Consider the following 461,373-nt stretch of genomic DNA (forward strand, 5'->3'; position numbering starts at 1 on the left):
TTCCCATATAATCAGCGGTAGTCCTGTCCATGCCCTCTCCAGTTCTTCCTCGCCAGAAGTTTCCCCCACCAACAACGATTGCTACTTGAACCCCCATGTCAGTAATTTCGCTGATTTGGTGAGCGATATCATTAATTGTGTCTGTATCTAATCCAAAGCCTTTTTCTCCTGCTAAAGCTTCTCCACTTAATTTAAGTAATACACGTTTATACAGAGGTTTTGCCACAGTAAATTCCTCCATTCTATTATTTCTACAGTATCCAGTAAAATCCTTTATAATTATATAAATAAACTCCCCTAAAATTCAGTATAAATAAAGACTCTTTCTGAATTAAGTCTAGTTGTATTCATGACTATATTATTGTAAAGGAGAACACGATGTGTTCTCCTTACAGTTTAATTACTTATTTTGCCATTTGCTTTGCTACTTCTTCAGCAAAGTTTTCTTCTTTTTTCTCAATACCTTCTCCAACTTCGAACCTTACAAATCTTCTAATAGAAAGATTTTCACCAATTTTTGCAATCTTCTCAGTCAATAAGTCACCTATGGTTACATCAGGATTTTTCACAAAGGGCTGATCTAATAGACAGATTTCCTTTAAAAATTTATCAATTCTTCCTTCAACCATTTTTTCAACGATTTTTTCTGGTTTACCTTCATTTAATGCTTGCTTTGTTAAAAATTCTTTTTCTTTTTCAATTATCAATGGATCAACCTCATCACGCTTTACATACTGAGGATTTGTGGCTGCAATATGCATTGCAACATCCTTAACAAAATCTTTAAATTCTTGGTTTTTCGCGACAAAATCAGTTTCAGAATTCACTTCAACTAATACACCAATTCTCCCACCATGTATGTACGATTCCACAATTCCTTCTGATGCAATTCTTCCAGCCTTTTTAGCAACAGCTGCAAGTCCTTTCTCTCTCAAAATTTCCGTAGCCTTTTCCATGTTTCCGCTGGCCTCAGTTAGGGCTTTTTTACAGTCCATCATTCCGGCACCAGTTTTTTCTCTTATTTCTTTTACCATTGCGGCAGTAATACTCATTAATAACGCCTCCTCAATAATATTAATGGCAAGGGAACAAGGGAGTCCCCTTTTACCCTTACCATTTATAAGTCTACTCTTCAGTTTGTTCTACTTGCTTACCTTCTATTATCGCATTCGCCATAGTAGCTGTAAGTAGCTTCACTGCACGAATTGCATCGTCATTACCTGGAATCATATAATCTATTTCATCTGGATCACAGTTTGTATCAACAATTGATATAACTGGAATACCCAAAGTTTGCGCTTCTTTGATAGCAATTCTTTCTTTTCTTGGGTCAACTATGAAAAGTGCATCTGGCATTTGTGTCATTCCTTTAATACCACCTAAAAACTTTTCAAGCTTTTCCATTTCATGTCGAAGCTTAATTACTTCTTTTTTAGGAAGAACTTCAAACGTACCATCTTCTGCCATTTTTTCGAGCTTGTGTAAACGATCGATCCGTAGTTTGATTGTTTTAAAGTTGGTCAACATACCACCTAACCATCTTTGGTTAACATAGTACATACCGCATCTTTTTGCCTCTTCTTCAATTGCCTCTTGCGCTTGTTTTTTGGTTCCAACAAAAAGAATTGTACTTCCTTCTGAAGCAATTTCCTTCATGACATTGTAGCATTGTTCTACCATCTTCACAGTCTTTTGAAGATCTATGATATAGATCCCATTTCTTTCTGTAAAGATATACTCTGCCATTTTCGGATTCCATCTTCTTGTCTGGTGTCCAAAGTGTACACCTGCTTCTAGTAATTGTTTCATTGAAATTACTGCCATTTACTTTGCCTCCTCTAGTTTTTACTTCCACCTTGTTCATCATTGCTCAGGACCCTTTAGGCACTTCTAAGCAAATCCCAAGATGTGTTTTTTCTCGCCTCTAGTATTCTATCACATACATTGCGGTGAATCAATAGTATTCTTAGAATTTCCCTAGTCTTTCTACAAATCCTTTAATATCATCAGTACTTCTTCTAAAGAGCTTTCAAAAGGAATTTCTGTTTTGCCATATTTTAAGCTCCTGGTAAGTTGTAGTTCGCTTACCTTTTTTATGAACTCATCACTATTGAGTATAACCTCGTTTTCATATAAATATTCAGCAATTTCTCTGGTAGACATACCTGGTTGAATCGTTACCCAAAATGCATTCTTCTCTTTTTCACCGTTTTGTATATTTTCTTGTGTGTGTTTCTCCTGAGTCGTATCTAATCTGTCCTTCATTTCTTCAATTTGTTTTTCCACATTGTTTTCAATTTCTTCCACTATCTCTTTAGGCTGAAGTACATCACCAATAATAGTGCCCTCATGATTTACTAACAAATTAAAGGAGGCCGTCAAGACCATGCCAATCCCCACACCCAATAACATACTACGTAATGAATGACTTCCCAACGATCTCACCTCATTTAATTAACTTCATAATCATTTCGACTTCTCTAACACTCTTGTTTTGCTTCTTTGCAATTGCTTGTGGGTGCTCTCCCAACTTCAATAAGTTAATAATGTCACCATTCTTTTCAGCGAAAATTTTATAATTCAACAGTTGGCTAAAGGATTCTTCTTGGTCTTTAGCTTCGCTATCCCTATCAGTAGTAGGCTTTACCGATTGAGTTAATGAATAAACAAGTTGAATATCTTCTCTTATTAAATGGACTTCTTCTTTAATTTCATTGATTTGATTCTGCAGATCATTTTCTGTCGTCATGGTGATGCGCCTAAGTTGTTCCTGTAAATAGTCACTTTCTTCAATTTCATTTGTATAATCCAATTGTTGATTCTTTATCAGTATAAAAACTGAGATCACAATGATTAAACAGCCTATGGCAAAAATAAGTAAATTAGGATCCATCATACACCTCTTTATTATCTGTGTATTGACTCTTCTTTCTTGTGTTGGAGAGAGAACAGTCAATACACCCTCGGAATCTCCTGGGTTACAATTCATAGGGAATTCAAACTCCCTCTGATCTAAATTAAAATTTATATTCGCAAATCAATTTTTTTACCTCTATGATCGAATTTATCAACTTGATCATGATTCTTGCTCTGTTTCTTATGTCTTTTTTTATTAAATTGTTGATTGCTATGATTTTTATCATTTTCGCCAAACTGTTTACTTTTTGTTTCTTCGTTATTTTGCACTTGTGTTTGTTTATTCTTAATTTCAGTTTGTTGTTTATTTTCAGTGAACTGATGGGAAATTTTACTTCGATTCATATCATTTTGTTTGTCTTTAGATTCATGGAGACTATTTGTAAAGGAAATTTGTGAATCAATTGGCTTAATAGACATAAGATCACCTCTTATTTTTCATATGGGCCTATTATAATACTTCCTTCTTTAATAGAAAGGGTGGTGTTTGAAATTTCATCATATATTTGTCTTATACCACTACCAATTGTCATTTTAACACCTGGATGAATTTTATTAAGTGCAGATATTTTCCCTTTATTTTGATTCTGTATGTTGTATTCAAGAAGTTTCAAATCCTTCGTCAGAGAAGTATGTGTCTCTTTTAATTGTTCATAAGTACTTACTGATTTTATTAAGACCTGTTGTTTATTTTTTGGAAGTTGCGAAGCCTTCGCCATTTTCCCCAATAATCTTATAGATTGATCTAACTTTTTAACATTTTTTTCAACATCTTCGACTTCTAATTTTAACTTTTCATAATTTTCTTTTTCATCGGGATCTACACCTACTTCAATTATTGTTGATGTTCCCATGGGAGATCCAATAGAGTGCGCTCTGATATCCACTCCTGCTCTGATATCCCCACCAGCAATCAAACCTTTACGGCCGGTTAGTTTCACCTTGTTTTTAGTTGAGACATTACTGTGAAGGATACAGTCGGCTTCCACATCCCCTGCAGCTTTAATTGTTGTATTTTCAATGTATTTGGCAATAAGGCTACCACCGGCTTCAAGATATGCTTGGTTATTTCCCTGGACTCCACGATGCAAAATAATATGACCTTTTGCTATAAGTGTTGCACCTTCCACTACCCCTAAAACCTCTATATCAGATTCAGCCTCTACTGTAAAACCAGATTTCACATTACCTTTCACAAAGACTTTTCCATTAAACTTTATGTTTCCAGTTGTTGTGTCTACATCACCTGGAACCTCATACACCGTACTGACAGATAGTTTATTGTCAATAATAGAGACCTGTCCATCCATATCAGCAAAGAGGCTAAGTCCGTCCTGGCTTTCCATTGTATTTTTACCTTTAATTAATTTTGCTTCTTTACCTTTTTTCGCATCAATTTCTCTTCCTAGAACGTCTACTCCTTTTTCACCCTCTGTAGGTCGTGTAATTTCAGCTAATAGTTGTCCTTTTTTTACATTCTTCACTTGATCTAGTTCTTTGAAGTCTACGGTCCCATCATCCATTATCTTGGGTAAGAATTCTTTGCTTGATGAAAATTTCAAGGTAAATGTGCCATCAATCCCATGAACGGGTTTTTTCCCATTGGAAATAATAAACTCATCATCAAACTTCTTTTTTGCAATCACATCAACAATCACTTTTTCATCCACAAAGTTGATAATACCTTTCTTTCTCAATGCCTCTTTGATAGCTTCCATACTTGGGGTTTTCCCACCATATGGCTTTGTAATCATCAGTTTTCCTGTAAGTCGATCATCCGAAACCTTAACCTTGATTTCACTATCAATCATTTTTTCAGATTGTTCTGATGCAATTTTAACTGCATTGCCAGGTTTATCATTAACAATTCCCTCAATAAGATTGAAATCAACCTTTTGTATTTTTTTCTTTTCGATGTATTCAAATATCTTCTTGACCTGCTCCGCCTTTGTTTGTGCAATGGATTCACTCATAGTAAGATATACACCATCTGGACGAAAATCGATTGCAAAGGATACTTCGTTTAATCGCATCTGCTTTAAATCAACTACCGTTTTCCCCTTAGATTCATCTTGAACATCTTTAAAATTTACTTTGATTTTAACATGTGATTTCCGAAATAGGCTAGATTTTTTTTCTCCAATTATCTTAATTAGCATCTCTTTTTCTTCAACTTTTAGTTTTGAGATTGCCTTATCTACAGCTTCTTGATATGTAGTCCCCTCAAATATCATCTTATCATCCATGATATTCCCCCCTAGTATGATTATCCTCGATGTTTCGCTAAGATTCTCTCTTAATTAAATCTCATTTTATCCAAGTTTCAATACCCCTTTTAGTCTTACAATTGCCTTAGAATGAAGTTGGGATACTCTTGATTCGGAAACATCCAACACCTGTCCAATCTCTTTATAGGTAAATCCTTCATAATAATATAAAGTGACCACTGTTTTTTCTCTTTCTGACAAAGACTCAATACTACTTCTTAATAACAAACGTTCTTCTTTATTACAAATTATTTGCTCGGGCAGATCATTTTCATCGCCTATAGGTATTTGATTATGATGTGTATCTGATAGTCTTTCTTCTAACGAAACAATATTGAAACTGTTTATTTGCTGAAGTGTACGGTGAAAATCACCAATTGACATTTCAAGTTCTTGGGCAACTTCAAAGTCTAATACACTTCTACCTAAGCGATTTTCTGCCTTAGCATATGCGTCCTCAATTTTTTTTGATTTTTGACGAATAGACCTAGGGACCCAATCTAAGTTTCTTAACTGATCAATAATTGCTCCTCTGATCCTAATTTGAGCATAGGTTTCAAACTTAACATTCTTGTTAATATCAAATTTCTCAATTGCATCAATGAGCCCAAATATCCCGTAACTAACTAAGTCATCATAGTCTACATTGCTGCCATAAGAAGTATACAGCCTTCCAGCAATAATTTTCACTAGGGCAATATACTTTTCAATTAATTCATTTTTAGTTTGTAAATCATGATTTTGCTTATAATGCTGCCATAGGCTTTGATGTTCCATTACTAAACCTCCTGGTTTAGATTTCGTGAACTCCGTGTCCGATTGTCTTAATGCGCAATCTCCCGTCCTCTGAATAAAATTCAATTGTTCGTCCATAATTACCACCTGTATTCTGGGCTATTATCGGAATTTTGAGACGCTCAAGCATATCCTTTGTGGCGATTATATTTCTTTCACCAATCTTCATCATATCGTTATTGTTCCCGAAGGAAAACATCTGGGACCCACCAGCTATTTTAGCAATGAGTTTACTTCTACCCGCTCCCCTTGAAATCATTTCCTGTATCAGAAGTTCAATAGCGGTATCTGCAAACTTTGCTTTATTGCTATTATTCCGAATTTGTTCACTACTAGGCAACATAATATGTGCTAACCCTGCTACCTTCTTTTGCTTATCATAGAGGCAAATTCCCACACAAGATCCTAAGCCAAGTGTCGTTAACATTCCTGGATTCTCCACTACCTTTAAGTCGGCCATTCCAACTTTGATTATTATTTTATCCATTTACTCATAGACTCCTAAACTTTTTAGTAATATTGGAAATGATTCCTCATCGGGTATTAGGAAAAAATGCCCTTTGACTAGATCGCTTCCCTCTTTTAATTGTGTTTCTATCATGAGTACCTTATCTCCAATATGACCGAATTGAATGGCAGGAACACTTAGAATGGCACCCGCCATATCAATTGATAATGAGGGGATTGATATTTTTAAATCTAACCTAGTCAGTGAAGAAAGTGCTGATATATAAGCACCCGATAAAATATTTCCTATTTCCTGTAAAGCAGAACGGTCCATTTCATCTAGTCCATTGTCTCTATTATCTTTTTGAATTAATAAATTTATTAGTATTTTACAAGAGTCTAAATCCAGTAAAAACATAATATTCCCAGAAAGATCTCCTTCAACTCGAAAATATACTCCTGCCACAGTTGTCTCTTCGCCTCCAAGAATTTGAGTTACATCGTCAAAGGCCAATATTTTCACAACAGGCAAGTTCATGTCAATTCGCTTGTCCAGAATACCCGCTAATGCAGTCGCAGCATTTCCCGCTCCAATGTTACCAATTTCCCTTAATACATCTAGGTGTAGTTGGTTTAAACTTTCAATATTTAAAGACATAACATGTCACGCTCCACTTCTTATGCTTCTATGGCGATGCCAAGAATTTTAGGAATGTCAAGTACGATGATCATTCTCTCACCAACTTTACCAATTCCGTTTACATAGTCATCCTCAAAGGTGTTGACGAGATGCGTTGCATTGTCAATTGCTTCTCTTTCAATCTTTAAGACCTCAGAAGAACTACCAACTAGTATACCTACAGTCATTTCATCTATGGTCAAAACTATAATTCTAGATTCATTTGTTGGATTACTTTGGTTTAGATGAAACCTTTGATAAAGATCAACAACCGGTATCACTTCCCCTCTTAGGTTGATTACACCCTTGATAAAAACAGGAGTATTTGGAATTCTTGTCATTTCAGGTACCCGTTCGATTGTTTCAACATACTGAATTGGAATCCCATAGGACTCCTTATTTAGTGTGAAGATGACATACTGATTATTTGCTGATATATCATTCACTTCGCTCACTCCTTAAAAGTATGAATTGGTATCAATAATTAATGCCACTGTACCATTCCCTAAAATTGTTGCGCCTGCAACACCTTGTACATTTCCTAAAAACTTTCCAAGTGATTTGATAACAATTTCTTGTTGTCCAATCAACTCATTGACAACCAAGCCTACTGTTTTATCGCCCTTTTTAACAATTACAACAGTTGCTTCATCCTCTTCTATATCAGCATTGCTCGCACCTAACAAATTAGATAGCCGTAGAATTGGTAGTGTCTCATTTCTGTACAATATAATTTCATTATTTTGCACCTTCCTAATATGACTCTGGCTAATGGTTGTAATTTCTTTGATACTACTTAGTGGAATGGCATATTTTTCGTTTCCTACAATGACAAGCAATGCTTGAATAATCGCTAAGGTTAAAGGTAGTCTAATAATAAATTTGCTACCTTTCCCTTTTTGAGAATCAACCTCAATAGCGCCTCCAAGGGATTCAATCTTTGTTTTAACCACGTCTAATCCCACGCCACGTCCAGAAACATCCGATACTTTATCTGCTGTACTAAATCCAGCAGTAAATAGTAATTCGACTGCCTCTTTGTCGTCCATTAAGTCAGCCTGTTCGGCATTAACCAATCCTCTTTCAACGGCTTTTTCTTTGACTTTGAGAATATTAACCCCCTGTCCATCATCAGTAATTTCAATAACCACGCTGTTCCCATCGGGATATGCAATTAGTTTTACTGTACCACTTTTACTTTTCCCAATATCCATACGATACTCAGGATCCTCTATTCCATGATCAATTGAGTTTCGAATTAAATGAATAAGTGGGTCTCCTATCTCATCAATAACAGTTCGGTCTACCTCTGTTTCTTCCCCTGACAGCACTAGAGAGATTTCTTTTCCTAAATCCTTCGATAAATCTCTTACCATTCTAGGAAATCGATTAAAGACCCTCTCTATAGGAACCATTCTTACTTTCATAACAGCATCGTGGAGGCTAGTGGTAATTCGCTCTAAGTGTTCAGTTGCTTCATTCATGTTTTGACGTTTTCCATCATCACCTATGTCTTCTAGTCTTGTTTTAATGATGATCAGCTCACTGACTAGATTCATTAAATTATCAAGTCTGTCAATATCCACTCTCACGGTTTTGCCAGTTTTGCTTCTTTTTTCTTTTACTTCATTTTTTTCAGTTCCAGCTTCAGTAACCGTAACAGCCTGTTGTGCTTTCATTTCCTCAATTGTTTCCTTATTTTTGCCATCTTCATAATTTACGATTTGATCCTCATGTAAATTATCTTCGAGTTGATTCTTCAAATCAATGACAGAAAAAAACTCAATGTCTGAGATTTCATTTAATTCTCTCTCAATTTCCTCAACAGGGACTTTGGAAAGTACAACTAGTTCAAAGGACAAATCAAACTTTTCATCTTCAATATCCTCAATAGATGGTTCCGATTGAATGATTTCAGAAACACCGTCTAAAGCATTAATAATAATATAAGCCCTAGCTGACTTGAGCATACAGTTCTCATCTAGTATTACTTTAATAGAATATGGCGTTATTCCTTCTTTCATCGCAAGATGCACTGCTTTACGTGTATGATCTTTCAATTTAATGGTTCCATTTAAAGTATCCGAACCCATAGGCTCCTCTGATTGTTGCACTTGAATCGTAACTTCTGGACCCCCAACTGTTAATAGATGAAATTTATCAATTAATATCTTAGGAGAGTCCGTTCCTTCGGAACCTGATAACTCTACTTCATTAATATATTTTTCCAATCGATCAAAGCACTCAAATAATAGATCAACCACTTTAGCAGTCATACTCATCTCATTGCTTCTTATAGAGTGTAGTACATTTTCCATTTCATGTGTTAATTGGGCAATGTGTTTATATCCCATTGTAGCAGACATACCTTTAAGTGTATGTGCAATTCTAAATATTTCATTCAATAGATTCATATCCTCTAAGGAATTTTCCAAGGAAAGTAGATTTGTATTCATGTTTTGCAAGTTTTCCTTAGACTCTTCTATAAATATTTCTAAATATTGGTTCATATCCATCTTCTACACCTCCACTCGAGTAATAATTTCATTCGCTATTTTGTGTAATGGTACAATTGTATCTACCTTACCGGTTTTAACAGCACTTTTAGGCATGCCGTATACAATACTTGTTTCTTCATCTTGGGCAATGATATAACTATTGACTTGGTTTTTTATTTCTCCCACCCCTTCAGTCCCATCAGAGCCCATACCAGTCATGATGACACCTATTAAATTCTTATTGTTTAAATTCGATACAGATTTAAAAAGTACATCAACCGAAGGTCTATGTCCCGAAACAGGTTCATCCTGGTTTAAATGGATTTGCAACTGTTTATTCGATCCTTCTACAACTGCCATGTGATATCCTCCAGGAGCAATATACGCATGACCTGGTAACACCGCTTCTAAGTGGGTGGCTTCTTTTACATTGATGTGTGAGAGGGTATTTAATCGATTTGCCAGAGACTTAGTAAATCCAGCCGGCATATGCTGAACAACGAGAAAACTCGCTTGGATATTAGCTGGTAGATATGGAATCACACTCTGTAGTGCTTTAGGGCCCCCCGTTGACACACCAATGGCAACCAGTGTAGTTTTTTGCCGATTAATTTTATGCGTATTTGGCTGAGAAAATAAAAACGATGTTTTTTCAGCCCTGACTTCCTTTAAATTGGATTGCGTAATTTTTGCCTTTACCGCTTCCTTGACTTTACTAATCATTTCATCTTTTAGTGTATCTCCGTTAATTTTGAACAGACTTGTGGGTTTTTGAATAAAGTCTATAGCTCCTAACTCCAAAGCGGAAATTGTTGCTTCCCCACCTTCACTTGTTAAGCTACTAAGCATAATGACGGGTAAAGGACACTTTTCCATGATAAGCCTCAAAGCTTCAATTCCATCGCAAATCGGCATTTCTATATCCAATGTCACAACATCAGGTTTAAGCTCCAGAATTTTTTTAACCACTTCACTTCCGTTTCGTGCAGATCCAACTACAGTTATTTTGGGATCTGCATTTAGAATGTCAGTGATCATCTTTCTCATGAATGCAGAATCATCAACAACCAATACATTAATTTTTTTATCTATCATTTATATCAATCCTCTTTTTCGCAATAGTCTCTGCTGTTCAAATATAAATGCGATAATTTCTTTCCTCACCACAGCATCAATCTCTGTAAATTCGATCCCAATTTTATATTCTTTAAGAATGGGATCAAATTCTTTTCTAATTACTTTTCCTATTGCTTCTAAATTTTGATGTTCCTCTATAAACACCGTGCATTTTACAGCCTCATTCATCTCAACTTTATTTCTGGTTATGATTTTAACTCCACCACCACTGAGGTCCTTTGTAACGCCTGAAATCACTTGTCCATCTTTATCTAATGATTCAATCTTAAATTTTTTGATAACAGGAAATCGATAATGGTCTCGACGCTGAATCTTTGAGATAGAGCTTATGGGTTTAATCTCATATAGTTGTAGTTCACTTCCTTGAACTTGGTTCTTCTCTACTATTTCTCCAAGGAAGCTATATATTCCTTTTCCTTCTCTATAAAAAATAAACTTCAACTTTTCATTATCATGCAGTCTATAGGCATGTCCATCACTTAATGGTGAATTAATATATATTTTACCTTGTTTTAGTTCAGCAACTTGACTTAATAGTGGTGATTTTTTTTCCTGTGTATCAGTTAGTTCAATTTCAATCTTATCTCCTACTTGAAGCTCATTATAAATATCCATCTCCCTTCCTTCCTCCCTATCTAAATAACTTAATTAATCTATCCATAAATTTTTCTTTTGTAGCTTCTAAAGAAGGTGTTGGTCTTTGATTAATTAATCCCTTCGCAATTCGTTCAATATTTTTACTAGCTATTGTATTGGGAAATTGAAGTATAAAAGGTTTTTGCAACTTTACCGCTCTAGAAACAGAGCTATCATCAAACAGGTAACCTGCCTTTTCAACCTTCATATTCAAAAATTTTTCACTAGCCTTTTGGAGTTTTGAAAAGGTTATATCACCTTCAAGTGTACTCTCCACGCGATTGACAACAATTTTCATTTTTTTGTTTTTATCTCTTTTGGCAATCGCTTTAATCATTGCATAGGCATCGGTTAAAGCTGTGGGTTCTGGTGTTGTAATAATGATTGCTTCATCAACAGCTAATACAAATGATAAAACGGAATTTGACAAGCCGGCGCCAGTATCAATTAGAATATAATCGGCATATCCATAAATATCGTTAAATTTTTCAATTAGTTCAGTTAATTGGTCATGGGGCATATCAACTAATTCTATTATCCCAGATCCACCAGAAATAAATTTGATACCATTGGGCCCTTCAGTCATGACTTCTTTAATATTTTTGTTTTGATGAATCACATCAAATAATGTATATTTTGGAATCACACCAAGTATAATATCAATGTTTGCTAATCCAAGATCTGCATCAATGATCACTACTTTTTTATTTTCATTACTTAAACTGATAGCTAAATTAATCGTAAAGTTTGTTTTACCAACGCCACCTTTTCCACTTGTAATACCAATTACTTTAGTATCTATTGTTTGGTTTGTGTGGCTAGATATGTCTAAGTCTGGTGTTACATAGGACATGGTATTTTTTTTTATTATTTTACTATTGGTTCTTTGATGAATCATCTCTCTCAACTTAGTGGCTTGATCTTGCATTAAGAAACCTCCTTTACAATGAGGTCTACAATTTTATCTAGGTCCAAAATTTCAATGTCATCAGGAACACTTTGCCCTGTGGTAATATAAGAAAGTGGTTTTTGTATGAACATAGCTGTATTAATAATCGTCCCAAAGGTTGATGCTTCATCTAGTTTTGTAAAAATCAACTTATAATCCTTTAAAAAATCATATGCTTTAATCATTTCCTTTATATCGACGGTTCTTGTTGTACAACTAATCACAAAGTATACTTCCTTACACTCTATTTGTTGCAATAATGTTTCCAATTCTAAAATTTGTTCTTTATTTTTATGACTCCGACCTGCTGTATCTATAAATATCAGATCTTTGTGCTTGAGATTATCAATAGCTTTATTTATTTCCGAGGACTTGTAGACAACCTCTAGAGGAATATTCAAAATGTCGCTATATGTTCGAAGCTGCTCTACAGCAGCAATTCTATATGTATCTGCACTGATTAATCCAACACTCTGGCCCTCATTCAGAGCATGATGTGCCGCTAGCTTTGCAATTGTAGTTGTTTTCCCAACCCCTGTTGGTCCAACAAAAAATATAATTTGTGGTGATTCTTTGTTGATCGTACTCACTTTAAAAATGTATTGTTCTAACACCTCAACCAATTTTTCTTTCAAGGTTGCTTCTTTATTGAGGACAGTTTTATTGGTTATGTCTATTTCTTCATAGGTCTCTAATAGTTTATCGATTAACAGAGGATCGACTTCATGCTTATTGAATGTCTGATAGAGCTGATTTAGTTCTTCATCATCGGCGTACCTGTCTTGTTCTCCACTATGCTCTTGCTTCATATTCTTCATGAAAACATGAAGCATTCCTTTAATTTCATCAATTTCCCTTGATAGTGTCGCCGATTTTTCATCCTTTGTTTCGATTTGACTAACTCTTTCTTTTAAAATATCCTCTGGTCTCTTGGCTAACGACTTATGCTCTATTACATTGTTTGCTTTGTTCAAACCTGTATTACCTTCATCAATAGCTGCTACCACTTCAATCACTGATTTTTTAAATATACTAAATATTCCAGTGGGCTTAACCTTCTTTTGATGTAGAATAACAGCATTATTGCCTAACTCACTTTTGACCTTACTCATTACTTCATGGTTATTGCTTCCAGTAAACTTCTTTACTTTCATTTTAGATACTCACCGTCCCTACTGATTCCATTTCTACTGAAGGGTCCACTTCATTATAAGATAAAACAACTAAATCAGATGTAAGTTGTTCAGATAATCTTTTGAAATATAATCGAACGATTGGTGCCGTAATCACAATAGGTTGTTCGCCTAGGGACATCATATTTTGAACTTGCTTTGAAAGATTTCTTAATATCACTTGAACAATTTCTGGATCAATTGATATAAATGTACCTCTTTCCGTTTGTTGCAATGAATCCATTATTTTTTGTTCTAAACTTTGTTCCAATGTAATCACCTTTGCAGGTTGGGTTGTGATGAATTGTTTTGTAATGGCACGTCCTAATCCTTGTCTCACATATTCTGTCAACATATCTACATCACGGGTCATAGATGCATGATCTGCTAAGGTTTCGAGTATCGTCACCATGTTTCTTATTGAGACACCTTCCTTTAGCAAATTAGCCAACACTTTCTGTACTTCACCAAGACTCAATTGACTTGGGATTAATTCTTCAACTAAAACAGAGTTTGTTTCTTTTACATTATCAACCAATTTCTTCACTTCTTGTCTACCTAGTAACTCATGAGAGTGCTTTTTAATAACTTCAGTTAAATGGGTCGCAATAATTGAAGGTGGATCTACAACGGTATAGCCATACATCTCTGCATTTTCTCGTTCTTCCTCATTGATCCATTTAGCTGGAAGGCCAAATGCTGGCTCCACAGTGTCGATACCTTCTAATTCTCCCTCAGCCAATCCAGGATTCATTGCTAGATAGTGATCAAATACAATTTCCCCAGATGTGATCTCAACACCCTTTATCTTAATCACATATTGATTGGGTTCTAGTTGAATGTTATCACGAAGTCTAATCATTGGGACAATCACCCCAAGTTCCATGGCACACTGTCTACGAATCATCACCAATCGGTCAAACAGGTCTCCCCCTTGGTTGCTATCAGCCAAAGGAATAATGCCGTAGCCAAATTCTAGTTCGATTGGATCTACATTCAATAATGGCATAACATTTTCTGGCTTTCTTTTTTCATCTGCTGCCTCTTGAATTTCATCTGGCTGTGTTTCAATTTCTGATTCCCGGAATTTTTTCCTTAAATTCATTCCTATATAAAGAAATAAAGTGCCTAAGGCAAAGAAAGGAAAAACAGGCATCGGTGTTGCAAATGCAAAAGTCATGAGAAATCCAGAAATAATAAACATGATTTTAGGCTGTTTAAAGAGCTGACTAATTACATCGCTACCTAGATTGTCTTCTGAAGCTGCTCTTGTCACCACAATACCAGTTGCGGTTGATATTAATAGGGCAGGTATTTGACTCACAAGTCCATCACCCACAGTCAACAGCGTATATGTTCTCATGGCTTCGCCCATGCTTAAGCCACCCATAGATCCAATTGCAAAGCCTGCCACGATGTTAATCATGGTAATGATTATTCCTGCGATGGCGTCTCCCTTTACAAACTTACTGGCTCCATCCATGGCACCGTAAAAATCAGCTTCTCTTTGTATCTTTTTTCTTCGATCACGGGCTTGATGATCATCTATCAGGCCCGCATTTAAATCTGCATCAATGGCCATTTGTTTACCTGGCATGGCATCTAATGTAAACCTTGCTGCTACTTCAGCTACCCTTTCAGATCCTTTTGTAATGACTAGAAACTGGACAATCACAATAATTAAAAAGACAATAAATCCAACGATTGCATCTCCACCAATTACAAAGTTACCAAATGTGTCAATCAAAGTCCCAGCATTACCAGTTGATAAAATATATCTTGTTGTTGTGATATTCAACGACAGCCGTAGCAAGGTTGTTAAAAGAAGTATCGATGGAAAAATAGAAAATTCTAAAGCTTCCTTTGTATACATTGCAATTAACAAAATCAGGAGCGCCAATGATATATTAAAGCTTAATAGCACATCTACTGCTGCTAATGGAATAGGAATAATAATTATGATTACAATGGCAATAACGGCTATTGCTACGATAATATCACCAAACTTCATTTTGTGCCTCCTTAAACCTTGTTATTAATTCTATATACATATGCTAAGATTTCAGCAACAGCTTGATATAACTCTGTTGGTATAAAAGCTCCTATTTCTACTGTGTCATATAAGCTCCTTGCTAATGGTTTATTTTCAACAATAGGCACATCATTTTCTAAACCAACTTTTTTTATACTTTGTGCCAAGATATCCTGTCCCTTTGCAATGACTCTTGGTGCTTGAAAATCATCAGGATTATATTGAATCGCAATGGCAAAGTGAGTAGGATTTGTGATAATCACATCTGCCTTCGGTACCTCTTGCATCATCCGTTTCGTGGACATTTGTCTTTGTTTTTCTTTAATCTTGGATTTAATTTGAGGATTTCCTTCACTTTGCTTATATTCCTCTTTGGTTTCTTGTTTTGTCATCTTAAGGTTTTTATCATATTCATATTTTTGGTACAAGTAATCAAATCCCGCTAAAACAAGTAAGACAACTCCTGCCCTTATTCCTATGTTCACTAAGATATATATTAAAACTTGAATAATACCATCCATATCCATTGCCATAGTGTTGAAGATTGTTTCTAATTGTCCCTGGGCATACTGAAACACGATATAACCTACTAACCCTATTTTAATAAAAGACTTAGCTAGCTCAACAATGGCCTTTAACGAAAAGATCTTTTTAAATCCTTCAATTGGATTAAGCTTACTCAGCTTAAAGGCTAGTGTTTTCGTAGTAAATAAATATCCTACTTGTAAATAACTCACAGCGAGACCAATGAGTAGTGAAGCAATAGAAATAGGTGCAATAATCTTCAAAAGATTATACAAACTATATACCAACAAACGATATAAATTTTGTATAGAAAACAAGTAATCTGTATTCAAGTATTCAACATAAATAGATCTTGTGAATGATTTCATTGTCATGCCTATATAGCTTGAAAAAAGACCTAGTATGACAAAAGCCCCTATTAGTAGAAAAGCAGAATTCAATTCTTTGCTTTGTAGTACCTGTCCCTTTTCTCGGGAATCTTTTCTTTTTTTAGGGGTAGGTCTTTCTGTTTTTTCTTCTGTGAAAAGTTGTAAATTAATTTTGAATTGCATTTTATCATCCCTCAAACAGGAGTTCTATTATGTGATCTATACTGGTAAACATTTTTTCAAATAGTGCGTTACCGAAGGGTACTAAGAACGGTAATGCAATCATAATCGTTACTAATCCCACTATGATTTTCAAAGGCATTCCTACAATAAACACATTCATCTGTGGCATTGTTCTCGCTAATATTCCCAATAACACATTTGCAAGAAAAATTGTTGCCAGTATGGGTGCGCTAAGCTTAAAAGCCATCATAAATATTTCCATGAAAATGATTGTCAGATGCATAATTAATGCTTCACTCACTTGGAATTGGAATCCGATAGGTAACACATCATAACTATCAAACATTGCCTTTATCAGTAAGTGATGGCCATTTACAGCCAGAAATACTAATGAAATTAATAGATTGTACACATTCCCCATAATCGGAAGCTGGGTGTTCATTTGAGGATCAAATACATTTACCATCCCAAAGCCAATCTGTGTGTCAACGATCATCCCTGCTAAGTAGAAGGTTGAAAAATAGATAGATCCAATAAATCCGATTGTTATCCCTAATGCAAACTCTTGAATTGCATACACCATTAAAGCAAAAAATGTATTCGCTGCAAAATCCTCAGAAATAGTAACCAATGGAAGTATAATCAATGCTAAAAAGACTGAAAAAATAATTTTTGACATCATTGGTATATTGTTTCTACTAAATATAGGTGCAATGATGAATATTCCTGATATCCTCACAATCAAAAGAATAAAGATATCAATATTTGATAATATTTGTGTAATTGTATCATCCATTTTTATTCACACCTACTGTATAAAACTATTCATGTTAGTAAATAATCGTAAAGTAAAATTTATGATAATCGATAATAACCATGGACCAAATATAACAACAGAACCTAAAACTGCAATGATCTTAGGTATAAATGCTAATGTCGCTTCTTGAATTTGTGTGGTTGCCTGAAAAATACTAACCGCTAACCCAACAAGTAAGCCAAATCCTAGCATAGGAGCTGACATCGTTAATATTGTGAACATGGTTTGTTGCCCTAATTCAATTACCATTGCCTCTGACATTCCCTCACCTCAAATCAATTGAAACTCATTATTAAAGCACGAACTAAAATATTCCAACCATCTACCATAATAAATAATAGTAGTTTAAATGGTAGTGAAATCATAGCTGGTGGTAGCATCATCATTCCCATGGCCATCAGTGTACTGGCAACGACCATATCGATAACGATAAAAGGAATGAAAAGAATAAAACCCATTTGAAAAGCAGTTTTTAGTTCACTAATAATAAAAGCAGGGATTAGTGTTGATGTTGCAATGTCTGCAACTTCAGTTGGCATCTCGCTATTTGAGACTTCAATAAATAAAGCAAGATCCTTTTCCCTGGTTTGTCTAAACATGAATTCTCTAATTGGCTCCATAGCCCTTTCCAGTGCTTCTTCCTGACCGAGCTCTTCAGCGAGGTATGGTTGTAACGCATTGGTATTAATATCCGTCGCAATAGGAGCCATTGTGAAAAAAGTTAAAAACAAAGCCAGTCCAATGATTATTTGCGTTGGTGGGGTTTGCTGTGTTGCAATTGCATTCCTCAAAAACGATAATACGATGACAATTCTAGTAAAGCTTGTCATCATAATCAGTATTGCTGGTGCAATAGAAAGAATGGTTAATAAAAATAAAATTTGCAAGGATGCAGCTACTTCTTGGGGATTGTCAGCTTCTTCAACATTTATTCCTATAGATGGTATGGGAAAGGTATTTGGCTGAGCCTGTGTAGAAGACGTCATCATAACAATTATAAATAGACTAATCATTAGTACCATAGTCCAACGAAAACGATTCATTTGATTTACTAGGATCTTATTTTTCATCTTCATCATTGCCATCCTTTTTATGCAGGTTGCTTGTGGGTATAATCTTTTTTAGGTGCTTTGTTAGTAGATGATTGAACCTCATTAAAGGTACTTGGTTTTGTTCTTCTATCCCTTGACCTGGTTGTACTTGCTGGTAGGCATCCCAATCTTCTTCTTTAATCACATCAATGGTTTCCACACGTTTATTCTGAAATAACAGTATATATATTTTTCCCCTAACCTGAATAATTGTAATATTAGACTGAAAGCCAATCGGTGCACGTTCTAGCACTTTAACTTCTTTATTGACAAAAAATTGATTTGATTTCTTGCCAATTAAAGTAGTCATATAATGGGCAATGACTACAGTAATGATTGTAAAAACAAGTACTATTAATACAGTTTTAAATTCCACAGTTTATGAACTCCTTTTTACCCGATTGCTTTTTTAACCGCTTGAATCACACGATCTGCTTGAAAAGGTTTCACAATAAAGTCCTTTGCCCCTGCTTGAATTGCTTCAATAACCATTGATTGCTGTCCCATAGCCGAACACATTATCACCTTCGCATTAGGATCTATTTTCTTTATTTCTTTAACCGCTTGTATCCCATCCATTTCAGGCATCGTAATATCCATTATGGTAAGGGTGGGGTCTAATTCTTTAAACTTCTCCACTGCCTTCAAGCCGTTTTCCGCTTCACCCACTACTTCATACCCATTTTTCGTTAATACATCCTTAACCATCATTCTCATAAATGCTGCATCATCAACAATTAAAACTCTATTCGACATTTCTTTTCCTCCTTATGATTGCAATCACAAATTATTTATAGATAAGATACTGTGCTTTTCAGATTATTTACAAGTATCAATAATTCATTTTAGTATATTATATCATTTTTTGTCGTTAATGGAGTAGTTGTTTATTAAATTTTCGATAATCGCTTAGCTGGTGCTACGATGTCTGTAATTCGAATGCCATAATTTTCATCGATGACAACAACTTCTCCCTTAGCTACATACTGACCATTCACTAAGATGTCTAAGGGCTCTCCAACCACTTTTTCCAACTCAATAATGGTACCTGGACCAAACTCAAGTACTTCACTTATTTTTTTTACCGTTCTACCTAATTCTACAGTCACACTCAGTGGGACATCTTGAATCAGTGCAATATTCTCAGGCAACCCTCTGTTAGATTGTTGGTCAAAGGACTGAAATTGAACAGGTTGTACGTTTATTTTACTGTTTTCTAAAGATGGTTGTTGTCGTTGTTGAACCGGTGCATCATGATCACTAAGATGAGGTTGTTGATTACTCTTTTCTTGTGTGATACGGTTTTCTTCACTATTTGCATGAGCTATCGGTTCGGTATGCATTCTTTCGTTAGGTATTTCTTCAGAAGGCATTTCTTCAGTGTATTGTGCTCCTCTTAGTAATGTGCTAGTGATCTCCTTTGCAAAGTCTAATGGGATTAATTGCATAATCTCACTATCAATTAATTCGCCTATAACCATTCTAAAGGCAATTCTGACAAAATTTTTGTCTGGACTTTGAAAATGTTCTATAAATTCTGGGGCATTCACATCGCTAGTGAGATCAAGAGTAAAGGCATGGGGCGGACTTATATCAATCTTTTTACCAAACATTTCAGATAAAGAAGTGGAGGAAGAACCTACCATTTGATTCATGGCTTCACCTATGGCACTTAAATGAAGTTCTGACAAAGGTTCCTCTGAAGCCACACCTTCTCCACCCATCATTAAATCAGTGATAATTTTCACATCTTTTTCTCTAAGAATGAGTAAATTAACACCCTCTAACCCTTCTTTATATTTCACATCTACCGCCACAAAAGGCAACGGATATTCTTGTGCAATTTCTTCGAAGGTCAACACACTTACTCGAGGCGTTGTAATTTTTACTTTTTGTCCAAGTAATGTGGATAATGTTGTGGCAGCAGTTCCCATACTAATATTGCCCACTTCACCAATAACATCCTTTTCATCATCAGTAAATCCTTCATCTATCCCATCATTATCTGAGGGTGTATTAGCGTTGCCACTAAGCAACGCATCAATTTCTTCTTGTGAAAGCATATCACTCATATATCTCATCTCCCTTCTCGTCAATTCCTGTCACCTTTACAGCCAATTTGTTTTTTGAGGTTCCAGGAAGGCCCCTGTATCTGATTTTGTCTCCCACTAATATCTGTAGCTCTTTGTTAACTGGGTTATCTAACATGATGACGTCGCCAATCTGTAATTCTAAAAAATCTTTGACAGTTACGCATGTACCACCTAACTGAGCAGTAATGTTCACCGTGCTTTTTTCCACTCTTTTTTGTAATGCTTTTTTATCACTTTCCGTTACTGGTTTACTAATATTTGAAAACCAAAGTTTCGTACTTAATTTATCTAAAATGGGTTCAATCACAATATGTGGAATACAGATATTCATCATTCCCTCCACATCCCCAATCTTTAGATTAAGTGTTACTAAAGCAACAGTGTCATTAGGAGACACAATTTGAGCAAACTGGGAGTTTGTTTCAATTTTATCTAGTTTAGGCTGTAGTTCAATGACATTTTCCCATGGATCAACCATCAAGTTGATTACTTGCCTCATTAACTTTTTAATTAAAGTTGTTTCTATTTCTGTAAAAGGACGTACTTCTTCTGTCCCTTTTCCCACTCCCCCAAGAATTCTTTCTATTAAAGTAAAGGAAATACTAGGAGAGATATCAACTATAATTTGTCCCTCTAAAGGTGTAAAGTTTATAATGGATAACACTGCTGGATTCACAACAGAGTTACTAAATTCATAATAGGAAAGCTCCTCCACTGTTAATACATCTGCTTGAACGTAGGTTCTTAAATAACCTGCCAGAAACGTATTTAGCATTCTGGAAAAATTATCATGAATGATTTGTAATGTTCTTAATTGGTCTTTAGCAAGTTTTTTGGGACTTTTAAAATCATAGCTCTTAATTTTTTTCTCTATCTTTTCATCCTTCATTTCTTCAATTTCAACTTCACCTGAATTCAGGGCTTGTAATAAATCATCAATTTCATTTTGCGATAATACATCAGACAACAACTTCACCTCCTACTGGATTATGTAATCTACAAAGTATAAGTTTGTTATCTCATCAGACTTTGTTACATTTGAAATCACACGAATTAATTCTTCTCTCAACTGTTGTTGTCCTTCTGGATCTAAAATATCCACAGATTCTTTTCCAATAAAGACTTTGATGATTTGATCTCGTAACTCAGCGTTCTTTTCTACAAAAACGCCTAGTAATGCTTTTTCAGTTGTTTCAATCACAATTTCACCCTTAAAATAACTTCTAACAGTACTTAAATTTGTGGTAAATCCCCCTAGATTATATTCATATACTTTTATCTCTTCTGGGGTTTCACTGGGGGTTCTAAACATTGTAAAGTATAAAACGCCTCCAAAAACAACAGCTGATATGACCAATGCAATTAGTGCATAAATGATTACCTTCTTTGTATCCATGCCTTTCCCTCATTTCCTTCTGTTTAGGGTCTAAAGTCCAAAAGCTCTGAACGCAGAATCACAACATCGACTCTTCTGTTTATAGCCTTATTTTCTATGGTATCATTGGCTGCCAATGGTCGATATTCACCATATCCAGCCGCAGAAAATCTCTCTGGGGTGACACCTGCGTCCTCTATTAAAAACCGGACAACATTAGAAGCTCTTGCAACAGAAAGTTCCCAATTGGTTTCATACTTAGATGTAACACGCAAGGGATCCGTGTCTGTATGCCCCTCCACACGAATGTGTTTATTTTGAAATTCCTCTCCGTCTAAAAAACCAGCCAAATCTTTCAAAATCTCCATAGGACGACTCTTAAGTTCAGCTCTACCAGAATCAAAAAGAATGTTATCGTGGAAGCGTAAAATGAGTCCTCTACTCTCCAACAAAACTAAAATATCTGAAGCCAATCCATTTTCATCAAGATAGTTTTCTACGATCTCTTGAAGTTTTCTAAAGTCTTCCCACTCCACTTGTTCATTAGTGGTCAATTCCTCAAGCATTGCTTCAGTGATATAGTCGCTATCTTCTATTGTTTTGCCAGAGTCCAGTACTCCTAACGAGCCTTGAAATGATTGCATAACGGCTTGAAATTTTTTGGCATCAATTTCAGAAAAAGTAAACAATAGGATGAAAAAACAGAGTAATAAGGTAACCATATCTGCATAAGTAGCCATCCAGGCAGGTGATCCAGTAGATCCTTCTTTCCTCATTTTTTTTTCGAGCCATTATGCTTCCTCACTTTCCCGACTTTCTTCTTCTTCACTTTGTCTTAGCTTAGGCGGTAAGAATGCTTTTAGTTTTTCTTCAATAATTCTAGGGTTTTCCCCAGCTTGTATTGAAAGTAAACCTTCTACCATAATTTCTTTTCTTAAAATTTCTTCTCTACTTCTTAGCTTCAGCTTATTTGCTAAGGGAATAAAAATCAAGTTTGCCATCAATGCCCCATAAAAGGTTGTCAACAGTGCGACAGACATGTTGGGTCCTATGGAAGCAGGGTCATCTAAATCTCTTAACAAATTAATAAGTCCAATTAATGTACCCACCATACCAAAGGCGGGAGCCAGCGCTCCCATCATTTCTAATAGTCCTTGTCCTCCCTGATGTCTTTCTTCAATAAAAGCCAACTCTGTTTCCAATAGATTTCTAACAAGCTCTGGATCTGTTCCATCTACAATAAGCATCACGCCTTTTTGCAGAAAATCTTCATTTATTCCTTCTGCAGCTTCCTCCAAGGCCAAAAGTCCCTCCTTACGAGCAACATTTGCTAATTCAATAATGCTTTTAATGATGGAGCCAGGATCTACTTTATTATTAGAAAAGGCCTTTGAAACGATTTTAATAGTATCTAATACCTGTTGTAGGGGGTATGCTACTAAAGTAGCGGAAAACGTTCCTCCAAAGACAATTAACATAGATGATAATTGTAAGAATCCCGCAATATCTCCATCAGCAGTAATTCCCATAACCACAAATCCTAACCCCACAATAATCCCTATAATTGTTGCTATATCCAAATCTACACCTCATTCCATGAAAGGTTATTACTTTTCAAAACTTCCGCTATGTATTCTATGTTTATAGTGCATCACTTTTCCAACCACTTCATCTACACTTTCAGATACCATCATCTTGTGGCCATTTACCAATGTAATGAGTGTGTCTGGGGTTTCCTCAATCAGTTCAATCAACTCTGCATTTAGCACAAATTCTTTCTGATTTAGACGACTTACTCTAATCATATAATCCTTCCTTTTTTATCTCCTGAACTCCATTACTGGAGTTCAGGAAAATTTAATTTTTTATCGCTTCATATTCACCACTTCCTGAAGCATTTCATCACTTGTAGTAATAATCCTAGAGTTAGCCTGGAATCCTCTTTGGGTTGTAATCATATTGGTAAATTCTCTTGAAAGATCAACATTTGACATTTCAAGAGTTCCTGGATTAAGCGTTCCTCTTCCCCCACTTCCTGGTGTTCCTACCAAGGGTTCCCCAGAGTTTGGTGAATTTCGATACATGTTCTCGCCAATTTTCTCTAAGCCCGCAGGATTTCGGAAATTTGCAATGGCCACTTGTCCTATGGGTCTTTTGTATCCATTGTTGAAAACTCCAGTGATGACACCGCTAGAATCAATGGTAAAATCCTCTAAATTTCCTTGCTTGTATCCAACCCTCACATCAGCAGATACATCAGATTCATTAGAAACTTGGGTAACAGCTCCAAAGTCTACTGTGAATGTAAAGTCGCTTGCTCCATTTCCTAAACCTGTAAGTTCAAGGACTAAGTCAGTTCCATCAGATAACTTGCCCTGTTCGAATTCCAATTCATGGTCAATCCTATCTGTTATCACTCCATTTTCAACTACATATACACCATATTTATTTTCCTCTGTCTTAACAAAGGCTAGTCTAATGTCATGGGTTCCTCCTAGCTCGTCGTAGACTGTAAAGGTAGTGTCTCTAGCCACAGAGCTTTTGCCCTCTGCATCCACTAAATCTTCAAGAAATTCATCCAATACAGGTAATGTTGCATTGGGTTGCACATCAGAATTTAAATTACCACCAAAGAAAACACTCTTCGGTATTGTTGCATCCTGCGGATCAGTAAGTGGCACTCCCGTTGACATAGGCGGAGAAGTCATGGATTTTGAAATTTGTAATCCTTGTAATCCAGTACCCATTCTTCCAGACTCCACATCATACATATTCCCCATTACCCGTTGACCGCCGGGTGTAATTAGATTTCCTGCTTCATCTAATTCAAAATTTCCTGCTCTTGTATATGTATGATTTTGATCGTTAGCATCAGATGACACAATGAAAAAGCCGTCTCCGTTAATCATTAAATCAGTATTATATCCTGTGCTTTCTGCAGAACCTCTAACGTGAAATGTGCTCATGGAGGCTACGTTTACACCTAGTCCTACTTGTTGCGGGTTAGTCCCCCCTCTGCCGCCTTGTGGAGCCCCTGCACCTCTTATTGTTTGGCTAAATACCTCTTGGAAGGTCACTCTTGTTCCCTTATATCCTACCGTATTGACATTGGCGATATTATTACCAATGGCATCCATTCGTAATTGGTGAGCTTGGAGCCCTGATACCGCTGAAAACATAGATCTCATCATCGTCTATTTCCTCCTTTTGTATTTAGTGCGTCTCCCCGTCAATCGTTTAGGAGAGATAGGCTTCCAGTTAAGGTCCAGCCTAGATAATCACCGCACCATCTATATTTGTAAAGACATTTCCCTTTAATTGATCTCCATCAGCCGCCGTAATAATGGTTTTGTTTTGTACACTGGCAATAAATGCGCGATTATCCATTAAAATCAGTGTCTCTTTTAATCCTTTATTAGCTGCAGAGTTGATGGCCTTATCTATTTTATCTATTTCCTGTAAAGTTAGCTTGATGTTTCTCTGTTCCAATCGATCAAGGGCATGTTTTGAGAATTTTACTTTTTGTTGTTCACCAATCTTATTCTGCAATATTTGTTGAAATGCAAATTTATCTTGAACTGACTTGATCGTAGTTGCTTTTTCCTTAGTATCATAGAGTTTTTGGATCATATGATGATTTGTTTTGATAGAATTGATCATAGCCACCTCCTATTTTATGCATGACCATCTAGTTATTTTTTATTACATCTGTCTTCTTTTTCTTATTCTGTCGTTGTGCCTCCTGCTTCATTGTCCTCATTCTCTGGAGCTTCTGGGCTGATATGGTTCAACACCTTATTAATTTGTATATTCATTAAATCTAGCTGATCTGCAATTGTGGTTTGACTCTTAACTAAGTTATTGTTCATTTGTGTGATATGATCGGCTAATAATTCTTTTGTATCCTTCAAACCATCATTAAGGTTTTGCATTTGCTCTAAAGAGCTAAATTGAGCCATTTGAGAAATGAATTCACGATCTTCCATTGGGTTCAAAGGATCTTGGTTGCTCATCTGCGTTACTAAAAGTTTTAGAAAAGCATCCTTATCTAAGTCACTTGTATTTTTTTTCTTTTCATTGGGTTCATGATATCTATATTGATTTTGTATTTCTGAGATATTCGACATATAATCATCTCCTTAGGCTAAGTGATCAAATTGTGAAGCAGTTAAATAAGGATTCCTGGGTAGCACCTTTGCGAGATCAATGTTGCCACCATAGTTCACATTTTGCCCTTTATTTTTCTTCGTGGCTTTTCCTAGACCCCATTGTTCAAACTGTTGGAAAGCTTCTCTGGAATCTTGTCCCACGGAAACATCCAGTTGCCCTATGGCTAAGCCTTGTTCCGTCAATGCATCCCGAAGTTGATTTAGATTTGCTTCAATAATTTCTTTAACTTGTATCGACTGCGCATAGACCTTTGCTATGACCTCACCACTATCAAATGACACCTTCACTGACACTTTTCCCAGATTCTCTGGTTGAAGTTGAAACTGCATTTCGCTTCTGTCTAGATTGACATTAAACTTTATTTTATCAACTAACTTTTCAATCAATTCCTGTGGATCTATTAAGCTCTTTGCAGTTGTTTCTTGAATTCTTTCTGGATCAAAGCTTTCCATTCTTCCTTGGGTGATGTGCTCTAATACAATATTCTGTACGTCATTCTCTAAATCAGTTTCGGTAAAAATATCATTTTGAAGAGATTCAGACTGTCCCTGTAACTGCACTTTTTGATAGGTAGAAACCTCAGGTGATTCCTTTACATCTACTTCTTCCTCTACTTTAATATGTTCCTTTAAATTCATTTGAGGATTTACTTTAGTTGATTCATCCATTTTTTGATGAGCATCCATGTCAGCCACTTCTTGTGCAGTTTCAAGTTTTTTTGACTGATCCATCAATGTCTTGTCAGGGGTTGCCACTACTTGATTATCAAAGTAGACATTAAGGGCTTTCATCTCAAGGCTATTCAATTCACTAATTAATGCTTCTAATTGCCCCTTCAGTTGATCCATTCCCTCCACTTGGCTCAGCAACTCTATTTCTGAAATGGCAGTGTATAAGATTTCAACTACTGCCTTAACATCCAGTCCCTCCTTGGCCAACTCTAATTCTTTTAAGCTTAGCAATGTTTGAAACTCCTCTAAATCCTTCTCAGCTAGTTCTTCAATTATTTCGAAGTTGATAAACTGATTGACTAGAGCTGCCAAAGTTACATCGTCTTCGTGTTTCAATTCCTCGTGGGGATCACTCTTTTGTTTATCATCTCTTTGATCCTCATTAGATACGCGCTCATCATTAGACTTTTGTAACTTTTGATCTGTACTTGATTCTTGATTAATATTTTTTTCCCTTGTACTGGTATCCGTTCGACCCATTGCCTTGTCGTCACGCTTTGAATCCTGCGTATTCATTTTATTATCCAAATGATCTCTAAACCCCTTGTTCTGTTCGCTTTTATCCAAGGAATTAGCATGATTCTTTTGAAATACTGTTATTCTACTATTTGCTGCAATCATATTCATTATATTCATCTGTTTTTTCACCTCCTTTCAGTTATGAAATTAATGCCTGGGAGATTTCCGTCACCCGTTGTGGTTCCATGAGTTCCATTAATTCTGCCACGACATTGGTCCTTAGTTTGTTTAAAACATCAACGACTAACATTCTTTCGTTGAATACAATCGTATCTGTTGTTGTTAATTCGATCTGATTGAACACTTGGTTTCTTGTCCACATTCTCTCCATCAAATCAGCTAACTCAGATCGATTCATTCTTTGATATATATCAGTCAACTCGGTGGTTTTTATATCGTAATCTTTGTAGGCTTGTGTTCCTTTAGCTAGGAGTTCAGCGGTATTAGGCGTGTACCCCATAAGTTTTTCTAACTGATTTATGCTTTCATATAGACTTAATTTAAACTCACGATCTTCAATTGTTGATAGCAGTTGAGCCCCTTTTTCTAAAGACATCACCCGATAGATAGCAGCTAAGTCTTCCATACTGAACTGTTGATCGTCTCCGATATCACCTAGGGCATCTTCATTTAATTGGTTCTCGTAATATGTGGATAGTTCAATAAGATATAACTGATGCTGACGAATTTCATTAATTCTGTCGTTGACATTTCTTCGAAGATTAATAGGCAATTGATACATCACTTGCTCCTTAATACTCTCATCTAAGTAGGCTAAGATTATTGCTGCATCTTCAATATTCATGACTGCAAAAGCCTTGCTTAACTCATCTATCAATAGTTGTCCATCACGATGATTTCTTTCAATAGTTCGAATGGCTTGAATCGGATCTAAAGCCGTAAACTGTCCTGCAATATTTGCAATTTCTTGGTTTTCTTCATGCTGCATTTCATCAAACAGCCCTACTAGTAGGTCGTCTCTAATATCATTTCTTCTAATGATTTCCTGTACAGTGGTCATTTTTCTACTATTGAGTCTATTTAAGTGTATCACCAAATCATTATATAGTTGTTGGTCCTCATTACGAATTAACAGCAACTTATCAGCAATTCTTTCTTGCTCCATTGCTATATAACTCTTGGCAATTTCCCTTTTTAGCTCCTCTTCCTCTTCCGCTGTAGGCATCGCTTGAAAGTATTCCCCAGCAGAACCAGGAAGTCCTTCTAAGACACCATGAGTCGTACTTTTAAAGGCTTGATTGCTGTAATAAAGAATCAGTAACATTAGTAATGGTACCATAAGAATAACAGTCAAAATAGTAATGATTGCCTTAAATGATATTGTTTTTTTTTCTTTCCGAAGGCTAACTGACATTGTGACCTCCCCTATCGAGTTGCTGCTTTGTATGAGACGAGTTGATCAACTAAGCTCTCCTCATCCTTTGCCTGCTCATATTTAAAAACCTCATAATCTTTTTCTTTCAAAATTTCAAAGGTTTTTTTAGCCTTTGAGGCCTGGATTAATTCTTTTCTAGTATGGTTAACAGCTTCTTCTTTTTCTCGAAGTACCTTTCTTTGTTGAACAATTAAATCATCAATCATTTTAATTTGGGAATTAAGCTCTTTCATTTCTTTAATCTTAAATACTTTCTTAGCTTTCACTTCTTTTTTCTTAATGATTTCGTTTCTTTTTGTAAGAAGGTGGATCAATTTAGTTTCTTCACTTTGTTGTTTTTGAATTGCAAAACCAAATTCACTTTTTCTATTATCTTCCATGGTTTTTTTAGCTTTTAAAACTGTATTAAATCGAAAAGAGAAATGATTAATCACTAGGTATCCCCTTCCTTTTCTATAGAATTTTTTTCATTATGTCAACTGATTCTTGAAAGGTTATCTTTTCATCTGTTGTCTGGATTAAAAATTCATTAACAGCGTCAATCTTTTCTATTGCGCGATCAATTTTAGGGTTAGAGCCTTTCACATAAGCCCCTATATTAATTAAATCTTCCGCATCGTTATATGTAGATAGTATTTCCTTTAATTCATTTGCCAATTTTATATGCTCTTTTCCTACAATGCTATCCATGACTCTGCTGACACTTGCCAGTACGTCGATTGCAGGGTAATGATTGCGATTAGCGATCTTTCTAGAGAGAACGATATGTCCATCTAATATTCCTCTTACTGCGTCTGCAATGGGTTCATTCATGTCATCACCATCTACTAAGACTGTATAAAGACCTGTAATAGCACCTTTATCAGAGGTTCCAGAGCGTTCTAGCAGTTTAGGTAAAATCGCAAATACAGAGGGTGTATATCCTTTGGTTACGGGTGGTTCCCCAATAGCAAGTCCAACTTCCCTTTGGGCCATAGAAAATCTTGTCAGGGAATCCATTAATAACATTACATTTTTGTTATGGTCTCTAAAATATTCAGCAACAGAGGTGGCCAACAAGGCTCCCTTCATTCTAATCAACGCTGGTTGGTCAGATGTTGCTACGATTACTACCGACCTCTTCAAGCCTTCTTCCTTCAAGTCCTTTTCAATGAATTCCTTAACTTCTCGACCTCTTTCTCCAATCAATGCAATCACATTAATGTCTGCTCTTGTATTTCGTGCAATCATACCTAATAATGTGCTCTTTCCAACTCCACTTCCTGCAAAGATACCAATCCGTTGTCCATTTCCACAGCTTAGGAGTCCATCAATTGCCTTAACCCCTAGGGATAATGGTTCTTTTATTGTCTTTCTCAATAATGGGTTTACGGGACTTCCCATGGCAGGGTAAGCCGTGTGTGCTTCTATGGGACCCTTTCCATCAATGGGATTTCCTAAACCGTCTAAGATGCGGCCTAGAAGCGCTTCACCTACATTGATTGAGAGTGTGCTGCCTGTGGCTTCCACTTTACTTCCTGGTCCAATACCTTCCATTTCCCCTAAGGGCATGAGCAATACCTTTTTTTCTCTAAAACCTACTGCCTCAGCCAGTATGGGGTTAGCTCCTTTTAGTGGGAATATTTTACACACTTCGCCAATTTTCACTGCTGGTCCAATGGCTTCTATAGTTAGTCCAATCACTTGTGACACTCGGCCAGTATACTTCACTAAATCTAGTTCATTTAAGGCTACTTGATATTTTTTCAATAGGTTACCTGTCATTGATTTCCCCACTTTGTATAAGCTCTATAAACTTATTCTCAATTTGCCTTATTTGTGTTTCAACACTAGAATCGATTGTACCTGATGAAGTTTCAATAATAATACTGCCAGCCTTAAGGGCAGGGTCATTTTTCACTTCAATTTCATCTACGCCTTCAGTCATCATATAAATTCTATTTTTAGCGCTTTGAAGCAGGGCAAAGTCTGCAGGATTTGTTCGAATAATTAACCTCTCGGTGTAAGCACATTTATCTAATCCTTTTTTCACAATGTTTATAATCAATCCATCGTCTTCTTCCATTTGTATATCAATTATCTTTTTTACAGCATCAATCACAAGATGGATTACTTCACTTTCTATGTCTTTAACCATTTTCGTTTTCTCTTGTTGTACTTCTTGTTTGATCAACTTTGCCTCTTCAATAATTATTTTGGTTTCTTCATATCCCGATTCTTTCCCTAGTTGGAGTCCCCTCTGGAACCCTTCTGATTCAGCTGCCTCAAAGATAGACTTTTTCTCTTCTTCAGCTTCAGTCATTAAACGCTTTACTTCTATGTTTGTTTCATCGATCATCTGTTTATGTTTTTCCTCGGTTTCTTTAATGATCTGTACCTGCTCCATTTTTAAGTTATTAATCTCATTTTCCAAGTTTTGAGAAGCTTGATGGTCGGAATTTTGTTGTTCGGAAGATTTCTTTTTTGCATTGTTTTGTTTATCTTTCACAAAATCTACCGATCGTCTTTCTCCTATCATTACATCAGTGGCCTTATAAATCTTAAACAATTATTTCATCTCCTCCACCTCTAGCAATAATAATTTCACCAGCTTCTTCTAGTTTTCTAATGATATTTACAATCTTCTGCTGTGCTTCTTCTACATCACGCAATCGTACAGGTCCCATGAATTCCATATCTTCTTTGATCATTTCTGCCATGCGTTTAGACATGTTTCCATAGATTACATCGGACACTTCTTCGGTAGCTCCCTTTAGTGCAATGGCCAGTTCTTTATTATCAATTTCTCTAATAAACCTTTGAATTGATGTGCTATCTAAGCTAATAATATCTTCAAATACAAACATACGTTTCCTAATTTCTTCAGCCAATTCAGCATCTTGCATTTCCAATGTATCCATTATATTTTTCTCTGTTCCTCTGTCTACTGAATTTAGTATGTCGACAATGGCTTGAATGCCTCCAGTAGATGTATAGTCTTGATTAACTAGTGAAGATAGTTTTCTTTCAAGAACCATTTCTACTTCTTTTATAATATCCGGCGACGTACGATCCATGGTTGCAATCCGTCTTGCTACTTCAGATTGCTTTGCCTGGGGTAGTGCCGATAGTATTTGTGCTGATTGTGTTGAGGATAGATATGCTAATATCAATGCAATTGTTTGTGGATGCTCATTTTGTATAAAGCTTAACAACTGATTTGGATCGGCTTTTCTAGCAAAGTCAAAGGGTTTTACTTGTAATGAAGCTGTTAGCTTATTAATAATATCCATTGCTTTCTGAGAGCCTAAGGCCTTTTCCAATACATCCTTGGCGTAATTGATACCTCCCTCAGATATGTATTCCTGGGCAATACAAACTTCGTGAAATTCTGCCAGTACTTTTTCTTTTTCTAGGGGAGAAACCCTACGCATATTGGCGATTTCTAATGTTAATTCTTCAATCTCCTCATCAGTCAAATGTTTGAATATTTGTGCGGAATATTCTGGTCCTAGACTAATCAATAAAATCGCAGCTTTTTCCCGACCTGTTAATTCTCCTTTACCTGCTCTCTTAGACATCTCCTCACCTCTATTCTTCATTGATCCAATTTTTCAACATCTGGGCAACTGCATCTGGTTTCTTATTGACTAACTTTTCGATTTGCTGTTTTACTTGAGAGCCTGATAAGTCTAAGTTGATTTCCTCTAGTTCATCTGGAATCATCACATCTTGAACTAGAATCTCTTCTTCTTGGCTTCGGTTTTTTCTAACTTTGTTAATGACAATGTATGCTGCTCCTAATATCAATGTTGCTAGCAAACCAATTAACCACCATGGCTGGCCGCCTTCACCTGCTGCCAAATTTCCATCCATAGCCAGCTGCCATTGATCCGCCAGAGAATCATTGAATTCTTGAACACCGACTTGGACAACTCTTGTATCCAAGCCTGCAGCTGCCGATACAATATTAATCAGTTCTCTTCTTTCTTGATCTGATAAGTCCCCATCAGCCAATGTGCTCTTATTTACATATACTGCTACGGAAATGTCATGTACCTGTCCATGTGCTCTTACGATTTTTTGGCGCAGTTCATTGATTTCATAATTAATTGTTTGACTGGCTTCGTCATATCTAGAAAGATATTCATCATCTTCAACATTTTGAGGGATGTCTCCCACATTTGGATCTACTCCGGGAATTCCACCTCCTGGACCATCAATGGCAGTATGGGTTAATTCATGCATACTTCGAATGATTCCAGTTTCTTGACCTTCAATAGGTGGTGCAAACTCCACTAGTTCTGTCACATTGCTATCAAAGCCCAGTCTCACCCCTGCCATGACAACAACATTACCATGTCCATAAACGCTTGATAGGAAGTCAGTAATACTTTTTTCTAGATCTTTTTGCACTGCTTGTTGTAAGTTCATTTGATCGCTTGCCCCTAGCAAGCTACTATCGCTTCCTGCTTCTTGGTTTAACACCCGACCATCAGGTCCGTGAATCGTTACATTCTCTGGCTCAAGCCCTTGGACTGCATTGGACACAAGGATGGCAATCCCTTTAATACTACCGCTTTCCAGGTTCGCATTACTTGATATATCAAGCCAAACTGAAGCCTTGGCATTTGCGTTATTGTCAGCCATCATAAACCCTGTTCTTTCTGGTATTGTCAGGTTTACCACAGCCTTACTGACCCCTGGGATTTCTTCCATAGTACTGGCTAAATAATTTTGCTGGGCAATTAGAATTCGTTGTGCTCGTTCCTCACTTGTCATCATCCACGAATTTCCCGAAAAAGCATCTTCATAGGAGAAACGTGCCGTAGGCAACCCCTGTGTAGCAACAACGACTTGAGCTCTTTTTTCATCTTGTTTTCTAACAAGAATTGTTCCACTTGTATCGCCAAAGTCTGCGCGAATATTGCTACCCTGTAGTGTTTCCATCACTGACCCAGATTCTTCTGGGTTCAAATTATTATATAACACCACATAATCTGGTCTTGAAAAAAAATATATAATTCCTGTAAGTGAGATTAAAATGAAAAGGGCCGAAAGGCCAATCTTAATCTTTTTGTTCTTATCTAAACCTTGAACATATTCATTCAGCTGATTACGTATTTGTTCCACCGCTTCCGACATCAATCCACCTCATTTCTAGCAATATTAAATCTGCATCCTCATGATTTCTCTGTAGGCATCTAATACTTTGTTTCTTACCTGCATGATGAATTGCAATGAAACATCAGCTTTTTGAGCGGTAATCATAGCCTCATGAATATTATCTAATTCTCCAGTAGCAAGCTTTACAGAATCATTCTGTGCCATTTGATCTAGTATATTAGCTTCATTGATTGCATTTTTGAATAAATCATTAAATGTTGTCTGACTATTATTGCTTTCTTTTTGAAATAAACCTAAATTTTCTATGGAATTTTGATTTTGTATTTTTAATAAACTGTTAACCTGCATTTACATTTCCCCCACTATCTTCCAATTTCCAGTGCTTTCATTGCCATGGATTTTGTCGCATTAAGTGCTGTTGTATTCGCTTCATATGCTCTTGTGGCTGAAATCATATTAGCCATTTCTACGACAATATCCACATTTGGCATCAGAACATAGCCTTCTTCATTGGCATCAGGATGACCTGGGTCATATACTTGTCGATAGGGTGAAGAATCATTTTTTACGCCTACCACTTCAACACCGCCTGGCTTTTCATTATTATTCATAATGCGCTCAAGCTGACTAGAAAAGCCCTTTGCATCCTCTTTGCTTTGAAAAAGCACAACTTGTCGCTTGTAGGGAGAACCATTAGGCGTGCGCGTTGTGTTTGCATTGGCGATATTCTTTGAGATGGTATCCATTCTAAATCTCTCTGCTGTCAAGCCACTTGCGCTTGTGTTAATGGCGTTAAAATAAGACATATCTACCCTCTCCCTTCATTAATTGCTGTTTTTATTCGTCTAAATTCATTATTAATTTGAGTTGATAAAGTATTGAAAATCACTTGATTTTTTGCCAATTCAGCCATTTCCACATCAATATCCACATTATTTCCATCTCTACGTGTCCGGTAGCCTTCGTGACTCCTCACTTTATACTTTACTTCTTCTACCCTTTCAGCACCTATTGCAATATGCTTTACATGGGTTCTTTCACCAGAAACGCTATTCCCTTGAAGTGCATTCTTTAAATGTGTTTCAAATTCCACAGTAGATTTTTTGAAATTTGGTGTATTTGCATTTGCAATATTATTTGAAATGGCCTCATTCCGTACCCACGAAGCACTCATTGCACTATTTAATAAGTTTATATTACTATATAACCCATTTGTCATTGTATCCCTCCTTAATCAACGAGCTTATTGTGTAGTTATGTACTTATTGCCCTAATTAATCTCTTGTATCAGTATTGTTTGTAGGTCTTACCCATAGAAGTGAGATTAGATTCCATTTTTCAAAGCATTATACTATATTTGTCATATCCTTGTTTATCCCTGCTTTTTTTTGTATTATTATGTAGAATCAGGTCTTCAGTACTAGAACCATTTACTATTCTGGTATTTTTTAGCACAAACTATATTATTTGTTATATTTTCAGATATCTCTGCTTTTTTGTGTAGCTTTAAAGATTTAGGACCCTTACACTAGAATTATATGGATATTTTTCAGATTGTTAATACAACATATATATATTCGCCATGTTTTAGCTTATCCCTGCTTTTTTTCGGTTTTTTTGTCGAAATAGGACTATATCCCCAGAATTCGTAATCCTGTTATGTCAAACAATCTTTTCCTTCAAATATAAAAACAATCCAACAGCCACCATAGGTAGCCTTGCTTCTTTTTATCTTCTTATTTTCTTATTTTCTTTAGATCAAGGATTCCGATGATTGAGTTAAAGGTAATTTTATAGTAAATTTAGCACCTTGCCATTGGCTATCCTCTGCTATTATTTCTCCATTGTATTTATTAGTAATAATATCATAAGCTACGGCTAGTCCAAGTCCCGTTCCTACTCCTATTTCTTTTGTGGTAAAAAAAGGCTCAAATACCTTGCATTTTGCCTCATCACAAAGTCCTCTTCCATTATCTTCTATTTCACAAATTAAGTAGCCCTCGTCTTGATACGTTGCTATTTGCAAACTATTATAAACAGCTTTTTTCTGTTCAGAAAAAAGTGCTGTCTTTTTATTGATTTCATAAATGGCATTTTTAAGTATGTTCATAATAACTTGACTAATTTCTATCCTATTACATAAGATAGAAGGCAGGTCTTTTGAAAAATTCAATTCCACCTTATCGAAAATTTTCATATCACAATTCAAAGTATTAAATACATATTCTATGGTTTCATTAATGTCTATTTTATTTACTCCTATAGCTTGTGAAAAAGGGTTACTTTGACTGTATTGTCTCATTTCTTCTTGTTGAATACTTCGTAATTCAAACGAATCTAAGTTCTTCTCTCTACTACTAAGCTCTTTATTCATATATTGAAGTTGTTTTTCTTGTTTCAGTTTCTCAAAAATTTCTGAAAAAATTTCTGAAATTAATTTTAATAAAAACTGAGATTCAATACTCCATTTTTTATTTTGAAAAGTATTGTCAATACCAATATAGCCTATTAAATGGTCTTTGTGAAAAATAGGTAATGTAATAAGAGATTTTATTCCTTGCTCTAAGAGGATTTCTTTTTCTACTTCTGCTTCTTCTGGCATTTCTTCCACATCTTCAATCACAATCATTTCATTGGCCTTTAATTTTTCCATCCACCAAAGACATAGCTCCGTTCTTAAATTTTGAAGGTTGTGTTTTTCAGCACTAACACCTTTCTCGCACCATTCATAAGCGTTATCCATATATTCTAAATCATTTCTAAACAAGAAAACATACACTCGAGAAGCATCAGTCCTCCTTCCGATTTCTCCTAGACATTCTTCTATAAGATATTCCTTCTCTACAGTAATACCATTTAGTTTTGTTGTAAATTTTGAAAGCACTTCAAAAAACGCCTTTGAACCTTCACTACACTCTTTCTTAATTCGCTTTTGAAGCTGGATATTTTTTTTCATAGTTATGTCCTCCTTCATAATATGTAATTTTGAGTTACTTATAATTAGAATTTTTTTACATAAAGCATCTTTCTTATATTTTAAATCGGGAAATAAATTGCTGTAGTTTTTCCGCTATTTTTGCCAGCTCTTCACTCCCATTGGCGATTTCATCTATTGATACTGTTTGTTCTTCCATAGAAGCAGAAGTTTCCTCTGTTCCTGCTGCATTTTCCTCTGCTACTGCTGATAAGTTTCCCATTAAATCCAATAATTTATCTTTGGTTATATTGATTTTATCTGCCGATGAATTCAGTTGTGCTATGCTATTTTTTGTGCTTCCAATGGAGAATGCAATCACTTCAAATTTTTGTTCTGTATCTTTTACGCTTTTAGTTTGAGCAGCTATAATTCCTCTTACTTCATTCATTCCACTTACTGCACCTTGAGATTTAGATTTCAACTCTTCAATCACCTGTTTTATTTCCTTTGTAAAATCATGGGATTGTTCTGCGAGCCTTCTAATTTCCTCTGCTACAACCGCAAAACCCCTTCCAGCCTCTCCTGCTCTCGCTGCTTCTATTGCTGCATTTAATGCCAATAAATTTGTTTGATCGGATATGCTTTGAATCATGGTACTTGCCTGATCTATTTTTTCTGCATTTTTATCATTACTTAATATAATGTCATATATTGTTTTAGAAGATATATTGCTTTGGTTTGTTTTTTCTACTAATTCCTTTAATAAGATAAATCCTTCGTCTTTTTGATTGTCTATTTCTTCTAGAGATGAATTTAGTTCTTTTATATGCTTTTTATTTTCCTCGATTACTCTCCCCATATCCTCCGTATGTCCAGCAGCGGCTTCCGTATCACCAGCTTGCTCTGCGATTCCTTTAGCAATTTCTTCTATTGTTTTAGCTACTTCTTCAGAAGCTGTTGCTGTATATTGGGAGGTAGCAGTAAATTCTTCTGATAAGGCAGCTACTTGATTTGTGCTTTCTGCTGTCTTTCCTATAAAACTTCTAACATTATCTGCCATAATATTTAAGGCATTTGCAATCCTACCGATTTCATCTTTTCTATCCCTATATTTTAATATAGCAGTACCTTGTTGGACACTAAAATCTAGATTAGCTTGTTTATCTATAGCGGATGTTAAGGCTATAATGGGTTTTACGATACTGCCACTGATAAAATAAGTTATCATCATACCGATTACAATTGCAGCTAACGAAAGGATAATTAGAAGGTTTCTTAAATTATGTGCTTTCTTTAAAACTTCCTTTGCTTCCATCCCTAATACCCCAACCCAAGGACTCCCTTCAATAGGTGCAAAGGCTACGATCATTTCCATTCCTTCATAGGTGTAGCTCCCACTACCTATTTCTCCTTTCAGCATTTGATTTTCTATAGGCGTTTGCCAAACGCCGCAACCCGCACTATTGCGGGACTTTTTTAAGCATAAAAAAATATAACTCCTCACCAGATTGTGGTAAAATTGAATTGACAGAAACAAATTCACCCAACCTGAAAGGAGTTATATATGGCTATTTTACCACACAAACAGCTTTCTTTGGCTGAAATTTATTCCGATTGTGCCAATTATTTTGAAAATGATAAGCATCACTTTCTTTCTCTTTTAAAAGAAAACCTTAATCTTGATGAGTTAATCCCTCTTTCTTTTCATCGTAATTACTATGCATCTACTGGCAGACCTAGAAAACATCATCTTACATCAATGGTTTGGGCTTTGCTTCTGCAGCGGATTTTCTCCATTCCAAACGATACATTGTTGCTGACTTTTCTTCAGTTTTCTAAGGAACTTAGAAATTTTTGTGGTTTCACCAATGTTCCTGATGCTTCTAGATTTACTAGATTCAAACAAGATTTTCTGCCAGACTTACAATCATTTTTTGAATATCTTGTGGATGTCACTGAACCTATTTGCCAGGCTATTGATCCTCATAAGGCTTCTATGACTATCTTTGATACTTCTGGCATTGAAGCTTTTGTTACTGAAAACAATCCTAAATACGCTAATAAAATTATTAAACAACTTAAAGCTTTTAAAAAGACTCATAACCTTGATGATTCCTATGATCCATATAAAGCAGCCTATGGTTCCATGCCTTCTCATGCAGCTGCTAATCCAGAGATCAAGCAACTTTACATCAATGGTCATTTTTGTTATGTCTATAAATTTGGGATGATCACCAATGGTCTTGGTATTATTCGTGATATTACTTTTTATGACCAAGATTTTATGAATGCTCATCCTAACATCGTTGTTGACAAAAAGTCGGATTCTCCTGATGAGGATAAGTCCCTTGGTGATGCAAAAGCTCTTTTACCAGTGTTATCTGACTTTTTTAATAAACATCCACTCATTCAACCTAATATCTTTATCGGAGATGCTGCTTTTGATACCATTTCTATCTACAAAGGAATTTTTTCGGATTTAAAGTTCAATAAAGCTTATATTCCCTTAAATCCTCGTTCTTCCCTTAGCAGCTCTGAATACACTCTTACTGAAGATGGGATTCCCTGTTGTCCTCATGATCCAAAACTACCTATGAAGCCTGAAGGCAATACTTCTCATCTTCGCTGTGGTATTCCTACTTTCAAGTTTGTCTGTCCGAAAATGTCTTGGACTAAATGTGAAGACGGCAAGTACCGACGCCGGCATAATTGCGATAATCCCTGTACTTCATCACCTTGTGGTAGAATGATTTATGTGTATCCTGAAAAAGACTTACGGGCATATCCAGGCGCCATTCGTGGTACCGATGATTGGGATAAAACCTATAAAGCCCGAGGTGTCGTTGAGCAAACCATTAACCATTTCAAAGATAGCTTTTGTATTGCTAACCGAAGAACACAGAATGCTAAAACATTGCATGCCGACCTGATTATTGCTGGTATAACGCAGCTTGTTACAGTTATCCTTGCTGACAAAATACATCAACACAAATATATCAGAAGTTTAAAACCACTTATTGCATAGTTAACCGGTACGCCTTGTCTCTTTAGAAAATTTAATCAGCACTCAATTTTCTGCCCTTCTAATTACTTTTCAAATTTAGTTTCGCAATTACCTATTTGATTTTCTATTAAACTGGCTAGTTCTTTGAAACTTTCATCTTCTTTTGCGTTTTCTAGCATATTGTCCTGCTTTAAAACAAGTTCTAAATCTTTATCTGCTACGATTGTTCCCTCGTTGTTAATGACATAAGCATAGCCAGTTTCTCCATAGTTTATATCATTGACAATATCACTTAAGAAAGTACCTTCCCTTCTACCGTAAAACACCCCTATTATCTCACCCTGCACGATAACCGGTGCTGCATAAATTATTACCATTTCTCCTGTAGCTCTACTGATCAGTATATCGGATGCAGCAGGTTGTCCATTAAACGCAGCTGTAAAATAAGCTCTATCTCCAATATTGGTAGTTTCTTTTGCACTATTAAAAACACTGCTATTTCCTCTTTTATCTGCAAATGCAAAGGCAGCATAGCCTGTTCTTTTGGCTTCTTTTTCAAAAAAAGCTATTTTTTCCTGAAAGGAGATTTCTTCCTCTGTTATCATTGGATGTTGTGCTAAAGCATCTATATAATTTAACTCTTGATCTCTTCTTGAAGCAATGTATCGACTTTCTACTTCTATTAAGTTTTTTAAATTTTCATGTGCATCCTCTATTGAGTTATTACTAACCAAATTGATAGATACCCACGATAGTCCATTGACTAAAATGAAAATTAATAGGGTAAACACAATGATCAATCTACTTTTCAATGATTTCAAATAATTTCGCCTCCTGATTTTGTATTTGTCTCTACTTTGCTCAAAATCATACTATCTATCACCTCAACTAATTTTTTTATTTCCGGTTTACTTATTTGCGCATTTGCACCTAGTTTTTTACCTTTTTCCATTATTTGCTCACTGATCAACGAAGAAAATATCACTACAGGCAAGTCTTTGAGTATGGCATCTTCTTTTATGCATTTTATTAAATGATGTCCATCCATTTGTGGCATCTCAATATCCGTAATAACACAAGAAAATATTTCATAAGGCTTTTTATCTTGCCTATTTTCTACCTCCTGTAATATATCCCAAGCTTCTTTGCCATTAGAAGTTATGGTTAAATCATCATACCCTGCTTCTTTAAGACATTCTTCTAGTATTTTTGCCAGCATTTGAGAATCTTCTGCTATTAAGATAGGTTTATTTCGACGTTCTCTAGGTTCTATTGTTTTTATATCTAAAACTTGAATTCCAGTTCTGGGACTAATATCAAATATTATTTTTTCAAAATCTAAAATCGCAATTACATTCTCGCTGTTTTTGATAATGCCACTAATATTACTTTCTAGTTCTCCACAAAGATTTGCATCAGGCTTCTCTACATCTTTCCAAGATAGCCTATTGATTCCTATAACGGAACTGACTTGAAAGGCAATGGTAATCTGATTAAAATAAGTGATAATAAAAAAGCTATTTTCTTCTAAATGATCAATTGACAAGTTTAAATATTTGGGCAAGTTGACTACTGTTATTATCTTATTCCTATGTTTTATTACCCCACTTACACAGGGGTGGGTATTGGGGATTTCTGTAATGTCTGTTTTTCTCACGACTTCCTTTATTTTTGCGACATTAATTCCAAAATAATTTTTACCAATATTGAACTCTACTATTTCCAATTCATTGGTTCCACTTTTCAAAAGTATTTTGCTTATTTCCTTCATATATGCACCTCATTTTCTAATTAATTTACATGGTTTAGTTATTAAACAAAAAAAACCATAATAAGAGATGATCTACATCTCTTATTATGGTTTTTCAAATTGCAAATTTTTCATTTGATTTGAATAATTATTCCATAATAGAACCATTTTAAATTTTTAAAAAATCCAAGAATAAATTTAGCTTATGCCAGAAGGATATCTAAATTTATCATAATTACTTTCAATCTCACTATACCCCACCTTTATTCGTTAGAGTAGGTGGAATCCTTCTTGAATTATATAATAAAAAAAAACACATGTCAATTTTTTTATTTAATTTGTAATATAACTCGTTCAAATTTTTCCTTAGGATATATCTCTATTTTTTTAATCTCTATCTTTCTATCTATTAAACAGCTTATTTCACTTGCAAATTCATGTAGGGTATTTTCATAAATACTTTTTCTAATAATTTCAATCAGTTTATAATGTTGTCCTGTAGCCAATAAGTTTTCTTCTAAAGTAGTGAGGGTTTGCTTTAAAAGAATTTCAACTTCTCTTCCATTGATAAACACACTGATTAGTTTTGCGCCTTTGCCTATCACTTTTTTTAAATATTTTGAATATAGATTTCTAATTTCTAATTCCAGTTCGTTTTTTTTATCTCCCACTAATATAAAATCCTTGTTTACTATCAATAAATCTTCTGTTTTTTCTAAAAGCTCTATTGCTATTTGTGTTAAATTTTCAATTAAAATACCTACATCTATAGGTTTTATTAAGTACTTTTCTATTTTCAACTCTACTGTTTCTAAAATGGTTTGTGAATCAGATATAGCTGATGTGATAATGAAGGGACATCGAATGCCTTCAGCCCTTAATTTTTCCATCATTTCAATACCACTTATATCCCCCATAATTAAATCAGTTATAATTATATCTGGTTGATATTCAAAAAATTTTTCTATACCCTCTTTTCCATTTTCTGCCGTAATCAGCTTGCCAACACTTTTTTTTAAAATTTTGCTGACTTGGTTACGTGTAATTGGCTCGTCCTCAACATAAAGAACTTTGATATTTCTTAGCAGATTTTCCGTCCCCATACAATTACCTCCTATTTATTTAAAGGAAATCTTACTGTTAGAGCCTGTTCAAAATCCAAAATTTTGAAAGAAAATAAAAATCCACCTGAGCAAAATGGTGAAACGGAAGTGACTAAACCACCAAAAATACCATAAGCCAGGTGCATTTTCATGGATTTACAACTTGAGCTATTACCCTACTACTATAACACACTCGGCTTTGCTGCGGAACTAATAGATTATATCGATCATGTAGACGATACGATGGTTCTTGAGAAAGTGTCTGTACTCTACAAAATGGTGACCGACCTCCCATCGACCCAAGGGTTTGTTTCTGGATGCATTACTATACTATACTCGTCCAGAGATCTCCTCTTTTCGAGAACTAGGAAGGCAATCAAAAGAACCGAAAAATCAAGCATGCTGTAATTTTACAAGAGTCCCCCAACATTGATGAAGTGCCGGTTCACAGTAGTCTGAGTCATTTTAAAATCAAAGTTACTACAGCAATATTTCATAAGATTTTATTTGACCTCATCGCACAAGGCTAAAACCAAAGGACTTTCTGATGCCTATGCTAATCACATCGATTCTAAGCCGATTTGGGCTAACGTAAACGATTATAAGCATAAACGCGCTGCCAATGCCCAGATCAAAGTAAGTGTGCCTGTGAGACAGGCTCTATTAGTATATTTCATTCTGTTCACTAGGTGTATAGTAATACTTACAGTCGAAAAAATCCAAGCTATCGAGAGGCTAATTTTAGTATATACAAGTTCATAAAGGAGGCTGAATATTTATAATTCGATTTCCAATTCGATATACAACTTTATGAAAGGTAAAAAAGTCTAAATGGCTATATTAAGCAATTTAGACTTCTATATATTATCTTTTTAACTATCTTTTTAATCGTCTTAATTCTTCTAGCAAATGATCGTTTAGAATTCGGATATGCGTTCCCTTCATTCCCAAGGATCTTGATTCAATAACACCAGCACTTTCAAACTTCCTTAATGCATTGACTATGACAGAGCGTGTAATTCCTACCCGATCAGCAATTTTACTGGCAACAAGCAATCCTTCCATACCATCAAGTTCATTAAAGATGTGCTCTACTGCTTCTAATTCCGAGTAAGATAAAGTTCCAACAGCCATCTGTACAACAGCTTTTTTTCTTGCTTCTTCTTCTATTAGTTCAGTTTTAGCTCTCAAAATTTCTAAACCAACTACGGTTGAACTGTACTCTACCATTACTAAATCTTCATCAGTAAATTCCTTTTCAAACCTCGCTAAAACAATTGTCCCTAATCGATTACCACTCCCGCTTATCGGTACGATTGTTACCAATTTATCATAACTTTCTATATCGTATTTAAAAAATTTCAGAAGTTCATCCTGGGTAATATTAAACTCAGTCTCGGTAACCTTTAACAATTGTTCATTATATTCCTCTGGAAATCTCTTTTCACCAGTACGCTCATCTACTACAATGGGACAGTCAGTAGCATCAGTCAAACTGACTCCTAACACCTTTCCCCTAGCACTTGCTACATATACATTAGCATCTAATACTTCACTTAAAATTCTACATAATTCATTGAATGAAACAGCATGATCCCCCGACTGTTGTAAAATTCGATTAATCCTTCTGGTTTTTTCCAGTAATTCACTTGCCATTTTGTTTCCTCCTTTATTCTTTTGTAATATCTAGGATCCCATAATTTATTCATTGGTAAAAAACATTTTTGTAATTATGTTCATAGCTTTTTCAAAATGTTCTGTAGGTATGCGTTGCTTGTATTTATATGTTAGCTTTTCATTACAAATCTGTCCCCATTACATCTTTATGATTAGAGAATCCTTAGGATCTTAGTAAATGTAGGGCACTATAATGAAAGTAACCCTTGCATCTATATTCCATTGTTTACTAATAAACACAAAATCAATCTTACCACATATAAATTTACCATTCAATCTATTTTTAGTTAAAAAATTAATTTATTACTTTTCATTTTCATCCTCTATGAGTCTTTCGTATTTACATTCGCTGTTGGTACACGTAATTTTTTCACTTTTTTTTGTTTTTTTATGAGCCAATATTTCATTACATTGTGGGCATTTTTCATTAATTGGTTTAGCCCAAGATACAAATCGACAGCTTGGAAAACCACTACATCCATAAAAAAGTCTTCCTTTTTTAGATTTTCTTTCTACAATCTCTCCATCTTCACACTTTGGACATTTCACATCTATTTTATGAACAATTGGTTTTGTGAAAGTACAGTCTGGATAACTAGAACAGGCTAGGAACTTACCATAGCGGCCATGCTTGATTACCATCGGGGCGTCACATTGGTCACATATTTCATCACTTTCCTCAACTAAGTGAATTTCTTCAATATGTTCTTCTGCAACCTTTAACATCTCTTCAAATGATGGATAAAAATCTTCAATTAATGATTTCCAACCTTTTTTTCCCTCTTCTATTTCATCAAGCTGATTCTCAAGTTCTGCACTGAAATGTACATCTATAATTTGTGAAAAGAAGTCCTCTAAAATCCCCGTCACCAAAATGCCTAGCTCAGTAGGTAGTAAGTTCCTTCCCTCTCGTTCTACATATCCCCTTGATAAGATTGTGGCAATTGTAGGAGAATATGTACTAGGCCTACCAATTCCCTGTTCTTCCATTGCTCTTACTAGAGATGCTTCCGTATATCTCGGTGGTGGCTGGGTAAAGTGCTGTTTAGGATCGATTTCAACGATTGAAGTCAGCTCATCCTTGTTTAATACAGGCAAATCAGTATCCTCAGAACGACTGGCAAGAGAATAAACCTTCAGAAACCCTTCAAATCTTAATCTTGACCCATTTGCTTTAAAGGTGACTCCTTCTACATCTAATGTAATTGATAATGTATCAAAGAGCGCCGGTTCCATTCGACTGGCAACGAATCGTTCCCATATTAACTTATAGAGCTTATATTGGTCTTTCTTAAGATAAGGTTTCATCACATCAGGAGATCGAGTTACATCAGTAGGTCTAATGGCCTCATGTGCATCCTGAACTGACTTCTTTCCTTTCTTAACGATTGTACTTTTTTGAAGATAGTGCTCACCAATTTTTTCTGTTATGTATTGAGCTACATGCTGAGATGCTTCTTCAGAAATCCGAGTGGAATCAGTACGAATGTAAGTCACTAAACCAACTGAGCCCTCTTTCCCTAGCTCAATTCCTTCATATAATTGTTGTGCCAGTGACATGGTCTTTTTAGTAGAATATCCTAATTTATTCGATGCCTCTTGCTGTAATGTACTTGTTGTGAAAGGGAGACTGGGATTTCTTTTCTTTTCTCCTTGCTTCACTTCTGTAATCATTAATTGCTTGTCTTTAATTTTATTAATTATTATGTTTATTTCATCTTCTGACTTAATGTCCTTATTCCCTAAATGATCACTTTGAAACTTTACTTCAAACTTTTCTTTTTGCATGTTTTGGACCTGTAAAATTAAAGACCAATATTCTTCAGGTTGAAATGCATTAATCTCTACTTCTCTGTCTTTAATCATTTTAGTCGCTACGGATTGAACACGTCCTGCACTGAGTCCTCTTCTAATTTTTTGCCAAAGAAGAGGACTGATTTTGTACCCTACCAAACGATCTAATACCCTTCGAGCCTGTTGTGCATCTACTAAATCATGATTGATCTTTCTTGGCGTTTTAATTGCACTTTTAATGGCATTTTTTGTAATTTCATTAAATTCGATTCTACATGCTTCATTTTTGTCTATATTCAATGCATTGGCCAAGTGCCAAGAAATCGCCTCACCTTCTCTGTCAGGGTCAGTCGCGAGATAAATTCTTTTTGCTTTTTTTGCTTCCGTTCTAATTTCTTTTAATACAGGTCCCTTACCTCTTATGGTAATATATTGAGGTTCATAGTCTTTATCTATGTCAACACCTAGCTTACTTTTAGGCAAATCAATTACATGACCAACTGATGCCTTCACAATATAATTTCTTTTCCCTAAAAATTTTTCAATGGTTTTTGCTTTAGCTGGTGACTCAACAATTACTAAGGATTTTGCCATTTCGATCACCTCCACTGTCCTACAACACTAACTCAGTTTGCTAGACAAAATCAATTCTTAAAGTATATCAATTTATTTGCTAACTGTAAATGTATTTCCAGATAATTGAGTAATGAATCCCTTTATTTCTAGAATTGTTAGTAACGCACTTAGTTCTGATATATGTATACCCGTACGATTGATCACTGCATCAATAGATACTGGATTTTCCTCAATCACCTTATATACAAGTATCTCCTTCTCACTAAGATCACGTTCAAGCTGCTCTGCGGTTTGAGGACTTTCCAACCGATATATCTTTTCTAAATCTTCAATAATATTAGATATCTCTAATAATGGTTTAGCTCCTTGCTGTATCAGGTTATTTGGCCCGTAGCTTTGCCCACTATTAATATTTCCAGGTACAGCGTAAATCTCTTTACCTTGGTCTATGCCGCACTCTACAGTAATCATAGCGCCACTTCTTTTCCCTGCTTCTATAATCACAACTCCGTCGGACAAAGCACTTATAATTCTATTTCTCATAGGGAAATGATGCTTCAGTGGTGGCGTGCCTGGTGCATATTCAGAAAGGATGCATCCATCACTTTCAATAATTTTATTGAAAAGCATTTGATTTGAGGCGGGATAGCATTGTTCTAATCCACATCCTAAAACTGCTATGGTGTACCCTTCCTTTTGCAAAGCACCTTGATGACTTGCTGTATCAACCCCTAAAGCCAGTCCACTGATGACACCAATATGATAAGCGGCTAACTCTTGAGCAAACTTTTGGGCTACCCACTTGCCATAGGGTGTTGCCTTTCGTGCGCCTACGATTGCAATACCTGGCTTTGCCATATTAAGTTTTCCTCTTTGATACAATACGAACGGTGGTCGATAAATATGTCTTAGCTTTTCAGGATAATTTGTATCTAGTTCAGTGATGACATGAATATGACTTCTTTCAATTTCCCGAATGGCTTTTTCATAGAACTCTATATTCCTATTTTTCATCATTCGCGAAGCAATTATGCTATGATTATGTAGACAATGAAAGATATGCTTAGATTCTGCAGTCCAGATTTCTTCAATTGATCCAAAATAATTTTTCATGAAAGACAAAACTTGATGGTCTACTCCGCCGATGTGACTTAACCAAATCAATATATCTTTTTTAGAAAGATTCATATTCTTACCTCCGGGAAAAGTGGTTTAAGTTTCGATATTGTAGGGCTTCAGCCAAATGATTTTTAGAAATAATTTCACTTTTGTCTAAGTCAGCAATGGTACGAGAAACTTTAATCACTCTGTTATGACTCCTAACACTAAGTTTCATTTTATCAAAAGCCATCTTCAATAATTCTTCGGCTTCCTTTTCTAGTACACAATACTTGTTTATCCCTATTGTATTCAATTGTGCATTAAATAAAACCTTTTCTTGTTTATATCGGTGCTGCTGTAGTTCCCTTGCTATTTGAACTCTTTTGCCAACGCACTTTGAGCTTTCCTCACTCTTATCATTATCTTTTAAATCCCCATAGGACACTGCTCTCACTTCAATCATTAAATCTATACGATCAAGTAAAGGACCTGAAATTTTATTTAGATACCGATTAATCTGATGAGCTCCACAAGTACAACTCTGCTGTCCTTCAGAACCATAATATCCACACGGGCATGGGTTCATGGCAACAACTAGCATGAAATCAGCCGGATAAGTGCAACTACTATGGGCTCTAGAAATCGAGATTACACGATCCTCTAAGGGTTGACGTAGCACCTCTAAAGCTCCTTTACTAAATTCGGGTAATTCGTCCAAAAACAGTACGCCATAATGACATAGAGAGACCTCCCCAGGTTTAGGTATTCGTCCTCCACCGGTCAGCGCAGTTACTGAGATCGTATGATGAGGACTTCTAAAAGGTCTACGGTTAACCAAACCTTTTTCAGAATCAAGGATCCCTGCGACACTATGTATTTTTGTGACTTCAAGCGCCTCTTCAAATGTCATTTGGGGCATAATTGAAGATAAACTTCTGGCAGCCATTGTTTTTCCAGCACCCGGTGGTCCCACCATCAGTAAATTATGCCCCCCTGCTGCGGCTATTTCTAAGGCACGTTTTAAATTATCCTGTCCCTTTAAGTATCTTATATCATGGTCGTATTGAGTGAATTTTTCATTTTCAAAGTGATGGCCAGTGACCGGTACGACTGTTTCTTCATTATTCAACCACTGAATCACTTCTTGTAAATGTGACACACCATATATCTCCATTTCTTCTACTAGTCGCGCTTCTTTGACATTTTCCTTTGGAAGGATTATCTTTCTATATCCCTTGTTAAACATCCCCAATAGCATGGGTAACACACCATTAACTTTATTCACTTTACCATCAAGGGAAAGCTCTCCAAGTACACAAAAATCAAAGATCATATCCATTTTTATTTGTTCTGAGGCCGCTAGTATACCTAAGGCGATCGGTAGATCAAAATGAGTTCCTTCCTTTTTAGTATCTGCAGGAGCAAGATTAATCGTTATTCGCTTCATTGGAAATGATGCGCCACTGTTTTTAATGGCAGCTCTCACCCTTTCCTTAGACTCTCGAATAGCCATATCTCCTAATCCCACGATGTTGATTGCCGGCAATCCATTGCTAATATCCACCTCTGCCTCAATTTCAGAGACATGTAACCCATAAACACCGCATGTTTTTATCTTTGCTAACATGTGTTCACTTCCCATCTATCACCATTAAGAATTCAAATACTCTATTCGATACAGAACATATTTTCCCTTTATTTTTTTGTAATTTTTTGTTTATTTAGAATTTTTAACGACTTAATAAATGAACCCTCTAGTAACTTATTTCTATTATATTTAGTGCCGTGAACAGCTCAATGAAGCTCAGATTTTGAAAAAATTATTTTTATCTATTCATAATTAAGGCTTGTTTGACATAAATATGAAATTATGATAAAATCTTATATTAATAACCGTAAAACCTCCCAGAATTTCAATACTTTCCTTTCTACCCACATCTTTTTATACCTATTATAATATATCTGTGATTGTTTATCTTTTTATATCATACGTTTGGGAAAAGTTTTTATAATTTAGGAGATCTCGCCTAAGTGTGCTTTGCCGATACAAAAAATCTAGTAAAATTTTCTGTATTAATTTAATGTGACTTTGCAATTTTTTTTGTAAATACTAGTACTACTAACTAAGTTTATAAACAGGACAATCACTTCCTCGATTATCCAAACTTTTTTTTATAGTATTATTGCTTTTAACTAAATAACAAGGAGGAGATCATGTGAATCATACCGATACAACAAACAGTCGTCAAATTTCAATCGATCGAGCTAAGCATCTAAAATTAACCATACAGGATTACTTAGAGATAAAAGACCTCATTCCCAAAGGATTATCTCGTCAAGTGGAAATCGAAGCGAAAAAGCAAAAAATCCTATCCCATTTTGGTGCTACTGAAGATAATTGGAATGATTGGCAATGGCAATTAAGCAATCGAATATCTGATGTTGATACCTTAACAAAAATAATTAAGTTAGATGATAAAGAAATTGAAGATATAAAAAAAGTAGGACAAGAATTTAGATGGTCAGTATCACCTTATTACACCACTCTAATTGATGACAATAATAAGTATTGTCCAATTAAACTTATGGCTATACCCCATGGCTACGAAATTGCCAATACCAAAGGAGATACAGATCCAATGGCAGAAGAGTTCACGAATCCTGCTGGATCAATTACACGCCGCTATCCCGATCGATTAATTATTAATGTAACCAATGAATGTGCAATGTACTGTAGACATTGTCAACGAAGAAGAAACATAGGAACTAATGATCTCCATACATCCCGAGAGGTTTTACAAGAATCGATTGATTATATTCGTGATAATCCTGAAATCCGGGATGTATTAATTACTGGTGGCGACGCATTGACCCTTTCTAATAGTATGCTTGATTGGTTATTGGGAGAATTACATGCAATTCCATCCGTAGACTATATTAGATTGGGCTCTCGTACATTGGTCACTATGCCCCAAAGAATCACAGATAAGTTGATCAATATTCTTAAAAAGTACCCACCTATTTTTATTAATACCCACTTTAATCACCCCATGGAGATTACAGAAGAGTCCAAGGCAGCATGTGATAGATTATCCAATGCGGGCATTCCATTAGGTAACCAAGCAGTTCTCCTTAATGGCATTAATAATAATAAGTTTGTCATGAGATTACTTAATCACGAACTATTAAAATGTCGTGTTCGTCCTTACTATATATTCCATGCGAAACATGTTATTGGCACTAGTCATTTTAACACGTCTGTTGATGATGGCATCGAAATCATGGAGTACTTAAGAGGCTACACATCTGGTATGGCAATTCCAACCTATATCATTAATGCCCCTGGCGGAAAAGGAAAAACTCCTATACTTCCACAATATCTAATTTCTAGAGGCTCTCATTCTATTAAAATTAGAACTTGGGATGGTGAAGTGATTGATTATCCAAATCACCCTACAATTCCAATTGAAGAAACACTAAAGTAAAATGTAACTTAGTTCAGAGGGTTCTTAACCACTGAATCATAACTGAGTCTATCTGGAGAATGTCGTGTACAGACTCTCCTTTAATAAATAGTGTGGATTTTCATGACAACTAAAATAAACCTCACAAAAAAACTAGGCTTAGCCTAGTTTTTTTGCTCTTTAAATTAAAATTTATTAGTGAAAACCTTCAACTTATCTATCTCATCATTTAACTTAGAAAATGACATACTTGTATTATATTGCTTTATTTATTTTACTCTGATCAAAACAATTATGCAATTTCCTTAGTTAAAAGGCATTATTGATATAATGTATTTTCTTTTCTTTTCCTATGATCACTTCCGCTACATCAAATCTAAAGTCATAATTTATAAGACCCTTTCTTGCAATATAATGAGAGGCGACGCGATGTAATCGCTGCTGTTTTTGCCAATTAACCGCTTCACATGGCATCCCATAGGATTGGGACCTACGTGTTTTAACCTCCACAAAGGCAATGATAGTACCTTTATATGCTATGATATCGATCTCACCGAGCTTTGTTCGATAATTTGTCTCTATGAGACGATATCCTTTTTTTTCTAAATATTGCCCAATAATACGTTCACCCAGTTCCCCTAAAGATTTACTCATTTTACCTCTACCCCTTTATCTCTCATTCCATAAATAGTCGCTTACTTTAGAATCTTCTTTAAGAAGCTCCTACGGTGTAGTTCACTAGGTCCATATTTCAACAGTGCTTCCCTATGTAGTTTTGTTCCATAGCCTTTATGCTGCGCGATTCCATAATTCGGGTATTCTTCATCCCATCTTATACATAATCGATCTCTAATTACCTTAGCTACAATAGATGCTGCAGCGATCCCTTGACTTCGATCATCACCCTTTATGATAGCGCTCTGGGGAATAGCAATATCAATATTCTCTGCATCAACTAAAATATAATCAGGAATCTTACTTTCACCATCAATGGTTGTAAGAGATAGTACAGATTTTTTCATGGCCAGTCTTGAAGCTTGCCTAATATTAATTTGATCAATCACTTCTGCTGATATGATTCCAACACCCATGGCAATGGCATTTTTTTTAATTACTTCGTAGAGCTCTTCTCGTCTTTTGGGAGACAGCTTTTTAGAATCCTTAACCCCTTCTATCAACAACCCCTTAGGTAGAATAACAGTTGCTGCCAGTACCGATCCAAACAGACACCCTCTTCCCACTTCATCACAACCCGCAATACTCTCATATCCTTCTTCCCATAATTGATTTTCAATTTCTAATCTATTCATTTGAAGCCTCCTCGTCGAACTAATCCTATTTCATCTTCTTCATTTTCTCACTGTTTTGGAGGGACTTCCATTGAAATTCGGCCTATTATTCCTGCCCTAAATTCATCTAATATGATATTTGAAACCCTCAGATAGTCTATTTCTCTTCCAGGTAGAATTGCACCCCTTTTAATACCAATGGCATCCATCATCTCCAAGGCGCCCGCTGGTTCACTATCTAGTTTATACCGATTCATTAAATTTGTCATGTTTTCTAGCATTAGTTTTTCCACAAGTCTAAATGCTAAATCCTCTACGTCCATAATTTCATCTTTAATGGCCCCTGTAAAGGCTAACTTCAAAGCAACATTTTGATCTTCAAACTTAGGCCATAGTATACCAGGAGTATCTAAAAGCTCCATATTTCCCTTTAACCGAATCCATTGCTTTGCCTTTGTTACGCCTGGTTTATCACCAGTTCTAGCACTTTTTCTTCCTGCCAATTGATTAATAATTGATGACTTGCCTACATTAGGAATTCCAACCATCATAATACGAATTGGTCTTTCTTTTCTTCCTTTTTTTATCATCAAATCTTTCTTTTCTTGAAACATTTTTTGTCCTTCTTCAATTGCTTCCTTCAAACCTTTTGAATTTAAGCAGTTCACAGGAATCGCTTCGATCCCTTGAGCTTTAAAGTATTTAACCCAACGATTTGTTACTTCTTGATCAGCTAAGTCAAATTTATTCAAAATAATGACCCTGGGCTTATTTCCAATAATCTCATTAATACTGGGATTCCTACTGCTTATAGGGATTCGTGCATCCAATAATTCATACACAACATCCACAAGCTTCAGTTGGTCCTTAAGTAGTTCCTTAGTCTTTTTCATATGTCCAGGATACCAATTGATTTTTAAATCCATTTACACCACTCCTTGTGTATTAAATGCCTATCTATATGGTTAACTTTATTATTTAGAAATATTTAATCAGTTTGACACGAAAGCCCACTTTAATTTTTAACAAGGGTCATTAAAAATTTAAACTGCTTAAATAATAATAAAGGGGCTGAATTCAGCCCCTTTTGTTTGTCTCTACTTGAAGTTTTTTCTTTCCTTAATTTTGAATGCTGCTTTACCAATTCGATCTCGTAAGTAGAATATTCTAGCTCTTCTCACTTTACCATGTTTAACGATTTCGATTTTTTCAATTTTCGGAGAATGTACTGGGAATGTTCTCTCAACCCCAACCCCATAAGAAATTCTTCTTACAGTAAATGTTTCAGCAATTCCGCCACCCTGTCTTTTAATAACGATTCCTTCAAAGACTTGGATTCTCTCTCTTGTACCCTCTTTAATTCTAACATGTACTTTAATTGTATCACCAGTATTAAAGTCAATTATATCTTTCTTTAATTGTGCTGCATCAATTCCTTTAATGATATCCATTGTTGTCCCTCCTTCCTTCCTAGACGTTCTTATACTCCTGTATAGAGGACCGCCCGTAATACCTTTGTAATTATATCATAGTCTGTACCTTGCCGCAATATGTATTTATTCTTTTTTCTTACTTAATTCCGCTACCCATTGTGCTTCATTTTTTTTCAGTTGTAATCCTTTTAATAAATCTGGTCTTCTTTCAAATGTCAGTTCAATGGATTGCTTCCTTCTCCACATATCAATATCTTTATGATTTCCTGATAAAAGTACAGAAGGGACCTCTAAACCATTAAACGCTCTTGGCCTTGTATAGTGTGGATATTCAAGTAGCCCACAATGAAATGATTCATCCTCATAGGATGCTTCAGTAGAAAGCACACCGGGTATCAAACGCGTAATGGCATCAACGATAACCATAGCGGGTAGTTCCCCTCCCGTCAACACATAATCTCCTATAGAGATTTCATCAGTAACAAGTTCATCAATAATCCTTTGGTCAATACCCTCATAATGGCCACAAAGAAAAATCAATTGTTCTTCCTTGGCCAACTCCATGGCTTTCTCTTGTGTGAACGTAGATCCCTTAGGTGATAAATAAATCGTTTTACATGGTTCATTTAGATTTAACATCTGTGTTACATGATGATGACAATCAAAAATGGGTTGAGGCGTCATCACCATTCCCGCGCCACCGCCAAAGGGATAATCATCTACTTTTTTATGCTTATTGAGAGCAAAGTCCCTAATATTAAAGCACTGTATATCAATCAGCTCTTTTTCCTGAGCTTTTTTTAAAATACTTGTTCCAAAAGGACCATTAAACATCTCCGGGAACAGAGTCAAAATTCTGACTTTCATTCAATCATTCCTTCAATAGGATCCACAGTAATTCGTTTCTTTTCTAGGGAAATTTCTGGAATAAACTCCTTAACTGCTGGAATTAGGATATCCTTATTTGTTTCTTTGTCTCTAAAGACATATACCTCATTAGAACCTGCTTGAATTATATCCACAAGTTTACCCAAATATACTTCTTCTACTGTATACCCATCCAATCCAATCAGATCGGCTTTATAAAATGTATCTTCAGGCAACTCCCTACGTTGGCTTTCATCAATGAGTACGTATTTCCCTTTGAATTGTTCAACTATATTAATATTATCATAACCTTCAAAGGATAATATTACTGTTGTAGGCCTGTATTTGATATTCCCAATATAGTACTTTTCATCGTAACCCTGAATATATACCCATTCCAGTTCTTCAAAACGTTCTAAATAATCGCTCAAAGAAGTAACCTTAAGCTCTCCCTTGATTCCATGTGTATTGACAATTTGTCCTACTTTCAGCATTTTCTTCATTCACACCACACCTACTTTATTAATTGTTGATGAATATAGCTTTTTTAAAGCACAGTCCAGTTCATTGCCCTCACTTTGTTCAAATACTTAGTTTGTTAGGTAATTAGTTTTAGGTAAGCTGAAAGGATTAGGTTTCCCTAATCCTTATTGAATAATTTCCACAACAACTCTCTTATTTTCCTTAATTGCTGCAGCTTTTACTACTGTTCGAATTGCCTTAGCAATTCTACCTTGCTTACCAATCACTTTTCCCATATCGTCTGGGGCAACTTTTAATTCAACAATAATGGATTGATTACCTTCGATTTCATTAACACTTACCTGTTCTGGATAATCAACTAACGCCTTAGCTATAATCTGCACTAAATGACCCATTGGTATACCCCCTAATAGAAAGAGTTCTATTTAATAATACCATTCTTTTTGAATAAATATTTAACAGTGTCAGTTGGTTGTGCACCATTACCTAACCATTTTTCTGCTTTTTCACCATCTATTTTAATCTCTTTAGGTTCAGAAACAGGGTTATAATATCCAATTTCTTCAATAAATCTACCATCTCTTGGTGCTCTTGCATCCGCAACTACTATTCTGTAGAAAGGTCTCTTTTTCGCACCCATTCTTTTTAATCTGATTTTTACAGCCATTCTTTTCACCTCCTTTAACATATCCTAAAACACAATTAATTTAATTTCATAGTGATATTATTTTAAAAATGGCATTTTGAACTTGCCACCTTTTTTCATTGTTTTTTCCATATCAGTAAATTGCTTCATCATTTTTTTAGTTTGGTCAAATTGCTTAATGAGTCTATTCACTTGTGCAACTGATGTACCACTGCCTTTTGCAATTCGCTTTCTTCTGCTTCCATTTATAATAGTCGGTGTTTTTCTTTCTCCAGTTGTCATGGATTGAATGATGGCTTGGATATGAACAAGTTCTTTTTCATCAACTTCTAAGTTTTTCATTTGTTTGCCACCAGCACCAGGAATCATTTCTAGTAATTGACTAATCGGTCCCATGCTCTGTACCTGCTGCAGTTGTTCTAAAAAGTCTTCAAAAGTAAATTGCTGTGTTTTAATCTTATTTTCTAACTCTTTAGCTTTCTTTTCATCAAATGAAACCTGGGCTTTTTCAATTAAACTGAGTACATCCCCCATGCCCAGAATCCTTGATGCCATTCGGTCTGGATGAAAAGGTTCTAGATCATTTAGTTTTTCTCCTAAACCTACAAATTTAATTGGCTTACGAGTAACTGCTCTTACGGATAGTGCTGCTCCACCTCTGGTATCACCATCAAGCTTAGTTAAAATAATACCATCTACCCCTAATTTAGTGTCAAAATGTTCTGCAACATTGACAGCATCTTGTCCAGTCATAGAATCAACTACAAGTAGAATTTCCTGTGGTTTGACCGTGGTTTTAATGTCCTTCAACTCATCCATTAAAGTATCATCTATGTGAAGTCTTCCGGCAGTATCGATTAATACAACATCATTTCCATGTTTTATACCATGTTCTACGCCGGCCTTAGCAATGTCTACAGGGCTAATTTGATCTCCTAAAGTGAAAACTGGCACATCCACCTGACTTCCTACCACCTCAAGCTGTTTAATGGCTGCTGGTCGATAAATATCTCCTGCCACAAGTAGGGGCCTCTTTCCTTGCTTCTTTAAGTAACCAGCAAGTTTTCCAGATGTGGTTGTCTTACCTGCCCCCTGTAATCCCACCAGCATAATAACTGTGGGTGGTTTAGAGGAGAATGTAATTTTACTTTGGGTCGTTCCCATTAGTTCAGTTAACTCTTCATTAACGATTTTGATCACTTGTTGTCCAGGCGTCAAGCTTTCGAACACTTCAGATCCTGTGGCTCGTTCTTTCACTATTTTTACAAAGTCTTTTACAACTTTAAAGTTAACATCAGCTTCCAAAAGAGCTAATTTAACCTCTCTCATTGCTTCAGCCACATCATTTTCAGTTAATTTCCCTTTACCCTTTAACTTCTGCAAAGTGTTTTGTAGCTTGTCGGCTAAGCCTTCGAAAATCATTTTATCCCTCCTCGGGAGTCTAATTGCTTAAAAGCTTGTTCAATAGGTCTTTAATATTTTCAATTTGAGCTCTCTGGTTTTCTAGTGGTTGATTTTTTCCCATTAAACCCTCTAGTATAACGATATGTTTATATATTTTTTCAATTCCATGTGTTTTATTTGTAAACAAATCTAATAGCTTCAATTTTTCTTCATAGTCATATAAAATCTTTTCAGTTCTTTTAATTGTATCATATACAGCTTGTCTAGAAATCTCAAACTCTTCAGCAATTTCACTAAGAGATAAGTCTTGATTATGGTAAAGGTCGACCATCTCCCGTTGTTTCTGAGTCAATAGTTGATTGTAAAAGTCATACAGCATTGATATTTGAATTGTTTTTTCAATCATCTAGACACTTCCTATCTCTACTGTAAAGTATAACTCCTTTACAATAGACATTTTATAATATATTTCAGTAGGTGTCAAGTATTTTTTATTGACTATTTAAACAAAACATTTTCACTCTTTTTTCAAAACGCTGCTACGCTTCTTCACCAAACAATGCTTTCACAAAATCCGTGGCGTTGAACTGCTGTAAATCCTCCATTTTTTCTCCTACTCCGATTAGCTTTACGGGTATGGTTAATTCCTGACTTATTCCGATGACAACGCCGCCTTTAGCAGTTCCATCTAGCTTGGTTAAGATCAATCCCGTAATATTTGCTACTTCCTTAAATGTTTTTGCTTGTTGAATGGCGTTTTGTCCCGTTGTTGCATCTAAAACCAACAAGACTTCCTTAGTGGCCTCACCGTATTCTCTATCCACCACTTTAAATACTTTGCCTAATTCATTCATCAAATTCTTTTTATTGTGTAGCCTTCCAGCTGTATCACAAATTAATACATCAACCTTTCTTGCCTTAGCTGCTTGAATTGCATCAAATATCACAGCTGCAGGATCAGATCCCTCTTGATGCTTAACTACCTCTACCCCAACTCGTTGGGCCCAAATTTCTAATTGCTCACTTGCGGCTGCACGAAAAGTATCTCCAGCAGCTAATAATACTTTTTTACCATCCTGCTTAAATCGATGAGCCATCTTTCCTATGGATGTGGTTTTCCCAACGCCATTAACGCCAACCACTAATACAATTGCGGGACCAGGCTCTATATTTACTTGGGCATCAGGTAATCGTTGTAAAATTTCAATTAAAGCTTCCTTCAGCAATTCCTTTACTTGTTCAGGCTCCGACACCTTTTTTTCTTTAATTTTATCCCGTAATCCATCAATAATCTCCATTGTTGTTTTAACACCAATGTCTGATGTGATCAGTATTTCCTCTAATTCTTCAAAAAGCGCTTCATCTATTTTCTTATAGGACTTTAACAACTCATCTACCTTACCTGTAATTCCTTGTTTCGTCTTAGATAGACCTTCCTTTAGTCTTTTAAATAAACTGAGAGGGCCTTCACCTTCTTTATTTTGCACTTGAATTGCTTCTTCCATTTCTGCTTCGGCAGTTTCATCAAGATGCTCTGGGTTTTCTAACAAAGTTAAAGAAACATCCTCCATTTGTTTATTAGATTCATCTAGTTGTTTTTTAATTTGGTCTTCTGCTTCATTTTTAACGTCTATACATTCTGATTCCTTATCTACTTTTAATTCCTCTTCTATTTCTACTTCCTCTGTTTCTATTATGTCTTCTACTTCTTCTTGATCTCTTTCTAAATCCTCTGACTCTACATCTTTATCTACAGCACTATCCTCGGTCTTTTCTTGCTTTATCAGCCTATTGAAAAACTTTTTAAACATGTACATCCTCCTAGCTTGCAATTGTATTATTCTTATCTTCAGTTAGTTTAACAGATACTAATTGTGATACGCCTTCACTCTCCATTGTAACACCGTATAACTCATCAGCATTTTCCATTGTTCCCTTTCTGTGTGTCACAACAATGAACTGTGTATCAACAGAAAGATCCTTTAAAAAATGCGCAAAACGATGTACATTTGCATCGTCTAAGGCTGCTTCAATCTCATCAAGTATACAAAAGGGACTTGGTTTCACTAGTAAAATAGCAAACAGTAGTGATATGGCAGTCAATGCTCTTTCTCCTCCAGATAGTAATGATAAGTTTTGGAGCTTCTTGCCTGGTGGCTGTGCCACTATTTCGATTCCACATGATAATGGATTATCAGGATCCTCTAATATTAAGTCAGCCCTACCTCCACCAAACAGTCTTATAAAAACCTCATTAAAGTTCTTCTTTATGTGTTTGAATTGAGTCACAAACAACTGCTTCATTGTTTGCTCCATATCACTAATGATTTTCATCAGGGATTGCTGTGCCTGATCTAAGTCCATTTGTTGTTGGTTAAGAAAATCATGTCTTTCCTTCACCTTAATGTACTCTTCAGTAGCATCGGCATTGATGGTTCCTAAAGCTTTAATTTTCTCTTTTAAATCTTTAATTTCCTTAACTGAACCTGTTAAATCACCTGTTTCTTCTTTAATTTCAATGGCTTTATTATAAGTTAACTCATAATCATCCCATAATTTATTATAGACACTCTGTTGTTGCATCTCGAGTCTAGTTCGTTTAACGTCCAGCTTGTGAATACTATCTAAAAGCTCAGAAATGACCCTTTCAATGTTTTCCAGGGCCTCTTGTTGTTGTGATGCATGCTGCAGTAAATCGATTTTTTCTTTTCTTGTGATCGAAAGTCGATTTTCAGTCTCTTTTAATTCTTTATTGAGCTCCTGTAGTGACAATTTACCCTGCTTTAATTCTTTTTCGAAGTCAGCAAACTTTTCCCTGGAGCCTTTAACTTCTTTGTCCTTTTCAACTAACCCTTCTTCACTGACACGAATCACATCTTGTACTGTTTCTATTTCCTGTAAGACCGATTTCTTTTGTTCCTCGATGGAAGCATATTTTACTTTTCTCTCTGTGATTTCACTGCTAATCGCTTCAACTTTTTGCTTTTCCCCATGCATCAATTCCTGCATTTGATTTAGCTTTTCTTGTATATTTTCGATCTTCATCTCTAGACATTGAATTTCGGATTGTATCATATTTGATTTAACATCCGTCTCATTAGCTGTTTCAATTAACTGCTTTAATTCTCTAGAAACCTGACTAATTAAATTTTTGATCTGCTGTTCTTCCTTTATACTTTGGTCTAATTGGTTACTTAAAGTGGCTTCTTCTATTTTATATTGTTGTTGTTCTTCCTTCACATTACTAATCTCTTCCTGAATAGCTTGAATGTGTCCTTCTAATGAATTTAATTGACTTTCCTTTTGTTTGTATACTTCAGTCTCTTTTTTAATCAATTCATTTAAATCGTCTAACTCCCGTTTTCGACTTAAAATACTAGTTCCTTTATTACTATTACTTCCTCCAGTCAATGACCCTCCGATGTTCAAAACGTCTCCCTCTATTGTGACAACCCTAAGACGATGATTTAAATTTTGTGCAACCTTGATCCCTTTATCCATATTTTCTACAATTAAAACCCGAGACAAAAGGTTTGAAAAAATTGTTTTGAATTCATTTGCACAGTCAACTAAATCATAGGCTACTTTAACATCCTCATGTTGTTGGATGATTCGATTTTCCTCTAGTGTGATGTTTCGTTGCTTTATGGCTGTTAACGGGAGTATGGTAACCCTTCCCAGGTTATACTTTTTCATGTATTCAATTAATTTCTTAGCATCATACTCGTTTCTACTAACAATGTTTTGAATGGCAGATCCTAAGGCTACTTCTATGGCAATTTCATACCCCTTAGGGACTTGAAGTAAATCTGCCACAACGCCATATATGCCCTGATCCAGTTCACTATGTTTTTTGCAAATTCCAAGGGCATTCTTGACACTTTTGTGAAAACCCTCATGCTCTCGTTCCATTTCCATCAATATATTTTTTCGAGACGTTTTATAGTTAATCGAATTCTTAGCGGCTTCAACTTCAATGGATAGCTGTTTGCTTTTCCTTAGTGTGTTTTCTAGTAATTCATGTTTTTCAATTATATTTTTGTTGATAAACCTGATTTTTTCACTAACGCTAGTTTTCTTTTCTTTTAATGTCACAATCATGTTTTGATTTTCTATTGCATTTTCCTGATGCGCTTGACCCGTTTGCTGAACTTGCACTTTTCGATCATCAATAGTCTTCTTTAAAGTCTTCAAGCTATTTAATTCACTTTTTTTCTCTGAAATCTGATTTAGCATATCAATAATCATTGACTTAGAATCTTCAATATTTTTCTCTTCTAACTCACTTTGATTCATTAATCCTTTTAATAAATCAGATTTTTTTTCTAAATCATTCTTGACTTCATCTATTTGGATACAAATCTCATCAAACTTTTTTAATCTCTCTTCTAGCTGAATGGACAACTGTATCTTATCTTCGTTAATTTTAGCCATCTCAAAGTCTAAACGTTTTATATTTTCATTATTATTGAGTATTTTTTCATGTATAAGATTTACATGTCCACCTTTTTTTTCTATCTGATTTTCTATGTGATGGTGCTGGTTTTGACATACTTGGATTTCCTGTTCTTGTTCTTCTATATGATTTTTCATATTTTGAAGTTGCCTTTGAAACTGCTCCTTCTCCTTCTTTTGCTCTATATGAGAATGATTCAATACCTCAATTTGTTCCTGAATATGTTTTAGCTCACCATCAATCTTATCAATCTCTCTAATGAATAAGTTTACTTCTAATCGTAGAAGGACTTCTTTAAATCGTTTGTAGGATTCAGCTCTTTCACTTTGTTTTTTCAATGGATTCAATTGCTTTTCTAATTCCGATAAGATATCTTTTACCCTATCTAAGTTTTCCGTGGTATTCTGGAGTTTTTTCTCAGACTCTTCTTTTCGTGTTTTGTATTTTACAATTCCAACTGCTTCTTCAAAGACCTGTCTTTTATCTTCAGATTTGCTACTTAAAATTTCATCAATTCTTCCCTGTCCAATAATAGAGTATCCATCTTTACCAATCCCTGTATCCATTAACATTTCCCTAATATCTTTCAATCGACAAGAAGATTTATTGAGAAAGTATTCACTTTCTCCCGAACGATAAACCCTACGTGTAATTGTGATCTCATTATAATCTAATGGAAACATTTTTGTACTATTATCTAGGGTCAAGGAGACCTCTGCCATTCCTAAAGCCTTTCTTTTCGCCGTACCGGCAAAAATAATATCTTCCATCTTGCTACCTCTTAGACTTTTAGCGCTTTGTTCTCCCAGTACCCATCTAATAGAATCAGAAATATTACTTTTCCCACTTCCATTAGGGCCAACAACCGCTGTAAACCCTTGTTCAAAATTCATTTCAATTTTATTGGCGAAGGATTTAAATCCTTGTATCTCTAATCTCTTTAAATACAAATTGATCACCTCAATTTTACGCTCATTTGCTACTGAATTATTTTATCATAAAGCAGGCGTAATCTCTATTAAAACTATTTAAGTACTTTTGTGATTTGAATCTCAACTTCTTTTTCATCTATATTTTCCTGGGTTTTAACAATAAACTTTGCCAATTGATATTTTTCTAAGAAGTAACTCTTATTACATTTCTTATGTCCTGCGACTTTTGATGCACTTCTTGGATGACAATACACAGTCAGTATACATCCCTTGATCTCGTCGGATTCTTTAGTATGTAACAATGCTTCAATTCGAGAGGAAAACATCTTTGATTCCACCAATTCTCTTAGGGCAGGATGATAAGGACCTGCGATGATACTTTTGCCATAGGCAATCTCCTCTGTGCTCTGTAATCCTAGTCGAATCACCTTAATGTGATTGCCTTCAAAGGCAACTAGTAAGGATTCACAGATATCTACACACTCTTCTAAGCCCAAGGGTTCAAATATTCCCTCATAATAATAACGCTCTAGTGCAGTATCACGAATGACTAAAGTTGGATATATCCTAACAAAATCAGGCCTCAATGAAATTAAGTCCTTGGCAGTTTGTTCAATTCGCTGCTCAGTATCGCCAAATAAACCAATCATCATTTGTAGTCCTAGCTGAAATTCATATTTTCTAATGCTTTTCACTGCTTTGAATACATCATCTTTGCTATGCCCTCGTTTGTTCATCTTAAGTACTTCTTCGTTTGTGGATTGGACTCCTAGCTCAATGATTGTCACACCATAAAATTTTAGTTGTTGTAAAATTTCTTCGTTAATATAGTCTGGTCTCGTTGATAACCGAATGCCATCAATAAGTCCTTTTTTCTTATAATTAAATGCCACTGTTAAGTATTGTTTTTGTACTTCCATTGGTAAGCCTGTAAAACTACCACCATAAAAAGCAATTTCTCGTTGTTTTTGCTGATTCGTATACAGCTTTAGATAGGATTGGATTATCGTTTCTATTTTTTCAACGTTCACCTGACTAGAAGTACCGGCTATTGTCTTTTGGTTACAAAAACTACAATCATTTGGGCATCCCTCATGGGGAATAAAAATCGGAATGATGTATCGATTTTTAGACATACTGATCCTTTATCTTTTCCACAGCTTCCTTGGCTGCCCTCTGTTCTGCTTCTTTTTTACTTTTCCCCATTCCATGACCTAAGAGTTGCTCTCCTAAAAGGACTTCTACATCAAATATTTTACTATGATCTGGACCAGACTCTTTTATAACTTGATATGTGATACGTTCCGAATGTTTACTCTGTAACAATTCCTGAAGATATGTCTTGTAATCTCTGAATAAGCTTCCCTTTGTTGCCTGTTCAACACTGTCTATCAAATGATTCAATACAAATGTCTGAGCGATAACCATGCCTCCATCAAGATATAAAGCGCCAATCAAAGCTTCGAAAGCGTCAGCCAAAATCGACTCACGCTGCCTTCCTCCTGAAACCTCTTCCCCACGTCCAAGTCTTAAAAAGCCTCCTAGGTTAATCTTTGTGGCACAACTACCCAAAGCAGGTTCACAAACAACATTAGCCCTGACTTTGGTTAGATCCCCTTCGGGTAAATGGGTATATTTTTTGAAAATGTAATCACTAATAATGATACCGAGTACAGAGTCTCCAAGAAACTCTAAGCGTTCATTGTGTTTGATTTTTTTTACCTTTGACTCGTTAGCATAAGAGCTATGGGTTAAGGCTTCCTTTAATAATTGCTTGTCCTTAAATTGATACTGTATCATTTCCTCAAAGTCTACACTTGGTAGGCCTTTATTTCCTAGGTATTTCATCGCCTTACCTCCAACCTATTTATTCTTTTACTTTCTGCCTATATTTATCAGGTTATGGTCTCCAGGGTATAAGACACCCCCCTAAAGATTGGCCGAGTAAAACCCTATAATTACGTTATATAGACTCCTATCGAACTTCCCAATTTTCAACTTCGGGAAAAATTACGCCATCTGAATTTCACTTTTATTGTACTACGTTCCTTTTGTAAATGCAAAAATAATTATAGGCAGGCATCAATACCTTCCTATAATTATTTTTACTTTACGATGTTCAACCTTTTATTGTCCACGGTATTTCTTGAAGAGCACAGTTGCATTATGTCCCCCAAATCCTAATGAATTCGATAAAGCATAGTTCACTTCTCTATTTCTTGCTATATTAGGAACATAATCCAAGTCACATTCAGGATCAGGTGTTGTATAATTAATTGTCGGTGGAATCACACCTTCTTGTATTGCTAAAACGCAGGCCATTGCTTCAATTCCTCCTGCTGCACCTAATAGATGTCCCGTCATAGACTTTGTAGAGCTAATACACAATTTACTTGCATGTTCTTTAAAGACAGTTTTAATAGCCATGGTTTCAAATTGGTCATTATATGGAGTGCTTGTCCCATGAGCATTAATATAATCAATCTCTTCTGGATTTGCCTTTGCATCATTTAATGCATTTTGCATAGCTCGGGCAGCACCCTCTCCACCTGGAGCTGGTGAAGTAATATGATATGCGTCAGCGCTCATACCGTAACCAACCACTTCTCCATAGATTTTAGCCCCTCTTTTTAGAGCATGGTCAAGGTCTTCTAACAACAACATCCCACTACCTTCACCCATAACAAATCCATCTCGGTCTTTATCAAAGGGACGACTGGCCTTCTCAGGCTCTTCATTCCGCGTTGACATTGCCTTCATAGAGCAGAATCCTGCCATAGCTAAGGGCGTAATAGAAGCTTCAGCTCCGCCAGTCATCATCATGTCAGCGTCTCCACGCTGGATGATTTTGAATGCCTCCCCTATTGCATTTGTTGCAGAAGCACAGGCCGTTACAACAGTTGTATTGGGTCCTTTAGCACCAAGAATCATAGAAATATAACCTGAGCCCATATTAGAAATCATCATTGGAATAAAGAATGGGCTCACTCTCTTAGCACCCTTTTCCAACATTTTTTCTTTTTGGGCTTCAAGTGTTTCAATACCACCTATACCAGAACCTAGTACAACACCAAATCGTTCTTGAACGATTTCTTCTAGATTACATCCACTATCCTCAATGGCTAGTTGCGAGGCGGCCACAGCAAATTGGGTAAATCGATCCATTTTTCTCAGTTCTTTTTTGTCAATATAATCCTCGCCATCAAAGTCTTTCACAACAGCAGCAATTTTCGTTGGTAATTCTGAGGCATCAAATCGTGTGATTTCACTTACTCCAGATACCCCATTAATTAAAGAGCTCCAAAACTGCTCTTTTCCTACTCCCACAGGAGTAATGCATCCTAATCCAGTTACCACAACTCTTCTATTCATGACTTCCCTCCTTTATTTACAAAGTCCCGATAATCATCGGGACCTTTTTATTTATTGATTGGCTTCTACGTATTTTACGATGTCTCCGATATTTTTAAATTTTTCAGCTTCTTCGTCTGGTACTTCAATGCCAAATGCATCTTCAATTTCCATGATAATTTCAACAGCATCTAAAGAATCAGCCTCTAAGTCACCCATTAATGATGTTTCTCCCTTAACCTCACTTACGTCGCTAAGTCCTAATTGCTCTCCAATAATTTTTACAACTTTTTCAAATATCATTTTATATTCCTCCTCAGATTTTTAATGATTTTAATTTCTAGTTTACTTGTATATTAATTAATGCTGTTAAACCTCATCATTGATACAGTTCCAACTTATATGTTCATGCCACCATCAACATGAATGACTTGACCCGTTATATAGTGTGCCTCTTCACTACTTAAAAAGGCAACTAGATTGGCAATATCCTCGGGCCGACCATATCTTTTCAAAGGAATTCCTTCTATTAATCCTTCTTTCACACTTTCTCCTAAGACTGCAGTCATATCAGTTTCAATGAACCCAGGGGCAACTGCATTGACGTTAATCCCTTTGCTTGCTAGTTCCTTAGCCATGGATTTTGTAAATCCAATCACTCCAGCCTTTGAGGCACTGTAGTTGCTTTGCCCAGCATTACCTGATACACCTACTACTGATGAAATATTGATTATTTTTCCTTTTTTTTGTTTTATCATCTTTCTAGCAAAAGCTTTAGTACATAAAAATACACCCTTTAAATTCACTTCCATGACAGAATCCCAGTCACTTTCTTTCATTCGAATAAGCAAATTATCCCTTGTAATTCCAGCATTATTCACCAGAATATCAATGCTTTCGAACTGTTGTTCAAAACTTTCTAGCATAAATTTAACATCCTCTGCACTAGCAACATTACCCTTCAATGCCAAGGCTCTTACCCCTAATGCCTCAATTTCTTTGACTACAGCTTGAGCAGCCTCTTCATTGCTGGTAAAGTTAATTACGACATTTGACCCGCAACGAGCTAATTTCAATGCAATGGCCTTTCCAATTCCTCTGGACCCACCTGTTACAAAAGCTACTTTCCCTTGTAATTTCAACAAAATCCCTCCTATTGATATTGACTTCTCACCTTATTAAAACCTTCTACATCTTCAATTTGATGAGTCGTCACGTTTTTTCCTAATTGCTTAGCAATTCTCTTTATGAACCCAGTTAAAGCTTTTCCTGGTCCAATTTCAACAAAAGTCTCAACACCTTCATTAAGCATTAATACAATTGAATCCTCCCATAAAACTGATTGACTCACTTGTTGTACCAATGAGGAGACAACTTCTTCTTTATTCTTAAGTATTTTGGCTTTTACATTGGTCACAACAGGTATCTCTGGATCTGAAAAATGATATCCTTCAAGATCCATCCTTAACTTTTCACCTGCAGGTATAAGTAGACTTGAGTGAAATGGCGCACTGACAGGCAATATAACTGCCTTTTTCGCACCAAAGTTCATGGCTTCTTTCACAGCTCTTTCAACTGCTTTCACTTCACCTGAAATCACAATTTGCCCAGGACTATTATAATTTGCGGTTTCTACAATTCCATACTCTTGACAATTTACCAAGCATTTTTGTAGTGTGTCACGATCTAATCCTAAAATAGCAGCCATTGTTCCCACTCCAACTGGAACAGCCTCCTGCATATATTTACCTCTTTTTTTCACAAGTTGCACTGCATCTCTGAAACTGAGAACTTCTGCCTTCACCAAGGATGTATATTCACCCAAACTCAATCCAGCCGTCATATGACAGGGAATGCCTACTTCTTCGATGACCTTAAGCATTGCAAAGCTTGTAGTTAAAATAGCAGGTTGTGTGTTTTCTGTTTTAATCAACTCTTCCTTTGGTCCATCAGAGCAAAGACGATACATATCCATTTTCAGATAATCTGATGCCTCTTCATATATACGTTTAGCAACAGGAAATACATCCACAAAATCCTTACCCATCCCAACATATTGTGCACCCTGTCCCGGAAATACAAAGGCTGTTTTCCCCATATTCTTATTCCTCCTTGCTCAATCTATTAACAATCTCAAGTTGCATTTTAGCATCCATCATAATTTCTTCAATGATTGCCTTGCAAGGCATTATTTCTTTTACTAATGATGCAATTTGACCTGCCATAATAGAACCTTCTTCCATATCTCCTTCAACTACCGCAAGTCTTAACTTCCCTAGTCCTAATTCTTCTAACTCATTTGGTAAAGCCCCTTCCTTTTCCAGACGGGCAAATTCTCTAGATAATTTATTTCTTAGTACCCTGACAGGGTGACCTGTGGTTCTAGCACTAATAATGGCATCTCGATCCCCTGCTTTTATAATTTTCTCTTTATAATTTTCATGTACAGTGCCTTCTTCTGCACAAATAAATCTAGTTCCAATTTGTACCCCCTCAGCCCCAAGGGAAATAGCCCCTAAGAACCCTCGTCCATCAGCAATTCCTCCCGCAGCAATCACGGGAATAGAAACTTCATTGGCTACTTGGGGAACCAGAACCATTGTTGTTAATTCTCCAATATGTCCTCCTGCTTCTGTTCCCTCTACGATAACCGCATCAGCCCCTAACTTTTCCATTCTTTTGGCTAGGGCTACCGATGGCACTACAGGAATGATTTTTGTGCCAATTGCCCTAAGCTTAGGCATATACTTACCAGGGTTTCCAGCCCCAGTTGTGATGACAGCTATTTTCTCTTCATAAACAACTTGCATGACCTCTTCAATGAAGGGTGAAAGTAACATCACATTAACACCAAAGGGCTTCTTAGTCATTTTTTTAGCTTTTTGAATTTCATTTTTAACAATATCTGCTGGTGCGTTACCTGCTGCAATAATTCCTAAGCCACCGGCCTCTGAAACTGCTGCAGCCAGCTCAGCAGTCGCTACCCAGGCCATTCCGCCTTGAATAATTGGGTATTTAATATCTAAAATATCGCATAGTCTAGTATGAAACATATTATCCCTCCTGTAGCACTTTTTTAGTCCATTTTAATACAGATGAGGCCCAAGTTAATCCGCCCCCGAATCCGACTAACACAACAATATCTTCCTCTTTTATGCATCCTTCTCTATAAGCTTCGTCTAAAGCTACAGGGATAGATGCTGCAGACATATTACCGTATTGATCCAAATTCACATGAACCTTATCCATTGGGAGGTTTAATCGTTTTGCTGCCGCCTCAATAATCCGAATATTTGCTTGATGAGGTACCAAGTAATCAACTTCATCTAAGCTAATATTACTTTTTTCCAATACTGCTAATGCAGCCTTACCCATGACCCTAACTGCAAATTTGAATACTTCACTTCCATCCATTGTGATACAGTGTAAGTTTTGATCAATGTTATCTTTATTGATGGGCATTCTTGTTCCACCACCTGGTATTGTTAGCACATCGCCTTTTGTACCATCGGCACCCATGTATGAAGATAAGATACCTTTGCCCTCATCCACTGGCTGTAGAAAAACAGCCCCAGCCCCATCACCAAATAAGACACAGGTATTTCGATCTTCCCAATTCAAGACTTTTGTAAGGGTTTCTGCACCAACAACAAGTGCATTACGGTAAAATCCAGTTTTAATAAACTGTTCTGCAACTGTCATGGCATACAAAAATCCTGTACAAACAGCCACTACGTCAAAAGCGCTGGCCTTATTGGCCCCTATATTCTTCTGTACAATACATGCTGTGGATGGAAAAGGCATATCTGGCGTGCAGGTCGCAACAATAATTAAGTCTACATCTTCTGCCTTGATATTTGCATCTGCCAATGCTTTCTCCGCTGCTTTTGTTGCTAAGTCAGAAGTTGCTGTCTGGTCGTCAGCGACCCGGCGACTTCCAATACCTGTTCGTGTTCTAATCCATTCATCAGAAGTATCTACTGTTTTTTCCAATTCAATATTAGATACAACTCTTTCAGGTAGATAACTTCCGATTCCTGTTATCCCTACTGATAAAAGCTTATTCAATAAAATCAGCCTCCAAACTTTCAATTTCACTCACAATATCGCCAACCACATCGTTGTTCACAAAGCTTATACCTTGTCGAATGGCATTTTTAATGGCCTTGGCATCAGAGCTCCCATGGGCTTTAATCAGAACTCCATTAACTCCCAAAAAAGGGGCTCCCCCATATTCACTATAATCAAATCGTGCTTTAAAAATCTTCAAACTTGGTTTTAATAATAAAGCACCAATTTTTGTTATATTATTTTTCAAAAAAGCCTTTTTCAATTCACTAAAGATTGTGGTAGCTAACCCTTCGGTGAGTTTCAATATAATGTTTCCAGTGAATCCGTCACATAAAATCACATCAGCATAACCTAACGGGATGTCTCGAGCTTCTACATTTCCTTTAAACTGGAAGGGTCCCCTTTGACATACTTTATATGCTTCCTTGGTTATGTCATTGCCTTTTCCTTCTTCAATTCCAATGTTTACTGTACAAACCTGTGGCTCTTCAATTCCCAGCACCTTGTTTGCATAAATATTTCCCATAATTCCAAATTCCAGAAAATTTCTAGGCTTACAGTCTGCATTAGCGCCTCCATCAATCAGTACCGAAACACCCTTGCTGGTAGGATACACTGGCGCCAAGGCAGGACGATCAATTCCTTTAATTCTACCTAAAATCAGAAGTCCTCCAGCTAGCAATGCACCTGTATTCCCCGCTGAAACGATGGCATCCGCTTTCTTTTCCTTCACTAAATTTAACGCAACCACCATTGAAGAATCTTTCTTTCTTCTGATAGCGGCTACTGGTTTGTCTTCATTTTTAATTTGCTCACTACAATGAATGATTTCTATTTTATCCTTAGAATATTCATATTGACTTAATTCACTTTTTAAAATCTTTTCATCACCTGTTAAGATCACATTCACATCGTATTCTTTAACCGCCTCAACAGCTCCTAACACAATTATTCTAGCGCCATGGTCCCCTCCCATAGCATCTATTGCAATTTTCATAAAACTTCTCTCCTTTTACTTGATTGCGACTAAAATAAATTTCCCTCTGAAGACTGGTATTTGGTTTACGTGAATTTTAACATGAACAAAGTGATTGTTTCCCCTCACTCTTACCACCTCAGCCTTAGCCACTAATTTATCTCCTGCACTGACAGGATTCAGGTATTTAATATTTGATACGCCGGTTAAGGCAACTTCTGCATCAATGACTGCCATAGCTAAAGATTCAGCCTGTGAAAAAATGTGATGCCCTCGAACAATTTTTGTTTTGCTAAAGGCCATCTCTTCTGTGGTTTCTAATAGAGATATTCCACTTTCCCCAAGAGTTAAATCAACTAATTCTCCAACAATCTCAGTTCCACCGATACTTCTTACTTTATCATAGTTTTTCTTTGCTACATTTTTTACCCGTTGCCTCAGTTCAGGGATTCCTAATTCCAAACGGTCTAACCTGATGGTTTGGATGCTAACAGAGAACCTTGTGGATAACGCTTCATCAGTTACAAAAGGATCTATTTTCAATAATTCTAATAATTGTGCTTGTCTTGTTGATTTATTTGATTTATTTGATTTATTTGATTTTTTAACTTCATTCATAAAAAGCACCTCTTTAGCACTAATTTTTAGTACCTGGTTCTAGAGTTAGTATATATTACTATACCTTAAAAATCAAGGGTAATTTCACATTTATAAAGATTAATTATCACATTATTTTCTATGAAAAACAATCATTTCATATCAGTAAGTACAAGATGTTTCGCATTTTTGACAATAAAAAAATAGTAATGAACACTCATTACTATTTTCTAGCCTTACAATCATACTTTATTCAGCTGCTATAACCTCTTTACCATTGTAATGACCACAATCTGGACACACACGGTGAGGTAATTTCGTCTCATGACATTGTGGACACTTTACATATCCAGGAGCAACGAATTTAGAATTTGAAGCTCTCCTCATATCTCTTTTAGACTTGCTTGTCTTCCGCTTTGGTACTGCCATGTTTACACACCTCCTTAATCCTGTTGTAATAGTTTCTTTAACTTAGTCAACCGAGGATCTACATCATGATCTTCAGCTAATGTGCACTGACATATCTCTTTGTTGAGACTCTTACCACACTGACTGCAAAGACCCTTGCAATCATTATCACAAATTAACTTCATGGGTAAGCTTATGATTAATTGATCTACAACCACCTTTTCAAGGTCAATTGTATTATCCTCATAAAACAGAACATCATCTTCTTCTTCTTCATCAGTAGACTGGTCATTAAGCATTAATTCAGCATTAATCCTCGAATAGAATGCATGAATAAAAGGTTCTAGGCACCTACCACAATTGACTTCTAATTTTCCTTCATAAGTACAAGTCAAATATAGTTGTTCGTTGACAGCATAAATATTGCCCATTACCTGTATTGGCGACATCATTTTTAATTCTTCGCCATGATACATAATAGTATCAAGATTTAAAAGAAAGTTCAAGTCAACTTTATCGCTTTCTTTTTTAATTAGATTTTTCAAATCTAATTTCAAATCAATCACCTCTAAACTCTCACAAAATTGATTATACAAACGAATAAAAGCTTTGTCAAGTATTTTATCTTGATAGCCCTATAAATCGAGATAAATTCAGAATCAATTTGCTTCCTAGTGAATTTCATCCCCACTACCTTTAATAAATGACTAGATCAAAGATTTTGTTTCTCTTGCAATGGCTAATTCCTCATTAGTTGGAATTAACAGTACCTTTGTGGGGGTATCGTCAGTTGATACCACAGTCTCTTTTCCCCGCACATTATTCTTGGTGTTATCAATTTTAATTCCTAAAAATTCTAGCCCTTCACATATAGACTTTCGTGTTTCAGGTGAATTTTCTCCTAACCCAGCAGTAAATACAACTGCATCTACCCCACCCATTTCAGCAGCATAGGCTCCAATATATTTTTTAACCCTCTTATAATATACATCTAAGGCTAGCTGAGCTCTTTTGTTTCCTTCTTTAACTGCAACTTCAATATCTCTAAAATCACTACTTACGCCGGATAGACCGTAGACACCAGACTGTTTATTCATAATTGCATTTACTTGATTATGATCTATTTTTTCTTTTTCCATTAAGAAAGTGACAATAGCAGGATCCATGTCCCCACATCTTGTTCCCATTACCAATCCTTCAAGTGGTGTGAACCCCATGCTAGTATCAACAGAAATGCCACCGTCAACAGCTGTGATGCTGGCGCCATTGCCTAAATGACATGCGATTATTTTAAGATCTTCTATTGGTCTTTCTAGAATTTCAGCCGCTTTCATAGCCACATATTTATGTGATGTTCCATGGAAGCCATATCTTCTAATTTTGTGTTTTTCATATAACTCATATGGCAGTGCATACATATAAGAAGATTCTGGCATTGTTTGATGGAAAGCAGTATCAAAAACCCCTACCATTGGTACATTGGGCAGTATTTCTTGACATGCCTCAATTCCCATTAAGTTTGGTGGATTATGTAGTGGCGCTAGATCAGAACACTCTTCCAGGGCATTCTTTACATCATCAGTGACAACAACCGAACTAGAAAAACGCTCTCCCCCATGGACAACTCGATGCCCTACAGCTGCAATCTCATCCATTGATTTAATGGCACCATAATTTTCATCAATTAATGCTTCTAATACAATTTTAATCGCTGTTTTATGATTTTCCATTGGCTGTTCAATTGTGACTTTTTCCTTACCAGATGCTTCATGCTTAACACGGGCTCCAGCAATTCCAATACGTTCTGCTAAACCGATTGCTAGCACCTCTTCATTCTCCATATTAATGAGTTGGTACTTCAACGAAGAACTACCACAATTCATCACTAAAATTTTCATTTTGTTTCCTCCTTTTTTAACTTATATGTATTTGATAAAAAAATGTCGCACCAATATTATTAACACTACAATAATATAAGATTTTGTATACAATTGCAAGTTTTTTAAAGTTATTTGTCCTTAAGATTCAATAATCATTGATACTTTTTGTTTTTCTAAATATAATAATAGTTAACGTGTTTATATAAATAATTAGCTCAATAGCACAGGTGTTTTCTATCAAGCTAAAAACTCATTATTTATATAAGAGTATTGCTAATTTCTACTCTAATTATTCTAATACGATATAGGAGGTACTATGCGAATTTTAGGTTTAATTACTGAATACAATCCTTTCCATAATGGCCATCTCCATCATTTACAAGAATCAAAAAAAATATCAAAGTCAACTCACACCGTTGCAGTTATGAGTGGTCACTTTTTACAACGAGGAGAACCGGCTCTCATCCATAAATGGGCTCGTGCCCAAATGGCTGTTGATGCAGGTGTTGACTTAGTTCTTGAGCTCCCTACTTTATATGCCTGCGCTTCAGCTGAATTTTTTTCACATGGAGCTGTTTCGATTTTAAACCAAATGGGCGTGGTTGATGCACTGTGTTTTGGAAGCGAGCTAGGCCATATTGAGGCTTTAAAACAAGTAGCTACTGTATTGATCAATTCCCCAGAATCCTTTGAAATTTCGTTAAAAAAATATCTACAAGAGGGTATTGCTTTTCCTAAAGCTAGAAGCAAGGCTCTAATAGATCATTTTTCATTAGAGGATCTCTCATCCTATGGTATGACTACAGAGAAGATGATTGCCCTTCTTAAAAACCCAAATAACATCTTAGGCATCGAATATTTAAAGGCCTTAGCATTAACTAAAAGCAAAATTCAACCCTACACAATTACACGCAAAGCCGCTGCCTATCACTCCACTGAATTAACCTTAAACATTACCAGCGCCACTGCCATCCGTAATCATTTATTTAACACCGGGAATTTAAATGAAATGATTCACGCCATCCCCCCTTCAACATATGAAATATTGTCCACATGTTTTAATAAAGATGGGGGCCCTATTTTTGCTAATGATCTTGGATTGACTATTTTATCAATGATTCGGCGTATGACGCCACAGGAAATCGCTAAAATTCTTGATGTAGGGGAGGGACTTGAAAATCGGATTTTTCAATGCGCTAACCAAAGTAATCGTCTGGATGAGTTTTGTCAGTGTGTTAAGAGTAAACGTTATACCCTTACACGCATCCAGCGAATTTGCATGCGTATTCTATTAGATATTCAATTCCCTTTAATGAATCAGGCTACCCATGCTTCTACTGGTCTTTATGGGCGGATTTTAGCTTTTAATGACCGAGGTCGAGAAATCATTAAACTTGCCCAAAAAAAATCCTCTTTCCCTTTCATCACCAAAATCAATCAGTATACCCCTCCTAATTCATTTACTAAGAATTTACTAGATTTAGATATACGTGCTACCAATCTTTACGCATTAGCAGTTAAGAACAACGCTTTTTCAAAGGGAGAACAAGATCACCTCACCAGCCCTTATTATCGTAAAGAATTAACATAGTTTGCTAAGGCAAAGCATTTTATATGAATCTTTTGTTAAAAATCAAACTGATGATCTATAAAAATGATTCCTCCCTTAATCCTAGGCGCATAGTTTCATATGTATGTAAATATATATGAAATATATGTACCATACTTATTAGCACGATTTTAGCTGGGAGGATTAGCATGAGAAAAAGGATGACTGATTTTTTCAATACTTATTTTATCATTTTCATTGTTTTAGGCTTTGTAGGTGCAATTGTTATTTATCCTGAGGAATCTGTGGCAGCTGCTTACAATGGTCTCATGACATGGTTTACCATAGTCCTTCCCTCATTGCTTCCATTCTTCATCGGATCTCATTTGCTAATTGGTTTAGGGGTTGTCAAGTTTATGGGAGTTGTGTTAGAACCAATTATGCGCCCAATCTTTAATGTTCCCGGCGTCGGATCTTTTGCCTTCGCCATGAGCATTACTTCAGGTTATCCTGTGGGAGCCAAGGTTGTGACCAACCTTCGCCAAGACAAGCTTTTGACCCAAGTTGAAGCGCAACGTCTGGCTTCTTTTTGTAGCACTTCAGGTCCTCTTTTTATGATTGGCGCTGTTTCAGTAGGTATGTTTCACTCTTCAGAGGTAGGTGTACTACTGAGTATTGCTCACTATCTAGCAGCTATCTCTGTAGGTGTTCTTTTTCGCTTTTACAAGCGCACATTTACCCCTGCCCCCCTCAGAACCCAAGATCCTAATCTGTTTAAAAGAGCAGTGCAACAGCTTGAAGAAAGTCGCAAAAATAACCCATCCTTTGGTCTCCTTATGGGCAATGCCGTGAAGGAATCATTTAATACAATGCTCGTAGTAGGCGGCTTCATTATTTTATTCTCTGTTGTCATAAATATTGTAGAAATCATCGGCCTCGTTCAACTTTTAGCCCAAGGACTTTTCTATCTTTTAAAACCGTTACAGATGAATATGCAAGCTATCAAAGGACTCATTACTGGACTTTTTGAAATTACCATCGGTTCTAAGCTAATAGCCGAAAGCCAGAGCGTTCCTTTGGTTACTAAAATTGCTGCAACAAGTTTCGTCATCGCTTGGAGTGGATTCTCTATTCATGCTCAGGTCATAAGTATTATCTCTAGCACCGATATTCGTCCTACTATTTACATGGCTTCCAAGTTACTTCATGGATTGTTTTCTTTCGTATTCATCTACTTGCTTTATCCAATTTTCACTCTGTTTTTTACTTTCACCACTACGGCTACAAATTTCCATCAAACTTCAACTATCAGAGAGCACCTCTTTAGAAATTTTATCACTTCCATACAATTTTTTATCATGTTGTTGATTATTTTATTGCTTTTTATGGTTTTTACTTCTATGATTTTAACCATATTGTCCTCAAAAAAGAAGAAAGGACGAAGGTATTAACCCTTCATCCCTTTTAGCTCATTTCGATTTTCTTGAATTGTCTTAGCTGTTTGAACTAAGGATTCTTCTACATTAGATAATAGTTCATCAGCGTATTCTCTTGCACCTAGCCTCATTTCCTTAGCACTCATTTGGGCCTGAGCAATCACTTCTTCACTTTGGGCTCGTGCTACTTTAGTAATTTCATCTTGTTCAACCATTGTACTAATATGATTATTTGCTTCTTCTAACATCGTATCCGCTTCTTGTTGCGCTTCTACTAAAATCCGTTGACGTTCCTCTTTAATCCATTTTGCTTGTTTTACTTCATCAGGTAACACAATGCGCACCTCTTTTATTAATTCTAGGACCTCATTTTTATCAATTAAAACCTTATGTGCGAAGGGAATGGATGACCCACTTTCAATAATGTCCTCTAACTCTTCTAGTAAAGATAATACTTTCATGATTTGATCCCCCTTGTTTTATTGTTGTCTAATGACTATTATGATTTTTTTGACATAGCTTGTAGTACAATTTCTGGTACAAATTCACTTACATCGCCTTTGAATTTGGCCACCTCTTTAACTAAGCTTGAACTTAAATAAGAGTATTGGCTATTTGTCATAAGAAAGACAGTTTCCACTTCAGGGCATAGCTTTCGATTCATCAAAGCCATTTGAAGCTCATATTCAAAATCAGACACTGCCCTTAATCCTTTAATGATTACCTTGGCCCCCTTTTCTCTAGCATAATCAATTAACAACCCTGAAAAGCAATCTACTTCAATGTTGCTGTAGGGCTGGATAATTTGCTCAATTAATGCCACCCTTTCACCTAATGTAAACATAGGATTCTTATTGGGATTTTGCATGACGGAAACAATTACGCGATCGTAAATTTCTGAAGCCCTTTTGATAATATCTATATGCCCATTAGTGATAGGGTCGAAACTTCCTGGATAAATTCCTACTTTCATTTTCCTTCCTCCCTTGTGGTATAAAAGGAGATCGTTGTTTTACCGTAATTCTTTTGTCTGAATAGGGTTAGGTGTCCGATCTCTGCTGGTACTTCATCTAGATTTTCGTGTTCTACGATGATCATTCCTTGGTCTTGAAGTAAGCTATTCTGAACAATTCCTGCTATCGTTGGAACAATAAGATCTTTACCATATGGCGGATCCATAAAAATAATATCTGCATGATATCTTCGCTCTTTTAGTTGAGTCATTCCCCGCTGTACATCAGAATGTATAATCTCAGCGAGGTCTATCAGCTTTGTCCTAACTAAATTTTCTTTAATCGCCTGCACACTATTTTTACTTTGATCAATAAAATACGCCTGGTTCGCCCCACGTGAAAGCGCTTCAATACCTAGACTCCCAGCCCCAGAAAACAAGTCAATCACTGTACTATGTAAAATATCATTTTGGATGATATTAAAAAGAGATTCCTTGATTCGGTCAGCTGTAGGTCTGGTTTGTAACCCTATTGGTGACTGCAGCCTATATCCTTTAGCTTTACCTGCAATAACTCTCATATATTTCCTCCTGTCCAACCTATATTTATTTTAGCATATTCGTCAATTATTAACAAAATTTTTGTTTTTGAATTTGGATTTAATCAAATCAAAAGGGAACAATGTCTCCATTGCTCCCTTTTGATTTGATTTGACTTAATTATTGTCTTCCACTCATATTTCTTTGTGCTTGTTCTACTAGTCTCTTAGTCATGTATCCTCCTACATAACCATTTTGTCTAGCAGTTAGATTCCCTTTATCAGTTTGTTCATAATTAGATAATCCTAATTCGTTAGCTATTTCCGTTTTCATAGAGTTAAGTGCTTGTCGAGCTTCAGGAACAACCAGACGATTTCTTCCTCCACTATTATTATTATTCGTCATTTTCTTCACCTCCTATATCATTGTTAACATTAATTTTTACAGAGGAGAAGATTTTTACACTAGTAATTTTTGTCACAACTTCTAACTATAGGGTATTTCATCGTCTATTTTTCTTAATTGGTTGATTAACTTTTTTTCTAAAGCAGGATGTTCCTTTAAGAACCCTTCAAAGTCCACTTCGATGAGTTCTTTTATTTGTTGCTGCACAATTTTCAGTATTTTTATATGTTTAAATAAGTTAGCAATTTTTAATTCTGGTAGACCATGCTGCCTAATCCCAAAAAACTCACCTGGTCCCCTCAATTCTAAATCTTTTTCCGATATCAGAAAACCATCTGTTGTTTTCTCCATAATTTTCATTCGCTCCTTAGCAATGTCACTCTTACTATTATGGATTAAAATACAATAGGACTGAGAGTCGCCTCTTCCAACACGGCCCCTTAATTGGTGTAATTGTGCCAGCCCAAATCGTTCTGCGTTTTCAATAATCATCACAGTTGCATTAGGCACATTGACACCAACCTCAATCACTGTTGTAGAAACAAGAATGTCAATTTCTTTTCTTTTAAATGCATTCATCACAGTCTCTTTTTCTTTTGAAGGCATTTTCCCATGTAATAAACCGACTCGGTAGGACTTGAATATCGTGTGGGAAAATAACGTTGCAATTTCAGTGGCGGATTCCGCTTCAATACTCTCTGATTCTTCTACTAATGGACAAACGACATAGGCCTGTCTTCCATTATCTAACTCCTTTTTAATAAAAGTATACACATCTTCTCTTTTTTTCTTGGAAGCACTAAAGGTTTTAATTGATTTTCTTCCCGGAGGCAGTTCATCTATTGTTGAAATATCTAAGTCTCCATATACAATCAATGCCAGGGTTCTTGGAATGGGTGTGGCAGTCATTACAAGTATATGAGGGTTAGCTCCTTTGTTCATTAATGAAGCTCTTTGTCTCACCCCAAATCGATGTTGCTCATCAGTTACTGCCAAAGCCAGGTTATGAAATACAACCCCCTCTTGAATCAATGCATGGGTACCTGTCACAATTTGCACCTCACCCTTTGCAATTCTCTCTAGCAAGCGTTCCTTATTCTTTTTAGTCATACTCCCTACCAGCAGTCCTACTTCAATGTTTAAAGGGCTTAAGAGCTCCTTGAGGGCCTCATAATGCTGTTCCGCTAGTATTTCTGTCGGCGCCATCATAGCCCCTTGATAACCATTTAATACGCAGTTCAGTAGCGCACAAACTGCTACAATTGTTTTTCCTGAACCTACATCTCCTTGTACCAGCCGATTCATAGGCGTTGTCCTTTGTATATCATCAAAAATTTCATCTAAAGTCTTTCTTTGTGCACTTGTTAATCGAAAGGGAAGTCCTTGGATAAATTCATAAACATCATCTTTTATATGTAGTGCAATACTGGATTTTTGTTTTTTGAACTGCTTCTTAATAGACAAAAGACTTAAGTTAAGCAAAAAAAACTCATCAAACACCAGACGGTATTTCGCTACCTTGAGATCTTGTGTTGTTTTAGGAAAATGAATACCACAAAGGGCAAATCTGAGATCACACAAACGATTTTTTTTGATAATCTCTTCAGGCAAAAACTCTGGAAACTCTTTAATTGTGCTTAAGAGCTGTTTTTGCATTCGGTAAATTTCTTTTTGTGTTAATCCCTCTGTAGTTGAGTAAATCGGTATAACTTGTGCTTCTGAATTCGCCGACTCCACGCGCTCATAGACAGGGTTCGTTATTTCAAGACCCTTATATCCGACTTTCACCTTACCATTGACCATCACTTCGGTACCCATTGTCAAATTTTTTTTAAGAAAGGGCTGATTGAAAAAAATAACCGAGACACTTCCTGTATCATCTCTCATTTTTACTTTCGTCAGGCTGAGCCCCTTCCGTATTTTAGAAATTTGCGGTTCTTCTATAATACGTCCATATATAGTTACCTTTTCTCCTGCTACTAGATGACTTACCTTTTTTGTATTTCTACGATCATCATAATCCCTTGGAAAATGGTATAGCATTTCCTGGACGGTTTCAATATTTAAACGTTTTAGTCTAGCCGCTTTTTTGGGACCAACACCCTTAATAAATTGTATGTTTTCCTCAAAACTATCCTTCATTTCATCACCTCTACTCATAAATTTATCCTGGGGTAGCTGTAGTTGTCCCTCAATTAGAAAAAGAAACAGTCAAGACTGTTTCTTTATTCCACTGAAAAAATATAATAATAAAGTGGCTGTCCACCGTAGTAAATCTCGATGTCTAAATCTCCATAGATTGCTTCTAATCTTTGTACTATCTGATTTGCTTCTTTTTCCGTCACATCCTGACCATAAAAAACAGTAATCATTTCCGTATCATCTTCTACTATCTTATCTAGTAGTTCTAAGGAAACCGTCATCATGTCTTGTCCAACAGACTTTATTTCTTTTTCACCTATGCCAATGATGTCACCCTCATTGATTGTCATTTCATTAAAGCTAGTATCCCTTACAGCGTAGGTAATTTGTCCTGTTCGCACATGAGTAATCGCTTCCAGCATCTCTTCATAGTTTTCCTCTGGCGTGCTCTCATTATTAAATGCCAATAATGCCGAAATTCCTTGCGGAATGGTTTTAGTCGGAATCACAAGGATATTTTTAGCCGAAAGATCCTTAGCTTGATTTGCCGCCATGATAATATTACTATTATTGGGCATGATAAAGACAGTTTCTGCATTAATATTTTCGATAGCTTCAACAAAATCCTGTGTACTGGGGTTCATCGTCTGTCCACCTTCAATCACATGGTCCACCTGAAAATCCTTAAATATTTTGCTCAATCCTTCACCCATTGCCACAGTAATAAACCCATAGGGTTTCAAGCGACTTTTTGCATCTACTTTGTTTGTATCAGTATCTTGTTCCATTAATTGATGTCGATGCTGTAATCTCATATTATCAATTTTAATATCACTTAATTGACCTAATTTCAATGCATGTTCCATTACTTCACCAGGATGATTGGTGTGGATATGTACCTTTACAATGTTTTCATTCCCTACCGCAAGCATAGAATCTCCATATCCTTTAATTGTAGATTTAAATGCTTCAATGTCTACTTCTTTTGATTTAATAATGAATTCTGTACAATAGCCAAATTCAAGTTGGCCTTGCGCTTCATCCTCATGAATATAAGTTTGTTGTGCAATGTCTTCATCTTCCACTATGATGGTTTTTCCAGTTAGAGCTGCTAATGCACCTTTATAAATATAAAGCAATCCTTTGCCTCCTGAGTCCACGACCCCCGCTTCCTTCAATACCTGTAACATATCTGGGGTTCTCTCTAAGGTGTTTCCTGCTTCTTCAATGACCTTTTCAATAAACACAACCATATCTTTTTCTGTAGCTGCAATTTCAATGGCTTTTTCAGCACTCTCTCTGGCCACTGTCAAAATTGTACCTTCTACTGGCTTCATGACAGCCTTATAAGCCGTATCTGAGCCAGACTTTAATGCCTCTGCTAAATCCACTGTATTTAAATGATTTTTCCCTTGTACACTTTTAGCAAAACCTCTAAATAATTGTGATAAAATCACCCCTGAATTGCCCCGTGCCCCCATCAAAGAACCATTGGCCGCTGCATTAGCGAGATCGTCTAAAGAATTCCCCTCGGTGGATTTGACTTCTTTCACAGCTGACTTCATTGTCAGTGCCATATTGGTCCCTGTATCTCCGTCGGGAACTGGGAATACATTCAACGAATTCACAATTTCTTTATGGGCTTCTAGAGACTGTGCTCCTGCTATAATCATTTTTTTTAATAATTGTTGATCTATGTATTCAATTTTCAACCCTAGTCCCTCCTTAAGCTACTTTTCAACACGAACACCTTGTACATGAATATTAACCTTCTTCACTTTCATGCCTGACAAGTGCTCAATGTTATATTTTACTTTTTCAATAATATTGTTTGCCACAACTGAAATCCTGGTACCAAACTCCACAATGACAAACAGGTCTATTGTAATTTCATGATTGTCAGTCTGTACTTTTACACCCTTACTCGATTGCTCTCTTTTTAACAGCTCCACTAATCCACCTGCAGTAGATTTAGCAGCCATTCCTACTAATCCGTAACATTCCATTGCAGCAGAACCTGCAATAGAAGCTAAAACATGATCATCTATTACAACACTACCAATATCATTATTTAATTTACCTGGCATAGCTTAACCTCCTTTTATTCTACACGAGTCCATTTGTTTATTGACTAATTTTGTTATCTCCATCAAATCATTATATTGTTTAGTGTTCTCTAATTACCTGTTGATTATTTTTCATTAAATATATATAATATTGTATATGAATTAGAAGAATAGTTCAACAAAAACCAAAAGTTCCATAAGATTTCTTTCATTACATCTCGGCCCATTGATGCATTATAGGATTTGTTTTATAATTTCGTTGCAAAATTATTCTAATTGTGATAAAATTATAATGTTTTTAAGGTATATGAACATAGCTAAAGGAGGTGTTAGGAATGGCAAGAGTTTGTGACGTATGTCAAAAAGGAAAAGTTAGCGGTAATCAAGTAAGTCACTCCAACCGTCATAACAGAAGAACTTGGACTCCTAACTTAAGAAAAGTTAGAGCTATCGTTAAGGGAACCCCTAAACGATTAAAAGTGTGTACAAGATGTTTACGTTCTGGTAAAGTTGAAAGAGCTTTATAATCTTTAAATACATTTAAAGTTTATATGTTAAAGAGGCAGTATAAACAAGCCCTCCATTTGTGGTAGGCTTTTTATATTACCTCTTTTTGCTCTACCCTCACCTTGGCTCCATAAACCAATTTTTTTCTGCCCTTAGTGTGCTTTTCACCTCTGCCCCCCGAATTAGCTTACATCTCAATTAATTATCTTAATTATAGTAATCTTTGCTATTTTCTCACTTTCTTCATCCAATTCTGAAAACAAACCACCCTACGATCATACAACTGCAGGCAAATAAGAATATCCATAATTGAAATGGGAGTATATATATGAGGGTTATCACCCCCATTAAAAAAATGACTAATCCCATCACTTTTCCAATAGACATTCCTCGTCTTCTTCTCCTTCTTCTTCTTCTTTTAAACAATTCACCACCCACTTAAAATGAGACATGATTCAGAGAGCACCTTTATTTTCTCAATTTTTAGCCCTATTACGGCTGATAACGCTTCATATTACTATTCTATTCAAAAAAAAATTAAATGTCACTAAAAGATGTCAATCCCATCCTTTAGTAACATTTTATGATTATTCTTTAGATTTTATCACTAACAACAGGCCCTCCTTAATAGAGATGCCAGCACTTCCTTCTTTGAATTGATTACTGATCCCTAAGGAGCTTCCCATAGGAATATCCGTATCATTTAAAGGATAGGTCACGCCTGTTAACGTGACACCTCTAACCATCCCTCCAATAGGAATCACAGATATATTCTCCCCTGGATTTCCGTTTACCCTGATATTATCCTTAACAATTGTCACCTCATTATTCCTGACTTCGGAACATCATTCATAATAAAAAGTGCTGAAGCCATCTGTTTACAGAGGTTTCAGTACTTTTTATTTTTGTTTTGCACTCACTACATCTTTTTAATTATATTGGAGATTTCATTACTCAGTAGAACATTCTTTTCAATTTTAAATATGTCTTGGTTTATTTTGCTCTTAAATAATTTGTCTGAGATCATATATAATTTGTCTACTTTGTAATCAATCTCATCTATAACAAACCCTTCTAGACCATTGATTATTTCATGGGTAGATATTTCAACGTTTTTCTCTTCTAATTTATACTCTAATACTCTCTGGATGACTAAGGCCAAATAACAAATTAAAAAATGTGACCGGATTCTTCGTTCTTTAAAGTGATACACAGGTCTTGCTTTTAAATTTGTTTTTAATATTCTGAAGGACTCTTCAATTTTATACAGGGATTTATAAGCCACCATTATATCTGCTGGATTCATCTCTACTTTATTGGTAACGATGTAAAAATATCCGAAATTCTCTTGTTCTTGTTTAATTTTTTCTTCATCGATCTCAATGTTTATTTTCTCTTTAGGATTATCAACAGCTTTGTAATACTTGCTTTTAGATTTAGTTGTTGAATTAATTGTAAAATCTTTTATATTTTTTTTCGCTCTTTCAAGCATTTTATCTTGTTTAAACATCTCCCGTTCTTTGTAGACATCTGAATATTTTTTTATGATTAATTCATCATAGGTTTCATCATTGTGACTCACTTTTCTTTTACTGGTGATATAGCCGCTTTTATATTTAGCCTCGGCTTTAGAAGTGATGTTCCAAGATGAATTGAATTTCTTCTCTTTTAGATCTTTAGGCACTGCACTGCCCTTAGAACCTACAATGTAGTTAAGCCCTTTGCCACGGATCATTTCTAAGTTAGCCCTTGAATTTAAGCCTCTGTCAGCAACGATAATAATTTCTTTTATGGTGTAATTATTTAATATATCGTCAATGACCTCTTCCATGGTATGTAATTCATGTTTGTTGCCTTTGAAAAGCCTATAGGAAATAGGGATGCCATTTGTGTCTATTAATAAACCCATAACCACTTGTGTTTCATTTCTTTTATTATCCTTACTCATGCCTCTTTCTCTAAAACCGTCTTCATCAAAAGACTCAAAGTAATAGGTTGTGCAGTCATAAAAGGCTAAAGATATATTTCTTTCTGGAACAATCTTTTCCATATGTTTATTGAGATGTTTGAAAAGTTTGTTTTCATTCATTTCAAAATTACTATCATAAGACGTTATTAGTTCTTCTAATTCGTGAGAGGTATTGTTTATGTTAGTTTCTAATATTTTTTTAGCCTCTGAATCAACGGTATCTAAGAGAATCTCCATATCGTTTATGACTTGAATGCCATCTTGTAACGCTTTAGATTTATGTTTATTAAATCCAGAAAAAACATCCAAAGAGGAATAAATATTATCGTTATTTACAAAATTAAAATCATACAGGAAATCATCCTTTCTAGTAGCTACTTCAAGCTTACTAGAAGGATTGAATAATCTACCAAGTACTTGATAGAACATCATATCGCTAAAAGAATAATCAAGTTTAGAGTCTTTGACCATCTTAGAAAAGAAACTTTGTAATTCCAATTGGTTAAAGATTTCTAAGTATGGTAGATAGCCAATATTTTTATGCTTAAGAGAAAGCTTATCTTTTGACATGGATACAATAAAATCTTCAAAGTTTTCAAATCCTCGAGAAGCTTCATCTAGTCTAATCATTTCTTTTAGCTCAGCTTCAGCTTGCACAAGAGCTTTCTTACCTGATTTAGAATCCAAATCATGAGTACCAAAACCTTTAATCTGAATTTTTTTTGATTTCTTAGTTTCAGGATCTCTAATCCCCTTAGCAATTGATATGAAATACTTACCATTTGGTCTTTTAGATTTACTAATATACATGCACAATCCCTCCATAAAATCCCTCTAACTACATTATACATCATATTATTCACCACGACAAGTCGTGGGCGTAAATAAACAAAAAAATAATGAGAAATGTTCAAATTTAAACATTTACTCATCATTTGTTCTGAATTTATGTTCTGAAGTCAGGTATTACTATTCTATTCAAAAAAAAATTAAATGTCACTAAAAGATGTCAATCCCATCCTTTAGTAACATTTTATGATTATTCTTTAGATTTTATCACTAACAACAGGCCCTCCTTAATAGAGATGCCAGCACTTCCTTCTTTGAATTGATTACTGATCCCTAAGGAGCTTCCCATAGGAATATCCGTATCATTTAAAGGATAGGTCACGCCTGTTAACGTGACACCTCTAACCATCCCTCCAATAGGAATCACAGATATATTCTCCCCTGGATTTCCGTTTACCCTGATATTATCCTTAACAATTGTCACCTCATTATTCTCATCAAGAATTTTACCCAGAATTCTTTGCTCAATTACTTTAACCAGTAGGAACATATTGGCTAAACTATGATCCATCCTCGAACCCATTGCCCCTAAAATGGTAATTTCAGAAGGATTCTTATGAAAGGCAAATTCAACAGCTAATTCCGTATCCGTTTGATCTTTCTTTCTAGGGAACTGCTTGATTGCCACCTCATTCTTTTGAACCCAGTTCAGAACACCTTCTTCAATGGAATCCAAATCACCAACAAGTTGATCAGGAAGGATCTCTAAATCCATCAAATACTTTGCAGCTCCATCAGCACATATGATATAGTCTGCTTTGAGTAGTTCCGCCTTCACAAAATCTAAATCATTGATTTGTCCATTGGTTATGATTACAACCTTCATCGTCTCACCAGCCTATAGGTTACTTGAGGCATTTTCCTTTAACCTCTTCACGGTTTCAGGAATATCAGTGCTATTAAATATAGCAGATCCAGCTACAATAATATTGGCGCCTGCTTCTGCAATCTGTTTAATATTTTCAAGATTCACACCACCATCAACCTGAATGTCTATCTTTAATCCCCTTTCATCAATCATTCTTTTCAACCTAGCAATCTTTTCTAGCATGTTTGGAATCAGTTTTTGTCCTCCAAATCCTGGATTCACTGTCATCAGCAGTACCATATCTAGCTCTTCAAGTACATTCTCAATCATAACAAGGGGTGTAGATGGATTCAATGCGACAGCTGCCTTAATTCCACACCCTTTAATCAGTTGAATTGTACGATGTAAATGGATGCAGGTCTCACTGTGTACTGTAATAATATCTGCTCCAGCCTCAACAAACTGCGCGATGTATTGGTCTGGATTTTCAATCATTAAGTGTACATCGAATGGTAATTTCGTTTTGTTCTTCAAGCTTTTAATAATAGGAGGACCCAATGTAATGTTTGGCACAAAGTGACCATCCATCACATCGATATGTAACATATCGCAGCCGGCTTCTTCTACTTTTTTAATCTCTTGTTCTAGGTTTGCAAAATCTGCTGATAAAATAGATGGCGCTAATTGAATCATCACTAATACCTCCTGTTTTTTTTAATTTCTCCTATCATTTGCAAGTAGCTATTATAGCGACTCTGAACAAGCTGTCCTGCTTTCAATGCTGTTTTAACCCCACAGATGGGCTCATTCAAATGAACGCAGGATAGGAACCTACAGTCCTTTGCAAAGGGTTCAAAATCAATAAAATAGTCTGCTAGCTCTTCTTCTTTCAAAAAATCAATATTGAGTGAACTAAAGCCAGGGGTGTCGACTACCCACCCCTCTGTTTCTAAGGAAATTAGCTCTACATGCCGTGTGGTATGCTTTCCCCTGGCAATTTTACTACTTAGTTCTCCGGTTTGCAAAGTGACATGGGGGAGGATTCGATTGAGGAGTGTTGATTTCCCAACTCCCGATGGTCCGGCAAAGACCGTGGTTTTCCCCCTCAAGACTTTCTCAAGCTGTTCTAATCCAATAGAATCATTTTGACTGGTTAAAATCACTGGATATCCCACCTTTTCATAAATCCCGACTAACTCTGCTACATCTTCTCTTTGTACCAGATCAAGTTTGTTTAAGCATATGACCACATCAATATTCTGGGTCTCTGCCAAAATTAAGAAATGATCTAGTAGCGATAAATGTGGATCTGGTTGTGTAACTGAAAATACAACAATCACTTGATCTACATTAGCCACAGTGGGACGAATCAACTCTGTTTTTCGTGGGAAAATATCGTCTATCATACCTTTCTTATTATCCTCATCAGTCACTGTGATTTCTACATAATCACCAACCAGTGGTGTTAGCTTTTTCTTTCTTAAAATCCCTCGACCTTTACATTCATATACTTCTTTATTAACTTCCACATAGTAAAATCCAGCGATTCCTTTAATTAATTTCCCTTTACTCATTAGATTCCTCCCTAAAAGTCGATCTCAATGATAGCGCCCTGCTTTTCATCATCAATGTATACTTGGAATCGGTGTGTCCCAGACTCTCTTATGGGAACATACAGTTGACTTCCTTCTTCAGCGATATTATGTTCTTTGAAATAAATCGACTCTTCTCCTCCATTTATCAATTGTCTGATTTCGACTGTCACCATATTTGTGTAGTTTCTTAGATTGATTTCGATGGTCTTAGTTGATGCTGTCTCTTCCGGTTCCACATCTACCGGATCTTCCTCCTCAGGTTCAATGACTTCTGCCCCTTTACTGACAACTAGGTTAACGATTGTATTTTCTTCTACTTCTGTTTCTGCAGGTACACTTTGCCTGATAACGATTCCTTTTTCATACTGCTCACTAAAGTCCTCATCTTCTGTGCCTACCTGTAGCCCTGTTTGCCGAATGATTCCTTTTGCTACCTCCAAAGGCTCCCCTACTACCTTTGGCATAGTGTAAGTCATTTTCTCAGGTCCTTTACTGAGTGTATAATTCACAGCAGAGCCTTGTTTAACTCGAGCTCCTGGCAGTGGACTCTGGATCATAATCGTACCGATAGGAAGATCACTAAAATCATACAAAACATCTCCACTAACTAAGTTTTGCTCCTCCAAAATCAGAAGGGCATCAACAACGTCTTCATGAAATAGATCAGGAACTTCCACCTCTTCAGCCCCGGAGCTTACGGTTACTTTGACTGTATATCCTTTTCTAACCGTCATTCCTTTCGATGGATTTTGCTGAATCACATGGCCTACCGCAACTTCTGTACTTCTTCTCATATCCTCAGTTAATTCTAATCCTAGTTCTTTAACCTCATCTCTGACTAATCCAATTTCTTTACCTTCAAAATCCGGTACTTTCACGTCTTCATTTCTAAAAATATCCCCAGCATAAAATAAGCCTACAGTAACAACAATAGCCATAATAAATGCTGCCAGGACTGCTGCTGCCACAACCAACTTTTTAGGTCCCTTTGATTTTTTAACCCTACCACCAGTTTGATTTTTTATATTGTTCCTAGAGGATTCTTCTGTTTTAATCATAGGAATCACTTGAGTAGGACAATCTTGTTCCTCATCTTCATCACGGTAGATTATTGTTTCAGGATCTCTACTTAACTTATCTAGATCATTTATTAATAATTCTGCACTTCCATACCTTAATGATTGTTCCTTCTCAATAAGCTTAAGTATAATATTTTCTAATCCTTTGGGAATATCTGGATTAACAGTTGAAGGGGCAGCGGGTTTTTCTTGAATTTGTTTTAGTGCCACTGTAATTGGACTGTCTCCCTCAAAGGGAACAACACCAGTAATCATCTCATACATAACGATTCCTAATGCATAAAAATCTGATTTTTCATCAGTATATCCACCCCTTGCTTGTTCAGGTGAAAAGTAATGTACCGAACCGATGACACTTCCAGCATTAGTGATAGTAGATGTGGTAGCAGCTAATGCAATCCCAAAATCCGTTACTTTAGCACGGTTATCCTTTGTCATTAAGATGTTATGCGGTTTAATATCCCGATGAATAATATGATTTTGATGTGCGTGCTGCAATGCATTTGCAATTTGCTTAGTATAATTAATAATTTCTCTTAAATTCAAAATACCTTTTTCATTAATGAGTTGCTTTAAGGTCATTCCATCTACATATTCCATTACAATATAATAAATTTCATCTTCTTGTCCAACATCATATATATTTACAATATTAGGATGAGATAAACTTGCTGCTGCTTGCGACTCCTGTTTAAACTTTTCAATAAAATCCTTATCATTTGTAAATTCTGATCGTAGCACTTTGACGGCTACATGTCGGTTAAGCAATGTACATTTTGCCTTGTAAACCAAGGCCATTCCACCGCCTCCAACCTTTTCTATAATTTCATATCGATTTCCTAAGGTTTTACCAATCATTTTTTCACCTACCTTCTGCCTCTATCAAACTAATTTTTGCAAAAACAACAGTAATGTTATCATATCCACCACGTTTATTAGCTAATTTCACCAAAGTCTCACAACTTTCTTGTGGGTCCTGAGATCCTAGAATGACTTCTTCTATTTCGTGTAAATCTACAAAATTAGTTAATCCATCTGTGCATAGGATTAATCCCGAAGCACCGTTAAAATCCAATGAAAAAATGTCAACTTTCATATTTAAGTCAGTTCCTAATGCCCTTGTAATGACATTTTTTTGTGGGTGCCTCATGGCTTCACTTTCACTAATACTGCCATTTCTTACTAGCTCCGCTACCAAAGAGTGATCCTGTGTGATTTGTCGCACTCCGCCATTTTCAATTAGATACGCACGACTATCCCCAATATGTCCAACATACAATGTATTGCCAATAACCAATCCAAGTGTTACGGTTGTTCCCATCCCGTCACAACTAATGTCATCCACTGCTCGTTTCAGAATTTCCTGATTGGCTCTGTTAAAAGCCTCATAGAGTATACCTACAGTTGAAGCTTCTTCTGATTCATGGTCAATATATGTGGTCACATGTTCTTTAATTGTATTAATCGCAATTAAGCTAGCTACTTCACCCCCATTATGTCCCCCCATACCATCAGCAACCATATATAATTGAATATGATTATCATAGACACAGTAATTATCTTCATTCATATCTCTTACTTTACCAGGATCACTCATTGCCCCTACATTCATGATCATCCCTCCATTCCTCGTTATATTTCGCTAAACTTCACTAATTTCCTTTTTCTCCTGATCATCGACATATTTTCGCCTTAATTGTCCACAGGCTCCCTGTATATCCGTTCCCATTTCTCTTCTAATTGTGGCTTCGATACCATTACTTTTTAATATCTGCTGAAACTTTTTTACTTGACTATCTTTGGATTTCTGATAGGTTCTTTCCTCAATTGGGTTAATGGGTATTAAATTCACATGACATAAAAGCCCTTTTAAAAGCTTACTCAACTCATGTGCTTCCTTTTCACCATCATTAACATCCTCAATCAATGCATATTCAAATGTAATTCTTCGATTGTTGTTCTCTAAGTAATCATAGCAACTTTGAATTAATTGGTCAATTGTATATTTCTGAGCAATAGGCATTGTCTGTTTCCTTAATTGATCATTCGGAGCATGCAACGAGATCGCAAGGTTGATTGGAATTTGTAATGCCCCTAATTTTTTGATCTCAGGCACTAAACCACATGTTGATAAAGTAATATGGCGATTTCCTATATTTAATCCCTCAGGATCATTTACAATTTTTAAAAACCTAATGGTTTCATCATAGTTATGTAATGGCTCTCCGCTACCCATGAGTACAATATTGGAAATGCGCTCCCCCTGATCCTGTTGCATCAATAAGATTTGATCAATCATCTCACCTGCCCGCAAATTCCGAATTAATCCACCCGTGGTAGAGGCACAAAATTGACACCCCATGGCACAGCCTACTTGGGTAGAGATGCAGGCAGTAAATCCATGCTTGTATTTCATTAACACACCCTCAATGATATGACCATCATCCAAAAGAAATAGGTATTTAACTGTTCCATCGATTTTAGAGACAAACTTTTCTTCAATACGATTATGGGTAATTCTTGTTTCTTCAGATAATTGCTTGATCAACTTCTTTGAAAGATTAGTCATCTCTTCGTATTGTTTGATACCTTTATTCACCCATTGAAAAGCTTGTTTAGCTCTGAATTTTTTTTCTCCTATTTCTAAAAATAGGGATTCCATTTCTTCCATTGTTAAACTCAATAAATCTACCTTATCCAATGGACTTCCCTCCCTCTATTTTCCTACTTTTTTATCAGCTTTGCAATAAAAAATCCATCTGTGTGATGTACATGAGGATATAGCTGTACCATTTGCTCACTATGTTGGCCTGGCAGTAATGCCTTGTATTTTTCATTAATGTCTTCAAGCTCAAATTCATTGTTTTCCTTTAAAAATTGCTTGATTACATGATGGTTTTCCCGAGGATCAATTGTACATGTACTGTACACCAATGTCCCCCCAGGTTTAACGTATTCTGCCCCATGATTGAGTATCTCTATTTGTAATTGTTGTAATTCTTTGATGTCTTCTTGTTTCTTGCGATATTTTATCTCAGGTTTCCTTCTGATAATCCCTAGCCCAGAACAGGGTGCATCTATTAATACGCCATCAGCCCTTTGAAGCATGGTTGGGTCTAATTCCTTTGCATCAAAAACCTCAGTTTTAATGATTTTAACCCCAAGTCTTTTCACATTCTCTTTGATTAGCTTTAATTTGTGTTCATGAACATCCCTGGCTACCACTTCCCCCTGATTACCCATTAACTGAGCTAAGTGTGTTGCTTTGCCCCCTGGTGCACTACATACATCCATAATTAAAGCTCCAGGATGTGGATCCATGATTCTTGCCACTAGCATAGAACTAAAGTCCTGTATGTAAATCTGTCCCTTCAGATATAGGTCTAACTTTTCAATGGTATGGATTCCCTTTACCTTGAGGGCTTCTTCGATATAAGGGCTTTGTTCTACAGTAATTCCTTTTTCCCTCAAGGCTGTTATGCAGTCTTCTATGGAAATTTTCAATGTATTGACACGCACATATAAATCCGGTCTTTCATTATTAGCCTTTAACAGTGATTCTGTGAACTCATCATCAAATTGGGCCATAAATTGCTGAACTAACCATTTAGGATGGGAATATTTCACCGATAAATATTGTAAAAGGTCTCTGCTCTTATCGGGAAGACGTATAATCTCTTTTTTTCTTAATATATTTCTCAAAACCCCATTGATAAAAGCGGTTGTATGTTTGCAATATTTTTTTGATAAATCCACACTTTCATTTACCGCTGCAAAAACCGGTACCCGATCTAAAAAGAAAATTTGGTAAATGGCTAGCCGTAGTAAACTTAAAGTCCAGGGGTTCATCTTTATGGTTTTAGTTGTCGAAAATTGGTCAATCACATAGTCAATCCATATTAAATTCTCCACTACACCATAGACCAACTCAGTGACAAAGGCTTTATCCACTGGTGTGTGTGTCTCAGCCCTGAACTGTTGGTTTAATGCAATATTGGAATAGGCCTCTTGTTCTGTAATGGCATATAGTACCTTTAGGGCACTTTCTCTTGCTTTCAAAGTCATTCCTCCCAATTCTCTTTTTTCTTGAGTGTTTCCTTTTTATTAAAAGATTATTAGCATAAATCCCACTCAGATAAACCAAAATAAAAGGCGTAAATACGCCTTCTATCTTCTATCTTCTTCGATTTCTAATTAAAATCAGTCGAAGCATCTGGGCAATGGCACTGGCCATAGCCGCTACATAAGTAAGGGCTGCGGCACGAAGCACCTTTTGAACCCCTTTTCTTTCTTCATCAACAATAAACCCGTGAGCATCCAATAAAGTTAGTGCACGACTACTGGCATTAAACTCTACTGGCAATGTAACGACCTGAAACGCAACGGCTGCGCCAAACAACAATATTCCGATATCCATTAGCCCTGCCATACTAGGAATCAGCAATCCACCAATAATAAAAAACCAAGCGGCAGAAGATCCAAAACTAGCCACAGGGAAGATCACATTTCTTAAGGATAAAGGTACATATCCATTTGCATGCTGTATTGCATGACCTACTTCATGGGCTGCTACACTGACAGATGCAATAGAGTTACCTTGGTACACTTCTCCTGATAACCTTAATACACGTTTTCTTGGATCATAATGATCGGTTAAACTTCCTGGAGAAGTTTCAATAGGCACATCCTGCAGCCCATTCTTATCTAATATTGCTCTTGCCACCTGAACTCCTGTAAAACCTCTTCTTGCAGGCACTCTTAAATATTTTGCAAATGTTGATTTTACCTTTCCTTGGGCATACATGGTGAAGATAATTGCCGGTATTAAGACAATCATGGTGGGATCAAATAAACCATATGGATAAAACATCAAATCACTCCTTTATAAAATGTTGTATTGCTTTTTCAACTTCCTTCAAATCCACTAAGGTGTTCACACAGGGACCTTCAGGTCTTTGGTTAATGACTGCAACCACAGGAATTTGTTTCACATCCATTAACCCACTGACCAAATCTCGCTCACAGGCGATGGCTATAATTGCTTTGGGCCTCATGTCACTAATTCTCTTGCGGGCTAAAGTCCCACCTGTCACAATGCTAAATTGCACACCGTATTTCTCCTTCAGTTCTAAAATCCCCTCTACATTACATTTCCCACAACGTTTGCAATTATTAATATCATTGGTAATTTTATGAGGACAAAAGGATTTTTGAATACAATGGGGCGTTAGAATTAATATCTCTTCTCCTCTTATTTTGTATTCCATGCTTAAAATCAATTTATTATTTAAATCTGTATAGACTCTTCTAACAGTGTCTTTATTGAATTTTAAGCACTTTCCGATATAAATCATAAAAGGATATAGAACACCCATAGCCAATTGTAAAAGCTTCCTTAAAAAAGATGGAATTTCCTTGTCCTGCCACAGCTGTACAACTGCAAAAATTGTTGTGATGAGTAACCCACTAATTAAAAGTAATGTGAGAATAGCAATCCCTAATACCATTTGATAGATAAACACCTGACTACCAGCTGGCAATAGCCAAATTCCTAAGATTGAAAGTATAATAAAAGACAACATAATTGATAAGATCAATAGAAACTTTTTATAGATACCATTTTTACTTATTGTCTTTTTAATTTCCATCTTCTTCTCCTAACAGGACACCCTTTTCAATTGTATTACCTGCTAGATATTCTCTCACGTCTAATGGCTTTTTACCACTAAACTGTATTCTTTCAATCACTAAGGTTCCCTGTCCTGTCTTGACAAATATACCGGATTTTTCTACCTTAAGAATTTCACCTGGTTTCCCAGAAACTTCAGATTCTTCAATTCGACTCTTCCATATTTTTACTCGGTTACCCAAATATGTGGTATAAGCCATAGGCCACGGAATCGTTCCTCGAATCAGATTTCTGATTGCTTCTGCTGATTGGTTCCAGTTGATTTGTCCTAAACCCTTATCCAGCATTGCAGCATAGCTAGACTCCAGATCATTTTGTTTTTCTCCTACTAGGGTTCCTCGCTGTACTTGGTTTAATGTTTTGATTAATGTATCGGCTCCCAATGCCATTAGACGATCACGGAGTTCACCTGCGGTTTCATCCGCTCCAATTAAAACCTCTTTTTTTAACAACATATCACCTGTATCTAATCCAACATCCATATACATTGTAGTCACACCAGTTTTCTTTTCCCCATCTATGATCGCTCGATGAATTGGCGCAGCACCTCGATACTTAGGCAGTAGTGAAGCATGTACATTAATACATCCATAGGTAGGAATCTCTAAAATTTCTTTAGATAAAATCTGTCCATAAGCCACAACAACGATCACATCCGGCTCCAGTGATTTTATTATTTCCACAACGGATGATTCTCTCAGCTTGATTGGTTGGTAAAGCATTAAACCATGGGCCAATGCCAGCTCTTTTACAGGTGTCGATTGCAGCTTTTTCCCTCTTCCCTTTGGTCGATCTGGCTGGGTGAAGACTGCTACAACATCATATTGGTTTCCAATTAATGAATGTAAGGGTGCTACAGCAAATTCAGGGGTACCCATATAAATAACTCTCATTGGTTCACCTCTATTCTTTTATTATCTTATCTGTGAATAATATTCCATTCAAATGATCAATTTCGTGACACAATGCCCTTGCTAGTAGTTCAGTTCCTTGAATTTCAACCATTTTACCCTGCCGATTGAGTCCTCTTACCTTGACTATTGCAGGTCTTTCTACTTCTCCTGAATGCCCTGGTAGACTTAGGCATCCTTCCACATCACATTGGCTCCCTGTTTCCTTTATTATTTCAGGGTTAATCAGTTCAATGACGCCCTCTCCCACATCAATCACAATCACTTGTTTTAGAATTCCCACCTGAGGTGCTGCTAAACCCACCCCATCTGCTTCGTACATGGTTTCTATCATATCATCTAATAATGTATGAATGCGACTATCTATCTTGTCAACAACCCTGGATTTTTTCCTCAATACCGGGTCATCATCTGTTCTAATCAATCTAATTGCCATAAACCTTCCTCCTTGTTATGTCTTTAATTAAAGCATTGAATACGGATTAATATCAATACTTGAATGGATCGTGTCAGGAATAAATCGTTGACGCTGATCAATTAAAAGATATTTTACCACTTTTTTTAATAATATAAAAGGAACTCCTTGATCCTTTAATATGACCTGATATCTATATTTTCGATTTATCTTACCGATCACAGAGGGGTTAGGTCCTAATATGACCTCATCTAAATCTATAAAACCCTTTTTATTTAAGATATATTTGATCCCATCTACAATTTTTTTCGTTACAGTAATTACTTGCATTTCACTGACCCCACTAAAATTAAGATTGATTAGCTTATTAAAAGGAGGATAACCAAAGGCCTTTCTAATCATCAATTCATCCTCATAGAATGTCCGATAGTCATGCTTAGAAGCGGCTAAAATACTATAGTGATCTGGATCATATGTTTGTAAAATAACAACTCCAGGATCTAATCCTCGCCCCGCTCTTCCAGCAACCTGGGTAATCAATTGAAATGTCTTTTCCGAGGCACGAAAATCCGGAAAATTTAACATCATATCCGCAGAGACAATCCCCACTAATGTGACATTTGGAAAGTCTAATCCCTTGGCAATCATTTGAGTTCCAATTAAAATATCAATTTCGCCCTTTTTAAATCGTTCTAATATTCTGCCATGGGAACCCTTCCGACTGGTTGTGTCCAAATCCATCCGCTCTACATTGGCCTTGGAAAATTGCTGTTGTACGATCTTCTCCATCTTCTGAGTTCCTGTTCCAAAATATTTAATATAGGAACTGCTACACTCCGGACAAATTCGTGGGGGTTCCAGAGATTCTCCACAGTAGTGACATTGTAAATTCCCACTAGCCATATGATAGGTCATTGAGATATCACAATGCTTACACTTAACAACATACCCACACTGTCGACAAGAAATAAAGGTTGAGTATCCTCTTCGGTTTAAAAATAATATCGTCTGTTTTCTCTTTTCTAAATTTTCCTCTATTGCTGTATGCAGCCTCTTACTTAGTATACTTTTATTACCTTCATCTAATTCCTCTCTCATATCAACAATTTCAACAGGCGGTAATTCACCTTGTGTGGCACGCTTGTTTAAAGTCATCAGCTTAATGGTTTCTTCATTTTCTGTTAAAGAATAATCTTCTACAGAGGGCGTAGCTGATCCTAAAATGACAATGGCATTTTCTATCACACCTCTTTGTTTAGCAACCTCCACTGCATGATATTTAGGATTTTGTTCAGACTTGTATGTATGCTCATGCTCCTCATCAATGATAATCAGGCCTAAATTCTGTAAAGGAGCAAAAATAGCTGATCTCGCTCCAATGACAGTATTTACTTCTCCACTTTGAATTCTTCTCCATTCATCAAATCGTTCTCCATCTGATAAATGACTATGAAGAACAGCAATGCCATCTCCAAATCTCCCTTTAAAACGTTCTATGGTTTGGGGTGTCAACACAATTTCAGGAACAAGGACAATACCTTGTTTGCCCATACGGTTAACTTCTTCGATTAATTGAAGATAGATCTCCGTTTTCCCACTACCTGTAATACCATGCAGTAAATAGTTCTGTCTCCGCTCCTGTTTTATTAATTGTGTAATTTCATCAATTACCCCTTTTTGCTCTTCATTAGGAAGAAATTTAGGGAAGGCAGCATAGTCCTGCTGGGCAAGGGGATCTCGTCTTACTTCTTTCTCATAAATAGAAGCCATACCCTTTTCAATAAGGGTGTTAATGGTTGCTCTACTGGCTTCCCCCGCAATCATTAAGTCTTTGATCCGCCATACTGGCTGTTCCTTAAGCAACAACAGTATCGTTTTTTGTTTTTTTGCATTCTTTAACCCTTCTAAGCATCGCTCTAACTCATGATGATCTATTTTTAACTCCATATAAGTTTCTGTTTTAATTTTTACTTTAGTTTTCATCTCATAGGTCAGATCCAACAAACCTTTTTCAGATAAATTATTAAGAATTTGACTCATATCCTTAAGCTCTAGGGCCTTATTTAGTTTGTCATAGGGTGTTTTACCTCCCATTGCTTCTAAAGCTTCTAAAACCTTCAATTGCTTTGTAGCCTGTGTACTTATTTCCTGGCGCCAATGGTCATTAATAAGCGTTACCATTTTCTCTTCCCGATGGATCATTCCCCTAGGAACAATACAATGAATTGCCTCAATATACTTACATAGATATTCTTGTTTTATCCATTGAATGAGTTTCATTTGCTCTTCTCTTAAAATCGGTTTTTGATCTATTAGTTCGATTACTTTCTTCAATCTTTGTTTGGCACCGGAATGTTCCATTATTTTTAAGACATAGGCTTCTAATTTTTTATTTCCATTTCCAAAAGGCACCAATACACGCATCCCTCTTTGAATTTTTCCCAGTAGATGGTCCGGGATTCCATAGTCAAATGCTTTATCGATATGATGATTTTTATGGTCTACAATGACCTGAGCTATTACTAACTTTGACTCCATCCCACCACCTCCTACCAACATTATATCAAATTTTGTTCTAAATAAAAATCAATATCAATCTAAAAATAATCAATTTTACGTTTTAATAAATTACGCAGGTCACAATTTTGCCCGTGAATAACGACAAAATAGAAAGGACATCATGCCCTTTCTATTTTTACAAATAAGTCTTTGCCTCATTTAAAATTTGATGAGCTATTTCCAGCTTGCTTGATTTTTCTATTTTGATGGTTTTACCGGACCGATTAATTAAATATACGATATTTGTGTCTCCACCGAATCCAGCACCATTCTCTGTCACATTATTGGCAACAATGAGATCTAAGTTTTTCTTTTCCAGTTTCCCCTTAGCATAGGATAACATGTTCATTGTCTCTGCAGCAAATCCAACTAAAACCTGTTGCTTTTTACGCTTCCCTAATTCCAATAAAATGTCTGGGTTTTTGACCATCTGAATCACTAGTTCATCATCGCTTTTTTTAATTTTTTGATCAGCCTTTAATGCAGGACGATAATCCCCCACTGCTGCAGCCTTGATTACCATATCTTGATTCTCGTATTGCCTGAGCACAGCTTCATACATTTCCAGAGCACTCTTTATTTGTATCACTTCTACATTTAAAGGTGGCTCAATATGAGTTGGTCCTGAAACCAATACGACTGTAGCGCCTCGTTTCTGTGCTGCTTCAGCAATGGAATACCCCATTTTTCCTGAAGAATGATTTGTGATGTAACGAATAGGGTCAATGGATTCACAAGTTGGTCCCGCTGTAACCAATACCCGTTTTCCCGCTAAATCTTGATCTTGGTTTTTCTTTTCAATATCTACTATATATTTAACAACCGCCTCGACATCAGCTAATTTCCCTGCCCCATGATCACCGCAAGCAAGTCGCCCTGATCCTGGAGGGATAAATTCATATCCTAACCCTTTTAATTTATTTATATTTTCCTGTAGGATTGGATTTTCGTACATTTTTGTATTCATTGCCGGAGCAAAAATCACCTTAGCTGTGGATGCCATAATTGTTGTAGAAAGCATATCGTCTGCAATCCCATTGGCTACTTTCCCTATGATATTTGCTGTGGCAGGGGCAATCAATAAAACATCGGCTTTCTGAGCTAAGGAAATATGTTCAATTTCCCAATAGCGTGGACTCTCAAACATTTCAGTGATAACAGGATTTTGACTTAAAGCTTGAAATGTATGGGGTTTAATAAATTCCATTGCTGCCACGGTCATAATAACATTGACATTGGCGTCGAGCTTTCTTAATTTACTCACAATATCACATGCCTTGTAGGCTGCGATTCCTCCAGATACACCTAATACAATATTTGTACCTTTTAACAAACGATCACCCTCTTATCTTTCGTCTTCATCAGTTTTTATATATGTTACTTTACCTTCATAAATTTCCTTTGCTGCAGTAGACACAGGCTTATTTGAATCAGAGTCCACCTTTATCTTGGCTCCATCTATGATTTGTCGCGCTCTTTTTGCGGTGGCAACAACAAGTGAATATCGACTATCTACAACGGTTAACAGTTCATTAATTGATGGTTTTAACATCTAATCACTCCTTCTAAAATCTACTTTTCAATTGTTCATATACACGATTAACTTGACATCTTTCAGCCCTTATAATAGCCTCAACATCTTCTATTGCACGCTCTATATTATCATTAATTACAGCATAATCATATTTAATGACTTGCTGAATTTCTGACAAAGCACATCCAAAGCGCTTTTCAATATCCTCTTTGCTTTCTGTTCCCCTTGAAATAATTCGACTTTTTAATTCCTCCAAGGAGGGAGGGAGTATAAATACAAAAACACCCTGAGAAAATTCTTCTTTGATTTGCAATGCCCCTGCGATATCGATCTCTAATAAGACATCATACCCTTTTTCAAGATTTTCAAAAACATATTCCTTAGGTGTACCGTAGTAGTTATCATATACTTGAGCGTATTCAAGAAATTCCTCTTTTTCAAGCATCTCCTGAAACTTCCTTTTGTCCAAGAATTGATAGTTCACCCCATCTGCTTCACCTTTTCTTGGAAGTCTTGTGGTTGCAGAAACGGAAATCTTAATCTCTGGATTTTTTTCTAGTAATCGCTTACAGATCGTTCCTTTACCAGCTCCTGATGGTCCTGAAACCACTATTAATAATCCTTGTTTTTGCATATTTCCTCCTCTTTTAGCCAATCTACTCTATTTCAGCTGACGCTTCCACTTCTTTATTGGCATCCTTTGAGTTTAAACGGTGTGCAACAGTCTCCGGCTGTACAGCAGACAAGATGATATGATCACTGTCAGTGACAATAACGGCTCGCGTTCTCCTACCATATGTTGCATCGATAAGCATTCCCCGTTCTCTAGCTTCTTGAATAATTCTCTTGATGGGCGCTGATTCTGGACTTACAATAGCCACAATGCGACTAGCTGAAACAATATTGCCAAATCCAATATTGATTAATTTGATATTCATCATATTTCCTCCCCAATTCACGCTACTCTATATTTTGTACTTGTTCTCTCATTTTTTCTAGTTCACTTTTTAAATTAACCACAATATTTGTGATGATCAAATCATTTGCCTTAGAGCCAATTGTATTGATTTCGCGATTCATCTCTTGTATAATAAAGTCCAGCTTTCTACCAATGGACTCTTCTTCTTCCAAAGCTTGTCGGAATTGGTGAATATGACTATTTAAACGAACAACTTCCTCAGTGATATTGCTTTTATCTGCAAACAACGCCACTTCCGTTGCAATTCGTTGATCATCTAGCGTAAATTCTTCTTCAAGCAATTCTTTGATTCTTTCCGTCAGTCTTTGCTTATATTCTTGAACTACCTGAGGACTGCGTTCTTCAACGGCTTGGTTGAAGGATTCCACTAGTTTTAATCTCTTCACAAGGTCTTCATTTAGCTTGCGGCCTTCTTCCACTCTCATGATCGTCAGTTGTTTCATGGCGAGAATTATGCTCTCCTTCAAACATTGCCAAATTTCCGCTTCATCCTCTTCCACTTTATCTAATGAAATTACATCAGAAAAGCTAGCTACATTCGATACGGTGATGTCATTTTCAATTCCCAACATTTTCTCTAGGCTTTGTAGGGCAGTGACATATTCATTGGCTAAATGCTGGTCAACGACAACCTTGACATCGCTCTCTCCGATATTTTCATAGCTAATGTAAGCATCAATTCTACCCCGCTTTACTTTTTCCTTAAGGAGTTGCCTTATTTTCTCTTCTAAATATGTAAACCTCTTTGGCATTTTAATACTAACATCTAAGTATCTATGGTTCACAGTCTTAATTTCAATATTAAAACATCTATGCTGTTTTTGTACTTCTCCTCTTCCAAAACCCGTCATGCTTTTCAGCATCTTATTCATCCTTCCATCTATTTGATTAATGAGTTTAGGTAAACCCCCTTACAAATATCCTTTGCTGGTCCCTCCATATAGATGTCACCCTCTGGAGCGATTTCTATATCAAGTTTCCCACCCTCTATCTCAACCACTACATTAGGACCTACCAGTGACAAGTGATTAGCAATGCCACAAACACTGCTAACACCTGTTCCACAAGCTAATGTATAACCTGCTCCTCTTTCCCAGGTTCTGACTCGAATTGTATTTTGATTTATAATTTGTGCAAAGTTTACATTTGTATTTTCAGGAAACAATTGATGGTTTTCAATGATTTTCCCTACCCTTTTCACTCGATCTAAATCCAAAGTTTCCATGAAAATAATCGTATGTGGTACTCCTAGTAGTACGGTTGATATGGTGTATTTCTCACCATCTATCATTAATTGTTCATTAATAAATTGAAGTCCTTCACTATTAACAGGAATTTGTTTGGGATCCAAAACCATCTTCCCCATGTTTACTCTGACTGAGCTTACCTTTTCTTCTACGGTTGCTACTTGTAATTCTTTTACCCCTGATAATGTTTCAACTGTAAAGATTTCTTTCTTCACTAAGCCTTCATCATAAACAAATTTTGCAAAACAACGAATCCCATTCCCACACATTCCAGCCTCTGAACCATCGCTGTTAAAGTACTTCATCTGGACGTCAGCAACACTGGACTCTTTAACAATCATCAACCCATCTGCGCCAATCCCAAAATGTCTATGACAAACTTCCTTTGCCAGTTGATTGAAATGTTGTTCAAAGGGATAATCCTCATAGTAAATCATAATAAAATCATTTCCAGTTCCATGCATTTTTTTAAATTTAATTTCCATTAATACACCTCCTCTTAATCCCCTTCTAATTCATATTTCCTTTAATTTTCAAAGGAAAGAGCAGTATAATTGCATTGTGCACTAATCCTTTATATATTATAACAAAACTTTCGCCAGAAAACTACTTGAAACGTCGATCTACACTTTCAAAGTAAACCTAATCCCATTATATCATGTATAGACTTTACCTACTTCACTCATTTCTTTTTTATTTTATCCTTTTTAATATTGCATTTTCGTAATCATTTACTATTTATCTGTTCACAGGTATTTGCTTTCATTTTACAGCAATCACCCTTTTATGCTATGATGATTACAATATGAACAGGAGGAATCAAGATGCCCTTAGATGGATTTTCAATCGCAGCATTAACCCAAGAATTCCAACAAATTTTACCCATAAATAAAATAGAGAAGGTATACCAGCCCGAAAAAGATGAAATCACCCTATTGATCAGAAGCCAGGGAACAAACTATAGGTTATTACTAACTGCAAGTAGCAATTTTCCAAGAGCTCAATTCACAAGTACCCCTAAAGAAAACCCTTCGGTGGCACCAAACTTTTGCATGCTACTACGAAAGCATATTCAAGGAGGTAGAATTGTACAAATAAAACAGCCTGACTTCGAAAGAGTCATTAGATTTACAATTGAGACCTACGATGAATTAAAAGTGGCATGTTCTAGAACCTTAATTATTGAAATGATGGGGCGTCATAGTAATATCATTTTAATCAATAATGAAAACAATAAAGTTATTGATAGTATCAAGCGTGTGTCCTTAGACATCAGCCGTTTTCGTCAGGTTTTGCCTGGTTTACCCTATCAATTGCCACCATCACAGGATAAGAAGAACCCCGTAACCATCAATACCTTTGAAGAGTTCAAGGAAGCTTTAGATTCACAACCTGAGCATTCAATACAGAAGTCTTTATTTATTAACTTTACAGGGATTTCTCCTGTCATTGCTAGGGAAATTTGTTATGTATCCCATGTAGAAGAAGGCACACCTTATATTACTTTGAAAACAGAGATTCTTAGACGCATTTATGTGTCCTTTGATACATTAGTAAATCAAGTTAACATGAAAAACTTTTCACCACAGCTCTATTGGAATCAAGAAACGGAAGAATACATCGATTTTACAGCTCTGCCCTTTTCACACTTAAACCATTATGCCTCTAAACCCTTTGAATCAATCAGTCACCTTTTAGAAGGATATTATGCAAACCGAGATCAACGGGAACGCATGAAACAGCGTTCTCAAGGATTACGAAAAAGTGTGAGTATCAAACTCGATAGATTATATAATAAAATCCAAAATTTGAAAAAGGACTATAACAAAGCCCAAAAATCACAAAATGATAAAATAATAGGAGATCTCATCACAGCAAACTTACATCAGTTGAAGAAGGGTCAAAAATCTGTTGAAGTGGTTAACTTCTATGATGAAAATCAAGCTATGATTACAATCCCCTTAGATCTTAGGCTTTCCCCCGCTCAAAATGCCCAAAGACACTATAAAAAATATAATAAGGGCAAAACTGCATTATTAGAGGTAGCCCTCCAACTGGAGAAAACCCACGGAGAGATTAATTATTTAGAACAAATCATGGTCTCCATTGATCAATCAATGAGTTTATCAGATGTGGAAGAAATTCGACAAGAATTAATTCAAACAGGCTATATTAAACCCAAAGCCAAGGTCAAGGTTAAGGTTAATAAACAACAAAAAGTTTCCGGTTATCTACGTTATCAATCTTCTGAAGGAGTTGAAATTCTAGTGGGTAAGAACAATACACAAAATGATGAGATTACTTTTAAACTCTCTTCAAAGGAAGATTTGTGGTTCCATGTAAAGGATCTAGCAGGTTCTCATGTAATTTTAAAGACCGCTGGGATTTCCTATTCCGACCAATCAATTCTAGAAGCTGCTCAATTAGCGGCCTATTATAGTAAAGGAAGAAATGCCACCAAGGTCACGGTCTCTTACCTTCCTCGTAAGCACGTTAAAAAACCCAATGGGGCTAAACCTGGTATGGTCACCTTTGATCGTTATTCAACTATGCTGGTTGATGCCACAGAAAAAGTAATCAATCAGATTCAACAGCTCAAATAGCTAAATCAATCAAATTTTTCATTCTTTTAACCTGAAAACGTAGTATAGATGCTTCTCCTATACTACGTTTTTTGATCCTTCTAACATGACAGAGTCCTTTTTATCAATTTCCATAAGGCTCACTCTTACAATCTCTTCCTTTGATGTTGGTACATTTTTCCCTACATAATCAGCTCTAATGGGTAGCTCCCGATGCCCCCGATCGATTAGTACTGCCAATTGAACCATTTTAGGCCTCCCTAGATCAACCAATGCATCCAAGGCGGCTCGTGCAGTTCGCCCTGTGTACAATACATCATCTACTAAAATAACAATCTTATCGTTAATTTCTGAATCGATGGATGATCCATGGACAATCGGATCGTTTTCATCCTTTGTTAAATCATCTCGATAAAGAGTAATGTCTAGCATTCCAACAGGGACTATTTCCCCCTCTATTTGATCAATCCGTTGGGCCAATCGTTTTGCCAAGGGAACTCCCCTTGTTCTGATACCCACTAATATGATATCCTTAGCCCCTTTATTTTTTTCAATAATTTCATGAGCAATCCTCGTTAAGGCTCTTTTGATCCCCTGATCGTCTAATAAAAACACTTCTTTTCCCACCTTTATCACGGCTCCCCTCTCTTGATTAATTTTTACCTTTAAATCTGTTTTCCTCTAAAACACGCAATAACTTTTCAAAGTAAGTAGGTAATGCTGCATTAAATTCCATATATGTCTTTTTCGTAGGATGTATAAATCCCAAAGTTTTTGCATGTAATACCTGTCCCTTTAAATTAAACTTACTTTTTTTATGACCATATACGAAATCTCCTAGCAATGGATGTCCGATGTACCCAAGATGCACTCGAATTTGATGGGTTCTCCCGGTTTCTAATTGTGCCTCCATATATGTATGATCACCAAATCGATTGAGTACTTGGATATGGGTAACGGCATTTCTACCCCCTGCCAACACAGCCATTTTCAGACGATCTGTTTGGTGTCTAGCAATGGGTGCATTAATTGTGGCTCGTTCCTCTTTTATGGTCCCTACAGAAATCCCATGATATTTTCTCGTGGTGCTATGATCTTTCAACTGTTCCGATAAGAATTGATGAGCATGATTGTTTTTTGCCACCATCAATAAACCAGAGGTATCCTTATCGATTCGATGGACAATTCCAGGACGAATAATACCGTTAATTGATGAGAGTTTTCCTTTACAGTGATAAAGCAGTGCATTCACCATGGTATTCTCATAATTTCCTGGAGCAGGATGAACAACCATATCCTGAGGCTTGTTTACCACAAGTAAATCATCGTCTTCATAGACAATATCCAAAGGAATGTTCTGGGCAGTCACCTCTAGTTCCTTTGCCTCTGGTAATGAAACCACAATCACCTGGCCCACTTTGACAATGTATCTATTTTTTTCAGGACGTCCATCCACAGTGACACCATTATCCTTAATGACCTTCTGAATATAACTTCTACTCAAATCATCATATTGCTCAGCAATATAAATGTCTAACCTTACACCTTCATCTTCTTCTAAAACACAAAAATGTTGTATTTCCAAGGGCTACATCTCCTTTAATCAAAATAATCACTCTTTAAAATAACATAAGATACCAAAATTGCACCAAATACAACTGACATATCAGCAATATTAAAAACAGGGAAAATTCGAAAATCGAAAAAATCCACTACATAACCAAGACGTAAGCGATCTGTTAGATTTCCAATTGCACCTGCAATGATCAAGCTAAATCCTAGCTTCATTGGTTTTGGTAAGTCTTTATTTTTATACAGATAAAATAACATGCCTACTACAATACTTAAAGTCATGATAACAAAAAAAACTTTTTGGTTTTGCAAGATACCAAAGGCTGCTCCGCGGTTTTCAACATAAGTTAGATGAAAAAAATTAGAAATAATAGGTAAACTTCCAATTTCCATTAAGCGCCTGATTGCCATAAGTTTTGTCATTTGGTCTAGCACCAAAATGATCATCCCTATCCATAAATAACCCATCATCCATCCCCCTTCTGACTATTCAAGGAAGTTTTATTTCATATGATTCTTAATGTCATCATAAAATACTTCCTCTTTTATACTCTGTTTTGTTATCTAACGTAAATAATTATACCACAAAACCATGAATTCCAATAGGCTACAAAGGATAATTCCTTTTGAATATTCTTGAATTTCAACAGTTCCCTTCTTAATAAAAAGAAAAAAAGATACAAAAGTATCTTTTTTCCTATCTATCCTTTTCATCCTTTGTCTTTTCTTTAACTAGATCTACATCTGATAGTTGGTTTAGATACTCCTCTTCAGTTATTTGATCCAATTCACCTACAATTCCTTCTGGCTCCTCATCAAAGACCCCCAGATGATCTCCTGTGCTAAAGGATGGATCATTCTTCACCTCATTAAATTTTGCCACTGCTTGATATGCATCTTCTTCATCAAATCCTGTAAATTCGTTGTAATCACGATGACTGGTCCTAAAGGAGGGAGACATGAGTTTCTCTTCTACAGGACGATTATGCTGGATGATCTCTATGGGTATTTTATCCATGGCACAGACCATACAAATATTAGCCTCTGGCATCACTTCCAATCGTTCATCTGGAATACCCTGTCCACAAAGCTGGCATTCACCATATGTACCCTCTTGTATTTTTTCCAGTGCGCGATCGATTTCTGTCACTCGATAGCGTTCATGATTTTCTAAATTTGCTTGCATACTCATCATAAACATCTCTGATCCTAAATCCGCGGGATGATTATCATAGGCAGATAGTTCTCCTGTATTTTCTCTCATGGATTCATCATCACCCTGATTCGCTTCCATTCTTGTTAATGTCTCTAAAGCATTATTCTTCTCTTCATGTAATCTTCTCTTAAAGTATCCCTGTTTTTTCGGGTCCATTATTTCAATCCTCCTTGGCACTATAATCGATAATTTTCAATAATGTCGATTAGCTCAGTTACCCTCATATTATCCATTTTTCTACCTGAGCTATCTATTTTCTTTTCTAATAATTTATCTTTTTTACTTTACTCATTTTCTAATTCCTCTAGATTATTGTAACCTCATTCATCATTTTTATTTCATCAGATTCTTTTATCTAAAAAACAAATGGACTTGACCGCAGTCAAATCCATTTGCTTTGCAATATATTTTAATTTCATAATTCATTCCTTCTTATAAATGTTTTAGCATACCCTTTACAATCTCTTTTGAATGATCCGCAGCAATTTGAACAAATTCGTTAAAGTTATTATGGGCTGAACCATCAGCTTTGTCTGACATTGCACGGATAACAACAAATGGGATATCATTGACATAGCATGTGTGCCCAATGGCAGCGCCTTCCATTTCAGTACAATAGGCCTTAAAAACATCCTTCAACTTTGCTTTTAGCTCACTGCTACCAACAAAGATATCCCCAGAAACTATTTTTCCCTTCAATACTTTTTGCTTACTCAAAACTTGCTGGGCTGATTCGAAGGCTTTGTCCACCAATACTTTATCTGCAAGAAAAATTGAGCGTTCCATTCGAGGAATTTCTCCTATTGCATATCCAAATCCAGTCACATCAAAATCATGTTGTTGTACCTCAGTTGAAATGACCACATCTAAAACATCTAATGTTTCATGGATTCCTCCAGCAACTCCTGTATTAATGAGGATTTTAGCACCAAGTTGTCCAATTAAAATTTGTGCACAAATGGCGGCATTTACCTTTCCAATTCCACACCTAACTAATACAACTTCTTTGTTAACCAAAGTGCCAATATAGAATTTCATATCTCCAATTGTTTCAGTTCTTTTAATTTCCATCTCATTCTTCAAAGCATCTACTTCTTCATCCATTGCTCCTATAATTCCAATTCTCACTATTAAGCCTCCTTCTTATTGTACCCGTTTTTTCTACTCATAAAAAATTCGTCTAATGCGGCCACATCGACTTATCGCCCTAACAAAACATTTCGATTTGCATGTTTACTGTTTTAGTTCTTAAAAAAAGTCTCGTCCATTTTTAGAGGAACGAGACGTTTATTTATTCCTTATCTTCTAGTTCTTCACATAAATCTACAACAATGTCAAGCTGGGATTGAAGTAACGCTTTATATCGGTTTTTAAATATTTGCACTTGCCTTTTCATATCTTCATATTCTTTGCTTACTACATCAACCTGTTTATTGGCTTGATAAAGCAGTTCTTTTCCTTTATTCTCAGCCTCTTGTATCATTATTTGAGCACTTTTTTGTCCACTTTGTCTAACTTGCTCTGCTGTACTTTGTGCCACCACTAAAGTGTTTTTTAATGTTTCTTCTATATTTTTGTACTGCTCTAGTTGTGTGTGAGCCTTTTCGGTCTCATCCTTCAATTCACTATTTTCTTTATATAGCTTTTCATAATCTACCATAAGTTCATCTAAAAATTCATCAACTTGATCTTCTTTGTAACCACGCATTCCTTTTTTAAACTCTTTATTTTGTATGTCTAAAGGTGTTAACATACTTGCCCTCCTCATTAAATCAATTTATGTAGCTTGATAGAAGTTCTTCCAGATCTTGTTGTGCCCTCGATGTTTTCCACGATCATTCTACCTTTACCCCTTATGGAAATGAGATCACCACAACTTACCTCATTCGATGGTTTGTCTATGACTTCCCAGTTCACGCTACAACGTTGTTTTTGGATCAAAACATGAGCCTCTGATCTAGAGAGTTTAAACCCCGCGCTTACAATGGCATCTAATCTAAGAGAAGCTACATTCAAACGTATTTCTTTATATACTTTATCAGGTGCTTTGATTTCCTCTAGTTCTATCTCTCTTACTTTAACTGACATGTTTCCTACTTTTACTAAATTTAAAAGGACATAATCTCTTAGCTCTGTAGTGATCACGACTTGGCAAATGTCATCTTGTAGTAAAATATCACCTATTTTTTCTCTTTTAATCCCTAAACCAAGGATGGCTCCTAAAAAATCCCTATGCATTAATTGATTAAATCGTGTGCTCGACTGGATTTCAATAGCCGCGATAGGACTCTCTATATCTGAAGGATCCAAGTACGCTTGAAAAATAACTAATGTTTTTCTTTCCGCATCTTCATGTCCACCGATTGCAAAAAAACAAATTTCCTCAAAAGTATTCAATATTGCCAACATATGCTTAATTTCATAGGGCGTCAAAAAGTTCGTATACTTCACTTCATGTTTTCGCATGACCATTTCTACCTTGTCCAATAGCTTCACTGCAACAAGCTTCAGTTTCTCATCCTGTATATGTTCTATATATTGATCTCTATTTAACAAATCACACACACCTTTTATAGATAAAGTAATCTAACCCATTATAAAAACTAATCTAACTAATGCTGAATTGATAATATTAATTAAAAATATTGCTAAAATCGGAGAAAAGTCTAACATGCCACTGTATCCAAAAACATTGTAAATCAGATGTCTTACGGGTACTAAAATAGGCTCTGTAACGCTATTTACTAATCTCACAAAAGTACTATGAGGATTTGGATTAATCCATGTGAAAAGGACACGTATTAGAATTAATATGTTCATAATCCTAGCTAAATAATCTAATGCCTCAACAATTACTGCATTTGCAAACAAAATCTATCGCCTCCTTTATTTTTGCCAGGGAAATACACCCTTATTTTTTAGTTCTTCTTTAATATTGCCAGATATATCTACATTATTAGGTGCCAATATAAAAATTCCAGAAGCAACCTTTTGAATGTTCCCATCCAGTGCATAGATTGCACCATTTAAAAAGTCAAAAAACTTCTTTGCTAAATCAGGTTCAATGTTTTCTAAATTAATAATAACTGGTTTTCTATTTTTAAGGTTATCCACAATACCAGGAGCTTCTTCAAAGGAGCTAGGCTCAAAAATCACGACCTTCATTTGTGTTGTGGTATGAATGTTTAATATTTTATTCTTTTTACTAGTACTTGATATTGGAATCATTTCATCATCCATGCCATCTGCTTCTTCAAGCATATCCTCATTATCATCTTCAAATGCATCTAACCCAATAAAATATTTTACTTTATCTATAAATTTAGCTGACATGATACCCCTCCTATTTCCCGTAATTTCTTTCTCCCAGAATAGCTGTCCCTACTCGAACAAGATTTGACCCTTCTTCAATGGCAATTTGAAAATCATTAGTCATACCCATGGATAAATACTTCATCGTTGCAGTAGGCCCATATTTTTTTTCTAAAGTACTGGATAAAATCTTTAAATCTCTAAAATACATTCTCGTCTCCTCTGGATTGTCAACATAAGGTGCCATTGTCATCAATCCCACGATTTGAACATGAGATAAATCTTTTATCTTTTCTAGTAACCCTTCAGTTGCTTTAGGTGTGAGTCCATATTTTGATTCTTCTCCAGAAATATTAACTTGGATTAAACATTCAATAACCCGATTAATTTTCCCCGCCTGCTTTTCAATTTCTAAGGCTAAAGCGTAAGAATCCAAAGAATGAATGAAATCTACTTTATCAATAATATATTTTACTTTATTTCGTTGCAAATGTCCAATCATATGCCACTTCACTTTGTTTCCTAAAGCTTCATATTTCCGAGTGAGCTCCTGTACTTTATTCTCTCCCATATCACGGACACCCAGATCTATCAGTTGCTGCATGACATCAATATCCACAGTTTTTGTCACTGCAATCAATCTTACTTCTTCATGTTTTTGTTCTCCACGTACAGCAGCTTCTTTGATACGATCCAATGTTGTATTTAATCTAGCTTCTATGGACAAACCACTTCCTCCTCAATTATCTTATTCGGTCTCCATCGGAGACCCTTCTAGCATTTTCAATAATCTCATCATATAAATTAACGGTACGAACCGTAACAGGCTCCTCATTATCCTCCGTAACTCTAAAACTCCCATCATGTATCAGCGCATACTCACTATTTTGGGTTCGCATTTCAATAGGTATAAACCGCGCAAATCCATTGACATCCACTCTATATACGCCTATTTTCCCCTCCTGTTCCACGACAGCTTCGTGAGGTACAACTGCGCCCTCATAACTATTTTTTATAATGTCAAAATCTAATCGTCGATGATGATAAAAACCAGGCATATGTTCTGTCAAATCCAAAATAAGAATTGTACTTTCTTCCTCTTCAATCACACTTCGAACCTGGGCTCTATATTCCCTCTCCTGCCCTTGAGGTTTAACTCTTACAGTTCTACCTTCATCGAAGCCTAGCTGTTCATCCTTCCTCAAAATTGTTACTATGCTCCACTGATGGTCCGTAATTAATCGGATACCTCTCTCCTCAACCTCATGATTTGTTTCAAATAATTCAACGTTATCAACTGATATTTCATTTATGGATTTTAAGGTTAGGACAGATTCTAAACCATCACTTCCCATTCCAATAACCCCTGGCTCATCACTAATAATCACTTGAACAGCTCTATTAATTTCACTCAAAAGATTTTGTCTCTGTTCTGTCAGTTCCGTTAAATCCTGGCCTTCAAAGTGTCCTTGTCCCATAATCGAATCCTTTTTATTAATATAACCCTGCAATTGTTCTCTATATTCTTCTAGCTGATTATATCTTTTTAATTGAATATCACCTTGAATTTTATTCATCACAGCTTCAATTTGATCATCTAATTTTTCAATATCTCGTTGAAATATCCCCGCTTCATGTTCAATATTCTCCATGCTTTCAATTTTCAAATCAACAGATTCAAGACTTTGATGTGCTTTCTCATCTAAGTCTTGTAACCTTACTTCAGCAATCCTCTGTCCAGCAGCCACCCGTTCACCGTCATTGACATAATACTTGATTTCACCTTCACTCAAAGTACCAAGGTGCTTCTCAGCCCTTACAATCAACCCATTAGTCGAGACAATTTCTTGGATTTTCCCATGCTGAATCGTATAGGTTTCACTACTTGAAATGAATGAAAATGATCCCATGCGAGATATAAAATATAAAAAGATGATGAACAGTACGATTATTTTACCTAAGTAGTTTCTCCATGTTTTTCTTTTTTTTCTCTTTTTATGCTGCAAAAACATCACCTTCTATTATTATTCACTATATAATAATTCTCCATTCTCTTGGAAAGTCCTTCATAATCATACTAACTATTTTTAATTATTTTGGCCCAGGAACCTCATTTTAACAAGTTGAGAGACGCAAAAAACTCTATCTTCCAATCGTATAATTGAGATAGAGCTCTGAGTCTATGATTTTATCCAAATTTAGGTTTTAGGTGGTCTAACACTAAAACGTATTAAAAAATTTTCCATAACGACTAATTACTTTCAGCTTCTTAATCAACTTGATGTTTAGAAACTCTACTTCTTCTCCACTGAGCAACAGTATAATGGTATTTTCCTTTTTATTTGCACCAAGTACAGTACCAGAGAGTTTATTAGAATTATCTAAGCTTACTTTAATTTCGTCACCAGCCATAATTTCTATTGCACCAAGCATAAAATGTCGAATGTCTACTTTGTCCAAAATTTTAGGCTCTATATTTTTATTTTCAATATAGACAACGTTGTTTTTTAAATAATACTTTTCTTTTAGTACTGTAAATACGTAGCCTACAAAACAAATAACAAACAGAGACACAAGCACAGGAACCACATTATTTAGCGTCATGACGAATCACATCCTTTATAAAATAAGACTTATTTAGACGGAGTCATTAGTAATGCACCGAAGATAAAGTTAAGTAATGCTCAAAATTCAACTAATAGCATTATTAAGCCATACAAGCATCCTATAATAAATGAAAACTCAATAATATACTTAAAAATATCATATAATGCCTGTTGTTTCAAGTACTCTTCCTCATATTTAATTTCTAATACACTGGTTTTGTAAGGTTGCTCCTCTTGATTTTCCATCAAACTCCCCCATCCATGCTCTCGATATTTATATTTTACTTTTTTGATCTCATGACATCATTCTCATTTATATAAATCATTATATTAAATAATTCTTAGAATATACCTTACAAAGAATTTCCAATTGTACCATAGAAATATAATAAGTTTATATTTCTCTATTTGCAATAGGTTAAGCGATGTAGTCCATCCATTTTTTCACAGTTTCATTTGCGGTTTTTTAGAGTTCATGTTATGATTTTTATTAAATGATTCCTTTGAATAACCGTATGTTGTTTTTCCATGTTGTTTTATCCCCCTCAATTAACCCAGAATTTACGTATAATCTACCATGTCATCTATTAATAATCAAATAATTGTATCAATTCTTTCTTCCCCATATGACAGTACTTAGAGTTGTGAAGTTATTAAAAATTTCAAAAGTGAAAAGAGGTCTGAGAAAATGGCAAAAATTCAAGTCGAGAATCTAATCAAGATTTTCGGTAATCGCCCCGAAAAGGCACTTCAACTATTAAATGAAGGTGTTTCAAAGGACGAAATTCTAAAGAAAACCAAGCATGCTGTCGGGATAGCTGGCGTAAGTTTTCATGTCAACGAAGGAGAAGTCTTTGTAGTCATGGGCTTATCTGGTAGTGGTAAGTCGACATTAATTCGTTGTCTTAACAGGTTAATTGAGACTACCTCTGGCCAGGTCTATTTGGACGGCGAAGACATTGTCAAGATGAATAATGATGAACTGCGAGAAGTGCGTCGTAGTAAGCTTGGCATGGTATTTCAAAAATTTGCATTGTTTCCCCATAAAACAGTACTTGAAAACGTAGAGTATGGCTTAGAGATTCAAGGTGTTAATGAGAAGGACCGAAAATCTAAAGCTGTGGATGCATTAAAGTTAGTGGGTCTAGATGGCTGGGGTGACAATTTACCAACTCAGCTTAGTGGCGGAATGCAACAACGTGTTGGACTAGCCAGAGCCTTAGCAATTGACCCCGATATTTTACTGATGGATGAGGCTTTTAGCGCATTAGATCCTTTAATCCGTAAGGAAATGCAAGACGAACTACTGGAGCTTCAGAGTAAGATGAACAAAACAATCATCTTTATTACACACGATTTAGATGAAGCATTAAAAATTGGTGACCGCATTGCGCTGATGAAGGATGGTTTAATTGTTCAAATTGGTACCCCTGAAGATATTCTGAAGAACCCAGCCAACGATTACGTTGCTCGTTTCGTCGAAGATGTTGATATGACTAAAGTCCTATCGGCTAAGGATGTCATGATTAAAGCAGTTACGCTAGATGACACTAAGGATGGTCCAAGGGTAGCCCTGCGTAAAATGAAAACAGAAAAGATCTCTGGTCTTTTTTTAACAGATAAAAAACGCACATTGAAGGGGTATCTTTCAGCTGATGACGTATCCAGTGCAGTCAAAAAAGATCAGACAAACTTTGAAGGATTAATTCAAACTGATATTATAACAGTATCGCCGGATACCATGCTAGTGGAACTATTCCCTCTTATTGCCGATGCAAAAATACCCGTAGCAGTGGTGGATGAAGAAAATAAACTCAAGGGTATTATCATTAGAGGAACTGTGTTAGCAGCACTGGCCAGAGGGGAGGATGAATTCAATGATCAGTAATAATCTACTTACTATGTGGCAACAGAAGCTGCCAATTGGCGATGTAATTGAGTCTTTCATTGATTTTCTTACTACTAATTTTAGATTTGTTTTTCGACAAATTTCCGAACGATTAGATTGGGCATTAACCTTTTTTGAGGAAGATATACTGCTTCGTGTTCCTCCACTTCTTTTAATCCTACTAATCGCATTATTAGCTTGGCGGGTAGCCAGCAAAGGTGTCGGTATTTTTTCATTCCTAGGATTGCTTTTAGTCTATAACCTCGGCCTTTGGGTTCCGACTATGTCTACACTGTCAATGGTGTTAACTTCTACAGTAATCTCTATTATGCTAGGCATTCCAATCGGTATTTTAATTGCTAAAAACCAGATTATGAATCGCATTATCATGCCCATCATGGATCTGATGCAGACAATGCCAGCCTTTGTTTATTTAATTCCAGCAGTCTCCTTTTTTAGAATGGGAAAAGTTCCTGGTATATTTGCCACTGTTATTTTTTCCATCGCACCTTGTATCAGACTCACCAATCTTGGAATTCGTCAAGTTCCCGAGGAATTAATCGAGGCTGCTGATGCCTTTGGCTCAACAGGTGCACAAAAATTAATGAAAGTTCAATTCCCCTTAGCCTTATCTACCATTATGGCTGGGGTTAATCAAACCATTATGCTTTCCCTATCTATGGTTGTTATTTCGGCAATGATTGGCGCGGGAGGACTTGGCCGAGAAGTATGGCATGGCATCCAACGTCTTCAGGTTGGGTCAGCCTTCGAAGCTGGAATTGCCGTTGTTATTTTAGCCATGATATTGGATAGAATTACCCAAAGTATTGCAATAAAAAATAAAAAAAATTAGGAGTGAGCAATGATGAAAATGAAAACTTTATTAACTTTATTATTAGTTGGAGTCTTAGTATTAGCAGTAGGATGCCAACCTGCAGATGAGACCCCTGGTGAGGCAGCTGAAGAAATGGGAAGCGTTACACTAGGTTATGTTTCATGGGACTCTGAAATCGCCAGTACAAACGTATTAAAAGTTGTTTTAGAAGATTTAGGATATGATGTTGACATGATGGATGTAAGTGCAGCGTTATTATACCAGGGAGTTGCAGAAGGCGATTTTGATCTAACCACTGCAGCTTGGTTACCCACAACTCATGGAGATTATATTAATCAATATGGTGCGGGTTTAGATGATCTTGGTCCAAACTTAAACGGCACAAGAATCGGATTAGTTGTCCCTAGCTTTATGGATATTGATAGCATTGAAGATTTAGCTACCGGAGAATATGCAGGTACACAAATCACAGGAATTGATCCTGGTGCAGGAATTATGCAAGCAACAGAAGCTGCTATAGATGAATATGGGCTAGATTATGAGTTACTAGAGGGTAGCGATGCTGCTATGGCAGCTGCATTAAATGATGCGATTTCTTATGATGAAGAAGTCATCGTTACTGGTTGGACACCTCACTGGAAATTTGCTAGCTATGACTTAAAATACCTAGAAGATCCACTAGGCATTTATGGTTCAGATGAAGACATTCACACATTAGCCCGTGTTGGACTAGAAGATGATATGCCTGAAGTTTATGCAGTGGCAAGCAACTTCCACTGGACTCCTGATGACATGGCTGGCGTAATGGTGGCTATTTCAGAAGGAATGGGCGCTGAAGAAGCGGCACGTCAATGGGTATCAGAAAATCAAGATACTGTTAATGGATGGCTTCAATAATACCAATCATACTAATTTTAATAGCCCTTCCTTATCATAAGGAAGGGCTATTATCTTATTTATATTTCTTCATTATTCATGTTGTTTCTTATTAAATTTCTTAAATGTACCCACTACTACCTAAAGCTATGGTATTCATTCACTGGATGGATCCTTGCAATATAGACACGATCAATCATAATGTTTCCATATGGTTTACCACTAGTATCTAACACATTAAAGTATTCTTCATTATAGCTAATGCCATTAGTCGATCCTTGACTAGACCAATACTTCAACCCAATAATTTGCTCATCTGCCTTAATCCAATTGAGAAAAACTGCTGTATGTCCCGTGTTATTTTCTCGGCTAAAATCAATAAAATCTCCAGGTCGTACCTCATTGAAATTTGAAATTCCCTTGCCAATGCCATATTTTTCAACAGCTATTGCGATATTATGAGTCTGTTTAGACCCTGAAGCCACATACCAGGTTAATACAAAATCGTATAGTTCATCATAATTCATACCGTTGAAGTCATCAGGATCAATAGCTAGTTCGTTATTGCGATTTTGCATAGCCTTAAAGAAGACCTCAAAAGTAATACCCGAACAGTGACTGACTCGATTTCCACTAGGATGTGCCTTTAGCAATACCCTATCTTGATAATGAATTGTCGTTGTGACACCGTTATAACTTTCATAATCCTGATTTAATAAATAAGGATAGCTTCCTCCGCCTCCATGATAGGTTTTGATGACATCTAATACATGTTGATTTAAATTTTCATGTCTTTTTTCTTTTATCTCTTCATTTTGTTCTCTTTTGGAAGCCTGATTTTCATGCTGAACATCATTGCGTTCTTCGGTCATCTCTTTAGCGACCTCAGATTCATTCTCTTGATTAATCAATTCACTATTTGGAAAAACCACTTCCCGATCTATGACATTAAAAGTTTCTATTGGTTCTAAAACCGAAACATGCTGTAGCCCCTCAGTCTTAACTTCCCAAAGCCCTAGGTCACTCAATCCCTCTTTTTTTTCAAAATCAATTATTATGTATGTAGCATATAAAATTATCATTGATAAAATCATTATGATAATGGATTTGTTCTTGTCGAATATTGTGTGGTTTTTTTCCATTACTGAGTTCCTCTCTCACTTCATCTTTTTTATCCTGTGTATAGGTTTCATTATACTAAAGGTGGTTTTTTAATTATACAAGAAAAATTTTCTAATTCGAAAATAACTAAAGCCCCCTGGAGTGAGAGACTCAAGAGGGCAAGGTAGAAGTAATCATTTACTTATACTCTATGCATTCTTCTTTCGAGAAGCAATATCAACCCAAACAGCTAATAATAGGACTAATCCCCTAACGATATACCGCTGTGTTGTTCCAACATCAAGTAATAACATTCCATTGTTAAGGGTTGACATGACCAAAGCACCAATAATGGCACCTACGATAGTTCCCTCTCCACCTAATGTACTTGTTCCACCAATGATTGCCGCAGCGATGACATCTAACTCCATAGACTGTCCAGCTGATGCAGCAGCTGATCCTACCCTTGCAGTAAAAATAATACCTCCTAATGCACCTAGTATACCGGAGGAGATAAAAATCCACAGAGTTCGCTGTCTGATATTAATTCCCGAGAGCTTTGCAGCTTCTTTGTTACCCCCTATGGCATATACGTGTCGACCAAAAGCTGTATTATTCGTTAAAAATGTATACAAACCACCTACTATCATGAGAAGTAGAATTGAGTATGGAAGCCCTAAATAGAAGGCCATCACGAGAAATACAGTTGAAATCAGTGCGATCACTAAACAAACCTTAGTAATAAATAAGGATTTAGGCAATACAGCAAAACCATACTTAACTCTTTCCTTTCTTCTACTAAGCTCAATCCATAGATAACCTGCAATCACAAGTATCATAATGATCATTGTTGTGTCATGGGGAATCATATCCCTTGCAGTACTTTCGAAAAATAGTGTTGGTAAATATCCTTGTCCCATACGATTAAATTCTATAGGAGTTGCAATCGTTGCTCCCTTTGTTACCCCTAACAGTAAGCCATTAAAAATCATCATACCTGCTAATGTGACAATGAAAGCCGGCACATCTCGATAGGCTACCCAGTAGCCCTGCCATAATCCAATTAAAGCACCCACTCCTAGTGTTAGTAAAATAGCTGAAAATACTCCCAATCCATAGTTGGCTTGTAAGATAGCACAAATGGCTCCCGTTAACCCTACGACCGCTCCAATTGATAAATCAATGTGACCCGCAACAATCACTAACACAACACCACAGGCTAATACTGCGATGTGAGCTGTTTGTAAAAATAGAGTTGATAAATTCCTTGGTGTTAAAAACACATCACTTAATAATGAAAATATCAGCATAATACTAATTAAGGCAATAAACATTGTATATTGCTTAATATTATTTCTAATAGATAATTTCACAATATCCATGACACTTATCTGTTTTTCCTCTTTACTAACCATCAGTCCGTCCTCCTTTAGTCCACTCTCTCTTGGGTCTCTTCTATACTACCACCGGTTGCATAATGCATAATATCCTCCTGCTGTAAATCTTTCCATCCTAGTTCAGCAGTAAAATGACCATTATGCATGACTAGTATGCGATCGCTCATACCCAGTACCTCTGGTAGCTCAGAGGAAACCATAATAATACTGACACCCTGCTCTACTAGTTCGTTCATAATATTATATATTTCATACTTAGCCCCTACATCGATTCCACGGGTAGGCTCATCAAGTATCAGTATTTTAGGAGCCGCCATAAGCCATTTAGAAATAACCACCTTTTGTTGATTTCCCCCACTTAGATTTCTTGTTTTTTGCTCAATGGACGGTGTTTTTATGTTGAGCGCCTTTACATAATGCTCAGACACTTTGATTTCTTCGTTTGCGCTGATCCCTGCCATATTAGAGATCTTACTTAAACTGGCCAGGGTAATGTTTTCTTTAATATCCATTCCAAGAACAAGGCCACTTTTCTTTCGATCTTCTGATAGATAACATAAACCCTTTGCAATCGCATCTCTCGGCCCTTTGATTTTCACTTCTTTTCCATCAATGTGAAGCTTCCCAGATTGCTTCACGCCATAGGCACCAAATAAACTCATCATTAATTCAGTTCTACCTGCGCCCATTAGCCCTGCAACACCTAGTATTTCCCCTTTTCTAGCTTGGAAACTTACATTATTGATCATCTTTTTATCTGGTACCTCAGGATTATATACAGTCCAATCCTTTACTTCTAGCACCACATCTCCAGGGACATGTTCCTTTCTTGGAAAAAGCTGTGTAAGCTCCCTTCCCACCATTCCTGTAACAATCCGGTTTTGGCTAATTGTTTCATCATTTCCCAAGGTTTCAATGGTTTTTCCATCTCTTAATATGGTAATGGTATCAGCAATGTCTTTGACTTCCTTAAGCTTATGGGAAATGTAAATACAGCTGATCCCTTCTTCTTTTAATTTCCGTAAGATGTTTAATAAATTCTCACTATCATCCTCATTTAATGCAGCCGTTGGCTCATCTAAAATTAAAATATTAACATTCTTCGATATAGCCTTTGCAATTTCAACCAGCTGTTGCTTTCCAATTCCAAGGTGAATAATCTTTGTATCTGGCCCATCTGTTAACCCCACTTCTTTTAATAAACGATTGGTTTCTCTCATTGCTTGATTCCAATTAATGATACCTACCTTCTTGTATTCATTACCTAGGAATATATTTTCACAGATATTCATTTGCTTAACTAGTGTTAGTTCTTGGTAAATAATACCAATTCCAGCAGCTTCACTTTCCTTAATGTGATTATACTTCTGCTCTACCCCATTTACAATAATTTCACCACTGTAGCTTCCATGAGGATAGACGCCACTCAATACCTTCATCAGTGTTGATTTCCCTGCACCATTTTCACCTACTAAGGCATGAATTTCTCCTCTTTTAACTTTGAAATTCACATGATCTAATGCCTTCACACCTGGAAATTCTTTCGTTATGTTGCGCATCTCCAAGATATATTCACTCATTTTGCTGCCCACCTTTCTAAAAGAGAGGAATTAGCCAAAGCCATTCCCCTCGATCTGATTCATTATGCTCCTACATTAATTTAAGTCTGCCTCTGTTATATATCCACCACCTACTAATAATTCTCTAATGTTATCTGCTGTCACAACCTGTGGCTCAAGTAATACTGATGGTACATTAAATCTTCCGTTGTCAACTTCACCATTGGTACTAATGCTTTCTCCATTAGCTAATTTGATGGCAATATTGATGGCTTCTTCTCCGAGTAATCTTGTATCTTTAAATATTGTCATAGATTGTGTTCCATCTACAATTCTCTTTGCAGCTGATACCTCTGCATCCTGCCCTGTAATCGGTACTTGCCCCGCTAGCCCTTGAGCTGTAAGTGCTTGAATCGCCGCTCCTGCTGTTCCATCATTAGGTGCAAGAATAGCATCTACTTGATTATCGTTAGCAGATAATGCCGCTTCAACGATTCTCAATGCATTTTCTGGTACCCAATTATCTACCGCTTGTTCTGCAATAACCTCAATTTTACCTGCATCAATCAACGGTTGAATATAGCTCATTGCGCCTTGCTTAAATAATGTTGCATTATTATCAGTTGGTGCTCCTGACATAATAATGTATCTTCCTTCAGGAACCTGCTCTGTGATATATTTGCCTTGAAGCTCTCCTACTTTTACATTGTCAAATGATAAGTAAATATCAAGTTTATCAGTATTTGTGATTAATCTATCGTAGGAAATGACTGGTACACCTTCTCGATTAGCTTGTTCTACTAGTGAAGCTGCTGCTGATGCATCATGGGGTGCTAATATTAAAACATCAATTCCCTGGTTTAAGAGCGCTTCAACCTGTGTAATTTGTTCTTGTATATTTGCATCGGAAACTCTTACAATCAGTTCAATTCCTACTTCAGCAGCATATGCTTCCATTCTTTCTTTATCTCGTACCCATCTTTCCTCACGCTGGGTTGGTAATGATAGTCCTACTCTAATTTTCGCTTCTGGTTCTTCGACTACAGTTTCCTCTCCAGCAGTTTCTTCTGCAGTTTCCTGTTGTCCACCGCATCCTGCTAGCAGTGTAACTACCATTACCATCATTAACAAGAAAGATAATATTTTTTTGCTCTTCATACATTTGTCCCCCTTAAGATTTTTTATTATTTTCATTTAACTACCTTTCCTAAACTTAGATCATAAGTCCCTTAGCTACTAGTTATCTCATTGCAAAATGTATTGATTTGAGATTTCCATAACTTCGGCTTTCTTGACCTATTGGTATTTAGAAAACGTAGTAAAATCAATAATCAGTCATTGTGGTAAACGTTTTCCTTTGTTGCCTATACTTTCCTACTTGTTCTAATTATACTACTTGATTCTTTTTTTCATGTGAAATTGCCTCTATAATCTTTTACGATATCCTACACTTTTTTAACCAATGAAGACCTCATCCGATATATGCTAGTAAGATTTTGTGATAAAAAAATCCAGCTACTCATTTGTATCTGAGTAGCTGGATAATCCTTAATTTAAACTTCGATAAACTTCATCTGCTCGATGGAATCCATCCTTAATAATTGTATCATCTATATTGGTTTTATCTACAGCAATAGGGTCTAAAACATAGTAAGGTATTTGATAGTTTCCGTCGGAAATTCGATTTTCTATTTCTAGACTCTCTCCCCTACCCAGCTTCATCGCCATTTGAGCTGTCACCTCTGCTAGTTTTTCAATGGGCTTATACACTGTCATGAGCTGAGAGCCTTCCACGATCCTTTGACAAGCTACTAAATCTGCATCCTGTCCCACCACAACTACCTCTCCTGCCAACCTGTGTTCCGATAGGGCAGCGATCATCCCATCCGCTAGTCCATCGTTTCCTGCTATGATTCCATCGATCTGGACTTGATCCTGTAGTAGCATATCGGTCATATTAAAGGCATACTCTTTCATCCAATTTGGAGCCCATTCCTCAGCTATAATTTTAATCTCACCTTTTTCTATCTTATCACTTAATATTCTATCATAGCCTTCTTTGATCAGCTTCGTATTATGATCTGTGGGAGGTCCATTAATAATCAAAATATTTCCACGTGGTACTTGATTTAAGATGTAATTTGCCATTTTCTCACCTACACTGACATTATCAAAGGATATATAGAGATCTACATTTGAATTGAGGACTAATCTGTCATATGAAATGACCTTAACACCCTGTCTTTTTGCTTGCTCTACAGCTAAAGAAGCTTTTTCTAAATCATTAGGTACGATAATCAGGACATCAATGTCTTGATCTAACAAATACTTCACCTGTTTTAATTGGTCCTGGTCATCATTATTGGCATTTTGGACAATAATTTCCCCTCCATATTCTTTGATCTTAGCCATGACAATATCACGATCTTTAATCCAACGCTCTTCTTTTAGAGTACCCAAAGCAAAGCCAATTCTAACATGCTGACGCTCTCTTTCCTCGGGTCCTTCCACTGCGCCTCCAGTTATATACCCTTCATTGAAAATTTTAACAGTTCGTGTTATCATACCGACTAAAACAATCAATAGAATAACCACTGTTAATAATTTTAAAATTTCCTTACTTTTCATCTTACTCCATTCCCTTCTATAAAGATATACAAGCACGGTATGCCGTAGGCGTTACACCGGTTATCTTTTTGAAAGCTTTGCTAAAGTAATTTGGATCACTATAACCAATTTCATAACATATTTCTTTGATGCTGATACTCTGGTTCTTCAAAAGCTCCTTAGACCTTTCAATTTTTAATTCCGTTAGATAATCAACAAAATTTTTGCCTGTGGACTCTTTGAAAAATTTACTGAAATAGTGATAGCTCATATTAATCTCTTGAGCCACATCATTCAAACAAATGTTTTCATTATAATGTTTCTGTATAAAGGCTAATGCCTTTGTAATAAGTCCATTCAATTCATTTTTTCGAATCTCTTCAATACTGAAAATAATACTTCTTATATAATTTAGGTAGCTATTTTTTAACTCTTTAATATTATCAATTTTCAGTAGCTGAATTAAATATTTTTCATCGTCAAGTTTTCCCTTCATTTCATAGGGAATATTTCGCTTCATTAAAATCAACAGTTCAATAAGTCTAGATTTAATTTTGTCTACATCCTCTTCATAGTGATCCATAAGCCATAGAAATATTTCATCGAAAACCTTTAAAAATCCTTCTATATCGTCAATTAGTAGCTTATGAATCAGTAACCTTTCCTTGTTCTCTGGATAGGCACTATTCGAATTATAAGTAGGATTCATGTCTTGAAAATGTGTCACCGCTTCATCAGATGACAGACTGGCAGCAATATATGCCTCATGACATGATTTAGAAAAGTGATCGATTTCATAGTTACCGCCTAAACCAATGGTAAAAGGTAGTTTACTTTGTTTACGCATTCGCTTCACCAAGTTCTTCGCAATATCGATGCCTTGATTTCTAATCTCATAATCACTTATATTTTTATCTACAGGAATATACGCTAGTAATCGGTCTAGGAGTGGTGGGCCAATTAAACTATCAGTTAAGTTTTTTAACTCCATCTTAAATATGTCATAAAACCGTTGTTTTTCTAAACTGTAATTTAAATCCGCCTCCATGCCCTTTGTTTCCTGTACTTCAATCCTCACTGTCATTACATATCCCTTTCTTAAACTCATATTAAAGATATCCTCATAAAAAGCGACGTCCTTAATACTGCCTCCACTAAAAAGATTTGTGTGAACAAACTGTCCTTCCATAAGTGGAATGATTTTGTTGATCTTTTCCTTTAAAATAATATGTCTGTGCATCACCTCGCGCTTATTAGAAATCATTTTGATCATATCAGTCATTAAGTTGATTACCTTATTTTTATTTAAGGGTTTCAGCAAATATTCATACACCCCTAAATTGACAGCCTCCTTTGCATATTGAAAGTATTCATAGGCTGTAATGATTACAAACATTGCATCAACATTGTTTTCTTTAATTTGCTTAATGGCTTCGATTCCATTGATTCCAGGCATGTGAATATCCATCAAAATAATGTCTGGGCTGGTGATTAATGCCTTTTCAATCGCTTCTCTTCCTGATTTTGCGCTACCAACTATTTCTACATTCTCAATGTATTTTTCAATAATAAATTGAAGAGATTCAATTACAATATGTTCATCGTCAGCTATTAATATTTTAACCATTATTTATTCCACCTCCATCATATGGTATCTTCAATGTTACCGTTGTTCCAACCCCTTTTTCACTCTCAATATCAATCACATTCTCTATGTCTGAAATATTATAGTAAAGTCTTAATCGATCAATTACATTATGAATGCCGATCCCTGTTGTATGGCCCTTGACAATGGGCCCCGTAGGTTCTAAGGACAAAAGATTTTCAATTTGCTTTTCTGTCATTCCTGTGCCATCATCAATGACTTTTATTTGAATTTCTCCTTCAACATGTTTTACAACTAAAGAAATTTTCCCTTCTTCCTCTTGATTTTCTAATCCATGAATAAAGGCATTTTCTACAATAGGTTGAATGATCATACAAGGCATTTTTATCTCTAAAACGCTTTCATCAATCTCTGTACAAAATGCTATCCTACTACCAAATCGTGTCTTTAGGATATGCATATAATTCCTAACATAGTTAATCTCCTCCGATATATTTACAGGTTCCTCGAGCTTCCTTAAATTGTATCTAAAAAGTTTAGCAATACTCTCAATAAATTCTGATGCGTTATCTGCCCCTTCCATCATAGATAATTGAGAAGCTGCATTAAGAGTATTAAATAAAAAATGAGGATTAATTTGAGATTGTAGAGATTTTAATTCAGCGTCCTTTAATAAACTCTTTACTTTCAAATTTTCCATCTCTTGCTCCTTGAGCTTTGTCTCAACGGCAGCCTGTCTTTTGATCTCCAATATATATTGCCTAATATTGACCACCATTTTCTCGAATGCCTTAGCCAGTACTTTAACTTCGTCATCTGTTTCAATTTTCACTGGCTCAACATCAAAGTTACCAGCAGAAATCTGTTCAGCATTATGGGCCAATTCTACGATAGGTCTTGTCAATCGATATGAAAATAAAATGGCAAGAAAAATATTTAATATAAATGAGCCAATGATAATAATTAAACTAGCATAGCTAATAAAGGTCATATTACTAGTAATCCGCTGATATTCATTTGCTCCCTGTTCTAACTTGTTATCTACCAAGCTACTAATATAATATTTGATATGGTCATTGATTTCATTTGCCCGGGTAAAATGTTGGATGTATTCACTACTTATTCTTCCTCGTTTTGCCCTAACTGCATCATCTGTCTCCAATAAAAGATTATCAATCATATTGCCTATATTTTTCAGCATAAGTTCATCTAATTCAAAATTCGCTTCTTTAGAAATCTCCCTTGACTTACGCTGTAAATCATTGTAAATTGTATAATAGTTTAATAAGGCTTCAGATGACTTTGTAGTCAAATACTTCTCAATTTCCATCATAAGTATGTTAACATCATTATTCAATTCACTTAGATAAGCATAATCCTCTAGGATCATTTCCACTTGCGACGAGACGATCCTAGCGTTATAATTCGCAAACAGGCTGGTCACACCTAATAAAATTGTAATAATGAGATAGTAAACAATTATTTTCTTTCGAATTCCTACAAATCGGAATATCTGTTTGTTCATATTTTCACCAACTATTCTAAAAATTCTAGTCTTTCTTCATACTCATGGAGATTTTCTCTTTTAATTACTTTCACCCCAGTATCAATGAAGCTGGACACATTATTTTTCTCTTTTATATCAATGAGTGCCTGCACACTTTCATATCCCATTCTGTAAGGATCACTCATCACTGTGCCATAAATAATTCCCTTTTCTATATACCGTAGGGTACTTTCTGCGTCTCCAAATCCAATCATTGTGATTTCTCCAACTTTGTTTTGATCTATGATGAGTTGCACGCTCCCAAGGGTGTCCACAGATGTCATTGTAAAAATTGCATCAATGTCTTTCCCCCCATTTAAAATGGATTGGGTAATTTCCTCGGCACTTAATATACCCATCCGAGAAGTATAGGTTTGCACAACCTCCATGTCAGGGTACTCTTTGAGTTCACTTAAAAAACCATTAATTCTAATATTTTGACTAGCTGCATCTGGTTCAAAATTATTACTAACAATGATTGCAATATTCGCTTTTCCCCCAGTAGCCTCAACCATCAGTTTTCCTGCTTCTGTCCCTAGCAAGAATCCATTTGTTCCTACAAAAGCGGCCCGATTACTTATCTTATCGTCATTTTCAACAGTCACTACTGGGATTCCACCATAATATGCTTTGTTAATCATCGTTGTAAAGTCCTCTCCACTAGAAACATGTGTGATAATGCCATCTACTTCAGATAAAATTGCAATATCTAGATACTTTAACTCCTCTTCAGGACTATAAAACCTTGGGGCATTAAATTCCACAACAACATTATGATCCCTTGCAGCTTGTTCTGCACCTTGTCTAATTTCCTTCCAGTAAGGATCTACTGCATTTTGGCCCACAAAGTAAAAGTGATATCTAGGATTTTCAGTAAAAATGGTTACCTTACTACTCCTCAACCATAGTAGTAAAATGCCCGTCACACAAATCAAGAATACTAATATAAAAATAAGATATTTAGTTACAACTCCAATTTTTTTGTTATTATTTATTAAATTCATAATCCCTCCGTCTATTTTCTGAGATTCATTTTATGCATAATACTTATATGCTACTCTTTTTATTCTACAACTAAGCTCTATATCCCTTGTTTTTCCAGAGAAAAGCCCTAAGCAATCAAACTTTGTAATTTTTCCTAATAAAACTAAGAGATAAGCTAATTTCTATTTAGCTTATCTCTTAGTTTTATTGCCTTGGAAATATTCAAATTTCAACATCAATTGTCTATTCCTCACTATTTTTGTCTTTTTACGGCCTAATCAAACAAATTTAGTTTATCAGAAATCTTAGTAATACACCTAAGATAAAAGCTACATCATCATCTTTCAAACATCATTTGATATGCTTCAAGGTCTCGAAGTAAGTCCAATTCATGGTCTTTTTTCATATATTGGATTAAACTTGGACTCAGCTCTGTGGCTCGAATCAAATCCCTTAAGGCTTTTTCTTTATTGTGGCAATAAACATGCAAACAGGCACGATTATAAAATAGTACAGCTACATTTTTATTATATATAATTCCCTGACTAATTACATCAAGGGCCATTGTATATTCTTTTTGTTCTTTATATAGTACTGCTAGATTCAAAAAACCATAGGGGTAATCTTGATTATATTGAATCGATTTCATATAGTAGTGTATCGATTCTTCAACCCGTTCTAGCTTCTTTAGTATAACCCCCATATTAAATAATGCCTTATAGTTAGTCGGGTCTATTTCTAAAGCCTTCTCCATCATGATAAGTGCTTGTCCATTTTTATCTAATTCTTCATAGATAGACCCTAGGTTTACATAAGCCCAAAAATCTTCAGTATTTAAACTAATGGATTTTTGATAATATTCAATTGCTTTCTCCTTTTCCTCTAGTTCGTCGTACACGTTAGCCAAGAAAAAATAGGCCTTTTCATAATATGGGTCCATTTCAATTGCCTTTTTGTAATAGTAAATCGCAGTGTCATAGTCCTTTTGCTGATCATATAAAATAGCTAGGCTATAATATCCCCTGGCTTCCTTGGGGTTGATTTGAAGTACTTCTTCGTACTTTTTTTTTGCCAAAGGGTAGTCTTCTAATTCATCGTAGAGCAAGCCCATACTCAATAATAGCTCAATATCTTCAGCTCCTCCATGAGTTTGATAGGCCTTTTCATAAAATTTTAAGGTTTGAAAAATATTACCTTCTTCTTGAAATTTTTGAGCAATCATTTTATAATTATTCAACATATACTGATTATCCTTCAAATTATTCCTCCTTCCAAATTCATATGAATTCCATCCAATATTGTATATTTTATCAAATAAGTAGTATAATCTTTAGAAACAGCGAAATATATTTAAAGAGGGGGCAAAACATGTTTAATAAAGATAAAACTACTTTAAACATTGGTCATCGAGGTGCACAGGCTCTTTTTCCAGAAAACACCATCATTTCCTTTGATGGTTCCCTTGAGCTTGGAGCTGATATATTAGAAATGGATATCCGTATGACAAAAGATCAAGTGCTCGTTTGCCATCATGATGAATCCATAGATCGAATGAGTAATGGCACAGGTCCTATTGCAGACTTCACTTATAGAGAACTATTAGCTTACAATTTTGCCTATGGATTTCAAAGTCCATCAGGCCATTATCCCTATGGCAACCGTAACGTAAACATTCCTCAGTTAAAGGATGTCTTACGTAATGACTACGTTTCTCCCCTTATATTTGACCTTAAAGACAGTGGAAAACGAGGCTATGCAGTTGCAGATCAAATATTCGACCTCATCAAAAAACATCATCTATGGGATCGTGTGTTAATAGCCAGTTTTCATGATTCTGTCATTAATTATTTCCGAAAAATCAGCCAGAATAGTGTGAAAACAGCCATGGGCAATTATGAAGTTGCGGTTTTTGTAGTTCTTGCCTTTCTACGACTTGATTCTCTTTTTAAAAACAAGGCTACAGCGATTCTTCTCCCTAGGCAATTTTATTTTTTAAGACTTGATTGCAGTGCAATTATAAAAGCAGCCCACCGTCATAAATTGGCAATTTATTATTGGACAATTAATGACAAGCAGGAAATGCGTAGATTGATTAATTTAGGAGTCGACGGCATTATTACAGATCGACCTGATAGATTAAAAGAATTATTAAAAAGACAAGTCAAATAGAATGGGTACTCTTAGAATGCTACTTCTTAACGATGATTTATAATTGTAGCACCTGTTATAAGTTTAGCACCTGTTATAAGTTTATTATTAAACATTATCTTGTCTTTACATTATACCCTCCTTTCAACTAGAAACTTATTATTTCTATGATTTTTTATCTTCCCTTATAATTTTTCATAGATAAGCCTATATTAATAGATAAGTTCAAATTTTCACTTAAGAGGAGAGTGGATAATGGATATCAAATCTTTTGAAAAAATACAACTCTATGGCTTTAACAATTTAACTAAAACCTTAAGCTTTAATATTTATGATATTTGTTATGCTAAAGCCCCAGAGCAAAGTAAGGCCTACATTGCTTATATCGACGAGCAATATAATGCAGAGCGTTTAACGAAAATTTTATCGAATGTAGCTGATATTACAGGCGCTAACATTCTAAGTATATCTAAACAGGATTACGATCCCCAAGGAGCCAGTGTCACCATGTTGGTTGCTGAGGAAATGACAGTTCCTACCCTAACCCCAGAATCCCTCACAGGTGAGAGTCCCGGTCCACTCCCAGGTAACAAACCTTCTCCTGGATCTATTGTTACTCATTTAGATAAAAGTCATGTGACCGTTCACACCTATCCAGAGACCCACCCCCTTGATGGTATCAGCACATTTAGAGCAGATATAGATGTGTCCACCTGTGGACATATTTCCCCTATTAAAGCCCTGAATTATTTGATTCATAGCTTTGAATCTGATATTGTTACAATTGATTATCGAGTAAGAGGTTTTACCCGGGATATCAATGGACAGAAATATTTTATTGATCATGATATTAATTCAATTCAGAATTATATTGCTAAGGATATTTTAAACCTCTATCATGCCATCGATGTTAATGTATATCAGGAAAACATTTTTCATACAAAAATGACCTTAAAAGATTTCAAGTTGAATAATTATCTTTTTGGTGTCTCCGAAGAGGAACTATCAGATCATGAAAGTGCCTCCATCAAGGATCAGCTTCGAGATGAAATGCAAGAAATATTTTATGGCAGAAATGTGACTAAGGTGTAAATATCTAGCATATATGCACGCTACCACTCCTCTGATATTATTTTGTGGACTTACAGATCTAATGAATAAAAAACACAAGACAGTAAGATCACTTACAGCCTTGTGTTTTTATATTGGTTTCAATTACGTATCTCAATTTTTATCATGATTTTCATTTTAGGTTCTCTGAGGTTTCAACTTAGTAATTAAGCTCACTTGACTAGTACAACTTGGTCTTCCTTCAACTGAATTTTCACATGATCCCCTTCAACAATCTCATTTTTTAGATAAGCCTCTGCCATTTCATCTTCAATACTTCGTTGTATGGTTCTCCTTAGAGGTCTAGCACCATACTTTTCATCATACCCCTTTTCGATGAGGAATGTTTTAACCTCATCTGAGACCTCCATTGTCATGTCTTTTTGCCGTAGGTCTTCAGCAACTTCCTTTAGCATTAAATCCACAATCTGCTTGAGTTCTTCTTTTGAAAGCTGGGTGAATACAATTATCTCATCAATTCGATTTAGAAATTCTGGTTTAAAACTTTCCTTCAGTGATTCATGTACTTTTGCCTCTAATGCTTGGTATCCATGTTTTCCAAACCCGATACCATTGGACTTTAAACTTGTTCCTGCATTAGATGTCATCACTAAGACTGTGTTTTCAAAATAAACTGTCCGACCTTGACTGTCAGTTAATCTTCCGTCTTCTAATATTTGTAATAGCATATTGAATACATCTGGATGGGCTTTTTCAATTTCATCCATTAAGATAACGGAGTATGGCTTTCGTTTTACCTTTTCAGTGAGTTGCCCTCCTTGATCGTATCCAACATATCCAGGAGGTGCTCCAATTAACTTAGAAACCGTATGCTTTTCCATATACTCCGACATATCCATACGAATCAATGCCTCTTCGTTACCAAATAACTCTATGGCTAGGGTTTTCACAAGCTCAGTTTTACCTACTCCAGTGGGTCCTACAAAAATAAAGGAAGCAGGTCTCTTCTTCTTTCTAAAGCCAGCACGATTCCGCCTAATGGTTCGGGCTAAACTTGTAATGGCTTCATGTTGACCAATGACTCGCCTATGAAGACTCTCTTCCAATTGCAATAGTTTTTCTGCTTCTTCTTCAGTAATTTTACGTACTGGTATTTTTGTCCACGCCTCAATGACAAATGCAATATCTTCTGTGGTGATGTGAACTTCTTTTGATTCTTTTTCAATGATTTCGATCCGCTTTACTAACCTACACTCTTCCATTTTGAATTGAGCAGCCTTTTCATAGTCATCATGAAGGGCAGCCTCGGCCATGTCCTCTTCTACTTTAACCAATTCCTCTTTAAGTGCTTCTAGCTCCACAAGTCCTTTATTTTTTAAATTTGCTCGAGATCCAGCTTCATCAATCACATCAATGGCCTTATCTGGTAAATATCGATCAGTAATATATCGTTCAGATAATTTCACAGCTGACTCAATAACCTCATCACTGATGAGCACTTTATGATAGTCTTCATAATAGTCTTTAATCCCCTTTAAGATTTCAATTGACTCATCTATGCTGGGCTCTTCTATCAAAACAGACTGAAACCTTCTTTCTAAGGCTGCATCTTTTTCAATATGTTTTCGATACTCTTCAATTGTGGTGGCACCTATGACTTGGACTTCTCCCCGGGCTAGAGCCGGCTTTAAAATATTTGCTGCATTCATTACGCCACCATGGACTTCCCCTGCACCCATAATGTTATGAATTTCATCGATAACCAGTATCACATTACCACTTTCTTGAGCTTCTTCAATTATCGCTTTCATTCTACCTTCAAATTGTCCTCTAAATTGAGTACCTGCTACAATTGCAGTTAAGTCTAAAAGGTAAATTTCAGCATCTAGTAATTTTGCAGGAACCTGCTTCTCAACGATCCTCACAGCTAAGCCTTCTGCAATAGCGGTTTTACCAACCCCCGGTTCTCCAATTAATATGGGATTGTTTTTTGCTCTTCTGTTTAATATTTGGACAACACGATCAATTTCTCGATGTCGGCCAATTATTCGATCCACCCCATTATTAAAAGCTTTTTCTGTTAGGTTCGTTCCATATAAGTCCAAGTTTTTTCTCTTTTTCTTCTTTTTTCTTAGTTTTGATTTTCCAACTTTTTCTTCCTTAATCTCTTCGTTATCCTCAATCTCCTTTTCAGGGTTCTCTACAATGTCTTCCTCTATATTAGGATGGTCGTCCTTGTTATATAGATTGCTTAATTGGGAAAAGGACTGACTAAATAAATTCATCAGTTTATTTGGATCTCCTAAATCCTCAGCATCCAGCTCTCCAAAGGTATCACTCATCTGTTCCATTAAGCCTTCTACTTCTTCTTCTGACATCCCTGTTTGCTCCATCAACTGTTCCATCACAGGAAGCCCCATTTTTTTTGCACATTGAATGCATATACCCTTCATCTCAGATTTCCCATTTTCGAATTTGGTAGCATAAATCATTGCGGTGTTTTTATGACATACTGAACACTTTTTCATATTACCATCTCCATATTTCTATATAGTTTTTTAATCTCATCATTTTTCCAATTATAGGTCACTTTTACATTGATCATTATTTGTTATACTCTCCCATTATAACATAGATACCCACTTTAACAGATGCTTAAAGGTCTTTTTCATATATTCTTGTAGCTAATCCCGAATACTAACTATTATATGCTAAATCAAAGCATTTCATCGCATTCTCCCTAGAAAAAAAGATGCATTGTGATGGGCATCACTTGTGCATCTTTCTTAATAATTGATTTCATTTCTAAATTTTTTAGCCCAGTAGCTTGTTATCAATCAAAAAAACCATCACTACTACCACTGGTAGCATGAAATTTGGCTCCAATGATTTCTTATCAATGGGGCTAAAAAGAACTTAAACTGAGTTTACCACTTGCGTGAAGCCCCACCACCACCTGATGAGCCTCCCCCAAATCCACCTCTACCTATGGAAGACCCTCCACTAGAGGAACCTCCTCCAAAGGGACCTCTAGGTCCTCTAGGATAACGGCCTCTTCTAGACCGTCCAACGAAGTTGCCACCCATCTGATGGGGTCCACCTCCTGTAGGTCCAGCATATTTTCCCGAAGCCAGATCTCCTAAAAATAGAAGTGCTAACACAAAGAGATTCTTACCAAGCACCTTAGAAAATATTAGCATTCCTAGTAAAGTCATTAATAGCAGTGAGCCAATCATTTTCAAAAGACTTACAATTGAAGTAGGTTGTTCCAAAACTGTAGGGGTTATAGCCTCAGCCCCTACAAAAATTTCGTTAATGTCGATGTTGTACTCTACTGCTATTTCCTGAAGTAGAAGACTATAAGCAGTTGAGATTCCTTGGCTATAGTTTTCATTTTGGAAATAGGATATCATTTGATCCATAATGGCTCCAGCCTTACCATCATTAATAGCTCCCTCTAGACCATACCCTACTTCAATTCGCGCCTCTCCTTCCGCTTGAGCAACTAAGAGCAGTACGCCATTATTTTGATCTGTTGATCCAATCCCCCATTGGCGAAATAGGTTAAGTATATACTCCTCAATTGGTATCCCCTCTATTGAAGGTACCGTCACAATAACAAGCTCTGCAGATGTCTTCTCTTGTAAGGCTTGACTCATTCGAAGCATATCTTCCTTCACATCACTCGAAATCATAGATGCATAGTCTTGGACATATATGTCCACTGTAGGTGTCTGTGGTATAGAAAAAGCATATACACTGGTCAAGGAAGAGCTGATTAATACAATTATGAACAGCATTAACATTAATGTTCTTTTTTGATTCTTCAAAGCATTTCCTCCTTAGGATTAAGTGACATCAGTTAAACTATGTTGTTCATAGAGCTAAATACAAATTTGCTTTTTTCAATTAAAATTTACCTGTGGTGCCTCCCCTGCCTCAGAACTCATTTCAAAGTATGGTTGTGAGTCAAACCCAAAGTTATTAGCTAACAGGCTTGTTGGAAATCTTCTTATGGTATCATTATAATCTCTCACAGAATTGTTATAATCTTGACGCGCTACCGCTAGTCGATTCTCTGTTCCAGCCAATTCATCTTGTAATCGTACAAACTGCTCACTGGCCTGAAGCTGTGGGTAGTTTTCTGTTAAGACAAGCAATCGGCTTAAAGCTCCAGTTAGTTCTTGGTTAGCATCAATCATATCTTCCCTATTGCTCCCTTGGCCAATACGAGCTCTAGCGTTGGCGATTTCAGTAAACACCTGTTCCTCGTGGGATGCATAGCCCTTTGTTACCTCCACTAGATTAGGGATCAAATCATATCTTCGTTGCATTAAATTCTCGACTTGTTGCCAATTGGCATTGACGGATTCATCCATTCCTACTAGTTTATTATAGCTACCCGTTATAGATATTGCAGGTATTGCGATGACTAATGCCACGATGACTAAAACAATAATCCATGTCTTTTTCATTTTTCTTTCCCCCTTATCACAGTTACATTTCCTTTATGTCATATACGCTTTCTACCTCTACTATCATACATTATTTTATGCAACTCTTCCACTCTTTAGCTTAGTTAATTTTTTTCCATAAAAACTAAACTTCACAAAAAGAGCTTGAGCTATCTTGTAATGCATAGCTCAAGCTCTTATCAGTATTGACTTGATCATTAAATCATACGTGGTATGCAGATGATTTCTCCAACCCTGAGTTGATTGGGATCTGTAAGCTGTGGATTCGCTATCGTTAACTGCGCCACTGTCATCCCATAACGTCTGGCAATTAGATAAAGTGTATCACCAGACTGTACCGTATAAAGAATACCTCCTGGACAAGGAATGGGACCCGGTACCCCTACTGGTAAACATATTCTTTGCCCTATTTGTAGCCGTTCTGGATCCACATTAGGATTTACAGCTCTTAGCTGTTCTACAGTAACTCCGTAGCGTATGGCGATACTATAAAAGGTGTCTCCAGCCCGAATGGTATATGTTACTCCTGGGCAAGGTGCTGGTGGCCTTACAGCAGGTACGCATACTTCCTGCCCTATTTGCAGGGCATCTGGATTTACATCGGGGTTTGCTGCAATGAGTGCTTCCACTGCAATATTATATCGTCGTGCAATATTAAAAAATGTGTCTCCAGATTGAATCACATAGACAAATCCCCCTGGACATATGGTATCTTCTAGGGCTACCGGTATACAAATTGTTTGGCCAATCTGAAGATTTTGTGGATCCACACCGGGATTAGCCTGTCGTATCGCTTCTATCGTTGTATTGAATCGTTGTGATAAACCATAATATGAATCTCCAGGTCGGATCGCATATAGTGTCCCCTCTGGACATACTGGCACTTGATTGTTCATATATTTCACCCTTTCAATTTATCTATATTTCTTATTTGATACATTATATACAAGATGTCTCACTATGGTTACACAATAAAAAATTTGATTGTTATTTTCTACGATTTCTTTTAGTATCTTAAAGCCAGACTGTTAAAAACTTATAAGAATTAAAGTACAAAAAAACCAGTGACCGCAACGTATATGAATACGAAGCGTACTGGTTTTTTTAAACAACAAAAAAATAATGGTTTTTTAGCAGTAGGAATTGATGCCAATGAGCCCATTCTACTACTTTTATTATGATTCAATTATTGATGAATTAATATTAAATGAAGTAATATACTCCATCTGTTCTAATTGCATTCCTGCCTTTGTTCCACCATCATTGATCCATTCACCCGTTAACCCGTGGTTATTGATTGTCATTTCAAAGTGACACATGGCAATACCGATGTCAATTCGTTGGATGTCAAACCCCAGGGTTTTATTGTAACCCTTATTTCGTTGTAAATAAAAGTGAAACTGATCCTTTTCTTTAACAACGCGCCACGGTTGTTTATTAGACGCTGATGGTGCCATTCTGACCATTTCTAAGGCAATGGCATATTGTTGTGAAATTTCCTCTTTTAGTAATGGCGTGTCTAATGTCTCTTTATAAAACAGTTGTTCCCATTTCAATCTCTTATTTGACCCTGCAGCGAATCGAACAATGTTATCTATCAGAGATTTTTTATTTTGAGGATAACCGATAGGTGTAATGACCGGCATGTACTCTTGATCCTTCAGTTCAAGGAGTCTTTCAAAACCTTCACGCTTAAAAGTTCCTCCCAGCCAACAGGTTCCCAGTCCTAAGGATGTAGCAAAAAGGATTACTTTTTCCAGTATATATCCAACCTGTTCTAAGTCACCATCACCACGCTCCACGGCTACCAGTATGTAGGTTTTTGCTCCTCTAATTACACCATAGGTACCAATTTTCTTCCCAGTATTTTCAGCAACGCTTAAATCATCAATCAGCTCGAAACGCACCTTAGGTGTAAATGGTCCTGTGGTATCATCAATAAATTCCATTATTTTTCTTTTGTTTTCCACCGATAAGGGCTGTGGTTCATATGTTCTGACCGAAATTCTTCTTTTAATAACTTCTGTTATTGGGTAGTTAAAATACTGCTTTTCATCCACCAATTTACTTCCTCTCTTCACCATTTCCACTATGTTATTTCTTTTCATCATTTATTATGGCGATGTGCTTGGTCAGCACATCAGTTAATCGTTCAATGTCTTCTGAAGCCAATACATCTAATCCGATTTTATTCACTTTGTCATCTTTCATAGATAGAAGTAATTTTTTCCCCTTGAGGTGTCCTTCTTTCATTTGATTAAACTCATATAGCCTTGGTTTTCTTATGAGGCCCATGTATTGAGAGATCCCCACTTCCACAACAGTAATATAACTGATGGACGTCATCCGAAGATATTGTCTTCCTAAACTAGTGCTGATTAACGTTATGAGTAGCAACTGTACTCCTATTGTTGTTCTAAATACATTGTTAATTCCCAATTGGTATAACATAATGAAGGCTCCAAAGCCCAAAATAAACCACACAGCACCTGCAATTTTCCATAATATATTTTTCTTATACTTTAATTCCATTGTTTTAGCTCCTTATTCATATTATTATTAATTCAGTCTCACTAAGTAACACACAATTACTTATCTATATCTTCACTACAAAATTCCATTGAAAACAGATCTTACTTTTATATGGTTTCCAAATTCATACAATGTAAATCTTCTATCACACCATCTTATCATAGAGTGACATTATTTTACATAGTTAACTTAGAAACCCCTCTATATTTCAACTCAATATAGAGGGGTTATTATATACTGATGTTTCTTTACTATCTTATGATTTCACTGCCAGAGTCTCTTTAACAGGAGGTTTCACAAGCATAATTAAGACTGCAGAAATCAGACAAAGAGTTGCTAAATAATAAAAGACCATTTTATAATTGCCATTGGTAATCCCCAATAAGTATCCACTAAGGGTTGGCCCTATGAGTCCCGCTATAAATCCATAGGCCGTAAAGACTAAACCAAGTATTGCGCCAAAGTGCTTAAGTCCAAAACAGTCAGCGATCATTGGTGACGAACATGCAAATAACGTTCCATATCCAAATCCAACCAAACCTGCAAGTATTGAAATCATTACAAGACCTGAGACATGGGGTAATAAAATGTAGCCAATAGCTGCTCCCACAAAGGTAATACTAAGGGTTAAATTTCTACCCACTATATCAGAGATGGCTCCGGTGACAATTCTACTGATACCATTTGCTAAGTTATATACCGCTAAAATCGTTGCTGCTGCAGCTAAATCAAAACCTTTAGCCATTCCAAAACTTACAGATTGTGTCACCATCGTTACTCCTGCAGCTCCCATCAATGCCCAAACGGCCCATAGTAGCCAAAAACTTTTTGTTTTAGTGGCTTCTTTTGAAGTAAATGAGAATTGCTCAGACATTGCAGAATTCTCCTGTTTCACCTCGGTAGGCTCAAAGCCTTTAACTTTTTCAGGTATTTCTGTAAATTGAGAAGCGATTAAGCCCACAACTAAAGTTGCACCGGCAACAATGATACAAAGGGTTTGGTACCCTACAGTCTCAAGCATAAATCTAAAAATAGGCACCATAATTGCTGCTGATATTCCAAAGGTGAGGTTAACAATACCAGACATCAAGCCTCTTTTTTGTGGATACCACCGCTGTACACTATTGATCCCCGGTGAATAGATGAAGCATGAGGCGCCACCTACTAAGAAAGCCCATAGATAGATCATCCATATATTTGAAACAAAAGCAACCATAAGTGCGGCTATACTAGCCATGACAGTCCCAATTCTCATTAGGTTTTTTGCACCAATGGTAATCGTCCATTTTCCTACAAAAAACATAAAAACACCTAAAGATGCAAGTAAGAAAAACATAACATATCCCAATGCACCAGACTCAATTCCTAACATTTGTTGCCAAACAGGACTCATTAGACCAGGAAATCCAAACACCAAGGCACCAGGAAAAAATATAGCTACAGCGCTACCGATTACGGCTAAGGTAGCTTTCTTACTCCTCTCGCTAGCATAAGTAGCGTTAATAATACTTTGACTCATTAAATATCCTCCTTTTTTGTGATGTCACTTACAGTTATGACTAAACAGCTTCAAATACACTGTTTGCAGTCGGGTTATTTCGTCATTTTTCTACAGATTCCACCCACATTAGTATATCATCGAGAACCATTATTTACAACTAATTACCTTCTTATGTCTCCAAACCCTTACTTCAGTCAATAGTATACTTCATTTACGAAAAATACGAAACAAAACCAGCTTATTCAGCACATTTTTTTATAGGAAACCTTGAGTAATACAATTGGTTGTATCCATAAAATTTAGAAAAAGAGGGAAATTATTTAAATAATTTCCCTCTTTAACACCAAAACCGATTCTATTCTTCACAATGCAGCAGTGTTGCACAAGCTTCCTTACCCGCTTCCTTTTTCCATTGATTGAGATATCTTCTTAATTCTTTTACTGTTCCGACGAATACCATTGACTTCATATTATTTCCAACTCCCTTTTCCGAATGTATGTTCTGATTTCATTATATTAGAACAAACGTTCTTTGTAAAGTAAAACTTTTGACTTTAGGCAATTTTTCATATCATTTTTAAAATGACCTTAATAAATAAAACAAGGATCTGGTTATAGCCATAACCAGATCCTTGTTTTATTAATCTTCCATGATCATTTGTAGTTTCACTATCACTTCTGTTAATTCATTTCGTTCCTCATCATTTAAGTCTCCAGTATCATGAGCATGTTCAATACTCCTTATTGATTGTAGTAAGCTTACTTTCCAATCTTCCATGGCAATTCCTCCTCAACGAATTTTGATGTACTGACTACTCCGTCTTATCTTTTTCATTTCAGAAGATTTTATGACTATATTGCTTTAAAAACACAAGTTTTTCTCAAAATCCAATGAATAATTCATCCGATGCTACCCAGCGACTTATAGCGCACTTCTATTTTTAACAAGCTTTATCAAAATTTCAAGTGCTAAGATGAAAAAAGACGCTAGTCCTTAGCGTCTTTTTTCATCTTACTATTTTTTTTTGGTCGGAGCGACAGGATTCGAACCTGCGACCTCATGGCCCCCAGCCATGCGCGCTACCTGACACCCCTCAAACCATTGTAATTTCAACATTTCCTTATAACTTTTCTCAATCAGTCCTCATGGCTCGTACTATCTTTAATCACAATTTTAAGGTATTTCAATGCCTTTGTCAATCCTAATTTTTACAATTCTACAACTATATCTATTCCTTCATCATCATCTATATCCTCTTTTAATACATTGCCTTCTACCATTGTATATCCATCTTTCTCTACTATATAATTATATCTATCTATAGTTATTTCTTCTAATTCCTCTAAATCCGTCACAAGGATTTCAACTTTTCCATCTGCATCTGTAGAATATTCTACTTCTTCATATTTAATGCCCGTTCCCCAAATTGGGCGTCCCATGGGATCGTAACCTTCAAGAACTTGTTCTGTTCCCACTTCTATTTTAATAGTTACCTTTGCATCTTCTATACCTACACCATCATCTACAACTGTAAATCTTATACTTCGTTCTAGTGGCTCTACATCACCATCTGGAATATCACCACAAGCCGACCATACTTTTTCTTCTCCACCCCATGCAGTTTTACCACAATATAATGTAATAAGTCCTATTTTAGAATAATCTATCCCTTCAACTTTCCACTTCTGATTAGCCACAAATAAATTATCATCTTCTACTATTGCCCTTGTATCCTCATTTTGTGGTATTGTAATATCTACATTTCCAGTGGCAAGGTTTATTGCTTGCCCATAATCTATACTTTGCATACGTGCATCCATTACACATGGTATGGCTTTATTCTGCCATTTTAAACAAAACTTAATTTCTCTTACAAGGGATTTTTCATAGGCATTATTTATATTGACTACATGACTTACACTAATCCACCTTTGCCCACGTGCTACAACTACACTACCTTGCTTTACAAGTCCAATATCAGCGAATATATATTTGTGATCGTGGCTATTCTTTTTATCATCATACTCACCAAAAAATGCCCTTATTGGCTCACCATCAATCAAAACAGTTTGACCATACTCTTTTATATGCCGATTAAATGAATCCCTCAATGCTTTGAAATTGCTCATGTTACCCCCTCCTAGTAAACATTAATGTAAATGGACTAACATCTGCATCATCTGATAAATCCTGTATTTTAATTTTCAAGTCCTGTATTCTATTTCTAAAATATTGTACTGCCTGGCCTGTGGTTTGAAATTCCGTTTGTACCCTTCTGTATAAGTCTACATCATTTAATAGAGATTCTAGTATATCTACTATTGTATAAAGAAGAGAACGTTGATTTCCTTCCTTTATATATGTATCCTCTGGCGATAGATTATTTTCCTCTAGGAATACAGTGTATTCTGTGTCGGTGAAGTATTCCTTGTTGTTTAATTCTAGTTTAAGACGTTGTAAATTTGTCATATTATCAATTCCTTTCTTATTTTGGGTATGAAAAAAGAGCCACGTTAATGGCTCTAAGTTATTCTACTTCATTAAATTGAATTGTAGATTTGCAAACTTGTATCTTTTTATCTAGTTCATGTATCTTTTTTCTATATTCTTTTTTATAAGAGTCAAAGTCATCTAGCGACTCATAATATTTGTCTTGTATTTCTTTATCAACTCTTAGATTTACTTCTTCCTCAATAGCCATTTCAACTTTTCTTCTTATTAAGTTTTTCTCTTTATTAAGTTTGTCTTCTTCTAATTTCTTTTTATCATCTTCATATTTACTGTGAAATTCTTTATAAACTTCATATTCTATCTGACTTATTTTTCCCACCAATCTCACCCCCTTTTACTACCTACTTCAACAAATAGGAGTAGAATCCTACATTTAATTATCGCAAGTTTCGACAATTGTATATAATTACTCACACCACCTTTAAAAAGGCACGAAAAAAGGAGTGTTTATGTTATCACTCCTTTTTAGTATTCGCTTTAAGTAATTTTGTAATTTCGTTTATTCCTTCATTGCTACTTTTTAAATATTTAGTTTCGCCTGTTTCTTTAAATTTATTATAGTCTTTGGTTGATTTTACTAATATATCATAATATGCTTGTTGTATATTTGTTAGTTTTGCATTTTTGTATTTTACGAAAAATTCACTATCCATACTAATTTTATAATCTTTTATTTCCACATTCGCAACCGATTCCCGCATAAGCAATGTTCCTTCAGTGAAAATATCGTCATCTGCGACTTCCATTTCTTCTAACTCTTTAGCACATCCCATACTAAAGCCTAATATAAAGATGAAAATAAAACAAAATATTACTTTCCTTTTCATTATTCCATCATCCCCTTCTGTTAGATTTTGGCTAATAGTTCTTTTTTCTTTTCTTGATATTCTTCTTCTGTAAGAATACCATCATCAAGTAATGATTTTAATGCTCTAATTTTTTCTGTAGCCGATTTATTTTTATCCATTTCTTTTTTCAAAATATTTTGATTTTGTATTGCATCAACAACTGTATATTCTTTTTCTGGTAATAACTCTTTAAGTGTTTCAAAGTCACTATACTCAAAATACACTGAACGCCTGCTATTTGTATTGTCAATATAACTCATAAGCATTTCCCTATTGTCATGTTCAATCATTTCAGACTTTATCGCTTCATTTTTCTTTCGACTACCTATTATCGCACCTGCTCCACCTGCTAATAAAGCACCTGCTACTGCACCTTTTATGGAATAACCTCCACCTCCACCTCCAGAAATTTTATTTTCACGTACTATTTCACCTTTAGTTTTATAATATTCTATTTTATCAATAGGAATTTTAAATTGTTTGATTTTTTGTACTTGTTTTCTTAAATATTCTCTGTCATTTGATATTGGCTCTGGTGGTTTAGCAGGGAAAAAACATAAATTATCTTCTTCGACCCATATGCAAGTAATATTATTTCTAGGTAAATTATCTAGTGTCCCTTTTAAATATTGGACTTTATTAGCATTATTGGGAATATTGATCTTTGTCTTAATATCAATATACTTTCTCCAAAGTTCTTCATAGGCTTCTTCTTTTTCCTCATTTTCTTTATTAACCTCTTCTCTTTTAATATACATTACTAATCCCTCCAATATTTTATAGTTAAATTATACCATATTTACCTAATTAAAACTGGAGTTTGTCCTATTTGAAAATTCTTTTGGCAGAAAAAAAGTAGGTTTGCTAGGAGCATCATTGCAACAAAGGGGTAACTCTTGGTATTTGAATAGAATAAATGGTATTTTAACTATTCCTTTAATTATGCCTTAAACGTACATTTAGGGAATAGTATAAAATCACACTCTGAATCCATTGGTATCACTTGCTTATACATTGAGTGTATAAATCAACTGCCCTAAATTGAGTAAAATACATCAAATTAGCATACTTATACTATAAAATAAACGCTTTATGCAAACTATCAATGTAATATAATCCAATTGTATTACATTAGGAACTGTGTATTTGCAACATTCCTAGATCATAATGTCTGTTTATAGTCATATTCGGACATTATCATGGTCGAAAAATCGGCTATGAGTGCCAAATATGACCATTAGGTACACTATATATAGTGTATCCACTTCTGGATATACCACTATATATAGTAACAGCCGAACATTTGTACCCCAATTATTACAATCAAATTACAGATATGTTACAGTTATATTACACACTTATACTTTTTGTTTAACACTTGCAATTTTTGTGTAAATTTCCTTGATTTCTCCCTATTCTTCCTTCTTCTTTTCTCTGTTCTCTTCCTCTTTTTTCTTAATATCTCCCGTTTCCTCTCTCAATCTTCCTATTTCTTGCTCAACGTTGTTTGTCAGTGGTGACTTCTCGATTACTGTCTTACCACTAATAGCACCCATGCCATGTTGTTTACCTAGATTATCCAATAAGTCAGATACATTAATTGGTCTAGCATAATCAAACTCTACATCTACATAATCATCTGTACCAAACGTCATACCACCTCTACCAATCATATCCCTAATTACCTCAAAACGCTTATTCATACCTTCTCTAACATACCGTTCATTCAACATAGCCTTTACATCAGCCATCTGGTATAGCATCTTTAAGGAAGTTTCACTCACATTAGCAATATTCCCTTGACCCATCGCAATACTAGGCATACCTGCCACTTCAAGTAATGATTGTTTTAAGGTATCATAGAGCAATTTAATACTATTATAGTCTAACATTGTACTAGTGACCTTATAATCTGCCCCATCTTCTAAATTCAACACATAACCCATTGCATCGGCTGGAATTGTACTATCTATCCTTTGTCCACTTACAACTGGCATAGGATTAAGGCTATTAGTATATATACTATCGGAAAACTTACTTAATATATCTTCCATTTCATCTAGGATACCCTTTATATCTTCCAATTCACTTTTCCCAAACATTTCATCATCATCATTAAGATTGTGGTAATGTATCGGCAATCCACTAACATTAGCATATTCCTCTACTTTGTTAAATTCTCCATGTTCATTGTTCCACTTCAACACCTTGTCCTCTGTAAACACAGTATAATAACTGATACTATCAATTACATAATGTTCTATAAATGCTATGTACTCATTGCCATCACTATAGACTGGATAGGCATCTTCTGAATTAATCAATTTGCTTTTAATCTTGCCACCATCCATATACACGTATTCAAATACATCACCATATTTATTAATTTTATCTACAATCTTAAAATCTGTACTGTTAAAATTCCCTTGCCTATATATCCTATTAAATTCCTTAACCATACCTTCACTACTGCCAACCAAACTAACTGGCTTACCCAATAAATATGTACTGTGGAAATTCATTATGGTCTTGGCAGTTTGCAATACTATCTTCCTTGTAACGTATTTCTCGCCCTTATATTCCATATCTTCACGATTTAGCACCTTGTGAATACCCTTTATATAATTCTTATTCTCTAGTACCTTTGACACCCTCATTAAATGATGTGCCTTCTTAACCTCATCTGCAAACCAAAATAAATCATTGTCAAAATTTACTTGTATATATCTACCTAAACTCATTTTATTACCTCCTGTAGTTATAAATTAACCGACCCAAAATTGGGTTGGTTAGTGGATTTACACGTACCACATTCCAACCTTTAATCCATGCAATGCTAGTGCTATACCCATTACACAATCATCATGGCGACCTACCATTGCACCCATCTTGCCACCATCAGCCACAAATACCTTCATCTCTTCTAATACATGCTTACTATTAATTAGCAATCCACCAGTTTCAATTGCTTCAACTAAATCATTGATAATCATTGTTTTCGTCTGTGAAGTAGTGTTAAATCCTATTTTTTTCTTTTTCCTACCCCTAGCATCGTATTCCTTGTGCTTGTGCATATTAAGATACTTATAATCGTGACGTAAACGATCTAATACACTATGTCCACTAGATGCCTTCTCCACAACTAAATAAGCTTTGTTATAATATCTGCCTATTGCATCCACTACCTCTGCAAATTTGTAAGGTTTAATGGTATTACTCCGATACTCTGCAACTTGATTACCTTCTGAATCTACCACCTCTACAACACTATAATCTTGTCCTAGCCCTTCACTTGCATCTACACCACAATAATATTTCATGCCCACACGTGGTCTTTCCCACATTAAAAAAGACTTACCATATCCAATTTTTAAACTGGAAGGTAAATCCTTTGGCTTTGCTATATGCTTATTTATATATCTCAATCTTTCGGCAATGTAATTTACATCAAATATTCCATTCCCAGTAGTCAAAAATGCCTCTGTAGAGTTAGATGGAAACTCTTGTTTAAATTGTTCCAAACTACTATTACTTATCTTTAACCTTCTCCAAACTAACTGTTCAATTGTAGCACCTTGTTCGTATAAGTCTAATTCCTCGCCTTCTAATTCATCTACACTAGGCAATGTACCATGCCGATCCTTCCACACCTCTACAAACTGTTCTATTTCCTCTACAAACATAACTCTATCCTCAATCCAACTAAAGAAGAATGGTTTATACATATTGACTTGATTTTCTGCCTTCTCCCAAAACTGATTAAAGAAATTAAGTCCATTTGCAGTGGATTCTACTATTATAATTCCATCTGTAGACACTGCCTGTTCAATTGCCAATAGTTGCTTTTCTATCGTTTCTTTCATAAATGCCATCTCACTAATATGTACTATTCCATTTAGCGTTAATCCCCTAGCCACATCTTTATTACCACAAGTGCTAATAACGATTTTAGACCCGTTTTCAAATTTTAATTCCTTCTTATTATTATTGTGTAATGCAGGTTTCAATACATCTGGCATATCATAATAAATCTGTTTTAACTTATCGAATATACCATTAGCACTATCTATTGAATAACTAAGCAATAAACTTGTTGTATTGGGTTTAGTACATGCAGTATAAACAGAAAGCCCACATGCAAGGGTGCTGAACCCTAATTGTCGGCTTTTTAGTATTACATTATATTTACTTTTTTCCTCTACAAATTTAAGTTGTTGAGGATTTAATTTAAATGGTATTACTTTACCATTTTTATTTGCTATCTTTAAAAAGTTTTCCATATATAAAACTGGACTATCTAGTATTATCTTTAATTTACTCCGTTTATCTCCACTTTTAACCCCTTTGCTATTGTTCATCTATATCTACCCCATTTAGCAAGGCAGCCAAATCACTTTCTTTATCCTCGGCAAAGAATGTTTTACTAAAATCTGCAAACGCTTTAAAGGCATTAGTATCATCCTTAGCACGTTCAAAATATATATTATACAATTCCACCATCTTCTGTGTATGGAGAATTTTATGCAAATGTTTAATTGCCTTTTGAACATCTTCTTCCAATAAATATTGTTCTGCATATTCTTCATTCATACCACCTAAAAACTTTTTACTAAATTCTTCAAAACTTTTATTTTCCCGATAAAGCACACCATACTTCCACAATATCCAATATGACTTTTTTTCTGTTGTATATTCCATTAATTTTAGTCTAATTCCTTTTTCACGTTTTGGACTACCCATTTATACCACCTCTTTCTGTCCAATTTGAAGTTTCTGAATTAATTTTTCTGATTCAATTCTTATTTTTTTCTGGTTTATACTGATGTCATCCATCTTTACATCGAAATCTATACTCTCCATATACTAGCCCTCCTTCTATCAATTCTCTTACCACTACTGTTAGTAAACTAATGTAAACTAGCGTTTCCTTGCTTATTTGCTACGCAAAATAAAGCGAATTATCTATATTATAAAAAAGTAGGTAAATATTATTACACCCTTCAACAATAGTAATTTCAATGGACACATAGAAGTGTACCCCCCATTCCTTAAAGAATATAAAGAATAACATATAACTATTAAGAAGTGGGGGGGTCGTTTCCTGTACACATTTAATTTTCAACGTTTATAGAGGGTGAAATTTTTATGCTACTTTATAACTAATAATATTAAATATACACAAACACGTGCAACGTGTATGTAAATTATCCGATAGGATATACTTTGGTTTTCTCACAAACAGAAGTGGTTATCCTACCATCACATTTTGTCCTTTGATAAGGATATTGTTTTTATTGCAATAGTCAAGTACATCTGCATTATTACCTATTCTTCGTCTAAATTTATTAATATCTAATCCTACCTTTTCACAAATAACTAATTTCTTAATCTTACGACCATCTATTAATTCCTTATGATTGCCTTGTTTAATTTCCTGCATCAAATCAATAAATTTAGTGGAATAACTATTATCTTTTTGATTCTGATTATGTTCTTGTAGATGTTCTTTTTGTTTCGATTTCTCAAACTCAACCACGTTATCATGTTCAGTGATAGCCGATTCCTTTACACCCTTAAACATCTTTAATACCTTATTTACCACTTCCATATCGTTATTAAAAATGAATATCTTACTCTCATATTCCATTGACCTATTCACACGTTTAATGGCTTGATATATCTCATTGGCATTTCTACCTTGTCTATAGTCCTCAAACCTTTTGTCCTTAAATCTATATACCATTTCATCACCTTTACCACTTTTAATACCTGTCCATGTTGTCCTGTTGTCTAATTTAATATTGCTATAGTATAGATATTCCAACACATACGTTCTGAATGGTACGTTGGGATTGTGGGCAATAATACAGTCCTTTAAATCTCTGTATTGGTTACTTCCTGTTAGATTACCAAACCAATTAATATTATCCGATTGAAAATGTGAAGAATCATCCTTATTCCCCACAACTAATGGATTGTCTAGTTTACCTGCAACTCTATTAACCACTTCATAGAAATCTAAAGCTCTACCCTTAGCACTCTTTGTACTATTAGTTTTAGAAATAAGAAAAGACCACTTCTCATGGCGAAAAACTGCACCTTGACGGCTAATTTCAAATAGTGGGCTTAAATTATATGCCTTGTTCAGTGTAGCACTAGCATCTAACATTACATTATTATCCAGTAGCCAATACCGATATTTTCTATTAGTGCAATAGATGATCTTACCTTCGACCACACAAGTTTGATTATAGAATTGTTTTAGATTGTCTATGGTTTCCACAATCTCATTCTTACTATGTCCTTGTTCCTGCAATTCTTTTACATCTAAATTCTCTTTTGCTAATTGTTTAAGTTTGTTTATTTTCTTATCTACATTAATTTTGGCATTAAAAAAAGATTGTGGCTTCTTAATAGTTATAAGATAGTCCTCAATCTCATCTACACATTCTGCAAATAGGTTTCTCAATGATCTGTGTTGTAGAAGTGTTTCAAATTCATCTATCCATTTTTTAGATATAGATAGAATATTACCGTTTGTAATGTTGAGAAATTCGTCTATTACAAGTATTTCTCTACCTTGTATAAAAGTTTGCCTATCCTTGCTACGGATAGCCAATGACTTGTATTTTTCGTGGGTAATAATTACCACTGCATAGTGCTTTATTTGCTTTTGCAATGTTTCCCACTGTTTCGCATTTACTGTTTCCGAATTAATAGCAATGGCAATATCCATACCTGCTATATTATTAATCCTGTCCTGGCTCTCTATACAATCCTTTATACGTTCCCTTACCAATATTGATTTTCTATTAGCGTTAGCAATGGATATTTCTGCCTGTAGCGTTTTGCCTGTCCCTGCTTCCAAATCTAATACCTTGAATTTATCTTTATTATTCCCATTTATAATTACATCGTTGAGATGTTGTTTTTGTTTTTCTAATTTGATTAAATCTATCATTAGATTACCCCCTATTTCCTATACTCATTCATTGCGTTACTAAGCATTTCGGACTGTTTAAAGTAAAACACTTTTCGACCACTTCCATCATCGCTTTCTCTAATGTCTAGTAGCACAAATCCTCTTTGCATTAAATAACCTGCCATTTTCATAGAAAAAATTGTTTTAAATTCCATCATTCATTCTCCTTTCAGTTTTGAGTAGTCCCATTTAACCACACTATCTAACCTACCATTTCACCTTTAATTTTTCTTAACGCTTTTATAAACTCTTGCAATTCCCAATCACCTTTATAGTCCTGTATGTGTTGTTGTAATTCTCTATTATTTTTAAACCAATACGCTTTCTTGCCTGTTTCTGTTGTTGTAACCTTTTCTTGATAAATTCCTATACTTCTTAAATATGCTATTAAATGAATACTAAATATGTAGAATAGTACATTGTCATTTTTCCCCATCATTTCACCTCTTTTATTAGTTTGCTATATTTAACTTCATTTTTTCTAGTCAATGCTAAACTAAATATTCCACTTGGTTTTTTAGACAGATTAGATTTTGTATATGTTTTTAACTCTCTAAGGACTTCAAATTTCTGTGGTGGCAGATTAATGGGCATAGAAAAAACCCTACTTAATTCGGTAAGATTTATATTAGTGGACAAATAACCACCATCTATATTTATTTTTCCTTTTAAATTATACTTTTTGTTAAGTGCTTCAAAATCGGCTTTAGAATACTTCTTAGTTAATTCTGTTAGTTCTGGATACTCTAACACCTCATTCATCCATTTAGTGCCTATGGGCTTAAAATAATCGCTATAAAATGGCAAATATGATGAATCTATACACATCAATATCATTTGTGCTTCATCTGTTGTAACTGGCAAGTGTTTTTGGAGAAATTTTGGCAAATAGTTTTCCATAGTAATTTCCAAATCTCTCCATACACTACTGCTTGTAATTTATCTTATAATCACTGAACTTTATTAAACGAATATTAGTTTTTATCTCTTATGACTTTTCTGATTTGCTCATAAATATCTTGCTCCGTATACTCGAAAATATGACCTTCATCATCTTCTACAGGAGATCCATACTCATTTAATAATTCCTGCTTTAAGCCATCAGAGATAGTTATCCTTCTGCTAAACAAATACTTTTTTAAATCTTTCTCTCTTAACAACATAATCACAATCGCCTCCTTCATCTATTAAAACAATGATTCTCGATGTTCTAATCTATAGCTCTTACCTGTCATATTAAATAGCTCACATCTGTAAGTGATTCTATCTAACACTGCCGTGGTTAAAGCGGGGTCCCCTAATAACTCGGTCCAATCTTCAAGCCCTTTGTTGGAGGTAATAATTAACGATGTTTGTTCATGAAGGGCTGATATTAATTGGAAAAACAAGTTCGCTTCTTCTCTTGATATGGGGAGGTAACCTAGCTCATCGATGATCAGAAGACTAGAAGATAAAACATTGTTGATTTTCCCTTTGCTTTTTCTTGATATCTCCTGTGTTTTTAAACAGTGCATCAGATTGTCCATGGTGGTGAAGCTAACCTTGTAGCCCATCTCTACAGCCTTGTACCCTAATGCAATACACAAGTGGCTTTTACCTACCCCTGGAGGGCCTAAAAGTATTAGATTATACATTCTATCTATCCAGTCCATCTCAATAAGACTATTGATTTGTCTTTGGGTAATCGATCTTTGAAAGGTTAGATCGAACTCTTCTATTGTCTTAAGTACCGGAAAGCCTGCAGCCTTAACTCTGCGTTCCTGGGCCTTTTTCTCTCTGAGATCGACTTCGTTTTCTAATATTGACAGTAAAAGATTCTGATATGAAATGTTGTTTATGTCAGCATTTTCAACGATGGAATCTGCATTGGTATTTAAGTAGTTCAATTTGAGTTTTTTAGCGTGATCCTTTATTGATTCTAATTTTTCCATTTTCTTTTATCCTCCTTCAGGGCACTCATGTATTCTCTAATATCTCGTACTTGAGGCTTTAAATCCTGATATTTTGAAGGAGTAGTTATGTCAGCTTTAAAGTACTTCTTATTTAGTTGTCTGTTTTCTTCAAGTTTTAAGTACTGTATGGCATCCTTCAAGAGCCCTGCGCTAAACAATTTCCTTTCAATACAGTAGCTTAATGCCCTTTGAACAATTGATTTGTCTTGGTTTTTTACTGTATTCATTATTAGGGCAAATTGATCTTTAAAGTGTCTTGGCTTCTCTATTTTTAATACATCAACAAATTCATTAGCCTTTTCAGTATGGTCTAAGCTTTTTAACACTTTGTTGTAGATTTCATGACTTGTACAGTGTTTACTCTCATTCCTATCATAGTGCTCTATTTTCACTAATTTTCCTTTATCCTGACTGATTTTATGTTCAATAATTAACTGTTCTGTATCTTGGTTCTTAATTTCCATGGTATCTTTCTTAATAATTAATTTAACCTCTTTCCCTGGAGAATAGGTTCCCGTAGGGACTTGGTATCTATTTTGCTTGTAAAAAACTGTATTGTTTTTTCTAACGAGATAGGTTAAACTATTTGTATTAGTTGTGTTTACAAATAGAGTGGGTATTGGCTTTAAGTGTTCCTTTTCCAGGGCAAACACTTCTGCCGGTACCTTCTTTGTTGTTTCATGGACTTTTTTATTACCTCTTCTTTCTAACCATTTCAGCGAATCATCATTAAATGAGTCAATATCTACAAATGTTCTATTCTTTGCAAAATTATACTTGGCATATTTCACTACGGCTTCAATTTTCCCTTTACTCTGTGGGTCATAACCCCTGCAAAGGTACACTTTAAACTTAAGGGAATTAATATAGTTTTGAAATCCTTCTGTGTATATGATATCTCCATGATTTTCTGATACCACTAGGACTCTGTCCTGGTCATAAACAACCTCCTTAGGCATTCCTCCAAAATATTCAAAGGCTTTATTATGGGCCTCAATGAATGTCTGGGTAGTAAAGGGCTTGTCTATCCAATAGATGTATTTATGTCTGGAATGGGATAAAACCATACCAAAGCAATATACTTTGATTCTTGTTTTGTCAGGTTTATCTAGCCATATTTGGCCCAGGTCAACCTGTGCTTGATATCCCATAGGAAGCTCATCCACCTCCTCAAATTGCCTTGCTGAAACTACTTTAGGGAGCTTATGTTCTTCCCTTAAGTGATTGACATATAGTCGTAAAGTTCTATCCTTAAAGTCCAGCACATGATATTTTTCCTCTAGCCAATCATATATTTGAGCACTTGATAAATCCCTATGTTCTCTAATCCATGCTAAGACTTCGTCCTTATATTTGTCCACCTTCCTTTCTCTAGATTCAGTTCTTTGTCTTAAGCTTGCAAATTCATCTGGTGTCATATCCCAATATTTATGTACTGTTTTATAGTCGATCTCCAGCCTCCTTGCTACCTGTGATTTATTCAGTCCTTTGGACTTGTATCCTTGGATTTCAGCAAACATATTCCACTCCTTCAATTTCATTCCTCCTCTGGTGTCACTAGCTAACTAATTCTACCAGAAGGGATATTATTATTGTAGTAAATTGGAAATTATTCTCCGTTTTTGTTTGCCAAAATCTCTCCCTTTTATTTTACCAGTTACATCTGTCCAACTTGATATATCAACATTGTAATAAGATAATATTTGCAATAGTGTACTTCCACAAAATTTATCTGTATAGTTGTTTTTATTAATCATATTTGTAATGTTTAAATTGGCACACTGGCTATCACAGTTATCTGTAGGAGATAACATAGTAACGTGGTTACCCCAACATTTACCATTAGCAAAGTCCACATCTACACCAATTACATCTTTTGTAGCGTGTCCATGCTCTACACTTCTACTAATTGATTTAAATGTATAGAAATGGCTTATATCGTATCCTTTTACTTGCTTTAAAAATATAGATGATAGCAAACTATCTAAATCGTCACTTAAACATAAAGTATGATTTGTTGAAGTGTCCTCTGTCCATTCTGGAAACAATCTTTTTTGCTGTTCATTCATTTAAAGTGTTATATGTTTTTTACTTCCTCTACATATTTCACTCTCTCTCTCACATAATGTGAGGTATAGCGTACTAAACTATAACTTACACCTACCTCTCTATTTTTTGTTTGTTTTACTAGGTTTTTTAATCTCTTTTTCAATTTCTTCAATCTCTGCAACTTCTGCATCTACATTGTTCAATGCCTTAATCCACTTATCATACTTTTCATCTGTAATGGGTCTTTTTCTGCCTTCCATCATGGTAATGTACTGTGTAGAACATCCTAAAGCATCTGCAATTTGTTGTTGTGTTGTGTTTTCTTTTTTATTAATCTAATTAATTTTAATTTTTCTGGACTTAACATGTGATCTCTCCTTTGTCTTGTTTTGTAACTTTAAAAAAGAGAAGGGAAAAATCCCCTCTCCTATTGGATACTATTTACTTAATACAACTACACCTGCATCATTAAGTAATTTGACGGCATAAATATAATCTCCAAAAATATCAGACGCTTTTATCTTTGCAACTCTATCTAATTCGATATTAATTCCACGCTTTTGCATATAACCCAATGCACCCTTTTTAATAATAAAAGTATTACATTTGTTAGATATATTGTCGTATGTACCCACTGCACCTTTGCTATGATCGGCAATAAATACTTGGATTCCTCGAAAGTATCCTAGTAAACCGTTTCTTTGAATACCTGAACCATCAGCAGTAAATGTCTTTTGGGCATCTACAAATCCATCCATAGATAGAAAACTAGGTACTAATAGAGAATGTGCAACAATTCCTTCAATTTCTTCCACGTCAGCCTCGTCCCCAAAAAGTTGCAATCCCTGATTAATCTCATCAGAAGTAATTGCAGTCGCATCTGCTACCGTAGATTGTAACGGAGAAGTTAATGCTTCCTCTATTAAATCTAAATCTAATTTTCTAGCAAATACTTTACCTTGTTGTGTAGCCCCTTCATCAATTGCATTTCCTAGTGCAGTAATATTTTCAATATCGTAAACTCTTACACCCTTACCAATTTGCTTAATAGTAGCTTGACTAGAAGTTTGTTGTAATTCTTCTGTATCAATAGAATCACCTTTTTGCATTTCGGTCGGATCACCTATTAGTTTCCATTTTGGAAATGTTACGGTTTCCCCTACAGTGGTATTAGCAAGGATTCCTAAATTAGTTGCTAGATTACCTATTTTCATCTTTCCCTCAAATTTCTCTCTTACTAATCCTGCATAAATATCTGGTTTTATTAACATTAAAATTCCTCCTATTAATTAATTTTTTGTATTAAAAAGGGACTGTCCCCAAATTGAAGGGCAATCCCATCTATGTAAAAAGACACCTACACCTCTTTGTATAGATGCCTTGATTACTCGCTTAATTTTTTATAAAGCTCTGGACTATTACTATGTAAACTTTCACGTTCAGAATAATTTAACTTTCTAAATTGTTCCTTTGTCATGCCATCATTTTTTTTTCTGTCCTTTGGCTTATAACTATTATTCATTAGATGGTTATTCAGAATAGACCCTAATTCACTTGCAATAGTTTCCATTTCATCATCCCCAACATTTAGATATTTAGCCAAATCTTTAGGCAGTTCATTTTGCGCAAGTGTATCTTGCACTTTGTATTGTCTTTCCTTTGCTTCAATTTCTTTTTGTTTAGTTTCTAAGTCTGCCATTTTCTGTTCTAGTGCTAATTCTGCATCGGTTTTATCCTTTGGTTTATACTTCTCTAAATCTTTAATTTGCTTAGTATAACTCGTTCTCACTTTATCCGTTTCCGATTAAATATGTGTTTCTAATCCTTTTATTTCTTCTTCACTTAATTTTGCTTTTAATTGTTCTAACATTTATAATTCCTCCTTATAGTTGCCCTGTATAAGCCCCACATTTGCCCATATAGACGTTGTAATGTGTTTCCTATGCAATAGCCCCTAATTAATTTTTAATACTTCTTTAATCTTGTTAATATGATCTTGTTTCAAATCTCTTTCACCACGTAACCAGTGGCTAAAGTGTGACTTGCTTATGCCTAACTGTTCGTGCAGCCATTTATGTTTTATACCATTTTGTTTTAAAACTTCCCTTACATTCTCTCTCACCTCACTCAATCTCCTTTCAATAGTTGCAGGTCTTAAAGTTGCTAAAAAATATATAAAAGGGTGTCAAATTTGACCCTCCCTTAATTTAAAAAGAAAGTTGCCTAAATATATAGACAACATTACATGGCATTAATTCCCCATGTTCAGCCGACTTAGCAATTTTGGAGGTGTCCAGTTTGGCTACTGGAAAGAAGTCGGCAACTTAAATGACATATTAAGAATTTAATTTATTAGCGTAAAAAGGTACTAAAAAAGCACCTTTTACAATACACCAAATTTGATGTAATCTAAAAAATGCTTCTTATTATTTTTAAATTTATCTTGCATATTATTATAATTATAGGTTATAATAAAGATAACTATGCGAAAATATTTTAAAAAAGGAACACAAAATAAAGTTTGACATACCTGCAATTGTCTGATATACTAAGGTTAAGGAAAAGTATGTTCTGAACTAATCAAAAGCAGAAGAAAATGCGACTACTCAACATATAGTTTTTCGTCCGAGACAAGTTATTAATAACTTGGTTGCAACTTCTCACCACATTCCCTTCCATATAAGAACCATAACTTTATAGTATTTCCAAAGGGTACAACAGTGTTTTTGTCCACCAAAACACCAAAACTACCCTTTTTTTCCAGTTGTCCTAAATGCTTCTAAGAATGTTTCTTTATCTGCATTATATAAAGCGTTTAGGATTTCCATTTTGTATATGTAATCTCCACCAATCACTTCCTCCACAATTGCACATACAGTTTCTTTCTTTATTTTATATCTTTCCACTTTTTGCATATGTTCATTTATTACATTGTCTATTGCATTATACTTTTCTTTTTCATTATCGTCATCCAACATTGTTGTTTTAATATATTTTATTTTGCTTGTCATTTCCATTATCGCTTTTATGATTCCTTCAACTTGCCTATTTTTTACCTTCCTCGTATCTACATCAATAACCATTTTTTCAAGTTGTAATGTATCTCTTTCTTTAGCCTTTAGAAGATTGTCCATAATTTCCTGCAAATAGTCCATCGTGGTTTCGTATTTTTTATGCACACTCTTTTTCTTTTTCTTATATTTATTCTTGCTTATATTTTTAAAGAATAGAGGTTTTTCTTTATCCAGCAATCCACATTTTTCTAAGTGCGTAATTTGTTCTTCTACATCTATATCATACATTCTCTTCACTTGGTCTATTGCTATTTCTCCTAATACCGTTGCTATATCTATCTTCTCAAGCAATTCCTGCAAATCCCCTTCACTACCACCCTTGTTGTACGTGTCCCAATATTGGCTAATGTATCTCGCACCCATATTTACTACTTTCCCAATCTGTCGTTGACTTTTCGAAAGTGTATTATCTATTTTTGCCATATCTCTATTTAATATCGTGTACAGGTTTTTGCTTGTTTCGATTGCATTTACACAAACTCTATACTTGCTACTTCCTATATAGCATTCTTTTGCCACTTCTAACATCTTGTCATTTTCATTAAACAAAACTAAGGAATCTGAATCCAGATCCTGTCCACTCAAAATTCTTTGTAGCGGAAAATCAATTGCATTTGTGTAGATTATATTATCGTTAAGATTGAAATATTTCTCTATGAAGTTGTTATTTTTATTTTCTACTACCAGTACATTCGATGGAGATGTATGGGGATTTCTAAAACCAACGTATTCAGCACCAAAGGGATGTAATGTTGTATATACTTCATTTCCCTTTAGAACCATTCTATCTTTCCACGAATCGTATTGTAGGATTCCATTTAATACAGGTAGCTCGCCTATAGCATGATATAGTAGTTCTAACCCATTCCCCACAATCGTTGTATAATCCCCACTTAATCGTATCTTCCCTTTTTTCACGTGTGTTACACGATTATTTATATCCTTCTTTCTTTTTTCCTTAAATAATTTCGTATTGGCAATGTTGCTATTCCTTTTAAATAAATCAAACAACATTTCATTACAATTCATTTTATTTGCATTTTCTTTTAAATACTCTACATATGTACCATCATCATTTTTTAATTTGTCTATATGCTCTAATTCAAATTTTGCTAATTCTCCCACATCATCTTTATTGAAAGGCATGGAATTCAACATTTGATAGGATGTTTGTTGCATAATTTTTCCATATTCATCTTCGCCATGTTTGCTTTTTTCTTCTGATTTGCAAATTCCAAATATGTTTTTATCTGCTTCGACTTTCTCTTTCCAACAATTCCACATTTTTTTCTCACTACCCTTTACATTTGCAAATTTTAATGCCTTTAACGAGTTGGGAGTAGTAATTAAATGTATATCTTTTGCAAAAATCTTTTGATTGAACATATTTTCTATTTCCCACGTTTCAAAATCTATTCCATTTTCATCTGCATAGTCTTTTAAGAAGCTTTGGACGTTAGTATTAAATACACAGCATTTAAACATATGTTGTCTTAATAGCATCATGGATTTTCCATTTGTGAAATAACTACTATCCAACAATCCTTCACCATCAAATATGTCATTTTCCATATCGTAATCATTATGTTGCTTACTTACTAGTTTTCCATTCTCATCCTTGCCTACTACATTACAATTAATCTTAAATATACTTTTAACATCAGATAAAATCAAAATGTTTTGTGGATTAATCTTTATGGTATCTTTTATGCTACTACTTACCAAACTTTCGTACGCTAGAAGTCCTGCAAAATCAACATCTTCTCTGCCATCCAAGTTCATTCCCAATCTTTTCCACTTTGTCATTTTTCCCTTTAATTGTTTTTTGATAAATAATACTTTGCCTATCCTGCTTTTTGCGGATGTTCTAGAATAAACAACATATTCTATTTTCTTGTTATTTATTTCTAGAGTAAACCCATTTGTATACAATAGTGTTCTTAATCCATCTTCATCATCCGCATCATACGTTTTAACTTCTTTCCATATGTGGCTATTTTTATTGACTACTAATTTCTCAATATTTTTTTCTCTTTCTTCCTTTTTCTTCTCATCTTTTTCATCTTTATTTTTCTGTTTCAATATTTTTATGATTTCATCAGCACTCTTAACCTTTTGTTTAAAATTAACATTTATAATATCATCGGTAACCGTCTTGTTATATTTCTTACTATCTTGCCACTTTAATCCTGCTTCAATTAATTTTGTGAGTTCTAGCGACTTTGGTACCATTCCTCCATAGTTTGTAAATAATTCTTTCTCTCTATTAATATGCTCCCAAATTCTTGCACCTTCAATGCTCATAATATATATGTTTTCACTCTTCATATTAATTCTCCTCTCAATTTTTAAAGTTTCTCTTGACACTACTATCTAATCTAGTATATAATGAATTTAACCTCAGAAACCAGAGGTCTAGTTTTTTATACCCAAAAATTGGTTCTGTTTTAAATATAACATTGATTGTATTTTTCGTCAAGCCTTTTTTGTATTTGGGGTTATTATTGAATTTTTAACATTTTTATTAATAAAAAAGTATTACTAACTTTAATCCTCCCCACTGCCAATTACCTAATTTTACAAACGTTGAAATTTCAACACTCCTCAAAATCACGTAATCATTGCAAATACTACATTCTTAAAATAGTTGCCTAAAAACACCCCATTTTTTCCCCTGTACCGATCCTAAAGGTAAGATAGTATGACTTTACTTTTTTTTTGCTTAAAACGGATTCTGTGTCCCTCTCGTAACGAAAAAAAGAACTGCCTAAGCAGTCCCCTTTACAGTTTTAATTTCATCTCATACTTCCCATTTTAGAAGGTTTGACCATTGTATGTTTACTAACTTCTGTCATTTGTTCTAATGCATTAAATTTATCGTAATCCTTCTGCAAATCTTCACCAAACATATTTACATATTCTCTTACTATATCTAAAGTTGAGTGACCAAGAATTTTTTGTAATCTAAAAATATCACCTCCATTCAAAATCCACTTTTTAGCGAATGTATGACGGAATAAATGAACGGATGTTTTCAGTACCCCTCTACGTTGATTATACTTCTTAATACTATGCCCAAGGCTATTTCCATTTAATTTAGCACCATACACAGAAACAAACAAATAATCTTCCTTCTCTCCATCTCTGTATTGTAGATATTCTGTTAATACTTTTGCCAATACATTAGACAGGGGAATTAATTGTTGTCGTTTATTTTTGGTTTTGTCCAATTTAATATAGCCACTTTCAAAATCAATATCCTTTATTCTAACATTTACAATTGTATCTACTCTATTACCTGTACCAAGTAAATAATTTACAATTGTCCAATCCCTATATTCTGCAAAACCACATTGTTTCAAGTTTGGCTTCTTTAATAATAATTTTAATTCTGCATCGGTATAGGTTTCTTTAATTTTCTTTTGTGCCATCATTAATTTAATTTTAAAGTTGTCCATGTATTCCAGTTCCATAAAATAATATAGAATGGTACGCAGTCCTTTAATTTTGGTATTAATAGAAATATCATTCATATTACTATTATTTTTGAGAAATAAAACGTAATCATCCGTTATTGTTTTGTTAATAGTGGAAATTTGATTGGACAATGGATAAAAGTTTTGAAAGGTATCAAGGGTTTCTTGATAATAAGTTAAGGTTGGCTCTGATAGGTTTTTCACTCTACAGAAACGATAAAATTCTTTAAACCCTTCTTGAATAGTTTTAGTAGAATTATTTTTTTGAAGTGTCATTCTTTTCATTTTGTATCACTCCTAAAATTATTTAAGATAGATACAAGCCATTTTAGATAAGAAAAAAGTCCACATGACTACTAGATTTTTATCTAATAGCCATGAGGACTAATTTGCAATTGGGAAAAGTTAAAACCTCTGTAAATGTTGAAATTTCAAGTTTGGTCGGAGCGACAGGATTCGAACCTGCGACCTCATGGCCCCCAGCCATGCGCGCTACCAAGCTGCGCCACGCTCCGAATTAAGAAAACACATTAGTGCATTTTGTTGTTATTGAATCCACCACATGTATCATTTTATGTCCCTTATGTAAAAATGTCAAGGCCTTTTATTTGCTTCAACTCAATAAAGTACTTTTTTTCAAAGTAACCAGGGTATAGAGATCCTATACCCTGGTCCAAGTTATAATATAATCGCGATCAAGCCACCATTACCATCGTTGATGATCTTCTGTAGGGTTCTTTGTAACTTAATGCGGGTATCCTCCGGCATCATATATAATTTATTTTGCAGCTGTTCTTTTACCAAGTCATGTAATGATTTCCCAAACATATGTGACTGCCAAATTTTATCTGTATCATTCTCAAATTCCTCTAGCAAGTACTTTACCAATTCCTCACTCTGCTTTTCTGTACCAACGATTGGCGATACTTCTGTGGAAATGTCAGCACGAATAAAGTGCAATGATGGTGCATTAGCCCTGAGCTTTACGCCAAACTGGTTTCCATGTCTGAATATTTCTGGCTCTTCTAAGGCAAGCTCATCAAATGCTGGCGGTACAAGACCATATCCAATATTTTTTACATCATCTAGTGCTTTTTCTACTCTATCGTAGGCCTTCTTTGCCTTAGCTAGTTCTGTAATCATTCCCAACAATTGATGATCTCCTTCAATGCCATAGCCTGTTTTTTCTTCAATGATTTTATAGAAAAGTCCATCATCGGTTGCTAAATCGATTAAAGCAGCTCCTTCACCCATCTGAATGCTCTCAAGATTTGCTCTCTTAATATTTTCAATTCCCTTAAGACTATCTACCATTCCTCCAACATCTCTTAATTTTCTCATATCTTTAACACTTTCTTTGATGGCTGTTAAAATTGAACCCTTTAACCAATGATTGGTTTCAATACTTTCCAACCACCCTGGTAAGTTAATGTTGATTTCTGTAATGGGAAATTCAAAAAGTACATGCTCTAATATTTCATGAATATCATCCATTTCCATGGTTGCGCAGTTTTTAATGACCACTGGTACCTCATACTTCTCCTCTAGTTGATTCTTCAATTCCTCTGTTTCTGGTTGATTTGGCCTTTTACTATTTAATACAATAACAAATGGCTTATTAATTTCTTTTAATTCATTAATCACTCTTTCTTCGGCATCAATATAATTCTCACGTTCGATCTCTGTAATAGAGGCATCTGTTGTAATCACAAGCCCAATAGTTGAATGTTCCTGTATTACCTTTCTGGTTCCAATTTCAGCGGCCTCCTCAAATGGAATTTGCTTTTCAAACCAGGGGGTATTCACCATTCTTGGATTGCCCTCTTCTTCATGTCCAAGGGCCCCCTCAACTAAATAACCCACGCAATCAATCATTCGTAGCTTAAAGGATGCATTTTCCTTTAGGGTCAATTCTACTGCCTCATTTGGGACAAATTTAGGTTCCGTGGTTGTAATTGTTTTCCCTGTTCCACTTTGAGGTAGTTCATCTTTTGCTCGCTCTTTTTTGTAGGAATTTTCAATGTTAGGTAATACCAGTAAATCCATAACCCGCTTAATAAAAGTAGACTTCCCTGTTCTAACAGGCCCAACTACTCCTATATAAATGTCACCCTGGGTACGTTGTGCTATATCTCTATAAATGTCGTACCTTTCCATACTGTTCCCTCCTTTTGATCAAAATTATAAAGTAATCCATTATCCTTCCATAACATTATAAATATATGATAAAGGACAAAGAATATGACAACTAGACCCCCTTAATCCTGTTTATTACTTTATATTTTTAATCTCAGGTTTTTATGCTATTTTTTTATATTTCAAATTAAATAATTCTCTAACCACTCTGCTAATACCATCAAGTACTAGCACTTTGATTAGGACTCCTCTGTTTTATGTATTAAAAAACACCTATAAAAGTGACTCTTTTATAGGCGTTGCTTATTTACCAATTTATTTTTTCTGCGTCCACAATGTCTTCTATTTCATGGGTTCGGTCCCGACTCATTAAATTACTGACAGCCACACGGGGAGGAATGTCTTTGTATAAAATACTATATATCTCTTCAGTGATAGGCATCTCAATCTGATATTGTTTTGCCAGCTCAAAGGCAGCCTTAGTGGTTTTAATTCCTTCTACCACCATTCCAATCTCAGATAAGGTTTCCTCCAGGCTTTTTCCTTGTCCTGTTAATATTCCAGCTCTTCGATTTCGACTATGCATACTGGTACAGGTCACAATCAGGTCTCCAATTCCCGTAAGGCCCGCAAAGGTCTCTAGCTTTCCACCCATGGCGCTACCCAATCTAGCAATTTCTCGGATTCCTCTTGTCATCAAAGCTGCTTTAGCATTGTCTCCGTAGCCAAGTCCATCAGAAATTCCTGCTCCAAATGCAATAACATTCTTCAAGGCTCCTCCTAACTCAACCCCTATCACGTCAGGATTTGTATATACCCTAAAATAAGAAGACATGAACAAGTCCTGAATACATTCCGCAACGCTTCTTTCGTAGGCTGCTACAACTACAGTGGTCGGTATATCCTTTGATACCTCTTCCGCATGGGAAGGTCCTGAGAGGACTGCAAAGGGGTGTGAACCTAATTCTTCCTCTACCACTTGAGAAATTCGAAGCAGTGTATTAGCTTCAAGTCCCTTAGCAGCATTAACAATAATTTGCTCCCTGGTAATGATTGATCTAATGTTCTTTAGCACACCCCGTACTGCCTGGGATGAAATCGTTAATAATACGACATCCGTCCCCTTAACAGCTTTTTCAATATCTACATACAGTTTGATGTTTTCATGTAGTTGAGTGCCTGGTAAGTATTTTGTATTTTCTCTTTGACGGTTCATTTCTTCATACTGTTCTTGATTTCGCATCCAAAGTTTAACTTCATGACCTTTTTTTGCTAAAATTAAACTTAGGGCTGTTCCCCAGCTTCCAGCACCTAAGACTGTTATAGATGAATGTGTCATATTAACCCCACCTTTTATTAAACACTGGTTTTTCTACCAATTTTTTTCTCTGTTCCTGTCCTTAATCTTTTGATGTTCTCCCTGTGTCTATAAATTGCCATCACTGATAGTACTAATCCAAAAATAAAATACTCCAGCCCATAAGAAAATAAAAAGAATGGCAGTATAGTCATGGCTGTTATGGAGGACAATGAAACGTATTTATAACGATATAAAATGACAACACCTAAAGAAATGGATGCAATCGCTGCCAAGGGACTGGCTATCAGAGCAACCCCGATGGTAGTCGCAATTCCCTTTCCTCCCTTAAAACCCAGTAAAACTGGCCAATTATGTCCTATGACAACTGCAATACCCGCCATCAATGCGGCTTGCTCTCCTACAAACCGCTGTGCTAAATAAAAAGAGAGCATCCCCTTGAGTGTATCTCCCAAGAAGGTCAATGCAGCTGCCTTTACCCCTAAAGTTCTGAGTACATTGGTTGAGCCTGCGTTGCCACTTCCATGCTGCCGAATATCGATGTTTGAGGTCAGCTTACCTACGATAAAGGAAGTTGAGAAATTGCCAATAAAATATGCACTTATGATGACCAGTAGGTTTATCATACTTTAGTCCCTCCCTGATTTTTCCCTGTAAATAAAACGAATAGGCGTTCCCTCGAATCCAAAGTTTTCTCGAATTCGATTTTCAATATAACGCTCATAGGAAAAGTGCATTAGCTTTTTGTCATTGATAAAGAGAACAAATGTAGGAGGCTTAATTGAACCCTGAGTGCCATAGAATATTTTTAATCGCTTGCCTTTATCAGAAGGTGGTTGATTTAGTAAAGTTGCTTCTCCTATGACTTCATTTAACCCGCCAGTTGGTACACGCATTGCACGCTGATTAGAAATAAACTTCACCGTTTCTAATACCTTAGGCATTCTTTGTCTCGTTAACGCTGAAATAAATAGAATTGGCGCATAGCTTAAATAGGCTAATTCAGTCCTAATTTCTTTGATAAATTTGTTCATAGTATTATTATCTTTTTCGATTAAGTCCCATTTATTCACAACAATGATCGTTCCTTTGCCATTTTCATGACTAAATCCAGCTACTTTTGTATCCTGCTCCGTTACCCCTTCGGTTGCATCAATTACCAATAGGCAAACATCTGCTCGTTCAACAGCTGCAATAGAACGGATCACACTATATTTTTCTATGTTTTCTTTTATCTTACTTTTTCTTCTTAGCCCTGCCGTATCAATTAAAACATATTGATCTTCCCCATCATTAAATGGGGTGTCGATAGCATCCCTTGTGGTTCCGGCGATATCACTGACAATGACTCGGTTTTCTCCTAAAATACTATTAACAATAGAGGACTTCCCTACATTTGGTTTTCCAATAATAGCTACCTTAATCACGTCATCATCATAAATAACGCCTTTATTTTCAGGGAAATGTTTTACAATCTCATCTAGTAAATCACCGATGCCCAATCCTTGGGCTGAGGATATTTCAATAGGATCACCTATTCCTAATTCATAAAACTCATAAAAGGAATCCAAACGGTTACTGGTATCTACTTTGTTCATTGCTAATAATACTGGTTTATGAGATTTTCTTAGCATCTCAGCCACTTCACGATCAGAAGTTGTGAGTCCTGCACGTCCATCCACCATGAAAACAGTCACATCTGCTGTCTCAATAGCTAGTTGTGCTTGCTCCCTCATTTGAGCTGGAATGATTTCTTCTGTATCTGCATCAATTCCTCCAGTGTCAATTAAAGTAAAATAGTGATCCAACCATTCTACTTCTGCATAAATACGATCACGGGTCACACCTGGTTGATCTTCTACTATGGAAATTCTATGTCCTATAATTTTATTAAAAAGTGTAGACTTTCCTACATTTGGTCTTCCTACGATTGCAACAATTGGTTTTGCCATATACTTCACCTCTTACCTTTGTCTTTTATTGGAAATGTCAGCAATCCTTTAACAAATTGCTTGCCATTCACTTCACACACTTGAATTGGAACTTCTAATGCTTCTTCTATTTCTGATACAGTCACATCATCTAAAAAGACCAATTCCCCACTTTTTAACATGGATTCTGGGATCATGACTCCATCTCCTAATGGTTGCCCTTTTAAAGTACTGAGAATATCACTTCCTGTAATTAAACCTGTTACCGACACATGTCCCCCGAAAAAGCGATTTTTAATGCACACCACATTCACTTGTAGCCCATGTACCGTCTCCGTTAGTTGATGTCCTAACTCTTTGATGATTTCACAGGAGGATTGTCCTGTTAGTATTGTGATGCTCTTAGGTTGATTCAATTTAACTGATAGCTTGCTTATGTAATTATGAAATTCCTTTTTGAGCTTCACCACCATTCCAACACCATTTTCTAACTGTGGAAAGCCTTCATAACTATCATAATCAGGCAATGCTTTTTCTGCTAATATATAAAACTCATCAGATGTATAAACAAAGTTACGTCCCATGTACTTTTGGAATTGTCGTTGCCAGCCCTCAATTTGTTCTACTGTTTTACTGGCTGTGGAACGGTTAAATGGTTGAACCTCCTGTAAGTGCTGACGATACGCAGTTAATCCAACTGGCACAACTGCAACACTTTTTATGCTTTCACTTAAATTCCCTAGATGTCGCAATGTATCATCTAGTTCTTTTCCATCATTGACATTAGGGCATAGAACAATTTGACAGTTCATTTCAATGTGATGATCGTGCAGCTTTTTCAGAATGTCTAAAATATTTCCAGCAAAACGATTATTAAGCATTTGCTTTCTCAATTCACCATTGGTTGTATGTACAGATATATTAATGGGACTAATTCGATATTTTATAATTTTTTCAATATCTTTATCCTTCATATTCGTTAAGGTAATATAATTCCCATGTAAAAAGGACAGCCTCGAATCATCATCTTTAAAATACAAACTTTCACGCATATTTGGTGGTAGTTGATCCACAAAGCAAAAAAGGCAATTGTTTTTACAGCTCTTTGCCTGATCAATGATGGGATTTTCAAACTCCATCCCCAAGTCTTCGTCATAATCCTTTTCCACTTCATAAACCCAGCTCTCACCATTGGGTTTTTCAATTTCAATCTCCAAGTATTCATCCGACAAATAAAATTTATATTCAATAATATCTTCTATGAGGTTTCCATTGATATTAATCAAAATATCATCTACTTCAATGCCTACTTCTTCAGCAATACTTCCTTCATACACCTTACTAATCACATTCTTAATCTTAACTTCCTTCAAAAAAACACCTACTTTTATTTACTTTTAGTACTTGGTACTAATATTATATCATATTTTCCAGGAATCCACATCAACTAATATTATCACTTGACTTTATTAGCGTCAAGCACTTACTTCTAATACTTCTGCTTATTGAAGGCTTTTCTTTACATTTGCCACCAATTGTATCAGTGATGGATAGCACCTTTTGATTCCGTAGTTCACTAATGGCCTTCCTAGTGAAATAAGATGTATTTTTCTGGATAAAAAACCTCCGATATGAACGGTGAAATGGGCAAATCTTAAGGTATCTATTACTAGTAATTCCTGTTTTTGATAAGTGGTTAATTCATTGGATAGTTGATGCAATATTCCTGTATAAAAAACACGCTGGGATCCCAATCCCACAGCATAAACATCGTTATGATACTCATCTTTTCCCATATATGTAAGATACCCTATATCCCCAGTCTCCATTCGATCATAGGCTGAAATCTCATTCAATTCCACACTATGAGGAATCCGATCCATTGGTAGGCGGCCCACATGAATAGATGCTGTTACGATTGATGTGTGGGTCCCGCCATAGCAATTATAAATGATCTTCATTTTATCTCTTCCCTTGACTGCAAGATCAGCGATATCATTTTTTCTACTGATATAAAATGATATCGCCATCCTTCATATTGGCTCAAGTCGATGACTTTAATCTTTTCTTCATAAATTTCAGCCATACTTTTTACTAGATGATTAAAAATTCTTAGTCGCTGTCCTCTAAGACAAATATAAACTTCATTATAATTTTCATCCATTCCTACATAGCGAAGCCCCCATTCCCCTTGGACATGAATTGTAGATGCTTCTATTTTCATATGTAAATGAAGAGATGCAGCTATGTAAGCTGCATAGGGGGTTTTTCTATAAGTATAAATCACTTTCATTTACCTTACCTACCTAATGTTTCACAATGATATAGGTCCCGTCCTCTAGGTCGTGTACCATACCAGTGGTTGTTTTTGAAATGAGTAAAGCTAATCTTTCTTTATGCTCCTCATCCCTTGCATAGAAAACTGGCACCATAGCGCTACTTACCATCTCTTTATTTGTTGTGATGACTGCAATGATAAACTCTTTTAATCCAAATTCCATAAGGGTCTCCTTCTACCTTCTTAGGCTTCTTCCCACTTTTGAATCTAATGGTTTTCGCTTGGAGGATTCTAATACTGGTGTTGTTTTAACTACTTCTATTAAACAATCAACGCTGGGATTCATCGTAACGATAGCCATGACGATATTTCCATTATTCGGATTTCTCCGTGCAATCGGTGTAAAGTCAGGTTCATCAACATCCTTACGAATACCAAGCTGGGTCGCTGCATTATGTTGGATAGCTTGCCGTTGCCCAATATTTGATAATGCTGCAACACCATTGGCATCATTTGGTATAATTTCAACTGCAACGCCGCTTTTTAGAAAAATGTCTCTCGAGTCCTTTAATCCTATATTCATAACGATCACACCATTAATCGTCAGGAGGGGTCCTTCAAAGGATATTTTCGCTTCCTCTACCTTTGCAATGTCTTGAATCACTCTTCCCTTTAAGTTGTTTTTTAAAAACACTGCTACCGCAGCACCTACTACGACACCGGCTATAATTTGAATAATCCAGCCTTGATCTAGTTTAGCAGTTATAAATATTGCTGCCCCAGTTCCAAGAGCCGTTAAAATAGCCAAATAATTTCTTGCTTCAAAGGCTTTTGCAATATCCTCAATGTATGCGGTTCCCCGAGGAACTAATTCTGTCGGTTCAATATTATCTAAGCTCTGTCTTTCCATATTTCTCACATCTCTAAACTGTTGTGCTGCTAAGGCTAAAAATGTGATGGCTGCATACTCCTCCTCAGCAATGGCAGGAATGGCAACCGCACCTAAACCTGCTGCAATCATCCCCAGGGTAAAGTGCGATAGATACCCTTGTGGATAAGTAGGATATTGTCGATAATCAGATGTCATCATACTGAGTCTTGCCAAAGTTCCCATCATAAGCGCCGTTAATATAAGGATATAATATTCTTCCAATTGATCATCACCTATTTTTTATTCTTACTTCGACCTAGAAAATTTCGAAATTCATCTTTAAAGTTTCCAAGCTTTGATTTCCATTCCTTGCCACCACTACTTAAAAATAAAAAGGCTAGTCCTCCGCCACCAACAACTGCAATTAAACCCATGATACCAGCTCCTGAGCCACCATCACTTTCTGCCTCTGGGGCAACGTCTTCAGTATCTCCATCCTCATCCTCTACGACGCCTCCAAACATAGCTGTTGTCACAGCTTCTGCAAAATATCCTGCAGATGTTTCCGGTCGTTGTCTTTCTTGTTCAAATGTTCCCATCTCCAGTAACATGGCCCTAGGCGTTAAATCTTGATTGTAATCTCCTTTTGCATAAAAAATGTCTTTAATTAATCCTGGATGCATCTCATCAGCAACTGCCTTAACATGCATGGCTAATTCCTCATTGGCTTTGAAATTTTGATTACGTCGTCCGATAACCATTCTTACCTTTGATGCTGGTTTACCATTTATTTCAGTATTATATTGCTCTACTGGAACAGCATCTCGATGTACATCTATTAATGAGGCGACCCCTTGTTCTGTCATCAATTCCATGGCTGTTCTTCTTGATCTTTTGTATGCTCCTGCGTCATGGGGCACATGATTTGTTTCATCATGGGTAGCTTCAACACCTTGATTCTGGAAACCTTCGCTTAATTTTGATGCTACTTGTATAATTCCCCCACCTTCTTCAATACTTTCTTCGCCATCTGTAGGAACGTAGGATTCAGCGCTATGGGTCGTATAAATTCCTACCCTTCTCTCTAAATTTTCCCATCCTCCAGGACGTTCTCCTTCACCTTCACCCTCCTCTCCCTCTTCTTCTTGAGCTAAAAATAGTGCTGCTAATCCTTCAGGACCGTCCAGTGCCAGTTTTACTCTTTCAAGAGCTTCAAGATTAATCTTAGGTAACTGGACGTCATTTATAAAGTCCGCGTAGGCAATCCTACTGCTTGTGTTCACTCTTGTCACTTCGTACATTTTATTGTCACCACTTAGATATTGATCACCTCGTGTGACCTCAATACCTGTCATGAATAACACTTTATCGCTATTAGAGTTATAAACAGTGAAATATTCTCCAGGCTTTCGATATGCATCAACAAAGCTAAAATTCGCTGACACTAAGACCCCAATTAATATGAAACATAGTAAAATTCGTCCTTTATTTCTCATCTTGATCACCCCTGTCATCTATGTCTCTTTTAAAATTCTTGTTTTTGTTCTTATTCTCGTTCTTTTTTTTATCCTCCTTGTTAGCCTTTCCTAGGGTACTAACAAAATGTCCTTTTTCGTAGTGCATATTTTTTTTTGATGTTCCTCCTTGAAGCCTTTCCCGAGTTTCTCCAATTATCTCTGCAATCAAAACTGCAATAATTCCTGCCATTACAGTGGTGTCCACACCACCAGCTCCTCCAAAACGTGTTGGTGCCGGGATGTTATTAATATTATTAAGGACCAGTTGAATCACATCAGCTAGAACAACACCTAAAATTCCCGCTATAAATGCGGCTCTTCTGGAGCGTCCAAACAAGTAAGCAATAATCCCACCAATCAACGGATACACATAGTTTGGGTCGATCTGCATCGCTTCTGGTTCAGCAGGCAAAACATATCTTTGTGTTAGGTAGATTGCAGCTCCAGCAATGACTGCTGCAACAATAGCTCTAAAACGTTCTTTTCCTGTTTCAACTTTAATAAATAAGTAAATCACTAACCCCATTGGAATTAAAAATCCGCCTACATTAAAGGATACATTCTCAGTTATAGCAATATTGGGGATAAATATTGTGGAAAGTACAATTGCTATAATAATGGCGATTGCAGCTTTATCACTTAATCTCAATCTATCTAATACACGCTCTGCTAATCCCATGAAAATTAGTATAGCAACGATGACTAGTAAAATCATTCCTATTGACATCCATATTCCTCCTTAAAGTTAGATACTTTTAGTCTCATTTTATATTTCCCGCACAAAGGTAAAACTATACGAAAAAGCAAATTTCATCAAAAAAAAGGAAGTCATTCAAATTACTGAACAACTTCCCTTAATTCCATTTTCGACAATGCACTTTAGGTTTCATCAATAGGTACGATAAGAATAAATTCAGTTCCTTTACCCACTTCGCTATTGACTTTAATTCTTCCATTTAAAGAAAGTACAATATGCTTTACGATGGCCAAACCTAATCCAGTACCACCAACCTTACGTGTTCTCGCTTTATCAACACGATAAAAGCGTTCAAAAAGACGTGGGATATCCTTTTTGGGGATCCCAACCCCACAATCTTTAACTGAGAACACTACATGATTATACTTCTTATAGGCTGAAATCTGAACTCGCCCACCTTCTGATGTGTATTTCAAGGCATTATCAATTAAATTGATGAACATTTGTTTAAACCAGTCTTGATTTCCTATTAGTATGGGCAGATTTAACTCGACTTGCGATCCCAAACGAATACTTTTATTTTGGGCAATGGGTGTCATCATTTCAATTACATCCTTAAGGGCTTCATTAGTTTTAATTCCTTGGCCGGCTAAATGGCTATGATTGTTTTCTATTTCAGAGAGGGTTAAAATATCGTTAATTAAGCGTGCTAGTCTTTCAGTTTCAATGTCAATAATATCTAAAAAACGCATTTTTGTTTCTTCATCCTCAATGGCTCCAGATTTTAGAGTCTCAATAAAGCCACTGATAGACGTTAAGGGTGTTTTTAATTCATGAGAGACATTAGCTACAAACTCAGAACGCATTTTTTCTAGCTTTCTAATCTCACTTACATCCTCCATTAACGCAACGAGACCAATAATCCTTGTTGGATCATGCTCTAGCTGAATTGGATTAGTATACACCTTCAGAATTCTTTCCTTCGGTTCCTTAAGTGTCACTTCAATTTGTTTTGCCTCATTTTTTTCAAATATTTCTTTAATTTGTTCATCCAATAAATTATTTCTAATGACTTCAAGTATATGCTTTCCCATAGCCTCTTCCATCGTAGTGTTAAACAATTTTTCTGCAGCAGGGTTTAATAAAATGACCTGACTTTTGTTATCCACTGCTACGATCGGATTAATAATACTTGTTAAAAGGGCTTTGAACTTTGTATTACTCTGTGATAGTTGACTAATGGTATGCTTTAAGTGATCTGCCATATCGTTAAAATGATCTCCTAGTTGCCCCATTTCATCGTTAGAAACAACACGAACCCGCTTGTCAAAGCGTCCTTTTGCAATTTCATTAGACATTTCTGTCATTTCCTTAATTGGCTCCATGATCTTTCGAATAAAACGATATCCTAGTATTGATGCCGCAATTAGGCCAATAATTATAGAGATTCCAATATAATAATAAAGCCTTTCATTGATTCGTTGAATTTCTAATAAATTGATGGCTAGCCTGACAATTCCAATGTTTTCTTCACTAAATTGTACAGGGATGGCAATGTACATCATATCTATATTAACTGTTTCACTATGACGTATTGCTCTCCCAAGTCCGTCCTCATAAGCCATTTGAACTTCTGGTCGATTTCTGTGGTTCTCAATAACCCCTTCAGCAGCTAATGAATCCGCCAGTACTTCTCCACTTTGGTCTATAATTGTCACCCGCACCTCAGCTTTGCTACCGTACTCTTCTGCAATTCGTTGTAATTCAGCTGGTTTTAAATCCACTTCCTTCTCCATAATAAAGGATTCAATGAGCTTGGCATTGGAAATCAGGCGTCTCTCTAACTCGTTCATATGACTAGTTCGAATCAGACTTAATGAAAGAAATCCCGTTAAGAGAATCCCTATGAGCAAGAGAATCACAAAGGTCCCAAATATCTTTTTTTGCATTTCTTCACCTACTTCATCTTATATCCGACGCCCCTAATGGTTTCAATATATTCACCACTTTGGTCGTCACCTATTTTCTTCCTAAGGTGGCGAATATGTACATCTACAGTACGGGTTTCCCCAAAGTAATCATATCCCCATACTTCATCTAATAACAGGTTTCTTGATAGTACCTTACCTCTGTTTTCTGCTAAAATTCTAACCAGCTCAAATTCTTTTAATGTGAGCTCAATTGGTTGATCCTTTATTCGAACCTCATGCTTTTCAGTGTCAATCATCAAATCCTTGACTACCAGTTTAATTGCTCTCACTGTTTGTTTTTCTTCACTTCTTCTTAAAACTGCCTTGATGCGAGCAACCAATTCTCGTATGCTAAAGGGCTTCGTCATATAATCATCAGCGCCTAGCTCTAACCCTAAAATGCGGTCAGTTTCTTCACCCATAGCCGTTAGCATGATAATTGGTGTTTTGTCATAATCGTCCATTCTTCTAATTCGCTTGCAAACCTCTATCCCATCTATTCCTGGTAACATTAAGTCTAACACAATTAAGTCCACATCATTGTTTTTCACCAACTCAATACTTTCTTCTCCATTATCACTTGTCAATACTGAAAAACCATTTTTCTCCAAGTTAAACTTAATTAATTCAATAATATGCTCCTCATCATCTACAACCAATATATTCTTCCCGTTCATTTAGAAGCCTCCTTTTTACTTTAATTGGATAAGAGCCGCCATTCGCCCCGTTACACCTTTTTCCTTTCGATGAGAGTAAAATAGATCTGTTCGACAAGCAGTACAAAGACCACTTGTTATTATATTTCTATCTTGTACACCAATTTCCTTCAAGGCAACAATGTGTGCCCGCCACAGATCCAACATATATTTGCCTTCTCCCATTGGTTTTACAAAGGTAGCTGTCTGTGTAAAGTTTGTGTTAAATTCATCAATGACCTCTTTGTTCACTTCATAACAGCAAGGACCAATTGATGGTCCAATGGCAACAATAACATTTTGAGGATTTGTTCCAAAGTGTGTCATCATTTTTTTCACGGTTTTTTGAGCAATTTTCATCTGTGTTCCTCTCCAGCCACCATGCGTCGTTGCTACCACTCTATGGTCTGGATCCACGAAAAACAAGGGTACACAATCAGCATAATAAGTCATCAGTGGGACACCTCTTTGATTGGTGATCATGCCATCAAAACCATCTGTTCCGTCACCTGTTTTACAGGATTCTCCTACAATCTTGATTTGATCTCCATGAACTTGATTTGATCTCTGTACCTGACTTGGGTTGATACCCACTGCTTCACAAAAGTGCTTGGTATTTTCAATAACAGTCTCATAATCGTCCTTGGTTTTACGCCCTAGATTCAAACTATCATAGGGGCCTTCACTCTTCCCTCCAATTCTCGTGCTAAAACCATGTTTTAGCCATTCAAATTGTTGAAACGCTTCAATCTCAAAATAAGTAACACCTTCTTTGATAATTTGTACAAATGACATATTGTCCCCTCCTATACCCGAAGATAAAATCTCTTTTGATAAAATAAAGAGCAAGAGATTTAACTCCTGCCCTCACGCTGTCCCTGCTTAACTATATATTAAGCTTCTTCTGGTTTTTCTTTTAGAAGCTTTTTTAACTCATCCATAAATGTATTGATATCTTTAAATTCCCTATAGACTGAAGCAAATCTCACATAGGCCACTTCATCTAACTGCTTTATCTGATCTATCACTAATGTGCCAATAAATTCCGTTGTAATTTCCTTTTCCATAGAGTTGTATAACTGCTTTTCGATATGATCTACAATGGCTTCAATTTTATTTAATGGCACAGGCCGTTTTTCACAGGCCCGAATCATACCATTTAAAACTTTGTTTCGGTTAAATGATTCACGGTTTCCGCTTTTTTTGACAACAATTAAGGGGATTTCTTCGATTTTTTCATAAGTCGTAAATCGCTTATGACATGATACACACTCTCTTCTTCGTCTAATTGCTTGTCCTTCATCAGTTGGTCTTGAATCAACTACCTTAGATTCAAAATGTGAACAAAAGGGACAGTTCATCAACTCACCTCCCATTTTTTTATGACACTGTCATAACCTATATGTTTTCATTATAATATAGACCTTATGGGAAGTCTATTCCTTTTTATTTAATCGCTTTGATCGGATAAAACCCTTCATCGTCGTTCTCCACTCTTGGTTCTACTGGCCCTTTTATCTCAACCAATATCACATCAACACCAATATGTTTAATTTCACCCCAAGTCACCTCTTGCTCTTCTTCTTTTCCAAATAACCCCATCATTCTTCCTTCAATAGGTACAATAATGGCAGTGACCCTTCCTCTTTCCATATCCACTTCTAAGTCTGAAATATAGCCGAGCTTTTTGCCATCTGTGATACTCACTACTTCTTTCTCCGTTAAATCTGATGCTCTTATCATCGTTTGTCCCCCTTTGCATTAAACAATTACTTGACTTTGTTATTTACAAACTCTTAGTAGGTAGATCATTAACTCCCTCTAGATTAAGTCTCATTATATATTTATGGACTTCCTGTCTTCTTTATGACACTGTTATGGTAAATTTCTTTTAGACTACTAAAGAGAACTCCCTTATATGTTTTTACGCATATGCTTTAAAGCAGTTTTTTCAAGTCTAGAAACTTGTGCTTGTGAAATTCCAATTTCGTCTGCCACTTCCATTTGTGTTCGTCCTTCAAAAAAGCGTAAATTCAAAATATGCTTTTCTCGATTATTTAACCTCCTCATGGCTTCTCTTAATGCAATACCATCGATCCAGGTTTCATCTTCACTTTTTTCGTCACGGATCTGATCCATTACAAAAATTGCATCTCCACTATCATGGTAAATTGGTTCAAACAATGATACTGGATCTTGTATTGCATCTAAAGCAAACACCACATCTTCTCTAGGTATATTTAGATTCGCTGCAATCTCAGCTACAGAAGGTTCCTTAGATTTCTGATTTGTCAACTGATCTCTAACTTGTAATGCCTTATAAGCAGTGTCTCTTAGAGAACGACTCACCCGTATGGAGTTATTATCTCTTAGGTACCTTCTGATTTCTCCAATGATCATTGGTACTGCATATGTAGAAAATCTAACATTATGCCTCAAGTCAAAATTATCAATGGCTTTGATCAAGCCAATACATCCCACTTGAAACAAATCATCTACATGTTCCCCTCTATTATTAAATCTTTGTATCACACTTAGAACTAATCGCAGATTACCCTGGATAAACTCCTCTCTAGCACTGTTATCCCCTTGTTTAATAAGACCAAAGAGATGTCTCATATAATCATTTTTCAATACTGGTAATTCTGATGTGTTTACTCCGCAAATTTCCACTTTGTTAATATGCATTGTTCTTCTCCAGTCCCTTCGCTATGAATTACCCCTTTTCTTATTTAAATTATTGACGAATTATCTAAAAAAAATAATCATCCGAGGACGATTATTTTAAATCAAACGATTAATTTCTTTTTTTAGCCTGATTATGATTCGTTTTTCCAGTCTTGAAATATAAGATTGAGATATTCCCAGGAGATCAGCCACTTCTTTTTGTGTTCTCTCCTTTCCTGTTTGTAGTCCAAATCTCAGTTCCATTATTTTCCTTTCCCTTTTGGACAGTTTTTTAAGTGCGAACTTCAATAATTCCTTATCTACCTCTTCTTCTAAGAATTTATAAATAATATCATTATCAGTTCCTAAAATATCCGAAAGTAGTAATTCATTCCCATCCCAATCAATGTTCAATGGCTCATCAAATGAGACTTCCATTTTGACTTTGCTATTTCTTCTGAGATACATCAAAATTTCATTTTCGATACATCGAGAAGCATAGGTTGCTAGCTTGATATTCTTGTCCGGATTAAAGGTATTAACAGCTTTAATGAGGCCAATGGTTCCTATGGAAATTAGATCCTCTACACCAATTCCTGTATTTTCAAATTTTCTTGCAATATACACGACTAACCTCAAATTTCTTTCTATTAATATGGTTCGAACGGTACTTTCATCATTCTTCAGCTTATTGATCAGAAACCGCTCTTCATCATGGGATAATGGAGGCGGCAGCGCCTCACTGCCTCCAATATAATAGACAGTATCTTCTCTAAATATATTTAGTTTTTTTAGTATCTTCATGACATAAAACTGATACATCATTTTAATTTTACTTATCCATAATTTCACCTTGTCTACCTCCAATGCTTTAATTAGTCAATTTACACTAAATCGGGGTGCAGTAATGCCCGATAATCCTCGTTCTTAGAGAGTTTTTTATGGTAAATTGCAATGATCGTGTCCTGAGTCTCCTTCATTATTGAATTGTTTTCAATCGAAACACGATCCGGCTTGAAACCAACTAACATGCCATTTTCCGTTCCCAATGCCTGAAAAGGAATCATTCTAATTCTTGTCATCCATGATTGATTATCTAATAATAGGGCAACTTGTTTATAATCAATTGTAGTTGACTGGTTGAATATTCTTTTAACCTCTTCCGGCAGTAAGTTAGTAATGGCTTCATATTCAACAATGATGACAGGGTAGTTAGTCAGTGGATCTGTTAAGGAGTTTCCTGTATCTACTAATCCTTGAACTTCTACTGAGATTCCATTGATTTCTATCAATATCTTAGTAAAAACTTTTTCTCTACTAATCTGTTTTTGTATATATCCCCAACAAAAATGAATTAATATATACCCAATCCCACAGGAAACTAAGATGTTTTTAAGCGAGACATTAGTGATGTAAAAAATGCCATTGCTGACTATTCCATTAAAATTAGTAAAATAAAACAGAGCAAATCCAGCCCCTCCAAATATTAGAGTAATTAAATAAAAAATCCCTAATAGTCTAAAAAAATCCTTGAATCGATAAGGCGAAAACGCTACCACAATAATCAACATAGAGCACGCTACCTTCATCATCATGGAGAACATGAAGTGAAGAGAAGGAAAAAAAATAATAAATGCATATAAAGCGCCTAATGACGATGCCAATACCAATAAAAGCTTTTTACTCTGATATTTGGCAAATCGAGCTGTTAATGAAAGAATAATAAAGTTCATTACAAAATTCTCTAAAAATACATACTCAGCATAAAGAATCACATCATTCCCTCCTCTTTAAGGGACACAATCCTATTATTATACAATTATTCAATTTTGAAATGCTTTATGTCTATTATATTGGATCTCGTACTTTTTTTTTGTCACTTTATGAAGTCGAAATGGTACTTTGTCCCTCGTATTTCTGAATTTTTTGTTGAACGATAATTTTTGTTTACATAATATGTTTACAGGAAACAGGACAACAAAAGACCTGTATTTAATACAGATCTTTGTAGTTTACTATCTTATTGAGTTTTTGTGGATAATGTAAATTTTGTTAACTATATATCTATTTCTTTCTTCTTAAAAAAATTGGAATATCTAGATCATCATTGCGCTCACTTTTTAACTTGTCTTCCTTTGTAGCTGCCACCTCTTCATCTTGAGAGAGTGGGTTTTTCTTTTCGTCTCTAGGATCCTTAGATAATAAGCTTTTTTCAAAGCCTGTTGCAATAACTGTAATGCGAATTTCATCCTTTAACTCTTCGTCGATCACAGCACCAAAGATAATATTTGCGTCTTCGTCGGCTGCCTCAGTAACCAACTCAGCAGCTTCATTTACTTCAAATAATCCCATATTTGCACCACCAGTAATATTTAAGAGGACTCCCTTTGCCCCCGTAATGGAAGTTTCTAGCAGCGGACTTTGAATCGCTTGTTTTGCTGCTTCCGCAGCACGATTTTCTCCACTAGCTCGTCCGATTCCCATATGTGCTAAACCTTGCTCAAGCATTATGGTTTTGACATCTGCAAAGTCTAGGTTAACAAGTCCAGGTACTGCAATCAAATCCGAAATACCTTGAACTCCTTGCTTTAAGACGTCATCTGCCATTCTAAAGGCTTCTAGCATTGTTGTTTTCTTTTCAATCACTTGTAGCAATCGATCATTAGGAATGGTCACTAGGGTGTCCACACGTTCCTTTAGTTGCGCTGTTCCTTGCTCCGCATGTAACATTCTTCTTTTTCCTTCAAATGTAAAGGGCTTCGTGACAACTCCTACAGTCAAAATTCCCAATTCTTTGGCTATTTCAGCAACAACAGGAGCAGCTCCTGTTCCTGTTCCACCACCCATTCCAGCAGTCACAAATACCATATCTGCGCCTTGCAGTATTTGAGAAATATCCTCTCTGCTTTCTTCAGCAGCCTTTTGTCCAACATCTGGATTTGCACCTGCCCCTAATCCTCTTGTCAGTTTTTCTCCAATTTGGATTTTATGCTCTGCCTTAGAAGTAAATAAAGCTTGTTTATCTGTGTTAATCGCAATAAATTCTACACCTTTTAAGCCGGATTCAATCATTCGGTTAACAGCATTATTTCCTGCACCACCAACACCTATGACTTTAATTTGTGCAAATTGTTCCATGGCAACATCAAATTCTAACACAGTCTATTACCCCCTCATTATGTAAATAAATTTTTCGCGTTTATTATCGTTTCTTCATCTATCAATATCCTTTTTACTGTATCATAGGTTAAGATTATAATCTATGGGTCAAAGGGCTATTAAAAGTACTATAGACTTATTCAACAAAAAGACTCTATTTCCTTTTTTTCAATCATATTAAAGTGGAAAAATAAAAAAACTATTCCGTTGAATTAGATCCAGAACGTAATCGTTCCAATAAGTATCGCCGTATCATGGCAAAATTATGGAATAATCTACCTCCAAATGCAAATATAGCTGCATAATACAATGGTACCCCTAGCTTATCTCCTATATAGGCAAGAAAACCTGCTAATATCGCATTACCAAAAAAACCAGAAACAAATATTTCTGTATTAAATTTATCCTCCATATTGGCTCTAATTGCGCCAAATACAGAATCCATACATGCTAGAATTGCAACAGAAATGTACAGAGAGTATGCCACAGGGTATTGAATCGGCAAGTAGAGTCCAAGTAAAATCCCCCCCAGTAAACCAACCAGTGCTAAAATCATTTTCTATTCACCTTCCTTTGGTATCGCATAGTTAAATTGAGTGCTACCTTGAAATTTTGCAATTCTGACTCGCTCACTAACCTGTGTTTCAATACCTAATCCCCAAATGTCCCTTAAGTTAATTGCAGTTGTACCCGGAGCCCTTACAGCCGCAGCTAGTGTTTGTGTATCTCCAATGGCTCTAATAACAAATGGCTGTCCATAGGTATATCCATTAATTGTAATGGTTGGGCCTGTGCAAATAATTTCTGATTTACTAGTGAGTATTTGACCATTTATTGAGATAGCTTCAGCTCCAGCGATCTTTAAATCATTGACAATACCCAGTACATCGGCTTCATGAATCACCACATCGTTAGGCTCTTCTCCTTCGTACAAGTCCCTCTCGCTATCAGTCATACGGACTGTCACGCCGGGTCCTTCTAAGTCTATCATACCTGATGTCAACATCATATTATCAATTTCAGCCTCTAAAATATCTTGAATCCCTTTTCCATCAGCGATAGCTTGTTCATATTCATTTAAACGGTTTTCACTTTGTACGACTAATGCTCTTAGGTTATTAGTCCGTTCCAGTTCCGTTTTAACAGCATTTTGCAAATCAGAAATTGTCCTAATATCTACATGTTCATATTCAGCATCTGCATTTTTCCACTGAAAAGTTAAACCAAATCCAAATAGGAAAAAGGTAAAAATGATAATCCAACTTTTGTTTGCCATTTTCATAGTAGACCCCCATTATCTATTCATACTACAGATTTTCTATGGGCTTAGCAAATTGATAATCGATAACTCTGCTGTATCTGGGAATTGTCAACTCACTTTCCTTCCGAACTTCTATATTCAATCTTTCATAGTGCTGTCGAATTTCCCATATGATTCCATATCTCATATTTAAGGATGATTCCAAATCTTCTGGACTCCCAATTGCAGTAATCATAAAAGGTGGTGACGTTGGTACATCGTTGATCATCACGCTATTTGATGTCAAATAAACTTCAGTAGTTGCAATATATCGTTGATTATTAATTGAAATTGCTTCTGCTCCAGCAGCATTAAGTACATTAATTAGGGATAATAAAATTTCATAGTTATACATAATCAAGCTGACTTCTCCAGTGCCAGCATATTCAGCATCTGCTGGGGGGTCTGCAATCGTAATGCTCACTCCTGGACCCTGTAGTGCTTTGCTTCCTGACATGATTTGAAAACGATCTAAATCATTCCTCAAGTTTCTAATAATCAAATTTTCATCCGCCTCAGAAATCTCATATTCACGAAGTCTTTTTTCCAGCTCTGTTAACTCTTCATTAAGACGGGTTCTCTCACCACGCAATTCACTTAATTGCATAGCCAGTTCTTGAGCTTTGTGTGTAGATAAAAACCCTTCCCCTTCTCTATCCCTAACAGTTTTAAGCTGCATTGAAATGGTTAATCCTAAAATAGCACATAGGATTCCCACCGCAAGCTTCCCTTTAAATGCCTTCATCACTCTTCATCTCCTTGTTCCCTTTGGTCCTTTACTGAAATATGACCCTCATAACGCATATCTACTGTTGCGCTGCGAATTCCACGTGTATACAATTCAACTAATACTTCATCTAAGGCCACCATGCTATACCCTGGATCTCTAACATTACCTAATAGTACGGTTATCCCATCAAATGTAATTAAATTAACCTCATTAGGTTCACTAATATTCACTTCAGAAATCATATCATAAATTGTCGTTTCCCTAGCAGCCCTTAAAAGTCCTAATGCAATTTCAAGCTGTTCATCATTATGGGTTTCGATTATTTCTCCTACTTTGAAGTTCTTCAACTCTATCCCTGTAATAATGGTTAGATCGTCTGCCAGATAGCTGTCAATAGCCTTTAAAATTACCGTGTTCTCGTCTATATAGATATACGATCCCATATAGGTTATTATAGCATATTCCTCACGCTCCTTCACATGAATTTTCATGGTGTTAGGAAAGCTCCGTTTCACTTGTGTTTCACTTATATAAGGATGGGCGGTGATGTTCTTTTCAATTGTTTCCAAGTTATATTTCAGTAAGTTTCGATTATAAACTAATTGAGATGCCTCGATGATTTCTTCAAAATTAATTTCATTCTGACCTTGTACTTCAACATGTTTTAAGTTCATTAAGTCTGACTGTAAAATATAGTATATTCCTGATAAAATAATAATAATTGCAAATAAGATAGATGTTAGTGTTCTTTTTAGCTTCCTACGAACTACTCGTTTTTTACGATAACCCTCATTAATCGGCATTTGAACTCCCTTCCTTCACCTTCGGTGTCTAGCTTGTCCCTCATCCGAACAATGAAAGTGCAGCCCATACTTAGCTGCTTGCTTTCATTTTTCTTTTATACCTTTGTAATTTGTGCACCCACTTGTTGCAATACTTCATGAATATCATCATACCCTCTATCCACATGTTTTGCATTTTCAATAATTGTTGTTCCTTCTGCAGCTAAGCCAGCAATAATGAGTGCTGCCCCACCTCTTAAGTCCTTTGCCGACACAGTGGCTCCAGTTAATTTAGGAACCCCTCTTATAATGGCTACACGGCCATCCACCTTAATATTTGCTCCCATTCGAATTAATTCCTCTGCATGCTTATAACGGTTTTCAAAAATATTTTCAGCAAAAACACTGATGCCATCTCCCATAGTCATTAAGGCCATCATCTGTGATTGCATATCCGTAGGAAATCCAGGATAAGGTAGGGTTCTTATGGAGTCAATGGCTTTTAGTTTAGTAGGACTCACTAATTGAACTGATTGATTGGAACACGTGATGTTACATCCAGCTTCCCTTAATTTGTATATGACTGATTGTATATGCTCTGGTATCACATTAGATAATGTAACTTTTCCTTTAGTAGCCGCTGCGGCTGCCAGATAGGTACCTGCCACAATACGATCGGGAATAATCCTGTGTTCTACACTATGGAGTTTCTTAACTCCTTCAATGTAAACTGTGGCACTTCCTGCCCCTGAAACCTTTCCACCCATTGCATTTAAAAAGTTTTCTAAATCCAAAATTTCTGGCTCTCTGGCAGCATTTCTAATAATTGTCGTACCTTCTGCAAACACCGCTGCCAATATACTGTTTTCCGTGGCTCCGACACTTGGAAAGTCCAATTGAATCTCGCAGCCCTTTAATTGTTTTGCTTCACAGATTAGATACCCATGTTTTTCTTCAATTTTTGTTCCCATTTCTCGCAAGGATTTTAAGTGTAAGTCAATGGGCCTAGGGCCAATTTCACATCCTCCAGGATAGCTAATCTTAATCTTACCACAACGAGATAATATAGCACCTAAGATAATAATGGAAGATCTCATTTCTCTAACTAGGTGTTCAGGAATTTCATGATTATCTAACTCACTTGAGTCGACAATCATGGTATTCCCTTCTCTTTTCACATGACAACCCACGGATTCTAAAATACCTGTCATGACTTTTACATCGGATAAGTTTGGTATATCATGAATCACATTGAGAGAACCATTTAATACAGTTGCTGCTAATATGGGTAAAACCGAGTTTTTTGCCCCACTTACGCGCATCTCCCCCTCTAGCTTCTTCCCACCTTCAATGATAAAGCGACTCATCATTTAGCACCTCCAGCATGAAATCTATCTATATTCATCCAAATGATGGTTGATCATCATATGTCTGAAAAAACAAATATATAACCATACTATGCTAAATTTCTGGAGGTGTGTCACTTTTCTATTTTCAACTTTTGATCATTGAAATGACTTCGGCATAGATCATTTCTAAAGCTTGAGTCTTGGCTGAAAGAGCGCTAGCCTTTGCCATTTGCTCTAGCCGCTTTTTATCACTTAACAGACCCGTTATTTCCAAGTAAAGCCGATCGGCGTTTAATACTTCTTCCTTAATCATAATCGCTGCACCTTTCTCTTCCAGCGCCTTGGCATTAAATTCTTGATGATTTCCTGCGGTATAGGATTTAGGGATGATAATCGCTGGTTTTCCTACGGCGGTAACTTCAGCAATGGTGATGGCACCTGCACTACAGATCAACAAGTCACATGCTTTAAGGGCATGCGGCATATTTGTTAAATAAGGAAGCACATCATTATAGCGTAAAGTATCTTGTTTTTTTCCTAGCTGCAGTTTGATTGTTTCGAAGTGTCTTTGTCCCGTCACCAATAGGATCTTGAAATCGTTATTTGGATGCTTCTTAAGTAGATTTACCACAGTCTCATTGATTCTCGCAGCACCTCCACTTCCTCCCACCACGAGAATCAGGTGTTTTTTACTTCCTGAGTTATATTTTTGTGTGGCTTCTTCTTGACTGATTTCTAAGAATTCTCTTCGAATTGGATTGCCTGTTATAATAAGCTTTTCCTTGCTCTTGAAGTACCGCTCTGCTTCTTCAAAGCTTAGGGCAATTCGATCTACATAGTTTCCTAGTACCCTATTTGTGAGCCCTGGAAACACATTTTGCTCATGGATTAATGTCTTATAGCCTAATTTGGTGGCCATATAAAGTACTGGCCCACAAACAAATCCTCCAGTCCCGATAACCACATCTGGATTAAAATCCTTAATTAATCTTCTTGCCTCCACTAATCCCTTAATCAACTTCGCAATACTCTTTACATTATGAAAAGAAATTTTCCTTCTCAAATAACTCACTGTAATATGTTTGATTTCGTAGCCCGCCTTTGGTATCAGTTCACTTTCTAGTCCTTTGGCTGTTCCGACAAATTGTATTTTTGCCTGGGGATGTTTTTCTGTAATTTGATTGGCAATAGCAATGGCAGGGTAAATGTGTCCGCCCGTTCCTCCCCCACTGATCATGATGCGCATGGTTTTCAGCTCCTATCTAAAATTGTGTATCTAGAAATATTTAATAAAACCCCAATGGCCGCCATAAAAATAACCAAGGAACTTCCTCCAAAGCTGATAAAGGGTAGGGGCATTCCTGTGACAGGCATCGACGAGGTCGCTACAGCAATATTAATAATCACCTGAACTGTGATCATTGAAATAATACCCGTAGCCATTAAACAACTCAATAAATCCGGGGCGTTGATGGCAATTCGAATTCCCCTCCAAATCAGTAGCATAAAAAGTAAAATAATCGTTGCACCACCAATGAATCCTAGCTCTTCACCAATAATTGCAAAAATAAAGTCATTCTGAGGCTCTGGTAAGTAGAAATGTTTTTGCACGCTTCTACCTAGTCCTCTACCAAATAATCCCCCTGAGCCTAGGGCTAGTAAGGACTGTACCGCCTGAAACCCTGTATCTCTTGGATCAGCCCAAGGATCTAAAAATGAGGTGACGCGTCTTGCCTTATAGCTTTCTCCTTTTATAACAAGATATGTGATCATTCCTCCTATCCCCGCTAACCCTGTTCCAGCTAATCCAACAAAATGAGACATTTTCATCCCACCGACAAATACCATGGCCATAATCACCACAGCTACCACAAAGGCTGTAGAGAAGTCCGGCTGCGCAAAAATTAATCCAAAGTAAATACCAATTATCATTAAAAAGGGTAGTACTCCATAAACAAAGCTTTTAATTTTCTCTTTTTTTCTTGTAATACTTGTGGATACAAAAATGATGGCTGCAAACTTAGCTACCTCCGAAGGCATAATCGTAATGGGTCCTGCCCCTAGCCATCTTTGTGCACCATTTCGATTGATACCGATAGGGGTCAACACCACTACTAATAAGACTAAACTAACGAAAAAGAGTAAATTGGCATACTTTGCCCAATACCAATATTTGAATCGAGCACAAAAAACCATGGCACCCGTCCCTATGGTGGCCCATATAAGCACTCTTTTCAGGAAATAATATCCATCATTCATTCGAACAAGGGAATAGGAAAAACTTGAACTGAAAACCATAATAATCCCAATGATCACTAGCATTGATACCGAGATGATGACAGTGAAATCATAGGGGTTTTTTTTTGGCATTTCAAGACCTCCTTAAACTCGATACTAATTTTTTGAAATGCTGACCTCTGGCTTCAAAGTTTGGGTACATATCCCAGCTGGCGCAGGCTGGAGACAATAGAATTGTATCTCCTGCTTGGGCAATTCCCTTGGCCCTTATCACAGCTTCCTCTAAATCCCGCACTTGACTAACCACCTTAAAGTTGTTGTGCAGGGCTGTTTCGTATATGTTGTCGCTAGTTTCTCCATAAACCAGTAAGTGCTTTACCTTTCCATCAAAAGCCTTCACAAAATCCGTAAAATCTCCGCCTTTATCCTGTCCTCCTGCAAGCAAAATAATAGGCGCTTGTGCCGCTTCTATCGCTTTAATAGATGCATCCGTATTAGTCCCTTTAGAATCATTGATATACTTGACCCCTTCAATCTCTTCAACAAACTCTAATCGATGAGCAACTCCAGGAAAATTTCTTAATCCCTTTGCAATATCTTCTGCCGATACCCCTAGAATGAAGGTCATAGCCGTGGCAGCTAAGGCATTTTCTAAATTATGTTGTCCTAAAATCTTGATTTCATCTATATGTATCACATCATATCGTTTCTCTTTTGTCTGAATGGTAATTAGCTGATTATCAACAAAAACCCCTTCTTCTAGAATTTGTTTTCTACTAAAATAAATTTTTTGTGCAGCCAAGGTCTTCCCAGCCTCTCGGGAAGTGATATCATCATAGTTTAAAACAGCATAGTCCTGTAGGGATTGATTCATAAAAAGATTTAATTTAGCCTCTCTATAATTCTCTATTGTTTTGTGCCTATTCAAGTGATCAGGGGTTAAGTTTAACAATGTACCTACCTTCGGGTGAAACTCCTTGATACTTTCTAATTGAAAACTACTGACTTCAATTACGATGACATCTTCTTCTGTGGTGTCTAGAGCCTTTTCAATGAAAGGAACACCTATGTTTCCAACCACATAAGTATTTTTACCAGCTCCTTTAAAAATTTCTCCAGTTAAAGCCGTGGTGGTGGTTTTACCATTTGTCCCTGTAATGGCTACAATCTTTCCCCTGGATAATCGAAAAGCAAGTTCTACTTCACCAATGATCTCTATTCCCTGGGCTTTGATCTGTTGAATAAAGGGAATGTCTAAGGGGACGCCTGGTGAAAGCACCACAAGGTCTAATTCCCCCAAGGTTGTCAGCTCTTCAGGATGTCTTCCTAATATATATTCAATTTGTTCATGTCCTATGGCATCAATTGTTTCTGCTAAGTCAACTTCACTTTTCATATCATTGACAATTATTTGCGCCCCTTGCTGTTTCAACACCCTTACCAAAGGAACACCTGTTACTGCTAAACCAATGACTAATACTTTTTTATTTTTCAGTTCCATTTTCACACCCGCTTTCCTAGCTTAAGGCTAACATGCCCACAAGACATAATATCACTGTTACAACCCAAAAAACGATGACCACCTTTGTTTCTGCCCAGCCACTTAGTTCATAGTGATGATGTAGGGGACTCATTTTGAATATACGTTTTCCAGTTAACTTAAATGAAATTACTTGCAGTATAACAGATACTGCTTCTGCAAAATAAATGCCTCCGACGATGGGAATGATCAATACCACATTCATGAGAACAGCGATGGTGGCAATGGCTCCCCCAAGAGCTAAGGAACCTGTATCCCCCATGAAAACCTGGGCAGGATGGGAGTTGAATTTCAAAAACCCAAGACAAGCCCCGGTAATGGCAGCTGCAAATATTGCCAAACTCACATAACCCCAGCTCATGGCCACTAATGCAAAGAAGGCTGCAATAATTAAAGTCACCCCTGCTGCTAATCCATCTAACCCATCAGTTAAATTGACGCTGTTTACTGTGGCCACCACCACAAATACAATAAAAGGTATATATAAAATTCCTAAGTCTATGGTTTGGGTTATTGTAAATCCTGCTATGGTGATTCCTTCCCCTACAAATGGTACAATCACTTCCGTTCCCATGATAGAAGTCCTCGATTGATAAATCGCTAATATCACCGCAATCGTTCCTTGTAAAATGAGTTTCTGGTAAGCCCGCAACCCCAAATTACGTTTTAGTATCACTTTTATAAAGTCGTCAATGAATCCTATGATCCCAAAGGCAACAGTGGCTGCCAGGGCAATCCACAACTCTTCATTAATTAACCCCGAAGTTAAGGAGGTAATTATAATAGACATAATAAGAATAATACCACCAATTGTGGGTGTACCACTCTTGGCCATATGGGTTTTAGGCCCTTCTTCCCGAATGGTTTGCCCTACCTTTAATCGCCTTAAAAAGGGAATCGTTAAGGGTCCTAGAATTAGTGTGATTATAAATCCAATAATAATCGTATAAATAATTTGGTTATGGTTCATCATGTGCCCATTTAGCTCCTCTCTTGTATAAAGTTAACAATTTCCTCCATTTTCATTCCCCTGGATCCCTTTACCAGTACCACATCTCGAGGCGAAAGTAAGGTTTTTAATACTTTAATTGCTAAATCATTAGAGGGTGTCTGGTAAATATGGGCTTGGCTAAAGCCTTGTTCTACTGCCTCTCTAGCAATCCACTGTGCACTTTTTCCTACTGTAATTAAGTAATCTACAGGACTGGTTGCTATAAAACTACCTATCCTTCGATGGCCCTCTTCGGCAAATGAACCCATCTCTAATATATCTCCTAAAATCGCAATCTTGCGTATTCCTGTACTTTGGTTTAAAACTGTTATAGCCGCTTTCATAGAATCAGGACTGGCATTATAGGCATCATTAATTACCTTGACATCCCCATAAGTAACAATTTCCAGTCTCATTTTAGAGAGTTCTAGCCTATCAAATCCTTTTTGTATTGCTAAGGGTGTCATTTGATAATGTAGTCCAACCCAAAGGGCCACTAACCCATTATATACATTATGAATTCCCGGTTGTCTTACTTGAAATGTATGCTTTTTCTTTTGAATCATGACATCAAATCGATAGCCAACCTCTCCTAAGCACACTAAATTCTCTGCATAAATGTCATTAGATGGATCTATTCCAAAGGTGATTATTCGATACGTCTTGCTTTCCTCCTTGACAGTCTTTAGAAAAGGATCGTCTCCATTAATAAGTAAGTAGTCTTTTTCTCGTAGTCTAGTTGTAATCTCCATTTTTGCAGTTAATATATTTTCTTGACTGCCCAAATGCTCTATATGTGAAAACCCCACATTAGTAATCACTGCGATATGCGGTTGTACCGTTTTAGCTAAACTTAAAATTTCTCCTAAGGAATTCATCCCCATTTCTAAGACACCGATTTCATGGCACGGCTCTAAATTAAATAAGGTTAAAGGGAGTCCTATTTGATTATTTAAGTTACCTTCATTCTTCAGTACGTTGAAATTAGTCTCTAATATACCAGCAATCATATCTTTAGTTGTTGTTTTTCCTGTACTTCCTGTGACGCCTATAAATGGAATGTTAGAATTCTGACGATAATGTCGTCCAATTTCCTTTAGTGCCTGCAATGTATCTTCTACTTCAATAACATAAAAATCATTCAACTTGCCTAATGGAAATTCCTGACCTTTTTGTACCAAAGCACCTATTGCCCCTCGTTCCATGGCCTGTAGAATAAATTGATGCCCATCAAAGAACGCTCCTATTAATGGCACAAAAAGTGATTCTTCCTTCATTTTTCGTGTGTCAGTAGAGATTTCATTAACCTGGTCCTTTGTTCCCTCAAGAATCATTTTACCTTTACATACAGTGATGATTTTATGAATGGATATCGGAATCATCCAATCCTTCCTCCTTTGCAATCTCTCTGGCTACCCCGCAATCATCAAAGATAATCACATTGCTTCCTATCTGTTGGGTCGCTTCATGACCTTTTCCTGCAATTAAGACAATATCCCCCTTTTTTGCCTCTTTCATGGCGTAGCGAATGGCTTCACGTCTATCCTCTATAATCGTATATAATCCTTTTGTTTTCTTTATTCCTGCTTCAATCATCATTAAAATTTTATAAGGATCCTCTGTCCGAGGGTTGTCAGACGTAATCACAGACAAGTCACTTAGTGACCCGGATATTTCACCCATGACAGACCTTTTGGTTCGATCTCGATCCCCACCACATCCAAAAACAGTAATCACTCGATGTTCCGTTACATTTTTTGCTGCCTGAATCACATTTTCGATTGCATCAGGTGTATGCGCATAATCCACTATAACAGAAAAGTCCTTAATTCCTAGTACAGACTCAAACCGTCCCGGAACACCAGGAATAGATTGTATTCCTTGGACAATGACGTCAAATGGAACACCTATTGCAATGCTCGTTGCAATAGACGCCAGTGCATTATATGCAGAAAAAATCCCTGGAATTTTGACCGTCACCCGCGCTTCTCCTACGGGTGTGACTAAATCAAATGTCACATCCTTTAATGTGGTTGCTATGTTTTTCGCCATCACTGTTGCCTGTTTCTTTATGCCAAATGTAATTAAGCTAGGTTTTAGCTTCTTCACCTCTTCTGCAATCATGGCCCCATGAGGATCATCTATATTAATGACGTTGGCAACAGTGGTCAAATAAAAAAGCTTCTTCTTAGCCTCTCGATAGTTGTCAATATTTTCATGAAAATCCAAATGCTCTGGGGTTAAATTTGTAAAGACTCCTACCTTGAACTCACTTTCAGCTACCCGTTCTAACGCTAGTGCATGGGAGGATACTTCCATGACACACTCTGTGACTTTTTCATCCGCCATCTCTTTAAAGATTTGCTGTAAGTCTATGGATTCCGGCGTTGTCCGTTGGGCTTCAACTTCTGTGTTACCAATCCAGTTGGCAATGGTCCCGATGAGCCCCACCTTTCTTTCATGATTCTCTAGAATTTTCTTAATCATATATGTGGTGCTGGTTTTACCATTGGTACCCGTTACCCCAATTAATTCAAGATGTTGACTGGGTCTTCCATAAAATGTAGACCCTAGCTGAGCCATAACCTGTCTGGTATCCTTTACTTGAACCCAGGTGACACCATCTAAACCTGTCATATCTTTTTGTGCCACAATGGCAATTGCACCTTTTTTGATTGCTTGATCAATAAAATGGTGTCCGTCGGTTTGAAATCCCTCTATGCATATAAACAAGCTATTTGGCGTTACTTTTCTTGAATCATAGTAAATATTCTCTATATTAATACGTTCTTCACCTTTAATCTCTATTGTATCAATTTCCTCTAATAGGTCCATTAATTTCATCTGAACCCCTCCAATCCTATTTGCTATTATTAACCTTTGTTTTCCTTTTTAAAAGGCAACATAAAATTAAAGGTGATTGCCTCTAACTTTAGTTGCCCTATTCATTATAATGCGTAATCTATGATTTGTCAGTATTGAATTTTAACCGGGCTTAAAGACTACGTTCACAATCGTTCCGGGATCCACTTCAGTTCCAGGCTCTGGAGATTGATTGTCTGCTTTACCACTTCCAGTTACCTTTAAATTCAATCCAACTGTTCTGAGTATTGTATTGGCTTCTCGAATGGTTTTACCCCTTAAATCTGGAACCAACACAGTAGAAGGAATATGTTCATTTGGTTGGGTATATAGCAAGACAATGGATTTATCCGTTACCCGTGCCCCTGGCTTTGGAAACATATCAATCACCATGGCCTGATCATCCTGTATATATTCTGGCTCTGTATTATACTGTAGTTTATTGTCAATTAAAATCTGTGCAGCATCCTTCACTGTCATGTCTCGTACCTCTGGAACGATCACTTCAGTTTGGGCATACATTTCAGCTTCGCTTTCTGTGTATTTCGGTTTAATATCCAAGTAGCGAAGAGATTCTTCGAAAATTTCCTTTGCCACTGGTCCTGCTGTGGTACTGCCAAAGTGACTGAATCCATTTGGTTCATCAACAATAACCAAAATAGCTAGTTGTGGATCATCAATAGGGACGACACCAACAAATGAGGAAACGTATAGGCCTTGAGCATATCTTCCGTCTACAGCTTTCTGAGCTGTTCCTGTTTTTCCACCAACCCTGTGACCAGGGATATATGCTGGGCCTCCCCCACCTGCTGCCACAACTGACTCCATGATTTCCAACATCTCTTTTGAAGTTTTTTCTGAGATTACCTGCCGAACCATAGTCTCTTCAAATTGATGTACTATGTTGCCCTCTAGATCTACAAGCTCTTTCACTATTCTTGGTTTCATTAACTTTCCGTCATTGGCAATGGCCGCAGTGGCTGTTAACAGTTGAATAGGTGTCACTGAAATACTTTGCCCAAAAGAAATGGTCGCTAGCTCTACTGGCCCCACATTCCCAAGACTATACATAATCGATTTACGTTCTCCCGGTAAATCAACCCCTGTGACATCTGCGAAACCAAAACCATTTATATATCGATAAAAAGTCTCTGGTCCCATCCGTTGCCCTAATTCAACAAAGACTGGGTTGTCGGAGTTTTGAACAGCTTCGGCTAATGTTTGGTGTCCAAAGGGATTATACCAACGCCAGCTCCTGATTATTGTACCTGCTACATTGATCGTCCCGCTTGAATAGAAAGTACTATCCAAGGTGGCGACTCCCTCTTCTAAAGCTGCTGAAGTTGTAATCACTTTGAAGGTAGAGCCTGGTTCATAAGTGTCATTAATTACAGGGTTACGCCACATAGCATACCAAGCGTCTAGTTGTTCTTCGTTACTCATATTCTCTAACTCTGCCTTTAAAATATGATCTAAAGGAATTCTTGGCTCATTAGGATCATAATCTGGTTTAATGGCCATGGCTAAAATTTCTCCTGTTTTAATATCCATCACTGTTGCTGATACCCTTTTTGCTTTGTTAATCTCAAGAGCGTTTTCCACAGCCTTTTCTGCAAAATGCTGTATTACCTCATCAATTGTCAAGACAACATTCAACCCGTTTTCCGGTGGATAATATCTCTCAACTCCAAAAGATAACTGCCTTCCTGCACCATCTGTGCTCTTAATCCATCTACCTGGCAAACCAGTCAGATACTTATCATACTCTAGTTCAATCCCCGCCATTCCATTATTATCGTTGGTGGTGTGTCCTAGTATATAAGATGCAAAATTTCCATAGGGATAATAACGTTTATTATCTTCAGCAATCCATACGCCGCTCAATCGTTGTCCTCGAACTGCATCCGCAATTTCATCATCCACCCATCTAGAAACCCGCACTAGTCCATAGGTTTTATCCAACAATTGTTCTAGCAATTTTTCTTCTTCTAAGTCTAGCATTTCTGCTAATATTTTGGCCGCTTCTTCAGGCTTTTGAACTTCTCTTGGGCTGGCCCAAATGGTATTGGTACTGGCACTAATGGCAAGTTCCTTTCCATTTCGATCATAAATCGTTCCTCGTGTTGCTGGTATTGGTGTGTCCCTCGTTTGTTGTGAGTTTGCTAATTCTTTATATTTTTCGCCATTTACGATCTGAATCCACCCTAATCTGATAATCAATCCGAATATCACAAAGGATACAACAGCAAAAATACCGACGAGTCTTCTTTTGCTAGAAATACTTGGTTGAGACACCAAAGTTCCCCCCCTTATGTTCTAATTAAACTAAAAATTTTTCCAAATAACCGCTTAATCCCACGGTGCTGTAACTGGTCCTGTTTATGTTGACTAAGGCGATGGGTTGAAATAACTTGATTAACCAATGCCACCTGAGTCACATCAATCTGAATGTAGTTCATCTGTTGAGAAGTTGGATATTGTAGATTCAATCGCTCCTTTGCCTCCTGCTCTATCCACTTAGACTTGGATGCACGTTCTACTTCTACCCTGAGGTGTTCCTTTTGAACCTCTAATTGCTCTAACTCATTACCTAGATTATGGACACGATGTCTTGCCTCGGTAATACCTACATATCGTAGCAACAGTAATAGGCTCAGTGCTAAAATCACACCTAAGCAGGAAGCAATCATTATTTTTTCAAATTTTCGGCTCTTGGGTTTCGGCTTTTTTTGTGTTTTAGGTGCTTGCTGTTGATATTGCTTTTCCTCTTGGCCCAAATGTTTGTATTCTTCCTGTGCTACTACCAAATTTATTCACCCTTTCTTCTCTTTAGAACTGCTACACTCTTTCGGCAACCCGCAACTTTGCACTTCTTGATCTCGGATTTACCTCTAATTCTGCTTCACTTGGTAAAATTGGTTTCCTGGTCACAATCTTTACCATCTGCTCTTTTTCACATTTACAAACTGGAAACTGAGGTGGACAAACACATGGATTCTGTAATCTTCTAAATACATTTTTCACAATTCGGTCTTCAAGTGAATGAAAACTAATAATCGCAATTCGGCCTCCAGGCTTCATATGTTTGGCTGCTGCTTCTATGGTTGCTTCTATAATTTCTAGTTCTTGATTGACTTCGATTCGAATGGCTTGAAATGTACGTTTTGCCGGATGCGGTCCATCTTTTCTGGCACCCTTTGGTACAGCCTTCTTAATCACTTCCACCATTTGGTGAGTGGTCTCAATTGGGGCCAGTTCTCTCTCTTGAACAATAAACTGGGCAATTCGTCTAGCCCATCTGTCTTCCCCATACTCCTTGATAATTCGCTCCAATTCTTTTTCGCTATAGTCATTCACAATATCCCTAGCAGAAAAACCACTTCTTCTATCCATCCGCATATCCAATGGTGCATCCTGCATATATGAGAACCCGCGCTCCCGCTCATCTAATTGGTGGGAGGAAACCCCTAAATCCAGCAAAACACCATCAATAGTTGTAATTTCAAGGTTTTCTAATATTTTATCTAGATTATGGAAATTATCATGTACTAGTTTCACCTTTGTTCCATGTTCTTCTAGTCTCTCTCCAGCAGCACTAAGGGCATTTTCATCCTGGTCAATTCCGATTAGCAACCCTTCTTTACCTAATACCTTAAGGATTTCTTGCGAATGTCCTGCACCACCCAAAGTACCATCTACATAGATACCATTTTCCTTAATGTCTAGTGCCTCTATACATTCTTTTAATAAAACCGATGTATGTTCAAAATTCATTTTATCACCTTCAACTTTCAATTATCTTTATATTCCTAGCTCTTCCATTCTATTGGCAATTTCGTCATAGCTTAAATTGGAATCATCATTATACTGACCCCACTGGTCTGAGCTCCAAATCTCAATTCGTGTTGCAACGCCAATGACGATAACTTCTTTTTCTAGATAGGCATGGGATCTTAGATTATTGGGAATTCTTATTCTCCCCTGATTATCTAATTCACATTCCGTGGCACCGGAAAAGAAAAACCTGACAAATGCACGAGCATCTCGATTGGTTAAGGGAAGCTTTTTCAATTTGTCTTCTAATACCTTCCACTCATCCATAGAATAGACAAACAAACAGTTATCAAGGCCCTTGGTTAAAATAAACCGGTCTCCTAGTTCTTCTCGGAACCTTGAAGGAACACTTAATCTGCCTTTACTATCTATCGAATGATTATATTCCCCAATAAACATGACTCATCCCACCTTAGGGTTTTTATCCCACATCATACCACTTCATACCACTTTACCTATATTTTCTATTAATTTTGATTAAATCCTGCTTGTTTTCTTAATTTAATAATTTATTTTTTTGCTTTAGGCCTCTAGGACTATAAAAAGACATAAAAAAAACTGCCTAATATAGGCAGTCTTCTTATCATTTTATTTATCCATTAAAATTAATGGTATCTTCTTGGTTGTAGTAATCTACAATCAAGCAATCTAATTTCGTACTAAGGTCATAAATTTTACCATAATCCTCTTGATTTCCAATTAACTGATTTAGCACATTTCTCATTGACTCAATTTCATTTTTTATCATCTGCTCACCCCAATTGTCTTTTGTTTTGTGATTCTTATTCTAGACAATTTGGACTTATTTGTCAAAGATTAGAAGTACATTTTTTTTACATTTTTTCAATATTTTCTTGCTATTTCTCCTAAATACTACCTTTTTTAACCTTAGTTAGCATTTTTTTTCATGCCTTCTAGTATTTTCATTACTATAATAGCCCCAATAACGATCCCAATACTAATGACTTGGGCAATTCGAAGGGGTCCAATCATTAAGCTATCAATTCGAAGTCCTTCAATAAAGAATCTCCCGATGGAATAAAGTATTAAATATAATAGAAATATTTGACCTTTGTATTTTCGTTTTTTTGTATAATAAAGCAGACCAAAAAAGACAATAAAGTTCCAGAGAGACTCGTAAAGAAAAGTTGGGTGTACCATCACACCATCAATTTGAATGGCCCAAGGTAGATCAGTTGGAGTTCCATAGGCCTCTTGATTGATATAGTTTCCCCACCTACCAATGGCTTGACCTAAAATAAGACTTGGGGCAGTAATATCTGCTAACTGCCAAAAATGAATCCTCTTATATCGACAAAATAGGTATCCTATTAAGACCCCCCCTATAATGCCTCCGTGTATGGCTAGACCCCCATCTCGAAAACGGAGAATACTTCCTGGATTAGCCATGTAGTAATCTAGACTAAATAAAACATAGTAGAGCCTTGCCATGAGAACTGCAACCGGTACAGCCACTAAGGCTAAATCTATAATCACATCATCATATAACCCTTCTCTTTTGGCTCGAATTGTGGCCACCACAATTCCTAAAAATATACCCAAGGATATAATGATACCATACCAAGCCACCGGTATACCAAATACTGTAAATGCTATGGGATCCACATTGATTCCTCCTTCAATTAACAATTCAATTCTTTATAGGTTGCCGTTTCTCCATCAAGATATAGTTAATTATAAAGAATCTTTTAGTTAAAGTCAAACTAGGAAGTTACAATGGACATCACTTGATGATTTTCATCAAAATGTTTTACAAAGCGCATTTCTACCGTTTCAAAAGTCATATTTTGAAGCTCTTCCACATAATTTAACAAATTGACTCCTTTAAAATGATAGGACACAAAGGAGCTCCCAATGAATTCAATGGAATTGAAAAGACTTAAATGCTCCCCAATTTGTTTGCGATGAATCCGGTCAAAATCTTTTGGATTTAATCCATTCTTTTTTAGGTCTAACACATATCTATTGACTGTTTGTAAAACCTCTTGGGGCGACTCAGACTCTCCACCAATGATACTATGGCCGTAGTCAACATCACCTATATAATCCGCCCCAAATGTATCGCTGTTAATTAACCCCTTATCATATAGCTCCTCATACAATGATGAGCCCTTTCCAAATACTATGTCCAAAGCGATTCTTGTGGCAATTTCTTTTTTAATTAGCGCAATCCCTTCTAACCCTAAATCAATGTCTTTATAGCCAATATTAAATATTGGTGTGGAGATGGAAAGCTTGGTTTCCATAAGTGCCTCTTTAATTGTTGTTATCTCTTGAGGATATAATTTTTCAATTGTAATGCTTTCTTTTTCAGGCTGGTCTCTGAATACGGCTTCAGCTTTTTCAAAAACTTGTTCTCGATCTAAATCTCCTATGACAAACAGCACCATGTTACTAGGATGATAGAATGTCTCATAGCAATCATATAGGTTTTCCTTAGTTGTTTGATGTATGCTTTCAACGGTTCCTGCAATATCATTTTTTACTGGATGCTCATGATACATTCCCTTTAATAAGTTAAAAAACACCCGCCATTGAGGGTTATCCTCATACATTCTTATTTCTTGTTCAATGATGCCCTTTTCTTTCTTCACACTCTCCTCTGTAAAGTAAGGGGATTGAACAAATTGAATTAAATTTTTTAGATTTTCATAAAAAGACTCTGTTGTAGTGAAATAATAGGTGGTTAGATTGAAATTAGTATAGGCATTGGCACTTGCTCCTAGATCTGCAAATCGATCAAACACATTCCCCTCAGGCTCTTCAAACATTTTATGCTCTAAGAAATGTGCAATTCCTTCAGGAACAATAATGACTTCGTCGTTCTTGCTACCTTTAAATTTGATGTCATTGGACCCGAAATGAGTTGCGAAAATCGCATATTTTTTTGAATATCCTGATTTGGGCATATAAAATACTTCTAGTCCATTATTCAGTTTTTTATTATAGATTACTTCACCAATTAGTTCTCCTTTTATCTCTCGGTATTTCAATTTAATCCCTCCCTCTTCCTATGCTTTTTTTAAAAAGTAGATGGTGTCTAATTCAATTTTTTCGGCTACTTCCACCACATCCGCCTTAGCTACTCCACGTATTTTTTCAATCATTGTATTGATGGTTTCATTGGTTTGACTCAAACTTTGACTCAGTATAAAATTGGCTAACCCATTACTGCTATCCCTCAATGACTCTAGATTTGTAATGACTGCTTTTTTCCCATGCTCCATTTGCATGTCACTAATATTTCCTGATTCCATCTCCTTTAATTGATTCTCAACAGCTTTAATCGTTTCTCCATATTGTGCTTCCTCAATCCCACTACTAATCAGCATCAATGATTTGAATTTTTCTAACTGAGAAAAAATATAGTAACACAAGCTCTTTTCTTCTCTGACCTTCAAAAACAGTTTAGAATGAGCTCCTCCCCCCAATATACTAGAATAAACCATTAACGCAGCATATCCTGCCTCCTCATATGGAATGTTTGTCCGATAACCTAATGTTAATTTCCCTTGATTAATTTCCATGTTTTCTTCTACTTCATTCACTTTATTTACTTCAAAGTTTACTTTCTCCCGTTCATTTTCCAACACTGTTTTTCTATTAAACTTAAAAGTATCCTTAATCATCTTAACAATTTTTTCGTGTTGAATATCCCCTACCACAACAATATCAATAGGGCTGGTTTCCATTACCTTTTTATAGTGTTTATATAGCTTTGTTTCATCAATTCCCTCTAAATCCTCAATTTCACCCTGGGGAAAAATATGAAAGGGCTCCTCCTTGCACATTTCTTCTGCACAACGCTCTAAAGAGTAACTCATTTTGTCATTGATACGACCAGAGATTCGATCCTGAAGATTTTTCTTTTCTTGATTTACATATTCTTTTTTGAAAGCTCCATTTTCTAAGAAAGGCCCATGAATGATTTCATTTAAAAGCACCAATCCCTTTTCAAATACCGACTCCTCAACAAATTGATCATTGGCCAACATGAGTGAAAATTGAATAATCTGCCGTTCTCCTTTTTTATCTACATTTGTATTAAAGCTCGCTCCATATAAATAATCTAGGGAATCCGAGATGGCCTTAGATGTTGGATGACTTTGTGTTCCCCTTTCTAAGATCATTGGTAGCAAAGCATTGTATGTGACTTCCTCCTTAGTAAGTGGTCTTTGGATGTTGAAATTAATTATATTGGTTTTAAAGTGACCCACCCTTAAAGTATGTAGGTACACACCTTCATTTATCTTCGTTCTCTTCGGTAATTCCATGATACACCCTCCTCTTTTGATCATAACAATCATTGTTCCATATTATTGCCAAATCCCTTATATTTAACACACATCTTTTATGCTAAATCACCAATATAAATGATTTAATAAAAATTTAAGTCACCAGCTTTGTAGGGTAACCAGATGAATTCGCTGTTGTAATTCCCTGACTAGAAATTCATTACCCTCAAATCCAATAATATGTCTTATATTCACCGTATAGGGCACCTGTGCTTTTTTAGATGCTTTTTCAACCACTAATCTAGAAGTTCCTTCATCGTCTAAATGAGCAGTCTGTAAAATCACCATTTCCCTCACTCCATATGTCATCAATTTTTCCATTTCCCGCTCAATATGTTTTCCGTCTAACCCCGAGAATCGAATTCTCCCTAGTTGAAATCCCTCATTAATCATCAAATCCTTGACTTTTTGTCTAAATAATAAATCCTGTTTGACATACTGAAGTCCTTCTCGCCCCTGCCCCAGCTCTTCTCCTAACAAAATAACACCAATATTATCTTGTCTTTGGCTTTGCGTTTGATTAAGAACTTGCTGTAAAAATGATTGTGCCATCAAATCACTATCCCATAATGGGTAGGTGGTTTTAATTTGTATCCCCTCTTGCATGAGATTTAAATTTCTAACAAAATCTGTTGTTTGCAGAAACCCTTCATTTTCTGACAGGATAACAGGTACAATGAGTAATTTGGAATGCCCTAGTTTAATGGCTTCAAATACGACTTCCTCAAAAAAGGGTGGATGATTTTGATAGGACACATAAAGATTATGTTCCGAGCTGATTTGTTCTTTTAATTTTCCCTGAATCTTTTGACTTTGAATCACATGAGACCCTCTTTCGACTTTCTCATATCTAATCTTTTCCCGAAATAAATGTAGTGGCAAAAAAGCCTGGCTTAGCAAGCCTTCTTCTTCTCTTATTTTCCTTAATACAACTGGTAATTCATATGTAGCGGACTCTCCTTCAAATAGTAAAATAACACCAACATTTTCAGAGGGTACATGGTGTACCATGGGATGTCTTACTTCTACAGAGTGCTGTACTTCTATTGAATATTGCCAAATGCCCAATAAAATCATCATGACAATATAACCCATTACAATTCCACCCAAAAGAATCTGCATCTGTTTTATGCTTTGTTTTTTTAAGTGTTTCAACTGATTCCATATATATATGCCTGATGAAACCCATAATAACCTTTCCCAAATGCCTATTGAAATAAAAGCCAACATAATCATGATGCTGGCAATAAATGCTTTCATACCACTTACCATTACTTTACCCCCTTGTGCAAAACTCATTTTATAGTTCTCTGTGATGGTTCATCATTCATATACTTTCTTTATTGTAAAAGCATATGTCCATTTTTTCTCTAAAATAACCAAATTGGCTTAGTCAATACACATTATTGATAAACCCACAAGTTTTCACTTGTGGGTTTATCAATAATGTGAGATGGAGTATGACTCCATCTTTATTATGCACCTGGTGTAATTCTTCTAATTAGCTCTTCAATTTCTCGTCCAAAGCCACTTAATGGTCTTCCTCTTCCTGCTTCTCGTGCTATATTCTCAATTCGCTCGAAAATATCAGGATCAGCAGTAACCGAAACCCGCTCAATTCTTTGATCTGCTGTTTTAACAGTTTCTTCAACTTTCCTTTTTATTTCAGTATTCATATCTCCTTTAGTTGGCGATGTAAGGTTAACGCCTACTATGGCCATGTTATCTGTGATGACAACTGTCGCACTTTGAACTTCATCTAATTTAACCACTTCATTGACGATATTATCTGCTCTTAGAGTTAATTCTCTATCCATCATTCCTTGCTCATCCGCCGTTTGTCCTGTGTCTTGTCGATTTGGATTTCTCATTGGATTATTTGGATCTGTATTTCTCATCTCTGGTTGTTGTAAAGGTGCATTAGGATCACCCATCACGCCATCTGGCGGCACACTTTCTTCAACAGGTCTTTGATCCGGTACAGGTCTCTCAGCTGGACGACAGCCTGTAATCATAATTACAGCCACTAAGAATATAACTAAAATCAGTATGATTTTTGTCTTCTTCAAAAAGTCACCTCCCCATTCTATTGTCTCTCATAATCATTCTTTATATGAGTTCCTACTAATTTTTATTGACCTCCTCCTGGAGCTACATTTTGTGGTCCAACTGGATTCTCCGGTCTAACGTTCGGGTCTTGTGCTGGTGCTCCTGGAGTTCCAGGTGCAGCAGGGTCCTCAAATCCTGGACTCATTGGGTCTCTTACTGGTTCCTGTATTCTTTGGTCTGGCGGAACAGGTTGTTCTATTCCTGGTCCCTCTGGTACAGGTCTTTCGGCTGGCCTACAGCCAGTTACAACTACAGCTATTAGTAAAACCGCTAACAAAACAATTAATATTTTTTTATATTGCACAATATCACCTCCTAATTATATTCTTTCACCAGACTTCCTTTTTATTTGAGCTATATTTTTCTTGATTTCTCATTGTTTGACAAGAAATTTTTTATTCCCTTTGAAGCATAATAAAAGGAATACGAAAACCGTATTGCAGTCCTCTTCATAATAAGGTATAATTTTACCAGTGCGTATTTAGATAGAGAAAGGAAGTTTTTCATGAAGTTAGGCATTGTTGGATTACCCAATGTTGGCAAAAGCACCTTATTTAATGCAATTACCCAGGCAGGAGCTGAATCTGCTAACTATCCTTTTTGTACCATAGAACCAAATATCGGTGTTGTCGCTGTACCAGATTATCGTCTTTCAAATTTAAAAGAAATGTACAACTCTCAAAAGGTTATCCCTGCGGCAATTGAATTCTATGATATTGCTGGATTAGTAAAAGGTGCCAGTAAGGGAGAAGGTCTTGGAAATAAATTCTTATCTCATATCCGTGAGGTTGAATCAATTGTTCATGTAGTCAGATGCTTCGAAGATTCTAATGTTACCCATGTAGATGGCAACGTTGATCCCCTAAGAGATATCGAAACAATTAATCTTGAGTTGATATTATCAGACCTAGAATCGGTTGAAAAACGTATTCCAAAATTAGAAAAGCAAGTAAAGCTTGATAAAAGTCTATTACCAGAACTTGAACTGCTACATCAATTACAAGGGGTCTTAGAACAAGGGCTTTCTGCTAGGTCTCAAGATCTTAATGAAGACCAACAAAAAATGCTAAAGGAATTTACATTGCTTTCAGCTAAGCCAATCATCTATGTTGCTAATGTATCTGAGGATGAAGTTGGTGATGGTGGATCTGACAATCCTCATGTAACCACACTTAGAGAATTTGCAATGGAGGAAGGTTCCGAAGTTGTTGTGATTTGTGCTAAGATCGAAGCAGAAATTTCTGAGTTAGAGGAAGAAGAAAAGCAGGGTTTCTTAGAAGATTTAGGGTTGACACAATCAGGCTTAGATCGTCTTGTACAAGCCTCATATTCATTGTTAGGGCTGATCAGCTACCTAACAGCAGGACCTAAGGAAGTTCGGGCTTGGACAATTACACGTGGCATGAAGGCTCCACAAGCTGCTGGAAAAATCCACACGGACTTTGAGCGAGGCTTCATTCGCGCTGAGGTGGTTGCCTTTGACAAATTAATGGAAGCAGGTAGTCATACTGCTGCCAAGGAGAAGGGCCATGTTGGTATAGAAGGAAAAGACTATATTGTTAAAGATGGAGATGTTATTCTTTTTAGATTTAATGTATAGGTTTAAACGAAGAAGATGAAAAATTTTCAACAAATAAAAACAACCTACTTAGTGGTCATTAAGTAGGTTGTTTTTATTTGTTGAATTGACGTCCTATTTCCTAGCTCACTCATTAATATCCTACGCTTTGGTTATCTGTGCCCTCTACAATGCTTACGGAGGTACTAGCACCTATTCTCGTGGCCCCAGCATCAATCATAGCCATAGCAGTTTTTGTATCTCTAACCCCTCCAGAGGCCTTGACCCCCAAAGTAGGCCCCACAGTTTCACGCATCAAGCGTATGTCTTCTACGGTTGCCCCCCCACTACTGAATCCTGTTGATGTTTTAACAAAATGGGCCCCGGCTTGCTTAGAAAGCTCACATGCCAAAACCTTCTCGCCCTCTGTTAACAGGCAAGTTTCAATAATTACCTTAACAATGGCGCGACCTTGAGCAGCCTCCACAACAGACTGAATATCTTCTAAAACATAGATATTATTTTTATCTTTTAAAGCACCTATATTAATGACCATATCTATTTCATGGGCGCCCTTAGTAATGGCGTCCTTTGTTTCAAAAGCCTTGGTTTCCTTAGAAGCTGATCCAAGAGGAAACCCCACAACTGCAGTTACCTTTACGTCTGTTTCTTTTAATTGGTCCACTACATAACTCACATTAGACCCATTAACGCAAACCGAATAAAAATCGTGTTTCCTTGCTTCATCGCACACCTGTTTAATTTGCGCCTTGGTTGTTTCGGGCTTTAAAATTGTATGGTCAATATATTTGCTCAACTGCTGTCTCATATAGCTTGCCTCCATATTATTCAGTAATTAATTCTACCATTTCACCATTTTTCAGCCCAGCAGCATTTCCTTCATCTACGTCAATGTGCATTTCGAGTGCATATGTTTCATGGGCTCTAACCAATACATTTTCAAATGTAATGGCTCTTTCCCCACCAGTTCTAATTTTTACTCTTTGCTTATCAACTACACCAAATGCTTCTGCATCACTGGTATGCATATGTATATGTCTTGCCGCAGCAATTATGCCTTCTTCCATTTCCACTTCGCCCTTTGGTCCTACTATTTTAAATTCTGGACTACCTGCTATATCTCCAGAATCTCTTACTGGAGGTTTAAGTCCTAAAATAAAACCATCCGCTATTGATATTTCAACTTGTGTTTTTGGCCTAGCCGGTCCCAATACCCTAACACCCTTAATTATATTTTTAGGTCCAACTAAATCTACTTTTTCTTCGCATGCATACTGTCCTGGCTGTGATAAATCTTTAACCTTTGTTAGCTCATGACCTACTCCAAATAATTTTTCAATGTCCTCTTGACATAAGTGAATATGTCTGTTTGATAGTGCAACTGGCAATACTTTTTTACTCATTATTATTCCCCCTCGTATTGTATACTATGGTCAATCCATGGATGTGAGAGTATACTTTTTTTGTCAAAAAAGATACCCAATGATATTATACTTTTTTTAACATCAAAAATCAAACCCCATACTCAATCTCTGTTCGCTCATTATTTTTAATAATCATGAGTATCCAGTCATCTAAAAGTTGCTTTTTCCCAGTATGTAAGTTTAATGCCTCTTGTACACTTTCATTAATTTGATCTGCATCTTCTTGGTAATGCGCAATCAGTATATGCTTAAGGGCTTCAATACCAAAACCCTCTCCCAATCCATTCATTGCCTCTATTACCCCATCAGTGAAGAGACACAAAAGATCATATTTCCCAACATCATAATGCTGATTCGTATAGCGTGTATCCTCCAATACACCTAGAGGCATCCCGCTGTCGAATAGGATCTCCTCAGCCACTACCCGTCCATTTTCCTTTTTAATCCCAATTGGCAAGTGATGCCCTGCATTAGAGGCATTGATTTGATTTCGATCTTGATCATAAAAAATCAATGTTCCTGTTGTAAAAGCATCCATAGAATTAAAATCTTCAAACAATGTTTTATTCAGTTTAGTTAAGACCTCTCCTGCACTGACATTTTCTTTGACACTGGATTTAACAGCTCCCTTTAGCATAGCTACAAAGTAGTTTGATAATATTCCATGTCCCATGACATCTGCAATAAAAATGCAAGCTCGTTTCTTATTAATAAAAAAAATATCACAAAAGTCCCCACCAATATTACGTGCAGGATGATAATAGTATGAAATCTGAGTTGAATCAGATAACTTCAAATGATTTTTAGGCATCATGATTCTTTGTTGTTTTTCTACTAGCTCTAATTCTTTTTCGATTACTTTATGTGCAATTAATTTAGAGGCATTCTCATACCTCTCGATTGCAAATATAATTTGCATGGCAAATATATTAAGAATTTTAAGATCATCTGCTCTATATGAGGGCGCATTGCTGACCACAATAAAGCCGATTTCCTCGCCATCCTTAATGAGCCTATGATATAAAAGGGTATTTATCTCATGGAGATCTATGTAATCAGGCATCTCCCGCTTATTATAATATTGTCCATTAAGAATCTTAGCACTGGATTTTTGAAACTGTTTATGTATCTTCAACGCAGCTTCTTTGAGCTTGATGTGCTCCCCAAAGCCACTTTCATATAAGTTTTCACCTTCACCAAACTTCATCATAATAAAAGCACTCTTACTAAGGGTCACATTACATACCTGCTTGTTTATCAGCTTGAGAAACTTATTGAGCCCCAATCCTTTATATAGTTCATCTGATGCCTTATTAATAAAGTTCAAAGACCCACGAACTTTTTTCATCATTAAATCAGCATCTCTTTTCTTTGTAGTGATATCAATAGAAAATCCAATCATGGTAGCAACAGATGAAATAAAGTCAATGTCTTCATCATTGTAATAACTGCTTTCTTCTATAAAGAAGGAGGTCATAAAGCCAATTACTTGATTATTGGAAATAAGCGGGAACACGGCTCTTGATCTATATCCTTCATGAATTGCTAGGGGAATTTCGTTTATAGCTCTTTCATCGTTATAAATATCTTTAACCCAAATAACTTCTTTCTTTTCAATCGCTTCATGAATATAAGGCGGGTAGCTTGCCAGGGGAATATGATATTCACCTTTTTCGTTCTTTTTATAAGCCTTGGGGATGTATTCTAAAGTGCTGGAACACACTAAATGAACATTTTCAAAGTCATTAATAAACAAATTAACACATGCCTTAGCTGGATAAATCACCTCTAACATTTTCTCAACTACTGCATCTTTAATGTTAAAGAAATTATCTGTAGCTGTAACCATCTTTGATATTTCAACAATGCCCTTCATTCTTGAGTCCATTCGTCCCATTATTTCCCCCCTCACTGCTATTACTTATCTCGCAATAGTTCACTTAGCCCTTGGGCCCCTTCTTCCCTTAGATTTTTTTTGTTTAGAATATTAACAACGATTGCGATGCAGCCTAATCCAATTACCATTCCTGCCACTGCCATATAGTACACCTTGTAGGGCGTATAAAAAGCACCGATAATTAAATATATTCCTAATAAAATGTATCCTTTAATTTTTTTCTGAGAAAGCGCAGTACTTTTGTATTTTTCCCACTTACGCTCCCGCTGACTAATTTTATTACTGATCATTTCGTCAATTTCCTTTTCATCAGGAAACATATCATTACTTTCAATCAATTTTAATAGCTTTTCTTTATTAAAAATAAGCATTTTATACCGATCATTTAATTGTTCCATGAGCTCATAGCAATCACTAGTAAAGTCTGAGGTAGTAATCATGATCCCAGTTTTAACCTTATGATCAATTAAAAAGCGAACAAACTCCTTCATCTCTTTTAGTTCAACATAATATTCCCCTTTATATACATTCAATGATATCATAACTTCTTCTTTATTGTATACACTCTTTAATAAGATTAGCCTATGGTCACTGTTGATCATCTCCAAATCTGTAAATCCTGATTTCTCTAATATTTTTATAATATATGATTTTATCTCCACACCTGTTTTATTCATCATTTCTTGATAAACCCGTTGACTTGCGATGAAGCGCCTTTTTTCTTTTGTTAACTGCTGTAGCTTTTTATTTCGAATACGTGTTGAACCAGCATGAAGTAAAGAGAGTGTCACAGCAGCAATAATGACAGCTATTAATAAATTGGTATGTATTTGAAATGCAATGAAAAATGCAATAAAGAAAAAGGCAAAGCGCCATAAAACATAATCAATTACCTTAGCCATATTGGTTCTAGAATCAGCTTTTGTCTCCATGTAATAGGCCTTAAATTTCCTCTGTTTTTTATTTTCTTTGCCATAACCTCTGATCTGTGTGGCTATAAATTGAAACAATGCATGTATATTTTCCATTACGATACCTCCTTCTTTGTCTATACTTCTACTGTTGCCAATATATTCTAATTTATACTTGCGCTAAATTAACATGCAAAAAGCGCCCACAGGACGCTTTTTGCTTTTATTGCTTCTACTTTATTGTATCTCTTCAATGACACTAATCAAGCCCTCACGACCCACTTCTTCAACATTAATCATTTTAACAAACTTGTTATAGCTTTCAATCCCCAGCTTCCCTGTAGTATTGTGGGCTAAATAATTTGTATTCTTATTAGAGTACACAATCACATCAATTGGCTCCGTTGCATTATCCACTGTTGTGACCTCATATCCATTGACTCTTAGTAATTTTGCTTCTTCATGTAGTCCTTCCTGAACTGCAATTCTTTTTGTTCCCATCAAACAACCTCCTCTTGAGATTATTCTTTCCTATTGCTAAAGAATTATCACTGAGAAGAGGCTGTTTCAATACGCTCACAAAATGATTATCCCATTGCTCTTTCAAGTTTATCTAAATGTTGAATTGGAAAGTGTTTCAAGAGCTCTTTAAATTGATCTACACCTAGGCCTGATGTTGTTGTATAAATATCAATTTTACCTTCTATATCTGCTTGAATGAAACGTTGTTTAATTTCTTCAAAATTCACAGCCACCTTATCGCCTCCTTGAATAGTAATCCTTACAAATAGTATGTTATACTTGCTAGAAAAGTATTCAAGAATCCCAAAACTTTAACGATAAACTTCTGATTTCAAAGTAGCAATATAGGGCAGGTTTCTATATTTTTCAGCATAATCGATTCCATATCCAACAATAAACTCATCTGGAATGTCAAATCCGATATAATCAATTGGCAAATCACATTTTCTTCTGGCAGGTTTATCCAATAATGTGCAAACCTTAATGCTTTTTGTATTTCTAGACTTTAAGTTTTCTGTTAAGTATTTCAGCGTCAATCCTGTATCAACAATATCCTCTACAATCAATATGTGCTTGTCTTCGATCTCTAAATCTAAATCCTTTAGAATTCTCACAACACCAGAACTCTCCGTTGACAATCCATAGCTTGATACTGCCATAAAATCAATTGATAGTGGACGATCAATCTTTCTAACTAAGTCTCCCAAAAAAATACTCGCTCCTTTTAAAACACCAATGACGACTAAGCCCTCTTCATGATTATAGTCTGCAGTTATCTGCTTACCTAATTCTTCTACACGTTGTGCTATCTCCTCTTGGCTAAAAAGAGTTTCCTTTATATCATTAACCATCATCTCACCTCTTCCATATTATTACCAGTTTATTATAACATATATACGGTTTATGCTGAACTATATATTGATAAATTTTTATATCATTCGATTTTTCACTTACTTTTTAAATTCAACATATTTTAAATCACTCTCTAGGTATCTAGCCATTGCATAGATCGCATCTGATAGTCGATTCACATATTTGACTAAGTTTACACTTACATAGACTTCTTTTTGTAGTGTTAATATTCTTCTTTCAGCCCGTCTACATATGGTTCTGGCAACATGTAAACTTGCAGAAGCCCGATTGGTTCCAGGAATGATAAATCGATCCATCAGTTCCATCTTAGATAAGAAATAATCGATCATTTCTTCTAAGCATTTAGTATGAGATTGTTCTATTTTTTCTGGAAATTTTTCTTTATCTTCTGTGGCCAATTCACCAGCCACATCAAAAAGCTCTCTTTGGATTTGAAAAATATAGTTAGAGATTTCATCATCTTCTACAAATGTTCTAGCAAAACCTAATGCGGAGTTCAGTTCATCAATGGTTCCATAACTTTCTACCCTAATGTCATCCTTGTCTACACGCTTACCATCATATAAGCTGGTTTGACCCTTATCTCCTGTCTTCGTATATATTTTCATTTTTTATCCTCTCCTTCATTGATCTTATGAACTTATTCATAATATACACTTCTTTACCAATGTATAATCTAAATCATGGAAGACTTTTTAATTTGTATTTTTGCTACAGCAATCATTTTTATATTTTCATTTTATTACGTTTATGATATAATTCTATTACAAATATTTTATATATTTAATTAATCCTGTGGATAATTAAATCTTTGTTCAAAAAAAAGAAAAAAATAAGGGCTTTCACCCTTATTTACTCTTTCCTTGGTTTCAAGTCACCGGCAAAGTGACAAGCAACAAACCGTAGGTCACCCATATCTCTTAGTTCAGGGGTATTTGATTTACATATTTCCTGTCTATATCTACATCTACCATAGAATCGACAGCCATCGGGAGGGTTAATTGGACTTGGAACGTCTCCCTCTAGAATGATTCTTTCTTTCTTTACATCAATTGAAGGTACTGGAATAGCTGATAATAACGCTTGTGTGTATGGGTGTATTGGGCTTTTAAACATTGTGTTATACTCAGATAGCTCTACCACTTGACCCAAATACATCACCGCAATACGATCACTTACATGTTTCACAACACCTAGATCATGAGAAATAAACATATAAGTGAGTCCAAATTCTTTTTGAAGATCTCCCATCAGGTTTAAAATCTGTGCTTGGATGGATACGTCAAGTGCTGAGACCGGCTCATCCTGTACAATAAATTTTGGATTTAGGGCTAATGCTCTTGCAATTCCGATACGTTGTCTTCTTCCACCATCAAGCTCATGGGGATATACATTGACAAGTCTTTCTGCCAATCCAACAGTTCCCATTAGCTCATTTACTTTTTTGTTAAGATCAACTTTAGATTTGTAAATTTTATTGACCACTAGTGGTTCTCCAATAATTTCAGAAACGCTCATCCTAGGATTTAACGAAGCAAATGGATCCTGAAAGACAATTTGCATTTCCTTTCGAATGTCACGCATTTGGTTCTTATCAAATTGGACGATATCTTTCCCTTCAAAGATTACCTCACCAGCTGTTGGCTCTAATAGCCTTAGAAGTACTCTACCTGTTGTTGACTTACCACAACCTGACTCCCCAACAAGCCCTAGGGTTTCACCTTTATTAATAAAGAAGTTCACATCATCTACAGCATGTAATAGTCCCTTTTTTGTATTAAAGTACTTCTTCAAATTACGTACTTCAATTAGTCTCTCTGACATAATTGTCACCTCCTACATTCTATTATTCGACTCCTCCGTCAGAAAATAATAAGCATTTCACAAAGTGACCCGGTGCCACCTCAATAGATTTTGGCATAACCTCCGCACATTTTTTTGTTGCGTGTGGACATCTTGGATGGAATGGACAGCCCGTTGGTAGATCAGTAGGATCTGGCATCAATCCTTTAATTGGCTTTAGCCTTGTTTCATCCTCTTCCGGGTTCGGAATCGAGTTGAAAAGTCCAATGGTATAAGGATGCTTTGGCACTGTATATAAGTTTTCCTTACTAGTGTATTCCACCACATTCCCAGCATACATAATCGCAACCTTGTCACAAACCTCTGCCACAACCCCTAAATCATGGGTAATCATAATCATTGAAGTCTCAAACTCTTCTTTTAGCTTTTTCATCAAATCAAGCACTTGGGCTTGAATCGTTACATCTAGGGCTGTTGTTGGCTCATCAGCTATCAGTAGTGTTGGGTTACAGGCTAATGCAATGGCAATGACAACACGTTGTCTCATCCCACCACTAAATTGATGTGGATAATCCTTATGTCTCCCAGCTGGGATCCCTACCGTATCAAGCATCTCTTGGGCCCGTTTAATTGCTTCCTTGGCATTCACCTTTTGGTGAAGCTTAACAACCTCTGCGATTTGCTCTCCAACAGTCATCACTGGGTTTAAAGAAGTCATTGGATCTTGAAAGATCATTGAAATCTTATTCCCACGAATCTTTCTTAATTGAGTTGCTGTTTTCTTTAACAGGTCTTCACCTTCGAATATAATTTCGCCCTTTATAATCTTGCCTGGAGGATTCGGAACCAATTGCATAATACCTAATGCAGTTGTTGTTTTCCCTGCTCCAGTTTCGCCTACTAAACCCAATGTCTCGCCCTTACCTATTTCAAGATTCATATCATCTACTGCACGAACAGTCCCATCTTCGGTTATATATTGAATGGATAAATCTTTAATTTCCAATAATTTTTTCTTTTCACTCATCTTTTTCACACTCCTATACTGGTGAAATTAGTTCTTTAATCTAGGATCAAGTGCATCTCTTAATCCATCTCCTAGTAGGTTAAGACCGAAAATCGTAAACATAATGGCTAGTCCTGGGAATGTTGCAATATGCCAGTAATCCCTCATATATTGTCTTCCCGATGATAGCATGGCACCCCATTCAGGAGTTGGCAATTGAATTCCTAATCCAATAAAGCTTAGTCCTGCAGCTGATAAAATTGCCCCAGCTACCCCTAGTGTTGCCTGCACGATAATGGGTGCCATAGAGTTTGGAAGAATGTGTTTCATAATAATTCTAAAGTCATTGGCTCCGATGGCTCTGGCTGCTTCTACAAATTCCTGGTCTCGAATTGTCAATACCGAAGCACGTACAATTCTGGCATATCCTGGAATTGAACCAATCCCAACGGCAATCATTACATTGGTAAGTCCTGGTCCTAAGGATGCAACAATTGAAATCGCCAGCAAAATTCCTGGGATTGCCAATAGCACGTCCATTAATCTCATGACAACATTATCTAATTTCCCACCATAGTACCCTGCAATCGCCCCTAGTGATCCACCAACGATGGCAGCAATTCCTACGGCAACAAAGCCTACCTGTAATGAAATTCTAGATCCATGAACAATACGATCAAATATATCACGGCCAAAGTTATCTGTTCCGAATAGATGTTCTCTGCTTGGTGATTGAAATCGATTCGTCAAATTTTGACTATCATAGCCATCTGGTGCAATCACATCGGCAAATAGTGCTGTTAAAATTAAAATAGTAAGAATGGTCAAACCAACCATGGCTGCTTTATTTTTTCTTAATCGTCCCCAAACTGCTACCCATTGGCTACGCTTCTTCTTTTTTGGAGCAGTCTGTTGACTTCCCTGTGCTTGTGAATCCTTTACAGCTGAATTTGAACTTGACATACGGTTACCTCCTTTTCATGCTTATCAACTCTATTTATACTGAGATTTAATTCTTGGATCAACATAGGCATATAAAATATCCACAACTAGATTAACCATACTAAAGGTAACTGCGATAAATAGTACGCCTCCTTGTACAACTGGAAAATCTCTTGTAAGAATAGAATCAACCATTAATTTTCCTACCCCAGGGATAGAGAAAATAGATTCAGTTAAAACTGCTCCTCCAAGTAAGTATCCAAATTGCAATCCAATAACAGTTATAATGGGAATAAGTGCATTTTTAAGCGCATGCTGATTGATAACAACCGACTCAGCCTGTCCCTTGGCTCTGGCAGTTCTGATGTAATCTTGTCTAACAACCTCTAGCATACTAGAGCGGGTCATTCTTGTAATAATTGCTGCTGAACTTGTTCCAATTGTTGTTGCCGGTAAAATGAGATGCCTGAATGTGGAGAATCCCGAGGACGGAAACCATCCAAGATAAACAGAGAAAATTAAAATCCCCATCATCCCTTGCCAGAAGTTTGGCATCGAGACCCCCATCAAGGCAAAAATCATGGCAACGTTATCAAAGAGTGAATATTGTTTTGTTGCCGATATGATCCCTATTGGAATTCCGATGACAACCGCCACAAAGACACCTGCTGCTGCTAGTTTTAGTGTAGCAGGGAATCTCGTCAAGACTTCTTCCGCCACGGGTCTACCTGTACGATATGATCTTCCAATATCTTGATGCACCACCGCATTTTTAACATATCTGCCAAACTGCACAACATAAGGATCATCCAATCCTAATGACTCCCGCATTCTTGCAACCTCTTCATCTGGTGCTGACTCTCCTAGCATGATTCTCGCTGGATCACCAGGTGTAAAGTACATCATTGTGAAAACAATTAAAGAAACCCCTAAAATAACCGGTATCAAGTACAGCAACCTTCTTAGTATATACTTATGCATCAATGGTCCTCCTTCCTATATTTAACACCTTCCATTGCATTAATATAGGGTCATATGAAACATATGACCCTATAGTTTTATGCAATCTACTATTTCACTTTGTTTTCAAGCGATTTACTAAATCACTTTTATTCGAAGTAAACACCGTGTAATTTATGATGTCCTGCTGGATGTGGTACAAATCCTCTTACATCGCTTTGTGTACCATTTAGGTCTTCACCACTCCATGTAAAGATCCATGGTGCTTCATCTCTAATGATTACTTGTGCTTCCATATAATATGCTTCTCTTTCTACTGGATCAGCTGATCTTCTTCCAAGGTCTAACAGCTCATCTACTCTGTCATTTCCATAGAAGGATCTGTTTCCTGCTGTTCCGGTTGATTTTGAATGGAATAATGAATATAAACCATAGTCAGGGTCACCGGTTACTGTTGTCCAACCCATGATAAGCATGTCATGCTTTCCAGCCGCTGTGTCCTCTAGATAAGTTCCCCATTCAACTACTGATATTTCAGCTTCAATACCAATTTGTCCCAATTGGTTCGCAACGATTGTTGCAATGTCTTCTCTTTGTTGATTTTGATTTGTCCAAAGTGTTGTTTTGAATCCTTCTGGGTATCCTGCCTCTGCCAATAGTTCCTTTGCTTTTTCTTGATCAAATCCGTATTCCTCAAGGCTTTGATTTGAGGCCCATACGTTTGGTCCTAGAGGCCCTTTAGCTGGTGCACCAACGCCTTGGTATACTGCCTCAACAATGGCTTCCATATCCACAGCATAGTTAATGGCTTGACGTACTCTTACGTCATTGTATGGTTCTTTAGCAACGTTAAATCCTACATAGGCTGTTGAGAAGTTAGGTTGTCTTAATAAAATTAAGTCATCATGTGCTTCTACTCGGTTTACATCATTTGGTGAAATATCATAAGCAATATCAATTTGTCCTGTTTCAAGCTCAATTGTTCTGTTTGCATTTTCTGTAATACTTCTCATAATTACTTTTTCAATCTTTGGTGCTTCACCATGGTAGTTATCATTTCTTAATAATTCAATGCTATCACCAGTGTTCCACTTATCAAATACAAATGGTCCTGTCCCGATTGGGTGCTGACCATAGTCCTCACCAGCTTCAGTTACTGCTGTTTCATTTAACATAGCAGTTGCTGTATGTGCTAAATGTGCTAATAATGGCGCAAATGGCTCTGTTGTAGATATTCTAATGGTGTGATCATCGATAATTTCAATACCCTCTGGGTCAATTTGACCTACAATATGCCCAATATGAGTAGACTCTAATGCTCTTAACAATGTAAACTTAACATCATTAGCAGTGAACGCTTCTCCATTATGGAAGACTACGCCTTGCTTTAGTGTAAACTCAAAAGTTAGCTCATCAATTTCTTCCCAGCTTGTTGCTAAGCCTGGTTGAAGTGCCATGTTTTGATCTTGCTCAACAAGTGTGTCATAAATTTGCTTTGAAACTCTTGAAGATGGTTGGTCATTTGTTGCATGTGGATCTAAAGAAACTGCATCTGCACCTTGTCCTACAACTAATACAGTTTTGCTTTCAGTCACTTCTCCTTCAACTACTTCTTCCCCACCCGCTGGTGCTTCTGGACTACTACAACCAACAGCAACTAGAGCGAATACTAGTATTAGGCTTAAAAGCAATAATACTTTTTTACTCTTGAACATTTTGTTTCCCCCTTATATTATATTTAATTTTTGCCTGTGAGGCAAAAGTGAAAACCAATCAGATGAATTAATAAAATTTTGTAAAACATGATATTCATTCAATAAATTATGCAATCGATGTATTAATTTGTTTTTTATGAATTGTCATTCAATTGATTTAACTATAGGAGCATTATATCTCCTTTATTCTCTAATTTGCAAGGTAAAAGCCTAAACCTTAAATTATCTTAATATTTGATAGAATAGAACTTTTATCGCATTCGCACTTTCTTCTTGAAATTACAACACAAGTGTTTAATTTACATATTTATATATTTTTTTCTCCTCAATCAATTATAACTTTTTTGTAATAAACATATTTCTATTTTAACTTCAAAACCTATAATTGATTCACACACACATCTCCTATAATTTATGTACGTACAAATAAAGCAGAACAACAATTTCCACACAATCCTATATACCATTACCATTTTCAATCTTGAATAACCCACTCCCTATGGATATGGAAACAATGGACACTTCCCCCAAGCGCAAAAGAAACTAGCATTTCTGCTAGTTTCTTCCCAATAACAATGAAAATAGTAACATTATAACTGCATAGCTTCCAGCTAGTGCCAGGGCATAGGGGAATATCACTTGGAATGTTGCTATAGTAAACGCTAAAGTATCACTCCAATCAAACTGGATTTCATCTTTGCTTACATCGGACTCTAGTTCACTTTTATACTGTTTCTCAATGTGATCATAATGCCCATGCTGCTTTTTAAGCATTTTCTCCCCCCTCAAATTTTAAGAAAGTTGATATTTATCTATATGAAATGTTTTAGACTTTTTTATACTAAATGACATGCAACAAAATGTTTTTCTTTTGCTTCTTTAAACTCCGGAACCTCTATCTTACATTCATTCATCGCATAAGGGCATCTCGTATGAAATCGACAACCTCTAGGTGGGTTTGACGGACTGGGAATATCACCCTTCAGTAAAATTCGATTTATCTTTTTTCTAGGGTCAGCTAATGGTATTGCCGATAGTAAGGCTTGGGTATAGGGATGCAATGGTTGTTCATATAAATCATCCTTATCTGCTAATTCCACTAGATTACCTAAGTACATCACACCAATTCGGTCGCTGATGTGTTTTACCACACTTAGATCGTGGGAGATAAATAGATATGTTAATTGACGCTCCTGTTGAAGATCCATCAATAGATTTAATATCTGCGACTGAATGGAAACATCTAGTGCCGATACCGGCTCATCACATACAATGAAATCAGGATTTAATGCCAAAGCCCTTGCAATACCTATTCGTTGTCTTTGTCCACCACTAAATTCGTGAGGATACCTTCTAATATGATAAGGGGCCAGACCACAGGTTTCCACCAGTTCTTTAACTCGTTCAATTTTCTGCTTTCCTTTCGCTATCCCATGTTGTTCTAGGGCTTCTCCAACAATATCTGAAACCGGCATTCTTGGATTCAAGGAACTATAAGGATCTTGAAAGATAATTTGCATTTCTCTTCGTAATTGTATCATCTCGTGCTTAGACAAATCATAAATATCTTGACCTTTATAGTAAACCTCCCCTTCAGTCTTTTCTAGTAACCGTAAAATCGTTCTTCCGGTAGTCGACTTACCGCAACCCGATTCTCCCACCAGTCCTAGTGTTTCCCCCTTTCTAATTGTAAAATTAATATTTTCTACTGCCTGAACATGACTGACTATTTTCTTTAATAGTCCCGCTCTGATAGGAAAGTATTTTTTCAAGTTTTTAACTACGATCAAATCATCCGTCTCTTGAAAACGATCATTTTTTTTTATCATTTCCATCTATTCACTCTCCTCCCCATGACTGTTATGAAATAACCAGCACCGCACTTTTCGCTCTTCGGTATAATGCACTAAGTCTGGAACTTTTTCTGTGCATATATCCATTACTTGGGAACATCTGGGGTGAAAGGCACATCCCACCGGCATAGCTAAAGGATTTGGCACGCTACCTTGTATTACTTCTAATCGTTGGGATTTTTTATCTATACTTGGTTTGGAGTTTAAAAGTCCTATTGTGTATGGATGCTTAGGATCTTCGAAAATATCCATTACATTTGCTTCTTCAACAACTCTACCTGCATACATAACAATCACATGATCTGCGGTTTCTGCCACCACACCAAGGTCATGGGTGATGAGCATAGTCGCAGTATTGAGTTTTTCTTTTAGCCCCTTCATTAATTCTAAAATTTGTGCTTGAATGGTTACATCTAAGGCAGTCGTCGGTTCGTCGGCAATTAGTAATTTGGGATTACAGGATAATGCCATCGCAATCATCACACGTTGCCTCATACCACCACTAAATTGATGGGGATAATCATTTACAACCTCAGCCGCTCGGGGTATCCCCACTAACTCTAGCATTTCAATGCATTTTTCTTGGGCTTTATTCTTGTTTAGCTTCTGATGTAGCATCACGGCTTCCATAATTTGACTACCAATTGTATAGACTGGATTCAATGAAGTCATAGGTTCTTGAAATATCATCGCAATATCATTTCCTCGAATTCGTCTCATCTCTAGCTCTGAAATAGCTAATAAATCCTTGTTATCAAATATAATCTCACCATCTATAATTTTACCAGGTGGCGTTGGGATCAAACGCATGATAGACATGGAAGTAATACTTTTGCCACAACCTGATTCACCTACAATTCCCAATGTTTGTCCTGGCTTCAAAGTAAAATCCACACCATTTACTGCAGGTACAACACCATCCTCAGTATAAAAATAGGTTTTTAAATTTTTCACTTCTAACAAATTGTCCAATAGTTTCACCTCTATTCTATTGTTTTAACCTTGGATCCAAGGCATCTCTCAATCCGTCACCTAATAAGTTCAAACTCATGACAACTAAAAAGATTAGTAAACCTGGTGGAATCCATTGCCACCATCTATTTTGCAGTACATATTGATTTTGAGCCTCAGTTAACATATTTCCCCAGGTCGGTTGAGGTGGTGAAACGCCTAAGCCTAAAAAGCTCAAAGATGATTCCGTTAAAATTGCTGCTGCAATCCCTAGGGTTGCTGACACAATAATCGATGCCATTGTATTGGGTATTAAATGTCTCGTGATTTTTCTAAAGTCACTAATTCCTAGCGCCGTCGCAGCTTCCATAAATTCTCTTTCTCTCAGAGAAAGGATTTCAGCCCTCACAATTCTCGCAATCCCGGGCCATCCAATTAATCCAATCACCAGCATTATATTGTAAATACTAGGTCCTAATAATGCCACAAAGGTAATGGCGATCGGTAGAAAAGGAAAACAGGCAAATACATCAGCCACCCGCATAATAAAACCATCAACGGCTTTTCCATAATATCCAGCAATACCACCAAGTACCACACCAATAACCATACGAATCCCTGTAGCTACAAACCCCACTGTCAAGGAGACCCTGGCTCCATAAATGAGCCGTGCGAAAATATCTCTTCCCAGGGAGTCTGTCCCAAGCCAATTTTCAGCATTTGGTGCCATATTACTGTTTGCTAAATTTATTGCATCTCTTTCATGTGGTGTAATCCACGGTGCAAAGATTGCTAACAAGGATAGTGTCACAATAATTGTCAATCCAACCAGTGCTAATTTGTTTCTTTTCAAGCGTTTCCACATGAGTTTCCATTGACTCGATACTTCTGAGCTTTTAGCTTGTTTATTAATCTCAGGAAGATTTTTCTCTCCTTCTTTACTAATCATTGTTTTTCCCCCTTTAATCGTACCGAATTCTTGGATCAATAAACGCGTAGGAAATATCCGCAACCAAATTACCCATCAATGTTAACACGCCTAAAAAAAGATTAATTCCCATCATCAATGGATAATCTCTATGTAGTACTGAATTATATTGCAACCTCCCCATACCTGGCCAAACGAATACGATTTCAATTAGTAAAGCACCAGAGAAAAGAATAGGTAAACTAGCTCCTAATAGTGTTACAACAGGAATCAATGCATTTCTTAATGCATGCTTATAAATAACGACTTTTTCATTTAATCCCTTTGCTCTAGCTGTTCGAATATAATCCTGACGAATCACTTCTAGCATACTGGACCTAGTATAACGCATAAATCTCCCTGCTTGGGTTAGACCAAGTACAGTCAATGGCAAAACACTATGCTTTAAAAGATCAAACATATTGTGAGGAAAAGAGAAGTCAGCCGCCGGGGTCCGCATACCTGATATTGGAAACCAGCGCAGGTCTATCCCAAACTGCTTAATTAATAATAAGGCAAAGAAAAAGATAGGTATCGAAACTCCCATAAGAGCAAAAATAGTCCCTGCATAATCGAAAATAGAGTATTGCTTTGTGGCCGAAATAACACCTATGGGAATTGCAATCATCAGACTAATAAATAAAGACACAAAAGAAATATAAAACGTTGTCCACATCCGTTCTCCAATCAATGTAGAAACAGGCTGCCTCAGTTGAAATGACGTTCCTAAATTGCCCACTACTACCCCTCTCATATAATCAACATATTGTAGGTGAACGGGTCGATTAAGCCCATAGGCCTCTTCCAATTGTTCCATTTGTTCACTGGTCATGCTTGGATCCATATAAAAAGAAGCTAAAGGACTGCCAGGCGCCAATTGAAAGATAGCAAAAAGTAAAATACTTACACCAATTAGAATTGGAATTTGTTGAAATAATCTTCGTAGGATATACTTCCCCATATTTTCCCTCCTCACAATTTTTTTGAAAAATTAGCATATGGCCTTGCATCCAAAACCATATGCTAACTCATAACCCTTAAAACAGCTTAATTTTCTATTATCTCAATCTCGTGGGCATTTGCATACCACTCAACAAATTCACTTGGTTGGAAATTCTTCACTCGTTTGTTTATCAGCCATGGATTCATTCTAGTGTATACATAGATATAAGGTAAATCTTCGTTGAATTTGTGAGCTAATTCTTGATAAATTTCTTTACGCTTTTCTTGTTCTAGCTCTAGTACACCTTCTTCCATCAACGCTTCAATCTCTTCATTAGCATAATATCCTCTATTATTTCCTGGAGGTGTATGTTCTTTAGCATAGGTGGATTGCATATTAGGATCAGCCGTTAAACTCCAAGCCATATTAAACATATCCCATTTATCGTGATTATTGAGATCTCCAACAAGGGTAGACAAAGAGTTGAAATCCATTAATTCAATTTCACAGTCTACGCCGATGTGTTTCCAATTTTCCTTGGCTAGGGCAGTAAATTGAACCGACCATTCTGCATCATTATAAGAAGTCCAAGTAAAGGCCAGTTTTTCACCATCTTTATATCTAAATCCATCATCTTTCATTTTCCAACCCGCTTCATCTAATAACTCATTGGCTTTTTCAGTGCTGTATTCATATGGGTTTAATTCCGCTTCTGGATAAGCCCAAGAAACAGGTGAAATGGGACTATGGGCCACTGCTCCACCTAAATCTCCAAAAAATGATTGAACAAATCCAGCTCTATCTACACCGTATACCAATGCTTGTCGTACTCTTTGATCCTGAAAAATAGGGTTCTTAAAGTTAAAGCTCACATAGGTGTATCCATTGTTCCAGTTATTTAACAATTCTCCATGTTTAAAAGTTGGACCTTCGATTGTTTCATAGTTCTCAATGGCATTTTCAAAATTAACTGCATCTACAGAGCCCACTTGAAATTCAGATAGTTCATTGACATTTGCAACAACTTTGTAAATAATCCCATCTAATTTAGGAGTACCTTGCCAATAATCTACATTGGGTTCGAATTCTACATACTGTTCTACCACATAATTTTTAATTTTAAAAGGTCCATTTCCAATAGGCTCACGGTCAAGTTCCGCCATGGCATCTGCTGACCCCACGTCATAATAATGCTTTGGAATAGGGAACATTCTCTCCCCTGCCAAATTTCTAAGAGTAGTGGCCTTCGCCACCGTCGTTACAATTTCAATTGTTCTTTCATCTATAACGTTAATTCCTTCAGCTGATTCTGCAACGCCTTTCTTCACTTCATTTGCTCCAACAATATCTTGTACATTATTAAAAAGTCTCCCCTTATAATCAGGTTGCATAATCGTCTCATAGGTGAAGGCAATATCTTCAGCAGTAATAGGCTGACCATCATGCCAAACTAATCCTTCCTTCAGGGTAAATGTATAAATTAAACCATCTTCAGATATTTCGTAGTTCTCCAATAGCCCTCCTTCAGTCACCAGTGTCCCATCTGTTTCCATTCCTAATAATGTATCAAAAACCAATCCAATGATATATGAATCATAAACCGTTGAATACGTAATGGGATTAAATATCCCATTTACATCAGTTCCACCCACAGTCAGCACATTTCCCCTACGGGTAGCAGGATTGTCAAAATCGCTACCCTCCCCTAGAGCACTTCCTTCTTGGCTAGAGGTCTGTGTGTCTGTGCCTCCACAGCCTACTAAAAATGTGGAAATCAATAGAATCATTGTCAATAAAAATACCATACTTTTTTTCGAAATTTTTTCCCCCTTTAAATATATAATTTTGTTTTGTATAGAATTTGCTTCTTCTCCCCCCCTTTTTTTCTATCATTTTTCACTTTTGACATTTTTGATTTTTTTGATTTTTTCGTAATCAGTGAAAATTGTTTATATTCCAAATATTCTCTTCTTATCCAATAATTCCTGCTACTATTTAAGTTTATTTTATTTTATTTTTATATATAACTTTAATTCCACCTAAATTCTAAGGGAAAATTGAACCGATTTAAAAACTATAAAATTTAGAGAAATACTTTCCGCTTCATTGATTGAGTTCGATATAGCATTTTGAAGTAATTCAGTAGTCTTTCTAGAGATTTTACGAATGATTTCTTTGATAAAGGTCTTCCACTTCAAATATTTTCCTAATCTCAAATAAAATAATCAATAAGAAGTACAATCATAATTATATAAAATATAATCTTCTCTTTTTTGAATACAGAGCAAATGAATGGTATAATAACTATATTGACTTATTTACGATTAATTTCATTAGTTAAAAAGGTTAGGAGTTTATATATGAAAAAGTATGCTGGCATTATTGAGGCCTTTCAAAAAAGAAACCTGGCTTATGAACAACATTCTTCGGTTTTGGTTCCTCTTATAGAGCGGGACGGTGAACTTCATGTCCTCTTCGAGGTTAGATCTTTACAGATGAATCATCAACCTGGAGAAATCTGCTTTCCAGGTGGAAAAATCGAAAAAAATGAAGCACCCAAGGAAGGTGCTCTTCGAGAAACCACAGAAGAACTAAATATTAAAAAGGATCATATCCATATTATTGGGGAAATTCAACCTATTATTACCCCCTTTCATATGACCATCTATTCCTATTGTGGTATTTTAAAGGACATTGCCTTTGAAGACATTGCGTTTAACCCCTCTGAGGTTCACTCTCTTTTTACTGTCCCTCTTCGATTTCTTTTAGAAGTGACACCACTCATTCATCATGTTGAAAACAAAATGTATCCAAAAGATGATTTCCCTTATCATCTGATTCAAAGCGGACGAAATTACCACTGGAAAACCGGTGATTATGAGGTTTATTTTTATGAATATGGTGATTATATGATCTGGGGTATTACTGCGAAAATTTTAAATCACTTTTTAAAAATCTTAAAAGATTATTAGAACACTATATCAATTTAAGGACCCATTACTCACCGGTAATGGGTCCTGTTGCTCCGCTATTTTTAAATGTTTGCTTTATTTGTGCAGCTTCTTTAGGTGTCACTAAGAAGTAGTATCCTTCAATATACAATATATTTTCCTTTAGTAGGGCAAAAATGTCCTCATGGGTATCGAAGTAAAAATTAATCGGTCCAATCACGCTTCCCTCATCGAATTCCACATCAAACTCTTTTCTGATGGTAATTTCAAAGATTCTCTCTATAAAATCCGTCACTTCTTCCATCTCTTGTAACATTCCCACTGTTTCATTGTCAATCGTTCTCATTTCGATGGCTCGCGCTTCCAACAATTGCTGTTGAAGCCCCTCTGGTGTAGAAAGATCATAGGGTACAACAACTTGGTCCTCTAGTCCTTCCTGTATTGAAAGGTCCTCTTCTACTCCTAGAAACTCCTCTTGCTCTACTTGTTCTGGGGCACATCCAACAATTAATAAGGGCACCAGTATCAAAAAGATCAGCAATTTTAAGTTTATGTTTATCTTCATGTCTACTCACCTTCCTATTCAGATTTATTATAGCATATTTATCCATAGAATCCCATAGGCATGGTAACCGGATAAGATTGTGTTAACGCCTATATAAGTGAATAATATCGACACAAAACCTAAAATAGCAAACCATGCTGCTCGCTTATCCTTCCATCCACGCCCTAATCTTACATGTAAGTACATGGCATAAATGACCCACGTAATAAATGACCAGGTTTCCTTAGGATCCCATTGCCAATATCTTCCCCAGGCTTGATCTGCCCAAATGGCACCACTTATGATCACGATTGTTAGCATCATGAATCCTAGAGCAATGGCTCGATAACTTATCATATCTAATGTACGAGAACTAGGCATATGCTTTTTTATAAATTGATCTTCCTTCATCCGGTCTCCTATGACGAACATTAGTGATGCCGCGCAGGCGATGGCAAAGCCGCCATAGCTTAAAATAGCGGTGCTCACATGAGCGATCAGCCAATTACTTTGTAATGCAGGCATTAACGGTCTAATCTCCTTGGATTGTACCGCTGCATAAAAAGTGATCATAAGGATTAATGGCGTCACAAATGTACCTAATAATCTGTACTTGTATTTCTGGTCAAAGGCAAGAAAACAAGCTGAAATTCCCCATGCAAAGCTTGTCGCAAATTCATACTGATTGCTTAATGGTAAACGACTTGCTTCCACTGTTCGGGTTCCCAAAGAAAGGGTGTGAAAAAGCAGTCCAATTACAACCAGTATTTTGCCATATTTAGCTAGACTCTCTTTTCTTAAAAGAAAAAACATAAAGTAGCTGAACATTGCACTTGTATATAAAAGTACTGTCATTGTAAAGCTATTATTCTCCAAATTCATACGACCCCTCCTAAATATCTAATGATTTTCCTTCCCCTATTTTTGATTGATTCCTAATGAAACTTGCATACTTCTCATCATGACTGCTAAACACTTGGAGTTTATCCTTCGCCTCTACAATCACTAATGCCTTAGTTTTCATATAGAAAGTCATCATTAAACCCATCATTATGCTAATGGCACCCATGCCAGCGCCAAGCTTACCACCCATTTTATTAACCTGAAGGTAAGTATACCTCCTAGGTTCATTAAATTCAAACTCGAACTCATTCCACTGTATTGACTCCCCAATATCCGCTATATTCATCGCCACACGATTGCCACGGTAAAAAATACTATACAGGACCTTTGGGTGATTTAACTCATGGGATCGAGACATGGGTCCCCTATCCGTATTAATAAAATCTGGATAGAATCCTGTAAACTGTATGGCTAGGGCTTCCTCTTCTGATACCAATGTGGTGCTTTCATAAAACACTTCATTCTCTATCAATTCATCAGACTTTTTTAGGGAAAAATCTGTGGCCCAACCGGTACTTGTTTGATAGAACTTGTATCCATTATGATTTAAGGGGTGATTAACCGATACCTCACTTTGGGTTATTGGGTCTCCCTCTGAATTCAATAGCTCTAATTCAGTTATATACTGTTCTACGCTCCCATCCTCCCGATAATTGATTGTGAAATCATTAATCCTGGCTGTGTACCCTGTGTCCCCAACCCCTTGTTCTGTGCCTGGTACACCATAGACTGCTGTAGAAACATAAGTATATTGTCCATAGGCATAAAATATAATGATTAACAAGAAGCCTACATGAGTTAACCATGAGCCTATGTACCGGATGTTATTTCCTGTACTGTAATGAACTTTTTCATTTCTTTTTTCCCTTGTATTAAATTCTTCAAAACCATATTTTTGGAACTCATCTTGAATCCACTTTATGAGTCCTTCCCTTGGTTTTTTCATTGTTTGTATATGAAAGAGTTTTGCTTGATCGGGCATTTGCTTTATTTTCTTTTTTAAATGATCTAGACGCGCCACACTACACAAAAACAGATTCACACTTAATGCGGCAAAAAGAAAGATAAAATAAAAAGAGTGATAGATGTCATTTAATCCAAATAATAAAATGAGCTCAGCGGTCTTCTGGGAAAAGTTGCGATGATAAAATATCGCTTCCTGTCCCTGGGGAACCATGGAACCAAATACTGATATAACACTTAACACACCCAAGAGTATAAGTCCCACCTTCATAGATCTTAAAAATTGTAAAAATTCATTTTCTTTCATATGATACCTTCCTTTACTCCTTAGTCTAATTTCATTTTTTATGTTGATTAAAAAAACTTTCACTATCGACAAGTGTTGCCGATAGTGAAAGTTACTATACTTTATACATTTTTAATTTTTAAGGAGTCTGTGAATATTGTTGCACACGGCCCTAACCATAGCCTGTGTATGTTTTTAACTGTACATAAGTTACTTATATCATCACTGATTATTCAACCCTTCCAATAGTTCCAGTGCTTGCTGTGCATATTCCTTACCATCTTCTAGGGTTCTTCTTGCCTTAGATGCATTATGGAAACCTGTGCTGTTTTCTACAAATACGAAATCCCAACGATATTGGGCCTTTCGATGAAGTGACCAGAGTTCATGAAGTGTCTCTTCATCTAGATCCCGTTCTTCAACAAGAACAGCAAAGTCTTCGATCAGCTTCACAATCATACTACTGAGTTCAGCTAACTCTCCTTTGATTTCCTTTTGAATTGCCTGAGTATCCGCGATGATTGCGTCTCCGTCTGGTCCATGACATTGTCCGCAGGATTCATTCACGGTTTTCAGTGGGCTTTTTGCCCAGTGGGATGTATATGTTTCTCCATCTTCTTCTACTGTAGGCATATGGCAGTCTATACAGGTGATACCCAATCGTGCATGGAGGCTATCGGTATACATCTCAAACTCAGGATGCTGTACCTTAATGAGAGGTGTCCCTGTCCTAGGATGCTTCCAATCATGAAAGTCTCTTTCATCAAAATATGCCTCTATTTCGTCTACCCCAATGCCATTATCCCAAGGAAGTACAATAGTCCCTGTTTCAGGTTCAAAATAATACTCAACATGACATTGGGCACAGGCCATGTTTCCTGGTGGTATTTCTAAATCTAATCTTTCAACTGCATCAGCAAAATGTGGTGACGTCACTTGTACCCGTTCACCTGGTTCATTTCGATGACAATTGTAACAGCTGATTCCATTTTCAATCTCCTGTACTGTTTCATGAAAATCCATTCTAAATAAATCGTCCCCATTTTCTACATAGAGCCTTTCATATTCAGAGGTTTTACAGGCAAGACATGAGGCCCCAGGTTTTGGTCTTACAGTATTGATCACATCCGTCAGTGCGTAATAATGACCTCTAGCCGCATAGTATTCTTTAGCGAATCCAATCCCATCATATAATATTTCAATCTCCGGGTACTCCTGTATATAATCCAGTGGCATGAGTCCACCTAACTCAGGGTCCTCTATTACGCCATCTTTATATCTTGATGTACGAATAAATGACTCATAAATCATTGGGTATTCTTCCTGCCATGCTTCAGATGATAAGATCATTTCACCAACATTTGGAACTTCTACCCTCTCATCTTCTATCTCAGGAGTTAGAGGTTCTCCTGGCTCTTCTTCCCTGGCACAGCCCAAACTCGATATCAATAATCCCAATATAACCATTATACTGACTACAAATTTTAATTCTCTTTTCATGAAACCGTAACACTCCCTTCAAACTTCACTTCATTACCTTTATTATTCCATTTGTATTGAAATCTATAAGAACTTTTTTCAAAATACATAAATGCTTTGATTTTAATGATCAGGTATGTATCCAGGGCACATAATTAGAATTTTTTCATATGATGGTAGTGTTCATCTATAAATCCATAATGGACGACCTTAAATTATTTTAAAAGGAGGTCATGATATGTTATTAACACAGCCGGACAATCCAACACCCAATGAGCGATATCAACTATTATTAAGCGCATTAACTGAACTTGGACGTCCCGAAGACTTTCAGAACATTATTGAACTCTTCAGTCCCCCCCAAGACATTACTAAGATCAATCCAGCAGGCTCCTGTAAGCATATTAAAGTTGGGATTTTAGGTGGAGGCCTAGCAGGATTATCTGCGGCCTTTGAATTAAGAAAACTTGGTTTTGATATTACGATTTTCGAAGCAGAGGAGGAGCGTATTGGTGGTCGGGTTTACACCCACTTTTTTGATGAATTTAAAAGCCTATACGGTGAGTTAGGTCCCATGCGCATTCCCGTTAGTCATGAGACTGTATGGCATTATATGGATCTGCTCCGATTGAAAACCAGGCCCTTTGTACAATTCCAACCCAATGCTTTCATATTTGTTCGAGATGTACGTCTTCGCCAAGACGATGGCGGTGAAAGTGTACAACAAAAGATTTACCCATTTTTCGATATGACACCAGAGGAGCGAGCGACCCTATGGCCTGAATTTTTCGAACTGATTTTTGACGAAACCCTCCAGGAAATGCCACCTGAAATTCGCCGAGAGCTATTAGAGGTCTTGCCTATCTATAGCCCCGAAATCCTTGCTTTGGATACACTTAATTTCCGAGAGTTAATGCAGGCAAAGGGACTTAGCGAAGGGGCCATAGAAATGCTTAGTAATATCCAACCATTTGTGGAAGCATTTTTGTATTTAAATTTTCTTGATGAGCTTGGACCCGAGTATGCGGCTTCTTATTTTTACATGTATGAAATCCTAGATGGGATGGTTCAGCTTCCCTTGGCACTTCACCAAGCTATTTTAAGTCCTCTTCCTCCCTATGGTTATGATGACATCCCAGCACACCTTCTTGGAAATGTTCACTGGAAGAGCGGACATTATATCACTGGACTAAGCCAATCAATACCAGGAGGCTCCGTTCAAGTAGATTATCTAAATAAAAAGAAAAAATGCAAGGGAGAAGATACTTTTGATTTTGTCATTTGCACCCTGCCTTTTTCTAGTCTACAAAGAGTAGAGTTAAATCCAATTTTTAAAAGCAGAAAAATGCAGGCAATTTCTGAAGTGAATTATGCCTCAGCTCAAAAAACCATCATGCTCTGTCGCCATCGTTTTTGGGAAACTGGGGACATGAGTGAACGAATTTTAGGAGGAGGCTCTGTAACAGATTTACCTATTGCAACAATTTGGTACCCTTCAGACCACGCTTATCCAATTAATCTAGAGGAAAACCTATGGGGATTCAGACCCGGAACCAGTCCCTATGAGCCCGGTGTGCTTCTTGCTTCTTATAACTGGACCCAGGAGGCCATCCGAGTGGGAAATACCCCTGGTCCCACTCGCTTTGAGGACATTAAACGTCAAGTAGAGAAGGTTCATGGACTTCCTGAAGGTTACTTAGACTCCATTGTTTTAGACTATAAAACTGTACACTGGAATCGCGAACCACTATTCCTTGGTGCCTTTGCCTTCTATGAGCCCCAACAGAAAAGTCTTTTTAACTTTGTGTCAGCTGAACCAGATTATCATGGGAGAGTTCACTTTGCAGGAGAGCATGTTTCCGCTATACGCCAATGGATGCAAGGGTCTTTGAAGACTGGAATGGAAGCTGCCAATGCAGTGGCTAAGATATGTAGTCATTATGTTTCTTAGATTCAGTCCTTGTCCTATGCGCTAATTTCTTGTAGACATAAAAATACTCCCCTTGTAACAGATTTTAGTTATTTAATCTGCTTACTTAAGGGGAGTACATCATTATAAAGGGTGATGGCTTTTAATCGTTCCAAATACCTGTCTCAGGTACTTTTTACATTTTTAATTAGAATATTTTCTTTAGGACGGCTTTAGACATGGAAAAACGCACTGTTAGTAAGGGATCTACCACCTGGCAAACCTCTACATTTCCCGCTGCACTCAGTAGCATACCAGCTTCATTAAATGAAAGCTTTAATTGTTCCATCACGTGTTTTTGCATCTCTGATGTGGCAAGTTTGACAGCCACTAATAATTCTTCGTGGGAAGCAATTGTATAAAAATAGCCTTCATCCTCTAAAAGTGGATGTGCAATCTGCTTATTTTTAATTACTTCCACCTTGACAGTGACCCTCCCAGGTACCTCCACTCCTGAAACCATAATTTCTCCGTCCCCCATTGCCGCATGCAGGTCTCCTATTGCAAGAAGGCCTCCCTCTACAAAAACAGGTAGGTACAGGGTCGTTGCTTTTTTTATTTTCTTGTTATCCATATTCCCCCCATGGGCACCAGGTGTCCCACATGGAATGGGGTCCCCTTTTGGGGCCACACCTATCACCCCAATCATTGGGTTTAGGGGCAAACTAATCTCTTCATTAAACCATACCATTTCTCCTTCTATAGATACCCTCTTTATCTCAGGAGTCAAAACTTGATCCCCCAGTAGGCCTGCTCCTGGAATAGCAGCCATAATTCCATAGTTGGATACTTCAATATCAATAATCCTTACCTTTAAGGTATCTCCTTCACGGGCCCCTTCAACATAAAGTGGTCCAGTAGCAGGATTAATGCGATTCCAATTGAGGCTATCAATGGACTGATCTTCACTTTGAATCTGATTTTCAAAGCAATCATAGGTTTCAAAAATCACATTGCTTCCAGATTTAATCCTTAGACAGGGTTCATTGTTCTTATCCATAAAATAAACACCATTTTCCTTTTTAATTTCCAACATAAATTCTTTCCCCCTTGATAATATGATTTTCCGTAACTAGCTCATTATTGAAATAAAAACATAAAACTCCATTCCTTCAACACTACCTTCATCAATGGATCTATTTTCAAAACCGTTGATTTGTTTGAATACCAGTTGAATTTTAATTACTTCATTCTGATCTACAAAGGTCATCTGTTCTTTTGTAGGATTACGAGTCCCTGTATTTTGACGATGAACCTCCAGGGCTAATTCTTCAATATTCTTAAAATAAATGGTTTCCTCTAGATGCTGAATTTCTAGTACTTTTTCTCCCCTGTCATAAACAATGGCATACCCATCCTTCAATTCTTGGAGGTTTTGATCCCCATATGTGGTATACTCTATAAAATAATCAAAGCCCCCGATATCAATGGAATGACCCATTACATTAAAATAATAACTAAAATGGTCTCTGTTTTGATAGCCTCCCCAGCCTTGATCATATAACTCAAATCCAAATAGTTCCTCCATTTGGTTGACTTGAAAATCATTTGGAAGGTATTTTATATCTCCTAAGCTGTGATATCGCTCAAAGTAAGAAATGATGGCACTGACTTCTCTCTTGTCTTCTTCCACAAACGCTCTGTCTGGCCCTTTGATATTTGAGGTCTGATCAATCATGTCATAGCGCTTTAAAATTTCTTGAAATCGATTATTTTGACTGATTTGGGAGATAGAATATGCACTCCAGGGTCCTGTAACCGTTGCCAAAGCCACTATTGCCAGGGTCATGGCAAGTACAATATTCTTCACATCCCTCTTAAGGGCATAATAAATCATCATACAAGTTACCCACAGTCCTATCAATAAGACAAAATACCTGCCTTCTGTGATCCCATAGGCATTAATTCGAATCCATAGGGCCACAAACATCATGCCTAATAAAGGAATAATAAGCTTTGGAAGACAAGTGATAAAGTATTTCATCCATTGACTGTTTTTTCTTAAGGGGTAAATGAAAAATAAAACAACGGTACTTACGATGGAATACCACAAAACCAAATTACCGATCAGCCCTTGGGGTAATTCCCTGGTTAAAAGTATTTGTCCAAAATAAATGTATAGAATCAATGTATAGATACTTAATAAGGGTAAGATAATAAATTGTAATAACACACTTAATACCTTGGGATAGCTTTCAGGTGAAATTTCTTCATTTCTAACAGGTACATCAGCAAGAAAAAATCCAGGAGCAAAAATCCCTACCACAATTAGGAAAACATCAAAAAAGAATTTTCCAGGGATTCCTGCATCAAAAAGCAAATTAATGGTACCTAAAATTGCAGCAATACCTAAATAGAGAATGACAGAATACAGATATGTCACAATAAATCGAGTCAATAACTTGACAACATAGCGTTCATAATTCTCCTTTTTCTCTAAATATGGGATAAATGTGAATGTCAAATAAAGAAAAATGCTATGCCCAATATACCTCGTTACAGTTACCATTTCCATGTCCTTTAAAAAGAAAAAATAGTAGAGTATGAGTAGTAGTCCACTTCCAACATGGGCTAGGATTCGATGATGCTTTTCAGACTTCGTTCTACCTTCAAAGAGTACATATATACATAAACTCAAGGGAATTCCAAGGCTCAAAGCCATCACAATATGATTGTATATTTCCCTTGTCTTTCCAAAGGGAATGGAACTGTGGTTAATAAAAATAGAGACCGCCACTGCCAATGCACCAAAGAGCATTGTAATTGGAAACCGCTTTAAACTCATATCTAGTTTATTGGTTACCCTTTTCATTCGTTCAGCAATATTCATTTTGATCATCCTCTATTATATTATTCTTATCTAATTCAATCATACCATTTTATAACGGTCAAATGTAAATCAGATTAGGTCTAGGAGTGTTCATTTTATACATATGATTCTAAAGGGAATCGCCCCTTACATATCAAGAAAACAACTTGTATCTCTAAAAATATTAAGGATTTTCCCAAATAATTCTTTTCTAATGGCAAAAACTATTATACAATCGAATTGTATCCACCTTTTTTCGACATTTTTTTTAAATAGGAGGCGCCTTATGGAAATCAATGATATAAAGGGAATGTATACCTTAAAAATAGATTTAATTAGAAACGTGGTGTATGAAACCCCCAGAAATTATTGGAAGCACGAAGATTACCTCAGGCTACATAATGAATATGTGACCAAAGTTGTTCCCCTTTTTAATGGAAAGCCATGGCGAAAGTGTTGTGATTTAAGAACATATCACATCTCCATGATCACCGAAGACATACAAGATCATGTTAAGTGGGGATCGAAGAATGGATTCATTGGGGGAGTCATTATTATTGATTCTTCAAATCCTGCAACGTCAGCCATTGCGCTTCAAATGAAGCTAGGTACAAAGCATATTGATTTTGACACGATGGTATGTGAAAGTCTTGAAGAAGCCAACCTTTGGTTGGAGAGTCGATTACCTTAGTATATTTTAACTCCTGAAAGTGGTTATCTATAAGACATAAATAATATAATTAAAAGATAAAACAGAGTCAGTTTTTAACTTTTGAACTCACTTTATTTTATCTTTTTTTATGAGATTTTAAAATGCTAATCCATGAAGATTTCAATGTCTACTTTAATTTTTCTTGTATCTCATGGATTGGTATGGGTCTACTCATTAAGTAGCCTTGTCCACTTTCACAAGAATGCTCCTTCAAGAATGCTAACTGTTCTTCTGTTTCAATCCCTTCTGCCACTACTTTATAATTTAAATCTTTAGCTAAATATAAAATAGATTTAATGATAAAGGATTCCTTACTGTTCTCCTTGATGCTCTTCACAAAACTTCTATCCAATTTAACAATATCAATGGGTAAAACATTTAAATAAACTAATGATGAATAGCCTGTTCCAAAGTCATCTAAAGCAATTTTCAAACCTAATTTCTTGAGTTGCTCTAATCTTTCAATTGCAAACTTAACATTTGATATAATAGCAGTTTCTGTAATTTCAATTGTTATTTTAGAATGGTCTATATCAAAGGAACTGATGATCGCTTCCACTTCTTGAAAGTTCACGTTGCTCATCAATGTTTTGCTAGAGAGGTTAATGGCGATCTCTAAATTTATCAATCCTTGTTTTTCAAACTTTTCTTTTTGAGTTAAGGCTGTTTTGATAACCCACTTTTCTATCTCATATATTTGACCAGTTTCTTCAGCTAGAGGAATAAATTTTGCTGGAGAAATAAACCCTTTTTTAGTATGAATCCATCTTATTAATACCTCTAATCCACTTATTTCTCCCGTATTTAGATTATACTGTGGCTGATAGTAAAGCACCAGTTCCTCTTTTTCAATGGCATGCTGAAGATGATTGGTCATCTCTATATGCTCTGCATTACTTTCTAGTATTTCATCCACATAAAACAACAGTCTTCCCTTACCTTCTCTTTTAGCTTTACTCATTGCTAAGTCAGCATTTCTAAATAAGATGGTATGATCAAGACCATCTTGGGGATACAATGAAACCCCCATACTGAAGGACACAAAAAATTTATGATGATTACTTGTCCATGTTTTCCCTAGGCTATGTATTATCTCTCCTAGTAAGTGCTCCACATGCTCCTTTGAGGTTGGTTCCTTCAGTAATATTGCAAATTCGTCACTAATGAGTCGTCCAACTATATGTGGTTTTTCAACCGCGTTGTGTAGCTTATCTGCTATATATTTTAGAAATTCATCTCCAATAGAATAACCTAAAGTATTATTAATGTATTTAAAATTATTAAAATCTAAGTGAATTAAGGCAAAGGATACATCTTCTTCTATTAGTCTGGTTACTTCCACTTCTAAGAATGTCCTTTTATACAATCCAGTCAGTGAATCATAGAATGCTGCATTTTTCAATTCCTCTTCCAATGCCTTTCGATTGGTAATATCCACCCCGATGGAAAGAATTTCAGTGGGTTCACAATGTTCTTGATGCTGTAATACACTACTATTCCAAAGGAGATCCACTCTCTTTTGATCACTGGCAATGAACTCAAGCTCATGATTCTTAAATTGTTTGCTATTTTTCACTTTTTTAAAAATATTCTCCATTAAATTTTCATCCGCTTCAGTGTTCAAAAGATCCCACCATTTCTTGTCATAGAGCTCATCCTGACTATATCCAAATATGGATTCTCCAAAGGGATTCAGACTTTTAATTTTCCCTTCTTCATCCCAAATTCCAATAACCACTGGTGCTTCTCTAATAATACTTTCAGTCAAATCCTTTTGATACAATAGTTCTTGTTCCGTCGCCACCAGTTCCTCGTAAGTTGCCTGTAATTCTTCAAAGGCTTCTTTTATTTTCATGATCGATTTTCCAAATAATACCGAACGCTTTTCCACTAATACATAAATTAGTATCATGGTCACCAAGACATATAGCCAACCTTTATATGTCTGAATTTGTCTATAAATCGTGATATTTTGTACCATTATATAAAGTATCTTATCGGATAAGGCGATCCACAGTAATCCAAAGATTCCATAGATACCTGTAATGAACATGGCTTCTTTATGGGGATTGATTTGATGGTTTTTATCAAGATATTGATTAATATTTTCTTCATTTTTATGTAGTTGGTTTGTTTTGCTTTTAAAAAGCATCGCATCATCCCCTTTTTTTGTTTCTCCATGCAATACAGCTTTATAAAGATCTTATCTTCGGGGCATAAGATTCTCCACCGCATTCTCCAATATCTCAGTTCGGTAAAACCAGTAAATTGAGTTTCCTGTATTTTGAGAAAGTCGTCTCTTCCTTACCACTATTTACGATAAATGAATTGTAAAGCTATTACTATAGATTCGTCAATTATCAGCAACTTTCCTTCTTTTTCCGTATTTTTTTTCCTGAAATCACATATTATTTTCTCCATTTTGGGTTTTCGCCCCCTTAATCAATACAAACTTCCCTTTCATCAATGATACCCTAAATATATGGTGAATCACTTCAAATAAGAAAGGATTTAATTGAATATGAATGCTGCTTTCCTACACTTAAATCATTAAAAGTTATTTACTCTTTTAAATTCGGGTATACATGACTTATAATACTGAAAATCGATGTTTAATAATCAATCCATCTATTTCATTAAATCCTCTAAAAAATCTAGTTAAAAAAGGAGTTGTTTATGTGAAAATCAATCAAAAAAATTATTAATGAGTTTAGTTTTAGTTTTTTTAATTTCATTGCTTGTGGCATGCAGCGTTTTTCACTCACTTATTGCGTTATCGCAAAAAAGTATTGCCAAGGTCCCCACATGAATAAGCAGGAGCCTTAGCAATACATTGTAGATAAATCTTACGCGTTTTCGTATAAAAAATAAGCTTATCAGGATAAGTGTAATCTAAAAGAACGATGTACATTCCAATCAAAATTAATTTTTTAAAAACCAGTAGAATCCTCACCTCCATGCTTTTTATTCATCATACTCTTCAAATAAAAGCTTATGTAAAAAGTTATCGTTATATATTTTTTCCACCTCTTTTACCTCCAATGGCCTGCTAAATAGATAACCTTGGATGTAGTTGCTCCTTGCTGCTTTCAGTTGTATATATTGAGCTTCCTCTTCTATGCCTTCTGCCACTACATCTAGATTTAGACTATGGGCAAGGGCAATGATTCCACCTATCATCTTGAAATTTTTTGTTTCCAGATATTTATCACTTAAGGATTTATCCAACTTTATTTTATCTACTGGTAAAAATGTTAAATAACTAAGAGAAGAGTACCCAGTACCAAAATCATCTAGGGCCATTTTCACCCCTAGTGCTTTAATTTGATTTACAAATTCAATTGTCTTCTCAATTTTTTCTAAAAAGAGACCCTCTGTAATTTCTATCTCAAGATAGTTAGCCTCCACATGATTTTCCTTGAGCTTAGCTTGTAAAAAATCAATATAACTTAAATCATTCAGTTGCTTTGCTGAAAAATTAATTGCTATTGGCTTTAGGGATAATTCCTTCTTTTTCCATAGGGCTACTTGCTTGATGACTGCTTCCGTTACCCATCTACCAATTTCTATAATCATTCCCGTTTCTTCAGCTACTGGAATAAACTGTGCTGGAGATAGATTGCTTTTTTTAAGTCTTAAAAGAGCCTCAAATCCCACAATTTCTCCTGTATAGGTATCAATTTGTGGTTGGTATAATAATTTAAACCCATCATCTTTTAATGCTATCCTTAATTTATTTTCCACTTCAATCTTTTCATTTAAATTGGTTAGCATTTCCTCATTAAAAAACATATAATTGTTTTTCCCAAAACCCTTAACACCATACATCGCCATGTCAGCATTCATGATTAGCTGACTTACACTATTGCTATTTGACGGGTATAGAGCAATTCCAATACTGCAGGTTAGATAAACTTCATCATCCTCCACCAACAACTTGTTACTAAATAAATCAATCACTTTTCTTGCGTAATTCTCAATTTTAAGAATATCCTCTTCTTCTTTTATAAGAATAAGAAACTCGTCTCCACCAAGTCTTGATACAACAAGATTTTCACCTTTTATATGCAATAGGGCTTCAGTCACTTTTTTTAACACCTTATCTCCATATACATGACCTAATGTGTCATTGATTTCCTTGAAATTATCAAGGTCTAATAGCATAATCGCCCCGGAACGATTATGAGTAAATTCCAGCTCTAGCTTTTCTACAAGCATTCTTCTATTAGGTAAATTTGTTAGGTCATCATGATAAGCAATATGCTCAATATATGCTTCCTGCTTTTTTAGCTGATAAAAATAGTGATTGATCTCATCAAGCATGGCATTAATAGAAGAAAACAACCCTAAAAAGGTGTCTCTCTCCGGTGATGGAAGCCGATAGCCTGCATTCTTTTCTACATCAATTTGACGAATACTTTGATCTAATTGATCTACTGGCTTAATTACATTTCTATGTTGTGCCCACAAAAACAACAAAACCATAATCATCGTTATCATGCTAAAGCTTAGAAATATAAAGTAAATAGAACCATACACATTTTTCATGGACAGACCGATTCCAAGTATTCCTATGATTTCACCATCATCAAAGAGCGGAACTGTTATTTCCAATACGTTAGCATTTAGGTCTTCAGAATACCACTCAGTTGCTATTGTTTCTCCCTTTAAAGTGCTTAGGTATTCCAGATCATCGGTATATACGATGCCAATGTCTCTAATATCTGAATCAGCTATGGCCTTTAACTCCTTGTCTACAATAAGGGCATAGGCAATATTATCTTCTTTAGCTAAGCTTTCAACAATTTCCTGGTAGTTAAATTCTTGTTTTAGGATTTCATTGTTAATGACTGGATTTCTTGCTTGTTTAAGCCCATCTTCTAGTAAATCATTAATTATCTTCATAGAGCTAATCTCATTATTAATTTTTCTAGTGGTTAAATTAGCCAAATTGATTCCGCCTTGTTTCATTTCATCTAACAGTAAATTTTTACTGATATAATAGCTCGTCACACTGACAGTTAAAATAGCCAACACCCCAATGAATAATGGCAGGTATACTAATTTGTACTTATTAACAATGTGGTTTTTCACTTTATGCTTTGACTTTGGCATGGGGTGCCTCCCCTCAATTCAATAGATTTTATTCAAAAAAATAAGTGCCTTAAAGGGCACCTATTTTGACAAAATATAACTTTAATAGGCAACCCGACTATCCTATCGTCAAACGACTTAGATTCGTGGCTTTGCGTCACCATCTTTCGATGGTTTTGCCTTTACTTATTTTTAAAAATGAATTTTTAAGAAATATTGCTAATTTTCAGATACAAAGTCCTATTGGAAGTAGGACTTTGTTCTTATTTCTACAATCATACTATCACAATTTACATAATATTTCAATATATGCCATCTCATATTTCCTTACAAAATGAGGAAAATAATCTTCCTAATAAGAAGATTTTAAATTTACTTAGTCTTTTTATTTTTTTTGCATATATTTGAAACTTTTACATCAATTTCGTGTATATAATAAGTGAAGGTCAAAAATGGGGGGGATACCTTTGGAGGTCTCTGATGAAAAGCTAATTAAGCTTTGCCAAGATCAAAACATGGAGGGGTTTGATCTATTATATACGAAATACCAAAGCTATATCTATCGACTATGCTACAATTATACCCACTCTAAAGAAGATTCCTTAGATTTATTACAGGAGGTATACATAAAAATCTATCAATCCATCCCTCGCTTTGAAAAAGGCCATCCGCTATCTCCTTGGATTAAGAAGATTACAATTAATACCTGTCATAATTTCGCTAGGGCTAAAAAACCAACCCCATTGCCTTTAGATCCCACATTAAGCATTCCATCTGCTGACAACGTTGAATTAGCATTATCCTATAAAAGCACTGAAAAACTACTGAAGACCAGTATCAGTCAATTGCCCCATGAAATAAAGTCGGTGATTCTTCTTAGGCATGTAGAAGCCATGAGCTATCAGGAGATTAGCCAATGTTTGTCCATACCCATAGGAACTGTCAAGACCCATTTATTTCGAGGAAGAAAACACTTAAAAGATCAGTTAAAAAAAGAAGGGGTTTGGGAGGTGTAGAATTGAACTGTTCATTTGATAAAAGCTTACTTCAAGAGTCTCTAGAAAATACAATTGAACCATTGGAGTCCATTATACTAGAGGAGCATCTGAAGGTATGTCATGGCTGCCGAAGGGATTTAATGGAACTGAAACTCCTTCTTTGGGAACTTGAGGAGATGTCTTCCGTTGACTTACCTCCCGAGGCACTTGATGTGAAAGCCCGTGTATTACATGATTTTAAAAATCGCCAACCATCTTCCGAAGATACTCATCCCTTCGGTATAAAGGATTTTGTTGACATTCAAAGTAACATACTCAGTAGTGCTACCCTCTTTCTAAGGTTTATTCCAGGAGCTAAGGTAGCTTCTAAGACGTCTAAGTCCACGATAAAAAAGGCATCTTCTTTGCTGGAAAACTTCATTACAGGATCCTTTAAGATAAGGTCCAAGAGTTCCTTGCTAAGGAATGGCCTATGATTTTATTAGCGATACTTCGTTATCTACTCCTATTTTTATTGGCAATACTACTATTAATCCTAATTATCCCAGTGGATTATCATTTAATGGCTTCAAAGGACCTAGTTGTCACGTTTAAAGGTCATATCGGCTGGTTTTGGCACTTAGTAAAGGTGGATTTCACCATCATCAACAACAGTCCTAAAGCGATAAGAATTAAACTTCTTGGTCTTCCTATTTCCATCCACACCAGTGGAGAAGAAAGGAAGACATACAAGAAAAAACAAGAATCAAAAAAACCGAAGAAGAAAAAGACAACAAAGAAAAAAGTAAAATATAAGAATAAGTTCCCATTAGCATGGGAACATGTTACCAGAGAGTTATTAGATGTTATTTTCTTGGCTATCAAAAGGGTGCTACATCATTTGAAACCCAAAAAGTTCAGACTTGAGGGAGTCTATGGATTTGATGATCCTTACTATACCGGTATCATACTGGCCATTACAAGTTCCCTACAGCCCTTATTTAATGACTCTCCCCTAGAGATAACCCCCTCTTTTGGGGAAACAAAGCTTGAAGGAGAGTTAGAAGTCCATGGTAGAATCATTGTTATTTTGTTTCTATGGATTGTGTTGCAACTTACTTTATCTAAGCCCATTAGAAAGATTCTAAAAATATTATTTATTAAAGAGAAGGAGGAAAAAAAACATGTCAACTAACTTTTCAGAAAATGCAGGTCAATTATTCGAAAAGCTTGAAAAATTCTTTACATCTAAAACCGTTGTAGGAGAGCCTATTACCGTAGGAAGTGTTACCCTCATACCCATGGTAGATATCTCATTTGGTCTCGGTACAGGATCAGGGGATGGAACCGATGAAAAAGGAAATAAAGGAGTTGGAGGTGGTGGTGGCGTTGGTGCCAAGGCTACACCAACAGCCATAATCGTCATCAAAAATGAAGAAGTTCAAGTCCTCCCAATCAGTCAAAGAGCTGGTATGGAAAAGCTTTTAGAAATGGTACCAGACATCGTTGCTAAGGTAAATTTAAATAAGGAAACAACACAAGAGGCTCCCAAAGAAGAGTAAGATTACACCAGTTTAGTGCTTTATATAATACCTTGAAATAACTACTCACAAAAAATACCTAGATATCATACTCTAGGTATTTTTTCTTTTTAGCACCCTTCAGTTTTTCACTCCTGCGTAAATATGAATTGCGTCTCTCATAAATGCTGCTGTTCCAGGTTGTTTTTTATCATAATATGCTCTAAACCTTTCGTCATCCACATACATCTGGGCAACTCCAGCATGGGCTTCTTTTGTATAGCTGTCCCAGTAAAAGCTTATCCATTGGCGATGTAAGTCTGCTGCTCTTTGGGCTAATTCACCTGCAGGGTCCCCGGTTTGAAGTGCTGTGTGAAATGTTTCAATCACCGCATCTGCAAGGGTGGTAATTTCATCATATTCTCCTTGTGTCATGTTTTTCAGTTTCTTATTGGATTGATCAATGCTCTTATCACCATACTTCTCACGGATCTCCTTACCATATTTCTTTTCATTTTCCTCGGTTAACTTTTTCTTAAAGCCTTCAAATTTTTCATGGTCACTCATTATTATTCCCCTCTCCTTTGCTGCAATTGTTTTATCTACATTTGCAATTAACCTGTCTAGTTCAGCTCTTTTTTCAAGAAGCTTCTCCTGATGCTGACCCAATGCCTTTAATTCATCAAAGTTAGGTGCAGTGATTATTTGTTTAATCTTTTCCAAATTCACACCCAGCTCCCTGTAAAAGCGTATTTGCTGTAGCCTATCTACTTCTTTTTCCCCATAAATACGATATCCGGATGAATTAACTCTTGCAGGCTTTAAAATCCCAATTTCATCGTAGTATCTCAATGTTCTCGTACTCACACCTGCCATTTGGGCCAGCCTTTGCACCGTGTACTCCATCCTCTCACCTCCTGTTAATCTTATGATACACCTTTACGCTACGTCAATGTCAACGGGTATTTTAAGATTTCTCTATATCGATTTTTTATATGAAGCTAATTTAAATAAAAAATACTGCCGGATAAGGTGCATTTCGCACCTTGCTCGGCAGTTTTTTATTTACCTACATATCCGGTTTGTTCAACCAAGCTTTGTCCCTCATCCGATAACACCCATTCAACAAACCGCTTTACATTTTCATCTTCATTAGATTTTAATGTCACTGCATAAACAGGAACTGTAAAGGGATAGGTCTTATTCCGTATATTTTCTGAAGACGGTCCAATACCATTGACCGAGATATGCTTAATTTGATTATTGTTAATCATCTCTGATGAGTAGTACATAAAGGAATATCCGATGCAATTCCTGGCATTTTTGTAGCCTGCAACTTGAGTAATTATGTCGCCCATCCCACCTGCATAAGTTGTTTCAGTAGGGGGGAGCATTTGGATCTCCTGCATGACCTGATTTTCCATTACGGTTTGACTACCAGAGTTTTCAGGTCTTTGGTAAGGCAATATGCTCCTATTTTCTCCGCCAACTTCCCGCCAATTTGTTATTTTGCCAGCATATATCTCCTGTATCTCTTTTATCGTTAGATTATCAACAGGATTTCGAGCATTTGTAAAGAAGACAAATGCCTCGTATCCAATGGGGACTAAGTTGAATTCTTCTCCCTTTACTTTAGCTAACTCAATATGTCCCTGAGAAGGTTCTGCCACAAATATGATGTCGGTTTCCCCATTGATTAACCGTTCGTATGCAGTGCCTGTTTTTGTACATTTGATGATGTCAAATGGTTCCTCTTCACTGGATACAAAGGCAGTATAAACGTCCTTTTCATGACTATTTTTATGTTTTTCATAATGTTCTCCTAGGCCTTGATACACTTCTTGTACAAAGGCTGCATAAACAGGATAGGCTGCGGTGGCCCCATCAAGCCGAGGCATCGTATCAAAGTCATTAAATTGCAAAGAAGCAGGTTTGTCTAGCCTTGCAAGTCCATTCCCCTCTTTAAATGGCGCAATTTGATAAAGGTCATATTCATTTAAATCCTTACTTATTGTGGATTCTCCGTAACGAAGTTCAATGATCCCATTACTAATCTTCTCCCTAGAAATCAGTCCGGAAAAAAACAAAGGAATAATCAGTGCAAGAACGTATGCCTTCCTTGTTTTAAATAAACTCTCATGATGTAATTCTGCCTTTGATAAAAACTCATGCAAATGGATCCCCAGGGCAAAACCTGTGTACCCCATGAGCTCTGCTACAATTGCCAAGTACTGAAAATTACCAAAAAAGAGTATTAAATGAAAAATAGAAAAGGCAGGATTTTTAAAAAAGTAAATTCCCCACCAAGTAGAATTATAATCATGAGGCCCCATGACAATTGCAAGGGTAGCAAAAATCAAAGTATAAAGAATAGGTACCATGGATGCAATATAGATGCCCTTCATTGAGGTTATCTTATTTTTTATACTCTTCTTAAACATAAATCCAATGCCCCCACCAATTAAAAGTGGTATCGTAAAGGCCATGAGCAAATAAATCAATCTACGAGTCTCTCTTCCCATGCTATCGGGTAAAAGTTGTCCTGAAGCCAGCTGCAAGCTTAGGGTTAGTGCTAAGGTCAGTATCAGCGGAATTAATAACATTGGTAACGCTAGGCATGATTTAATGTAATTTTTAGTTGGTGTCAACTGGTATCCCCCTTTAGAGTCAATATTTGTATCGGGTATTCTTATCCGAACTTACGAACGCTACTCCATTGTACCTTTGGTTAAAGCTACATCTCCTCCATAAGCCTCTTTATCAACGGTATATCCGCTGGTGAAAAATCAAATTGATCAAGTTCTTTCATACTTACCCACTTTACTTGATCGTGTACAGATAACTGAATTTCACCAGTCACCTTTTTAGAGAAATATGCTAATAATTTTATTTCTCCAGTGGCATAGCGATAAGTACTTTCACCAAAAAAATCACCTACCTCAATCTCTATATTTAATTCCTCTTGAATTTCTCTTTTTAAACAACCTTGAGGTGTCTCTCCCTTTTCCATCTTTCCTCCTGGTAACTCCCACATTCCTTGTAATTTTTCATTTTTTCCCCGTTGTGCTATTAGAACCAGATCATTTTTCATTATAATTGCTGCTGTTACTCTTTTCATCATAACCACCCTTAGCAAAAGAAACAATATGTAATCCATCCAAAATAACATCCATATTATACCACATTATTGCTTATTAATATATAAACCCTCTTCACTTTAAATTTGCATGATGAAAGCCCTCTCTTTATCATAGCCTAAAGACAGGACTTATCATCATTATTAGTCGATATCACTTAAATTGCATGGTTTATTTAATTACTTTTATATTTTCGAATGTGTCCGACGGATACTCTCTCCAGATTAGCCTCTTCTTTTTTTCCTCTTACCGTCACCTGTGTAATAGGAATATTCATTTCCCTTGCGATGATTTCCTTTACCCTGGATCTACAGAAACTACCCTGACACAATCCCATACCCGCTCGGGTCCGTCTTTTGATTGCGTCTGTTGATTTCTTTTAAATGATTCTATACTAGTATTTAAATTTGCCAATGCTTCCTTGCATTTCCTCGGATAAGCGTGCTAATGCTTCACTGGCATCGGATATTTCAATCATCGATGCAGTTTGTTCTTCCACTGATGCTGAGGCTTCCTCTGCACCCGCTGCATTTTCTTCAGCAATTGCTGCTAAGCTTTGCATAATACCCGCAAGTTCGTTTTTCCTCGCATTCATCGACTCAACGGATTCTACGGATTTATTTACGATTCCCTTCACTGACTCCACCTGTCCAGCAATGCCATCAAACTTGCTTTCTGTTATCTCTACACTTTCTACCTGCTCTTTAATAACAGATGAAACATCCTTCATAGTCTTCACAGCATTTTGAGAATTATTCTGTAGTTTCTTTAACATATCATCTATTTCTTGTACAGAACGAGCTGATTGTTCAGCTAATTTACGAATCTCCTCAGCTACTACTGAAAATCCTTTTCCCGCTTCTCCGGCTCGAGCTGCTTCTATCGCTGCATTTAGTGCTAATAAATTGGTCTGTTCTGCAATACCTTCAATTAGCTTACTGACTTCACCGATCTTTTCAGCACTTTCATTTGTCTCTACAGTACTTTCATAGATCGTTTGTATTGCTTTTTCATTATTCTTTGTTTTAACTGTTAATCCTTTTACAGTCTCTACACCTTCATCCTTTAAAAGCGTTAATTGCTTCATAGCTTCACTGATTAGCTCCATATCTTTTAAATCAGCTTCTATAATTTTACTTAATTCATCTGTTTTTAAAACGCCACCCTCAGTATCCTTTGCTTGTTCATTAGCACTTTCAGCTATTTGCTCAATTGTTTTGGCTACCTCATCTGCAGCAGTAGCTGATTGCTGACTAGTTGCGGTAAGTTCTTCAGAGGATGCAGCTACCTGTTCAGCCGTTTCTGCTATGTGTTTTATAAATGCCCTCAAATTATCTGTAATTGTTTGAAATGCAATTGCTAAGGAACCTACCTCATCTTTTCTTCTCATAAATGTTTCTGGTACATCTTCAGTAATGTCCAAACTAGCTATTTTTTTGGAGTGTTCTATTGTAGCAATAATTGGCTTTACAATGGAATTACCGATTAAATAACAAAGAATAATACTGATGATCAAAATAATGAATGTTGTCAAAGCAATACTTCTTTGTAACCCTGGAATCGCAGCCAAGACTTCCTCTTCATTAGCAGTAATCACGATGATCCAATCAGTTCCTTCTATATTGTAGAATCCTGAGTAAAGATTGTCTCCTTCAAATCGATAATCTGTTACCCCTGCTTTCTCTGCCATTACTATTTTAAGATATTCTGCTACAGGCTTTAATTCTTCATCACCATTAGCTTCTTCTATGGGATTCCATTGATTCATTACTCTTTCTCTATCTGGATGAGCTATGATTGTTCCTTCACCATTGATCATATAAGCATAACCTTGTTCTCCAAAGCCCATGTCATCAGTGATAGCGCTTAAAGCGTTTCCATCTCTTCTTCCGATCAAAACACCTACGACACTTCCATTATTTTTAATAGGGACAGCATACATCAAAACTGCTGAATTAGTCACCCTACTAGTAATGATGTCTGAAACATTAGATTCTCCATTAAATGCTTTTATGACATAACCTCTGTCACCAAGCTCTGCTGTTGCTCCATCTTGGTAGTATGTAGTGCCATCGGGATGTACGATCCCCAGGGCAAGAAATCCAGTTCCTTCTATTTGTTTCTGTAATGCAATCTGCTGTTGCTCAAAATCCATACTTTCCACATCTCTATTTCTAGCAATTGTTTCTAATGATTGCATACTGGTTTCAATTCGACTTTCTGTTAATTTTGCTCCTTCTTGGGCTAATCCTGTTAATGCACTCTCTGCTTCGTTGATAACAGCATCACTGGCTGTTGTCAACGAGATAAAGGCAAAGCTACCAGACACCAATAAGATTAGAATGCAGAAATAGACAATTAACTTTGTTTTTATACTTTTCATTTTCTTCCCCCCCCATATTCTATTTAGAAATTTAATTTCAGACTTTGTGTATACACCCCACACTTATCCTTCATGTGTTCCTCTTAATTGATTTTTATTATCACATAAATTAATCCATCAGGTTAACTTTTTAGTCGAAATTCGACATATCTTTACATTAATACCCATTTATCTGCTATTGTATCATTAATTTTACAGAAAAGAGCAATACTTCTATCATTTTTTATTTCCAATAATTATCATATAGATAACTGCTCACTCTATTTATGAATATATCAACATTCTCCCGAACTAGACATAAACACGAAGGTCATGTAGACTTAAGATTCAATATGAACGGAATAAGTAAATAGATTTTTTATGGGTAAAAATAAAATATCACTACCATGTGAAAAGACAGAGGGGAATGAGCCAATTATGACGGACGAAGAAAAGGACGATGAAACGCCTTCGGAGATAATCATGCAAGACATAGAGCAGGATCAATTAGGTGATGAAGAAATACCCCAGCAGTCTTCAAAGAAAGTATACCGACTCTTAAGTCTCTTAATCATTATATCTATGCTATTTGTATTTGTCCTACCGCCCTTAATCAATTCCATCGTTTTTTTGCAAACCTTTAGAGGAAATGATTTAGAGCCTGGGGAGGCACAGGAGTTACTTGGATATTTCGAAGAAAACTATCTATACCAGGAATTATTTGAAGAAGAGACCTACCATCAGAAAAAACAAAAGCTACTCAGCAGAAATTCCATCTCCAGAATGAGACTTCATTTGTTTATTAAGAATATGACCAATCATGTGGGAGATCAATATACTTATTTTTCAGGCAACACACAAAAACCCAATACTAAAAGTCCTTCAATTGAAAGTGAAATCATCGATGAAAATACTTATTATATTAGACTGCACGAATTCAATGAAGGTATTGCTGAAAAAACCAAAAGAACTCTTGTAAAGAGCACCCATCCAAATCTAATAATTGATTTAAGAGGAAATCCTGGCGGTAACCTTAGAGAGTTATTGGGAATTGCAGAGTTGTTTTTGCCTGAAAATATAGAAGCCTTTCGACTAGAAGGAAGTAATCAATTACAGTCATTTATAACCAGAGAAGAGATGTTGGAGCCCTATAAAAGAGTCTTTATCCTTTTAGATAAAAAAAGTGCCTCTGCCTCTGAAATTCTCGCCCTCACTATGAAGCTCAATATGGAGAATGTGGTGGTGATTGGCAAAGAAACTGTGGGCAAGTCCGTAGCACAAACTGAGCAGAAAGACAGCAACGATACCTATTCCTTTTCTATTGTTTCCTATAGGTGGTTTGTACAAAATGAATCAGTTGATCATTTACAGAACTATCTTTTGGAATACAAAGATGTCAGGTTAAACAACCTTGATGATTATATTAAAGTTGTCAATAGAATAATCAAAAAATTTAACTAAAAAAAGAATCTATAGATGTATTACTTTAGCAAAATGTTGGCATAATACAGTTAATGAGAATATCGTGTACAGGTATTTTAGTCCCCCTTTAATCCTGGTATATCACGATATTCTCATTTTTTTGTCAAATAAAATTATGCCACTGGCTAGAAGGGTTCTCTTTCCAATAATTAAAGCCCCTTAATAGGGGCTTTAAAAAACAAATTTTAACTCATATCCGATCCTTTTATTCATTTTCAAGTCAAGTTTACGTATTTTAACAGAGATTATATGGAAACCTTAATCATGCCTTCTTTCTCTGCCACGGTTGATTAATTCCCCTATCAGGTAACTCTGATGGACAAAGTGTCAGGTTTATTGTCCCTGCCGACTTTATTTCTATTTCATTTGTATTGTGATTGATATTTGACGAACTCATTCCTTTTAAATTTCCCATATAAATGAACTTGCTTCTTATATTTAATAAATCTTGAGGTCTAACCGTATTTCTCGCTATTTGAAGATCTGCAATGCCACTTTCCTTTAAAATGTAATATACAAACTCTGAGCAAAAGAATCTATTATCGCAGGGTTCTTTTCCGCTGAATAGAATAGGAAATAATCCCTTATAATTATATTTATAAAGATTACTATTGGATATGAAATGGTCTATTAGACTATTAGCCTTCTTGTACTCTTCTTTTGACACCTCCACCTCCATTATTACACCAGGTAAGGTTTTATGAAATTTATAGATGCCTTCATTGATATTCTCCTGCTTGAATCTTCCAAGGCAAGGATTATAGGTATATTTTCTTCCGAAACTGTACATACGGTCAAGATCTTTATCTAATGCAATGGCCGCATGGGTATATTCATCATTTTTTACAAGCTTTATGATCTTTGATACAGCAGTGCTTGGACTTGTTAGAACTATATATAAATAATATTTTTTCAATATTAATTCCCCCATTTATTTACTCAATCTATTCATTATACCCTATAATATTTAAAAATGAATTAAGAATATATTAAATATAAATTAATTTTATAAACATATACTTTATGAAGCAGTAGATTTACCACATAAATCATATTAAGCTTGTTGTTTACGAAGTGGGAGGAAACTTCAAGTATCCCAAAGCCTTCTTCATATGAGACGTGGTATACAATTTACTTCAGTCATTTCTTCTACCTTAAATACCAGTTGAATATTTGAGGTAAGATTAAATAAATTGCCAAAAGTCTCGTTGTCTGGAATAAACTAACAAGAAAAACATCAGATTCTATCTCTTCTGCCACAATAATCATTTGCGAGAGTCCTGCTGGAGCTGAACATAATAAACAAGTGCTAAGATCCCACTTAGTTATGTTCTTAATAATGATTGCTAATAAAACCCCACTTAACACCATAAAAAGAGGTAAAATAATCATTGGTCCTATTAATCGAGAAAATTGTTGAAAGGTTTCTTGGGTGAAACGCAACCCGATACTGATCCCGATTCCGATTTGAGCTATTAGTTGTACAGATTTAGGTAAATACGCAGATTTATTTAATATAATACTACTGCCCCCTACACCGATTATTGCACCAATTAGTCCCCCTGCAGGAAAATTTAAGTACATCAGTAGAACCCCTACAATAAGACCAGTGCCTATAATCTCTACAGAAACTTTTCTTTTAACAACTTCTTCTATTACATCTTTTTTGTCTTTTATTTTCTCTGTGTACCCACCATTCTTTTTCTTAATACTTAATGACAAAAACGGTATAAAAGAAACAATAAAGGTTAATCTAAGCAATTGTAATAATGCAACCGTTGGAACATCAGCTCCATAGGCAAATGCCACCACACTCATCTCCGTCAGGCCTCCAGGCGTTCCTGCAAGAAGGGCTGTAGCCACATCCAAATCAGTCAGAGTCAGCAGAACATTTGCCGCAACAAGTGAAGACCCAACAGTCCAAATAAGTATCAGTATAAAAGAATAAAGTACTGTTCTTCTTTTTAATAGCTGGAATTGTCCCCTTGTTATTCTCATTCCCACAAAAATTCCGATAATTAATTGAAATATGGATACTGATACTTGGGGCAAATGAGGAAAATTAAATCCTCCGATACTGGCAATACCTACAAATATCATTGGGCCTAATAAAGCAGGAGCTGGGGCCTTAATTTTTCGCATCACTAACCAGCCAAATAGACCGATTGATACTATTAATAGATAAATCATGGAATTCCACCCTCCTTTTAAACACTAAAATAAAATAATCCATTCTCCTTTTTCATCATGATTCTCTTTTCATAGACAAGATATTCTAGATGGCTCATGGCTTCTCCTGCAGCAAAGGATTTTTGAGCTGGCGGAAAAGCATTCCAATCCTTAGCACGAATTTTCCAACTCATCTCTTTGGCCACATCCTCCACAGTCATTTTTCTTCCTTTTTCAGTCAAGATACTTACAATTTCTTGTAGTCTATGCTCATGATGCAATAAGAGCTCATCGATTCTTTTTCTATGGTCCCTTATGATTTTTCTATGGGAGGGCAGCATGAGTTGAATCCTATAATCATAGATTTTTTTTAAGCTCTCAAAATATTGATTTAGTATGATAGGATATTCAAATCCCCAAAACCCAATATTGGGTGTAATGGGATCTAAAACATGATCAGCGGAAAAATAAATCTCATGTTTCCGTTCATACAAATTAATCATATTTGGCGTATGGCCTGGCACCGATACTATATCAAAACGATAATCATCCACAGCTAGTTGATCTCCTTCTTTGAGAATGGTAAATTCGAAATCCCCCGATGGAGCGTAAATCTTTCCTGGATGCGTATCTAAAAAGTCTTCTTCCACCTCAAGGCCAAAGGATTTCAATTGTAGGCTCATTTCCATCCAATTTTTCTCATCTACTAGTTCTTTTGTAGCAAAGCCATCACCTTTACTCATCAAAATCTTAGCACCACGTTGATACAATTCAGAAGCCAGACCCGAATGGTCCGCATGAAGATGAGTAATCACCACTTCTGTATTTTTGATATCTACATCTAGTTTGTTTAGGCTTTCAAAAAAAGCCGCTTTACACTCTTCACGATTAAATCCAGTGTCCACAATAATATTTTTTTCTTTTCCTTTTATGATATAGCTATTTAAAGCCTTAAGTGGATTTTCAGGCAGTGGAATTTCAGTACGATAAATATTTCCATATACTTGTTCTATCATTTTATCCAACCTTTCCTCATCAGTCTTTTCTTTTGTGCTAAATTAAATTGCTTATTTATCATGACAAAATAAATTTATATATATATCTTTATTTCACCTAACAACTCTTGTATTCCTGCATATCAAAATATATTACTTTAAATTTCCACCGCAGTATTTGATATAAGGCATTTTTTCTTCATAGGGTTCTTTTAATATCTCATTTATTCTTTAGAAATCATTATGAAATAATCTTACTTCTTACTGAAGCGTATATAAAGTCCTTGTTTGCCATAGGAAATATTACAATTGTATGACTTATACACTATAAATTGGAAATGTAGTCATTAAAATGGTATAATATCGAAGTAGTACATTGAATTCTTCATTATTTTATCTTGAATGATGAGTGTACTTTATTTTCATTCAATAAAAAATCAATTCATTAAAAAAGGAGTGTAAAAAAATGAAAAAAGGTTTAATTATTACCCTGTTAATCACATCCATGCTGTTTATGGTTGGTTTTGCACCAACAGCAGGACAGTCATATTGGGAAGAAATGAAAAAGGTGTATGAGTGGGATGCTATGGAAGGTGACACAGATTTAGAAGTCATCATATCAGTTCCTGGTCAATTAGAAGCAACATACAATATTACCATGTACTCACAGACAGATTTAGAGGCATTTGTTTCTTACATCGAAATGGAAGTGGAAATAGAAGAAGCAGATGAAACAACACATCAAATTCCTACAGTAAAAATGTATACCAAGGGATCAAATATATACATCAATACTGATCTTGTTGTTCACTTGTTATCTTTGGCTGAATCAGAACTACCCTTCGAAACAGAGGCAGAATATATCATGTTACAAAGTGGCGAAAATAACATGAACATGGACTTAACAAGTCTAACAGATATAATCGGATTTTTAGAAAACATGGATTTGGGAATCGATTTAGGTATGACACAAGAAGGTGACACCTATTCCTTACGAATAGAGTCTGATAAAATGATAGACCTTTTAGATGTTTATATCAAATATGTTATCACTAATATGGACCAATTAACAAATCTATTTATGCAAGGTGATGTGCCAGAAGAAATGGTACTAACAGAGGAACAACAAGCAGAAATGCTAGAAATGTATGAGATGTATATTACACCTCAAAAGGATATGGCAAAGGGATTTATACTTGGTAGCTATTATGACCAAGTGACAACATTCCATGAAAATAGCTACACAGAAGATGCTGAACTGTTTTTTACTACTCCAATGGGAAAAATGCATATAGATATGATCTCAAGCGGACAAAAACTTGATACTACTACCATTGAGTTACCAACATCCGTCATGGTTATCACTGAAGATGAACTGACAAATCTGATGATTAGTGGATTTGGTGCTACACAGGATATGCCCGAGGGATCGCAATTACAAGCCATCGTAGATCTTCAGGGTGACTACATGAAAATTACAGAAGGTGAAGTCCTAGAAGGAAATATTAATTTGAAAGTAGAAGAAGGCAGATCATATATAGTGGTAGAAGACATCCAGGAGTTACTGGATATAGAGTTTGAAGGCCTAGAAGGCTTCATGATGATCCAAGACCTAGAGCAATACGGTTATCAGATTCAATGGAATCCTGATAGTCGTACAATAGAAATTTATAACTAAAAGTAAAAAAGATAGAAAACAAAGTGGTAGGGAAGTCTCTGCCACTTTGTTTTTTTTATCACGTTTTTATTATAAATACTTAAAACCGCTGACCTAGGGGATCAACGGTTTTAAGTACACTTGTTTTATTCCATTATACGATAGATAATATCTCTTCTGGGCTATTCACAATATAATCTGGTTCTTTCTGCTTAATGGTTTCCAGCAAATCAAATCCCCAAGAAACTGAAATAATTTTCACACCAACTTTTTTACAAGCAAGAATATCCCTTTCCTCATCACCTACATAAATGATTTCGGAATTACTTAGTTTCTCTTTCTTCATAAAAGCGTTCAGTACCTTATCTTTCCCAAAGATATGCTTGGAGGCAAACACTTCTTTAATGCTATAAATCTGATTTTTTTCCAAAAACTCTCTGATATTGTCCTCAGAATTTGATGAGATAATTGCCAGCTCATATCCTCTGTTCCTCAGTTCATCCAGCACCTCTTTTATCCCCTCAAACAGAGCAATATCCTGTATAGAGCTTTTATATTCATTGTAAAAGTGCGCTGCCCAAAAGGGCAACTTATACATTGGCACACTTAAATGTTTGCATCTTTCTGGAATAGATAATTTCCTTAGGAAATCAAATTCCTCTTTCTTTACTTTTTTGAATCCAAATTTATCCGATAGCTTATTAACTGCATTGATAGCAATATCTAAAGAATCAACTAAGGTTCCATCGAAATCAAAAATAATGTATTTTATCATAATTACCTCCTAAGTTACAGGGATGCTTTATTTGACATTGTTATCTTTAGCTAGTCTTTATTCCCTATTATATCATAATATTTGACTTCTATCTAAAAAAACAAAGAACGCAACCCTACTATTTTATAACAGAAGATTAACTCACAGATTACCGAATTGACTTTATGAAAAAATAGTTCTCAAATCAATAAAACACCCCACAAGTATTTTTGCCTGTGAGGTGCTCTACATTTTAACCATACTTGTCAATGTTGTTTCAATGGTATGATCCTTTAGTTATTCAAAAAGTCTAACGCATATTGGACATATAAAGCAGTCCCAATTTCTAATGCATCCTCATCCATGTTAAACCTTTCATGATGATGGGCATAACAGGCATCCTTTTCTTCATTCCGCATCCCTACAAAAGCCATGACGCCAGGGGCCTTATTTAAGAATAATGCAAAATCCTCACCACCTGTGGTCTTTTCCATTTCTACTACACCATTCTCTCCTAGAATCTTTTCAACTGACCCAGCAGCTATTTTGGCACATGTGGGATCGTTGATTGTAGGAGGTGTCCCCGGGGTATATTTTAATGTGGCTTCTGCTCGATAGCTTGCGGCTGTATTTTTTACGATTCTCTCCATGACACTTGGTAACATATCTCGAATCTTATTTTTAAAACATCTTGTGGTACCAGATAATATGGCTTTATTAGCAATAATATTAAATCTTGTTCCAGCATGAAAGGAACCAATTGATAATACAACTGAATCTAATGGACTAAATTCCCGACTGACAACTGATTGTAAATCCATAACAACAGCAGAGGCAGCTACAACAGCATCTATTGCCTGATGAGGCATTGACCCATGACCAGACTTTCCATTGATTATAATCTCAAAAATATCTGCTGATGCCATTCTAGGTCCCGCTTCGATGGAGATCTTTCCTACCTCTATTCCTGACCAAAGATGTATGGCAAAGCTTCCATCTACATCATCCATAAAATTAGATTCATCAAGCATCTTCCTAGCCCCAGCAGCTACCTCTTCAGCCGGTTGAAATATAAGTTTTACGGTGCCATTAATTTCATGTTTCATCTCATTGAATACTTTGGCCGCCCCAAGCAACATGGCAGTATGTCCGTCATGGCCACAGGCATGCATTTTACCGGGAAACTTCGATTTATAGGGGACGTCATTGGTTTCTTCAATCTCTAAAGCGTCCATGTCAGCCCTAAGAGCTACGATCTTGCCCGCCCCGATCCCTTTAATTGTCGCAACAACCCCTGTACCTGCTACTGAGATATAAGGGATCGAAAGCTTATCTAACTCAGCTTTAACAATTCCTGATGTACGAAATTCCTCCCAGCTTGACTCCGGATTCATATGAAAATCTCTTCTCATTTGGATTACATAGTCATTATACTTTTTTACAACGTCTTTAATCTCCACTAAATCACCTCTGCTAAGTTTAATATCGTTTCATAAACGACTTCGATTCCTCTTCAATATCTTTTCTAATTCTTTCCTCCTTAGTAAACCTCCTCTAATCTCCTTTAATTTTTTATATAAATTTTATAAATATACCAGCAATAATAACTGATGCCACCGTTACAGTTGTAAAGCCACCAACCAACATCCGTGGTAGCATTTGATCCATGAGGAAGTCTCTTTCTTCCTTTGTATTGGCTAAAGCCTTTGTGGCTTCATCAGTCAAAATATAGTTTGGGGGGAATCCATAAAGTCCCGTTAAGGCAATGGCAAAGGCCATTTCCTTCGATACCCCGAGTACCCTTCCCACTATGATAGAAATAATGCCCATACCGATCACCCCTATTATGATGATACCAAATAGTGGGACGGCCATCTTTGCAACCATTTCCGGTGTGGCTCTTGCAAGTCCTGCAAATACGAAGGCCATCAAGGATGTCATTAACCATCCAAAGGATCCAGACAAATTAAGTGGCTTCCTATCTACTATACCCAGTTCAGCTGCAATCACGCCAAATAATAGACAGATCACAAACTTAGAGATAATTTCATTTGTTGCAGTTGCAAACGCTACGGCTGCCCAGGCGACTAATCCCAATCTCATCAAGATTACGTAAGTTGTATTATACTTTTCTGGCACAGGAGGAATGATTCTAAATTTGCTTTTTTGCTCTGGTACCTCCACTGTTTCTACTTTTGGCTCCCATACCATTTCACCACTTCTATATTTGCGGATCAGCGCCGTTCCTTCTTTTTTAAGACATAGAGCTGTAATTGGATATCCAATAAACCCTTGGGCTACATAAACTAATATGGCAAGTACTGATAGGTCGTCTAATCCTTTGGCCGCTGCAGCTTCAGACATCATAATGGAAGCTACAATCCCACCTGTCAATGGCGGTGTCGCTATGACTGCTGCATCCCAGCCAAAAAACAGCCTACCAATCGTCATTACACCAAGTACAACACCAATAATTCCAGCAACCCCTATGGTGATGGTTTTCCATTGGCGGACAAGCTCTTTAACACTCATCATAGTACCCATGTGAGTTATCAATAGGTACATTGCCAGTAACGCACCGGGCATTCCAAGACTAGATATATCTACTATGGTTTGTGGGAAAAATGTCCAAAAACCGATGATAAATAGTACAGCTGTCACAAATACAGATGGTACAAATGCCTTTGTTTTTGTCGATACGATGTCACCAATTGCTAAAGAAATTAAAATAATTGTAAATGCCATGATAATATTCATTTCCAAAGCTAACGACCTCCCCCTTATAATTACACTGCTTATAATAATTTCCATCTCCTTCTTAGTATTCAGTATATTTACATGGGCAGCTCTTTTATGTCATATATCTATTATAGATGTTGACTTTATCTATCATTTATCATCCTAAGCATATTTAAATGGAATCCATGGATCTTAGACTGAAAATAAAGACATGAGAAAGGCACCTATTCTATATCTAGGTACCTTTTCCTTCAACAGATAATGCTTTATTTTTTTATACTAAAAACCATTCAGTACTGTTTCATCAAAGCAATTATATTTTTCACAAATTCCATTTGTTATTTCAAAAGAGGTATTTCCATTAACTGGCAAGTTCAATTCTAAAAGTGCATTTCCGTTTAATACTTAAATTTAGCAATGTTATTTTGCATTTCTTCAGACAATCGCGCTAATGAATCACTGGCATTAGATATTTCTTCCATAGATGCCGTCTGCTCCTCTACGGATGCTGAAGCTTCCTCAGTTCCAGCAGCATTCTCTTGAGATATGGCCGATAGGTTTTCAATAATTCCTATAATTCCATCTTTTTTACCTTCCATTACTCGTCCCGATTCATTGATTGACATTATGATTTCCGTCATTTTTTGAATTGCACTATCAATTCCTTTAAATTTAGTATTTGTCAATTCTACACTTTCTGCCTGAGAATTCACAATTTTTGCGACCGCTTCCATTGTATTAACAGCATTCCCTGTCTTATCTGTTAATTCCTTGATGATAGCGTTGATTTCCTCTGTAAATGAATTAGATTGTTCTGCTAGCTTTCGTATTTCATCTGCTACCACTGCGAATCCCTTACCGGCTTCTCCTGCTCTAGCAGCTTCTATTGCCGCATTTAGTGCCAATAGATTAGTCTGTTCAGCAATACTTTTGATCATTTGACTTGCATTGTCAATCTTTTCTGCACTTTCATTGGTATTTACAATGATTTCATATACTTCTTTGGATGACTTGTTATTCATCTTTGTCTTTTCTATTAGCTCTATTAAGATTTCTAAGCCTTCATCCTTTAGTTTTGTTACTTCATTGGTGGATAGATTTAGGTCCTTAATATATAGTTGATCCTTTTCTATTAATTTCCCTAATTCATTAATGTTTTCTGCTCCTCTTTCTGTATCCTCAGCTTGGCTATTTGCTCCCTTTGCGATCTCTTCTATGGTTCTAGCAACCTCTTCTGCTGCTATTGCTGATTCTGTACTCGTTGATGTTAATTTTTTTGAAGATGTCGATATATATTGTGCATTTTCAGCAATGGTTTGTATAAAAGACCTAAGGTTATGGGTAATATTGCTAAAGGATGTAGATAAAGCACCCAGTTCATCTTTTCTAAGCAACAATTCTTGTGGTAAATCCTTAGTAAAGTCTAACCTTGATATGTTCTCACTATATTCTGTAATGGCTGATATGGGTTTCGTTATAATATTTGATATCATAAATGCTGCTATCCCCATTATAAGTAAAACTAACATTATTAACATCGTAAACATTCTATTGAGATTGGCGATACTACTTAACAATATACTTCTGGGTATTTCCACAACAAGTTTCCAATTTAATGTATTGTCTATTGTTGCAAAGAATAAGTAAACCTCTTCTCCATTTACTATACCCTCGATAATACCCTCTTCATCACTTAACATCTTTTCTTTATCATTTGTTAACTCTCTATATACACCCTCTTCAGCCTCAATAACATTTTCTATCATGGCAACACTTTCATCTCTATGGGCAATAATTAATCCATTTTCATTTATGATCCATCCAAAACCCTTTTCTTCAATATTGATATCTTCGGATATTTCAGCAATTTTGCTCAATGGCAGAGCTGCAGATAGTAATCCCACTTTATTCCCATCATGATCAGTTATCACTTGAGCAATAGAAATAATAATATTGCCTGAAGATAAGGCTAGAAAAGGATCTGAAACAAAGCTATCTGCTCCATTTTGAAATATTTCCTTCATATAAGGACTTTGAGATAAATCTAAAGTAGCATCAGTTGAAGCCCATGCATTTCCATCCGGTTCAACCAGCGCTACAGATTCGTATTCACTGTCATTGGCTATTCTCTTTAGATACTCCTTAGATTCCTCTATGTTCATTTCTTTAAGATAATCGTATTCTGCTATATGCTCTAACTCACTAATTCTAGCATCGATGTATTCCGAAATTGCATCTGAATTGGACTTTACAATTTCATTACTAAGCATTTCAGAAATTTCTACTATAGATTCCTTAGATAAATAAGATACTGCTAATCCTGTAGCTGAAAATAAGATAACACTTATTAAAATAAATACAATGGTTATTTTAAATTTAAGTTTTTTCAATACAAACCCGCCCTTTTTATTTATTAGCATAATAAATAAGCAATCGGTCAAATTTCATAGTAAAAGCAAATAGGATAACAAAATTATTTAAAGTAATATATCCTCTTAATCCTTTGCTATACTTTTACTAATAAAACTGGTAAATCGTTTGAATTATTCAAATATTTAGTACGCTTATAAAATAATACCATTTTAATGTCGGATTTACAATGTTTTTGTCTTTAAAACTCGTTTTATAGAAAGTGTTTATTTGTATGTCATGTTGTTATGGTAGCTGTTAATTAGATTTTAACGACTAGGATTCACTTCCTTATTGAAATAAAGATTAGGCTGACAAGGAAAATAGGATGATTTAAGTGCGGGTCTCACTAATGTCTCAACTATAGAAAGCCAAATCACCAAGAAAAAGTTTAGCATTACGCTATATGAGAGGGAGCTTATTCTTGTAAATGGAAATAAAACAAAAATAATCATTCCCAAAGAGGCTATGGACACCGTTATCCACTTGAGAAATCTATTTTGGTTCATTTTGATCATTTTACCACTCACCAGCTTTCATATACAAAGGATTAATTTATGTTTGGATTCTGATCATGATATAGACCACAAACACATAGATCTATCTACTATCAGTCAAATCATTCTGCATAAACCTACTAAATCCTTTTGGAAAACAGTAGGTTTGACAAAATAAACGATCCGATTCTATGAGGATTGTGGTGGCCTTCGTACCTATTCATGGTGAAAATATAGACATGGCAAAGGCACCTATTTTTAGATAGGTGCCTTTGTCATCAATATATTTTGTTACTTTGTTATTTTGTTAATCCTAGAACCAATCTCTTTAGCTAACTAGCTATAACCATAACTCTTAACAATACCAAAATAAACCTATCTCTTTATATAAAACACCTTTCCCTCCAGGGGCTCTAGCCTGACCCTGGCTTTTCCTTCTATCACTTCGAGGATGTCGTCAGAAATTAATAGGTTTTTAAAAACCCCGTTTCCTAATTGTTCTAGGTTATTCAAATGCAAATCATAGGCCTCTGCGTTGCTTCTATTGAAAAGAACAAAGGCTCGTTCCCCATCCTTTTGTCTCACAAAGGTATACACATCCCGATCTCCATAGGGAGAATACCAATCCCCTTCTACAAAAACCTCATGGTCCCGTCTGATCCTAGTTATTTTTTTATACCACGCCAGAATTTCTTCGTTTTCACTGCCCCATGGATAGGTCCGTCGATTATCGGGATCATTCCCGCCCTCTGCACCGGCTTCATCACCATAATAAATGCAAGGAATCCCCGGGAATGTCATTTGAAACAGGCTTAATAGTTTCAGTCGCTTCACAGCCACTTCCTTTTCATCCGTTATTGAGGAATGATCCCCATAAGCTAATGCTGTCAATGCCCTAGGGACATCGTGACTTCCAATGATATTCATCAAACTATAAAAATAGGGCTTTGGATAATTTTCATAAAGCTTCATTAACCGTGCCTGAAGTGTCACCCCATCACCACGGGTTAAAAAGAAATCTAATAAGGCTTCTCTAAGGGGATAATTCATCACAGAATCTAATTCCTCACCAAACAGAAACTCTCTTTTTTCTCCATGACTTATTTTATTGGTGGCATCCTCCCAAACCTCTCCAATCAATACTGCTTGGGGATCTGTCTCCTTAAGGACTTTCTTCAATACTTTAATAAAGGCTGATGGCAGCTCGTCTGCCACATCTAATCTCCAGCCCTTTACCCCCAGCTTCATCCAATGCTTGATCACACTATCCTCATCTCTTATGATGTAGTCTAGATAGGAAGGATCCATTTCCTCCACATCAGGCATGGTATCAATTCCCCACCAGCTCTTATACTGGTCAGGGAAATGATCAAACTGATACCATGAAGCATAGGGAGAATCCTTTGATTGATAGGCTCCTAATGATTGATAGTTTCCCTCTTTGTTAAAGTACAGACTGTCACTGCCGGTGTGACTAAAGACGCCATCTAAGATAATGTGTATTCCACGTTTCTCTGCTTCCTTGCAAAATCTTTCAAATATGTTGCTATCCCCTAATAAAGGATCTATTTTTTTATAATTTCCGATATCATATCGGTGATTGCTGGGGGATTCAAAAACGGGGTTCAGATAGATAGAGGTAATCCCCAATTCCTCCAAATAATTTAGTTTTTCGATGATCCCTTGTAGATCACCACCAAAAAATTCCCACCTTTGAATTCGATTGGTCTCAGCCTCTCGAATATACATTGGCTTATCTTCCCAGGAGCCATAAAAGAAGCTATTCTTTTTTACATGCTGATTTTTTGTACCGGTCTCACCTTCATAAAAACGATCGGGAAAAATTTGATACATAACAGCTCTTCTAAACCATGAAGGCACTTCTACTCCAGCTTTATACACTGTGATTTGAAAGGAATGCCCTTCATGCCACTTCAGCATTCCCTGACCTCCAAGCTTTTCATCATTATTGCAATAATAAATGACTTCTCCCTGGATGATCAGCTTGAACTGATACCACAATAATCCAGGGATTTCTGGACAGTTAATTTCAGTTTCAAAAACGTGGCTTTCATTATCGGTCTCTATTTGGTACATGGAGATCTCTCTTTTTCCTCCATTGTGATCAACGATGCTTAAAAATACCTGTTCTATATTTTTCATTGTATCTATCTTTACACGCAGCTTAATTTTTTCGCCACATTCTGCCGCTCCAAAGGGATTACGAAAGTAAGATTTTTGAGAATCGTGTAGCACATTTAACTCATTCATTATTTTCACCTAATTCCCCACATGATTTTTCTGCTTTCACTTACATTTTCTGTTCAAAATTATGTTTTGGTAAATGCCAAATTTTTTCACTATATTCCTCAATGGTTCGATCACTTGAAAAATAACCGCCATTAGCTATGTTAATAATGGACTTTTCCCACCAAGCGCTTTTATTTCCATAGGTTTTATCAATCAAACCATGGGCATCACAATAGGGTTGAAAATCCTTCAATAAATAGTAGGTGTCTCCCCTACTGCCATCCCCATAAAGTAAATCCTGATAGATTTCATTGAAAAGGTGGGATTCCTCTTGATTGAAAAATCCTTCTAGTAATTGATCTAAAATTTGCTTTAAGTTGGGGTTGCCTTCGTATAGCTTATAGGGATGATAATTCCCCTGTCGCCAGTACTCATCTACTTGATCGATGGTAAGTCCAAAAATGAATATATTATCGTCTCCTACTAACTCACTCATTTCAACATTTGCGCCATCTAATGTTCCGATTGTCAGGGCTCCATTTAGCATGAACTTCATGTTTCCAGTTCCTGAAGCCTCTTTACCAGCAGTGGAAATTTGCTCACTGACATCAGTGGCAGGAATGATCTTCTCCGCTAAAGAAACACAGTAGTTCTCAAGAAAGACCACCTTCAACTTGTCTTGGATGCTGGTATCGTGATTGACTTTTTCGGCAACAGAGTGGATAAGCTTAATAATGAGCTTGGCGCGATGATAGCCAGGGGCTGCCTTTCCAGAAAAAATAAAAGTTCTGGGGTGCATTTCTAAATCAGGGTTTTCTTTCAAGCGATTATAGAGATGCATAATGTGTAACACATTTAATAGTTGCCTTTTATATTCATGCAGTCTTTTAACGTGAACGTCAAAAATACTACTGGTATCAACCTTAATGCCTAATTGACTCATGATATCATGGGCTAATGCCTCTTTATTAATGAGTCTGGTTTTCGCTAAGGCTTCCTGGAAGCCCTTGTCCTTAGCGAAACTTTCTAGTTCTTTTAATCTAGAAGCATCCTTAATCCATTCATCTCCTATGGAGGAGGTAATGAGCTTGGATAAGCCAGGATTGGCTTTTAATAAAAATCTTCTATGGGTAACACCATTGGTAATACTTTTAAACTTCTCTGGATAAATATCATAAAAGTCATTGAAAACAGTTTCTTTTAATATTTCCGAGTGAAGCTTGGCAACACCATTTAAAGAGAATGATCCAACAATACAAAGTTTGGCCATATGAATTTCGTGATATGAAATGATGGCCATTTCTGTGATTTTATCCCATTGTTCTGGATACCGCTCCCATAAAACCTTGCAAAAACGCTCATTAATTTCATGAATGATTTCATAGACCCTTGGCAGTAACTCCTTAAACATGTCCACCTTCCATTTTTCCAATGCTTCAGGTAAAATGGTATGATTGGTATAGGCAAAGATTTTGCTGGTGATACTCCACGCTTCTGTCCATCCTAATCCTTCATCGTCCATTAGTATTCTCATTAGCTCTGGTATGGCTAAACCAGGATGTGTATCATTGATGTGTATCACGACTTTATCCGGTAATTCTCGTACATCATTCCCATTTTTCTTGTATTTTCTAATGATACTTTGTATGCTTGCGGAAACAAAAAAGTACTGCTGCTTTAATCTTAAGGATTTACCCTCTACATGATTGTCATCTGGATAGAGTATCTTTGAGATCACCTCTGCCAGTTCCTTTTCCTCAATGGCGTCCATATATTGACCTCTTCCAAAGAGACCCATATTCAAATGCTTTGTGGATCGTGCTCCCCATAATCTCAGGGTATTGGTGACTCCGGAGTTATAGCCTACCACAGGCATATCATAGGGAATCGCCTTAATCCGATAACAATTTTTTTGTTCAACAATTAACCGTCCATCTACCATTTTCTTTTCTAGCTCTCCACCAAAGTTTACAATTTCTGGCTCTTCAGGCTTGGCCACCTCCCATATGTTTCCATGCTCTAGCCATGAATCTGGTAACTCAATTTGATAGCCATCTGCAATTTTTTGTTTAAACAGACCATACTCAAAACGAATTCCATTACCGTGTCCAACATAGCCTAGGGTTGCTAGGGAATCTAAAAAGCAGGCTGCTAATCTTCCCAATCCACCATTGCCTAATCCAGGATCAGGCTCTATATCTTGTAACTCCTTCAGCTCTATCCCTAATTCACTACAGGCGGTGGTAACGTCCTCTTGAAGCATCAAATTCATAATAAAATTGTCAAAAAATCTTCCCATCAAAAACTCCATGGATAAATAATAAAGCTCTTTTCCATCGGTTTTATTGACCTTTTCCTTTGAATATGCCCATTGCTGCATGATTCGGTCCCTTAAAACAGAAGCCGTTGCTCTGTACATCTGCTCCTTAGAGGCATCCTCTAAATTTCGTCCAAAAATCGTCCCTAGTTTTAAAGCAATTTCTAGTTTCATTGCTTCAACTTTTTCTCTGTTTGTGCTTTCTGAATCATTATTTTTATCCTTCAAGTAAAAAGCCTCCTTTTTCCCATAAAACCTTTACCCTAAAGATCGGTAAAGCTTTAAATAGGTCTTCGCTGATTCTTCCCAGCCAACTTTAGTATTCATGGCATTTCTCACAACTTTATTGAATTTCCTTTTATCTGGATACAAGCGTATTGCTTCTTTAATGGTATTGAACATGTCATGAGCATTGTAATTTGTAAAAGTAAAGCCATTTCCTTCTTTAGAGACCTCATCATAGTATTGAATTGTATCCTTTAATCCTCCAGTTTCCCGCACAATGGGGACGGTTCCATATCGTAGGGCAATCAATTGTCCTAATCCACATGGTTCAAACAGTGAAGGCATTAAGAAAAAATCACTGCCTCCATAAATTTGTTGAGCCAAAACTTCATCAAAAAACAGATTAGTAGAAATCCTTTCAGGATACTTGATTGCAGCCTGTCGAAATATTTCTTCATATTGATGGTCTCCTGTACCCAGTACCACCAGTTGTATCTCTTCCTCCATTAGCTTCTCTAACTGATTGGCGACTAAATCTAATCCTTTTTGTTCCACCAATCGGGTCACCATTCCGATCATGGGTATTTTTGCATCAACAGCTAAATTCAACCTTTCTTGTAGCCCCAATTTATTGTCTTTCTTATTTCTCAGATTTTCAGAGCTAAAATTTTTGAAAAGGTGTATATCTGTTTGGGGATTATAAACACTATCATCAATTCCATTTGTAACTCCTTGCAATTGCTTCTTTTTACGGGATAATACTCCCTCTAGACCCTCACCGAAAAATGGATCCTGTATCTCCTGTGCATAGGTAGGACTCACGGTTGTAATATAATCAGAAAAGTTTAGTCCACCCTTCATATAATTTACATTTCCATGATACTCCACGCCACCCTCATTAAAATGTTGCTGAGAGCCATTAAATAGATCTCCAAGCACTTCCTGTGGAAAGACTCCTTGGTATTTTAAGTTGTGTATGGTAAAAACCGTTTTAATGTTTTTATAAAAACCATGATGTTGATACTGTGTTTTTAGCAAATAACTAATCATGGCGGTTTGCCAATCATGACAATGAATAATATCGGGCTTGCAGTCTATATGAGGTAAAATCTCTAGGACACTTCTGCTAAAAAAGGCAAATCGCTCTCCATCATCATTGTGTCCATAAAAACCCTCTCGATTAAAGTAGTATTGATTATCAACAAAATAGAAGTGAATGTCTTTATAGGATAATATTTCGATTCCACAAAATTGATTACGCCATCCAACAGGTACTGTCATACTCTTGATCCACTTCATTTTCATTTTTAAATCTTGTGGAATTTCTTGATATTTGGGCAAAATTACACTTACATCGACCCCTAGCTTCTTTAAATAAAAGGGCAAAGAACCGATGACATCACCCAGCCCCCCCGATTTAGAAAAGGGCGTTGCTTCTGATGCAGCAAACATTACTCTCATTTGTTTTCCTCCTTATAGAACCGTTTTCTTACTCACCACAAAAGGATATCCTTCATCACCCTTCAAGACTTTACCCTCTGTAACAACTACATCCTTATCTAAAATAACATGCTCTAGCTGGCATCCCTCATGAATGACGTTTTTCTGCATTAAAATACTATTTTTTACAGTGACATTTTTCCCGACTTTGACACCTCTAAAAAGAATACTATTGATGACTTCTCCTTCAATAATACAGCCATTGGCCACTAATGAATTGCTTACTTTGGCGGTTTTGTTGTATTTTGAAGGTGCTTCATCCTTGACCTTTGTATTGATTAGCCCCTCTTTAAAAAATAATTGTTTCCATATCTCAGGCTTTAATAGGTTCATATTGTGCTTATAGTAATTGTTAATAGAATCAATATTGGCTACATATCCATCATAGGGCATTCCATACATATTGTATTTTTTTGTATTTTTAATTAATCCATCTTTTACGAAATCATTTAAACCCTTTGAATGACATTCCCTTATGATTTCCATAAAAAGCTCTTTTTTCATGAAGGCAACGCCCATATCCTTAAAGGAATTGTTACCAATCAACTTATTGACAGACATATCTACAATTTTACTCTTCTCATCCATAATCATAGATACATATTTAATAGAGCTATCCCACTCTTTTTTTCTTTGGTATAGGATAACGATATCTGCTCCACTTTTTTCATAAGCCTCTTTAATTTTTGAGTAATCCATATTATAAATGCTATTACTATTACTAATTAGCACATACTGTTGCGTACTTCTCTCTAAATAATCCATATGATTATAAAAGTGGTCAATATCTCCTAAGCGATTGCCAAAACGCTCATAGCTAAATGTAGGTGGTAAAATAAACAACCCACCTCTTTTATTAAATAAATCCCATGCCTTACCTGAATCCACATGATCTAGTAAGGAGCGATTGTTGCTTTGTGTAAAGATTCCGACGTTTTTGATTCCTCCGTTGGCCATGTTAGATAAAACAAAATCAACTACACGATACCGGCCTCCAAAGGGAACAGCTGCTGTGGAACGATGTGAAACAAGATCTCTTAAATCACGCTTTATCTTAATATCATTGACAATTCCCATGACATCCTTCATATTTTTCAGCTCCTTTTATACATCCTATTTCCACAGTCTAAGTGGCTACAACAGTGATATCGTTCTTTTTGTTATCTCCAATTATTTCTTTCTTTTGAATAATAGCCTTTTCTGCTATGATGGACTTCTCAATTTTAGCGTGATCCCCAATGATGGCATTTGCCATAATCACTGAATCTTTTACCACTGCACCTTTTCCTATGTATACACCTGGAAAAATAACAGAATGGCTAACCTCACCAAATATTTGACAGCCTTCATTTAATAGAGACTCCGTCACCTTTGCTGACGGTCCTATATATTGCGGTGGTTGACTAGGATTAACCGAATAAATAATCCAATTTCTTTCGTGTAAATCTAAGCTGGCATCATCTTCTATTAAATCCATATTGGCTTCCCAATAGCTTTCAACTGTTCCAACGTCCTTCCAGTATCCTTGAAATCCATAAGCAAATAGTTTTTCCCCTTCATTTAGCATTTTTGGGATAATATTTTTACCGAAGTCAAGACTAGAATCCGGGTTCTGATCTTCCTCTATCAGATGTTTTTTTAGTTTCTTCCAATTAAATATATAGACACCCATAGAAGCTAAATCACTTTTCGCATTCTCTGGCTTCTCTTGAAATTCAATAATCCGTTCTTCTTCATCGGTATTCATAATACCAAATCGATAGGTTTCTTCTGAAGGAACCCGGATAACGGCAATGGTGGCATCGGCTTGTTTTTCTTTATGATGCTTGAGCATGGCAGAATAATCCATTTTGTAAATATGGTCCCCAGACAACACCAGTAAATACTCAGGCTCATAGTGTTCAACAAAGTCAAGGTTTTGGTAAACGGCATCAGCTGTTCCCCTATACCAGTTGCCCCCATTCTCTTTCACATAGGGTGGAAGCACCATTACCCCTCCACTTTTTTTGTCTAAATCCCAGTGGCTACCAATGCCGATGTAGGAGTTTAATACTAAGGGTTCATACTGGGTCAATACCCCTACTGTGTCAATCCCTGAATTAGAACAATTACTAAGGGTAAAATCAATAATTCTATATTTCCCTCCAAAGGGTAACGCTGGTTTGGCTATATTTTTGGTGAGCATTCCTAATCTCGTTCCTTGTCCCCCTGCTAGAATCATGGCAATACATTCTTTTTTCAAAATATCCCTCCTACTCTTCGTCTTTTTCTTGTCTTATATAAAGCACCCCTAGAGGGGGTATAGATGTTTCAATAGAATATGACTGGTTATGCCATTTTACTTTTTCAGCTTTCATTACCCTAGGGTTTTTTACTCCCGATCCACCATATTCAGTGGAATCACTATTAAACACTTCTTTATAATTACCTTTGAAGGGGACGCCAACTCGATATTGCTCCCGTGGTATCGTAGTGAAATTACAAATAATAATTGTAAAATCATCTGCCCTTCTTCGCATAAATGTAATCATACTCTGCTGATAATCATTGGGATCAATCCACTGAAATCCTTCCACTTGATAGTCATTTTGCCATAGGGACGCTTCTTCCTTGTAAAAGTGGATAAGGTCCTTCATGTACTGATGCAACTTTCTGTGCATTTCATGGTCCAATAACATCCAATCTAGGGCTTTGTTATGATTCCATTCAATAAACTGTCCAAATTCGCCCCCCATGAAAAGTAATTTCTTCCCTGGATGTGCCATGAGATAACCATAATAACATCGTAGATTAGCGAACTTTTCCCAATAGTTACCGGACATTTTCTCCAGTAGTGATTTTTTTTCATGGACCACTTCATCATGGGATAAGGGTAAAATGAAATTTTCTGTATAGGTGTACATTAGGGAAAATGTTAACAGGTTATGGGACCATTTCCTATGGATGGGATCTAACTCCATATACTTTAACGTGTCGTTCATCCATCCCATATTCCATTTATAATTAAACCCTAATCCACCTACATGGATAGGTGCGGTTACCATTGGCCACTGAGTAGATTCCTCTGCTATCATAAAGTGATTGGGAAAGTACTGAAAAACTGCCTTATTTAACTGTTTCAAAAAGTCTACTGCCTCTAGGTTTTCATTACCGCCATATTGATTAGCCGTCCAATCCCCATGTTCTCTTCCGTAATCTAGATAGAGCATGTTGGCAACTGCATCCACCCGCAACCCATCAATATGATACATCTCCATCCAGAAGCAGGCGTTGGATATGAGAAAGCTCTTGACCTCAGGTTTTCCTAAGTCAAAGTTGACAGTTCCCCACTCTTTGTTAATGGCTCGATTGGCATCCTGGTATTCATAAACATTTCCCCCATCAAATTGGCGGAGGCCATGGGCATCGGCACAGAAATGGCCTGGCACCCAATCTAAAATGACCCCAATTCCCTTTTGGTGAAGATAATCAACAAAATACATAAAGTCCTTGGGGTTTCCATATCTACTTGTGACAGCATAATAGCCTGTAATTTGATATCCCCATGAATCATCTAGGGGATGTTCCATAATCGGCATCACTTCCACATGGGTATACCCCATTTCCACTGCATAATCCCCTAGTTCATGGGCTATTTCCCTGTAGTTACAAAAACTATCATCTGCCTTTCTTCTCCATGAGCCTAAATGAACCTCATAAATCATAACAGGCCTATGTAAAGAGTTTTCTACTACTTTGTTTTGCTGCCATTTCTGATCCTGCCATGGATAGTCTTCTAGTTCACATACAATAGAAGCTGTGTTGGGTCGAGGCTCCGATAAAAACCCATAGGGATCAATTTTCAAATAGAACGCTCCATTGTCACCTAAAATCTCATATTTATAGAGTGTACCTTCTTGTATCCCTCCTATGAAAACAGACCAAAGTTTAGAATCCGGAATTTTTTCCATGGGATGCTGCTGTCCCTGCCAATGGTTAAAATCTCCTGCTACTCTGACTTCCTTGGCATTCGGTACCCATGCGGTAAACCGTGTTCCTTTTTGTCCGCCTTCCACTGTCACATGTGCTCCTAAACTCTTGTAACCATAATAATTAGTTCCTTCATGGAATAAATATACATCCTGCTGAGAAATCATTTTTTTCCCCATTCATCATCATCCCTTTATCCTTAGAAACGTTTATTCTATCTTCATTAACATTAGAATTGATTTCATCGTTCTACAAAAATAACGTGCTGATCTGATTATTTCTTTTTTCCTCAACATCATAGTCTATTAAAGCTATGCCTATAATAGTACACTTTATTAAAGACATTTTTTGCAATTACTTTCAGCTCGTGCGTTATTATGTCCTACCTTTTATAATCATAATCTTACTAACATTGATACCCCAAAATCTTGCCCTATAAACGTTAACAGCCCTGATCCCAATAAATAATCCATCCTTGTTAATAATTAAATATTCTATATATCATTACTGATTTCCTGCCATATCAATCATTTTCTCTAAATTTATAATCAATCTCCACCAATAGTCTTCCTTCATTATCAATATTTGATTGAATTATTGCTCAATTTGTTTGTATTAACCATAAAATGAGCAGGCACTTGATAAAAAAGAAAAGCTCCTCTCCAATATACTGATTGAGGGGAGACACAATATGTGGCGGGATTTTTCCATAAGTTTGTAAGCAATACACTACATATCCTGAATCATTTGTTTATATTCTAGTATAGTGAATCCTTTTCGTAAATACAATTCTTCTGCCGACTTATTGTTTTTTGTTAATTCAAGTCTAAATCGTTTTGCTCTGGGTGAAAATTCTTTTTTTATGAAGTCTAAAACTTCACCTCCCAGCCCCAATCCTCTAAACTTCTCTCTGATGTATATTTCTTCAATAAAAACAACCAAGCCACTTGCCTCGTTAGAATACGTCAAACTAATGAGTACATATCCAGCCGTTTCTTCTCGTTCTTCTACTAAGTAACATTTAATATAGGGTGAACATTCATTTATCTCATTAATAGTATTCATTATATTTTCAGTAGAAATCTTTTTAAGCACTGCCTCAGAGTTGTAAAAATCCTTAACCATTGAAACAAATATATCTTTGTCTTCTCTTCTAAATTCTCTAATCATTTTTATTTCCTCCATAACATTTTTTATCTAATATGCCTTCACTTTATATCTCAGAATAGTTTTGAATTTTGATGGTTCTTCATTACCACTCTCCTTTACTTCATATTATATAACTAATTTTTGATTCACATAACCCGTCCTTACATTATTATACTAATTTTAACCTTAAAAAATCTCTAAACCCTCAAAAGAGAATTTAGAGATTTTGTTCTATCCGCGTACATTTTCTCAGAGATAAGCCTGGGTCTTTGACAGTTGAATAGATGAAAAAAATTTTAAAGATACGAAAAAGTAAAAATATTACTCACTTTTTTGACAATCATTAAAGCTTGAAAACCCTTTATTCCCAAAGTTTTACAGGCTTTTTATATTCATCAAGTGTCAAAGACAGGATTATAATACACGATTTCAAATTTTACAAATACTTTCTTTCATAAATTTGTAAATACAAGTATATTATTCTATTTTTCTTATATACGATTACGTTCTTTAGTCTTACTTTGTCTGACCCTACCTCATCTTCCCTTTCCCAGTTAAATTTATTCTATTACGATAACAGCACCATTAACGCTATCCATCCAGTTATAGAGGAATTCTGCATGACTGGTAAAATTCCGTACACACATATTGGAGCGAGGAAATGTACCAATTGTGTGAAGTGATTCGATTAGTCCAGGATCAACCTGTTCACCGTCCTGTTCTTCATATGCCACTGGAACGCCGTGAATATAAGCCCCACCGGTAAATCTTATGGCAAAGGGCGCATAACCTGCAATATCTTGTGTGCCACTTTCCAGATACTCAAAGCGCTCTCTTTTCTGAATGCTTTTATAACTACCAAGTGTCGTTACAAAGGAGAAATCTCCTGCAATCCCCGTAGTGGCCAGGGTATATGAAACAAGGTTAAGCTCATTTTCATTAAGCTCAAAAGAAGCTTGGTTCTGCTGATCTCTGTCTACTACAATCACATGATTCAGTTGGCTCAGTGTAACCTCTGGATCAATGTACTGCTTAGGCACGTAAAAGTCTCCGTTAAAAGTCGGGACATTTACATGATACAACTCATCAGTCTCATCTAGTATTCGCACCAATATCCCATCTGGTATATACCGAAATTCACTATCTGTATCAGCCTGTTCATATGCAGGCGCACTATGATAAACCCGATACCCATACTCATCAACTGCAGCGTCTCCCTCTTGAGGTGGTACACCGTTTTCATATTTGTAGTTACTGATGAAATGTAACGCTCCCTGGGCTACCTGCTCCCTTAGTTCATTGATCGCATCTTGCATTCTGTCAAATCGGAAGTTCCTAGGAGTCCCTTCTGTGGAGTGAAGATAGCCCTCTTTTATTTCGTTTCCATTTTCGAATGCCACTCGATACCATATAGTTGAATCTTCAAACACTTCACCTTCAAGCCGTTGAAGCAGAGACACCTTATCCAGATTTTCTACCCGAGCAACTACTGTGGCATCAGGAACAGGATTTTCCAGAATTTCAGCGCCACCTTCGTTTGTAATCAGAAAATAATCATAATCCATATCATACTCAAAATACTGGATTGAATCATTGAGCCCTTCAGGTAGACTAGCTTCATATTGCTCCAGTACAGTATTCATCTCCTTGGATCCGATATTTTTTAATAATGCTATTTTCTGTTGCTGACTAAGACAGGATATTCTATTTTTTTCCTCCCGATCTGTGGCTTCAGTAATCCTCAGATCATCTTCAATTTCGAATCCGTTAATATTCTCCTCCACAGCTTCCTGCTCAGACTTTGCTAGCTTATCTTCCCTAGGCTGTTCAACGGAAGGTGTTGGCTGTTGCCTTGAATCGGGCTCCTCTTCCGGAGGCACATCTCTACGATATGCACAGCTTGAGACTGTAACCATTATAATCCCTATCATTACTAGAGTGATCTTCCTATACATATGCATCCCCAACCTTATCTTGTATTATTTGCATATGTATATCTTTCTCTAATCATTTGGCTATTATTCACTCTGTCATTATTGAAACATTACCTTTACAGAGGCTAGACACTAACGTAAATTTAGTCAAAAAAATTGCCACCCCGTTATAAAAATGGGTGGCAAAATGAGTTCAGTGTAAATCTGCAAGATGTATCCTGTTTCATTATCAATTGTCTTTTCTTTTGTTTTTTGTATAATAACGAGATTTACTATTTTTAGCCGCACTTTTTTTTGCAAAACTGGCTTCTTTATTTCTCCTATTATTGGCTGGAGTGGTTTTGGGAGCCGAAGACTTTCGAGTGAATACTTCTTTTGATTCGTTAAGAGTTTCTACTAATGGGAAGGGATGATCCTCCACCACAGGTACTGATTTCGAGATTAGTTTTTGAATTTCCTTTAGTAAGTTCTTTTCTTCTTGAGCACAAAAGGAAATTGCGATTCCCCCAAGACCAGCTCGGCCAGTACGTCCGATTCTATGAACATAGGTTTCAGGAACTTCTGGTAGATCAAAATTAATTACATGGGACAATTCTTCTACATCAATGCCTCGAGCTGCAATGTCTGTTGCAACCAATATCCTTGTTTTTCGTTCTTTAAAGTTATTTAAAGCCAACTGTCTTGCATTTTGAGATTTATTTCCATGAATCGCTTGGGCTTGAAGTCCAGCCTTTTCTAGAGATTTCACTATTTTATCGGCTCCATGTTTTGTTCTTGAAAACACTAATGCAGAAACGATGGCTTTACTTTTTAATAAATGAATCAACAATTGTACCTTATTACTTTTATTCACATAATACACTGCTTGTTCTATGATATCAACCGTAGAAGATACAGGCGTTATTTCTACTTTTACTGGTTCTTTTAATATCTGATCTGCCAGTTTTGCAATTTCTGCAGGCATGGTAGCGGAAAAAAACATAGTTTGTCTCACAGCAGGAATATATTTAATAATTCTTCTTACATCGTGAATCATTCCCATATCAAGCATCATATCTGCTTCATCAAGCACAAAATATTTTATACTATTTAAGCGAACAAATTTCTGATTGATTAAGTCAAGTAGTCTACCTGGAGTTGCCACCAGAATGTCAATTCCTCTATTCAGGGATTTTGTTTGTGGATGCTGGGATACACCACCATAGATCACCAGTGTTCTCAGACCTAAATGTTTCCCATAAGTTTCAAAGCTATCCGCAATTTGAATCGCAAGCTCTCTTGTTGGGGCTAGTATCAATGCTTGTATTTGTCTGCTTCCTTTTAAGTTTCTTTGTTCAGATGAAAGACCTTGTAAAATTGGTATGGCAAATGCTGCTGTCTTTCCAGTACCTGTTTGTGCACATCCTAATAAATCCATTCCTTTAAGTAGAGAGGGAATAGCTTTCTCTTGTATAGGCGTAGCTTCTGTGTATCCTTCAGTTGTTAAAGCCCTCTGAATGGGCTTAATGATATTTAAATTTTCAAATAACAATAGTATTTCTCCTTTTAGTCTTTATTTTAATTAAATATTGTGATTGACAAACTATCTAGTGTTTATTTAGAGATAGAAACAAATAGCTCAAATAAAGAACGCATCAATACATCTTTTTTCTATAAAATTATTATATCCATTTATTTATTTAAGAATCCGATACGTTTTTTTGTTTTTAAAAGCGCTTCGTTATATTGTCTTGTTTAATTAAGTTTTTTATCAGTGGTATCTTATTGTGCATTCACTTTTTTCTTCAATTACTTTTTTCATTGGGTCAGTATCATTCTTTAACTAAAATTCTCCTCCTTAATTTCCCCTAGAGAACCATTCAGGGCAGTTTCTGGTGGTTCAAAATATCTAGGGCACTGCAGTTGTCACTCATTCCGTCACATGGTATGAAACACCTTTGTTTGATAAGGTGTTATTTTGTGACGCTACCATGTACTCGTATCTCACCAATGTAAGGCTACTTGATACAGTATATACTATTAAGTAAGATTTGAAAACAAAGTATGAAAAACTAGGACCATGGAATGCATTTATGACAACAAATTCGCCCTTTTGTCCTGTAGTAAATTTTCTAATCTTACCTCTATGGATTAACGACATTAACAGGATTGTCCTCCATGAACTTTTCTAAGTTACTGATTGCAACATCCATCAAGCGAATTCTCGACTCCCTTGGCGCCCATGATATATGGGGTGTGATAATAATGTTTTTAGCTTGTAACAGCGGGTTATTAGCCTTAATAGGTTCTGATGACACCACATCTACAGCAGCTCCAGCTATCCTACCACTATTTAATGCCTCGGCTAAGTCTTCTTCAACAACTAAAGGTCCCCTAGAGGTATTGATTATCCTTACTTTCTTCTTCATTTTTGCAATGGTATCTTTATTAATGATCCCCTGTGTACTTTCAAACAATGGACAATGTAAGCTAATCACATCTGACTCAGCTAGTAATTCATCTAATCCTACATATTTAAAGGTATCACTTTCCAATGCTTTATTTTGACTTCTGCTATAGGCTACGACATTCATACCAAATGCTTGTGCAATTTTTCCTACCGCTTGACCAATTCTTCCATAACCAATAATGCCCATTGTTTTATCTGCCAGTTCAACCAAGGGGTAGTTCCAGAAGGACCAATCAGGGTTATTGGTCCAACTTCCTTTTTTAACCTCATCACTATGATCCCCGGCATGATGGCACAGCTCTAATAATAGTGCAAATGTCATTTGTGAAACTGCTGTTGTCCCATAGGTTGGTACATTTGTTACTATGACACCCTTTTCCTTGGCTGCCTCTACATCCACAACATTGTACCCCGTGGCCAGGAGTCCTATAAATTTTAAATTAGGCATTTCATTAAGTGCTTCCTTTGTTATGGGAGTCTTATTGGTAAATACAACTTCTGCATCTCCCACTCTTTCAATAATTTTATCCTGTCCACTTAAGTCATAGGATGTACGGTCATATACCGTTAAATCACCCATTTTCTCTAATCCTTCCCAGCTTAAATCGCCTGGATTTAGTGTGTATCCATCAAGTACAACAATTTTCATTATTTTTGCCTCCAATTTTTACTTTTGATTATATATGCTATTATCATAGTATATTTCATGAATTTTGTAAATATTGGCACCATTTCTTATTTATACCCTTTATCCTATGGAGATTCAGTTGAAACACACAATCTATATTTTTATATAAAAGTGACCCCCATTCAAAGGGAGTCCAGTCATTTTCATCTACTAAGATAGTGGGATTTCAACTAAAAGTTGATAATTTTGGCCTTGAATTTAGCCACGCTGTCGATTTGTCGTTCAACAGCTACTTCCAGTATTTCCATGATCAGTTCCTTATAGGACAATCCTGCCACCACCGCCATTTTAGGCAGATCACTATGCAAGTGTTTTAGCCCTGGCAAACTGTTAATTTCAAGAATATATGGGCGCTCATTTTTAACAAGAACATCTACCCTAGCAATATCCTTACACCCTAGTACATCAAATGCCTTTGAAACATTCTCCATGATTGATTTTTCCAATGCCATACTGATGGATGCCGGACAATGATATTTTGTCTGATCACCAAAGTTGTTTTTCACTTCAAATGTATAAAATTTACCATGTTCTTCTGGTATATCTTCAAAATCAATCTCCATAATGGGTAAAATCCTTTTACTTTCTCCATTACCGATTACACCCACAGTGAATTCTCTGCCTTCGATAAACTCTTCCACCAAAACTGGAGGTTCATATTGCCGCAACAATTCCGATACCTTTTTCATTAAACCCTGCTCATCGTACACCACACTATCTACATGAATACCAAATCCCGACCCCTCGCAGGCAGGTTTGGCGATCAATGGAAACTTTAAATTGGAGTCTAACTTTTCTTCTCCGGTTTGGAAAACTTGAAAAGCCGGTGTGGGAACACCATGGTATTGAAAAATTTTCTTTGCCATGGCTTTATTTAATGCCAGACTATGGGCCAAAATACCGGAGCCCACATAGGGGATGCCAAGCATTTCTAAGAGAGCAGGTATTTGTGATTGTCGGCTTTCACCTCTCACCCCTGTACTTAGATTAAAAACAATATCAACATCACTTTTGACTAAATTTTCAGATATTTTTTCATCAACCTGAATCTTCACTGTATTATGTTTTTTGCTTAGAATTCTAAAAATTTGCTCCATGGTATCTTTCTTTTGTTGGTCAGCATATATAGCCTCTATATTGTTGGTTTCCGTGTTTGGACCGTCGAATATTAACCCTACTTTGTTATACATCAAAATCTCTCCTCATTTTTTAAACATTACACAATTCTCCCTTGGGAGTTACTTCGTTTCTAAAACTAGTATTTATGCTCAGCCAACATTTTCTGCTTGACTATATATTCTACTTCTTTTACATTTTTGCTTGCATAATCAACCACTTTATCCGCTTTTACTGGATTATTAGCTTCGTCTACAATTTTAACGCCACCCTTTATAGGCTTTGTCTTCCAAGCTCTCACATGTTTAAACTCTTCAACCTCTCCCCATAAATAAGGGGCTGGCAGAAATCCAGCAGCAAAGATTTTATAAAAGCCCTCTGGCGAATATGGATTTTTGATGTGTTTTTCAATACCGGATATCATTGTTTTTGCAGAATCTAAAAGTTCTAATACTCGTCCTTGAATATCTATATTTTTACTCATGTCTTCTACTTTCCCTTGTCTTCTTAATTCCCGGTATTTCTGTAGTGAATATTGGGTAATCTTAATACTTTCATTAATAATGTCTGGTGTTGCTAAATGGGATGCTTCTGAGTAACTTACCACATGAATCATAGGCGGGCTTGTTTCATTATGAGGATCGATATCATCCATCAAGGCTGCTACGGCTGCTAATTGCATTTTAGCTTCATTTAGATCAGGCTTGAAATAGTCTAACCCAGCCCTAGGTTGCAATACAACTCTAAAGTTCTGGTCTTCTAGTCCCTTAACTAAGGCAAGCATGGCCCTGGATTTAGCTAGATCTTGAATTCCCCATGTGAATCTAGGTGTGTTTAGCATATTTTGCAGGATAAGTGTTTTTACCCCCATTTTTTTTGCAAGCTTTGCAGATAGATATGCTGAAACGATATAAGTGACATCATCTGCTCCCCTAAAAGCAAAATGATGTGGTACATTTGGTTCAAATGGTTTACCTGTTTTTGCAATGTATTTAAGTGTCTCGATATGTTGATTTAAATTTGTATATAAATCATAGGGACCTCTCTCATCTACCTTATTAAACCACCACAAGGACAAAGCGTGCCAACATATATTCAGATTTTTTTCATGCATCTCAGCCAATTGGGGTATGTTTTTTGTTCCTGCATAGGTTCTTACCAAAAGAGGTTTAGCTGCTTCTACAATCATTCTATATTCTTCTGGTGAGTTTACGGGAACCCCACCTCCATTTGCCTTGTCTTCCCAGTCTTCACCAAAATTTGATTGGGTTAATTGTGAGCTTCCGATTGATAAAATGTCCAAGTATTTTGTATCAGCCAAATATTTCGCCCAAGATATAAATTCTTTCACAGAATCAAGTCTATCAACAGATGAGGAATAAGGTCCTACATGTGCTCTCATAAGAGGGGTGGACGCCGTTTTCATATTGTTGTCAATTCTTTTCATCACCGAGTCATTCTTTGTCCCATAGTCCACATAACCGGATTTATCCACGGGCATAAAACCATCATAGGCCTGGGCGTTGATAACATCTTTACCAAACTCCATGCGCAGATCATCATATAAACTGCCTTCCATAATGTCCTTTGGAATTCGTTCTTCTGGAACATCCATTTTTGCTAGTGATTGACGAACTGATTCTCCACCTTTAAAGGTTTTGACAAATCCTTTTTGTTCTTTATCAATGATTTCCGATGCTTTAGGAAGACCCCCAAAAAATACAGCTTTAATTGGGCCCCCTTGATAGGATAAAAAGTTACTGCTTTGAAGCTCATTCATAAAATGTCCTACCATATTAACCGCTTCATCTTGATCTAATCTATAGCTCAGGCCTATTCGACTAATTTTATTGCATTTAATCCAATCTAACACAATTTTTTGATTCACTTCATATTTAAAATCATTCATGGCTTTTGCAATGACTTCATCCCCAATAATGACTTCATAACCACAGTCACGCAAAAGCTCAGCGGCTGAATTGATACCTAGTGTATGGGCATCGAGAGACGGTTTTACAAAAGCAAATATATCTGTATCTAGTGCAAACATTATTCATTCCTCCTCTGAAACAAGTCCCTAAAATCATTATTCTGACTAACATCCAAACGGGAACTGAGATTCCTACCCGTCTTCCTAAAATTAACATCGGTTAGACTAGATGCTAAGTCAATAATAAGGCTTGTATTTTTCATTTCTAGCCCTAATTTCTTCCCCGTCGCCTCTAATGGCACAAGGCCACAAGGGACATCTTCAAAAATATATCTGTGATTTATTGAGCCAGGGGCAAGAATTGACTTATATATCTCATTGTTTTGAATGCACTCATATAGACTTTGTCCTTGTACGTGGTACGTTCTTTTCATCCATTCCTGGGTGGTTTCAACTTCTAATCCTAACTCTTTTGAAACCAATACCCTTTCTTGATCTATCTTTTCAATTAGTCTTCCCACAGATGGTGTGATGCCATCATAATAGTATTTATATATATTGCTTTCATTTTCTGTCCAACCAGTATTTAATAGTAATGGGGCACAGTGTAGGATCATACCTACATTTCCAATAGAGGTTTCAATCATAGATCTTGCTGGAATAAAGTATTTTTGAAGACACTCTGGTAGTCTTAAAATAATTTTTTCGTTCTCCTTTGCATCAAAAGTCGAAATCAATACATCTGACTTCAGTGCAATGATGTTCACTGCGTCTTCCTTTGTTTTTCTACAAGTATAGATAATGGTTTGTGTCTCAGCGATGGTTTGCTTAAAGGTCTGGTTATACTTCTCATAGTTTTCTTGAAACTCTAATGCGCCAAATGTTCTTCCAGGATTTAATACAATCAAAGTTTCTTTTTTGATGTGCATAGCAATTTGTTCAGCCATTTCCTTATGTGAATTAGCTGGGGTCGTGATTAAAATGACATCTGGATTTTCAACAGCCTTTCCAATGTCATCGGTCACTAAATGGATTTTAACTTCACCATCTATGACACCTTTACAGTAAATCACATGTGTCTCCAGTAATTTTCCGATGGTTTCTTTTGAACGATTCCATAGTGTCACATGATTGCCTTCTTTGCTTAGGTGTGTAGCCATTGCAAGACCCGAATTACCTGCACCCATAACCGTAACATTCATCCCTATTCCTCCCTCTATCAAAATTTGGAACTTTATATATTTAAGTAAAATCCAATAGACATTTCCTTTTGACTCCTTACGGATCTATTTATGAGAAACTATTATCCGCATTTTTATTGGATCCGATGACAAAGGTCCACCCGATTATTTTTCTTCCCTCTCGATTTGCGTGTTTTATATTGACCACTATGTCTGTCAACTCTCCTATCTCTTCCAGGGATTTGTCAACAACCTTTTCCTTTAAATCGTTTGTTCTTTTGTAAGAATCAGGGGCAATTGTTAGATGACTTTTTATTTCGTCAACTGTTAGGGTTCTCTCGCCATCTGGTAAACATTGTTTGAATAACTCATAGAGTCTGATTGTATGGGTTGATCTAAGAGCCATAATATTCCCAAGTGTGTACTCTGTATATTTTTCCTGTAGCGTGATCAACTCTGGCTTTATCTTTGGATCAAAAGATACTTTTACAGTTCCACCACCCATTTTTGTTTCCACAGATGACATCAATGCAACACGGATCCGTCTGTCACCTCTTTGAATTGTGACGATTTTTTGCATGAGTCTTTCTCCTGCCTGCTGTATCTGATCGTAGACGTTTTTACTTGTGGTTCCAGGCATTTTCATAAACTGTGAAATCGATATCTCATACTCTTTTAAATCATCATCCTTGCGTATCATCGATAAAACACATGTAAATAATTTTAACTCCATAACTGTGAAGGGATTTTTCAACAGTATTTTTGTCGCCATCCATTCACTTAGATCGTTTGATTTTTTAAACTCATCTTCTTCTGTTGCTGTCACGTCCACGCCTCCCCATATAGCCTGATTATAATTTTAAGTATAAACAATATTACCGAATTTGTAAAGGGTGTACTTTCGTCATTTAATTTCATTTCTCTCACTTTACGCGGTATAGCACATTCTAAAATTCAAACCACAGACCTATTCAAAGGATTTTGAAGATTGTAATAAAAAAAACCAACACAAAGTGTTGATTTCAGTAAGGCGATGTAGTGGGCTTCATCAAAGTAAGGAAAATCCACCTTCCCAGAGTATGCCTCTGGAGGAAATCCTAAGAAGTCTCTCAATTCAATTCTTTATCAATCAATGCCTTGTCTCACTTGTTTTTATTATATCAATGATTTTTTCAGCCTGGGGGGATCTCAAAAATGTCAAGGTCGTTTCAGGTACCAATTTTTCTATTTGCCCCCAGTCATCATTCTTAATAAGAGCCCTTACCGCGGAAGCACTTATGGCCCGTTCATCAATATCAAAACGCTTAAGTATTTTTAACGCCACTCCAAAATTAGGTAATACCTCTAGTAAAGCTTTGTTGTATCCATCTGTAGTCGCACAAAATGGCTCTGTCCCCACATATCTACTCTTAATGTTAAAAGCAGGGGCTATATATTTACCAAAAATACCTGCATCTAATTCTTTAAAAGCTTTGTCTTTCTTTTCATCTTCCTTGATAAAATATGATGGAAATGTGTTTGCAGATATAATATAGTTTCCTCCTGGTAATACGTGGACATTTCTAAGATGTTTTGTTCCCTCTTTAACTAGATTATATCTCACATTAAAAGGAAATAAAGAGCGATCTTCTTCTACAATAAAGACAACAACAGATTTATTTTCCTTAGAAGCTATTTCTATCAAATTTTGATGACCTAGGGTAAATGGGTTGCAATTCATGACGATAGCAGCTTTCTCTTCATTTCCTAATTGAGATTTATTAAACATATTTTTGATATATTTCTCTATATTAACTAAACCAGACTCAAGTAAAATAACATCATTGGTAGCATATATTTCATGATAACCGAAGCCTTCAAACAAGTGTCTATTGGAAGGTTTTGTAAAAATGAATGTTTGGTATATTCCTCTATCAAACATTTCATTTGTAATATGAGTGATTAATTTTGATGCAATTCCTTCTCCTTGTAGTGCTTCTTTTAATGCAAATGATTTAATTACATTTCCTGCAAAAGAACATGTTCCAACAATCCTATCTTGAATCCTGGCAACAAGTGTATATTCTACATCTTTATCTAATGTGAGATCAAAGTGTGCTAAAAATGCTTCAACCTCTACTTTTTCCGCTGTTTGTAAGTTTATTTTTTGAAATTTTGCTTCATACATAAAATTACCCCTTTATTTTTTTGATTACATCGATAAATGTCCCGTCCTATTGTCAACAACTGCAATGATTTGTTCTTCCTGTTTTAGCATCAAATGTCTGCCTATCATATTTTGTGCATCTGCTACTGCATAACTCTTAAAACCCTAGGGGGATTTTATCTCTTCCATTAATCTTACCATAGATCTCCCAGATTGATCTAGCAATAAATGTGATATTATTCTTTACCCTCTAACTTCAACACCTGCTATTTTCTCATAGTACTTAATAATTCCAGTATGGTCCTCTTTGGATTTGCCTTCTTCCTTCAGTGTTTGCATTATCTCGAATATTTGATTTGTTAAAGGCAAGGGTACATCAATTTCATCACCTGTATCCAAGGCATTTAGAAGATCTTTGATATGCAATTCTAATCTAAAACCCGGCTTAAAATCACCGGCTTTAATCCGTGGAAACTTTTTATCTAACACAGAACTGCCTGCTGATCCGCCTCCGATGGCCTGAAAGACATTTTCAGGATCAACACCTGCTTTTGTTGCAAGCACCATCGCTTCTGACATGGCAGCGATATTCAATGCCACAATGATTTGATTAGCAAGTTTCGTAACGTTTCCACTGCCGATCTCCCCGACCCTCACAACAGAGGAGCCCATCACAGCTAAAATATCCTTTACTCTTTCAAAAACTGCCTCAGGTCCACCCAGCATGATTGCAAGGGTTCCATCAATGGCTTTCGCTTCTCCTCCACTGACAGGGGCATCAAGCATTTCTACTCCCTTTTCTTTAAGCTTTTTAGCAATTTCTTGGGATGCCAAGGGGGCAATGGAACTCATATCAATAATAATCATTCCTTCTCTAGCACCTTCTAGGACCCCATCTTTTCCAAGTATGACTTGCTTTACATCAGGGGAGTTAGGTAGCATTGTGATGATTACCTCTGTTTTTTGCGCTACATCCTTTGCTGAACTCCCTACCTCAGCCCCTGCCTCTGCTAATTCTTGCTGAACCTCCTTCCGGTTGGCAAATATGGTTACCCGATATCCCGCCTTTAGTAAATTCTTTGCCATGGGTTTTCCCATCACTCCTAATCCAATAAACCCTATCTTCATCATAAAATCCCTCCCTTATTATTTAATACATTACCCTTACGTATATCATACCAAACTTGAAGTTTTCATGATAGATAAGCAACTCAATGTTGCTTATATGCTAAATCGATTGATTGTTATTTGTAGACCTTGCGCCAATTGAGTTAATGTTTGAATGGAAGAAGCAATTTCCTCCATAGAAGCAGTCTGCTCTTCCGTTGCCGCTGATACACTATGAATCTCCTCTGATACATCTTTACTTTTCTGCTCAATTTTACTTGTGGATAACGATACATCATGGCTTCCTTCAGCTACTTCATTAATCGCTTCTGTAATCGTTGAAACTTGAAGATTTACAGTAGTAATGAAATCAACGATATCATTTAATGAATTGCCAGCATTATTAACATTTTTTGAACCTTCTCCAACAATAACGTTGTTTTCCTTTATAACATAATTGATTTCAGCAAGTTTGCTTTGTATTTCCTCAATCAAATTCTTAATTTCCATTGTTGATTCTTTAGAGTTTTCAGCTAGTTTTCTTATCTCATCAGCTACAACAGCAAAACCTTTACCTGCTTCCCCTGCTCTGGCTGCCTCAATTGCTGCATTTAAGGCCAACAAATTTGTTTGGTCAGCGATATTTTGTATTGTTTTAACAATCTCATCCATTTTAGCCGAACTCATATTAATTTGATTTAAAGAAACATTCATTTTATTACTACTTTTTTCTAACTTATCCATACTCATCATTGCATTTTGGGTTTCTCTTTTACCCAATAAAGCACTTTCATTTGATTTTTTACCTAAAAGTTTAATTTCTTCTGCATTTTTAAGAATTTCTTCTATACTAGCCGCAATTTGTTGTTGAGCTGCTGTCACACTTAACACTTCATTTAACTGTTCCTCAGCACTTTTAACTACTTCAGTAGAGGAACTAGCCACACTTTCAGATGCTTCTGCCGATTGTTGTGTAACTGCTGACAATTCTTCCGAAGAATCCGATACTTGATCTGCAGAGTTTTGAACTTCATGAATTAATCCCTTTAGATTTTCCATAGTACCTAATAAGGCATTGCCTAACTTTTCCTCTGGTGTACTCACTACTTGCATATCGATAGTCGCACCAAAAATACCCTTAAACTCTCCTTTATGAAAATAGGGTATGGCGACTACAAGTGATAACTTGTCTGTTATCTTTGAAATCACAATATCAGAAATTTGAGATTTACCAGTTTTTTTTGCTTCTTGAAAATACTTGCGTTCACCATTATTAGCTAAATTTTTTCCTAAGGAATTATAAATTTGTTGACCCGTTACATCAGTAATAAAGAACAAAGCGATTTCTTTGTACTTTAACAACATTGTACTTTGATTTTTATTAATCATTTTCATGTCGTAGTTACTGTTACAATAACTATTACTCAGTTGTGTTAAATACCCTTCAATTCTATTTAAGTTTCTTTTGGTACCAGCCCCAATAGAAAGTTTAGAAGATAAGTTCCCCTTTGCCATTTCTTCAATTATTTGTATTATTTTTACTGTCTTTTTCTCTTTATTTTTACTTGAATAGAAGTCAAATATAAAGAGCAAAAATATGTACGTTAAAAAAAAAGCGTATATCATATTTGAATCCATGGATTGGAACAGATTAATTACAAAAAAGATAATAAATGGTATGAAATAGATACAGTATCTAACATAAGCTAATAATCTAGTCATCATTATCGCCCCTTCCTTTTCATTTATATTTTCCTAAAAGTCAGCATAAAATTAAATCATGTACAACTTCATCTAAAAATACGACATTAGTGAATCATTCTGAGAGTAAAAACTTTCTCTGAATTAAATCTCATTTATAAAATGATGGTCAACAATACTGATATGGTGCCAACACTTAATAATGTCGTAATTAATGTAATTGTTGAAACCAATTGAGGCTTTGCGTTGAATTGTATGGCAAACAAAGTTGTTGATACAGCCGAGGGTGTGGCTGCTAAAACTAACAGCACCTTTCCAGTGACACTCTGAAGATCAAAGAATAACGGTATCAATATGAATGCCATCAATGGGTATATAAATAGCCGTAAAATAACAGAGGTCGTAATGAACTTCCAATCAAATACTATTTTTGCCTTACTCAGCTGTATCCCTAAAATAATTAATAGGGTTGGTATCGCCGCTTGACCCAGCAACTCAATAGGCTTCATCATAAAATCAGGAGGCAATAGATTAAAGTTTTTCATTAAAATGGCAACAATCAAGGCAATAAATCCTGGCATTTTCAGCATATTCTTTAAAGAATCCTTTATGTTGTTTTCACTGTTAGAGGCAAAATATACACCGGCAGAATTTATTAAAAAGGATTGAAAAACCGTAAAAACCACAGCTCGTTCAAATCCAATATTTCCAAAGGCAAATAGGACGATAGGCAATCCATAATTTCCAGTGTTGGGGAAAACCGTACTTAATAGCAAAGGGCTTCTCATGTTCTGTGGATATTTTAATAAGAAATGATTCACCATGTAAACAATTGCGGTACAACTGATAAATAAAAGTGCAGCATAAATAATCACCTTAATAAATTCATCGTTTTCTACCCTTGCGGTAATCATAGAATTGAAATAAAGCGCCGGATTAAATATATATATAGCTAATCTTGAGGGGGCTTTCATATCAATCTCACTGTTTCTCCCAAATACATATCCTAGGCCTATAATCATAAATACTGGAAATACAATACTAAAAAACACCAAATAGATCACCTCAATCCTTTTTTTTTCACACATGAATCAGAATATGGTCTTTCCTGATGAACCTGGTTTTACCCTAGAAAAATAGAACTCCCCGTAGGGGAGACTCTACTTTTCTTCATGCTTATGAATATAATATTGTTTAATCCCACCGTAGGAAATCATTTCTAAAACAAAGGGAGGTAGCTCATCTCCTTGTATTTCTGTAGTAACCGTATTATTTTTTATGGTGCCTGTACTTAATGTAACCTCTAATTCTTCTCCTTCTTTGACAAATTCAGTTATATTGGCGCAAGTAATCAGAGGCAAACCAAGATTAATGGCATTTCTATAAAATATTCTTGCAAAGGAAGGGGCGATCACTGCGGCTACACCAGCTGTTTTCAGTGTAATCACCGCATGTTCTCTACTGGAACCACATCCAAAGTTTTTATCTGCCACAATGATATCTCCTGGGTTAAATCTTTTATAAAAGTTAGGATCCACACCCTCCATGGCATGCTTTGCAATGTCATTGGGGTCCACAAGTTCTAAATATCGTCCTGGGTAGATTTGATCTGTGTCAATGTTTTTTCCTACTACAATGGCTTTGCCTTTAATCAAATCCTTCATTATGCCTCTCCCCCTTTTCCGCTCATTTCAATATAACCTCTAGGATCCGTTATTTTTCCAGTGATGGCGATGGCAGCGGCTGTAGCCGGTGAAACAAGATAAATATCCGCCTCTGTACTTCCCATTCTACCGGGGAAATTACGGCTAGATGTCGTGGCACAGACTTCTCCTGGTGCCAATAGGCCTTGATGCGTCCCTAAGCATGGCCCACAACCAGGGCTTGTAAATGTGGCTCCTGCCTTAATGAGGGTGGTCATATACCCTTTTTCAATGGCTTTTTCTAACACTTCCTTTGAAGCAGGTATTACAAGCAATCTTGTATCCCTATGAATTTTATTGTTTTTGATGATCCTAGCGGCTACTTCAATATCCTCTAATCTTCCACCAGTACAGGTTCCGATAAAAACCTGATCTACTTTTACTTCTTTTATTTTATCTATATCTACACCATTATCAACACTATGGGGTAGGGCAACCTGGGGCTTCAAATCTTCTACATTAAAGGTGTATGACGCTGCATATTCATAATCATCATCGGTTTTGAGGATTTCAAATGTCTTACCTGTTCTTTCCTTCACATAGGCTATGATCTTTTCATCGGGTTGGATGTAGCTGGTTTTAGCTCCCATCTCAACAGCCATATTGCATATTACCATTCTCTCGGCTATACTCATTTCCGCTACAGTCTCTCCAGTATATTCTATGGCTTTGTAAACAGCTGCATCAGTTCCCAGCTTGCTTAATATATGCAGGATAACATCCTTTGCCATTACCCCAGATTTTAATTTTCCATTAATCTCGATTTTAATGACTTCCGGAACCTTAAACCATAGCTCTCCTGTGAGCATAATCGTTGCTAGATCCGTAGCCCCTACCCCGGTTCCTAAAGCACCAAAGGCGCCATGGGTTGTGGTATGGGAGTCCGTGGCCACTAATATCATGCCGGGCCAAACCAATCCTTCCTCAACCATCACTTGATGACAAACCCCTTCATTCACATCAAATAAATGCTTTATCCCCTGTTCCTTACAAAACTCCCGCATCTCTTTTTGATTTGATGCAGCTTGGATGCTAGGAGCAGGTGCATAATGGTCTAATATAAATGTGATTTTATCAGGGTCCCACACCTTGGTCCCCTTCATTTCATAAAAAGATTTAATCGTTTGTAGATATAAATCATTTACTTCAGCCAAATCAATCTTTGCCTGTATAATTTCTCCTGGCTTCACTTCCCTTTTTCCAGAAGCCCTAGCCAATACTTTTTCAATTGCATGCATTTCAATTCCTCCTTTTTTAGATATTAACATATAGATAAAAGTAGTCATATATGACTACTTTTATCTACTACTTTGTTTTTATTAAAGCTATAAATTTGTTAGATTACTGTCCTCTACAGGATTTTCTATCATAGGAATAAATTAATCAATATACCCGCCAGGATTAGCATAAATGCCCCACCAATCCGAGATGAAATCTGAGCAAATGGCATAAGTTCCATTCTATCTGATGCTGAAAGTACTGCAACGTCTCCAGTACCACCCATGTTAGCCATACATAATCCTGCAGTTATGGCTGCTTCTATAGGGTAAAATCCAACTAATCTGCCCACAAATCCTGAGCCGATTATGGCACCAAATACTGCTACTGCAACTAATACAAGATACTGTATGGTAAATGCTGCAATAATCTGTCCTAGGTTTGTATAAGAAACACCAATTCCTACTAAAAGTGCTCCTGTGGTATAGGTCATAATAAACTGGAACCATTGACTTGCACCTATTTCATATTTTCTAGGCATCAATCCGAAAGCTTTTACGATTGCAACAGATATAATCATCAATGCATAAGGATGAACCGCTGGTATAAATTTACCTAGTATGTTCCCCCAAGTAAAAAATACAGTGGCCATCAATAGGCCCATTCCCATTAGCTTGTAGTTTATAGGTGTTTCTACTTCTTTTATATCCTCTTCATCTTTCTGTTTATCAATTAGTAGTTCTCCATTTCCTGTTAGCTCCGGTCTTATTTTACCAAGCTTGTTTAGCAGGCCAGCTGCCACAATAGCTAAGGCATTTCCCATTGCTAATGCGGGAACCATAATAGAGAGAACATTTTCTGGCTCCAAATTCATAGGTCCAGCGAATATTTGAGACAGTGGAACCGCACCGGCACCCATTCCCCCACCCATGATAGGTAAGGCAATAAATAACATGGCATCTTTAGCTCCAAAGCCGATTAGAGCTCCAGCTACTCCAGTTAAGGCCATGGCTACAACAACGCCACCTATGATTGCTGGTAAATATCTTGCTGCTGCTTTAATCAGAAGCTTTCTATTCATTCCTAAAATACTTCCTGTGATCAGAGCTGCGATATAAAAGTTTAACCATCCGCCACCCCTCATAAATGTATCCATAATGGTTACAGTATTTTCAGGAAGTATATTATAGTATACCAATGCTGAACTACCAAATATAATGACGATGGCGCCTCCACCTAAATAACTCTTTACAATTGGTGTATTGTTTCCGATTTCATTGAAGATGGCCCCTAAAATAATCATAGAAGCAAAGCCACCGATCATCCCTCCTGGTAATGCATCTGTTAGCATCGCTAGCAACATGACTCCTGCCATTAATAAGAACAGTGGTAATTTAAATCCGATGATCTCGTAGTCAAGTATTCCATTGGATGTTTGAAGCTTTTCTTGATTTTTACCGGTCATTTCTTTTCCCCCTTAATTTACTTTTTTGCAACGCCACTTTCTATAGCTGCTTTTGCTACTGCAGCCGCAACCTTTTCTACAACTCTTTGGTCAAATGCATCTGGAATCACGTATTCAGCCGTAAGGTCTTTTTCCTCGATAATACTGGCAATCCCATAGGCAGCTGCCAGCTTCATCTCTTCGTTTATATCTGTTGCTCTGACATCCAATGCCCCTCTAAATATTCCTGGAAAAGCAAGTACATTATTTACTTGATTTGGAAAGTCTGAGCGTCCTGAACCAACAACCTTGGCACCTGCTTTTGTGGCTACATCAGGCATAATCTCTGGTATCGGGTTTGCCATGGCAAAAATAATCGCGTCTTTGTTCATACTTTTAACCATTTCTTCCGTAACGACATTGCCAGCTGATACTCCTATAAACACATCAGCATTTGTCATTGCGGTTTTCAAATCACCCTTTCGAACACTCTTATTTGTTATTTTAGCCATTTCTTCCTTACTACTATTGTTCTCAGGTGCGCCTGGATATAAAATCCCTGCTCTATCACAGAGTAGTATGTCCTTTGGGTTCATATTGAGCAGCATATTTGTGATGGCTACACCGGCAGATCCCGCACCATTCACAACAATGGTGGCATCTTCCATCTTTTTGTTTGCTACCTTAAGTGCATTAATTAATCCAGCCACAACTACGATGGCAGTTCCATGCTGGTCATCATGAAATACAGGAATGTCCAGCTCTTCTTTAAGTCTTTTTTCGATTTCAAAGCATCTAGGGGCTGCGATATCCTCTAGGTTAATGCCTCCAAATGTGGGTGCCATTAGCTTTACTGTCCTTACGATTTCTTCTACATCCTTAGTGTCTAGACAAATAGGAAAAGCATCCACGTTTGCAAACTCTTTAAACAAAATCGCCTTTCCCTCCATGACTGGCATTGCTGCTTCAGGTCCAATATCTCCCAGACCCAGTACAGCGGTCCCATCTGTCACAACCGCCACTAAATTCCCCTTAGAGGTATACTTGTAAACGTTATCCTTATGCTCATTAATTCTTTTACAGGGCTCCGCAACTCCTGGGGTATAAGCTACACTTAAGTCATGACGGTTTTTTACCGAAACCTTTGATGTGACTTCGATTTTACCTACCTTTTCTTCATGAAGCTTTAAACTCTCTTCTTGTAAATTCATGTAAACATCATCCTTATCCTTATATTTTGAATCTTTTGTATTTGTAATAAGAATACAGGGAAACGGCAAAAAAATAAACATTTAGAAAGTATTCTAAATGTTTAGTAAATTAAAAATTATTTGACACTTTTTTAACAGCGTTCATTTCTGATTATATATTTATATAAATGTCGTGGTCTCCCTATGGAACCATATTCAATCTCTAGTTGCAATTCATCAATTTCCACTAGATATTCCAGGTATTTTCTTACGGTTACCCTTGAAACCTTCATCTTTTCAGCTACCTCTTCGCTTGTAAAATAGGCCTCTTTATTTAGCTCCATAAAGCATCTGATTCTTTCAAGTGTGCGCTTATGAAGCCCTTTTTGGAGTCTATTTTCTGGGCTTTTATTATTTTGCTTTGTGATCCTATCTAGATCCTCCTGTTGGATTACATTTTTACCCTTTAACAGCTCATATCGTCCACGATAATTTTCTAAGGAACTCTTGAGTCTTTCATATTCAAAGGGCTTAATGAGATAATCTACTGCCCCAAGCTTGAACACATCGTCAATGCTTTCCGCTTCCTTAGAGGCTGTCACTAAAATAACATCTGCTTTAAAGAATCGTTTTCTCATCTCCTTTAAAAAACCAATCCCATCTAGTTTAGGCATATAGACATCCAAGATGATTAACTCTATTGGATTGGTTTTCAGAAGCTCTAGTGCTTTTTCCCCATCTGTGGCTGTGGCCACCACTTTAAAACCATTAATACTTTCAACATATCTTTTATTTAACTGTAATACCATTGGATCATCTTCAACAATTAATACATTTATCATAGTTCCTCCCCCTTTGGAAGAATAATACTAAACTTTGTTCCTTTTTCCACATGATCTATAACTGTAATGTTTCCCCCTAGATTTTCAACCATTTCCTTTATAAGGGCTAAGCCTATTCCACGACTTCCTTCCTTTGTTGAAAAGCCTCGATCAAAAATATAGGGTCTATCTTTTTCTTCTATTCCCACACCTACATCCTTAACCTCAATCCTTATGTTTTCCAGGGACTCTCTTATACTGATATCGATTGTTTTGTCCTCTTCCCGACTATTACTTACAGCGTCCATTGCGTTTTCAATTAAATTTCCTATGATTGTAATCAAGGTGTTACTATTAATGATGTCTTTTCTTTTTTCTAGACAACTATCCTCAGAAATATTCATGGTGATGCCTAATTCCTTAGCGCGACTAACCTTTCCTAGCAAGAGGCCGATAATAGCAGGATCCTTTATTTTTTCTGTCACTAGGCTAATAATCTGTTGCTGATTTTCTCTTACATTCACTATAAATCTTTTGGCCTCTTGTAATTCCCCTATTTCCATTAGTCCCAATATCACATGAAGCTTATTCATAAATTCATGGGTATTGGCCCGTAAAGCGTCAACAACTAATCTAACACCAGTAACCTCCTCGGCTAACCGGGTAATCAGGGTCTTATCTCTAAATGTAGATATCGCCCCTACAATTTTTTCTCCGTCTGTGATGGGCACGCGATTTGTGATGATAAATGTATTATTAATCACCTGTTCCCGATTATATTCAGCAATACCAGTACGCAGGACTTCAGGTAACCTACTGGTGGGAAAAACATCCAATACATTCTTACCAATCACATCTGTATTTTGTGTTCCTAGAAGCTTTGTAGCTGAATCATTTATCAATGTAATCTGTAGATTTTCATCAATTGCAATGATACCCTCATGGATCGCATCTAACATCCCCTGCTTTTCCAGATATAGCTTTGATATTTCCTCTGGTTCCAGTCCCAGTAGAATTTTTTTAATATTCCTTGCCAATAAAACGGCTCCAATAATGCCTAAAAATAGTCCGATAGAAGAAACAAGCATAATGGTAATCACTCTTTGCCTTCTGATGCCACGAATTGTTTGGGTGAGGTTTGCCGTCATTACAAATCCCAATTGTTCATGGGTATCAAGATCATAAACAGGTACAAATGCTCTTATTTGCCTCCCTAATGTTCCTGTGGCTTCCGAAAGATAAGAGTCACCATGCTCAAGTACCCGCAACTCATCTCCTCCCACAAATCTTTGTCCTAACCTTTCACGGAGATTGTGACCATATCTTAGCCCTTCCATATCGGCTACCACAATCACTTCCACTTGTTCAGTTGTTGCCAATATTTTTTCAACAAAGGGTTGTATGGCACTTTCCTCGTAATCTCCAGTTCGTATCCCCTCAATCACAATGGCGCTATTGGCTAACACCTGGGCTACGTTCATTATATTGGTATCCATTTCTCTTTGAATATTGGAAACCATCTGCCTTGTGGCAAAATACATCGTTGTATAGATAGAAATCGTCACAATGACAATCACTAACACAGTAATTTTTGTTTGTAGTTTTATGGGAACTCTTTTCATAAAAAACACCTTCTTCTTAGAAAAACTATGATTCTATTATATCGAATTATTACCCTTTTGAAACATAGAATGTCTTATTTTTATCCATCACGGCAATATGAGCCATTGGTCCACCAAATCCTAATCATACCATAGTTTGTTTTATAATATAGTTCTCTTTATTCCCTGCTTATCCTTTTTAAATGTAAATATGGACACACAATAATAATTAATTTCCCATTACTCCCAGGCTGCCAACACAGCTGTATCTATCACATTAAAAAAATGGTATTATAATATGTGCCATAAACATAGATGGTTCTTGGCATTTACATACGAGGAGTGATATTATGAGACCTGTTATTGGCATAACCTGTGCCTGGAGTGAAGAAACATGGGCTAAATCCGAGGAAAGTGGTTACTATTATGCAGGAAAACCATACATTAAAGCCATTTACGAGAATGGAGGTATTCCTTTATTAATCCCCCCAGAACTGGCAGAAAATAATATAGATCAAGATGTAGAAGGAATACTAAGAAAATTAGATGGAATTGTTTTTTCAGGAGGAGGCGATGTGAAAAAGTTTCTACCTCATGATCATCCTACTCTACAGTCCCAACAACCCAAAAGATATTATTTTGAAAAAAAACTTATGTTTGGAGCATGGGAAAGAGATATCCCAGTGTTAGGAATTTGCAGAGGACATCAAATGATCGCTGAGGTATTCGGAGGCACATTATTCGAAGATAACATAAAAGGACATAAACAAGATATTCCAGGAAATCAAATATGGCATGAGACCATGGTAGAAAAGGATAGTTACATCTATAAAATAATAGGAAAGGAAAATTGGAGTACCAACAGTTATCACATACAAGCTGTAGATATTGTTCCTTATGGATTCAAAGCATCTATACACTCCAAAGATGGTATCATAGAAGGAATAGAAGCACTTAATAAGAATTTCTTTATAGGACTTCAATTTCATCCAGAAGATTTATTACCAGATGATGAAAATTCTCGATTGATTTTCCAAAAACTGATACGAGAAGCTCAGAAAAAATCATCTTGTGAATCAATGTTTATATAGGGATGATAAACACTTGAGTAACATGCTTTTTCCTAATAACAGTCATAACACTATATGTTGAGTTCAGAGAAAATATAAACAAGGGAAGGTTTGTGAAAACCTTCCTTGTTGTTGAAATACAAATGGTTATTATTTTAAATGATGGACCTAGATCATCCATCAATAATCTAATCGTAAGACCCATTTCAATGCTTCTATATACATGCTCATAAACTTTTTCTGGGTTATGTTAGGAAAGACTCTTTTTATATCTGTAATACTCCAATTTAACATCTCACAATTAAGTACTATATGCAAGGATTGTCTAATTTCGTTGTTTCCTCCCAATAAAGCCTCCTTAACATCAATGGATAAGGGTAGTTCTTCTACTATTTCATTCATACTGCGATTAAGAAGAACATCGATAGATGAAAACATTCCTGTCAAAAAATATTCTATAGGTTTATTCTTCGTACCTTTCTCAGATGATAATAACTCCATTAATTTTCCTCTTATTAGACAATTTCTGATTAACTCTTTATTTTCTACAACCTGAATATCCTTTAACATCATTAGATAAACCCATTTTTTGACTTCAACTAGACCTAGTCTGATTAATGTATGTTTGATAAAATATGTTTGTTTTTTTGATTCAAAAAAGATAGAATTAGCTCCCTTTAACATTTTATATGAAAGACCTAGATCTGTCTCAATAATTTCTGTGATTTTTTGATATTCTGGTTCCTGCTGATTTAATTCACTTAATACCCTCATTAGAGTTGTATTTAGACCATCTATTTCTCTACCTTTCATAACCATAGGTTTACCAAAAAAATATCCTTGGAAATAATCATAGCCCATATTTAAAGCTAATTCGTATTCTTCTCTAGTTTCTACTTTTTCTGCTAAAAATTTAACGCTATTCTTGTACTGCTTTATTAATTGATGTTGCCTTGAATAATCTACATTATTAAATTCTACTTTAATAATATGAGCAATTTCTATAAGGGGCAGGTCGATTTCATTAAAAACAAAATCATCTAGAGCAATTATATAGCCTTTTTCCCTTAGCTTTTTACATGCATTGATTAACTTGTCACTAGTTTCCGCCCTCTCTAATATCTCTACAACAATCTTTTCTTTAGGTAATAATAAAGGGATCTCCCCTAAGATCATCTCTTTAGAAAAATTTATAAATGCCCTTGTTCCACTAGTCAATTCATAAAGCTCCATAGCAAAAAATGCATTATTGATTAGTGCTGCAGTCGATTGACTATCGTCAGTCCCTTCATAAAAATTGTTGATACTTCTACGATATAATAGTTCATATCCTAATACATTCATCTTTCTATCAAATATAGGTTGACGTCCTACATAAACCTCCATTAATTTATCCCCCTGGATTACTTTTTCTCGTGGCAATCAATGCTTGATCAATCTCCTTTTGAATTTTCAAGATATTTTCCTCTGAGTACTAGAACTATAGTCCTATAAAACTATAGTCCTATAACATAAATTATATATGTTTTTACCACAAAATTCTACAATCTATACAATTGTTTTCCATTATTTCAAAAAATGGTTATCTGCCAGTAACTTTATTAGAAAATACTTTGGATAGGATCTGCATTGGAATCTGTATAAGATATATGTTTCTCCGTAGAAACAGTTACAGCTCTTTTCATCAATTACACCTTCCTTCTGACCACATAGTTACCGAAGGAACAAAATAATATTTCATTGAAGTCACTAGCTGACTAACTTAAATAAATCTAAAATCAATAAAGTTCAGCACAGTTCATTACCAGTAGCATATAATGAGTTAAAAACTAAATTGGTTTGGAGGAATATTTATGTTGCATAGTCCGTATGTTAACTTCAGTCAAAAGAATGCTATGATCGTCTCTTCAGCATGGGGAGATGTAAACGGTGACGGGATACCAGATCATGTCTATCTTACAGGTGTGAAGACCATAGATAGTCCATTTATACAAAAAATCACTCTAGTGATTCAGGATGGAAGAACAGGAATGATGAGTTATGTTCCTCTTAAATCTAATGCTGGATATAACCCCACCCTGTTTTTAGGAGACTTTACTGGAGATGGAATCAAAGATATATTGATTAGTATTGCATCAGGAGGAAGTGGCGGAATTATGTTTTACTACATCTATTCTTATGTATGTAATACACCTAAATTACTATTTGATTACAATGTGTTTAACGAAGCTTATAAATATCAGGTTATCTACAAGGATTATTACAAGGTAGAAGTAATCAATGTCACCGAGGGTATTCGATATGTAATTGATATTTCCACTAGAGATCAGGATTACCTAAATGAAATATACGATGCCGAGGGTAAGCTTAAATCCCCAATAGAAGGATTTGTAAATCCACTAAGTGGCCTCTATCCCGTGGTTTTTGACTCTGATGGTGTATATGAACTACTGGCATATCAAAGAATTTCTGGCAGATTTGCTGCCGATGCTCTGGGATATGTTTTAACAACCTTAAAATGGAATGGCAGAAAATTTGCTTTGGTTAATCAATCTGTGGCCATTGGGGGATCACCAGTTTAATTTATCATCACTCCTCAATATAAAGATTTCTTTATTAATATCATAAAAAAACAGTGAACTCCCTATATATACTACATGTAGGGAATTTATCTATGGTTATCTACGGGAAAATCTCATTTCCATCCAATCTAGCCCAATCCAATCATCTGGTAAGCCAGTAGAGGTATTTGTGATGACTATTCTGTTTATTAGTCTAATATCTGGTATATCAAATATCAATGCACCCCAATTTACAAAGGGTCTACCATGCTCCAATGGAACTGGACCACGTTGAACAACTCTACCATTGATACTGATGGTAGCAGAATATTGTCTCACTGGGGAAGCTGCTCGGTCATCTAATTTCCAAGTTTCAAAAATGATTTTATTGATTTGAAAAACACCTGAATAGTCCAGCGATTACCATATATTCTAACGATTTCTTCATTAGATATAGATAAGTCAATACAAAGAATTGCTAGCCATTCATTCTGTTTATTGCCATTTTTAACGTAAACAAGCTTGACTGGCGAACCGTTCTTTGTTGTAACAATAATAGATCCTAAAATGTTAGATGGGCTCCTTTTGGATAAAAGCTTTCTTACTTCTTTCAAGGAATATTCCTTATTTTCAAAGGTGTATTTTTGCTTTACATCTTTAACCATTCCAATAACATACAGGCCTTCTTCCTTGATTTTCCTTAATACTTTGGATGCGGTTACTCTCTTTAGCTCAAGAAAGCATAGAGAAATCAACCAGAACAAAACTGTAGCCATCAGATCAATAGAAAACACACTTTATCCATGTCAAGTCTAATTTATACATAATAAAAATATCCTATCATTTTATCCCCAAAATATTTTATTATATGAATCTGCATACTCAAACACAGTGTATTTTCCATATCATAAGCAAATATCTCTACATCTTCAGGGTAAAGTGCTTTTAAAAAAGAGGTTATAGTTACAAAAGCATATCATTATCTTTTTCCCTAGAAGTTTAGCCAATTTAATACCCCCTTGTAATTTTCAAAAGGCACTATTCAGTCAGTATCGACTAAAAGTGCCTTTATTGTACTACTCTTTAATTTCTTCAAGTATGAGCCCATAAAGTTTTCCACCCATTTTAAATTGAAAAAGTTTTTTCTTATACAACTCTTGTTCTTCAAAGGTTTTCTTATACTCAGCGATTTTATCTTCCATATCTTTATATATCCTCTGAGCTTCTTCTATCGTAACTTTTTTAAAGGTTATCTTATCCCCCGGTTTTGCCTGACCCATTTTAGGAAGATCAGCACTTATGACATTGGCTATTTTAGTATACCCTCCTGTGGTCTGGCGATCTGCCATCATTATAATAGGCATACCATGACCCGGCACTTGAATGGCACCCATAGCGATACCATCAGAAATAATGTCGCCACCTTCTTTATGCTTTATCACATCCCCAGACAGTCTGTATCCCATACGGTCACATTCATTGGTTACCGCATATTCAAAGCTATAGAAGGTTTCGATCCCCTCTGGCGAAAAGGCTTCCTCTTGAGGTCCTGCTACGACTCTTAACTCTATCTTATTTGTGTAGGTATACAAATCCTGTTGAATGGTTCTACCTTCTAATGAGGATAATGGCTTCAAAGGTTCACCTAGATTTAAAATATCTCCCGCCTTCAATGCACGACCTTCATACCCCCCTATGCTTCCTCGATTATAAGTGGATTTACTTCCCATAATCTCAGGCACATTAATGCCGCCTGCAAAAGCAATATAGCAACGACAGCCTGTTTTGATACCTTTGAAATCTAATTTTTCTCCAGCTTTAACAGTAATACTCTGCCCCAGGGGAACCGCTGCACCATTGATATTAGGTGCTAAGTCTCCCCCTGTTATTGCAATGACTGTTTCATCTAGAAACTCAATACCAGGCCCTAGTAAAGTGGCCTCTAATACGCTTTCCGTCTCATGATTTCCCACTAGAATATTGGCAACTCTATGAGAAAAGCTATCCATAACACCGGAGACAGGCACTCCATACTGTTGATATCCCTGTCTTCCGCTATCCTGTACCAGAGTGAGCATACCTGGTTTAAAAATTTTAATATTACCCACGACTTTGCCCCCCTTCTCCTTTAGGATAGGATGGACATTCATAGGTTCCACTTTGGATTTTTCCTTCAATGGCTTTATACGCTGCTTCATCTATTTGCTTGAATTTAATGTAATTTCCTGCCTTAAACAAAATCGGTTTTTCTGCCTCTGCATCATAGAGCTTAACAGGTGTCCAACCAATCAACTGCCATCCACCGGGACTATCAATAGAATAAATCCCTGTTTGACTGCCTGCAATGCCCACAGAGCCGCCCTTTATTTTAGTTCTAGGCGTGGCAAGCCTTGGTGTTGCAATTTTTGTATCCATTCCCCCTAGATAAGGGAACCCTGGGGTAAAACCCAGCATATAAATTAAATATTCTCCTGAGGTATGAATTTTAATCACTTCCTCAACTGTCAAGCCATTGTGTTCAGCCACTGTTTCAATATCAGGACCATAATCACCACCATAAATAGTAGGTATTTCCATAACTATCGGTGCTGGCAATTGGATGCTTTCAAGCTCTCCCTCTAAAGTTTGAAGCCCCTTCATTAGTGTATTGTAATCAACCTGTACGGGATTATAATGAATCATCAGAGAACGATAAGTAGGGACAACTTCAGAAATACCCTCTACCTTTTTCGTTTCAATGGCTATGGTCATGGCTCTAATCTTGCTATTAATTTCTTCCGAGATACTGTTGCCAAATTCCATAACAATGGCCCGATCCCCTGCAATTAAATACTTTGTTTTATCATACATATAGGATTCCTCCTGCTTTCAATCTCCTTTGAGTTGCTCATTGAGCACTTCTTTTTATATCCCCTGTCTATTTCTAAAGTCTAGCTATTTCTTCATCTGTTATACTAGTTATAAACATATAGCCTGGTGAATGAGTGATGACCAGCTCAGGTCGAGCATTTTTTAATGCCATTTGAGGCGTCACACCACAAGCCCAAAATACTGGTATTTCTCCTTCTTTAATATTTGGTGGCTCCCCAAAGTCTACCTTATTGATATCTTTAATCCCTAATTCAGCTGGATCTCCAATATGGACAGGTGCACCATGGGCTTTTCTAAAAGGCGCTGTAATTTCTACTGCCTTGTCTACTAAATGGGCTGGTATTGGTCGCATACTTACCACCAAAGGACCAGAGAATATACCTGCCGATTGACATTGTCTATTGGTTACATACATCGGTACATTCTTTCCCTCTTCCATATGTCTTACTGGGACGCCCTTTTCCAATAGCTCTTTTTCAAAGGTAAAGCTACATCCAATCAAAAATGTTACCATATCCTCTGTAAAATAAGATTTTATATCATCGACTTCCTTGTCTAATTCTCCGTGACGATAAATTCGATATTTAGGTACATGAACTCGAATATCTGCATCAGGACCTGCCACAGGTGGTGCGACTTGTCCCGGTTCGCAAATATCCACAATTGGACAGGGTTTTTCATTTCGATAACAAAACAATAAAAAATCAAAAGCATCTTTCTTAGGTAAAATCACCACATTGGCTTGAGTATACCCAGGTGCTAGACCAGATGTGGGTTTTCTCCATTCTCCAAATTCAATGGCCTTCCAAATATCCTTCACAGATTTAGTATTCATACAAATCCCCCTTTTTACTTTATTTTACTTTACTTTACCTACGAACTCAATGATCTTTCAAAAGATATATTCACAGCATCTTTAAATGCGCAAGCTCTCTTAAAATAGGTTTTTAATATTCTGTAAGGAAGTCAAGCCTGCATAGGAGGATAAAATAACCGTAATGATACCAGCCACAATCAACCATGTAGGATGCTTGTAATCCCCAATAATGTCTTTTCGTCTCGAAGCTAAAAGAACAATTCCTAAAGTAATAGGTAAAATCAAACCATTGAGTGACCCTGCTAGAACTAATAGTCGAGCTGGTCTTCCTATAAAACTCATGATGATCGTAGATACAGTAATAAACCCAATAATAAAGTATTTTTCATGCTTAACAATGGTGGTGTTTAATGTTTTTAAAAAGGATACAGAGGTGTACGCTGCACCAATAACAGAAGTAAGTCCTGCCGCAAGCAATACAAATCCAAAGAATTTATAACCTACTTGTCCTGCCCCATGAAGAAATGCTGAAGCTGCTGGGTTAGATGGATCAAGCTCCACACCTTTAGCAACAACACCTAAAATAGCTAAGAAAAATAAAATACGCATAATTGAAGCAATCCCAATGCCCATCATAGAACTTTTCGTAATCTGACCTAAATTTTCTTCTCCCGTAACACCTGCATCAACTAAACGATGGGCTCCTGCAAAGGTAATGTATCCACCAACTGTACCACCTAAAAGGGTTATAATAGGAAATATAAGAACTTTAATGTTATCTGGTGCAACACTTTTAACCATCGCCTCTGCTACAGGTGGATTTGTTGTCATTGCAACATAAGCAACCATAGCAATCATAATACCACCCAATACCTTGGTAACTCTATCAATCACTGGACCTGCATTCCTAGAAACAAATATAAGAACTCCAAAAGTACCTGCAATAAGCGCACCATACTTAATGTCTAATCCCGTGAGAACATTTAATCCCAATGCAGCACCGCCAATATTACCAATATTAAATGCCAAACCACCTAGAGCAACCAATGCCGCTAAAAAATATCCCATTCCAGGCAAGATTTTGTTTGCGATATCTTGACCACGCATACCAGATACACATATAATACGCCATACATTTATCTGCACAACAAGATTTAATAGGATAGATACAAGAACAACAAATCCAAAGCTTGCCATATAATCCTGAGTAAATGTTGCGCTTTGTGTTAAGAAACCAGGTCCAATAGCTGATGTAGCCATAATAAAGGCAGCACCTAGTAATACACCCCAGTTTTTTTCTTTCACTTTCTCAACGGTCATTTTATTGCCTCCTTTTAATTATGGTATGCTACTTTAATAAGGCATCCATAGAAATCACTTGAATCTCTTCTTTCCCTAAGGTCTCCCTAATTTTATTTACGAACTCCAGTGCATGCTCATTATCTCCATGAACGCAGATAGAATGTGCCTTAATGCTTACATCCTCTCCATTAATGGCCTCTACCTTGCCTTTCTTAATCATTCGTACAACCCTTGCAACAGCTAAATCAGAATCATGAATGACTGCACCCTTTGTATTTCTGGAAACTAAGGTTCCGTCCGAATTGTATGCCCGATCTGCAAAAACTTCATGGGCAACCTTAAGACCTAATTTTTCTCCTACCTCTGTCATTTTGCTATTTGCAAGGCCTACAAGAATAATATTCGGATCAATTTCATAGACAGCTTCAGCAATGGCCTTGGCTAATCCCTCATCCTTCGCTGCCATATTGTATAAAGCGCCATGAGGCTTCACATGCTGTATTGCAACGCCTGCAGCTTTAGTAAATGCCCACAATGCGCCTATTTGGTACTTTACATAGGCCTTGGCTTCTTCCTGAGTCACTACCATATTTCGCCTACCAAAACCCATTAAATCTGGAAACCCTGGATGTGCACCAATAGCTACCTTATTTCTGATTGCCGCCTGAACTGTTTTTTCCATGACCATTGGGTCGCCTGCATGCCAACCACAAGCAATATTTGCCGAAGTAATATACTTTACCACTTCACCATCCATTCCAAGTTCGTAGGCTCCAAAGCTCTCACCAATATCACTGTTTAAATCCACTTGATACATTGTCTCCACCTCCTCATTTTATTTGAAATTTGATAATACTCCCCTATGTTATCCAATAATAGATTGAAGTAGCAAATATATAGTTTCTCTTATATACGCAAGAATGATGCCAAAATATTTTTTTGGAATTATCAGTATTTTCGCAGAATTCCATCTCAATTAAATTAGATTATGAGCAATTTCGCACAAGCAAAAGAGCGATATCGCTCTTTTGTTGCGATATCACTCTTTTAGGATTTAGTGTATTTTTCTTGCTTTCTTTTTAAAGCAAATCGACTAATCCCTAGTATGTAAGCTGCCTTTGAATGGTTTCCCTTGCAAAGTCTCAAAGCAGTTTGAATGTAGCTTTTTTCAATTTCCTGCAAGTAATTTTCTAAGGAAAAATCTTTTGGGATGTCTTCTCCTATCTTAATCATAGGCTGTATGTTAGTTGCTACTGTCTTTTCTTCACTCCCTACAATTTCAATAGGAAGATGCTCTAATCGAATATAAGAATCATCGTTCAAAATAATCGTCCTTTCAAGGACGTTTTTTAATTCTCGTATATTGCCTTTCCAGTGATACTTCAACAGCTTTTCTTTTGCTTCCTCAGTAAAATCCATGATTTTTTTATTGAATTTTTGATTATACTGAGCCAGATAATGTTGTGCTAAAAGTAGAATGTCCTCTCCTCGTTGTCGCAGAGGCGGTAAATCCATAGGAACAACATTGAGTCGGTAATATAAGTCTTCTCTAAATTCCTTTTTTTCGATGGCTTCCTCTAAATCTTTATTTGTAGCCGCAATGACTCTGATATTTACCTCAATGTCCTCAAGGCCACCCACCCTTTTAAATTTTCTTTCCTCTAAAAACCGAAGGAGCTTTGTTTGCATGTCCATAGATAATTCTCCAATCTCGTCTAAGAACACCGTACCACCATCTGCAATTTCCAAAAGGCCTTTTTTCCTAGCTGTAGCACCTGTAAATGCACTTTTTTCATAACCAAATAACTCACTTTCCATGAGTTGCGTTGGAATCGCCCCACAATTTATTTTCAACATAGAGGCTTCTTTACGTGGACTATTGTGATGAATTGCTGAAGCTACAACTTCTTTTCCCGTTCCCGTTTCACCTCGGATCAAAACGGTGACATCTTCATTTTCTGATAAAATGGCTACTTTACTAAAGACATCCTTCATACTTGAATGACTTCCTATAATTGTTTCATCGTTTGATAACTTTTCCTTTTCTAGGAGATATATTTTTTTCTGTAGCTTCAACTTATCAAATATACGGGTCAGAATAATTTGAACCTCATCTAGCTCAAAGGGCTTATTAATGTAGTCAAAGGCCCCATTTTTTATAGCAGTAACTGCCGTCTTAATATCACCATAAGCCGTCATGAGGACCACTTCTAAATCTTTATCCATTTCTTTAATTCTTTGAATGAGCTGAAGTCCATTACCATCAGGCAGACGCATATCTAAAAACACAGCCTGGGGCTTAAATAATGCGATTCTCTTCAGTCCTTCCCAGCTATCTCCAGCAGTCTCTGCTTCATACCCCAAATCCATTAAAGCTTCTTTAAGAGAGAGACGAATGGTTTCTTCATCATCAATAATGACTATTTTCTTTCTCATATTAAGTTTCCTCCTCTAGTGCACTGGTTATTCCAGTTAGTTGTTATTATTCATGGAACAACACTTCTTCATATTATTTTTCACTAAAATATACTTCCTGTAAGTGCAGGGGAAATGTTAATTTGAATTTAGTTCCCAGGTCAACACGACTACTCACTTCAATACTGCCTCGATTTTCCTTCACCAGCTCATAAACCACAGACAATCCCAAGCCCGTTCCCTGAGAATCTGTTGTAAAAAAAGGGTCAAATATCTTTTCAATATTTTGGGCAGCAATGCCACAGCCATCATCTTGGAATTCTATTATTGAAAATTCTTTGCCATAATCCCACTGGGTAGACAGATTAATTTTAAGAGCTCCTTGATTTCTCATTGCCTTTAAGGCATTTTTAATAATATTAATAAAAATCTGCTCTATCTGATCCTTGTCTGCAAAGATTAGTAGGTTTTCATTGTGTTTTAAAAAATTGATTTCAACAGTTACTTCGGTTTTGCCTTTACTGGTCAAATCCAAGGCACGCTGCAATACTCCCATGATACTTATTATTTCATAACGGGGTGTCTTAGGTCTAGCAAAGTTAAGTAAATCCGTAATGAGTTGATTGATTCTATCTATTTCATAGAGTACCCCATTAAATAATTTGTGATTTGACGAATCATCCTCAGGACTCAGTCGTTTTTTGAGTACCTGTATACTGGTTTTCATACCTGCAAGGGGATTGCGAATTTCATGGGCCATACCTGCTGCTAATTGGCCCATTGAAGTCAAGCGATCTAGGGTTTCCATACTGTTTTCTACCAGCTTCCGCTCCGTAATATCTCTAAAGCTGCAAATGGCACCACTGATTTCCCCAGTCTCACTCCTAAGTAATGAAGTTATCACATCGATATACAGCTTAGCTTCACCCGTTTCTTTATGAAAAACTTGAATCTCATTAATACTTTTCCCTGCATCTAAGGTGGCTAGAATCTGTTGATGCAACACTTCCTTAAGTTTCTTTTGCTCTAAAATCTCATGGTCACTAAGGTTAAGGAGCTCTGTAGCAGCTGTATTCATAGAAACCATGTGACCTTTCTGATCTGTGGTCATAATCCCCGTTGAAATATTCCTTAAAATATCCTCATTGAGGCGGGTCATCTCTAAAAGCTTCGTTTTATTGATTTGGAGCTTGACAACCATGTCATTGAAGGCAGTGGCCAGCATCCCTATTTCATCCTTTCGACGAATATTGATTTTTTCTTTTAAATTCCCTTGTCCAATTTTATCGCACAGTTCAGCCAACAGTTTAATGGGTTTAGAAATATTATAAGCAATAAAAATAGAAGCCTGCATAGAAAAAATCAAAGAGACAATAGCCAGTAAGATAACATACTTCTGAGCTTCTAAGACCTCCTGTGAAAACATCCGTTTACTTAAACCGTACCCTAATACCCAACCCCATGGTTCGTAGGATTGATATACAAATACGTCCTTTTCCAATTGAAAAGTGCCTTTCTTGTTTTCTCTAGCTATAGGATAAAATGAGTCTAGCCATTCTGCTTCATCCTTAAAATGATTTACAAGAAGTCCATCCTCATTTTTTATAAACACACCATCCCTACCAACTTCATCATAATACTGAATTAAAGAAAGCTGAGCCGCTTGAAGCTCCATTTCATTTAAATCTGCTTGTGCCTGTATATCATCTATATGGAGTGCCATCTCTTTCAAATGTTTACTAATGTTTTGAATTTCATTGTTCAGCAGCAATTGGTAGCCATTCCAATAAGATACAAAACCCAGTGTTGCTATAGATAGGATGAGTAAAGCCATAAAGGGAATTAGAATTTTGTTTTCTATATCTAGTCTCATAAGAAGTCACCTCTCATTTCTCTAACATCACTGGGTCTTCTACGTTTTTTAGTGTCTTGTAAGAATAGTGACTCACAAAGTAAAAAATGATAACTGCCCCTATAAACCCTGGAAATGCAGGGTGAACCATTTCGTCTGCTTTAGATATAATGATTCGATTCTTAAGAATAAAGCCTATGAGTATAATCAAGCCACCAATAAAAGAGGCGATAGCACCCTCCTTCGTCGCTTTATTCCAGAAGATACCCCCATAAAGAGGTAGCAAAAAGCTCACAGAAAAAGCACCCCATATATGTCCGCCATAAATCAACAAGCTGTCTGGCGGATTTAATGATAATATCAGTGAGATGGTACCTGCAACAAATATAAAGATCCGATTCATCGTAAGCAATTGATCATCATCGATTTCAGGATTAATCAAATTTCTGTAAATATCATAGCTAAAGCCACTGGCAGCAACTAAGAGTTGAGAATTTGCCGTAGAAATAGCTGCGGCCATGATACTAATTAAAATCAAACCACTAAAAGGCGAGTAAATCACATTATTAATTAAATAAGGAAAGACCTCATCTACTGAAGCAATGGAATGTATGGTTGGCACTAAAACCCTGCCCCCAATTCCAATGATGAAAAGCCCTAAATACAAGAAAGCCAGAATTAAAACAGAAAAACAAACCATTTTAACGGCTGTTTTGGTGTTTTTAGCAGAACTAATGCGTATGGCATACTGAGGGTTTGCTGCAAGCCCTAGCCCCCAGCCAAAAAATGAAGTGAAAGTCAAAAGCGGCGTATACGCACCCTTTGAAAAAGTATCTAGCAATGCGCCTTTTTCCGTCACATGTGGAAAGGCTGGAAATGGTCGCGTATTAATCAGTGCTGCCCCCTCATGCATCAAAGTAACACTTCCAACATTTCGTAGGATTAACACTACTGCCAGCAAGGTACCTACAATGATTAGGATAAAATTCAATCCATCTGTTCGCACAACAGAAAACAAACCCCCAAAGGTTGTATAAATGACAAAAAGATACACAAGAACAATGGCAAAGGTATAATTAATATCCAGCAGTTCTGAAATAACAATACCAAAACCACGAATTTGAATAATAATGTATAGTATATAGGTAATAACAATAACAAGTCCGCCCATAGCCTGAAGTCCTTTGCTGTTATAGCGCATATAAAAGTACTCCGGCACAGTAATGATATCATATTTTTTAAGTCGCGTAGCTAAAAGAACAAGACAAGTCGCCCCTAGAAACCATGGAACTACAGCATATAAAACGATATTGTAGCCATAGGCGTACATAGACCCTGTAAGCCCTTGCATGGAAGCCGCACTAAACCAAGTGGCACTAAATGTAAAAATACTGGCGGCCAAACCTAAGCTATTCACCGCAACAAAAAAATCTCTAGCGTTCTTTGTTCTCTTAAATCCACCTTTTCCAAATAAGAGCAAGATAATTGTATATATGGTGAAATAAAGTAAGTACATGATTGATTTATTCATCCCTCCACACCTGCTTGTACCTTAATAAAACAGCTAGAATAGATGGCGCTAGTGCAGACAAAATAAATAACCCACCTACGATCAAAGCCGTCTTCAAAGGTAACCCTATGATGGTAATTGCTGAATTCATTCTAACACCCCTCTAGCCTCTTTCCCAAGATATTGTTTTGACAAAATTGACACTTTCATTCCTACTCGTTAAATTATATCACACAATTATTTTCTTAAATATGCACTTACTAATTGATTGTGCCAAAATAGACCAAAAGATAAGGGAAGCACCTCCTTTTATTTGGATAGTGCCGTTAGTACCAACAGCTTTCAGACAGGCTCTTGTCTGTTACGTACACGTGCTTGCTAGCAATCTTAACACCGTTTATTGCCTTTAGATTTTTTTAGTATGTGTTCTTTTTTAAATAAGTAAATGTATGGAATCAGGACCCCATTTACTAACCACCTAAATTATCTGGTAAAGCAATGCTTTTCTGGAATGCATTGTTTTTATTATTATTTAAAATGAAATACCAATACATCCATCCGTATCCATAGGAAACCGAGCCTTCTCTATGACCCGTTTCAATATTAAATTCATTTAGGATATCATTATCAATGCCTAGTGCTAAACCGTAAACCAAAGCAATATCTTTTGGATAGTTACCTAAGTCATCTACTAGATTACGTTTTTTTAAGTTTTTCATATGTCTTTTAAATGCTATCCATCTTTTATATTCTACATAACCATAATCAGATTTCCTAAGCAACAATCCAATTCCTTGGATTAGGATTAAAAATGACGTTGCCACTAACATTAATCCTAGAAGGTTTTCATATACCAAGGCAACGATAGCTAAGATTAAGGTTATGGGAAATAAGATTAACAATGGCAAACCATATTTTTTACTACCTTCATCAAAGTAGCCCTTATTGATAGCATCTTCTTCTAGCAACTTACCCCATTTAGTATACTGCTTTACAAACATAGATTGATTATTTTTGCTATAGCTTTCTATATCCTTAGTTGTTACAGTGGCCCCATCCCCCATATCCTCGATTAACCAAGCAATAAAGTGCTTTTCATGACTTAGAAGACCCTCATCTTCTTCTTTTACCCTTGTTATAGTAAAGTGCTTTAACACTTCTTTTTTCTCCTCATACTCCTCTCCATCATCTACCCTTACATATCCTCTCCTGTAAAGATCAAGTATCGTCGCCATAATCGTATTGGTAGAAATAGCTGTACTTGTAATATAGGTGGTGATAGCTGGAGTACAGTCTTCTGGTACTTCCAAATACTTTCTTTCTTCATGGATATCCTTTAATCTACGATACTTCATCATTAGAAAAGTAAATAGAATGATTTCAATAATGGCCAATATAACTGCGATATTCCCAAATAGCACGCCTCTTGCTTCTCTTTTAAGTAGGTCTTCTTCTATTTTTTGCTCTAGCCTCGCTTCTTCCTCCATAATATTTGAGTAAGCATCTTCATCTACACTGTTTTGAGAAGTGGGTATAAAGGACCGAGGAAAAAGGATCCTAGCTTCTACAAAGGTGTCCTTAGGCACATCTTCTACTTTTAAATAAATGGTGTGATCCGATAGCTTATGTATTTCTCCATTTAAGGGCCCATGAGCAAAGATTTTCACCTTATTGTCTATATCTTCCTCTGGTAGGGTTATATTGACAGCAAAAAAATCTATAGGGGTATCATTTTCGCTTCCTAAAAATGTATAGTAAAGCTCACCTATATCACTATATTTTTTAGCAACATTTTTCATGGTATAGATTAAGCCAAAGGTTTTTTCTTCATTAACTTGTATTATGTCATTTACCAAAACCTATATGCAATAAAGTTCTTGAGCTATTCAGCTAGTAATGCCAAGGGGAGTTTACCTTCTCATTTTAGTATTGCTGCTATCCAACCAAGTGGAAGCTGTATTATTATCAAATGTAAATCCTTTATTTTTAAAGTATTCACCTATTGCTTTAAACTCTATAATAGCCTGTTTAACTTCTTCACGTATTTGAAGAATCTCTTGTTTGTAATTTTCATCATCAATCTTTATAATTTACTAACTCCACTTTCTAAAAGCACTTCATATGTATCGTCTAACACTGATGTATCTGGAACAAAAACAATAAAACCATCTCTGCCTCTTGTTAATAACACCCTATAGCTATTCAATCGTAGTTGATTAGGATCTTTGGCTTTAGCCCCTCCTTGCTCAAACTTCTTCCAGCTTGTTCCTTGCCAGAGCATGTCTTCTCCCCAACAAACAATTGGCATGTCCAACTCTAGCCCTTGACAGGCAAACTCTGTAGCAACCTTATTCATTTTACAACATGATAGCTCATTATCTAACCCGTAATTATACCAGGGTCCTACTTCTAGTTGTTTTGTTGTGTCATATGAATTATCAACCTGATACTCGGGCAATATTTTTGCCTTTGAAGATGCTAATAATCCATACCGCTTCTCTTTATTTCCCTCATATCTTTTTTGACAGTACCTCTTGGCCTTATCCAAATCCCTTGTCACATACATGTTAAATCCTTCTAAATTGATTTTTAATGACAGTTCCTTTGCCTCTAAAATACTTCCTCTTAAAAGCTTATTAGCCCAAGTTGTCACATCCTCTGAAAGATGAGATCTTAATGTCGTATTTAAATCTAATTTATCTATGGCTACTACCTCTACCACATCCTCGAAGATATGAGCTATCTTACTTGGACAAATCACCTTCCACTTCATTTTACTTTTTTTAACGGCTTCTTTCCACTGTTTGATCCCAGCTTCTTCTCCATTATGTATTTCTTGACCTTCACCTATTAATCCTAGTAGTGCAGCCCAGCTTGGAATCCTATCTGTAATCCTAATCATTAAGTCTGGCTCAGATAAATCAATATTATGCTTTTTCCTCACGTGTTCAAGATCCCATGCCCGTTGTGCCTCATCAAAAACTATAATATGTTCTTTAGGAACCTCTCTTTTTTGTATACCATAGTGTTTTACGTAGTGCCTCAAGGGTTGAACAAAAACCTTACTATCTAAAGCATGCTGCAAGACATCAACTAGCGGTCCATTGCCTGATAAAAATATTGATTGTTTTTTACTATCATCTTTAAAACATTCATAAACAAATTTGAGTCCTAACAACGTTTTACCTGCTCCTGGAACACCTGTTGCTAATATCAAAACCCGCTCTTCCTTTTCCCTTGCTGTTTTAGATATATTCTTAAGTTCCTCAACTGCTTCTGGTATTCCTGCGCTATTTGCTCTTCTAATATAGGGGAGAGGCTCTTTCTTAAATATTGTTTTGGCTGCTTGTACTAATGTTGGCAATGGTTCATATGGAGAATTCAGCCATTCTTTGGGCTCATAGCTAATTTCTTCTGCATCTAAGGAGTCAATTACTTCTCCCAGCTTATCCGGTGAACACGCATATACTTGATCAAATTCTTTTAACTTTTCTACTGATTTTGTAGGAATCAATACCGCCGTTACATGCTTGTTATAAGAAAATTGATGATAGTTTTTTATATCCCTTGAATAGGCAGAAACTTGATCTAAATCTGCTCTTGAAATACCCTCTTTTTCTTTAAATTCTACTACCCTAACGCTGTTTTGCGTTAATAAGATTAAATCAGGCCTTCTTCCTCCTTCATGTGGCAATTCATATTCAAAGATTAAATAGTATTTTTTATCTTTATACTTCATCAAACTCTCAACTAACTTACTATGGCAATCGATCCATGCATTTATTTGGCTTTCACTTGGGTCTTCACCACAAAGCAACTTATAATTCGTTATCATTTCATCTAACCATTGGTTTTTATGTAGGGCTAAAAATTCATTGATAAATCCTTTATAGCAACAGTTCATTTATATTTAACTCCTTTACTGAGCTTCATTTTCTCTATGCCATTTTATGTAGGGTATTTGCTCTTTCTTAAAATTAAGTCTTATTTCTTTACTGATATTTAGTACTCTATTTTCCCTTTCTTTTATTCTATTGGAAATTATTATCCTACCATCATCATGAAAGGAAATCAATCCTTTATCAAATAGTGCATCATGGGTAGGGCATAGTAGTATTCCATTATATACATCCAGTCGCTCCATATCATTACAATGTTTCCACGGTTTACAATGGCTAGCGATTAATATATCTTTCATTTCAAGGCCACAAATAGCGCATTCACTTGTATTAGTCAATAGAGTTCCTCCTTTAACCGTTTTATCAATGATATATCCGCAGGGGCAAAATCAAATCCACCCAATTCATTGACAGTTACCCACTTTACATCTCCATGAACAGAAAGTTTTACTATACCGCTAACCATTCTACAAAAATAGGCTAATAGCTTGATTTCACCTGCAGTATATTTATAAATACTTTCAGCAAAGAAATCTTCCACTTCCCTTGAAGCTTTTCTCCTTGTCCTCTTTGTTCTTGCTATTTTTATAAGGCCAGACTTCTACATAACTTTAAGCGAACTACATTTAACAACAAGATGACTAACGACACTCTCATTATCTGTATTATTTATTTGTATTTAACAGTCACTCATTGTAAAAGACATATACCATCATTCAGATCGCGGCAGCCAGTATTGCAGCAAGGAATATCAAACAAAGCTTAAATCATACCATATAGCCTGCAGCATGAGCCGCAAGGGAAACTGCTGGGATAATGCCTGTGCAGAAACCTTTTTTAGTGCTCTGAAATCTGAAAGAATCCAACATCGAGTTTACAAAAACTTAGCTGAAGTGAGATCAGATCTATTCTGGTATATTGAATATTTTTATAATAGAACACGTCAGTACACACATTAAATCCACATCCCCGTCTACTATCTTTCAAACCTTTCTACATAAATTTACCAATTCCTTCTATAAAACAGTAAATCTAACAAAACCATCAAATAAAAAAAGTTCTAAGTCCTCGGAGATATGTTTTCTTTCCATAGTACCTTGAACAACTACTCCATTTCCAATCTACTGACTTACTTACAAGTCCAGCTTTTACAGGATTTTGATGTATATATCTGATTACTGTTATAAGATATTCTTCACTTTATATATTTCTAATATTTCAAGAAATCTTAAGCAGTCATGCTCATCATGAAATACCTCCTGTATCTATTATTAATCTGAGTAAATCACTTAATAATCAAATATTAGTATCGGGAAATTTAGTAGATAAAATGAGTACTCGGTTTATGGATCATCTTGCAAAAACGCAAAAAAACCAACACAAAGTGTTGATTTTAGTTAAGCGAGTAAGTCTATAAGCCGAGTTCTGTATTTGACGATCATCTGTCTAGGCTAACTGTTACCAGTTAGCTCAAGCGACCTACCACGGGACGCGACGGGCAGCCGCGTTTTCTAGTCCCTACTTGGTCTTGCTCCGGATGGGGTTTACATAGCCAGTTAGTCGCCTAACTGCTGGTGCGCTCTTACCGCACCTTTCCAGCCTTACCAGACAGCCCTAAGGCTGTCTCACCACATACCCAGTATTGCTACTGAGTAGGGGTTCTGGCGGTATATCTCTGTTGCACTATCCTTAGAGTCACCTCCACTGGGAATTACCCAGCACCCTTGCCCTACGGAGCTCGGACTTTCCTCGTCCACAGAACAAGTCTGTGGCCGCGATCATCTGACTTACTCGCAATATTCTTTTGTTAAGCTAGATACATATCCTATCATTAAAACAGCCATTTGTCAAAATGTAATAATTGGTAGTTATTTTGGATAATTATTTACGATCCATGGCAATGTTGGCTAATTCATCAGCCCGTTTGTTCTGCTCTCTTCTCACATGCTCAATGGCAAAGCTTTCAAACTTCTTGACCAAGGGCATCACCATATTATACATTGGGATCATTCGTTCATTCTTTACTTTATATTGTCCTTTAACCTGCTTTACGACCAGCTCACTATCTAAATAGCAGGTCACGCGTTTAATCCCCATATCCAGGGCGATTTCCAAGGCACGACTGAGGGCTTTATATTCTGATACATTATTGGTTTGGTCTCCTATGTATTGACTGATTGCTCTCACTTCATTGCCCTCTTGATCTTGAATGGTAATCCCAATCCCTGCTTCTCCTGGGTTTCCCCTTGAACCACCGTCGGTATATATGATTGCTTCTTCTATACTCATTTCATCACCTGTTTTCTTATATTTTTAATCCATTTTTTATAATATCTGAAAGGGATTGATATCAATGGTGGATGTCAACACCTCTACTTCACTGCCTGCTTCAGCCAGTCTTTCTTCTAAATAAGTGGCCACCAGGCTTCCAAAATGCTTTTCACTTTCAAAGTGACCTAGGTCAATGACGCTAAAGCCTTGCTCTAGGGCATCCTGGGCGTCATGGTATTTGACATCCCCTGTTATCATGCAGTCACATCCTGCTCTAATGGCATGGTCTATGAAATCTGCGCCGCTACCGTTGAGCACGCACACCCTTTCGATTGAATCCCTAAGGTTTCCCACTACTCTGATGCTTGAGATCTCAAATAAACCTTTTAGCTTTTGGATAAACTCAGATAGTGTTATTGGTTTTTCAAGTCTTCCCATGCGTCCAAGACCCACTGCCTCCCCCTTGTTTTCTAGAGGATAAAGATCATAAGCCACTTCCTCATATGGGTGTGCCACCATCATATTTTTCAAAACTGTTTTGAGCTGACTTCCCCTAAGGATGGTCTCTAAACGTACCTCTTCTACCCTTTCAAGGACGTCCTGTTGTCCTATATACGGATTGGTACCCTCTAGTGGCATAAATGCACCCATTCCCTCTGTTCGAAAGCTACAGTGGCTATAATTACCGATATGTCCTGCTCCAGCAATTCCTATGGCTTGGGCCAACTGTTCTTCATGGGTCTTGGGTACAAAGACCACTAGTTTAAGGAGCTTTTCATAATAGGTTTCTTGAAGTATTGTAATTTCCTGTAATCCGATCCTCTTGGCTATGCTATCATTAAGCCCATCCCTTGCCACATCAATATTAGTATGTACTGAGTAAATACTAATGCCATTTTGGATAGCTTTAAACACCATACTTCCTTTTATATCTGTCTTTATTACTTTTTTTAGGGGTGTAAACAGAAAAGGGTGATGGGTGATGATGAGCTGGACCTCTTTTTCAATGGCTTCTTTTAATACCGCCTGTGTTAGGTCTAAACAAACCAGTACCTTATTCACCACTGCCTCAGGATCCCCTACCTGAAGGCCAACATGATCCCATTTCATGGCATAATGCTGAGGGGCCAGTCCTTCTACTAATCCTACTATCTCTTTTACTTTTTGAGACATGCATGCACCTCCCTTAATTTAATTAGTTTCTCTTGAGAAGCCTGGACCTTTTCCACATGTTCCTCCAGGGTGCTCTTTTCAAGGCTTTCTATGATTCTTTCTACCTGCTTACTCTTTTTCTCAATAAAGGCCATAGCAACCTCTGGGGGATTCGATTCAATGAAAAATCCAATTTCATATTGAATGTCATCTGCTACAACTTGATGCCCCTTTTCTGTTAGGATAATTTCATAAATTCGGTGATCCTCCTGAACCAGAATATCCTGCTTAATTTGAAATCCATGCTTCACTAAATATCTTCGTAGGACCTCTGGCGTCTGCATTGGCTGTAAAATAAATGTATGAATACTACTGGCCACCTCAGGGTCATTTTGTAAAATATCAGATATTAACAATCCTCCCATGCCAGCAATAATCACAGTGTCTACTTCACCAGGCTTCAAGACCTCCAGGCCACTACCCAATCTGGTTTCCGCCACTGCTTCATAGCCATACTGTTTAATATTTTCCTTCGCACTTTCTAAGGGTTTCTCGTTAACATCCCCTGCGATGACAAAGGGAGTCATTTCATTTTGCAATAAATAAATGGGAATATAGCCATGATCTGTACCGATATCCGCTAGTCGACTTCCCTTCGGTACAAGCTGGGCAATTTTTTTTAATCTAGATGGTAATTTGATGGTCATAGGTTAACCCCTTTTATCTTATTATTGATGTGTACAGGTGACACTCTTTAACCTTATGAAGCTGATTACTTATTTAAAATGTAATTTTTTCACTAATTCTCCATCAATTACTTTTATAAATATCCCTCAGGATCTACACACTATACATAAGGGAGGGATTTCAAATGTCCAAAGATAAAAAACGCCCCGAGGTTGTTCCTGTAGCAGAATTATCTAACATCTATACAGGAAGGCGAACAATAGAATGGGAACGTGCTTCTGCTGAATATATGAACCTTCTCCAAAATCAATCTGAGCTTCAGGAAAGTGATGAAGAAAAAAAGAAAAAAATCGAATATGCAACCCGAAGACAGTATTGGACATTCTAATCACGTTTCACAAATGATTGTTGTCCTGGTTTTAAGAAAACGATAGACTCGCTGTTTGCGAATCTATCGTTTTTATCTTACTCTAAATAATCTTTTAGCTTTTTACTTCGACTAGGATGTCTTAGCTTTCGCAATGCCTTTGCTTCTATTTGACGAATTCGCTCACGGGTGACATCGAACTTCTTGCCCACTTCTTCAAGTGTTCTTGCTCTCCCATCATCTAAACCAAAGCGAAGACGTAGTACTTTTTGCTCTCTAGGGGTTAATGTATCTAATACCTCAATAAGCTGTTCCTTTAGCAGGGAAAAGGCCGCCGCTTCAGCGGGTGCTGGTGCATCGTCATCAGGGATAAAGTCACCTAAATGACTGTCTTCTTCTTCTCCAATAGGTGTTTCTAATGATACAGGCTCTTGGGCAATTTTTAAAATTTCCCTTACTTTTTCCTCTGGAAGGTCCATCTCCTTAGCAATTTCCTCTGGTTTAGGTTCTCGACCAAACTCCTGAAGTAGTTGTCTAGAGACACGGATTAACTTGTTAATGGTCTCAACCATGTGTACTGGAATTCTAATGGTCCGTGCTTGATCTGCAATTGCCCGTGTAATGGCTTGTCGAATCCACCAAGTCGCATAGGTACTAAATTTATATCCTTTACGATAATCAAATTTTTCTACAGCCTTAATTAAACCAAGATTTCCCTCTTGAATTAAATCTAAGAAAAGCATCCCTCTTCCAACGTATCTTTTAGCAATGCTGACAACCAGTCTTAGATTGGCTTCCACTAATTTCTTCTTGGCAAGTTCATCCCCTGCCTCCATGCGTGTGGCTAAATCAATTTCCTCTGGTCCTGTTAGCAATGGTACTTTTCCGATTTCCTTTAGATACATCCGAACCGGATCATCGATGATAACACCTTTTAGCATGTTGATGTCAGCCTCTATATTTTCTGCTACAGTGACTTCTTCCTCATCCTCTAACTCAGCCTCATCCACATCATCGACATCATCTGCTTCTTTATCTCCTACAATGTCAATGCCTAGGGTTGCAAAGTGCTCATAGATTTCCTCGATTTGCTCCTTGTCTAACTCTATATCTTCTAGGGCATGTACAATCTCGGCATAAGTAATGATTCCTCTTTTTTTGCCTTTTTCGATCAGCTTCTTGATTGATTCTTTTTTCATATTATTTGTCTTACTCAAGTGGTTTCCCTCCCTTCTTTAAGCCTGTATCCTTTGTAACTCCAGTTTTTTCTTCATAATTTCTATACCTATTTCCAACAATTCCTTTTCAACCTCTTCCTTATTTAGATTTGAGTTGTTTAAAATGTCCTTTTCCCTCTGCTGTAGCTGCCTGATCTCGTATAACAGCTTATATCTTTTTAAGTTTCTCAGATATTGATCAATGGCCTTATTCATATCAATATGCTGAATTTCTATGTGAAGTAAATCAGTCATTGTTTCTTTTAGATCGGGATAGTGCTCTACGAGCTGCTGGGTCCCTTGTAAGTTTTGATGATTTTCATAGATGTATTCCACAATAAGCTGATGCTTTCCTATGGTAAAATCTTCTGCCTCTACCTTCTCCATCAAATGGGGTATGGCATTTATATTTAAAAGCATGAATTTAATCAACTGCTTTTCAATAATCGTATGTCCTTTTTGTTCTACAGGTGGTAATGCTTCTATGTATTTATATTTACTGTTATTATTTCTATTGTAGTTTGAACTATACTTTTTCGTCTCAGAATTCGGTTTTTGTTTTTTCTGATGTCCATACACTTCTAATGCAATGGCATCTTGATTGATCCCCGTTTCCTGGGAGACTTTCTGAATGTACGCTTCTTTTTCTATTGGACTTTTAATTTGCTTAATAATTTTGGCAATGTCTCTGGCTAGGTTAACGCGTCCTTCCACTTTATCCTGTGGGTACTTTTCCTTCGCCAACATAATTTGATAATCAACTACATTGAGAGCAGCATTAATTGCCCTTTGAAATCCTTCTTTTCCCTTAGATTGAATATAGGTGTCTGGATCAACACCCTTTGGCATCATCATGACTTTAATGTTAAAATCACCATTTTTAAGGATTTCTATACTCCTTAGGGTAGCTTTTATACCCGCCTCATCACCGTCAAAACAGAGTATTACATCGTCGCAGTATCGTTTGAGTACTTGTGCATGCTCCTTTGTAAGAGATGTGCCTAGGGCCGCCACGACATTTTTAAATCCTTGCTGATATAAGGGAATCACATCCATATATCCCTCAACTAAAATCAATTGTCTGGTTGTCATATACTTTCTAGCAATGTTTAAGCCATATAAAATTCTACTTTTATTAAAGAGCTTCGTCTCTGGAGAGTTCAAATACTTAGGTAACGAGTCATCTAGTACCCTACCTCCAAAGCCAACAACATTACCTCTTATATCAAAAATTGGAAAGATGATCCGATTTCTAAAGCGGTCATAATAACCACTTTGCTCTTTTTTGGGAATAATCAATCCACACTTTTCAATATCTTTTAAATCATAGCCTTCTTGAGTAAGATGTTGTATTAATCCCTGCCATTCATTGGGAGCAAATCCTAACCCAAAGGTATTGATTGTCTTACTAATCAATCCTCTTTCGGATAAGTATCCCAAGGCAATACTTTTTTCCTTGGTCAGACAGTGATAATAATACTTGGCAGCTTTTTTATTGATCTCCCAGAAAAGGTTGCGAAGCTTCATTTCCTCAGCTACTTCCAAAGACTGATCTTTTTCTGGAATTTCAATATTTGCCCTTTGGGCCAGCATTTTAATTGCCTCCATAAAGTCTAGATTCTCCATTTTCATAATAAACTGAATGACATCGCCTCCTTCACCACAGCCGAAACACTTATAGAACTGTTTTTCGGTACTAACATTAAAGGAGGGCGTTTTTTCATTATGAAATGGACATAATGCTTTATTGGAGCTACCTATTCTTTTTAAGGATATATATTGAGAAATCACATCTGTAATTTCATTTTGAGCCTTGATTTCATCGATCAATTCCTCTGGAAAACCCTTTTCCATATATGCTCACCTGACATCAAATTAGATTGTATTACTTTCTCTACTACACATTATTCTGTTTTTATCTTTAAACTCCTTCTTGTTTGGAGGAATTGCGTAAATGTTTTTCTAAAAATGATTCTAAAGCCTGTTGAAAGCGATGATCATCTTCTTTATTTCGCTTTTTAGGACCCTTAACACGTCCTCCTTGAAGCATCATTTTTCGATTAAGGTATCTCCGATCTAGCAAACTGCCAATATTGTCATTGGTATAAAAATGACCCCAGGGACTGAGAACAAATGCCCTTTTTCCTAGCACAAGGGCTGCTAGTCCTGTATCCGCTGTTATTACCAAGTCACCTGCCTTTGTTCGATTCATGATCATAATATCTGCTGCCTCAGCTTCATTGTCTACGATGATGGTCTCGATTTTTTGTTCTCCCTTTGACATATGGGCAATGCTGTGAACTAAAATCAGCTCCAGATCATGGTGCTCACATATGTTAAATAAAATGTTTTTTACGGGACATGCATCCCCGTCAATGATTACTTTCATAAGGGTTTCAATTCCTTTATTTTAGGTCTAGAGATGTTTATTCGACATGAATCTCTCCGATTCCTCCTTATTTTTTAAAAAACTTATCTTGATTTAGGTAAGAAAATCTTTTCAAATAACTGGATTGCGTAGAAGTCAGTGCACCCAGCGATATAATCTGCTACGGCTCTCATTAATCCTTCTTTTTTAATTAGATTGCGATATTCCTCTGGGAGTTTTTCAGGATTTTCTGAGAAGTGTTGGTATAAAAGTTCTACAATAAGTTTTGCCTTCTTTTTTTCGATTAAAGAAATTTCTCCTCGGTAGATTCTTTCGAACATAAATGTTCTCAACTCTATCATGGCTTGTTTCACCAGGTCGCTTTGATATACCCTAACTTCCCCACCCTCCTGGAGTTTTTTTTGTGTTTCGTTGATCATATCAACTACAAATGTGTTGATTCGATCACTATGTCTTGTTCCCAATATCCTGCAGGTATCCTTAGGAAGTTCGTCTATTGATAAGATGCCTGCATCTATACTATCTTGAATGTCATGACATAAATAAGTTAAGCGGTCCACTATTTTTACCAGCTTTCCTTCTAATGTGATGGGCGCATTGGGTCCTGTATGATTTAAAATCCCATCCCTTACCTCCAGGGTTAGATTCAGCCCTTTCCCATTTCGCTCTAACTGATCTACCACTCTAAGACTCTGCTCATTATGCTTAAAATGTCCCGTGAGCTGATGAAGTACTTCTTCTCCGCAATGCCCGAAGCATGTATGTCCTAAATCATGGCCCATGGCTATGGCCTCAATTAAATCCTCATTGATCCTAAGGGCGCGACCGATGGTCCTTGCAATTTGACTGACTTCTAATGTATGGGTCAAGCGTGTTCTCATGAGATCATTTTTCACAATAAATACCTGGGTTTTTCCCTTTAGTTTTCTAAAGGATTTAGAGTGAATAATCCGATCTCGATCTCTTTGATAGATTGTCCGTATATCACATTCCGTTTCTGGTATTCTTCTTCCCTTTGACTCCTTACTCTTTTGAGCTACTGGAGCAAGATAACTCACCTCAAGTGCTTCTGTTACCTCTTTAGGACTCCTCACTAGAAAAACCAACCTTTCTTCATGATCTGATCAATCACTACCCTGTATTAAATAAATATGCTTCTTTAGCTTGTTTATGAAATTTTCTTCTACTATTATATGCTTTATCATTATATACGCTATAAAACGCCAAAATCCTGCAAGTTAAAGGTTTTTTCTATTAGATACTCTTAACATTTATATTTTGTTTTATACACTTAAGCCCCTTGTATTAATGAAACAACTGAAAAATGGAGGGATTTCCCTCCATTTTAAGTATTTCTAGGCTTTCAGTATTCTTTTAGTTGGTTCTACGTATGTTTCTGATTTCTTTTAATGATACTTTGTGCTGTAGCTAACAAAATAGACCAACCATTATTTTTTACTTTTATGGAACACTTCTTGTAATTATTCACAGTAAAATATCTTCACCTTCTTCAATAAAATTTAGATCATATTAGAACACTATACGAATTAAAATCATATAACAGGCTGTCCCGAGAAAGATACTGAGAAAAGTATTCTTTTTTGTGACTTGAGCAACTATCACAATGCCAATTGAAAGTAATTCCACCATACCAAAGGGGAAAGCGGCCAAGTCAATGTTTCTTAGACAGTATATCACTAGAATAATCATGATAGATCCAGGCAATACAGTACCAAGGTAGTGAACAATTCTGGGAAGTTCTTTCTTTCCACCAAACAAAAGATACGGTACAGCACGAGTGAGCCCTGTTATTGAGGCAACTACAATAAGGACTGCAGCAGAAGAGCCAAAATCAATTGTCATACTTCACTCCTCCCGTCTGCATGTCTATACGTTCCTTCATAATGGTCAGTGTAATTAAACTCACCGATAATGCAGGAAGTAAAAAGTAGTCTGCTCCTAATAGAATATAGAATCCAATGGCACTGGCAAAACCTGTGATAGCCGGGATGTGGGATTCAAATTGATGCCATTGATTGACACAAACTACAACAAAAAATGCGGTAGCAGAAAACTCAATTCCCGTCATATCAAAGGGTAGGATTTCACCAATTAAAGCTCCCATTGTACAACTTAAAACCCACAGCATATGGCATATTAGAGCAATATAGAAATCTGCTTTTTGCTCATCTATATTCTCTGGATATTCGATAGAACAAAAAACTGAATAGGTTTCATCGGTTAGTGTTAAAACCATATAAGGGTACTTCCAGCCCATCTTGCGGAATTTAGCCACAAATCCTATACCGTAGAAAATGTGTCTTGCATTGATGAAGAATGTCATCATTGCAATCATAAGCAGCGGTACGTCAGAGATTATGAGGGAAACCATAACAATCTGCATAGCGCCTGCATAAATGAAAACGCCTGATAAAAAAGCCCAAAGAACTGAATAGCCTGCCTCATGTATTAGAATTCCAAATGCAATACCGACAAAAGTATATGAAAATAACAAAGGTATTATTTGCTTAATAGCAAAACGAAATGTTTTCATTATCTGCACCGACCTCCTTTGCATACAAAGATTTATCTTATAATCTATGCTAGCACATGTAAATACGCCATACAATTATATAATTGTATGGCGTACACTTTTCTTCTTATTTAAGGGAACGCAATAGTTGTTTTAAGATTTCTAAACCTTTTTCTAACTCTTCTATGGTTTCAGGTGCACAAATAGATAGACGAACTGCTTTTTCAGGATCACTGTTTCCAACCACAAATCGTTCTGCTGCATATACTTGAACACCGTGCTCTAAGGCCAAGGTTTCAAAATGAGCTCCTGATGTTTGGTTTGATAATTTTAGCCAACGAAAAATACAGGTATCTTCACCACGGCAATCAAATTCAGACAAATAATCATTAACCAATTGATTTCTTTCAATTGTGTTCTTTCGGTGATTATCAATAATGGTATCAATTTCATTTGACACAATCATACGAGCAGCTAATTCTGCCATCAGTGGAGAAACAGATATATTCATATTATAAAGTGCATTGGACAGAGGTTCTTTATACTGCTTTGGCACTGATACATAAGCCAAGCGTAGACCAGGAGCAATGGCTTTCGACATACTGGCTATATAGATTGTGTGTTCTGGTGCAAATGATGCCACAGCCTGTACTGGCTTTTCATGCATCAGACTGTAAGTAGCATCCTCTATGATAAAAACATTGTACTCTTTCGCAATTTTAGCTAATGCTCTTCTGCCTTCAATGGACATGGTGTGGCTGGTTGGATTTTGGTAGTCTGGTATCAGATAAATACCCTTTAGATTTTCATTTTTACAGGCATAAATTAGTGCATCCTCGTCCATTTCTAGCCCTTTATTTTTAATAGGTACTAATTGAACACCAAGCATACTGGCGGCTGTTTTTAGACCAGAATAGGTATGGGGGTCAGTGCCAATCCTATCTCCCTGCTGGCATAAACCAATAAGTGTAGCTGTGATGGCATTTTGACCACCGCTGGCAAACAATATAGTTTCAATATCTGTAGTATAACCACCCTTGCTTATCAGTTTTACCGCCGCGTCTTTCTGCCAAAGCACATCTCCGGGTCTACTATAGCCGAAGCATTTGATAAGGTCAGATTCACTCACTATGTTTTTTAATTGTAGCATCAGGGGTTCATAAGAGGCTGGCTCTGGAATAGTAGCTCCCATTTCGATCATATTTTTTGGTCTGCCATCAGTAAGTAGATATGTATTGGATAAGGCATCAAAGGAAACAAATGTACCACTTCCCACTGTTGTGCTTAATATCCCTTTTAAGATACACACCTTAAAAGCCTTTGAAACAGTACTTACATTTATGTCTAAGAAATCAGCCAATTCTCTATAGGGTGGCAATTTAGTTCCTGGAAGTATCCTTCCATTTATAATATCCTGTTCCAGTTGATTTGCTAATGCTAAATATAATGGCTTAACAGTTTTATCTAAGACTGGTTTCCAAGCCATGGGATAGTTTTCAAATGAATTTACAGGCATACGAGCACATCCTTTCCTATCATACAATTATACGATTGTATGACAGATGTGACAAGGTTACACATTGTTATAGCACTTTACAAGTAATGTGGTGCTTCCAAAACAATTCCATAAAACAAGAAAATCAGACGCCTTAATCAAACTTGTAGACTGGTGTTGAAATAATATAACCGCCCCTTAAACTAAGGGACGGTTCGCACAGCATTTTTTATGATTCTTCAGTTAATCAACGATAAGAAAAATTCAATTTTTATTTTCCCGCTCCTGCATTTATTCCTGCAATGCGTCCGAAAACAAATATGTCAGTAATTGCATTCCCACCAAGTCTGTTACCACCGTGAATTCCACCTGTAACTTCTCCCGCTGCCCATAAACCAGGAATAATTTTTCCATCTCCATTTAAAACATGACCTTCGACATCAATAACAGTACCACCCATTGTATGATGCAATGATGATTTTCTTGGACTTATGGCAATTCCAACATCGTCATTAGATTCTATATACTCAAGATCAATGGCTCCTGCAATATTTTCCTTATGAAAGTCATCATCTTTTTGATTTGCTACATAGCTGTTATATTTTTCTATTGTCTTACGTAATTGTTCTTCAGTAAATCCAGGTGCAACACCTGCTGCAGAAGTTTTAGTAGCTTCTGCTAATTCAGCGATATTTTTACCATACCATACATGACCACCTTCAACCATGGCTGCTACACGTGCATTATATTCAGTTCCTTTTAATTGCTCATCAGGGTTTCCAATATCTCCTCTGCCTGAATAGATAATATAGAAAATACCATCTTCAAGAGCTAGTGAAGCTTTAGCAAGAACATCACGTTCAGCATATTCATTTACAAATCGATTGCCCTCTCCGTCAATCCAGATCTGCTCTGCTGCATCAGCCCAAATACCGTCGGTCATAGTACCTTTAACAGGCGATGAAGAAGGCATCATTTGAGCAACTTCCATGCCAGTTACACCGGCACCGATTTCTAGAGCCATTACAATTCCATCGCCCTGGTTAGTGCCCATATTAGTTGATAGTGTTCTACTTGAAAGGTCATCTCCCCAATAACTATCATAGTCCTTAACCATAGTCGCGTCTGCGCTATATCCACCTGTTGCAAGAACAACTCCATTAGTTGTATTAATTGTGATTTGTGTGCCATCTACCTGGACAGCTTTTGCACCTACTACCTTGCCTGATGCATCCACTAAAAGTTCAGTGCCTGTAGTATCAGTATATATTATAACGCCTTTATCCTTTGCAACTTTTTCAAGTTGAGGGATACGTAGAGTACCTGTCATGAAAGTATGAGTTCTTGGCCACATAGCACCAAGTACTGTACCAGTTCCAGGAGCATCCCCATACTTAGCATCAGCACCGTAAGATGCTTCAAGACCAACTTCTCCCATCCATTGAAAAGCATCTAAAGAATTAATAGCTAACTGTCTCGCAAGGTGAACTTCTGGGGCAATCCAACTACCATTTAATAACTCACGAAGTCCTCCTGTATACATATGCCACATGTGTAATGCACTAGAGTCAAAACCAGGCATGTCCGCTCCGGCGGTTTTTCCAATATTATTTGAATAGAATGCATTTATATCAGCCTTGAGCTCTGTCAATACTTCTTCCCATTCAGGAAAAGTGTCGAATTTCAGCTTTGGATCAAGTGGACTAAGGGCAAGATAACTATCTAATGTATCTTTTTGAGCTCTACTTAATATCATGTTATTCTGTGCCTCAAGATCAACTGCATTGTATGCTGCACCTGCCAACAGTGTATTTCCACCTAATACAGACGCCTTCTCAATAAGGGTAACGCTAGCTCCTTGCTCTGCTGCACTAATTGCTGCAGTAAGACCAGCGCCTCCCCCACCCATTACAAGGACATCTGTATCCCATGTTTCAGGATCCTTTGGTGTAACAACTACCTTATTTTCCTTTAGAGCATCAACATCTAGGCCAGCTTCTCTAGCAGCATTAGTAACTGCATTAATAATAGCAAAACTAGTCAAAGTTGCGCCTGTTACAATATCTACAGATAAACTTTGGTTTTCAATTATCTGATTTGGTATACGTTCAAGGGCTACTCTTACAACACTTTCAGTTTCAGAGTTCTCTGTAAACTCAATATCTGTGATTTTACTGTCTTCAACAGTAATCCTTACAGTCATTGGTCCTTGCATACCAGCAGCAGTACCTTCAAAGCTGTCGTTAATCAGTACAACTGGCTCCTCCGTGGTACACCCCACAAATATAAAAGTAATCATGCAAATACAAACAAGTAATGAAATAAGTTTTTTCATTTTTTCTCCTCCGATCTTAAATTAGTAATCTCTTGAAAACTTCGAGGGCTTTATTTATTCTTGTCGTTTATGATTAACCAAGATATTTTTTTTCACAAACTAGGCCATAAACTAAACCTCGATTTCATACAATGTTACTTTTTACACACGAGATATGCGTCAATAAAAACCTCATTAATCCCAGATTGATTGAAGATTTCACATCGAAGCACTTCCTTTCCTTTTTTTCTTGACTTCGATTAAATTTTAACATACTTAAAGCAACTTATTGATTAAATAGTTATTAAGATTTTATAGTGATTTTTGACTTCAAAAAGAAAATATTACCATTAATAAGCAACTATACCGTCTAATGCATAAAAAAATCCCTTATCATGCGCAATCAGCATTTTTAGGGATTAAGAAATCTTAACATTTATTCTGTTTAAATTAATATCTTTTTAATTTGTAGTTTCCTCATAATAGGGAAGTTAAATTTTCTCTCCCCCTGAATATGTATGATATTTTATTTCATATTTAACTCAATTAGCTTTTCCCTTAGGGTCAAAGTAATATCCTTGTCCCCACTCCATTTTTAAAAATCTAGGATTGTTCACATCTTCTTCAATTTTATTTCTAATATTATGTATATGAACGATCACAGTTCGTGGATCCCCATAGCTTTTTGCTCCCCAGATTTTATAATATAATTCTTTAGGGGTATAATATTGCCCTGGATTCTGCATTAAAAATGACAATATCTTAAATTCAGTAGAAGAGAGTTTTAATTCACCTTCGTTCTTTACAACAATATGACGATTTGCATCTAATTTAAAACCGGTACAAGCTAAAATATTATTAGCTTTATTGGGTGATTTATTCGCTCTTCGCAGATTTGCTTTTATTCGTGCCTCCAAAATTTTATTATCAAAAGGCTTTACTATAAAATCGTCGCCTCCCCTCTCTAAAGCTTGAACAATTGTATCACTGCAGTCAAGACATGAAATAAAAATAATAGGACAATCATGCCACTCTGTCAACCTAGAACAAAGGTCAAGACCATTAACATCTGGCAGCAAAATATCAAGGAGTATCACATCAAATTTATCTCTTGCATTTGCATAGGCTTCGCTACCTGTTTTGGCCCAAATAACTTCATATGTCTCAGCTTGTTCAAGGTAGTAGAGGATTATCTTTGCTACTAACGTATCATCTTCAACTAAAAGAACCTTTATCATATAATTTCACCCCTTAAATCAATATTACCTCAATTTTTACTATTTCCACAAGGATATTCAGTGTTTTGCAACTGGAAAATGCATAGGTACTCTTTAAGTTCAGATATGCTTAAATCTTTACATTAAATATTTGATATACTTTTGTTGAGGCACTTTCAACATTCCTTTCATCCCCCTGGCTATTTCTTCGTAAATTCGACGATAAGGGTAGCAATTCTCCGCATTTTTAATTATACCATAATCAGATATTCAGACTATCTTGACAGACGTAATAGATATATAATTATGACTAAGGAAATAAAAAGGGGAATGTATATGAAAAGAGATTATTTTAAAGCAATACTTGTATTTCTAATAATATCCAGTTTAACTTTCTTTATAGGCGTAACAATAAATAATAGTTTTGGTGCTTTAAAAAACGGTGACACATTATCTGATAAGAGAGAAAACAGCATATATTCACTTGCAAATTATCACTGGGATTCAAAAACGAATACCTATTACTTTGACCTAGTTAGAAAAAATGAAAATCAACAATTGGAACTTATCTATGGAAAATTGCCATCGGACGTTTTAATCAATGGTACTGTTTTAAAGGAATCTTCATTCTTTTCAAGACTATTACTTAACTCCGATTGGTTTATAGATAACAAAATCAGAGTTGTCTTTAACACAAGTATAAATCCTTATAATACTCCTATATATGTAACTACTACATCTAGTGCTGAAACTGCACTTTCAACCTTCAATATGGTATTTGCTTTCAGCCTTGGAACAACCTTTTTAATGTCTATATATGGACTCTCCCTTTATCTCCACAAAAAAACAGAAAAATACCTATTATGGTTTGCTATATATACCGGTGCATTGACTTTATGGAGTGCTCTTCCACTATTTGTTGGTGCAGGTATAAATTTCTTACGATACTATGCTTTTGCTTGGTGCGTAATTCTGGATATTGTTATATGCTTTAAAATGTTTGATATTAAGCTTCCTGGACGTTTTAACATTCTTCTAAGTATAAGGGGAGTTATTGCTATTTTGGTGTTATGGTCCATTATGGAAAGTATTTTTCCTAAATTGCACAGTGAAATTTATGTTTATAGCTTGTTCTTATTTTCCATTGGAGTTCTCATTTATGCCTGCGCTGACAGACGAAAAGGAGCATGGCTATTGATTGCAAGCCATGCCTTAAGCCTAGGATTACGTATGGTTATACCCTTATCTTCTCTGTCATCTTTAAGTATAAGCTATCCTTTGCGTGCCTTGCAATTCTCAAAGCTTTTTAATATTCCCTTTGCCTTTTGCTGTATGTTATTAATAAATCAAATTTTCGCTGAAAAATTTGCTGAAGCTGAAATCCTTGCTAAGGAATTAGAGCAAATGAACCATAATCTGGATGAAAAGGTTTTGGAAGGTAACCAGGCTTTGCAAGAACAGATGACACGGCGACATAGTCTTATGATGAATATCTTTCATGATTTACGTACTCCATTATTTGTTATGCAAGGCTGTACTCAAAAAATTACTAAACAACCAGAACTACTCGATACGGAATTACCAATAATAAGGGAAAGATTAGATTTTACCAAATATCTAGTTGAAGATTTATTTTTAATGGCCAAACTTGAGGATAAGCAAGTGATCCTCGATACAGATCGGGTCCCTATCACAGACCTAATTAAAAATGTTATTAGTGCGTGTAGTATAGAGGGAGAAAATAAATACATTTATATAGAAACAGAGTTGAAATGTGATTGCATTACTTGGGGAGATGAGTATCGTCTTAAACAGGCATTTCAAAATCTTCTCCTAAATGCAATATACTATACAAAACCAAATGGCAAAGTATCTGTATCTTTAAAAAAGGAAGAAAATACTGCCATTATATCCTTTACAGATACAGGTATTGGAATATCTCCACAGGATATAGATAAGATATTTGACAGATATTATCGTATAAGTAATAAAGAAAAGCACCAATCGACCGGCTTAGGACTTTCCATTGCACAAGAAATTATACAACAGCATCAGGGAAGTATTGGCGTTAATAGTGAGTTAGGATTTGGCACAACCTTCACAGTTCACCTACCCATAATCTAACACAAAATAAGATAACATTTTTCCGCCAACATATAGCAGCTACAGGTGATAATAAAATTGCAGCATATGTCATGTCACTATTTTCTCATATTATGAAACAATTTGAATAATTATTATTCATCATTATCTTTTAACGTTTACATATTTAATGGCTTCATTGCCAGCTATATGCTCGACGTCAATTGCAATAATATTTATTAGTTTGCGTACTTCTGGTTATTTCCTTATGTTTAGCTTCTTCGTAATAGCATCGATTTTATATACAGCTTTTGCTGAATGAAAATATAATTTATGATAAACCCAATAAAGAAAAACCCTCATCTGTATGATCTTGTCTTTTAAACTCGATCATATCAAATCAGGGTTTTTTATATTTTAATTCTAGATATCTAAGCTCTAGTATTACTTATTCAATGGGTCTTAGTTTTGCTGTGAAGTGTCTCAGTACAGGTGGTTGCCACAATATCTCATAACCCTTGATTTCACTTGCTTTTTTCTTAATGTTAATTAGAGCCTCAATGACTACATCAAAGTGAGCTTGAGTATACACTCTTCTTGGAATAGCCAGTCTTGTAAACTCCATTTCTGCTTCCTGCTGCTCTCCGGTCTCTGGGTCTAGATCTAGAAGATAAGATCCGATATCGCAGGATCTAATACCTGCTTCAAGGTATAGCTCGCAAGCCAAAGCATGACCTGGGAACTGGAAGTATGGAATATGTGGCAATAAACCTTTAGCATCTAGGAATACCGCATGACCACCTACAGGGTATTGGAAGGGGATTCCTGCTTCCTTAAGCTTTGCACCAATGTATTCAACCTGACCAATTCTGTATCGTAGAAAGTTCTTGTCTAAGCCTTCATACAGGCCTATACAAAGAGCTTCTATATCTCTTCCTGCCAGACCACCATAGGTTACAAAGCCTTCATATGGAATTGTCAGACCCTTTACCTTCGTAAATAAATCTTCAGAGTCTCTAATACCGATAAGACCACCCATGTTAACGATAGCATCCTTTTTAGCACTCATTGTAAAAGCATCAGCATAGCTGAACATTTCTCGAACAATATCTATAATTTCAACATCTGCATAACCTTCTTCTCTTTGCTTAATGAAATACGCATTTTCTGCATATCTGGCAGCATCGATTATCATAGTAATGCCGTATTTATCTGCAATTTCTTTTGTCGCTCTAATGTTTGCCATAGAAACAGGTTGACCACCTGCAGAGTTGTTGGTGATCGTCATAATGATAAGTCCAACCTCTTCTGCGCCAACCTCGTTGATATAAGCCTCTAATCTTTCAACATCCATGTTGCCTTTAAATGCCACATATGTTTGAGTATCCCTTGCTTCAGGCACCACAATGTCAACTGCCCTTGCGCCAAGAAGGCCTACATGTCCTCTGGTCGTATCGAAGTGCATATTTGATATGCATTTTTGACCCTTTTTAAGTAGGCTTGGAAGTAAAACCTGCTCCGCTGCTCTACCCTGGTGTACAGGTTGGCAGTACTTATACTTGAATATATCTTTGACTGTATTTTGAAGCCTCTTATAGCCTCTTGCCCCAGCATAAGACTCATCACCAGTCATCATACCTCCCCACTGGGCATCACTCATTGCACCAGTACCGCTATCCGTTAATAAATCAATGTACACGTCATCAGATTCAATGCCGAAAAGGTTGTAATTAGCTTCCTTTAGCTTCTCTTCCCTTTCTGACCTTGTTGTAATTCTCAGTGGCTCAACCATTTTAATTTTAAAAGGTTCTGCAACATATTTAATCACTTTAATTCCCCCTTGAGATTTATTGATTAAAGCTTAACACATATATACAAAGCTTTATAGTGTCTTTAATTTGACTTTAATTATTGTATATCTTAAAATGACTATAGGGTGATCAATCTCCCTCCAAAGCATTACTGTTTAAAATACTCAGAAAGGAAAAGTTATAATGAGGACCTATACCTCATTATACAGGGTGATAGCATGAAAAGAATTGGCATAGTAGGCCATACTGACAACATCGATCGAATTCAGCAGGTGATTGATAAGAGTTTTCCCAATATTGATGGCTATCCTATTAAGGCCCATGAGATGATCCATATTCAAACAACCGTCAATTATCTAAAAGAGCATATTAATGATTTTGACGGTATTATCTTTACTGGAAAAATTCTTTTTGACATTATGAATCACAGCATGCATTCACAAAAGCCTTGGGTCTATATCGAAAACGATGAGAGTCAATTACAGCGCATTTTGCTGGAAGCTAACCTTAAGCATAATATGGACATCACTCAAATTAGCATTGACTCTTATTCTGAAGATACTGTAAGAGCCATATATGAAGACTCAGGCCTAAGCTCCGGACAATATTCTGCCTATGTATCAAAGCTTGATGTTTTTAACGAAACCCTTATAGATGATTTATTTACGTTTCACAAAAACAACTATTTAGCACAGCCCCGCCTAATAAGCATTACAGGGATTTCCTCTGTTTATATGCTACTTCAAGACCATCAGGTGCCAAGTCTTCTCTTAACTCCAAATCAAAATGCAATAAAGAACAAGCTATATGATCTGTTGGAAAAGATTAGACTTGAAAGTATGAGCGTTAGCCAGATTGTCGTTATATCCATAGAAATTGATTTGAATAATGAGTATGACCTAATATCTGAAAATGAGTACAGCATTATGCTTCAAAAATCAAGAGTAACAGAAGAGGTGTATAAATTTACACAACGTATTCAAGCAGCAGTCATTGAAACTGAAAAAAACTACTTGCTTTTCACAACGAAGCAAATAGTTGAATTCGAGACTAAAAATCTGAGGGAGCTTTCTATTCTAAACGCTATAAAAAATAAAACCGACAACACTGTTAGTGTTGGAATTGGTTTTGGGATCACGGCAAGGGAAGCTAAGGCCAATGCAGTCATTGGAAAGAACAAGGCCCTAAAGATGGGTGGAAATCAATGCTTTGTCGTATACGATAGAAATAGTATGGAAAGGATTACGCCCTTCGATAAAGTCAACAACAACATTTCACCACTGGATCTCCCCTTCAAGGATATCTCAGAAAAAAGTGGTGTCAGTATAAACAATATCTATCAGTTAAAATGTATTATGGATATATATAAAAAGTCTACCTTCACTAGCTTAGAACTGTCTGAGGAATTTGGAAATTCCCTTAGAAGTATGAACAGAATCATTGAGAGGCTTGAACGAGCTGGATATATTGAGGTAGTTGGAAAAAAAATAGTTGGTAAATCTGGAAGACCGAGCAGAATCTTAAAGTTACTCATATAATGAGATTCATAATAGGATGATTATGGATACTATATCAAGGTTACCTCTGAGCAGAATATTAATTAAATAAAATCGAAATTTAAATAAAATAGGGTATTGCACTTAAAATCACTGATGAAATTAAGTTCAATAGAACTTGGGTCCCCACCATGCTCTCCACAGATTCCAATTTTCAGTTCTGGCTTTACCTTTCGTCCAAGCTCCACTGCGATTTCCATTAATCGCCCCACACCCCGACGATCAATTCTCTGGAATGGATCATGGTCTAAAACAGAAGAACGGGGAAGCGCGGGGAAGCACGGGGACGGGGTTATTGCTTTGGTTCTGTGTAACATATTATAATTTCCAAATAGTATTCGCCGATACCCTAGTAACTCTTGCTAAATGCCTTGTTGATACTCATTCTATCTCTAAGGCTTTCCTTAACATCATTTTCTTCTTTTCTTTTGATTCTTTTTGTAACGTCCATGCTTCTACCTTAAATTGATTTTTTTATTATCTGCCTTAATTCATCATCCCCAAATATGCTCTGCCGGTTTATTCCCCTCAATATTATATGATATGTTCTAGTTTGACTCTTCTTTCTAGTTGTTCTTGGCATAATTTTCACCCCTGCTTATCTTACTATAATTCACTTCGCAAAGCAGCAACCCCGTCCCCGCGCTTCCTTCTGGTCTATATGCTGGAACAGAATCTGCAGAGTATGTAAAAACAAAATAAGGAATTAGAAAGTAAGACCCCTTATCATTCATTGATAAAGGGTCTTTTCTAATTTGTTTTATTTCCGACTAGTATATTAAATTGCTCCTGGATCATTTTAGACCAATCTAATATTTTATCCATAGCATCATCTTGCGTACACCATTTCATAAGCATTCCGGTAAATGTAGCGATACAAAGCATATAAGTTTCATCTTCATTTAAATTAGTAGAAAAAGAATTCTTTTCAAAACTCTGTTGAACCAATGAAGTAAGAGTATCTACATAGGTACGGCCTGGAATACGGACCTCCACCTTAGAACGAATTTGACCTTCGTAGGATGCTCTCGTCATTTCCTTACCGATATGTTTAAAATACTTAAATACACACATATTTAGATCAATTAATTGTTCAGCTACAGATTTACTGCTATCCCGTGCAAAATATTGGTCAATATATTTATCCAAACCAGCATTTACAGAAAGCACGACGATATGATCCTTTGTAGGAAAATTGTGATAGAATGCTCCTTTACTTAATCCACAATCGCTACAAATATCATCAATTGTTACCTTTTTTACGCCATATTTGAACAATAGATCCATTGCGGATTCTATGAGAGCTTGTCTTGTATGATGTGATTTGATTTCTCTTGTGGTAGGTTTAATAGACATACACATAATCCTTTCATAATAGCTTTAATGTATATTGCAAATTATATATACATTGTATAAGTTGTAAAATGTTAAATCAAGAAGTTTATTTTATTGATACAAATAAAAAAGAAACAATCTAGCAAAATATTGTTTGATACTTGACAAACAATATGGCGTGAGAGTATAATTTATATACCAGAATACATACTGCAGTATGTATTCTGGTATATAAATTAACAAGGGGTGGAGGTATAATATCATGAACAAGAGAAAAATGAAATATCTGGTAAGCGTTATTTTATGTTTAAGTATGATTTTATCTGTTCTTACTGGATGTACACAGCCAGCGGAAACAGTGGTGGCTAGTTATACAGCAGGCACCTATATTGGAGAAGGACAGGGATATAACGGAATAATTAAAGTTGAAGTAAGCTTCAGTGATGATGCCATTGAAAGTGTTTCGGTGTTAGAGCATGGAGAGACAGATGGGATATCTGATCCTGCTATTGAAAGAATACCCACAAATGTTGTGGAAGGACAGACATTAAAGGTAGATGCTGTTACAGGAGCGACAAAAACCTCCGAGGGAATCTTAGAGGCAGTGTCAGCAGCTGTAGAGCTTGCTGACGGAGATGTAGAGGCATTAAAGGTTGTAGAGGTCATAAAAGAAGACAAAGCTACAGGATACATAATAGATAGAGAAGCTGATTTGTTAATTATTGGTGGGGGTGCTGCAGGTTTAACAGCAGCAAATGCAGCAATAGAGAATGGTGTTGAAAATGTAATAGTAATAGAAAAATTAGCTTCTTTTGCAGGAGCATCAGCTGTTGCAGGTGGTCTTGCAGGAGGGGATTCTGAATTCCAAAGGTCCTTAGGATTGACAGATGATACACCTGAGAAGATATTTATGGATCTTATGAAGGGTGGAGGTTTTACAAATGATGCAAGGCTAACATGGATTTGGTCAGAGGAAATGGGTCCAACTCTTGATTGGTTAATTACAGAAATGGATGTACCGATTAAGAATCAGTTCTCTAATTTTCCGGAACACTCTGTTCAACGTTCTTACAGTGTAGAAGGTGGAAGCGGGGTAATGCTAAGAGTTTTAGCTGATAAATTTGTAGATGCTGGTGGAGAAATTTTAATGGAAACAGAAGGCATCAGCTTTACAATGGATGGAGATACTGTAGTAGGTGCAGTTGCGAAAGATGTTGATGGCAACACTATCAATATTAAGGCACCAAAAACAATTCTTGCAACAGGAGGCTTTGGAAATAATCCGAATATGCTTTCAGATTCTTTATCAGAGGTTTTATTCTATGGGGCCTCACCTTCTACTGGTGAAGGAATCAACATGGCTAAGGATATGGGTGCACAACTACAGTTCATGGATTATGTTAAGATGTATCCCCAAGGAATTGAAGTAGCGTCTGGATTCGGACGTGTTTCAACAGTTCATAGCATGCTTACAACACAGCAAACAGGTGCAATTTATGTGAATAAAGAAGGAAAACGTATTATTGATGAGAATGCAGACTTCGTTTCTATAAAAGATGCGACAAAGGAACAAACAGATGATATCATTTATCTTGTTATGGATCAAGAAGCTTGGGATAAATGGAGTGTTCTTGCTCACGGAGATGAAAACTCCAGTCCTGCAGGACGTTTTACATTAGACGAACAAGAAGAATGGTTTAATACACCTGAAGGAACACCTGTTTTCCGTCGAGGAGATAATATAGAAGAGGTGGCAGTTTCTGCAGAGATTGATGGCGACTCTTTAAAGGAAACGATTGGTCGTTGGAATGAGATGGTTGCATCAGGCGAGGACAAAGATTTTGGGCGTAAAGAGCTGTCCCCACTTGCAACTGATGGAACATATTACATTATTGAGCAAAAACTTCGTTTTGCTACTACACTTGGTGGCGTTCGTATAACAGAAAATTTTGAAGTTGAAAATACAGAAGGTGGCATTATTCCAGGATTATATGCAGCTGGTGAATGTGTCGGTGGTGTTCATGGACAAGAATCTATGCCAACCGCTATGCTTTCTTGGGCAGTTACATCCGGTAAACTTGCTGGTGAAGTTATTGCTGGAAAAATGAAATAAATATAAAGTAATATAATAAACAAAATAAATCCCTTAAGAAACAGCAGTATGCAGTTATCTTAAGGGATTTATTTTGTTTCCTACTCCTTTATATTCTGTTAAACAGAATATAAAACAACTCCTAAAATGCCCGGCAACATGATGAGAAGTAGAATTCATAAATGGTTTATCTTTTGAACTGACCCTACCCCTATAGTACTTTCCCTAAAAGAAGTTGATTTGTGTACAATTATTTATTCTGCAAAATTTATTCCCCCCTTTAACAGAAAAAAACCCTAAACACTAGTCTAAGGGAACATAAATCATTTTTCAATTTTCACTTAAAACCTTCTAAAGCACTGATTTGAAACTATTTCTTCTCTATCAACACCACGCTCAGCAGTCGTTTTCTGCCAATCGCACAAAGCAACAACCCCGTCCCTACGCTTCTGCCTACGCTTCTGAAATGTCCGTGTGCTTTTGGTGTGACGGGCATTGGTTAAAAACTACAGATCGTTTAGAGACATGGTGCGAACAGTCAAGCCATCCACCGCTTCGAGCTCTGCCTTAAGAGCTTTGGCAGCCTCTTCTTCACCACTGAGCTGCAACAGGATGAGGCCTTCTTCAGCACATAAGTTGCCGGTTTCGTGGATACCAGTCTAAATTTGATAAGACATCCGTGCTTGGTGAGAATCTCCTGGAATAGAACTGCCTTCTTATTTCGATGGTTCACTTTAATCGCCATAATCCAATTACATGTCATTTATAAAAACCTCCCTCACTAGTTTTATGTCTATTTACCCACGGAGCACCTCCATCAAACAATTTTTGGAAATATATGTTGAAGCCCGGCACGATAACCCGGCTTTTAAAAAAGCCACCATCAGCTCTTGTCTCCTACAAGAGTTGTGGTTCAATAAAGGATAACCTAAATTCCACCGGAGATATTGAATAGTGCAATTTTAGATACTTCTATCTCTATTTTTTTCTTATATCTATTTGCGTTCAATAGCAAAAAACGGCCAAGGCAAACTTTCACCCTTACCGGCTCATAACATTTATTGTACACTCAATTTCTGTCCCATCAAGCAAAGACACTATAATTTTACCTCTATCAAATAGCATAATATTCTTAAACATTTTAAAATATAAATCTATATCATAGGCGTTAACTTAACCCATGTTATTCCAAGGTAAAAATTACATTTGAAAAAAAGCATGAAAAATGGGAATCTCAAAGTGACCATCACATCACAAAGGAGAGATTCCCATGAAGATATCTTCATCACTTATTATACAATTTATTCGGTTGTTTGATAACAATAAAATTATGGAAATTGCCATAGGCACAGGTTTATTGAAGCGTCAAAAGGGCATGTTGCCTGATACAATTCTTAAGGTTTTCACATTCGGGTTGCTAAATATAGCAAACCCCTCATTAAACCAAATTGCATCTAAATGCCAAGCATTTCAACCAGGCTTAACAATCTCCAAAGAAGCAGTGTATAAAAGACTGAAAAAATCTTCTTTATTTTTACAGGAAACATTTAAACATATGATGCAAAAATCTATGAATAGTGTAATCCCTGTAAAAACTGCCGCTATTCTTGAGCAGTTTAAGGATGTAAAGATATGTGATAGTACCAAAATTACTTTGCCGGATAAGCTGGTGGCTCTGTACCCCGGATTAGGTGGACGCAATGCTAAATCTTCTTTAAAAGTCCAAGGCATTTATAGTTTGATTCCTGCTAGATTTTCAAGCCTTGAAATAACAAAGGCTCCTGGCGCTGATACTACCTATAACGATAAGTTACTTGCCATGGTTAATCCAGGTGAATTGCTAATAACAGACCTAGGATATTTTAGCAAAGCATTTTTTGAAAAACTATCAACAAAAGGTAGTTACTATCTCACTAGAATCAAGAAAAACTCTATTGTTTACGTAGAAAAGTCAGGACAACTAACTAAGGTGGATTTGACTGATTTACTAAAGGGTACTGTGGTTGATACAGAAGTTTTTCTGGGAATAGCCCATAAAAAACAACTTAAATGTCGTTTTGTAGCCATTCGCCTGCCAGAAAAAGTGGTGAATCAACGTAGACGCAAGGCTAACCAACAGGCTAAAGCCCAAGGCAAACAACTTAGTGCGAAAGAAACTGAATTGCTGGCATGGAATATTATTGTTACAAATGTTACAAAAGATAAGTTATCTCCTGAAGCTGCTTGTGATTTATATAGAGCAAGATGGCAAATTGAACTCGTATTTAAATCATTAAAAAGCTATTTAAATATTGATAAAATAGGCTCTTGTGGTAAATACCAGCTAGAGTGTTTGATATATGGGCGCTTAATAGCAGTAGTTGCCATGTTTTCTTTATACAATGTTCTATATATACCAGCAAATCAACATTTCACAAGAAGTTTAAGTATGTTGCGATTTGTAAGTATTTTTGCAATTCATGCTAATGAGATAGCCCTAAAGCTTCAATTAACAATACCAAATATTCATTTTCTTGAAAGACTTTTCAAGAAAATGAGTAAAAAAAGTTTGCATGATAAGCGTCAGAGAAAAACAACGTTTGAAATACTACAGGAATACTTTTTTCTCGAAATTAATTTCCAAAATATTGCTTAGGTTAACGCCTATGAAATCTATATCGAATTTTTTTATCTCCTTTTATTTTTTTGATTGGTCTTTGTTTTTAATGATGCTTTGTGCAGCGGCTAATCGTGCGATGGGCACCCGATAAGGGGAACAAGACACATAATCCAGCCCCAGTTCCTGACAAAGATCAATAGAATTAGGATCCCCACCATGCTCTCCACAGATCCCAATTTTCAGTTCTGGCTTTACCTTTCGTCCAAGCTCCACTGCGATTTCATCGGCAGTGATTGCTGCCCTTGGTACTTCAATCATGGTACCTATTAAATATTTCAAATCAGCATTTTTCTCTTCAATTACCCCATCAATCACTTTAATAATAACATCTTTAATATATTGTAGCTCCTTGATCTCTCCGATCAAATGGATTTTTACAGAAGGCTCTCAGCCTTGATATGGACGTCATTACACGTATGCCTGATATATTTTAGAGTGTAAATATGCCATTGCAAAATCACTTGATCAACTAGAAGAATTAGCTGTTTACGAGATACCTTCTTCAACCACTCCTATTCTCTCCCAAAACTTTCAACAATGATATGCTTCAAGTAATAATAAAAAATAGCACATTAGTGCTACAATTCTATAATTTCAATATATCAAAACCATACGGGTATATTCCTATTCAAAATCTTGATTAAGTTTTTATTTATTAATGGTTCATCACATGCATGCTCACATATAAATTTAAAATCTTCCATAGACATTCTAATTTCTTCTTCAATGACTTCTCCAAATCCCCCTTCGAAAATGTAATTATATATCTCTAAAGGTTCCCGAAACATTCTTATGAACAATTTCCTCTCAGGTTCTTTATTCCACTCACTATTAAAATATTGGCAAAAATTTTTAATTTTCTCATTCTTTACTTCTCTTTGATTTTCCCAAATACTATTTAAGAAATAATATGACCTTTCCATTCTTGTTGCATCTATATATGCTCTATCATCTAATTCATTAATATCATTAAACACTTCATGTTTTAAAACATCAAAGGGTGATAAGGGTATAAATAAACCTTCACTTTTTCTATCTATCCAAGTATAGAAAGATGTCGGTATAAAGACATGCTGTAAAAAACCAAGTGCTGTATCTACATCGTCATGACAGCTCCATCCTGATCTTAAAATATCTTTTTCAATATCTAGTATTCCAATGTATATAATTACAGATTCCGAAGTAATAATTCTCTTATCATTACCTCCAAACAAAATATTATCTGTATTTCTAACTAGATTCTCCCAGAAATAAAAATTATCTTTATTATATACTCTATTCATAAATACTCCCCTTTAGTTTTTGATTCTCAGTGTAATGTCAAGTATATTGTTTATTTAGAAAGAAGAATTATTTCAGACTATCTATAAACATCATAAATAGTCTGAAATAGCTATTACATTCATGCATGAATCACTTTGGAATTTTAATATCCAATAATAATTAAAAAATCTATATAGTTTTTGAGTAGAACTCAACAACTAAGTGATCATTTACCTCTATTGGGGCTTCATGGCGCTCTGGCATTCTTATCAGTTGACCCGAAAAACCAGCTTCATTTTTTGCTATATAGGGATACGAAAAATCTACATTGCGAAGAAAATTATCTATAAATATTTTGTTTTTACGAGACTTCTCTCTAAGTGAGATATCGTCGCCTACTGAGACAGCAAATGAAGGTCTATCTACTTTCTTTCCATTAACTAAAATATGTCCATGAACTACCATTTGCCTCGCTTGTCTAATTGAACTTCCAAATCCAGTCCTATATACTAGATTATCTAATCTACATTCAAGTTTTTTGATTAAAGAATTCCCTGTAGTTTCACTATCTTTTATGGCGGCCTTTACATAAATTTTAAACTGCTTCTCCATTACTTCATAATATGCCCTTAATCTTTGTTTCTCTAATAGTTGAATTCCATAGGAAGATAGCTTTCTTTTATCTCTTACTTGCCCGTTATCTGCCCTCTTCATTGCTTTAGGGTGACCACAAACATTTATTCCTAATCTTCTACACGTTTTAAATCTTGGTTGTCTCATTCTTGCCAAATAAATCATCTCCATAACATAAATTTTGCCGCGATAATTTATGCCATTTATATGTAATTTAATAAAATCTAGTTTCGATATTTCCGATAAAATTGGTATTATTCTTTTAGTTATTTGTAATTACACTTTAGACTAATTCCTTAGCGAATGCTTCTATTTTAGAGACATTGTCATCAACATCCCCATCAACCTTCAAGCCTTCTCCAATCACATTAGCACCGCATTCTGATGCTTTTTCTATTATTAAATCCACCGCTCTACAGTACACGTCTGAAAAACCTACACTATCACCACAACCAAATACAGCAACATCCTTAGCACTTAATAGTTCACTTTTCATTGAATTATAATATTCTAAGAAATCATCTTGTATTTCACCATAACCCCAAGTAGATGCTCCAAATAGTACAGTGTCAGCTGATTTGATCATTTCATCCTTTGCATTACATACATCAGTTACGGTAACTTCACACTCAGCCATATTATCTTTAATTATTTCCGCTACTCTCTCCGTGTTTCCTGTTGTACTACCAAATATAATTGATATTTTTTTCATAGTCTCTTTTCCTCCTCAAAATATTTATAGTTGATATTGATTATTATTATCATGTTCATTCTAGCAAATTATATTTTCATTGTCAATAATATAAAGTAAGAAAATAAAAAAACACCAGATTATTTCTTAAGTTGGTGCTCCATAAGCGTTTCAATAATAGCTTTTTTTGCTTATATTTACAGCTTTATAAACATATTCTATATCAAAAAAACAGAGTATTATCTCTTAAATACTAAGAAATAATACTCTTATCTTATTATAGACTATGCAATAAAACTTTTTTCTCAAGCCTTCTTCATACTATTTAAAGCTCTACTTCGATTGGTCTTTGTTTTTTGCTCCTATTGCCTTCATAATTCCTATCTGATTTCAGCCAGCTTGTCATCGTCTTGTTCTCTCCTTTTTCATTTTTTAATGGCTTAGTTATATTAATTTATCCCCAAATAGCTCTTTATCAATTAAGTATGTTTTTCTATTTTTCAAAAACAAATAAATATAATCTACCTACTTAATAAACTTGTCTATAGCTTCATCTAATTCTTCTAAAGCTTTATCATCTTCATTCTCAATAGCTTCAACAATACAGTGATTGATATGATCTTTTAAGATTAACTTCCCCATGTTATTCAAAGCAGATTTAACAGCTGCAATCTGTATTAATATTTCACTGCACTCTTTTTCTTCCTCTAACATTCTTTTTATCGCTTGTGAGTGACCAATTATTCTAGACATTCTATTAATTATTTGTTTTTGATTAGGGTGCTTATGTTTTTTCATATTATAAATCCTCCTTTGTGAGAGCTATGATATCCTTACCTCTTTCCATTTCCCCTTTAAGTATCTTATCATTAGAATGACTCCTCTAACAGTTATATCTATTGCATAGGCAATCCATACACCTACTAAGCCAAATCCTAATCGCATGCATAATATATATACTCCTAATACCCGAATTCCCAAAATACCTATTAGTGATGAATACATGGGAAATCTCGTATCTCCTGCTCCCTGAAGCGCTGATGTTATAACTAGTGTAATACATAAAAAAGGTTGAAACAAAGCAATTATCCTTAATACTTGAACTACCTGATTAATAATATTTTCATCTTTTGTAAATAATCCTGCAAGAACTGGTGCAAAGATATAAAAAATAATGCCCACAATAACCATAAATCCTGTAGATAATAGATATGCAATTAAACCTAAGCTCTGAGCTTCGTCTTCTTTCTTTTTACCTAGGTGCTGACCTACTAAGGTAGCCGCTGCCACACCAAAGCCCATGCCTGGTAAATAAGAAAATGTTTCTATTGTTCCAGCTATATTATGGGCTGCATAGGCTTCTGTTCCAATTTTTATAATCATACCTCCATAGATAAGCTGACCTGATCTCATGATTAACCTTTCCACTGCAGCAGGTATACTAATCTTTGTGATAGTACTTAACATTATAAAGTCAATTTTCCATTGTCCAAATATAAAAATATTAATTTTAGTATCTTTGCTATTAATTTTTTTCAGTAATAGAATGACACTTATTAGTCTAGAAAATGTTGTTGCCAATCCTGCTCCTAAAATTCCAAGACCACTAAAACTAAATATTCCAAAAATTAATATATAGTCAAGGATTGCATTGATAATATTTGATATAATTGCAACTTGCATTGGTGTTTTTGTATCCCCAGTACCTCTTAGAGCACTAGCCAAAACCATATTTACACATAGAAAAACCGAGGGAACAGCAACCGATAGAAAGTATGGCAAAGCATATTCAATTACCCCCTCCCCAGCTCCCAATAGTAGCAAAATTTTCTTTGAGAATATTAGATTAATAATACCAAACATTAATCCAATAACTAAAGCCATTATTATTGACTGCTTAACTGCATGGTCGGCTTTTTCATTTTCTTCTGCCCCAATATACCTAGATACAACAGCTGTGGTTCCTATCCCCAGTGCCGAAAAGAATGCAATATATACATTCATAGTTAAATTTGTAATTCCAACACCTGCAATAGCTTCTGTTCCAATTCTACCAACAAAATATGTATCTACTACTCCTATAAATACTTGTAGTATGTTTTCAATCATTGCAGGAATGGCTAGTAGCATTATTGTTTTAATACTAGCATATTCCTTGAGCTGTTTCTTTTTTAACTTTATCTGTACTATTACAATCGCCTCCCCATATCCCCCATGGGGGGATAATATGATTATATTCTATTATGCTAGTAATCACAACATAGTACTAATTAAAAATTTTACATTAGCCATAGGAACCGTTTAAATCAATAGAGACTCTTTAATCCGTATAATTCCATACAAATACACAATAAAAAAGGACTAGATTTCTCTAGCCCTCTGATTACAACCTATTCCTTCTCTATCAACACAACACACTCGACGTGTGTTGTGATAGAATGACGATATTACTTCGCTAAATAAAACAGAGGCTTCCTAAAGTCTATTATACACTAGGAAGCCCTTATTCCATTGGCAACTATTTTAAGTCATTAATAAAATTCTTTTTACCTTTGGCTAACCTACGAATATTGATTGAATTTGAATACCTTGTGATTAAGTATACTAGCCCCGATGCTACAATAATGATTCCACCTTTTACTTCTGTGGTATATTGCTTGTCATTCAATAAGAAAATGATGAAAGTTAGTACAACAAATAACAACGTTGAGATTAATGATTGTAAATTTTTTTTGAGTCCCTTTTCAGTACTAAATAGTGGCGCTATAATCCCCTCTGTTATAAATGTTATTAACACCGCTCCAAGAAAGAAAAGATATATAATTGGATTTGCCTCCCATGACAGGCTCCCATAGGCTCCAATAGCAAATACTGTAAACCAAGCAAAAAAGTATCCCGATAGCTTAAGAAAAAAGTTAAGTACAATCTCCCTCTTGCATGGGCCTCCGCTATTCTTAATGATTTCATGAGTAAACCCTTTCACATCATCCCCTATGGCCTCTTGTAAGCTGGAATCCCTCAATTTCAGTTCGTGTGCCATTCCTATCAAATCCCTTTGAATCACTTGTGCATCATATGAATTAACCTTAAACATACTCATACTTTTCATGATACCCTTAATAACTCGCTGGTCATCTTCTCTCAGGTTTTTTGATTGTGTTTCATTTTCTGTTTTTAGTAGAGTTACTTCATTTTCAAACATATCCTCATTCTCCCTTCATTATTCTATCTACGGTATTCTTTACATCATTCCATGTAGTTTCAAACTCTCTTAAAAATTCCTTTCCCATGTCAGTCAAAAAATAATATTTCCTCTTTGGTCCAAGGGGGGACTCTTTGTAAGTAGAAGATATTATTTTCTTTTTCTCAAGTCGTACTAGAATAGGATAAGTTGAACCTTCTCCTACGTCTTCAAATCCATAATCTCTAAGCCAGGATACTATTTCATAACCATATGTTTCTTCTTCACTTATGATCTTAACTATACACCCTTCTAACGTCCCACGCATTAATTGAGAACGATCTACCATACCTTTCACCTACCTTCCAACTACCTTGCACCGCATAATAGTCTAACTATATTGTACTGCATAGTAGTCTATTTGTCAATATAAGGTAAAAGTTTTTCCACAATAAGATATTAAGTTAGTAAAAATACTGCTCCATAGTATTCCTTTAGTTTTGCGTGGAAGTTCCCCCCCAAAGCAAAGTTCCCCCAAACCTTAGTCTGAGGGAACGTATACTACACTTCTATATTCACTTAAAAACCTTACAACCCTTCGAATCCAACCTACTTCTTCTCTATCAAACCAACTGTCTCAACATGAGCAGTATGGGCAAACATTTAAGCAGAAAAGCGCCATCATCTTTCGAAGGTTCACCGTTATTAAGTCTAGATATATCTTGTTATATATATCATAATTTACTATAACAAGGACACTTGTGATCATATATTAATTAAATGGCGTCAATATCTGAATTATTGAGTTGTCTTGTACTACTTGCTCTATTCTTTTGATTGGTCTTTGTTTTTAATCACACTTTGTGCAGCAGCTAATCGTGCAATGGGCACCCGATAAGGGGAACAAGAAACATAATCCAGCCCCAGTTCCTGACAAAGATCAATAGAATCAGGATCCCCACCATGCTCTCCACAGATTCCAATTTTCAGTTCTGGTTTTACCTTTCGTCCAAGCTCCACTGCGATTTCCATTAATCGTCCCACACCCCGACGATCGATTCTCTGGAATGGATCATGGTCTAGAATATTCTTTTCTCTATATTCACTAATAAATCGCCCTGCATCATCTCTTGAAAAACCATAGGTCATCTGGGTTAAATCATTGGTTCCAAAGGAGAAGAATTCTGCTTCCTCTGCGATTTCATCTGCAGTGATTGCTGCCCTTGGTACTTCAATCATAGTACCGATTAAATATTTCAAATCAGCATTTTTCTCTTCAATTACCCCATCAATCACTTTGATAATAACGTTTTTAATGTATTGTAGCTCCTTGATCTCTCCGATCAAAGGAATCATAATCTCTGGTACAATGTTGTAGCCATGCTGCTCCTTAACCTCTATTGCGGCCTCAATAATTGCCTTGACCTGCATTTCATAAATTTCAGGATAGGTGACAGCTAAACGGCAACCACGATGTCCTAGCATAGGATTGAATTCCTTCAAATCCGATACAACTTCCTTTAGACTTTGATATGTCATTTCTAATGCCTGGGCCAGCTCCTTGATGTCCTCATCTCCATGGGGTAGGAACTCATGCAGTGGTGGATCTAACAAACGAACAGTAACCGGGCGATCTCCCATTTCCTTAAATATTTCAATGAAATCCGCTTTTTGCATAGGCAATAATTGGTCTAATGCCCTTTGACGGTCTTTTATATTGTTGGCAACAATCATTTTTCTCACTGTATTGATTCTTGTTCCTTCAAAAAACATGTGCTCCGTACGGCATAGTCCTATTCCTTCTGCTCCAAACTTAATGGCCTGTCGTGTGTCTCGTGGGGTATCTGCATTGGCTCGAATCTTTAACTGTCTGAACTGGTCAGCCCACTCCATCAGTACACCAAAATTTCCAATAAGCTTTGGTTCCTTTGTTGGAACCTTCCCTTCATAAACATTTCCTATGTTTCCATCTAAAGAAATCCATTGGCCTTCTTCATAGCGTTGATTTCCCACTTTAAAATATTTTTGTCCCTCATCTATACGAACCTCTCCAGCTCCGGCAATACAGCACTTACCCATTCCTCTTGCCACAACTGCAGCGTGGGATGTCATCCCTCCCCTTGCAGTTAAAATACCCTGTGATGCCACCATTCCTTCAATGTCCTCAGGAGAGGTCTCTTGACGAACTAGAATCGCTTTTCCACCAGCACTATTTATCCTGACAACATCTTCTCCATTAAAATAAACCTGTCCCGTGGCAGCTCCTGAAGAAGCAGGAAGACCCTTTGTAATCAACGTTGCTACATTTAATGCCTTTTCATCAAATGTAGGGTGGAGTAATTGATCTAATTGACTTGGTTTCACTCTCATGATTGCTTCTTTCTTTGTCAAAACACCCTCACCCACCATCTCTACAGCAATGTTAATAGCGGCAGCGGCAGTTCGTTTACCGTTTCTTGTCTGTAATAGGTAAAGCTTACTGTTTTCAATTGTAAACTCAATGTCCTGCATGTCCTTATAGTGGGCTTCTAGTAAATCTGCCACGTCTACAAATTCTTGATAGACTTCTGGCATTTTGTCCCCTAGCTCTTGAATGACCCTTGGGGTTCGAATTCCTGCCACCACATCTTCTCCTTGGGCGTTCATTAAGAATTCCCCATATAAAAGCTTCTCTCCTGTAGATGGGTTCCGTGTAAAGGCCACACCGGTTCCAGAGGTTTCGCCCATATTACCAAATACCATTGATTGAATGTTAACTGCTGTCCCAAGACTCTTAGGAATGTCATTTAATTTACGATAGACATTAGCCCTTGGGTTATTCCATGATTTAAATACCGCTTCTACAGACATCAGGAGTTGGACCCTCACATCTTGAGGAAAGCTCATTTTTGATTCCCTCAGAACAATTTTTTGAAAGGCTTCTACTAAATACTGTAGATCTTCAGTTGTCAGGTCTGTATCTTGCTCAATCCCTTTATCTAATTTGCGCTTTTCTAATAGCGTATCAAACTTATATTTTTCAATTCCTAATACCACATCACCAAACATTTGTATAAATCTCCTATAGCTATCATAGGCAAATCTTTCATTTTTTGTTGCCGCTGCCATACCAATCACGGAAGCATCGTTAAGCCCAAGGTTTAGAATCGTATCCATCATTCCAGGCATGGATACCACCGCTCCTGAACGTACGGATACAAGTAGTGGTCGATGATGATCTCCAAATTTTTTCCCTGTGACTTCTTCTATGTAGGCCAACTGTTGAAAAATTTCGGTTTCTAGCTCTGGCCAAAGCTTTTCACCTTTTGTGTAGTATTCATTACAGGTCTCTGTTGTGACAGTAAATCCTGGAGGAACTGGTAATCCAATGCGAGTCATTTCAGCGAGATTTGCTCCCTTTCCACCTAACAGTCCCTTCATGGACTGGTCTCCTTCATTGAAGCTATATACATATTTCATCATTAATGCACCTCCATGATTTTTTTAACGCCCATTGGGCATATTATATCCTCTGTCTCTAAAAATTTCTAAAATGATTCCTGCACTTTCCTCCACTGCCTTAGTGGATACATCAATCACAGGACAACCGATTCGCTTCATGATTCCTTCAGCATATTCAAGCTCCTCTAGAATTCGCTCCATGCTAGCATAACTGGCTTCATTTTTTAATCCTAAAGCCTTTAGTCTTTCTTGTCTGATTTCAATGAGCTTTATGGGATTTGTGGTTAACCCAATGATTTTCTGACTAGGAACTTCATAAAGCTCCTTAGGTGGTGTCACTTCAGGCACAAGAGGCACATTGGCCACCTTCATATTTCTGTGGGCTAAATACATACTCAATGGTGTTTTAGAGGTTCTAGAAATTCCTACTAACACAATATCTGCCTTAGCCAGTCCTCTAGAGTCTTTACCATCGTCGTACTTTACTGCAAATTCAATGGCTTCAACCTTCCTAAAATACTTTTCATCTAATCTTCGGATCAGACCCGGCTCACGCTTCGGTGTCGTGGTTAAGGCCCCTCCCATGGCATGTAATACAGGGCTCATGATGTCTATACTTCGGATTTGCATTTTTTCTGCTTCCTCCATAATGTAATTGCGAAGCTCCTCAACTACCATGGTAAAGACAATAACAGAATTCTCTTTTTTGGCCTCTTGAAGCATTTCATCAATGTGATGCTTCTCAGTGATAAATGGAAACCGTCTGATCTCATAATCTTCCGTATCAAATTGACTTATTGCAGCCTTTGCTACCTGTTCTGCTGTTTCACCGATCGAATCTGACAGGATATAAATGACTAAATTTTCATTATTCATATTTTCCCTCCTAAGCTTTGCATAGCTCTACGAATAGCTTCGTGACATTACTTTTGGATATGCGACCTATTATTTTCAATTGTTCCTTGCCTTCCACTATCTCTCTTTCCACGACGGGTAGGCTGTCTACCTCATGATCTAAAATCTTGATGGCAGCATCTAAGACGCTATCCTTAAGCCCAATGGTGAGAATATTGGGTCTTCGTGTCATGACCATGCCAACAGGAACCTTATTCATATCTGTTCCACCAATGGCACTCTTTAAAAAGTCCTTTCTTGAAATCACCCCACTTAAGTATCCCTTAGAAGCCACAAAAATAGTCCCCACATCTTCTAAAAACAATGTGACAATTGCATCGTATACAGAGGTCTCCTCTGTGACCACTATGGGAAGTGACATCATTGTTTCAACCTTGATCCGTTTTACCTCTTCTGAGAAAAGATTAAATTGTGACTTTCCTGAATAGAAATAACCTACCTTTGGCCGGGCATCTAAAATCCCTGACATGGTTAGGATTGCTAAATCAGGCCTCAGTGTTGCCCGGGTCACCTCTAGCATTGATGCAATTTTCTCACTGGTTATGGGCTCACTTTGCTGAACAATTTCCATGATTTTCTTCTGCCTTTTTGAGAATTCTATGGTGCTCACCTCTTTTGTGTTATACTATTTACCATTATGATATATTATATAATGAATTCAAGGATATTCCTAGTACTTTTTTGTATAAATCTAGAATTCACACATTATTTTTTCCTAAAATCTCCATGGCTGGACGTAAAAAAACAGTTGAGACTAATATCCCCCAACTGTTTTTATTATACCCAACTAAAATTTAATTTTCTCTTCTAAAAAAACTTCTAATTCATCAATTGCAACTCGTTGTTGTTCCATTGTATCTCTATCTCTGACAGTTACACAATTGTCCTCTAGTGTATCAAAATCATAGGTAATGCAGTAAGGAGTTCCGATTTCGTCATGTCTACGATATCTTTTACCAATACTACCTGCATCATCGTAGTCTATCATAAATTTGTCACTTAGTTTTTCAAATAGTTCTAACGACTGTTCTTTCAACTTCTTGGTCAATGGCAATACCGCAGCTTTAAAAGGTGCTAGGGCTGGGTGTAGCTTTAGTACAATACGACTATCCTTTTCGTCGATTTGCTCTTCTTCGTAGGCATCCACTAGGAAGGCTAGGGTCACACGGTCTGCCCCTAATGAAGGTTCAATACAATATGGTACATACTTCTCGTTAGTGACAGGATCCTGATAGATTAATTGGACTCCAGAGTGCTCCGTATGTTGTTTTAAGTCAAAATCAGTTCTGTCAGCAATACCCCATAGTTCTCCCCAACCAAAGGGAAATTTGAACTCAATATCCGTTGTGGCGTTACTATAATGAGAAAGCTCCTCTTCTGTATGGGCCCTTAATCGAATACTTGTTTCTTTCATACTTAAATCTAGTAGCCATTTCTTACAGAAGTTTGACCAGTAATCAAACCATTCCAAGTCGTCTCCAGGCTTACAGAAGAATTCTAACTCCATTTGCTCAAATTCTCTTGTTCTAAATGTATAGTTTCCAGGTGTAATTTCATTTCTAAAGGATTTACCTATTTGTCCAATCCCAAAGGGTATTTTCTTTCTAGCTGTTCTTTGTACATTTTTGAAGTTCACAAAAATACCCTGGGCTGTTTCTGGTCTTAGGAATATTTCTGTACTGGTATCCTCATTCACCCCTTGATGGGTTTTAAACATAAGATTGAATTGTCTGATGTCAGTGAACTCCTTAGCATCACACTCAGGACAAACAATGGCCTTTTCATCAATAAAGCTAGCCATTTGCTCATTACTCCACCCATCAACAATGGTATCTTCCCCGTCTTTAGCAAAATGATCCTCTATGAGCTTATCTGCTCTAAATCTTGCCCTACATTTTTTGCAATCCATCAGGGGATCACTGAAGCCCCCTATGTGCCCTGAAGCCTCCCAGGTCGTTGGGTTCATCAGTATAGCTGAATCCAATCCCACATTGTATGGACTTTGCTGGATAAATTTTTTCCACCAAGCTTTTTTCACATTATTCTTTAGTTCCACACCCAGTGGGCCATAATCCCAGGTATTTGCCAAGCCTCCATATATTTCTGAGCCTGGAAAAATAAACCCCCTAGACTTAGCTAGGGCAACAATCTTCTCCATTGACTTTGCTGTTGTCATTTGCACGCCTCCCATTCAATTTTTCAAGTGAATCTTACTTCATTATTTAGTTAAGTACACTCCCCAATGTATAGGAAATTAAAGACCATCATTTCCTATACATCAAAAAAAGCCCCTCATCCCGGTTAGGGACGAAAGACTTTCTTCCGCGGTTCCACCCTAGTTGGTACAGCTTGCCATACCCACTTTCAGTTCTTCGCTCAGAAGTTCCCTTCATTAATGGATTAGATCAGGCTTTCACCATCCCTGACTCGCTTCACCCATAATCTCATTAATTACTCTTCTTCCTCATTGCGATGACATATTATTTTAATTCTAAATTTACCAAAGTTTTACGTTTTTGTCAACCGTTTAATTACCGGATCACTTCACTTATTTTTACGGCAAAATAATTTATGTTCCTTTGGACAGTTAGTAATCGGCACCATCATTTAAATCATCCAGTGTTTCATCTATGTCATCTATGATGTCGTCCACCATATCATCGACCTCAGATCCTGAAAATCGATTTTTAAATTCCGTCATGGTATCATCTGCAATCTCATTGATGTCTACCACTTCACCATTATCTTTAACAATTTCAATAGTTGTCTTTGTCAAGAGAGCTGCTGAAGCCCCAACAACAGCAAGTAGTGGCGCCAGCATCACACCAACGGCTCCTGCAGTCACAGGGACATTAAGTAATACATCTCCATCTCTCTTGACAATAATCTTTGTTACATTACCTTTTTTGATCATGTATTTAATCTTTTCCATCATCTCATTGCCTGTATTACCTACTGATTTTGATAAGTTATCGGTCCATGACTTTGCATTTTTCTCTTCTAATTGAATTAACGCTTCAACAATATCTCCATCAGCGCTTACGAGAGCTTCCTTAGCCTCTTTATAGGATACCCCCGTTCTTTCCCTTATGATATCAATTTTTTCTAGATTAATATCCATTTTCTAGACACCATCCTCGCTTAAATTTTCTTAGCTATTTCTAAACTGTTAAAATTGACTCTATCTAAATGCACCATAATATATTGCTTTAAAACCTTATTTAAGGATTCATGCAAGTAAGGATTTACCTTCAACTTCTGTATTTCTTCCATATCCTTAGCCAGTAAGTAATTAGCTAGTTTCACAGTTAACACGTTTATTTTGATTGAAAAGGAGTCAATACCGTGACATTGATGACAAATTAATCCACCTTCCTTAGAGCTAAATCGCCAAGAATTAGATGAAGTTTGGCCACAGCTGACACAGCTAGTTAAGTGAGGCTTTAAACCACTGTACTCCATTAACTTCAGTTCGAAGGCCCTCAGTATGGTCTCTAGCTCAATCTCTTCCTTCTTCATTAAGTGGAGAGTTCTTCCTAATAGGTTGAATAAACGATTGTTTGTCTGTCCTTCTTCCGTAACACTTTCCACTAGTTCTAGTAAATAAGCTGCGTAGGATAATCTTTTGACATCCTCCCTTAGGTTATAAAAAATCTCCTTGGGCTCTGTTTGGTTAACTGTATATAAGCTTCTTCCTTTGAAAAGTACAAAGTCACTATAAGAAAAAGGCTGTACCCCTGCCAGAAGAGCACTTTTTGTCCGTCTGGCTCCCTTTGCAATGGCATTGATTTTACCAACCTTCTTCGTAAATATCACTAACATACTGTCAGTTTCTCCATATTTTCTGTTTCTTAAAACAAAGCCTTCCGTTTTGATTAACATTTAATCAATTCTCCTGTTCAGGCAAATACATAGCATTTAGCCTATGGATGACGGAGCTATAGTACCTTGGATTCATTTTGTGATTGGAAGGATTCCACCTCGCTCATCTCATGGTCACCTTCATTTTCTCTTTGTAAATCCTGGCTAAATCTCCAATATAGGTATGCTTCAATATTTCCTGTTTTATTAAAAATTTTATAAAACATTTCATGCATATAAATCAAGTCCCCTTTCCCTTTTAGTTATGATTAAGTCATGATTAGTTTTTGCTTTAGGGGGACTTGTATGCATTGAAATTTTTTACATTGTATTACAATTACGTTCTATTTTACTCATATCCTAAGCTTTTCAGTATACGACTTTGGTTTCGCCAATCCTCATTGACTTTTACCCATAGCTCTAGGAATACCTTTGAGCCTAATAATTTTTCAATATCTTGGCGAGCGCTTTTTCCAACACCCTTAAGTTTTCGTCCTCCTTTACCAATGATAATACCCTTATGTGACTTTTTCTCACAGTAAATTGTTGCTTGGATATCAACGATATCTTGGTTCGGCCGTTGTTTCATCATAGATGTTTCAACGGCAATCCCATGGGGAATCTCCTGATCTAGATAATGTAAAAGTTTCTCACGAACAATTTCTGCTACAAGCAAACGTTCTGGCTGATCTGTAATCATATCCGATGGGAAGTATTGAGGTCCCTCTGGTAGAAAGCTGACGATTTGCTTAATTAATGTATCAATGTTAGCACCTTCAAGGGCAGAAATAGGGATAATTCTTTGAAATAGCCCTGTCTCTTCAAATAGACCACATACTTCATTGAGTATTTCTTGATTCATTTTATCAATTTTGTTGATAATCAAAAACATAGGTGTCTTAATGTCCTTTAATTGTTCCATAATAAATCGATCCCCAGGACCAATTTTTTGCCCTTCATCCACTAGGAATAAAACCACATCTACTTCCTTAAGGGTATCTCTTGCTACCTTCACCATATACTCACCTAATTTATGTTTAGGTTTATGGATTCCCGGTGTATCTAAAAAGACAATTTGAAAATCCTCCTGGCTATAAACACTTTGAATTTTGTTTCGTGTTGTCTGAGGCTTATCAGACATAATCGCAATTTTTTCTCCAATAATTTGATTCATTAAAGTAGATTTCCCTACATTGGGTCTACCGATAATTGTTACAAATCCTGATTTATAAGACAATTGTATTCCTCCTAGTTGTTCTTTTCTAAGTCATCGGGTGTAAAAGAATGGGGTAATAAATTCTCAATGGTATATACCTTATATTCTTCCTCAGATTTTCCGATTATCAGCTTGATATTTTTTCCATATTCTACGATCACCTGCCGGCAAATGCCACATGGGTAGGTATATGCATTTTCATCACCAACTACCGCAATCATATCAATGTCCAGATCCCCCTCTGAGACCGATTTGAAAATGGCTGTTCTCTCAGCACAGTTGGTGGCTCCATAAGATGCACATTCAATATTGCATCCGGTATGAACCTTACCGGACTTTGTTAGTAGCGCTGCCCCCACTGGAAATTTTGAATAAGGGACATAGGCTTTTTCTCTTGCTTCAATTGCTTTTTTCATTAATTCCTTCTCAGTCATCACTCTTCCTCCTGACTTGATTCACTTGGCCTTATTCTTTAATGGATACGATATCTAATCTATGCACAACCTGTACCCAGGTTTGCCCAGGATTAAGTAAAAGTCTATTTCCTTCTGAGTCATAGTATTGAGTTATCCCACTATAACTTTTCTTTTCCCATGTAATCTCCATTACTTGACCCATTGAAAGGTATAGTCCAGATCCACTACCGATGGTTTGCATTTCCAGCCTTAGGTCCGAGTCAACGACCTTAGCAGGTACATGCTGTACGATAATGTTAACAGCCTTTAGCTGTTCTCCAGTAGTCTCATCCACATGGGGTGCTTCATTGTAAAAACGGTGATATCTCTCTTCGTCATAATCATATTTAAAAGAAGGCTCATAGGCTCGGTTATAATTAATGTGAAGCTCACTGGCTTTTTCTCCAGCAGGTGCTTTTGCTTCTTCATTGAATTGAAAGCCTTCTAGGGTTGATTCAGTTCTAAATCCACTACTTTTTGTGGCATTGAGTAGTGCCTCATAGCTACTATACATGTTGTGGGGTGCCTTTTTATGACTTTTACGCCAAAATACATTACTTCCTCGACTGGTGGCATCAATGTCTGCTACTTTCTGGACCACAATATCATGAAAGGCTTGGGGACTTCCCCCTACATGAACAAAATACCCATCAAATTCCAGTACCTTTTGTATAAAATAGGGTCGTGCACTGCGAATGGGGCCAATTACCTCCGGTTCCTCCGATAGAAAAATGCCTAGATAACGAGTGGCATTACCTTCAGCCAAAAACTCATAGGCGATTTCCGCTTGTATTAACCCCGCCTGGGGTCTTGCGCCACTGTGATTATCAAATACAATGGCCATAGGTCTACGATCAATTGTTTCCTCTGGCACATAAAGACCACTTAATGGTGAAGGAACACCTTCCATGACCACTACCACTTCTTCTTCAGGTTCTTCTACAATGATTGGTTCTTCTACCTCTTCCTCTTCAGCCTGTCTACTACATCCAACGCTAAATATCATTAGGATGGCTAGGGTGACTAACAACACCCGTTTCTTCAAAGTCCTCACATTCATTCATCCTCTCTCTTATGCACTTCATCCACCTTCGTTGGTTTCATGATGCCCCCAGACACCACCAATTTAATGGCTTCTTCAACAGTAATATCCAATAGAATCAATTCTTTTTTGGGAATCATTACAAGCATTCCCGAGGTGGGGTTAGGTGTTGTTGGTATAAACAAGCTGACTAAGTTTTCCTCCGAAACCGCAAAGGTCTTTTCCATTCCCTCTGCGGTGATGAAGCCAATGGTCAAAATTCCTGGTGAAGGATATTGCACCAATGCCGCCTGTCTAAAGGCCGTATGCTTACTGCCATAAACCGTTTCTGTTAGCTGTTTCAATGAAAAATACAGGGCTCCCACCAGTGGAATTTTCTTCAATTCCCCCTCCGTGAAGCTGATGAGCTTGATTCCTAAATAATTGGTAGCAACGGCCCCAGTGGCAACGATTAAGGCCAGGGTTAAAAAGAATCCCAGACCGTATATGGTAAACCCCAACAGATCTTCGATGGGTCTTCTGAAAATAAGGTCAATTCGATTGAAAATCCAAACCAATAAAGTCATGGTTGCTGCTAAGGGGAAGAGTATCAGTAGCCCCGTGAAAAACAACCGTCGTAAATACTTCCACATATTCATCACACCTTCATCATATTGTGTTGTTCCACGGATCCTTTTTATAGGATATCCCTTCATCTTAACAACATTTTATCAGTCTAGTAAAGGGAGATTCCTCTCCCTTTAGCCAAATACTTGAAAAATGATGACTGTTATCAGTATTCCCAGAATTGCCCCCATGATTACTTCAAAAAATGTATGAATTTTTCCCTCTATTCTACTTTGACACACAAGGAGTGCCATCAGGATCGATAGTGTCCCAATAAACATATTCTCTGAAATGAATGTAATGGAGGTGGCCAAAGCAAAACTAATGGCACCATGCCCACTAGGCATTCCTCCTTGTAGCGGAGTTCCCCTTCCAAAGTATGCCTTCAGCGCAATGGTTACGAAGATCACGATAATCAAAGTGATAAAGGTCACATGTAAAGGAGACTGTCTAACCTGCTCCAGTACGATAGATGTATAGGGATTCAGTCGGTGAAAAAAAAGCAAGTATGCTACAATAATCGAGTTAATGGCAGCGATCAAAACCGCTCCTGCCGCCACATTTTTAGCGATTTTAGCAAAAATATGGTATTGATCTGTGATCAGATCGATGGTGGATTCGATTGATGTATTAATCATTTCAGCAATTATTACCAGGGAAATGGTCATCAATAATATAAGAATCTCTATTCTGGTCAATTCAAAGAATAAACTCATGATCAAAATCACAATACTGACAACAAAGTGAATCTTCATATTTCGCTGTGTCTTCAAGGCGTAAATGATTCCCTCAAAGGCATAGTTAAAGCTTTCCAATAGCTTTCTCATTTTCATGATTAACAACCTCTTTTACTCTCTCACCAAACCCATCTCAGTGAGTACGATTTCTTCTCTTTTTCTCATCTCTTGGGCCTCTGTTTCTTCTAAGTGATCGTAGCCCATCAAGTGAAATAAGCTGTGGACCATTAAAAAGCCCATCTCTCTTTCAAATGAGTGCTGGTATTCTTTAGCTTGCTCTACTGCCTTTTCAACTGAAATCACAACATCTCCCAATAGTTTTTCTTCTCCCATAGGGAATCCATCAGTATCATCCACCAATGGAAAGGACAGCACATCGGTGGCATAGTCCTTTCCACGATAGGTACGATTTAAATTTTGTATTTCTTTATTACTTACAAAAGAAAGACTCACTTCATAATCTGGGTCCCATCCTTCATATGCTAGGGAAGTGATGACTGCTTTCTCTAATAACATAATTAGTTTTTGTTCAATCTCAACTTGCTTTTGTCGGTTATCAATGACTAGGCTCACTGGCATCTTTTCCTTTCCTTTGATTCGGATCTAACTCAGGATATTCAATTCTTTCATGGAATATTCCTAGAATTATCTTTGTAAAAGTTTCTTTAACGATTTCTATTTCCTTTAACGTAATGTTGCACTCTTCTAACTGTCTATCACCTATTTTATCATTAATGATTTTTTCTACTAAAGTGGACACCTTCTCACGGGTTGGGGATGACAGACTTCTAACTGCTGCCTCCACAGAGTCTGCCAGCATTAAAATCGCTGTCTCTTTACTTTGGGGCTTAGGTCCTGGATAGCGATAATCCATTTCATCTACCTTGTCATTTCCTTCTCGTTCCTTTGCTTTATGATAAAAGTATGCCACCAGCGTGTCTCCATGATGTTGCTCGATAAAGTCTCGAATCTCTTGGGGTAGGTTATATTTCTTAGCCAGTTCCATCCCATCCTTCACATGATCTGTAATAATCATACTACTCACAGCAGGGTTTAATTTGTCATGGGGATTTTGTAATGTCAATTGATTTTCCTTGAAAAAGTATGGGCGTTTCAATTTTCCAATATCATGGTAAAAAGTGCCTACCCTTGCCAGTAGCGCATTGCCTCCAATAGCATCTGCAGCTGATTCACTTAGGTTACCTACAATAATACTATGATGGTAGGTTCCAGGGGTTTCTAATAATAGTCTTTTTAGTAAAGGATGATTTGGATTTGATAGTTCTAATAGCTTCAGTGGTGTTAAAATACCAAATAAGGATTCCCATAATGGTAATGAACCAATGGCAAGAACAGCCACTCCGATTCCATTGAGTCCTCCATAAAAACTAGAATTCATTACTTTAATCAATTCATTACTATTAATAAATCCAATTCCCATGATGGTCACCATATTGGCAATACTGACAATGATTCCAGCTAGAAAAACATTTGCCCTTTGTTGACTATTGATCACACTAAAGGCCCCTACGGTTCCGCCAACTAAGGCCATGGCCATAAAGGGAATGTCATTTCCTGTTATCATACTGATCAGGATGGTTAGACATACATTAACCAAGAGGGCCAATCGTGAGTCAATTAAAATGGACAACAGCATTGCACTGGCAGCTACAGGGATTAGATAAATTGAAATCACATGAATCGCTTTAGCCAGTATGAGGGTTAATACCACAATGATTCCAATCATCATTAACCTTCCTGTTTTTCCCAGAAGTTCTTTATTGAAAACATATATATAGGCAATAATGATCAGTTCTAGCACAAGGGTCACCAAAGCAATCCCACTATATAAAATGAAATCCACTCGACTTTCTTCTTTTAACAGTCCCAATTCTCTTAATATTTCCAGTTGATCCCCATTAAGTATATCACCCTCACGAACAATGTGATCACCTTTACGGATCATGACTTTCTCAACCTCAGCCACTGCCTCATCAATTTTCTGTCGCGTCACCTCTTCATCTGCAAACTGATTGGGACGTAGGGCTCCCTGGGCTAAGAGGATACCTAGCTCTTTTAATCCATCATCAAAGCGACTTAACCCTAAAATATAATTAGCCATGTTGGTCTTTTCTCTTTGAAGGTCCTCAGGTTTAATGCCAACGTTCATATTCTGAGCAATCATCTCAGAAATATAGCCTTCTAGATCCCGCAGTTCTACTAAAGGGGCATTGAGGGCTACCTCTAGTAACGCTCTTTCTATTCCCAGCTCAGTATTTGCTTTCAAATAATCAATTTTTTCTGCATGGGTCCATACTTCTTCTTGGTTTAGCTCAATGCCTTCACTATTTTCGTTACTTTCTTCGGTCTCTTCTACTTCTACTTCTACTTCTACTTCTACTTCTTCCACTTCTTTAAAGGCTTTCGCTTCCCTAACCATTAAGAAAAAATTTTCAATTTCTTTCTTTGATTCCACATGAACCATAGGGTCCATCCGATATCGGGGCTCCACCAGCTCTTCAGCCCGAGCCTCTAAGCGCTCGGTTGCTTGGCGGTCTTCAACATCCTTAGGAGATCTAATATCCGTAGGGACACGCTGACCTTCAGATAGATCATATTTCTCTGGACTCAAGCTTGTTGCTAGGATTGCAAAAATCACTAAGAAGAAAAAGACTGCCAGCAATGTATGCTGTACTCTTTTTCCTCCAATAAAGCTTCCACTAACACGATTTAAGAACTTGTCTTTAAAGTCTTTATACCTACCCATACGCTTTCCTCCCAATGTTTCCTAGGGTCCATGTGCACTAGTTGTCTTTTTTAATTTTTTGTTTATACTCTTTATTTTCATAGTCTGTGCTTTCCTTTAGATCTGCTACCTCATAAGCCTCGATGATTCGTTGTACAAGTCTATGTCTGACAACATCTTTTCCAGTTAAAAAGGAAAAACCGATTTCATCGATTTCCTTCAGTACCTCTGTGACATGTTTGAGTCCAGACAATTTCCCCTTAGGTAAATCAACCTGGGTCACATCTCCAGTCACCACTGCCTTTGAACCCAGTCCAACTCGGGTTAAGAACATTTTCATTTGTTCCTTTGTTGTGTTCTGAGCCTCGTCTAAAATAATGAAGGAATGATCTAAGGTTCTTCCTCTCATATAGGCTAGTGGCGCCACTTCAATCAATCCACGTTCCATATATTTTTCAAATTTTTCAACTCCTAAAATATCAAACAGTGCATCGTATAGGGGGCGTAGATAAGGGTCTACCTTGTCCTTTAAATCTCCAGGCAGAAAGCCGAGACTTTCGCCAGCTTCCACAGCAGGTCTTGTCAAGATAATGCGATTGACCTCCTCATTTCTGAAGGCCTTGACAGCCATGGCCACAGCCAGATATGTTTTTCCAGTTCCTGCCGGTCCAATCCCAAATGTCAAATCTTTTTTGCTGATCATATCTAGGTATTTTTTTTGTCCTAATGTTTTGGGCTTAATGGGCTTTCCTCTATCAGTAACAAAAACAACATCCCCAGCATATTCCTTGGTTTGGTCTCTTTCTCCTCCTGAGATTGCATTGATTGTATAGAGTACATTTTGGCTACCTAAATCTTGATCACTTTGGTAAAGCTCATACAATTCTACAAGCAGTTGTTCGCCTAATTGAATTTCTTCCTTTGTTCCTAATATTACCAACTCTCCAGCCCGAGAAACCAAATCAATATTCAACAATTTTTTAATTAGCTTGACATTTTCATCAAATTTTCCAAATAACTGTTTGACGAACTCTCCGTCCTCAACTGGTATGCTTTTCTGTCGTTGACTTTCCAATGATTAATCCTCCTCAGTATCTAGTCTTTCCTCGTTATTTAGCCTTGCTTCAATTTCAATTATACTTTGAGCGCTTATTTCCTCTAAGGCCTCTATGGTGATTTTTCCATAAAGTGTGTTCTCACTTGTTTTGAAGTCTACCATGGTATTGAGCACTTCAGCCTCTAAGGGGATCTCCTCAAGTAATTCGGCTATTGCGGCTTCATGAAGCTTTTTCTTCGCCGTCTCTAATTCCACCATTTCATCAACTTCAATAGCCTCATAATAGGTATCTACAATCATTTCGACAGGAAAGCTTTGATTCCTCCATTTAAGAAGCTTTTTTGTTGTCTTTTCTATAATATAGACTTCATAGGGAATTTCTCCATGATCTAATGATAATTGTAGATCCCCTATTTTAAACATCCTTCGCGTAAATGTTTCCCCTGTCTTTTCCTTGTTTATTTTAATGAGTTCCATTGCTTTTGTTGTCTCATAGTAGGTTTTTCCGTAGACTTCTCCATATGCATGGACAATCATTGGATTTTCCATCTGCTCTCTCTCTATTACCCCTGTAATTAAAAGATCTCCCTCAGAGACAATATCACCCTGTTTCACTACAGCATCACCATTTTTAGCCACAATTCGTTCAATAACTGCATTTTTTCTTGCAACTACATGACTGGGAGTATCTCTTTCGACTCTTACTGGGGGTGTTGTCTTCTCTACTATTTCTACCCTAGCTTGGATACCTCTAATCTCGATCCCCACCCATGCCAAATCACTGAATCTGATCATCAATTCCTCTTCTATTTCATTTCGGTCTATCAAATAGCGATTGCTGCCTATTTTCAATCCTGATTCATTTAAAGCTTCAAGAATTTCTTCTTCTTGAATTTTATCGTTTCCGATTAATTCGATGGTAAAAATGAAAGAAGCAGTAAAAATAAGTAATAGTAAAGAAAAAAATGCTCCCAATAAAAGCATTTTCCTCTTTTTAAGTTGATGAGCAACAAATGGGTAGCCACTTTTTTCTATAATAGAAACACGACATCCTGTCCTTCTTACAATTTTTCTTAATTCTTTAAAGGCTTTTATGCCTACTTTCATCTCTACTGTTGTATAGTTAGTGCGTTTAATGTCCCATAAATAAATCTCCCGGACAATACACAAATTGATAAACTTTTCCAATGATAATCCTTCTACTTTTATAATAACATAACCCCTAAAATAATTCCATAGATTAAGTATTAACACCCATCTCACTCCTTAATCAATGAATTCCACCGCTTGGATTTCACCGACAATCACGATTTCTTCTACCACAATATTCTTAATTGATAAGTTCTTACCGATTATCCTTAATGTACCACTTTTTGTATTAATTCTAATTCGACTGGTAGTATACTCGATAATTCCCTTATGATTTTCAATATAAATTTGCAGGTTGCCAACCAATGTGATTTTAGGTAGGTCTAACATAATGTCTTGTGGTAATTCTAGAATTTCCGATAAACTCTTCTTAATTTCCTGACTCTTGTTCACTTGGTTCACCCCCTGTCTATACAATTTTTATGCTAAAAGCCCTTTAACTAGACCTTTTTACGCAAAAAAAAGGTAGAAGCCCTGGGCTTCTACCTCTTTTCCATCATTGTTCTATCGTTGTTTTGCCTTTGGTTTTCCTAATACCTCAGACATAATCACACCTTGTAAAATTGATTTTTGGTCAATGGAAATAAGGTCCTGTGCACTAATTTCACCTGCTTGGATCACATCTTTCCTTGTATCACTCTTTTTTGTTTTAACGGTTCTTTCGGTTTTGAGGATTTTACTCTTTTCAACAATTTCTGGTTGTTTTTCTGGAGATTCTTCCTCCATTTGACTGTACTGCTGTGATTTCCTAGCAGTCCCACCAGTCCTTGTGGCTTCTCCGAAAACTTCATTCAAGTCCTTTTGAAAATCTCTAAACAAATCTCCCAAACCACCTGTAGGCCCTGTGGATGGTCGCCTCTGCCCTTGTCTCGTAGCTGGCTGAGGTTTTGATTGTGCTGGTCTTGTGTTAGGTCTGCTTTGCCCTTGAGAAGGGCCTGTTCTTCTCGTCTTCGCTTCCTTTGATTTATTAAAGAAGGAGCTAATGACAGCTATTGCAATAAAACCTAATATGGCTTCAAAACTCATTTTATCACTTCCTTATATGCTAGGAGTGGCCTTTACAGTTTAACTTTTATCCTTGTAATCGTTTTTGTTACTCTTCTTCATACTTCTTTTCGTTTGGTGCTACCTTTGAAATAGAATCACGCATATCAGTGTCAGCCATGATGTTCTTCATGTTATAGTAATCCATAACACCCATTTTTCCTTCTCTTAGGGCAGTAGCTAAGGCCTTTGGTACTTCTGCTTCAGCTTCTACTACCTTGGCTCTCATTTCTTGAACAGCAGCCTTCATTTCCTGCTCCTTAGCAACAGCCATTGCTCTTCTTTCTTCGGCCTTAGCCTGAGCGATACGCTTGTCAGCATCAGCTTGGTCTGTTTGTAGCTGGGCACCGATATTTCTACCGATATCAATGTCAGCAATATCAATGGATAAAATTTCATAGGCTGTTCCTGCATCTAACCCTTTGCTTAATACTGTTTTTGATATCATATCCGGGTTTTCAAGCACATGCTTATGGGTCGTAGCAGAACCTACTGTGGTTACAATTCCTTCACCAACTCTTGCAATGATGGTTTCTTCACCAGCTCCACCAACAAGTCGTTCAATGTTTGCTCTTACTGTTACCCTTGCTCTTGCCATAACTTCAATCCCATCCTTGGCAACAGCTGCAATCTTAGGCGTTTCAATTACCTTTGGGTTAACACTGACTTGGACCGCCTCTAGCACTTGACGACCTGCTAAGTCAATGGCAGCGGCTCGTTCAAATGGTAGATTGATCTCTGCTCTTTGTGCTGCAATCAATGCATCCACCAAGGTGTTAACATCTCCGCCTGCTAAATAATGGGCCTCTAGTTTATCAATGTTTATATCGATACCCGCCTTAGTGGCTTTAATCAATGGATTAATAATTCTGATTGGCTGAACTCTTCTAAAACGCATTCCAACCAAGGTGAAAATGCCAACCTTTACTCCGGAGAACTGTGCAGTAATCCATAATCCTACCGGAACAAAGCTCAATATAATCGACAAAATAACAAACGCGACACCAATCAAAATGATAAATGGAATAAATTCTGTCATAAAATCCCTCCTCTATTCAACTTTTCTTACAACAATTCTTCTGCCCTCTACCTGAACGACTCTAATCATAGATCCTGACTCGATAAAGCCACCTTCAGATACAACATCCAATCGCTCTCCTTCAACTTCAACAGTTCCCGAGGGTCTCAGATAAGAGATTGCCACGCCTTCTTTTCCTACTAAAGCGTCACTTCCCTGCTTAAATGAGGTATATCCCGCTTCTTTTGTCAAGGCCGTCCTGAGAACAATGCGATCGAAATGCTTGCTTCGAGGTGCATATTTCAGTATAAAAACAATGGCAACAATGGTTAAGACAAAGGCTATGGTTAGGGAGACTGCTGCGCTGGTCACACTATTGGCCGCTAGGACAATACTTGTAATCACAGCTATAAGTCCTCCTATCCCCGGAAATCCGAAGCCCGGTGCAAATGCTTCAATGCTTAACAGGGCAATTCCAGTCATAAAAATAATAATGACACCTAATCCGGCATTTCCTGCTAAAATACTTCCACCAAAGTAAGTTGCAAAGGCAATAAAACTGACAGTTCCACCTAGGCCAAACCCAGGGGTAAGTACCTCCGTTGCTAATCCCACAAATCCTAATGTTAATAAAATAGGTGTGACGACAGAGCTAGTCGCTAGCTGTGCAGTCCTAACTCTAGCTGACATAGGTGTATTGATTATTTGTGTGTACTCTACATTTAAGCCTTCTAATACTGCTAGGGTATCTGCTGCCACTAAATCAGCAAGCCCAAGCTTCAATGCTTCTTGATTTGTTAGATTCAGTAACCTTCCTGATTCGATGACGTTTTCAATCGCAATGCTTTCATCTGCCATGGCCGCCACCAGTTGATCATCTCTTCCTTTTTGCTGGGCAACTGTTCTTAGCTCGCTGACCCAGTAGGACAGACTCTTTTCCGTATTGGGAATTGGCTCAGCAGATCCAATTGTACTTCCCTGTGCCATGGCCACTTGATCAGCTGATATTGTCAATAGGACACCTGCTGATTCCGCCTTTGTATTGACAAAAGAAATTGTTGGTACAGAGCTGTTACGGATATAATAGCTCATTCTTTCAGCAGAATCAACTCTCCCCCCGTATGTGTCGATTTCAAAAACAACCGCCACCGTATTGGGATCTTGCTCTGCAACTTTTAGGTTATCCAGCATATATTGATACACAGCAGGACCGATCTCTCCATGGATAGGGATCACATAGACTATTTTTTCCTGGGGAGCTGCTGTTGTATGCATGATCAGTCCCGCAAAAATAAGCAGTATCGCAATTAAGAACCTTTCTCTTTTCCTCATATTACCACCCCCTTTCAAATATTATAACATATTCCCCATGGTAGAGATATGCTCTATACTTAATATATTCCCCCTTTTTAAAATTTAAACCCCATTAAATGAAATGAAGTTAAATTCAACGGAAGTTTTGGCCCTCACTGAATCCTAGCACAGGGAATTTCAAGGATGTATCACATCAAAAACCCAAGTACTCCAGCATTACAAAGATGCCTAAGTCATTGGGTTACATATTTTTTAGAATTTAAGTGTTTTTCAACAGTATACAAAATGATATTGTACCTTCAAGGTAGTACCACCTTCGTGGTAACTGGATAGTGATCTGATGCTCTACTTTTAATAACCCGATAGGTTAGTATTTCCATTTGTTGGTCAACAAAGATATAGTCAATTCTTCCCGACAAAACCGGTAGGTCAAATGTAGGTGTATCATTATACCCCATTCTTTTTCCAACGTCCAGCAAGCCCCTAGAAAGCTTTTGGATCTCTTGGCTATGGGGTCTTGCATTAAAATCCCCTACTAAAATAACTGGATTTTGAGCCATGTCTATTTGTTGCTCAATGACTTTCACTTGACCCATTCGTTCCTTTTGATTCAATCCCAGATGTGTAACGAAAAAATCTACTAATTGCCCCTCGACATCAATTGTTGTCTTTAGTAATCCCCTTGACTCCCTGCCGCTGGGGATCATTACATTTTCATAGTCTTCAATTGGATGTACACTTAAAACTGCATTGCCATACTTAGCGCCGACAATATTTAAATTGGGTCCATAGGCATAATTCATCCCCAGCTCTTCACTTAGGTACTTAATTTGATCCTGAAATTTTGTACGAATAAAATGTTGGTCCACTTCCTGTAGTCCAATAACCTCTGCTCTGCTTTCCTTAATCACTTCTGCAATTTGATCTAAGCTGTATCTCCCAAATAGATCTCTTCCTATGTGAATATTATAGGACATGATTCTCAATCGCTTTTCCCTCTCATCATCTAGTGAATTCATTGAAATGGCTTCCCTACTTTCTGCCTCTTTGCCTTCCATTTTTACTATTTCCGTAAATGGAATTTCCGATACCTTCATATCAATTTGTTGTTCTCTTCTAGGTTGAATACGAAGGGTATGGAATTGCTTAAGTGGTGCCATTGATTTTGTTATATAAAAAAAATGACCTTCAGTGCCATCTTTTTTCGCTTTTTTAACTGGATGATCTAGTAAAAGATATTGAATTAATTGTTCCCCTTCATCAAATGCCTCAATGATGATCTTTGAAGTGTTTTTAGAAGCGACGACTTCTAGATACTCTGTGCTCCCGTCCTTTATATAATGAGTTAATTGTATGTTTTCCTGTGATAGTACTTGAATCGTAAAAAGGAATGTAATCATAAATACGATAATTATTGCTATTTTTTTGATTTTGCCCATGATGTCACACTCCTTTGATTCACTGGTATAATTTTCTGATAATTACATTATATCATAGGAGTCTCTGTCAATTATATTGGTATTTTTATGTATATATTTCCTCTGACGCTATTGTATGGACTCATGAAAATGACCCCTGACTTCGGAACATCATTCATAATAAAAAGTGCTGAAGCCATCTGTTTACAGAGGTTTCAGTACTTTTTATTTTTGTTTTGCACTCACTACATCTTTTTAATTATATTGGAGATTTCATTACTCAGTAGAACATTCTTTTCAATTTTAAATATGTCTTGGTTTATTTTGCTCTTAAATAATTTGTCTGAGATCATATATAATTTGTCTACTTTGTAATCAATCTCATCTATAACAAACCCTTCTAGACCATTGATTATTTCATGGGTAGATATTTCAACGTTTTTCTCTTCTAATTTATACTCTAATACTCTCTGGATGACTAAGGCCAAATAACAAATTAAAAAATGTGACCGGATTCTTCGTTCTTTAAAGTGATACACAGGTCTTGCTTTTAAATTTGTTTTTAATATTCTGAAGGACTCTTCAATTTTATACAGGGATTTATAAGCCACCATTATATCTGCTGGATTCATCTCTACTTTATTGGTAACGATGTAAAAATATCCGAAATTCTCTTGTTCTTGTTTAATTTTTTCTTCATCGATCTCAATGTTTATTTTCTCTTTAGGATTATCAACAGCTTTGTAATACTTGCTTTTAGATTTAGTTGTTGAATTAATTGTAAAATCTTTTATATTTTTTTTCGCTCTTTCAAGCATTTTATCTTGTTTAAACATCTCCCGTTCTTTGTAGACATCTGAATATTTTTTTATGATTAATTCATCATAGGTTTCATCATTGTGACTCACTTTTCTTTTACTGGTGATATAGCCGCTTTTATATTTAGCCTCGGCTTTAGAAGTGATGTTCCAAGATGAATTGAATTTCTTCTCTTTTAGATCTTTAGGCACTGCACTGCCCTTAGAACCTACAATGTAGTTAAGCCCTTTGCCACGGATCATTTCTAAGTTAGCCCTTGAATTTAAGCCTCTGTCAGCAACGATAATAATTTCTTTTATGGTGTAATTATTTAATATATCGTCAATGACCTCTTCCATGGTATGTAATTCATGTTTGTTGCCTTTGAAAAGCCTATAGGAAATAGGGATGCCATTTGTGTCTATTAATAAACCCATAACCACTTGTGTTTCATTTCTTTTATTATCCTTACTCATGCCTCTTTCTCTAAAACCGTCTTCATCAAAAGACTCAAAGTAATAGGTTGTGCAGTCATAAAAGGCTAAAGATATATTTCTTTCTGGAACAATCTTTTCCATATGTTTATTGAGATGTTTGAAAAGTTTGTTTTCATTCATTTCAAAATTACTATCATAAGACGTTATTAGTTCTTCTAATTCGTGAGAGGTATTGTTTATGTTAGTTTCTAATATTTTTTTAGCCTCTGAATCAACGGTATCTAAGAGAATCTCCATATCGTTTATGACTTGAATGCCATCTTGTAACGCTTTAGATTTATGTTTATTAAATCCAGAAAAAACATCCAAAGAGGAATAAATATTATCGTTATTTACAAAATTAAAATCATACAGGAAATCATCCTTTCTAGTAGCTACTTCAAGCTTACTAGAAGGATTGAATAATCTACCAAGTACTTGATAGAACATCATATCGCTAAAAGAATAATCAAGTTTAGAGTCTTTGACCATCTTAGAAAAGAAACTTTGTAATTTCAATTGGTTAAAGATTTCTAAGTATGGTAGATAGCCAATATTTTTATGCTTAAGAGAAAGCTTATCTTTTGACATGGATACAATAAAATCTTCAAAGTTTTCAAATCCTCGAGAAGCTTCATCTAGTCTAATCATTTCTTTTAGCTCAGCTTCAGCTTGCACAAGAGCTTTCTTACCTGATTTAGAATCCAAATCATGAGTACCAAAACCTTTAATCTGAATTTTTTTTGATTTCTTAGTTTCAGGATCTCTAATCCCCTTAGCAATTGATATGAAATACTTACCATTTGGTCTTTTAGATTTACTAATATACATGCACAATCCCTCCATAAAATCCCTCTAACTACATTATACATCATATTATTCACCACGACAAGTCGTGGGCGTAAATAAACAAAAAAATAATGAGAAATGTTCAAATTTAAACATTTACTCATCATTTGTTCTGAATTTATGTTCTGAAGTCAGGTTATATCATAGGAGTCTCTGTCAATTATATTGGTATTTTTATGTATATATTTCCTCTGACGCTATTGTATGGACTCATGAAAATGACCCAGGAGATATATCTCCTGGGTCATTTTCTTTATGATTGTAATCGTTCTCTAACGATTTGATTAACTATTTTTCCATCAGCCTTGCCTTTTAGCTTTGGCATGACGGCTGCCATTATTTTACCCATTTCTTTTATGGATGCTGCTCCTACTTCAGAAATTGTTTCATCTACAACCTGAGCCACTTCTTCTGGCGTTAGTTGTTCTGGTAAGTAGCTCATAATGACTTCTAATTCTTGTTGAACTTCTTCAACTAAGTCTTGTCGATTGCCTTTACGGAATTCTACCGCAGCATCACGACGTTGCTTAGCTTGTTTTGATAAAATCTCAATGATGTCTTCGTCGTTCAACTCAATTCTTTGATCCACTTCTACTTGTTTAATATCAGAACGAATCATCGTAATGACACTTTTTCGAAGTGTATCTTTATTTTTCATAGCTTCTTTTAAGTCGTTAGCTAACTGTGCTTTGAGGGACATATTTTTCACCTCGTCTTCATTTCTTAATTAATCACTTGAAAATCACTTAGAATTTTTTCTTACGAGCAGCCTCAGCTTTCTTCTTACGCTTTACACTTGGCTTCTCATAATGCTCTCTTTTTCTCACTTCAGCCATTACTCCTGACTTGGCGCATTGCTTCTTGAATCTACGAAGCGCATTATCTAGAGATTCATTATCTTTAATTTTGATTTCTGACATTTTACTTCTCCCTCCCTCCGCTAGCACCCCCCGCTGTGCTTAAACTATAGCAACAGACGGCTATATTGCAAGTGGGATTATTCCAATACTTTGTTATTATACATTAAAAACAAAAGATGTGCAATGAAAATTTTAGCCTGGAGGCCATACCATCCTTCTTCCACCCATTAGATGAAAATGAATATGTCCAACAGTTTGTCCTCCATTTGTGCCACAATTGTTTACAACACGGAAGCCTTCTTCCTCTAGTTCAAACTCCCTTGCCAAGTGTTGAATGGCCACAAATATTTTAGGCATCAGCACTTCATTGTCCTCTTGGGTTAAGTGCGCAAAAGAAGGGATGTGTTTTTTAGGAATCACAAGCAAATGAACCGGCGCTTCAGGATTAATATCCTTAAATGCCATGACATCTTCATTCTCATAAATGATTGTTGCGGGAATTTCTTGGTCGACAATTTTACAAAATAGACACTCCAACTCTATCCACCTCCTTACCCAATACTATTCTTCTTTTATTCAACAAAAACCAGGGAATTCCTTTTTTTAATGCAATAATCTTTCCATAGAGAGCATCTATCCATTATTAGAGAAGATGGCCTAATAAACCGGAATCCATAATCTTGTCTATTTGGACATCTTGGAGCATTCCCTCTTTTCCCTGTTTTGATGCAAGTAAAACCTTCAGGTGATTGGTTGTGAAACCTTCTAATAGATTTTGATCCTGGCCAGATTGCCCTTCTAATAGGACTTCCATCCTTTGGTCAATGAATTGTAGTTGATATTCCTTTTTCAGTCTATCACCTAGTTCAATGAGCTTTTCACTACGTTCATGTTTTGTAATGCCATCGATTTGGTCATCAAATTGAGCCGCTGGTGTTCCCTCCCGTGGGGAATATTTAAAGACATGAATTTCACTAAAGGCCATCTCTTCTACAAAATCATAGCTGGTTTGAAAGTCCACATCGGTTTCCCCAGGAAAGCCCACAATAATATCAGTGGTCAGTGCAACTAATGGATAATAATGTCGAATCCGTTTCACTGTCTCGCGATACATTTGGCTTGTATATTTTCGATTCATTTTTTTTAGTGTTTTGTCGCTACCACTTTGCAATGAAAGGTGGAAGTGATCACAAATTTTTTCAAGCTTTGAAAGGGCACTTAAAAACGCATCAGAAAACAAAGTTGGCTCTAGAGAGCTTAACCGTATTCTTTCAAGTCCCTCAATGGCATTGACTCGCTTTAATACGTCTAAGAGGCCCTCATGGTCTCCTAAATCCTTTCCATAGGAAGCCACATGAATCCCTGTCAACACCACTTCTTTAAAGCCATTATTCACTAAGGTTTGGACTTCCTGTATGATCTCTATTTTTCCCCTGCTACGGATGGGTCCTCTGGCATAGGGAATGATACAATAGGCACAATATTGATTGCAACCCTCTTGGATCTTCAAAAATGCCCGTGTCTTTCCATGCATTTCTTGAACAGTCATTTCCTCGAACTTTTTAATTTTCATAATATCATCCACGACATTCACCTTACTATCAGCTGAACAACCTTCAACAATTTCAACAATCTTGTTTCTCTCATTAGTACCAATGACAATGTTAACACCTTCAATATCCAAAACTTTCTCAGGAGCTGTCTGGGCATAGCAACCCACAACCACAATGATCCCATCAGGATTGTTTCGTTTTGCCCGTCGAATAAATTGTCTGGATTTCTTATCACCTACATTGGTAACGGTACAGGTGTTGATCACATATACATCTGCAATCTCTGTATCTTTCACCAAGTGATATCCTGATCCCTCAAATAGCTCAGTCATCGCTTGGGTTTCATATTGATTGACTTTACAGCCTAGTGTATGGAATGCAACTCTTTTCAACTATGCCCCTCCTAAATCTCCCAACTCATACATTAACATGCTGAGCACAGCAAAACCTGCTGTTTCTGTTCTTAATATTCTCGGTCCTAATGTAATTGATCGGACATCATGTGAGAGTGCTTTTTCAATTTCTTTTCCAGTAAAGCCGCCCTCTGGTCCGATCCAAATCCCAATGGATTTGACCTCCGTGATTTCAACAAGAGATGCGATCAATGCCTTCAGCCCCATGGTCTTCTCTTTTTCATAGGCCAAAACATTCAAGTCATTTTCGTTACAAGCTTCCAATGCTTTGGTATATGTCATGGGGATATGTATCCGTGGAATTTTTCCTCTTTTGGATTGCTTTGAAGCTTCATCAGCAATTTTTTGCCATCTTTCAACTTTTTTTTCTCTATCTTTTTCATTGTTAAATTGTACAATAGTTCGGTCAGTCATCACAGGAATGATATCACTGATCCCCATTTCAGTAGTCTTCTGTATAATAAGCTCCATCTTCGTTGCTTTTGGAATTCCTTGATACAGTCGAACTTGAATTGGTGGTTCAGTAAAAATATTTTCTTGCTTTTCAATTGACAAGGTGACTTGCTCCTTACTGATTTCATCAATCCGTCCAATGTACTCTAAGGCTTGCCCATCACATACTTCAACGAGATCTCCCACCACCAGGCGCAATACTTTTCCAATATGTTTCACATCATCACCTACAATGCTGATGGTCCTAGCCTGTTGATTGACTTGTGAGGGCACAACAAAAAACCTATTCATCTACCCCACCCTTTAATTTAGAGATAATGACTGCCCATTCTCCCATTGTTTCTACCTTAACTATTTCTAAGTTATTAGCAATAAGTTGTGCCTTAACGACTTCAACTTTATCTAAAATAATTCCAGATGCAATAAAAATTCCTTCTTTTTTCAGGAAGTTTTTTACATCCTTGCTTAGTAGGATAATGATGTCTGCAATAATATTGGCTACAATCACATCAGCCCGACTGGTAACCACATCCATTAAATTACCATGTCTCACTTCAACAATATCAGACACATCATTTGCATCCACATTTTCCTGGGTTACCCTGATAGCTGTCCCATCTAAATCAACAGCAATGACTTTTTCAGCCCCTAGCTTTGCTGCCACAATGGATAAGATGCCGCTTCCACAACCAATATCGAAAACCGTATACTTAGCTCCTACGATTTTTTCTAGCTCTTGGGCACACATCATTGTGGTTTCATGAGTTCCAGTTCCAAAGGCCATACCAGGGTCCATCTCAATGATCATTTCCCCTTCTTTTCTTTCATATTCCTCCCAGGTGGGCTTCACAACAATATTCTTGCCAATATGGGTTGGTTTATAGTACTTTTTCCAAGAGTGACTCCAGTCCTCTTCATTCACTTCAAGGGTTGTCACCTCTCCTAACCCAATGTTCAATCCATATTTAGGCAGTAATGCAACTGATTGACGAATCAACTCCAACTTATAGGCCAAATCTGCTGCCTCTGGTAAGTATCCCTTGACCAATGCACCTTCAAGCTCTCTGTCCAATAGGGCTTCGTCTACATAGTCCCAGGCTTCGTTACTTTGTTCCAGTAAGCTAAAATCGTTCTCATCCTCAATGGACACCCCTGCTACACCACCATCGTAGAGAATATTGGCAACGGCTTCAACTGCTTCTGAAGTTGTTTTGATTGATACTTCAATCCATTTCACTCTATCACACTCCTAAATAATATCCGAAGAATACATCTTCGGTTTATTGATACGACGCCCTCTTCATTGAATCTTATTTTATCCTATTATACCCTATCCATAATAAATATACCAATACCACAAGCTCAAGAATATAGAAATTCCATTAAGATTTTCATTATGCTAACCCACATCACATAAAGAAAATCACTCTAGCTAGTAGAGTGATTTTAGCTACTAAAAGCATCCTTTACTTTTTCAAAAAAGGACCTTCTTTGCTCGTGGATATCTTCACCACTTGCTGCTGCAAACTGCTTGAGCATTTCTTTTTGTTTGTCTGATAGTTTCTTCGGTACCTCAATAATTACCTTTACATACTGATCGCCCTTACCATATCCCTTAGGATGAACAATCCCTTTGTTTTTCAATCTAAACACAGTACCACTTTGAGTACCTTCTGCAATCTTGTACTTTACTTTACCTTCTAAGGTTGGTACTTCAAGTTCATCACCTAGGGTTGCTTGCACAAATGTAATCGGCATTTCACAGATCACATCATACCCATCTCTAACAAACAGTCTATGAGGCAATACTCTGAGAACAACATAAAGGTCTCCATAAGGACCTCCCTTGGTTCCTGGTTCGCCTTCTCCCCTTAATGGAATGGCAGAACCAGTGTCAACGCCGGCAGGGACTTTCACCTTTATCTTTTTATGCTTTTTAACTTTCCCTTTCCCACTACATGCTGTACATGGTTCTTCTACTATTTTACCTTCCCCATGACAGTGTTCGCAAGGTCGAACATTAACAATTTGACCTAGGGGTGTTCTTTGGGCATAACGCACTTCTCCTGTTCCATTACAATGACTACATGACTTGGCATCTGTTCCAGGCTTTGCACCAGATCCATGACAGGTACCACAATTATCTTGCTTATAAAACTCAACGGTCTTCTCTGCTCCAAATGCCGCTTCTTCAAAGGTAATAGACATTTCATATTGAATGTCTGAACCTCTTTGGGGACCACTTCTTCTTCTACCGGATGAGAATCCACCTCCGCCACCAAACATATCAAAAATATCTCCGAAAATATCTTCAAAGCCACCTCCGCCGCCAAAGCCTTGAGGTCCGCCACCATTTCCATTGACACCAGCGTGGCCATATTGATCATATCGGGCCTTTTTCTCCGGTGAACTCAATATTTCATAGGCTTCGTTTGCTTCTTTAAATTTACTTTCTGCCTCTGGGTCATCGGGGTTTCGATCGGGATGATATTTCATTGCTTGCTTACGATAAGCACGCTTAAGCTCTTGTTCATCTACATCCTTACTAACTCCCAATATTTCGTAATAATCTCTTTTACTCACCTGCTCACCACCTTTTTCCTCATATATTGCTAATGACTAAATTCGAGGACACCCTTGGGCGTCCTCTATTATTCATTATTTTTCGTCTTCACCTTGGGTTTCTTCATCTTTAACTTCTTCATATTCAGCATCCACAATATTGTCGTCTCCAGCTTGTTCTTGTCCTTCAGCTTCTTGTGCTTGGGCTGCTTGCTCATATAACTTTTGTGAAATTGCATGGAATACAGTATTCACATCTTCAATTGCTTTTTTCATATCCTCTACAATATCAGATTCCACGGCTTTTTTCAACTTTTCTAATTCAGCAGTCACTTTTCCTTCTTCTTCCTTATCGATTTTACCCTCTGATTCCTTTAAGGTTTTTTCGATTTGGTAAACTAAGGAGTCTGCCTGGTTACGCACTTCAATCTTTTCTTTTTGCATCTTATCTTCTTCAGCATGCTCTTCAGCTTCCTTGATTTTCTTCTCTATTTCTTCATCGGAAAGCTTTGTAGAAGCTGTTATTGTAATTTTTTGCTCTTTACCAGTTCCTAAATCCTTGGCCGAAACATTGACAATCCCATTGGCATCAATATCAAAGGTTACCTCAATTTGCGGTATACCTCTATGTGCTGGTGGTATTCCAGATAATTCGAATCTTCCTAGGCTTACGTTGCCTGCTGCCATTTCACGCTCACCTTGTAGCACATGAATGTCTACTGCCGGTTGATTGTCTGCAGCGGTTGAGAATGTTTGGCTTTTCTTTGATGGAATCGTTGTATTTCTTTCAATTAATCTTGTAAATACGCCACCTAGGGTTTCAATTCCTAAGGATAGTGGTGTCACATCTAGTAGTAATACATCCTTCACTTCACCTGTTAAGACTCCTGCTTGGATTGCTGCTCCTACCGCCACACACTCATCTGGATTCACACCCTTATGGGGATCTTGGTTTGTGATCTTCTTAACTGCCTGTTGTACTGCAGGAATACGAGTTGATCCTCCAACTAAGATAATTTTGTTAATATCTGAAGCTGATAATCCAGCATCCTTTAATGCACTTCTCATAGGTCCCATGGTTTTTTCAACTAAGTGAGAAGTAATTTCATCAAACTTAGATCTTGTTATATCCATATTTAAATGCTTAGGTCCTTCATTGGTTGCTGTAATGAAAGGCAGGTTAATGCTTGATGTCATTGTACTAGACAATTCTTGCTTGGCTTTTTCAGATGCTTCTTTTAATCTTTGTAGAGACATTTTATCTTTTCTTAAATCAATACCCTCTTGCTTCTTAAATGCTTCAGCAATGTAATCCATTAGGGCTTGGTCAAAGTCATCTCCACCAAGATTGTTGTTTCCATTTGTGGCTAGTACCTCGAAAACACCATCTCCTAGTTCAAGGATTGATACGTCAAACGTACCACCACCAAGGTCATAGACAAGAATTTTTTGGTGCTCATCAGTTTTGTCTAGTCCATAGGCTAATGAAGCTGCTGTTGGCTCGTTGATAATTCTTCTTACATTTAATCCAGCAATTTTACCTGCATCCTTTGTTGCTTGTCTTTGGCTATCTGTAAAATAAGCCGGAACCGTGATAACAGCATCTGTCACCGCTTCTCCTAAATAGGCCTCTGCATCGGCTTTGATTTTTTGTAAAATCATTGCAGAAATATCCTCTGGCGTATAATTTTTATCGTCAATGGCTACTTTATGATCTGACCCCATATGTGTTTTAATTGAGATAATTGTTTTTTCTGGGTTCACAACTGCTTGTCTTTTTGCAGGCTCCCCTACAATTCTTTCTCCATCCTTACCAAATGCAACAACTGATGGTGTGGTTCGGTTCCCTTCAGAATTTGGAATAACCACTGGTTCTCCGCCTTCTAAAACTGCCACACATGAGTTGGTGGTTCCTAAATCGATTCCTATAACTTTACCCATGTTTACTTCCTCCTTTAAAATCTATCATATTTTTATATTTATTTTATTATTCACTGAGCTACTTTCACCATGGCAGGCCTTAAGACCTTGCTATGGATCATATATCCCTTTTGGAAAACCTCAATGATTTCATCGGTCGGAGCATCTGACTCTTCCTTCATAATTGCATGATGTAAATTCATATCAAATGGCTTACCCAGGGCTTCAATTTCAACAACACCATGTTTCTCAAGGGAATCTTTAAGCTGCTTAAGTACCAGCTCCATCCCATCACATAAGCCCTTGTTTTGCTCCCCATCTACATCGCACGCCAAGGCCTTTTCAAGGTTGTTCACACTATCTAATAGACTTAATGCAAGTTTTTCATTGGCGTATAAATAAATATCATTCTTTTCCTTTTCAACACGCTTTTTATGGTTTGCAAAATCTGCTTGTAACCTTTGTAAGCGATTTAAATAATCTTCACTTTCTTTTTGCTTTGCCTCTAGCTTTGTCTTTAATCCTGCAACACTTTCCACTGATTCCTCTTGTGCATTTTCTGTTTCTTCCTTCATTTCATCAAGGACAGCCTCTAAATCACTTTCGGCAGTTTCCCTCACTTCGGTTTCAGCGGAGGCGGTTGTATCCTGATCCTTCATTTCTTTCTCTTCATGATTCAAAAAATCCACCTACCTTTTGTCATTTCTATTTTTATTTTAGGGTGCTCCTATGTATAAACCGAGACTTAATTATTATGAAGTCTTAGCTTACCTCGAAGATAAAACAAAGAGACAGTGCAAAATGCTTGCGCACTTCGCACCCCTCATTACTTGTATTTACCTTTTAGCACTTCATTAATATATTTATTGACCTGGCCCATGGTACTCATCACATTGGAATAATCCATTCTTGTTGGGCCAATAATACTAACAAATCCAATGACGTCTTCATCAATCTTATAGGTTGCTGTCACTAAGCTGTATTCTTTAGCTTCTTTATAAATATTTTCACTTCCAATGGTGGCATTCATTCCCTTATGACTAGAGGATAGAATCAGTTGACTAATTAGCTCTTTTTCCTCAAGCATTGATAAAAATGATTTGGCCTTAAAAATATCATTAAATTCAGGAAAGTTAAATATATTTGTGGTACCATGCAAGAAAAGTTCAATTTTATCTAGCTCTTCTAATGTTTGGAACATCTTAGGAATCACTGAATCAAAACCATGGCTTAATTGTTCTAATTCATGTGTAAATTCCTCAGTGAATTCTCCTGGAATCCCTTTAATGGCAACTCCCTGAAGCCTTCCGTTGATGACCTCTGAAATCTTACTAATTGCCTCAGCATCTAACCCTTCCGGCACTTGTAATACCGTCTTTTTAATGAGTCCTGTATCGGTTATGATAATTCCCAGAAGATGATGCTCATCCATTGGTATCAATTGAATATGCTTCAACCTAACTTCCTTGATTTGAGGCGCCAAAGCAATGGTTGTATAATTAGTCAGTTGAGATAAAATCTTGGAGCTATATTGTAATAGCTGCTCGATTTCCCCAAAACGATTAAGAAGATCACTTCTAATCTGATCTCGTTGAATCACCATGTTTTTTTCTAGCTGGAGCAAATGATCCACATACAAACGATAGCCTTTATCGGATGGAATCCTACCAGCAGATGTATACGGCTGGATCAGGTACCCCATATCCTCTAAATCAGCCATTTCATTCCGTATGGTCGCTGGGCTGACTTGAAGATCATACTTTTTCGATAGGCTTCTAGAGCCCACAGGCTCTGCTGTATAAATATAGTCTTGTATGATCGCCTGTAATATTTTTAGTTTTCTTTCATTTAGTTGCATCATACCACCCCAGATTATTAGCACTCTATCAAGTCGAGTGCTAACTATTCTGACTATAAAGTATCATTTCATTTGTCATTTGTCAATAGCTTTGTTGAGATTTTACCACAATTTTATCTTTGAGCATAGGATCCACATTTATAATGGATATCATCGCTAATATTGCCTCTTATTCTAGCAGCATTTCTGCAAAAACGATATTAGATAAATCCACGCCTCTTTGGCTCAACCGAATGCGATCACCCTTTATCGTTAAAAGTCCCTGGGAAATTAACTTATTGATCACGTCTCCATAGACATCAAAAACAGAGGATTGAAAGCGCTCGGTAAAGTCATTGATGGAAACACCCTCTAGGAGCCTCAGTCCCAAAAACATCGTTTCGCTGATTTCATCATTTCGAGTGATTAGCTCCTGGGTGTCCAAGGGTTTTTCCCCTATATTAATCTTATTAATATAGATACCAATATGAGATGTATTGGAAAAACGCATTTTTTCAAAATATGAATGTGCCCCCACTCCCAGGCCTAAATAAGGACGATTACGCCAATAAATTTGATTATGCCGACATTCATATTCTGGTTTAGAAAAATTCGAAATTTCATAATGAGTATAGCCCTTTGATTTTAATATCCTGATTGTTTCATGGAACATAGCTAGTTCTAGTTCCTCATCTAGGGTTTTGATCTTTTTATCCTCCACCCATTGATTGAAAGACGTCCCCTCTTCAATAATCAGACCATAGGTCGAAAGATGTGGTACCCCTAAATCAATTATTTCCGTTAAAGAAGCTTTCCATTCATTCATGCTTTGATTAGGCAAGGCAAACATCATATCTACATTGATATTAGAAAATCCCACCCCACGGGCATCTGCTAGATTTTGAATGAAGTCCCCATAGGTGTGGATTCTGCCTAGGGATTTTAGCAGGTGATCCTGACAGGCTTGCAGTCCGATACTTAAGCGATTAATCCCACTATCATAATACCTATGTAATTTGTCCTTAGATAAAAGTCCAGGGTTGGCTTCCATGGAAATCTCTGCCTTAGTATCAATCTCAACATGTCGCCTAATCCATTCCATCAATTCTGCCATGGCTTCTCCAGATAGTATTGAAGGCGTTCCACCACCAAAGAAAATGGTTTTGATTTCATATCCTGTTAAGGCTTCTTTATATAACAACACTTCCTGCTTTAATGCTTCTACATAGGGCCCAATCAAATGTTTTTCCCCACTAAAGGAAGTGAAATCACAGTAATAACACTTCTTTTCACAAAAGGGAATATGGATGTAAAGTCCTATTTCTTTCATAGTTTCACCTTCTTTTATATTCATTTTCATTAAATTCGGACGGGACAACCCCGCCCCTACCGTAAACAAAACTAGTAACATAGCCAAAGCCATCGGTTACTAGTTTGTGTGATTTAAAGTAAATAATCTAGGTGTCTAGCTTCAACACCGACATAAAGGCTTTTTGAGGCACTTCGACACTGCCGACCTGTCTCATTCGTTTTTTACCCTTTTTTTGCTTTTCTAGTAGTTTTTTCTTACGACTAATGTCTCCACCGTAACATTTGGCTAAAACGTCTTTTCTTAGGGCTCTGATGGTTTCTCTAGCAATTATTTTCGTTCCAATTGAGGCTTGTAGTGGCACAGGGAATTGATGTCTTGGTATTTCATCCTTGAGCTTTTCACACATTCCCTTACCACGGGCATAGGCTTTAGACTCATGCACAATAAAGGATAATGCATCCACCTGTTCACTATTAATTAAAATATCCAATTTAACAAGGGTTGAGGGTTTGTACCCCTTCATTTCATAATCTAAGGATCCATATCCCTTAGTCTTGGACTTCAATGCATCAAAGAAATCATAAATCACTTCATTTAAAGGGAGCTCATAGTGAAGATTTACCCTTGTCTCTTCAATATAATCCATTCCCTTCATCTCGCCACGACGGTCCTGACAAAGCTCAATCACGATTCCTGCATATTCACTAGGCACCATAATGGTTGCCTTTACAATGGGTTCTTCTATCACTGAAATTTCTTGTGTCACTGGTAGATTAGCAGGATTTTGAATCATCACAACCTCTCCATTGGTCTTTGTCACACGATAAATTACACTGGGGGCGGTTGTCACAAGATCTAGATTAAACTCTCGCTCTAATCGTTCCTGAATAATTTCCATATGAAGCAGTCCTAAAAAGCCACAACGGAAACCAAATCCTAGGGCTGCAGATGTTTCTGCTTCAAAGACTAAGGCTGCATCATTCACCTGAAGTCTATCTAATGCATCACGTACGTCTTCATATTTTTCTCCCTCTGCAGGGTAAACACCACAGTATACCATGGGTGTCACCTTCCGATAGCCCGGCAGTGAATGTTCCGTTGGATTCAGGGCATCTGTAATGGTATCTCCCACACGACAATAGCGTACATCCTTAATGCTGGCAGCGATATATCCAACATCTCCTGCACTTAACTGGTCTAGTTGAATAGGGCCCGGTGAGTACACACCCACCTCGGTGACTTCAAACTCTTTCTTAGTGGCCATCATTCTGATTTTCATACCCTTTTTGACAGTGCCTTCTACTACCCGAGTATAGGCAACCACACCCTTATAGTTATCATAATAAGAATCAAATACTAGGGCCTTCAGTGGAGCCTCTTCATCTTCCGTTGGTGGCGGTATGTTTTTGACAATAGCCTCTAGGACGTCATCAATATTGAGACCATCCTTTGCAGAAATCAATGGAGCTTCGCTGGCATCAAGACCAATAATATCTTCTATTTCTCGCTTAATTTCGTCGGGTCTAGCGCTAGGCAGATCTATTTTATTAATGACGGGTATGATTTCTAAATTTTGCTCTAGGGCTAAATAAACATTTGCCATGGTTTGTGCTTCGATTCCTTGGGCTGCATCTACAACTAAAATGGCACCTTCGCAGGCTGCTAAGCTCCTTGATACCTCATATGTAAAGTCTACGTGTCCCGGGGTGTCTATCAAGTTTAAATAGTAGTCTTGTCCATCTTTTGCTTTGTAAATCAGACGAATCGACTGTAGCTTAATAGTAATGCCACGTTCTCTCTCTAACTCCATATTGTCTAATACTTGTGCCTGCATTTCCCTTTGTGAAATGAGACCAGTACGTTCAATCAAACGGTCAGCCAAGGTAGATTTCCCATGATCAATATGTGCAATAATGGAGAAATTCCGTATTTTCCGTTGTCTATCACTTGGCATATATATTCCTCCTTCAATTTACCATAATCTCATCAATTATATCATAATATCTTTATAGTGGGTAGAGATTGATTTTTATATTCAAAAAAAATGTCGGAAACCCACCCGACATTTTTTTAAACCCTTCAATCTCCATTGTTATTCATCCTTTGCCTCATATATTGAATTCCCTCATCTATAAAGCTTTGTACATATTCCACTTTTTCACCAACGTATTCTTTCTCAATGCTGACTTCACTACCAAATAATGCAATCACATAATGGGCTGACCTTTGCTCATACCCAATCAGTCTTCCCTCTGCAAATCCAGTCATATCTCTTAGGGCATAGTCAGTAAATATAAGCCCTAGCACAAGCAATATGATTTGCAAAAAAATGTATCCCTTGAGCTGGTGTCTTCTTTTCTTGTCATTTTTCTTTTTCTCCATCCTGCTCATCTACATCACCATTTGGAGTGTTGACAATTTACACTCCCTTTAAACCCTCTGCTTATTCCTTCAATAAGTCCAAAGTGTCTGCCATTACCTCTGCTAAGTAAACAGCTGTACGTTTTGCTTCATCAATATGATTGGCATTGCTTCCCACCTCAAGTAGGGCATAGTGATCTACTAAAAATTGATTAAACTGTCCATAGGGTTTAACTAAAACCGGTTTCGCAAGTCCTGGGTATTTTTGATCACTGACCGCATTGACAAAGTGAGCAAATCGTTCAACTCGCTGGCGATTTTCAGCGGCTGGTCCAATGACAAACTGAAACTTTGTAGTGGTTTCATTATTAATAGTTGTCTGATTATTTGCAATGAGTTGTTGGCGATTTGGATTGGTTTCAATGTGATCATAGCCATCACGATGGATATCTAAGACCACTTGAATCGAGGGGTTCTCCTTTAAAATTCCCCGTGCAGTGGCGAGGCCCCGTGTATAAGAGCCACTATAGGAGGGGTAGTCGTGATATGTTGTATCATGAATCACATGATAGCCTCTCTTTTCCAACTCTTCAGTCATGATTTCAGCAACCTTGATGACAGTGTATTCCCTCTGCAATGAATGATAGTTCCCCTCAGATATTGGTTTGTAGGACTCCGTCCCATGGACGTGATAAATCAATATATCGGGCTTACCTGCTTGAAATTTAATTTTCTCTGGTCTTGTGAGTCCTGCTAAGGCACCTTCTAAATCTCCCGCTAGACTATCTATAATGTTGTGCTGATCAATTAAGTACACACCCTCTTGTCTCTCCCCCTTATCGTCCTCATCCATTTCAGGCTGAGCCGATGTTTCTTGGAGATGATCCTCTTGTATTACATCGTCTTCTTCATAGTAATCTGCAAAATATAAATCCCCACCTAGGGAACCCTCTTCAGGTTTAGTCTCAACCTCTTTAGGATCTATTTTTTCAACAGGAATAGATCCAGCCATAACTGTTTCCCGATGCAAGGCCACAACTGGAATTTGAGCTTGTACAAAAGTCAATGGATCTTTAAAATCCACTTGAAACAAGCCATTAAAAAAAGATGAATAAAATCTTTCCACTTGTCTTTTTACACTGATTTCCAATTCCTCTATCGGCGCAGGAAAAACCTGTTGAATTGATCTAAGAAAGAATTGATTTTTTTCATATACACCCTGGGAGTCCGCTAAGACCTCTCTGTTTAAAATAAGATTCCCCGTTGTAAGCAAAATGGCCACCAGTAAGACAAGAACAATTAGATTATAGTACTGGTTTACTATGTTTTTTTTCATTAAATGCCCCACCTTTGTTTATGTCCTTGGCAGAGGAGATTAAATCCCTCATATAGCCATACATATGAAAGGCAGGGCCCTTTTATAACATTAATTTTAAGTTATCTAATTTTATCTTCAGGGTTTAATGAATGTATCGATTGACATCTTTTAGGTCTATTCCCGGATGTAGGGCAATATTGATCCCATTGGCAATAATCTGAGAAAGGTCTAAAATGATATCATCAATTTCCTTTGGCGTCACCATGACATTGGCATTATAAGGCTCCAACACTTCACGAATCAATCCATATTTCTCTTCTTCCTTGAGCTTCTCCAGCATGCTATAAAATTCAGAGCCCGCCTGAGCTTGCTTTGAAAAAGCCTTAATCACCAGTTGAATGGTGTCATTGGTTAGGGTAGCTGCATCAACTACGGTGGGTACTCCTACTGCGATTACAGGAACCCCAAGACTTTCTTCATCTAATGCCATGCGTTTATTTCCCACACCTGATCCAGGACTAATTCCAGTTGTTGAAATTTGGATCGTTGCATTTACACGTTCCATTTTCCTCGAGGCAAGGGCATCAACCACCACCACAACATCAGGTCTGCTATGCTCCACGATTCCCTTAATAATTTCTCCAGTTTCAAGCCCCGTTGTCCCCATCACCCCAGGGGAAATGGCACTCACCTCTATCATATGATCATCGCTTTCCTTTTGATACATTTTAAATAGATGTCTTGTCACATGAATCTTAGCAACCGCCTTAGGACCTAGCGCATCTGGCGTGACATTCCAATTGCCCAGTCCTACCACTAAGGCTTTGAGATTTTTTCGTTCAGGCAACAGTGCCTTTAGCTCCTTAGCCAGTACTTGACTGATATGATCTTTTAAATCTGCATCAGCTTTTCTCAGACCAGGACTTTCTAAGGTGATATACATCCCTTGTTTCTTCCCCATAATTTCAGCACCCTGTTGATCCATTACATCAACACGAGTCACCAATACATCAGTATCTTCTTCCTGGTCTACCTTAACACCTGGAATCTCTTGTTGCTTTTCCTCTTGGTATAATTCTCTTACCTCTAAAGCTAAATCTGTACGAACTTGAAACATGCCAATCACCTCTTTACTCTATTTTCATCTATTATTTGTTGATTTCGCCATAATTATAGATATATTTCTAAAATGATTAATGGATTAAAATTTCTGAATAGTTTTACTGTTTGATGTCAATAAATGAAATATAACTTTTTTATTGCATTTTATATTTATTTCTGATAGAATTACACTGTTAATGACCACGCAAGGGGGTGAAATGCATTGGCAAATATTAAATCTGCACAAAAGAGAATTAAAGTAATCGCTAAGAAAACTGCAAGAAACAGAATGATCAAATCTCAATTAAAGACTGCTATTAAACGATTTGAAGAAGCTGTAGAGGCTGGTAACTTAGAAGAAGCAAAGGTAAAGTTAACTTTCGTAGAAAAGAAGCTTAGTCAAGCTGCTGCTAAGGGAACTGTTCATAAGTCAAGCGCGTCTAGAAAAATCTCTAGATTAGCAATCAGATTAAACAAAGCAATTTAATTTTATCACTGCGACCGTGTCTCATGTTTTAGTGATTACACATAAAAGAAGCGTACAAATTGTACGCTTTTGTGCTTTTTTGATATTTGATATTAACCTACTCAGTCTTGCACATTTCTACAACCAGTAATTCAATCCCGATCCGCTCATCTATTCTACCTGTTTTAATCATCTTATCTATTTCCAAGGACATTTGCATAATTCGAATCAAGGCTTCAATTCTAAAGCCTCTACTTTGCTGTTCACATTTTGAAGCCACATAGGGATGAACGCTAATTTTATCTGCTGCCATCTTTGATGAGTAGCCGTCCTCAACTAATAATTTAATAGATAAAATATTTTTGATCTGATTACTCATGGTAAAGAGTACCCTCATAATAGGTTCTCCCTCTGTCACCATTTGGTGTAACCTACGTAGGGCTTCACGACCATTCCGATTGCCAATTGCATCCAACAGCTTGAAAATATCATTTTGAAGGTTGTTGGTCATGATTGCTTCAATATGGGTATGGATGACTCGCTCTTCTTTTCCCATAAAAGCCACCAGCTTATTGATTTCATTATCAACATCATACAAACTTTGGTTTGTATTTCTTCCTAGATAATCTAAATTTGCAGTTAACAAAGAAAGCTCTCGTCTCTCAATTGTTTTTGTAGCCTGTTTTAACTTTTTCGAAATCCATTTTTCAAGTTCCAACTCCTTAAGTTTTTGAAACTCATAGTGCTTCCCATGCTTCTTGACCGCCTTAACAATCTTTTTTCGGCTATCTACACTGGTTGTCCCATAAAAGACAAGGCAGGTTGTCCTTGGTAACTTAGCTATGTAATGAATTAATTCTTCTTCCTCTACCTCAGAAATAGACTTTCGCTTTCCTTGAAAGGCATCGAAGTTTTTAATCAGTACCAATTTTTCTTCTGCCATAAAAGGAAGTGTCTCACAGGCATCAATGAGTTTCTCCACCGTAATGTCTTTCCCTTCAAAATAACTGAAGTTCAATTCTTCAAATCCTGAGGAGACTACCTTCTTTTTAAGCTTCTGGGCAATGTTCTCCATTAAATAGGATTCTTCTCCGTAGAGTAGATAGAGGTTTTCTATTTGATTTTTATTAATACTAGCGACGATTTCTTTATAACTCATGATATTTCCTTCCTTCTCAGGTTTAATCTAATTGCTGTCAAGATTAGATAATAGCAAAGGATGACGAAGATGTCAATTGCTCCAGTAGATAAACTACTGAAGGGGATTTGATTTGCCCCCTCCATTATCCAAAAAATATAGCTTAGTAGCCCATTTACCGAGTAGGCAATCAGTTGAGATAAACCAAATGAAATAAAACTAATTGCAAAGCCACAGAGTGCCACAATTAGAAGTGGTGCTAATATAGGTACAATGGCTATGTTTGTTAATAACGAGACCACAGATACTTGTTGAAAGTGGTATGCGATAATGGGGATTGTTCCGATTTGTGCCGCCAAGGTAATGGCCATTAATTGTTTCACTTTTTTAGGCAGACTCCCTAGTCTATCACATATTGGTTTGTAAAGTAGTAAAATACTTAAGGTTGCCACAAATGATAGCTGAAAAGAAATAGAAAATAGCTGTAGTGGGTTGATGATTAGTAGGATCACTGCCACAAGACAGAGCATATTGATACTATCATATCTCCGTCGTAAAAAATAAGCTAAAAGATAAAGATAATACATAGATGAAGCTCTAATAATGGATACTGGAAAATTCACCAGATATCCATAAAACAAAATGATTATTGCGGTAATTAAAAGTGTTTGATTTCTACCCATACCCAAAATCCTTAGGGTCTCTTGGATGAGAAGCACAAATAGTCCCACATGTAGTCCTGATACAGCAATGATATGGGCTGTACCAGCCTTAGAAAACAAGTCTAGTTCCTCTCTAGATAAGTAGCCTTGGTTTCCAAAAATAATACTTTTTATTAACCGACTATTTTTTTCAGCTAATAAATCGTCAAAATAATATTCCACCGATTTTTTCATTTTATCACTTGTTTGTCTTAAGTTCCAGTCCTGACTTTGTAATTTCATCGTTTGATTGCCATTGGTTTCAATTATACTTTGATATCCCCTACCCTTTAAATAAAAGTCGTAGCCCTGGAGGCTTTCACCATCAAGGGTATTTTTAACCTTTATATGACTTAGTTTAATCCAATCTCCAGGTTGGTAATAAGAAGCTTGTCCCATGGGCTGAGTCAACCGCAGAAGGGCTTTTTCATTAATTGCAACCTGCCCTTCTCCACCCATCACATATTCAAGATTGAATTCATATTCTACAAATCCCCTTTGGCTTCGAAGTTGTTGGGTAATGCTACCGATTACCTCTGGGACCACTTCAGCGTTCTTAAAAATTGTAGTTGAAAGCATCACATTTCCGTATACAAAGCTTCCCAGGAGCACAAATAGAACCCCTACAACCATGGTCTCATTCCGATCAAATAATACATTATACAAAAACAAAAGAATAAAAAGGAGGCCTACGCCTTTTAAACTAAGATGATATCCAGTTACGTATCCGACCACAATTCCTATCACAACACATATCAGTATATAAGAGAAGCGTCTTTTCATCACTCTCTCCTCCGTTAATTATATATCCTGATATCAGTTTCTACAAAAGATCATGATCTCCTCTTAATTTCCGATAAAAAAGAAAGCCCACATGAGGCTTCCTTATTTACTTAATGTTCTCTTTTAGACTCATAATACCTAAGATGATTGGGAATCCCCACTTGAGCAGTGTGATCATTTCCTAAATAATTTAAGTGGGTATGAATATTCACCGTATGGTTGTTACGATCATGTTTAATCTTTATTTCTTCGACTCTGCCGTCATCCTGATGATATGCTAAAAATTGCTGCAAAATTTCCGATGCTGCTTTTTCATTGACGTCCTCGTAAACATTTAAGTATTCTTTCTCCGGTATTTCTAAATGTAGTTTATAACCTTCTTCCATTTTAACTCTTCGCTCAAATATTGCAGATAACAATGGACATCCACCTTTCTACTATTTCATTATTGTGGTTTTATCTATCCTTATTATTTCCCTTTGAGTAAACAGTTCATACAACAATGATTTTTTAAATAAAGTAAGCCTTTCCTTCTTCTGCAAGCTCTAAGATATTGGGAAATACCTCCCTGGCTTCAGCATATAGGTTGTAGGGTCTCGTCTCAGGCCAAAAATGTGTTAATACCACTCTTTTTAAATTCGCATTTAATGCAATTTCTGCTGCCTGCTTTGCTGATAAATGGGGGGTGTTTTCAGTTATGTCTTTTTCTAAGATTCCCCCCTCACATAAGAATAAATCACAATTTTTGGCAAATACTTCTAATTCCGGAAAATATTTTGTGTCTCCAGAGTAAACCAATCGTTTGCCATTCTTTTCAAAGGACATCCCGTAGCATTCAACGGGATGATTGGTTTTCTTGAAATTAATCTTTATTCCTTTAATGTTAACCTCTGTGTCCTCTGCAATCATATGTCGTACAAAGGCATCGTTATATTGAATCCGATCATAATCCTCCTTAGGACTAGATGGTAAATAGATTGGAATGGATTGTTTTACCTTACCTTGCATTTGACCGATGCCAATGGCATATTTCATCACCATTAAATCACTCATATGATCCGGATGAAGATGACTGATGAATATAGCGTCTAATTCATTTATGTCGTGGCAGTGTTGAAAAAACCTAGATAAGACACCATTCCCACAATCGACTAGTATTTTAATCTCTTTATCCTCTAGTAAGTACCCTGAACAGGCACCACCGGCCTTAGGATAAGGACCATAGCAGCCTAATACCGTTAGTTTCATTATCAATCACTCCTTTTTTAAAATTTTCTCTGTTTAGTTAGGAGGAAGATTTGCTTTGGAGCCTATTTAATCTATCTATCATTTCATGAACAGGTTTATAATGTGGAAGCATTCTTCGCGCTTTGTATAAGTGCCATCTGGCCTTTTCTAAGCTTTCAGTTTCTAAATAAATCATTCCCAACTGAAATTGTCCATAGCCATTTTCAGGCGCCTTGCCCACCATCTGATTTGTATAGTACAGGGCCTTTTTGTAATCCGCTTCTTCAAATAAATAGATTTGTGATAATGTGAAAAGTGCATATCCATCCTCTTGGTAGGTTAACACTTTTTTAAAGTATTTAATCGCTTCCTTATATTCTTTCTGCTCATAAAAACAAGCAGCGATTCCATTGTAAACTTCCATTTCAAATTCCTCAATCAGCTTTTCTTTTCCCTTTAATGCTCTTTTATAGCTTTCGATGGCTCCCTTATAATTCTCAAGTTCATACAATACATCCCCCATAAGCTTCCATATAAAAGTATTGTCCGATTGCTTCTCAAGCTTCTTTCTCAAGAAATCAATGGCATATTCGTAGCTTTCTACATTACTCAGAGCAATGACCAGATTACTAATCAAATACTCATTATCTGGATGTTTATCCAAGCCCTTTTGACAACTCTCAATTGCTTCTTCTTCCATGCCATTTATAATGTAAAAACTACTCATATTCAAATAAGGCTCCACATCATGGGGCCGCAAAATGTTTTGCATTTTCAGACATTTAATGGCCTTGCCCATATTTCCCTGTTCTTCAAATGAATATGCCAGCCCTTCCAATAAGCCATGTCTATTGTATTTTTTCAAGAAAAAAGGATTATATTTTAGCAAAATAATCAATCCACTATAAGCAACTTCATACCGCTCATATTTGATATGGGCCTTGATTTCTTGATAAAACAATCTCCATTGGTCTTCTATGGCACCTTTTTTCATAAACTGATACTTTTCCAACCATCCTTTTTCTAGTAACTGTATCCTTAGGGGTTCCTTGGGATAGAACACACGATTGTTTCGTTGTTTTTCATCTACCTGACTGTTCAGTTGGGTATAGAGCATATGGCCATTTGATGTGTCCTGAAATTCAAACTCAATCCAATAACCTGGAATGGTCTTGTAGCTGCTTTTGAACTTCATGTTTTTTATGCCAGAGACAGTTGGCGACACAATGGTTTGTTTGGCAATTGTCACTTTATCTACTTCAAATTGTTTTTTAATAAAGTTAACTCTTTCAGTTTTAGTTGGAAAGAATAAATTTAATTTCATGTTCACGCCTCCTTCAGAAGCACACTTTCTTAATTAAGGTATTTTATGTCTTTTTTATTATACCTTATTTTATGATACGATACTTGATTTGTTAGTGAACTTCTTTTAGTAATCTGAAACATAGGCCAATCATGTGTAGCTTGTCCGTCTATATTAAGCTTTTCTTTTTGGAAAATTTTCTATATGATAGAACTATAGGAAAATCATAGAAACGTAGGGAGTTTACCAAGGGGTGACTGAATTGGAAAAACAATGTAAACGTATTGCAATACTGACCTTAGTTTTATTATTTCTTTACATGCTCATCACATGGGTCATTCCGAAACCAAATGACCTCTTAACAATTCATGTCATCGATGTTGGCCAGGGTGACAGTATCCTGATCACCACTCCTAGTCAGCAATCCATCCTCATTGATGGTGGCGACCCTACTCAAGGCCAGCGGGTTGTTTCCTATTTAAAACGAAAAAAGGTAAAAAAAATAGATGTATTAATTGCCACCCATCCCCATGCGGATCATATTGGAGGATTATCAGCTGTCATGGACTCTTTTGAAATTAATAAGTTGTATCTTCCTCCTGTAACACATACAAGTCAAACCTATGAAAATTTTCTTTTGAAAGCTCAGCAACACCAGCTTCCTATCCAGCCAGTGAAGGATGCTTTTTCCATAACCTTAGAGGACAGTATTACCCTACATTTTATTGGACCCCTTAAGGATTATGGTGATAATCTAAATTTGTGGAGTATCGTCATGAAACTAGACTATGGTAAGATGAGTTTTCTTTTTACTGGGGATATTGAGAAAGAAGCGGAATCCGACCTCATTCGAGAATATAAAAAAAGCTTTCTGGCCTCTCAGTTTTTGAAGGCACCTCATCATGGCAGCAATACATCTAGTACCTCTGGTTTCCTGGATATAGTCAACCCCGATATCGTAGCCATATCGGCGGGACGAAACAATTTGTATGGGCACCCCCACACTGAGGTGCTCCAGCGATTGCAGGAAAGGGCCATTTCTTATTACCGTACTGACCAACAGGGGACCATTGTGATCCAGAGCGATGGTCAGCAGATTTGGTCTCATCAGGAACCCTATTTTTCAAATAAATAATTTTCAAAGACGTCTCGGGTCCACTTTTGACCTAAATACCTTTTTGTCGATGTAAAACCATAGTCCTCACGGTAGAATGTCTCTTTAAACCCTGCTATCCACTGTTGGTACCCTTCTACTTCAGATGCAGGTACTTCCTCTTGCTTGAGCAAGCCCTCATACCATAGAGCAAATAATGCTGTAATTTGTTCATAGGTATGGTCAATTTCTGACATTCGAACGATCCCATTGAAATGATTTTCCATCACATCACCAATTAAAAATTTTTGGGGCTTGAAGGCTCCCAAGAGCTCTTCTGCATACTCCTGATCACGCTTAAATAACGGTTCTAATGCTTCTTTATCCAGGACTTCCTCATCCTTAGGGAAAGCATAATATACCAAGGCAACAGCCCTCCTAGGGGCCATGATCACTTGATAAAAGAAGAGGGGGTAACGCTTTGACTTCTCTGGATATACGATTCCAAAGTCATAATGATAAAGAGACCATCCCCTGACTTCTAGATTGACAAAGCTTTTTATGCTTGGTGCTGTGTATGCTGTCAGTGTGCCTTTTGAAAATAGCTTTGTTTTTCGAGCTACTTCCTCAGGAATCTCAACTTTCTCTAAATAGGCTAGGTTTTCTAAGTAATGGGTTATGGGATAAGATGCAACTGAAATCATGCTTTTTTCCTCCTTCGATCCATCCAGTTTATAATCAACTGTTTTTCAACTATGCTACATCCATATAATTCAAAGATAAGATCATCAAGGGCTGCCTCAATATCCCCAGTATCATTTCCTTGATCTTTTTGAAGATAGATTGATTTTGTCATTCTTTCAATGGCACGAACATCTTCCTTGCTACCATAGTAAATGGGTAGACTCTTTAAGGGGGTTGCGTACAGCTCTAGCATCTCTCCCTTTCTTTTGCCACGATAAAACAACCAATAGAACATCAAGCTGGAGTTTAATATTCCCAATAAATAAAATAAAGAACAGCTTTCATCCTTAGATGTAATGTAATAAATGTCTGCACTGGCATGATAAGGCCCATCCACATAGGCAAAGGTATTCATGGTGGCTCTCTGGGGTGCGATGATTTTTTCCCCTTGAAATATTTGTGGACTTCTTGGCCATTGTAATGCATACCACCTTCTTAATCCCTTCTCCACTTCTCGTCGTCTTTGGAGGAGGGGACGATACCCCATTAAATGCTGGCAAAGCTTTGGATACTTTTCTATTTCAGCTAAATTATCATCCGTTATGTAAAGAATAGAGAGGAATTGATGGAACAAAGGTCTGTATGGTTTCACATGACTATTTTTATAAAAGGGTTGAATGTATTTACTTTTCACTTCTTCTTCAAGCCGAAGGGCTTCAATTTCCTCCTGTGTTAAAACAAAAATCCCCCCGCCAGCCTGTTCCTCGATACCTAGTTTATGGGCCCATGGCTTTGTCAATCGATCGGCCCCACTGACGATCCCTTGGTTGACATGACAAAGATCCCCAAGGGAATAATTGGCCTTGTTTTCAATTTCCTTTAGGATATGAAGGGCTTCTCCTGTACTCTGAATTAAAATCTGTCCTCTTTGATCATATATTTCCTCTTGGTCAGCTAAACTCAGCTGAGATACACCTTCTATTTTCTTTTTATATAAAAGAGCATCCCTCATAGATGCTTCCTCTATTTTCCGTTGGTTAAAGCTGATTAATACCATAGATTCATGGGTTTTTGATTCCTTCTTCACTAAAAAATTCATATTATGCTGTCCTTTAGCTGAATGAAACAGTGAAAGTTCATTATAGTTGACGATATATTTGAAGGTAAAGTGCCCCCTTAGAAATTCCCTCAGCTTCATTGCCCCATCTGCTGTGACAAAGTAATTGGTTGTAATAAAGCTTAAGAACCCACCGGGCTTTAAGAGCTCATAGCCCTTATAAATGAAAAAGTAAAAATAATCCATATTCCGTTCATAATATTTTTTACCAAAATCAAACAGCTTCATTTCGTGAAAAAGTGCTTTGTTTCCCCTTTCTCCTAAATAAGGTGGATTGCCAATGACAATATCAAAACTCGCCTCTGGCAGGTCTAAACGAAGTGCATCCCCTTCGGTGATTTGCAAGGTAGTCAGCTTTTGTGATGAACCACAATGAGACTTACCCAATTCCATAAGCAGTAATAATCGGCAGAGGGTCACCGTATCCTGTTGAATTTCCACACCATAAATTTGTTTTTGTAAAATTTGCTTCTTTAAAGTATAGGCATCTCTTTTCTCTTGTCGTCTCTTATATAATATGCTTTTTAATTGATAGAGAGTCTCTAGGGCTTGTCTCAAAAAAACACCACCGCCACAGGCAATGTCAATGACTTTGATTTGGTCTAAGCTGTCTAATAAAACTTGCGCTTCTTCATCAGCCAAAGGACAACTTTCATTAATGATCATTTCCCTTAGGATCTGGTCCAGCTTCAGCTGGGGGTGCTCCTTTTTTAAGTAAGCACAGATCGCTTCTAAGACCATATGCTGGACAATGACTTCAGGTGTATAATAGGTTCCCGTATCTTCTCTGATGGGCTCCTTCACAGACTCCTCATATATAATTTCTAGCGCTTTCAAGGACAGCCCTTTCTTTTCATTATTTCCATCCATTTTTTCATGGATATAGTTCTCTAAAATACTGGATTGTAGCTTGTCATACAACAACTGTGGAATTGCCTCATAAACAGCCTCATAGCAGGAAAACTCTGATATCCCTCCTAGGGCCTCTAGAAACATAGACCTACTCTCATCTCTTTGAGTGATTGAAGCATCGTCATAAAGGTATATATTAAAGTATATCCAAAGAATAATCTGATTTGCATCTAAGGGGTGAATCAATTGTATTTCATCAATCATCTGGTTACAGACCTTTATAAAGTTTTTCATTTGGATCCTTCCCTTCCACTTCTGGTCTCATTATAACAAATACCCAGGAAAAAACACAATTTCCCTTCAAAAAGACTAAAAAAACAGATGAAGTCGTTAGACTCCATCTGCCTCTATCATAATAGGGCATTACTATGATAGATTAATCAAGATGTGTGTTGGTATCTTACTATTCTATTTTCGACAAATGTCGATGTATTCCTTCTATCATTTTTAAAAAAATTCATTTTTTTTTTACTTTTAGCCGATATGATGAGTAAGACAACTAAGTTAAGCAAGGAGGTAGTAAAATGTCAAAATCCCGGGTTTCTTCTGTTAATAAAGATAGAATTCATAACATGTATGTAGATCGTCTAACAACCACCAGCCGGGCATCTACCATTGATCGCATCACCCCCATTAAGCCGGCACATAACGAAACTTCCACTACCAGTGATAATTTTTTACTTTACACAGGTGTGTTTTATGAGCGTTTTAAAGACCTAGCCAATCAATATAGAAAGTTCTACGACCAGCAGCAAGCCCTTGAAGATATTTTAAAACGTTTCTCAGAGGCTGAAGCCCATGAAGAACTGCCTGAATTTGATGAATTAACTCAGCTCGTTCATGATTTAGTGGAAAAATATAATGGTGCTTATGAAAGCTTGTTAGCCTTTGAACCTAAGCTTGGCATCTCTTATAGCCCGTTGATTGTTGGCGTATTAACAGATCACCAACTGGCCCTCTCACGTATTGGGGTCACAATTTTATCCGATCATATGCTTTCCTTTAATCCATCTATTCTCCAGAACAACCTGAGCTTTAATAGTGACTATATTTTATTTTTGTTTGATCATAAGAACGGTCTGATCAAAACACTTTTTACTATTTTCAAAAATATTAAAGTTCAAAGTATTCCTCATGCGACTTCCTATAATAGCACTTCAGATCCCAGTGTCCCTGCTGGCATGCTACTAGACCAACGAACTTAGGTTAATTAAGCTCTTTTAACCTGTGATTACAACAAATCATCTATAGACAGTATTTCGTCTTTAACATGTTGAAGATGGGGCTTAGCCAAGTCTTCTAATAGACTTTTAATATGATTTCTAGCCTCTTCACTATTACATTCGACTTCCATGTGATTTCCCTTTACAATGATCTCTGCCAGTGCCTCTCCTTCTCCTACAATTGAAAAGATTTGCTCAGCACTATCGTCATCTTCCAATTGAACAAAGGAGCTTTCTCTAAACAGTTTTTGAACCAGCTTGACATCCAATATGATGTAGATACTTTGATACAGGTCGAGGCCTTCCTTGGTTTCTCCATAGTTAGCCATTTTATCTACCTTTCCAATCACTTCAGGAAGATAGCTTTTTAGGAATAAATCATAGGTTAGGTACGGCTTAGACTTCTTGGCTAATTCAAATACCTCTAAAATTTCTCCTACTAATATATTTTTATATTGATAAGGTAATGCAAAAACACGGTTATTCAAAAACTGTGGTTTTCCTTCTCCGTGCACTACTCTAGCAACAACCAAGGCGTATAACGCTACATTTTCTTGGAACCATTTCTTATCCATATTAAAGTCTTCATAAGTGAAGATATTTTTTAGAGTCACTTCATCATCATTCATTTGGGTCACTTCATAAAGCCCTAAAAACGAGGTCAATCCATTTTGGATATATTTTTGTTCTTCTTCGGTTAGTTTTTCTCTATGAGAGGTCAAATAACCACGGGCATAGGCCCCCCCAGCTCCCCACTGATAATCATAAACCAACCAATCAACAAACTGATCCCGGTTCTCTACTACCGTTCCTAAAAATCGATTCTCAACTATTTTTATTTTGGATTCCTCTATTTCTTCATACATATCTACAACTATCTGATCTGTCAGATATTCATATTCTATCATTTTATTTCCTCCTTCTCCTATTACTTCTTTAGCTATCATATTATAGGGCAAATATCCTGTCAACGCCAAGGCTATCTGAAATTTTTATTTTTTATTGTATTATAATCTTGTAAAAAGGCCAAATAACATGTATGATAATACATGTTGAAATTGTTTATATTCGATGTATTGCTGAAATCCCTATTTTCTTAAACAGGAGCATAATCACTATATTTTCGAAATAAATCCCACTAAAGTTCAGTGAATGTCACAATTTCATCTGAATTAGGTCTCATTTTATAAGGAGGGGTACTTTGTCAAAAGTCATCTCATTAGACGAATATGTTAAGCAGAAAAAGAAAAAAAAGCAATTCTCCCAGGATGCTGCCCGTCCCCTTTGGTTTACTGAAATCAATGATGGTATAAAGGGTCTTGCATTAAAAGATAAAGATGTTATTTTAGAAAATGTACGATACACTTATCATGATGAATACATTTATTTTGTGAATGTGAGTCGTCTCACACTAGAGGAATACACTTTTCTTACCTATATCAAGGAACACATTGACTTAGAAGAACCTTTTGAAGTAACCCACGGTGTTGAATTCTCCAAAGGCTATGATCTAAACGGTTTAACTAGAAATGATTGGGAAAATATTGCCGATATCATTGTTCGTACAAGCTTATCAGCTACTGTAGATCCCTTTGGCCTAACACTGGAGCCAAATGACATCGCAGATCAATATGAATGGGATACTGTATTGGTTGACTCAACCTATTAACCAAGGAAGCTCATTAAAAATTTGGAAACCCTAAGTTTACCTTAGGGTTTTTTTACTGCCCTTTACTGCATATACATGATATGAGGTGATTCTATGGGAAAAATATTTATTGCGATTTTGATTCTGAGTATCATTGTTGTTGCTTCTTGGACTTTTGGGTTCTTCATTACGCCCCCTGCTTCTATCCCTACCTTCCATTCCAATACAATTACCCCAAATGATATTTCACAGGAATGGTTAGATCTATATTATGGCGATGACCCTGAGGTGAAACGTTTAAATCAAATCAAAATTATTGAGCAAGTGCTCATAGACCTACAGTATGATAAGTGGATAGAATTTAAGGATTATATCCAAATAGACATCTATACTGCAGCCGTACTCCCCCAAGAAATAGAGCAAGTGATTATTGCCCTTACTCTATCCAAGGATAGGGGCATCGTTGCCATCTATAGTGCTTCTAATAATGGCTACACCCTCCACAGCGCCATCACTAACCTAGCACCAGTTACGGATATTCAGTTTATAGAGAATCCTAGTGATGGCCTTCATATGATGGTGGTGGAACAGCTCTTAGAGGAGCAATTCGGATCATTTTTTCAAGAAAAATTCATCCATGTTTACCTTCATGACTCCCATGAGTTTAAAAATGTCTGGCAAAAAACATTATATTATGATGAAATTTATAAGCAGGAGTGGCTTGATCCCGCTGCCCCTGATGATTTATGGTATCGAGCCATTGAAGAAACCATTATCGATTATGTCACAATTGATACCTTACGGATCAATATTTCCACTACATTAAAAAAGTATACAACACATTCTCAGGATTTTCCCCCAAAGGATCAATTTCAGTTAGAGGACAGTGATTCCTTTACACGTTCTTACTATTGGAGTGCTGATTATAACACCTTTATCCTAGGTGAATTTACCCAAGAAGTCTTCCTCTCCGATATCGCCTTCCTGGAGGATATGGAGAACAGTCGAGAGCAGCTACTGGGTATCAGTAATGCTTATTTTAAAGTCATGAGTCACAAGGGAGAGATTCTCTATCTTCCTAAAAGTAAGTTCAGCAAGATGTTCCTTCCATCACTAGAGTAGGGAGGGGTTTCCCCCTCCCCTATGGCACCTCATCTTCTTTTATCGGGATTTTAGAATCAATCTATTTTAATTCCTAAGCCTTTTTTAAATATATAAACTGCAGTTAAGAAAAATCCAATGAGAAACATGCCGGCGGTCACCGCTTGCAGAAATAGGTTTCCCTCATGAGCGCCGATGTAGGTGTATCTAGTAATATTCACAAGTGGATATATAGGGTTTATGAATCTAATGTTTGATAAAACCCCAGGTAATTTTGTTATTTCAAAGAATACACCACCTACGTAGGTCAGTGGTGTAATAATCAACGCCAACACGAAATTCATTTTCTCAAAACTATCTAACAAAAGACCTGATATTAATCCAATGGACGCAAAAATAAATGATGTTATGGCAAGAGATATAAAGAAGAACACAGGTTGCTGTATTGTAAATCCAACAAAAAAAGCTGTGGCTACATAAGTCAATGTGCCTACCAACAAACCTCTAAATGTACCTCCAAGGATAAACGCCAAGGATTTTTCTGTATCGGAAATGGGATAACTATTCAAGTCCTGTATGGTGCTCTGAAACTTTTGTACAATAATAGAAAATGCCGGATTTTGGAAGGAAGCCAGAATGGCTCCCATGGTGACTAAACCAGGTACAAGGAAATGAAGATAATTTACCCCATCAATTCCAACCTCTCTCGTTTGCAGCATTCCCCCAAATATTCCTAAATATAGTACATTTGAGAGTAAAGGAGCAAAAATGGTCTGCACAAAAACCTTCATGAATCTATGGATTTCTCTTTGTAGTAAAGTCATGAACCCAGTTTTATTGTAGAATATCAAACTTTTTTTCATAGGATTCTCCTAACGCCTGATTAAATGTAAATATACATCTTCCAGCTTCTGTTTTTTTATATTTAAATCTATAAAATTCATTTCTTTTGCCATTATCATTTCTAATACCTTTGTTAAATCATTTTTAAAAATCTTCAGTACAACATTACTTTCCTCTTTAATTTTGGGACTGTATTCCCTTAAAAAATCAAAATCAGTTATATTTAATTTTGAATCGAATAAAATTTCAACTTCTATTTCATTGGAAAAGTCTTTTAATAGCTTATCTTTTGGTTCATCGGCAATTATAGCCCCATCCTTTATGACAATCACTCTTTTGCATAATTTTTCTGCCTCCTCAATATAATGAGTGGTCAGTACGATTGTCATTCCGTTTTTGTGTAAGCTCTGTAAAAATTCATACATGGTCTGTCTTAATTCTATATCGACACCGGCGGTTGGCTCATCTAAAATAAGAATTTGTGGTTTATGAACAAGGGCTTTTACGATCAACAATCTTCTTTTCATTCCTCCAGAAAGTTCTCTTCCATAAGCCTTTTTCTTATCCTTTAACCCCAAGGACTCCAGTAGAGAATCAATATATTCATTGTTATTTTTTAATCCGAAGTAGCCTGACTGTTTTTTTAAAATTTCATCTACTGTAAAGGCAAAATCATAGGAGATTTCCTGGGGGACAATACCAATCATTTTTTTTGTTTCTAATTCATTTCGTTCTAAATCATAACCTCCTATTTCCACTTCACCATGGGTTTTTTTTACATTTCCCCCAAGAATATTAATTAAACTGGTTTTCCCCGCTCCATTTTGACCTAATAGTGCTGTGAATTCTCCCTTTGTTATGTGTAAATTAATATCTTTTAAAGCTTCATGTTTTGTTTTTACATAGGTTTTTGACAAATTGCTTATTTTTAACATTTATGTCCTCCTTCTTACGTCCTTCATGCCTCTATATTTTAGGGCATTACTACCTATACCCATATATTCGACAATTAATTTAAGCTGATTAGAAATTCTCCCTATTCATCTTCAAAAAAACCGTCGCTACTTCTGACGAGTTTCTTCATGACTGTATACACATTCTCCACCTATATAGGTTGCCTCAACAGTTACACCCTTTATTTCCTGAGGAGGAATAGTTTGAATATCTCGATCTAATACGATAAAGTCTGCTAGATACCCCTCTTGAATTTTTCCTTTACTATTTTCCTCAAATGTTGCATAACTGCTTCCTAGGGTATAGATTCCAATGGCTTCTTCCACTGTTAGTCTTTGCTCCGGATACCATCCAGCTTTAGGCTCCCCGTCAAAGTTTCGTCGGGTAACCGCACTATAAATACCTAAAAACGGATTAAATGGCTCCACGGGAGAATCAGAGCTTCCCGCAACGGGAACCCCGCCCTCTAGCATGGTCTTCCAATTATAGCTTTCCTTGACTCGGTCTCTACCTACACGTCTTTCGACTATTTTCATATCCGTGGGCATAAACCCAGGTTGAATATCTGCAATTACATGAAGCTTAGCCATTTTATCAATGATTGCATGATCCGTGATTTGACAATGAATGATTCTAGAACGGTGATTGATTTCATCCTTTTGAAAAATCCCTTCAACAATGCCTAAAATTTGATTCATGGTACGATCTCCTATTCCATGGATTGCCAGTTGCATCCCTTGGCTTTTTCCATAGCGAAGGATTTCCTCCAGCTGTGCATCTCCATAGACCAGTACCCCTTGGGTCTCCTCATCATCAGAATAAGGCCTCTCTAATGCAGCGGTTCTTGAACCTAGGGATCCGTCGGCTAAAATCTTAATTGGTCCATACTTAAGCCTTTCACTTCCCATTTGACTGTGTATCCCAGTTGTCTTAATAAAACGCTGTAATTTATCCAGGGTCGGTAGTAGCATTTGTAGATTCATTCTAACCTTAAGTGCACCACTTTTTTCTAAATTCCCATAGGCTTCCAACACTGTATTTGGACTTTTAACAGCGCCAAAGTCATCACTTTGAATTGATGTCAGTCCCACTTTTACCGCATCCTGGCAGGCATCAAGAATCAAATCCTGTATTTGCATCACATCTTCCGGTCCAGGAATAAAGTCATGGGCATGATATAGGGCACTTTCTCTTACGATTCCCATTGGTTTTTCACTGTTGGGAAGCCTATCGATGTGGCCCCCTTCTGGATTTTCAGTCTCCTGGCTGAATCCCACCATTTCCAAAGCCTTATGATTCATCACACCAATATGGTAGCATGCCCGGGATAAAAGAATCGGGCGCTCTTGGCTAATTTCATCCAAAAATACCGCTGTGGGCAATTGAGGCACTTGGAAATTTTCATGATTCCATCCATGTCCTATAATCCACTCTCCAAAATATTGGTCATCTTCATTTTCAATATATCGATTAATTGCCTGGGCTATTTCCTCTAAGGAACGACAATGGGTTAAGTCTACTTTCTTGTTTGATAAAGCATATCCCAGTAGATGCATGTGACTATCATTTAATCCAGGAATCACACGTTTTCCCCTCAAGTCAACAATCTTTATCTTATCTTTTTGAAAAGCAAGGATTTCCTCATTGCTTCCTGTTTTAATAATGTGCTCACCCTCTACTATAAAGGCTTCACATTCTTTTTGCTCCTGATTCATGGTCATCACTTTACCATTCATAAATATCTGCTTTTTCATTTATGACACCACCTTTGTGCTTTTCTTTTTTTCACTTGTCTCAATTTTACCACATACCTCATTGGATTTGTGCAATATTGTTTATGGATTTTAATTGCTTACACACAGGATTTTTGGGGTATATTATGGATATCATTGCTTTGGAAGGAGTGTATTACATGAAAAAAATTGTCATTGATTTACTTAATGAACGGGGTGTTACCTTAAGGGATATTGGAGAGTTGGTTTATGACCTCCAAATAAAGTATGTTTCCCTTACTTTAGAAGATGCCATCAATAATGTAGAAAAGGTACTAGAGAAGCGCGAGGTTCAAAATGCAATTTTGACAGGAATCGCAGTGGATAAACTGGCTGAACAAAATCTCATTGAAGAGCCTCTTTTGTCTATGATTAAAAATGATGATTCACTATATGGCATTGATGAAATTATGTCCCTCAGTATTACCAATATTTACGGGTCCATTGGTTTTACTAACTTTGGGTACTTAGATAAAGTGAAGCCTGGAATTATCGGTAGGGTTGATGCCCATGCAAAAGGACAAGTCAATACCTTTTTAGACGATTTAATTGCAGGCATCGCTGCTGCTGCCTGCGCTCGTATCGCCCATTCTAAAGCCCACGAAAAGGTCACTGAGGAAGATTTAGACCAGTAGTACTATTGCTTACACCAATTCATACTGGTGAAATTCATTATTTTTCTTCATTAAAAAAACCCCTAAGGCAGGTAGCGTTACTTTTCTATCCTTCCCTGCAGGGGTTTTGTTTTATTTATCTTTTATCATTGGCTCTTTCCATATTAATCTTCTTACCTTTAATACGGTTTTTGTCCATTGCATCAAGTACTTGTTCTTCAAACTGCCCAGGTACTTCCACAAATGTAAACTTATCATACATGTCGATGATTCCTACAACATCACCACTGATGCCTGCTTCTCCAGCTACAGCACCTAATATGTCCTTAGGCTTCACACCATGACTTTTACCAATATTAATAAATAAGCGAACCATATCGGCTTTGTACTCTTTTTCTGTGTCAGAAATGTTCTCAGCCACTTTAAATAATTCTGTGTCACTTTTTTCCGTCAGCATCTTAAAGAGTGCTGCTGCAATATCCATTGAGTTGTGGTCGTCTGAAAGTTTCTCTACAAAGTTTGTATACTCAGTCAATCCACCTTTTTCAATAACAGCATGAATTTGGTCAGCAATAGAATCTTTTTGCTTTTCTACCACATCATTGACAGTTGGAATCTTTCGTCGAACAATTTTCCCTTTGATATAAGATTCTAGGGCTTTCAGTGTTCTCATTTGCTTTCCAGTTGCCAGGGTATAAGCCACACCTTCTTTTCCTGCTCTACCGGTTCTTCCGATTCGATGTACATAGTACTCAAAATCCTCTGGAATATCGTAGTTCATAACCATCTCTACATCGTTAACATCAATTCCCCTGGCCGCAACATCAGTGGCAACAAGTAAATCGATTGTTCGATTTCTAAACTTTTTCATAACACGATCTCTTTGTGTTTGCTTTAAGTCTCCATGGATGGCAGCCGCAGAGTACCCTCTGTTTTGAAGCTTTTCTGTCAATTCATCAACGCTTCTTTTGGTTCTACAGAAGATAATTCCTAAATCGGTTTTATCCATATCTAAAATACGACATAAAGCCTCTACCTTTTCATGTGGTTTTACTTCAAAGTAGTATTGGCTAATTTGTGGTACTGTTAATGCTTTTTGGGCCACCATAATTTTCTCAGGCTGCTTCATATATTTTTGAGCAATTCTTTCGATTTCTCTTGAAATCGTTGCAGAAAACATTGCAGTCTGTCTTTCAGTTGGTGTTTCCTTTAAGATGGCTTCCATATCTTCTTGGAATCCCATGTCCAACATTTGATCTGCTTCATCTAATACAACACCAATGACTTCTCCAAGCTTTAGTGTTTTTCGATTAATATGATCTAATATTCTTCCAGGTGTTCCAACAATAATTTGAACGCCTCTTTTTAACGCCTTAATCTGTGTGCTGATAGGTTGTCCACCATAAATAGCCAGTGTTTTTACGCCTATCACATGATTAGAAAACTTTTGGATCTCATCAGCCACTTGAACTGATAGTTCTCGAGTTGGTGCCATGATCAGTATTTGTACTGCTTTATTTTTAGGGTTTACCCGTTCAATCATTGGTATACCAAAGGCTGCTGTTTTTCCTGTTCCAGTTTGCGCTTGACCAATAATATCTTTTCCCATCTTTAGATGTGGAATCGCCTGTACTTGGATCGGAGTTGGTACTTCAAACCCTAGTTCTTTAAGTGCTTTTAAAATGTCTTTCTTAATATCTAGATCTTCAAAATGCATTGATTTCATTTTATCTCTCCCAGCGTTTATTATTCTTGCATCACAATATTATATCTCTTTTGGTACATAATGTATATAGATTATGTAAATTATTTTTATTATTTCCACTTTTAACTAAGAATCTACATGAAATGATGCATTATTTCCGTTTTTATTGATTGCTTATCTTTTTACCCGCTATTTCTATATCTATCCACATTTTTTTTGCAATCCTCCACTTTATTATTCATTACCTACCTAAAATCGTAGGTATTCATACTGCCTTCATTGTGTTGATTCACTTCGACTTCTAACTCGGTAATTGTAATGACGTTTTTCACATCCGCTCTAGGATATCTTCTATCGAAGGATTCTTGAATCCTAAAAATGTCCACGCCCATTTCTTGATATCGATCAAACAATTCATGAGTTTCCTTCTTCATTTTTTCAGCTGTATTCTTTTTAATTTCATCAATGATTTTCTCATCTAAGATTAGACTTTGCTCAGCTCCTGTAATTGTTGTTCTTATGTTCATTTGCTTTTTAAGATAAACTTTTTCTCCATCATAGGTTAACTCCGTCACTGTTTTACTCTTCAAAATGCCAAGGGTTAAGAGTTTATCCTCGTACTGGGGATGAGGAATATTCAATCTCCCTGCCCTGGCCTCATCCACTAGAAATGAATAGGACTGCATTTCTGTAAGGCCAATTTTAGAGACCATTTTATCGTCACGGAACACCGCAGCACCATATTTCGAAACTTTATCGTCCTCTAGATGCTTTTCCAATTGAAGGGCTGTCATGACCATCACGTTTCCCCCCATTCTCCTTTGATTTAAGACTTCATAGAGCTTTTTATGATCTACTGTGAGTCTTCTTAAGGGCCTATCAAATAAATCAAATAAGAATAATCCTAGATATTCATTTTGTTTAAGCTCTAGATTCAGTAATGCCACTGGATCACCAAAGTACACAGCCACATAGGGTCTCAAAAGTGCATCCTGATGCCTATGCATATAATCCAGAAAATCTCCTATGCCATAATGGGCCGCTCGCTCCGTAAAAATCCATGCTTTGTTTTGTGTATAGCTATATTGATGGGCTGCCACTTCCTCGAGCTTTTGAGCAACATCAGTAATGGTGGCACCCTCTTGACGTAACAGTATTCTTTGCCCTGATTCTGTATTGTCTTGGTTACTTCTAAAGGCATGAAACACTTCAAGATATAAAATTGGGTTTCCTTCCTCATCTACATCAACAATGATTGCAGTTGGAAACAGCATTCGATTTATATCGTTATAGCTATAGCAACCTCCCATTAGCAGGGTACTCATTAATACTATGATGATCATCAGTTTTTTCATCCTTGCTCATCCTCCTTCAGAATATTTCCAGATATATCATGGAGGTCATCACGAATAAAATGATCTTTAAAGCTGAACCTACTCAGGGTCCCAAGGGGATAAAGATACGGATAACCACAGCTTTCTAAGCTGGCAATATGAGAGCAGCATACAATAAATCCGGTGAAAAAACCTGGCAGTCCTAGAAATGCTGAAAATAGGAGCATTATATTAGACCATATTGTAATGGCTCCATATAGCTTGGGAATTAGAAACAAGGATATTGACGATAGGGCCACCACTAATACTGTAATTTCCGAGGCTAATCCAGATCTAATCGCTGCATCTCCTAGGATCAGTGCCCCCACAATACTAATGGCAGGACCAATTGCTTGGGGCAGCCTGATACCTGCTTCTCTTAATACTTGAAAAAAGAACATCATAACTAAGATTTCCACAACCGTGGGAAAAGGTACCCCTGCCCTCATTACACCCAATCGAAATACAAAAACCGAGGGAATTAAAGCAAAGTGATAGGTTGTTAAGGCTAAATAAAGTGACGGCAGTAATAGGGCGATGAGTAACGCTGCCCATCTAATGAGCCTAAAATAGTTTTGAGGATATTTGTTTAAGTAATAGTCATCGGCCATATTCAACTCTTCTATGAAAAAATGAGGCGCCGTAGCGACAAAAGGGCTACTATCTGCCAATATTGCCACCCTTCCCTCCATCACCTTATTCACTGCCACATCAGGCTTTTCCGTATATCCAATTGTGTCAAATGCAGTATTTTTCGCTTTCAGCTTCTCTTCTATGTAATTGGGATCTAATACGGCTTCTACATCAATACTTTCAAGCTGACTTCTCACAAACTCGATCAGTTGTTTTGGTGTTTTATTTTCAATATAAACTAAAATAACTGTGGTATTGCTTTGTTCTCCCAATAGTAATTTTTCAAACTTCAAATCCACATTCCTTATTTTCTTACGCATTAATGAGACGTTTTGGCTAATATTTTCTGTGAATCCTTCCCGAGGCCCCTTAATGACGACTTCTGTTGGGGGCTCTTCAATGGCCCTGGCATCATATGTACTGGCATCACAGCAAACAATGGTATCATTAAAGCTAAATAATAAAATGACATATCCCGATAATATACGGATAAGCATGATTTCCAGCGAATCAATGCGCTCCACCATGCAAGCGGATAAAATTTCACTTTCGATCTTCTCAACATCACAAGTCATCTTTTTAACTTGAATCAAGGGAGTAATGATGTATTCACTAATATAGCTAATATCACATAAATTACTCACATAGACAGCAGTAATACATCCTTCGCTTGTTTGGATTTGTCGATATACCAAGTCATAGTTATGACTTAATTTTTCCTCAATATATGCTATATTTTTTTCATATTTTGTCTTAGCTATATGTTTCTTGCTGATGGTCCCTCACCTCGAATTCATTTTTTCATCATGGTTAAGTATAGTATCTACCAACTTGGCAAAAATAACCTAATAATTAATCGTAAGTCTACAAACAGGAGGGCATCTTAAATGGATCAATTAAATTCTAAACATGTGGCTTTTTTTATTCTAGCCACCTCGGTTGTTTCTTTAAAAACCTACCCTACTATTTATACCATCAATGGAATGCGAGAGAGCTGGATCGCCATGATCATTGCTTCTCTTCTTATTTTCTTATATTTAGTCTTTGTTATACAAATATGTAATAAAAAAAATAACTATCATTTACCTAATATCTATACCTCAGCCCTAGGCAATCCCCTGGGGAAGTTCTTTATGCTTTTATTCATCGGGACACTGTTTTTAACATTAGTGGAAGGAGCCGCTGTGGAGGCCAACTCCATGCACAATCATATGTTAATTGATACCCCAGTATGGTACTTCATCATCTTTTTCATCGTCCCCACCCTTTATACCGTAAAGAAGGGACTTGCATCCATTATCATCGTCGTTGTCATCGGCATTGTTCTTGTGATGATTTCAGGCATTAATTTAGCCATTCTCACAGTGAAGTACAAAACATTTAGCTATTTGTTCCCTGTTTTCGAGCGTGGCATCAGCCTAGGATTTGTTCTATCAATCTTGCAAATTTTAGGGCTTTATGGTCATATTGCCATTGTATTTCCCTATTTATCTGAAGTCAAAAAGAAGAATAAGCTCTTAAAGCACGCTGTCATTGGACTTCTCATTGTCATTCAAATGCAAATTGTTTCATTGACAGGTCTCATTCAGACCTTTGATATTCACGTGGTGAATCAGATGAGCTATCCAAACCTACTACAAACCCAGCTAGTGACCCATTTTCGTTTTCTGGAATTTGGAGAGCTTTTCGTTATGCTTCAAATTATAGGGGGTTGGTATTTAAAATATGTCCTTGCCTTTTATGCGCTATTAAAGCTTTTAAAGGAGATGAAGCTTGAAAGTAAGTATCTGCCCTATATCATTACTGTTTTAGTGGGTGTGGCAGCTTTTTTTGCAGCCAATGACCTGTTTTCCCTCCGACATCTATTAAATTATTTTTCTTATATCTCTTTAATCAATTTTGTGGTGATTCCCTTTATCTGCTTTACAATCTATGCCTTTAAAGGACAAACTGCAAAGAGTAGTAGTTAACCCCCCCAATACAAATTCATGCACAAAAATACGACTCCTCAATTTCATAGGAGTCGTAATGTATTTTTTTAAGTTAAAGTTCCTAGGAGTAACAATCCTTGAAATTTAAATCCCATTTTAAATGGTTTCTTTGAAAACCCGCATCAGGTTTTCATAGGCTATCTTCCGTAGCATGGCCTCAGTGTATCCTCTCTCTTTGAGCACCTTGATTAGCTTAGGTACACAGGTGGTATCTTCAAATCCCTTTGTTTCTTTTTTAGGCTCATCTTCCTGTAACGTTTCGTCCTCTAAGAATTCACAAAAATCAAAGCCAAAGGCTATGTGTTCAATCCCCACAATATTCACAATGTATTCAACATGATCTGCTAGTTTTTCAATGGATGGATTTTCAGGATCCACTCCCTTGTTCCAGCTATTTAATCCAACGACACCACCGGATTGGGCAATGGCCTTCAACTGTTCATCCTGTAGATTTCTTGGATGGCCACATAGTTCATAGGCATTGGAGTGAGATGCAATAAAGGGCTTTTGAGCCACTTTAACCACATCCCAAAAACTCTTTTCATTTAAGTGGGATACATCTAATAGAATTCCCAAATCCTCCATTTTTTTAATGACTTCAATGCCTTTTTCCGTAATTCCACGTTGGTCATCTCCATCAATTCCTGTTGCCAGGGCATTTTCTTCATTCCATGTGAGCCCTGCATATCTAATCCCATATTGGTATAGGAGATATAAAAAGTCAATTTCCTCACCTAGACTGGCTAAGCCCTCCATGCCCAGAAGAACTGCCAGCTTATTTTCTCTTTCAGCCACTTCAAAATCATCGTATTTCTTTACAATATGCACCAAATCTTTTGCATCGTGTAACTCTTTAGCGGAGTACTTCAGCATTTCCAATGCTCTTAATTGAAAGCGATCCCCAGCTTCTGGTTCAACCCACAAAGCAAATACCGAAGCAAAAACCCCTCCCTTTTTCAACTTATCTATATGATGTGTTCTGAGTACTTCTTGTTCTCCAGCAATGCTCCTATCTACCACATTTAGTAAAATGTCTGAGTGTCCATCAAATATTTTCATGATCATGGTCCCCCTTTTAAATAATAATAATTGTCTATACCCAAAGCATTCTACACACAAAGTATAAACCCTTCTCTTATTTATACAATATTGTATTTTATATTTTGTATTTTGTATTTTTGTTATACTACGTATAAATATTCATCAATAAAAATACCCATAAATTCACTATTCTGGTAGACATTTCAGCAGGATCAGAGTAAAATAAAAATGAATATATAGGTAATATGCAACAGGATAAACCAGTGTTTGGTTACCTTTTTTTACTTATTTTTTGTAGATTTTGTAGATTCTAAGAATATGGTGGTGTAGCTGTGGGCATTATTGTGAAGTACATTCTTAAGAGCATCTTCGAGAAAAAATTCAGAACCTTTATTATTGTATTTTCTGTTACACTTTCGGCAGCACTTTTTTTTGCATCCAGCGGGATGTCAGGTACCATGAAAAGTATGTATGAGACACAATTTAAAATGCAAACAGGAAAAGCAGATCTCATCATCCATGCCAATCGACATTCTCCTTCTAGTTCCTTCAAACTGAGACCAGAACCAGTAGGTGGCGTCACCCTTTTAACAGGAGATGTATCTGCTTCTGGTAGCTATAAATTGCCCGAGGCTGAGGCTCAAGCAGTAAGAAAAAAGGCAGAAAACCTGCGAATCAGAGGCTTTGAAATGGATGAGCTTGAACAGCTTAATCCCATTGATTTCACTCAACATGCTGTTGGTCGAGATTTTCAAGGAAATCATATCATTCTTAGTACCCTATTTGCTGAAAAACATGGTTTTGCTGTTGGTGATCGCATTGACATCGAAATCAATGGTCACAATCGAATGTTGACTGTATGGGGAATATCAAGACCCACGGGTATTTTTCAACATACACCTCAATCAGATACTATGATGGCTGTGATGCCTAGGGATTCCCTTGCTTCCTTATTTGATATCAGGGGGCGGGTTCAAACAGCTTATGTCGTTCTTGATGATGAAGCCGAAATTCAATCTGTCCAAGAGTCACTCAGCATACTTTACCCAAGATATACTGTACGGGAGCCGTTTTCTGCTGAAGAACTAGAGAACTATTTACAGTTCATCGTTGTTCCTTTATTTATGATGACGACAATGGTACTGTTCATTAGTATCTTTATTATTTATTCTACCTTTAAAGTGATTGCCGTAGAGCGTCTCCCGGTGATTGGCACCTTCCGAAGCATTGGCGCCACCAAGCGGATGACCGATACTGTCTTAATCGGTGAGAGTTTGACCTACGGTCTCTTAGGTGGTGTATTGGGCAACTTTGTAGGGATTGGCATCCTATATCTGATCACCAGAATGATGGCATCGGATCCCTATAGTGGACAAATGAATGTGGCAATAGAATTTAGTTTTAGCCATATGTTAATTGCCTTTCTACTAGCCATCGGTGTGGCTTTGATCAGTTCATGGATTCCCATTAGCAAAGCATCAAAAATTCCTATAAAGGATCTGGTATTGAATACAACCCAAGGAAAATCAGGTAAAAAAACATGGAAAACAATTACTGCAGTTCTATTGTTCACCCTTGCCATCCTATTGCCTAGGGTTGCCCCTAAATCCTTGGCATTGGCTATCAATGTGTTTAGTCTCCTGGTTTCAACAATGGCAGTGATTATGTTTGTACCTTTCATTACAAAAGTTTTCTTAAAGGTTTTTGAAAGACTTTACGGTTTTATCTTTGGAAACGAAGGTATCTTGGCTGTGAAGAACTTAAATGGTAATAAGAACATATTAAATAACATCTCTCTCCTAGCCATCGGGATCTCAACGCTTCTCATGATCAATACCATTAGCCACAGTGTTGGCATCGAAGTCATCAGTGCTTACAATGACTGGAAGTTTGAGATTATGGTTGGTTTGAATGATGCTGATAGAAATGCAGAGCAAGTCCTTCGTAGTATAGAGGGTGTCTCAGGAACCTACGGCGCCTTTGAATCCTGGGAAGGTATCAACGTGGTAGATACCTCCTATAGAGTTGAATACCTCCAAGGAGTAGATATTACCAAATACAGGGATTATGTGACTTTTCGTTTGGATGGAGATGCAAATCCTGACGAAACCTTCAGAAATTTAGATGAAGCAAGAAATATTATGGTGGCTAACATGGCCAAGGAACACCTAGATTTGGAGATCGGCGACCCCCTTACCCTTGAAATGACAAGTGGTAATAAAACCTATCGTATCATTGGTTTTTATGATTCTATTATGCAAAATGGAAGTAACATGATAATTTCCCAAAAATATTATAAAATGGATATGGAGCAATCCAACTATAATCGTTTTTATATTAGAACCTCAAAAGATCCTGATGAGGTCATGGCGTCCATTCAAGATAGGTTTATGAGACGAGGGGTGTGGGGCGACACCATTGCCAACATGGAGCAACGTAATTACGACTCTAATAATCAGTTTATGATCATACTACAGGCCTTTTCTGTCATTGCTATGCTCATTGGTATCTTTGGTATTTTCAATAACTATATGATTAGCTTTATAGAGCGAAAGCGTTCTATTGCAATCCTCCGTTCCGTGGGCCTTAGTAGAAAGCAGACCCTCAAAATGATTATGATAGAAGCCCTTACCGGTGGCTGTATTGGGGGGATCATGGGAATCATTGGAGGTACCCTGATGTTATCTCCTGTGCCCCATTTGATGCAAGCAATTGGTGTGCCCTTAGCGCTACACTATTCATGGAGTTTCTTTATCAATTCCCTTATGGGCGGTATTATCATCGCAGTATTGGCTTCAATCAGTCCTGCATCTAAAACATCTAAGCTGAATATTATTGACGCCATTAAATACGAGTAATCGAGGTGGATTTATGCAAACAATGATTCAATCAGTCGAATTATATAAAAGTTTTATCTTAGGAACCATTTCAGTTGAGGTTTTAAAAGACATTAATCTGTCTATAACTAAAGGTGAATTCATTACAATCATGGGTCCTTCAGGCTCTGGTAAAAGCACATTATTGTATCTCATGGGAGGCTTGGATAAGCCTACCACAGGAAAAATCATCATCAATGGTCAGGATATTTCCACCTTATCCGATCAAAAACAAAGTGTTATGAGGCGTAGAGAAGTGGGATTTGTTTTTCAGTTTTACAATCTAGTTCCCAATCTAACAGTAGAAGAAAATATCATGCTCCCCATTTTGTTAGATGGTAAAAAGACCAAGAACTATCGGGAAAAGCTAGATGAAATTCTTGATATTGTAGAATTATCTGACCGAAAAACCCATACCCCTCGGGAGCTATCAGGTGGACAACAGCAGCGTGTGGCCATCGCCCGGGCACTGATCAATGAACCCGATATCATTTTAGCTGATGAGCCCACGGGAAATCTAGATAGCAAAACCACTGAGGAAGTAATGAAATTATTACAGCGGATCAACGAAGAAAAAGGAAAGACCATTGTACAGGTGAGTCACTCCTTAGAAACTGCAAAATATAGTAATCGAATTATCAATGTAAAAGATGGGAAGGTGTGGGAGTAGTGAAAACAATCAAAAAAATGACCTTAGTAATATCCATTGTCTTTTTAGGATTTCTAATGGTAGCCTGCAGTAAAGATGAAGAAATATCTAATGTGGAAGAAGTTGATTTATCTCATGAATTAAAAATAATAGAGGCATTTGGATTAATTAAAGCAGAGGAATCAAAAGATATAATCATTGATTTTCCAGCTGTGGTTCAGGAGGTCCTCGTCAAAGACGGTCAGCATATAGGTTTCCATACCCCCATTTTAACCTTAGACCTATCCGAGTATCAGTCACAAATAACCGATAAGAAGAATGACTTGAATATTGCAAAATTAGAACACCAGCGGCTAAATAAAGGCCTTCAGGGACTTACCTTAGAAAACAGAGAACCAGAGATTGACAAGCTCATAAATGACTTAGACTTTTCAAAGAAGTTGTATGGGCAAGCCCTTGAGGACCTGCACTCCAAAGAAAAACTATATGAAGCAGGAGCCATCTCTCAGGAATCTCTTGATCAATTCAAAAGAAGCGTGGATGAAGCCAAGAAAAATGTTGACTCCAGTGAATACGAACTGCAGTTGAGCGCTAGTAGACATGATAGAGAGCTAGAACAGTTCCGCCTCAAACAGGATACCGAAAGTGACCAAGTTGGGATTCAAAGAGAGCGCATCCGCCAGATTGAAAACAATCTATCAGCTTTAAATGATAGGCTTAACAAATCATATATGATAGGAAATCAAATTGTTTCCGAATTTGAATCCGCTGCAGTTCATGATATTACATACGCTTCAGGACATATGACAGACACCGAAAGAAAAGCCTTCAGTATTATCAATCTAGAGAATTTAATTGTGGAAGCCAATGTGGTGGAGGAATTTATTCGAGACGTACACCAAGGGGCATCTGTTAGAATCGTACCCATTGCCGATCGGACACGGGAGTATGAAGGCACCGTCTTTTATATTTCTCAAATGGCGTTCCCTAGTAATGGAGAAACCGTCATCCCAGTTAGGATTTCCATAGACAATCTCGATTCATTCCTTCTGCCTAACTACAATGTTGATGTGTATATTAAAGTTAAATAACACCGTTGAATTTTAAAAAGGTATTGACAGTCAATTGACCGTCAATACCTTCTTTCACCTTCTTTAATTATTGGCATCAGAAATTCATCTGAATCATAGGATTTTATATGTTTAAATTTGTATGATATTCTTTTCTAAGCATATCAGATTCCCACATTGCCTGTTCAACACCCTTTATCTGGCATATTTCATTAAAAAAGCTATCCTTGGTAAATTTAGATGGGAGTTTTACCATAAATCGCACTTCAATCCTATACCCTTCTTCATTTTCATCATCTTCTTCTTCATCTTCTGCAATGACTTTAATGTCTCGAATAGCGATGTGATTTCTTCCTAAAACATGACCTATATCTCCTATCAATCCTGGTCTTTCTATACACTGTAAAATCAATGATCTATATTTCTTTTTGAAGAGTTTTTTTTCGATTGCACCTAGGCTTTTCAATGTAAATAGTACAATAACTGCAGTTGTTATGCCGCCTACATAGTATCCATTTCCTATGGCCAGTCCAATCCCACCACACACCCATATGCTGGCTGCAGTAGTCAGTCCTCTGATATTACTTCCTGTACGCAAAATTGTCCCGGCACCTAAAAATCCAATTCCACTCACGACTTGAGCTGCCAGACGAGCAGGATCTCCACCCTGTCCGCCAACCCCTAATCCGTCAAATCCATACATTGAAATTAACATAATGAGGGTGGATCCTAAGGTGACTAAGACGTGGGTTCTGAGACCAGCAGGTCGATTGCTTGCTTCTCTTTCCATCCCAACCAGTCCTCCTGTTATAGCAGAAAGAACCAATCTGAGAATCGTTTCCCATGTACTTATCAAATGTCCCACCTCCTTTTATACAGTCTTCCTAGAGTATAAAAATCCCACCTCTATGCATACGTGCAGGTGGGATTTCATCATCAGAGGAAGTGTTTTCCTTTACACTCCCTCTATTTCAACTTACTGATACGATTTCGTTATTTACTTTTTTCAGCCTTTGGCTTGGCTGCTTTTCCTTCAGCCAACTTTTCCATCAACATAGGTGAAAACAATGAAACCAAACTCATGACGATTAGTACCCAACTCACTGTACTAGAGAAAAATGCACCATAGCTCCCTCGGCTTAATATCAAGGTTCTTCTTAGGCCAGATTCCCCGATAGGGCCTAGTATCAATGCCAGTACCATGGCTGCTGGATTTAGATCCAGTTTTTTGACAAAGTAGCCAATAATACCGAAAATCAGCATAACCCACACATCAAATATTCGATTATAAATAGAGTAGGATCCGATCACACTTAACCCAAAGACAATTGGAATTAATATACTGTCTTTCACGGATGCAACCTTTGCAAAGTGTTTTCCTGCTAATAGCCCTACGATCAACATAAATATATTTACAATTGCAAAACCAGCAAAGAATGTATAGGTAATCTTAGCATGGGAAGTAAACAATTCAGGACCCGATCTCATTCCTTGAATAATCAATCCACCTAGTAAAATAGCGGTTACACTATTCCCTGGAATTCCCAAGGTCAGGGTTGGAATTAATGATCCTCCAGTTACCGCATTGTTAGCTGCTTCTGCCCCTGCAATCCCTTCAATACTTCCATGTCCAAACTCTTCCTTATTCTTTGAAAAACGTTTTGCTTCATTGTAGCCCATATAGGCTGCAATGGTTCCACCAGCACCAGGTAAAATCCCTGTCACGGTACCGATTACTGTTGAACGTAAACATGTAGGCATAATTCGTTTAATTTCTGCCCAGCTGAGCATAACCCGATCTTCTAAATCCTTAGCTTTTCTTTTATCCTTAATCTTTTCTTCTGCCATGATCAACACCTGTGACATTGAAAATAACCCAATTAACATTGCGGTAAAGGGAACACCATCCAGTAGATATCGTACTCCAAAGGTAAACCGTGCGACACCTGTAATAGGGTCCATTCCAACAGTGGAAATCGCTAACCCGATGACTCCGGATAGTAACCCCTTTATAATGGATTTGGAACTCACCCCAGCGATGATGGTTAATCCAAATATCGATAACCAAAAGTACTCAGATGGACCAAAGCTTAGTGCTAGTTTAGCCAATGGTGGAGATAATAAATACAGGGCGATGGTACTCAAAATTCCTCCAATAAAAGAAGCAATCGTCGCTGTCCCTAGTGCTTTTCCAGCTTGCCCTTTAAGGGTGAGCTGGTATCCATCAATGGCAGTAGCTGCTGCTGAAGAAGTTCCTGGAGTGTGTAGTAAAATCGCCGAGATCGATCCTCCATAAATGGCACCACAATAAACTCCTGCCAAAGCAATCAGCGCTGTATCAGCTGGCATACCAAATGTTACTGGTATTAGTAATGCCACCCCCATTGCTGCAGATAATCCCGGTAAAGCCCCTACTAATATACCAGCAGAAACACTTAGTAATGCTGCTATTAAATTAATCCAGTTCAGCGCATTACCCAAACCAAATAATATATCACTCACTGAATACACCTCTTCCTAAATTAAATGATAAGTCCCTGAGGTAGTCGAACCTTTAATAGTATTTTGAACAAAACGAATATGAATCCACAAAAACCTACGCTAATCATTAATAGCTTTGTTTTTTCTACCTTTAATCCAAATAACACAACGATAAAGTATAAGAATGTTGCCACAAAATATCCTAATACATTAATCAGTGCTACGTAACCACAAGAAGTGGCAGTGATAAATGCCAACTGCTTAATTTCTACACCTTGAAACATTGGTTTTTCCTCAACCGCACTATTTCTATAGGCATTGATTAAAAACACTATGGACAAACCTGCCAACATGATTGTTATAAAAAGCGGATAAAAGGCAGCATCCTTAGGTAATTGACTGGTTAAATAGTAGAATATAGCTGTAAATACCAGCAGTACCCACCCTAGTTTTTGATCCATCGTTTTCATATGAATACCTCCATATTTCTACAATAATTGCATTGCAATCAGTTATATTAGTATTGAACTAATGGGATAGACCTAAATCCATCCCATTACTTCTCTAGTAAAGCCCTATTAGAATCCAATCATAGGCTTAACTTCTTGTAAATAGACAGCTTCATTTTCGATATATCTTTGTAATTCTTCAGGTCCCATATACATAATAGGTAGGTTTGCTTCATTTGCCTTATTTAAATGTTCTTCACTCTGAATGGCATTTTTGAATAGCTCTTGTAGCGTTTCCATAATTTCATCCGGAGTGTCCTTTGGTGCCATTAATGCTCTTGCTGAACCAAATAAAATTTCAAATCCTTTTTCTGTCAAAGTTGGTACCTCAGAGAATTCATCTAATCTTTGTTCTGTAAAAGAAGCTAATATTCTTAACTCTCCTCCATTAACAAGATCAGCGACTTCACTAATTTTCGCTACTGACGCATCCACATGTGAGCCTCTAAGGGCTGCTAGCATGTTGCTTGTTCCATCAAATGGTGCATGAATCAATTCAATTCCTGCTTCATATTCAAAGTGAGCTGCACCAATGTGGTTTGAAGCACCAGCACCGTTGTTAGACACAGATATGCTTCCAGGATCCGCCTTAGCATCCTCAATGAAGTCCTCTAATGTTTCCCATTGACTGCTTGCTTGCACCACTAGCACACCAGGATCATATACATGGTTTCCAATTGGTATTAGATCATCTACGGCATATTGTGTTTCTCTATCCATAGGTAAGCTAACGTAGGTAGGTAGATTGATGAAACCAATTGTGTATCCATCTGGATCCGCTTTGGCTAGCTCAGTGTAACCAATTTCGCCCCCAGCACCTTCGATATTTTGGATAACCAACGGCTGAGCAAAGTCTTTTTCAGCTACAGAAGTTAAAAGTCTTGCTCCTACATCAGTACCTCCACCGGCTGCATAAGCTACAATAACGTCTACGGGTTTTGTAGGATACTCTCCGGCAGGTGCGCCACTGTCTTGGGCACATCCAGCTACAGTCAATATCAACAATACGGATAAGATAATCATTAGTGATTTTTTCATTGTTCTCCCCCTTACTTTTTTTACCAATTTACTTGGCTTCTTACTTATTAATATACCTTCACCTATATTTAATGGCGATAGATATTTAATAACCAGTTAATGTGTAATCGCCTACAATCCAATCTTAGGTATAATGTTACTTAAGCTTTCTTCACTCTGCTCAATATACCTCTGTAGTTCTAATGGAGACATGTATTTAATCGGAAGATTGGCTTCCTTTGCCTGGGTTATGTGTTCCTCATTCTCCATTGCCTTTTTAAATGCCATATGCAATATATCAACGATTTCTTCTGGGGTGCCCTTTGGTACAGCCAAGGCCCTAGCTGAACCGAAGGAAATAGGATAGCCCTTTTCCTGTAGTGTCGGTACATCAAAAAATCCTTCTAAGCGATTTTCGGTAAAGGTAGCCAGCATTCTCAACTCACCACTTTCAATATGACTAGCGACTTCGCTCACCTTAGCCACGGTTGCTTTTACATGTCCATATCGCAAGGCCCTTAGCATATCTGCTGTTCCTCCAAAGGGTACGTGAGTTACGTCTATGTTTGCTTCATAGGCCAATTGTGCAGCAGCAATGTGGTTTGAAGCCCCTCTACCATTATTTGAGATGGTCATGTCTAAAGGATTTGCTTTACTGTATTGGATCAATTCCTCTATTGTTTTCCATTGACTATGCTTACTTACTACAATGACTGCAGGATCATATACATAATTCATAATCGGTATGATCGATTCTTTAGAATAGACTGTATCTCGCTCCATGCTTAGGCTTAAAAATGTAGGTAAATTGATAAATCCCACGGTGTACCCATTGGCATTAGCCATGGTCAATTGCTTAAAGCCTAATTCACCATCCCCACCTTGAATGTTTTTAACAACAATAGGCTGACCTAAATAGCTTTCAGCTGCTGCCGCCAAAATTCGAGCCCCAACATCGGTTCCGCCACCTTCTTTATAAGCAACGAGCATTTGTATAGATTGGTCTGGATACTTAGATATGAACTGATCCTTTCTGTGCTTAGAAATATTTTCATAGCCTCCAAAAAGAAGCGCCAGTGTTACCAATACCCCCGTACCTATGATTACTTTCTTATTCATAAGAGGCTCCTCCTATGTCCATTGCTTCTTTGGAATAAAACGATTGTACCATTATATTGTTAGTATAACGTTAATATAAGGTTAATATAACGTTAATATAGTGTTGGAATTGTGTTAAGATTGTGTTAAGATAACTAGATTATAACATTGGTTTCTATAGTGTGCAATCGTTTTCTGACAATTATAGCGTAAATTATTTCATTTTACATAGAAAGAGTCCATGTATAATTATGAAAAAAATTACACATGGACTCTTCAGTATTTATTTACTTGGCAATCGAACCTTAAAATGACTACCTTGATTCAGTTTGCTAGAAACCTCTATTGTCCCTCCAAACTCCGTCACAATATGCTTCACAATAGTCAGTCCTAGTCCAGTTCCCCCCACGTCTCTGCTTCTGGCCTTATCCACTCGATAGAATCTTTCAAATATACGTTCACAATCTTCTTTAGGTATACCGATACCATTATCCATAACCATAATACTGATTTCATTCTGCTCATTCTTTGCCGAAACTTTTATTTGTCCCCCGGTTGGGGTATATTTAATCGCATTTTCGATTAGATTGACCAGCATCTGTTTAAACCAATCGCTATTTCCAAAAAGGGTGTGGACATTCTTTTCTATGTGGGTTTTTAGTTGAATATTTTTTTTAGCTGCAATACCACTCATCATATATTGAACCTCATTGATTAACCCTTCGATATCTAAGACTTCATACTTAGCTAAGCGTTGAATATTCTCTATTTCCGACAGTCTTAATATATCGTTTATTAATCTTTTTAATCGTTCAGTTTCTAGTTCAATAATATTTAGAGCCATTTTCCTGTCTTTTTCGTCTAAGCTCTCCCAAGACTGTAGTGTCTCTACAAATCCGCTAATCAAAGTTAATGGCGTCCTCAGCTCATGGGAAACATTCGCCGCGAATTCACTTTTTAAGGCTTCTAATTTTCTAATTTCAGTGACATCTTGTATTAATAAGAAAACACCTATCACATCATCATTATCATTTTTGTTTTTCATTAAAGAAGACTTTACTTTGACTATTCTTTTATTTTCATCCATGAGTTTCATTTCTTCCTCATAGGACTTTTTATGGATAAATGTATTTTCAATCATCTCATACATTTCGTTATTTTGAATTGCTTTATCCATAGGACTACCTATGACTACATCTTGCTCCACATTCAACAGCTCTCTAGACTCATGATTGATAAGGAGGATCTTCTTATTTAAATCTAATGCAATCACACCATCGGTCATGCCCGTTAACATCGAATCCATTTTAATGTTTTGATCTTTAATTGCACTAATCATTTTTTCAAGTTTCATAGCCATTTTATTAAAGGAGTCTCCCAAATCTTGTAATTCATCATTGGTTTTCACCTTAATTCTCTTCTTAAAATCCCCTTTGGATATAAGCTTAGAGGCTGCTTTTAACTCCTTGATTGGTTTTATTATGCTTCCGATCTGCCAATATCCGATCCCCATGGCCACTACCAATCCAACCATAATGGAGATACTAATATATCTTAAAAATGTCATGTTAAGCTCTAGTATGTCCTCAATATCATCAGATAATCTAATGATCATTTTCCTTCCATCTATATCTATCATAGCCATGGTCAAATAAATGCTATTTTTGCCCGTAGTCTCATCTATTCTCTGTACCGATCTTACTTCCCCTTTTTCCGCAAGAATAAATTCCGGTTTATTTCTCTGATTCACAAACATAATACTATTATCTATGGAATCTGCTAGTACCTGTCCTTTATCATCTATAAAGGTCACCCTTGCCTCTATTTGTCCAGCAAAGTTTTGAACTAACCAAAAATAGTTCCTTTTAGCCTGTAGTTCTTGTTCAAGCATTAGAGAGTCAATAATTAAGTTAGCGTTACTAATCAATTTTTCTTCTTTGTTTTTAATGTAGCTATTTCTAATAAAGCTAAAGGATAATACTCCAGTGATCAATGTACCCACCAACAAAAGGCTAATATAACTAATTAGCAGTTTTCTCTTCATTAGTTCACCTACTTCATTTTATACCCAACGCCTCGAATTGTTTCTATATACTTAGGTGAATCATTATGATCCGATAATTTTTTTCTAATATTTCTAATATGAACGTCAACAATCCTCAAATCTGGTGTACTTTTTTCTCCAGTTACTTCCTCTAGCAGTAAACTTCTTGATAAAACATGCTCTAGACTTTCTGCTAGCTTTTTTAATATTTTAAATTCACTTAAGGTAAACTCGATTATCTCATCTTGTTTTTTTACAATGTGTCGATTAACATCTATTGTAATATCTTGAACTTGAATGATATTGGTGTCAGTAGCAGTTTCAGCGGTAGTAGACTTCGAATCCATCACCCTTCTTAGCACCGTTCGAACTCGAGCTTCCAATTCCCTTAAGCCAAAGGGTTTGGTAATATAATCGTCGGCACCTAAACCTAAGCCTATCACTTTATCAGTCTCTTCACTTTTAGCTGTCAACATAATGATTGGAGTTTGATGTATTCTTTCATCTAATCTAATTCTCCTACACACCTCAAGTCCATCTATATCTGGTAGCATGAGATCCAACAATATTAAATCCGGATTCTGAGTTAATGTTATTTCGATGGCATCCAGACCATTATAGCAGGGAATGATTTCAAAACCACTTCTTGTTAAATTCATTCGAATCAGTTCCACAATATTTTTTTCATCATCTACAACCAAAAGCTTTGTTCTGTTCATGTATAAAATCCTCTCCAAATCCCTTGATAATACATTTGCCTACTCTTCTACACATATCTCCGACACCGCTTCTGTTATCTTGATCAGGGCATCCATTCTCAGGCGCTTATCATATTTATAAGCCAATCGCTCTGCGTCATCCGATGTAGAAAGAAAATATTTTGGTGGCATTTTATTTAGAACAGTTTGGATAACATCATCTTCCCATTTTGCCCAGTTGCAGGAAGGATACATTTGTTTGTTCTCACTTAGCACTTCGCGAATAAGGTGTTCCGTATGGTTTTCTAACATGATATTTCGCTCCCCTCTACACGATCGTATCTTTTCAAAGCAAGTATTTCTCTCCGTTGCTTCTATTTCCTTATTATATATAGTATCTTATCACATTAAATAAACTGAATTCAATACTAAATGTCGGGGGTAACATCTTATACATACTTTAAGTCAATCCATTTTACTGTTATCCATACACAAAAAAGGAACTGAATGCAGTTCCTTTTTGTGTGTTTAATTTAATCTAGGAGACCATCTGAAATCTGTAGAGCTAGAGGAAGCTCTTTTCAAATCAGTCCTTCAGTGAAGATTTGTCATCCTAATCATTAATTTTTAGATTTTCGGATTTCCTCTGTCACAAGGGCTAATATCTTAGAAGCATCACCAACAATACCAAGATCAGCCACATCAAATATTGGTGCATCATGGCTTTTATTGATAGCAATGATCAGTTCTGATTCTTCCATACCTGCAACATGCTGAATTGCTCCTGAAATACCACAAGCAATATATAGATCTGGTCTTACGGTTTTTCCTGTTTGTCCAACTTGTCTCTCTTTGTCTAGCCATCCATTGTCTATGACTGCACGAGACCCCGATACCTCCGCCTTAAGTTCTTCCGAAAGTCTGTATAAAGGTTCCATATTCTCTTTTGAACCCATACCCCTACCGGCTGAGATCAGTATTGTAGCATCTTCTATATTTACTTTCTTTTTATCTTCTTTCACAATTTCAAGGATTTCTATATTTAAGTCAGATGCAACTAATCCTGCATCTAATAAGACAATTTCTCCTTCTTTACTTGTGTCTCTATCTAGCTTCACCATAACGCCAGGTCTAACAGTAGACATCTGAGGTCTATGGTCAGGGCATATGATCGTTGCCATGATATTTCCACCGAAGGCAGGTCTTGTCATAAGCAAATGTCTTGTTTCTTCTTCTACATCTAACACTGTACAATCCGCTGTCAATCCTGTGTGGATTCTTGCGGAAACCCGAGGAGCTAAATCTCTCCCGATGGATGTGGCACCTACTAATACAACCTCAGGCTTTTCCTGATTAATTACTGCAGTTAGGGCCTTTGTATATGGTTCTGTGGCAAAGTTTTCAAGGATTTTATCATCAACAACAATGACCTTCTCAGCCCCATGGTATATTAGTTCCTGAGCTAATCCCGTAATATCATTTCCCATGATTACTGCGCTCAATCCTTCTCCAAGCTTATCTGCAATCTCTTTTCCCTTACCTAATAACTCAAGAGAAACCTTTTGGATTTCTTTATCTCTCTGTTCGATATATACTAAAACACCTTTGTAATCTACTAAGCTCACGAATCTCCCTCCAATCATGTATCAAAATTTATGAAATAATATACTTTTCCTTTAATTTGTCTACGATTATCTTAGCTGCTTCTTTAGGCTCTACATTGAATATTTTTCCTGCAGTTTTAGCCCCTTTAGTGAAGGACTTTTTAACCTTAGTAGGCGATCCACTAAGTCCTAAGTTGGCATGATCAACAACGATATCATTCACTGACCATTTTTCCACTTTACCTTCTTGAAACGCATCATATATACCTGAAACTCTCATATATCTGGATTCATTCATCTCTTTTAATGTTGTAATCAAGCAAGGAGTCTGGACTTTTATTTTGTGATAGCCATCTTCAAATGCCCTCTTAACGATAATGAATTTATCTCCAATTTCTAGACCATCTACATATGTGATAGATGGGATATTTAAATGCTCTGCAATCTGAGGTCCAACCTGAGCGGTATCTCCATCAATTGCTTGTCTTCCTGCTATGATGACATCGTACTCCATTTTCTTCAGGGCACCTGCCAGAGCTGAAGAGGTGGCCCAAGTGTCAGCGCCAGCAAAGGCTCTATCAGTTAAAAGAATAGCGCGGTCTGCTCCCATGGCGATGGCTTCTCTTAAGGCTGCATCTGCTTGAGGTGGACCCATGGTAATCACAGTTACGTCAGCTCCATGCTCATCTTTTAATCTTAGTGCTGCTTCAAGACCGCTTTTATCATCGGGGTTGATGATTGATGGCACCCCTTCACGAATAAGGGTTCCTGTTTTAGGATCTAATTTCACTTCCGTTGTATCCGGAACTTGTTTTATACAAACAACTATCTTCATCGTGTAACCTCCTTCTATTTCAGTAAGTTTGCTGCAATTACCATTTTTTGCACTTCTGAAGTACCTTCATATATCTCTGTAATCTTTGCATCTCTCATCATTCTCTCAACTGGATAGTCTCTGATATATCCGTATCCACCATGGAGCTGAACTGCTTTAGTGGTTACTTCCATTGCTGCTTCCGAAGCAAATAGCTTCGCCATTGCGGCTTCATTGGCATATGGAAGTCCCATATCTTTATTATAGGCTGCTTTATAAACTAACAGTCTAGCCGCCTCAATCTTTGATGACATGTCAGCTAGTTGAAATTGTGTGTTTTGAAAAGCTGATATTGGTCTTCCAAATTGTCTTCGCTCTTTAACATAGTTCACTGTTTCATCTAAGGCGCCTTGGGCAATTCCTAAGGCTTGTGCAGCAATACCAATTCTTCCCCCATCAAGGGTTTTCATAGCGATTTTAAATCCAAAGCCTTCTTTTCCAATTATGTTTTCTTTTGGTATTCTACAGTCATCGAAGATAAGCTCGCAGGTAGACGATCCTCTGATTCCTAACTTCTTTTCCTTAGGTCCTATTGTAAAGCCCTCTGTATCAACATCAACGATAAAAGCTGATATTCCTTTTGTTCCTACTGATTTATCTGTCATTGCCATAATGATATAGGTATGAGCATAGCCTGCATTTGTAATGAATATTTTTGAGCCGTTGAGTATATAATGGTCCCCATCCAATACTGCAGTTGTTGTCTGTGCAGAAGCATCAGTTCCTGCATTGGGCTCTGTTAGACCGAAGGCTCCTAGTTTTTCTCCCTTTGCAAGGGGAATCAGATATTTTTGTTTTTGTTCCTCTGTTCCAAACTCAAAAATCGGATGAGCGCCTAAAGAAACATGGGCAGATAAAATGACCCCAGTTGTTCCACAAGCTCTTGAAAGTTCCTCGACAGCTATTGCATATCCAATATTGTCTCCACCTTCTCCACCATATTTTTTAGGGAATGGGATACCCATAAATCCTGCCTTAACCATCTTTTCGACAGTCTCCACAGGGAAACGCTCCTCTTCATCTATCTCTGCCGCTAAGGGCTTCACTTCGTTTTCAGCAAATTCCCGGTACATTTGTTTAAGCATCTTATGCTCTTTTGAAAATCCAAATTCCATGTTATATCCTCCTTCGTTAATTATTTATTTAACAACCAATTGCAATTTTTTTGATTTATCTAGGTGGCATAACAGTGGCATATCCTTCTAGCACCACAATACCGCTTTGGTTGGTACAAACTGTTTTAAGTTTTAACATTTTCTCTTTAATGATTTCAACAACCTCAACTTCAGCTGTAATCGTATCTCCAAACCTTACAGGCGCAGTAAATTTCAGTTCTTGTCCTATATAAATGGTTCCAGGTCCCGGTAAATACATACCAAGTACTGCGGAGATCAGTCCTGCTGTAAGCATTCCATGAGCGATTCTTCCTTTAAATACAGAGCTTTTAGCCACTTCTTCATTCATGTGTGCAGGGTTCAAGTCTCCCGTAAGCCCAGCATAAAGATAAACATCAGATTCGGATATGGTCCTAGCTATAGATGCCTTATCCCCTATTTTAATTTCATTTATTGTTTTTCCTTTCATAATGGCTCCTCCTTTTTTATGATCACTCTACAAGATTATATATGTGCAAAACTCATGCCATATTTTTAACAATGTACATATTTTTTTTGAAATCCTTCGATTTAGTCTGCATTTTGTGTTTGTGTTGTTATTTTTTTATCACTTTCTATCTCCAGTGATATGCATTTTTCACCTAGTATACTCTGTTTCTCTACCTTTATACAAAATTAGTCAATATTTATTATTTTTAAAATATAATTCATAAGATTGAATACCAGTTGCTCGATTCTTGTGGAGTTAGTCATTTTACTTTGATTTTTGTTCAAATTATGTACAGTTATTTTAGATGTAAATTGAATTTCATATGGACTCACAGGCTTTGGGGCCACGATGCCACAGTGTCCAATGATTGAACATTACCTTTTACTTAACATATTTCCTTCATCATATTGCTCCCAATTGTACTTTTACATCACTCTTAAATTAAATCCATTATAAAATATCAATAACCAGTCTATTATACCATAATTTATACTCTATTTAACATTTAGTCTCTACATATACACTTGTGCCAGGTCCTTACATTAGAATACTTCCAAGTAAAGATCAATAAACTTTACAAAAACTATGTTTATCCGCTACCCCTCACCTATGCTGTGATGGTTGCTATTTATGTGGTATGAATTTTTCAGTTCCTGATTCCTCTCTTTTATGCCCCTTTTATTTGCCTCCTCATGGCCCATCCCTAGTGCACAAAACGGAGTCCCTTTGTGCTGATATTCTTGATTCACAGATACGCCGACTTAACTTAATAAAAGTAAGATTTAACTCCCAGTCAAGTTTCATTTTATGTTATGATTGACTAGTATTATTAGTTTGTTAGATGTCAATTTTTTGAACAATACAAGAAAAGGAGGTATCTCTATGTTATGCTGTAAGGAAAATGGAGATAAAATTGATGAAATTATTGAAAGACATCGTCACAACCCAGGAAGTATTATCCCTATATTACAAGAAATTCAAGAGGTTTTCAATTACTTACCAAAGGATATATTAGCCGTGATTGCTGAGAAAACAGATATATCACCTGCTAAAATCTACGGTGTAGCTACATTTTACAAACAATTTCGTCTAAAACCCGTTGGAAATTATTTAATATTACTATGCCAGGGAACTGCATGTCATGTAAATGGTTCAAAAAAAATAGAGGAAACTTTATATAATGAGTTGAAAATCAGGGATGGTGAAACAACGGAGGATGGATTGTTTACATTAAATAATGTTGCTTGCCTTGGATGCTGTAGCCTATCACCTGTTATGATGATTAATGAAGAAACCTATGGTAGTCTGGTGCCAGAGCAGGTCATCAAAATCATTACAGAACTAAAAAACCAAGCAAATAGACAGGTGGTGTAGAGAATGAAAGTTATTGTTGGACTTGGTAGCTGCGGTATTGCTGCAGGAGCCCAGAAGGTTTATAAGGAAATCGAAAATCAATTGAAAGTCTACGGTTCAAACAGTCCCGTAGGGTCTGTAGGGTGTATTGGCATGTGCTATTTAGAGCCCATTATTGAGTTTCTAAGTGATGATGGTGAAAAATATACCTATACAAAGGTGACTCCCAATATCGTAGCTGAAATCGTAGAAGGTATATTAGAAGGTCAACCTTCTCAAAATCATCTTATCAACCCTGCAGAGTGGAATAAATTACGTAAGCAAAAGAGAATTGCGTTAAAAAATTGTGGTTTGATTGACCCTCAAAATATCCATCACTATATTGACCAAAATGGCTATGAGGCCATCAAAAAATGCATAGGAGAAATGACACCAGCAGAAGTCATTGAAGAAATTAAGGTTTCCAACATAAGAGGAAGAGGTGGCGCTGGCTTTCCAACATGGTTTAAATGGAATGCCGCTATGCAGAGCAATGAATATCCCAAATACATTGTTTGTAATGCTGATGAGGGAGATCCAGGTGCCTTTATGGATAGAAGTATATTGGAGGGGGATCCCCACGCTATTATCGAGGGTATGATGATTGCTGCCTATGCAATTGGTGCTCAATATGGGGTTGTTTATGTACGGGCAGAATATCCGCTGGCTATTGAACGACTTCAAAAGGCGATTTTACAGGCTAAGGAGTTGAATTTATTAGGTGATCATATTTTCAATAGTCAATTCCAATTTGATATCAAGGTCAAAGCAGGAGCAGGTGCATTTGTGTGCGGAGAGGAAACAGCCTTAATCGCTTCCCTTGAAGGGGAGCGGGGTATGCCCCGACTCAAACCTCCCTTTCCTGCTGAAAAAGGACTATGGCAAAAGCCTACTAATATTAACAATGTTGAAACTTTCGCCAACATTCCTTGGATTATTAACCAGGGTGGAAAAGCATTTGCTGATATTGGAGTCAATAATAGTCAAGGCACCAAGGTCTTTGCACTTACAGGAAAGATACGAGATGGTGGTTTAGTGGAGGTTCCCATGGGAACCTCTCTACAGGAAATTATTTTTGATATAGGTGGCGGTATCCTTAATGATAGAGATTTTAAAGCTTTACAATTAGGTGGTCCCTCCGGCGGCTGCGTACCCAATGCCTTGCTAGATACCATAGTAGATTATGAGTCCGTCACCAAAACCGGAGCAATCATGGGATCTGGAGGAATGGTCGTCATGGATGACACCACCTGCATGGTGGATATGGCGAAGTTCTTCTTGGACTTCACCTGTAAGGAGTCCTGTGGAAAATGTATCCATTGTCGCTTGGGAACAAAGCGCATGCTAGAGATCCTTACCCGTATTACAGAGGGCCATGGACAAACAGGGGATATAGAGCTACTAGAGGAACTTGGTTCTGGTATTAAAGAAGGCTCCCTCTGTGGCTTGGGCCAAACAGCACCAAATCCAGTTTTAAGTACCATTAAGTACTTCCGAGAAGAATATGAAAAGCATATTATAGACAAAACCTGTCCTGCAAAGCAATGCAAAGCACTACTTACCCATAATATACTAGAAGAAAAGTGCATTAATTGTGGCTTATGTCTTAGAAAGTGTCGTTTAGACGCTATTATAAGGGAAAATCATGGCGCACACAGGATTCAGACTGAGAAATGTATCCAATGTGGTGTATGCCTTGATGCATGCCCTGTTAACGCTGTCACAGTGGTTTAAAATTTTACTTTGAGAGGAATGCTTATGATGGATATAAGAATGAATATAAATGGCAGGGAAATAGTAGCACAAAATGATATGACCATTTTAGAGGCTGCTATTCAAAATAATATTGATATACCTACCCTTTGTCATGATAAAAAATTAGAAACCTATGGCTCATGTGGTCTTTGTGTGGTAGAAATAGTCGGATCACCAAAACTGCTACGAGCCTGTGCCACTAAAATCCAAAGTGGTATGCTTGTCCGAACCAAAACAGAAAGAGTAAAAAAGTCTAGAAAGCTAGCATTAGAGCTGTTACTTTCGGACCATTCAGGTGACTGTCGTCCTCCCTGTATTACGGCTTGTCCAGGAAATACAGACTGTCAAGGCTATGTAGGACTGATCGCTAATGGCAAACATGAAGAGGCCTTAAAGCTTATCAAGGAACAATTACCTTTACCTGCTAGTATTGGAAGAGTTTGCCCCCATCCTTGTGAAACTGCTTGTAGAAGAGGTTTATTAGATGAGCCTGTCTCTATTGCTTGGTTGAAGCGATTTGTGGCAGATATTGATCTAAAGAATAACGATGTATTTATGCCGGCAATCCAACCTTCAACAGGAAAACGTGTGGCAGTAATCGGAGGAGGCCCTGGGGGACTAACTGCAGCATATTATCTTGCTCAAAAGGGACATAATGTCGTCATTTATGAGGCTATGCCTCAAATGGGTGGTATGCTACGTTATGGTATCCCACAATATAGATTACCCAAAGAGGTTTTGAATGAAGAGATTAATGTCATTAAGAAAATGGGCGTTAAAATGCTGACTGGTATTAAAGTAGGAAAAGATGTTGCCTTTGATCATATTCAAGCAGACTTTGATGCTGTCTATATCTCTATCGGTGCATGGATTAGTCCTGGTATGAACTGTCCTGGTGAGGATTTAGAGGGTGTGATTGGGGGAATTAACTTCTTAGCAAAGTTCTCCATGAATGAACCCATCAGAACTGGAGATCGTATTGCTGTAATTGGTGGTGGTAATACCGCCATGGATGCCTGTAGAACCAGTATTAGACTAGGTGCAAAGGAAGTAACTGCCCTATATCGAAGAACAAAGGAAGAAATGCCAGCAGAAAGGATTGAGATTTCAGAAGCAGAAGAAGAAGGCATTGCATTTAAGTTTCTAGTAAGCCCCATTGAAATCTTAGAAAAAAACGGTAGAGTAGCTGGTGTACGACTTCAAAAAATGCAACTAGGGGAGCCGGACAGCTCTGGACGTAGACAGCCGATACCGATTGAGGGGGAAGAGGAAATTCTTGAGGTGGATTCTGTCATTATCTCTATTGGTCAAGGGGTAGATACGACAGGATTAAATGAAATTGCCCTTACAAAAAGAGGTATGATTGAAATTGATCCCAACTCTTATCAGACCAATATCCCTGGGGTTTTTGCAGGAGGAGATGCCGTCACCACCAGTGATCGTGTGGCTATCAAGTCTGTTGGGGATGCAAAGAAAGCCACAGGCGTTATTCATGCTTATCTCCAGGGAGAAGGCATACCCTATAAAAAACCGATCTATGTAGAACAAGAAAAAACAAAAGAGGATTTTATACAGCAGGATAGAATAAAGAGGCCTCCGATGCCTCACTTAAGCCCTACACATAGAAGTGATTCCTTTGAAGAGGTTGTAATTGGATATAGTGTAGAAGCTGCTAGAGCAGATGCAGAGAGGTGTCTTGAGTGTGGTTGTCATGATTATTTTGAATGTAAGCTTGTAACCTATGCCAATGAATATGAGGCCTCTCCTAAAAGCTTTACAGGAGAAATCCACCATCGTCAATCTGATGATGGCCATCCATTCATCATTCGAGATGCAGATAAATGTATCCTCTGTGGTCTATGTGTTAGAACATGTCAGGAGGTTATAGGGGTAGGAGCATTGGGTCTGGTGGATCGAGGCTTTGATACAATTATCATGCCTGGGTTAGACTTACCTTTAAAGGAAACTGACTGTATTTCCTGTGGACAATGTGTCACGGTTTGCCCTACTGGCGCACTACAGGAAAGGCTTATGATCCATAAATCAGTTCCGCTTAGGCCCAAAAAAACCGAGACCGTTTGTTCCTATTGTAGTGTAGGGTGTAAAACCAATCTAAATACGGTGGACTCTCTATTGGTGAAATCACTTCCTGTTAATACAAATTCCTCAGAGGATGGCCTACTTTGTGTTAAAGGGCGATTCGGTTTCAATATTTCACAAAGCCCTGAAAGATTAACGAGTCCACTGATCAAAGAAGATGGTGCTTTCAAAGAAGTTTCATGGGAAGAAGCACTATTATATACCGCAAAAAAAGCCCAGAGCTTGGCCTTACTATACGGTAGCAAATCATTAGCCTTATGTCTGTCGGATCGGTATACCAATGAAGAGATTTTCTTAGCAACACAATTTGGTGAAAAAGTTTTAAAAACCAATAATATTAGCTCTTTTAACAGTAAATCAGGTGGTATTATGAATGTACTTGGTTATGATGCCTCCAGTAATACCTTTGACGAATTACTCTCTACGGAAACCATTGTCGTGGTTGGAACGGATTTCATGAAGGATCATACAATCATTGGTCTTAAAATCAAAGAAGCTGCAAAGGCTGGGGCCAAAATAATCCTTATCAATCCATTTCCATCCCTCTTAGACCAGTGGGCAGACCTGACAGTGGATAGTAAGGATGACATTCACTTTTTAAAGGAAATTCAAAAATCACTGATTGACCTAGGATGTCACCCAAATAACACCCATGGCTTTGACGAGGTGAAACAAGAGCTTGAAGCCATCACCCCAGGTGAAACTGCCATGGAGGTCGCCTCGATTTACAAAAATTCAAAGAAAGCAATCATTGTCTTTGGACAAAATAGTATTACCGAGGATGCAGCTAGATGTATTGCCAACATCAGTGTTATTTCAGGACACATTGGCAGACCACACAGTGGTATTATTCAACTAAAGCCTCAAAATAACAGTCAAGGGCTACGGGATATTGGTATCAAAACAGAGATTGATACAATCAAAGCACAAATAGAAAATAAAAGTATCAAAGGTTTACTTCTATTTGGAGAAGATGTGAAGGATACAGATTTAAGTGGTCTTGATTTTTTCATGGTACAGGATGTCTTTTTAACTGAAACTGCACAAATGGCTGATGTGGTATTCCCTGGTGCTGCCCCATTAGAGTCGAGGGGTACTTACACCAATAGCGAAAGAAAAATACAGCAGTGCCATCAAGTAATCCAGCCTGACCACGCTTATGAAAACTGGCAACTGATTATTGAGCTGGCCAATGCCCTTAGTACAAATATGTTTTATGATAATCCTGTGGCTATACTAAATGAGATTACTGCAACCCATCCTGAGTACTTTAAAAGAAATACAGATGGTGCCTCCAAATTTTGGCCAGTAACAGGCTCACCGGTATTATATGAATATGGCTTTGGCTTTCCCGATAAGAAGGCGTTTCTAAGAAAAGTAGGAAATGGTCCTATTTTTACAGAGCAACAAACGACAAATGATTTAGCCCATCGTTTTATGGAGAAATTAACAATACACGGACTTGTATAGTTAATGTGGCCTTTCAAATTTATTAATAAAATCAGCGATTCACTTTAAAAGAATCCTCTTTTACCTAATTAGATAAAAGAGGATTCTTCATTTCATCAATTGCTTGCTGTAGCTTATGTTTAGAGGTCTCTAAATCCCCTGTAAAATGGTCTTTAATGATCAATCCCTCAGTATTCAACATAATCATATGACCCATCACTCCTCTTCATGCACTAGCTTAGCTAACTTGATGTTGTTTTGATCTTATATGTCTTGGCTACCCCATCCTTGCTTACGCTATGCTGTATAATTCAATCACCTTACAGACTGATTTAGTGATATGATTCTTTTTCTCTCGATTCATTTTATTTAATAAAATCATGAGTCCTTCAGTATTAAGAACTGATATTGACTCATGATTTTTATTATGTATATCATTAGGTTGATTTAATAAACTGACTACTACAATGAGGGCATGTGACTCTGATCCTTCCTTTATTTTTAGGAATTCTCATTCTCACATTACATTTTTCACAGTTGCTCACTATATAATCTAATAATGCTTCAATTCTTTGCTTATCTAGCCCAACAACCACTTCATCTCCAATTAAAAAGGCTGGTACACCTTGTAATTTTCTCCGCGAAAACTCCGCCCCGGCCATTGGATCCTCATTGACATCCTTTTCCTCAAACATAATCCCTCTACTCAAAAGAAACTCTTTTGCAGTCCGACAGTGGGGTCATGTTTTACTGGTAAAAACGATGACTTTCTTCATTTTTACACATCCTTTCACCTACATCGATTATAACTCCATCTCATTTAAAATTGCTTTCAGTTTTTTTAATTCCTCGTGACTTAAAGTAATTCCCTTACCCATCTTGGAATGCTCTGGAGCCCAATCCCTTATGTCATATTTAGGATCCCTGCCATTCCAACTGATTAAATTTAATTCCTTTGTCCAGCCTTTGCTAGAGTCCCCTAAGGTTCCAATGTTCTCTTGAATTTCATATTTAATTTCTGCCATGATTTCACTCCTTTGGTGTTTTAGTCATATTCTTCTATTTTACTACCCAATATTCCTGCTATTTTACTCGAAACAGAATGTTCTAAATCCTATGTATTTGATGGCCCACATATTACCTATAGAAAGTAATGCCTATCTATCATATTATAAGCTATATATAAGCTTATTTAAATCATAAGCTTTTATAGACTTTAAATCAACTATCAATCCAACTTTTTAATTTACTAAAGGAGCAATAAAAATGAAGAGACAGCAGTGGTTAACTTTTGCTCAAATAGGACAACTTATTCTTTTTTTTATTACGATTTCATATTTCTTACCATCAGATTATGCACCTTATTTTATAGGTCAATATATTGTTTTAATCATTTCATTCACATTTTTATCTCAAAGTAAGAGTTTTATTTTATTAATCACATATACGATGGTTACTGGGGTTACTTTTCTCTTTATTGGTTTTATAAGGGAGTGGGAGGCTTCACTTCAATGGAGGGCAATTTTATATCACTTTATTCTAACTTCAAATGCGGCAATTTCATATAGTTCAGCCTATTTTTCTCGCCAACTCCAGGAGAATAATGCTTTTTTAAGTAAAAGAATTAATGAATTGTTAAATTATGTGGGAGATTCGGGATTGTTAACAAAGCAGGAGTTTGAAAAACGAAGTAAGTTAATTAAAAAAGCCATGGCCCGTCGCCATGAACAAGGATATCAAATATACTTTTCTTTAGAAAAAATTAATCCCTATACCCAAAAGTCAGCCTTTGATACCTTAACAAATTTGGCAGTGACAGTCTTTAGAAGTGAATATGACCTAGTAGGCAAATGGAATGATCATTCATTTGTTCTATTGCTTCAAAATACCGATGAACCAGGAATGGAAATTTCTTTAAATCGTTATTTCTCTACGGTCACCTCAAGAATGAATTTAAAGGAAAGTGACTTTGTTATTAAAATAGAAGCCATAGGACATTCCCAAGGGCAGGTGATTACCATATGAGAACACTACTTCTTATGAATTTTTTAGTCTTTTCAATAATTATCATATACTACTCTATACTAACAGTATTTGGTTTATATTATCGAGCTAAAGATCAATCATCTAATCCTTTAAAAGATTATCCCAGTGTAGATATTTTGATACCAGCCCATAATGAAGCGAAAGTAATCAAAAAAACCTTAGAAGCCATGGTGAAGTTAGATTATCCGGGCACAATACAGATCTATCTTTTGAACGATCAATCTCAGGATGACACAGGAGATATTGCAGAAGCCTTTGCTAATACATACACTAATATACATCATATCAGGGTTCCCGATGGTCAACCCAAGGGGAAATCAAGGGTTTTAAATTATGGCCTCAGTATTTCTAAGTCTAAATACTTCGTTGTCTATGATGCAGATAATCAACCGGAGCCCCTTTCTTTAAAATTATTAGTAGAAGCTGCGGAAAACACACAAAACGCCGCAGGGGCAGTGGGTTACGTCAGAACAGTTAATGCAGACAAAAATATTTTGACACGAATGATCTCTTTGGAGTTTCAAGTATTTCAATTGTTAATGCAATCAGGAAGGTGGTTTTTGTTTAAAACCGGTTCCTTGACAGGAACAAATATGTTGGTAAAACGCTCTACCCTAGATTTAGTCGGTGAATATGATGTTTATGCCCTAGCAGAAGATGCAGAGCTTACCCTACGAATTACTAATATAGGACAACGACTACCCATTGTCCCCGAAGCCATCACCTGGGAGCAAGAGCCTGAAGAATTAAAGGTCCTGATCAAGCAAAGAACAAGGTGGTTACAAGGGAACCTATATTTATTAGAAAAAATGTTCACCTCATTTGAGTACTATAAAAGAAGGATGCTGGTTCATAGTCTCCAACAGATTTTAGTTTATGTGGTCTTCCTCATATTTTTAATGATTTCACATGGTTGGTTTATAGCAGGTATTTTAGGATATTCCAGTACCACTATACAGATGCCCCTTTTACTTACTTGGTATGTTTCTTATCTGGTTTATACCTCCCAGTTACTTAGCGCACAGGTTGTTGAAAAAACCGCCTCCCCTATTAATATGTTCATTGGGTTCATATCGTACTTTACCTATTCCCAGCTTTTTATATTCCTTTTTTTCAGAAGCTTATTTTACTATATTAGGGCAAGAAAGAAAGGAGAGATTATCTGTTGGGATAAAACAATTCGATTCTAATAATAAAACTCCCCTCATAATAAATAGTTATATTATTTTAACTGTCTATTATAAGGGGTGCCTATCAATAATGACGCTTTTCTCAGATGATAATAATCTTCTTGTTATGTAGGGCTACCTGCAAGTCCAAGTTCAGCAGCTACTTCCTGCATTCCTTCAATGGTCCAAAGAATGACTGTATCTAAGTCCATATCTATCATTTCACAACCAGCAAGAATGACTTCACGATTAACACCAGCGGCAAAACCTTTTGACTTAAATTTTTTCTTAACCGACTTAACCTCAAGATCCAATATACTTTTATTAGGTCGCATTAATACACCCGCTGTTATCAGTCCCGTCAGCTCATCAATTGTGTATAGTACCTTTTCCATTTTACGAATCGGCTCTACATCCATACATATATTCCATCCATGGGATATGACAGCATGAATGATATCTTCGTCAACACCTTCTTTTTCCAGGATCTCCTTACTCTTATGACAATGTTCATCAGGGTAGAGCTCATAATCAATATCGTGTATCAGTCCAACACTTCCCCAGTATTCCTCATCTTCGTTATTTTTTCTAGCAAAGTAACGCATAGTCGCCTCTACAGCAAGGGCATGAGTTATCAGAGCCTCATTTTTATTGTACTTTGTTAACAATTCATAAGCATCTTCTCTAGTCATCATCCTTTGTGCCTCCTTGTTTTCAATTTAAATATGAGCACTTGAAATATGTATAAGAAAAACCACCCAAAGGTGGTTTTTCTTATGGGTTCAGTAAGTATTTAGCAAATGGTGAATTGGAATCGATCACCATCTTTGTTTGTCCATCAATGGTTTTTGTATATGCTTGTAGTGTTCTATAGAACTCATAGAATTCAGGGTCTTTATTATGTGCCTCAGCATAAATTCGTATGGCCTCGGCGTCTCCTTCACCTCTAATGGTTTGTGCTTCCTCATATGCTTCTGCGTTTAAAATTGTGGCTTCCATGTCTGCTTCAGAAGTAATCATTAGGGCTTCTTCTGCCCCTTCTGAACGAAATTGCCTAGCGATTCTTTCTCTTTCAGTTTTCATTCTATTATATATGTTGGCAGAGTTTGCTTCAGGTAAATCTGTTCTTTTAATTCTGACATCCATCACCTTAATTCCTAGTCCAGCAACAGATCTGTTTACGGACTCTGCAACTCTCTCGGACAATTGTCTAGCATATTCTCTATCGGAGATTACGGTGTCAGTAGTGGCTCTTCCTATTTCCTCATTAATTGCAGAATAAAGCAGGTCGTCTAATCTTGTATGGGCCGCCCCTTCGGTCCTAACACTGATTTTGAATAACGCAGGGTTTACAATTTTCCATTGAGCAAAATTGTCTAATATTATTTTATTTTTGTCTCTTGTGATGACTTCCCTAGCATTAGAGTCAAATGTCAAAAGTTTATCGGTATATGTTTCCGCTCTTTGCCATGGGAGTTTGAAAAACAAACCCTTACCCTCTATAATTTCCACTTGTCCAAGTTGATTATTTTCCATGGTTCTCTCAACAAGCTCAGGGGTCTTTTCACTAACAATTATTTTCTTCACTTCGGTAAACTGCGTTAAAATCCCTAGCTCTGACTCCGAAACTGTATAAGTAAATAGGTTGAACCCACCTACAATAATGACTAGTGCTACGACTATCATAGCCACTCGCGATCCTAAAGATCCTAACTCCTTAATTTTTTCTGTGGTAGAACGTTGCTCTTGCGGCTCCATTTACATCTCCCCCTGACTGTTTCCAAGAATATTAGAGAAGGGTAAAACCATTGTATTGTCTTTCCCATCCATTATATATTTATCTATGCCTGGAAGCACTTCTTCTAAGGTTTCTAGATACATTCGCGTTCTTGTTACTTCCTTACCCGACTGGTATCTTTCAAGAATTTGATTAAATTCAGAGGCATCTCCCCTAGCTCTAGCAATCCTATCCTCTTTATAGGCTAGTGCTCTGTTAATCTCCTGTGCTGCTTCCCCTCTAGCTACAGGAATGATTTCATTTCGATAACCTTCAGCTTCATTTATGGCACTTCTTTTATCATCTCTTGCTCTAATGACATCATGAAAAGCTTCCCCAACTTCTCCATCAGGAGGATTTACATCCTGAAGCCTTACATCCTCGACCATCATACCTAATTTATAGAGATTCACAATTTCCTGAAGTTCTTCCCGAATCTCTTGCTCTACCAAAAGTCTATTTTCTGTCATAACTGAATCTAAATTATGATTGGCAACTGTTCGTCTTATGGCAGACTCCCCTGCAATCCTCACGGTTTCGCTTTGATTATCTACTTCAAATGTGTAACTAGCAGAATCAATGATTCTATACTGCAAAATAGCTTCCACATTGATTAAATTTCCATCTCCTGTTAACATAAGCGATTCCTTTTCTACAGAGGAATATTCTGTATTTGTACTGGAACTCCCCTCCGACCTAGTTCTAAATCCAAACTCTAAACGATGTAGCTCGTTTACATTAACTTTATAAACATTGTCGATCAATAAAGGCCTCCAATTTATCCCCGCCTTCGTGACTGTTCTATCATGCTCGCCAAATCTAGTTACAACTGCCTCTTCTCCTGACCCTAAAGTATAAAACCCCAAAACGAACCATATGCCGACTACGCTGAGTATCACAATGCCAGATATGATATTTGCTAGTTTATTGCTATTCAGTTCAACCACCCCTTTATATAAGATACTTAATTATAACATACCTGAGTTTGAATAAAAAATGGATCCCATTAGTAAGTAGATCTACTTCGGGAAGGATTATATATCATCAGACATTTACTTAGCGTATGAAAGTATTTTATCAAGAATTTTTGCTCTGAGTTCATTGACACCATCAAAGTTTACATTTGGCACATAATAGGATTCCATTACATCATGTGCTTTTTTTGTTTTTTGAAGATTCTTCATTGCATCATTAATCAATTGCTTAAAAAGTCTTTCACTATAATCTAATTCTTCCCTGTATTGTTCTATTTTCTTTTGGTCTAAAAATTGGTTTAAATTGAGTGCCAAGTATTGCTTATACTTCTCGTGAGTTGTAATGGCAATATCTAGTCCTGGGATCAATAATGTTTCAATCTTATCCGGTACTAATGGCTCATGATGAATTTCGATATCATATCCTTTTTCCACTGCCATTTCTGCTATTTTTTCAAGCAGTGTTGATTTTCCCGTCCCTGGTGCTCCTTTTATATAAAGAACTTTATCCATTGGGCCCACATAGGTCTCTACATAATCAACATGCCCCTCTAAAGTGATGGCACTTCCAAGTAAATGCCTTTTCTTCCCGATTCGCTCTTGATCCTCGATGCCATCAAAAATTTCTTTTATGAGTGCTTTAGTTGCCTGATTTACCTTAACAAAATCCATTGCATATCCATAGATCCATTCTATATCATCGTGGATTAATTTAGCTGCTGGTAAATACTTATAGACTCTTTTATAAATATGACTGTTCGCCATGGTATTTTCAATAATTCCTTTTCGATTCACCTTCATGGCTGCTTCATCCCAATAGTCTCCTAAGTTAATAACTTCATCTACTGCGCCAGGATATTTGGGATCCTCGACATGGGGTGCGGTTCCATCTAACATGGCAATTTTTAACTCAGGAATGACAACCGCATCAACAGAGTCCGGGTCAGCAGCACAGTGGTGAAACTCTATGTCATATCCTCTATCCACCATTTCATACCCGATCTTTTTCATCATATGTGATTTTCCTACTCCTGGGCCACCTTTTACGAAAAATACGTGATTGGCGTTTTTCACATCAATAATATGATCAAAGTGCGAGTAAAATCCTAGAGAAGTATTTCCCCCTGGAAAAAGCCGTCTAATATTTCCTTTTTTCGTCACAAAAGATCCCTCCTATTCCGTCTATTTAAACAAAAGTATATTATCATATTATTTTTATAAACTTATTTTGTGCTTGTCAGAAGCTTTTTAAAAAGGTCTTATTTTATAGGCGTAAAGGGACGGTATCTTTGATACCGCCCCCTTACTCTTCTCTGGTTCATTAATCCTGCGTCTGACAATCCCTCAACAACTTCAACTTATTTTATGAAATGTTCCAACAGCTGGGATATTCCCTCTATAGTACTGAAAATCCTCGTAATCAAATTCATCAAGAGCCTTTATTTCTTGGAGGTAACTACCCTCCTTAGATTTTAATATCTGCACACCCTTAGAATCACGAGAACTCTTGGGATTAATCTGTGCAGTGTTAAAAATTAAAATCTTATTAATGTTACTAGTGGCCACTAATTCTATATCCTCTTGTATGTTACTTATATACACAAGAGGCGACTCGCCATTATAGGCATTTGCCAATTGTTTTCTGTTGGTTTTGGTTTCATAACTTTCAAGAGGAATTTTCGCCCCTTTACCATTTTCAAAGAAAAATAGCATGTGGCCTTTATAATTATCTGTATAGGTAATGTATATGATATCTTCATCGGCATCTAAGGCTAGTATACTCCTTATGCGTTGTCCTATACTGGCAACTTTATCTTCATCCTCTTCTAGCTCTCTAGCCTTTGTTTTGTAAAGGATTTGCTTGTTTGAAAAGAGTAGTAATTCACCCTCCTCAGCACCTTCAACTTCTTGAATAATGTAATCATCCTTCTTTAACCTCTGTTCCTCATCTTCCACTAGGGTGGTCAGAGGAATTTTTTTAATATATCCTCCCTTTGTTAGGAAGAATTTAACCCTAGGATTTTCATCTAGCACTTTTTGATTGAGCATTTCATCGGGAGATACTTCATCCATAGGTTTTATCTTTTTAAGCGAAATACCCTTTTTGCATTTAAATACCTGTACTCCCTTAGAATTTCGTGAATTAATCGGACTCATTTCCTCCGTATTAAATATTAAAGTCTTATTAAGGTTGCTAGTGGCCATCATCTCTAGATCCTCTTCTATCGAACTGATATAAACAAGAGGGGAGTCACCACTATAGGCATTAGCCAATTGTTTTCTGTTAGTCTTGGTTTCATAGCTTGTAATGGGAATTTTTGCTCCCTTGCCATTCTCAAAGAAGAATAACATATGTCCTTGGTAATCTTCGGTACAAACAATGTGGAGGATGATCTCGTCACTACTTAATCCCAATACATTATTTAAATATTGTCCTAAATTACTGGCCTTGCTATCTTCTAATTCGTAGGCCTTTATTTTATACACCGTTTCCTTATTTGAGAAAAGTAGTACTTCTCCTCTATTGGTTCCGTCAATTTCTTGAACAATATAATCATTGTCCTTTAATTTATGGTCTCCACTGCTTCTTAGGGAAGCTAATGAGATTTTTTTGATATACCCTTCATTTGTTAAAAATAATTTCATATTATAATTCTCAATCAAAATTTCTTCCGACAATACCTCTACTTCATTTTCATTAATAATATCAGTTTTACGAGGGATTCCGTAGGCTTCACTGATTCTTTTTAAGTCATTAACAATAATTTCATTTTGCTTACTTTCCCTTGCTAAGACCATCCCTAATCTTTTTAATTCCTTTTCAATGGCTGAAATCTCTTTAATCTTTTTTAAAATGAGTTCTTGATTTAGAGAGCGCAGTTTAATTTCTGCGATATATTCTGCCTGTGCCAGATTAAGATCAAATTGCTCCATTAAATTAGCAATAACATCCTTATCTTTTTTGGTGTTTTGTATTACGTCCACTACTTCATGGATATTGAGTTGAATTTTTTCAAGACCCTTAAGTAGATTCAGTTTTTCTTCTAATTTATCGATTTCAAATTGAACTTGCCTTTTTAGACAACTCAACCTGAAAGCAATCCAATGATCTAAAATTTCCTTTACGCCCATCACCTTTGGATGTCCATTAATGAGAATATTAAAGTTACATCCAAAGCTATCCTCTAATTTAGTCCATTTGAAAAATTTAACCATTAAATCATCAGGGTTGACGCCTCTTTTTAGGTCAATGGTAATTTTCAATCCGTTCTTATCTGTTTCATCTCGTATGTCGGTTATTTCTTTGATTTTACCTTTTTTCACGAGTTCTATAATACTTTCAATGATGGCCTCAATACTGGTGGTATAGGGGATTTCATAAATTTCAATGGCATTATCCGCCTTAACATAGCGGTACTTTCCCCGAACCTTAAATGTTCCTCTTCCTGTATGATAAACTTGCTTCATAGTGACTTCATTAAATATCAATTCCCCACCTGTGGAAAAATCAGGAGCCTTTAGATACTCTAAAAGATCAATCTCCTTGTCCTTTAAATAGGCAATGGTGGCTTCACATACTTCCTTTAGATTAAAGCTTGGAATATGCTCCGCCATTCCTACAGCAATCCCTTTGTTATATTTAACGAGAATATTTGGGAATGTGGTGGGTAATAGTGTGGGTTCCTTGGTGGTACTGTCATAGTTATCTACAAAATCAACCACATTTTTATCTATGTTTGAAAAGATTTCCTGGGTAAATTTTTCTAGCTTAGCTTCGGTATATCTTGCGGAGGCCTCCCTCATATCTCTTGAATAAACCTTTCCAAAGTTTCCCTTTGAATCCACGTAGGCATGAAGCAATCCCTGATGACCTCTTGTCATTTTTACCATGGTCTCATAGATTGCTTGATCCCCATGGGGATTTAATTTCATAGTCGTCCCCACAATGTTAGCAGATTTACTTCTTCCCTTTGTCAATAGACCCATCTGAGACATGGTGTATAATAGCTTTCTGTGGGAGGGTTTAAATCCATCTATTTCAGGCAATGCCCTGGATACAATCACACTCATTGCATAGGGCATATAATTAGATTCTAAGGTATCTTCTATTTCTTGAACCTCTATTTCATTGATACTCTTGTCCATATTTCCTACCTTCTTTCCTTACGAAACATCAATTTGTTCTAAATATTTATGCCCATTTTCTGCAATATGCACTTTTCTACCTTCAAGGTTGTTTCCAAGTAATAAATCAAATACATCATCTGCCTTTTGCGCATCACTCATGGTGACTTGAATTAATTTTCTTGTTTGGGGATTCATAGTGGTCTGCCACATCATTTCAGGTTCATTCTCCCCTAATCCCTTGGAACGTTGAATAGCATATTTCCCTTTTAACTTAGATACCACAAAGTCTCTTTGTTGATCGGAATATACGAAGATGGAGTAGTTTTTGTCACCTTTATTTTCCACAAAAGTAATGCCGTCCTTTTGTTTATCGGTTAGCTTGGGCAAGGTAGTGGAGATGATTTCAAATAACGGTGTTTCTGCAATATAAACCTTACCTTCTCGAAGTAGTGTTGGCACTAAGCGATATAACATAGCCAAGATAAGCGTTCTAATTTGATACCCATCTACATCGGCATCGGTACAGATAATGACCTTGTCCCAATTTAATTTATCCAGTTCGAAGGTATAGAGATCCGTATTATTTTTTGACTTAATTTCAATTCCACAACTCAGCACCTTTAGTAGATCCACAATAACAGAATCATTAAATATGTTATCTAACTTTGCCTTAAGGCAATTGAGGATCTTACCTCTTACGGGCATGATGGCTTGAAATTCAGAATCCCTACCTTGTTTTGTGGATCCCATAGCAGAGTCACCCTCAACAATATAGAGCTCTCTTTTGCTTTTATCCTTCGTTTTACAGTCTACAAATTTTGCTACTTTATTAGCAAAATTCGAGGGACTTTCCAGTTTCTTCTTCACATTAATCCTTGTTTTTTCAGCACTTTCCCTACTTCTTTTATTAATAATGATTTGATTGGCAATTTTATCGGCTTCCACTTTGTTTTCGATAAAGTAAATTTGAAGCTTTTCCTTTAGAAAATCCGTTAGGGCGCTTTGGATAAACACATTACTGATGGCCCGTTTGGTTTGGTTCTCAAAACTGGTCAAGGTTGAATATGAATTGCTAATCAAGACTAAGCTATCCTCTATGTCTGCAAAAATAGCTCGCTTTTCATCTTTTTTGTAGAGATTGTTGTTTTTGAGATATTGTTCAATTGCTGATAAAAAGGCACTTTTTACGGCTTTGTCTGGGGCCCCTCCATATTCAAGATAACTAGAATTATGATAATACTCTATATGTGATGCGTGATTATTAAAAGCAAATGCCACTTCTGCCTTTACTTTGTATTCAGGTTTGTCTGCCCTGTCTCTACCTTTTGTTTCAAGTTCAATATACTGAACAGAGGATAATTCTTTTCCCCCATTGATTTCCTCTATATAATCTACAATTCCTTTTTCATAGTAATACGTAAAGTTTTCCTCAGAGGCTTCATCGTATAATTCAAAGGTAATTCCTTTATTAACAATAGCCTGTCTCTTCAATAATTCTTGGTAGAACTCAAGGGGAATGTTTATGTCCGTAAAAACATCTAAATCAGGCTTCCATGTAATTGTGGTCCCTGTGGACTCATAATCACATTTTTTCTTTTGTAGACCTCCGATGTTTTCTCCCTTTTCAAAGCGGAGTGTGTATTCATATCCGTCCCGACGAACTAAAACATCCATATATTCAGAGGCGAACTGGGTAGCGGTGGTCCCAAGTCCATTAAGTCCCTTACTGTATTCGTAGCTTTCTCCACTATTTGTATTGTATTTCCCCCCTGCATAAAGGGTACAAAAAACAAGCTCCCAGTTATATTTATTTTCTTTGGAATTGAATTCTACTGGAATACCACGGGCAAAATCTTGTACGCTAATAGAGCGATCCTTAAAGCGCTTTACTTTAATTAATTTTCCAAAGCCTTCCTTTGCTTCATCCACAGAATTGGCTACGGTTTCATCTACTGTATGGCGACTGCCTGTGATTCCATCTGAACCAAAAATAACTTGTGGCCTTAGCCTAACCTTTTCAATCTCCGTTAATGAGGAAATGCTTTCATTGCCATATTCCTGCTTTTTTTTATCTGTCATTTTTTCATCCCTCTCCTTTAGTCCTCGAAAGGAACCTTCCGTATGCTATACACACATTGCACATATCATATCATTTGATTTTTGTTATTTCAATAGCCTTAATAAAAAAATACACTTTTAAAGAAGTATACTGCCTCTAAAGATCAGTGGTATTCCTTGGATATGAGAAAAAGTCGCCATAGGATGTGAATTAATATGCAGTCAATAGGGTATACATAAGTAAAATAACCAAAGGAGTGATTGTAATGGATGTGATGGAAAGAAATTTACACTATTTCATTAGTAAACATAAAGAAATTTATGAAGCCTATGAGAATTATGGAAGTAAGCTTCATGAAAAGGGTGGCCCCCTAGATGATAAGACCAGATGGCTCATTAAGGTTGCCATATCCGCTTCAAGTCAATATGAATACGCCCTAAGGACCCATATAAAGAAAGCCATTCGATTTGGTTGTACTAGAGAGGAAATAGAACATTCCATCATGCTTGTGGCTCCTAGCGGTGGATTTCCTAAAATGATGGAAGCATTACTGATTCTTCGGGATGAATTGGGCGATGAATAGGTAATTACATACAGAATAAACAAAAGAAGATGGCACTTTTTACAAGCCTTAATATTACAGTAATACCTTTAGATGAAATGACATCAATATAATAAATTGAAATAAACTTTCAACTTTAGTATAATTGAATCTACTAATAAATATCATGATGAGTGGGGGATTAGATTTAATATGGAAATTAAAAGATATGAAGGAACCGGTAGAATGAGTCGAGCAGTCGTTCATAATGAAACGATTTATTTATGCGGACAAACTTGTGGTGATTCTGATAAAGATATCAAAGGACAAACTAAAGTTGTACTTGAAAAGGTAGAAGCATTACTCAATCAATATGGTTCTGATAAGCATCATATTCTCACAGTAACCATTTATTTAAAGGAGATCTCTATGTTTCAAGATATGAATGAAGTTTGGGATGCGTGGGTTGAAAATGGATTTGAGCCTGCAAGAGCTTGTGTAGAAGCTAAAATGGCTCGGGAAGATATTTTAGTGGAATTATCAGTTGTTGCAGCACTAAAGTAAACTGTCCCTCTTACTGTAAGTAAAAAGATGGATGCGGTCAGCATCCATCTTTTTAATGTATAACTATGATGAAGGCGAATGTACCGATGAATTATATTTGGTTTTATGTATTTACTCACCCTTATGACTCACTAGTCCTTCAATTAAGTTTTTAGAATTACCATCAATGATGATTAAATCCTTATACTCTTTTTTGACAAAACCTTGTTCAATCATATGATCAAATAATGAAATAAGTGGTGTATAGTAGTCATTTATATTTAACAATCCAGGGAGCTCTTACGCTAACTGATAAACCAATAGCCCACTCACAATCAGTAGCAACCCAAATACTTTGATTCCTGTAAAAACAATAATTGGTTCACCAAAGACTCCAAAATAATTGATGACTGCAGTGGCAATAATTTGGGTCACAATGAGTATTGTCACCGCATAGCTGGCACCTAGGTCAGTGATTCCCTTCATCACACTGAAAATAATCACAACGCCCATAGCTCCACCTAACAAATAATGTGGATTGACTGCTTTAATCGGTGTGAAATTAAGTTTTTCATTGAATAATAAAATAATAAAAGCCACGATCAGACCACTTCCATGGACAAAAGCATTTGTATGCCAAAAGCTTAGCTTTTCACCTAAGCGTGCATTAAAAATTGATTGCAATGTAATCATTAATCCTGCCAATAAAGAGAAAATGACTCCCATTAACATTACCTCCTCGGTTCTCTTAGTTCATCTAGTATGTACTCTATTGATAAATTATTATATCAAATTTTATCATACTTTACATGATGTTTTGAATACTTCTTAACTAAAAACTAAATAATATAGAAGAGTATATTCAATTTCATCTAAATGAAATGATAAGGAGTGAATGATATATGGATCATAAAATGGCACCCTTAGAGCTTAGGGATCATATTATTGGGTTTTTAAAGGAAAATAAGGATGGTGCACTTGGAACTTGTATGAATAATGTACCCCGCACCAGCCCTGTTCAATACTTCCTTGGAGAAGAACTGGACCTGTATATTTTATCAGCCGGTGGCGACAAGTTCAATGCGATCAAGGATAACCCAAATGTATGCCTACTTGTGAATACAGACTATTTAGACCACCGAAAAATCAAGGGAATTCAGGTTTTTGGAAAGGCAACTACAAGCTTACATGAGAAAAGTCTTCAACAAGAAGCAATGAAATTTGTTCCTAATCCTCATTTAATGGATCAACGTATCAAAGATCTGAATGTGATTAAAATCGTCCCTGAGGAAATCGTCTACTTAGACGCCTTAGAAACTGGAGATCGAACAAAGCAAATACTCAGACACCAACAGGTGGTGATTAAGGAAGACCAATTAACACCGATACATTAAACGCAAAGGACAAAGGTGAGATTTATCCCGCCTTTGTCTTTTTATTTCAATTTATTATTATCTTCCATGTATTGCTGAGACTTCTTATAAATCAAGTCTCATTCTATACTAATGCTGGATGCCATTAATATACTCTAAATACTCTTTTATGGTGGGGATATTTTCGGGTTCTTCTATTTGTTTGTTAGACTCTTCTTTTTCCTGAAGGACTTTTTCGATCTCAGCTTGTTTCATTGCTTCTTCTTGCTTTGCTTTCTCTATTTCTGCCTGTTTTATTGCTTGTTTTTCCTTTGTTGCTTTCTCCTCAGCTAGTCTGATCTCCTCTATATATCCTAGGTAGCTCTTTTGATCGACACCCCATTCCTTTAGCTTCTCATGTGTTCCAATCCAAACCGGCGTTTTCAGTGAAATAATATCAAATAATTCCGCTACATCTGAGTTAATCATTCTGACACAGCCTAAGGATGCATTTGTACCAATTGATCTGGGGTTATTATTTCCATGGATTCCATAGGATCCTCCGCCTCCATGATTAATCCCCATCCATCGATATCCTAATGGATTGTTGGGAGAGCCCCCTTTCACCGGTTGTGCAATTCCTGCACCTCCCCATCCAGGGTTGACTAGTTTATTAACGATAGTGAACTTTCCTTCGGGTGTTAAACCCGGCTCTTTTCCTTGTGCAACAGGGTATTTTTTCATTACCTTATCTCCTTCATAAAGCGTGAGGATTCGTTTTGTTTTATTGATGGTCATCCATTTTCCCTTCGTTGGAGGTTGATCGATTACATCTAAGTAGCGTCGTTCACTTCCATTTACTAGGGCTGATAACACTGTCTCGGATTGAGGACCATAAATGCCATCTACTGTTAGGTTATGTTCACTTTGGAAACGTATGATGGCATTTCTTTTGTTAATATCCTGTTGCTTTGTGTCCTCATGAAAATATCCTAGGGTCTTCAGTGTTTCTACTTTGTTTATTTCAGTTGTTTCTTCTTTTTGCACCTTTATTTCTGATGCATTGTTATTAACTACCTCTCCATCCATACTCAGGACTGGATTGATTGTCATGATAAAAAATATGACAGATAATGAAAGGACCTTCAATTGACCACCTCCGCTCAAATCAGTTTATCTTAAAACATGGGAAATTATTCCTACTTTATTTTCTGTATAGAAAAAAGTCACCTGCAAAGCAGATGACCTTCTTGTTTTTCATTCTATTTTCCGATCCTTAAGAAACTTTTTCTACTTTAATCCCTGTTGGGTGATCATTTAAGTTTTGTATTTCTAATCCATCTTCACTAACCACTTCAATGCTCACTGCCAAGGTTTCCTTCATAATATAATCCCCATGAATTTTGACAGCATTACTGACTACCTCATCTCCATTGAAGTAAATTGTAATATGATCCATCACTTCATAATCGTTGTTCTTTCTCATTTGCTGTACTTTAGAGATGAATTCCCTAGCAAAACCTTCATCAATTAATTCCTGTGTAAGGGTTGTGTCTAATATGACAAAATAGTTGTTTTCCATTTCCACGGTAAAACCTTCCTTAGCAGAAATGTTAATCATAACCAATTCCTTTGTCAGTTCGAAAGCCTCTCCATCTAAGAGAATCTCCACTTTTTCCCCTGCCTCAAGTTTTGGTGCTACTTCGTTGGCATCTAGCTGTCCCAATGCCTTACCAAAGCTTTTAATTTTACCACCTAGCACGGGACCGGCTACTTTAAAGTTGGGCTTCAAGTTAAAGTTCATATATTCTTGTAAATCCTTCTCAAAAACAACTTCTTTTATATTCAACTCTTCCTTCATCAATGGCACTAAATCTAAAATTAGTGATTCATATTTTCCATCTACTAATATTTTTTGTAATGGTTGACGAACCTTGATCTTTGTTTGGGCACGACCGGCTCTTCCTAGACCCACTAGGTCACGGACTAAGTCCATCTTCTCTTCTACCCTTTTATCCATTCGTGCTTTATCAACAACTGGATAATCTGCTAAATGCACTGATTCTTCTCCAGTTAGCTTTTGATGAAGTTCATCTGCAATAAATGGAGCGAATGGTGCCACTAGCTTGCAGACCCCTACTAAAATTTCATAGGTTGTATTATAAACAGCTTTTTTATCCTGATCTAACTCTGATGCCCAGAATCGGCGTCTTGCTCGACGGATGTACCAGTTTGATAAATCTTCATTAACAAATTCCTGAATCTTTCTGACGGCCTTTGTTAAGTCATAGACTGCAAGGTTTTGCTCCACATCACTGATGACACTGTTATACTTAGATAAAACCCATTGGTCTAGTTCTGGTCTTTGGTCATATTCAATAAAAAAGTCATTTGGATCAATGCCATCGTTATTGGCATAAAGTGTGAAGAATGTATAAACATTTTCTAATGTGGTAAAGAACTTACTTTGGATTTCCTTTAATCCGTCAACATCGAAACGTGTTGGCGTCCAAGCTGGTGATACATGTAATAAATACCATCTCAGGGCATCGGCTCCATATTGATCAAATAGCTGAAAGGGATCTACTGTATTTCCCTTTGACTTAGACATCTTGCTTCCTTCTTTGTCTAAGATCAAATCATTGACCAGTACATTCTTGTAGGGTGACTTACCCATGACAAATGTTGAAATGGCCAGTAAAGAGTAGAACCATCCACGGGTTTGATCAATTCCTTCACAGATAAAATCTGCTGGGAATAATTCGTCAAAGTTTTCTTTATTTTCAAAGGGATAATGATGCTGTGCAAATGGCATGGCGCCACTATCAAACCAGCAGTCAATAACTTCAGGTACCCTTGTCATGGTCCCTCCACACTTGTCACACTTCAAATGAATGTCATCCACATGTGGTCGATGAAGCTCAACTGACTCATCAATGTCTTCAATGGCTCTTTCCACTAACTCTTTTCTCGATCCGATGGAGGTGGTGTGTTCGCAGTCACAACGCCAAATATTTAATGGTGTTCCCCAATAACGATTTCTAGAAATGGCCCAATCATTTAGGTTATCCAGCCAATTTCCAAATCGTTTTTCTCCTACATAATCTGGGTACCAGTTCACACTGTTATTATTTGCGATCAATTCATCCTTTAGTTTAGTCATTTCAATGTACCAGCTTGGCTTTCCATAATACAATAATTCTGTTGAACAACGCCAGCAATGTGGATAGTTATGGGTGATCTTTTCTTTGCTAAAAAGCTTTTCTTCTCCATGAAGCCACTTAATAATGTCTACATCACATTCCATGACAAAGCGACCTTCCCATGGTGTACCAATGTATTTACCAGCTTCATCCACAGGCTGTAACACTGGTAAATCGTATTTTCTTCCTACTTGATAGTCATCTTCTCCGAAGGCAGGGGCAATGTGTACCAATCCTGTACCATCAACAGTGGTAACAAAATCAGCCAATGTCACGAAGAAAGCTTTTTTATCTGTTTTAACAAAGGGCATTAATTGCTCATACTCCATATGCTCTAAATCAGTACCCTTCATTTTTTCCATTACTTCATATTCCCCTGCCAACACTTTACCTGCCAGGGCTTCTGCCACATAGTAAACCTTATCTTCAAATCGCGCTTTAATATAGGTCACATTTGGGTGTACAGCTAATGCCACATTGGCAGCCAAAGTCCATGGTGTTGTGGTCCATGCCAAGAAGTACTCATCGGCACCCTTTCGCTTCATTGGGACAACCACTGTGTTGGACTTAATTTCCTTGTATCCTTGAGAAACTTCATGGGAAGCTAATCCCGTTCCACAACGTGGACAATAGGGTAAAATTTTATGTCCTTCGTAAATCATGTCTTCTTTAAAGAACTTATCTAAAATCCACCAAACAGATTCAATGTAATTATTTTCTAGGGTAATATATGGATTATCTAAATCGATGGTATAACCCATTCTTTCCGTCATGTCTCTCCACTGTTTTTCATATGTGAAAACAGACTCCCGACATCGGTCGTTAAATTCTGCGATTCCATAGCCTTCAATGTCTGCTTTGCTCGAAAGCTTTAATTGTTTTTCGACTTCAATTTCTACTGGAAGTCCATGGGTATCCCATCCAGCCTTACGCTTTACTTGATATCCTTTCATTGCATGGTATCGACAAACAGAATCCTTTAGTGTTCTGGCGATTACGTGATGAATACCAGGCTTCCCATTTGCTGTTGGTGGTCCTTCATAGAAAACAAAGGATTCCTTTCCTTGCCGGTTTTCAATACTTTTTTCTAAAATATTATTTGCATTCCATTGACTTGTCATAGCCTTCTCCCGCTCTGCTACAGGCCCATTGGGTAACGTTTTAAATCCTTTCATTATAACCATCCTCTCTTGATATCATATAAATAGCAATAAAACAACAAAAAATCCCTAAGTCAAAAGACTCAGGGACGAATAATCGCGGTACCACCCTCATTACAACACACAGTAAGTTCAAAATTTCATGAAGATTTACTCTGTATTGTCACTTATATACATGTAACGTATGCCTCCGGAAGACCCTAGTTATCTTTTCAAGTCTTCAGCTCCAAGGTGATCTTCGTAAAATTGCTGTCATAATCTCTCACCACTTTGATTATGTCTCTGTGAACAGTCATATTTTCACTACTTTCCTCATCTTCGCCTATTGTAAATGCTCAGTCTATTAAGTTAAATTATATGTTAAATTATACACTTAGAGTCTTTCAAAAGTCAAGGGATGTTATACATCATTTCGTGCTTAACCTTCATTTTTTGTCAAAATCGAATTCCAATGATCTCTTGGACTCTTTCAGGATAATCGGTGATGATTCCATCGATATCATATCTTAACACTTCTTTAATATCTTCATCTAGATTCACAGTCCATACCCATACCTCTCTCTCATCCCTTCGGGCATTTCCAATAAATCCTTTAGATAGCATACTTTGTTCTATTGCATAGAAATCTAAATCTAGGGTAGATAAATCCCCTGCGGCAAAAAACATCACCTGTCCGACTTTGATCTCAGGATTCAGTATCCTAACTTCCCGTAGGATCTCATAGCTAAAGGACTGAATATAATGATCCTGGTCTGCATCCTGTGCCTCTAATACTTCCACTACCTTCCTTGCTAATTCTTCACTAGGCCCATAGGGTTTGATCTCAATAATGAGTTTCGACTTTCCCTTTACCTCCTCTATAACTGCTTCTAATGTAGGTATTCTCTCCCCTATAAACTCATGAGAAAAGCCGATTCCAATATCAAGCTCAGATAGTTCCTCATAGGTTAAGTCCGAAACCAGACTATCTACCCCTGCAACCCTTCTTAAATCTCTATCATGGTTTAAAATCACTATCCCATCCTTTGTTGTTTGGACATCAATTTCAATATAATCTACTTCCTTTTCCATGGCAGCCCTCACGCTACTTAGAGAATTTTCCGGTGCAACATGAAGGTCTCCCCGATGCCCTGCAATGGATACGCTTCTGCCTATATAAATAAGATTTTCGCTGACTGCAAAATTCAGATAAAGCATTACAATTAAATTGATTACTAATATCAAAAATACAAAATTTCTTCGTCTTCTAAATAGCCCGCCCACCAGGTTTTCTAGTTTTTGTAACCTTTTATTGTGATGGATTTTCAGATTATCCTTCAATTCCAATCCTTGCATCACATGAGATTGATAGTATAATCTTGTGAGAAATATGACGTTAATTGGTGTTAATATCAAAGTAAAGATATACGTAGCCAAGCTGGAAAATGTAATAAAATAATTTTCCAATGAATATCCTCTAATACTGACTCTTGCTGGTGTTGAAATCATTCCTACAATTGAAAAAATACTCACTACCAGGGTAAAAAAGGCAACATTTAACAAGATGAGCTTTAGTAAAATCTTTATTCGGTTGTTTTTTGTAAGCTCTAAACTACTGGTAATGGCATCCTTAGTAGATTTACCCTCAAGAACAATAAAGTGAAGCGCAAATATCCATCTCATGAAGAGATAGACAGCCCAAAGTAGCCCCGTGACATACAATACAGAAAAAAGAGAGGACCCCCATATTTTTTCTCTCAAAAACATGGGTAGTTCATAGCTTTCTATTAAAGTTGAGGACAAAGGCAGATCTATCAGAGGAATAAGGAATAGTAAAAAGAGCATCAGGTGTAATGTCCCAAATCCAAATATTTTAGGAAGTGTTTTGATTGTTGTGATGAGTGAATCCGAAATGGAAATATCCTTATAAAAATACTTTTTTTGTGAGATGACAACTAATACACCAAATTCAATGAATATCAGAACAACGGATAACATTGCAATGATAATCAGCCCAGTGACTCCTTTATAATTTAAAGCGATTCTAAAGACTTCATTATTCAATAAGGGTCCCGAACCCATGGAGATTAAAATTCGATTAAATACATAAGCAATGAGTGGCACAAAGATAAAACTTGCCATTAACTTGTAGATCAATTCAAATGCGATATATCGTTTATATGTTTTCCTAAAGTCCTTTAAGCTACTTGTCAATAAGCCAAACATATTAACCCTCCTGCTATAAAATAGGAATTAATTTAGTTCATAAAATACTTTCTATATTTTATACCCTTCCCCTTTAAAGATACACCACCAAATACCCTTCTTTTTATTAAGGATATATTCTAGACTCATGTTTTTTGCAAACCTTGTATAAAGCTGAGCATATTTAACGCTCCTATATTCTCAAAGTATCATAAAAGGTTAGCCCAGTTTGAGCTAACCCTTTGATTGATGATATCTAGTTTCACCTATAGATAGCAATATTGAGTTGCTTATCTATAGGCGTATGCGCATTTAGTTTACTTGACTCATGAGGTTTTGTTATTTAGCTCCGTCTACCTAAAACGAATATACACATCCAATAAATTGTCTGCTAAAGGTTTCTACATCCTTTGCTAATGCTTCAGGGTCTTCCTTATCAATTAATGCCCTTTTAAAGAATTCAGCAATTTGCTTCATTTCTTCTTCCTTCATGCCCCTTCTTGTAGCCTCAGGTGTGCCTACCCTTATTTCAGGACTATTTCCCGAGAAATCATCTGAGCACAAAATTCTTGCTTTTTCTAATTCTTTACCAGGAGCTACATCCACATAGGCGCCTACATCTACTAGTAATAAATGGCTATCTGTATAGCCCTTAGCCTTTCCTAAAACATTAAACCCACTTTCATTTAATGCCTTTGCTAATGCCTTTGAATTATTCACCACTTGCTTACCGTATTCTTCTCCAAACTCCTTCATTTCCAGTATTGAAGCTGCTAAGGCAGGCAATCGATTTAAATGGTGGCTGGTGACTAATGAAGGTGCTAATGTATTCCCTACTTTTTTAATCAGGTCCTCACGATTAGATACCACAAATCCACCCTGAGGTCCCGGAAAAGATTTATGGGTACTACCAAACATAATATCTGCCCCTTCTTCCAATGGATTAGGAAACATGCCCGATGCAATTAATCCCGTCACATGGGATGCATCGTAGGCTAATATAATACCTTCTTGATCTGCAATTTCTCTTAATTCCTTAATTGGTTCAAAAAATAGCGTTCCTGATCCACCAAATATAATCATTTTTGGCTTAAGCGCCAGGGCTTGCTTTTTTAGTTTCTCAGCATCTACAACCCTGTTTTCATCAAAAGCCATATATTCTACTTTGATGATTTCAGCAAACTGTCTCACCTGACACATGGGACCCACTAATCCATGTCCCCAATCACTTAGACTTACTTCGATAACGAGATCCCCCGGTTCAAGCATTCCAAGAACCACTGACATACCTGCCATATGTCCTCCAATAGGTCTTAAGTCCACATATTTTGCTTTAAAAATATCCTTCACAAGTTCGTGGGTTGCCATTTCAAATTCATGAATATATTGATTTCCTGTATACTCTCGGTCCTCAGGATTCATTGTGCTATAGCAGCCATATCGATTGCCAAAATCTCCACTCAAATAGCTCCGTACCTTTTCACTTGCATAGTTTTCTGAAGCAATTAGGTTTAAGCATCCTTCACGATAGCTTTCATGTTTTTCAGAAGATTATCTATATCATTTGATGTTTTAAACATTGTCGCATCCCCTTTCAAATTTACGCTTTAGACTCCACTTTTTTGAGGAGCTAAATCAAGATTGTTTCTCCATCCTCAGCAAGATATACCTTTTCAAAGGCCTCAGCAAATAGATCTGATCTTTCTGTATGAATGGGTATAATTTTTTTAGCACCGCTACTACGAATAACCTTTTTTAAAGAGTCTATGTGAGCATGTCCACTGGTATGTAAATCAATAATATCCATATTGTTATTTTTTGCATAATCCAATAGTCGATCTGTTCTTCTCTGTTTTTTATAACCACGCCACATGGAAAAAATGAAACCTGCGCCTTGTAAATTCTTAATATGCTCAAGATCAGATAGCATGGTGTTCCTAATGAGCATACAGTAATCACTTCTTTTGCCAAGCTCTTCTCTTGAAATCCAATTTCTGTTGAATTGTTTCATCAGTTTTTCCTCTTTGAGTTCTTCAAACATCCTTTTAGTCAGGTGATAGGGATAAAATACTCTCACATCTTTAAATTTACCTGGTTTAGGAATTGTATTATTAAGTTGCGATACAATATGTGCTGTGAAAATATCCATTACAAATATGCGTCCACTTATCTGTGCAGCCCGATACATTCCAACCAATCTATCAATATTGGTTGAAGACTGTAGAACAAAAACCGGCCTATTGGGAGAACTCATAAATTCAAAGGCTTTCTGTTCAATTTGTTCTTCTGTTTCGATTTTTTCAGAAATTCTACTCATCATTGTACCTTCAATTAAAAGTGCATCTACACCCTTAGGTATATTGCTTCTAAAGCAATCCGTGGCCTTTTTCTTTCTTCCGTGATCTCGGAAATCACCGGTATAAACAATACATTTTCCATCGGCTTTTATAACAAATCCATAGGCATCAAAACCAGAGTGGTCTACTAGATAGGGAGTTATAGAGAAGTCTCCAATAGTCATCTCCTGACCACTTTTAAAATAATTTACAGGATTGGCAATGGACTTGCCACCGGTAAATTGAGCGGTTACATTAAAGATTTCCAGTGCTTTCTCCCCTATAAATATGGGTATATCAGTGTCAACATATTCAAGCAGTCCAATATGATCTCCATGTCCATGGGATATTAATATTGCATCTATTTTTTTATCATCTTCTCTATACAACCCTTTCACTCTAGGAAAAGAGGATGGTTTTTTTAGTTTTTCATCATCTATATTGGGTAACTCCTGTCCAATATCCAGAATGATTCTAGTTCTTTCTGTAAATACCTCAGTGCAACTCCCCCCAATTTGTTTAGCCCCTCTATGAATGATCAGATTCACACAAATCTCTCCTTTTACTACTTGATGAGTGTTTTTCATATATACAAGTTCCCCTGAAAACTCCACTGACAAATAGAATTAATCATTAGAGTTGCTTGTTTTTTAGAAAGCTCTATGTTGGCTATCAATCTCCCGTCATTACATAGCACACCATACCCTTCCTCCCTTTTTAAAATATAGTGTTCATCATAGTAACTAAAACTTTTACTTCTAGGGCTAGATTTAATCTGGGGCCTAATGGGTTCTGTATCCAGTTCAGGATGTACAATCAAATTGAAATTCTCATCATACACACCCCACTTCAATATGTACTCACAGGTAGGCTCCAGTTGTGTCTGTATTATAGCTGAGCATAATTTGTCCACGTCCCCTACATGAAGTTCACTCTTTTCTTTTATACCACAAAAAATTAAATTGTGTTTATAGTTTGTCTGCAAATAATCCCACAGAAAAGGAATTATTGATTCATTTTCGATATCAATCAATCCCCATCTTTTATTTTTAGCAACCATAAAGTATTTACGATATGGTATTTCCTCAGCATCATCATACTCCAAAGGAATAATGATTTTTCCATCTGAATCTATATAACCATGCTGACCACCCTGCTTTTCATCGGAATAGCCTTCACTAGCTAACTGAACTCCTAATACAACATGTGCATACCCACGATAAAACGGACCTGCATAATCCCAAGTGGGTTCTATTGCTATTTTTCCTGTGAATATGTCTGCAAATCCCCATTTTCCTTCTATCTCAAATTGAATTAATCCGCCTTCACACTCTTCACGCGCCATAAACATTTCTTCTGGAAAATACAGATTATTATCTTTTCCTAAAAGATACACCTTCTGATCCTTCAGGACTCCATGGGCAGTGTTATCAACTCCAGTATGGTGAATAATACATTTTTGCATATTTGTGTCACCTCCAGATTTTTATAGCAGTCGATATCTTGTTGTAGTATCTATTTATCAAGCATTTTCCATATGGTATCTATATCTATGTTTTCTTGGCTCTTATCTTTGCTCACAAACCATACATTTCCCTTGCCAAGACCTACTTGTAATTTTTGTTTATGTTTATCTATTATTGTTTTTTTCTCTGTTTCAAAAATAATAAGTTTAGCTGATTTACATATATCCTTAATATCATTATTTAAATTTTTGTCAAACACACTGTTCATAAATTCAATATAATATGAATATTGTTTTGTGAAAGTTTCCGCACCTTCATTTATCCAACTTGAATACTCTCTTACTTGATCAATAACTTTTGGAGTGGTTTTAGATACAAGATATTTATTACCTACGACTTTTGCTTCAACAAGCATTAACTTTTTCTTCTGATTATTATATAGCATTAAATCACACTTTTTCCCATCGACTTTATTGAATCTTATCTCTATATCAAGCACTACTGTATTAGATTCTTTACAGCTATGTGTAGATTTATATAATCTGCTTAAAAATTGTCTTTCTGTTTCTTTATTATTTTTAGTTGTGAATCTATTTTTTACACCTTGTTTCAAATCTTCATAAAATGTTTTTAAATCAAAATTATGGTTTTTAAAGATAGAGTTCTTAGAATTTTGTGGTTTATACTTTTCTTCATTATATTTGAGGTAAGCTGGATTATATGAAAACCTATTATTTTTATATTGAAAAATGCACCCCCCCTCATAATAAAAGTCTATCCTATTATCCCTAAGTGCTGGAAAAATTTCACCATGGTCAATATCTTTTTTTATGTATTGATAGATTTCTTCCCCTATAAACATACTTAAATCGAATCCCTCAAATCCCCGCTTAAATTTTCTTTCCTTTTCACTCAAAATAAAAACCTCCTTTATCATAGTTTAGCTTCCACGAAGACTCATATATTGTAATTAACAAATCTGAAAACTGGTCAAAATATTCACTTCCTCCACTTAAAGAGGTTCTTTAAATGGTGCGAGTCAACACTAGTAATAGTTCAATTGCATAAAGATGGATTTCCATGAGACTCTTTCAATGTCTATCAATGCCTTTGCCTATATTAGCCTTAAAACAAATTCTTGAGCAGCGAGACCATCCTTAAGTAACATTGGTCCTATTCTTATTACTTCACCATTCAATTCTTCTACCATGTCATTTGCGTTTAATATATTTCGTACATGTACATTTAACTTTCCACTACTCACCTTTAATGCTAAAGCCATATTAAAATATCCTGCTCTTTTTACCAATTTATTCATATCATCGTTAAGAACAATGCTTAGTATCCTATCCTCAAAAGTTATTGATTCTTCAGAGATAGCATTTGTATCTTCTTCATTGTACTTTAATGACTGTTCTTCCTCAAAAAAGCTATATTCAAAGTCTTGAAAAAATTCTTCCCCAAATATTGAAAGTATTTTTTCAAATAGTATTTTACGTCTTGCGCCACTTTGGATAAGTAGAGCCCCTTCCATTGTTATTCTTTTTTCAAGCAGTTCACCTTCAGAGCACTCCTTGGCATCAATGTAATTTTGGAGTATATTTCTTACGACTTCAGGATGGAATCCTTCAACAATTAATTCAATGGATTTCCTAAAGAAATAAGAATTTAGGGATGGATATTCTTCATCTAAGCTTAGGAGACCTTGTCTATCTGCTTTATCAGATAAATCTAGGATAACTTTTATAAGCTCCTTAAACTCATTCTTTGCCGCGCTATCATAGTCTCTGTTAATGATTCCAATGGTGTTTGACATAAATACCTCTCCCCTCAGTTACTAGCCTAATAATTCTCAAAAAGGACCAAAAATGGGGTTAATGACGCTATTCATATCTATATACGAAAGTCATCTAACCCCATTGGAAAACTAACTAAGTAATATTTATCATAAAGATCATACTCAACACAATACTCTATCTTCTTAAGCTCTTCAAAATCTCTTTGTCTTGTTCTTGAGCTTACATTGGGAAATTTATTTTTATACCAACTACTACAGGTTTCTTGATTTTCAGAATCATCCTCATAATAGGGTTTTTCCGTATGATATCTTAAACCTATCATAATGGTTGCTAACCGTATTAATTTTTCAAGGTGCATGTTTTTTGCTTTATTATCAGAAAAGACGGGTACTGAAAAAGGACAGTGATTGCCATTATCTTTATGTATATATCCTTTTTCTTTTCTTGAAAACTTAACATCAATAAGTCCTGCATTCTTTAGTTCTTTTATATCGCGTAATATTGTTTTAGGACTCGTTTTTATAAAATGTTTGATGTCAGCCACTTCTATAACTGTGCTACATAAAAAGATATGAAATATAGCAAGTTGTCGAGATGTTTTGCTAAGCATTCCGATGACTCTCCTTCACTTTAATTTTATTATACTATAGTGGTAAAAGATAAACGGACAACGGTATGTCATGGTGCCTTTTTCTTCTTTTTTTCTGACAATCATTAATATTAGCCCTTGCTACCGACTTCAGTATTGGATATTACAATACTTTCCACAAAACCTCTCTTAAACCTTCAAATATTACATAATTCTACATAGCTTGGAATTAATAAATTTGTTTAATAGAAAAGTAGAACTTTCCTAACTGCATAAAAAAAACTACCTATCTCTAGGTAGCTCATTTTTGGTGCGGATAACAGGACTCGAACCTGCACGAGCATTCGCTCATAGACCCCTCAAGCCTACGCGTATACCAATTCCGCCATATCCGCATAATATATGTTGTTTCCAATCACTTGTATAGTATATTATGTTTGATAATGAATGTCAACAATCTAATTATAAAAGAGGCATGGATTAGCCATGCCTCTTTTGCTACTTCACATTATTCTTCTTCAACAATGAACCATTCAGCAATGTTGCGATAAACATTATAGTTAGAAGGATGAATATTTCCTTTCACACCATCGTAAGCAATTAATGCACCATTTCTATAGAAGAGACTGGCATAGGGTACTTCATCAACGATGTGTGCTTCCACTTTACTAAAGGCTTCTGCCTTAGCATCCCGATTGGAAGTAGCAAAGTAAGCTTCTAATAAGTCATCCATTTCTTCATTATGATAATTAATATAATTTGCGCGATCTCTTTGTGTTGAATGGAAGGCAAAGGATAAATCCGGTACATAGGATAACTCCCAGCCGCCTATCATTAAATCAAATTGTCCTGATTCTACTCTCTCATTAAATTCTTCCCATTCTAACTTTTCAATGGTTATAGTCATTCCAATTTCTTCTAAGGATTCTTGAATAAATTCAGCGCTTCTCTCTCTTAAAACATTATCTTCATTGATAATCAAATTAAAGCTCAGCGGTGTTCCACTCTCATTGGTCCTCACACCTTCTTCAGACAGAACATATCCCGCTTCCTCTAAGTTCAGGTTTGCTGTGTCGATATCGAATCCATAGCGCAGGTTATTATCATCATGCAGCCATGAATGCGGTGCTACTGGTGCATCCACTACGGTGCCATGTCCTAAGTATAGTTCTTTTATTAATTTATGCCTATCTACACTATATAAAACAGCTCTTCTCACTGCTATGTCTTGTAAAAGTGAGTTGTTAAAATTAAAACCAACAAATTCATAATTTTGACTTACAAACTCAAAAACACGTGCATCTCGATCATCACTATACTTTGTCCAATCAACCGTATTTGGTTGAATAATATCAATCTCTCTACTGTCAAATAATGATAGCTTAGACTCTACATCAGGGGCAATCTTACCTTCAATTTTTTCAATATAGGGTCTTGCACCCCAGTAATTTTCATTTCTCTCTAAATTCATATGACGTCTTGTTTGGTATTCTTCGAATTGATATGCACCTGTTCCAACCACAGGAAATCCTTCTCCGTTGAATTTCTCAATGTCATTTCCTTCAAAAAGATGTGCCGGTAAAATAGGGAAGCTCATTACTTCTAATCCATTGGTAAAAGGTCTAGTAAATGTCACACGAAGGGTATGATCATCAACCATTCTTGCATCTGAAATTTGCTGTACACTCATTCGATAAATTGATGAACCCTGAATCCCTTGTGGATTTCCCTTGATTAAATTGATAGTGAAAATCACATCTTCTCCAGAAAAAGGCTCACCATCATGCCAATAAACATCATCTCTTAATTGAAAATCTATACTTTGTCCATCTGCAGCGACCTGCCATCTCTCTGCCAATAATGGTTCCATGTCCATATCTTCACCAAAGGTAACTAAACTTTCATAGACTAAATGATAAAATTGAAATAAACTCCTGTTTTGATTCAATAGTGGATTTAATGTGTCAAATTGAGTTAAACCGACTCGAAGGGTTCCTCCCGCAACGGGTTCATGAATTTCTTCCACTTCTTCTTCGGTGTTTTGATTAGCCTCTATGTTGTCTTGCCCACATGCTGTCATCAGCAGCATTGTCAAAAGGATAAGTATGATTACAATATTTTTAGCTTT

Annotated in this window: 431 protein-coding genes, 2 tRNA genes, 1 other RNA gene, 2 pseudogenes, 1 riboswitch and 1 other annotated feature (2 of these 438 only partly in view); of the genes and pseudogenes, 48 read left to right on the forward strand and 388 right to left on the reverse strand. The window is 36.5% G+C overall.

The features are described from left to right. From pyrH to AMET_RS13470, 44 genes are all read right to left on the reverse strand, one after another. Nucleotides 1-226 carry the beginning of a UMP kinase gene (gene pyrH / locus AMET_RS13255; protein WP_012063812.1) on the reverse strand. It extends 485 nt beyond the left edge of the window, so the window shows 226 of its 711 coding nt (coding positions 1-226); its start codon is at nt 224-226; its stop codon lies beyond the left edge, outside the window. Nucleotides 227-404: 178 nt separating this feature from the next. Next, nucleotides 405-1,052, reverse strand: coding sequence for a translation elongation factor Ts (gene tsf / locus AMET_RS13260; protein WP_012063813.1), 648 nt, complete (start codon nt 1,050-1,052; stop codon nt 405-407). A gap of 73 nt (nt 1,053-1,125) precedes the next feature. Further along, nucleotides 1,126-1,824 (reverse strand): 30S ribosomal protein S2, encoded by a 699-nt coding sequence (gene rpsB, locus AMET_RS13265; RefSeq protein ID WP_012063814.1) that lies wholly within the window; start codon nt 1,822-1,824, stop codon nt 1,126-1,128. Nucleotides 1,825-1,986: 162 nt separating this feature from the next. Further along, complete coding sequence (locus AMET_RS13270) at nt 1,987-2,436, reverse strand: hypothetical protein (RefSeq protein ID WP_041720808.1); 450 nt, start codon at nt 2,434-2,436, stop codon at nt 1,987-1,989. A gap of 10 nt (nt 2,437-2,446) precedes the next feature. Then, nucleotides 2,447-2,989 (reverse strand): hypothetical protein, encoded by a 543-nt coding sequence (locus AMET_RS13275; protein ID WP_012063816.1) that lies wholly within the window; start codon nt 2,987-2,989, stop codon nt 2,447-2,449. Nucleotides 2,990-3,024: 35 nt separating this feature from the next. Further along, the gene (locus AMET_RS13280) at nt 3,025-3,336 is read right to left on the reverse strand and encodes a hypothetical protein (RefSeq protein ID WP_012063817.1); all 312 of its coding nucleotides are present in this window, start codon (nt 3,334-3,336) and stop codon (nt 3,025-3,027) included. An 11-nt stretch (nt 3,337-3,347) separates the two neighbouring features. Beyond that, nucleotides 3,348-5,162 (reverse strand): DUF342 domain-containing protein, encoded by a 1,815-nt coding sequence (locus AMET_RS13285; RefSeq protein WP_012063818.1) that lies wholly within the window; start codon nt 5,160-5,162, stop codon nt 3,348-3,350. A gap of 66 nt (nt 5,163-5,228) precedes the next feature. Next, complete coding sequence (locus tag AMET_RS13290; protein ID WP_012063819.1) at nt 5,229-5,960, reverse strand: FliA/WhiG family RNA polymerase sigma factor; 732 nt, start codon at nt 5,958-5,960, stop codon at nt 5,229-5,231. Nucleotides 5,961-5,976: 16 nt separating this feature from the next. Continuing rightward, nucleotides 5,977-6,465, reverse strand: coding sequence for a chemotaxis protein CheD (locus AMET_RS13295; RefSeq protein ID WP_012063820.1), 489 nt, complete (start codon nt 6,463-6,465; stop codon nt 5,977-5,979). After that, the gene (locus AMET_RS13300) at nt 6,466-7,083 is read right to left on the reverse strand and encodes a chemotaxis protein CheC (protein ID WP_012063821.1); all 618 of its coding nucleotides are present in this window, start codon (nt 7,081-7,083) and stop codon (nt 6,466-6,468) included. It lies immediately after the preceding gene. A gap of 20 nt (nt 7,084-7,103) precedes the next feature. After that, entirely contained in the window at nt 7,104-7,550 is a 447-nt protein-coding gene (locus AMET_RS13305; protein WP_012063822.1) for a chemotaxis protein CheW, read from the reverse strand. A gap of 12 nt (nt 7,551-7,562) precedes the next feature. After that, nucleotides 7,563-9,620: a chemotaxis protein CheA gene (locus AMET_RS13310; protein WP_012063823.1), complete on the reverse strand. Its 2,058-nt coding sequence runs from the start codon at nt 9,618-9,620 to the stop codon at nt 7,563-7,565. A 3-nt stretch (nt 9,621-9,623) separates the two neighbouring features. Next, on the reverse strand, nt 9,624-10,697 hold the full coding sequence (locus AMET_RS13315; RefSeq protein WP_012063824.1) for a protein-glutamate methylesterase/protein-glutamine glutaminase: 1,074 nt from the start codon (nt 10,695-10,697) through the stop codon (nt 9,624-9,626). Next, entirely contained in the window at nt 10,698-11,354 is a 657-nt protein-coding gene (locus AMET_RS13320; RefSeq protein WP_012063825.1) for a flagellar brake protein, read from the reverse strand. A 16-nt stretch (nt 11,355-11,370) separates the two neighbouring features. Beyond that, complete coding sequence (locus AMET_RS13325; RefSeq protein WP_012063826.1) at nt 11,371-12,303, reverse strand: MinD/ParA family protein; 933 nt, start codon at nt 12,301-12,303, stop codon at nt 11,371-11,373. Next, complete coding sequence (gene flhF / locus AMET_RS13330; protein ID WP_012063827.1) at nt 12,303-13,478, reverse strand: flagellar biosynthesis protein FlhF; 1,176 nt, start codon at nt 13,476-13,478, stop codon at nt 12,303-12,305. The genes AMET_RS13325 and flhF overlap by 1 nt, the downstream gene beginning before the upstream one ends. 1 nt (nt 13,479) lies before the next feature. Further along, nucleotides 13,480-15,507 (reverse strand): flagellar biosynthesis protein FlhA, encoded by a 2,028-nt coding sequence (gene flhA / locus AMET_RS13335; protein ID WP_012063828.1) that lies wholly within the window; start codon nt 15,505-15,507, stop codon nt 13,480-13,482. A gap of 11 nt (nt 15,508-15,518) precedes the next feature. Further along, entirely contained in the window at nt 15,519-16,604 is a 1,086-nt protein-coding gene (gene flhB / locus AMET_RS13340) for a flagellar biosynthesis protein FlhB (RefSeq protein WP_012063829.1), read from the reverse strand. A 4-nt stretch (nt 16,605-16,608) separates the two neighbouring features. Beyond that, a complete protein-coding gene (gene fliR, locus AMET_RS13345; RefSeq protein ID WP_012063830.1) occupies nt 16,609-17,400 on the reverse strand; it encodes a flagellar biosynthetic protein FliR in 792 nt (263 codons plus the stop codon). Between the two features lie 12 nt (nt 17,401-17,412). Continuing rightward, complete coding sequence (gene fliQ, locus AMET_RS13350) at nt 17,413-17,682, reverse strand: flagellar biosynthesis protein FliQ (RefSeq protein ID WP_012063831.1); 270 nt, start codon at nt 17,680-17,682, stop codon at nt 17,413-17,415. A 14-nt stretch (nt 17,683-17,696) separates the two neighbouring features. Then, entirely contained in the window at nt 17,697-18,491 is a 795-nt protein-coding gene (fliP, locus tag AMET_RS13355; protein ID WP_198135345.1) for a flagellar type III secretion system pore protein FliP, read from the reverse strand. Next, nucleotides 18,481-18,888: a flagellar biosynthetic protein FliO gene (locus AMET_RS13360; RefSeq protein ID WP_012063833.1), complete on the reverse strand. Its 408-nt coding sequence runs from the start codon at nt 18,886-18,888 to the stop codon at nt 18,481-18,483. The genes fliP and AMET_RS13360 overlap by 11 nt, the downstream gene beginning before the upstream one ends. Before the next feature lie 17 nt (nt 18,889-18,905). Continuing rightward, entirely contained in the window at nt 18,906-19,268 is a 363-nt protein-coding gene (locus AMET_RS13365) for a response regulator (protein WP_012063834.1), read from the reverse strand. Nucleotides 19,269-19,402: 134 nt separating this feature from the next. After that, the gene (gene fliY / locus AMET_RS13370) at nt 19,403-20,584 is read right to left on the reverse strand and encodes a flagellar motor switch phosphatase FliY (RefSeq protein WP_012063835.1); all 1,182 of its coding nucleotides are present in this window, start codon (nt 20,582-20,584) and stop codon (nt 19,403-19,405) included. Next, a complete protein-coding gene (fliM, locus tag AMET_RS13375; protein WP_334290543.1) occupies nt 20,577-21,581 on the reverse strand; it encodes a flagellar motor switch protein FliM in 1,005 nt (334 codons plus the stop codon). The genes fliY and fliM overlap by 8 nt, the downstream gene beginning before the upstream one ends. Nucleotides 21,582-21,584: 3 nt before the next feature. Beyond that, the gene (locus AMET_RS13380; RefSeq protein WP_012063837.1) at nt 21,585-22,001 is read right to left on the reverse strand and encodes a flagellar basal body-associated FliL family protein; all 417 of its coding nucleotides are present in this window, start codon (nt 21,999-22,001) and stop codon (nt 21,585-21,587) included. 23 nt (nt 22,002-22,024) lie between these two features. Next, nucleotides 22,025-22,756 (reverse strand): OmpA/MotB family protein, encoded by a 732-nt coding sequence (locus tag AMET_RS13385; protein ID WP_012063838.1) that lies wholly within the window; start codon nt 22,754-22,756, stop codon nt 22,025-22,027. Nucleotides 22,757-22,771: 15 nt separating this feature from the next. Further along, entirely contained in the window at nt 22,772-23,560 is a 789-nt protein-coding gene (locus AMET_RS13390) for a motility protein A (RefSeq protein WP_012063839.1), read from the reverse strand. Between the two features lie 27 nt (nt 23,561-23,587). Next, nucleotides 23,588-23,785 carry a flagellar FlbD family protein gene (locus tag AMET_RS13395; protein WP_012063840.1) on the reverse strand — a complete coding sequence of 66 codons (198 nt, stop codon included), beginning with the start codon at nt 23,783-23,785 and terminating at the stop codon, nt 23,588-23,590. Between the two features lie 60 nt (nt 23,786-23,845). After that, on the reverse strand, nt 23,846-25,171 hold the full coding sequence (locus AMET_RS13400; RefSeq protein WP_012063841.1) for a flagellar hook protein FlgE: 1,326 nt from the start codon (nt 25,169-25,171) through the stop codon (nt 23,846-23,848). A gap of 79 nt (nt 25,172-25,250) precedes the next feature. Then, entirely contained in the window at nt 25,251-25,640 is a 390-nt protein-coding gene (locus AMET_RS13405; protein ID WP_012063842.1) for a TIGR02530 family flagellar biosynthesis protein, read from the reverse strand. A 62-nt stretch (nt 25,641-25,702) separates the two neighbouring features. Continuing rightward, the gene (locus AMET_RS24395; protein ID WP_012063843.1) at nt 25,703-26,107 is read right to left on the reverse strand and encodes a flagellar hook assembly protein FlgD; all 405 of its coding nucleotides are present in this window, start codon (nt 26,105-26,107) and stop codon (nt 25,703-25,705) included. 12 nt (nt 26,108-26,119) lie between these two features. Further along, entirely contained in the window at nt 26,120-27,517 is a 1,398-nt protein-coding gene (locus AMET_RS13415; protein WP_012063844.1) for a flagellar hook-length control protein FliK, read from the reverse strand. 22 nt (nt 27,518-27,539) lie between these two features. Continuing rightward, nucleotides 27,540-28,775, reverse strand: a complete 1,236-nt coding sequence (locus AMET_RS13420; protein WP_012063845.1) for a hypothetical protein — start codon at nt 28,773-28,775, stop codon at nt 27,540-27,542. A gap of 11 nt (nt 28,776-28,786) precedes the next feature. Then, nucleotides 28,787-29,230, reverse strand: coding sequence for a flagellar export protein FliJ (gene fliJ / locus AMET_RS13425; RefSeq protein WP_012063846.1), 444 nt, complete (start codon nt 29,228-29,230; stop codon nt 28,787-28,789). A 19-nt stretch (nt 29,231-29,249) separates the two neighbouring features. Beyond that, nucleotides 29,250-30,560: a flagellar protein export ATPase FliI gene (gene fliI / locus AMET_RS13430; RefSeq protein WP_012063847.1), complete on the reverse strand. Its 1,311-nt coding sequence runs from the start codon at nt 30,558-30,560 to the stop codon at nt 29,250-29,252. After that, nucleotides 30,550-31,344: a FliH/SctL family protein gene (locus tag AMET_RS13435; protein WP_012063848.1), complete on the reverse strand. Its 795-nt coding sequence runs from the start codon at nt 31,342-31,344 to the stop codon at nt 30,550-30,552. The genes fliI and AMET_RS13435 overlap by 11 nt, the downstream gene beginning before the upstream one ends. After that, nucleotides 31,337-32,356 (reverse strand): flagellar motor switch protein FliG, encoded by a 1,020-nt coding sequence (gene fliG / locus AMET_RS13440; protein WP_012063849.1) that lies wholly within the window; start codon nt 32,354-32,356, stop codon nt 31,337-31,339. Before fliG ends, AMET_RS13435 begins: the two co-directional genes overlap by 8 nt. Before the next feature lie 10 nt (nt 32,357-32,366). Beyond that, on the reverse strand, nt 32,367-33,920 hold the full coding sequence (fliF, locus tag AMET_RS13445) for a flagellar basal-body MS-ring/collar protein FliF (protein WP_012063850.1): 1,554 nt from the start codon (nt 33,918-33,920) through the stop codon (nt 32,367-32,369). Between the two features lie 24 nt (nt 33,921-33,944). Continuing rightward, nucleotides 33,945-34,250: a flagellar hook-basal body complex protein FliE gene (gene fliE / locus AMET_RS13450; protein WP_012063851.1), complete on the reverse strand. Its 306-nt coding sequence runs from the start codon at nt 34,248-34,250 to the stop codon at nt 33,945-33,947. A gap of 14 nt (nt 34,251-34,264) precedes the next feature. Then, nucleotides 34,265-34,708 (reverse strand): flagellar basal body rod protein FlgC, encoded by a 444-nt coding sequence (gene flgC, locus AMET_RS13455; RefSeq protein WP_012063852.1) that lies wholly within the window; start codon nt 34,706-34,708, stop codon nt 34,265-34,267. Between the two features lie 2 nt (nt 34,709-34,710). Then, nucleotides 34,711-35,121, reverse strand: a complete 411-nt coding sequence (gene flgB / locus AMET_RS13460) for a flagellar basal body rod protein FlgB (RefSeq protein WP_012063853.1) — start codon at nt 35,119-35,121, stop codon at nt 34,711-34,713. A gap of 534 nt (nt 35,122-35,655) precedes the next feature. Then, nucleotides 35,656-36,858 (reverse strand): GAF domain-containing sensor histidine kinase, encoded by a 1,203-nt coding sequence (locus AMET_RS13465; RefSeq protein ID WP_012063854.1) that lies wholly within the window; start codon nt 36,856-36,858, stop codon nt 35,656-35,658. Between the two features lie 73 nt (nt 36,859-36,931). After that, a complete protein-coding gene (locus AMET_RS13470) occupies nt 36,932-38,239 on the reverse strand; it encodes a methyl-accepting chemotaxis protein (RefSeq protein ID WP_049765263.1) in 1,308 nt (435 codons plus the stop codon). Nucleotides 38,240-38,389: 150 nt separating this feature from the next. Here AMET_RS13470 and AMET_RS13475 point away from each other — a divergent pair, with 150 nt between their 5' ends. Then, nucleotides 38,390-39,844, forward strand: a complete 1,455-nt coding sequence (locus tag AMET_RS13475; RefSeq protein WP_041721426.1) for an ISNCY family transposase — start codon at nt 38,390-38,392, stop codon at nt 39,842-39,844. A gap of 62 nt (nt 39,845-39,906) precedes the next feature. Here the strand turns inward: AMET_RS13475 and AMET_RS13480 are convergent, their stop codons facing one another. The 7 genes from AMET_RS13480 to AMET_RS13515 form a co-directional block, all read right to left on the reverse strand. Further along, entirely contained in the window at nt 39,907-40,644 is a 738-nt protein-coding gene (locus AMET_RS13480) for a cache domain-containing protein (RefSeq protein ID WP_049765265.1), read from the reverse strand. After that, nucleotides 40,641-41,594 (reverse strand): chemotaxis protein CheV, encoded by a 954-nt coding sequence (locus AMET_RS13485; protein WP_012063855.1) that lies wholly within the window; start codon nt 41,592-41,594, stop codon nt 40,641-40,643. Before AMET_RS13485 ends, AMET_RS13480 begins: the two co-directional genes overlap by 4 nt. A 308-nt stretch (nt 41,595-41,902) precedes the next feature. Beyond that, on the reverse strand, nt 41,903-42,676 hold the full coding sequence (locus AMET_RS13490) for a response regulator (RefSeq protein ID WP_012063856.1): 774 nt from the start codon (nt 42,674-42,676) through the stop codon (nt 41,903-41,905). 876 nt (nt 42,677-43,552) lie between these two features. Beyond that, the gene (codY, locus tag AMET_RS13500; protein WP_012063857.1) at nt 43,553-44,332 is read right to left on the reverse strand and encodes a GTP-sensing pleiotropic transcriptional regulator CodY; all 780 of its coding nucleotides are present in this window, start codon (nt 44,330-44,332) and stop codon (nt 43,553-43,555) included. Nucleotides 44,333-44,656: 324 nt separating this feature from the next. Further along, nucleotides 44,657-46,741 (reverse strand): type I DNA topoisomerase, encoded by a 2,085-nt coding sequence (topA, locus tag AMET_RS13505; protein WP_012063858.1) that lies wholly within the window; start codon nt 46,739-46,741, stop codon nt 44,657-44,659. 72 nt (nt 46,742-46,813) lie between these two features. After that, nucleotides 46,814-47,911 carry a DNA-processing protein DprA gene (gene dprA / locus AMET_RS13510; protein WP_012063859.1) on the reverse strand — a complete coding sequence of 366 codons (1,098 nt, stop codon included), beginning with the start codon at nt 47,909-47,911 and terminating at the stop codon, nt 46,814-46,816. Nucleotides 47,912-47,915: 4 nt separating this feature from the next. Then, the gene (locus AMET_RS13515) at nt 47,916-49,451 is read right to left on the reverse strand and encodes a YifB family Mg chelatase-like AAA ATPase (protein WP_012063860.1); all 1,536 of its coding nucleotides are present in this window, start codon (nt 49,449-49,451) and stop codon (nt 47,916-47,918) included. Between the two features lie 589 nt (nt 49,452-50,040). Here AMET_RS13515 and eam point away from each other — a divergent pair. Further along, on the forward strand, nt 50,041-51,309 hold the full coding sequence (gene eam / locus AMET_RS13520; RefSeq protein ID WP_012063861.1) for a glutamate 2,3-aminomutase: 1,269 nt from the start codon (nt 50,041-50,043) through the stop codon (nt 51,307-51,309). Between the two features lie 288 nt (nt 51,310-51,597). On the opposite strand, the gene AMET_RS13525 is transcribed toward eam, so the two are convergent. The 25 genes from AMET_RS13525 to AMET_RS13645 form a co-directional block, all read right to left on the reverse strand. Further along, nucleotides 51,598-51,942, reverse strand: coding sequence for a YraN family protein (locus AMET_RS13525; protein ID WP_012063862.1), 345 nt, complete (start codon nt 51,940-51,942; stop codon nt 51,598-51,600). 41 nt (nt 51,943-51,983) lie between these two features. After that, entirely contained in the window at nt 51,984-52,598 is a 615-nt protein-coding gene (locus AMET_RS13530; RefSeq protein ID WP_012063863.1) for a ribonuclease HII, read from the reverse strand. A gap of 47 nt (nt 52,599-52,645) precedes the next feature. Further along, nucleotides 52,646-53,503, reverse strand: coding sequence for a ribosome biogenesis GTPase YlqF (gene ylqF, locus AMET_RS13535; RefSeq protein ID WP_012063864.1), 858 nt, complete (start codon nt 53,501-53,503; stop codon nt 52,646-52,648). 171 nt (nt 53,504-53,674) lie between these two features. Then, the gene (gene rplS / locus AMET_RS13540) at nt 53,675-54,028 is read right to left on the reverse strand and encodes a 50S ribosomal protein L19 (RefSeq protein WP_012063865.1); all 354 of its coding nucleotides are present in this window, start codon (nt 54,026-54,028) and stop codon (nt 53,675-53,677) included. Nucleotides 54,029-54,133: 105 nt separating this feature from the next. Then, entirely contained in the window at nt 54,134-54,877 is a 744-nt protein-coding gene (trmD, locus tag AMET_RS13545; protein ID WP_012063866.1) for a tRNA (guanosine(37)-N1)-methyltransferase TrmD, read from the reverse strand. After that, the gene (gene rimM / locus AMET_RS13550) at nt 54,874-55,380 is read right to left on the reverse strand and encodes a ribosome maturation factor RimM (RefSeq protein WP_012063867.1); all 507 of its coding nucleotides are present in this window, start codon (nt 55,378-55,380) and stop codon (nt 54,874-54,876) included. Before rimM ends, trmD begins: the two co-directional genes overlap by 4 nt. Before the next feature lie 144 nt (nt 55,381-55,524). Next, the gene (locus tag AMET_RS13555) at nt 55,525-55,755 is read right to left on the reverse strand and encodes a KH domain-containing protein (protein WP_012063868.1); all 231 of its coding nucleotides are present in this window, start codon (nt 55,753-55,755) and stop codon (nt 55,525-55,527) included. Between the two features lie 26 nt (nt 55,756-55,781). After that, nucleotides 55,782-56,027, reverse strand: coding sequence for a 30S ribosomal protein S16 (rpsP, locus tag AMET_RS13560; protein ID WP_012063869.1), 246 nt, complete (start codon nt 56,025-56,027; stop codon nt 55,782-55,784). 57 nt (nt 56,028-56,084) lie between these two features. Next, nucleotides 56,085-57,428: a signal recognition particle protein gene (gene ffh, locus AMET_RS13565; protein WP_012063870.1), complete on the reverse strand. Its 1,344-nt coding sequence runs from the start codon at nt 57,426-57,428 to the stop codon at nt 56,085-56,087. Between the two features lie 19 nt (nt 57,429-57,447). Next, complete coding sequence (ylxM, locus tag AMET_RS13570; protein ID WP_012063871.1) at nt 57,448-57,816, reverse strand: YlxM family DNA-binding protein; 369 nt, start codon at nt 57,814-57,816, stop codon at nt 57,448-57,450. Between the two features lie 133 nt (nt 57,817-57,949). Further along, a complete protein-coding gene (gene ftsY / locus AMET_RS13575; RefSeq protein WP_012063872.1) occupies nt 57,950-59,221 on the reverse strand; it encodes a signal recognition particle-docking protein FtsY in 1,272 nt (423 codons plus the stop codon). A 10-nt stretch (nt 59,222-59,231) separates the two neighbouring features. Then, nucleotides 59,232-62,816 (reverse strand): chromosome segregation protein SMC, encoded by a 3,585-nt coding sequence (gene smc / locus AMET_RS13580; protein ID WP_012063873.1) that lies wholly within the window; start codon nt 62,814-62,816, stop codon nt 59,232-59,234. A 74-nt stretch (nt 62,817-62,890) separates the two neighbouring features. Next, entirely contained in the window at nt 62,891-63,934 is a 1,044-nt protein-coding gene (locus tag AMET_RS13585; RefSeq protein ID WP_012063874.1) for an elongator complex protein 3, read from the reverse strand. Beyond that, nucleotides 63,927-64,646 (reverse strand): ribonuclease III, encoded by a 720-nt coding sequence (gene rnc / locus AMET_RS13590; protein ID WP_012063875.1) that lies wholly within the window; start codon nt 64,644-64,646, stop codon nt 63,927-63,929. The genes AMET_RS13585 and rnc overlap by 8 nt, the downstream gene beginning before the upstream one ends. Nucleotides 64,647-64,925: 279 nt before the next feature. Then, nucleotides 64,926-66,170, reverse strand: coding sequence for a beta-ketoacyl-ACP synthase II (gene fabF / locus AMET_RS13595; RefSeq protein WP_012063876.1), 1,245 nt, complete (start codon nt 66,168-66,170; stop codon nt 64,926-64,928). Nucleotides 66,171-66,221: 51 nt separating this feature from the next. Continuing rightward, on the reverse strand, nt 66,222-66,452 hold the full coding sequence (acpP, locus tag AMET_RS13600; RefSeq protein ID WP_012063877.1) for an acyl carrier protein: 231 nt from the start codon (nt 66,450-66,452) through the stop codon (nt 66,222-66,224). A gap of 95 nt (nt 66,453-66,547) precedes the next feature. Then, nucleotides 66,548-67,294 carry a 3-oxoacyl-[acyl-carrier-protein] reductase gene (gene fabG / locus AMET_RS13605; protein ID WP_012063878.1) on the reverse strand — a complete coding sequence of 249 codons (747 nt, stop codon included), beginning with the start codon at nt 67,292-67,294 and terminating at the stop codon, nt 66,548-66,550. A gap of 8 nt (nt 67,295-67,302) precedes the next feature. Next, a complete protein-coding gene (fabD, locus tag AMET_RS13610) occupies nt 67,303-68,247 on the reverse strand; it encodes an ACP S-malonyltransferase (RefSeq protein ID WP_012063879.1) in 945 nt (314 codons plus the stop codon). A 4-nt stretch (nt 68,248-68,251) separates the two neighbouring features. After that, nucleotides 68,252-69,202, reverse strand: a complete 951-nt coding sequence (fabK, locus tag AMET_RS13615) for an enoyl-[acyl-carrier-protein] reductase FabK (protein ID WP_012063880.1) — start codon at nt 69,200-69,202, stop codon at nt 68,252-68,254. Nucleotide 69,203: 1 nt separating this feature from the next. Further along, on the reverse strand, nt 69,204-70,217 hold the full coding sequence (locus AMET_RS13620; RefSeq protein WP_012063881.1) for a beta-ketoacyl-ACP synthase III: 1,014 nt from the start codon (nt 70,215-70,217) through the stop codon (nt 69,204-69,206). After that, a complete protein-coding gene (plsX, locus tag AMET_RS13625; RefSeq protein WP_012063882.1) occupies nt 70,210-71,217 on the reverse strand; it encodes a phosphate acyltransferase PlsX in 1,008 nt (335 codons plus the stop codon). Before plsX ends, AMET_RS13620 begins: the two co-directional genes overlap by 8 nt. Nucleotides 71,218-71,232: 15 nt before the next feature. Continuing rightward, on the reverse strand, nt 71,233-71,814 hold the full coding sequence (gene fapR / locus AMET_RS13630) for a transcription factor FapR (protein ID WP_012063883.1): 582 nt from the start codon (nt 71,812-71,814) through the stop codon (nt 71,233-71,235). 228 nt (nt 71,815-72,042) lie between these two features. Next, nucleotides 72,043-72,222, reverse strand: coding sequence for a 50S ribosomal protein L32 (rpmF, locus tag AMET_RS13635; protein ID WP_012063884.1), 180 nt, complete (start codon nt 72,220-72,222; stop codon nt 72,043-72,045). A 14-nt stretch (nt 72,223-72,236) separates the two neighbouring features. Then, nucleotides 72,237-72,746: a YceD family protein gene (locus AMET_RS13640; protein ID WP_157047258.1), complete on the reverse strand. Its 510-nt coding sequence runs from the start codon at nt 72,744-72,746 to the stop codon at nt 72,237-72,239. Nucleotides 72,747-72,908: 162 nt separating this feature from the next. Further along, nucleotides 72,909-74,099: an acetate/propionate family kinase gene (locus tag AMET_RS13645; protein ID WP_012063886.1), complete on the reverse strand. Its 1,191-nt coding sequence runs from the start codon at nt 74,097-74,099 to the stop codon at nt 72,909-72,911. Nucleotides 74,100-74,397: 298 nt separating this feature from the next. On the opposite strand from AMET_RS13645, the gene AMET_RS13650 reads away from it, so the two are divergent. Beyond that, a complete protein-coding gene (locus AMET_RS13650; RefSeq protein WP_012063887.1) occupies nt 74,398-75,672 on the forward strand; it encodes a nucleotidyltransferase in 1,275 nt (424 codons plus the stop codon). Nucleotides 75,673-75,839: 167 nt separating this feature from the next. Continuing rightward, a complete protein-coding gene (gene ylbJ, locus AMET_RS13655) occupies nt 75,840-77,081 on the forward strand; it encodes a sporulation integral membrane protein YlbJ (protein ID WP_012063888.1) in 1,242 nt (413 codons plus the stop codon). Here ylbJ and AMET_RS13660 read toward each other — a convergent pair. The 7 genes from AMET_RS13660 to AMET_RS13690 all read right to left on the reverse strand — a co-directional run bounded on the left by AMET_RS13660 (nt 77,078) and on the right by AMET_RS13690 (nt 83,192). Next, complete coding sequence (locus AMET_RS13660; RefSeq protein ID WP_012063889.1) at nt 77,078-77,527, reverse strand: hypothetical protein; 450 nt, start codon at nt 77,525-77,527, stop codon at nt 77,078-77,080. The genes ylbJ and AMET_RS13660 overlap by 4 nt on opposite strands. 38 nt (nt 77,528-77,565) lie before the next feature. Beyond that, on the reverse strand, nt 77,566-78,039 hold the full coding sequence (coaD, locus tag AMET_RS13665) for a pantetheine-phosphate adenylyltransferase (protein ID WP_012063890.1): 474 nt from the start codon (nt 78,037-78,039) through the stop codon (nt 77,566-77,568). After that, entirely contained in the window at nt 78,036-78,599 is a 564-nt protein-coding gene (rsmD, locus tag AMET_RS13670) for a 16S rRNA (guanine(966)-N(2))-methyltransferase RsmD (protein WP_012063891.1), read from the reverse strand. The genes coaD and rsmD overlap by 4 nt, the downstream gene beginning before the upstream one ends. A gap of 139 nt (nt 78,600-78,738) precedes the next feature. Continuing rightward, nucleotides 78,739-78,963 carry an alpha/beta-type small acid-soluble spore protein gene (locus tag AMET_RS13675; RefSeq protein WP_012063892.1) on the reverse strand — a complete coding sequence of 75 codons (225 nt, stop codon included), beginning with the start codon at nt 78,961-78,963 and terminating at the stop codon, nt 78,739-78,741. Nucleotides 78,964-79,044: 81 nt separating this feature from the next. Continuing rightward, on the reverse strand, nt 79,045-81,123 hold the full coding sequence (recG, locus tag AMET_RS13680) for an ATP-dependent DNA helicase RecG (protein ID WP_041720826.1): 2,079 nt from the start codon (nt 81,121-81,123) through the stop codon (nt 79,045-79,047). Nucleotides 81,124-81,188: 65 nt separating this feature from the next. After that, nucleotides 81,189-82,817, reverse strand: coding sequence for a DAK2 domain-containing protein (locus tag AMET_RS13685; protein ID WP_012063894.1), 1,629 nt, complete (start codon nt 82,815-82,817; stop codon nt 81,189-81,191). An 18-nt stretch (nt 82,818-82,835) separates the two neighbouring features. Beyond that, nucleotides 82,836-83,192, reverse strand: a complete 357-nt coding sequence (locus AMET_RS13690) for an Asp23/Gls24 family envelope stress response protein (protein ID WP_012063895.1) — start codon at nt 83,190-83,192, stop codon at nt 82,836-82,838. Between the two features lie 314 nt (nt 83,193-83,506). Between AMET_RS13690 and rpmB the strand changes: the two genes are divergently transcribed. Next, nucleotides 83,507-83,698, forward strand: coding sequence for a 50S ribosomal protein L28 (gene rpmB / locus AMET_RS13695; protein WP_012063896.1), 192 nt, complete (start codon nt 83,507-83,509; stop codon nt 83,696-83,698). 567 nt (nt 83,699-84,265) lie between these two features. Here the strand turns inward: rpmB and AMET_RS13700 are convergent. The 20 genes from AMET_RS13700 to dapF form a co-directional block, all read right to left on the reverse strand. After that, nucleotides 84,266-84,499: a motility associated factor glycosyltransferase family protein gene (locus tag AMET_RS13700; protein ID WP_083760999.1), complete on the reverse strand. Its 234-nt coding sequence runs from the start codon at nt 84,497-84,499 to the stop codon at nt 84,266-84,268. Nucleotides 84,500-84,597: 98 nt separating this feature from the next. Continuing rightward, nucleotides 84,598-86,457 carry an IS1634 family transposase gene (locus AMET_RS13705; protein ID WP_041720173.1) on the reverse strand — a complete coding sequence of 620 codons (1,860 nt, stop codon included), beginning with the start codon at nt 86,455-86,457 and terminating at the stop codon, nt 84,598-84,600. A 229-nt stretch (nt 86,458-86,686) separates the two neighbouring features. Further along, nucleotides 86,687-87,322 carry a thiamine diphosphokinase gene (locus AMET_RS13710; protein WP_012063897.1) on the reverse strand — a complete coding sequence of 212 codons (636 nt, stop codon included), beginning with the start codon at nt 87,320-87,322 and terminating at the stop codon, nt 86,687-86,689. 12 nt (nt 87,323-87,334) lie between these two features. Then, on the reverse strand, nt 87,335-87,997 hold the full coding sequence (gene rpe / locus AMET_RS13715; protein WP_012063898.1) for a ribulose-phosphate 3-epimerase: 663 nt from the start codon (nt 87,995-87,997) through the stop codon (nt 87,335-87,337). 2 nt (nt 87,998-87,999) lie between these two features. Beyond that, nucleotides 88,000-88,878, reverse strand: coding sequence for a ribosome small subunit-dependent GTPase A (gene rsgA / locus AMET_RS13720; protein ID WP_012063899.1), 879 nt, complete (start codon nt 88,876-88,878; stop codon nt 88,000-88,002). Between the two features lie 11 nt (nt 88,879-88,889). Beyond that, nucleotides 88,890-90,836 carry a Stk1 family PASTA domain-containing Ser/Thr kinase gene (pknB, locus tag AMET_RS13725; RefSeq protein ID WP_012063900.1) on the reverse strand — a complete coding sequence of 649 codons (1,947 nt, stop codon included), beginning with the start codon at nt 90,834-90,836 and terminating at the stop codon, nt 88,890-88,892. Between the two features lie 4 nt (nt 90,837-90,840). Continuing rightward, nucleotides 90,841-91,590, reverse strand: a complete 750-nt coding sequence (locus AMET_RS13730) for a Stp1/IreP family PP2C-type Ser/Thr phosphatase (RefSeq protein ID WP_012063901.1) — start codon at nt 91,588-91,590, stop codon at nt 90,841-90,843. Nucleotides 91,591-91,620: 30 nt separating this feature from the next. Continuing rightward, nucleotides 91,621-92,679 (reverse strand): 23S rRNA (adenine(2503)-C(2))-methyltransferase RlmN, encoded by a 1,059-nt coding sequence (gene rlmN, locus AMET_RS13735; protein ID WP_012063902.1) that lies wholly within the window; start codon nt 92,677-92,679, stop codon nt 91,621-91,623. Between the two features lie 23 nt (nt 92,680-92,702). Beyond that, complete coding sequence (rsmB, locus tag AMET_RS13740; protein WP_012063903.1) at nt 92,703-94,037, reverse strand: 16S rRNA (cytosine(967)-C(5))-methyltransferase RsmB; 1,335 nt, start codon at nt 94,035-94,037, stop codon at nt 92,703-92,705. A gap of 115 nt (nt 94,038-94,152) precedes the next feature. Beyond that, nucleotides 94,153-94,848, reverse strand: coding sequence for a zinc metallopeptidase (locus AMET_RS13745; RefSeq protein ID WP_012063904.1), 696 nt, complete (start codon nt 94,846-94,848; stop codon nt 94,153-94,155). A gap of 4 nt (nt 94,849-94,852) precedes the next feature. Next, nucleotides 94,853-95,626, reverse strand: a complete 774-nt coding sequence (locus AMET_RS13750; protein ID WP_012063905.1) for a DUF116 domain-containing protein — start codon at nt 95,624-95,626, stop codon at nt 94,853-94,855. Beyond that, nucleotides 95,616-96,560 (reverse strand): methionyl-tRNA formyltransferase, encoded by a 945-nt coding sequence (gene fmt, locus AMET_RS13755; protein ID WP_012063906.1) that lies wholly within the window; start codon nt 96,558-96,560, stop codon nt 95,616-95,618. The genes AMET_RS13750 and fmt overlap by 11 nt, the downstream gene beginning before the upstream one ends. 10 nt (nt 96,561-96,570) lie before the next feature. Beyond that, a complete protein-coding gene (def, locus tag AMET_RS13760) occupies nt 96,571-97,014 on the reverse strand; it encodes a peptide deformylase (RefSeq protein ID WP_012063907.1) in 444 nt (147 codons plus the stop codon). 27 nt (nt 97,015-97,041) lie between these two features. After that, nucleotides 97,042-99,531, reverse strand: coding sequence for a primosomal protein N' (gene priA, locus AMET_RS13765; RefSeq protein ID WP_012063908.1), 2,490 nt, complete (start codon nt 99,529-99,531; stop codon nt 97,042-97,044). Nucleotides 99,532-99,688: 157 nt separating this feature from the next. Continuing rightward, nucleotides 99,689-100,885, reverse strand: coding sequence for a bifunctional phosphopantothenoylcysteine decarboxylase/phosphopantothenate--cysteine ligase CoaBC (gene coaBC, locus AMET_RS13770; RefSeq protein ID WP_012063909.1), 1,197 nt, complete (start codon nt 100,883-100,885; stop codon nt 99,689-99,691). A gap of 12 nt (nt 100,886-100,897) precedes the next feature. Further along, nucleotides 100,898-101,104: a DNA-directed RNA polymerase subunit omega gene (gene rpoZ, locus AMET_RS13775; protein WP_012063910.1), complete on the reverse strand. Its 207-nt coding sequence runs from the start codon at nt 101,102-101,104 to the stop codon at nt 100,898-100,900. A 13-nt stretch (nt 101,105-101,117) separates the two neighbouring features. Beyond that, nucleotides 101,118-101,720: a guanylate kinase gene (gene gmk / locus AMET_RS13780; protein WP_012063911.1), complete on the reverse strand. Its 603-nt coding sequence runs from the start codon at nt 101,718-101,720 to the stop codon at nt 101,118-101,120. Nucleotides 101,721-101,742: 22 nt separating this feature from the next. Further along, nucleotides 101,743-102,027, reverse strand: coding sequence for an extracellular matrix/biofilm regulator RemA (gene remA, locus AMET_RS13785; protein WP_012063912.1), 285 nt, complete (start codon nt 102,025-102,027; stop codon nt 101,743-101,745). Between the two features lie 19 nt (nt 102,028-102,046). After that, nucleotides 102,047-102,937 (reverse strand): YicC/YloC family endoribonuclease, encoded by an 891-nt coding sequence (locus tag AMET_RS13790; protein WP_330368596.1) that lies wholly within the window; start codon nt 102,935-102,937, stop codon nt 102,047-102,049. An 8-nt stretch (nt 102,938-102,945) separates the two neighbouring features. Next, on the reverse strand, nt 102,946-103,797 hold the full coding sequence (gene dapF / locus AMET_RS13795; protein ID WP_012063914.1) for a diaminopimelate epimerase: 852 nt from the start codon (nt 103,795-103,797) through the stop codon (nt 102,946-102,948). A 339-nt stretch (nt 103,798-104,136) separates the two neighbouring features. Between dapF and AMET_RS13800 the strand changes: the two genes are divergently transcribed. Further along, nucleotides 104,137-105,915 (forward strand): Rqc2 family fibronectin-binding protein, encoded by a 1,779-nt coding sequence (locus AMET_RS13800; RefSeq protein ID WP_012063915.1) that lies wholly within the window; start codon nt 104,137-104,139, stop codon nt 105,913-105,915. A gap of 57 nt (nt 105,916-105,972) precedes the next feature. Here AMET_RS13800 and pyrR read toward each other — a convergent pair whose 3' ends face one another. The 13 genes from pyrR to AMET_RS25835 form a co-directional block, all read right to left on the reverse strand. Beyond that, the gene (gene pyrR / locus AMET_RS13805; protein WP_012063916.1) at nt 105,973-106,521 is read right to left on the reverse strand and encodes a bifunctional pyr operon transcriptional regulator/uracil phosphoribosyltransferase PyrR; all 549 of its coding nucleotides are present in this window, start codon (nt 106,519-106,521) and stop codon (nt 105,973-105,975) included. A 25-nt stretch (nt 106,522-106,546) separates the two neighbouring features. Then, the gene (locus AMET_RS13810) at nt 106,547-107,479 is read right to left on the reverse strand and encodes an RluA family pseudouridine synthase (RefSeq protein WP_012063917.1); all 933 of its coding nucleotides are present in this window, start codon (nt 107,477-107,479) and stop codon (nt 106,547-106,549) included. 14 nt (nt 107,480-107,493) lie between these two features. Further along, complete coding sequence (lspA, locus tag AMET_RS13815) at nt 107,494-107,937, reverse strand: signal peptidase II (RefSeq protein WP_012063918.1); 444 nt, start codon at nt 107,935-107,937, stop codon at nt 107,494-107,496. A 226-nt stretch (nt 107,938-108,163) separates the two neighbouring features. After that, entirely contained in the window at nt 108,164-108,838 is a 675-nt protein-coding gene (locus AMET_RS13820; protein ID WP_012063919.1) for a TraR/DksA C4-type zinc finger protein, read from the reverse strand. 276 nt (nt 108,839-109,114) lie between these two features. After that, complete coding sequence (locus AMET_RS13825; protein WP_012063920.1) at nt 109,115-109,810, reverse strand: 5'-methylthioadenosine/adenosylhomocysteine nucleosidase; 696 nt, start codon at nt 109,808-109,810, stop codon at nt 109,115-109,117. 163 nt (nt 109,811-109,973) lie between these two features. Continuing rightward, nucleotides 109,974-110,435 carry a DivIVA domain-containing protein gene (locus AMET_RS13830; protein ID WP_012063921.1) on the reverse strand — a complete coding sequence of 154 codons (462 nt, stop codon included), beginning with the start codon at nt 110,433-110,435 and terminating at the stop codon, nt 109,974-109,976. Nucleotides 110,436-110,449: 14 nt separating this feature from the next. Beyond that, nucleotides 110,450-111,238: a YlmH family RNA-binding protein gene (locus AMET_RS13835; protein ID WP_012063922.1), complete on the reverse strand. Its 789-nt coding sequence runs from the start codon at nt 111,236-111,238 to the stop codon at nt 110,450-110,452. Between the two features lie 30 nt (nt 111,239-111,268). Then, entirely contained in the window at nt 111,269-111,553 is a 285-nt protein-coding gene (locus AMET_RS13840; protein ID WP_012063923.1) for a YggT family protein, read from the reverse strand. A 15-nt stretch (nt 111,554-111,568) separates the two neighbouring features. Then, nucleotides 111,569-112,015 carry a cell division protein SepF gene (locus tag AMET_RS13845; protein WP_012063924.1) on the reverse strand — a complete coding sequence of 149 codons (447 nt, stop codon included), beginning with the start codon at nt 112,013-112,015 and terminating at the stop codon, nt 111,569-111,571. Between the two features lie 10 nt (nt 112,016-112,025). Then, nucleotides 112,026-112,721 (reverse strand): YggS family pyridoxal phosphate-dependent enzyme, encoded by a 696-nt coding sequence (locus AMET_RS13850; protein ID WP_012063925.1) that lies wholly within the window; start codon nt 112,719-112,721, stop codon nt 112,026-112,028. A gap of 16 nt (nt 112,722-112,737) precedes the next feature. Continuing rightward, nucleotides 112,738-114,000, reverse strand: a complete 1,263-nt coding sequence (locus AMET_RS13855; protein ID WP_012063926.1) for an HlyD family efflux transporter periplasmic adaptor subunit — start codon at nt 113,998-114,000, stop codon at nt 112,738-112,740. Nucleotides 114,001-114,214: 214 nt separating this feature from the next. Further along, nucleotides 114,215-114,598 (reverse strand): hypothetical protein, encoded by a 384-nt coding sequence (locus tag AMET_RS13860; RefSeq protein WP_012063927.1) that lies wholly within the window; start codon nt 114,596-114,598, stop codon nt 114,215-114,217. A gap of 80 nt (nt 114,599-114,678) precedes the next feature. Continuing rightward, entirely contained in the window at nt 114,679-114,846 is a 168-nt protein-coding gene (locus AMET_RS25835; RefSeq protein ID WP_012063928.1) for a hypothetical protein, read from the reverse strand. A gap of 442 nt (nt 114,847-115,288) precedes the next feature. Between AMET_RS25835 and AMET_RS13865 the strand changes: the two genes are divergently transcribed. Genes AMET_RS13865 through AMET_RS13875 form a run of 3 tightly spaced genes read left to right on the forward strand, consistent with a single transcriptional unit; the run spans nt 115,289 to nt 118,220 of the window. Beyond that, nucleotides 115,289-116,488: a quaternary amine ABC transporter ATP-binding protein gene (locus AMET_RS13865; protein ID WP_012063929.1), complete on the forward strand. Its 1,200-nt coding sequence runs from the start codon at nt 115,289-115,291 to the stop codon at nt 116,486-116,488. Continuing rightward, nucleotides 116,478-117,341 (forward strand): ABC transporter permease, encoded by an 864-nt coding sequence (locus AMET_RS13870; RefSeq protein ID WP_012063930.1) that lies wholly within the window; start codon nt 116,478-116,480, stop codon nt 117,339-117,341. Before AMET_RS13865 ends, AMET_RS13870 begins: the two co-directional genes overlap by 11 nt. Before the next feature lie 9 nt (nt 117,342-117,350). After that, entirely contained in the window at nt 117,351-118,220 is an 870-nt protein-coding gene (locus AMET_RS13875; RefSeq protein ID WP_012063931.1) for a glycine betaine ABC transporter substrate-binding protein, read from the forward strand. A 116-nt stretch (nt 118,221-118,336) separates the two neighbouring features. Here AMET_RS13875 and AMET_RS13880 read toward each other — a convergent pair whose 3' ends face one another. The 9 genes from AMET_RS13880 to AMET_RS13920 form a co-directional block, all read right to left on the reverse strand. Further along, nucleotides 118,337-119,341 (reverse strand): hypothetical protein, encoded by a 1,005-nt coding sequence (locus AMET_RS13880; protein WP_012063932.1) that lies wholly within the window; start codon nt 119,339-119,341, stop codon nt 118,337-118,339. Between the two features lie 168 nt (nt 119,342-119,509). After that, nucleotides 119,510-120,715, reverse strand: coding sequence for a sugar ABC transporter permease (locus tag AMET_RS13885; RefSeq protein ID WP_012063933.1), 1,206 nt, complete (start codon nt 120,713-120,715; stop codon nt 119,510-119,512). A gap of 14 nt (nt 120,716-120,729) precedes the next feature. After that, nucleotides 120,730-122,277, reverse strand: coding sequence for a xylose ABC transporter ATP-binding protein (locus AMET_RS13890; protein WP_012063934.1), 1,548 nt, complete (start codon nt 122,275-122,277; stop codon nt 120,730-120,732). A gap of 75 nt (nt 122,278-122,352) precedes the next feature. Then, on the reverse strand, nt 122,353-123,414 hold the full coding sequence (locus AMET_RS13895) for a sugar ABC transporter substrate-binding protein (RefSeq protein WP_012063935.1): 1,062 nt from the start codon (nt 123,412-123,414) through the stop codon (nt 122,353-122,355). 390 nt (nt 123,415-123,804) lie between these two features. After that, nucleotides 123,805-124,884, reverse strand: coding sequence for a sugar ABC transporter substrate-binding protein (locus AMET_RS13900; RefSeq protein ID WP_012063936.1), 1,080 nt, complete (start codon nt 124,882-124,884; stop codon nt 123,805-123,807). A 16-nt stretch (nt 124,885-124,900) separates the two neighbouring features. Beyond that, nucleotides 124,901-126,490 carry a response regulator transcription factor gene (locus AMET_RS13905; protein WP_012063937.1) on the reverse strand — a complete coding sequence of 530 codons (1,590 nt, stop codon included), beginning with the start codon at nt 126,488-126,490 and terminating at the stop codon, nt 124,901-124,903. Further along, nucleotides 126,483-127,994 carry a sensor histidine kinase gene (locus AMET_RS13910; RefSeq protein ID WP_012063938.1) on the reverse strand — a complete coding sequence of 504 codons (1,512 nt, stop codon included), beginning with the start codon at nt 127,992-127,994 and terminating at the stop codon, nt 126,483-126,485. The genes AMET_RS13905 and AMET_RS13910 overlap by 8 nt, the downstream gene beginning before the upstream one ends. Nucleotides 127,995-128,005: 11 nt before the next feature. After that, complete coding sequence (locus tag AMET_RS13915; protein WP_012063939.1) at nt 128,006-129,019, reverse strand: sugar-binding protein; 1,014 nt, start codon at nt 129,017-129,019, stop codon at nt 128,006-128,008. Nucleotides 129,020-129,336: 317 nt separating this feature from the next. Continuing rightward, nucleotides 129,337-130,257 carry a tetratricopeptide repeat protein gene (locus tag AMET_RS13920; protein WP_242661294.1) on the reverse strand — a complete coding sequence of 307 codons (921 nt, stop codon included), beginning with the start codon at nt 130,255-130,257 and terminating at the stop codon, nt 129,337-129,339. A 110-nt stretch (nt 130,258-130,367) separates the two neighbouring features. Here AMET_RS13920 and AMET_RS13925 point away from each other — a divergent pair, with 110 nt between their 5' ends. Next, nucleotides 130,368-131,168, forward strand: coding sequence for a glycerophosphodiester phosphodiesterase (locus tag AMET_RS13925; protein WP_012063941.1), 801 nt, complete (start codon nt 130,368-130,370; stop codon nt 131,166-131,168). A 234-nt stretch (nt 131,169-131,402) separates the two neighbouring features. Beyond that, a complete protein-coding gene (gene speD, locus AMET_RS13930; RefSeq protein ID WP_012063942.1) occupies nt 131,403-132,239 on the forward strand; it encodes an adenosylmethionine decarboxylase in 837 nt (278 codons plus the stop codon). 191 nt (nt 132,240-132,430) lie between these two features. On the opposite strand, the gene AMET_RS13935 is transcribed toward speD, so the two are convergent. The 73 genes from AMET_RS13935 to AMET_RS14270 all read right to left on the reverse strand — a co-directional run bounded on the left by AMET_RS13935 (nt 132,431) and on the right by AMET_RS14270 (nt 203,213). Then, complete coding sequence (locus tag AMET_RS13935; protein ID WP_012063943.1) at nt 132,431-134,746, reverse strand: ATP-dependent Clp protease ATP-binding subunit; 2,316 nt, start codon at nt 134,744-134,746, stop codon at nt 132,431-132,433. A gap of 399 nt (nt 134,747-135,145) precedes the next feature. Then, a complete protein-coding gene (locus AMET_RS13940; RefSeq protein WP_012063944.1) occupies nt 135,146-136,048 on the reverse strand; it encodes a TPM domain-containing protein in 903 nt (300 codons plus the stop codon). Between the two features lie 75 nt (nt 136,049-136,123). Further along, nucleotides 136,124-136,693, reverse strand: a complete 570-nt coding sequence (locus AMET_RS13945; RefSeq protein WP_012063945.1) for a LemA family protein — start codon at nt 136,691-136,693, stop codon at nt 136,124-136,126. A gap of 197 nt (nt 136,694-136,890) precedes the next feature. Further along, complete coding sequence (locus AMET_RS13950) at nt 136,891-137,589, reverse strand: LysM peptidoglycan-binding domain-containing protein (protein WP_012063946.1); 699 nt, start codon at nt 137,587-137,589, stop codon at nt 136,891-136,893. Nucleotides 137,590-137,868: 279 nt separating this feature from the next. Continuing rightward, nucleotides 137,869-138,804: a nitroreductase family protein gene (locus AMET_RS13955; RefSeq protein WP_242661296.1), complete on the reverse strand. Its 936-nt coding sequence runs from the start codon at nt 138,802-138,804 to the stop codon at nt 137,869-137,871. Then, nucleotides 138,788-139,225: a hypothetical protein gene (locus AMET_RS13960; RefSeq protein ID WP_012063948.1), complete on the reverse strand. Its 438-nt coding sequence runs from the start codon at nt 139,223-139,225 to the stop codon at nt 138,788-138,790. Before AMET_RS13960 ends, AMET_RS13955 begins: the two co-directional genes overlap by 17 nt. 256 nt (nt 139,226-139,481) lie before the next feature. Further along, nucleotides 139,482-140,744, reverse strand: coding sequence for an MFS transporter (locus AMET_RS13965; protein WP_012063949.1), 1,263 nt, complete (start codon nt 140,742-140,744; stop codon nt 139,482-139,484). A 622-nt stretch (nt 140,745-141,366) separates the two neighbouring features. Then, a complete protein-coding gene (locus AMET_RS25840; protein WP_012063951.1) occupies nt 141,367-141,504 on the reverse strand; it encodes a hypothetical protein in 138 nt (45 codons plus the stop codon). Between the two features lie 431 nt (nt 141,505-141,935). Further along, nucleotides 141,936-142,856, reverse strand: a complete 921-nt coding sequence (locus tag AMET_RS13970) for a hypothetical protein (RefSeq protein WP_012063952.1) — start codon at nt 142,854-142,856, stop codon at nt 141,936-141,938. A gap of 1 nt (nt 142,857) precedes the next feature. After that, nucleotides 142,858-143,196 carry a hypothetical protein gene (locus AMET_RS13975; protein WP_012063953.1) on the reverse strand — a complete coding sequence of 113 codons (339 nt, stop codon included), beginning with the start codon at nt 143,194-143,196 and terminating at the stop codon, nt 142,858-142,860. 58 nt (nt 143,197-143,254) lie between these two features. After that, on the reverse strand, nt 143,255-143,557 hold the full coding sequence (locus AMET_RS13980) for a hypothetical protein (protein ID WP_012063954.1): 303 nt from the start codon (nt 143,555-143,557) through the stop codon (nt 143,255-143,257). 136 nt (nt 143,558-143,693) lie between these two features. Continuing rightward, nucleotides 143,694-144,065: a hypothetical protein gene (locus AMET_RS13985; RefSeq protein WP_012063955.1), complete on the reverse strand. Its 372-nt coding sequence runs from the start codon at nt 144,063-144,065 to the stop codon at nt 143,694-143,696. A gap of 20 nt (nt 144,066-144,085) precedes the next feature. Next, entirely contained in the window at nt 144,086-144,844 is a 759-nt protein-coding gene (locus AMET_RS13990; RefSeq protein ID WP_012063956.1) for an SHOCT domain-containing protein, read from the reverse strand. Nucleotides 144,845-145,498: 654 nt separating this feature from the next. After that, nucleotides 145,499-146,827 carry a phage portal protein gene (locus tag AMET_RS13995; protein ID WP_012063957.1) on the reverse strand — a complete coding sequence of 443 codons (1,329 nt, stop codon included), beginning with the start codon at nt 146,825-146,827 and terminating at the stop codon, nt 145,499-145,501. Nucleotides 146,828-146,884: 57 nt separating this feature from the next. Beyond that, nucleotides 146,885-148,444, reverse strand: a complete 1,560-nt coding sequence (locus AMET_RS14000) for a phage terminase large subunit family protein (RefSeq protein WP_012063958.1) — start codon at nt 148,442-148,444, stop codon at nt 146,885-146,887. Then, nucleotides 148,434-148,826, reverse strand: coding sequence for a hypothetical protein (locus AMET_RS14005; RefSeq protein WP_012063959.1), 393 nt, complete (start codon nt 148,824-148,826; stop codon nt 148,434-148,436). The genes AMET_RS14000 and AMET_RS14005 overlap by 11 nt, the downstream gene beginning before the upstream one ends. 508 nt (nt 148,827-149,334) lie before the next feature. Next, nucleotides 149,335-151,047, reverse strand: a complete 1,713-nt coding sequence (locus AMET_RS14010) for a hypothetical protein (RefSeq protein ID WP_012063961.1) — start codon at nt 151,045-151,047, stop codon at nt 149,335-149,337. Nucleotides 151,048-151,058: 11 nt separating this feature from the next. Continuing rightward, nucleotides 151,059-151,226 carry a DUF5659 domain-containing protein gene (locus AMET_RS25845; RefSeq protein ID WP_012063962.1) on the reverse strand — a complete coding sequence of 56 codons (168 nt, stop codon included), beginning with the start codon at nt 151,224-151,226 and terminating at the stop codon, nt 151,059-151,061. 44 nt (nt 151,227-151,270) lie between these two features. Beyond that, nucleotides 151,271-151,507, reverse strand: coding sequence for a DUF5659 domain-containing protein (locus AMET_RS14015; RefSeq protein ID WP_012063963.1), 237 nt, complete (start codon nt 151,505-151,507; stop codon nt 151,271-151,273). Next, nucleotides 151,504-151,968 (reverse strand): hypothetical protein, encoded by a 465-nt coding sequence (locus AMET_RS14020; protein WP_049765267.1) that lies wholly within the window; start codon nt 151,966-151,968, stop codon nt 151,504-151,506. Before AMET_RS14020 ends, AMET_RS14015 begins: the two co-directional genes overlap by 4 nt. A 74-nt stretch (nt 151,969-152,042) precedes the next feature. Next, nucleotides 152,043-152,231: a hypothetical protein gene (locus tag AMET_RS14025; RefSeq protein ID WP_041720379.1), complete on the reverse strand. Its 189-nt coding sequence runs from the start codon at nt 152,229-152,231 to the stop codon at nt 152,043-152,045. Between the two features lie 24 nt (nt 152,232-152,255). Next, nucleotides 152,256-152,999: an IS21-like element helper ATPase IstB gene (gene istB / locus AMET_RS14030; protein WP_012062302.1), complete on the reverse strand. Its 744-nt coding sequence runs from the start codon at nt 152,997-152,999 to the stop codon at nt 152,256-152,258. Beyond that, nucleotides 152,987-154,555 carry an IS21 family transposase gene (istA, locus tag AMET_RS14035; RefSeq protein WP_049765184.1) on the reverse strand — a complete coding sequence of 523 codons (1,569 nt, stop codon included), beginning with the start codon at nt 154,553-154,555 and terminating at the stop codon, nt 152,987-152,989. The genes istB and istA overlap by 13 nt, the downstream gene beginning before the upstream one ends. Before the next feature lie 54 nt (nt 154,556-154,609). Next, complete coding sequence (locus AMET_RS14040) at nt 154,610-155,089, reverse strand: hypothetical protein (protein ID WP_012063965.1); 480 nt, start codon at nt 155,087-155,089, stop codon at nt 154,610-154,612. Nucleotides 155,090-155,188: 99 nt separating this feature from the next. Then, nucleotides 155,189-155,404, reverse strand: coding sequence for a helix-turn-helix domain-containing protein (locus AMET_RS25065; RefSeq protein WP_083761001.1), 216 nt, complete (start codon nt 155,402-155,404; stop codon nt 155,189-155,191). A gap of 102 nt (nt 155,405-155,506) precedes the next feature. Next, nucleotides 155,507-156,340: a phage major capsid protein gene (locus AMET_RS14045; protein WP_012063967.1), complete on the reverse strand. Its 834-nt coding sequence runs from the start codon at nt 156,338-156,340 to the stop codon at nt 155,507-155,509. Nucleotides 156,341-156,453: 113 nt separating this feature from the next. Then, nucleotides 156,454-156,858 carry a hypothetical protein gene (locus AMET_RS14050; protein ID WP_012063968.1) on the reverse strand — a complete coding sequence of 135 codons (405 nt, stop codon included), beginning with the start codon at nt 156,856-156,858 and terminating at the stop codon, nt 156,454-156,456. A 165-nt stretch (nt 156,859-157,023) separates the two neighbouring features. Continuing rightward, on the reverse strand, nt 157,024-157,191 hold the full coding sequence (locus AMET_RS25850) for a helix-turn-helix domain-containing protein (RefSeq protein ID WP_198135346.1): 168 nt from the start codon (nt 157,189-157,191) through the stop codon (nt 157,024-157,026). A gap of 625 nt (nt 157,192-157,816) precedes the next feature. Then, complete coding sequence (locus tag AMET_RS14055) at nt 157,817-160,471, reverse strand: hypothetical protein (protein ID WP_012063970.1); 2,655 nt, start codon at nt 160,469-160,471, stop codon at nt 157,817-157,819. Nucleotides 160,472-160,938: 467 nt separating this feature from the next. Beyond that, nucleotides 160,939-161,904, reverse strand: coding sequence for a tyrosine-type recombinase/integrase (locus tag AMET_RS14060; protein ID WP_012063971.1), 966 nt, complete (start codon nt 161,902-161,904; stop codon nt 160,939-160,941). Nucleotides 161,905-162,057: 153 nt separating this feature from the next. Then, nucleotides 162,058-162,134 (reverse strand) — tRNA-Pro (locus AMET_RS14065). A gap of 163 nt (nt 162,135-162,297) precedes the next feature. After that, nucleotides 162,298-163,776 carry a stage IV sporulation protein A gene (gene spoIVA / locus AMET_RS14070; protein ID WP_012063972.1) on the reverse strand — a complete coding sequence of 493 codons (1,479 nt, stop codon included), beginning with the start codon at nt 163,774-163,776 and terminating at the stop codon, nt 162,298-162,300. A gap of 286 nt (nt 163,777-164,062) precedes the next feature. After that, complete coding sequence (locus tag AMET_RS14075; protein WP_012063973.1) at nt 164,063-165,094, reverse strand: NAD(P)H-dependent glycerol-3-phosphate dehydrogenase; 1,032 nt, start codon at nt 165,092-165,094, stop codon at nt 164,063-164,065. A gap of 17 nt (nt 165,095-165,111) precedes the next feature. After that, on the reverse strand, nt 165,112-165,699 hold the full coding sequence (gene plsY, locus AMET_RS14080) for a glycerol-3-phosphate 1-O-acyltransferase PlsY (RefSeq protein ID WP_012063974.1): 588 nt from the start codon (nt 165,697-165,699) through the stop codon (nt 165,112-165,114). A gap of 3 nt (nt 165,700-165,702) precedes the next feature. After that, complete coding sequence (der, locus tag AMET_RS14085) at nt 165,703-167,025, reverse strand: ribosome biogenesis GTPase Der (protein ID WP_012063975.1); 1,323 nt, start codon at nt 167,023-167,025, stop codon at nt 165,703-165,705. Nucleotides 167,026-167,030: 5 nt separating this feature from the next. Then, nucleotides 167,031-168,377, reverse strand: coding sequence for a DUF512 domain-containing protein (locus AMET_RS14090; RefSeq protein WP_012063976.1), 1,347 nt, complete (start codon nt 168,375-168,377; stop codon nt 167,031-167,033). Between the two features lie 129 nt (nt 168,378-168,506). After that, a complete protein-coding gene (locus AMET_RS14095; RefSeq protein WP_012063977.1) occupies nt 168,507-168,965 on the reverse strand; it encodes a DUF3189 family protein in 459 nt (152 codons plus the stop codon). Next, the gene (locus AMET_RS14100; RefSeq protein WP_012063978.1) at nt 168,962-169,297 is read right to left on the reverse strand and encodes a DUF3189 family protein; all 336 of its coding nucleotides are present in this window, start codon (nt 169,295-169,297) and stop codon (nt 168,962-168,964) included. Before AMET_RS14100 ends, AMET_RS14095 begins: the two co-directional genes overlap by 4 nt. A 13-nt stretch (nt 169,298-169,310) precedes the next feature. After that, on the reverse strand, nt 169,311-169,505 hold the full coding sequence (locus AMET_RS14105) for a capping complex subunit for YIEGIA (protein ID WP_012063979.1): 195 nt from the start codon (nt 169,503-169,505) through the stop codon (nt 169,311-169,313). Nucleotides 169,506-169,517: 12 nt separating this feature from the next. Continuing rightward, complete coding sequence (locus AMET_RS14110; protein ID WP_012063980.1) at nt 169,518-170,435, reverse strand: YIEGIA family protein; 918 nt, start codon at nt 170,433-170,435, stop codon at nt 169,518-169,520. A gap of 11 nt (nt 170,436-170,446) precedes the next feature. Beyond that, nucleotides 170,447-171,649 (reverse strand): stage II sporulation protein P, encoded by a 1,203-nt coding sequence (gene spoIIP / locus AMET_RS14115; protein ID WP_012063981.1) that lies wholly within the window; start codon nt 171,647-171,649, stop codon nt 170,447-170,449. Beyond that, entirely contained in the window at nt 171,639-172,397 is a 759-nt protein-coding gene (locus AMET_RS14120; RefSeq protein WP_012063982.1) for a YphA family membrane protein, read from the reverse strand. Before AMET_RS14120 ends, spoIIP (AMET_RS14115) begins: the two co-directional genes overlap by 11 nt. 152 nt (nt 172,398-172,549) lie before the next feature. Continuing rightward, a complete protein-coding gene (gene pnpS / locus AMET_RS14125; protein ID WP_012063983.1) occupies nt 172,550-174,316 on the reverse strand; it encodes a two-component system histidine kinase PnpS in 1,767 nt (588 codons plus the stop codon). 8 nt (nt 174,317-174,324) lie between these two features. Then, entirely contained in the window at nt 174,325-175,014 is a 690-nt protein-coding gene (locus AMET_RS14130) for a response regulator (RefSeq protein WP_012063984.1), read from the reverse strand. A 15-nt stretch (nt 175,015-175,029) separates the two neighbouring features. Then, on the reverse strand, nt 175,030-175,827 hold the full coding sequence (gene pgeF, locus AMET_RS14135) for a peptidoglycan editing factor PgeF (protein WP_012063985.1): 798 nt from the start codon (nt 175,825-175,827) through the stop codon (nt 175,030-175,032). A gap of 98 nt (nt 175,828-175,925) precedes the next feature. Next, nucleotides 175,926-176,393 carry a transcriptional regulator NrdR gene (nrdR, locus tag AMET_RS14140; protein ID WP_012063986.1) on the reverse strand — a complete coding sequence of 156 codons (468 nt, stop codon included), beginning with the start codon at nt 176,391-176,393 and terminating at the stop codon, nt 175,926-175,928. A gap of 85 nt (nt 176,394-176,478) precedes the next feature. After that, nucleotides 176,479-176,775: a YlmC/YmxH family sporulation protein gene (locus tag AMET_RS14145; protein WP_012063987.1), complete on the reverse strand. Its 297-nt coding sequence runs from the start codon at nt 176,773-176,775 to the stop codon at nt 176,479-176,481. Between the two features lie 171 nt (nt 176,776-176,946). After that, entirely contained in the window at nt 176,947-177,720 is a 774-nt protein-coding gene (gene sigG / locus AMET_RS14150) for an RNA polymerase sporulation sigma factor SigG (protein WP_012063988.1), read from the reverse strand. Between the two features lie 96 nt (nt 177,721-177,816). After that, nucleotides 177,817-178,524, reverse strand: coding sequence for an RNA polymerase sporulation sigma factor SigE (gene sigE / locus AMET_RS14155; protein WP_041721685.1), 708 nt, complete (start codon nt 178,522-178,524; stop codon nt 177,817-177,819). 59 nt (nt 178,525-178,583) lie between these two features. Then, nucleotides 178,584-179,474: a sigma-E processing peptidase SpoIIGA gene (spoIIGA, locus tag AMET_RS14160; RefSeq protein WP_012063990.1), complete on the reverse strand. Its 891-nt coding sequence runs from the start codon at nt 179,472-179,474 to the stop codon at nt 178,584-178,586. Between the two features lie 289 nt (nt 179,475-179,763). Continuing rightward, on the reverse strand, nt 179,764-180,858 hold the full coding sequence (ftsZ, locus tag AMET_RS14165; protein WP_012063991.1) for a cell division protein FtsZ: 1,095 nt from the start codon (nt 180,856-180,858) through the stop codon (nt 179,764-179,766). Nucleotides 180,859-181,057: 199 nt separating this feature from the next. Continuing rightward, a complete protein-coding gene (locus tag AMET_RS14170; protein WP_012063992.1) occupies nt 181,058-181,414 on the reverse strand; it encodes a small basic family protein in 357 nt (118 codons plus the stop codon). Between the two features lie 3 nt (nt 181,415-181,417). Next, nucleotides 181,418-182,140: a DUF881 domain-containing protein gene (locus AMET_RS14175; RefSeq protein WP_012063993.1), complete on the reverse strand. Its 723-nt coding sequence runs from the start codon at nt 182,138-182,140 to the stop codon at nt 181,418-181,420. A 25-nt stretch (nt 182,141-182,165) separates the two neighbouring features. Further along, the gene (locus AMET_RS14180; protein WP_012063994.1) at nt 182,166-182,903 is read right to left on the reverse strand and encodes a DUF881 domain-containing protein; all 738 of its coding nucleotides are present in this window, start codon (nt 182,901-182,903) and stop codon (nt 182,166-182,168) included. Next, nucleotides 182,903-183,691, reverse strand: coding sequence for a cell division protein FtsQ/DivIB (locus AMET_RS14185; protein WP_012063995.1), 789 nt, complete (start codon nt 183,689-183,691; stop codon nt 182,903-182,905). Before AMET_RS14185 ends, AMET_RS14180 begins: the two co-directional genes overlap by 1 nt. Before the next feature lie 95 nt (nt 183,692-183,786). After that, a complete protein-coding gene (gene murA, locus AMET_RS14190) occupies nt 183,787-185,037 on the reverse strand; it encodes a UDP-N-acetylglucosamine 1-carboxyvinyltransferase (RefSeq protein ID WP_041721688.1) in 1,251 nt (416 codons plus the stop codon). A 127-nt stretch (nt 185,038-185,164) separates the two neighbouring features. Continuing rightward, complete coding sequence (gene murG / locus AMET_RS14195; RefSeq protein ID WP_012063997.1) at nt 185,165-186,265, reverse strand: undecaprenyldiphospho-muramoylpentapeptide beta-N-acetylglucosaminyltransferase; 1,101 nt, start codon at nt 186,263-186,265, stop codon at nt 185,165-185,167. 5 nt (nt 186,266-186,270) lie between these two features. Further along, complete coding sequence (gene spoVE, locus AMET_RS14200; RefSeq protein WP_012063998.1) at nt 186,271-187,389, reverse strand: stage V sporulation protein E; 1,119 nt, start codon at nt 187,387-187,389, stop codon at nt 186,271-186,273. Nucleotide 187,390: 1 nt separating this feature from the next. After that, on the reverse strand, nt 187,391-188,758 hold the full coding sequence (gene murD, locus AMET_RS14205; protein ID WP_012063999.1) for a UDP-N-acetylmuramoyl-L-alanine--D-glutamate ligase: 1,368 nt from the start codon (nt 188,756-188,758) through the stop codon (nt 187,391-187,393). 16 nt (nt 188,759-188,774) lie between these two features. Further along, a complete protein-coding gene (mraY, locus tag AMET_RS14210) occupies nt 188,775-189,770 on the reverse strand; it encodes a phospho-N-acetylmuramoyl-pentapeptide-transferase (RefSeq protein WP_012064000.1) in 996 nt (331 codons plus the stop codon). Nucleotides 189,771-189,778: 8 nt separating this feature from the next. After that, the gene (locus AMET_RS14215; protein ID WP_012064001.1) at nt 189,779-191,170 is read right to left on the reverse strand and encodes a UDP-N-acetylmuramoyl-tripeptide--D-alanyl-D-alanine ligase; all 1,392 of its coding nucleotides are present in this window, start codon (nt 191,168-191,170) and stop codon (nt 189,779-189,781) included. After that, nucleotides 191,148-192,632, reverse strand: coding sequence for a UDP-N-acetylmuramoyl-L-alanyl-D-glutamate--2,6-diaminopimelate ligase (locus AMET_RS14220; protein ID WP_012064002.1), 1,485 nt, complete (start codon nt 192,630-192,632; stop codon nt 191,148-191,150). Before AMET_RS14220 ends, AMET_RS14215 begins: the two co-directional genes overlap by 23 nt. Before the next feature lie 141 nt (nt 192,633-192,773). Next, on the reverse strand, nt 192,774-194,945 hold the full coding sequence (locus AMET_RS14225) for a penicillin-binding transpeptidase domain-containing protein (protein ID WP_012064003.1): 2,172 nt from the start codon (nt 194,943-194,945) through the stop codon (nt 192,774-192,776). Nucleotides 194,946-194,959: 14 nt separating this feature from the next. After that, nucleotides 194,960-195,457 (reverse strand): hypothetical protein, encoded by a 498-nt coding sequence (locus AMET_RS14230; RefSeq protein ID WP_012064004.1) that lies wholly within the window; start codon nt 195,455-195,457, stop codon nt 194,960-194,962. A 31-nt stretch (nt 195,458-195,488) separates the two neighbouring features. Then, the gene (rsmH, locus tag AMET_RS14235; protein WP_012064005.1) at nt 195,489-196,424 is read right to left on the reverse strand and encodes a 16S rRNA (cytosine(1402)-N(4))-methyltransferase RsmH; all 936 of its coding nucleotides are present in this window, start codon (nt 196,422-196,424) and stop codon (nt 195,489-195,491) included. Between the two features lie 27 nt (nt 196,425-196,451). Next, nucleotides 196,452-196,883, reverse strand: coding sequence for a division/cell wall cluster transcriptional repressor MraZ (gene mraZ / locus AMET_RS14240; RefSeq protein ID WP_012064006.1), 432 nt, complete (start codon nt 196,881-196,883; stop codon nt 196,452-196,454). A gap of 193 nt (nt 196,884-197,076) precedes the next feature. Continuing rightward, nucleotides 197,077-197,232: an aspartyl-phosphate phosphatase Spo0E family protein gene (locus AMET_RS25070; protein WP_012064007.1), complete on the reverse strand. Its 156-nt coding sequence runs from the start codon at nt 197,230-197,232 to the stop codon at nt 197,077-197,079. Between the two features lie 140 nt (nt 197,233-197,372). Further along, nucleotides 197,373-198,110, reverse strand: a complete 738-nt coding sequence (gene lgt / locus AMET_RS14245; RefSeq protein WP_012064008.1) for a prolipoprotein diacylglyceryl transferase — start codon at nt 198,108-198,110, stop codon at nt 197,373-197,375. 98 nt (nt 198,111-198,208) lie between these two features. Then, complete coding sequence (gene yfmH / locus AMET_RS14250) at nt 198,209-199,498, reverse strand: EF-P 5-aminopentanol modification-associated protein YfmH (protein WP_012064009.1); 1,290 nt, start codon at nt 199,496-199,498, stop codon at nt 198,209-198,211. 18 nt (nt 199,499-199,516) lie between these two features. Further along, on the reverse strand, nt 199,517-200,779 hold the full coding sequence (yfmF, locus tag AMET_RS14255) for an EF-P 5-aminopentanol modification-associated protein YfmF (protein ID WP_012064010.1): 1,263 nt from the start codon (nt 200,777-200,779) through the stop codon (nt 199,517-199,519). A 120-nt stretch (nt 200,780-200,899) separates the two neighbouring features. After that, nucleotides 200,900-202,072, reverse strand: coding sequence for a hypothetical protein (locus tag AMET_RS14260; protein WP_012064011.1), 1,173 nt, complete (start codon nt 202,070-202,072; stop codon nt 200,900-200,902). A 203-nt stretch (nt 202,073-202,275) separates the two neighbouring features. Next, nucleotides 202,276-202,869, reverse strand: coding sequence for a YhcN/YlaJ family sporulation lipoprotein (locus tag AMET_RS24400; protein ID WP_012064012.1), 594 nt, complete (start codon nt 202,867-202,869; stop codon nt 202,276-202,278). 62 nt (nt 202,870-202,931) lie between these two features. Further along, nucleotides 202,932-203,213 (reverse strand): hypothetical protein, encoded by a 282-nt coding sequence (locus tag AMET_RS14270; protein ID WP_012064013.1) that lies wholly within the window; start codon nt 203,211-203,213, stop codon nt 202,932-202,934. A gap of 201 nt (nt 203,214-203,414) precedes the next feature. Here AMET_RS14270 and ychF point away from each other — a divergent pair, with 201 nt between their 5' ends. Then, nucleotides 203,415-204,509 (forward strand): redox-regulated ATPase YchF, encoded by a 1,095-nt coding sequence (gene ychF, locus AMET_RS14275; protein ID WP_012064014.1) that lies wholly within the window; start codon nt 203,415-203,417, stop codon nt 204,507-204,509. Nucleotides 204,510-204,621: 112 nt separating this feature from the next. On the opposite strand, the gene deoC is transcribed toward ychF, so the two are convergent. The 19 genes from deoC to AMET_RS14365 all read right to left on the reverse strand — a co-directional run bounded on the left by deoC (nt 204,622) and on the right by AMET_RS14365 (nt 223,060). After that, nucleotides 204,622-205,296: a deoxyribose-phosphate aldolase gene (deoC, locus tag AMET_RS14280; protein WP_012064015.1), complete on the reverse strand. Its 675-nt coding sequence runs from the start codon at nt 205,294-205,296 to the stop codon at nt 204,622-204,624. Between the two features lie 16 nt (nt 205,297-205,312). Next, on the reverse strand, nt 205,313-205,891 hold the full coding sequence (gene pduL / locus AMET_RS14285; protein WP_012064016.1) for a phosphate propanoyltransferase: 579 nt from the start codon (nt 205,889-205,891) through the stop codon (nt 205,313-205,315). 109 nt (nt 205,892-206,000) lie between these two features. After that, nucleotides 206,001-207,809, reverse strand: a complete 1,809-nt coding sequence (locus AMET_RS14290) for a GAF domain-containing SpoIIE family protein phosphatase (protein WP_012064017.1) — start codon at nt 207,807-207,809, stop codon at nt 206,001-206,003. A gap of 20 nt (nt 207,810-207,829) precedes the next feature. Beyond that, a complete protein-coding gene (locus AMET_RS14295) occupies nt 207,830-208,837 on the reverse strand; it encodes a restriction endonuclease (RefSeq protein ID WP_012064018.1) in 1,008 nt (335 codons plus the stop codon). Nucleotides 208,838-208,957: 120 nt separating this feature from the next. Continuing rightward, the gene (locus AMET_RS14300) at nt 208,958-209,221 is read right to left on the reverse strand and encodes a YkuS family protein (RefSeq protein WP_012064019.1); all 264 of its coding nucleotides are present in this window, start codon (nt 209,219-209,221) and stop codon (nt 208,958-208,960) included. Between the two features lie 86 nt (nt 209,222-209,307). Continuing rightward, nucleotides 209,308-209,475 carry a hypothetical protein gene (locus tag AMET_RS26280; protein ID WP_012064020.1) on the reverse strand — a complete coding sequence of 56 codons (168 nt, stop codon included), beginning with the start codon at nt 209,473-209,475 and terminating at the stop codon, nt 209,308-209,310. A 78-nt stretch (nt 209,476-209,553) separates the two neighbouring features. Continuing rightward, on the reverse strand, nt 209,554-210,093 hold the full coding sequence (gene hpt / locus AMET_RS14305) for a hypoxanthine phosphoribosyltransferase (protein WP_012064021.1): 540 nt from the start codon (nt 210,091-210,093) through the stop codon (nt 209,554-209,556). 99 nt (nt 210,094-210,192) lie between these two features. Beyond that, on the reverse strand, nt 210,193-210,723 hold the full coding sequence (locus AMET_RS14310) for a cob(I)yrinic acid a,c-diamide adenosyltransferase (protein ID WP_012064022.1): 531 nt from the start codon (nt 210,721-210,723) through the stop codon (nt 210,193-210,195). 244 nt (nt 210,724-210,967) lie between these two features. Next, entirely contained in the window at nt 210,968-211,939 is a 972-nt protein-coding gene (locus tag AMET_RS14315) for an ABC transporter ATP-binding protein (RefSeq protein ID WP_012064023.1), read from the reverse strand. Nucleotides 211,940-211,961: 22 nt separating this feature from the next. Next, complete coding sequence (locus AMET_RS14320; RefSeq protein WP_012064024.1) at nt 211,962-212,945, reverse strand: ABC transporter ATP-binding protein; 984 nt, start codon at nt 212,943-212,945, stop codon at nt 211,962-211,964. 27 nt (nt 212,946-212,972) lie between these two features. Continuing rightward, a complete protein-coding gene (locus AMET_RS14325; protein WP_012064025.1) occupies nt 212,973-213,887 on the reverse strand; it encodes an ABC transporter permease in 915 nt (304 codons plus the stop codon). 30 nt (nt 213,888-213,917) lie between these two features. Further along, nucleotides 213,918-214,847, reverse strand: a complete 930-nt coding sequence (nikB, locus tag AMET_RS14330; RefSeq protein ID WP_012064026.1) for a nickel ABC transporter permease — start codon at nt 214,845-214,847, stop codon at nt 213,918-213,920. A 128-nt stretch (nt 214,848-214,975) separates the two neighbouring features. Further along, entirely contained in the window at nt 214,976-216,541 is a 1,566-nt protein-coding gene (locus tag AMET_RS14335) for a glutathione ABC transporter substrate-binding protein (RefSeq protein ID WP_012064027.1), read from the reverse strand. Between the two features lie 555 nt (nt 216,542-217,096). After that, nucleotides 217,097-217,315 (reverse strand): hypothetical protein, encoded by a 219-nt coding sequence (locus AMET_RS14340; protein ID WP_041720853.1) that lies wholly within the window; start codon nt 217,313-217,315, stop codon nt 217,097-217,099. Nucleotides 217,316-217,377: 62 nt separating this feature from the next. Beyond that, nucleotides 217,378-218,376 (reverse strand): ABC transporter ATP-binding protein, encoded by a 999-nt coding sequence (locus AMET_RS14345; RefSeq protein ID WP_012064029.1) that lies wholly within the window; start codon nt 218,374-218,376, stop codon nt 217,378-217,380. Then, the gene (locus AMET_RS14350) at nt 218,377-219,366 is read right to left on the reverse strand and encodes an ABC transporter ATP-binding protein (RefSeq protein ID WP_012064030.1); all 990 of its coding nucleotides are present in this window, start codon (nt 219,364-219,366) and stop codon (nt 218,377-218,379) included. 16 nt (nt 219,367-219,382) lie between these two features. Then, the gene (gene opp4C / locus AMET_RS14355; protein ID WP_012064031.1) at nt 219,383-220,294 is read right to left on the reverse strand and encodes an oligopeptide ABC transporter permease; all 912 of its coding nucleotides are present in this window, start codon (nt 220,292-220,294) and stop codon (nt 219,383-219,385) included. Between the two features lie 13 nt (nt 220,295-220,307). Continuing rightward, a complete protein-coding gene (locus tag AMET_RS14360) occupies nt 220,308-221,273 on the reverse strand; it encodes an ABC transporter permease (RefSeq protein ID WP_012064032.1) in 966 nt (321 codons plus the stop codon). Nucleotides 221,274-221,359: 86 nt separating this feature from the next. Then, nucleotides 221,360-223,060 (reverse strand): ABC transporter substrate-binding protein, encoded by a 1,701-nt coding sequence (locus AMET_RS14365; RefSeq protein WP_012064033.1) that lies wholly within the window; start codon nt 223,058-223,060, stop codon nt 221,360-221,362. A 555-nt stretch (nt 223,061-223,615) separates the two neighbouring features. On the opposite strand from AMET_RS14365, the gene AMET_RS14370 reads away from it, so the two are divergent. After that, nucleotides 223,616-224,227, forward strand: coding sequence for an NUDIX hydrolase (locus AMET_RS14370; RefSeq protein WP_012064034.1), 612 nt, complete (start codon nt 223,616-223,618; stop codon nt 224,225-224,227). 25 nt (nt 224,228-224,252) lie between these two features. On the opposite strand, the gene AMET_RS14375 is transcribed toward AMET_RS14370, so the two are convergent. The 4 genes from AMET_RS14375 to AMET_RS14390 form a co-directional block, all read right to left on the reverse strand. Beyond that, on the reverse strand, nt 224,253-224,771 hold the full coding sequence (locus AMET_RS14375) for a hypothetical protein (RefSeq protein WP_012064035.1): 519 nt from the start codon (nt 224,769-224,771) through the stop codon (nt 224,253-224,255). Nucleotides 224,772-224,798: 27 nt separating this feature from the next. Next, nucleotides 224,799-225,632 (reverse strand): c-type cytochrome biogenesis protein CcsB, encoded by an 834-nt coding sequence (ccsB, locus tag AMET_RS14380; RefSeq protein WP_012064036.1) that lies wholly within the window; start codon nt 225,630-225,632, stop codon nt 224,799-224,801. Nucleotides 225,633-225,642: 10 nt separating this feature from the next. Continuing rightward, the gene (gene resB / locus AMET_RS14385) at nt 225,643-226,923 is read right to left on the reverse strand and encodes a cytochrome c biogenesis protein ResB (RefSeq protein ID WP_012064037.1); all 1,281 of its coding nucleotides are present in this window, start codon (nt 226,921-226,923) and stop codon (nt 225,643-225,645) included. A 201-nt stretch (nt 226,924-227,124) separates the two neighbouring features. After that, on the reverse strand, nt 227,125-228,402 hold the full coding sequence (locus AMET_RS14390; RefSeq protein WP_012064038.1) for an ammonia-forming cytochrome c nitrite reductase subunit c552: 1,278 nt from the start codon (nt 228,400-228,402) through the stop codon (nt 227,125-227,127). 217 nt (nt 228,403-228,619) lie between these two features. Between AMET_RS14390 and AMET_RS14395 the strand changes: the two genes are divergently transcribed. Continuing rightward, complete coding sequence (locus tag AMET_RS14395) at nt 228,620-230,332, forward strand: flavin monoamine oxidase family protein (protein ID WP_012064039.1); 1,713 nt, start codon at nt 228,620-228,622, stop codon at nt 230,330-230,332. Between the two features lie 166 nt (nt 230,333-230,498). Here the strand turns inward: AMET_RS14395 and AMET_RS14400 are convergent, their stop codons facing one another. Continuing rightward, the gene (locus tag AMET_RS14400; RefSeq protein WP_012064040.1) at nt 230,499-231,386 is read right to left on the reverse strand and encodes an acetamidase/formamidase family protein; all 888 of its coding nucleotides are present in this window, start codon (nt 231,384-231,386) and stop codon (nt 230,499-230,501) included. Between the two features lie 36 nt (nt 231,387-231,422). Beyond that, nucleotides 231,423-233,180: a DUF4153 domain-containing protein gene (locus tag AMET_RS14405; RefSeq protein WP_012064041.1), complete on the reverse strand. Its 1,758-nt coding sequence runs from the start codon at nt 233,178-233,180 to the stop codon at nt 231,423-231,425. Between the two features lie 265 nt (nt 233,181-233,445). Between AMET_RS14405 and AMET_RS14410 the strand changes: the two genes are divergently transcribed. Next, nucleotides 233,446-233,850: a hypothetical protein gene (locus AMET_RS14410; RefSeq protein WP_041720856.1), complete on the forward strand. Its 405-nt coding sequence runs from the start codon at nt 233,446-233,448 to the stop codon at nt 233,848-233,850. 148 nt (nt 233,851-233,998) lie between these two features. Here AMET_RS14410 and AMET_RS14415 read toward each other — a convergent pair whose 3' ends face one another. Both AMET_RS14415 and AMET_RS24405 read right to left on the reverse strand, forming a co-directional pair. Continuing rightward, nucleotides 233,999-236,023, reverse strand: a complete 2,025-nt coding sequence (locus tag AMET_RS14415) for a sensor domain-containing protein (RefSeq protein ID WP_012064043.1) — start codon at nt 236,021-236,023, stop codon at nt 233,999-234,001. An 812-nt stretch (nt 236,024-236,835) separates the two neighbouring features. After that, nucleotides 236,836-238,986 carry a putative bifunctional diguanylate cyclase/phosphodiesterase gene (locus tag AMET_RS24405; protein ID WP_012064044.1) on the reverse strand — a complete coding sequence of 717 codons (2,151 nt, stop codon included), beginning with the start codon at nt 238,984-238,986 and terminating at the stop codon, nt 236,836-236,838. An 84-nt stretch (nt 238,987-239,070) separates the two neighbouring features. Beyond that, a riboswitch (cyclic di-GMP riboswitch) is annotated at nt 239,071-239,156 on the reverse strand. Between the two features lie 276 nt (nt 239,157-239,432). Here AMET_RS24405 and AMET_RS14425 point away from each other — a divergent pair. The 4 genes from AMET_RS14425 to AMET_RS14440 are packed head-to-tail and all read left to right on the forward strand — an operon-like array spanning nt 239,433 to nt 241,504. Beyond that, entirely contained in the window at nt 239,433-239,981 is a 549-nt protein-coding gene (locus AMET_RS14425; RefSeq protein ID WP_041721696.1) for an RNA polymerase sigma factor, read from the forward strand. Nucleotides 239,982-239,983: 2 nt separating this feature from the next. Beyond that, entirely contained in the window at nt 239,984-240,439 is a 456-nt protein-coding gene (locus tag AMET_RS14430) for a hypothetical protein (RefSeq protein WP_012064046.1), read from the forward strand. Further along, the gene (locus AMET_RS14435) at nt 240,436-241,137 is read left to right on the forward strand and encodes a DUF2953 domain-containing protein (RefSeq protein ID WP_012064047.1); all 702 of its coding nucleotides are present in this window, start codon (nt 240,436-240,438) and stop codon (nt 241,135-241,137) included. The genes AMET_RS14430 and AMET_RS14435 overlap by 4 nt, the downstream gene beginning before the upstream one ends. Then, nucleotides 241,127-241,504 (forward strand): GerW family sporulation protein, encoded by a 378-nt coding sequence (locus AMET_RS14440; RefSeq protein WP_012064048.1) that lies wholly within the window; start codon nt 241,127-241,129, stop codon nt 241,502-241,504. Before AMET_RS14435 ends, AMET_RS14440 begins: the two co-directional genes overlap by 11 nt. A 99-nt stretch (nt 241,505-241,603) precedes the next feature. On the opposite strand, the gene AMET_RS14445 is transcribed toward AMET_RS14440, so the two are convergent. The 5 genes and pseudogenes from AMET_RS14445 to AMET_RS14460 form a co-directional block, all read right to left on the reverse strand. Then, nucleotides 241,604-242,368, reverse strand: coding sequence for a MerR family transcriptional regulator (locus AMET_RS14445; protein ID WP_012064049.1), 765 nt, complete (start codon nt 242,366-242,368; stop codon nt 241,604-241,606). Nucleotides 242,369-242,523: 155 nt separating this feature from the next. Next, a complete protein-coding gene (locus AMET_RS14450) occupies nt 242,524-244,110 on the reverse strand; it encodes a PstS family phosphate ABC transporter substrate-binding protein (protein ID WP_012064050.1) in 1,587 nt (528 codons plus the stop codon). A gap of 86 nt (nt 244,111-244,196) precedes the next feature. After that, complete coding sequence (locus tag AMET_RS14455; protein ID WP_330368600.1) at nt 244,197-244,583, reverse strand: (deoxy)nucleoside triphosphate pyrophosphohydrolase; 387 nt, start codon at nt 244,581-244,583, stop codon at nt 244,197-244,199. A 191-nt stretch (nt 244,584-244,774) separates the two neighbouring features. After that, nucleotides 244,775-244,963 (reverse strand): annotated as a pseudogene (locus AMET_RS25075) (hypothetical protein); the annotation flags it as partial. Between the two features lie 30 nt (nt 244,964-244,993). Next, nucleotides 244,994-246,982, reverse strand: coding sequence for a methyl-accepting chemotaxis protein (locus AMET_RS14460; RefSeq protein WP_012064052.1), 1,989 nt, complete (start codon nt 246,980-246,982; stop codon nt 244,994-244,996). 360 nt (nt 246,983-247,342) lie between these two features. On the opposite strand from AMET_RS14460, the gene AMET_RS14465 reads away from it, so the two are divergent. Continuing rightward, nucleotides 247,343-248,422, forward strand: a complete 1,080-nt coding sequence (locus tag AMET_RS14465; protein WP_083761006.1) for a S41 family peptidase — start codon at nt 247,343-247,345, stop codon at nt 248,420-248,422. Nucleotides 248,423-248,705: 283 nt separating this feature from the next. On the opposite strand, the gene AMET_RS14470 is transcribed toward AMET_RS14465, so the two are convergent. From AMET_RS14470 to AMET_RS14480, 3 genes are all read right to left on the reverse strand, one after another. Continuing rightward, entirely contained in the window at nt 248,706-249,359 is a 654-nt protein-coding gene (locus tag AMET_RS14470; RefSeq protein ID WP_012064054.1) for a hypothetical protein, read from the reverse strand. A 233-nt stretch (nt 249,360-249,592) separates the two neighbouring features. Continuing rightward, nucleotides 249,593-250,633, reverse strand: a complete 1,041-nt coding sequence (locus AMET_RS14475) for an AbrB family transcriptional regulator (RefSeq protein WP_012064055.1) — start codon at nt 250,631-250,633, stop codon at nt 249,593-249,595. Nucleotides 250,634-250,650: 17 nt separating this feature from the next. Then, nucleotides 250,651-251,628, reverse strand: a complete 978-nt coding sequence (locus AMET_RS14480; protein WP_012064056.1) for an MBL fold metallo-hydrolase — start codon at nt 251,626-251,628, stop codon at nt 250,651-250,653. A 445-nt stretch (nt 251,629-252,073) separates the two neighbouring features. Between AMET_RS14480 and AMET_RS14485 the strand changes: the two genes are divergently transcribed. After that, nucleotides 252,074-253,285, forward strand: coding sequence for a hypothetical protein (locus tag AMET_RS14485; protein WP_012064057.1), 1,212 nt, complete (start codon nt 252,074-252,076; stop codon nt 253,283-253,285). A 133-nt stretch (nt 253,286-253,418) separates the two neighbouring features. Here AMET_RS14485 and AMET_RS14490 read toward each other — a convergent pair whose 3' ends face one another. The 28 genes from AMET_RS14490 to AMET_RS14625 form a co-directional block, all read right to left on the reverse strand. Next, entirely contained in the window at nt 253,419-254,039 is a 621-nt protein-coding gene (locus AMET_RS14490; RefSeq protein WP_012064058.1) for an HAD-IA family hydrolase, read from the reverse strand. 272 nt (nt 254,040-254,311) lie between these two features. Next, nucleotides 254,312-255,478, reverse strand: coding sequence for a M20 family metallopeptidase (locus AMET_RS14495; protein ID WP_012064059.1), 1,167 nt, complete (start codon nt 255,476-255,478; stop codon nt 254,312-254,314). A gap of 112 nt (nt 255,479-255,590) precedes the next feature. Next, nucleotides 255,591-256,775, reverse strand: a complete 1,185-nt coding sequence (locus AMET_RS14500; protein ID WP_041721698.1) for a hypothetical protein — start codon at nt 256,773-256,775, stop codon at nt 255,591-255,593. A 380-nt stretch (nt 256,776-257,155) separates the two neighbouring features. Then, nucleotides 257,156-259,147 carry a methyl-accepting chemotaxis protein gene (locus tag AMET_RS14505; protein WP_012064061.1) on the reverse strand — a complete coding sequence of 664 codons (1,992 nt, stop codon included), beginning with the start codon at nt 259,145-259,147 and terminating at the stop codon, nt 257,156-257,158. 891 nt (nt 259,148-260,038) lie between these two features. Then, a complete protein-coding gene (locus AMET_RS14510) occupies nt 260,039-261,934 on the reverse strand; it encodes a glycoside hydrolase family 13 protein (RefSeq protein WP_012064062.1) in 1,896 nt (631 codons plus the stop codon). 40 nt (nt 261,935-261,974) lie between these two features. Then, nucleotides 261,975-264,458 carry a glycogen/starch/alpha-glucan phosphorylase gene (locus tag AMET_RS14515; RefSeq protein ID WP_012064063.1) on the reverse strand — a complete coding sequence of 828 codons (2,484 nt, stop codon included), beginning with the start codon at nt 264,456-264,458 and terminating at the stop codon, nt 261,975-261,977. A 30-nt stretch (nt 264,459-264,488) separates the two neighbouring features. Further along, nucleotides 264,489-265,916: a glycogen synthase GlgA gene (gene glgA / locus AMET_RS14520; RefSeq protein WP_012064064.1), complete on the reverse strand. Its 1,428-nt coding sequence runs from the start codon at nt 265,914-265,916 to the stop codon at nt 264,489-264,491. 12 nt (nt 265,917-265,928) lie between these two features. Continuing rightward, nucleotides 265,929-267,044 carry a glucose-1-phosphate adenylyltransferase subunit GlgD gene (gene glgD / locus AMET_RS14525; protein ID WP_012064065.1) on the reverse strand — a complete coding sequence of 372 codons (1,116 nt, stop codon included), beginning with the start codon at nt 267,042-267,044 and terminating at the stop codon, nt 265,929-265,931. A gap of 37 nt (nt 267,045-267,081) precedes the next feature. Then, complete coding sequence (locus tag AMET_RS14530; protein ID WP_012064066.1) at nt 267,082-268,197, reverse strand: glucose-1-phosphate adenylyltransferase; 1,116 nt, start codon at nt 268,195-268,197, stop codon at nt 267,082-267,084. Between the two features lie 10 nt (nt 268,198-268,207). Beyond that, complete coding sequence (gene glgB / locus AMET_RS14535; RefSeq protein ID WP_012064067.1) at nt 268,208-270,103, reverse strand: 1,4-alpha-glucan branching protein GlgB; 1,896 nt, start codon at nt 270,101-270,103, stop codon at nt 268,208-268,210. A gap of 550 nt (nt 270,104-270,653) precedes the next feature. Continuing rightward, entirely contained in the window at nt 270,654-271,094 is a 441-nt protein-coding gene (locus tag AMET_RS14540) for a GNAT family N-acetyltransferase (protein WP_012064068.1), read from the reverse strand. Between the two features lie 539 nt (nt 271,095-271,633). Further along, nucleotides 271,634-273,004: a L,D-transpeptidase family protein gene (locus tag AMET_RS14545; RefSeq protein ID WP_198135347.1), complete on the reverse strand. Its 1,371-nt coding sequence runs from the start codon at nt 273,002-273,004 to the stop codon at nt 271,634-271,636. A gap of 232 nt (nt 273,005-273,236) precedes the next feature. Then, a complete protein-coding gene (locus AMET_RS14550) occupies nt 273,237-274,538 on the reverse strand; it encodes a DEAD/DEAH box helicase (RefSeq protein WP_012064070.1) in 1,302 nt (433 codons plus the stop codon). Between the two features lie 592 nt (nt 274,539-275,130). Next, entirely contained in the window at nt 275,131-276,105 is a 975-nt protein-coding gene (locus tag AMET_RS14555) for a D-2-hydroxyacid dehydrogenase (RefSeq protein WP_012064071.1), read from the reverse strand. Between the two features lie 209 nt (nt 276,106-276,314). After that, nucleotides 276,315-277,334 (reverse strand): D-alanine--D-alanine ligase family protein, encoded by a 1,020-nt coding sequence (locus AMET_RS14560; RefSeq protein ID WP_012064072.1) that lies wholly within the window; start codon nt 277,332-277,334, stop codon nt 276,315-276,317. A 65-nt stretch (nt 277,335-277,399) separates the two neighbouring features. Further along, complete coding sequence (locus AMET_RS14565; RefSeq protein WP_012064073.1) at nt 277,400-279,310, reverse strand: cobalamin-binding protein; 1,911 nt, start codon at nt 279,308-279,310, stop codon at nt 277,400-277,402. Beyond that, a complete protein-coding gene (locus AMET_RS14570) occupies nt 279,310-280,392 on the reverse strand; it encodes an NAD/NADP-dependent octopine/nopaline dehydrogenase family protein (RefSeq protein WP_012064074.1) in 1,083 nt (360 codons plus the stop codon). Before AMET_RS14570 ends, AMET_RS14565 begins: the two co-directional genes overlap by 1 nt. Before the next feature lie 88 nt (nt 280,393-280,480). Beyond that, nucleotides 280,481-281,197: a replication initiation protein gene (locus AMET_RS14575; RefSeq protein WP_041720860.1), complete on the reverse strand. Its 717-nt coding sequence runs from the start codon at nt 281,195-281,197 to the stop codon at nt 280,481-280,483. Nucleotides 281,198-281,500: 303 nt separating this feature from the next. After that, nucleotides 281,501-282,538, reverse strand: coding sequence for a [citrate (pro-3S)-lyase] ligase (citC, locus tag AMET_RS14580; protein ID WP_012064076.1), 1,038 nt, complete (start codon nt 282,536-282,538; stop codon nt 281,501-281,503). Between the two features lie 222 nt (nt 282,539-282,760). Next, on the reverse strand, nt 282,761-283,648 hold the full coding sequence (gene garR / locus AMET_RS14585; protein ID WP_012064077.1) for a 2-hydroxy-3-oxopropionate reductase: 888 nt from the start codon (nt 283,646-283,648) through the stop codon (nt 282,761-282,763). 90 nt (nt 283,649-283,738) lie between these two features. Next, nucleotides 283,739-285,349, reverse strand: a complete 1,611-nt coding sequence (locus AMET_RS24410) for a methyl-accepting chemotaxis protein (protein WP_012064078.1) — start codon at nt 285,347-285,349, stop codon at nt 283,739-283,741. Between the two features lie 131 nt (nt 285,350-285,480). Beyond that, nucleotides 285,481-286,377 carry an AEC family transporter gene (locus AMET_RS14595; protein WP_012064079.1) on the reverse strand — a complete coding sequence of 299 codons (897 nt, stop codon included), beginning with the start codon at nt 286,375-286,377 and terminating at the stop codon, nt 285,481-285,483. Nucleotides 286,378-286,485: 108 nt separating this feature from the next. Further along, nucleotides 286,486-286,989, reverse strand: a complete 504-nt coding sequence (locus tag AMET_RS14600) for a 3-isopropylmalate dehydratase small subunit (protein WP_012064080.1) — start codon at nt 286,987-286,989, stop codon at nt 286,486-286,488. Beyond that, nucleotides 286,989-288,266, reverse strand: coding sequence for a 3-isopropylmalate dehydratase large subunit (locus tag AMET_RS14605; protein ID WP_012064081.1), 1,278 nt, complete (start codon nt 288,264-288,266; stop codon nt 286,989-286,991). Before AMET_RS14605 ends, AMET_RS14600 begins: the two co-directional genes overlap by 1 nt. A 128-nt stretch (nt 288,267-288,394) precedes the next feature. Further along, entirely contained in the window at nt 288,395-289,711 is a 1,317-nt protein-coding gene (locus AMET_RS14610; protein ID WP_012064082.1) for a 2-hydroxycarboxylate transporter family protein, read from the reverse strand. A gap of 17 nt (nt 289,712-289,728) precedes the next feature. Further along, nucleotides 289,729-290,901, reverse strand: a complete 1,173-nt coding sequence (locus tag AMET_RS14615) for an NAD(P)-dependent malic enzyme (protein ID WP_041720864.1) — start codon at nt 290,899-290,901, stop codon at nt 289,729-289,731. 131 nt (nt 290,902-291,032) lie between these two features. Next, complete coding sequence (locus tag AMET_RS14620) at nt 291,033-291,722, reverse strand: response regulator (RefSeq protein ID WP_012064084.1); 690 nt, start codon at nt 291,720-291,722, stop codon at nt 291,033-291,035. Then, nucleotides 291,719-293,323: an ATP-binding protein gene (locus tag AMET_RS14625; protein ID WP_012064085.1), complete on the reverse strand. Its 1,605-nt coding sequence runs from the start codon at nt 293,321-293,323 to the stop codon at nt 291,719-291,721. The genes AMET_RS14620 and AMET_RS14625 overlap by 4 nt, the downstream gene beginning before the upstream one ends. A gap of 329 nt (nt 293,324-293,652) precedes the next feature. Here AMET_RS14625 and AMET_RS14630 point away from each other — a divergent pair, with 329 nt between their 5' ends. Further along, nucleotides 293,653-294,393, forward strand: a complete 741-nt coding sequence (locus AMET_RS14630) for a gamma-glutamyl-gamma-aminobutyrate hydrolase family protein (RefSeq protein ID WP_012064086.1) — start codon at nt 293,653-293,655, stop codon at nt 294,391-294,393. 159 nt (nt 294,394-294,552) lie between these two features. Here the strand turns inward: AMET_RS14630 and AMET_RS14635 are convergent, their stop codons facing one another. Then, the gene (locus AMET_RS14635) at nt 294,553-295,758 is read right to left on the reverse strand and encodes an EAL and HDOD domain-containing protein (RefSeq protein WP_012064087.1); all 1,206 of its coding nucleotides are present in this window, start codon (nt 295,756-295,758) and stop codon (nt 294,553-294,555) included. 467 nt (nt 295,759-296,225) lie between these two features. On the opposite strand from AMET_RS14635, the gene AMET_RS14640 reads away from it, so the two are divergent. Then, nucleotides 296,226-296,954, forward strand: a complete 729-nt coding sequence (locus tag AMET_RS14640) for a hypothetical protein (protein ID WP_012064088.1) — start codon at nt 296,226-296,228, stop codon at nt 296,952-296,954. Nucleotides 296,955-297,050: 96 nt separating this feature from the next. On the opposite strand, the gene AMET_RS14645 is transcribed toward AMET_RS14640, so the two are convergent. The 15 genes from AMET_RS14645 to AMET_RS14710 form a co-directional block, all read right to left on the reverse strand. Beyond that, nucleotides 297,051-297,272, reverse strand: a complete 222-nt coding sequence (locus AMET_RS14645) for a hypothetical protein (RefSeq protein WP_012064089.1) — start codon at nt 297,270-297,272, stop codon at nt 297,051-297,053. Nucleotides 297,273-297,292: 20 nt separating this feature from the next. Beyond that, entirely contained in the window at nt 297,293-297,709 is a 417-nt protein-coding gene (locus tag AMET_RS14650) for a hypothetical protein (protein ID WP_157047264.1), read from the reverse strand. A 300-nt stretch (nt 297,710-298,009) separates the two neighbouring features. After that, the gene (locus AMET_RS14655; protein ID WP_012064090.1) at nt 298,010-299,041 is read right to left on the reverse strand and encodes a 5-oxoprolinase subunit C family protein; all 1,032 of its coding nucleotides are present in this window, start codon (nt 299,039-299,041) and stop codon (nt 298,010-298,012) included. Continuing rightward, nucleotides 299,034-299,783 (reverse strand): 5-oxoprolinase subunit PxpB, encoded by a 750-nt coding sequence (gene pxpB / locus AMET_RS14660; RefSeq protein WP_012064091.1) that lies wholly within the window; start codon nt 299,781-299,783, stop codon nt 299,034-299,036. The genes AMET_RS14655 and pxpB overlap by 8 nt, the downstream gene beginning before the upstream one ends. Before the next feature lie 73 nt (nt 299,784-299,856). Then, a complete protein-coding gene (locus tag AMET_RS14665) occupies nt 299,857-300,639 on the reverse strand; it encodes a putative hydro-lyase (RefSeq protein ID WP_012064092.1) in 783 nt (260 codons plus the stop codon). Nucleotides 300,640-300,738: 99 nt separating this feature from the next. Continuing rightward, entirely contained in the window at nt 300,739-301,941 is a 1,203-nt protein-coding gene (locus tag AMET_RS14670; protein ID WP_012064093.1) for an NRAMP family divalent metal transporter, read from the reverse strand. A gap of 28 nt (nt 301,942-301,969) precedes the next feature. After that, nucleotides 301,970-302,740 (reverse strand): LamB/YcsF family protein, encoded by a 771-nt coding sequence (locus AMET_RS14675; RefSeq protein ID WP_012064094.1) that lies wholly within the window; start codon nt 302,738-302,740, stop codon nt 301,970-301,972. A gap of 230 nt (nt 302,741-302,970) precedes the next feature. After that, entirely contained in the window at nt 302,971-304,359 is a 1,389-nt protein-coding gene (locus AMET_RS14680) for a sigma-54-dependent transcriptional regulator (RefSeq protein ID WP_012064095.1), read from the reverse strand. A 73-nt stretch (nt 304,360-304,432) separates the two neighbouring features. Continuing rightward, nucleotides 304,433-306,211 carry a sensor histidine kinase gene (locus AMET_RS14685; RefSeq protein WP_012064096.1) on the reverse strand — a complete coding sequence of 593 codons (1,779 nt, stop codon included), beginning with the start codon at nt 306,209-306,211 and terminating at the stop codon, nt 304,433-304,435. A gap of 13 nt (nt 306,212-306,224) precedes the next feature. Next, nucleotides 306,225-307,721 (reverse strand): sodium:solute symporter family protein, encoded by a 1,497-nt coding sequence (locus tag AMET_RS14690; RefSeq protein WP_012064097.1) that lies wholly within the window; start codon nt 307,719-307,721, stop codon nt 306,225-306,227. Further along, a complete protein-coding gene (locus AMET_RS25855; protein WP_012064098.1) occupies nt 307,714-307,851 on the reverse strand; it encodes a hypothetical protein in 138 nt (45 codons plus the stop codon). Before AMET_RS25855 ends, AMET_RS14690 begins: the two co-directional genes overlap by 8 nt. 319 nt (nt 307,852-308,170) lie before the next feature. Next, entirely contained in the window at nt 308,171-309,556 is a 1,386-nt protein-coding gene (locus tag AMET_RS14695) for a DUF2207 domain-containing protein (protein ID WP_012064099.1), read from the reverse strand. Nucleotides 309,557-309,783: 227 nt separating this feature from the next. Next, nucleotides 309,784-311,604, reverse strand: a complete 1,821-nt coding sequence (locus AMET_RS14700) for a DUF2075 domain-containing protein (protein WP_012064100.1) — start codon at nt 311,602-311,604, stop codon at nt 309,784-309,786. 15 nt (nt 311,605-311,619) lie between these two features. Beyond that, entirely contained in the window at nt 311,620-311,937 is a 318-nt protein-coding gene (locus AMET_RS14705) for an HNH endonuclease (protein WP_049765270.1), read from the reverse strand. Further along, complete coding sequence (locus AMET_RS14710; protein WP_049765271.1) at nt 311,934-312,140, reverse strand: NUDIX hydrolase; 207 nt, start codon at nt 312,138-312,140, stop codon at nt 311,934-311,936. The genes AMET_RS14705 and AMET_RS14710 overlap by 4 nt, the downstream gene beginning before the upstream one ends. 163 nt (nt 312,141-312,303) lie before the next feature. Between AMET_RS14710 and AMET_RS26285 the strand changes: the two genes are divergently transcribed. Continuing rightward, entirely contained in the window at nt 312,304-312,558 is a 255-nt protein-coding gene (locus AMET_RS26285) for a DDE-type integrase/transposase/recombinase (RefSeq protein ID WP_408626408.1), read from the forward strand. A gap of 439 nt (nt 312,559-312,997) precedes the next feature. On the opposite strand, the gene rnpB is transcribed toward AMET_RS26285, so the two are convergent. From rnpB to AMET_RS14725, 4 genes are all read right to left on the reverse strand, one after another. Beyond that, nucleotides 312,998-313,393: RNase P RNA component class A (gene rnpB / locus AMET_RS24685), an RNA gene on the reverse strand. An 87-nt stretch (nt 313,394-313,480) separates the two neighbouring features. Then, nucleotides 313,481-313,888 carry a ribonuclease HI family protein gene (locus AMET_RS14715; protein ID WP_012064101.1) on the reverse strand — a complete coding sequence of 136 codons (408 nt, stop codon included), beginning with the start codon at nt 313,886-313,888 and terminating at the stop codon, nt 313,481-313,483. Between the two features lie 36 nt (nt 313,889-313,924). Continuing rightward, entirely contained in the window at nt 313,925-315,043 is a 1,119-nt protein-coding gene (locus tag AMET_RS14720; RefSeq protein WP_012064102.1) for a Nif3-like dinuclear metal center hexameric protein, read from the reverse strand. After that, entirely contained in the window at nt 315,028-315,729 is a 702-nt protein-coding gene (locus AMET_RS14725; RefSeq protein WP_012064103.1) for a tRNA (adenine(22)-N(1))-methyltransferase, read from the reverse strand. The genes AMET_RS14720 and AMET_RS14725 overlap by 16 nt, the downstream gene beginning before the upstream one ends. 164 nt (nt 315,730-315,893) lie before the next feature. Here AMET_RS14725 and AMET_RS14730 point away from each other — a divergent pair, with 164 nt between their 5' ends. Next, on the forward strand, nt 315,894-316,097 hold the full coding sequence (locus AMET_RS14730) for a hypothetical protein (protein WP_012064104.1): 204 nt from the start codon (nt 315,894-315,896) through the stop codon (nt 316,095-316,097). Nucleotides 316,098-316,174: 77 nt separating this feature from the next. Here AMET_RS14730 and rpoD read toward each other — a convergent pair whose 3' ends face one another. The 9 genes from rpoD to AMET_RS14775 all read right to left on the reverse strand — a co-directional run bounded on the left by rpoD (nt 316,175) and on the right by AMET_RS14775 (nt 327,262). Continuing rightward, nucleotides 316,175-317,275, reverse strand: a complete 1,101-nt coding sequence (rpoD, locus tag AMET_RS25385; protein ID WP_041721711.1) for an RNA polymerase sigma factor RpoD — start codon at nt 317,273-317,275, stop codon at nt 316,175-316,177. A gap of 36 nt (nt 317,276-317,311) precedes the next feature. After that, nucleotides 317,312-319,147 (reverse strand): DNA primase, encoded by a 1,836-nt coding sequence (dnaG, locus tag AMET_RS25390; RefSeq protein ID WP_012064106.1) that lies wholly within the window; start codon nt 319,145-319,147, stop codon nt 317,312-317,314. A gap of 67 nt (nt 319,148-319,214) precedes the next feature. Beyond that, nucleotides 319,215-319,682: a YaiI/YqxD family protein gene (locus AMET_RS14745; protein ID WP_012064107.1), complete on the reverse strand. Its 468-nt coding sequence runs from the start codon at nt 319,680-319,682 to the stop codon at nt 319,215-319,217. Between the two features lie 83 nt (nt 319,683-319,765). Then, complete coding sequence (locus AMET_RS14750) at nt 319,766-320,776, reverse strand: deoxyguanosinetriphosphate triphosphohydrolase (protein WP_012064108.1); 1,011 nt, start codon at nt 320,774-320,776, stop codon at nt 319,766-319,768. Nucleotides 320,777-321,212: 436 nt separating this feature from the next. After that, on the reverse strand, nt 321,213-321,545 hold the full coding sequence (locus AMET_RS14755; protein WP_012064109.1) for a branched-chain amino acid transporter permease: 333 nt from the start codon (nt 321,543-321,545) through the stop codon (nt 321,213-321,215). After that, nucleotides 321,535-322,236 (reverse strand): AzlC family ABC transporter permease, encoded by a 702-nt coding sequence (locus AMET_RS14760; protein ID WP_012064110.1) that lies wholly within the window; start codon nt 322,234-322,236, stop codon nt 321,535-321,537. The genes AMET_RS14755 and AMET_RS14760 overlap by 11 nt, the downstream gene beginning before the upstream one ends. A gap of 106 nt (nt 322,237-322,342) precedes the next feature. Beyond that, the gene (locus tag AMET_RS14765) at nt 322,343-323,731 is read right to left on the reverse strand and encodes an aminotransferase-like domain-containing protein (protein WP_012064111.1); all 1,389 of its coding nucleotides are present in this window, start codon (nt 323,729-323,731) and stop codon (nt 322,343-322,345) included. A 250-nt stretch (nt 323,732-323,981) separates the two neighbouring features. Beyond that, the gene (locus tag AMET_RS14770) at nt 323,982-326,045 is read right to left on the reverse strand and encodes an FAD-dependent oxidoreductase (RefSeq protein ID WP_012064112.1); all 2,064 of its coding nucleotides are present in this window, start codon (nt 326,043-326,045) and stop codon (nt 323,982-323,984) included. A 521-nt stretch (nt 326,046-326,566) separates the two neighbouring features. Continuing rightward, nucleotides 326,567-327,262 (reverse strand): response regulator transcription factor, encoded by a 696-nt coding sequence (locus tag AMET_RS14775; protein ID WP_012064113.1) that lies wholly within the window; start codon nt 327,260-327,262, stop codon nt 326,567-326,569. Between the two features lie 315 nt (nt 327,263-327,577). On the opposite strand from AMET_RS14775, the gene AMET_RS14780 reads away from it, so the two are divergent. After that, nucleotides 327,578-329,365, forward strand: a complete 1,788-nt coding sequence (locus tag AMET_RS14780) for a sensor histidine kinase (RefSeq protein ID WP_012064114.1) — start codon at nt 327,578-327,580, stop codon at nt 329,363-329,365. Between the two features lie 406 nt (nt 329,366-329,771). Here AMET_RS14780 and AMET_RS14785 read toward each other — a convergent pair whose 3' ends face one another. Continuing rightward, nucleotides 329,772-331,151, reverse strand: coding sequence for a tryptophanase (locus AMET_RS14785; RefSeq protein ID WP_012064115.1), 1,380 nt, complete (start codon nt 331,149-331,151; stop codon nt 329,772-329,774). A 201-nt stretch (nt 331,152-331,352) separates the two neighbouring features. Here AMET_RS14785 and AMET_RS14790 point away from each other — a divergent pair, with 201 nt between their 5' ends. After that, a complete protein-coding gene (locus AMET_RS14790; protein WP_012064116.1) occupies nt 331,353-332,672 on the forward strand; it encodes a hypothetical protein in 1,320 nt (439 codons plus the stop codon). Nucleotides 332,673-332,734: 62 nt separating this feature from the next. Here the strand turns inward: AMET_RS14790 and AMET_RS27065 are convergent, their stop codons facing one another. From AMET_RS27065 to AMET_RS14800, 3 genes are all read right to left on the reverse strand, one after another. Beyond that, nucleotides 332,735-333,007 (reverse strand): putative PEP-binding protein, encoded by a 273-nt coding sequence (locus tag AMET_RS27065; RefSeq protein WP_083761011.1) that lies wholly within the window; start codon nt 333,005-333,007, stop codon nt 332,735-332,737. Nucleotides 333,008-333,150: 143 nt separating this feature from the next. Beyond that, entirely contained in the window at nt 333,151-333,273 is a 123-nt protein-coding gene (locus AMET_RS26930) for a hypothetical protein (RefSeq protein ID WP_278184213.1), read from the reverse strand. 167 nt (nt 333,274-333,440) lie between these two features. Then, nucleotides 333,441-334,046, reverse strand: a complete 606-nt coding sequence (locus AMET_RS14800) for a TetR/AcrR family transcriptional regulator (protein ID WP_012064117.1) — start codon at nt 334,044-334,046, stop codon at nt 333,441-333,443. 241 nt (nt 334,047-334,287) lie between these two features. On the opposite strand from AMET_RS14800, the gene AMET_RS14805 reads away from it, so the two are divergent. Both AMET_RS14805 and AMET_RS14810 read left to right on the forward strand, forming a co-directional pair. Beyond that, a complete protein-coding gene (locus AMET_RS14805; RefSeq protein WP_012064118.1) occupies nt 334,288-336,138 on the forward strand; it encodes an FAD-dependent oxidoreductase in 1,851 nt (616 codons plus the stop codon). A 1,249-nt stretch (nt 336,139-337,387) separates the two neighbouring features. Continuing rightward, on the forward strand, nt 337,388-338,752 hold the full coding sequence (locus tag AMET_RS14810; protein WP_012062613.1) for an IS4-like element ISAme1 family transposase: 1,365 nt from the start codon (nt 337,388-337,390) through the stop codon (nt 338,750-338,752). Nucleotides 338,753-338,794: 42 nt separating this feature from the next. Here the strand turns inward: AMET_RS14810 and AMET_RS14815 are convergent, their stop codons facing one another. The 45 genes from AMET_RS14815 to gpr all read right to left on the reverse strand — a co-directional run bounded on the left by AMET_RS14815 (nt 338,795) and on the right by gpr (nt 384,392). Then, nucleotides 338,795-339,142 carry a putative PEP-binding protein gene (locus tag AMET_RS14815; protein WP_041720872.1) on the reverse strand — a complete coding sequence of 116 codons (348 nt, stop codon included), beginning with the start codon at nt 339,140-339,142 and terminating at the stop codon, nt 338,795-338,797. A 236-nt stretch (nt 339,143-339,378) separates the two neighbouring features. Beyond that, nucleotides 339,379-340,059, reverse strand: coding sequence for a hypothetical protein (locus AMET_RS14820; RefSeq protein WP_012064119.1), 681 nt, complete (start codon nt 340,057-340,059; stop codon nt 339,379-339,381). A gap of 169 nt (nt 340,060-340,228) precedes the next feature. Continuing rightward, nucleotides 340,229-340,828 (reverse strand): 30S ribosomal protein S4, encoded by a 600-nt coding sequence (gene rpsD / locus AMET_RS14825; protein WP_012064120.1) that lies wholly within the window; start codon nt 340,826-340,828, stop codon nt 340,229-340,231. Nucleotides 340,829-340,955: 127 nt separating this feature from the next. Beyond that, a complete protein-coding gene (locus AMET_RS14830; RefSeq protein WP_012064121.1) occupies nt 340,956-341,384 on the reverse strand; it encodes a flavodoxin in 429 nt (142 codons plus the stop codon). A 504-nt stretch (nt 341,385-341,888) separates the two neighbouring features. Then, a complete protein-coding gene (locus tag AMET_RS14835) occupies nt 341,889-342,161 on the reverse strand; it encodes a metal-sensing transcriptional repressor (protein ID WP_012064122.1) in 273 nt (90 codons plus the stop codon). Nucleotides 342,162-342,185: 24 nt separating this feature from the next. After that, nucleotides 342,186-343,493 (reverse strand): MATE family efflux transporter, encoded by a 1,308-nt coding sequence (locus AMET_RS14840; protein WP_012064123.1) that lies wholly within the window; start codon nt 343,491-343,493, stop codon nt 342,186-342,188. A gap of 388 nt (nt 343,494-343,881) precedes the next feature. After that, nucleotides 343,882-344,565: a hypothetical protein gene (locus AMET_RS14845; protein ID WP_012064124.1), complete on the reverse strand. Its 684-nt coding sequence runs from the start codon at nt 344,563-344,565 to the stop codon at nt 343,882-343,884. Between the two features lie 4 nt (nt 344,566-344,569). Beyond that, complete coding sequence (locus AMET_RS14850; protein ID WP_012064125.1) at nt 344,570-344,893, reverse strand: PadR family transcriptional regulator; 324 nt, start codon at nt 344,891-344,893, stop codon at nt 344,570-344,572. A gap of 476 nt (nt 344,894-345,369) precedes the next feature. Beyond that, nucleotides 345,370-348,006, reverse strand: a complete 2,637-nt coding sequence (ppdK, locus tag AMET_RS14855; protein WP_012064126.1) for a pyruvate, phosphate dikinase — start codon at nt 348,004-348,006, stop codon at nt 345,370-345,372. Nucleotides 348,007-348,027: 21 nt separating this feature from the next. After that, nucleotides 348,028-348,861, reverse strand: coding sequence for a pyruvate, water dikinase regulatory protein (locus AMET_RS14860; RefSeq protein WP_012064127.1), 834 nt, complete (start codon nt 348,859-348,861; stop codon nt 348,028-348,030). 10 nt (nt 348,862-348,871) lie between these two features. Further along, nucleotides 348,872-349,510, reverse strand: a complete 639-nt coding sequence (locus tag AMET_RS14865; protein WP_012064128.1) for a helix-turn-helix transcriptional regulator — start codon at nt 349,508-349,510, stop codon at nt 348,872-348,874. Between the two features lie 177 nt (nt 349,511-349,687). After that, nucleotides 349,688-351,076, reverse strand: coding sequence for a glycine--tRNA ligase (locus tag AMET_RS14870; RefSeq protein ID WP_012064129.1), 1,389 nt, complete (start codon nt 351,074-351,076; stop codon nt 349,688-349,690). Between the two features lie 411 nt (nt 351,077-351,487). Next, entirely contained in the window at nt 351,488-352,021 is a 534-nt protein-coding gene (locus AMET_RS14875) for a DUF4342 domain-containing protein (protein ID WP_012064130.1), read from the reverse strand. 20 nt (nt 352,022-352,041) lie between these two features. Further along, nucleotides 352,042-352,782, reverse strand: a complete 741-nt coding sequence (gene recO, locus AMET_RS14880; protein ID WP_012064131.1) for a DNA repair protein RecO — start codon at nt 352,780-352,782, stop codon at nt 352,042-352,044. 56 nt (nt 352,783-352,838) lie between these two features. Then, nucleotides 352,839-352,997: a hypothetical protein gene (locus tag AMET_RS25865; RefSeq protein ID WP_157047265.1), complete on the reverse strand. Its 159-nt coding sequence runs from the start codon at nt 352,995-352,997 to the stop codon at nt 352,839-352,841. Nucleotides 352,998-353,110: 113 nt separating this feature from the next. Further along, nucleotides 353,111-353,998 (reverse strand): GTPase Era, encoded by an 888-nt coding sequence (gene era / locus AMET_RS14885; RefSeq protein WP_012064133.1) that lies wholly within the window; start codon nt 353,996-353,998, stop codon nt 353,111-353,113. An 11-nt stretch (nt 353,999-354,009) separates the two neighbouring features. Then, nucleotides 354,010-354,411: a cytidine deaminase gene (locus AMET_RS14890; protein WP_012064134.1), complete on the reverse strand. Its 402-nt coding sequence runs from the start codon at nt 354,409-354,411 to the stop codon at nt 354,010-354,012. Nucleotides 354,412-354,442: 31 nt separating this feature from the next. After that, complete coding sequence (locus AMET_RS14895) at nt 354,443-355,492, reverse strand: DUF3048 domain-containing protein (protein ID WP_012064135.1); 1,050 nt, start codon at nt 355,490-355,492, stop codon at nt 354,443-354,445. After that, a complete protein-coding gene (locus AMET_RS14900) occupies nt 355,489-356,169 on the reverse strand; it encodes a DUF502 domain-containing protein (protein WP_049765275.1) in 681 nt (226 codons plus the stop codon). Before AMET_RS14900 ends, AMET_RS14895 begins: the two co-directional genes overlap by 4 nt. A 45-nt stretch (nt 356,170-356,214) precedes the next feature. Beyond that, entirely contained in the window at nt 356,215-356,913 is a 699-nt protein-coding gene (locus AMET_RS14905) for a diacylglycerol kinase (RefSeq protein ID WP_012064137.1), read from the reverse strand. A gap of 15 nt (nt 356,914-356,928) precedes the next feature. Then, a complete protein-coding gene (ybeY, locus tag AMET_RS14910; protein WP_012064138.1) occupies nt 356,929-357,396 on the reverse strand; it encodes an rRNA maturation RNase YbeY in 468 nt (155 codons plus the stop codon). Next, nucleotides 357,374-359,584, reverse strand: coding sequence for an HD family phosphohydrolase (locus AMET_RS14915; protein ID WP_012064139.1), 2,211 nt, complete (start codon nt 359,582-359,584; stop codon nt 357,374-357,376). The genes ybeY and AMET_RS14915 overlap by 23 nt, the downstream gene beginning before the upstream one ends. A gap of 37 nt (nt 359,585-359,621) precedes the next feature. Next, nucleotides 359,622-360,638: a PhoH family protein gene (locus AMET_RS14920; RefSeq protein ID WP_012064140.1), complete on the reverse strand. Its 1,017-nt coding sequence runs from the start codon at nt 360,636-360,638 to the stop codon at nt 359,622-359,624. A gap of 3 nt (nt 360,639-360,641) precedes the next feature. Then, nucleotides 360,642-361,874 (reverse strand): sporulation protein YqfD, encoded by a 1,233-nt coding sequence (gene yqfD / locus AMET_RS14925; protein WP_012064141.1) that lies wholly within the window; start codon nt 361,872-361,874, stop codon nt 360,642-360,644. Between the two features lie 12 nt (nt 361,875-361,886). After that, nucleotides 361,887-362,162: a sporulation protein YqfC gene (gene yqfC, locus AMET_RS14930; protein WP_012064142.1), complete on the reverse strand. Its 276-nt coding sequence runs from the start codon at nt 362,160-362,162 to the stop codon at nt 361,887-361,889. A gap of 111 nt (nt 362,163-362,273) precedes the next feature. Further along, nucleotides 362,274-362,795 (reverse strand): hypothetical protein, encoded by a 522-nt coding sequence (locus AMET_RS14935; protein WP_012064143.1) that lies wholly within the window; start codon nt 362,793-362,795, stop codon nt 362,274-362,276. Between the two features lie 67 nt (nt 362,796-362,862). Then, a complete protein-coding gene (floA, locus tag AMET_RS14940; protein ID WP_012064144.1) occupies nt 362,863-363,852 on the reverse strand; it encodes a flotillin-like protein FloA in 990 nt (329 codons plus the stop codon). A 12-nt stretch (nt 363,853-363,864) separates the two neighbouring features. Next, complete coding sequence (locus AMET_RS14945) at nt 363,865-365,163, reverse strand: NfeD family protein (protein WP_012064145.1); 1,299 nt, start codon at nt 365,161-365,163, stop codon at nt 363,865-363,867. Between the two features lie 281 nt (nt 365,164-365,444). Next, nucleotides 365,445-366,584, reverse strand: a complete 1,140-nt coding sequence (locus tag AMET_RS24415) for an endonuclease/exonuclease/phosphatase family protein (RefSeq protein ID WP_012064146.1) — start codon at nt 366,582-366,584, stop codon at nt 365,445-365,447. Between the two features lie 224 nt (nt 366,585-366,808). Next, nucleotides 366,809-368,668 carry an IS1634 family transposase gene (locus tag AMET_RS14955; protein WP_041720256.1) on the reverse strand — a complete coding sequence of 620 codons (1,860 nt, stop codon included), beginning with the start codon at nt 368,666-368,668 and terminating at the stop codon, nt 366,809-366,811. 271 nt (nt 368,669-368,939) lie between these two features. After that, a complete protein-coding gene (locus AMET_RS14960; RefSeq protein ID WP_012064147.1) occupies nt 368,940-369,386 on the reverse strand; it encodes a GatB/YqeY domain-containing protein in 447 nt (148 codons plus the stop codon). A 46-nt stretch (nt 369,387-369,432) separates the two neighbouring features. Next, on the reverse strand, nt 369,433-369,606 hold the full coding sequence (gene rpsU, locus AMET_RS14965) for a 30S ribosomal protein S21 (RefSeq protein ID WP_012064148.1): 174 nt from the start codon (nt 369,604-369,606) through the stop codon (nt 369,433-369,435). Between the two features lie 132 nt (nt 369,607-369,738). Beyond that, nucleotides 369,739-370,083 (reverse strand): histidine triad nucleotide-binding protein, encoded by a 345-nt coding sequence (locus AMET_RS14970; protein WP_012064149.1) that lies wholly within the window; start codon nt 370,081-370,083, stop codon nt 369,739-369,741. Between the two features lie 106 nt (nt 370,084-370,189). Next, nucleotides 370,190-371,491, reverse strand: coding sequence for a tRNA (N(6)-L-threonylcarbamoyladenosine(37)-C(2))-methylthiotransferase MtaB (gene mtaB / locus AMET_RS14975; RefSeq protein ID WP_012064150.1), 1,302 nt, complete (start codon nt 371,489-371,491; stop codon nt 370,190-370,192). Next, nucleotides 371,492-372,256: a 16S rRNA (uracil(1498)-N(3))-methyltransferase gene (locus AMET_RS14980; protein WP_012064151.1), complete on the reverse strand. Its 765-nt coding sequence runs from the start codon at nt 372,254-372,256 to the stop codon at nt 371,492-371,494. Then, complete coding sequence (prmA, locus tag AMET_RS14985; RefSeq protein WP_012064152.1) at nt 372,249-373,202, reverse strand: 50S ribosomal protein L11 methyltransferase; 954 nt, start codon at nt 373,200-373,202, stop codon at nt 372,249-372,251. Before prmA ends, AMET_RS14980 begins: the two co-directional genes overlap by 8 nt. A gap of 209 nt (nt 373,203-373,411) precedes the next feature. Continuing rightward, nucleotides 373,412-374,548, reverse strand: a complete 1,137-nt coding sequence (gene dnaJ, locus AMET_RS14990; protein ID WP_012064153.1) for a molecular chaperone DnaJ — start codon at nt 374,546-374,548, stop codon at nt 373,412-373,414. Nucleotides 374,549-374,623: 75 nt separating this feature from the next. Beyond that, nucleotides 374,624-376,468, reverse strand: a complete 1,845-nt coding sequence (gene dnaK, locus AMET_RS14995) for a molecular chaperone DnaK (RefSeq protein WP_012064154.1) — start codon at nt 376,466-376,468, stop codon at nt 374,624-374,626. Nucleotides 376,469-376,518: 50 nt separating this feature from the next. After that, nucleotides 376,519-377,127, reverse strand: coding sequence for a nucleotide exchange factor GrpE (grpE, locus tag AMET_RS15000; RefSeq protein WP_012064155.1), 609 nt, complete (start codon nt 377,125-377,127; stop codon nt 376,519-376,521). A gap of 146 nt (nt 377,128-377,273) precedes the next feature. Further along, nucleotides 377,274-378,308 (reverse strand): heat-inducible transcriptional repressor HrcA, encoded by a 1,035-nt coding sequence (hrcA, locus tag AMET_RS15005; RefSeq protein WP_242661300.1) that lies wholly within the window; start codon nt 378,306-378,308, stop codon nt 377,274-377,276. A gap of 166 nt (nt 378,309-378,474) precedes the next feature. Beyond that, complete coding sequence (gene hemW / locus AMET_RS15010; RefSeq protein ID WP_242661303.1) at nt 378,475-379,644, reverse strand: radical SAM family heme chaperone HemW; 1,170 nt, start codon at nt 379,642-379,644, stop codon at nt 378,475-378,477. A gap of 97 nt (nt 379,645-379,741) precedes the next feature. Then, nucleotides 379,742-381,550 (reverse strand): translation elongation factor 4, encoded by a 1,809-nt coding sequence (gene lepA / locus AMET_RS15015; protein WP_012064158.1) that lies wholly within the window; start codon nt 381,548-381,550, stop codon nt 379,742-379,744. A 125-nt stretch (nt 381,551-381,675) separates the two neighbouring features. Then, nucleotides 381,676-381,987, reverse strand: a complete 312-nt coding sequence (locus AMET_RS15020; RefSeq protein WP_012064159.1) for a hypothetical protein — start codon at nt 381,985-381,987, stop codon at nt 381,676-381,678. 52 nt (nt 381,988-382,039) lie between these two features. Then, nucleotides 382,040-383,293 (reverse strand): stage II sporulation protein P, encoded by a 1,254-nt coding sequence (spoIIP, locus tag AMET_RS24420; RefSeq protein ID WP_012064160.1) that lies wholly within the window; start codon nt 383,291-383,293, stop codon nt 382,040-382,042. Between the two features lie 124 nt (nt 383,294-383,417). After that, nucleotides 383,418-384,392 (reverse strand): GPR endopeptidase, encoded by a 975-nt coding sequence (gene gpr / locus AMET_RS15030; protein ID WP_012064161.1) that lies wholly within the window; start codon nt 384,390-384,392, stop codon nt 383,418-383,420. Nucleotides 384,393-384,599: 207 nt separating this feature from the next. On the opposite strand from gpr, the gene rpsT reads away from it, so the two are divergent. Next, entirely contained in the window at nt 384,600-384,863 is a 264-nt protein-coding gene (gene rpsT, locus AMET_RS15035; protein ID WP_012064162.1) for a 30S ribosomal protein S20, read from the forward strand. 97 nt (nt 384,864-384,960) lie between these two features. Here the strand turns inward: rpsT and holA are convergent, their stop codons facing one another. From holA to AMET_RS15060, 5 genes are all read right to left on the reverse strand, one after another. Beyond that, the gene (holA, locus tag AMET_RS15040) at nt 384,961-386,001 is read right to left on the reverse strand and encodes a DNA polymerase III subunit delta (protein WP_012064163.1); all 1,041 of its coding nucleotides are present in this window, start codon (nt 385,999-386,001) and stop codon (nt 384,961-384,963) included. After that, nucleotides 385,998-387,464: a ComEC/Rec2 family competence protein gene (locus AMET_RS15045; protein ID WP_012064164.1), complete on the reverse strand. Its 1,467-nt coding sequence runs from the start codon at nt 387,462-387,464 to the stop codon at nt 385,998-386,000. Before AMET_RS15045 ends, holA begins: the two co-directional genes overlap by 4 nt. A 110-nt stretch (nt 387,465-387,574) precedes the next feature. Further along, nucleotides 387,575-387,883, reverse strand: coding sequence for a hypothetical protein (locus AMET_RS15050; RefSeq protein WP_012064165.1), 309 nt, complete (start codon nt 387,881-387,883; stop codon nt 387,575-387,577). Nucleotides 387,884-387,974: 91 nt separating this feature from the next. Further along, entirely contained in the window at nt 387,975-388,712 is a 738-nt protein-coding gene (locus AMET_RS15055; protein WP_012064166.1) for an MBL fold metallo-hydrolase, read from the reverse strand. A gap of 37 nt (nt 388,713-388,749) precedes the next feature. Continuing rightward, nucleotides 388,750-390,015, reverse strand: coding sequence for a tetratricopeptide repeat protein (locus AMET_RS15060; RefSeq protein ID WP_012064167.1), 1,266 nt, complete (start codon nt 390,013-390,015; stop codon nt 388,750-388,752). Nucleotides 390,016-390,256: 241 nt separating this feature from the next. Here AMET_RS15060 and AMET_RS15065 point away from each other — a divergent pair, with 241 nt between their 5' ends. After that, nucleotides 390,257-391,129, forward strand: a complete 873-nt coding sequence (locus AMET_RS15065) for a ComEC/Rec2 family competence protein (protein WP_049765278.1) — start codon at nt 390,257-390,259, stop codon at nt 391,127-391,129. Here the strand turns inward: AMET_RS15065 and AMET_RS15070 are convergent. Together AMET_RS15070 and AMET_RS15075 are read right to left on the reverse strand one after the other, a co-directional pair. Beyond that, nucleotides 391,111-391,791 carry a hypothetical protein gene (locus AMET_RS15070; RefSeq protein WP_012064169.1) on the reverse strand — a complete coding sequence of 227 codons (681 nt, stop codon included), beginning with the start codon at nt 391,789-391,791 and terminating at the stop codon, nt 391,111-391,113. The two genes, AMET_RS15065 and AMET_RS15070, sit on opposite strands and share 19 nt — an antisense overlap. Beyond that, the gene (locus AMET_RS15075; protein ID WP_012064170.1) at nt 391,788-394,034 is read right to left on the reverse strand and encodes an Eco57I restriction-modification methylase domain-containing protein; all 2,247 of its coding nucleotides are present in this window, start codon (nt 394,032-394,034) and stop codon (nt 391,788-391,790) included. Before AMET_RS15075 ends, AMET_RS15070 begins: the two co-directional genes overlap by 4 nt. Before the next feature lie 290 nt (nt 394,035-394,324). Here AMET_RS15075 and AMET_RS15080 point away from each other — a divergent pair, with 290 nt between their 5' ends. Continuing rightward, nucleotides 394,325-395,005 (forward strand): hypothetical protein, encoded by a 681-nt coding sequence (locus AMET_RS15080; RefSeq protein ID WP_012064171.1) that lies wholly within the window; start codon nt 394,325-394,327, stop codon nt 395,003-395,005. A gap of 26 nt (nt 395,006-395,031) precedes the next feature. Here AMET_RS15080 and AMET_RS15085 read toward each other — a convergent pair whose 3' ends face one another. Then, the gene (locus AMET_RS15085) at nt 395,032-395,931 is read right to left on the reverse strand and encodes a hypothetical protein (protein WP_041720879.1); all 900 of its coding nucleotides are present in this window, start codon (nt 395,929-395,931) and stop codon (nt 395,032-395,034) included. Between the two features lie 293 nt (nt 395,932-396,224). Here AMET_RS15085 and AMET_RS15090 point away from each other — a divergent pair, with 293 nt between their 5' ends. Further along, on the forward strand, nt 396,225-396,692 hold the full coding sequence (locus tag AMET_RS15090; RefSeq protein WP_012064173.1) for a hypothetical protein: 468 nt from the start codon (nt 396,225-396,227) through the stop codon (nt 396,690-396,692). A 93-nt stretch (nt 396,693-396,785) separates the two neighbouring features. Beyond that, the gene (locus AMET_RS15095; protein WP_012064174.1) at nt 396,786-397,793 is read left to right on the forward strand and encodes a hypothetical protein; all 1,008 of its coding nucleotides are present in this window, start codon (nt 396,786-396,788) and stop codon (nt 397,791-397,793) included. 56 nt (nt 397,794-397,849) lie between these two features. Here AMET_RS15095 and AMET_RS15100 read toward each other — a convergent pair whose 3' ends face one another. The 3 genes from AMET_RS15100 to AMET_RS15110 form a co-directional block, all read right to left on the reverse strand. Next, nucleotides 397,850-398,635, reverse strand: a complete 786-nt coding sequence (locus tag AMET_RS15100) for an ABC transporter permease (RefSeq protein WP_012064175.1) — start codon at nt 398,633-398,635, stop codon at nt 397,850-397,852. Between the two features lie 9 nt (nt 398,636-398,644). After that, the gene (locus AMET_RS15105) at nt 398,645-399,550 is read right to left on the reverse strand and encodes an ABC transporter ATP-binding protein (RefSeq protein WP_012064176.1); all 906 of its coding nucleotides are present in this window, start codon (nt 399,548-399,550) and stop codon (nt 398,645-398,647) included. Between the two features lie 126 nt (nt 399,551-399,676). Beyond that, entirely contained in the window at nt 399,677-401,323 is a 1,647-nt protein-coding gene (locus AMET_RS15110) for an amidohydrolase (RefSeq protein ID WP_012064177.1), read from the reverse strand. Between the two features lie 158 nt (nt 401,324-401,481). On the opposite strand from AMET_RS15110, the gene AMET_RS15115 reads away from it, so the two are divergent. Further along, nucleotides 401,482-401,976, forward strand: a complete 495-nt coding sequence (locus AMET_RS15115; protein WP_041721726.1) for a phosphatidylglycerophosphatase A family protein — start codon at nt 401,482-401,484, stop codon at nt 401,974-401,976. A 115-nt stretch (nt 401,977-402,091) separates the two neighbouring features. Here AMET_RS15115 and AMET_RS15120 read toward each other — a convergent pair whose 3' ends face one another. The 3 genes from AMET_RS15120 to AMET_RS15130 form a co-directional block, all read right to left on the reverse strand. Then, nucleotides 402,092-403,681 carry a DEAD/DEAH box helicase gene (locus AMET_RS15120; protein WP_012064179.1) on the reverse strand — a complete coding sequence of 530 codons (1,590 nt, stop codon included), beginning with the start codon at nt 403,679-403,681 and terminating at the stop codon, nt 402,092-402,094. A gap of 224 nt (nt 403,682-403,905) precedes the next feature. Next, nucleotides 403,906-405,015, reverse strand: a complete 1,110-nt coding sequence (locus AMET_RS15125; RefSeq protein WP_012064180.1) for a Ger(x)C family spore germination protein — start codon at nt 405,013-405,015, stop codon at nt 403,906-403,908. Continuing rightward, on the reverse strand, nt 405,012-406,442 hold the full coding sequence (locus AMET_RS15130; RefSeq protein WP_330368767.1) for a spore germination protein: 1,431 nt from the start codon (nt 406,440-406,442) through the stop codon (nt 405,012-405,014). The genes AMET_RS15125 and AMET_RS15130 overlap by 4 nt, the downstream gene beginning before the upstream one ends. Before the next feature lie 111 nt (nt 406,443-406,553). On the opposite strand from AMET_RS15130, the gene AMET_RS15135 reads away from it, so the two are divergent. Beyond that, a complete protein-coding gene (locus AMET_RS15135) occupies nt 406,554-407,636 on the forward strand; it encodes a GerAB/ArcD/ProY family transporter (RefSeq protein ID WP_012064182.1) in 1,083 nt (360 codons plus the stop codon). A gap of 117 nt (nt 407,637-407,753) precedes the next feature. Here AMET_RS15135 and AMET_RS15140 read toward each other — a convergent pair whose 3' ends face one another. After that, nucleotides 407,754-408,716: a dipeptidase gene (locus AMET_RS15140; RefSeq protein WP_012064183.1), complete on the reverse strand. Its 963-nt coding sequence runs from the start codon at nt 408,714-408,716 to the stop codon at nt 407,754-407,756. Nucleotides 408,717-409,030: 314 nt separating this feature from the next. Between AMET_RS15140 and AMET_RS15145 the strand changes: the two genes are divergently transcribed. Genes AMET_RS15145 through AMET_RS15155 form a run of 3 tightly spaced genes read left to right on the forward strand, consistent with a single transcriptional unit; the run spans nt 409,031 to nt 413,314 of the window. Next, on the forward strand, nt 409,031-411,556 hold the full coding sequence (locus AMET_RS15145; RefSeq protein ID WP_012064184.1) for an FtsX-like permease family protein: 2,526 nt from the start codon (nt 409,031-409,033) through the stop codon (nt 411,554-411,556). A 13-nt stretch (nt 411,557-411,569) separates the two neighbouring features. Beyond that, on the forward strand, nt 411,570-412,244 hold the full coding sequence (locus tag AMET_RS15150; protein WP_012064185.1) for an ABC transporter ATP-binding protein: 675 nt from the start codon (nt 411,570-411,572) through the stop codon (nt 412,242-412,244). Then, a complete protein-coding gene (locus tag AMET_RS15155) occupies nt 412,244-413,314 on the forward strand; it encodes an HlyD family secretion protein (protein WP_242661305.1) in 1,071 nt (356 codons plus the stop codon). The genes AMET_RS15150 and AMET_RS15155 overlap by 1 nt, the downstream gene beginning before the upstream one ends. A gap of 103 nt (nt 413,315-413,417) precedes the next feature. On the opposite strand, the gene AMET_RS15160 is transcribed toward AMET_RS15155, so the two are convergent. From AMET_RS15160 to AMET_RS15215, 12 genes are all read right to left on the reverse strand, one after another. Then, nucleotides 413,418-414,149, reverse strand: coding sequence for an MgtC/SapB family protein (locus AMET_RS15160; RefSeq protein ID WP_012064187.1), 732 nt, complete (start codon nt 414,147-414,149; stop codon nt 413,418-413,420). Nucleotides 414,150-414,286: 137 nt separating this feature from the next. Next, nucleotides 414,287-415,795 carry a tripartite tricarboxylate transporter permease gene (locus tag AMET_RS15165; protein WP_012064188.1) on the reverse strand — a complete coding sequence of 503 codons (1,509 nt, stop codon included), beginning with the start codon at nt 415,793-415,795 and terminating at the stop codon, nt 414,287-414,289. Between the two features lie 20 nt (nt 415,796-415,815). Next, a complete protein-coding gene (locus AMET_RS15170; RefSeq protein WP_012064189.1) occupies nt 415,816-416,244 on the reverse strand; it encodes a tripartite tricarboxylate transporter TctB family protein in 429 nt (142 codons plus the stop codon). A gap of 108 nt (nt 416,245-416,352) precedes the next feature. Then, nucleotides 416,353-417,321 carry a tripartite tricarboxylate transporter substrate binding protein gene (locus tag AMET_RS15175; protein WP_012064190.1) on the reverse strand — a complete coding sequence of 323 codons (969 nt, stop codon included), beginning with the start codon at nt 417,319-417,321 and terminating at the stop codon, nt 416,353-416,355. 111 nt (nt 417,322-417,432) lie between these two features. After that, nucleotides 417,433-418,419 (reverse strand): tripartite tricarboxylate transporter substrate binding protein, encoded by a 987-nt coding sequence (locus AMET_RS15180; RefSeq protein WP_012064191.1) that lies wholly within the window; start codon nt 418,417-418,419, stop codon nt 417,433-417,435. A gap of 262 nt (nt 418,420-418,681) precedes the next feature. Continuing rightward, nucleotides 418,682-420,442, reverse strand: coding sequence for a two-component system histidine kinase PnpS (gene pnpS, locus AMET_RS15185; RefSeq protein WP_012064192.1), 1,761 nt, complete (start codon nt 420,440-420,442; stop codon nt 418,682-418,684). 8 nt (nt 420,443-420,450) lie between these two features. After that, complete coding sequence (locus AMET_RS15190; RefSeq protein WP_012064193.1) at nt 420,451-421,161, reverse strand: response regulator transcription factor; 711 nt, start codon at nt 421,159-421,161, stop codon at nt 420,451-420,453. A 39-nt stretch (nt 421,162-421,200) separates the two neighbouring features. Further along, nucleotides 421,201-421,452 carry a late competence development ComFB family protein gene (locus AMET_RS15195; protein ID WP_012064194.1) on the reverse strand — a complete coding sequence of 84 codons (252 nt, stop codon included), beginning with the start codon at nt 421,450-421,452 and terminating at the stop codon, nt 421,201-421,203. A 308-nt stretch (nt 421,453-421,760) separates the two neighbouring features. Further along, complete coding sequence (locus AMET_RS15200; RefSeq protein ID WP_012064195.1) at nt 421,761-422,765, reverse strand: electron transfer flavoprotein subunit alpha/FixB family protein; 1,005 nt, start codon at nt 422,763-422,765, stop codon at nt 421,761-421,763. Between the two features lie 28 nt (nt 422,766-422,793). Beyond that, nucleotides 422,794-423,579 (reverse strand): electron transfer flavoprotein subunit beta/FixA family protein, encoded by a 786-nt coding sequence (locus AMET_RS15205; protein ID WP_012064196.1) that lies wholly within the window; start codon nt 423,577-423,579, stop codon nt 422,794-422,796. Between the two features lie 14 nt (nt 423,580-423,593). Then, entirely contained in the window at nt 423,594-424,733 is a 1,140-nt protein-coding gene (locus AMET_RS15210; RefSeq protein ID WP_012064197.1) for an acyl-CoA dehydrogenase, read from the reverse strand. Nucleotides 424,734-424,788: 55 nt separating this feature from the next. Beyond that, nucleotides 424,789-425,202, reverse strand: a complete 414-nt coding sequence (locus AMET_RS15215; protein ID WP_012064198.1) for a MaoC family dehydratase — start codon at nt 425,200-425,202, stop codon at nt 424,789-424,791. A 545-nt stretch (nt 425,203-425,747) separates the two neighbouring features. Here AMET_RS15215 and AMET_RS27380 point away from each other — a divergent pair. From AMET_RS27380 to AMET_RS15230, 4 genes are all read left to right on the forward strand, one after another. Beyond that, entirely contained in the window at nt 425,748-425,864 is a 117-nt protein-coding gene (locus tag AMET_RS27380; RefSeq protein ID WP_198135352.1) for a hypothetical protein, read from the forward strand. A 241-nt stretch (nt 425,865-426,105) separates the two neighbouring features. Next, nucleotides 426,106-426,597 carry an NADH-quinone oxidoreductase subunit NuoE gene (nuoE, locus tag AMET_RS15220; protein ID WP_012064200.1) on the forward strand — a complete coding sequence of 164 codons (492 nt, stop codon included), beginning with the start codon at nt 426,106-426,108 and terminating at the stop codon, nt 426,595-426,597. Nucleotides 426,598-426,600: 3 nt separating this feature from the next. After that, nucleotides 426,601-428,349 (forward strand): NADH-quinone oxidoreductase subunit NuoF, encoded by a 1,749-nt coding sequence (locus tag AMET_RS15225; RefSeq protein ID WP_012064201.1) that lies wholly within the window; start codon nt 426,601-426,603, stop codon nt 428,347-428,349. A gap of 24 nt (nt 428,350-428,373) precedes the next feature. Continuing rightward, a complete protein-coding gene (locus tag AMET_RS15230) occupies nt 428,374-431,940 on the forward strand; it encodes a molybdopterin-dependent oxidoreductase (protein WP_041720885.1) in 3,567 nt (1,188 codons plus the stop codon). Nucleotides 431,941-432,004: 64 nt separating this feature from the next. Here AMET_RS15230 and AMET_RS26935 read toward each other — a convergent pair whose 3' ends face one another. From AMET_RS26935 to AMET_RS15240, 3 genes are all read right to left on the reverse strand, one after another. Next, a complete protein-coding gene (locus AMET_RS26935) occupies nt 432,005-432,127 on the reverse strand; it encodes a hypothetical protein (protein ID WP_278184214.1) in 123 nt (40 codons plus the stop codon). A 229-nt stretch (nt 432,128-432,356) separates the two neighbouring features. Then, a complete protein-coding gene (locus tag AMET_RS15235) occupies nt 432,357-432,695 on the reverse strand; it encodes a glutaredoxin family protein (RefSeq protein WP_012064204.1) in 339 nt (112 codons plus the stop codon). 27 nt (nt 432,696-432,722) lie between these two features. Continuing rightward, a complete protein-coding gene (locus AMET_RS15240) occupies nt 432,723-432,944 on the reverse strand; it encodes a YdbC family protein (protein ID WP_012064205.1) in 222 nt (73 codons plus the stop codon). 241 nt (nt 432,945-433,185) lie between these two features. On the opposite strand from AMET_RS15240, the gene AMET_RS15245 reads away from it, so the two are divergent. After that, nucleotides 433,186-433,944 carry a hypothetical protein gene (locus tag AMET_RS15245; RefSeq protein WP_012064206.1) on the forward strand — a complete coding sequence of 253 codons (759 nt, stop codon included), beginning with the start codon at nt 433,186-433,188 and terminating at the stop codon, nt 433,942-433,944. Continuing rightward, complete coding sequence (locus tag AMET_RS15250) at nt 433,941-435,155, forward strand: glycosyltransferase family 2 protein (protein WP_012064207.1); 1,215 nt, start codon at nt 433,941-433,943, stop codon at nt 435,153-435,155. The genes AMET_RS15245 and AMET_RS15250 overlap by 4 nt, the downstream gene beginning before the upstream one ends. Nucleotides 435,156-435,259: 104 nt before the next feature. Here the strand turns inward: AMET_RS15250 and AMET_RS15255 are convergent, their stop codons facing one another. The 6 genes from AMET_RS15255 to AMET_RS15280 form a co-directional block, all read right to left on the reverse strand. After that, nucleotides 435,260-435,829, reverse strand: a complete 570-nt coding sequence (locus AMET_RS15255) for an HDIG domain-containing metalloprotein (protein ID WP_012064208.1) — start codon at nt 435,827-435,829, stop codon at nt 435,260-435,262. Between the two features lie 79 nt (nt 435,830-435,908). Further along, nucleotides 435,909-436,892: a protease modulator HflC gene (gene hflC, locus AMET_RS15260; protein ID WP_012064209.1), complete on the reverse strand. Its 984-nt coding sequence runs from the start codon at nt 436,890-436,892 to the stop codon at nt 435,909-435,911. Further along, on the reverse strand, nt 436,893-437,858 hold the full coding sequence (gene hflK / locus AMET_RS15265; RefSeq protein ID WP_012064210.1) for an FtsH protease activity modulator HflK: 966 nt from the start codon (nt 437,856-437,858) through the stop codon (nt 436,893-436,895). 105 nt (nt 437,859-437,963) lie between these two features. After that, entirely contained in the window at nt 437,964-439,046 is a 1,083-nt protein-coding gene (locus tag AMET_RS15270; protein WP_012064211.1) for a PRK06851 family protein, read from the reverse strand. 192 nt (nt 439,047-439,238) lie between these two features. Then, nucleotides 439,239-442,031: a DNA gyrase/topoisomerase IV subunit A gene (locus tag AMET_RS15275; protein WP_012064212.1), complete on the reverse strand. Its 2,793-nt coding sequence runs from the start codon at nt 442,029-442,031 to the stop codon at nt 439,239-439,241. A gap of 18 nt (nt 442,032-442,049) precedes the next feature. Next, nucleotides 442,050-444,092, reverse strand: coding sequence for a DNA gyrase/topoisomerase IV subunit B (locus AMET_RS15280; protein ID WP_012064213.1), 2,043 nt, complete (start codon nt 444,090-444,092; stop codon nt 442,050-442,052). A gap of 245 nt (nt 444,093-444,337) precedes the next feature. Between AMET_RS15280 and AMET_RS15285 the strand changes: the two genes are divergently transcribed. Both AMET_RS15285 and AMET_RS15290 read left to right on the forward strand, forming a co-directional pair. Continuing rightward, a complete protein-coding gene (locus AMET_RS15285; protein WP_012064214.1) occupies nt 444,338-444,655 on the forward strand; it encodes a carboxymuconolactone decarboxylase family protein in 318 nt (105 codons plus the stop codon). 171 nt (nt 444,656-444,826) lie between these two features. Further along, nucleotides 444,827-445,177 (forward strand): RidA family protein, encoded by a 351-nt coding sequence (locus tag AMET_RS15290; RefSeq protein WP_012064215.1) that lies wholly within the window; start codon nt 444,827-444,829, stop codon nt 445,175-445,177. Between the two features lie 111 nt (nt 445,178-445,288). On the opposite strand, the gene AMET_RS27385 is transcribed toward AMET_RS15290, so the two are convergent. After that, nucleotides 445,289-445,444 carry an LOG family protein gene (locus tag AMET_RS27385; RefSeq protein ID WP_083761019.1) on the reverse strand — a complete coding sequence of 52 codons (156 nt, stop codon included), beginning with the start codon at nt 445,442-445,444 and terminating at the stop codon, nt 445,289-445,291. A 12-nt stretch (nt 445,445-445,456) separates the two neighbouring features. Then, nucleotides 445,457-445,882 carry a DMT family transporter gene (locus tag AMET_RS15295; protein ID WP_012064216.1) on the reverse strand — a complete coding sequence of 142 codons (426 nt, stop codon included), beginning with the start codon at nt 445,880-445,882 and terminating at the stop codon, nt 445,457-445,459. Between the two features lie 176 nt (nt 445,883-446,058). Here AMET_RS15295 and AMET_RS15300 point away from each other — a divergent pair, with 176 nt between their 5' ends. Continuing rightward, the gene (locus tag AMET_RS15300) at nt 446,059-446,550 is read left to right on the forward strand and encodes a pyridoxamine 5'-phosphate oxidase family protein (protein ID WP_012064217.1); all 492 of its coding nucleotides are present in this window, start codon (nt 446,059-446,061) and stop codon (nt 446,548-446,550) included. A 108-nt stretch (nt 446,551-446,658) separates the two neighbouring features. On the opposite strand, the gene AMET_RS24425 is transcribed toward AMET_RS15300, so the two are convergent. From AMET_RS24425 to AMET_RS15355, 11 genes and pseudogenes are all read right to left on the reverse strand, one after another. Continuing rightward, nucleotides 446,659-447,621, reverse strand: coding sequence for a L,D-transpeptidase family protein (locus AMET_RS24425; RefSeq protein WP_157047267.1), 963 nt, complete (start codon nt 447,619-447,621; stop codon nt 446,659-446,661). A gap of 163 nt (nt 447,622-447,784) precedes the next feature. Continuing rightward, entirely contained in the window at nt 447,785-450,886 is a 3,102-nt protein-coding gene (gene ileS / locus AMET_RS15310; protein WP_012064219.1) for an isoleucine--tRNA ligase, read from the reverse strand. A 67-nt stretch (nt 450,887-450,953) separates the two neighbouring features. Continuing rightward, nucleotides 450,954-451,199: a binding site (T-box leader), on the reverse strand. Nucleotides 451,200-451,306: 107 nt separating this feature from the next. Next, on the reverse strand, nt 451,307-453,076 hold the full coding sequence (locus AMET_RS15315; RefSeq protein WP_012064220.1) for a glycerophosphoryl diester phosphodiesterase membrane domain-containing protein: 1,770 nt from the start codon (nt 453,074-453,076) through the stop codon (nt 451,307-451,309). Between the two features lie 336 nt (nt 453,077-453,412). Continuing rightward, a pseudogene (locus AMET_RS15320) lies at nt 453,413-454,567 on the reverse strand (aminotransferase class I/II-fold pyridoxal phosphate-dependent enzyme); the annotation flags it as partial. Nucleotides 454,568-454,685: 118 nt separating this feature from the next. Next, nucleotides 454,686-455,939, reverse strand: a complete 1,254-nt coding sequence (locus AMET_RS15325) for an MBL fold metallo-hydrolase (protein ID WP_041721737.1) — start codon at nt 455,937-455,939, stop codon at nt 454,686-454,688. A 35-nt stretch (nt 455,940-455,974) separates the two neighbouring features. Beyond that, a complete protein-coding gene (locus tag AMET_RS15330) occupies nt 455,975-456,856 on the reverse strand; it encodes a WG repeat-containing protein (protein ID WP_012064223.1) in 882 nt (293 codons plus the stop codon). A 50-nt stretch (nt 456,857-456,906) separates the two neighbouring features. Further along, nucleotides 456,907-457,773, reverse strand: a complete 867-nt coding sequence (locus tag AMET_RS15335) for a hypothetical protein (protein WP_012064224.1) — start codon at nt 457,771-457,773, stop codon at nt 456,907-456,909. A 198-nt stretch (nt 457,774-457,971) separates the two neighbouring features. Continuing rightward, entirely contained in the window at nt 457,972-458,673 is a 702-nt protein-coding gene (locus AMET_RS15340; RefSeq protein ID WP_012064225.1) for a MotA/TolQ/ExbB proton channel family protein, read from the reverse strand. Between the two features lie 77 nt (nt 458,674-458,750). After that, a complete protein-coding gene (locus AMET_RS15345) occupies nt 458,751-459,266 on the reverse strand; it encodes a hypothetical protein (protein WP_012064226.1) in 516 nt (171 codons plus the stop codon). Between the two features lie 287 nt (nt 459,267-459,553). Then, nucleotides 459,554-459,640: transfer RNA gene (locus tag AMET_RS15350), tRNA-Leu, on the reverse strand. Nucleotides 459,641-459,753: 113 nt separating this feature from the next. Continuing rightward, a protein-coding gene (locus AMET_RS15355; RefSeq protein ID WP_012064227.1) for a peptide ABC transporter substrate-binding protein crosses the window boundary here: on the reverse strand, nt 459,754-461,373 show its 3' portion. Its footprint extends 6 nt past the window's final position; 1,620 of the gene's 1,626 nt are visible here — the last part of the coding sequence; its start codon lies off the right edge, out of view; its stop codon occupies nt 459,754-459,756.

The sequence above is a fragment of the Alkaliphilus metalliredigens QYMF genome, from assembly GCF_000016985.1.
Taxonomy (GTDB): Bacteria; Bacillota; Clostridia; order Peptostreptococcales; family Natronincolaceae; genus Alkaliphilus_A; species Alkaliphilus_A metalliredigens.

What these genes read in the sequence shown, in the direction of transcription:
- opp4C (WP_012064031.1), bottom strand. Translation starts at nt 220,294, where the DNA reads ATGATTAGTAAAGAAGGAGAGAAAAATCTTCCTGAGATTAATAAACAA.
- AMET_RS15135 (WP_012064182.1), top strand. Translation starts at nt 406,554, where the DNA reads ATGGATCAATTAAATTCTAAACATGTGGCTTTTTTTATTCTAGCCACC.
- AMET_RS13675 (WP_012063892.1), bottom strand. Translation starts at nt 78,963, where the DNA reads ATGACGAATAATAATAATAGTGGAGGAAGAAATCGTCTGGTTGTTCCT.
- AMET_RS14945 (WP_012064145.1), bottom strand. Translation starts at nt 365,163, where the DNA reads ATGAGGAAAAGAGAAAGGTTCTTAATTGCGATACTGCTTATTTTTGCG.
- codY (WP_012063857.1), bottom strand. Translation starts at nt 44,332, where the DNA reads ATGGCAAGTGAATTACTGGAAAAAACCAGAAGGATTAATCGAATTTTA.
- AMET_RS14100 (WP_012063978.1), bottom strand. Translation starts at nt 169,297, where the DNA reads ATGAAAGTGATTTATACTTATAGAAAAACCCCCTATGCAGCTTACATA.
- AMET_RS15240 (WP_012064205.1), bottom strand. Translation starts at nt 432,944, where the DNA reads ATGGCAGAAATTAAATATGAAATTCAAGAGAACATTGGAACCTTAGGG.
- rsmH (WP_012064005.1), bottom strand. Translation starts at nt 196,424, where the DNA reads ATGAATTTTGAACATACATCGGTTTTATTAAAAGAATGTATAGAGGCA.
- AMET_RS14845 (WP_012064124.1), bottom strand. Translation starts at nt 344,565, where the DNA reads ATGTTTGAAAATGAAGTAACTCTACTAAAAACAGAAAATGAAACACAA.
- AMET_RS14570 (WP_012064074.1), bottom strand. Translation starts at nt 280,392, where the DNA reads ATGAATGTTACGGTTATGGGTGCAGGTAATTCGGGTCTTGCAATGGCT.
- nrdR (WP_012063986.1), bottom strand. Translation starts at nt 176,393, where the DNA reads ATGAACTGTCCCTTTTGTTCACATTTTGAATCTAAGGTAGTTGATTCA.
- AMET_RS14025 (WP_041720379.1), bottom strand. Translation starts at nt 152,231, where the DNA reads ATGTTGTTAAGAGAGAAAGATTTAAAAAAGTATTTGTTTAGCAGAAGG.
- AMET_RS15075 (WP_012064170.1), bottom strand. Translation starts at nt 394,034, where the DNA reads ATGAAAAACTTTATAAAGGTCTGTAACCAGATGATTGATGAAATACAA.
- AMET_RS14915 (WP_012064139.1), bottom strand. Translation starts at nt 359,584, where the DNA reads ATGGGTAGGTATAAAGACTTTAAAGACAAGTTCTTAAATCGTGTTAGT.
- istB (WP_012062302.1), bottom strand. Translation starts at nt 152,999, where the DNA reads ATGGAAAAATTAGAATCAATAAAGGATCACGCTAAAAAACTCAAATTG.
- AMET_RS15150 (WP_012064185.1), top strand. Translation starts at nt 411,570, where the DNA reads ATGCAAACAATGATTCAATCAGTCGAATTATATAAAAGTTTTATCTTA.
- plsY (WP_012063974.1), bottom strand. Translation starts at nt 165,699, where the DNA reads ATGATAAACCTACTGGTCATCATAAGTGCATATTTTATTGGCAATTTC.
- AMET_RS14780 (WP_012064114.1), top strand. Translation starts at nt 327,578, where the DNA reads ATGAAAAGAGATTATTTTAAAGCAATACTTGTATTTCTAATAATATCC.
- remA (WP_012063912.1), bottom strand. Translation starts at nt 102,027, where the DNA reads ATGATGAATATCAAATTAATCAATATTGGATTTGGCAATATTGTTTCA.
- AMET_RS25855 (WP_012064098.1), bottom strand. Translation starts at nt 307,851, where the DNA reads ATGAATTCAGCAATTACCATCATAGGGTTACCTTTGAAGACGGCTTTG.
- AMET_RS13865 (WP_012063929.1), top strand. Translation starts at nt 115,289, where the DNA reads ATGGCAAAAATTCAAGTCGAGAATCTAATCAAGATTTTCGGTAATCGC.
- coaD (WP_012063890.1), bottom strand. Translation starts at nt 78,039, where the DNA reads ATGAAAGTAGGAATTTATCCAGGAAGTTTCGACCCTATCACTAATGGG.
- AMET_RS14365 (WP_012064033.1), bottom strand. Translation starts at nt 223,060, where the DNA reads ATGGTATTTTTATTGACAATGATTCTATTGATTTCCACATTTTTAGTA.
- fliI (WP_012063847.1), bottom strand. Translation starts at nt 30,560, where the DNA reads ATGACAGGTAACCTATTGAAAAAATATCAAGTAGCCTTAAATGAACTA.
- AMET_RS13380 (WP_012063837.1), bottom strand. Translation starts at nt 22,001, where the DNA reads ATGGATACAAAGAAGGTAATCATTTATGCACTAATTGCATTGGTCATA.
- AMET_RS13280 (WP_012063817.1), bottom strand. Translation starts at nt 3,336, where the DNA reads ATGTCTATTAAGCCAATTGATTCACAAATTTCCTTTACAAATAGTCTC.
- AMET_RS13290 (WP_012063819.1), bottom strand. Translation starts at nt 5,960, where the DNA reads ATGGAACATCAAAGCCTATGGCAGCATTATAAGCAAAATCATGATTTA.
- deoC (WP_012064015.1), bottom strand. Translation starts at nt 205,296, where the DNA reads ATGAGACAGCAGTTGAGCAAATATATTGACCATACAATTTTAAAGCCC.
- AMET_RS14775 (WP_012064113.1), bottom strand. Translation starts at nt 327,262, where the DNA reads ATGATAAAGGTTCTTTTAGTTGAAGATGATACGTTAGTAGCAAAGATA.
- AMET_RS15295 (WP_012064216.1), bottom strand. Translation starts at nt 445,882, where the DNA reads ATGGGAGTCATTTTCTCTTTATTGGCAGGATTAATGATTACATTGCAA.
- AMET_RS27065 (WP_083761011.1), bottom strand. Translation starts at nt 333,007, where the DNA reads ATGTTACACAGAACCAAAGCAATAACCCCGTCCCCGTGCTTCCCCGCG.
- AMET_RS13885 (WP_012063933.1), bottom strand. Translation starts at nt 120,715, where the DNA reads ATGGTTAGTAAAGAGGAAAAACAGATAAGTGTCATGGATATTGTGAAA.
- resB (WP_012064037.1), bottom strand. Translation starts at nt 226,923, where the DNA reads ATGAAAGAAAATGAATTTTTACAATTTTTAAGATCTATGAAGGTGGGA.
- AMET_RS13975 (WP_012063953.1), bottom strand. Translation starts at nt 143,196, where the DNA reads ATGACAAATTTACAACGTCTTAAACTAGAATTAAACAACAAGGAATAC.
- AMET_RS13315 (WP_012063824.1), bottom strand. Translation starts at nt 10,697, where the DNA reads ATGATAGATAAAAAAATTAATGTATTGGTTGTTGATGATTCTGCATTC.
- AMET_RS14820 (WP_012064119.1), bottom strand. Translation starts at nt 340,059, where the DNA reads ATGAATAGAGTATATAATAAAGATAATTTTTATTTCTGGGAGAATCTA.
- AMET_RS13470 (WP_049765263.1), bottom strand. Translation starts at nt 38,239, where the DNA reads ATGCTGAAAGGAGAAATAGGTAGTGGGAGCTACACCTATGAAGGAATG.
- AMET_RS13935 (WP_012063943.1), bottom strand. Translation starts at nt 134,746, where the DNA reads ATGAAAAAGTGTTCAGTATGTCATAAAAACACCGCAATGATTTATGCT.
- AMET_RS13860 (WP_012063927.1), bottom strand. Translation starts at nt 114,598, where the DNA reads ATGACGCTAAATAATGTGGTTCCTGTGCTTGTGTCTCTGTTTGTTATT.
- AMET_RS24415 (WP_012064146.1), bottom strand. Translation starts at nt 366,584, where the DNA reads ATGGGCAAAATCAAAAAAATAGCAATAATTATCGTATTTATGATTACA.
- AMET_RS14020 (WP_049765267.1), bottom strand. Translation starts at nt 151,968, where the DNA reads ATGGAAAACTATTTGCCAAAATTTCTCCAAAAACACTTGCCAGTTACA.
- AMET_RS14105 (WP_012063979.1), bottom strand. Translation starts at nt 169,505, where the DNA reads ATGGAATTTGGATTAAAAGAGTTTATCATTGCAGTCATCACAACAAAT.
- glgD (WP_012064065.1), bottom strand. Translation starts at nt 267,044, where the DNA reads ATGAAGGATGTCATGGGAATTGTCAATGATATTAAGATAAAGCGTGAT.
- AMET_RS14455 (WP_330368600.1), bottom strand. Translation starts at nt 244,583, where the DNA reads ATGATGAAAAGAGTAACAGCAGCAATTATAATGAAAAATGATCTGGTT.
- AMET_RS13710 (WP_012063897.1), bottom strand. Translation starts at nt 87,322, where the DNA reads ATGAAGGTTGTAATCATAACCAATGGACAAATCAATGATTTAGATTTT.
- AMET_RS14730 (WP_012064104.1), top strand. Translation starts at nt 315,894, where the DNA reads ATGTCCAAAGATAAAAAACGCCCCGAGGTTGTTCCTGTAGCAGAATTA.
- AMET_RS13800 (WP_012063915.1), top strand. Translation starts at nt 104,137, where the DNA reads ATGCCCTTAGATGGATTTTCAATCGCAGCATTAACCCAAGAATTCCAA.
- rpoD (WP_041721711.1), bottom strand. Translation starts at nt 317,275, where the DNA reads ATGAAAAAAGAATCAATCAAGAAGCTGATCGAAAAAGGCAAAAAAAGA.
- AMET_RS13955 (WP_242661296.1), bottom strand. Translation starts at nt 138,804, where the DNA reads ATGATGAAAAGAAATAACATAGTGGAAATGGTGAAGAGAGGAAGTAAA.
- lepA (WP_012064158.1), bottom strand. Translation starts at nt 381,550, where the DNA reads ATGCCAAGTGATAGACAACGGAAAATACGGAATTTCTCCATTATTGCA.
- AMET_RS13325 (WP_012063826.1), bottom strand. Translation starts at nt 12,303, where the DNA reads ATGCAAGATCAAGCCACTAAGTTGAGAGAGATGATTCATCAAAGAACC.
- AMET_RS15045 (WP_012064164.1), bottom strand. Translation starts at nt 387,464, where the DNA reads ATGAAAAGACGCTTCTCTTATATACTGATATGTGTTGTGATAGGAATT.
- dnaG (WP_012064106.1), bottom strand. Translation starts at nt 319,147, where the DNA reads ATGGAAAAGGGTTTTCCAGAGGAATTGATCGATGAAATCAAGGCTCAA.
- rpsB (WP_012063814.1), bottom strand. Translation starts at nt 1,824, where the DNA reads ATGGCAGTAATTTCAATGAAACAATTACTAGAAGCAGGTGTACACTTT.
- AMET_RS14895 (WP_012064135.1), bottom strand. Translation starts at nt 355,492, where the DNA reads ATGAATGTGAGGACTTTGAAGAAACGGGTGTTGTTAGTCACCCTAGCC.
- murG (WP_012063997.1), bottom strand. Translation starts at nt 186,265, where the DNA reads ATGCGCATCATGATCAGTGGGGGAGGAACGGGCGGACACATTTACCCT.
- AMET_RS15205 (WP_012064196.1), bottom strand. Translation starts at nt 423,579, where the DNA reads ATGAAGATAGTTGTTTGTATAAAACAAGTTCCGGATACAACGGAAGTG.
- AMET_RS25865 (WP_157047265.1), bottom strand. Translation starts at nt 352,997, where the DNA reads ATGCATGAAATGTTTTATAAAATTTTTAATAAAACAGGAAATATTGAA.
- AMET_RS13960 (WP_012063948.1), bottom strand. Translation starts at nt 139,225, where the DNA reads ATGGAATTAAAGTATAAGAAAAATATATTATGGAAAATTGCAGGTGCT.
- AMET_RS14220 (WP_012064002.1), bottom strand. Translation starts at nt 192,632, where the DNA reads ATGAAATTAATGGACCTATTAGAGGAAATTGATACAATAGAGATTAAA.
- AMET_RS13405 (WP_012063842.1), bottom strand. Translation starts at nt 25,640, where the DNA reads ATGATCAATTCTATCAAAACAAATCATCATATGATCCAAAAACTCTAT.
- AMET_RS14015 (WP_012063963.1), bottom strand. Translation starts at nt 151,507, where the DNA reads ATGATGGGGAAAAATGACAATGTACTATTCTACATATTTAGTATTCAT.
- citC (WP_012064076.1), bottom strand. Translation starts at nt 282,538, where the DNA reads ATGTATGAAGCAAAATTTCAAAAAATAAACTTACAAACAGCGGAAAAA.
- AMET_RS14260 (WP_012064011.1), bottom strand. Translation starts at nt 202,072, where the DNA reads ATGGTAAGTGGTATGAAAGCATTTATTGCCAGCATCATGATTATGTTG.
- AMET_RS13870 (WP_012063930.1), top strand. Translation starts at nt 116,478, where the DNA reads ATGATCAGTAATAATCTACTTACTATGTGGCAACAGAAGCTGCCAATT.
- fliG (WP_012063849.1), bottom strand. Translation starts at nt 32,356, where the DNA reads ATGTCTAAGAGAGCAGGTAAAGGAGAATTAACAGGTCGGGAAAAAGCT.
- AMET_RS14620 (WP_012064084.1), bottom strand. Translation starts at nt 291,722, where the DNA reads ATGATAAATGTATTAATTGTTGAAGATGATCCAATGGTATTACAGTTA.
- fabK (WP_012063880.1), bottom strand. Translation starts at nt 69,202, where the DNA reads ATGTTTCATACTAGACTATGCGATATTTTAGATATTAAATACCCAATT.
- AMET_RS14840 (WP_012064123.1), bottom strand. Translation starts at nt 343,493, where the DNA reads ATGCTACTAGCCATTCCTGCAATGATTGAAAACATACTACAAGTATTT.
- AMET_RS13820 (WP_012063919.1), bottom strand. Translation starts at nt 108,838, where the DNA reads ATGGACCCGAAAAAACAGGGATACTTTAAGAGAAGATTACATGAAGAG.
- AMET_RS15340 (WP_012064225.1), bottom strand. Translation starts at nt 458,673, where the DNA reads ATGTCAAACACCATTGGAATCATTAACAGAGACTATGATAGCGCGGCA.
- spoIVA (WP_012063972.1), bottom strand. Translation starts at nt 163,776, where the DNA reads ATGGAAAGGTACGACATTTATAGAGATATAGCACAACGTACCCAGGGT.
- fabF (WP_012063876.1), bottom strand. Translation starts at nt 66,170, where the DNA reads ATGAATAGAAGAGTTGTGGTAACTGGATTAGGATGCATTACTCCTGTG.
- AMET_RS15080 (WP_012064171.1), top strand. Translation starts at nt 394,325, where the DNA reads ATGTCAAAATCCCGGGTTTCTTCTGTTAATAAAGATAGAATTCATAAC.
- gpr (WP_012064161.1), bottom strand. Translation starts at nt 384,392, where the DNA reads ATGTTTCAAGTTCGTACAGATTTAGCTTTAGAGGTAAGAGAATTATAC.
- tsf (WP_012063813.1), bottom strand. Translation starts at nt 1,052, where the DNA reads ATGAGTATTACTGCCGCAATGGTAAAAGAAATAAGAGAAAAAACTGGT.
- AMET_RS14685 (WP_012064096.1), bottom strand. Translation starts at nt 306,211, where the DNA reads ATGAGACTAGATATAGAAAACAAAATTCTAATTCCCTTTATGGCTTTA.
- AMET_RS14960 (WP_012064147.1), bottom strand. Translation starts at nt 369,386, where the DNA reads ATGTCCCTCAAAGCACAGTTAGCTAACGACTTAAAAGAAGCTATGAAA.
- AMET_RS13905 (WP_012063937.1), bottom strand. Translation starts at nt 126,490, where the DNA reads ATGGTTAAAATATTAATAGCTGACGATGAACATATTGTAATTGAATCT.
- AMET_RS14625 (WP_012064085.1), bottom strand. Translation starts at nt 293,323, where the DNA reads ATGAAAAGAGTTCCCATAAAACTACAAACAAAAATTACTGTGTTAGTG.
- AMET_RS15055 (WP_012064166.1), bottom strand. Translation starts at nt 388,712, where the DNA reads ATGAAACTAACGGTATTAGGCTGCTATGGTCCTTATCCTAAGGCCGGT.
- AMET_RS14010 (WP_012063961.1), bottom strand. Translation starts at nt 151,047, where the DNA reads ATGATAGATTTAATCAAATTAGAAAAACAAAAACAACATCTCAACGAT.
- AMET_RS14600 (WP_012064080.1), bottom strand. Translation starts at nt 286,989, where the DNA reads ATGAAGGATTTGATTAAAGGCAAAGCCATTGTAGTAGGAAAAAACATT.
- AMET_RS13525 (WP_012063862.1), bottom strand. Translation starts at nt 51,942, where the DNA reads ATGAGTAAATCTTTAGGGGAACTGGGTGAACGTATTATTGGGCAATAT.
- AMET_RS13705 (WP_041720173.1), bottom strand. Translation starts at nt 86,457, where the DNA reads ATGTATATTAGTAAATCTAAAAGACCAAATGGTAAGTATTTCATATCA.
- rnc (WP_012063875.1), bottom strand. Translation starts at nt 64,646, where the DNA reads ATGAAATACCTAGGAAATAAAGGCCTACCAAGTGTAGACTTTGAGGAA.
- AMET_RS13490 (WP_012063856.1), bottom strand. Translation starts at nt 42,676, where the DNA reads ATGGGGACGGAAAATCTGCTAAGAAATATCAAAGTTCTTTATGTTGAG.
- AMET_RS14295 (WP_012064018.1), bottom strand. Translation starts at nt 208,837, where the DNA reads ATGGAAAATATACATGCATTGTTTCAATTTATAGCCACACAGATCAGA.
- AMET_RS13880 (WP_012063932.1), bottom strand. Translation starts at nt 119,341, where the DNA reads ATGGAAAAAAACCACACAATATTCGACAAGAACAAATCCATTATCATA.
- hrcA (WP_242661300.1), bottom strand. Translation starts at nt 378,308, where the DNA reads ATGATGCAACTAAATGAAAGAAAACTAAAAATATTACAGGCGATCATA.
- AMET_RS15195 (WP_012064194.1), bottom strand. Translation starts at nt 421,452, where the DNA reads ATGTTAGAAAACCATACGGAACACCTTATTCGCGAAGTGCTAAGTGAG.
- acpP (WP_012063877.1), bottom strand. Translation starts at nt 66,452, where the DNA reads ATGATATTTGAAAAAGTTGTAAAAATTATTGGAGAGCAATTAGGACTT.
- holA (WP_012064163.1), bottom strand. Translation starts at nt 386,001, where the DNA reads ATGAGTTATAAAGAAATCGTCGCTAGTATTAATAAAAATCAAATAGAA.
- AMET_RS14095 (WP_012063977.1), bottom strand. Translation starts at nt 168,965, where the DNA reads ATGAAGATCATTTATAATTGCTATGGCGGGACCCACACATCAATCGTA.
- AMET_RS15245 (WP_012064206.1), top strand. Translation starts at nt 433,186, where the DNA reads ATGAAGAGACAGCAGTGGTTAACTTTTGCTCAAATAGGACAACTTATT.
- AMET_RS15020 (WP_012064159.1), bottom strand. Translation starts at nt 381,987, where the DNA reads ATGAGCAGGATGGAGAAAAAGAAAAATGACAAGAAAAGAAGACACCAG.
- AMET_RS14680 (WP_012064095.1), bottom strand. Translation starts at nt 304,359, where the DNA reads ATGAGAAAGAAAATAGTCATTATTGATGATGAAGAAACCATTCGTCTC.
- ffh (WP_012063870.1), bottom strand. Translation starts at nt 57,428, where the DNA reads ATGATTTTCGAAGGCTTAGCCGACAAGCTACAAAACACTTTGCAGAAG.
- fliF (WP_012063850.1), bottom strand. Translation starts at nt 33,920, where the DNA reads ATGTCGGAAGCGGTGGAACAAATACGTAATCAGCTGAATGAATATGTT.
- AMET_RS14435 (WP_012064047.1), top strand. Translation starts at nt 240,436, where the DNA reads ATGATTTTATTAGCGATACTTCGTTATCTACTCCTATTTTTATTGGCA.
- AMET_RS15060 (WP_012064167.1), bottom strand. Translation starts at nt 390,015, where the DNA reads ATGAAATTAAATTTATTCTTTCCAACTAAAACTGAAAGAGTTAACTTT.
- AMET_RS14835 (WP_012064122.1), bottom strand. Translation starts at nt 342,161, where the DNA reads ATGAAAAAACATAAGCACCCTAATCAAAAACAAATAATTAATAGAATG.
- AMET_RS14670 (WP_012064093.1), bottom strand. Translation starts at nt 301,941, where the DNA reads ATGACCGTTGAGAAAGTGAAAGAAAAAAACTGGGGTGTATTACTAGGT.
- flhF (WP_012063827.1), bottom strand. Translation starts at nt 13,478, where the DNA reads ATGAAAGTAAAGAAGTTTACTGGAAGCAATAACCATGAAGTAATGAGT.
- AMET_RS24410 (WP_012064078.1), bottom strand. Translation starts at nt 285,349, where the DNA reads ATGATGACTAGATTATTAGCTTATGTTAGATACTGTATCTATTTCATA.
- AMET_RS15300 (WP_012064217.1), top strand. Translation starts at nt 446,059, where the DNA reads ATGGATCATAAAATGGCACCCTTAGAGCTTAGGGATCATATTATTGGG.
- AMET_RS14510 (WP_012064062.1), bottom strand. Translation starts at nt 261,934, where the DNA reads ATGAATGAGTTAAATGTGCTACACGATTCTCAAAAATCTTACTTTCGT.
- AMET_RS14800 (WP_012064117.1), bottom strand. Translation starts at nt 334,046, where the DNA reads ATGTCTATTAAACCTACCACAAGAGAAATCAAATCACATCATACAAGA.
- flgB (WP_012063853.1), bottom strand. Translation starts at nt 35,121, where the DNA reads ATGACAAATGGGTTATATAGTAATATAAACTTATTAAATAGTGCAATG.
- AMET_RS14075 (WP_012063973.1), bottom strand. Translation starts at nt 165,094, where the DNA reads ATGACACATTCATCTATAACAGTCTTAGGTGCTGGAAGCTGGGGAACA.
- nikB (WP_012064026.1), bottom strand. Translation starts at nt 214,847, where the DNA reads ATGCATAAGTATATACTAAGAAGGTTGCTGTACTTGATACCGGTTATT.
- AMET_RS13295 (WP_012063820.1), bottom strand. Translation starts at nt 6,465, where the DNA reads ATGGATAAAATAATAATCAAAGTTGGAATGGCCGACTTAAAGGTAGTG.
- AMET_RS14185 (WP_012063995.1), bottom strand. Translation starts at nt 183,691, where the DNA reads ATGCCGATTAATGAGGGTTATCGTAAAAAACGAGTAGTTCGTAGGAAG.
- AMET_RS13465 (WP_012063854.1), bottom strand. Translation starts at nt 36,858, where the DNA reads ATGAAAAAAAATATCCAGCTTCAAAAGCGAATTAAGAAAGAGTGTAGT.
- fliE (WP_012063851.1), bottom strand. Translation starts at nt 34,250, where the DNA reads ATGCAGGTTAACAGTTTATTAAAAATACAAAATCAAAATTCCATAGAA.
- AMET_RS13485 (WP_012063855.1), bottom strand. Translation starts at nt 41,594, where the DNA reads ATGAAGGAAATAAGCAAAATACTTTTGAAAAGTGGAACCAATGAATTG.
- pnpS (WP_012063983.1), bottom strand. Translation starts at nt 174,316, where the DNA reads ATGCAAAAAAAGATATTTGGGACCTTTGTGATTCTCTTGCTCATAGGG.
- priA (WP_012063908.1), bottom strand. Translation starts at nt 99,531, where the DNA reads ATGGAGTCAAAGTTAGTAATAGCTCAGGTCATTGTAGACCATAAAAAT.
- AMET_RS15330 (WP_012064223.1), bottom strand. Translation starts at nt 456,856, where the DNA reads ATGCAAAAATGTATTATTCACCATACTGGAGTTGATAACACTGCCCAT.
- AMET_RS13395 (WP_012063840.1), bottom strand. Translation starts at nt 23,785, where the DNA reads ATGATTAGAGTAAGTCGTCTAAATCAGAAAGAATTTGTGCTAAATGCA.
- AMET_RS14810 (WP_012062613.1), top strand. Translation starts at nt 337,388, where the DNA reads ATGAAGATATCTTCATCACTTATTATACAATTTATTCGGTTGTTTGAT.
- ftsY (WP_012063872.1), bottom strand. Translation starts at nt 59,221, where the DNA reads ATGTTTAAAAAGTTTTTCAATAGGCTGATAAAGCAAGAAAAGACCGAG.
- floA (WP_012064144.1), bottom strand. Translation starts at nt 363,852, where the DNA reads ATGACAGAATTTATTCCATTTATCATTTTGATTGGTGTCGCGTTTGTT.
- AMET_RS13515 (WP_012063860.1), bottom strand. Translation starts at nt 49,451, where the DNA reads ATGTTAGCAAAGATAAAAACATGCGGTGTTTATGGGTTACATGTCTCT.
- AMET_RS14395 (WP_012064039.1), top strand. Translation starts at nt 228,620, where the DNA reads ATGTTATTAACACAGCCGGACAATCCAACACCCAATGAGCGATATCAA.
- AMET_RS14040 (WP_012063965.1), bottom strand. Translation starts at nt 155,089, where the DNA reads ATGAATGAACAGCAAAAAAGATTGTTTCCAGAATGGACAGAGGACACT.
- AMET_RS14320 (WP_012064024.1), bottom strand. Translation starts at nt 212,945, where the DNA reads ATGAGTGAAAAGAAAAAATTATTGGAAATTAAAGATTTATCCATTCAA.
- fabD (WP_012063879.1), bottom strand. Translation starts at nt 68,247, where the DNA reads ATGGGGAAAACAGCCTTTGTATTTCCGGGACAGGGTGCACAATATGTT.
- AMET_RS13945 (WP_012063945.1), bottom strand. Translation starts at nt 136,693, where the DNA reads ATGAAAAAGACATGGATTATTGTTTTAGTCATCGTGGCATTAGTCATC.
- pgeF (WP_012063985.1), bottom strand. Translation starts at nt 175,827, where the DNA reads ATGTCATTTGTACAAATTATCAAAGAAGGTGTTACTTATTTTGAGATT.
- AMET_RS13950 (WP_012063946.1), bottom strand. Translation starts at nt 137,589, where the DNA reads ATGAACAATCAAGTGCCAGTATGTCCAGAGGGGACACTATATGCGATC.
- rpmB (WP_012063896.1), top strand. Translation starts at nt 83,507, where the DNA reads ATGGCAAGAGTTTGTGACGTATGTCAAAAAGGAAAAGTTAGCGGTAAT.
- trmD (WP_012063866.1), bottom strand. Translation starts at nt 54,877, where the DNA reads ATGAAAGTCAGAATTTTGACTCTGTTCCCGGAGATGTTTAATGGTCCT.
- AMET_RS13555 (WP_012063868.1), bottom strand. Translation starts at nt 55,755, where the DNA reads ATGGGTCATTTAGTGCAGATTATAGCTAAGGCGTTAGTTGATTATCCA.
- murD (WP_012063999.1), bottom strand. Translation starts at nt 188,758, where the DNA reads ATGGAACTGAAAAATAAAAAAGTATTAGTCATTGGTTTAGCAGTAACA.
- rplS (WP_012063865.1), bottom strand. Translation starts at nt 54,028, where the DNA reads ATGGATATCATTAAAGGAATTGATGCAGCACAATTAAAGAAAGATATA.
- AMET_RS14635 (WP_012064087.1), bottom strand. Translation starts at nt 295,758, where the DNA reads ATGGAGGTTTATGTAGGACGTCAACCTATATTTGATAGAAAGATGAAT.
- AMET_RS15290 (WP_012064215.1), top strand. Translation starts at nt 444,827, where the DNA reads ATGGAAATTAAAAGATATGAAGGAACCGGTAGAATGAGTCGAGCAGTC.
- AMET_RS14610 (WP_012064082.1), bottom strand. Translation starts at nt 289,711, where the DNA reads ATGACCGGTAAAAATCAAGAAAAGCTTCAAACATCCAATGGAATACTT.
- fapR (WP_012063883.1), bottom strand. Translation starts at nt 71,814, where the DNA reads ATGAATGAAGTTAAAAAATCAAATAAATCAAATAAATCAAATAAATCA.
- AMET_RS14000 (WP_012063958.1), bottom strand. Translation starts at nt 148,444, where the DNA reads ATGAACAATAGCAAAGGGGTTAAAAGTGGAGATAAACGGAGTAAATTA.
- AMET_RS14490 (WP_012064058.1), bottom strand. Translation starts at nt 254,039, where the DNA reads ATGATAAAATACATTATTTTTGATTTCGATGGAACCTTAGTTGATTCT.
- recO (WP_012064131.1), bottom strand. Translation starts at nt 352,782, where the DNA reads ATGTTAATCAAAACGGAAGGCTTTGTTTTAAGAAACAGAAAATATGGA.
- AMET_RS13965 (WP_012063949.1), bottom strand. Translation starts at nt 140,744, where the DNA reads ATGAGTCAAAGTATTATTAACGCTACTTATGCTAGCGAGAGGAGTAAG.
- rpsP (WP_012063869.1), bottom strand. Translation starts at nt 56,027, where the DNA reads ATGGCTGTAAAAATCAGATTAAAAAGAATGGGTGCGAAAAAGAGACCT.
- AMET_RS15255 (WP_012064208.1), bottom strand. Translation starts at nt 435,829, where the DNA reads ATGATGACTAGAGAAGATGCTTATGAATTGTTAACAAAGTACAATAAA.
- AMET_RS15345 (WP_012064226.1), bottom strand. Translation starts at nt 459,266, where the DNA reads ATGCTTAGCAAAACATCTCGACAACTTGCTATATTTCATATCTTTTTA.
- AMET_RS15085 (WP_041720879.1), bottom strand. Translation starts at nt 395,931, where the DNA reads ATGATAGAATATGAATATCTGACAGATCAGATAGTTGTAGATATGTAT.
- AMET_RS25840 (WP_012063951.1), bottom strand. Translation starts at nt 141,504, where the DNA reads ATGGAAGATTGGAAAGTAAGCTTACTACAATCAATAAGGAGTATTGAA.
- AMET_RS15190 (WP_012064193.1), bottom strand. Translation starts at nt 421,161, where the DNA reads ATGAACAGAACAAAGCTTTTGGTTGTAGATGATGAAAAAAATATTGTG.
- AMET_RS14415 (WP_012064043.1), bottom strand. Translation starts at nt 236,023, where the DNA reads ATGCTTTTTAAAAGCAAAACAAACCAACTACATAAAAATGAAGAAAAT.
- yfmF (WP_012064010.1), bottom strand. Translation starts at nt 200,779, where the DNA reads ATGGAATTACCGAAGAGAACGAAGATAAATGAAGGTGTGTACCTACAT.
- flhA (WP_012063828.1), bottom strand. Translation starts at nt 15,507, where the DNA reads ATGAAGTTTGGTGATATTATCGTAGCAATAGCCGTTATTGCCATTGTA.
- fliP (WP_198135345.1), bottom strand. Translation starts at nt 18,491, where the DNA reads ATGAAAAATAAGATCCTAGTAAATCAAATGAATCGTTTTCGTTGGACT.
- AMET_RS15250 (WP_012064207.1), top strand. Translation starts at nt 433,941, where the DNA reads ATGAGAACACTACTTCTTATGAATTTTTTAGTCTTTTCAATAATTATC.
- AMET_RS13660 (WP_012063889.1), bottom strand. Translation starts at nt 77,527, where the DNA reads ATGAAAGTATTATCTTTACTAGAAGAGTTAGAGGACATTATTGAAAGT.
- AMET_RS14560 (WP_012064072.1), bottom strand. Translation starts at nt 277,334, where the DNA reads ATGTATAACAAAGTAGGGTTAATATTCGACGGTCCAAACACGGAAACC.
- AMET_RS14650 (WP_157047264.1), bottom strand. Translation starts at nt 297,709, where the DNA reads ATGGCTACAGTTTTGTTCTGGTTGATTTCTCTATGCTTTCTTGAGCTA.
- garR (WP_012064077.1), bottom strand. Translation starts at nt 283,648, where the DNA reads ATGATGAAGATAGGGTTTATTGGATTAGGAGTGATGGGAAAACCCATG.
- sigE (WP_041721685.1), bottom strand. Translation starts at nt 178,524, where the DNA reads ATGATGTATCAGTTTTATGTCATGAAGATACTAAAAAAACTAAATATA.
- hflC (WP_012064209.1), bottom strand. Translation starts at nt 436,892, where the DNA reads ATGGAGCCGCAAGAGCAACGTTCTACCACAGAAAAAATTAAGGAGTTA.
- AMET_RS15175 (WP_012064190.1), bottom strand. Translation starts at nt 417,321, where the DNA reads ATGAAAAAATCACTAATGATTATCTTATCCGTATTGTTGATATTGACT.
- AMET_RS14935 (WP_012064143.1), bottom strand. Translation starts at nt 362,795, where the DNA reads ATGAGTTTTGAAGCCATATTAGGTTTTATTGCAATAGCTGTCATTAGC.
- AMET_RS14175 (WP_012063993.1), bottom strand. Translation starts at nt 182,140, where the DNA reads ATGAAAATGGCAAACAAAAGTTGGATTATCATTTTTACCTTTTTCCTA.
- AMET_RS14145 (WP_012063987.1), bottom strand. Translation starts at nt 176,775, where the DNA reads ATGATAAGAGCATCAGATTTAACGGAGAAAGAAGTAGTGAGTATCACA.
- AMET_RS14675 (WP_012064094.1), bottom strand. Translation starts at nt 302,740, where the DNA reads ATGTATCAAGTGGATTTAAACAGTGATATTGGTGAGAGCTTTGGAGCC.
- fliR (WP_012063830.1), bottom strand. Translation starts at nt 17,400, where the DNA reads ATGGATGATACAATTACACAAATATTATCAAATATTGATATCTTTATT.
- AMET_RS13365 (WP_012063834.1), bottom strand. Translation starts at nt 19,268, where the DNA reads ATGTCGAATAGAGTTTTAATTGTTGATGATGCAGCATTTATGAGAATG.
- def (WP_012063907.1), bottom strand. Translation starts at nt 97,014, where the DNA reads ATGGCAATTAGATTGATTAGAACAGATGATGACCCGGTATTGAGGAAA.
- ppdK (WP_012064126.1), bottom strand. Translation starts at nt 348,006, where the DNA reads ATGATGAAATATGTATATAGCTTCAATGAAGGAGACCAGTCCATGAAG.
- AMET_RS25845 (WP_012063962.1), bottom strand. Translation starts at nt 151,226, where the DNA reads ATGATGGAATTTAAAACAATTTTTTCTATGAAAATGGCAGGTTATTTA.
- AMET_RS14325 (WP_012064025.1), bottom strand. Translation starts at nt 213,887, where the DNA reads ATGTCAAGTTCAAATTCAGCTGTAAAGGATTCACAAGCACAGGGAAGT.
- ileS (WP_012064219.1), bottom strand. Translation starts at nt 450,886, where the DNA reads ATGAAAGGATTTAAAACGTTACCCAATGGGCCTGTAGCAGAGCGGGAG.
- AMET_RS14120 (WP_012063982.1), bottom strand. Translation starts at nt 172,397, where the DNA reads ATGTCAATAGGAATGATTTTACTAGTCATCGTTGCTATACTAATTTTC.
- AMET_RS14480 (WP_012064056.1), bottom strand. Translation starts at nt 251,628, where the DNA reads ATGATAGAACAAGTATATGGAAATATTTATCGTACTGAAATTCCACTG.
- AMET_RS13415 (WP_012063844.1), bottom strand. Translation starts at nt 27,517, where the DNA reads ATGAATATAATGAATATGATTGCAGCAAATAGTAGAATAACAGTATTT.
- AMET_RS15215 (WP_012064198.1), bottom strand. Translation starts at nt 425,202, where the DNA reads ATGAAAGGAAAAACAATAAATGAAATTAAAATAGGGGATAAGGCATCT.
- AMET_RS13910 (WP_012063938.1), bottom strand. Translation starts at nt 127,994, where the DNA reads ATGAACAAACAGATATTCCGATTTGTAGGAATTCGAAAGAAAATAATT.
- AMET_RS14375 (WP_012064035.1), bottom strand. Translation starts at nt 224,771, where the DNA reads ATGAAGATAAACATAAACTTAAAATTGCTGATCTTTTTGATACTGGTG.
- AMET_RS15210 (WP_012064197.1), bottom strand. Translation starts at nt 424,733, where the DNA reads ATGGAATTTGGATTTTCAAAAGAGCATAAGATGCTTAAACAAATGTAC.
- AMET_RS14465 (WP_083761006.1), top strand. Translation starts at nt 247,343, where the DNA reads ATGGGTAAAAATAAAATATCACTACCATGTGAAAAGACAGAGGGGAAT.
- der (WP_012063975.1), bottom strand. Translation starts at nt 167,025, where the DNA reads ATGGCAAAACCAATTGTTGCAATCGTAGGAAGACCAAATGTAGGAAAG.
- AMET_RS15110 (WP_012064177.1), bottom strand. Translation starts at nt 401,323, where the DNA reads ATGAAAAAGCAGATATTTATGAATGGTAAAGTGATGACCATGAATCAG.
- murA (WP_041721688.1), bottom strand. Translation starts at nt 185,037, where the DNA reads ATGAGTCGCTTTATCATTGAAGGTGGGAAGAAGCTAGAGGGGGAGATG.
- dnaK (WP_012064154.1), bottom strand. Translation starts at nt 376,468, where the DNA reads ATGGGTAAAGTTATAGGAATCGATTTAGGAACCACCAACTCATGTGTG.
- AMET_RS13275 (WP_012063816.1), bottom strand. Translation starts at nt 2,989, where the DNA reads ATGAATTGTAACCCAGGAGATTCCGAGGGTGTATTGACTGTTCTCTCT.
- AMET_RS14290 (WP_012064017.1), bottom strand. Translation starts at nt 207,809, where the DNA reads ATGGGACGAATGGACTCAAGAATGAAGGGCATTGTTGAAATATCAAAG.
- AMET_RS14755 (WP_012064109.1), bottom strand. Translation starts at nt 321,545, where the DNA reads ATGACAATTGATTTTGGCTCTTCTGCTGCAGTCCTTATTGTAGTTGCC.
- AMET_RS13895 (WP_012063935.1), bottom strand. Translation starts at nt 123,414, where the DNA reads ATGAAGAGCAAAAAAATATTATCTTTCTTGTTAATGATGGTAATGGTA.
- mraY (WP_012064000.1), bottom strand. Translation starts at nt 189,770, where the DNA reads ATGATGAACCATAACCAAATTATTTATACGATTATTATTGGATTTATA.
- gmk (WP_012063911.1), bottom strand. Translation starts at nt 101,720, where the DNA reads ATGCAAAAACAAGGATTATTAATAGTGGTTTCAGGACCATCAGGAGCT.
- AMET_RS15100 (WP_012064175.1), bottom strand. Translation starts at nt 398,635, where the DNA reads ATGAAAAAAAGTTTGATATTCTACAATAAAACTGGGTTCATGACTTTA.
- AMET_RS14060 (WP_012063971.1), bottom strand. Translation starts at nt 161,904, where the DNA reads ATGAAAAGAATGACACTTCAAAAAAATAATTCTACTAAAACTATTCAA.
- AMET_RS15120 (WP_012064179.1), bottom strand. Translation starts at nt 403,681, where the DNA reads ATGAAATCAATGCATTTTGAAGATCTAGATATTAAGAAAGACATTTTA.
- AMET_RS15315 (WP_012064220.1), bottom strand. Translation starts at nt 453,076, where the DNA reads ATGTTTGGCTTATTGACAAGTAGCTTAAAGGACTTTAGGAAAACATAT.
- AMET_RS14055 (WP_012063970.1), bottom strand. Translation starts at nt 160,471, where the DNA reads ATGAAGAGTGAAAACATATATATTATGAGCATTGAAGGTGCAAGAATT.
- AMET_RS14760 (WP_012064110.1), bottom strand. Translation starts at nt 322,236, where the DNA reads ATGAAAACATTTCGTTTTGCTATTAAGCAAATAATACCTTTGTTATTT.
- AMET_RS14830 (WP_012064121.1), bottom strand. Translation starts at nt 341,384, where the DNA reads ATGAAAAAAATATCAATTATATTTGGTAGTACAACAGGAAACACGGAG.
- fliQ (WP_012063831.1), bottom strand. Translation starts at nt 17,682, where the DNA reads ATGTCAGAGGCAATGGTAATTGAATTAGGGCAACAAACCATGTTCACA.
- AMET_RS14605 (WP_012064081.1), bottom strand. Translation starts at nt 288,266, where the DNA reads ATGCATGCAATTGAAAAAGTATTGGCTAGGGCTTCTGGAAAAAGGGAA.
- ylqF (WP_012063864.1), bottom strand. Translation starts at nt 53,503, where the DNA reads ATGGATTTAAAAATCAATTGGTATCCTGGACATATGAAAAAGACTAAG.
- AMET_RS15230 (WP_041720885.1), top strand. Translation starts at nt 428,374, where the DNA reads ATGATGGATATAAGAATGAATATAAATGGCAGGGAAATAGTAGCACAA.
- dapF (WP_012063914.1), bottom strand. Translation starts at nt 103,797, where the DNA reads ATGGAAATTAAATTTAAAAAAATGCATGGAACTGGAAATGATTTTATT.
- AMET_RS13530 (WP_012063863.1), bottom strand. Translation starts at nt 52,598, where the DNA reads ATGAATAGATTAGAAATTGAAAATCAATTATGGGAAGAAGGATATGAG.
- pnpS (WP_012064192.1), bottom strand. Translation starts at nt 420,442, where the DNA reads ATGAAGAGAAAACTGCTAATTAGTTATATTAGCCTTTTGTTGGTGGGT.
- pknB (WP_012063900.1), bottom strand. Translation starts at nt 90,836, where the DNA reads ATGATTGGTAAAACCTTAGGAAATCGATATGAAATTATAGAAAAGGTT.
- AMET_RS14720 (WP_012064102.1), bottom strand. Translation starts at nt 315,043, where the DNA reads ATGTCTCAAAAAGTAAAAGAGATAGTAGGATTAGTAGAAGGACTGGCC.
- AMET_RS14715 (WP_012064101.1), bottom strand. Translation starts at nt 313,888, where the DNA reads ATGAGTATAGAAGAAGCAATCATATATACCGACGGTGGTTCAAGGGGA.
- glgB (WP_012064067.1), bottom strand. Translation starts at nt 270,103, where the DNA reads ATGGGGAAAAAAATGATTTCTCAGCAGGATGTATATTTATTCCATGAA.
- rpmF (WP_012063884.1), bottom strand. Translation starts at nt 72,222, where the DNA reads ATGGCAGTACCAAAGCGGAAGACAAGCAAGTCTAAAAGAGATATGAGG.
- AMET_RS14745 (WP_012064107.1), bottom strand. Translation starts at nt 319,682, where the DNA reads ATGAAAGTAATCATTGACGGGGATGCATGTCCCGTAAAAAACATTTTA.
- AMET_RS26930 (WP_278184213.1), bottom strand. Translation starts at nt 333,273, where the DNA reads ATGCCAAGAACAACTAGAAAGAAGAGTCAAACTAGAACATATCATATA.
- AMET_RS13730 (WP_012063901.1), bottom strand. Translation starts at nt 91,590, where the DNA reads ATGAATGTAGGGGCAATGAGTGATCCTGGTAAAGTAAGAGATATGAAT.
- AMET_RS14700 (WP_012064100.1), bottom strand. Translation starts at nt 311,604, where the DNA reads ATGAACTGTTGCTATAAAGGATTTATCAATGAATTTTTAGCCCTACAT.
- AMET_RS15115 (WP_041721726.1), top strand. Translation starts at nt 401,482, where the DNA reads ATGAAAAAAATTGTCATTGATTTACTTAATGAACGGGGTGTTACCTTA.
- AMET_RS13925 (WP_012063941.1), top strand. Translation starts at nt 130,368, where the DNA reads ATGTTTAATAAAGATAAAACTACTTTAAACATTGGTCATCGAGGTGCA.
- AMET_RS13900 (WP_012063936.1), bottom strand. Translation starts at nt 124,884, where the DNA reads ATGAAAAGTAAGGAAATTTTAAAATTATTAACAGTGGTTATTCTATTG.
- AMET_RS14345 (WP_012064029.1), bottom strand. Translation starts at nt 218,376, where the DNA reads ATGGAAATGATAAAAAAAAATGATCGTTTTCAAGAGACGGATGATTTG.
- spoIIP (WP_012064160.1), bottom strand. Translation starts at nt 383,293, where the DNA reads ATGAAAAAAAACATAGTAAACCAGTACTATAATCTAATTGTTCTTGTC.
- AMET_RS14850 (WP_012064125.1), bottom strand. Translation starts at nt 344,893, where the DNA reads ATGGTAGATCGTTCTCAATTAATGCGTGGGACGTTAGAAGGGTGTATA.
- AMET_RS13645 (WP_012063886.1), bottom strand. Translation starts at nt 74,099, where the DNA reads ATGAAAATTTTAGTGATGAATTGTGGTAGTTCTTCGTTGAAGTACCAA.
- topA (WP_012063858.1), bottom strand. Translation starts at nt 46,741, where the DNA reads ATGGCAAAATCCTTAGTAATTGTTGAGTCACCAGCTAAAGCAAAAACC.
- AMET_RS15275 (WP_012064212.1), bottom strand. Translation starts at nt 442,031, where the DNA reads ATGGACAAGAGTATCAATGAAATAGAGGTTCAAGAAATAGAAGATACC.
- rpoZ (WP_012063910.1), bottom strand. Translation starts at nt 101,104, where the DNA reads ATGTTAAAACCATCAATTAATGAACTGTTAACCGTTGTAGATAGTCGA.
- rsmD (WP_012063891.1), bottom strand. Translation starts at nt 78,599, where the DNA reads ATGAGAGTTATTGCAGGTAAAGCTAAAGGATATAGGCTGCAGTCACCA.
- AMET_RS13320 (WP_012063825.1), bottom strand. Translation starts at nt 11,354, where the DNA reads ATGGATATTTATAATGAGCTTCAAGTAGGAGATAAGATTGAAATTGAA.
- AMET_RS14410 (WP_041720856.1), top strand. Translation starts at nt 233,446, where the DNA reads ATGGAAATCAATGATATAAAGGGAATGTATACCTTAAAAATAGATTTA.
- ylxM (WP_012063871.1), bottom strand. Translation starts at nt 57,816, where the DNA reads ATGATTGAAAAAACAATTCAAATATCAATGCTGTATGACTTTTACAAT.
- AMET_RS14615 (WP_041720864.1), bottom strand. Translation starts at nt 290,901, where the DNA reads ATGAATTTACAAGAAGAGAGTTTAAAGCTTCATGAAGAAAAGGTAGGT.
- glgA (WP_012064064.1), bottom strand. Translation starts at nt 265,916, where the DNA reads ATGAGAGTAATGTTTGCTGCATCAGAAGCAACGCCCTTTTCTAAATCG.
- AMET_RS14665 (WP_012064092.1), bottom strand. Translation starts at nt 300,639, where the DNA reads ATGAATACTAAATCTGTGAAGGATATTTGGAAGGCCATTGAATTTGGA.
- AMET_RS25835 (WP_012063928.1), bottom strand. Translation starts at nt 114,846, where the DNA reads ATGGAAAATCAAGAGGAGCAACCTTACAAAACCAGTGTATTAGAAATT.
- AMET_RS15095 (WP_012064174.1), top strand. Translation starts at nt 396,786, where the DNA reads ATGGGAAAAATATTTATTGCGATTTTGATTCTGAGTATCATTGTTGTT.
- AMET_RS13890 (WP_012063934.1), bottom strand. Translation starts at nt 122,277, where the DNA reads ATGAGTGAATATATCTTGGAGATGCGCAACATAACGAAAGAATTTCCA.
- AMET_RS14440 (WP_012064048.1), top strand. Translation starts at nt 241,127, where the DNA reads ATGTCAACTAACTTTTCAGAAAATGCAGGTCAATTATTCGAAAAGCTT.
- hpt (WP_012064021.1), bottom strand. Translation starts at nt 210,093, where the DNA reads ATGGTTAATGATATAAAGGAAACTCTTTTTAGCCAAGAGGAGATAGCA.
- flgC (WP_012063852.1), bottom strand. Translation starts at nt 34,708, where the DNA reads ATGTCTTATTTTAACGCCATTAACACAAGCGCAAGTGGCTTGACAGCA.
- AMET_RS13385 (WP_012063838.1), bottom strand. Translation starts at nt 22,756, where the DNA reads ATGAGGAAAGAAGGATCTACTGGATCACCTGCCTGGATGGCTACTTAT.
- AMET_RS13830 (WP_012063921.1), bottom strand. Translation starts at nt 110,435, where the DNA reads ATGTTAACACCTTTAGACATACAAAATAAAGAGTTTAAAAAAGGAATG.
- hemW (WP_242661303.1), bottom strand. Translation starts at nt 379,644, where the DNA reads ATGAAAATGAATATAAAAGAAGGTGAAACTATGAAAGAAATAGGACTT.
- rsgA (WP_012063899.1), bottom strand. Translation starts at nt 88,878, where the DNA reads ATGAGTAAAGGGAAATTAATTAAAGGAATCGCTGGATTTTACTATGTG.
- AMET_RS15125 (WP_012064180.1), bottom strand. Translation starts at nt 405,015, where the DNA reads ATGAAAAAACTGATGATCATCATAGTATTAATGAGTACCCTGCTAATG.
- AMET_RS14130 (WP_012063984.1), bottom strand. Translation starts at nt 175,014, where the DNA reads ATGAACGGGAAGAATATATTGGTTGTAGATGATGAGGAGCATATTATT.
- AMET_RS13300 (WP_012063821.1), bottom strand. Translation starts at nt 7,083, where the DNA reads ATGTCTTTAAATATTGAAAGTTTAAACCAACTACACCTAGATGTATTA.
- AMET_RS26935 (WP_278184214.1), bottom strand. Translation starts at nt 432,127, where the DNA reads ATGATTATGTTGAATACTGAGGGATTGATCATTAAAGACCATTTTACA.
- AMET_RS14215 (WP_012064001.1), bottom strand. Translation starts at nt 191,170, where the DNA reads ATGATTCCGATATCCATTCATAAAATCATCACTGTATGTAAAGGTAAA.
- AMET_RS14360 (WP_012064032.1), bottom strand. Translation starts at nt 221,273, where the DNA reads ATGGGGAAGTATATCCTACGAAGATTATTTCAACAAATTCCAATTCTA.
- ylbJ (WP_012063888.1), top strand. Translation starts at nt 75,840, where the DNA reads ATGAGAAAAAGGATGACTGATTTTTTCAATACTTATTTTATCATTTTC.
- AMET_RS14300 (WP_012064019.1), bottom strand. Translation starts at nt 209,221, where the DNA reads ATGGGAACAAAAAGAATTGCAGTTCAGGAAGGACTACATGAAGAAGCA.
- AMET_RS24405 (WP_012064044.1), bottom strand. Translation starts at nt 238,986, where the DNA reads ATGCCAAAGTCAAAGCATAAAGTGAAAAACCACATTGTTAATAAGTAC.
- AMET_RS14335 (WP_012064027.1), bottom strand. Translation starts at nt 216,541, where the DNA reads ATGTTCAAGAGTAAAAAAGTATTATTGCTTTTAAGCCTAATACTAGTA.
- AMET_RS13995 (WP_012063957.1), bottom strand. Translation starts at nt 146,827, where the DNA reads ATGAGTTTAGGTAGATATATACAAGTAAATTTTGACAATGATTTATTT.
- AMET_RS14170 (WP_012063992.1), bottom strand. Translation starts at nt 181,414, where the DNA reads ATGATTTTAGCACTGGTTGGTTTACTGGGGGGGATTTTACTTGGACTC.
- dprA (WP_012063859.1), bottom strand. Translation starts at nt 47,911, where the DNA reads ATGAATCTTTCTAAAAAAGATATATTGATTTGGTTAAGTCACATCGGC.
- AMET_RS14805 (WP_012064118.1), top strand. Translation starts at nt 334,288, where the DNA reads ATGAACAAGAGAAAAATGAAATATCTGGTAAGCGTTATTTTATGTTTA.
- AMET_RS15180 (WP_012064191.1), bottom strand. Translation starts at nt 418,419, where the DNA reads ATGAATAAGAAAGTAATCATAGGTACGGGGGTATTGGTAACACTGGCG.
- AMET_RS14565 (WP_012064073.1), bottom strand. Translation starts at nt 279,310, where the DNA reads ATGTTTGCACTAGATACAGATATATTTGCTTTTGTAAAACCGTCTCTC.
- AMET_RS13750 (WP_012063905.1), bottom strand. Translation starts at nt 95,626, where the DNA reads ATGGAAATTAAAAAGACAATAAGTAAAAATGGTATCTATAAAAAGTTT.
- lspA (WP_012063918.1), bottom strand. Translation starts at nt 107,937, where the DNA reads ATGATGGGTTATTTATGGATAGGGATGATCATTTTGGTGCTAGACCAA.
- AMET_RS14315 (WP_012064023.1), bottom strand. Translation starts at nt 211,939, where the DNA reads ATGTCAGAGAGACTAATTGAAGTACGTAATTTGAAGAAGTACTTTAAT.
- AMET_RS14310 (WP_012064022.1), bottom strand. Translation starts at nt 210,723, where the DNA reads ATGAAAATATATACGAAGACAGGAGATAAGGGTCAAACCAGCTTATAT.
- AMET_RS13790 (WP_330368596.1), bottom strand. Translation starts at nt 102,937, where the DNA reads ATGAATAAGATGCTGAAAAGCATGACGGGTTTTGGAAGAGGAGAAGTA.
- AMET_RS13985 (WP_012063955.1), bottom strand. Translation starts at nt 144,065, where the DNA reads ATGAAAAGGAAAGTAATATTTTGTTTTATTTTCATCTTTATATTAGGC.
- AMET_RS14765 (WP_012064111.1), bottom strand. Translation starts at nt 323,731, where the DNA reads ATGCCTGTAAATTCATTTGAAAACTATCCCATGGCTTGGAAACCAGTC.
- AMET_RS14005 (WP_012063959.1), bottom strand. Translation starts at nt 148,826, where the DNA reads ATGGGTAGTCCAAAACGTGAAAAAGGAATTAGACTAAAATTAATGGAA.
- plsX (WP_012063882.1), bottom strand. Translation starts at nt 71,217, where the DNA reads ATGAAAATTGCAATAGATGCTATGGGAGGGGACCATGGCGCTAGAATA.
- AMET_RS14460 (WP_012064052.1), bottom strand. Translation starts at nt 246,982, where the DNA reads ATGAAAAGTATAAAAACAAAGTTAATTGTCTATTTCTGCATTCTAATC.
- AMET_RS14955 (WP_041720256.1), bottom strand. Translation starts at nt 368,668, where the DNA reads ATGTATATTAGTAAATCTAAAAGACCAAATGGTAAGTATTTCATATCA.
- AMET_RS14900 (WP_049765275.1), bottom strand. Translation starts at nt 356,169, where the DNA reads ATGAAGGGATATCCTATAAAAAGGATCCGTGGAACAACACAATATGAT.
- nuoE (WP_012064200.1), top strand. Translation starts at nt 426,106, where the DNA reads ATGTTATGCTGTAAGGAAAATGGAGATAAAATTGATGAAATTATTGAA.
- AMET_RS15105 (WP_012064176.1), bottom strand. Translation starts at nt 399,550, where the DNA reads ATGTTAAAAATAAGCAATTTGTCAAAAACCTATGTAAAAACAAAACAT.
- AMET_RS14045 (WP_012063967.1), bottom strand. Translation starts at nt 156,340, where the DNA reads ATGTTAATAAAACCAGATATTTATGCAGGATTAGTAAGAGAGAAATTT.
- AMET_RS13745 (WP_012063904.1), bottom strand. Translation starts at nt 94,848, where the DNA reads ATGTTTTATCCATATGGTTTATTTGATCCCACCATGATTGTCTTAATA.
- AMET_RS13420 (WP_012063845.1), bottom strand. Translation starts at nt 28,775, where the DNA reads ATGTCAGTTAGCCTTCGGAAAGAAAAAAAAACAATATCATTTAAGGCA.
- flhB (WP_012063829.1), bottom strand. Translation starts at nt 16,604, where the DNA reads ATGCAATTCAAAATTAATTTACAACTTTTCACAGAAGAAAAAACAGAA.
- pduL (WP_012064016.1), bottom strand. Translation starts at nt 205,891, where the DNA reads ATGAGTAAAAAAGTATTGCCAGTTGCACTATCAAACAGACATATTCAC.
- speD (WP_012063942.1), top strand. Translation starts at nt 131,403, where the DNA reads ATGGATATCAAATCTTTTGAAAAAATACAACTCTATGGCTTTAACAAT.
- rpsU (WP_012064148.1), bottom strand. Translation starts at nt 369,606, where the DNA reads ATGTCAGAAATCAAAATTAAAGATAATGAATCTCTAGATAATGCGCTT.
- AMET_RS13875 (WP_012063931.1), top strand. Translation starts at nt 117,351, where the DNA reads ATGATGAAAATGAAAACTTTATTAACTTTATTATTAGTTGGAGTCTTA.
- spoIIP (WP_012063981.1), bottom strand. Translation starts at nt 171,649, where the DNA reads ATGAGAAATAAAGGACGAATTTTACTATGTTTCATATTAATTGGGGTC.
- fmt (WP_012063906.1), bottom strand. Translation starts at nt 96,560, where the DNA reads ATGAGAGTTATTTATATGGGTACCCCTGAATTTGCTGTAGCACCCTTA.
- AMET_RS14890 (WP_012064134.1), bottom strand. Translation starts at nt 354,411, where the DNA reads ATGACTGAGAAGGAATTAATGAAAAAAGCAATTGAAGCAAGAGAAAAA.
- AMET_RS15280 (WP_012064213.1), bottom strand. Translation starts at nt 444,092, where the DNA reads ATGACAGATAAAAAAAAGCAGGAATATGGCAATGAAAGCATTTCCTCA.
- AMET_RS14875 (WP_012064130.1), bottom strand. Translation starts at nt 352,021, where the DNA reads ATGGATATTAATCTAGAAAAAATTGATATCATAAGGGAAAGAACGGGG.
- AMET_RS14640 (WP_012064088.1), top strand. Translation starts at nt 296,226, where the DNA reads ATGTTGCATAGTCCGTATGTTAACTTCAGTCAAAAGAATGCTATGATC.
- AMET_RS14180 (WP_012063994.1), bottom strand. Translation starts at nt 182,903, where the DNA reads ATGAAGGCATTTAAAGGGAAGCTTGCGGTGGGAATCCTATGTGCTATT.
- AMET_RS14980 (WP_012064151.1), bottom strand. Translation starts at nt 372,256, where the DNA reads ATGAATAGGTTTTTTGTTGTGCCCTCACAAGTCAATCAACAGGCTAGG.
- AMET_RS15225 (WP_012064201.1), top strand. Translation starts at nt 426,601, where the DNA reads ATGAAAGTTATTGTTGGACTTGGTAGCTGCGGTATTGCTGCAGGAGCC.
- AMET_RS13585 (WP_012063874.1), bottom strand. Translation starts at nt 63,934, where the DNA reads ATGTCTAAAAATCGATACATCATTCCGATTTTTATTCCCCATGAGGGA.
- sigG (WP_012063988.1), bottom strand. Translation starts at nt 177,720, where the DNA reads ATGCATATTAACAAAGTGGAAATTTGCGGAGTAAACACATCAGAATTA.
- AMET_RS14405 (WP_012064041.1), bottom strand. Translation starts at nt 233,180, where the DNA reads ATGAATATTGCTGAACGAATGAAAAGGGTAACCAATAAACTAGATATG.
- AMET_RS13915 (WP_012063939.1), bottom strand. Translation starts at nt 129,019, where the DNA reads ATGAATTTAATAAATAATAACAAAAAAATTGGAGTTGTAACTAAATAT.
- rimM (WP_012063867.1), bottom strand. Translation starts at nt 55,380, where the DNA reads ATGAAGAAAATGCTGAAAGTAGGACAAATTGTCAATACACATGGAATC.
- fliY (WP_012063835.1), bottom strand. Translation starts at nt 20,584, where the DNA reads ATGAGTGATATGCTTTCACAAGAAGAAATTGATGCGTTGCTTAGTGGC.
- mraZ (WP_012064006.1), bottom strand. Translation starts at nt 196,883, where the DNA reads ATGTTTATTGGGGAATATAATCATTCGATAGATAGTAAAGGCAGATTA.
- AMET_RS13285 (WP_012063818.1), bottom strand. Translation starts at nt 5,162, where the DNA reads ATGGATGATAAGATGATATTTGAGGGGACTACATATCAAGAAGCTGTA.
- AMET_RS13990 (WP_012063956.1), bottom strand. Translation starts at nt 144,844, where the DNA reads ATGTATATTAAAAGAGAAGAGGTTAATAAAGAAAATGAGGAAAAAGAA.
- recG (WP_041720826.1), bottom strand. Translation starts at nt 81,123, where the DNA reads ATGAGTAGAGGTGATGAAATGAAGGATAGTTTTGAGGAAAACATACAA.
- AMET_RS14400 (WP_012064040.1), bottom strand. Translation starts at nt 231,386, where the DNA reads ATGTTGGAAATTAAAAAGGAAAATGGTGTTTATTTTATGGATAAGAAC.
- AMET_RS14770 (WP_012064112.1), bottom strand. Translation starts at nt 326,045, where the DNA reads ATGAAAAAACTTATTTCATTACTTGTTTGTATTTGCATGATTACTTTT.
- spoVE (WP_012063998.1), bottom strand. Translation starts at nt 187,389, where the DNA reads ATGCCAAAAAAAAACCCCTATGATTTCACTGTCATCATCTCGGTATCA.
- AMET_RS14370 (WP_012064034.1), top strand. Translation starts at nt 223,616, where the DNA reads ATGAAAAAGTATGCTGGCATTATTGAGGCCTTTCAAAAAAGAAACCTG.
- AMET_RS24395 (WP_012063843.1), bottom strand. Translation starts at nt 26,107, where the DNA reads ATGTCGAATATCTCAGAAATACAAAATCAATATAGATATCATGAACCC.
- AMET_RS15285 (WP_012064214.1), top strand. Translation starts at nt 444,338, where the DNA reads ATGGATGTGATGGAAAGAAATTTACACTATTTCATTAGTAAACATAAA.
- AMET_RS25070 (WP_012064007.1), bottom strand. Translation starts at nt 197,232, where the DNA reads ATGATAAAAAATGAAATTGAGTCAATGAGAAATGTGCTAAATCAGTTA.
- ychF (WP_012064014.1), top strand. Translation starts at nt 203,415, where the DNA reads ATGAAGTTAGGCATTGTTGGATTACCCAATGTTGGCAAAAGCACCTTA.
- AMET_RS14540 (WP_012064068.1), bottom strand. Translation starts at nt 271,094, where the DNA reads ATGATTAGAGAATTTAGAAGAGAAGACAAAGATATATTTGTTTCAATG.
- AMET_RS14630 (WP_012064086.1), top strand. Translation starts at nt 293,653, where the DNA reads ATGAGACCTGTTATTGGCATAACCTGTGCCTGGAGTGAAGAAACATGG.
- AMET_RS14725 (WP_012064103.1), bottom strand. Translation starts at nt 315,729, where the DNA reads ATGACCATCAAATTACCATCTAGATTAAAAAAAATTGCCCAGCTTGTA.
- AMET_RS14555 (WP_012064071.1), bottom strand. Translation starts at nt 276,105, where the DNA reads ATGAAAATTGTTGTACTTGATGGATACACACTAAATCCAGGCGATTTA.
- AMET_RS13650 (WP_012063887.1), top strand. Translation starts at nt 74,398, where the DNA reads ATGCGAATTTTAGGTTTAATTACTGAATACAATCCTTTCCATAATGGC.
- AMET_RS13845 (WP_012063924.1), bottom strand. Translation starts at nt 112,015, where the DNA reads ATGTCAGCTAAATTTATAGATAAAGTAAAATATTTTATTGGGTTAGAT.
- AMET_RS15170 (WP_012064189.1), bottom strand. Translation starts at nt 416,244, where the DNA reads ATGAAAACGATGGATCAAAAACTAGGGTGGGTACTGCTGGTATTTACA.
- AMET_RS14690 (WP_012064097.1), bottom strand. Translation starts at nt 307,721, where the DNA reads ATGAATAAATCAATCATGTACTTACTTTATTTCACCATATATACAATT.
- AMET_RS14445 (WP_012064049.1), bottom strand. Translation starts at nt 242,368, where the DNA reads ATGGAGTACACGGTGCAAAGGCTGGCCCAAATGGCAGGTGTGAGTACG.
- AMET_RS14790 (WP_012064116.1), top strand. Translation starts at nt 331,353, where the DNA reads ATGAAAAGAATTGGCATAGTAGGCCATACTGACAACATCGATCGAATT.
- AMET_RS13400 (WP_012063841.1), bottom strand. Translation starts at nt 25,171, where the DNA reads ATGATGAGATCTATGTTTTCAGCGGTATCAGGGCTCCAAGCTCACCAA.
- AMET_RS13690 (WP_012063895.1), bottom strand. Translation starts at nt 83,192, where the DNA reads ATGCCAGGTAAATTAAATAATGATATTGGTAGTGTTGTAATAGATGAT.
- pxpB (WP_012064091.1), bottom strand. Translation starts at nt 299,783, where the DNA reads ATGTATGATAAAACAAAGTATTTAATTGCAGGGGATCGGGCCATTGTT.
- AMET_RS13310 (WP_012063823.1), bottom strand. Translation starts at nt 9,620, where the DNA reads ATGGATATGAACCAATATTTAGAAATATTTATAGAAGAGTCTAAGGAA.
- AMET_RS14475 (WP_012064055.1), bottom strand. Translation starts at nt 250,633, where the DNA reads ATGATTTATCTATTAATAGTATCAATCGGTCTATTTGGCTGGTTAGTG.
- AMET_RS14500 (WP_041721698.1), bottom strand. Translation starts at nt 256,775, where the DNA reads ATGAATATTATCATGGCATTTACAATTATTTTAATTTCTTTAGCAATT.
- AMET_RS14860 (WP_012064127.1), bottom strand. Translation starts at nt 348,861, where the DNA reads ATGAATAATGAAAATTTAGTCATTTATATCCTGTCAGATTCGATCGGT.
- AMET_RS15070 (WP_012064169.1), bottom strand. Translation starts at nt 391,791, where the DNA reads ATGATTTCAGTTGCATCTTATCCCATAACCCATTACTTAGAAAACCTA.
- ybeY (WP_012064138.1), bottom strand. Translation starts at nt 357,396, where the DNA reads ATGCCAGTGAGCCTAGTCATTGATAACCGACAAAAGCAAGTTGAGATT.
- AMET_RS14545 (WP_198135347.1), bottom strand. Translation starts at nt 273,004, where the DNA reads ATGATAGGGATTATAATGGTTACAGTCTCAAGCTGTGCATATCGTAGA.
- rpe (WP_012063898.1), bottom strand. Translation starts at nt 87,997, where the DNA reads ATGATTCAATTAGCGCCATCTATTTTATCAGCAGATTTTGCAAACCTA.
- ccsB (WP_012064036.1), bottom strand. Translation starts at nt 225,632, where the DNA reads ATGAATTTGGAGAATAATAGCTTTACAATGACAGTACTTTTATATACA.
- AMET_RS15140 (WP_012064183.1), bottom strand. Translation starts at nt 408,716, where the DNA reads ATGAAAATATTTGATGGACACTCAGACATTTTACTAAATGTGGTAGAT.
- AMET_RS14870 (WP_012064129.1), bottom strand. Translation starts at nt 351,076, where the DNA reads ATGACAACAGCAAAGTCAATGGAGAAGATTGTTGCCCTAGCTAAGTCT.
- AMET_RS14340 (WP_041720853.1), bottom strand. Translation starts at nt 217,315, where the DNA reads ATGCTTAAAAAGCAGCATGGGCATTATGATCACATTGAGAAACAGTAT.
- AMET_RS14485 (WP_012064057.1), top strand. Translation starts at nt 252,074, where the DNA reads ATGAAAAAAGGTTTAATTATTACCCTGTTAATCACATCCATGCTGTTT.
- AMET_RS13970 (WP_012063952.1), bottom strand. Translation starts at nt 142,856, where the DNA reads ATGAGCAATTTCAAAGCATTGAGGGATTCATTTAATCGGCATATAAAA.
- AMET_RS14390 (WP_012064038.1), bottom strand. Translation starts at nt 228,402, where the DNA reads ATGAAAAGAGAATTAAAATTTGTAGTCAGTATAATGGTTATATTGGGA.
- AMET_RS14905 (WP_012064137.1), bottom strand. Translation starts at nt 356,913, where the DNA reads ATGAAAATGAGAAAGCTATTGGAAAGCTTTAACTATGCCTTTGAGGGA.
- AMET_RS24425 (WP_157047267.1), bottom strand. Translation starts at nt 447,621, where the DNA reads ATGACAATCAATCCAGTCCTGAGTATGGATGGAGAGGTAGTTAATAAC.